The organism is Acidovorax sp. LjRoot66 (assembly GCF_964253305.1).
Classification (GTDB): Bacteria; Pseudomonadota; Gammaproteobacteria; order Burkholderiales; family Burkholderiaceae_C; genus Acidovorax.
In genome coordinates this window covers 2,117,124-2,566,098 of the sequence record NZ_CAXUQU020000001.1, presented here as the reverse complement: position 1 = coordinate 2,566,098, position 448,975 = coordinate 2,117,124, and the positions used below count along the sequence as shown (strand labels likewise).

At 66.9% G+C, this 448,975-nt stretch carries 401 protein-coding genes, 6 tRNA genes, 3 pseudogenes and 2 CRISPR repeat arrays (1 of these 412 running past the window's edge); of the genes and pseudogenes, 211 read left to right on the top strand and 199 right to left on the bottom strand.

The window, feature by feature from the left end; genetic code table 11:
- From rmuC to ACSQ3Y_RS11835, 6 genes are all read right to left on the bottom strand, one after another.
- Positions 1–972, bottom strand: partial view of a DNA recombination protein RmuC gene (gene rmuC / locus ACSQ3Y_RS11860; protein WP_436177401.1) — the 5' portion only. Its footprint begins 813 nt before the window's first position; the window shows 972 of its 1,785 coding nt (coding positions 1–972); its start codon is at positions 970–972; its stop codon lies beyond the left edge, outside the window.
- A gap of 76 nt (positions 973–1,048) precedes the next feature.
- Positions 1,049–2,035 carry a 2-hydroxyacid dehydrogenase gene (locus ACSQ3Y_RS11855; protein WP_436177400.1) on the bottom strand — a complete coding sequence of 329 codons (987 nt, stop codon included), beginning with the start codon at positions 2,033–2,035 and terminating at the stop codon, positions 1,049–1,051.
- An 18-nt stretch (positions 2,036–2,053) separates the two neighbouring features.
- Positions 2,054–3,463 (bottom strand): sodium:proton antiporter, encoded by a 1,410-nt coding sequence (locus ACSQ3Y_RS11850; protein ID WP_436177399.1) that lies wholly within the window; start codon positions 3,461–3,463, stop codon positions 2,054–2,056.
- 52 nt (positions 3,464–3,515) lie between these two features.
- Positions 3,516–4,736, bottom strand: a complete 1,221-nt coding sequence (gene pncB, locus ACSQ3Y_RS11845) for a nicotinate phosphoribosyltransferase (protein WP_057205858.1) — start codon at positions 4,734–4,736, stop codon at positions 3,516–3,518.
- A gap of 137 nt (positions 4,737–4,873) precedes the next feature.
- Positions 4,874–5,341 carry an acyl-CoA thioesterase gene (locus tag ACSQ3Y_RS11840; protein ID WP_179681203.1) on the bottom strand — a complete coding sequence of 156 codons (468 nt, stop codon included), beginning with the start codon at positions 5,339–5,341 and terminating at the stop codon, positions 4,874–4,876.
- Positions 5,342–5,343: 2 nt separating this feature from the next.
- Positions 5,344–6,312 (bottom strand): histone deacetylase family protein, encoded by a 969-nt coding sequence (locus ACSQ3Y_RS11835; RefSeq protein WP_436177398.1) that lies wholly within the window; start codon positions 6,310–6,312, stop codon positions 5,344–5,346.
- 200 nt (positions 6,313–6,512) lie between these two features.
- Here ACSQ3Y_RS11835 and ACSQ3Y_RS11830 point away from each other — a divergent pair, with 200 nt between their 5' ends.
- The 3 genes from ACSQ3Y_RS11830 (at position 6,513) to ACSQ3Y_RS11820 (ending at position 9,355) form a co-directional block, all read left to right on the top strand.
- Complete coding sequence (locus tag ACSQ3Y_RS11830; protein ID WP_057205851.1) at positions 6,513–7,061, top strand: phasin family protein; 549 nt, start codon at positions 6,513–6,515, stop codon at positions 7,059–7,061.
- 346 nt (positions 7,062–7,407) lie between these two features.
- A complete protein-coding gene (locus ACSQ3Y_RS11825) occupies positions 7,408–8,460 on the top strand; it encodes an extracellular solute-binding protein (protein WP_436177397.1) in 1,053 nt (350 codons plus the stop codon).
- A 136-nt stretch (positions 8,461–8,596) separates the two neighbouring features.
- Positions 8,597–9,355 (top strand): 3-hydroxyacyl-CoA dehydrogenase, encoded by a 759-nt coding sequence (locus tag ACSQ3Y_RS11820; RefSeq protein ID WP_436177396.1) that lies wholly within the window; start codon positions 8,597–8,599, stop codon positions 9,353–9,355.
- A gap of 76 nt (positions 9,356–9,431) precedes the next feature.
- On the opposite strand, the gene ACSQ3Y_RS11815 is transcribed toward ACSQ3Y_RS11820, so the two are convergent.
- Positions 9,432–10,025 (bottom strand): N-acetyltransferase family protein, encoded by a 594-nt coding sequence (locus ACSQ3Y_RS11815; RefSeq protein WP_436177395.1) that lies wholly within the window; start codon positions 10,023–10,025, stop codon positions 9,432–9,434.
- 74 nt (positions 10,026–10,099) lie between these two features.
- Between ACSQ3Y_RS11815 and ACSQ3Y_RS11810 the strand changes: the two genes are divergently transcribed.
- Positions 10,100–11,023 (top strand): LysR family transcriptional regulator, encoded by a 924-nt coding sequence (locus ACSQ3Y_RS11810; protein WP_436177394.1) that lies wholly within the window; start codon positions 10,100–10,102, stop codon positions 11,021–11,023.
- Positions 11,024–11,114: 91 nt separating this feature from the next.
- Here the strand turns inward: ACSQ3Y_RS11810 and ACSQ3Y_RS11805 are convergent, their stop codons facing one another.
- Entirely contained in the window at positions 11,115–11,558 is a 444-nt protein-coding gene (locus ACSQ3Y_RS11805) for an SHOCT domain-containing protein (protein WP_436177393.1), read from the bottom strand.
- A 241-nt stretch (positions 11,559–11,799) separates the two neighbouring features.
- Here ACSQ3Y_RS11805 and ACSQ3Y_RS11800 point away from each other — a divergent pair, with 241 nt between their 5' ends.
- From ACSQ3Y_RS11800 to cas2, 8 genes are all read left to right on the top strand, one after another.
- The gene (locus ACSQ3Y_RS11800; RefSeq protein ID WP_436177392.1) at positions 11,800–12,834 is read left to right on the top strand and encodes an IS630 family transposase; all 1,035 of its coding nucleotides are present in this window, start codon (positions 11,800–11,802) and stop codon (positions 12,832–12,834) included.
- 197 nt (positions 12,835–13,031) lie between these two features.
- Positions 13,032–17,422: a CRISPR direct-repeat array (repeat unit 32 nt; unit sequence GTTTCAATCCACGCGCCCACGCGGGGCGCGAC).
- Positions 17,423–17,532: 110 nt separating this feature from the next.
- A CRISPR array of direct repeats spans positions 17,533–21,599; the repeat unit is 32 nt; unit sequence GTTTCAATCCACGCGCCCACGCGGGGCGCGAC.
- A gap of 458 nt (positions 21,600–22,057) precedes the next feature.
- Positions 22,058–24,361 carry a CRISPR-associated endonuclease Cas3'' gene (locus ACSQ3Y_RS11795; RefSeq protein ID WP_436177391.1) on the top strand — a complete coding sequence of 768 codons (2,304 nt, stop codon included), beginning with the start codon at positions 22,058–22,060 and terminating at the stop codon, positions 24,359–24,361.
- Between the two features lie 305 nt (positions 24,362–24,666).
- A complete protein-coding gene (cas5c, locus tag ACSQ3Y_RS11790) occupies positions 24,667–25,341 on the top strand; it encodes a type I-C CRISPR-associated protein Cas5c (protein WP_436177390.1) in 675 nt (224 codons plus the stop codon).
- Positions 25,338–27,200, top strand: a complete 1,863-nt coding sequence (gene cas8c / locus ACSQ3Y_RS11785; protein ID WP_436177389.1) for a type I-C CRISPR-associated protein Cas8c/Csd1 — start codon at positions 25,338–25,340, stop codon at positions 27,198–27,200. Before cas5c ends, cas8c begins: the two co-directional genes overlap by 4 nt.
- A complete protein-coding gene (gene cas7c / locus ACSQ3Y_RS11780; RefSeq protein ID WP_436177388.1) occupies positions 27,197–28,090 on the top strand; it encodes a type I-C CRISPR-associated protein Cas7/Csd2 in 894 nt (297 codons plus the stop codon). Before cas8c ends, cas7c begins: the two co-directional genes overlap by 4 nt.
- 46 nt (positions 28,091–28,136) lie before the next feature.
- Positions 28,137–28,796 (top strand): CRISPR-associated protein Cas4, encoded by a 660-nt coding sequence (cas4, locus tag ACSQ3Y_RS11775; RefSeq protein ID WP_436177387.1) that lies wholly within the window; start codon positions 28,137–28,139, stop codon positions 28,794–28,796.
- Between the two features lie 49 nt (positions 28,797–28,845).
- The gene (gene cas1c / locus ACSQ3Y_RS11770) at positions 28,846–29,886 is read left to right on the top strand and encodes a type I-C CRISPR-associated endonuclease Cas1c (RefSeq protein ID WP_436177386.1); all 1,041 of its coding nucleotides are present in this window, start codon (positions 28,846–28,848) and stop codon (positions 29,884–29,886) included.
- A 22-nt stretch (positions 29,887–29,908) separates the two neighbouring features.
- Positions 29,909–30,202 (top strand): CRISPR-associated endonuclease Cas2, encoded by a 294-nt coding sequence (gene cas2, locus ACSQ3Y_RS11765; protein ID WP_436177385.1) that lies wholly within the window; start codon positions 29,909–29,911, stop codon positions 30,200–30,202.
- A 244-nt stretch (positions 30,203–30,446) separates the two neighbouring features.
- Here cas2 and ACSQ3Y_RS11760 read toward each other — a convergent pair whose 3' ends face one another.
- The gene (locus ACSQ3Y_RS11760) at positions 30,447–33,086 is read right to left on the bottom strand and encodes a diguanylate cyclase domain-containing protein (protein WP_436177384.1); all 2,640 of its coding nucleotides are present in this window, start codon (positions 33,084–33,086) and stop codon (positions 30,447–30,449) included.
- Positions 33,087–33,290: 204 nt separating this feature from the next.
- On the opposite strand from ACSQ3Y_RS11760, the gene azu reads away from it, so the two are divergent.
- The 3 genes from azu (at position 33,291) to ACSQ3Y_RS11745 (ending at position 35,533) form a co-directional block, all read left to right on the top strand.
- On the top strand, positions 33,291–33,749 hold the full coding sequence (gene azu, locus ACSQ3Y_RS11755; RefSeq protein WP_436177383.1) for an azurin: 459 nt from the start codon (positions 33,291–33,293) through the stop codon (positions 33,747–33,749).
- 104 nt (positions 33,750–33,853) lie between these two features.
- Positions 33,854–34,132 carry a hypothetical protein gene (locus ACSQ3Y_RS11750; RefSeq protein ID WP_179679308.1) on the top strand — a complete coding sequence of 93 codons (279 nt, stop codon included), beginning with the start codon at positions 33,854–33,856 and terminating at the stop codon, positions 34,130–34,132.
- Between the two features lie 3 nt (positions 34,133–34,135).
- Positions 34,136–35,533, top strand: a complete 1,398-nt coding sequence (locus ACSQ3Y_RS11745; RefSeq protein WP_436177382.1) for a 3-deoxy-D-arabino-heptulosonate 7-phosphate synthase — start codon at positions 34,136–34,138, stop codon at positions 35,531–35,533.
- Positions 35,534–35,650: 117 nt separating this feature from the next.
- Here ACSQ3Y_RS11745 and ACSQ3Y_RS11740 read toward each other — a convergent pair whose 3' ends face one another.
- Positions 35,651–36,547, bottom strand: a complete 897-nt coding sequence (locus tag ACSQ3Y_RS11740) for a LysR family transcriptional regulator (RefSeq protein ID WP_057206454.1) — start codon at positions 36,545–36,547, stop codon at positions 35,651–35,653.
- Positions 36,548–36,651: 104 nt separating this feature from the next.
- On the opposite strand from ACSQ3Y_RS11740, the gene ACSQ3Y_RS11735 reads away from it, so the two are divergent.
- The 3 genes from ACSQ3Y_RS11735 to ACSQ3Y_RS11725 are packed head-to-tail and all read left to right on the top strand — an operon-like array spanning position 36,652 to position 40,512.
- Complete coding sequence (locus tag ACSQ3Y_RS11735) at positions 36,652–38,361, top strand: acyl-CoA dehydrogenase family protein (protein ID WP_436177381.1); 1,710 nt, start codon at positions 36,652–36,654, stop codon at positions 38,359–38,361.
- Between the two features lie 37 nt (positions 38,362–38,398).
- Positions 38,399–39,373, top strand: a complete 975-nt coding sequence (locus tag ACSQ3Y_RS11730; protein WP_436177380.1) for a Bug family tripartite tricarboxylate transporter substrate binding protein — start codon at positions 38,399–38,401, stop codon at positions 39,371–39,373.
- An 8-nt stretch (positions 39,374–39,381) separates the two neighbouring features.
- Entirely contained in the window at positions 39,382–40,512 is a 1,131-nt protein-coding gene (locus tag ACSQ3Y_RS11725; protein WP_436177379.1) for a CaiB/BaiF CoA transferase family protein, read from the top strand.
- Positions 40,513–40,527: 15 nt separating this feature from the next.
- Here ACSQ3Y_RS11725 and ACSQ3Y_RS11720 read toward each other — a convergent pair whose 3' ends face one another.
- The 6 genes from ACSQ3Y_RS11720 to ACSQ3Y_RS11695 all read right to left on the bottom strand — a co-directional run bounded on the left by ACSQ3Y_RS11720 (position 40,528) and on the right by ACSQ3Y_RS11695 (position 47,521).
- Positions 40,528–41,565: an amino acid ABC transporter substrate-binding protein gene (locus tag ACSQ3Y_RS11720; RefSeq protein ID WP_057206462.1), complete on the bottom strand. Its 1,038-nt coding sequence runs from the start codon at positions 41,563–41,565 to the stop codon at positions 40,528–40,530.
- A gap of 199 nt (positions 41,566–41,764) precedes the next feature.
- The gene (locus tag ACSQ3Y_RS11715; protein ID WP_436177378.1) at positions 41,765–42,274 is read right to left on the bottom strand and encodes a GNAT family N-acetyltransferase; all 510 of its coding nucleotides are present in this window, start codon (positions 42,272–42,274) and stop codon (positions 41,765–41,767) included.
- A gap of 4 nt (positions 42,275–42,278) precedes the next feature.
- Positions 42,279–43,613, bottom strand: a complete 1,335-nt coding sequence (gene glmM / locus ACSQ3Y_RS11710) for a phosphoglucosamine mutase (protein WP_057206464.1) — start codon at positions 43,611–43,613, stop codon at positions 42,279–42,281.
- 80 nt (positions 43,614–43,693) lie between these two features.
- A complete protein-coding gene (gene folP, locus ACSQ3Y_RS11705) occupies positions 43,694–44,533 on the bottom strand; it encodes a dihydropteroate synthase (protein ID WP_057206466.1) in 840 nt (279 codons plus the stop codon).
- A gap of 192 nt (positions 44,534–44,725) precedes the next feature.
- Complete coding sequence (gene ftsH, locus ACSQ3Y_RS11700) at positions 44,726–46,654, bottom strand: ATP-dependent zinc metalloprotease FtsH (RefSeq protein ID WP_057206467.1); 1,929 nt, start codon at positions 46,652–46,654, stop codon at positions 44,726–44,728.
- 204 nt (positions 46,655–46,858) lie between these two features.
- Positions 46,859–47,521 (bottom strand): RlmE family RNA methyltransferase, encoded by a 663-nt coding sequence (locus ACSQ3Y_RS11695; protein ID WP_057206470.1) that lies wholly within the window; start codon positions 47,519–47,521, stop codon positions 46,859–46,861.
- 33 nt (positions 47,522–47,554) lie between these two features.
- On the opposite strand from ACSQ3Y_RS11695, the gene ACSQ3Y_RS11690 reads away from it, so the two are divergent.
- Complete coding sequence (locus ACSQ3Y_RS11690) at positions 47,555–48,037, top strand: YhbY family RNA-binding protein (protein WP_057206472.1); 483 nt, start codon at positions 47,555–47,557, stop codon at positions 48,035–48,037.
- Positions 48,038–48,042: 5 nt separating this feature from the next.
- A complete protein-coding gene (locus ACSQ3Y_RS11685; RefSeq protein WP_428001766.1) occupies positions 48,043–48,807 on the top strand; it encodes a glycosyltransferase in 765 nt (254 codons plus the stop codon).
- 6 nt (positions 48,808–48,813) lie between these two features.
- On the opposite strand, the gene ACSQ3Y_RS11680 is transcribed toward ACSQ3Y_RS11685, so the two are convergent.
- From ACSQ3Y_RS11680 to ACSQ3Y_RS11665, 4 genes are all read right to left on the bottom strand, one after another.
- The gene (locus tag ACSQ3Y_RS11680) at positions 48,814–49,272 is read right to left on the bottom strand and encodes a DUF4149 domain-containing protein (RefSeq protein WP_057206474.1); all 459 of its coding nucleotides are present in this window, start codon (positions 49,270–49,272) and stop codon (positions 48,814–48,816) included.
- A 24-nt stretch (positions 49,273–49,296) separates the two neighbouring features.
- Positions 49,297–49,773, bottom strand: coding sequence for a transcription elongation factor GreA (greA, locus tag ACSQ3Y_RS11675; protein WP_057206476.1), 477 nt, complete (start codon positions 49,771–49,773; stop codon positions 49,297–49,299).
- 133 nt (positions 49,774–49,906) lie between these two features.
- Complete coding sequence (locus tag ACSQ3Y_RS11670; RefSeq protein WP_428001767.1) at positions 49,907–50,635, bottom strand: alpha/beta fold hydrolase; 729 nt, start codon at positions 50,633–50,635, stop codon at positions 49,907–49,909.
- 273 nt (positions 50,636–50,908) lie between these two features.
- On the bottom strand, positions 50,909–51,151 hold the full coding sequence (locus tag ACSQ3Y_RS11665) for a TIGR04438 family Trp-rich protein (RefSeq protein ID WP_057206481.1): 243 nt from the start codon (positions 51,149–51,151) through the stop codon (positions 50,909–50,911).
- Positions 51,152–51,270: 119 nt separating this feature from the next.
- Between ACSQ3Y_RS11665 and ACSQ3Y_RS11660 the strand changes: the two genes are divergently transcribed.
- A complete protein-coding gene (locus tag ACSQ3Y_RS11660) occupies positions 51,271–51,576 on the top strand; it encodes a c-type cytochrome (RefSeq protein ID WP_057206482.1) in 306 nt (101 codons plus the stop codon).
- A gap of 115 nt (positions 51,577–51,691) precedes the next feature.
- Here the strand turns inward: ACSQ3Y_RS11660 and ACSQ3Y_RS11655 are convergent, their stop codons facing one another.
- A complete protein-coding gene (locus ACSQ3Y_RS11655; RefSeq protein ID WP_057206484.1) occupies positions 51,692–52,162 on the bottom strand; it encodes a signal transduction histidine kinase in 471 nt (156 codons plus the stop codon).
- Positions 52,163–52,539: 377 nt separating this feature from the next.
- Positions 52,540–54,543, bottom strand: coding sequence for an acetate--CoA ligase (gene acs, locus ACSQ3Y_RS11650; protein WP_057263969.1), 2,004 nt, complete (start codon positions 54,541–54,543; stop codon positions 52,540–52,542).
- Between the two features lie 153 nt (positions 54,544–54,696).
- Here acs and ACSQ3Y_RS11645 point away from each other — a divergent pair, with 153 nt between their 5' ends.
- The 7 genes from ACSQ3Y_RS11645 (at position 54,697) to ACSQ3Y_RS11615 (ending at position 62,762) form a co-directional block, all read left to right on the top strand.
- Entirely contained in the window at positions 54,697–55,305 is a 609-nt protein-coding gene (locus tag ACSQ3Y_RS11645; protein ID WP_057206488.1) for a TIGR00645 family protein, read from the top strand.
- 517 nt (positions 55,306–55,822) lie between these two features.
- Positions 55,823–57,085 (top strand): glycine betaine/L-proline ABC transporter ATP-binding protein ProV, encoded by a 1,263-nt coding sequence (proV, locus tag ACSQ3Y_RS11640; RefSeq protein WP_436177377.1) that lies wholly within the window; start codon positions 55,823–55,825, stop codon positions 57,083–57,085.
- Positions 57,082–58,278 (top strand): glycine betaine/L-proline ABC transporter permease ProW, encoded by a 1,197-nt coding sequence (gene proW, locus ACSQ3Y_RS11635; RefSeq protein ID WP_436177376.1) that lies wholly within the window; start codon positions 57,082–57,084, stop codon positions 58,276–58,278. The genes proV and proW overlap by 4 nt, the downstream gene beginning before the upstream one ends.
- A gap of 39 nt (positions 58,279–58,317) precedes the next feature.
- Positions 58,318–59,313, top strand: coding sequence for a glycine betaine/L-proline ABC transporter substrate-binding protein ProX (proX, locus tag ACSQ3Y_RS11630; protein WP_436180111.1), 996 nt, complete (start codon positions 58,318–58,320; stop codon positions 59,311–59,313).
- A 156-nt stretch (positions 59,314–59,469) separates the two neighbouring features.
- On the top strand, positions 59,470–60,600 hold the full coding sequence (locus ACSQ3Y_RS11625; RefSeq protein WP_436177375.1) for an RDD family protein: 1,131 nt from the start codon (positions 59,470–59,472) through the stop codon (positions 60,598–60,600).
- Positions 60,601–60,693: 93 nt separating this feature from the next.
- Entirely contained in the window at positions 60,694–61,824 is a 1,131-nt protein-coding gene (locus tag ACSQ3Y_RS11620) for a DNA topoisomerase IB (RefSeq protein ID WP_436177374.1), read from the top strand.
- Between the two features lie 140 nt (positions 61,825–61,964).
- Positions 61,965–62,762 carry a Crp/Fnr family transcriptional regulator gene (locus tag ACSQ3Y_RS11615; RefSeq protein ID WP_436177373.1) on the top strand — a complete coding sequence of 266 codons (798 nt, stop codon included), beginning with the start codon at positions 61,965–61,967 and terminating at the stop codon, positions 62,760–62,762.
- 54 nt (positions 62,763–62,816) lie between these two features.
- On the opposite strand, the gene fumC is transcribed toward ACSQ3Y_RS11615, so the two are convergent.
- A complete protein-coding gene (fumC, locus tag ACSQ3Y_RS11610) occupies positions 62,817–64,202 on the bottom strand; it encodes a class II fumarate hydratase (RefSeq protein WP_057206498.1) in 1,386 nt (461 codons plus the stop codon).
- Positions 64,203–64,826: 624 nt separating this feature from the next.
- Here fumC and ACSQ3Y_RS11605 point away from each other — a divergent pair.
- Positions 64,827–66,980 carry a putative bifunctional diguanylate cyclase/phosphodiesterase gene (locus ACSQ3Y_RS11605; protein WP_436177372.1) on the top strand — a complete coding sequence of 718 codons (2,154 nt, stop codon included), beginning with the start codon at positions 64,827–64,829 and terminating at the stop codon, positions 66,978–66,980.
- A 184-nt stretch (positions 66,981–67,164) separates the two neighbouring features.
- Positions 67,165–67,521, top strand: coding sequence for a hypothetical protein (locus ACSQ3Y_RS11600; protein WP_057206499.1), 357 nt, complete (start codon positions 67,165–67,167; stop codon positions 67,519–67,521).
- 18 nt (positions 67,522–67,539) lie between these two features.
- Here the strand turns inward: ACSQ3Y_RS11600 and ACSQ3Y_RS11595 are convergent, their stop codons facing one another.
- Both ACSQ3Y_RS11595 and ACSQ3Y_RS11590 read right to left on the bottom strand, forming a co-directional pair.
- Positions 67,540–68,364, bottom strand: a complete 825-nt coding sequence (locus tag ACSQ3Y_RS11595) for an inositol monophosphatase family protein (RefSeq protein WP_436177371.1) — start codon at positions 68,362–68,364, stop codon at positions 67,540–67,542.
- Positions 68,365–68,416: 52 nt separating this feature from the next.
- Complete coding sequence (locus ACSQ3Y_RS11590) at positions 68,417–69,058, bottom strand: tripartite tricarboxylate transporter substrate-binding protein (RefSeq protein WP_436177370.1); 642 nt, start codon at positions 69,056–69,058, stop codon at positions 68,417–68,419.
- 256 nt (positions 69,059–69,314) lie between these two features.
- Between ACSQ3Y_RS11590 and ACSQ3Y_RS11585 the strand changes: the two genes are divergently transcribed.
- Positions 69,315–69,443 (top strand): hypothetical protein, encoded by a 129-nt coding sequence (locus tag ACSQ3Y_RS11585; protein WP_436177369.1) that lies wholly within the window; start codon positions 69,315–69,317, stop codon positions 69,441–69,443.
- Positions 69,444–70,461: 1,018 nt separating this feature from the next.
- Here ACSQ3Y_RS11585 and ACSQ3Y_RS11580 read toward each other — a convergent pair.
- On the bottom strand, positions 70,462–70,809 hold the full coding sequence (locus ACSQ3Y_RS11580; RefSeq protein WP_436177368.1) for a KTSC domain-containing protein: 348 nt from the start codon (positions 70,807–70,809) through the stop codon (positions 70,462–70,464).
- 330 nt (positions 70,810–71,139) lie between these two features.
- Between ACSQ3Y_RS11580 and ACSQ3Y_RS11575 the strand changes: the two genes are divergently transcribed.
- The 3 genes from ACSQ3Y_RS11575 to ACSQ3Y_RS11565 all read left to right on the top strand — a co-directional run bounded on the left by ACSQ3Y_RS11575 (position 71,140) and on the right by ACSQ3Y_RS11565 (position 74,462).
- Positions 71,140–72,693 (top strand): fumarate hydratase, encoded by a 1,554-nt coding sequence (locus ACSQ3Y_RS11575; RefSeq protein ID WP_436177367.1) that lies wholly within the window; start codon positions 71,140–71,142, stop codon positions 72,691–72,693.
- A gap of 189 nt (positions 72,694–72,882) precedes the next feature.
- Positions 72,883–73,761, top strand: coding sequence for a glutamate racemase (gene murI / locus ACSQ3Y_RS11570; protein ID WP_057263983.1), 879 nt, complete (start codon positions 72,883–72,885; stop codon positions 73,759–73,761).
- 41 nt (positions 73,762–73,802) lie between these two features.
- Positions 73,803–74,462, top strand: coding sequence for a TonB family protein (locus tag ACSQ3Y_RS11565; RefSeq protein WP_436177366.1), 660 nt, complete (start codon positions 73,803–73,805; stop codon positions 74,460–74,462).
- 157 nt (positions 74,463–74,619) lie between these two features.
- On the opposite strand, the gene ACSQ3Y_RS11560 is transcribed toward ACSQ3Y_RS11565, so the two are convergent.
- Together ACSQ3Y_RS11560 and ACSQ3Y_RS11555 are read right to left on the bottom strand one after the other, a co-directional pair.
- Positions 74,620–75,156 (bottom strand): M48 metallopeptidase family protein, encoded by a 537-nt coding sequence (locus tag ACSQ3Y_RS11560; protein ID WP_436177365.1) that lies wholly within the window; start codon positions 75,154–75,156, stop codon positions 74,620–74,622.
- Positions 75,157–75,221: 65 nt separating this feature from the next.
- A complete protein-coding gene (locus ACSQ3Y_RS11555; protein ID WP_057200943.1) occupies positions 75,222–75,863 on the bottom strand; it encodes a DUF6806 family protein in 642 nt (213 codons plus the stop codon).
- Between the two features lie 367 nt (positions 75,864–76,230).
- Here ACSQ3Y_RS11555 and ACSQ3Y_RS11550 point away from each other — a divergent pair, with 367 nt between their 5' ends.
- Entirely contained in the window at positions 76,231–77,571 is a 1,341-nt protein-coding gene (locus tag ACSQ3Y_RS11550) for a methyl-accepting chemotaxis protein (RefSeq protein ID WP_436177364.1), read from the top strand.
- A gap of 212 nt (positions 77,572–77,783) precedes the next feature.
- Here the strand turns inward: ACSQ3Y_RS11550 and ACSQ3Y_RS11545 are convergent, their stop codons facing one another.
- Positions 77,784–79,298 (bottom strand): tripartite tricarboxylate transporter permease, encoded by a 1,515-nt coding sequence (locus tag ACSQ3Y_RS11545; protein WP_057200945.1) that lies wholly within the window; start codon positions 79,296–79,298, stop codon positions 77,784–77,786.
- Between the two features lie 7 nt (positions 79,299–79,305).
- Entirely contained in the window at positions 79,306–79,728 is a 423-nt protein-coding gene (locus ACSQ3Y_RS11540) for a tripartite tricarboxylate transporter TctB family protein (protein WP_428001780.1), read from the bottom strand.
- A gap of 149 nt (positions 79,729–79,877) precedes the next feature.
- Between ACSQ3Y_RS11540 and ACSQ3Y_RS11535 the strand changes: the two genes are divergently transcribed.
- Together ACSQ3Y_RS11535 and ACSQ3Y_RS11530 are read left to right on the top strand one after the other, a co-directional pair.
- Positions 79,878–80,579, top strand: coding sequence for a response regulator transcription factor (locus ACSQ3Y_RS11535; protein WP_436177363.1), 702 nt, complete (start codon positions 79,878–79,880; stop codon positions 80,577–80,579).
- Entirely contained in the window at positions 80,560–81,993 is a 1,434-nt protein-coding gene (locus ACSQ3Y_RS11530) for a sensor histidine kinase (RefSeq protein ID WP_436177362.1), read from the top strand. The genes ACSQ3Y_RS11535 and ACSQ3Y_RS11530 overlap by 20 nt, the downstream gene beginning before the upstream one ends.
- 93 nt (positions 81,994–82,086) lie before the next feature.
- On the opposite strand, the gene ACSQ3Y_RS11525 is transcribed toward ACSQ3Y_RS11530, so the two are convergent.
- From ACSQ3Y_RS11525 to ACSQ3Y_RS11515, 3 genes are all read right to left on the bottom strand, one after another.
- Positions 82,087–82,179 (bottom strand) — tRNA-Leu (locus ACSQ3Y_RS11525).
- A gap of 168 nt (positions 82,180–82,347) precedes the next feature.
- A tRNA-Gly gene (locus ACSQ3Y_RS11520) sits at positions 82,348–82,423 on the bottom strand.
- A 348-nt stretch (positions 82,424–82,771) separates the two neighbouring features.
- Entirely contained in the window at positions 82,772–83,683 is a 912-nt protein-coding gene (locus ACSQ3Y_RS11515) for a glutaminase (RefSeq protein WP_436177361.1), read from the bottom strand.
- A 264-nt stretch (positions 83,684–83,947) separates the two neighbouring features.
- On the opposite strand from ACSQ3Y_RS11515, the gene ACSQ3Y_RS11510 reads away from it, so the two are divergent.
- Positions 83,948–86,098 carry a putative bifunctional diguanylate cyclase/phosphodiesterase gene (locus ACSQ3Y_RS11510; protein ID WP_436180110.1) on the top strand — a complete coding sequence of 717 codons (2,151 nt, stop codon included), beginning with the start codon at positions 83,948–83,950 and terminating at the stop codon, positions 86,096–86,098.
- A gap of 147 nt (positions 86,099–86,245) precedes the next feature.
- Here the strand turns inward: ACSQ3Y_RS11510 and ACSQ3Y_RS11505 are convergent.
- Positions 86,246–86,319, bottom strand: a tRNA-Cys gene (locus tag ACSQ3Y_RS11505).
- Between the two features lie 50 nt (positions 86,320–86,369).
- A complete protein-coding gene (locus ACSQ3Y_RS11500; RefSeq protein WP_436177360.1) occupies positions 86,370–87,089 on the bottom strand; it encodes an aspartate/glutamate racemase family protein in 720 nt (239 codons plus the stop codon).
- Here ACSQ3Y_RS11500 and ACSQ3Y_RS11495 point away from each other — a divergent pair.
- The 3 genes from ACSQ3Y_RS11495 (at position 87,076) to ACSQ3Y_RS11485 (ending at position 89,844) form a co-directional block, all read left to right on the top strand.
- Positions 87,076–87,927 carry a helix-turn-helix domain-containing protein gene (locus ACSQ3Y_RS11495; RefSeq protein ID WP_436177359.1) on the top strand — a complete coding sequence of 284 codons (852 nt, stop codon included), beginning with the start codon at positions 87,076–87,078 and terminating at the stop codon, positions 87,925–87,927. The two genes, ACSQ3Y_RS11500 and ACSQ3Y_RS11495, sit on opposite strands and share 14 nt — an antisense overlap.
- Positions 87,928–88,077: 150 nt before the next feature.
- The gene (locus tag ACSQ3Y_RS11490) at positions 88,078–89,091 is read left to right on the top strand and encodes a Bug family tripartite tricarboxylate transporter substrate binding protein (protein ID WP_436177358.1); all 1,014 of its coding nucleotides are present in this window, start codon (positions 88,078–88,080) and stop codon (positions 89,089–89,091) included.
- 3 nt (positions 89,092–89,094) lie between these two features.
- On the top strand, positions 89,095–89,844 hold the full coding sequence (locus tag ACSQ3Y_RS11485) for an aldolase (RefSeq protein WP_057200953.1): 750 nt from the start codon (positions 89,095–89,097) through the stop codon (positions 89,842–89,844).
- On the opposite strand, the gene ACSQ3Y_RS11480 is transcribed toward ACSQ3Y_RS11485, so the two are convergent.
- Complete coding sequence (locus ACSQ3Y_RS11480) at positions 89,796–90,707, bottom strand: LysR family transcriptional regulator (RefSeq protein WP_436177357.1); 912 nt, start codon at positions 90,705–90,707, stop codon at positions 89,796–89,798. The two genes, ACSQ3Y_RS11485 and ACSQ3Y_RS11480, sit on opposite strands and share 49 nt — an antisense overlap.
- A 128-nt stretch (positions 90,708–90,835) precedes the next feature.
- Here ACSQ3Y_RS11480 and ACSQ3Y_RS11475 point away from each other — a divergent pair, with 128 nt between their 5' ends.
- The 3 genes from ACSQ3Y_RS11475 (at position 90,836) to ACSQ3Y_RS11465 (ending at position 92,546) form a co-directional block, all read left to right on the top strand.
- Positions 90,836–91,468, top strand: coding sequence for a hypothetical protein (locus ACSQ3Y_RS11475; RefSeq protein ID WP_436177356.1), 633 nt, complete (start codon positions 90,836–90,838; stop codon positions 91,466–91,468).
- Entirely contained in the window at positions 91,456–91,908 is a 453-nt protein-coding gene (locus ACSQ3Y_RS11470) for a hypothetical protein (RefSeq protein ID WP_157421811.1), read from the top strand. The genes ACSQ3Y_RS11475 and ACSQ3Y_RS11470 overlap by 13 nt, the downstream gene beginning before the upstream one ends.
- Before the next feature lie 89 nt (positions 91,909–91,997).
- On the top strand, positions 91,998–92,546 hold the full coding sequence (locus ACSQ3Y_RS11465; RefSeq protein WP_436177355.1) for a hypothetical protein: 549 nt from the start codon (positions 91,998–92,000) through the stop codon (positions 92,544–92,546).
- Positions 92,547–92,768: 222 nt separating this feature from the next.
- Here the strand turns inward: ACSQ3Y_RS11465 and ACSQ3Y_RS11460 are convergent.
- The 8 genes from ACSQ3Y_RS11460 to ACSQ3Y_RS11425 all read right to left on the bottom strand — a co-directional run bounded on the left by ACSQ3Y_RS11460 (position 92,769) and on the right by ACSQ3Y_RS11425 (position 103,999).
- A tRNA-Gly gene (locus tag ACSQ3Y_RS11460) sits at positions 92,769–92,844 on the bottom strand.
- 158 nt (positions 92,845–93,002) lie between these two features.
- Positions 93,003–95,429, bottom strand: a complete 2,427-nt coding sequence (gene lon, locus ACSQ3Y_RS11455; protein WP_436177354.1) for an endopeptidase La — start codon at positions 95,427–95,429, stop codon at positions 93,003–93,005.
- A gap of 147 nt (positions 95,430–95,576) precedes the next feature.
- A complete protein-coding gene (gene clpX, locus ACSQ3Y_RS11450; protein ID WP_057200959.1) occupies positions 95,577–96,842 on the bottom strand; it encodes an ATP-dependent Clp protease ATP-binding subunit ClpX in 1,266 nt (421 codons plus the stop codon).
- A 369-nt stretch (positions 96,843–97,211) separates the two neighbouring features.
- Positions 97,212–97,820, bottom strand: coding sequence for an ATP-dependent Clp endopeptidase proteolytic subunit ClpP (clpP, locus tag ACSQ3Y_RS11445; protein ID WP_057200960.1), 609 nt, complete (start codon positions 97,818–97,820; stop codon positions 97,212–97,214).
- A gap of 123 nt (positions 97,821–97,943) precedes the next feature.
- On the bottom strand, positions 97,944–99,257 hold the full coding sequence (gene tig / locus ACSQ3Y_RS11440; RefSeq protein WP_057200961.1) for a trigger factor: 1,314 nt from the start codon (positions 99,255–99,257) through the stop codon (positions 97,944–97,946).
- Between the two features lie 66 nt (positions 99,258–99,323).
- Positions 99,324–99,410, bottom strand: a tRNA-Leu gene (locus ACSQ3Y_RS11435).
- A 182-nt stretch (positions 99,411–99,592) separates the two neighbouring features.
- Positions 99,593–102,775 (bottom strand): efflux RND transporter permease subunit, encoded by a 3,183-nt coding sequence (locus ACSQ3Y_RS11430; protein WP_057264141.1) that lies wholly within the window; start codon positions 102,773–102,775, stop codon positions 99,593–99,595.
- Between the two features lie 9 nt (positions 102,776–102,784).
- Entirely contained in the window at positions 102,785–103,999 is a 1,215-nt protein-coding gene (locus ACSQ3Y_RS11425; RefSeq protein WP_436177353.1) for an efflux RND transporter periplasmic adaptor subunit, read from the bottom strand.
- A gap of 158 nt (positions 104,000–104,157) precedes the next feature.
- Here ACSQ3Y_RS11425 and hpnC point away from each other — a divergent pair, with 158 nt between their 5' ends.
- Positions 104,158–105,048 (top strand): squalene synthase HpnC, encoded by an 891-nt coding sequence (gene hpnC / locus ACSQ3Y_RS11420; RefSeq protein ID WP_057200964.1) that lies wholly within the window; start codon positions 104,158–104,160, stop codon positions 105,046–105,048.
- A 23-nt stretch (positions 105,049–105,071) separates the two neighbouring features.
- Here the strand turns inward: hpnC and ACSQ3Y_RS11415 are convergent, their stop codons facing one another.
- Positions 105,072–106,022, bottom strand: coding sequence for a LysR substrate-binding domain-containing protein (locus tag ACSQ3Y_RS11415; RefSeq protein WP_235514336.1), 951 nt, complete (start codon positions 106,020–106,022; stop codon positions 105,072–105,074).
- A 231-nt stretch (positions 106,023–106,253) separates the two neighbouring features.
- On the opposite strand from ACSQ3Y_RS11415, the gene ACSQ3Y_RS11410 reads away from it, so the two are divergent.
- From ACSQ3Y_RS11410 to ACSQ3Y_RS11395, 4 genes are all read left to right on the top strand, one after another.
- Entirely contained in the window at positions 106,254–107,447 is a 1,194-nt protein-coding gene (locus ACSQ3Y_RS11410) for an MFS transporter (protein ID WP_157412396.1), read from the top strand.
- Between the two features lie 35 nt (positions 107,448–107,482).
- Entirely contained in the window at positions 107,483–107,959 is a 477-nt protein-coding gene (locus ACSQ3Y_RS11405) for a hypothetical protein (protein ID WP_057264147.1), read from the top strand.
- A 380-nt stretch (positions 107,960–108,339) separates the two neighbouring features.
- Positions 108,340–109,740, top strand: a complete 1,401-nt coding sequence (locus ACSQ3Y_RS11400) for an L-serine ammonia-lyase (RefSeq protein WP_436177352.1) — start codon at positions 108,340–108,342, stop codon at positions 109,738–109,740.
- 73 nt (positions 109,741–109,813) lie between these two features.
- Entirely contained in the window at positions 109,814–110,392 is a 579-nt protein-coding gene (locus ACSQ3Y_RS11395; RefSeq protein WP_428001841.1) for a hypothetical protein, read from the top strand.
- Positions 110,393–110,509: 117 nt separating this feature from the next.
- Here the strand turns inward: ACSQ3Y_RS11395 and ACSQ3Y_RS11390 are convergent, their stop codons facing one another.
- Positions 110,510–111,487 carry a Bug family tripartite tricarboxylate transporter substrate binding protein gene (locus tag ACSQ3Y_RS11390; RefSeq protein ID WP_057200969.1) on the bottom strand — a complete coding sequence of 326 codons (978 nt, stop codon included), beginning with the start codon at positions 111,485–111,487 and terminating at the stop codon, positions 110,510–110,512.
- Between the two features lie 41 nt (positions 111,488–111,528).
- A complete protein-coding gene (locus ACSQ3Y_RS11385; RefSeq protein ID WP_057200970.1) occupies positions 111,529–112,890 on the bottom strand; it encodes an FAD-dependent oxidoreductase in 1,362 nt (453 codons plus the stop codon).
- A gap of 101 nt (positions 112,891–112,991) precedes the next feature.
- Between ACSQ3Y_RS11385 and ACSQ3Y_RS11380 the strand changes: the two genes are divergently transcribed.
- Positions 112,992–113,876, top strand: a complete 885-nt coding sequence (locus ACSQ3Y_RS11380) for a LysR family transcriptional regulator (protein WP_436177351.1) — start codon at positions 112,992–112,994, stop codon at positions 113,874–113,876.
- A 102-nt stretch (positions 113,877–113,978) separates the two neighbouring features.
- Positions 113,979–114,410 carry a hypothetical protein gene (locus tag ACSQ3Y_RS11375; RefSeq protein WP_057200972.1) on the top strand — a complete coding sequence of 144 codons (432 nt, stop codon included), beginning with the start codon at positions 113,979–113,981 and terminating at the stop codon, positions 114,408–114,410.
- Between the two features lie 29 nt (positions 114,411–114,439).
- On the opposite strand, the gene ACSQ3Y_RS11370 is transcribed toward ACSQ3Y_RS11375, so the two are convergent.
- Positions 114,440–118,051: an AAA domain-containing protein gene (locus ACSQ3Y_RS11370; protein WP_436177350.1), complete on the bottom strand. Its 3,612-nt coding sequence runs from the start codon at positions 118,049–118,051 to the stop codon at positions 114,440–114,442.
- 471 nt (positions 118,052–118,522) lie between these two features.
- Between ACSQ3Y_RS11370 and ACSQ3Y_RS11365 the strand changes: the two genes are divergently transcribed.
- From ACSQ3Y_RS11365 to ACSQ3Y_RS11325, 9 genes are all read left to right on the top strand, one after another.
- Positions 118,523–119,419, top strand: a complete 897-nt coding sequence (locus ACSQ3Y_RS11365) for an amino acid ABC transporter substrate-binding protein (RefSeq protein ID WP_436177349.1) — start codon at positions 118,523–118,525, stop codon at positions 119,417–119,419.
- 128 nt (positions 119,420–119,547) lie between these two features.
- Complete coding sequence (locus ACSQ3Y_RS11360; RefSeq protein WP_436177348.1) at positions 119,548–120,864, top strand: HD-GYP domain-containing protein; 1,317 nt, start codon at positions 119,548–119,550, stop codon at positions 120,862–120,864.
- Positions 120,865–120,991: 127 nt separating this feature from the next.
- The gene (gene hpnD, locus ACSQ3Y_RS11355) at positions 120,992–121,831 is read left to right on the top strand and encodes a presqualene diphosphate synthase HpnD (RefSeq protein ID WP_057200976.1); all 840 of its coding nucleotides are present in this window, start codon (positions 120,992–120,994) and stop codon (positions 121,829–121,831) included.
- A gap of 23 nt (positions 121,832–121,854) precedes the next feature.
- Positions 121,855–122,667, top strand: a complete 813-nt coding sequence (locus tag ACSQ3Y_RS11350; protein WP_057200977.1) for a hypothetical protein — start codon at positions 121,855–121,857, stop codon at positions 122,665–122,667.
- Positions 122,664–123,968 (top strand): hydroxysqualene dehydroxylase HpnE, encoded by a 1,305-nt coding sequence (gene hpnE, locus ACSQ3Y_RS11345; protein WP_436177347.1) that lies wholly within the window; start codon positions 122,664–122,666, stop codon positions 123,966–123,968. The genes ACSQ3Y_RS11350 and hpnE overlap by 4 nt, the downstream gene beginning before the upstream one ends.
- 155 nt (positions 123,969–124,123) lie before the next feature.
- Positions 124,124–125,137: a Bug family tripartite tricarboxylate transporter substrate binding protein gene (locus ACSQ3Y_RS11340; protein WP_436177346.1), complete on the top strand. Its 1,014-nt coding sequence runs from the start codon at positions 124,124–124,126 to the stop codon at positions 125,135–125,137.
- Positions 125,138–125,180: 43 nt separating this feature from the next.
- Positions 125,181–125,846, top strand: coding sequence for a response regulator (locus ACSQ3Y_RS11335; RefSeq protein ID WP_057200979.1), 666 nt, complete (start codon positions 125,181–125,183; stop codon positions 125,844–125,846).
- Positions 125,847–126,715: 869 nt separating this feature from the next.
- Positions 126,716–128,161: a sensor histidine kinase gene (locus ACSQ3Y_RS11330; protein ID WP_436177345.1), complete on the top strand. Its 1,446-nt coding sequence runs from the start codon at positions 126,716–126,718 to the stop codon at positions 128,159–128,161.
- On the top strand, positions 128,158–129,210 hold the full coding sequence (locus ACSQ3Y_RS11325; protein WP_436177344.1) for a Bug family tripartite tricarboxylate transporter substrate binding protein: 1,053 nt from the start codon (positions 128,158–128,160) through the stop codon (positions 129,208–129,210). The genes ACSQ3Y_RS11330 and ACSQ3Y_RS11325 overlap by 4 nt, the downstream gene beginning before the upstream one ends.
- Before the next feature lie 83 nt (positions 129,211–129,293).
- Here the strand turns inward: ACSQ3Y_RS11325 and ACSQ3Y_RS11320 are convergent, their stop codons facing one another.
- The 3 genes from ACSQ3Y_RS11320 to ACSQ3Y_RS11310 all read right to left on the bottom strand — a co-directional run bounded on the left by ACSQ3Y_RS11320 (position 129,294) and on the right by ACSQ3Y_RS11310 (position 132,180).
- Entirely contained in the window at positions 129,294–130,274 is a 981-nt protein-coding gene (locus tag ACSQ3Y_RS11320) for an FHA domain-containing protein (RefSeq protein WP_436177343.1), read from the bottom strand.
- Positions 130,271–131,587 carry a S1 family peptidase gene (locus ACSQ3Y_RS11315; protein WP_436177342.1) on the bottom strand — a complete coding sequence of 439 codons (1,317 nt, stop codon included), beginning with the start codon at positions 131,585–131,587 and terminating at the stop codon, positions 130,271–130,273. The genes ACSQ3Y_RS11320 and ACSQ3Y_RS11315 overlap by 4 nt, the downstream gene beginning before the upstream one ends.
- A gap of 275 nt (positions 131,588–131,862) precedes the next feature.
- Positions 131,863–132,180 (bottom strand): hypothetical protein, encoded by a 318-nt coding sequence (locus ACSQ3Y_RS11310; protein WP_436177341.1) that lies wholly within the window; start codon positions 132,178–132,180, stop codon positions 131,863–131,865.
- A 260-nt stretch (positions 132,181–132,440) separates the two neighbouring features.
- Between ACSQ3Y_RS11310 and ACSQ3Y_RS11305 the strand changes: the two genes are divergently transcribed.
- Both ACSQ3Y_RS11305 and ACSQ3Y_RS11300 read left to right on the top strand, forming a co-directional pair.
- The gene (locus ACSQ3Y_RS11305) at positions 132,441–132,974 is read left to right on the top strand and encodes a hypothetical protein (RefSeq protein WP_436177340.1); all 534 of its coding nucleotides are present in this window, start codon (positions 132,441–132,443) and stop codon (positions 132,972–132,974) included.
- A gap of 117 nt (positions 132,975–133,091) precedes the next feature.
- Positions 133,092–133,808 (top strand): DUF899 family protein, encoded by a 717-nt coding sequence (locus tag ACSQ3Y_RS11300; protein ID WP_436177339.1) that lies wholly within the window; start codon positions 133,092–133,094, stop codon positions 133,806–133,808.
- A gap of 22 nt (positions 133,809–133,830) precedes the next feature.
- On the opposite strand, the gene ACSQ3Y_RS11295 is transcribed toward ACSQ3Y_RS11300, so the two are convergent.
- From ACSQ3Y_RS11295 to ACSQ3Y_RS11235, 13 genes are all read right to left on the bottom strand, one after another.
- Positions 133,831–135,003, bottom strand: coding sequence for an ATP-binding protein (locus ACSQ3Y_RS11295; RefSeq protein ID WP_428001856.1), 1,173 nt, complete (start codon positions 135,001–135,003; stop codon positions 133,831–133,833).
- An 83-nt stretch (positions 135,004–135,086) separates the two neighbouring features.
- Complete coding sequence (locus ACSQ3Y_RS11290; protein WP_436177338.1) at positions 135,087–136,598, bottom strand: M14 family metallopeptidase; 1,512 nt, start codon at positions 136,596–136,598, stop codon at positions 135,087–135,089.
- 60 nt (positions 136,599–136,658) lie between these two features.
- Positions 136,659–136,871, bottom strand: a complete 213-nt coding sequence (locus tag ACSQ3Y_RS11285; RefSeq protein ID WP_057200989.1) for a DUF2788 domain-containing protein — start codon at positions 136,869–136,871, stop codon at positions 136,659–136,661.
- Positions 136,868–137,707 (bottom strand): DUF2189 domain-containing protein, encoded by an 840-nt coding sequence (locus ACSQ3Y_RS11280; protein ID WP_436177337.1) that lies wholly within the window; start codon positions 137,705–137,707, stop codon positions 136,868–136,870. The genes ACSQ3Y_RS11285 and ACSQ3Y_RS11280 overlap by 4 nt, the downstream gene beginning before the upstream one ends.
- Before the next feature lie 84 nt (positions 137,708–137,791).
- Positions 137,792–138,541 (bottom strand): HAD family hydrolase, encoded by a 750-nt coding sequence (locus tag ACSQ3Y_RS11275; RefSeq protein WP_057264185.1) that lies wholly within the window; start codon positions 138,539–138,541, stop codon positions 137,792–137,794.
- 110 nt (positions 138,542–138,651) lie between these two features.
- Positions 138,652–139,758 (bottom strand): LacI family DNA-binding transcriptional regulator, encoded by a 1,107-nt coding sequence (locus tag ACSQ3Y_RS11270; protein ID WP_436177336.1) that lies wholly within the window; start codon positions 139,756–139,758, stop codon positions 138,652–138,654.
- Complete coding sequence (locus ACSQ3Y_RS11265; RefSeq protein WP_057200992.1) at positions 139,755–140,741, bottom strand: 2-hydroxyacid dehydrogenase; 987 nt, start codon at positions 140,739–140,741, stop codon at positions 139,755–139,757. The genes ACSQ3Y_RS11270 and ACSQ3Y_RS11265 overlap by 4 nt, the downstream gene beginning before the upstream one ends.
- Positions 140,738–141,697 carry a sugar kinase gene (locus ACSQ3Y_RS11260; RefSeq protein ID WP_436177335.1) on the bottom strand — a complete coding sequence of 320 codons (960 nt, stop codon included), beginning with the start codon at positions 141,695–141,697 and terminating at the stop codon, positions 140,738–140,740. The genes ACSQ3Y_RS11265 and ACSQ3Y_RS11260 overlap by 4 nt, the downstream gene beginning before the upstream one ends.
- Entirely contained in the window at positions 141,694–142,437 is a 744-nt protein-coding gene (locus tag ACSQ3Y_RS11255) for a sugar phosphate isomerase/epimerase family protein (protein WP_436177334.1), read from the bottom strand. The genes ACSQ3Y_RS11260 and ACSQ3Y_RS11255 overlap by 4 nt, the downstream gene beginning before the upstream one ends.
- A 69-nt stretch (positions 142,438–142,506) precedes the next feature.
- Positions 142,507–143,286: an amino acid ABC transporter ATP-binding protein gene (locus tag ACSQ3Y_RS11250; protein ID WP_436177333.1), complete on the bottom strand. Its 780-nt coding sequence runs from the start codon at positions 143,284–143,286 to the stop codon at positions 142,507–142,509.
- Positions 143,287–143,428: 142 nt separating this feature from the next.
- Entirely contained in the window at positions 143,429–144,235 is an 807-nt protein-coding gene (locus ACSQ3Y_RS11245; protein WP_436177332.1) for a transporter substrate-binding domain-containing protein, read from the bottom strand.
- A 52-nt stretch (positions 144,236–144,287) separates the two neighbouring features.
- On the bottom strand, positions 144,288–144,941 hold the full coding sequence (locus ACSQ3Y_RS11240; protein ID WP_057200999.1) for an amino acid ABC transporter permease: 654 nt from the start codon (positions 144,939–144,941) through the stop codon (positions 144,288–144,290).
- A 9-nt stretch (positions 144,942–144,950) separates the two neighbouring features.
- The gene (locus ACSQ3Y_RS11235) at positions 144,951–145,622 is read right to left on the bottom strand and encodes an amino acid ABC transporter permease (RefSeq protein WP_057201000.1); all 672 of its coding nucleotides are present in this window, start codon (positions 145,620–145,622) and stop codon (positions 144,951–144,953) included.
- 126 nt (positions 145,623–145,748) lie between these two features.
- Between ACSQ3Y_RS11235 and hemH the strand changes: the two genes are divergently transcribed.
- The 3 genes from hemH (at position 145,749) to ACSQ3Y_RS11220 (ending at position 150,793) form a co-directional block, all read left to right on the top strand.
- Positions 145,749–146,858, top strand: coding sequence for a ferrochelatase (gene hemH / locus ACSQ3Y_RS11230; RefSeq protein ID WP_436177331.1), 1,110 nt, complete (start codon positions 145,749–145,751; stop codon positions 146,856–146,858).
- A gap of 74 nt (positions 146,859–146,932) precedes the next feature.
- Positions 146,933–149,431, top strand: a complete 2,499-nt coding sequence (locus ACSQ3Y_RS11225; RefSeq protein WP_436177330.1) for an AAA family ATPase — start codon at positions 146,933–146,935, stop codon at positions 149,429–149,431.
- Between the two features lie 207 nt (positions 149,432–149,638).
- Positions 149,639–150,793 carry an ABC transporter substrate-binding protein gene (locus ACSQ3Y_RS11220; protein WP_436177329.1) on the top strand — a complete coding sequence of 385 codons (1,155 nt, stop codon included), beginning with the start codon at positions 149,639–149,641 and terminating at the stop codon, positions 150,791–150,793.
- Between the two features lies 1 nt (position 150,794).
- Here ACSQ3Y_RS11220 and ACSQ3Y_RS11215 read toward each other — a convergent pair whose 3' ends face one another.
- Positions 150,795–151,454: a glutathione S-transferase family protein gene (locus ACSQ3Y_RS11215; protein WP_428001870.1), complete on the bottom strand. Its 660-nt coding sequence runs from the start codon at positions 151,452–151,454 to the stop codon at positions 150,795–150,797.
- A 164-nt stretch (positions 151,455–151,618) separates the two neighbouring features.
- Here ACSQ3Y_RS11215 and ACSQ3Y_RS11210 point away from each other — a divergent pair, with 164 nt between their 5' ends.
- Positions 151,619–151,864, top strand: a complete 246-nt coding sequence (locus ACSQ3Y_RS11210; protein WP_057201007.1) for a hypothetical protein — start codon at positions 151,619–151,621, stop codon at positions 151,862–151,864.
- A gap of 87 nt (positions 151,865–151,951) precedes the next feature.
- On the opposite strand, the gene ACSQ3Y_RS11205 is transcribed toward ACSQ3Y_RS11210, so the two are convergent.
- From ACSQ3Y_RS11205 to ACSQ3Y_RS11140, 14 genes are all read right to left on the bottom strand, one after another.
- Positions 151,952–152,305, bottom strand: a complete 354-nt coding sequence (locus ACSQ3Y_RS11205; RefSeq protein WP_428001871.1) for a hypothetical protein — start codon at positions 152,303–152,305, stop codon at positions 151,952–151,954.
- Between the two features lie 25 nt (positions 152,306–152,330).
- Positions 152,331–153,041, bottom strand: coding sequence for an SDR family NAD(P)-dependent oxidoreductase (locus ACSQ3Y_RS11200; protein WP_057264208.1), 711 nt, complete (start codon positions 153,039–153,041; stop codon positions 152,331–152,333).
- Positions 153,042–153,092: 51 nt separating this feature from the next.
- Positions 153,093–154,067 (bottom strand): alpha/beta fold hydrolase, encoded by a 975-nt coding sequence (locus ACSQ3Y_RS11195; protein ID WP_428001872.1) that lies wholly within the window; start codon positions 154,065–154,067, stop codon positions 153,093–153,095.
- Positions 154,068–154,242: 175 nt separating this feature from the next.
- Entirely contained in the window at positions 154,243–155,403 is a 1,161-nt protein-coding gene (locus tag ACSQ3Y_RS11190) for an ABC transporter substrate-binding protein (RefSeq protein ID WP_436177328.1), read from the bottom strand.
- A gap of 61 nt (positions 155,404–155,464) precedes the next feature.
- On the bottom strand, positions 155,465–157,618 hold the full coding sequence (locus ACSQ3Y_RS11185) for a D-(-)-3-hydroxybutyrate oligomer hydrolase (protein WP_436177327.1): 2,154 nt from the start codon (positions 157,616–157,618) through the stop codon (positions 155,465–155,467).
- 76 nt (positions 157,619–157,694) lie between these two features.
- On the bottom strand, positions 157,695–158,768 hold the full coding sequence (locus ACSQ3Y_RS11180) for a branched-chain amino acid ABC transporter permease (protein ID WP_057264214.1): 1,074 nt from the start codon (positions 158,766–158,768) through the stop codon (positions 157,695–157,697).
- Positions 158,769–158,784: 16 nt separating this feature from the next.
- Positions 158,785–159,816 (bottom strand): branched-chain amino acid ABC transporter permease, encoded by a 1,032-nt coding sequence (locus ACSQ3Y_RS11175; RefSeq protein WP_436177326.1) that lies wholly within the window; start codon positions 159,814–159,816, stop codon positions 158,785–158,787.
- Complete coding sequence (locus ACSQ3Y_RS11170; protein ID WP_436177325.1) at positions 159,813–160,544, bottom strand: ABC transporter ATP-binding protein; 732 nt, start codon at positions 160,542–160,544, stop codon at positions 159,813–159,815. Before ACSQ3Y_RS11170 ends, ACSQ3Y_RS11175 begins: the two co-directional genes overlap by 4 nt.
- The gene (locus tag ACSQ3Y_RS11165; RefSeq protein WP_436177324.1) at positions 160,541–161,314 is read right to left on the bottom strand and encodes an ABC transporter ATP-binding protein; all 774 of its coding nucleotides are present in this window, start codon (positions 161,312–161,314) and stop codon (positions 160,541–160,543) included. The genes ACSQ3Y_RS11170 and ACSQ3Y_RS11165 overlap by 4 nt, the downstream gene beginning before the upstream one ends.
- Positions 161,315–161,406: 92 nt before the next feature.
- Positions 161,407–162,891: an extracellular catalytic domain type 2 short-chain-length polyhydroxyalkanoate depolymerase gene (locus ACSQ3Y_RS11160; RefSeq protein WP_436177323.1), complete on the bottom strand. Its 1,485-nt coding sequence runs from the start codon at positions 162,889–162,891 to the stop codon at positions 161,407–161,409.
- A gap of 159 nt (positions 162,892–163,050) precedes the next feature.
- Entirely contained in the window at positions 163,051–164,247 is a 1,197-nt protein-coding gene (locus ACSQ3Y_RS11155) for a substrate-binding domain-containing protein (protein ID WP_057201079.1), read from the bottom strand.
- 153 nt (positions 164,248–164,400) lie between these two features.
- The gene (locus ACSQ3Y_RS11150; protein ID WP_436177322.1) at positions 164,401–165,909 is read right to left on the bottom strand and encodes a sigma-54 interaction domain-containing protein; all 1,509 of its coding nucleotides are present in this window, start codon (positions 165,907–165,909) and stop codon (positions 164,401–164,403) included.
- Between the two features lie 35 nt (positions 165,910–165,944).
- A complete protein-coding gene (locus tag ACSQ3Y_RS11145; protein WP_436177321.1) occupies positions 165,945–166,553 on the bottom strand; it encodes a DUF2325 domain-containing protein in 609 nt (202 codons plus the stop codon).
- Positions 166,554–166,813: 260 nt separating this feature from the next.
- Positions 166,814–167,467: a TetR/AcrR family transcriptional regulator gene (locus ACSQ3Y_RS11140; RefSeq protein WP_436177320.1), complete on the bottom strand. Its 654-nt coding sequence runs from the start codon at positions 167,465–167,467 to the stop codon at positions 166,814–166,816.
- 79 nt (positions 167,468–167,546) lie between these two features.
- Between ACSQ3Y_RS11140 and ACSQ3Y_RS11135 the strand changes: the two genes are divergently transcribed.
- Positions 167,547–168,287 carry a DAPG hydrolase family protein gene (locus tag ACSQ3Y_RS11135; protein ID WP_436177319.1) on the top strand — a complete coding sequence of 247 codons (741 nt, stop codon included), beginning with the start codon at positions 167,547–167,549 and terminating at the stop codon, positions 168,285–168,287.
- 147 nt (positions 168,288–168,434) lie between these two features.
- On the opposite strand, the gene ACSQ3Y_RS11130 is transcribed toward ACSQ3Y_RS11135, so the two are convergent.
- The gene (locus tag ACSQ3Y_RS11130; RefSeq protein WP_436177318.1) at positions 168,435–169,214 is read right to left on the bottom strand and encodes a class I SAM-dependent methyltransferase; all 780 of its coding nucleotides are present in this window, start codon (positions 169,212–169,214) and stop codon (positions 168,435–168,437) included.
- 100 nt (positions 169,215–169,314) lie between these two features.
- Between ACSQ3Y_RS11130 and ACSQ3Y_RS11125 the strand changes: the two genes are divergently transcribed.
- On the top strand, positions 169,315–170,202 hold the full coding sequence (locus ACSQ3Y_RS11125; protein ID WP_057201031.1) for a LysR family transcriptional regulator: 888 nt from the start codon (positions 169,315–169,317) through the stop codon (positions 170,200–170,202).
- 88 nt (positions 170,203–170,290) lie between these two features.
- Here ACSQ3Y_RS11125 and ACSQ3Y_RS11120 read toward each other — a convergent pair whose 3' ends face one another.
- The 3 genes from ACSQ3Y_RS11120 to ACSQ3Y_RS11110 all read right to left on the bottom strand — a co-directional run bounded on the left by ACSQ3Y_RS11120 (position 170,291) and on the right by ACSQ3Y_RS11110 (position 173,401).
- Positions 170,291–171,808: a tripartite tricarboxylate transporter permease gene (locus ACSQ3Y_RS11120; RefSeq protein WP_436177317.1), complete on the bottom strand. Its 1,518-nt coding sequence runs from the start codon at positions 171,806–171,808 to the stop codon at positions 170,291–170,293.
- Positions 171,809–171,820: 12 nt separating this feature from the next.
- On the bottom strand, positions 171,821–172,336 hold the full coding sequence (locus ACSQ3Y_RS11115; protein ID WP_436177316.1) for a tripartite tricarboxylate transporter TctB family protein: 516 nt from the start codon (positions 172,334–172,336) through the stop codon (positions 171,821–171,823).
- A 105-nt stretch (positions 172,337–172,441) separates the two neighbouring features.
- The gene (locus tag ACSQ3Y_RS11110) at positions 172,442–173,401 is read right to left on the bottom strand and encodes a Bug family tripartite tricarboxylate transporter substrate binding protein (protein WP_436177315.1); all 960 of its coding nucleotides are present in this window, start codon (positions 173,399–173,401) and stop codon (positions 172,442–172,444) included.
- Positions 173,402–173,578: 177 nt separating this feature from the next.
- Here ACSQ3Y_RS11110 and ACSQ3Y_RS11105 point away from each other — a divergent pair, with 177 nt between their 5' ends.
- From ACSQ3Y_RS11105 to ACSQ3Y_RS11095, 3 genes are read left to right on the top strand one after another with little or no spacing between them, the layout of a single operon-like run.
- A complete protein-coding gene (locus ACSQ3Y_RS11105) occupies positions 173,579–174,277 on the top strand; it encodes a response regulator transcription factor (RefSeq protein ID WP_179679136.1) in 699 nt (232 codons plus the stop codon).
- 1 nt (position 174,278) lies between these two features.
- A complete protein-coding gene (locus ACSQ3Y_RS11100; protein ID WP_436177314.1) occupies positions 174,279–175,751 on the top strand; it encodes a sensor histidine kinase in 1,473 nt (490 codons plus the stop codon).
- A complete protein-coding gene (locus ACSQ3Y_RS11095) occupies positions 175,748–176,173 on the top strand; it encodes an RNA-binding S4 domain-containing protein (protein WP_436177313.1) in 426 nt (141 codons plus the stop codon). Before ACSQ3Y_RS11100 ends, ACSQ3Y_RS11095 begins: the two co-directional genes overlap by 4 nt.
- Positions 176,174–176,218: 45 nt before the next feature.
- On the opposite strand, the gene ACSQ3Y_RS11090 is transcribed toward ACSQ3Y_RS11095, so the two are convergent.
- Positions 176,219–176,977 (bottom strand): hypothetical protein, encoded by a 759-nt coding sequence (locus ACSQ3Y_RS11090; RefSeq protein WP_436177312.1) that lies wholly within the window; start codon positions 176,975–176,977, stop codon positions 176,219–176,221.
- A gap of 180 nt (positions 176,978–177,157) precedes the next feature.
- On the opposite strand from ACSQ3Y_RS11090, the gene ACSQ3Y_RS11085 reads away from it, so the two are divergent.
- The gene (locus ACSQ3Y_RS11085) at positions 177,158–177,982 is read left to right on the top strand and encodes a hypothetical protein (RefSeq protein ID WP_436177311.1); all 825 of its coding nucleotides are present in this window, start codon (positions 177,158–177,160) and stop codon (positions 177,980–177,982) included.
- Between the two features lie 8 nt (positions 177,983–177,990).
- On the opposite strand, the gene ACSQ3Y_RS11080 is transcribed toward ACSQ3Y_RS11085, so the two are convergent.
- Positions 177,991–179,379: a heavy metal sensor histidine kinase gene (locus ACSQ3Y_RS11080; protein ID WP_436177310.1), complete on the bottom strand. Its 1,389-nt coding sequence runs from the start codon at positions 179,377–179,379 to the stop codon at positions 177,991–177,993.
- Positions 179,376–180,065 carry a heavy metal response regulator transcription factor gene (locus tag ACSQ3Y_RS11075; protein WP_436177309.1) on the bottom strand — a complete coding sequence of 230 codons (690 nt, stop codon included), beginning with the start codon at positions 180,063–180,065 and terminating at the stop codon, positions 179,376–179,378. The genes ACSQ3Y_RS11080 and ACSQ3Y_RS11075 overlap by 4 nt, the downstream gene beginning before the upstream one ends.
- Before the next feature lie 127 nt (positions 180,066–180,192).
- On the opposite strand from ACSQ3Y_RS11075, the gene ACSQ3Y_RS11070 reads away from it, so the two are divergent.
- Positions 180,193–180,531, top strand: coding sequence for a DUF4148 domain-containing protein (locus ACSQ3Y_RS11070; RefSeq protein WP_436177308.1), 339 nt, complete (start codon positions 180,193–180,195; stop codon positions 180,529–180,531).
- Positions 180,532–180,559: 28 nt separating this feature from the next.
- Here the strand turns inward: ACSQ3Y_RS11070 and ACSQ3Y_RS11065 are convergent, their stop codons facing one another.
- The 3 genes from ACSQ3Y_RS11065 to ACSQ3Y_RS11055 all read right to left on the bottom strand — a co-directional run bounded on the left by ACSQ3Y_RS11065 (position 180,560) and on the right by ACSQ3Y_RS11055 (position 183,631).
- Positions 180,560–181,180: a hypothetical protein gene (locus tag ACSQ3Y_RS11065; protein ID WP_436177307.1), complete on the bottom strand. Its 621-nt coding sequence runs from the start codon at positions 181,178–181,180 to the stop codon at positions 180,560–180,562.
- A 194-nt stretch (positions 181,181–181,374) separates the two neighbouring features.
- On the bottom strand, positions 181,375–182,970 hold the full coding sequence (locus ACSQ3Y_RS11060) for a methyl-accepting chemotaxis protein (protein WP_436177306.1): 1,596 nt from the start codon (positions 182,968–182,970) through the stop codon (positions 181,375–181,377).
- Between the two features lie 292 nt (positions 182,971–183,262).
- The gene (locus ACSQ3Y_RS11055) at positions 183,263–183,631 is read right to left on the bottom strand and encodes a hypothetical protein (RefSeq protein ID WP_436177305.1); all 369 of its coding nucleotides are present in this window, start codon (positions 183,629–183,631) and stop codon (positions 183,263–183,265) included.
- 215 nt (positions 183,632–183,846) lie between these two features.
- Here ACSQ3Y_RS11055 and ACSQ3Y_RS11050 point away from each other — a divergent pair, with 215 nt between their 5' ends.
- From ACSQ3Y_RS11050 to ACSQ3Y_RS11035, 4 genes are all read left to right on the top strand, one after another.
- Entirely contained in the window at positions 183,847–184,107 is a 261-nt protein-coding gene (locus ACSQ3Y_RS11050; protein ID WP_436177304.1) for a hypothetical protein, read from the top strand.
- Positions 184,108–184,177: 70 nt separating this feature from the next.
- Complete coding sequence (locus tag ACSQ3Y_RS11045; protein ID WP_436177303.1) at positions 184,178–184,723, top strand: hypothetical protein; 546 nt, start codon at positions 184,178–184,180, stop codon at positions 184,721–184,723.
- 329 nt (positions 184,724–185,052) lie between these two features.
- Positions 185,053–185,343 carry a DNA-binding protein gene (locus ACSQ3Y_RS11040; protein ID WP_428001897.1) on the top strand — a complete coding sequence of 97 codons (291 nt, stop codon included), beginning with the start codon at positions 185,053–185,055 and terminating at the stop codon, positions 185,341–185,343.
- On the top strand, positions 185,340–185,666 hold the full coding sequence (locus tag ACSQ3Y_RS11035; RefSeq protein WP_428001898.1) for a BrnA antitoxin family protein: 327 nt from the start codon (positions 185,340–185,342) through the stop codon (positions 185,664–185,666). The genes ACSQ3Y_RS11040 and ACSQ3Y_RS11035 overlap by 4 nt, the downstream gene beginning before the upstream one ends.
- Here ACSQ3Y_RS11035 and ACSQ3Y_RS11030 read toward each other — a convergent pair.
- A pseudogene (locus ACSQ3Y_RS11030) lies at positions 185,626–185,865 on the bottom strand (hypothetical protein); the annotation flags it as partial. The gene ACSQ3Y_RS11035 and the pseudogene ACSQ3Y_RS11030 sit on opposite strands and share 41 nt — an antisense overlap.
- Before the next feature lie 247 nt (positions 185,866–186,112).
- Here ACSQ3Y_RS11030 and ACSQ3Y_RS11025 point away from each other — a divergent pair.
- On the top strand, positions 186,113–186,631 hold the full coding sequence (locus tag ACSQ3Y_RS11025; RefSeq protein ID WP_436177302.1) for a hypothetical protein: 519 nt from the start codon (positions 186,113–186,115) through the stop codon (positions 186,629–186,631).
- Positions 186,632–186,656: 25 nt separating this feature from the next.
- Here ACSQ3Y_RS11025 and ACSQ3Y_RS11020 read toward each other — a convergent pair whose 3' ends face one another.
- The 8 genes from ACSQ3Y_RS11020 to cysS all read right to left on the bottom strand — a co-directional run bounded on the left by ACSQ3Y_RS11020 (position 186,657) and on the right by cysS (position 195,102).
- Positions 186,657–186,917 carry a hypothetical protein gene (locus ACSQ3Y_RS11020; protein ID WP_428001900.1) on the bottom strand — a complete coding sequence of 87 codons (261 nt, stop codon included), beginning with the start codon at positions 186,915–186,917 and terminating at the stop codon, positions 186,657–186,659.
- 295 nt (positions 186,918–187,212) lie between these two features.
- A tRNA-Ser gene (locus ACSQ3Y_RS11015) sits at positions 187,213–187,305 on the bottom strand.
- Between the two features lie 61 nt (positions 187,306–187,366).
- Positions 187,367–188,635: an aspartate kinase gene (locus ACSQ3Y_RS11010; protein ID WP_057264263.1), complete on the bottom strand. Its 1,269-nt coding sequence runs from the start codon at positions 188,633–188,635 to the stop codon at positions 187,367–187,369.
- A gap of 145 nt (positions 188,636–188,780) precedes the next feature.
- Positions 188,781–189,749 (bottom strand): tRNA lysidine(34) synthetase TilS, encoded by a 969-nt coding sequence (tilS, locus tag ACSQ3Y_RS11005; RefSeq protein WP_436177301.1) that lies wholly within the window; start codon positions 189,747–189,749, stop codon positions 188,781–188,783.
- 114 nt (positions 189,750–189,863) lie between these two features.
- Positions 189,864–191,717: a methyl-accepting chemotaxis protein gene (locus ACSQ3Y_RS11000; protein WP_436177300.1), complete on the bottom strand. Its 1,854-nt coding sequence runs from the start codon at positions 191,715–191,717 to the stop codon at positions 189,864–189,866.
- Positions 191,718–191,875: 158 nt separating this feature from the next.
- Positions 191,876–192,850 (bottom strand): acetyl-CoA carboxylase carboxyltransferase subunit alpha, encoded by a 975-nt coding sequence (locus ACSQ3Y_RS10995; RefSeq protein WP_057199533.1) that lies wholly within the window; start codon positions 192,848–192,850, stop codon positions 191,876–191,878.
- 116 nt (positions 192,851–192,966) lie between these two features.
- Positions 192,967–193,617: a DNA-3-methyladenine glycosylase family protein gene (locus ACSQ3Y_RS10990; RefSeq protein ID WP_436180109.1), complete on the bottom strand. Its 651-nt coding sequence runs from the start codon at positions 193,615–193,617 to the stop codon at positions 192,967–192,969.
- 105 nt (positions 193,618–193,722) lie between these two features.
- Positions 193,723–195,102 (bottom strand): cysteine--tRNA ligase, encoded by a 1,380-nt coding sequence (cysS, locus tag ACSQ3Y_RS10985; RefSeq protein ID WP_436177299.1) that lies wholly within the window; start codon positions 195,100–195,102, stop codon positions 193,723–193,725.
- Between the two features lie 218 nt (positions 195,103–195,320).
- Between cysS and ACSQ3Y_RS10980 the strand changes: the two genes are divergently transcribed.
- The 6 genes from ACSQ3Y_RS10980 (at position 195,321) to ACSQ3Y_RS10955 (ending at position 200,573) form a co-directional block, all read left to right on the top strand.
- Positions 195,321–196,418, top strand: a complete 1,098-nt coding sequence (locus ACSQ3Y_RS10980) for a L,D-transpeptidase Cds6 family protein (RefSeq protein ID WP_436177298.1) — start codon at positions 195,321–195,323, stop codon at positions 196,416–196,418.
- An 81-nt stretch (positions 196,419–196,499) separates the two neighbouring features.
- A complete protein-coding gene (locus ACSQ3Y_RS10975) occupies positions 196,500–197,780 on the top strand; it encodes a L,D-transpeptidase family protein (RefSeq protein ID WP_436177297.1) in 1,281 nt (426 codons plus the stop codon).
- Positions 197,777–198,349, top strand: coding sequence for a peptidylprolyl isomerase (locus ACSQ3Y_RS10970; RefSeq protein WP_436177296.1), 573 nt, complete (start codon positions 197,777–197,779; stop codon positions 198,347–198,349). Before ACSQ3Y_RS10975 ends, ACSQ3Y_RS10970 begins: the two co-directional genes overlap by 4 nt.
- 33 nt (positions 198,350–198,382) lie before the next feature.
- On the top strand, positions 198,383–198,889 hold the full coding sequence (locus ACSQ3Y_RS10965) for a peptidylprolyl isomerase (RefSeq protein WP_057199527.1): 507 nt from the start codon (positions 198,383–198,385) through the stop codon (positions 198,887–198,889).
- Between the two features lie 21 nt (positions 198,890–198,910).
- Positions 198,911–199,690 (top strand): UDP-2,3-diacylglucosamine diphosphatase, encoded by a 780-nt coding sequence (locus ACSQ3Y_RS10960; RefSeq protein WP_436177295.1) that lies wholly within the window; start codon positions 198,911–198,913, stop codon positions 199,688–199,690.
- A 49-nt stretch (positions 199,691–199,739) separates the two neighbouring features.
- Positions 199,740–200,573: a zinc-dependent peptidase gene (locus tag ACSQ3Y_RS10955; RefSeq protein WP_436177294.1), complete on the top strand. Its 834-nt coding sequence runs from the start codon at positions 199,740–199,742 to the stop codon at positions 200,571–200,573.
- Positions 200,574–200,579: 6 nt separating this feature from the next.
- Here ACSQ3Y_RS10955 and ACSQ3Y_RS10950 read toward each other — a convergent pair whose 3' ends face one another.
- The 3 genes from ACSQ3Y_RS10950 to ACSQ3Y_RS10940 all read right to left on the bottom strand — a co-directional run bounded on the left by ACSQ3Y_RS10950 (position 200,580) and on the right by ACSQ3Y_RS10940 (position 202,476).
- A complete protein-coding gene (locus ACSQ3Y_RS10950; RefSeq protein WP_436177293.1) occupies positions 200,580–200,903 on the bottom strand; it encodes a hypothetical protein in 324 nt (107 codons plus the stop codon).
- Between the two features lie 140 nt (positions 200,904–201,043).
- Entirely contained in the window at positions 201,044–202,264 is a 1,221-nt protein-coding gene (locus ACSQ3Y_RS10945) for an alpha/beta hydrolase (protein WP_436177292.1), read from the bottom strand.
- Complete coding sequence (locus tag ACSQ3Y_RS10940) at positions 202,264–202,476, bottom strand: hypothetical protein (RefSeq protein ID WP_057264277.1); 213 nt, start codon at positions 202,474–202,476, stop codon at positions 202,264–202,266. Before ACSQ3Y_RS10940 ends, ACSQ3Y_RS10945 begins: the two co-directional genes overlap by 1 nt.
- Positions 202,477–202,531: 55 nt before the next feature.
- Here ACSQ3Y_RS10940 and ACSQ3Y_RS10935 point away from each other — a divergent pair, with 55 nt between their 5' ends.
- The 4 genes from ACSQ3Y_RS10935 to ACSQ3Y_RS10920 all read left to right on the top strand — a co-directional run bounded on the left by ACSQ3Y_RS10935 (position 202,532) and on the right by ACSQ3Y_RS10920 (position 206,443).
- Complete coding sequence (locus tag ACSQ3Y_RS10935; protein WP_428001911.1) at positions 202,532–203,200, top strand: helix-turn-helix transcriptional regulator; 669 nt, start codon at positions 202,532–202,534, stop codon at positions 203,198–203,200.
- Positions 203,197–204,198, top strand: coding sequence for an ornithine cyclodeaminase family protein (locus ACSQ3Y_RS10930; RefSeq protein WP_428001912.1), 1,002 nt, complete (start codon positions 203,197–203,199; stop codon positions 204,196–204,198). The genes ACSQ3Y_RS10935 and ACSQ3Y_RS10930 overlap by 4 nt, the downstream gene beginning before the upstream one ends.
- A gap of 61 nt (positions 204,199–204,259) precedes the next feature.
- Positions 204,260–205,243 carry a threo-3-hydroxy-L-aspartate ammonia-lyase gene (locus ACSQ3Y_RS10925; RefSeq protein ID WP_436177291.1) on the top strand — a complete coding sequence of 328 codons (984 nt, stop codon included), beginning with the start codon at positions 204,260–204,262 and terminating at the stop codon, positions 205,241–205,243.
- A gap of 27 nt (positions 205,244–205,270) precedes the next feature.
- Complete coding sequence (locus ACSQ3Y_RS10920; protein WP_436177290.1) at positions 205,271–206,443, top strand: DSD1 family PLP-dependent enzyme; 1,173 nt, start codon at positions 205,271–205,273, stop codon at positions 206,441–206,443.
- Positions 206,444–207,330: 887 nt separating this feature from the next.
- On the opposite strand, the gene ACSQ3Y_RS10915 is transcribed toward ACSQ3Y_RS10920, so the two are convergent.
- The 3 genes from ACSQ3Y_RS10915 to mdeB all read right to left on the bottom strand — a co-directional run bounded on the left by ACSQ3Y_RS10915 (position 207,331) and on the right by mdeB (position 210,882).
- Positions 207,331–207,564: a hypothetical protein gene (locus ACSQ3Y_RS10915; RefSeq protein WP_057269468.1), complete on the bottom strand. Its 234-nt coding sequence runs from the start codon at positions 207,562–207,564 to the stop codon at positions 207,331–207,333.
- 108 nt (positions 207,565–207,672) lie between these two features.
- Positions 207,673–207,978, bottom strand: coding sequence for a GNAT family N-acetyltransferase (locus ACSQ3Y_RS10910; RefSeq protein ID WP_436177289.1), 306 nt, complete (start codon positions 207,976–207,978; stop codon positions 207,673–207,675).
- Between the two features lie 243 nt (positions 207,979–208,221).
- Complete coding sequence (mdeB, locus tag ACSQ3Y_RS10905; RefSeq protein WP_436177288.1) at positions 208,222–210,882, bottom strand: alpha-ketoglutarate dehydrogenase; 2,661 nt, start codon at positions 210,880–210,882, stop codon at positions 208,222–208,224.
- Between the two features lie 101 nt (positions 210,883–210,983).
- On the opposite strand from mdeB, the gene ACSQ3Y_RS10900 reads away from it, so the two are divergent.
- Positions 210,984–211,457 (top strand): Lrp/AsnC family transcriptional regulator, encoded by a 474-nt coding sequence (locus ACSQ3Y_RS10900; protein ID WP_057269465.1) that lies wholly within the window; start codon positions 210,984–210,986, stop codon positions 211,455–211,457.
- 15 nt (positions 211,458–211,472) lie between these two features.
- Here the strand turns inward: ACSQ3Y_RS10900 and ACSQ3Y_RS10895 are convergent, their stop codons facing one another.
- Positions 211,473–212,486, bottom strand: a complete 1,014-nt coding sequence (locus ACSQ3Y_RS10895) for an AraC family transcriptional regulator (RefSeq protein WP_436177287.1) — start codon at positions 212,484–212,486, stop codon at positions 211,473–211,475.
- A gap of 74 nt (positions 212,487–212,560) precedes the next feature.
- Here ACSQ3Y_RS10895 and ACSQ3Y_RS10890 point away from each other — a divergent pair, with 74 nt between their 5' ends.
- On the top strand, positions 212,561–213,811 hold the full coding sequence (locus ACSQ3Y_RS10890) for an MFS transporter (RefSeq protein WP_436177286.1): 1,251 nt from the start codon (positions 212,561–212,563) through the stop codon (positions 213,809–213,811).
- 17 nt (positions 213,812–213,828) lie between these two features.
- Positions 213,829–214,854 (top strand): NADP-dependent oxidoreductase, encoded by a 1,026-nt coding sequence (locus ACSQ3Y_RS10885; RefSeq protein WP_436177285.1) that lies wholly within the window; start codon positions 213,829–213,831, stop codon positions 214,852–214,854.
- A gap of 12 nt (positions 214,855–214,866) precedes the next feature.
- Here ACSQ3Y_RS10885 and ACSQ3Y_RS10880 read toward each other — a convergent pair whose 3' ends face one another.
- The 7 genes from ACSQ3Y_RS10880 to ACSQ3Y_RS10850 all read right to left on the bottom strand — a co-directional run bounded on the left by ACSQ3Y_RS10880 (position 214,867) and on the right by ACSQ3Y_RS10850 (position 220,166).
- A complete protein-coding gene (locus ACSQ3Y_RS10880) occupies positions 214,867–215,859 on the bottom strand; it encodes a DUF3014 domain-containing protein (protein ID WP_436177284.1) in 993 nt (330 codons plus the stop codon).
- Positions 215,860–216,022: 163 nt separating this feature from the next.
- Positions 216,023–216,679 carry an alpha/beta hydrolase gene (locus ACSQ3Y_RS10875; RefSeq protein WP_436177283.1) on the bottom strand — a complete coding sequence of 219 codons (657 nt, stop codon included), beginning with the start codon at positions 216,677–216,679 and terminating at the stop codon, positions 216,023–216,025.
- A 47-nt stretch (positions 216,680–216,726) separates the two neighbouring features.
- The gene (locus ACSQ3Y_RS10870) at positions 216,727–217,560 is read right to left on the bottom strand and encodes a DODA-type extradiol aromatic ring-opening family dioxygenase (protein WP_436177282.1); all 834 of its coding nucleotides are present in this window, start codon (positions 217,558–217,560) and stop codon (positions 216,727–216,729) included.
- 142 nt (positions 217,561–217,702) lie between these two features.
- Positions 217,703–218,167 (bottom strand): alternative ribosome rescue aminoacyl-tRNA hydrolase ArfB, encoded by a 465-nt coding sequence (gene arfB, locus ACSQ3Y_RS10865; RefSeq protein WP_416208604.1) that lies wholly within the window; start codon positions 218,165–218,167, stop codon positions 217,703–217,705.
- A gap of 55 nt (positions 218,168–218,222) precedes the next feature.
- A complete protein-coding gene (locus ACSQ3Y_RS10860; RefSeq protein WP_436177281.1) occupies positions 218,223–219,146 on the bottom strand; it encodes an alpha/beta fold hydrolase in 924 nt (307 codons plus the stop codon).
- Complete coding sequence (aroQ, locus tag ACSQ3Y_RS10855; protein ID WP_057269460.1) at positions 219,146–219,604, bottom strand: type II 3-dehydroquinate dehydratase; 459 nt, start codon at positions 219,602–219,604, stop codon at positions 219,146–219,148. The genes ACSQ3Y_RS10860 and aroQ overlap by 1 nt, the downstream gene beginning before the upstream one ends.
- Before the next feature lie 199 nt (positions 219,605–219,803).
- Complete coding sequence (locus tag ACSQ3Y_RS10850) at positions 219,804–220,166, bottom strand: hypothetical protein (protein ID WP_057199504.1); 363 nt, start codon at positions 220,164–220,166, stop codon at positions 219,804–219,806.
- A 333-nt stretch (positions 220,167–220,499) separates the two neighbouring features.
- On the opposite strand from ACSQ3Y_RS10850, the gene ACSQ3Y_RS10845 reads away from it, so the two are divergent.
- The 4 genes from ACSQ3Y_RS10845 (at position 220,500) to ACSQ3Y_RS10830 (ending at position 224,069) form a co-directional block, all read left to right on the top strand.
- Positions 220,500–222,323, top strand: coding sequence for a glutamine--tRNA ligase/YqeY domain fusion protein (locus tag ACSQ3Y_RS10845; RefSeq protein WP_436177280.1), 1,824 nt, complete (start codon positions 220,500–220,502; stop codon positions 222,321–222,323).
- Positions 222,324–222,409: 86 nt separating this feature from the next.
- Positions 222,410–223,126 carry a zeta toxin family protein gene (locus tag ACSQ3Y_RS10840; RefSeq protein WP_436177279.1) on the top strand — a complete coding sequence of 239 codons (717 nt, stop codon included), beginning with the start codon at positions 222,410–222,412 and terminating at the stop codon, positions 223,124–223,126.
- A gap of 115 nt (positions 223,127–223,241) precedes the next feature.
- On the top strand, positions 223,242–223,664 hold the full coding sequence (locus tag ACSQ3Y_RS10835; RefSeq protein ID WP_436177278.1) for a nuclear transport factor 2 family protein: 423 nt from the start codon (positions 223,242–223,244) through the stop codon (positions 223,662–223,664).
- A gap of 84 nt (positions 223,665–223,748) precedes the next feature.
- Entirely contained in the window at positions 223,749–224,069 is a 321-nt protein-coding gene (locus ACSQ3Y_RS10830; RefSeq protein ID WP_436177277.1) for a DUF2322 family protein, read from the top strand.
- Between the two features lie 152 nt (positions 224,070–224,221).
- Here ACSQ3Y_RS10830 and ACSQ3Y_RS10825 read toward each other — a convergent pair whose 3' ends face one another.
- Positions 224,222–225,004, bottom strand: a complete 783-nt coding sequence (locus ACSQ3Y_RS10825; protein WP_436177276.1) for a transporter substrate-binding domain-containing protein — start codon at positions 225,002–225,004, stop codon at positions 224,222–224,224.
- Positions 225,005–225,330: 326 nt separating this feature from the next.
- Between ACSQ3Y_RS10825 and ACSQ3Y_RS10820 the strand changes: the two genes are divergently transcribed.
- Complete coding sequence (locus tag ACSQ3Y_RS10820) at positions 225,331–225,582, top strand: hypothetical protein (protein ID WP_057199495.1); 252 nt, start codon at positions 225,331–225,333, stop codon at positions 225,580–225,582.
- A gap of 64 nt (positions 225,583–225,646) precedes the next feature.
- Here the strand turns inward: ACSQ3Y_RS10820 and ACSQ3Y_RS10815 are convergent, their stop codons facing one another.
- Entirely contained in the window at positions 225,647–226,675 is a 1,029-nt protein-coding gene (locus tag ACSQ3Y_RS10815; protein ID WP_436177275.1) for a hypothetical protein, read from the bottom strand.
- A 197-nt stretch (positions 226,676–226,872) separates the two neighbouring features.
- Positions 226,873–228,156 (bottom strand): phospholipase D-like domain-containing protein, encoded by a 1,284-nt coding sequence (locus tag ACSQ3Y_RS10810; RefSeq protein ID WP_436177274.1) that lies wholly within the window; start codon positions 228,154–228,156, stop codon positions 226,873–226,875.
- A 176-nt stretch (positions 228,157–228,332) separates the two neighbouring features.
- Here ACSQ3Y_RS10810 and ACSQ3Y_RS10805 point away from each other — a divergent pair, with 176 nt between their 5' ends.
- Together ACSQ3Y_RS10805 and ACSQ3Y_RS10800 are read left to right on the top strand one after the other, a co-directional pair.
- Positions 228,333–229,199, top strand: coding sequence for a peptidoglycan DD-metalloendopeptidase family protein (locus ACSQ3Y_RS10805; protein ID WP_436180108.1), 867 nt, complete (start codon positions 228,333–228,335; stop codon positions 229,197–229,199).
- Between the two features lie 11 nt (positions 229,200–229,210).
- Positions 229,211–229,408, top strand: coding sequence for a hypothetical protein (locus ACSQ3Y_RS10800; RefSeq protein WP_436177273.1), 198 nt, complete (start codon positions 229,211–229,213; stop codon positions 229,406–229,408).
- A gap of 1,033 nt (positions 229,409–230,441) precedes the next feature.
- Here ACSQ3Y_RS10800 and gltS read toward each other — a convergent pair.
- Entirely contained in the window at positions 230,442–231,638 is a 1,197-nt protein-coding gene (gltS, locus tag ACSQ3Y_RS10795; protein WP_057206719.1) for a sodium/glutamate symporter, read from the bottom strand.
- Between the two features lie 207 nt (positions 231,639–231,845).
- On the opposite strand from gltS, the gene ACSQ3Y_RS10790 reads away from it, so the two are divergent.
- The 4 genes from ACSQ3Y_RS10790 to ACSQ3Y_RS10775 all read left to right on the top strand — a co-directional run bounded on the left by ACSQ3Y_RS10790 (position 231,846) and on the right by ACSQ3Y_RS10775 (position 235,209).
- Complete coding sequence (locus tag ACSQ3Y_RS10790; protein ID WP_436177272.1) at positions 231,846–232,415, top strand: pseudouridine synthase; 570 nt, start codon at positions 231,846–231,848, stop codon at positions 232,413–232,415.
- A gap of 89 nt (positions 232,416–232,504) precedes the next feature.
- Positions 232,505–233,251 (top strand): GntR family transcriptional regulator, encoded by a 747-nt coding sequence (locus ACSQ3Y_RS10785; protein WP_057206715.1) that lies wholly within the window; start codon positions 232,505–232,507, stop codon positions 233,249–233,251.
- A 45-nt stretch (positions 233,252–233,296) separates the two neighbouring features.
- Positions 233,297–234,313 carry a tripartite tricarboxylate transporter substrate binding protein gene (locus ACSQ3Y_RS10780; protein ID WP_436177271.1) on the top strand — a complete coding sequence of 339 codons (1,017 nt, stop codon included), beginning with the start codon at positions 233,297–233,299 and terminating at the stop codon, positions 234,311–234,313.
- 77 nt (positions 234,314–234,390) lie between these two features.
- Positions 234,391–235,209 (top strand): amidohydrolase family protein, encoded by an 819-nt coding sequence (locus ACSQ3Y_RS10775; RefSeq protein ID WP_436177270.1) that lies wholly within the window; start codon positions 234,391–234,393, stop codon positions 235,207–235,209.
- A gap of 19 nt (positions 235,210–235,228) precedes the next feature.
- On the opposite strand, the gene ACSQ3Y_RS10770 is transcribed toward ACSQ3Y_RS10775, so the two are convergent.
- Positions 235,229–235,744 carry a DUF2242 domain-containing protein gene (locus ACSQ3Y_RS10770; RefSeq protein WP_436177269.1) on the bottom strand — a complete coding sequence of 172 codons (516 nt, stop codon included), beginning with the start codon at positions 235,742–235,744 and terminating at the stop codon, positions 235,229–235,231.
- 562 nt (positions 235,745–236,306) lie between these two features.
- On the opposite strand from ACSQ3Y_RS10770, the gene ACSQ3Y_RS10765 reads away from it, so the two are divergent.
- Entirely contained in the window at positions 236,307–237,377 is a 1,071-nt protein-coding gene (locus ACSQ3Y_RS10765; RefSeq protein WP_057206707.1) for a tetratricopeptide repeat protein, read from the top strand.
- 311 nt (positions 237,378–237,688) lie between these two features.
- Positions 237,689–238,990 carry a UDP-N-acetylglucosamine 1-carboxyvinyltransferase gene (locus ACSQ3Y_RS10760; protein ID WP_436177268.1) on the top strand — a complete coding sequence of 434 codons (1,302 nt, stop codon included), beginning with the start codon at positions 237,689–237,691 and terminating at the stop codon, positions 238,988–238,990.
- 27 nt (positions 238,991–239,017) lie between these two features.
- Here ACSQ3Y_RS10760 and ACSQ3Y_RS10755 read toward each other — a convergent pair whose 3' ends face one another.
- Positions 239,018–239,677: a hypothetical protein gene (locus tag ACSQ3Y_RS10755; protein ID WP_436177267.1), complete on the bottom strand. Its 660-nt coding sequence runs from the start codon at positions 239,675–239,677 to the stop codon at positions 239,018–239,020.
- Between the two features lie 122 nt (positions 239,678–239,799).
- Here ACSQ3Y_RS10755 and ACSQ3Y_RS10750 point away from each other — a divergent pair, with 122 nt between their 5' ends.
- The 4 genes from ACSQ3Y_RS10750 to ACSQ3Y_RS10735 all read left to right on the top strand — a co-directional run bounded on the left by ACSQ3Y_RS10750 (position 239,800) and on the right by ACSQ3Y_RS10735 (position 244,707).
- Entirely contained in the window at positions 239,800–240,282 is a 483-nt protein-coding gene (locus tag ACSQ3Y_RS10750) for a thermonuclease family protein (protein ID WP_057206702.1), read from the top strand.
- A gap of 217 nt (positions 240,283–240,499) precedes the next feature.
- Complete coding sequence (locus ACSQ3Y_RS10745) at positions 240,500–241,759, top strand: MFS transporter (protein WP_436177266.1); 1,260 nt, start codon at positions 240,500–240,502, stop codon at positions 241,757–241,759.
- A 153-nt stretch (positions 241,760–241,912) separates the two neighbouring features.
- Positions 241,913–243,487, top strand: coding sequence for a DUF1800 domain-containing protein (locus ACSQ3Y_RS10740; protein WP_436177265.1), 1,575 nt, complete (start codon positions 241,913–241,915; stop codon positions 243,485–243,487).
- An 11-nt stretch (positions 243,488–243,498) separates the two neighbouring features.
- On the top strand, positions 243,499–244,707 hold the full coding sequence (locus ACSQ3Y_RS10735; RefSeq protein ID WP_436177264.1) for a DUF1501 domain-containing protein: 1,209 nt from the start codon (positions 243,499–243,501) through the stop codon (positions 244,705–244,707).
- A 12-nt stretch (positions 244,708–244,719) separates the two neighbouring features.
- Here the strand turns inward: ACSQ3Y_RS10735 and ACSQ3Y_RS10730 are convergent, their stop codons facing one another.
- Positions 244,720–245,637 carry a DHH family phosphoesterase gene (locus ACSQ3Y_RS10730; RefSeq protein WP_436177263.1) on the bottom strand — a complete coding sequence of 306 codons (918 nt, stop codon included), beginning with the start codon at positions 245,635–245,637 and terminating at the stop codon, positions 244,720–244,722.
- A gap of 118 nt (positions 245,638–245,755) precedes the next feature.
- Between ACSQ3Y_RS10730 and ACSQ3Y_RS10725 the strand changes: the two genes are divergently transcribed.
- Entirely contained in the window at positions 245,756–246,223 is a 468-nt protein-coding gene (locus ACSQ3Y_RS10725) for a TerB family tellurite resistance protein (RefSeq protein WP_436177262.1), read from the top strand.
- Positions 246,224–246,227: 4 nt separating this feature from the next.
- Here ACSQ3Y_RS10725 and ACSQ3Y_RS10720 read toward each other — a convergent pair whose 3' ends face one another.
- The 3 genes from ACSQ3Y_RS10720 to ACSQ3Y_RS10710 all read right to left on the bottom strand — a co-directional run bounded on the left by ACSQ3Y_RS10720 (position 246,228) and on the right by ACSQ3Y_RS10710 (position 248,134).
- Positions 246,228–246,563 (bottom strand): ankyrin repeat domain-containing protein, encoded by a 336-nt coding sequence (locus tag ACSQ3Y_RS10720; protein WP_436177261.1) that lies wholly within the window; start codon positions 246,561–246,563, stop codon positions 246,228–246,230.
- Between the two features lie 28 nt (positions 246,564–246,591).
- A complete protein-coding gene (locus ACSQ3Y_RS10715) occupies positions 246,592–247,251 on the bottom strand; it encodes a tetratricopeptide repeat protein (protein ID WP_436177260.1) in 660 nt (219 codons plus the stop codon).
- 154 nt (positions 247,252–247,405) lie between these two features.
- Positions 247,406–248,134 (bottom strand): alpha/beta fold hydrolase, encoded by a 729-nt coding sequence (locus ACSQ3Y_RS10710; protein WP_436177259.1) that lies wholly within the window; start codon positions 248,132–248,134, stop codon positions 247,406–247,408.
- Between the two features lie 147 nt (positions 248,135–248,281).
- Here ACSQ3Y_RS10710 and ACSQ3Y_RS10705 point away from each other — a divergent pair, with 147 nt between their 5' ends.
- From ACSQ3Y_RS10705 to ACSQ3Y_RS10670, 8 genes are all read left to right on the top strand, one after another.
- On the top strand, positions 248,282–249,031 hold the full coding sequence (locus ACSQ3Y_RS10705; RefSeq protein WP_436177258.1) for a pseudouridine synthase: 750 nt from the start codon (positions 248,282–248,284) through the stop codon (positions 249,029–249,031).
- Positions 249,032–249,101: 70 nt separating this feature from the next.
- Positions 249,102–250,058: an NAD(P)H-dependent flavin oxidoreductase gene (locus ACSQ3Y_RS10700; RefSeq protein WP_436177257.1), complete on the top strand. Its 957-nt coding sequence runs from the start codon at positions 249,102–249,104 to the stop codon at positions 250,056–250,058.
- 61 nt (positions 250,059–250,119) lie between these two features.
- The gene (locus ACSQ3Y_RS10695) at positions 250,120–250,743 is read left to right on the top strand and encodes a DUF7482 domain-containing protein (RefSeq protein WP_436177256.1); all 624 of its coding nucleotides are present in this window, start codon (positions 250,120–250,122) and stop codon (positions 250,741–250,743) included.
- A gap of 1,028 nt (positions 250,744–251,771) precedes the next feature.
- Complete coding sequence (locus ACSQ3Y_RS10690; RefSeq protein WP_436177255.1) at positions 251,772–252,317, top strand: MgtC/SapB family protein; 546 nt, start codon at positions 251,772–251,774, stop codon at positions 252,315–252,317.
- 189 nt (positions 252,318–252,506) lie between these two features.
- Complete coding sequence (locus ACSQ3Y_RS10685; RefSeq protein WP_082604439.1) at positions 252,507–253,436, top strand: DMT family transporter; 930 nt, start codon at positions 252,507–252,509, stop codon at positions 253,434–253,436.
- A gap of 105 nt (positions 253,437–253,541) precedes the next feature.
- Complete coding sequence (locus ACSQ3Y_RS10680) at positions 253,542–253,775, top strand: hypothetical protein (RefSeq protein ID WP_057206684.1); 234 nt, start codon at positions 253,542–253,544, stop codon at positions 253,773–253,775.
- 232 nt (positions 253,776–254,007) lie between these two features.
- The gene (locus ACSQ3Y_RS10675) at positions 254,008–254,808 is read left to right on the top strand and encodes a DODA-type extradiol aromatic ring-opening family dioxygenase (RefSeq protein WP_436177254.1); all 801 of its coding nucleotides are present in this window, start codon (positions 254,008–254,010) and stop codon (positions 254,806–254,808) included.
- 60 nt (positions 254,809–254,868) lie between these two features.
- Positions 254,869–255,411: a DUF924 family protein gene (locus ACSQ3Y_RS10670; RefSeq protein WP_436177253.1), complete on the top strand. Its 543-nt coding sequence runs from the start codon at positions 254,869–254,871 to the stop codon at positions 255,409–255,411.
- Here ACSQ3Y_RS10670 and ACSQ3Y_RS10665 read toward each other — a convergent pair.
- The 3 genes from ACSQ3Y_RS10665 to ACSQ3Y_RS10655 all read right to left on the bottom strand — a co-directional run bounded on the left by ACSQ3Y_RS10665 (position 255,408) and on the right by ACSQ3Y_RS10655 (position 258,604).
- Positions 255,408–256,181: a fumarylacetoacetate hydrolase family protein gene (locus ACSQ3Y_RS10665; RefSeq protein WP_436177252.1), complete on the bottom strand. Its 774-nt coding sequence runs from the start codon at positions 256,179–256,181 to the stop codon at positions 255,408–255,410. The genes ACSQ3Y_RS10670 and ACSQ3Y_RS10665 overlap by 4 nt on opposite strands.
- A 6-nt stretch (positions 256,182–256,187) precedes the next feature.
- On the bottom strand, positions 256,188–257,165 hold the full coding sequence (locus ACSQ3Y_RS10660; RefSeq protein WP_428003711.1) for a Bug family tripartite tricarboxylate transporter substrate binding protein: 978 nt from the start codon (positions 257,163–257,165) through the stop codon (positions 256,188–256,190).
- Positions 257,166–257,362: 197 nt separating this feature from the next.
- Positions 257,363–258,604, bottom strand: a complete 1,242-nt coding sequence (locus tag ACSQ3Y_RS10655; protein ID WP_436177251.1) for a pyridoxal-phosphate-dependent aminotransferase family protein — start codon at positions 258,602–258,604, stop codon at positions 257,363–257,365.
- Positions 258,605–258,726: 122 nt separating this feature from the next.
- On the opposite strand from ACSQ3Y_RS10655, the gene ACSQ3Y_RS10650 reads away from it, so the two are divergent.
- The 4 genes from ACSQ3Y_RS10650 to ACSQ3Y_RS10635 all read left to right on the top strand — a co-directional run bounded on the left by ACSQ3Y_RS10650 (position 258,727) and on the right by ACSQ3Y_RS10635 (position 263,833).
- Positions 258,727–259,425 (top strand): GntR family transcriptional regulator, encoded by a 699-nt coding sequence (locus ACSQ3Y_RS10650; protein WP_436177250.1) that lies wholly within the window; start codon positions 258,727–258,729, stop codon positions 259,423–259,425.
- Between the two features lie 13 nt (positions 259,426–259,438).
- The gene (locus ACSQ3Y_RS10645; protein WP_436177249.1) at positions 259,439–262,483 is read left to right on the top strand and encodes an FAD-binding and (Fe-S)-binding domain-containing protein; all 3,045 of its coding nucleotides are present in this window, start codon (positions 259,439–259,441) and stop codon (positions 262,481–262,483) included.
- 57 nt (positions 262,484–262,540) lie between these two features.
- Positions 262,541–262,879 carry a hypothetical protein gene (locus ACSQ3Y_RS10640; RefSeq protein ID WP_436177248.1) on the top strand — a complete coding sequence of 113 codons (339 nt, stop codon included), beginning with the start codon at positions 262,541–262,543 and terminating at the stop codon, positions 262,877–262,879.
- A gap of 405 nt (positions 262,880–263,284) precedes the next feature.
- Positions 263,285–263,833, top strand: a complete 549-nt coding sequence (locus ACSQ3Y_RS10635; protein WP_436177247.1) for a hypothetical protein — start codon at positions 263,285–263,287, stop codon at positions 263,831–263,833.
- A gap of 47 nt (positions 263,834–263,880) precedes the next feature.
- Here ACSQ3Y_RS10635 and ACSQ3Y_RS10630 read toward each other — a convergent pair whose 3' ends face one another.
- Positions 263,881–264,291, bottom strand: a complete 411-nt coding sequence (locus ACSQ3Y_RS10630) for a hypothetical protein (protein WP_436177246.1) — start codon at positions 264,289–264,291, stop codon at positions 263,881–263,883.
- 109 nt (positions 264,292–264,400) lie between these two features.
- Between ACSQ3Y_RS10630 and ACSQ3Y_RS10625 the strand changes: the two genes are divergently transcribed.
- Entirely contained in the window at positions 264,401–265,285 is an 885-nt protein-coding gene (locus ACSQ3Y_RS10625; protein WP_436177245.1) for a LysR substrate-binding domain-containing protein, read from the top strand.
- Between the two features lie 34 nt (positions 265,286–265,319).
- Here the strand turns inward: ACSQ3Y_RS10625 and ACSQ3Y_RS10620 are convergent, their stop codons facing one another.
- Positions 265,320–265,724: a hypothetical protein gene (locus ACSQ3Y_RS10620; RefSeq protein WP_057206662.1), complete on the bottom strand. Its 405-nt coding sequence runs from the start codon at positions 265,722–265,724 to the stop codon at positions 265,320–265,322.
- Positions 265,725–265,819: 95 nt separating this feature from the next.
- The gene (locus ACSQ3Y_RS10615; protein WP_157412707.1) at positions 265,820–265,987 is read right to left on the bottom strand and encodes a hypothetical protein; all 168 of its coding nucleotides are present in this window, start codon (positions 265,985–265,987) and stop codon (positions 265,820–265,822) included.
- A gap of 232 nt (positions 265,988–266,219) precedes the next feature.
- On the opposite strand from ACSQ3Y_RS10615, the gene ACSQ3Y_RS10610 reads away from it, so the two are divergent.
- Positions 266,220–266,561 (top strand): HPF/RaiA family ribosome-associated protein, encoded by a 342-nt coding sequence (locus tag ACSQ3Y_RS10610; protein WP_436177244.1) that lies wholly within the window; start codon positions 266,220–266,222, stop codon positions 266,559–266,561.
- A gap of 31 nt (positions 266,562–266,592) precedes the next feature.
- On the opposite strand, the gene ACSQ3Y_RS10605 is transcribed toward ACSQ3Y_RS10610, so the two are convergent.
- Positions 266,593–267,531 carry a succinylglutamate desuccinylase gene (locus ACSQ3Y_RS10605; protein ID WP_436177243.1) on the bottom strand — a complete coding sequence of 313 codons (939 nt, stop codon included), beginning with the start codon at positions 267,529–267,531 and terminating at the stop codon, positions 266,593–266,595.
- Positions 267,532–267,637: 106 nt separating this feature from the next.
- Between ACSQ3Y_RS10605 and ACSQ3Y_RS10600 the strand changes: the two genes are divergently transcribed.
- The gene (locus tag ACSQ3Y_RS10600) at positions 267,638–270,742 is read left to right on the top strand and encodes a WD40 repeat domain-containing protein (protein ID WP_436177242.1); all 3,105 of its coding nucleotides are present in this window, start codon (positions 267,638–267,640) and stop codon (positions 270,740–270,742) included.
- A gap of 122 nt (positions 270,743–270,864) precedes the next feature.
- Here the strand turns inward: ACSQ3Y_RS10600 and soxR are convergent, their stop codons facing one another.
- Positions 270,865–271,332, bottom strand: a complete 468-nt coding sequence (gene soxR, locus ACSQ3Y_RS10595) for a redox-sensitive transcriptional activator SoxR (RefSeq protein WP_436177241.1) — start codon at positions 271,330–271,332, stop codon at positions 270,865–270,867.
- 89 nt (positions 271,333–271,421) lie between these two features.
- Between soxR and ACSQ3Y_RS10590 the strand changes: the two genes are divergently transcribed.
- Together ACSQ3Y_RS10590 and ACSQ3Y_RS10585 are read left to right on the top strand one after the other, a co-directional pair.
- Positions 271,422–271,874, top strand: coding sequence for a RidA family protein (locus tag ACSQ3Y_RS10590; protein ID WP_436177240.1), 453 nt, complete (start codon positions 271,422–271,424; stop codon positions 271,872–271,874).
- Positions 271,875–271,991: 117 nt separating this feature from the next.
- The gene (locus ACSQ3Y_RS10585; protein WP_164470725.1) at positions 271,992–272,135 is read left to right on the top strand and encodes a hypothetical protein; all 144 of its coding nucleotides are present in this window, start codon (positions 271,992–271,994) and stop codon (positions 272,133–272,135) included.
- Between the two features lie 76 nt (positions 272,136–272,211).
- Here ACSQ3Y_RS10585 and ACSQ3Y_RS10580 read toward each other — a convergent pair whose 3' ends face one another.
- Entirely contained in the window at positions 272,212–274,503 is a 2,292-nt protein-coding gene (locus ACSQ3Y_RS10580) for a putative bifunctional diguanylate cyclase/phosphodiesterase (protein ID WP_436177239.1), read from the bottom strand.
- Positions 274,504–274,616: 113 nt separating this feature from the next.
- On the bottom strand, positions 274,617–275,600 hold the full coding sequence (gene ylqF, locus ACSQ3Y_RS10575) for a ribosome biogenesis GTPase YlqF (RefSeq protein WP_057268065.1): 984 nt from the start codon (positions 275,598–275,600) through the stop codon (positions 274,617–274,619).
- A gap of 115 nt (positions 275,601–275,715) precedes the next feature.
- On the opposite strand from ylqF, the gene ACSQ3Y_RS10570 reads away from it, so the two are divergent.
- From ACSQ3Y_RS10570 to ACSQ3Y_RS10545, 6 genes are all read left to right on the top strand, one after another.
- A complete protein-coding gene (locus ACSQ3Y_RS10570) occupies positions 275,716–275,958 on the top strand; it encodes a hypothetical protein (protein ID WP_436177238.1) in 243 nt (80 codons plus the stop codon).
- 65 nt (positions 275,959–276,023) lie between these two features.
- Complete coding sequence (locus tag ACSQ3Y_RS10565) at positions 276,024–276,191, top strand: oxidoreductase-like domain-containing protein (RefSeq protein ID WP_436180107.1); 168 nt, start codon at positions 276,024–276,026, stop codon at positions 276,189–276,191.
- A gap of 1,008 nt (positions 276,192–277,199) precedes the next feature.
- Complete coding sequence (locus ACSQ3Y_RS10560) at positions 277,200–278,663, top strand: DUF3375 domain-containing protein (RefSeq protein ID WP_436177237.1); 1,464 nt, start codon at positions 277,200–277,202, stop codon at positions 278,661–278,663.
- A gap of 2 nt (positions 278,664–278,665) precedes the next feature.
- Entirely contained in the window at positions 278,666–279,316 is a 651-nt protein-coding gene (locus tag ACSQ3Y_RS10555) for a DUF4194 domain-containing protein (protein ID WP_436177236.1), read from the top strand.
- Positions 279,309–282,683: an ATP-binding protein gene (locus ACSQ3Y_RS10550; protein ID WP_436177235.1), complete on the top strand. Its 3,375-nt coding sequence runs from the start codon at positions 279,309–279,311 to the stop codon at positions 282,681–282,683. Before ACSQ3Y_RS10555 ends, ACSQ3Y_RS10550 begins: the two co-directional genes overlap by 8 nt.
- The gene (locus tag ACSQ3Y_RS10545; RefSeq protein ID WP_436177234.1) at positions 282,680–283,873 is read left to right on the top strand and encodes a Wadjet anti-phage system protein JetD domain-containing protein; all 1,194 of its coding nucleotides are present in this window, start codon (positions 282,680–282,682) and stop codon (positions 283,871–283,873) included. Before ACSQ3Y_RS10550 ends, ACSQ3Y_RS10545 begins: the two co-directional genes overlap by 4 nt.
- 23 nt (positions 283,874–283,896) lie before the next feature.
- On the opposite strand, the gene gshA is transcribed toward ACSQ3Y_RS10545, so the two are convergent.
- Both gshA and ACSQ3Y_RS10535 read right to left on the bottom strand, forming a co-directional pair.
- Positions 283,897–285,426, bottom strand: a complete 1,530-nt coding sequence (gene gshA, locus ACSQ3Y_RS10540; RefSeq protein ID WP_436177233.1) for a glutamate--cysteine ligase — start codon at positions 285,424–285,426, stop codon at positions 283,897–283,899.
- A 68-nt stretch (positions 285,427–285,494) separates the two neighbouring features.
- Positions 285,495–286,403: an SDR family NAD(P)-dependent oxidoreductase gene (locus tag ACSQ3Y_RS10535; protein ID WP_436177232.1), complete on the bottom strand. Its 909-nt coding sequence runs from the start codon at positions 286,401–286,403 to the stop codon at positions 285,495–285,497.
- A gap of 204 nt (positions 286,404–286,607) precedes the next feature.
- On the opposite strand from ACSQ3Y_RS10535, the gene ACSQ3Y_RS10530 reads away from it, so the two are divergent.
- The 12 genes from ACSQ3Y_RS10530 to ACSQ3Y_RS10475 all read left to right on the top strand — a co-directional run bounded on the left by ACSQ3Y_RS10530 (position 286,608) and on the right by ACSQ3Y_RS10475 (position 295,964).
- Positions 286,608–286,889, top strand: coding sequence for a DUF427 domain-containing protein (locus tag ACSQ3Y_RS10530; RefSeq protein WP_057206646.1), 282 nt, complete (start codon positions 286,608–286,610; stop codon positions 286,887–286,889).
- Between the two features lie 595 nt (positions 286,890–287,484).
- Entirely contained in the window at positions 287,485–288,120 is a 636-nt protein-coding gene (locus tag ACSQ3Y_RS10525; RefSeq protein ID WP_057206643.1) for a DUF938 domain-containing protein, read from the top strand.
- A 24-nt stretch (positions 288,121–288,144) separates the two neighbouring features.
- Positions 288,145–288,438, top strand: a complete 294-nt coding sequence (locus tag ACSQ3Y_RS10520) for a 2Fe-2S iron-sulfur cluster-binding protein (protein WP_057206641.1) — start codon at positions 288,145–288,147, stop codon at positions 288,436–288,438.
- A 211-nt stretch (positions 288,439–288,649) separates the two neighbouring features.
- Positions 288,650–289,771 carry a bifunctional 3,4-dihydroxy-2-butanone-4-phosphate synthase/GTP cyclohydrolase II gene (gene ribBA / locus ACSQ3Y_RS10515; RefSeq protein ID WP_057206640.1) on the top strand — a complete coding sequence of 374 codons (1,122 nt, stop codon included), beginning with the start codon at positions 288,650–288,652 and terminating at the stop codon, positions 289,769–289,771.
- Between the two features lie 18 nt (positions 289,772–289,789).
- The gene (ribH, locus tag ACSQ3Y_RS10510) at positions 289,790–290,254 is read left to right on the top strand and encodes a 6,7-dimethyl-8-ribityllumazine synthase (protein ID WP_305746196.1); all 465 of its coding nucleotides are present in this window, start codon (positions 289,790–289,792) and stop codon (positions 290,252–290,254) included.
- Complete coding sequence (nusB, locus tag ACSQ3Y_RS10505; RefSeq protein WP_436177231.1) at positions 290,251–290,877, top strand: transcription antitermination factor NusB; 627 nt, start codon at positions 290,251–290,253, stop codon at positions 290,875–290,877. Before ribH ends, nusB begins: the two co-directional genes overlap by 4 nt.
- Before the next feature lie 114 nt (positions 290,878–290,991).
- Entirely contained in the window at positions 290,992–292,176 is a 1,185-nt protein-coding gene (locus tag ACSQ3Y_RS10500) for a pyridoxal phosphate-dependent aminotransferase (RefSeq protein WP_436177230.1), read from the top strand.
- Positions 292,177–293,061: 885 nt separating this feature from the next.
- Entirely contained in the window at positions 293,062–293,490 is a 429-nt protein-coding gene (gene ybgC / locus ACSQ3Y_RS10495) for a tol-pal system-associated acyl-CoA thioesterase (RefSeq protein WP_436177229.1), read from the top strand.
- Positions 293,487–294,191: a protein TolQ gene (tolQ, locus tag ACSQ3Y_RS10490; protein WP_057206632.1), complete on the top strand. Its 705-nt coding sequence runs from the start codon at positions 293,487–293,489 to the stop codon at positions 294,189–294,191. The genes ybgC and tolQ overlap by 4 nt, the downstream gene beginning before the upstream one ends.
- Positions 294,192–294,195: 4 nt before the next feature.
- Positions 294,196–294,618, top strand: a complete 423-nt coding sequence (locus ACSQ3Y_RS10485; protein WP_057206631.1) for a biopolymer transporter ExbD — start codon at positions 294,196–294,198, stop codon at positions 294,616–294,618.
- A 65-nt stretch (positions 294,619–294,683) separates the two neighbouring features.
- Complete coding sequence (gene tolA, locus ACSQ3Y_RS10480; protein WP_436177228.1) at positions 294,684–295,673, top strand: cell envelope integrity protein TolA; 990 nt, start codon at positions 294,684–294,686, stop codon at positions 295,671–295,673.
- A 99-nt stretch (positions 295,674–295,772) separates the two neighbouring features.
- Positions 295,773–295,964 carry a type II toxin-antitoxin system VapB family antitoxin gene (locus ACSQ3Y_RS10475; protein WP_436177227.1) on the top strand — a complete coding sequence of 64 codons (192 nt, stop codon included), beginning with the start codon at positions 295,773–295,775 and terminating at the stop codon, positions 295,962–295,964.
- A gap of 111 nt (positions 295,965–296,075) precedes the next feature.
- Here the strand turns inward: ACSQ3Y_RS10475 and ACSQ3Y_RS10470 are convergent, their stop codons facing one another.
- A complete protein-coding gene (locus ACSQ3Y_RS10470; protein ID WP_436177226.1) occupies positions 296,076–297,416 on the bottom strand; it encodes an MFS transporter in 1,341 nt (446 codons plus the stop codon).
- Between the two features lie 267 nt (positions 297,417–297,683).
- Here ACSQ3Y_RS10470 and cyoA point away from each other — a divergent pair, with 267 nt between their 5' ends.
- The 7 genes from cyoA (at position 297,684) to ACSQ3Y_RS10435 (ending at position 304,879) form a co-directional block, all read left to right on the top strand.
- On the top strand, positions 297,684–298,748 hold the full coding sequence (cyoA, locus tag ACSQ3Y_RS10465; RefSeq protein ID WP_436177225.1) for a ubiquinol oxidase subunit II: 1,065 nt from the start codon (positions 297,684–297,686) through the stop codon (positions 298,746–298,748).
- 24 nt (positions 298,749–298,772) lie between these two features.
- The gene (gene cyoB, locus ACSQ3Y_RS10460) at positions 298,773–300,782 is read left to right on the top strand and encodes a cytochrome o ubiquinol oxidase subunit I (RefSeq protein WP_428001986.1); all 2,010 of its coding nucleotides are present in this window, start codon (positions 298,773–298,775) and stop codon (positions 300,780–300,782) included.
- A complete protein-coding gene (gene cyoC, locus ACSQ3Y_RS10455) occupies positions 300,775–301,434 on the top strand; it encodes a cytochrome o ubiquinol oxidase subunit III (RefSeq protein WP_436177224.1) in 660 nt (219 codons plus the stop codon). The genes cyoB and cyoC overlap by 8 nt, the downstream gene beginning before the upstream one ends.
- Positions 301,435–301,878, top strand: coding sequence for a cytochrome o ubiquinol oxidase subunit IV (cyoD, locus tag ACSQ3Y_RS10450; protein ID WP_436177223.1), 444 nt, complete (start codon positions 301,435–301,437; stop codon positions 301,876–301,878). It abuts the gene before it with no gap.
- Between the two features lie 127 nt (positions 301,879–302,005).
- Complete coding sequence (locus tag ACSQ3Y_RS10445) at positions 302,006–302,800, top strand: SURF1 family protein (RefSeq protein ID WP_436177222.1); 795 nt, start codon at positions 302,006–302,008, stop codon at positions 302,798–302,800.
- 9 nt (positions 302,801–302,809) lie between these two features.
- On the top strand, positions 302,810–304,156 hold the full coding sequence (locus ACSQ3Y_RS10440) for an ATP-binding protein (RefSeq protein ID WP_436177221.1): 1,347 nt from the start codon (positions 302,810–302,812) through the stop codon (positions 304,154–304,156).
- A 123-nt stretch (positions 304,157–304,279) separates the two neighbouring features.
- Positions 304,280–304,879: a response regulator transcription factor gene (locus tag ACSQ3Y_RS10435; protein WP_436177220.1), complete on the top strand. Its 600-nt coding sequence runs from the start codon at positions 304,280–304,282 to the stop codon at positions 304,877–304,879.
- Between the two features lie 18 nt (positions 304,880–304,897).
- On the opposite strand, the gene ACSQ3Y_RS10430 is transcribed toward ACSQ3Y_RS10435, so the two are convergent.
- Positions 304,898–305,485, bottom strand: a complete 588-nt coding sequence (locus ACSQ3Y_RS10430; RefSeq protein WP_436177219.1) for a TetR/AcrR family transcriptional regulator — start codon at positions 305,483–305,485, stop codon at positions 304,898–304,900.
- 154 nt (positions 305,486–305,639) lie between these two features.
- On the opposite strand from ACSQ3Y_RS10430, the gene ACSQ3Y_RS10425 reads away from it, so the two are divergent.
- The 3 genes and pseudogenes from ACSQ3Y_RS10425 to ACSQ3Y_RS10415 all read left to right on the top strand — a co-directional run.
- A complete protein-coding gene (locus ACSQ3Y_RS10425; protein ID WP_436177218.1) occupies positions 305,640–306,395 on the top strand; it encodes an SDR family NAD(P)-dependent oxidoreductase in 756 nt (251 codons plus the stop codon).
- Between the two features lie 17 nt (positions 306,396–306,412).
- Positions 306,413–307,069 (top strand): NADPH-dependent F420 reductase, encoded by a 657-nt coding sequence (locus ACSQ3Y_RS10420; protein ID WP_436177217.1) that lies wholly within the window; start codon positions 306,413–306,415, stop codon positions 307,067–307,069.
- Positions 307,051–307,314: pseudogene (locus tag ACSQ3Y_RS10415) on the top strand (helix-turn-helix domain-containing protein); the annotation flags it as partial. The gene ACSQ3Y_RS10420 and the pseudogene ACSQ3Y_RS10415, both read left to right, overlap by 19 nt.
- Positions 307,315–307,654: 340 nt before the next feature.
- Here the strand turns inward: ACSQ3Y_RS10415 and ACSQ3Y_RS10410 are convergent.
- Together ACSQ3Y_RS10410 and ACSQ3Y_RS10405 are read right to left on the bottom strand one after the other, a co-directional pair.
- Entirely contained in the window at positions 307,655–308,071 is a 417-nt protein-coding gene (locus tag ACSQ3Y_RS10410) for a hypothetical protein (RefSeq protein ID WP_436177216.1), read from the bottom strand.
- Between the two features lie 266 nt (positions 308,072–308,337).
- Positions 308,338–309,366 (bottom strand): purine-nucleoside phosphorylase, encoded by a 1,029-nt coding sequence (locus ACSQ3Y_RS10405; RefSeq protein WP_436177215.1) that lies wholly within the window; start codon positions 309,364–309,366, stop codon positions 308,338–308,340.
- A 286-nt stretch (positions 309,367–309,652) separates the two neighbouring features.
- Here ACSQ3Y_RS10405 and ACSQ3Y_RS10400 point away from each other — a divergent pair, with 286 nt between their 5' ends.
- The 4 genes from ACSQ3Y_RS10400 to ACSQ3Y_RS10385 all read left to right on the top strand — a co-directional run bounded on the left by ACSQ3Y_RS10400 (position 309,653) and on the right by ACSQ3Y_RS10385 (position 314,430).
- Positions 309,653–310,201 carry a hypothetical protein gene (locus tag ACSQ3Y_RS10400; RefSeq protein WP_162261449.1) on the top strand — a complete coding sequence of 183 codons (549 nt, stop codon included), beginning with the start codon at positions 309,653–309,655 and terminating at the stop codon, positions 310,199–310,201.
- A gap of 103 nt (positions 310,202–310,304) precedes the next feature.
- Positions 310,305–310,988, top strand: a complete 684-nt coding sequence (locus ACSQ3Y_RS10395) for a TetR family transcriptional regulator (RefSeq protein WP_057206607.1) — start codon at positions 310,305–310,307, stop codon at positions 310,986–310,988.
- A 203-nt stretch (positions 310,989–311,191) separates the two neighbouring features.
- Positions 311,192–313,066 (top strand): hypothetical protein, encoded by a 1,875-nt coding sequence (locus ACSQ3Y_RS10390; RefSeq protein ID WP_436177214.1) that lies wholly within the window; start codon positions 311,192–311,194, stop codon positions 313,064–313,066.
- Complete coding sequence (locus tag ACSQ3Y_RS10385; protein ID WP_436177213.1) at positions 313,066–314,430, top strand: alpha/beta hydrolase family protein; 1,365 nt, start codon at positions 313,066–313,068, stop codon at positions 314,428–314,430. The genes ACSQ3Y_RS10390 and ACSQ3Y_RS10385 overlap by 1 nt, the downstream gene beginning before the upstream one ends.
- Positions 314,431–314,441: 11 nt before the next feature.
- Here the strand turns inward: ACSQ3Y_RS10385 and ACSQ3Y_RS10380 are convergent, their stop codons facing one another.
- The gene (locus tag ACSQ3Y_RS10380; RefSeq protein ID WP_436177212.1) at positions 314,442–315,395 is read right to left on the bottom strand and encodes a LysR family transcriptional regulator; all 954 of its coding nucleotides are present in this window, start codon (positions 315,393–315,395) and stop codon (positions 314,442–314,444) included.
- Positions 315,396–315,572: 177 nt separating this feature from the next.
- Between ACSQ3Y_RS10380 and ACSQ3Y_RS10375 the strand changes: the two genes are divergently transcribed.
- The 5 genes from ACSQ3Y_RS10375 to ACSQ3Y_RS10355 all read left to right on the top strand — a co-directional run bounded on the left by ACSQ3Y_RS10375 (position 315,573) and on the right by ACSQ3Y_RS10355 (position 320,045).
- The gene (locus ACSQ3Y_RS10375; RefSeq protein WP_436177211.1) at positions 315,573–316,394 is read left to right on the top strand and encodes an MBL fold metallo-hydrolase; all 822 of its coding nucleotides are present in this window, start codon (positions 315,573–315,575) and stop codon (positions 316,392–316,394) included.
- A 4-nt stretch (positions 316,395–316,398) separates the two neighbouring features.
- The gene (locus ACSQ3Y_RS10370; protein ID WP_436177210.1) at positions 316,399–316,800 is read left to right on the top strand and encodes a nuclear transport factor 2 family protein; all 402 of its coding nucleotides are present in this window, start codon (positions 316,399–316,401) and stop codon (positions 316,798–316,800) included.
- 92 nt (positions 316,801–316,892) lie between these two features.
- Positions 316,893–317,384 carry a nuclear transport factor 2 family protein gene (locus ACSQ3Y_RS10365; protein ID WP_436177209.1) on the top strand — a complete coding sequence of 164 codons (492 nt, stop codon included), beginning with the start codon at positions 316,893–316,895 and terminating at the stop codon, positions 317,382–317,384.
- A 221-nt stretch (positions 317,385–317,605) separates the two neighbouring features.
- A complete protein-coding gene (locus ACSQ3Y_RS10360; protein WP_436177208.1) occupies positions 317,606–319,693 on the top strand; it encodes a UvrD-helicase domain-containing protein in 2,088 nt (695 codons plus the stop codon).
- Between the two features lie 19 nt (positions 319,694–319,712).
- The gene (locus tag ACSQ3Y_RS10355) at positions 319,713–320,045 is read left to right on the top strand and encodes a hypothetical protein (RefSeq protein WP_436177207.1); all 333 of its coding nucleotides are present in this window, start codon (positions 319,713–319,715) and stop codon (positions 320,043–320,045) included.
- A 14-nt stretch (positions 320,046–320,059) separates the two neighbouring features.
- Here the strand turns inward: ACSQ3Y_RS10355 and ACSQ3Y_RS10350 are convergent, their stop codons facing one another.
- On the bottom strand, positions 320,060–320,887 hold the full coding sequence (locus ACSQ3Y_RS10350; RefSeq protein ID WP_436180106.1) for a sulfite exporter TauE/SafE family protein: 828 nt from the start codon (positions 320,885–320,887) through the stop codon (positions 320,060–320,062).
- A gap of 201 nt (positions 320,888–321,088) precedes the next feature.
- On the opposite strand from ACSQ3Y_RS10350, the gene ACSQ3Y_RS10345 reads away from it, so the two are divergent.
- Together ACSQ3Y_RS10345 and ACSQ3Y_RS10340 are read left to right on the top strand one after the other, a co-directional pair.
- On the top strand, positions 321,089–321,982 hold the full coding sequence (locus ACSQ3Y_RS10345; protein WP_436177206.1) for a LysR substrate-binding domain-containing protein: 894 nt from the start codon (positions 321,089–321,091) through the stop codon (positions 321,980–321,982).
- A gap of 69 nt (positions 321,983–322,051) precedes the next feature.
- On the top strand, positions 322,052–323,233 hold the full coding sequence (locus ACSQ3Y_RS10340; protein WP_436177205.1) for a hypothetical protein: 1,182 nt from the start codon (positions 322,052–322,054) through the stop codon (positions 323,231–323,233).
- 10 nt (positions 323,234–323,243) lie between these two features.
- Here ACSQ3Y_RS10340 and ACSQ3Y_RS10335 read toward each other — a convergent pair whose 3' ends face one another.
- Positions 323,244–325,802: an ankyrin repeat domain-containing protein gene (locus tag ACSQ3Y_RS10335; protein WP_436177204.1), complete on the bottom strand. Its 2,559-nt coding sequence runs from the start codon at positions 325,800–325,802 to the stop codon at positions 323,244–323,246.
- Positions 325,803–326,118: 316 nt separating this feature from the next.
- Between ACSQ3Y_RS10335 and ACSQ3Y_RS10330 the strand changes: the two genes are divergently transcribed.
- Entirely contained in the window at positions 326,119–326,412 is a 294-nt protein-coding gene (locus tag ACSQ3Y_RS10330; RefSeq protein ID WP_145699468.1) for a DUF4148 domain-containing protein, read from the top strand.
- Positions 326,413–326,472: 60 nt separating this feature from the next.
- On the top strand, positions 326,473–326,766 hold the full coding sequence (locus tag ACSQ3Y_RS10325) for a DUF4148 domain-containing protein (protein ID WP_428000083.1): 294 nt from the start codon (positions 326,473–326,475) through the stop codon (positions 326,764–326,766).
- A gap of 165 nt (positions 326,767–326,931) precedes the next feature.
- On the opposite strand, the gene acnB is transcribed toward ACSQ3Y_RS10325, so the two are convergent.
- The 5 genes from acnB to ACSQ3Y_RS10300 all read right to left on the bottom strand — a co-directional run bounded on the left by acnB (position 326,932) and on the right by ACSQ3Y_RS10300 (position 333,121).
- Positions 326,932–329,517 carry a bifunctional aconitate hydratase 2/2-methylisocitrate dehydratase gene (gene acnB / locus ACSQ3Y_RS10320; RefSeq protein WP_436177203.1) on the bottom strand — a complete coding sequence of 862 codons (2,586 nt, stop codon included), beginning with the start codon at positions 329,515–329,517 and terminating at the stop codon, positions 326,932–326,934.
- Positions 329,518–329,610: 93 nt separating this feature from the next.
- Positions 329,611–330,279, bottom strand: coding sequence for a hypothetical protein (locus ACSQ3Y_RS10315; RefSeq protein ID WP_436177202.1), 669 nt, complete (start codon positions 330,277–330,279; stop codon positions 329,611–329,613).
- A 23-nt stretch (positions 330,280–330,302) separates the two neighbouring features.
- A complete protein-coding gene (locus ACSQ3Y_RS10310) occupies positions 330,303–331,325 on the bottom strand; it encodes an HpcH/HpaI aldolase/citrate lyase family protein (RefSeq protein WP_436177201.1) in 1,023 nt (340 codons plus the stop codon).
- Entirely contained in the window at positions 331,322–332,110 is a 789-nt protein-coding gene (gene tam / locus ACSQ3Y_RS10305; protein WP_436177200.1) for a trans-aconitate 2-methyltransferase, read from the bottom strand. The genes ACSQ3Y_RS10310 and tam overlap by 4 nt, the downstream gene beginning before the upstream one ends.
- Before the next feature lie 24 nt (positions 332,111–332,134).
- On the bottom strand, positions 332,135–333,121 hold the full coding sequence (locus tag ACSQ3Y_RS10300; protein ID WP_007848463.1) for a malate dehydrogenase: 987 nt from the start codon (positions 333,119–333,121) through the stop codon (positions 332,135–332,137).
- Positions 333,122–333,370: 249 nt separating this feature from the next.
- Between ACSQ3Y_RS10300 and ACSQ3Y_RS10295 the strand changes: the two genes are divergently transcribed.
- The 9 genes from ACSQ3Y_RS10295 to ACSQ3Y_RS10255 all read left to right on the top strand — a co-directional run bounded on the left by ACSQ3Y_RS10295 (position 333,371) and on the right by ACSQ3Y_RS10255 (position 343,848).
- Positions 333,371–334,159 carry a GntR family transcriptional regulator gene (locus ACSQ3Y_RS10295; protein ID WP_057199746.1) on the top strand — a complete coding sequence of 263 codons (789 nt, stop codon included), beginning with the start codon at positions 333,371–333,373 and terminating at the stop codon, positions 334,157–334,159.
- A gap of 133 nt (positions 334,160–334,292) precedes the next feature.
- Positions 334,293–334,727: a succinate dehydrogenase, cytochrome b556 subunit gene (gene sdhC, locus ACSQ3Y_RS10290; RefSeq protein WP_057199745.1), complete on the top strand. Its 435-nt coding sequence runs from the start codon at positions 334,293–334,295 to the stop codon at positions 334,725–334,727.
- 81 nt (positions 334,728–334,808) lie between these two features.
- A complete protein-coding gene (gene sdhD, locus ACSQ3Y_RS10285; RefSeq protein WP_057265881.1) occupies positions 334,809–335,174 on the top strand; it encodes a succinate dehydrogenase, hydrophobic membrane anchor protein in 366 nt (121 codons plus the stop codon).
- A 33-nt stretch (positions 335,175–335,207) separates the two neighbouring features.
- Positions 335,208–337,013: a succinate dehydrogenase flavoprotein subunit gene (gene sdhA / locus ACSQ3Y_RS10280; protein ID WP_436177199.1), complete on the top strand. Its 1,806-nt coding sequence runs from the start codon at positions 335,208–335,210 to the stop codon at positions 337,011–337,013.
- A 28-nt stretch (positions 337,014–337,041) separates the two neighbouring features.
- Positions 337,042–337,743: a succinate dehydrogenase iron-sulfur subunit gene (locus ACSQ3Y_RS10275; protein WP_057199742.1), complete on the top strand. Its 702-nt coding sequence runs from the start codon at positions 337,042–337,044 to the stop codon at positions 337,741–337,743.
- A gap of 25 nt (positions 337,744–337,768) precedes the next feature.
- Entirely contained in the window at positions 337,769–338,092 is a 324-nt protein-coding gene (locus ACSQ3Y_RS10270) for a succinate dehydrogenase assembly factor 2 (protein WP_057199741.1), read from the top strand.
- Between the two features lie 62 nt (positions 338,093–338,154).
- Positions 338,155–339,465, top strand: coding sequence for a citrate synthase (locus ACSQ3Y_RS10265; protein WP_409960238.1), 1,311 nt, complete (start codon positions 338,155–338,157; stop codon positions 339,463–339,465).
- A gap of 251 nt (positions 339,466–339,716) precedes the next feature.
- Positions 339,717–341,123, top strand: a complete 1,407-nt coding sequence (locus ACSQ3Y_RS10260) for a DUF4041 domain-containing protein (protein WP_436177198.1) — start codon at positions 339,717–339,719, stop codon at positions 341,121–341,123.
- Positions 341,124–341,148: 25 nt separating this feature from the next.
- Positions 341,149–343,848, top strand: coding sequence for an ATP-dependent DNA helicase (locus ACSQ3Y_RS10255; protein WP_436177197.1), 2,700 nt, complete (start codon positions 341,149–341,151; stop codon positions 343,846–343,848).
- A gap of 59 nt (positions 343,849–343,907) precedes the next feature.
- Here the strand turns inward: ACSQ3Y_RS10255 and ACSQ3Y_RS10250 are convergent, their stop codons facing one another.
- Positions 343,908–344,960 (bottom strand): GlxA family transcriptional regulator, encoded by a 1,053-nt coding sequence (locus tag ACSQ3Y_RS10250; RefSeq protein ID WP_436177196.1) that lies wholly within the window; start codon positions 344,958–344,960, stop codon positions 343,908–343,910.
- A gap of 218 nt (positions 344,961–345,178) precedes the next feature.
- Between ACSQ3Y_RS10250 and ACSQ3Y_RS10245 the strand changes: the two genes are divergently transcribed.
- The 3 genes from ACSQ3Y_RS10245 to ACSQ3Y_RS10235 all read left to right on the top strand — a co-directional run bounded on the left by ACSQ3Y_RS10245 (position 345,179) and on the right by ACSQ3Y_RS10235 (position 349,235).
- The gene (locus ACSQ3Y_RS10245) at positions 345,179–346,294 is read left to right on the top strand and encodes an S-(hydroxymethyl)glutathione dehydrogenase/class III alcohol dehydrogenase (protein ID WP_436180105.1); all 1,116 of its coding nucleotides are present in this window, start codon (positions 345,179–345,181) and stop codon (positions 346,292–346,294) included.
- A 147-nt stretch (positions 346,295–346,441) separates the two neighbouring features.
- Positions 346,442–347,320: an S-formylglutathione hydrolase gene (gene fghA, locus ACSQ3Y_RS10240; protein WP_436177195.1), complete on the top strand. Its 879-nt coding sequence runs from the start codon at positions 346,442–346,444 to the stop codon at positions 347,318–347,320.
- Between the two features lie 112 nt (positions 347,321–347,432).
- On the top strand, positions 347,433–349,235 hold the full coding sequence (locus ACSQ3Y_RS10235) for a phosphoethanolamine transferase (protein WP_436177194.1): 1,803 nt from the start codon (positions 347,433–347,435) through the stop codon (positions 349,233–349,235).
- Between the two features lie 51 nt (positions 349,236–349,286).
- Here ACSQ3Y_RS10235 and ACSQ3Y_RS10230 read toward each other — a convergent pair whose 3' ends face one another.
- The 3 genes from ACSQ3Y_RS10230 to ACSQ3Y_RS10220 form a co-directional block, all read right to left on the bottom strand.
- On the bottom strand, positions 349,287–349,655 hold the full coding sequence (locus tag ACSQ3Y_RS10230; RefSeq protein ID WP_436177193.1) for a cupin domain-containing protein: 369 nt from the start codon (positions 349,653–349,655) through the stop codon (positions 349,287–349,289).
- 914 nt (positions 349,656–350,569) lie between these two features.
- Positions 350,570–351,724 (bottom strand): PA0069 family radical SAM protein, encoded by a 1,155-nt coding sequence (locus tag ACSQ3Y_RS10225; RefSeq protein ID WP_436177192.1) that lies wholly within the window; start codon positions 351,722–351,724, stop codon positions 350,570–350,572.
- A gap of 53 nt (positions 351,725–351,777) precedes the next feature.
- A complete protein-coding gene (locus ACSQ3Y_RS10220) occupies positions 351,778–352,653 on the bottom strand; it encodes a LysR substrate-binding domain-containing protein (protein ID WP_436177191.1) in 876 nt (291 codons plus the stop codon).
- Positions 352,654–352,758: 105 nt separating this feature from the next.
- Between ACSQ3Y_RS10220 and ACSQ3Y_RS10215 the strand changes: the two genes are divergently transcribed.
- Positions 352,759–353,463 (top strand): HAD-IA family hydrolase, encoded by a 705-nt coding sequence (locus ACSQ3Y_RS10215; protein WP_436177190.1) that lies wholly within the window; start codon positions 352,759–352,761, stop codon positions 353,461–353,463.
- A gap of 7 nt (positions 353,464–353,470) precedes the next feature.
- Here the strand turns inward: ACSQ3Y_RS10215 and ACSQ3Y_RS10210 are convergent, their stop codons facing one another.
- Both ACSQ3Y_RS10210 and ACSQ3Y_RS10205 read right to left on the bottom strand, forming a co-directional pair.
- Entirely contained in the window at positions 353,471–354,358 is an 888-nt protein-coding gene (locus ACSQ3Y_RS10210) for a methylglyoxal synthase (RefSeq protein ID WP_436177189.1), read from the bottom strand.
- A gap of 44 nt (positions 354,359–354,402) precedes the next feature.
- Positions 354,403–355,302, bottom strand: coding sequence for a LysR family transcriptional regulator (locus ACSQ3Y_RS10205; RefSeq protein ID WP_436177188.1), 900 nt, complete (start codon positions 355,300–355,302; stop codon positions 354,403–354,405).
- Positions 355,303–355,391: 89 nt separating this feature from the next.
- Here ACSQ3Y_RS10205 and mdlC point away from each other — a divergent pair, with 89 nt between their 5' ends.
- The 4 genes from mdlC to ACSQ3Y_RS10185 all read left to right on the top strand — a co-directional run bounded on the left by mdlC (position 355,392) and on the right by ACSQ3Y_RS10185 (position 359,152).
- Positions 355,392–357,029, top strand: coding sequence for a benzoylformate decarboxylase (mdlC, locus tag ACSQ3Y_RS10200; RefSeq protein ID WP_436177187.1), 1,638 nt, complete (start codon positions 355,392–355,394; stop codon positions 357,027–357,029).
- 80 nt (positions 357,030–357,109) lie between these two features.
- The gene (locus tag ACSQ3Y_RS10195; RefSeq protein ID WP_436177186.1) at positions 357,110–358,120 is read left to right on the top strand and encodes a Bug family tripartite tricarboxylate transporter substrate binding protein; all 1,011 of its coding nucleotides are present in this window, start codon (positions 357,110–357,112) and stop codon (positions 358,118–358,120) included.
- A gap of 131 nt (positions 358,121–358,251) precedes the next feature.
- Entirely contained in the window at positions 358,252–358,665 is a 414-nt protein-coding gene (gene rnk / locus ACSQ3Y_RS10190) for a nucleoside diphosphate kinase regulator (RefSeq protein WP_057199729.1), read from the top strand.
- Positions 358,666–358,744: 79 nt separating this feature from the next.
- Positions 358,745–359,152, top strand: coding sequence for a hypothetical protein (locus ACSQ3Y_RS10185; protein WP_057199728.1), 408 nt, complete (start codon positions 358,745–358,747; stop codon positions 359,150–359,152).
- Positions 359,153–359,318: 166 nt separating this feature from the next.
- Here the strand turns inward: ACSQ3Y_RS10185 and ACSQ3Y_RS10180 are convergent, their stop codons facing one another.
- From ACSQ3Y_RS10180 to ACSQ3Y_RS10140, 9 genes are all read right to left on the bottom strand, one after another.
- Positions 359,319–360,437: an acyltransferase family protein gene (locus ACSQ3Y_RS10180; protein ID WP_436177185.1), complete on the bottom strand. Its 1,119-nt coding sequence runs from the start codon at positions 360,435–360,437 to the stop codon at positions 359,319–359,321.
- Positions 360,438–360,619: 182 nt separating this feature from the next.
- A complete protein-coding gene (locus ACSQ3Y_RS10175) occupies positions 360,620–361,750 on the bottom strand; it encodes an ABC transporter substrate-binding protein (protein ID WP_436177184.1) in 1,131 nt (376 codons plus the stop codon).
- A 172-nt stretch (positions 361,751–361,922) separates the two neighbouring features.
- Entirely contained in the window at positions 361,923–362,876 is a 954-nt protein-coding gene (locus ACSQ3Y_RS10170; RefSeq protein ID WP_436177183.1) for an NAD(P)H-dependent flavin oxidoreductase, read from the bottom strand.
- 103 nt (positions 362,877–362,979) lie between these two features.
- On the bottom strand, positions 362,980–364,770 hold the full coding sequence (locus tag ACSQ3Y_RS10165) for an acyl-CoA dehydrogenase (RefSeq protein WP_436177182.1): 1,791 nt from the start codon (positions 364,768–364,770) through the stop codon (positions 362,980–362,982).
- Positions 364,771–364,863: 93 nt separating this feature from the next.
- The gene (locus ACSQ3Y_RS10160; protein WP_436177181.1) at positions 364,864–365,796 is read right to left on the bottom strand and encodes an electron transfer flavoprotein subunit alpha/FixB family protein; all 933 of its coding nucleotides are present in this window, start codon (positions 365,794–365,796) and stop codon (positions 364,864–364,866) included.
- Between the two features lie 20 nt (positions 365,797–365,816).
- The gene (locus ACSQ3Y_RS10155; protein ID WP_436177180.1) at positions 365,817–366,566 is read right to left on the bottom strand and encodes an electron transfer flavoprotein subunit beta/FixA family protein; all 750 of its coding nucleotides are present in this window, start codon (positions 366,564–366,566) and stop codon (positions 365,817–365,819) included.
- Positions 366,567–366,704: 138 nt separating this feature from the next.
- Positions 366,705–368,030 (bottom strand): mechanosensitive ion channel family protein, encoded by a 1,326-nt coding sequence (locus ACSQ3Y_RS10150; RefSeq protein WP_436177179.1) that lies wholly within the window; start codon positions 368,028–368,030, stop codon positions 366,705–366,707.
- Positions 368,031–368,862: 832 nt separating this feature from the next.
- Entirely contained in the window at positions 368,863–369,645 is a 783-nt protein-coding gene (locus ACSQ3Y_RS10145; RefSeq protein ID WP_436177178.1) for an enoyl-CoA hydratase, read from the bottom strand.
- A gap of 19 nt (positions 369,646–369,664) precedes the next feature.
- Entirely contained in the window at positions 369,665–370,618 is a 954-nt protein-coding gene (locus ACSQ3Y_RS10140) for a histone deacetylase family protein (RefSeq protein WP_436180104.1), read from the bottom strand.
- Positions 370,619–370,666: 48 nt separating this feature from the next.
- Here ACSQ3Y_RS10140 and ACSQ3Y_RS10135 point away from each other — a divergent pair, with 48 nt between their 5' ends.
- The 4 genes from ACSQ3Y_RS10135 to mltB all read left to right on the top strand — a co-directional run bounded on the left by ACSQ3Y_RS10135 (position 370,667) and on the right by mltB (position 375,851).
- Positions 370,667–371,587 carry an AAA family ATPase gene (locus tag ACSQ3Y_RS10135; RefSeq protein ID WP_436180103.1) on the top strand — a complete coding sequence of 307 codons (921 nt, stop codon included), beginning with the start codon at positions 370,667–370,669 and terminating at the stop codon, positions 371,585–371,587.
- An 11-nt stretch (positions 371,588–371,598) separates the two neighbouring features.
- Entirely contained in the window at positions 371,599–372,648 is a 1,050-nt protein-coding gene (locus tag ACSQ3Y_RS10130; RefSeq protein WP_436177177.1) for a DUF58 domain-containing protein, read from the top strand.
- Between the two features lie 70 nt (positions 372,649–372,718).
- Positions 372,719–374,755 carry a transglutaminaseTgpA domain-containing protein gene (locus tag ACSQ3Y_RS10125; RefSeq protein ID WP_436177176.1) on the top strand — a complete coding sequence of 679 codons (2,037 nt, stop codon included), beginning with the start codon at positions 372,719–372,721 and terminating at the stop codon, positions 374,753–374,755.
- 10 nt (positions 374,756–374,765) lie between these two features.
- Positions 374,766–375,851, top strand: a complete 1,086-nt coding sequence (gene mltB / locus ACSQ3Y_RS10120) for a lytic murein transglycosylase B (protein WP_436177175.1) — start codon at positions 374,766–374,768, stop codon at positions 375,849–375,851.
- A 12-nt stretch (positions 375,852–375,863) separates the two neighbouring features.
- Here mltB and ACSQ3Y_RS10115 read toward each other — a convergent pair whose 3' ends face one another.
- From ACSQ3Y_RS10115 to ACSQ3Y_RS10075, 9 genes are all read right to left on the bottom strand, one after another.
- A complete protein-coding gene (locus ACSQ3Y_RS10115; protein WP_436177174.1) occupies positions 375,864–376,928 on the bottom strand; it encodes an LLM class flavin-dependent oxidoreductase in 1,065 nt (354 codons plus the stop codon).
- A gap of 2 nt (positions 376,929–376,930) precedes the next feature.
- Positions 376,931–377,863, bottom strand: a complete 933-nt coding sequence (locus tag ACSQ3Y_RS10110) for an ABC transporter substrate-binding protein (RefSeq protein WP_179684081.1) — start codon at positions 377,861–377,863, stop codon at positions 376,931–376,933.
- A gap of 8 nt (positions 377,864–377,871) precedes the next feature.
- Positions 377,872–378,801: an ABC transporter substrate-binding protein gene (locus tag ACSQ3Y_RS10105; protein WP_179684080.1), complete on the bottom strand. Its 930-nt coding sequence runs from the start codon at positions 378,799–378,801 to the stop codon at positions 377,872–377,874.
- 99 nt (positions 378,802–378,900) lie between these two features.
- The gene (locus tag ACSQ3Y_RS10100) at positions 378,901–380,754 is read right to left on the bottom strand and encodes an amino acid ABC transporter permease/ATP-binding protein (protein ID WP_436177173.1); all 1,854 of its coding nucleotides are present in this window, start codon (positions 380,752–380,754) and stop codon (positions 378,901–378,903) included.
- Positions 380,755–380,788: 34 nt separating this feature from the next.
- Positions 380,789–381,331, bottom strand: coding sequence for a GNAT family N-acetyltransferase (locus tag ACSQ3Y_RS10095; protein WP_436177172.1), 543 nt, complete (start codon positions 381,329–381,331; stop codon positions 380,789–380,791).
- A 34-nt stretch (positions 381,332–381,365) separates the two neighbouring features.
- Positions 381,366–382,577, bottom strand: a complete 1,212-nt coding sequence (locus tag ACSQ3Y_RS10090) for a M20 aminoacylase family protein (protein WP_436177171.1) — start codon at positions 382,575–382,577, stop codon at positions 381,366–381,368.
- Positions 382,577–383,938, bottom strand: coding sequence for an LLM class flavin-dependent oxidoreductase (locus ACSQ3Y_RS10085; RefSeq protein WP_436177170.1), 1,362 nt, complete (start codon positions 383,936–383,938; stop codon positions 382,577–382,579). The genes ACSQ3Y_RS10090 and ACSQ3Y_RS10085 overlap by 1 nt, the downstream gene beginning before the upstream one ends.
- Positions 383,939–383,964: 26 nt before the next feature.
- The gene (locus ACSQ3Y_RS10080) at positions 383,965–384,966 is read right to left on the bottom strand and encodes an LLM class flavin-dependent oxidoreductase (protein WP_436177169.1); all 1,002 of its coding nucleotides are present in this window, start codon (positions 384,964–384,966) and stop codon (positions 383,965–383,967) included.
- Positions 384,967–385,130: 164 nt separating this feature from the next.
- A complete protein-coding gene (locus tag ACSQ3Y_RS10075) occupies positions 385,131–386,477 on the bottom strand; it encodes a branched-chain amino acid ABC transporter substrate-binding protein (RefSeq protein ID WP_436177168.1) in 1,347 nt (448 codons plus the stop codon).
- 95 nt (positions 386,478–386,572) lie between these two features.
- Here ACSQ3Y_RS10075 and ACSQ3Y_RS10070 point away from each other — a divergent pair, with 95 nt between their 5' ends.
- Positions 386,573–386,962: an Hsp20/alpha crystallin family protein gene (locus ACSQ3Y_RS10070; protein ID WP_179684074.1), complete on the top strand. Its 390-nt coding sequence runs from the start codon at positions 386,573–386,575 to the stop codon at positions 386,960–386,962.
- Between the two features lie 154 nt (positions 386,963–387,116).
- Here ACSQ3Y_RS10070 and ACSQ3Y_RS10065 read toward each other — a convergent pair whose 3' ends face one another.
- The 9 genes from ACSQ3Y_RS10065 to ACSQ3Y_RS10025 all read right to left on the bottom strand — a co-directional run bounded on the left by ACSQ3Y_RS10065 (position 387,117) and on the right by ACSQ3Y_RS10025 (position 399,731).
- Entirely contained in the window at positions 387,117–388,853 is a 1,737-nt protein-coding gene (locus ACSQ3Y_RS10065; protein WP_436177167.1) for a protein kinase domain-containing protein, read from the bottom strand.
- 9 nt (positions 388,854–388,862) lie between these two features.
- Positions 388,863–389,675, bottom strand: a complete 813-nt coding sequence (locus ACSQ3Y_RS10060) for a formate/nitrite transporter family protein (RefSeq protein WP_436177166.1) — start codon at positions 389,673–389,675, stop codon at positions 388,863–388,865.
- Between the two features lie 363 nt (positions 389,676–390,038).
- Complete coding sequence (locus tag ACSQ3Y_RS10055; RefSeq protein WP_428002041.1) at positions 390,039–391,352, bottom strand: nitrate- and nitrite sensing domain-containing protein; 1,314 nt, start codon at positions 391,350–391,352, stop codon at positions 390,039–390,041.
- Between the two features lie 65 nt (positions 391,353–391,417).
- Positions 391,418–391,777 (bottom strand): nitrite reductase small subunit NirD, encoded by a 360-nt coding sequence (gene nirD / locus ACSQ3Y_RS10050; RefSeq protein ID WP_200961055.1) that lies wholly within the window; start codon positions 391,775–391,777, stop codon positions 391,418–391,420.
- 20 nt (positions 391,778–391,797) lie between these two features.
- Entirely contained in the window at positions 391,798–394,335 is a 2,538-nt protein-coding gene (gene nirB, locus ACSQ3Y_RS10045) for a nitrite reductase large subunit NirB (protein WP_436177165.1), read from the bottom strand.
- A 374-nt stretch (positions 394,336–394,709) separates the two neighbouring features.
- The gene (locus ACSQ3Y_RS10040) at positions 394,710–395,915 is read right to left on the bottom strand and encodes an ABC transporter permease (RefSeq protein ID WP_436177164.1); all 1,206 of its coding nucleotides are present in this window, start codon (positions 395,913–395,915) and stop codon (positions 394,710–394,712) included.
- Positions 395,915–396,712 (bottom strand): ABC transporter ATP-binding protein, encoded by a 798-nt coding sequence (locus ACSQ3Y_RS10035; RefSeq protein ID WP_436177163.1) that lies wholly within the window; start codon positions 396,710–396,712, stop codon positions 395,915–395,917. The genes ACSQ3Y_RS10040 and ACSQ3Y_RS10035 overlap by 1 nt, the downstream gene beginning before the upstream one ends.
- Positions 396,709–398,115, bottom strand: coding sequence for an efflux RND transporter periplasmic adaptor subunit (locus ACSQ3Y_RS10030; protein ID WP_436177162.1), 1,407 nt, complete (start codon positions 398,113–398,115; stop codon positions 396,709–396,711). The genes ACSQ3Y_RS10035 and ACSQ3Y_RS10030 overlap by 4 nt, the downstream gene beginning before the upstream one ends.
- Positions 398,116–398,282: 167 nt before the next feature.
- Positions 398,283–399,731, bottom strand: coding sequence for an efflux transporter outer membrane subunit (locus ACSQ3Y_RS10025; RefSeq protein ID WP_436177161.1), 1,449 nt, complete (start codon positions 399,729–399,731; stop codon positions 398,283–398,285).
- A gap of 281 nt (positions 399,732–400,012) precedes the next feature.
- On the opposite strand from ACSQ3Y_RS10025, the gene ACSQ3Y_RS10020 reads away from it, so the two are divergent.
- Genes ACSQ3Y_RS10020 through ACSQ3Y_RS10005 form a run of 4 tightly spaced genes read left to right on the top strand, consistent with a single transcriptional unit; the run spans position 400,013 to position 404,973 of the window.
- A complete protein-coding gene (locus ACSQ3Y_RS10020; protein WP_436177160.1) occupies positions 400,013–401,602 on the top strand; it encodes an acyl-CoA synthetase in 1,590 nt (529 codons plus the stop codon).
- Between the two features lie 27 nt (positions 401,603–401,629).
- A complete protein-coding gene (locus ACSQ3Y_RS10015) occupies positions 401,630–402,769 on the top strand; it encodes an FAS1-like dehydratase domain-containing protein (RefSeq protein ID WP_436177159.1) in 1,140 nt (379 codons plus the stop codon).
- Positions 402,770–402,775: 6 nt separating this feature from the next.
- On the top strand, positions 402,776–403,978 hold the full coding sequence (locus ACSQ3Y_RS10010) for a CaiB/BaiF CoA transferase family protein (RefSeq protein WP_436177158.1): 1,203 nt from the start codon (positions 402,776–402,778) through the stop codon (positions 403,976–403,978).
- Between the two features lie 32 nt (positions 403,979–404,010).
- On the top strand, positions 404,011–404,973 hold the full coding sequence (locus ACSQ3Y_RS10005) for a Bug family tripartite tricarboxylate transporter substrate binding protein (protein ID WP_057265952.1): 963 nt from the start codon (positions 404,011–404,013) through the stop codon (positions 404,971–404,973).
- A 45-nt stretch (positions 404,974–405,018) separates the two neighbouring features.
- Here ACSQ3Y_RS10005 and ACSQ3Y_RS10000 read toward each other — a convergent pair whose 3' ends face one another.
- The 4 genes from ACSQ3Y_RS10000 to ACSQ3Y_RS09985 all read right to left on the bottom strand — a co-directional run bounded on the left by ACSQ3Y_RS10000 (position 405,019) and on the right by ACSQ3Y_RS09985 (position 408,095).
- Complete coding sequence (locus ACSQ3Y_RS10000) at positions 405,019–405,411, bottom strand: hypothetical protein (RefSeq protein WP_436177157.1); 393 nt, start codon at positions 405,409–405,411, stop codon at positions 405,019–405,021.
- Between the two features lie 3 nt (positions 405,412–405,414).
- Entirely contained in the window at positions 405,415–406,233 is an 819-nt protein-coding gene (locus ACSQ3Y_RS09995) for an IclR family transcriptional regulator (RefSeq protein ID WP_436177156.1), read from the bottom strand.
- Between the two features lie 95 nt (positions 406,234–406,328).
- Positions 406,329–406,778 (bottom strand): PaaI family thioesterase, encoded by a 450-nt coding sequence (locus tag ACSQ3Y_RS09990; RefSeq protein WP_436177155.1) that lies wholly within the window; start codon positions 406,776–406,778, stop codon positions 406,329–406,331.
- A 336-nt stretch (positions 406,779–407,114) separates the two neighbouring features.
- On the bottom strand, positions 407,115–408,095 hold the full coding sequence (locus ACSQ3Y_RS09985) for a helix-turn-helix domain-containing protein (protein WP_436177154.1): 981 nt from the start codon (positions 408,093–408,095) through the stop codon (positions 407,115–407,117).
- A gap of 217 nt (positions 408,096–408,312) precedes the next feature.
- Here ACSQ3Y_RS09985 and ACSQ3Y_RS09980 point away from each other — a divergent pair, with 217 nt between their 5' ends.
- Genes ACSQ3Y_RS09980 through ACSQ3Y_RS09955 form a run of 6 tightly spaced genes read left to right on the top strand, consistent with a single transcriptional unit; the run spans position 408,313 to position 414,295 of the window.
- Positions 408,313–409,506 (top strand): amino acid ABC transporter substrate-binding protein, encoded by a 1,194-nt coding sequence (locus ACSQ3Y_RS09980; protein ID WP_436177153.1) that lies wholly within the window; start codon positions 408,313–408,315, stop codon positions 409,504–409,506.
- A gap of 4 nt (positions 409,507–409,510) precedes the next feature.
- The gene (locus tag ACSQ3Y_RS09975) at positions 409,511–410,389 is read left to right on the top strand and encodes a branched-chain amino acid ABC transporter permease (protein WP_436133803.1); all 879 of its coding nucleotides are present in this window, start codon (positions 409,511–409,513) and stop codon (positions 410,387–410,389) included.
- Positions 410,386–411,324, top strand: a complete 939-nt coding sequence (locus ACSQ3Y_RS09970) for a branched-chain amino acid ABC transporter permease (RefSeq protein ID WP_436177152.1) — start codon at positions 410,386–410,388, stop codon at positions 411,322–411,324. Before ACSQ3Y_RS09975 ends, ACSQ3Y_RS09970 begins: the two co-directional genes overlap by 4 nt.
- Positions 411,317–412,081 (top strand): ABC transporter ATP-binding protein, encoded by a 765-nt coding sequence (locus tag ACSQ3Y_RS09965; RefSeq protein WP_436177151.1) that lies wholly within the window; start codon positions 411,317–411,319, stop codon positions 412,079–412,081. Before ACSQ3Y_RS09970 ends, ACSQ3Y_RS09965 begins: the two co-directional genes overlap by 8 nt.
- Positions 412,078–412,788: an ABC transporter ATP-binding protein gene (locus ACSQ3Y_RS09960; RefSeq protein ID WP_436177150.1), complete on the top strand. Its 711-nt coding sequence runs from the start codon at positions 412,078–412,080 to the stop codon at positions 412,786–412,788. The genes ACSQ3Y_RS09965 and ACSQ3Y_RS09960 overlap by 4 nt, the downstream gene beginning before the upstream one ends.
- A gap of 55 nt (positions 412,789–412,843) precedes the next feature.
- Complete coding sequence (locus tag ACSQ3Y_RS09955; protein WP_436177149.1) at positions 412,844–414,295, top strand: aldehyde dehydrogenase; 1,452 nt, start codon at positions 412,844–412,846, stop codon at positions 414,293–414,295.
- Between the two features lie 917 nt (positions 414,296–415,212).
- On the opposite strand, the gene ACSQ3Y_RS09950 is transcribed toward ACSQ3Y_RS09955, so the two are convergent.
- The 6 genes from ACSQ3Y_RS09950 to tsaD all read right to left on the bottom strand — a co-directional run bounded on the left by ACSQ3Y_RS09950 (position 415,213) and on the right by tsaD (position 425,149).
- Positions 415,213–416,877, bottom strand: a complete 1,665-nt coding sequence (locus tag ACSQ3Y_RS09950) for a bluetail domain-containing putative surface protein (RefSeq protein WP_436177148.1) — start codon at positions 416,875–416,877, stop codon at positions 415,213–415,215.
- Between the two features lie 198 nt (positions 416,878–417,075).
- A complete protein-coding gene (locus ACSQ3Y_RS09945) occupies positions 417,076–418,731 on the bottom strand; it encodes a bluetail domain-containing putative surface protein (RefSeq protein WP_436177147.1) in 1,656 nt (551 codons plus the stop codon).
- 114 nt (positions 418,732–418,845) lie between these two features.
- Positions 418,846–420,429 (bottom strand): bluetail domain-containing putative surface protein, encoded by a 1,584-nt coding sequence (locus ACSQ3Y_RS09940; RefSeq protein WP_436177146.1) that lies wholly within the window; start codon positions 420,427–420,429, stop codon positions 418,846–418,848.
- A 112-nt stretch (positions 420,430–420,541) separates the two neighbouring features.
- Entirely contained in the window at positions 420,542–422,122 is a 1,581-nt protein-coding gene (locus ACSQ3Y_RS09935; protein ID WP_436177145.1) for a bluetail domain-containing putative surface protein, read from the bottom strand.
- 112 nt (positions 422,123–422,234) lie between these two features.
- Entirely contained in the window at positions 422,235–423,875 is a 1,641-nt protein-coding gene (locus ACSQ3Y_RS09930) for a bluetail domain-containing putative surface protein (protein ID WP_436177144.1), read from the bottom strand.
- Between the two features lie 224 nt (positions 423,876–424,099).
- The gene (gene tsaD / locus ACSQ3Y_RS09925; protein WP_436177143.1) at positions 424,100–425,149 is read right to left on the bottom strand and encodes a tRNA (adenosine(37)-N6)-threonylcarbamoyltransferase complex transferase subunit TsaD; all 1,050 of its coding nucleotides are present in this window, start codon (positions 425,147–425,149) and stop codon (positions 424,100–424,102) included.
- Positions 425,150–425,227: 78 nt separating this feature from the next.
- On the opposite strand from tsaD, the gene ACSQ3Y_RS09920 reads away from it, so the two are divergent.
- Positions 425,228–426,571, top strand: coding sequence for a phenylacetate--CoA ligase family protein (locus tag ACSQ3Y_RS09920; RefSeq protein ID WP_436177142.1), 1,344 nt, complete (start codon positions 425,228–425,230; stop codon positions 426,569–426,571).
- A gap of 5 nt (positions 426,572–426,576) precedes the next feature.
- Here ACSQ3Y_RS09920 and ACSQ3Y_RS09915 read toward each other — a convergent pair whose 3' ends face one another.
- The 3 genes from ACSQ3Y_RS09915 to ACSQ3Y_RS09905 form a co-directional block, all read right to left on the bottom strand.
- On the bottom strand, positions 426,577–427,710 hold the full coding sequence (locus ACSQ3Y_RS09915; RefSeq protein WP_436177141.1) for a hypothetical protein: 1,134 nt from the start codon (positions 427,708–427,710) through the stop codon (positions 426,577–426,579).
- A gap of 274 nt (positions 427,711–427,984) precedes the next feature.
- Positions 427,985–428,506, bottom strand: coding sequence for an adenylyl-sulfate kinase (gene cysC, locus ACSQ3Y_RS09910; RefSeq protein WP_235514206.1), 522 nt, complete (start codon positions 428,504–428,506; stop codon positions 427,985–427,987).
- A 107-nt stretch (positions 428,507–428,613) separates the two neighbouring features.
- Positions 428,614–429,774, bottom strand: coding sequence for a branched-chain amino acid ABC transporter substrate-binding protein (locus ACSQ3Y_RS09905; protein WP_057199680.1), 1,161 nt, complete (start codon positions 429,772–429,774; stop codon positions 428,614–428,616).
- 207 nt (positions 429,775–429,981) lie between these two features.
- Between ACSQ3Y_RS09905 and ACSQ3Y_RS09900 the strand changes: the two genes are divergently transcribed.
- From ACSQ3Y_RS09900 to ACSQ3Y_RS09885, 4 genes are all read left to right on the top strand, one after another.
- Positions 429,982–430,608, top strand: coding sequence for an ANTAR domain-containing response regulator (locus ACSQ3Y_RS09900; protein WP_057199679.1), 627 nt, complete (start codon positions 429,982–429,984; stop codon positions 430,606–430,608).
- Positions 430,609–431,013: 405 nt separating this feature from the next.
- The gene (locus ACSQ3Y_RS09895) at positions 431,014–432,258 is read left to right on the top strand and encodes a CmpA/NrtA family ABC transporter substrate-binding protein (protein WP_057199678.1); all 1,245 of its coding nucleotides are present in this window, start codon (positions 431,014–431,016) and stop codon (positions 432,256–432,258) included.
- A gap of 54 nt (positions 432,259–432,312) precedes the next feature.
- Positions 432,313–433,251: a nitrate ABC transporter permease gene (gene ntrB / locus ACSQ3Y_RS09890; protein ID WP_057199677.1), complete on the top strand. Its 939-nt coding sequence runs from the start codon at positions 432,313–432,315 to the stop codon at positions 433,249–433,251.
- Positions 433,248–434,069 carry an ABC transporter ATP-binding protein gene (locus tag ACSQ3Y_RS09885; RefSeq protein ID WP_057265987.1) on the top strand — a complete coding sequence of 274 codons (822 nt, stop codon included), beginning with the start codon at positions 433,248–433,250 and terminating at the stop codon, positions 434,067–434,069. The genes ntrB and ACSQ3Y_RS09885 overlap by 4 nt, the downstream gene beginning before the upstream one ends.
- 76 nt (positions 434,070–434,145) lie before the next feature.
- Here ACSQ3Y_RS09885 and ACSQ3Y_RS09880 read toward each other — a convergent pair whose 3' ends face one another.
- Positions 434,146–434,583 carry a CBS domain-containing protein gene (locus ACSQ3Y_RS09880; protein WP_436177140.1) on the bottom strand — a complete coding sequence of 146 codons (438 nt, stop codon included), beginning with the start codon at positions 434,581–434,583 and terminating at the stop codon, positions 434,146–434,148.
- 190 nt (positions 434,584–434,773) lie between these two features.
- Between ACSQ3Y_RS09880 and ACSQ3Y_RS09875 the strand changes: the two genes are divergently transcribed.
- From ACSQ3Y_RS09875 to ACSQ3Y_RS09865, 3 genes are all read left to right on the top strand, one after another.
- Positions 434,774–435,025 (top strand): hypothetical protein, encoded by a 252-nt coding sequence (locus tag ACSQ3Y_RS09875; protein ID WP_428002065.1) that lies wholly within the window; start codon positions 434,774–434,776, stop codon positions 435,023–435,025.
- On the top strand, positions 435,022–435,315 hold the full coding sequence (locus ACSQ3Y_RS09870) for a DUF4148 domain-containing protein (protein WP_427999860.1): 294 nt from the start codon (positions 435,022–435,024) through the stop codon (positions 435,313–435,315). Before ACSQ3Y_RS09875 ends, ACSQ3Y_RS09870 begins: the two co-directional genes overlap by 4 nt.
- A gap of 77 nt (positions 435,316–435,392) precedes the next feature.
- Positions 435,393–435,686, top strand: a complete 294-nt coding sequence (locus ACSQ3Y_RS09865; protein ID WP_305746265.1) for a DUF4148 domain-containing protein — start codon at positions 435,393–435,395, stop codon at positions 435,684–435,686.
- Between the two features lie 101 nt (positions 435,687–435,787).
- Here ACSQ3Y_RS09865 and ACSQ3Y_RS09860 read toward each other — a convergent pair whose 3' ends face one another.
- The 4 genes from ACSQ3Y_RS09860 to ACSQ3Y_RS09845 are packed head-to-tail and all read right to left on the bottom strand — an operon-like array spanning position 435,788 to position 439,222.
- Complete coding sequence (locus ACSQ3Y_RS09860; protein ID WP_057199674.1) at positions 435,788–436,801, bottom strand: TRAP transporter substrate-binding protein; 1,014 nt, start codon at positions 436,799–436,801, stop codon at positions 435,788–435,790.
- 56 nt (positions 436,802–436,857) lie between these two features.
- Positions 436,858–438,153, bottom strand: a complete 1,296-nt coding sequence (locus ACSQ3Y_RS09855) for a TRAP transporter large permease (RefSeq protein ID WP_057199754.1) — start codon at positions 438,151–438,153, stop codon at positions 436,858–436,860.
- A 5-nt stretch (positions 438,154–438,158) separates the two neighbouring features.
- Positions 438,159–438,689: a TRAP transporter small permease gene (locus ACSQ3Y_RS09850; protein WP_436177139.1), complete on the bottom strand. Its 531-nt coding sequence runs from the start codon at positions 438,687–438,689 to the stop codon at positions 438,159–438,161.
- Complete coding sequence (locus ACSQ3Y_RS09845; protein ID WP_369818130.1) at positions 438,686–439,222, bottom strand: gluconokinase; 537 nt, start codon at positions 439,220–439,222, stop codon at positions 438,686–438,688. Before ACSQ3Y_RS09845 ends, ACSQ3Y_RS09850 begins: the two co-directional genes overlap by 4 nt.
- A 167-nt stretch (positions 439,223–439,389) precedes the next feature.
- Here ACSQ3Y_RS09845 and ACSQ3Y_RS09840 point away from each other — a divergent pair, with 167 nt between their 5' ends.
- Positions 439,390–440,415: a LacI family DNA-binding transcriptional regulator gene (locus ACSQ3Y_RS09840; RefSeq protein ID WP_057199671.1), complete on the top strand. Its 1,026-nt coding sequence runs from the start codon at positions 439,390–439,392 to the stop codon at positions 440,413–440,415.
- A gap of 155 nt (positions 440,416–440,570) precedes the next feature.
- On the opposite strand, the gene ACSQ3Y_RS09835 is transcribed toward ACSQ3Y_RS09840, so the two are convergent.
- A complete protein-coding gene (locus ACSQ3Y_RS09835) occupies positions 440,571–442,217 on the bottom strand; it encodes a methyl-accepting chemotaxis protein (protein WP_057265995.1) in 1,647 nt (548 codons plus the stop codon).
- A 537-nt stretch (positions 442,218–442,754) separates the two neighbouring features.
- Here ACSQ3Y_RS09835 and ACSQ3Y_RS09830 point away from each other — a divergent pair.
- Positions 442,755–443,969 carry an MFS transporter gene (locus tag ACSQ3Y_RS09830; RefSeq protein ID WP_057199669.1) on the top strand — a complete coding sequence of 405 codons (1,215 nt, stop codon included), beginning with the start codon at positions 442,755–442,757 and terminating at the stop codon, positions 443,967–443,969.
- 165 nt (positions 443,970–444,134) lie between these two features.
- Here ACSQ3Y_RS09830 and ACSQ3Y_RS09825 read toward each other — a convergent pair whose 3' ends face one another.
- Positions 444,135–445,892 carry a protein kinase domain-containing protein gene (locus tag ACSQ3Y_RS09825; RefSeq protein ID WP_436180102.1) on the bottom strand — a complete coding sequence of 586 codons (1,758 nt, stop codon included), beginning with the start codon at positions 445,890–445,892 and terminating at the stop codon, positions 444,135–444,137.
- A 366-nt stretch (positions 445,893–446,258) separates the two neighbouring features.
- Between ACSQ3Y_RS09825 and ACSQ3Y_RS09820 the strand changes: the two are divergent.
- Both ACSQ3Y_RS09820 and ACSQ3Y_RS09815 read left to right on the top strand, forming a co-directional pair.
- Positions 446,259–447,470, top strand: a pseudogene (locus tag ACSQ3Y_RS09820) (NAD(P)/FAD-dependent oxidoreductase); the annotation flags it as partial.
- Between the two features lie 53 nt (positions 447,471–447,523).
- Positions 447,524–448,372: a type IV pili methyl-accepting chemotaxis transducer N-terminal domain-containing protein gene (locus ACSQ3Y_RS09815; RefSeq protein ID WP_436177138.1), complete on the top strand. Its 849-nt coding sequence runs from the start codon at positions 447,524–447,526 to the stop codon at positions 448,370–448,372.
- The last annotated feature ends 603 nt before the right edge of the window (positions 448,373–448,975 follow it).

Sequence of the window (448,975 nt, the reverse complement as noted above, 5' to 3'; positions counted from 1 at the left end):
GCCCAGGCCCTTGTGTACCTGCTCCAGGCGGTCGCTCACCAGCTTGAAGGATTCGCCCAGGCGCTGCTCCAGCGTGGCGTGCAGTTTTTCGTCCACCGTGCGGCGCATCTCTTCGAGCTTGGTGGAGTTGTCGGCCTGGATCGCAGCCAGGCGCTCGTTGAGCGCGTTGCGCAACTGCTCGGCATTGGTCTGGCTGCCCTGCAGCATGCCGGTGAGCTGCTGCGAGACGGCGTCCTGCAGCACCGAGAACTGGTGGCGGATCTGGTTGCCATTGGCTTCGAGCTGGTCCTTGAGCGCACCGGACATGGTGCCCAGTTGGCTCTGGATGTCGCCCTTGAGCGAGTCGAGCGTGGTGCGCGTGGCCAGGGTCAGCGCCTCGAAGCGCTCCTGGATGCGCTTTTCGAACAGCACCCCGCTCTCGGCCATGGTCTCGCGCGACTTGACGCTCTCGGCCGCCAGCCCGGCCGTGGTGGTGGTGAGCTCGGTGCGAAAACCGGTGAGCGTGTCCGACAGCTCCTTGCGCGCCACGGCCGAATCGGCCTGACCCTGCGCCAGGTTCGCCAGCAGGGCCTTGCTGCTTTCTTCCAGCCGGCCAGCCACGGACTGCTGCAGCCCGTCGAAGCGCTTGGCCAGTTGCCCCTCGAACACGCCGAACGCCGCCAGCAGCTCGGCGCGGCCATTGCGCGACTCGGTCACGGCCTGGGCCAGGCGCTCGTCCACGGCGTGGCGCACGGTTTCCAGCGTGGCCTGGGTGGTCTGGGTGAAGCCACGCATCTGCTGGGCCAGGGCCTCCATGGCCCCATCGTTGCGGGCCACGGCCAGTTGCGTGGCCTGGGCTGTCTGCTCCAGCGCCTGCAGGCGGGCGGCCAGTTCGGGCGGCAGATCGACGCGCGGGCGGCGCAGCAGCACGAGCACCAGCAGCAACAGGACAAGGGCCAGCGCGGCCAGCAGGATGAGGGTGTCGGTAGTCAAAAAAGAAGCCTGGCTAGGAGATTGCGCACCGATGCGGTGCGCGGTGGCAGGCGGCTATTGTGTATGCAAAAACGGATCAGCGTGCGCGTGGCACAGGGGTGTTGACAGGGGTCAGCGGCGCCCCGGCTTCGAAGAACGCGATCAGGTTGTCCGCCGCCAGATTGGCCATGGCACGGCGCGTGGGCACGGTGGCGCTGGCAATGTGCGGGGTGAGCACCACATTGGGCACGGTGAGCAGATCGGGGTGCACGCTGGGCTCGCCCTCGAAGACGTCGAGCCCCGCCGCCGCGATGCGCTGTTCGCGCAGGGCCACGGCCAGGGCCGCGTCGTCCACGATGCCGCCGCGCGCAATGTTGATCAGCGTAGCCGTGGGCTTCATCAGCGCCAGCTCGGCCGCGCCGATGGTGTGGTGCGATGCCGGCGTGTAGGGCACCACCAGCACCACATGGTCGGCCGTGCGCAGCAGCTCTTCCTTGCCCACGTAGCGGGCCCTGCATTCGGCCTCCAGCTCAGGCGACAGGCGCGAGCGGTTGTGGTAGACCACGTTCATGCCAAAGCCGTGCGCGCCCCGGCGCGCAATGCCCTGGCCGATGCGGCCCATGCCGATGATGCCGAGCGTGCTGCCATGGATATCCGAGCCCGAGAACATGTCGTAGCTCCACTTGGTCCACTGCCCGGCGCGCAGGTAGTGCTCGCTCTCGGTCATGCGGCGCGCGGTGGCCATCAAGAGCGCAAAGCCGAAGTCGGCCGTGGTCTCGGTCAGCACGTCGGGCGTGTTGGTGCCCTGCACGCCTGCGGCGGTCATGGCGTCCACGTCGAAGTTGTTGTAGCCCACGGCCATGTTGGCCACGATGCGCAGGCGCGGCGCAGCGGCCAGCAGCAGTGCATCGATGCGCTGGCTGCCAGTGGTGAAGGCGCCGTCCTTGTCGGCCAGGCGCTCGGCCAGCTCGGCCGGGGTCCAGATCACGTCCTCGGGGTTGTCCTGCACCTCGAAGTGCTGGCGCAGGCGCTCGACGATGTCCGGGAAGATCGCGCGGGCGACCAGGATGCGGGGCTTGCTCATGAAAGTTCGATCTCCAGATCAACGGAACCAGATGAAGGTCATCACGACGAACAGCGGCACCAGGATGCCGCCCGACCACAGCATGTAGCCGAAGAAGCTGGGCATCTTCACGCCGCGGTCTTCGGCAATTGCCTTGACCATCATGTTGGGTGCATTGCCGATGTAGGTGTTGGCGCCCATGAACACCGCGCCCGCCGAGATGGCGGCCAGCGTGGGCGCCAGCGTGGTCATGAGCACGGCCGGGTCGCCGCCGGCGGTGTTGAAGAACACCAGGTAGGTGGGCGCGTTGTCGAGGAAGGAGCTGAGCGCGCCGGTGGCCCAGAAGTACATGGCCGGGTCGGGCGAACCGTCGGGGCGCGTCACGGCCGAGACCACGGCGCCGAACGGACCGCTGGTGCCGGCCTTGAGCATGGCGATCACGGGGATGATGGTCAGGAAAATGCCCGCGAACAGCTTGGCCACCTCCTGCATCGGGCCCCAGCCGAACTGGTTGTCCGCATGTACCTGGGCGGGGGTGAGCTTGAACGATACCAGCGCCACGACGATCAGGCCGACATCGCGCATCAGCCCGGGCAGGCCGACCTCGGCGCCAGCTATGGTCCAGGACACCGACGACTTCCAGAAGCCGCTCGCCAGCACCAGCGCCACCACCACGCCGAGCAGCACGAAGTTGAGCTTGCCGTCGAATCCGATGGCCCGGCTGTCGGGCGTGGGGTCCACCGGCAACGTCTCTTCGCGCCGGTGGTAGTACCAGGAGTCCAGGGCGTAGAAGATGGCCAGCAGCGCGCCCACCAGGAACAAGGTCTCCGGGAAGATGTGGCTGACCGTCCAGAAGAAGTCCACGCCCTTGAGGAAGCCCAGGAACAGCGGCGGGTCCCCCAGCGGCGTGAGCGATCCGCCCGCGTTGGAAACGATGAAGATGAAGAACACCACCACATGCGCCACGTGCTTGCGGTTGTCGTTGGCGCGGATCAGCGGGCGGATCAGCAGCATCGATGCGCCCGTGGTGCCCATGAAGCTCGCCAGGACCGCGCCGATCGCCAGGATGGCGGTGTTCAGCCCCGGGCTGCCATGCAGGTTGCCACGGATGTAGATGCCGCCGGACACCGTGTACAGCGCCGTGAGCAGGATCACGAACGGGATGTACTCGGCCACCAGCGCATGCACCAGGCTGATGCCTGCGGCCGGGGCACCGAACATCACGGCAAACGGCGCCAGAAAGGCCAGGCCCCAGGCAGCCGCCACCTTGCCGAAGTGGTGGTGCCAGAAACTGGGCACCAGCAAAGGCATGAGGGCGATGGACAGCAGCAGGCCGGCAAACGGAACACCCCACAGCACGGACAAGGCGCTGCCATCGATGTCCGCCGCCGTGGCCATGCCCGGCAGCGCGGCAAGGCCCGCAAGGGCCAGCCAGCGTGAAATCTTCATACGCATAACTCCATCAACTCAAAAATCGGGGTGCGCCGCTGGCGCGAAGCGATCAGGCGCTTGCGGGAATATCGAACACCTGGCGCAGGTAGGCCAGGTACTTCTCGTCGTCGCACATGCCCTTGCCGGGGGTGTCCGACAGCTTGGCCACGGGCTGGCCGTTGCACTGCGTCATCTTGATCACCACCTGCAGCGGCTCGTGCTCGGGCGGGCTACCCAGGTCGTTGGTCAGGTTGGTGCCGATGCCGAAGGCCAACTGGCAGCGGCCACGGAACTGCTGGTACAGCTCGATGGTGCGCGGCACGGTGAGCGCGTCGCTGAAGATCAGCGTCTTGGTCAGCGGGTCCACACGGTTCTTGCGGTAGTGGTCCAAAAGGCGCTCGCCCCAGGCAAACGGGTCGCCGCTGTCGTGGCGTGCGCCATCGAACAGCTTGCAGAAATACAGGTCGAAGTCGCGCAGGAAGGCGCTCATGCCGTACACGTCGGACAGGGCGATGCCCAGGTCGCCCCGGTACTCCTTGGCCCACACCTCGAAGCCGAAGACCTGGCTGTCGCGCAGGCGCGGGCCCAGCGCCTGGCAGGCCTGCAGGTATTCGTGCGCCATGGTGCCCAGCGGCGTCACGCCCAGCTTCATCGCATACAGCACATTGCTGGTGCCGGCGAACTGGCCGGGCCCCACGGGCGCGCCGGGCCGGCGGTCGCCCGTGCCCAGGCGCGCGCACAGCACGCGCAGCACTTCCTCGTGCCAGGCGCGGCTGAAACGCCGGCGCGTGCCGTAATCGGCGATCTTGAGCTCCGACAGGCCATCGGCCTGCAACTGGGCGATCTTGGTGTCCAGCCGGCGGCGGCCCTCGGGGAAATTGGGCACCTTCTGCGTGTTGCGAAAGTAGACCTCGTTGACGATGGCCAACACCGGGATCTCGAACAGGATGGTGTGCAGCCAGGGCCCGCGGATGGTGATCTCGATCTCGCCGTTGTGCTGCGGCGTGATGGTGATGTACTTCTCATTCAGGCGGAACAGCCCGAGAAAGTCCACGAAGTCGCTCTTGATGAAGCGCATGGAGCGCAGGTAGGCCAGCTCGGCGTCCTGGAAATGCAGGCTGCACAGCGAGCGGATCTCGTCGCGGATTTCGTTGGCGTACGGCGCCAGCTGCACGCCGGGGTTGCGGCACTTGAAGCGGTACTCGACCTGCGCCCCGGGGAATTGGTGCAGCACCACCTGCATCATCGTGAACTTGTACAGGTCGGTGTCGAGCAGGCTGGTGATGATCATTGTCGAAGCGGGCCGCGGCAGATGGCCCAAGGAGCGCCGCCAGTCAGGGGCAGCAAAGCCGCAAAGTGTAGGCCATCGGGCGCCTTGCTGCAGAGCATGTCCGCCCGGGGTTTGCGCCTATGGACGGACGGCCTGGATCAGCCAGCCACCTGCAGTGCCTGCAACACCTGGCGCAGCGCTTGGGGCACCGGCACCGGGCGGCGCGTTGCGCGGTCCACATACACGTGGATGAAGTGCCCGGCCGCAGCGCAGAGCGGCTCGCCTTCGGCGAACAGCCCCACCTCGTAGCGCACGCTGGAGCCCCCCAGCCGCGCCACGCGGATGCCGGCCTCCACCGTCTGCGGGAAGGCCAGCGGCGCGAAGTAGTTGCACTGCGTCTCGATCACCAGGCCGATGGTGGTGCCGGCGTGGATGTCGAGCACGCCCTGCTCGATCAGGTGCGCGTTCACGGCCGTGTCGAACCAGCTGTAGTACACGACGTTGTTCACGTGGCCGTAGACATCGTTGTCGGCCCAGCGGGTGCTGATGGAGCGGAAGGCGCGGTAGGCGCTGCGCGGCTGCGGTGCGGGCCGCGCGGTGGCTGCGGAAGAAGCGGTATCGGTCATGGTCAAACAGAGGGTTGCAAGAAATTCTGCCAGCGCTGCTGGTACTGGTGGGCCACGCGCCAGGTGGCGAGCTGGGCCTTGATGGTGTCGGCAATGTCCGTGCCGTAACCGCCGCCCATGGCAAAGGCCACGGGCACGCGCCGCTGCCAGGCCCAGTCGAACACGCGCCGGTCACGCGCCTCCAGCCCGTCGTGGCTGATGTGCAGGCGCCCCAGGCGGTCGCCCACATGCGGGTCGGCCCCGGCCAGGTAGAGCACCAGGCCGGGAGCGAAGCGCTGGTCCAGCGTGTCGAGCGCCTGCTCCAGGGCCTGCAGGTAGTCGTCGTCGCCACAGCCGTCGGGCAGCTCCACGTCCAGGTCGCCCGCTTCCTTGCGGAACGGGAAGTTGCGCGCGCCGTGCAGCGAGAGGGTGAACACCGAGTCGTCGCCCTGGAAGATGCGCGCCGTGCCGTTGCCCTGGTGCACATCGAGGTCGATCACGGCCACCCGCAGCGGCAGCGGGTTGGCGCCCATGGCCGAGGCGGCGCGCGCATGCTCGTCCTGCATCAGCCGCGCGGCCACGGCCATGTCGTTGAACACGCAAAAGCCGCTGCCCTTGTCGGCATAAGCGTGGTGCGTGCCGCCAGCCAGATTGCCCGCGATGCCGCCCCCCTCGCAAGCCGCCATGGCCACGCGGCAGGCCGCGATGGTGGCGCCCACCGAGCGGCGCGCGCGCTCGGCCATGGCCGGGCTCCAGGGAAAGCCGATCTCGCGCTGCGCGGGCGCCGGCAAGGTGCCGGTGGCAATGGCGTCGATATAGCCCGGCGCGTGGGCCAGGGCCAGCTCGCTGTCGGACGCGGGCGGCGCCACCTGCAGCGCCACGCCGGGCAGGTGTGCGGCCACGGCGTCGCGCAACAGGCGGTACTTGGCCATGGGAAAACGGTGCCCCTCGGGCAGCGGCAGCACGAACTGGTCTGCGTAATAGGCATGCATGACGCCATTGTGGCAACGGCGGCGGTGTTGGGGTGTCACCTCTAAATTGCTGCAGCGCAACAAAAAGCACTTGCAATCATCCACCAAGTCCCTAAAATTCAACCCATGCTGCACTGCAACATGACTCACCAGGTCAACGACAGCGCAGATTGTCTGTAAACCACCTCGGCCCCCCGGGCCTTACTTTTAGGAGATATGACATGTCGCTGACCGCTGAACAAATTCTGGCATCCCACAAGGCCAACATCGAAACCCTGTTTGGTCTGACCACCAAGGCTTTCGAAGGCGTCGAAAAGCTGGTCGAACTGAACGTGACCGCTTCGCGCGCTGCCCTGTCGGAAGCCTCCACCCACACCCAGGCTTTCCTGGGCGTGAAAGACGCACAAGAACTGCTGGCCCTGCAAGCCGGCCTGTTCCAGCCCCTGGCTGAAAAGACCGCTGCCTACAGCCGTCACCTGTACGACATCTCGTCGGGCACCGCAGCCGAATTCGGCAAGGCTATCGAATCGCAAGCTGCTGACGCTCAAAAGAGCTTCACCAACCTGGTCGACAGCGCTGCCAAGAACGCCCCCGCCGGTTCCGAAACCGCCGTGGCCGTGATGAAGAGCGCCGTCTCTGCTGCCAACAACGCGTTTGAATCGGTTCAAAAGGCCGTCAAGCAAGCGTCGGACGTGGCCGAAGCCAACTTCAACGCCGTGGCCAGCACCGCTGCCAACGCCGCCAAGACCGCTGCTCCCCGCAAGCGCTAAGCCATCTACTGCGTCTGGAGTGCAGACTCTAGGCGCAACGCAGGGATTACCCTGATAATTCAACCCATGGCCCGGAACACAGTTCGGGGCCCCCAGTTGTCTCCTTGGATCCTCTCGAAACCCCCGTTTCCTGGATCCAATTCAAAGCCCGGTAACCCCGGGCTTTTTTTTGTCTGGGTCGCTCCTCATTTGATAGCATTCAGGCGGCCTGCGATTTCGCTCGCCATGGATGGGTCCACGCCCGTGGGGCACGGCATCAAATCCATCCCTCCCCCTTGGTTTTATTAAGAATAATTCGCGTTTGTTTTATCATCGCAGCGTTGCTACACCTCGAAAGATGCATTCCATGTCGAAGACCGTGAAAGCCCTGCTGACCGCCTGCGCACTGGCCGCAGCCGCTGGCGCCGTATCTGCCCAGGAGCAGGTGGTGAACCTGTACTCGGCACGCCACTACTCCACGGACGAAGCGCTGTACACCGGCTTCACCAAGGCCACGGGCATCAAGATCAACCGCGTGGACGCGGACGACGCCGGCATCCTCGCGCGCCTGAAGGCCGAGGGCACCGCCTCCCCCGCCGACGTGATCCTGCTGGTGGATGCTGCCCGCCTGTACAAGGGCGAGGTCGACGGCCTATTCCAGCCCATCCAGTCCAAGGTGCTGAGCGACGCCATCCCCGCCAACCTGCGCAGCACGCCTGCGGCCGACGGCGGCATTGCCTGGTTCGGCCTGTCCACCCGCGCCCGCGTGATCGTCTACAACAAGGTCAAGGTGCAAAAGGAAGACGTGGACACCTATGAAGAACTGGGCGACCCCAAGAACAAGGGCAAGCTGTGCATCCGCTCGGGCTCGCACCCCTACAACCTGAGCCTGTTCGGCGCCGTGACCGAGCACATGGGCGAGCAAAAGGCCGAGGCCTGGCTCAAGGGCATGGTGGGCAACCTGGCCCGCGCCCCCAAGGGTGGCGACACCGACCAGATCAAGGCCGTGGCATCGGGTGAATGCGATATCGCCGTCACCAACAGCTACTACCTGGCGCGCATGATGCGCTCGGGCAAGCCCGAAGACGTGGCCGTGGTCAACAAGGTGGGCGTGGTGCTCCCCAACCAGCAATCGTGGGGCACGCACCTGAACATCGCCGGCGGCGCCGTGGCCAAGAACGCCAAGAACCGCGACAACGCCATCAAGTTCCTCGAGTACCTGGCCAGCGCCGAAGCGCAGAACTACTTTGCCAACGGCAACAACGAGTGGCCTGCCGCCAAGGGCCTGCACATCGACAACCCGGCGCTCAAGGCCATGACCGGCAACGCGCCGTTCAAGAGCGAGACCATCCCGATCAGCGCCGTGGGCGCCAACGTGACCAAGGTGCAGCAGATGCTGGACCGCGTGGGCTTCCAGTAAGCCCGCCACCCTGCCCCGGCCCCGGCCGGCGGCACCCCGATCAAGCCCGGCAGCGCCCGGGCTTTTTTGCGCCCGTGTGGAGCTGGGCCATAATTGACGTTTACGTTAACGTCACTTACTTTTCAGGAGACAGCACATGGACATCAAGGGCAAGGTATTCATCGTGACCGGCGGCGCATCGGGCCTGGGCGAAGGCACGGCGCGCATGCTGGCCGCCCAGGGCGGCAACGTCGTCATTGCCGACATGCAGGCCGACAAGGGCGAAGCCGTGGCCAAGGACATCGGCGGCGCCTTCGTGAAGTGCGACGTGAGCAACGAGGCCGACGGCCAGGCCGTGGTGGCCAAGGCCGTGTCGCTGGGCAAGCTGGCCGGCCTGGTGAACTGCGCCGGCATCGCCCCCGCGGAAAAGACCGTGGGCAAGAACGGCGCGCACGCGCTGGCCGTGTTCAGCAAAACCATCACCGTGAACCTGATCGGCAGCTTCAACATGATCCGCCTGGCCGCCGAAGCCATGAGCAAAAACGAGCCCGAAGCCACCGGCGAGCGCGGCGTGCTGATCTCCACTGCCAGCGTCGCCGCGTACGACGGCCAGATCGGCCAGGCCGCCTACGCCGCATCCAAGGGTGGCGTGGTCGGCATGACGCTGCCGATCGCCCGCGACCTGGCGCGCAACGGCATCCGCAACATGACCATCGCCCCCGGCATCTTCGGCACCCCCATGCTGTTCGGCATGCCCCAGGAAGTGCAGGACGCACTGGCCGCCGGCGTGCCCTTCCCCAGCCGCCTGGGCACCCCGCAGGACTATGCCAAGCTGGTCAAGCACATCCTCGAAAACGACATGCTCAACGGCGAAGTGATCCGCCTGGACGGCGCGATCCGCCTGGCGCCGAAGTAAGCTCTTTGAAGGAACCGACAACGCCCTGGCCTGCGCCAGGGCGTTGTCGTTTACGGAGCCTGCCCAGGCGCCAGCGTCACGCACCGGCCGCAGCCACGCTTGCGGGCAGTGCGCCGTCACCCACACCCAGGGGCCGCTGCATCAGCACCGTATCGAGCCACTGCCCGTGCTTGAAGCCCACCGACCGCAGGGCCCCGATGCGCGTGAAGCCCATGCGCGCATGCAGCGCGATGGAACCCGCATTGCCATCGCCCTGCCCTATGGTTGCCATCATTTGGCGCCAGGGCCCTGCCTCGCAGCGCGCGATGATCGCGGCCAGCAGCGCCGCACCAAGGCCCTGCCCCGCCATGCCCTGCGCCACATAGACCGAGTCCTCCACCGTGTGGCGGTAGGCCGAGCGCGGGCGGTACAGCGTGGCATAGGCATAGCCGGCCACCGCGCCATCTACCTCGGCCACCAGGTAGGGCAGGCCCGCCGCGCGCACAGCGGCAAGGCGGCTGCGCAGCTCGTCCACACCGGGCGGCACCTCCTCGAACGAGGCCAGGCCATGGAGCACATGGTGGGCATAGATCGCCTGGATGGCGGGCAGATCGGCATTAACGGCATCGCGCACATGCGGCGCCGTGACAGAGGAGGAAAGGGGCGAATTAAGCGCAGAAGAAGAATGCATGGCGCCAGTGTGGCGCGCCACAGCCCATAAAAGAAGCTTTTACAGCTTATGCAAAGTATGAGAAATTCTTTGGCATGGAACGCATCAACCTCGACCAGCTGCACGGCTTTGCCACCGCCATCGAACTGGGCAGCTTTTCCGCCGCCGCCCAGCGGCTGGACCTGACCCAACCCGCCGTGAGCCTGCAGGTGCGCCAGCTCGAAAAGCGCCTGGGCACACCCCTGGTGGAGCGCGTGGGCCGCGTGCTGCGCCCCACGGCCGCCGGCGCGGAGCTGCTGGTACACGTGGCCCGCATCGATGCCGCCGTGGCCGACGCTCTGGCCGCCGTGGCCCACCACGCCAGCGGCACCACAGGCCGCGTGCGCCTGGGCACGGGCGCCACGGCCTGCATCTTCTTGCTGCCGCCGGTGCTGGGCGCGCTGCGCCAGCGCTTTGCGGGCCTGGAGATCACCGTGCGCACCGGCAACACCGCCGACATCGTGCAGGCCGTGGAAGACAACACGCTGGACATGGGCCTGGTCACCCAGCCCGCCAGCGGCCGCATGCTCGATGTGACGCCCGTGCTGCAGGACGCATTCGTTGCCATCGCGCCCAAAGGCACCGCCCTGCCCAAGAAGGTGACCGCCGCCGACCTGGCCCGCCACCCCGTGCTGCTGTTCGAGCCCGGCGGCCAGACCCGCCGCATTGCCGACGCCTGGTTCGCCCAGGCAGGCGTGGCCCTGCAGCCCGCCATGTCGCTGGGCAGCGTGGAGGCCATCAAGGAACTGGTGGCCGCCGGCCTGGGCTGCGCCGTGCTGCCCGGCATGGCCGTGCAGGGCAGCCATGGCAGCGCTGTGGAAGTGCGCCCGCTGTCACCGCCCCTGGCCCGCACCCTGGCCGTGGTGGTGCGCAAGGACAAGCGGCTGCACCGAGGGTTGCGGGAGACGGTGGCGGCGCTGAAGGCGCTGGGCCATACGGGCAGCCAGCAACGCGAGGCGCTCAAGGCTGCCAGGCGTTGACAGCAAATCGCTCATCCCAGACCAGGGCACGCGGCAGGGCCGTGGCACACATCCCGTCGGCCCGCGCTTGCGCAAGGCAGCCCCGCAGACTCTACGACAGGATCTTTTTCTTGGCGGCCTGGAATTCTTCTTCCGTCAAGATGCCCTGGGCCCGCAGGGATGCGAGCTTGACCAGTTCGTCCCCTATGCTCACAGGGCCTGCGGAGGCATGCCCGACGGGAGCGACAGCCTGTTCGATGAATTCCTTGATTTCCGTCACCCGCGCATTGTTGTTGTCGCTGTTGGAAAAAATGAACGAGTTTTCATCCTTGGCCGCCGAAAACACACCGCCCATGTTTTCTGTGCCACCAAGGATCGTGAACTGCAGAAAGCCATTGGCAATCCATCCGGCCTCTCGATGCTGCACAGCTTTGATGGAGGAAAAAGGGATTGTCTTGGTACCTTGAAGACCTTTGTTCAAAAAGCCAAGGACTCCCTTGGGCGTGATCGTCAGCCTGTCCTCAAAGACCTCCAGCGTGTCTTGCACGCCTTTCATGGAATACCGCAGTCCCATCAACCCCTCCAATCATTTCTCTGGCACAAAAGATAAACAGGCTTGACCTGGCAGGCCTGCCCGGCCCGTTCCGTTCCGTTCCGCACAGCATGGCTGTCCGTTCACCAGCCCGCCAACGAACAGACTTTACCGAAGACGGGCGCATGCCGCGCTGGCACCCAACCTACTATTTATTCGGCGGAATTCAACTTGAAATACTCTGGAGTGCCATCATGTTGGAGTGATGCAAGCAACTGACATGAGAAAGCTGTCGCGCCCAGCGCGCCACGAGAGGCGAGTGCAGGTAATTCGACTACGCACAGCGGGCCGGACCTACGACGAGATTGCGACGCTCACGGGGCTGAGCCGCACAGGTGTGTTCAACATCTGCAAGCGCCATGAATTGAGCGGCGCCAAGGCCTTGCACGATGCGCCCAGCGGGCGCCAAAGCGGCGATGGTCGGCTGCTGACTGCGGCGCAGGAGACGCTGGTGTGCAAGCTCATCACCGACAAGACGCCAGACCAGTTGAAGATGCCCTACGCGCTGTGGACGCGCGCAGCGGTCTCGCAGCTGATTGAGGAGCGATTTGGCATCAAGCTGCCGGTACGCACGATGGGGCTATATCTGGCGCGCTGGGGCTTCACACCGCAAAAGCCGATGAAGAAGGCCTACGAGCAATCGCCCGCCGCAGTCAGGAAGTGGCACGAAGAGGACTACCCCGTCATTGCGGCAAGGGCCAAGGCCGAAGGCGCAGAGATCCATTGGGGAGATGAGAGCGGCCTGCGCAGCGACGATGTGCGCGGCCGCAGCTTCGCCCCCAAAGGCCAGACGCCGGTGATCCGGGTCAACAACAAGCGCCACGGCCTGTCGGTGATCTCCACCGTCACCAACAAGGGACAGATGCGCTGGCGGATCTTTGAAGGCGCGATCAACGCCAAGATCCTGATCGACTTCCTGCGCAGGTTGATCAAGGGCGCCACCAAGAAGGTGTTTCTGATCCTGGACAACCTGCGGGTGCACCACGCCAAGCCTGTGAAGGCGTGGCTGGCCGAGCATGCCGATGCGATCGAGGTGTTTTATCTGCCAAGCTACAGCCCGGAACTGAACCCCGATGAGATGGCCAACGCCGACATCAAGCAGGCGGTGACGAAACTGGCGCCAGCGCGCACGAAGCTGCAGTTGGTCAAGGCCACTGCTCGCCATCTACGCAGTGTGCAGCGTCAGCCCGAGCGCATTCGCAAATACTTCCAGCATGAGCCGGTTCGCTATGCGGCTTGATTCAACTTAATTAATGCCGGATCAATATTATAGGTAGTTTCAATCCACGCGCCCACGCGCCCACGCGCCCACGCGCCCACGCGCCCACGCGCCCACGCGCCCACGCGCCCACGCGCCCACGCGCCCACGCGCCCACGCGCCCACGCGCCCACGCGGGGCGCGACGCAGCGGATATTCTGGCCCACCTTCATGGCCTCGTTTCAATCCGCACGCCCACGCGGGGCGCGACCCGGTGCAGGCGGCACCCCTTGCGCTGTTCGTTGTTTTTCAATCCACGCGCCCACGCGGGGCGCGACGACGGCGTGCGCTGGGTGCAGGTGATGCACTGCGCGTTTCAATCCACGCGCCCACGCGGGGCGCGACCATGACGTGGGAGCACTACCAACAGACCTCGGTGCTGTTTCAATCCACGCGCCCACGCGGGGCGCGACTGGGCTTGCCGCTGGCGTACTTCTCCGCGGGGATGTTTCAATCCACGCGCCCACGCGGGGCGCGACCCCTGGAGGTGCTGGACGCCGATATCCCGCGCCAGTGTTTCAATCCACGCGCCCACGCGGGGCGCGACCGCAGGCATCCACCACTACCCATGATCTCTATAGAGTTTCAATCCACGCGCCCACGCGGGGCGCGACCGGTCCATGCAGCCTGCTCCAGCACCACCGCATTGTTTCAATCCACGCGCCCACGCGGGGCGCGACACATTGTCGAGATCACCTCCAACTGGGCGCGCCTGTTTCAATCCACGCGCCCACGCGGGGCGCGACCCGCAGGGCACTGGGCATCGGCGACGACGTCGATCTGTTTCAATCCACGCGCCCACGCGGGGCGCGACCGGTCACGTCGTAGAGGTAGGAGCCCGTTTCCGGGTCGTTTCAATCCACGCGCCCACGCGGGGCGCGACCCATCATTGACCGTGAACACGCGGCCCGACGCAAGTTTCAATCCACGCGCCCACGCGGGGCGCGACCGAGATGCAGGGTAGATGCGCGTCACGCGCCCGGATGTTTCAATCCACGCGCCCACGCGGGGCGCGACCCGAAGTTGGGTTTGATTTCGAACTTGTCGGCGTCGTTTCAATCCACGCGCCCACGCGGGGCGCGACCGTACTCGACGGTGTTCCCCGCATTGGTGAACTTGTTTCAATCCACGCGCCCACGCGGGGCGCGACTTCCAGCGGGTTGTGCGTCGCGAAGCTCGGGCCGTCGTTTCAATCCACGCGCCCACGCGGGGCGCGACCCCAGCAGCAGCAATGCACTCATCGAGCTCGTGAAGTTTCAATCCACGCGCCCACGCGGGGCGCGACGCAAGTACGTGACCGACGACGGCCTGGGCAACCTGTTTCAATCCACGCGCCCACGCGGGGCGCGACGGTCTTGGTTTTCATGGCTGGGCTCCAAAGGTCAGTTTCAATCCACGCGCCCACGCGGGGCGCGACCCGCAGCGACGCCAGCCACCTTGCTCTTGAGCTTGTCGTTTCAATCCACGCGCCCACGCGGGGCGCGACCTGAGGCCGGCACGTCGTCCGTCCACCCTGAAACTGTTTCAATCCACGCGCCCACGCGGGGCGCGACCTGAGGCCGGCACGTCGTCCGTCCACCCTGAAACTGTTTCAATCCACGCGCCCACGCGGGGCGCGACCGCGTGCTACAGCAACGACTATGGTGTGTTCATCGTTTCAATCCACGCGCCCACGCGGGGCGCGACGTAGGTGTCGGTGTTGTCGGTCTGCACGCCCACGTTTCAATCCACGCGCCCACGCGGGGCGCGACACCCGCAGCAGGGTCAATTCGTTGATCGTCATGTGTTTCAATCCACGCGCCCACGCGGGGCGCGACCCCGATACCGTGGTTGACCGCCGCATCCAAGGCCTGGTTTCAATCCACGCGCCCACGCGGGGCGCGACCCCGGCCGGCGGCGGCCCATCCCCATCCTGCTCATTGTTTCAATCCACGCGCCCACGCGGGGCGCGACGAGCACCTTCACTTAACCCCCTTAGCAACATCGGTGTTTCAATCCACGCGCCCACGCGGGGCGCGACCGGATACGGTCGTCCCAAGGCAGGCCGTTTTTATCGTTTCAATCCACGCGCCCACGCGGGGCGCGACGCTCAGGCGCAAACATTGCACTGTGCTTGTTCAGGTTTCAATCCACGCGCCCACGCGGGGCGCGACCCAGCGACCCGTCGATGGGGTTGGGCAGCGTGCGTGTTTCAATCCACGCGCCCACGCGGGGCGCGACTTGACGTGCTGGATGGGCATGGTTGCTCCAATGGGTTTCAATCCACGCGCCCACGCGGGGCGCGACCGGCCTCGGCCGTGGAGTCCAGGGCGGCAGCAGTCTGGTTTCAATCCACGCGCCCACGCGGGGCGCGACCGCCAGGCCCAGCAGCACGTCCTTGTGCGCGCGCCAGTTTCAATCCACGCGCCCACGCGGGGCGCGACCCTTCCGGCGCATCACCAGGCTGATCAACGGCGGGCTGTTTCAATCCACGCGCCCACGCGGGGCGCGACCGGCGAGCGCGAAGGACAGCAGGACTTGCATCAGTTTCAATCCACGCGCCCACGCGGGGCGCGACTCGCTGACCGCAACCTCACCCTTGATGTTGTTGTCGTTTCAATCCACGCGCCCACGCGGGGCGCGACGACCATCTACGGCGACAACGTGAGCGACGGCCTGTTTCAATCCACGCGCCCACGCGGGGCGCGACCGCTCGCCGATGATTTCGAAGGCGGTGGTGCTGGTGTTTCAATCCACGCGCCCACGCGGGGCGCGACCGCTGTCCACGCCTGGCCTGCTGGCCCGCTTGGACGTTTCAATCCACGCGCCCACGCGGGGCGCGACCGAGCCCGGCGAGGCCTGGGCCGTGAATGCCGAGACGTTTCAATCCACGCGCCCACGCGGGGCGCGACCCCGCCCTGGATCAGGTACACCGCCATGGTCGCTTAGTTTCAATCCACGCGCCCACGCGGGGCGCGACGTGAGCTTGAAGCCGCCAGCGTCGAGGGTGTTCGTGTTTCAATCCACGCGCCCACGCGGGGCGAGACCCCGCGCCGGACTCACGCCGCAGCACCGCATTGATGTTTCAATCCACGCGCCCACGCGGGGCGCGACTGCGCTCAGCGGTGGGCGTGACGGCCACGGGGGCGTTTCAATCCACGCGCCCACGCGGGGCGCGACGGGTCTTTCCAGATCGTGGCCTTGGCGTGGAAGATGTTTCAATCCACGCGCCCACGCGGGGCGCGACTGCCCAGCGGCAACTGAACCGGGGCCCCAATGCCTGTTTCAATCCACGCGCCCACGCGGGGCGCGACCCGCCGCTTGCGCACAGTGGCCGACTGGAGCCCGTGTTTCAATCCACGCGCCCACGCGGGGCGCGACCAGCCCAGGGCATCCGATGCCTCGTTCAGGGTGTTGTTTCAATCCACGCGCCCACGCGGGGCGCAACCACGCCCGTGGTGCAAGAGCTGAGCAACGTGGTGGACGTTTCAATCCACGCGCCCACGCGGGGCGCGACCCAGATGCACACGTGTGCACAGCCAAAGAACACAAGGTTTCAATCCACGCGCCCACGCGGGGCGCGACCCAGCACCTGGCGGCTGGCGATCTGCGCCTGGGCCCGTTTCAATCCACGCGCCCACGCGGGGCGCGACGTGCAAGCGTTCGTTGGCTTCGGCGCGCTCGCGGCGTTTCAATCCACGCGCCCACGCGGGGCGCGACCAAGCCCAGCGCGTCGCTTGCCTCATTGAGCGTGTTGTTTCAATCCACGCGCCCACGCGGGGCGCGACCCCAGTGGGTTGTGCGTGGCGAAGCTCGGGCCGTCGTTTCAATCCACGCGCCCACGCGGGGCGCGACCGCTGTAGCGCGTCTCCCAGCGGCCGAAGGCGTAGTTTCAATCCACGCGCCCACGCGGGGCGCGACCACCAGCAGCCTGGCAGACGGCACCATCAACGACAACGTTTCAATCCACGCGCCCACGCGGGGCGCGACCGCTCATCGAAGCTCGGATCGATGCGCGTTGCATCGTTTCAATCCACGCGCCCACGCGGGGCGCGACCGCAGGCGAATGATGCCGTCACCGAAGACCAGGCCGTTTCAATCCACGCGCCCACGCGGGGCGCGACCGCAGGCGAATGATGCCGTCACCGAAGACCAGGCCGTTTCAATCCACGCGCCCACGCGGGGCGCGACTTACCAGGGCAGCGAGCGCGACCGCACGGATTGGGTTTCAATCCACGCGCCCACGCGGGGCGCGACCCTCGCTGGAGAACCTGCTTGCTGAGGTCCGTGGTGTTTCAATCCACGCGCCCACGCGGGGCGCGACCTCGCTGGAGAACCTGCTTGCTGAGGTCCGTGGTGTTTCAATCCACGCGCCCACGCGGGGCGCGACAGTCTGCGCACCTCGCCAGCCGCCGTGACGGCCGCGTTTCAATCCACGCGCCCACGCGGGGCGCGACCGCTACATCGCGGAAAGGTTGCAGCGCTGGGATTCGTTTCAATCCACGCGCCCACGCGGGGCGCGACCTGCGGTCGCGCAGGATCTCCTTGTCTGCGTTCTTGTTTCAATCCACGCGCCCACGCGGGGCGCGACCCCCCTGCTCGCCCACCAACCAAATCGTTTTGCTCATGTTTCAATCCACGCGCCCACGCGCCCACGCGGGGCGCGACGTGCCGCATGGCACACGAAGAGGTGGCCAGCCTCGTTTCAATCCACGCGCCCACGCGGGGCGCGACGCCCGTGGCGAGTCGGGGAAGTATTCCGAGTACCTGTTTCAATCCACGCGCCCACGCGGGGCGCGACCCGCTCCAGCTTGTTCAAGGCCTCGGCCAGCACGATGTTTCAATCCACGCGCCCACGCGGGGCGCGACCCCGGGGCGGGTTTTGCGTGCGCCGCGCTGAGCGCGTTTCAATCCACGCGCCCACGCGGGGCGCGACCATGCAGGCGCAGCTACCCGCCACAAAGGCGCGCTCGTTTCAATCCACGCGCCCACGCGGGGCGCGACCTCCGCGCCGAGAACCCTTGCCCCGCCACCGGCCTGTTTCAATCCACGCGCCCACGCGGGGCGCGACTTGCCAGCGACCAGGCGCAGGCCCTCATGCTCATGTTTCAATCCACGCGCCCACGCGGGGCGCGACCAGGCACCGAGACAAGTGCATCAATGGACGATGTAAGTTTCAATCCACGCGCCCACGCGGGGCGCGACCCGGCCGGCGGCGGCCCATCCCCGTCCTGCTCATTGTTTCAATCCACGCGCCCACGCGGGGCGCGACCGCTCATCGAAGCTCGGATCGATGCGCGTGGCGTCGTTTCAATCCACGCGCCCACGCGGGGCGCGACCACCAGCCGCTGCGCAAGATCATCGGCAAACAGATGTTTCAATCCACGCGCCCACGCGGGGCGCGACTGGTACTTCGAGAAAGCCTCGGTCTTGTGCTGGCTGTTTCAATCCACGCGCCCACGCGGGGCGCGACGACGATGGCGAACAGGCGGGAGGTGGTACGCATGGGTTTCAATCCACGCGCCCACGCGGGGCGCGACCCCGCCTTGCGCTGGGCAATCCGCGGGGTGATGTTGTTTCAATCCACGCGCCCACGCGGGGCGCGACCCGTTGGCTCAGTTCCTCAAGAGGGTTGTGCGTCGCGTTTCAATCCACGCGCCCACGCGGGGCGCGACTGGAAAGAACAGCAGGAGCCCGGGGACGGGCAGGTTTTAATCCACGCGCCCACGCGGGGCGCGACGGCCACCTCTTCCACCGACTGGCCGGTGATGCGGCCGTTTCAATCCACGCGCCCACGCGGGGCGCGACCCTGCGCGCCGGTGAGCCCATAAAGCGCCACGCTGTTGTTTCAATCCACGCGCCCACGCGGGGCGCGACCTTCAGCAGCTGCGACCATCTGGTCGATGAACACCCCGTTTCAATCCACGCGCCCACGCGGGGCGCGACTCGACATCGTGGCCCCCATCGGCCCCGGCTTCCTGTTTCAATCCACGCGCCCACGCGGGGCGCGACCGCCTGCCCCGCCTGCAAGCTGACCACGATGTCGGAGTTTCAATCCACGCGCCCACGCGGGGCGCGACCCGCGCATCTTCTCGCCGCCCTTCTTTGATCCGTCGTTTCAATCCACGCGCCCACGCGGGGCGCGACCATAGGCGCGCTTATCTGAGCGCCGCCGCTCGGCCGTTTCAATCCACGCGCCCACGCGGGGCGCGACCGGACCCACGGGCAGCACTGGCCAGCCGAGCGCGCAGTTTCAATCCACGCGCCCACGCGGGGCGCGACGGCGTCGAGAGTCAGCGTGTAGTCGGTGCCGTTGTTTCAATCCACGCGCCCACGCGGGGCGCGACGCTCATCGAGACGGCTGGCACACTGCTGGACCTGTTTCAATCCACGCGCCCACGCGGGGCGCGACCCCTACCGACCGAGGACCCCATGACCACCACCCGCGTTTCAATCCACGCGCCCACGCGGGGCGCGACCGGGATCGTGCTGTCGCCGTCTTGCACCTTCCACGAGTTTCAATCCACGCGCCCACGCGGGGCGCGACCGATCTTGCCCTCGGTGACCTTGTCCGCCACCGTGCCGTTTCAATCCACGCGCCCACGCGGGGCGCGACACCAGGAAGGCGTCGCCCTCGTCTGTGACTTCGTCGTTTCAATCCACGCGCCCACGCGGGGCGCGACCGGATGTCCCGGATAGGGTGACGGTCCCCGTGCCGTGTTTCAATCCACGCGCCCACGCGGGGCGCGACGCCACATCTTCCACAGACTGCCCCGTGGCGCGGCCGTTTCAATCCACGCGCCCACGCGGGGCGCGACCGTCCATAGGGTGCGTGCGTCCAGTACCGTCTTTGTTTCAATCCACGCGCCCACGCGGGGCGCGACCATCAAGGGTGCGAACGTCCTTCAATACGCCGCTGCTGTTTCAATCCACGCGCCCACGCGGGGCGCGACCGCGTCAGCGTGTTCTGGCCTTCGAGCATGTTGCCGTTTCAATCCACGCGCCCACGCGGGGCGCGACCCCTGGCTTACTCGCGTACTCAACACGGTGGTGGCGTTTCAATCCACGCGCCCACGCGGGGCGCGACCTGTTTGCGCTGCACGTTGGCGTCGGGCCTGGCCCCGTTTCAATCCACGCGCCCACGCGGGGCGCGACCGTTCCTCGCCGAACTGCAGCAGCTGCGGGCCAGTGTTTCAATCCACGCGCCCACGCGGGGCGCGACCTGGACCAGCGCATGGATCATGCAGACCGTGAAGGTGTTTCAATCCACGCGCCCACGCGGGGCGCGACCTGGACCAGCGCATGGATCATGCAGACCGTGAAGGTGTTTCAATCCACGCGCCCACGCGGGGCGCGACCGATTCTCCAGGGCCTCAGCAGCCTGTACGCTGCTGTTTCAATCCACGCGCCCACGCGGGGCGCGACCATGTCGCCCGTGGCGGGGGTGGCCAGGTTGTCATCGTTTCAATCCACGCGCCCACGCGGGGCGCGACCGCCTCCACGGCGATGATGGCCGTGATGGGCATGGGGTTTCAATCCACGCGCCCACGCGGGGCGCGACGAGTGGCCACGCAGGCGGGCGTTTCCTTGGGAAAGTTTCAATCCACGCGCCCACGCGGGGCGCGACCGGATCGAAGCCCAGGCCGCTGAAGGTGTCGAAGGTTTCAATCCACGCGCCCACGCGGGGCGCGACCGATGGCGCGCACCTGATGATGGCCGCGCTGAAGTTGTTTCAATCCACGCGCCCACGCGGGGCGCGACCGGTAATAGGCAACAAAGGCTATGTGCCCGTTGTGGTTTCAATCCACGCGCCCACGCGGGGCGCGACCATCAACTGACCGCCAAAGCCAGTGCAGCCGCAAAGTTTCAATCCACGCGCCCACGCGGGGCGCGACGCTTTCTTTTTGGAGATCCCATGCGTATTGATGATGTTTCAATCCACGCGCCCACGCGGGGCGCGACGTCCCACCAGACCTTAACGATGCCGTTCTTTGACAGTTTCAATCCACGCGCCCACGCGGGGCGCGACCCGTGTTTCGCGGCGGCGCAGAGCCGAGCATTCCAGTTTCAATCCACGCGCCCACGCGGGGCGCGACCGGCGTGGGCGACATGGAGACGGTCACGAACGTGCTGTTTCAATCCACGCGCCCACGCGGGGCGCGACCTGGAGTAACGCGCCTTGGTGGTCAGGCTGCTCAGTTTCAATCCACGCGCCCACGCGGGGCGCGACCTATCTAGGGCTGAAAACGTCGATTGCTTCGTGGCTGTTTCAATCCACGCGCCCACGCGGGGCGCGACCGGATGCTGTTTGAGAATTTGGTATGCACCTCAATGTTTCAATCCACGCGCCCACGCGGGGCGCGACCTGAAGAGACGGGGCCGAAGCCCCATCGGATTACAGTTTCAATCCACGCGCCCACGCGGGGCGCGACCGGCCAGAGGGCGTTGCGCAAGTCGTCAGTGAGGGGTTTCAATCCACGCGCCCACGCGGGGCGCGACCTGATGGCCATCGGTGAGGCGGTGTTGAAGCTCATGTTTCAATCCACGCGCCCACGCGGGGCGCGACCCAGAAACCCTACTGGGGGTGTCCGGGTCAGGCGCGTTTCAATCCACGCGCCCACGCGGGGCGCGACCGGCAGCAGCCAGGCTTGTCCATGCCACGCAGGTAGTTTCAATCCACGCGCCCACGCGGGGCGCGACCGCGATGCCGACGCCGCCGGTAGCGCGCTGGTATTCGTTTCAATCCACGCGCCCACGCGGGGCGCGACCGGCGTGGTTATAACCTGCGGTCACACAACGCAAAAAAGCTGGAGCTTTGCGAAGCTTGGCAGCACACAGCGCACAGACCCCCTGCGAGAACGATGCCGCGTAAAAAACCGAGCAATATCAACCAGTTAGCGCACCGCGAACCGCTATGGAAAACAGCAGGGCGCTTATGGTTCGCGCATTGCGCGAAGGCGCTGCGATCCTTGCCCTCAGGGCCAAGCATCGGCAACGACAGTGGATCGCTTCGCTTGCCGCAAGCCCCCCAAGCTGCTGCTTGCCGACCAAAGTAGGAAAAGCAGGTTTTCCAAGCGCGTAAACCCGGATTGCAGAGGACGAATTCGCCCCTGTAACAACGATGGCCAAGCAACCCGCGCGCACGGCAAAACTTTTGGTGACAACTTCAATCCGTACACCAACAATGGTCAGTAAATATCCACCGAGCACACCACGGCCCTACGCGATGGACCTGACAACCTTTGGAACACCTTCGCCTTCGTCACAAGGCAAGACGGCCTTCTACGCCCATTCCACCCCAGACACCAATGAACACAATTGGCAGTCATTGCCGGAGCACTTGCTCAATGTCGGGCACGGGGCTGGCGAATTCGCCGCAGCGTTTGGCGCCCGGGAAATGGCCGAGGTAAAAGGGTATCTGCACGACCTGGGCAAGTACACCATGCCCTTTCAAGCACGATTGCGCGGCAATCCTTTGCGCGTAGACCATTCGACCTGGGGCGCACGCATCGCGGTGCAGCGCTTCGGGCCGATGGGCCATTTGCTGGCCTATGGCATCGCGGGCCACCATGCAGGTCTGGCCAATGGAACAGGTGAGGGAGAGCGCACGCCGCTGGACGAACGGCTGAAAGCGCAGTTGCCTGAGCTCGACAGCACGTGGGAGGGCGACATCCCCCTGCCCTCGAAAGTTGCCCCCCCGCAAGGTTACAGGCCCTATTTCGAGAAAGGTCAGCAGGGCAACAAGCGCAACTCGTTTCAACTGGCGTTTTTGAGCCGCATGCTCTTCTCATGCCTGGTGGATGCCGATTTTCTGGACACGGAACGCTTCTACAAGCGCATCGAGAACCAGCCAGACCACCGCACAGAGGGCGCAGCACTGCCCAGCCTTGCGATGCTGCGAGAGCACCTTGATGCATACCTGCGCGGCATGCCTGCCGGCGGCGATGTGAACCCGCTGCGAGCAAGCATCCTGCGCCATGTGCGGGCGCAGGCCGAGGAGGCACCGGGTCTGTTCTCGCTGACCGTGCCCACAGGCGGCGGAAAGACGTTGGCGTCACTGGCCTTTGCGTTGGACCACGCCATTCGCCACGGACTGCGGCGCGTGATCTTTGTGATCCCCTTCACCAGCATCGTGGAGCAGAACGCGGCCGTGTTTCGCAAAGCACTGGGTCCATTGGGTGAAGTTGCAGTGCTGGAGCACCACAGCAGTTTCGTCGAACAACTACCGCCTCGCGACGACCCCGAAAAGTACCAGTCGGCCAAAAAGCTGCAGTTGGCCATGGAGAATTGGGATGCCCCCATCGTCGTGACCACGGCCGTGCAGTTCTTTGAGGGCCTGTTTGCCGCGCGCCCCTCACAGTGCCGCAAGCTGCACAACATCGCCGCCAGCGTGGTCATCCTGGATGAAGCGCAGACCATGCCGCTCAGGCTGTTGCGGCCCTGCGTGGCAAGCATCGACGAACTGGCGCGCAACTACCGCACGAGCGTAGTGCTCTGCACCGCTACACAACCGGCGCTGGAAGCGCCTGCGTTTGAAGGCGGGCTGACCGGCGTGCGTGAACTCGCGCCAGAACCCGCCAAGCTGTTTCAAAAGCTTGAACGGGTGCGGGTGCGGCATGTGGGAGCCTGGAGCGACGACGAACTGGCAGAGCAGATGCGTTCGCGCGACCAGGTGCTGTGCATTGTCAACAACCGGCGCCATGCGCGTGCCGTGTACCAGGCCATGGCCGACTTGCCAGGGGCACGGCATCTCACCACACTGATGTGTGCAAAACACCGCCGCGAAGTGCTTGATGAAGTACGCCAGATGCTCAAGGAAAAGAAGCCCTGCCGGCTGGTGAGCACGAGCTTGATCGAGGCGGGGGTCGATGTGGACTTTCCCACGGTTCTGCGCGCTGAGGCCGGATTGGACTCCATCGCCCAGGCCGCCGGCCGGTGCAATCGCGAAGGCAAGCGCGGCGTCGATGCCAGCGAGGTGCTCATCTTCGCCAACGAAAGCGAAGACTGGGCGCCGCCGCCTGAACTCACGGCGTATGCCCAGACCGCGCGCGAGGTGCTGCGCCAGTTTGAGGGCGACCCTTTGTCACCCCCGGCGATACGCCGCTACTTCGAACTGCTGTATTGGCAGAAAGGCGGCGACAAGCTCGACGAACCCAATCTGATGGGCCTGCTCTCAAGCGCAATGCCCGACAGCCTGCCCCTGGAAACGCTGGCCACCAAGTTCCGCATGATCGACAGCGTGCAGATGCCCGTGATCATTGCGTTCGACGACACGGCGCGTGAGGCCTTGCGCGCGTTGGAACATGCACCGGGCTGCGGGGGGCTTGCGCGGCAACTGCAGCCGTACCTGGTGCAGTTGCCTCGGCAGGGTTTTGATGCGCTCTACAAAGCCGGAGCCATAGCGCCTGTCACCCCGCAGAAGTGGGGAGAACAGTTCATGGTGCTGATGCACCAGGATCTTTATGACCCACGGTTTGGGCTGAGTTGGGACAACCCATCGTTCATCCGCGTGGAATCGCTATCTTGGTAAAAATCTTCTGGACTGCCCTAGGAATGTGTTGATGATTGGCATTGCAATCAAGACACGGAGACCACGCCATGCAGTCACCTAGAGAGACACGCTCGGATTTACGCATCAAGTTCGAACTGCATTTTCGTGGGCGTCGAACACCTCTGCTGCCATGGTTGGTCATCTGCATGGTGATCGTTGGGATTGCGGGACGACTGATGCAGATGTGGATTGAAACCTAGGGCAGTCGACAGCGCGACTTGCTGGCCATTGCCCCCAGGTCGACCCTGGGGGCATCTTCTAAAAAGAATAGATGAGGAGGGACCATGGCGTTTGGGACAAGGGTTTTGATCTGGGGCGACCGCGCCTGCTTCACCAGACCAGAAATGAAAGTTGAACGGGTGAGTTACGACGTCATCACCCCCTCCGCCGCACGCGGCATTCTGGAGGCCATCCACTGGAAACCGGCGATCCGCTGGTCCGTGGACCGTATCCATGTGCTCAAGCCAATCCGTTTCGAGTCGATCCGACGCAACGAGGTGGGCGGCAAGATATCGCCCGCCAGCGTGACCAAGGCGATGAAGGCAGGGTCAACAGCAGGCTTGGCGAACTATGTGGATGAAGACCGGCAGCAGCGCGCGGCCACCATCCTGCGCGAGGTGGCCTATGTGATCGAGGCCCATTTCGACCTCACGGCCAAGGCCGGGCCAGATGATTCAGTGGGCAAGCACCTGGACATCTTCAACCGCCGCGCGCGCAAGGGGCAGTGCTTTCAGATGCCGTGCATGGGCGTGCGCGAATTTCCGGCGGACTTTCGGTTACTGGAAGAGGCTGATCCTATTCCCGAGAAGCACGACAGCTTGCAGCCTGAGCGCGACCTGGGTTGGATGTTGCACGACATCGACTTCGAGCAGAACATGACGCCACGTTTCTTCCGGGCGCAGATGGTGAACGGGGTGATCGAGGTGCCACCATGGCATAGCGAAAGGGTCAAGGCATGATCCTGCAGGCACTCAACACCTACTACCAGCGCCTACTGGCACGCGGCGAAGAAGGGCTTTCACCCTTCGGTTACAGCCCTGAAAAGATCAGCTATGCCATCCTGCTGGCATCTGATGGCAGCGTGATGGACGTGCACGACGTTCGTGATACGTCGGGCAAAAAGCCCCTGCCCCGCGCCATGAACGTGCCACAGCCCGAGAAGCGCACGGTGGGCATCAAGTCCAATTTTCTGTGGGACAAGACCAGCTACGTGCTGGGTGCCAGCGCCACCAGCAAGCGCGCTGAGAAAGAGCACGATGCTTTCAAGCGACTGCACCAGGAGAGCTTGGCGGGCACGGATGATGCGGGGCTCAAAGCGCTGCTGGCATTTCTGGCTGCATGGACGCCTGAGCGCTTTGCATCGGCCCCTTTCAAAGAAGAGATGCTGGATGCGAACATGGTCTTTCGCCTTGACGGAGAAACCACCTACCTGCATGAGCGCCCTGCGGCACAGACGGTGCGCGCACGCCTGCTGGCTGGCGAAGGAGACGAGGAAGAAGGCGGTGCGGCCACAAGCGCTACCAATTGCCTCGTCACCGGAGAGCACATGCCCGTCGCACGCCTTCATCCCGCGATCAAGGGGGTCAACGGCGCGCAGAGTTCGGGTGCCTCCATCGTGTCGTTCAACCTGGAGTCCTTTGGCTCTTACGGTAAAAGCCAGGGCGAGAACGCGCCGGTGTCCGAACAGGCGGCATTTGCCTACACCACCGTGCTCAACCACCTGCTGCGCCGCAGCGAGCACAACCGGCAGCGCATCCAGATTGGGGATGCCAGCGTGGTGTTCTGGGCAGAGGCGGCGGACGCACAGGAAGCTGAACAGGCGGAATGGACTTTCGCCAGCATGCTGAACCCGAGCGTCGATGACCCACAAGAAGAAGAGCGGGTGCGCACTGCACTGGACAAGGTGGCGAAGGGCCGCCCACTGAGCGAGATCGACCCGAAGCTCCAGGATGGCACGCGCATGTTCGTGCTGGGGCTGGCGCCCAACGCATCGCGCATCTCCATCCGCTTCTGGCAGCAAGGCACGCTGGGGGAGCTGGCGCAACGCCTGGCCGAACACGAGCAGGACATGCGCATCGAGCCCCGGCCATGGAAGACCGCACCTGCGGCGCGCCGGCTGGCGCTGGCCACCGTGCCCAACCGGGAAGGCGCCATGCCCAAGATGGACGACGCCTTCAACAACCTGGTGGGCGAGTTCATGCGGGCCATCCTGAGCGGCAGGCCCTACCCGCGTAGCCTGCTGGCCAACACCATCATGCGCATCCGCACAGACGGCAACCTGTCAGGCCTGCGCGCGGCGCTGTGCAAGGGCATTCTGGCGCGGGAGCAGCGCCTGGGCATCCACAAGATCCAAAACGAGGAGGTACCCGTGAGTCTTGACAAGCAATCCACGAGCCCCGGCTACCGGCTGGGCAGGCTGTTCGCCGTGCTGGAGGCTGCCCAGCGCAGCGCGCTGGGCGGGCAGGTCAACGCGACCATCCGTGACCGGTACTACGGCGCGGCGTCAGCCACTCCTGCCTCGGTGTTTCCGGTGCTGCTGCGCAATACCCAGAACCACCTGGGCAAGCTGCGCAGGGAAAAGCCAGGCATCGCGGTGAACCTGGAAAAAGACATCCGCGAGATTGTCGATGGCCTCAGCGACCAGTTTCCACGCAGCCTGCGCATCGAAGACCAGGGCCGTTTTGCCATCGGCTACTACCACCAGTCACAAAGCCGCTTCACCAAGGGTGACGCCGTCGGCGCGCCTGGCAACGACAACAACAGCGATACCGACAACGATTCCAACGCAGACAACAACACCGAGGGAGCCAACGCATGACCGCCATTGCCCACCGCTATGAATTCGTCTTTCTCTTCGACATCACCAACGGCAACCCGAATGGCGACCCCGATGCAGGCAATCTGCCCCGGCTGGACCCCGAGACCAACCGTGGCCTGGTAACGGATGTGTGCCTCAAACGCAAGATCCGCAATTTCGTCAGTCTGGACAAGGAGGACGCTCCAGGCTATGCCATCTACATGCAAGAAAAAGCCATTCTCAACCAACAGCACGAAAAGGCCTGGGAAGCCGTAGGCCTCAAGCAAGAGAGCAAGGATGCCTACAAAAAGCTGCCCAAGGAAGAAGGCAAGTCACGCGAGATCACCGAATGGATGTGCAGCAACTTCTTCGATGTACGCACCTTCGGTGCCGTAATGACCACAGGTGTGAATGCGGGGCAGGTGCGTGGCCCCATCCAGCTGGCATTTGCCACGTCCATCGACCCCGTGGTGCCGCTGGAAATCTCCATCACCCGAATGGCCGTGACCACCGAGAAGGAGGCCGAAGCCCAGAGCGGAGACAACCGCACCATGGGCCGCAAGCACATCATCCCCTACGGCCTGTACCGCGCACATGGCTTCATCTCGGCCAAGCTGGCTGAACGCACGGGCTTCTCCAATGAAGACCTGGACCTGTTCTGGCGCGCGCTCATCAACATGTTCGAGCACGATAGGTCTGCCGCGCGCGGCGAGATGGCTGCGCGCAAGCTGATCGTTTTCGAGCATGAAAGCGCCATGGGCAACGCGCCAGCGCATGTGCTCTTCGATGCCGTGCAGGTGCTCCCGGCCAAGGCTGAAGCAGACAGCGCACCACGCCACTTTTCAGACTACCGCGTGGAGATCAATCGCGATGCCATCCCTTCAGGCGTTTCGATGCGCGAGTTGATCTGACGCAACGACGGCAAGCAACGTTGTCACGGCACCCAAGGACCGGGCGATGCAAGACGAAACAGACCTGTTCATCCCCCTGTCCGCCCTGCAGCATTACCTGTACTGCCCGCGCCAGTGCGCGCTGATCCATGTGGAGCAGCTGTGGGAAGAGAGCCGGCATACCGCTGAAGGTCGCGTTCTGCATGAGCGGGCGGACAAGCCCCGGGGTGAACGCCGGCGCGGCGTGCGCACCGTGACGGCCATGCCCCTGGCCCATGCGGGCCTGGGCATCACGGGTATTGCCGACGTGGTGGAATTTCATGAGGCGTCAGAAGGCGAGCAGGCCTTTCCCGTCGAGTACAAGCGGGGTCGGCCCAAGGCACACCGCGCGGACGAGGTTCAGCTGTGCGCACAGGCACTGTGCCTGGAAGACATGCTGGAGCAAGCCATCCCAGCCGGCGCACTCTTCTATGGCGAGACGCGGCGCCGCACGGATGTGGTGTTCAATCAAGCGCTGCGCCAGCTCACCCGCGAGACCATTGCAGCCACCCGCGCCATGCTGGTCAGCGGCAGCACGCCCAGCGCACAGTACAGCCCCAAGCTATGCGATGCGTGCTCACTACTGGATCTGTGCCAGCCCAAACTGCTGGGCCGCAGCACCAGCGTGAATGCATGGCTGGCCAGGCAGCTCCAAGACGCCCAGCCGCCGGGTACGGCAGCGCTGTAGAACCACCGGCAACGACCAGGCAAACCGACCGAAGCCAGGTGACCACGCAATGCGCCGGCAACTGAACACCCTGTACGTCACTACCGAAGGCGCCTGGCTGCACAAGGACGGCGCCAACATCGTCATGGAGGTCGACAAGGAAGTCCGGGCCCGGCTGCCCGTGCACATGCTGGAAAGCCTAGTGTGCTTTGGCCGCGTGCTGGTGTCGCCGCCACTGCTGGGCTACTGTGCGGAGCAAGGCATCACCACCTGCTTTCTCACGCCCAACGGAAAATTCCTGGCGCGCGTGGAAGGGCCTGTTTCCGGCAACGTGCTGCTGCGCCGGCAGCAATACCGTTGCAGCGATGACCCAGTGCGTTGCGCAGCCATTGTGCGCAATCTGCTGCAGGGCAAGCTGCACAACCAACGCGCGGTGCTGGGTCGGGCGCTGCGCGACCACAGCGGCAAACTGGCCACGGCCGATGAAGCGGCTTTGACCCATGCACACCAGCGGCTCGAACGCATCGCTGCCAAACTGGTGGACGAAACCTCGGTGGACATGCTGCGTGGCTACGAGGGCGAGGCGGCGCAGTCGTATTTCGGGGTGTTCGACCACCTCATCCGCGTGCCCAGCCAGGCCCTTCGTTTCACAGGCCGCAGCCGCAGGCCCCCGCTCGACGCGGTGAATGCCCTGCTTTCCTTTCTGTACACCCTGGTCACGCACGACTGCCGCTCGGCCCTGGAGAGCGTGGGGCTGGACCCTGCGGTGGGCTTCTTGCACCGGGACCGACCGGGCCGCCCCAGCTTGGCACTGGACCTGCTGGAGGAGTTTCGCCCACTGCTGGCAGATCGACTGGCACTTTCGCTGATCAACCTGCGCCAGATCGGCGAGCGTGATTTTCAGGCCATGGACAACGGCGCCGTGCTGCTGCGCGAGGAGTCGCGCAAGACCGTGCTGACGGCCTACCAGGAACGCAAGCGTGAAGAGTTGCGCCATGTCTTTCTGGAGGAGAAAGCGCCCATTGGCCTGTTTCCCTTCATCCAGGCCCAGTTGCTGTCGCGCCACCTGCGCGGCGACCTGGACGCCTACCCACCTTTCCTTTGGAAATGAACCCCAACGTGAGGGCACAACCATGATGGTGCTGGTCAGCTACGATGTAGGAGCACAAGACACCAAAGCCGGCGCCCGCCGCCTGCGGCATATCGCCAAGGCCTGCCTGGACTGCGGCCAGCGAGTACAGTTCTCCGTCTTCGAAATCGAGGTGGACGCAGCTCAGTGGGTGGCACTCAAAGCACGGCTAACGCAGATCATCGACCCGGCCACCGACAGCCTGCGCTTTTACTACCTGGGCAAACAGTGGCAAAGCAAGGTGGAGCACGTGGGAGCAAAACCAGTGCTGGACCTCAATGCCCCGTTGATTCTGTAGCGAGGCGGCCGCGGGTTAGAACCACGCCGTCGCGCCGCCTATGGGCGCGTGGATTGAGACCACTTCCATGCCAAGTGGCGGGACCCGGGCTACGGTGGCGCCTCACGTGGGCGTGTGGGCGCGTGGATTGAAACTGCGTGATCATTGTGTAGCTGATCCACACCTCGGTTGCGCCCCGCATGGATTGAAATTGCCATCCCCCGGCCAAGCTGGGGGTCTCCGCGCTCCGCAGGACAAGACATGCTCAGATGGTGCTCTTGGCCGCCTGCGGTCCCTGCGCCAGCTGCACGCGGTGCTTGCCTGAACGCTTGGCCTGCAGCATGGCGGCGTCGGCCTCTGCCAGCAGCTCCTGTGCGTCCAGCCGGCCCCGTGACAGCGCGACACCGATGCTCATGCCCACCTGCACGGGTGCCTGTGAGCCCGGCAGTTGCACGGGCTGGCATGCGGCCTGCATCAGTCGATCGAGCACGGCGCGCCATTCGTCCCCGGCCACGGGCGTGAGCACCAGCACGAACTCATCGCCGCCGATGCGCGCCGCCGTGTCCGATGCACGGATGCTGCCCCGCACACGCCCGGCCAGCTCGACCAGGAGCTGGTCGCCTGCCTCGTGCCCCAATTGGTCGTTCACGGCCTTGAAGCCGTCCAGGTCGGCAAAGCAGACCGCGACCCCATGGCCGGCCCGCTGTGCCGCAGCCAGGGCCTGGCGCAAGCGGTCCAGCAGCAGCAGGCGGTTGGGCAACTGCGTGAGCGCGTCGTGGAAGGCCACGTGGGTGATCTGCTCATGCGCCCGCTTGGCCGCAGAGATGTCCACCGCCATCCAGAAGGTCTCGCGGTCCGACAGGCGCACGCCACTCAGGTCCACCCAGATGGCGTCGCCGCTCTTGTGCTGCAGGCGCACATCGGTGCGAAAGTTCTGGCCCCGGTCCAGCCGCAGCGCCGCGGCATTCTCCACGTTGCGGTGGTCCTGGCCATGGGCATACAGGTCCTGCACCTGGGCACCGTCGAGCTCGCCGGGCGCATGGCCCAGCATGCGTTCCATCGCGGCGTTCTTCCAGGTGATGGTGCGGTCACGCAGCTTGACCATGCCCACAAGGTCGCTGTTGAGCATGGCCGACTGGTCGTGCAGCAGGGTCTGCACCTGCTGCAGCGCCTGGTGCTGCGCCGTCACGTCGATCGCCACGGTGCGGCTCATCAGGAAATTGCCCTGGGCATCGCGCACGGCCGTGGCGTTGATGCGCACGAAGCGGCGCGCAGCGCCCGGTGGCGCCAGCTCGACCTCGATCTCCGGGGCCTGCTCCTGCAAGGTCAGCACGATGAAGTGGTCATGGAATCGCAGGCGGCTCGCCCCCTGCAGCAGATCGCTGAAGCGGGTGTGGGACTCCACGGGCGTGCCGCCCAGCCACTGCTGCAGGGTGGCGTTGATGTGCACGACACAGCCCTCGGCATCGAGCGAGAAATACCCGCAGGGTGCGTGGTCGTACAGGTCGCGGATGCGCGCGCCGGATTCTTCCAGGCTTTGCAGCAGGCGCTGCCTGTCGGTGATGTCGCGGGCGGAGCCGAAGATCAGCAACTGCCCGTCGATGTCCACCGCATGCCAGTGCAGGTCGACGTCGATGACCTGGCCGTCCGCCCGCCGGTGCTGCACCTCCACGCGCTGGCGGTCACCGTCACGCACCTTGGACAGCCAGGCGCGGATGGCCGCCTCGTTCTGGTTGGCGTCCCAGCTGGAAACATGCCTGCCCTGCAGCCCCTCCCGGGAGGATCGGTGCATCTGCGCGAACGAATCGCTCATCTCGACCAGGTGCCCCTGGCGGTCGAGGATGTGGATGCCGTCACCGGCCACGCGCAGCAGGATCTGCGTGCGCCGGCTCTGCGCCTCCAGGGCGCGCAGGGTGCCCAGCTCGCGCAGCCCCAGGCGGTAGACCACGAAGGCGGCGGCGCAGCTCAGCAGCCACATGAGGCCGGCCAGCAGACAGAGCATGCGCGCCTCCTGGGCCAGGGGCTGGAAGAAATGCTGGTTGTTGAGCCCCGCAAAGACGATGAATGGCCAGCCCTGCACCTCCCGGTAGGCAACCGTCCGCTCGACCCCATCGGCCGCAGAGGTCGCCGTGTAGACACCCGAGGCCGGGTTGGTCGCCAGGGTCGCGCGCAGCTCATCGGAGACCTGGGTCGACCCAACCTCGACACGCACCTCGTTCCCAGGCGACATCCAGGCCACGAAACGCAGATCCCGTGTCCTGAGCGTGATGGCGTCGCGCTCACCCAGCTCGTAGCGGTGGAACAGCTGCGCAAAGTGGTCCACCCGGATGGTTGCGTACAGGACCCCTGCGAACTGGCCGTTCGCGGCCAGGGGGCGCGCGATGACGATCACCCAGTTGCCCGAGATCTGCGAAACCACGGGCCTGGAGACAATGGGATCACCCGAAGTGGCCTGCCGGGCCTGCTGGAAAAAGGCGCGGTGCGAGATGTCGGCCACCGGCGCCCCGGCCTCCAGGTTGCCCCACCGCACCGACCCCTTCTCATCCGCCAGGCGAAAGCCCTCGGCGCCCTCGAGCAGGCTGCGCCGCTCATCGAGCAGCCGCTGAATGCCTTCGTCCGCCGCACCGGAACCAAACCCGCTGCGCAAAAGGTCGTCCAGCGTCATCCTCAGCACCGCATCGATGAGCCCCAGTTCGGACCCCACGTTGGCCCCGGTGACGGCCACCAGGCTTTCCGCCGTGGTGCGGGCCCGTTCTTCGTGGTTCTGCCGCGACGAAGACAGCACCCACATGACCAGGCCGCACAGCAGTGCCGCGAACAAGGCATTGGACCCCATCAGCAACGTGCCCAGCCTGCGGCCAGGGCGCTCGGCGCGCAAGGACAGCGGTGCGGATTTCTCGGCCATGGGCAATGCTAGCCGAAGCCTTGGCGCAGGGCCACCGGGCCCGCCCCTGGCCCGGATGGATGCGTGGTGCCGTTGCACCAGTGTCCTCTGATGCAGGTCAACAGCGCTGTCGGCCATCGGTGGTCCACTCACAGGCAGCCTGCCCCCCTGCCCTCCAAGGGCTCCTGGGAACGCAGTTTCTTTTTACCGACGGAGAAATGACAAATGACGATCAAGATGAAAAATGCCACAGCCATGCTGCTGACCACCCTGCTCGCCGGCCCCGCGCTGGCAGCGACCTGCGACGTGGAGATCGAAGCCAACGACGCCATGCAGTTCAACAAGTCCAGCATCGCCGTTCCCGCCAGCTGCAAGCAGTTCACCGTGAAGCTCAAGCACGTGGGCAAGCTGCCCAAGACGGCCATGGGCCACAACTGGGTGCTGAGCAAGGCCGCCGATGCTCAGGGCGTGGCTGCCGATGGCATGGCTGCCGGCGTGGACAAGGCCTATGTCAAGGCGGGGGATGCCCGCGTGATCGCGCACACCAAGGTCATTGGCGGCGGCGAAGCCGATGCGGTGGCCTTTGACGTGGCCAAACTCAAGGCGGGAGAGGCCTATGCCTGGTTCTGCTCCTTCCCCGGGCATTCGAGCCTGATGAAGGGCACGCTGGCGCTGGCCAAGTGACGGTGGCACATTGGGGCGGATGCCGCAGGCCGGGCATCCGGTGCGGCTTTCTGGCACGATCGGCGGGATACCCCGCACGCAACCCAGAGAAGGCCCGGATCCGCATGAGCATCGTCGTTTATTGGCAAGAAGCGCCCGGAGTGGCCGCCATGCAGGCGTTTGGCGCCCACGAGCTGGCGCCCGCCCTGCAGTTCTGCGAGGCCCGGCGCAAGGCTGGCAAACGCCATGTGAGCCTCTCGACGGAGCTGGCCGAGAGCGTGGGCCGGCCTGGCGTGAACACGGTAGAGGCCCGGCTGCTGCCCGACGGCACGCCGTACGACTGGACCAAGACCCACCGGGGTGCCGGCCCGGACACGCCGGTGGGCGGCAACGGCGGCGCCTGATTCGTGCCCCTGCTGCCCCACCCTCCCTTGCTCGAACAGGTGTTGCGCACGGTCATGCGCCGCTACCGCCTGCCGGCCACACCGGCAGCCTGCGCGCAACGGCTGGAGACCAGCCCCGCCACCGCGCTGGCCATGGCCATCGACCAGGCGGGCAGCGCTGCGCAGCATGCACATCCGCCAGACGCCGCCACCCAGCACCTGTTCACCGGCTCGCTGGCGCGCCTGATCGGGGATGCCATGCGCGCGGACAGCGGCGATGCCGCCTACCAGGCCATGGTGCTTGCGCACCACGCGCCCCCGGTGCGCGAGGCCATGGCACTGCAAGCCCATGCCGAGAAGGACGAGCGCGAGCTGCGCAGCATCGTCAACGCAGTCGCGCATCCCGCCAAATTCCCGCAGTGCACCGCAGGCCCCCAACGCGAGGCGCTGGCGCAGCTGCATGCAGCCCAGGCCTCGGCGCAGTGGGATGCGCTTGCAGCCACCGCCCGGCGGCTGCTCGCCATGCCGCAGCTGGCTGGCGAGGCACGATTGCAGCGCGACCTGGCACGGCTGCTGAGCGGTGCAGCGCTCGCCCGCATGCAGCACGCCACGCTGCTCGCCGCCAACCCGCTGGTGCAGCAATACCAGGCCCTGCGCGACCAGCATGGCCCCCGCTCGGGCAGCCCCGCCGCCGTCGCGCAAGGCCAGGCCGCGCAGCAGCGCGGCGCAGCAGTGGAGGCGTTGGCCGCGCAGGCGCTCGAAACGCTGGCGCAGCGGCTCAATGCAGCCGAAGGTGCGGCCGGGGGAAGGACAGGCGCATGGCGCGTGGTGACGTCGATGCGGGTGCCGTCCACGCTACCGGGCAGCGCAGAGCGCGCCAAGAGCGAATGGGATGCCGTGCTGCTGCGGCAGGCGGCGGCGCCCGCCGCTGCGACAGAGCCTGCCTGGGATGTGCGCCTGCTGGTCGAAGCCAAGGCCTCCATCGACGCGGCCACCACGGATTTTCCGCGCCTGCTGCGCGGCCTGGGCCTGCTCGCCCAGGCGGACCGGGAGGCTGTATACACCTTCAGCACGCACCAGGGCCCGGTGCTGCTGCGCGGCGCTGCGCTGGGTGCCCTGGGCACGGGCGACGCCGAGCTGCTCGGCACCGTGCTGTACTGCTGTGATGCACTGGCCGAGGGCGCGCCGCACCTGCTGAGCGCCGCCAGCCGTATGCAACTGCTGTCCGCACCCGAGAGCCTGGCCTTTGCCAGTGCATGCGCCCAAGGCCGGCTGGCGGATGCGCGGGATCTCGAACCGGTCTGGCAGCGGCTGCTGGAGTCCCCCCAGTGGGAGTCCGTGCTCCACCAGTACCCGGCGATGCGCCGTGTGCGGGAGTTGGTGGTGCATGTGGCGGACCTGTCCGCCGCCGTCGACCCCTGATACGGATTTGCCTTCAACCGTCTAACGTCGTTGGCTCGCCTTGCCGTGCTATAGCACTGTCTGCGGCTTCCCGCCTAGCTATACGATTGAATGCAAATCCGTAGGACGCAAACTGCATCAGGGCGCCTGGCGCGTGCCCACGAAGCGCTCCAGCTCATCGAGCAATTGCACCACCAGCACGTTGCGCGTTGCCGCATGCCAGACCCCGTAGGCTTCGGACTGCTTGCCCGAGTCTTCGAGCGGGCGGAACACGGCGCCCGGCAACGCGCAATGCCGCATGGCATCGGGCACCAGCGCCACCCCCATGCCCTGCGAGACCAGCGAGACCACGGCCAGCCAGTGCCGTACCTCCAGTCGCACTTCGGGGTAGAAGCCTGCATCGGCGCAGATCGACAGGATGCGCGCGTGGTAGTCGGGTGAGGCATTGCGGGAGAACAGCACGAAGGACTGGCCCTGCAGGCTGGCCACCGCCAGCCGGCGCTTTCTGGCCAGGGGATGGCCCGCAGGCAGGCATGCCACGAAGGGCTCGGACACCAGCAACCGGCAGTCGAGTTCGGCGGGTACGCGGTGTGTGTGGGCAAAGCCGATGTCCAGCCGGTCATGCAGCAACTCGGCCATCTGCTCGGCCGAATTGAGCTCGGTCAGCGTGACCCGCACGGCAGGGTGGGCGGCCTGGAAGCGCACCAGCGCCTGCGGCAGGCCACGGTAAAGCATGGAGCCGACAAAGCCGATGCGCAGCCGGCCCGCAGACCCCTGTGCCACCTGGCGCGCCTCGGTGGCAGCCTCCTGGGCCGCCTGCAAAAGGCTCAGCGCCGAGGCCTGCAGCGCCTGGCCCGCCGACGTGAGGCGCACCGCCTTGCTGCTGCGCTCGAACAGCTGCGCGCCCACCGACTCCTCCAACTGGCGTATGGCCACGCTCAGCGGCGGCTGGGAGATGGCAAGGCGCCGGGCGGCCCGGCCGAAGTGCAGTTCCTCTGCCAGGACAACGAAGTACCGCAGGTGGCGCAGTTCCATGGCGAACCCTTCAACGATATTCAAATCGGAATGAACAAGACCTAATCAATATTAGACAAGAATTATTCACCGGCCAAGAATCGCGGCAAAGGAGACAACACGCCATGCCCACCGACTCTTCGCCATCCGACGAGGCCTGCAGCCATCCCGTGCCCGACCGCCATGGCGCCAGCCTCTACGACAGCGACACCGAGCTGCACCGGCTGCTCTCGCTCTACCTGCCGGCCGACCTGCTGGCGCACATGCGCCCGCACTTCGAACGGCTGGGGGCCCTGGCGGGCGGCGTGCTGGACGAGCTGGCCGGCACCGCCGACAGGAACCCACCCACCCTCTCGCTGCGCACCCGCACGGGCATCGACGCGCAGAGGGTGCACAAGCACCCGGCCTATGTGCAGATGGAGCGGCTGGCGTTCAGCGAGTTCGGCCTGGCCGCAATGTCGCACCGCCAGGAAACGCTGGGCTGGAAGGGCAGCATGCCGCCCCTGGTCAAGTACGTGATGACCTACCTCTTCGTGCAGGCCGAGTTCGGCCTGTGCTGCCCGGTGTCGATGACCGATTCGCTGGCGCGCACCCTGAAGAAGTTCGGCAGCCCCGAACTGGTGGCGCGCTTCATGCCGCGCCTGCAGAACCTGGACTTCGACAGCGTGGCCCAGGGTGCCATGTTCATGACCGAGCAGGCGGCTGGTTCGGACATCGCAGCCACGCAGACGCGCGCCTGGCTCGGCGACCAGGGCCAATGGCGCCTCACCGGCGACAAGTGGTTCTGCTCCAACCCCGATGCCGACTTTGCGATGGTGCTGGCGCGCTGCGATGGCGGCACCCCGGGGTTGAAGGGCGTCTCGCTGTTCCTGCTGCCCCGGCTGCTCGATGGCGGGGCGCCCAACCACTACCGCATCCTGCGGCTCAAGGACAAGCTGGGCACGCGATCCATGGCCAGCGGCGAGATCCGGCTCGAAGGGGCCGTGGCCTACCTGGTGGGCGAGCAGGGCCGGGGCTTCGTGCAGATGGCCGACATGGTGAACAACTCGCGCCTGTCCAACGGCGTGCGCGCAGCGGGGCTGATGCGCCGCGCCGTGGCAGAGGCCGAGCACATCGCCCGCGAACGCCGGGCCTTTGGCAAGCGCCTGCAGGACATGCCCCTGATGCAGCGCCAGTTGCAAAAGCTGGTGCTGCCCGCCGAACAGGCCCGCAGCATGGTGTTCCAGACCGCCCAGGCGCTGGCCCGCTCCGACGCGGGCGAGGCGGCGGCCTACCCGCTGCTGCGCATCCTGACGCCGCTCATCAAGTTCCGCGCCTGCCGCGACGCACGCAAGGTGACCGGCGACGCCATGGAAGTGCGCGGCGGCTGCGGCTACATCGAGGAGTGGAGCGACCCCCGCCTGGTGCGTGACGCGCACCTGGGCTCGATATGGGAGGGCACCAGCAACATCGTGGCCCTGGACGTGGTCCGCGCGGTGAATCGCGAAGGCTCGCTGCCCGTGCTGCAGGCCCATTGCGAGGCGCTGCTGGACGACACGGCCATCGCGCCGGGCTTTGCCGCCGCACTGCGCAGTGCGCTAGCGCGCGCCGCATCGCTGGCCCTGCTGGCCGCTGCAGAGGGCGGCGACCCGCTCGCACGCCAGGCCGCGTCGGCGCTTTACCACGTCACCAGCGCCATCGCGATGGCCTGGGAGGGCGCGCGCGGTGGGTCCGCGCAGCGCATCGAGTGGGCGCAGCTGGTGCTGCTGCACCGCGTGCTGCCGCGCGACCCACTGGCCCCGGCACGCATACCGCTGGAATGGACCGGCGGTGCCACGAACGCCGTGCCGGCCTGAGCCCTTTCCCCCCACACAACAACCCGGAGACAAACCGATGCGACTTCTCACCACCCTCGTGCTCGCCACTGCGGCCGCACTGCCGTTGATGCCACATGCGCATGCAGACACCTTTCCGGACCGCCCGGTCACGCTGGTGATCCCCTTCCCGCCCGGTGGCCCCACCGATGCCATGGCGCGCACGCTGGCGGCCGAGATGAAGGACCGGCTGGGCCAGCCCATGGTGGTGGAGAACCGTGCCGGAGCCGGTGGCAACATCGGTGCCGAGTACGTGGCGCGCTCGGCGCCCGATGGCCAGACCCTGCTGTTTGGCACCTCGGGCCCGCTGGCCATCAACGCCAGCCTGTACCGCAAGATCGGCTACGACCCGGTGAAGAGTTTCGCGCCGGTGATCCAGGTCGGCCATCTGCCGAACATCCTGGTGGTGAACCCCTCGGTGCCCGCCAAGACCGTGAAGGAGCTGATCACCTACGCCAAGGCCTCTCCCGGCAAGCTGAGCTATGCCTCGTCGGGCAACGGGGCCTCGTCGCACCTGGCGGGGGTGCTGTTCAACGCCTCGGCCGGCGTGGACCTGCAGCACATCCCCTACAAGGGCACGGGGCCGGCCTTGACCGACCTGCTCGGCGGGCAGGTGACCATGAGCTTCACCGATGTGCTGACCGCACTGCCCTACGTCAAGAGCGGCAAGCTGCGCGCCCTGGGCGTCACCACGGCAGAACGTTCGCAGGCATTGCCCGAGGTGCCGACCGTCGCCGAGCAAGGGGTGCCGGGCTATGACGTGAGCGTGTTCTTCGGCATCGTGGCGCCGGCGGGTACGCCGCCCGAGCGCATCGCCAAGCTCAACAAGGCCTTCATCGACGTGCTGAATACCGCCAAGGTCAAGCAGCTGCTGGCCTCCCAGGGGCTGGAGCCCGCCCCCTCGCCCAAGTCCGAGCAACTGGGCAAGTTCATCGAAGCGCAGGTGGGCAAGTGGGCCGGCGTCGTCAAGCAGTCCGGCGCGCAACTCGACTGAGGCCCGCCATGAACACCTCCGATTCACGCCCCCAGGGCGCGCTGGCCGGCATCCGCGTGCTGGACATCTCGCGCATCCTCGGCGGACCCTATTGCGGCCAGATCCTGGGCGACCATGGCGCCGACGTGCTCAAGGTGGAACCCCCACAGGGCGACGACACCCGCACCTGGGGCCCGCCCTTCAAGGACGGAGTGGCCTCGTACTACCACGGGCTCAATCGCAACAAGCGCAGCATGCACCTGGACCTGGGCAGCACGCAGGGCCGCGAGGCTCTGCTGGCGCTGGTGGCCGAGGCCGATGTGTTGATCGAGAACTTCAAAGCCGGCACGATGGAGCGCTGGGGCATGGGCTACGAGGAGCTGTCACGGCGCTTCCCGCGCCTGGTGTGGTGCCGCGTCACGGGTTTCGGGTCCGATGGCCCGCTCGGGGCCCTGCCCGGCTACGACGCTGCGGTGCAGGCCATGGCAGGCATCATGAGCATCAATGGCGAGGCCGAAGGAGGCCCGCTGCGCGTGGGCCTGCCCGTGGTGGACATGGTGACCGGCCTGAACGCCGTGATCGGCGTGCTGCTGGCCCTGCAGGAGCGCCAGCGCAGCGGCCGGGGGCAGTTCGTCGAGGCGGCGCTGTACGACAGCGGCCTCTCGCTGCTGCACCCGCACGCGGCCAACTGGTTCCTGGACGGCAATTCGCCCCGGCGCACGGGCAACGCGCACCCGAACATCTACCCCTACGACACGCTGGCCACCGGCACGCAGCCGCTGTTCATCGCCGTGGGCAACGACCGCCAGTTCGCCAGCCTGTGCCGCTGCATTGGCGTGCCGCAGCTGGCGAGCGACGCCCGCTATGCCAGGGCCGGCGACCGCTCGGTGAACCGCGTGGCCCTGAAGGCCGCGTTGGAGGATGCGATGCAGGATTTCGACGGTGCCGCCCTGGTGGACACCCTGATGGCCGCCGGTGTGCCCGCCGCGCCGGTGCTGTCCGTCGATGCCGCGCTGTCGCATCCGCACACGGCGCACCGGGAGATGGTGGTGGATCTGCCTGGCGGCTACCGCGGCATCGGGGCGCCGGTGAAGCTCAGCCGCACACCGGCCACCTACCGCCATGCCCCGCTGACGCCAGGCACGGGCTTCGAGGGCTGATCGCCATCGGGATCCTCAGCGGATCGGGAAGGCGTACATCAGCCCGTTCTTGTTCCACTGGTTGTTCAGGCCGCGCTGCAGGCCCAGGGCCGACTTGGGGCCTACGTTGCGCTCGAAGATCTCACCGTAGTTGCCCGTGGTCTTGACGGCGCGGGCCAGCCAGTCGCGGTCCAGCCCCAGCAGCTTGCCAGTGTCTTCGGTGGTGCCCAGCAGGCGCTGCACCACGGGGTCGGTGCTGCCGGTCTTCAGGCGGTCGACCGAGGACTGGGTCACGCCATATTCCTCGGCCTCGATCAGGCCGTAGACCACCCACTTGACGATGGCAAACCACTCATCGTCGCCACGGCGCACCATGGGGCCCAGGGGCTCCTTGGAAATCAGCTCGGGCAGCACCACGTGCTCCGACGGGTCCTTGGCCTCCTTGTTGCGCACCGATGCGAGGCCGGAGGCGTCGGTGGTGTAGCCCACGCAGCGGCCCGCGAAGTAGGCGGCGGTGGCGGCCTCGACCTTTTCGAACACGGCAGGCTTGATGGCCAGGTTGTTGGCCTTCGAGTAATCGACGAGGTTCTTCTCGGTGGTGGTGCCCGATTGCACGCACACCGTCTGGCCCTTGAGCTGCTTCAAGCCCTTGATGCCGCTTTTCTTGAGCACCATCACGCCCTGGCCGTCGTAGTAGGTGACGGCCGTCTGGTGCAGGCCCATGGACGCATCGCGCGTCAATGAAAAAGTGGTGTTGCGCGAGAGCACGTCGATCTCGCCCGACTGCAGCGCCGTGAAGCGCTGCTGGGTGCTGAGCGGCACGAACTTGACCTTCTCGCCATCGCCCAGCACCGCCGCCGCCACTGCGCGGCAGATGTCCACATCGAGGCCCGACCACTTGCCCCCCGCATCGGCTACCGAAAAGCCGGCCAGCGCCGTGTTGACGCCGCAGACCACCAGGCCCCGGGCCTTGATGCCGTCCAGCGTCTTGCCGGCATGCGCGGACAAGGGTGCGGCACATGTGGCAACGAGGAACAGGCTGGCGACTGCGGTGCGCAGGGGGGAATGGGTCATGAAAGGCTTGCTCCTTGAAAATACGGCCGTGATGCACCCTGCGCACCGCCCGCCGTCACCTTGTGGGTGCGAGATTCTGGACGATACGTGCCGTGCAACCGCATCGGGGTTTACGAGGATCGAGGCGACAGGCTACACGGATTGCACCGCAGCATCTACAAGCAAACAGCTGCTTACAAAAGCCGGGGCCGCAGCCATATCAGAGCAGCTTCTTCTGCAGAAACTGCGCCTGCCCCATCGCTGGGTCCAGCGCATACGGCGCGAAGCCTTCGCGCAGGTACAGCGCCATGGCGCTGGTGTTGCCCGAGAGCACTTCGAGCGTGAGCTTGCAGGCACCGCGCTCGCGCGCGATGGACTCCACCAGCGCCAGCATGCGCTGCGCGATGCGCTGGCCGCGCCAGCCCGGTGCCACCACCACATCGTGCACGTTGACCAGGGGCTGGCAGGCAAAGGTGGAAAAGCCCTCGAAGCAGTTGACCAGACCCACGGGCACGGGCGGCGCGCCCTCTTGCTGTGCCCAGGCCAACACGCTGAAGGCCTGTGGGCGCTGCCGCAGTGCGGCGGGCAGGCCGTGCAGCACATGCGCGGCCAGCGGCTGGCCACCACCGGCTGCGTCGCGGGCGTAGCCGTCGAGCAACTGCACCAGCGCCTGGGCGTCGCTGGGATCGGCGTAGTCCACGCGGCGAACTTCAATCTGTGCGGGAGTCATGGTCTCAACCTGCACGGGCTGCATCGGCCAGGCGCTGGGCGCAGTGGCTCGCCTGCTGGGCCTCGCGCGCCTCGACCATCACGCGCAGCAGGGGCTCGGTGCCGCTGGCGCGTATCAGCACGCGGCCCGTGGTGCCCAGCTCCTGCTTCACGGCCTCGGTCTCTCGGGCCAGCAGCTGGTTCGACTTCCAGTCCTGACCGGGAGCCAGGCGCACGTTGAGCAGCACCTGGGGGTACAGGGTCACGTCGCTGAGCAGCTCGGGCAGCTTCCTGCCGCTGCGCACGCAGGCCTGCAGCACCTGCAGGGCGCTGACCAGGCCATCGCCCGTGGTGTGGCGGTCCAGCGCCAGCAGGTGGCCTGAGCCCTCGCCGCCCAGCGTCCAGCCGTGGCGCGCCAGCTCTTCGAGCACGTAGCGGTCGCCCACCTTGGCGCGCACGAATTGCACGCCGCGCTGCTGCAGCGCCACCTCCACGGCCATGTTGGTCATGAGGGTGCCGACCACGCCGGGCACCTCTTCGCCGCGGCCCAGGCGGTCGGCGGCCATGAGGTAGAGCAGCTCGTCGCCGTTGTACAGGCGGCCCGTGGCATCCACCATCTGCAGGCGGTCGGCATCGCCGTCGAGCGCGATGCCGTAGTCGGCGCGGTTGGCGCGCACCGAGCGCACCAGCGCCTCGGGGTGCGTGGCCCCCACCTCGTGGTTGATGTTCAGGCCGTCGGGCGCGCAGCCGATGGACAGCACCTCGGCGCCCAACTCGTGGAACACCTTGGGCGCCACCTGGTAGGCCGCGCCATGGGCGCCATCCACCACGATCTTCAGGCCCTTCAGGGTCAGGTCCTGCGGGAAGGTGCTCTTGCAGAACTCGATGTAGCGGCCCGCCGCGTCGTCAAGACGGCGCGCCTTGCCCAGGCTGGCCGAGTCGGCCCACACAGGGGCTTCAGACAGGGCCGCTTCCACCGCCAGCTCCCAGGCGTCGGGCAGTTTGGTGCCCTGGGCGCTGAAGAACTTGATGCCGTTGTCGGGAAACGCGTTGTGGCTGGCGCTGATCACCACGCCCAGGCTGGCACGCTGCGCGCGCGTGAGGTAGGCCACGCCCGGTGTGGGTAGCGGGCCGAGCAGCACCACGTCCACCCCGGCCGAGTTGAAGCCCGACTCCAGCGCGCTTTCGAGCATGTAGCCCGAGATGCGCGTGTCCTTGCCGATGAGCACGGTGGGGCGCTCTTCGGTGCGGCGCAGCACGCGCCCCACGGCATGGGCCAGGCGCAACACGAAGTCGGGGGTGATGGGGGCCTGGCCCACGGTACCGCGAATGCCGTCGGTGCCGAAATACTGGCGTGTCATGTGTGAAATCTCCTCGGGTTCTGTCGCTTTTTGGTTTTGCTTCGCACTTGCTCGTACCGGCCTCGTACCTGCCACAGCCCTCACGGCTGTCGCTGCTGCTCCATGGCCTGCCACACGGCCAGGGCGGTCACCGTCTCGGCCACGTCGTGCACGCGCACGATGCGCGCACCGTTCACCACCGCCAGCAGCGCCGCCGCCACGCTGGGCAGCATGCGTTCGCCGGCCACGGCCAGCCCGGTCACCGCCCCCAGGGACGACTTGCGCGACCAGCCGGCCAACACTGCGTAGCCGGTGGCCGCCAGCTCCTGCTGGCGCGCCAGCAGCGCAAAGTTCTGCTCCACCGTCTTGCCAAAGCCAATGCCGGGGTCGAGCGCAATGCGCCCGGGGGCCACGCCCAGGGCCTGCAGACCGTCGGCCGCCTGCGCCAGGAACGACAGCACCTGGGCCACCACGTCGCCCGCCATGGGCGCCACCTGCATGGTCTGCGGATCGCGGTGCATGTGCATCAGGCAAACCCCGCACAGCGGGTGGCTGGCCACCACGGCCGCCGCGCCAGGTTGGCGCAGCGCCCACACATCGTTGACGATGTCGGCCCCCAGGTCGAGCACGGCCTGCATCACCTCGGGCTTGTAGGTGTCGACAGACACCGGTACGCCCAGCGACACTGCGCCCTGCACCACCGGCACCACGCGGGCCAGCTCTTCGGCCAGCGCCACGGCGGGGCTGCCGGGGCGCGTGGATTCACCGCCGATGTCGAGGATGCGCGCACCATCGCGCACCAGTTGCTCGCAATGGCGCAGCGCAGCGGCCGTGCTGGCGTGCTGCCCGCCGTCCGAGAACGAATCGGGCGTGACATTGACGATGCCCATGACCTGCGGCCGGGCGAGATCAATGGCGAAGCGGGAGGTCTGCCAGAGCATGGAATGGGAGGTGGTCCACCGGGGATTGAACGGCGCCGCCAGGGACGCACAGGCAGGGGGACGGAAGGGAAGTGGATGCGGGAGAGAGACGAAGAAAGGGTTGCTGCCGGGCCCGGCCACGAAAAACGGGGCACTGGGCCCCGTTGCTGCGGTCGAACCGCTGGTTCGCCTGTCGTGCCTGGACGCTCTCTATCAGGCGGCCGATGGAGCTGCTGGCGCAGCCTCGGTGGCCACGGCAGGCGTGCCGCCACCAGGGGTGTCCCCACCCGACGAAGGCGTGCGGGGCGTCCAGTCCTTGGGAGGGCGTGGAGGCTTGCCGGCCATGATGTCGTCGAGCTGTTCCGTGTCGATGGTTTCCCATTCGAGCAGGGCTTTGGCCATGGCGTGCATCTTGTCGCTGTTCTCTTCGATCAGGCGGCGGGCCAGGTCGTACTGCTCGTCGATGATGCGGCGCACCTCGCCATCGACCTTTTCCATGGTCTGCTCGCTCATGTTGGTGGTCTTGGTGACCGAGCGGCCCAGGAACACTTCGCCTTCGTTCTCGGCATAAACCATCGGGCCCAAGGCTGCGGTCATGCCGTAGCGGGTCACCATGTCACGCGCGATGTGCGTGGCACGCTCAAAGTCGTTGCTGGCGCCGGTGGTCATCTGGTTCATGAACACTTCTTCGGCAATGCGGCCACCGAACAGCATGCTGATCTGGTTGAGCATGTATTCACGGTCGTAGCTGTAGCGGTCCTGCGCGGGCAGGCTCATCGTCACGCCCAGGGCACGGCCACGGGGGATGATGGTGACCTTGTGCACCGGGTCGCACTTGGGCAGCAGCTTGCCGATCAGGGCGTGGCCGGACTCGTGGTAGGCCGTGTTGCGGCGCTCTTCCTCGGGCATGACCATGCTCTTGCGCTCGGGGCCCATGAGGATCTTGTCCTTGGCCTTCTCGAAGTCCTGCATCTCCACGGTGCGGGCGTTGCGGCGCGCAGCCATCAGGGCGGCTTCATTGCACAGGTTGGCCAGGTCGGCACCGCTCATGCCAGGCGTGCCACGGGCAATGATGTTCGGGGCCACGTCCTGGCCGATCGGGATCTTGCGCATGTGCACGTTCAGGATCTGTTCGCGGCCGCGGATGTCGGGCAGCGTCACGTACACCTGGCGGTCGAAACGGCCGGGGCGCAGCAGGGCGGCGTCCAGGATGTCGGGGCGGTTGGTGGCAGCCACCACGATCACGCCCAGGTTGGTTTCGAAGCCGTCCATCTCGACCAGCATCTGGTTCAGGGTCTGCTCGCGCTCGTCGTTGCCACCACCGAGGCCGGCACCGCGCTGGCGGCCCACGGCGTCGATTTCATCGATGAAGATGATGCAAGGGGCGTTCTTCTTGGCGTTGTCGAACATGTCGCGCACACGGGCCGCGCCCACGCCGACGAACATTTCCACGAAGTCGGAGCCCGAGATGCTGAAGAACGGCACCTTGGCTTCGCCCGCGATGGACTTGGCCAGCAGGGTCTTGCCGGTGCCGGGCGGGCCGACCAGCAGCAGGCCGCGCGGAATGCGCCCGCCGAGCTTCTGGAATTTTTGCGGGTCTTTCAGGAAGTCCACGACTTCCTTGACTTCTTCCTTGGCCTCATCACAACCGGCCACGTCCGCGAACGTGACCTGGTTGTTGTTCTCGTCGAGCATGCGCGCCTTGCTCTTGCCGAAGCTGAAGGCGCCGCCCTTGCCGCCGCCCTGCATCTGGCGCATGAAGTAGACCCATACGCCGATGAGCAGCAGCATGGGGCCCCAGCTGACCAGCAAGGTCATGAGCAGGGAGCCTTCTTCACGGGGCTTGACGTCGAACTTGACGTTGTGGCTGATCAGGTCGCCCACGAGGCCACGGTCCAGCACCGATGCGTTCGTGCGGATCTTGCGGTCGTCGTTGGTCGTGGCAACGATCTCGCCGCCGCTCAACCCTTCGGGGATGGTGGCGCTCTTGATACGGTTGTTACGAACTTCTTCGAGGAATTCGGAGTACCCGATATGTCCTGCGCTGGCGCCGCCACGGGTGTCAAACTGCTTGAACACCGTGAACAGCACCATGGCAATGACCAGCCATACGGCAATTTTTGAAAACCACTGATTGTTCAAGCGGGGCTCCAGTTGCAAGGGAGAAAGGGCGACGGTCACAAAGCCGTCACGGCCTATATGTGGCCCATTTTAGGTCTTTCAAGCGCAGACACCATGGCTATTCCCCCTAGCGGCCATGGGCACCGCTCGGGATTTGCGGGGGTTTGTCACATATCGGCGGGGGTTTTGCCTCTCAGGCAGCCCCCTTTGGGAGATTTCGGCGCATCACGCCGATTTCTTGAGCCCCATGCCGACCAGGAAGGTTTCTGACGATTTATCGCGCGATGCCTTGGGCTTTACGGGTTTCACCACCTTGAAGGTCTGCTTGAACAGCGTGACCAGGTCGCTGTAGCCGCTGCCGTGAAACAGCTTGACCACCAACGCCCCATCGGGCTTGAGGTGGGTGGTGGCGAATTCCACCGCCAGCTCGACCAGATGGGAAATGCGGGCGGCATCGGCCGATTCAATCCCCGAGAGGTTGGGCGCCATGTCCGAGACCACCACGTCCACCACCCGGCCGTCCAGTGCCGCCTCCAGTTGCGCCAGCACCGCCTCTTCGCGAAAATCCCCGTTCAGGAAGGTCACGCCCTCGACGGGCTCCATGGGCAGGATGTCCAGGGCGATGATGGTGCCGTTGAGTTGCCCCGTGGCCGCGCCACCCGGCGACAGGCGTCGGCGCACGTACTGGCTCCAGGCACCTGGCGTGGAGCCCAGGTCCACCACCGTATTGCCGGGCTTGATGAGGTGCAGCTGCTCATCGATCTCCTTGAGCTTGTAGGCTGCGCGGGCCCGAAAACCCTCTTTCTGGGCCAACTTGACGTAGGTGTCGTTGACGTGGTCATTGAGCCACGCCTTGTTGACCTTCTTGCTTTGGGTTTTAACTTTCATTGTGTTTTTCTTTCAGCCTCGATAATACGGCCCATGCCCCAAATTCAATTGACTCCCGCTGAGCGCCGGGAATACCGCGCCGATGCCCATCACCTCAACCCCGTGGTGCTCGTGGGCGGCGATGGCCTCACCCCCGCCGTGCAAAAGGAAATCGACGCCGCCCTGAACGCCCACGGGCTGATCAAGGTGCGCGTTTTCAACGACGACCGCGCCGCCCGCGAGCTGATGTACCAGCAGCTCACGGCCGACCTGAGCGCCGCGCCCATCCAGCACATCGGCAAGCTCCTCGTGCTGTGGCGCCCCCAGCCCGCCAAGGACAAGGAACGCACCATCGACGAAGACCGCATGCCCGGCCCGCGTGACGTGAAGGTGCTCAAGTACAGCAAGCGCGCCGGCCAGCGCCCCGAGGTCAAGCAGCTGCGCGTGCTGGGCAACCAGCGCCTGACGCCCGGCGGCCAGATCAAGCGGGCCAAGAAGCCCAAGCTCAAGTCCGTCAAGAAACGCCAGGCTGACTGATCCGCATGCAGGCCACGCCCGCTGGCGGCGCTGCGCCCCCCGGGGGCCAGCGCCACGTCATCTGCATGAAATGGGGCACGAAATACGGCCCCGAATACGTCAATCGCCTCTATGCCATGGTGCGCAGGCACCTGGCTGGCGATTTCAACTTCGTCTGCCTCACCGACAGCAATGCCGGTATCCGCAGCGAAGTGCAGTGCCTGCCCATCCCGCCGCTCGACCTGCCTGCCGGCATTCCCGAGCGCGGCTGGACCAAGCTCGTCACCTTCAGCGCCGACCTGCACGGCCTCAAGGGCACCGCGATGTTCCTCGACGTGGACGTGGTCGTCACCGGCCCGCTCGATGATTTCTTCACCCAGCCGGGCGAATTCCTCATCATCCACGATTACAAGCGTCCCTGGCGCGTCACGGGCAATTCGTCGGTGTACCGCTTCGAGCTGGGCGCCCACCCGGACGTGCTCGACTATTTTCGCGGCCATTTCGCGCAGATCCGCGAGCAGTTCCGCAACGAGCAGGCCTACCTGTCGGACTTTCTGCACCGGCAGGGCAAGCTCGCCTACTGGCCTGCGGCCTGGTGCCCGAGCTTCAAATACCACGGCATCCCCGCCTGGCCCAGCAACTACTGGAAGGCGCCTTTCGTGCCGCAGGATGCGCGCATCGTGATCTTTCACGGCGAGTGCAACCCGCCCGATGCGCTGGCTGGCCGGCGCAACCGGCGTTTTCGCTACATCCGCCCCGCCACCTGGGTGGCCGAGCACTGGCACGAATAAGCGGGTTCAAAGACCGGGCTGCGCCGGCCCGGCCCCGTCTTCGGCGGGAGCGACCGCAACCTGCACGGTACGCCACAGCACCACCAGCGCGCACACCCACTGCAGCACGTACATGCCGGTGCCTACGGAGTGCCACAGGCGCAGGTCCTGCCGCGCGACGATGCGCGGCGACACGCCAAACTGCACCAGCAGGGCGAGCAGCAGGCCACCGAGCACGAAGCCCAGAACGGCCTTGGCCCAGGGCTCCTGAAACTCCTCGTGCCGGCGCCGGGAGATGAGCAGCAGCAGCATGCAGCAGGCCACCGTGACCCAGGTCTGCGCCGCGAACAGCTTCGCCGCCATCTGCCCGGCCATCGCGGCCGAGGGCAAGTGGGCGAACAGCAGGGGCACCACCAGGAAACCCACGGTGGTCAGGCTGCCCCACCACAGGGCAGCGGCCAGTGCAGGAAGGCGCGCAGCGATCATGAAGCCAAAGAGGGCCTGCTGGCCTCAGACGTAGCTGACGGCCACCACCTCGTAGCGGCGAACACCGCCCGGTGCCTGCACTTCGGCGGTGTCGCCCTCTTCCTTGCCGATCAGCGCGCGCGCGATGGGGCTGGAGACGTTGATCAGGCCCTGCTTGAGGTCGGCCTCGTCCTCACCCACGATCTGGTAGGTCACCGTGTCGCCGGACTCTTCGTCTTCAAGCTCCACCGTGGCGCCGAACACCACCTTGCCACCCGCATCCACGGCGGTCGGGTCGATGATCTGCGCAGCGGACAGCTTGCCCTCCACCTCCTGGATGCGGCCTTCGATGAAGCCCTGGCGGTCCTTGGCGGCTTCGTATTCGGCGTTTTCGCTCAGGTCACCCTGCGCGCGCGCGTCGGAAATGGCCGTGATCACCCAGGGGCGGTCCACGGTCTTCAAGCGGTGCAACTCTTCGCGCAGCTTCTCCGCGCCGCGCTTGGTGATGGGAATGGTGGTCATGTCCGTCGTCGTTCGGGTTGTCAAAAAAACGACACCGCCGGGCGCAGGCCGGGCGGTGTCTTGGACATGATTATGCCGCGTGTTGGGCGTGGGTCCAAGCACCCATCCACACTCGCAACAAGAGGTCCGCTTTTCAGTCCCGCCCGGCCCGCTCGATGCTGGCGGCAGCCAGCGCCGGGTCGGAAAAGCAGAGCTCGTGGCTGCCCTGGCACTCCACCAGGCGGAACAGGCCCAGCCGCTCCGACAGGCGTGGGTGCCAAGGCAGGCTGTGGGGCAAGGCCGCGTCCTGCTGGGCATTCAGGTAGCTCTTGCCGATCTCCAGCGCCGCCAGCGGCACGGGCAGGCGCGCCGGTTCGGTGAAGGTGCGGTAGGGGTGAGGGTTGAGCAGCGCATAGCTGCTGCGCGCCAAGGCCTCGTCGGCGTCGTTGATGAAAGCCTCGCGCCAGATCGGGTACGGCAGCATCACCGCATTGCCGTTGGCCGCCGCGACCTGGTCGAACAGTGCGCGGTAGTGGGGCGGCACCAGGTCGTTGAGGCACTCGCCGTCCAGCGGCACAAAGGCGTTCCAGTACACCAGCCGGCGGATGCGCCCGGGCAGCCTCGCCGCCATGTGGCTGATGACCATGCCGCCATAGCTGTGGCCCACCAGGCGCACGTCCATGAGGTCCTGGCCTTCGATGAAGGCCGCGAGCGAGTCCGCCGCATCGGCCAGGCCCGTGGCCGCCCGGTCGTCGCCCGGCCGGTTGCCGGCCAGGGTGGGGCAATGCACCGTGTGGCCGCGTGCGCGCAGGTGGCCGGCCGTGGCCTCCATCTCGGCGCCGGTGTGCCAGGCGCCATGGACCAGGACATAGAGTTCCGCCATCGTTGTCTCCTTCGGGGTAGTTGTGCCAGGCGGGGCGACATGCCCTGCCCTGGCGATACCTTACGAAGAAGACCGGGGCCTGGCTGGCCTGGTTGCGCCAGGGCGCTGTGCCGAAAGTGCCAGGCGCCCAGGCGGATGGGCACCCGGGCGGACAAGGCATAAAAAAAGCCCGTACCACTGCGGTACGGGCTTTTTTTATGGGGCCAGGGATGATAGCTCAGGCGGCCAGCGTGCCGCCTCTGCCAAGGGCATCGTGCGCCCGGCCAAGCGCACTCAGCGCGGCTTGCGCGGCGCGATGCCCATGGCTTCCTTGTTCTTGTTGATGCGGTCCTGCTTGCGCGTCGCCATCTTTTCCATGGCCTTGCGCTTGGTGTAGCCGGTAGCATCGGCCCAGGCCCACCAGACGATGGTGGCGCCGTAGAAGCCCAGGATCCACCACCAATCCATGTTCGCGACGGGGCCGATTTCAAAGTATTTCAGTGCCGTCAGGATAACGGCGATGGCGAGCAGGTACATGGCAATCTCCAATCAATACGGGTGCGCAGGGGATTGGCGGCCGACGGGCCCCAGGTCAACCCAAGTCACTACAATTCCGTTAAAAGAACTGTAACCCAACCCACAGGAAAATCCCCACCATGAAGCGCACTCTGATCACATTGGCCCTCACGCTGTCGGTGGCAGGCCCCGCCATGGCCGATCTGGCGCTGGCCACGGCCAAGAGCTGCATGGCCTGCCATGCCATGGACAAGAAGGTGGTGGGCCCCTCCTACAAGGAAGTGGCGGCCAAGTACGCGGGCCAGAAGGACGCCGTGGACAAGCTGGCCGCCAAAATCATGAAGGGCGGCGGCGGCGTGTGGGGCCCCGTGCCCATGCCTGCCAACGCACAGGTGAACGAAGCCGACGCCAAGAAGCTGGCCGCCTGGGTGCTGACGGTAAAGTAAGCCGCCGGGCGCCAGGGCACCGCGCCCTCCCCTGCCAACAAACGACAACAGCCGTGCCACTGTGCCAGTGGGGCGGCTGTTGTGCTTTGGGGGCCAGGATGCTGGCCAGACCGTGTTACACGAGGTTCATGTCGGCCCCGCGCACGCGCATTTGCTGCTCCAGTTGCCCTACATAGGCGGCGGTGGTGTTGTCGGATTCCTGGGCCCGGGCGGCCAGGCGGGTTTCGAGGTGGTCCAGCCGGGCCAGCAGGGCGGTGTGCGTTTGCTGCTGCTGGGTTTCCAGAAAGGCGCGCAGCTCGGTGAAGCGCGAGGCCTCGGCCTTGTCGGCCAGCTCGCGCTGGGCCTGCAGTTCCTTGGTGTGGCGGCGCGTCTCCAGCAGCACCGAGCCCTGAAGCGAGAGCACATAGGCCACGCCGACGATGGCCAGCAAGGCCGTGAGGCCCAGCATGAGCAGGCCCAGCGGCGCCTCCAGTGTGGTCACGCCCAGGGACACGGGCACGGGTGCAGACAGCGCTGCCCAGTTGAGGGCCGCCAGCACGGCAATGGCCAGCATGGTCAGCAGCAGCACGATGGATCGTAATTGCATGGGGAAAGCTCCGTTCGTTCGTTGCACGCACCGCTCACCGGCCCTCATGGCCAGCGGCGTGTTGAACGGGTTGTAACCCATGCGGGGCTGCAAACACAGACCTTGCAGCGGTTTGCCGAAGCTGTCCTACAGGGGCGGCTGCCTGGCCTCTGCGCGGCGGCGGGTGGCCGGGATAGAAAAGTTGCGAAGCGTCCCGAAACGAAAAAGAGAGGGAGGGAGGAAAAGCGCTCCGGAAGGGGCAGTCGGGACCCCGAGGGGACCGAAAGGCTTCGCAACGTTAAAAAGGTGCTTCGATCAGGCGCCGTGAATGATCGACGAGGACTCTGTGGCCACGTCACATCGCTGCGCGATGGCCCCGTTGCACGGCGCCATCTGGATCAATTGGTCTGCGACAACTGATCCAGGATTGCCGGATTCTCCAGCGTGGAAGTATCTTGGGTGATGGCTTCCCCCTTGGCGATGCTGCGCAGCAGCCGGCGCATGATCTTGCCGCTGCGCGTCTTGGGCAGGTTATCGCCGAAGCGGATGTCCTTGGGCTTGGCGATGGGGCCGATTTCCTTGGCGACCCAGGCGCGCAGCTCGTTGGCGATCTGCTTGGCCTCTTCGCCGGTGGGGCGCGAGCGCTTGAGCACGACGAAGGCGCAGATGGCCTCGCCGGTCACGTCGTCGGGGCGGCCCACCACGGCGGCTTCGGCCACCAGATCGGTCTTGGAGACCAGGGCCGATTCGATCTCCATCGTGCCCATGCGGTGGCCCGAGACGTTGAGCACGTCGTCGATGCGGCCGGTGATGCGGAAGTACGCCCGGTCGCTGCTGCGCACGGCACCGTCGCCGGCCAGGTAGTAGCCCTTGAGCTCTTCGGGGAAGTAGGCCTTCTTGAAGCGCTCGGGGTCGTTCCAGATGGTGCGGATCATGCTGGGCCAGGGGCGCTTGATGACCAGGATGCCGCCCGTGCCGTTGGCGATGTCGTTGCCCACTTCATCGACGATGGCGGCAGTGATGCCGGGCAGCGGCAGCGTGCAGCTGCCGGGCACCAGCGGCGTGGCGCCGGGCAGCGGGGTGATGACGTGCCCACCGGTCTCGGTCTGCCAGAAGGTGTCCACGATGGGGCAGCGCTCGCCGCCCACGTTCTTGTGGTACCACATCCAGGCTTCGGGGTTGATGGGCTCGCCCACGCTGCCCAGGATGCGCAGGCTCGACAGGTCCGAGCGCGCAGGGTGCACGGCGGCATCGCCCTCGGCGGCCTTGATGAGCGAACGGATCGCGGTGGGGGCCGTGTAGAAAATCGTGCACTTGTGCTTCTCGATCATCTGCCAGAAGCGGCCGGCATTGGGGAAGGTGGGGATGCCTTCGAAGATGATCTGCGTGGCGCCCGCGGCCAGCGGCCCATAGGCCACGTAAGTGTGGCCGGTGATCCAGCCGATGTCGGCCGTGCACCAGAAGATGTCGTCAGGCCGCAGGTCGAAGGTCCAGTCCATCGTGAGCTTGGCCCACAACAGGTAGCCGCCGGTGGAGTGCTGCACGCCCTTGGGCTTGCCGGTGGAGCCGCTGGTGTACAGGATGAACAGCGGGTGCTCTGCGCCCACGGCCACGGGCGGGCAGTCGGTGCTCTGGCCTTCGAGGGCTTCGGTGAAGGTCTTGTCGCGCCCGGCCACCATGTTGCATGCGGTGGGCGTGCGCTGGTAGACGAAGACGTTGCGGATGGTGTCGCAGCCGCCGGCGGCCAGGGCCTCGTCGATGATGGCCTTGAGCGGCAGCTCCTTGCCGCCGCGCATCTGGTAGTTGGCGGTGATCACGGCCACGGCACCGGCGTCGATGATGCGCTCCTGCACCGCCTTGGCGCTGAAGCCGCCGAACACCACGCTGTGCGTGGCGCCGATGCGCGCGCAGGCCTGCATGGCGATCACGCCCTCCACCGTCATGGGCATGTAGATCAGCACGCGGTCGCCCTTGCTGACGCCATGGGCCTTGAGCGCATTGGCGAACTGGCCCACGCGGGCCAGCAATTCCTTGTAGGTCACGCGGGTCACGGTGCCATCGTCGGCCTCGAAGATGATCGCGTCCTTGTTCTCGGTGGGCGTGCCGATGTGGCGATCCAGGCAGTTGGCGCTGGCGTTGAGCTCGCCGTCATCGAACCATTTGAAGAAGGGGGCGTTGGATTCGTCCAGCGTGCGGGTGAAGGGCTTGGTCCACTGCACGTTCTCGCGCGCCAGGCGCGCCCAGAAGCCTTCGAAGTCCTTGTCGGCCTCGGCGCACAGCGCGTCGTAGCCGGCCATGCCGGACACGCGGGCGGCCTTCACGGTGGCATCTGATGGGGGGAACACGCGGTTTTCAACCAGCACGGACTCGATTGCCGATGTAGAGGTGGATGCTGCACTCATCTTGTTGTCTCCTGGGTCTGATGGAATTGGTTTGGCCGGTACTGTCCTGCGCGGCACTTACAAGCCACTGACTGGCACGAAGCTTACAGGTCCTGTCACAGGCCACTGCGGGAGACCCCCTAAAATCGCGCGTCTCCCCAACACCCCCACTTTATGTCCGCCCCCAAGCCGCCCCTGACTACCGCCCCCATGCGCCCCCTGCCCTCGCTGATCTTTGCCAGCCGCTGGCTGCAGCTGCCCCTGTACCTGGGCCTGATCCTGGCGCAGGCGGTGTATGTGTTCCATTTCTGGGTGGAGCTGGTGCACCTGATCGAGGCCGCCTTCGGCAACACGGCGGCACTCAAATCGCTGGTGTCCAGCATCGGCTACAAGAGCGATGTGGACGTGACGGCGCTCAACGAGACCATCATCATGCTGGTGGTGCTGGCGCTGATTGACGTGGTGATGATCTCCAACCTGCTGATCATGGTGATCGTGGGCGGGTACGAGACCTTCGTCTCGCGCCTGCACCTGGAGGACCACCCCGACCAGCCCGAATGGCTCAGCCACGTGAACGCCTCGGTGCTCAAGGTCAAGCTGGCCACCGCCATCATCGGCATCAGCTCCATCCACCTGCTCAAGACCTTCATCAACGCCGCCAACTACGACATCAAGGTGCTGATGTGGCAGACCATCATCCACGTGGTGTTCCTGCTGAGCGCTCTGGCCATTGCGGCGACGGACCGCCTGATGGCGCACAGCGCACCACCTGCCAAGCACTGACCACTCCTTCCCCAAAGCCCCGCCCGGGCCTGCCAGCCAGGTCTGGCGGGGCTTTTTCATGGGCGGCGCGCGCGCAGCGCCCGCGTATACCACCGTCGGAAAAACCCGCAGTTCCGACATAAATGCACTGAATACTTATAATTCACCGGTGTTTTACAACCTGCAACGCAGGTAATCGTCCTTTTCACAGGGCGAATCCCCGAGTCGGGGCGGCTGAAACCTGTTGACGGACAGCCCCCGACGCCAAGGCCGGATCTCCGGCCCTGATGCATCGTTCAGCGTTCGGCCCCCTGCGGTGCCGCGCCGACTCTGAGGCCCTTGCGCACCACCTCGCGTGCCATTCGGGCCGATCCGGGCACCTGCCGTGCCCACCCCTTGCCTTTGTGCCCTGCGCCTGCGCGCCGGGTTGGCTGCCGCATCAGGGTTCCGCTTTTCCGGCCCTCCATCGAGCCTGGGCCACCTGTAGGTGGCCGGGCGTGTTGATCCACCCGCCATCCACCGAGGAAGGACCCACCCCATGGCCAAACAAATCACCATCGAGCATGTGTTCAAGGTTTTCGGCGACACACCGCAGACCGCGCTGGACCTGGCACGCCAGGGCCTGGACAAGAAGGACATCCTGGCGCAGACCGGCAATTCCATCGCCGTCTTCGACGCCAGCTTCACCATTGCGGCCGGCGAGATCTTCGTCGTCATGGGCCTGTCGGGCTCGGGCAAATCGACGCTGGTGCGCATGCTCAACCGCCTGATCGAACCCACGGCCGGCCGCATCCTGGTGGAGGGCGAGGACATCCATGCCCTGAGCGAGCGCCAGCTGCGGGCCCTGCGCCGCAAGGACATCAGCATGGTCTTCCAGTCCTTCGCCCTGATGCCGCACCTGACGGTGCTGGACAACGCCGCCTTCGGGCTCGAACTCGCTGGCGTGGGCCGCACGGAGCGCCAGCAGCAGGCCGCACTGGCGCTGGAGCAGGTGGGCCTGGCCGGCTGGGGCGCCAGCTACCCCGACGAGCTCTCGGGCGGCATGCAGCAGCGTGTGGGCCTGGCGCGGGCGCTGGCCAGCGACCCGTCCATCCTGCTGATGGACGAGGCCTTCTCTGCCCTGGACCCGATCATCCGCTCGGAGATGCAGGGCGAGCTGCTGCGCCTGCAGCAGGTGCGCCGGCGCACCATCGTCTTCATCTCGCACGACCTGGACGAGGCCATGCGCATCGGTGACCGCATCGCCATCATGAAAGACGGCGAAGTCGTGCAGGTGGGCACGCCCGACGAGATCCTGCGCAACCCGGCCAACGGCTATGTGCGCAGCTTCGTGCGCGGGGTGGACGCGGCCGCCGTGTTCAAGGCCGGCGACATTGCCCGCAAGCGCCTCACGGTGGTGCACGAGCACAGCGACCGGGGTGCCCGTGCGGCGCTGCAGCTGATCGAGGGGCATGACGACGACTTCGCCTACGTGCTCAGCCCCACCCGGCGCTACCTGGGCACCGTGTCGGCCGACTCCTTGCGCGCGGCCCTGCAAGGCCACACCGGGCCGCTCGGGCTACAGCATGCCTACATCGGTGGGGTGGAGCCCATCGCCGCCCAGGCGCCGGTGGCCGACCTGTTCGGCCAAGTGGCCCAGGCCCCCTGCGCGCTGCCCGTGGTGGACGCGGACGGGCGCTTTCGCGGCGCCATCAGCAAGACCACGCTGCTGCGCTTTCTGGACCGGGACACACCTCCCATTGCACCCACGCCAGCCACCCCATCCACCCCATCCACCGACACTGCAGGGAGCCGCGCATGAACCAGACGACCACGAACACGCACCAGGCACAGGCACAGGAAGGCCCCTGGACGAGCGATGCGGCCAACGCACCCGCCCTGGCGGGCGCGAACACGCCCCCGGCGCCCTTCGTCGATCCCTGGGAAGCGTCGATGCAGGCCGGCAACAGCGGCGCACCGGCCGCCGATTGGCTCAACCCGCCCACGCCGGTTGCAGACCTGGCAGGCGGGGTCGACCCCACCGCGGCCAGCAGCCTGAGCCCCGGCGATTGGTTCGCCGGCTCTCTTCCTGTGGAGGCCTGGATCAACCAGGGCCTTGGCTGGGCGGTAGAGCACTTTCGCCCCTTCTTTCAGAGCGTGCGCGCGCCCATCGACGGCACGCTCAGCGGGGTGGAAGGCCTGCTCACCAGCCTGCCCGCCCCGGCCATGGTCGTTCTGGCGGGTCTGCTGGCCTGGCAGTTCGCGGGCCGCGCCCTGGCCATCGGCACCGTGGTGTCGCTGGCGCTGGTGGCGCTGCTGGGCATCTGGTCCGAGGCCATGGTCACGCTGTCGCTTGTGCTCACTTCGCTGGCCTTCTGCGTGCTGATCGGCCTGCCCCTGGGCATCGTGCTGGCCAGCAGCGACCGCGCCCAGCGCCTCCTGCGCCCGCTGCTCGATGCCATGCAGACCACCCCAGCCTTCGTCTACCTGGTGCCGGTGGTAATGCTGTTCGGCATTGGCAACGTGCCGGGCGTGGTGGTCACCATCGTCTTCGCGCTGCCGCCGCTGGTGCGCCTGACCAACCTGGGCCTGCGCCAGGTGCGGCCCGACCTGATCGAGGCCTCGCGCGCCTACGGCGCGTCGCCGCTACAGATGCTGGTGAAGGTGCAGCTGCCGCTGGCCATGCCGTCCATCATGGCCGGCATCAACCAGGCGCTGATGCTGTCGCTGTCCATGGTGGTCATCGCCTCGATGATCGCCGTGGGCGGCCTGGGGCAGATGGTGCTGCGCGGTATCGGCCGGCTGGACATGGGCCTGGCCACCGTGGGCGGCCTGGGCATCGTGCTGCTGGCCATCACCCTGGACCGCATCACCCAATCCCTGGGCCGGCCACGCCGCGGCGTGCGCCACTGGTGGCACACCGGCCCTGCGGGCCTAGTGCTGCGCATTACATCGCGCCTGGTACAGCCACGCCGGGCCCCGCAAGGCTCGGGTGCCCTGCCCGCCCTGCGCTGATCCCCCACCCGACTACGAGGAAACGAACCCATGGCATCCATGAACCACCGCATCGCCACCGTGCTTGCCGCCTTTGCCCTGGCGGGTGGCGTGCATGCACAGACCGAGCTGCCCGGCAAGGGCATCGCCGTGCAGCCGCTGCAAAGCTCCATCGCCGAAGAGAGCTTCCAGACCCTGCTGGTGGGCCGTGCGCTCGAAAAGCTGGGCTACACCGTGCAGCCCATCAAGGAGGTCGAGTACCCCACGGCCCACGTGGCCATCGCCCAGGGCGACGCCACCTACATGGCCAACCACTGGGACCCGCTGCACGCGGACTTCTACAAAAACGCGGGTGGCGACGCCAAACTCTCGCGCACCGGCAGCTATTCGCAGAACGCCGTGCAGGGCTACCTGATCGACCGCAAGACGGCCGAGCAGTACGGCATCACCCACATCGACCAGCTCAAGGACCCCCAGCTCGCCAAGCTCTTCGACACCAACGGCGATGGCAAGGCCGACCTCACCGGCTGCACGCCCGGCTGGGGCTGCGAAGGCGTGATCGAGCACCAGCTCACGGCCTACGGCCTCGCCGGCACGGTGACCCACGTGCAGGGCAGCTACTCGGCACTGATCGCCGACACCATTGCCCGCTTCAGGCAGGGCCAGCCCATCCTGTACTACACCTGGACGCCCTACTGGGTCAGCGGTGTGCTGCGCCCCGGCCAGGAAGTGGTGTGGCTGCAGGTGCCGCATTCGGCACTGCCGGGCGGGCAGGCCGGGGTGGACACAGAGCTGCCCAATGGCAAGAACTACGGTTTCATCCCCAACCACCAGCGCATCGTGGCCAACCGGCAGTTCACCGACCAGAACCCGGCGGCAGCCAAGCTGTTCGAGGTGATGCAACTGCCCGTGGGCGACATCAACGCCCAGAACCTGGCCATGCGCGACGGGCAGAACAGGCCAGAGGACCTGGCCCGCCATGCGGACGGCTGGATCCGCGCGCACCAGGCCACCTTCGACGACTGGATCGCACAGGCGCTGGCGGCATCCCGATAAATCGGCCAGTTGTGCGGAATGTCTCACTCTTTCGGGTGAGTGTGTGTGGTGCAGGCCACAAGCGGCTGCAGAGGGCTGCAGGCAGCGGGGCGCGCGCCGCATAATCCGGCCGCCTCCACCTTCGCCGGCCATCGACTTGTGGCCTGCCGCACCACCATGCAATGCCCGCGCTGCAACTGGCAGAACCACGCCTCTTACACCCAATGCTTCAGCTGCCAGGCGCCGCTGCCGGTGGCTGGCGCGCAGGCAGGTGCAGCCCCAGCCCCATTCCCTGACGCCAAAGCCCCAGCCCCCGCGCCGGCCCCCAAGCCTGCGCAAACGCAGGCACACCAGGCCGAATTGCTCGAGGTGTTTCCCGGCACCCTGACGCGCCTGGGCGCCACACTGATCGACGGGTTCCTCATGCTGGTCCTGCCCATCGCGATGGTGCTGGCCTGGGTGTTCGCCCGCCCCGCCTTCGACGGGGCGCCCAACGCCGCCTACCCGGCCGCACTGGCGCTGGCCGTGCTGGGCCTGTTCTCGCCCGCGCTGATGGACGCCATGGGCGCGGGCTCGCCGGGCAAGCGCCTGCTGGGCATGCGCGTTGCCACTCGCACGGGTGAGCGCCCTGGCGTAGCGCGGTCGATGCTGCGGCATTTCCTCAAGTACACGCTGACCCTGGGGCTCACGCTGGCCGTGCCCTTTTTGCTGCACCGTGTGCTCACTGCCCTATTCGGCGAGCGCGGCCTGCACGGCTCGATGACGGGCACCTTCGTGGTCTCCAACCGCGCCAGCGACACCGCCATCCAGAAGGCCGTGGCGCTGGAACGCGGGCCGGGCTGGTTCCTCAAGACGATGGTGGTGCTGGGAGCGCTGTCGGCTTTCAGCTTCGCGATCATGGTCGCCGTGGCGCTGTGGAACCAGGGCGACGAGCCCGCCAACCCGCACCGCGACCAGGTACGCCAGTTGGACAAGGCCGCTCGCCCCGTGCTGCAGTTGGTGGAGAACCACTACCGCAACACCGGCAACTTCCCTGCCAACGCGGCGGCCATCGGCCTGTCCCAGGCCGGGCAGTTGCCGGCCGGCTTCAAGGCGCTGGCCATCGAGCCCGCCAATGGCGTGGTGCGCCTGACCATTGCCGACGGCGCGGGCGAACCGCTGGATGGCAGGCACCTGGTCTACATGCCCACGATGAAGAAGCGCAAGGGCCAGAGCGACCTGGGCAAGTGGCAGTGCGGCAGCGACGACATCGCGCGCGAGAACCTGTCCTTCGGCTGCCGACACGCCGTGGCGGGCGCGGCGAAATAGCGCGGGCGGCCCAGACGGGCTGCGGCGCCGTCCCACGCCGGTGTCGAGCGGGCTCCTACGGCCGTCCCTGGCGGGCCGCGGTGTGATCGGGGCATGCCTTCGCCCGTCTCCTCCCCCCGCAAGACCACTCCATCCCGCCCCCGCCTGCAGGGCGGCCTGCGCTATGTCAGCACCGAGATGCCGGGCCTGACGCGCGTGAAGCGCGGCAAGGCCTTTCGCTACCGCAGCCCCGACGGGCAGTGGGTGGTGGACCCCGATGAGGTGGCCCGCATCAACCAATTGGCCATACCGCCGGCCTACACCAGCGTGTGGATCTGCCCGCTGCCCAATGGCCACCTGCAGGCCACGGGGCTGGATGCACGCGGCCGGCTGCAATACCGCTACCACCCCGACTGGCGGCTGCAGCGCGACGAGCACAAGTTCGACCGCATGCAGGCCTTTGGCCGCGCGCTGCCGCGCATCCGTGCGCGCGTGGCGCGAGACCTGAAGGAAGGCATGCGCGGCAAGTCTCTCTCGCGCACCCTGGTGCTGGCGACACTGGTGCGCCTGCTGGACACCACCTACGTGCGCGTGGGCAATGAGGAGTACGCCAGCAGCAACAACTCCTTCGGCCTGACCACGCTGCGCACACGCCATGCCAGGCTCCACGGCAGCAAGCTCACACTGAGCTTCAGAGGCAAGAGCGGCGTGCCGCAGCAGGCCGCCCTGGACGACCCGCGCGTGGCCCGCGTGGTGCGCCGCTGCCAGCAACTGCCGGGGCAGGAGCTGTTCCAGTACGAAGGCGACGACGGCCAGCCCCGCGCGGTGGGCTCGGGCGACGTGAACGACTACCTGGCCGAGATCACCGGTGCCGACCAGGCCGGCGCCGAAGCCATGCGCTTTACCGCCAAGGACTTCCGCACCTGGCACGGCACGGTGCAGGCGCTGGAACTCACGCGTCTGGCCTGCGCGGGCCCGGCGGGGCCACAGGCCTACAGCGCCAAGGACATCCTGGCCGAGGTGGCGCGCCAGCTGGGCAACACGCCCGCCGTGTGCAAGAAGTCGTACGTGCACCCGGCGGTGCTGGAGCTGGGCTCGCGCCTGGCATCGGACGCGGGGCCGGGCATGCAGTCGGTGTGGGAGCGCATCGGCGGCGCGGCATCGCCCCGGGGCCTGAGCGCGGCGGAGCGGCGGCTGCTGGCCTTTCTGCACAGGCCGCGCGGCAAGGCTGCGGCAAAAGCCTGAGTCCGTGTCGCCAAGGTGCCGCGCCGGGCCTCGGTTGGGGTGGTGGGTGGCTAAAATTGCTGCGGCGCGGCATAAACAGCGGTCCCTCCTGCCGCCATCGGCACATCCATCGACATCGCCCCCACGAGCAGCCCATCACCATGCTGGAATCCCTGAGCAACGGCGCGGACCGCAACGCGCAGCAGCGCCCCTTCCTGAGTCTGGAAGAGCGCGACGCCATCAACCGCGGCCGCTGGTTCGCGGCGCTCACGCCCTCGCTGCGGCACGACATCCTGCGCCTGGGCCGCGTCACGCGCTACACCCACGGTAAGATGATCGTCGAGCAGGGCAAGCCGGCAACCGACTGGTTCACCTGCGCCAGCGGCGCCATCCGCTTTCGGCGCACCACGCCCTCGGGCAAGCAGGTCACGCTGGCCTATGTGGAGCCTGGTATCTGGGTCGGCGAGGCCGAGGTGCTACACCAGGGCGCCAACACCTACGACGCCCACGCCCACGGCCCCACCACGGTGCTCAGCGTGGCCGAGGCCGTGTTCCGCCAGCTGCTGCGCGAACACCCCTCGTTCGGCGAGGCGCTGCTCACCCTGCAGGCGCGGCGCATGCGCTACCTGTACTGGATGATGGAAGACATGGCCACCCTGCCCCTGCGCGCGCGCCTGGCCAAGCAGCTCCTGCACATGCTGCGCCGCTTCGGCGAGCGCGCCGCCGTTCCCGGCACGCGCGGCGCCATCGGCCTGTCGCTGGTGCAGGACGAGCTGGCGCAGCTCTTGGGCGGCTCGCGCCAGCGCATCAATATGGAGCTCAAGTGGATGGAGCGCGAGGGCATCATCGGCATCCACCAGCGCGACATCGTGGTGCACAACCTCGCGCAGCTCGAAGCGCTGGCGCAGCAGGAGTCGCTGGCGTCGGGCGAGCCAGTGGGATCACAACGCGGCGCGTGAGCGTCCAGCGCAGCGGGCGCCAGGATCGAGCGCCCCCTGCTGCCCCTGCTGCGCTCAGCGGCCGACCATGTTGCCCGGCACCACCCACTGGTCGAACTGCTCGCCCGTCACATGGCCCGAGGCCACAGCGGCTTCGCGCAGGCTGGTGCCTTCCTTGTGCGCCTTCTTGGCAATGAAAGCGGCCTTGTCGTAGCCGATGTGGGTGTTGAGCGCCGTCACCAGCATCAGCGAGCGGTCCACCAGCTCGGTGATGCGCTCGCGGTTGGGCTCGATGCCCACGGCGCACTGGTCGTTGAAGCTGACCATGCCGTCGGCCAAGAGGCGCACGCTCTGCAGAAAGTTGTGCGCCACCATCGGGCGGAACACGTTGAGCTCGAAGTTGCCCGAGGCGCCGCCGAAGTTGATGGCCACGTCGTTGCCGAACACCTGTGCGGCCAGCATGGTCACGGCCTCGCTCTGCGTGGGGTTGACCTTGCCGGGCATGATGGACGAGCCGGGCTCGTTCTCGGGGATGCTGAGCTCGCCGATGCCGCTGCGCGGGCCGCTGGCCAGCCAGCGCACGTCGTTGGCGATCTTCATCATGCTGGCGGCCAGGGTCTTGAGGGCACCATGGGCATGCACCAGGCCATCCACCGAAGCCAGGGCCTCGAACTTGTTGGGCGCGGTGACGAAGGGCAGGCCCGTGAGGCGCGCGAGTTCGGCGGCCGACTGCTCGGCGTAGCCCTTGGGGGCGTTCAGGCCCGTGCCCACCGCCGTGCCGCCCAGGGCCAGCTCGTACAGGTGGGGCAGCGCGGCGCGCACGTGGCGCTCGCCATGGTCGAGCTGGGCCACGTAGCCCGAGAACTCCTGGCCCAGCGTGAGCGGGGTGGCGTCCTGCAGGTGGGTGCGGCCGATCTTGACGATGCCGTCGAAATCCCTGGCCTTCTTGTCCAGCGTGGCGCGCAGCTTGGCGATGGCGGGCAAGAGCTTGTGGGTAAGGGCTTCCACAGCGGCCACATGCATGGCGGTGGGGAACACGTCGTTGCTCGATTGGCTGCGGTTCACGTCGTCGTTGGGGTGTACCAGGCGGCCTTCGCCGCGCTCGCCGCCCAGAATCTCGCTGGCGCGGTTGGCCAGCACCTCGTTGACGTTCATGTTGGTCTGCGTGCCCGAGCCCGTCTGCCACACCACCAGAGGGAACTCGCCCGCGTGCTTGCCTGCGATGACTTCATCGGCGGCGGCGACGATGGCGTCGGTCTTCTTGGCGTCCTGCAGGCCCAGGGCCTGGTTCACCACGGCCGAGGCGCGCTTGACCTGGGCCAGCGCCTTGATGATCTCGCGCGGCTGCTGCTCGCCGGAGATGTCGAAGTTCTGCAGCGAGCGCTGCGTCTGCGCGCCCCACAGCTTGTCGGCCGGCACCTCAATGGGGCCAAAGGTGTCGCGTTCGGTACGGGAGGTCATGGAAAACGGTACTCCAGGGTAAACAACGGTCAGCACGGCCCCGCTGCGGCAGCGGCGGGCCGAAAAAAGGGCTGCCAGGGGGAGCCCGGCGCGCTCGGGAGCATAAGGCAAAATCGAACAATTCTCATTTACCAACCCAGAGACGTGACCCAGAGTCAGGGAAATCGGACCGCCGGATGGCACGCGCACCCTCATTGGATTGTGCCGCCACTCCCACCCCGTGGCACATGGCCTGAAAGCCCGCGCTGCCGTGAAAGCCTAGAGCCCACACCTCAACAATTTTCGCTACAAATTGGTACACTTTGCCCAGAAAGAACCTGTTCACGGTCTTTTTCGGTACCGTTCTGGGCGCACCAAGCCCCCATGGACCCCAGGCAGCGGCGCTGCAGATGCCACCAACCGGCAGCTGGAGCAGCACCGCCGCCCCTCCCCTTCTTGCGCTGGGCATGCATGCCCTGGTTGGCCCCTGGGGCCTGCAATCGGGCGTGGCTGCGGCCTGCGCGCGCCGCTGAGAAAGACCGTGAACAGGCTCCGCTCCCCCCGCACAGGCACGCCCTCTTGACGGCGCGCCGGTGCTGGCGCAACCTGCCTATCCACAACCGCCTTTTTCTCCTGCTCCATTCCATGAACACGTTCATGCCTTTCAGCTACAACCTGTTCGTGGTGGCAGCCTCCTTTGCCATTGCCATGCTGGCCTCCTACGTCACGCTGGACCTGGCGCGGCGGGTGCGCACGGCGCAGCGCCGCGTGGGCCTGGCCTGGTGGGCCGCAGGCTCCATCGTCATGGGCACCGGCATCTGGTCCATGCACTTCCTGGGCATGCAGGCGTTCAAGCTGCCCATCGAGATCGGTTTCTCCGGCGGCGCCACCCTGCTGTCCTGGCTGGCGGCCGTGGCGGCGTCGGGCGTGGCGCTGGAGCTGGCCAGCCGCGAGCACTTCGGCAACACCCAGCTCGCACTGGGTGCCCTGGTGATGGGCGCCGGCATCAGCGGCATGCACTACATCGGCATGGCGGCCATGGACATGAACCCCGGCATCGTCTGGGACTACCGGGTCGTCGTCCTGTCGGTGCTGATCGCGGTGCTGGCCTCGGCCTCGGCGCTGCTCATCTTCAAGCTGCTGCGCCGCGTGCGGCCCAGCCAGCGCGTGCGCTACCAGTTGGCCGCCTCGTTCGTGATGGCAGTGGCCATCTGCGGCATGCACTACACCGGCATGGCAGCGGCCCGCTTTGCGGTGGGCGCCGTGTGCCTGAGCGCGGGCGAGCTCGGTGGCCCGGGCATGACGGCGATGGTGCTCATCGCCACCGGCATGCTGCTGGTGAGCACGCTGTTCACCTCCATCTTGGACGCGCGGCTGCAGAGCACGGCGCAGCAGCTCACCCAATCGCTGCAGGAGAGCAACACCCGCCTGCAGGCCGCCAACGACGAACTGCAAAAGCGCGCCTTTGCCGACGCCCTCACCGGCCTGCCCAATCGCTTGCTGTTCGAGGACCGGCTCATCCACGCCCTGCTGCGCCTGGACCGCACGAATCACCACCGCGTGGAAGACCGGCTGGCCGTGCTGTTCGTGGACCTCGACGGCTTCAAGCCCATCAACGACTCCTTCGGCCATGCGGCCGGCGACGTGATTCTGCGCAGCGCAGCGGACCGGCTGCGCCAGGAGGCGCGCGAGAGCGACACGGTGGCCCGCGTGGGCGGAGACGAGTTCCTGATCCTGCTGGAAGATGTGACCGACGTGGCCGCCTGCGTCAGCATGGCCAACCGCGTGCTGGAGTCGCTGTCGCGGCCCTTTGAGGTGTCGGGCAAGAAGGTGCAGATCGCCTGCTCCATCGGCATCGTCGTGCACCCCGACCATGGCGACCGCACCAAGCTGGTGGCCAACGCCGATGCGGCCATGTACGCCGCCAAGCGCGCAGGCGGTGGCTGCTACGCGCTGTTCGAGCCCCACATGGGCTCGGACGCATCGGAACAACTGGAGCTGCTGAACGACCTGCGCCAGGCGCTGGACCGGGGCGAGCTGGCCCTGCACTACCAACCCAAGATCGACGGCACGCGCGGCCAGATCAGCGGCGTGGAAGCCCTGCTGCGCTGGAGCCACCCCAAGCACGGCATGGTGCCCCCCATGGTGTTCATCACCCTGGCCGAGCGCTTTGGCCTGATCGGGCGCCTGGGCGCCTGGGTCATCAACGAGGCCTGCCGCCAGACGGCCGAATGGGCCCGCAGCGGCATGCGCATGCGCGTGGCCATCAACCTGTCGGTGCACCAGTTGCGCGAAAGCGGCCTGGCCGAGCGTATCGAGCATGCGCTGCAGTTCCACGGCCTGGATGCCTCGCAGCTGCTGTGCGAGATCACCGAGTCGGTGGCCATGGAGGACATCAAGGCCACGCAGCGCACCTTCGACGGGCTGGCACGCATTGGCGTGTTTTTGTCCATCGATGATTTCGGCACCGGCTACTCCAGCCTCAACTACCTGCGCCAACTGCCCGCGCAGCAGCTCAAGATCGACCGCAGCTTCGTCAACGACCTGGAAGACAGCGAGGACGCCCGCGCCGTGGTCAGCGCCGTGGTGAGCCTGGCGCACGCGCTGGGCCTGCGCGTGGTGGCCGAGGGCGTGGAAACCATCGGCCAGCGCGACATCCTGCTGGCCATGGACTGTGACGAACTGCAAGGCTTCTTCTTTGCACGCCCCATGCCGGCGGATTCGCTCCTGGCCTGGTCGCAGGGCGAAAAGCCGGACGGTGCCGTGGACTTCACGCCGTCCGTGATCGGAAGTTTGTAAGAGCGCGGCAGCTGACAAAAAGCCCAGCAGCGCAGCGGCCCTCGTGACCATCGGTAGCAATCGTCGGCATGTTCTTACACCGCGCAGCGCAGGGCGCGCGCACCATGGCACCACAGTGGCCGCACCGCCATTGCCGTGCCGACTCCCGTTGACCGGTGCGCACCCAGCCAGATCGGAGACTTCCATGGCCAACAGCAGCCTGCTCGGCATCGACGCCGACAACCTCCCGCCCACCCACAGCGCCACCGGCAATGACAGCATGGGCCCCAGCGATGCATCTGACTCGGGCAGCGACAGCGCTGGCGTCTACAGCGCCGACCCGGAGATGGACACCGACCGCTACGGCACCGGCGAGCGCGCCAGCGTGGAGCCCGGCCTGCACCGCGAAGCGCGCGACATCCTGCCCGACCACATGGAATCCCTCGCATCCGCAGACGACACGGACGGCGACCTGCCCGCAGAGCCCCTGGTGGATGTCGATGCCGACATGTACCCCGAAGAAGACAGCGAAGAGCCCGGTACCGAGGACGAGCCCGCCTGATCCCGCCCCGCCAGCAGGCTATGCCAGCAAGGCCGCGCGCAGGGCGTCGAAGCTGCGCTGGTCAGGCGCGCAAACCAGCCCGCCGCTCGTGTGTGACGCCAGGTAACCACTGCCATCGAAGTGGCCCGCATACCCGCCCGCCTCGCGGTGCAGCAGCCAGCCGGCGGCATGGTCCCAGGGCATGAGCCTGTTGTAGAACACGGCATGCACATGGCCAGCAGCGGCGAGCCGGTACTCGTGCGCCGCGCAGCGCAACCAGGTGCTCATGCCCAGGCGCGACAGCCGGGAGTTGACCTCTGTGCGCAGCGGCTCCGGCAGGAAGTTGGTGCCCACCACGCATTCCATCTCGCCCACCGGCACGGGCGGCGCCACCTGCAGCGCCGTGCGCTCACCGCCTGCCGACTCCATCCACGCGCCACCGCCCTTGATGGCAAAGGCCGTATCCGCGCGAACGGGGTCGTGGATGGCCGCGGCGACCACCTTGCCCGCCACGGTCACGGCCGCCATCACGCCGAACAGCGGCAGGCCCGAGGCGAAGTTCTTGGTACCGTCCAGCGGATCGATGATGAAGGCCAGATCGGCCGTGGCGATGGTGGCGAGCAGCGAAGGATCGCGCCCGGCAGATTCCTCGCCGATGAAGGACGCGCCTGCGTGCCGTGCCCTCAGCGCGGACAGGATGGCGGCCTCGGCGGCTTCATCGGCGTCCGTCACGATATCGAAGGCCGAGGTCTTCTGCCGGCGGTCCACCGCAGACAGGCGCGTGAAGCGGGGCATGATTTCTGCGCGCGCGGCCTCAGCCAGCACGCTGCCCAGAAACGCGAGTTCGGTGGCGGGGAAGGTCATGGCCGGTAGTGTCACCGGGAACCGGTCGGCGCCACCAAGCGGCCCGCGTCCCTCAATCGCCCTTGAATCCTGATTTGCGGATGACCGGCAGCCAGCGCGCAGCCGCCCGCTCCGTGGAAGCGACCACTTGCGCCGGCTCAGACCCTGGCACCGTGTCGTAGCCCGCATGGAGCAGCTTGGTCCGAACCTCTTCGAGGGCCAGAACCTTGCGCAGCGCCTGGTTCCACTGGGCGATGGCGGCAGGCGGTGTGTCCGCACGCGCATAGACCACATAGCCCGAGGTGGCCACCAGGTCTGGAAAGCCCGACTCCGCAAACGTGGGCACGTCGGGCAGGCTGACAGCGCGGCGGCTGCCCGACACTGCCAGCACGCGGATCTTGCCGGCCCGGTGGAACTCCATGAAGGTGGTGGTGGCGTCCATGCCCGCAGGGATCTGCCCCGCAAGCAGGTCGTTGAGCATCGGCGTGCCGCCCTTGTAGGGCACGATCTGCCCCTTGGTGGCGGATTGCGCGATGAAGTCCATGGCCAGGAAGTGCAGCAGCGACCCGATCAGCGAGATGCCGATGTCTCCTTGCGATGCCTGCGAACGCGCTGCCTGCAGGTACTGGGCAAGCGTCTTGTGGGGCGAGTTGGCCGCCACGGCAATGCCGAACTGCAGCGCCGCCACGTCGGTGATGGGGCGGAAGTCCTTCATCGGGTCATAGCGCGCAGATAGGGGTCCGGGGTTCTCTTTCAAATTGTGGATAACTTTGCTGACCAATAAAATTGGGGCCAGGAGTCATCCATGGCCACCAACAACCAGCTCAAGCCCACTCATCCACCCTCTCCCCTGCAGCCCTACGTGGACGCAGGGGCACCGCCCGAGATCATGCTGGAAGGCCACAAGGTCCAGCAGCGCCCAGCCCTGCTTCGCAGGTGTAGCAGCCCTGGTTGCGGCATTCGGCACCACGATGGGTGTCGCGGCCTTTATTTACGACCAGTACACGAAGCGCACCGCCAGCCCGGTGGTCCCAGCGCAGCAAGTGGTCCAGGCAGAAGCGATGCAGAAAAGCCTGCCCGCACCGCAAAAATCCCCCTGACAACCGCGACAAGAATGGCGACAACATCCGCTACGACCGGTTGTTCTTCCGCAACCCCAAGCTCTCGGCCTGAGCAAGATGCACCAGTCCCTCAATGACCCGTCCGCTCTAGTCAAGACCACTCGTTCCACGCGAGGACCGCTCTCTCAAAATCTGTGACAACTTGTTCGGGCCAAGCGCCGAGACGCCCTATTCTCCCGTGCCTCATACAATTTTGGTCAAGGAGTCCAGCCATGACCACCAAAGCCACTCGCAAGCCAACCCGCCAGCACAAGCCATCACCCCTCCAGCCTTACGTGGACAGTGGTGCGCCGCCCCGCTGGATGTTCGCTGGACACCTGCTGGAGACCCTTCCAAGGATCCTCGCGGGCATCGCAGTCCTAATGGCGTTGGCTGTGGGAGCCCCCTATGTACCTTCGGCCTATACCGCGTTGAAGATGGCCGTGACACAGCCCCGCCCCCCTACTGCGGCGACCACTTCCGGGACGACTTCCTCGGCTACCACACTCGCTTCGACTCCATAGACCTATTCCACGGCACAGGCGGCAACCAGGTGCGGTTCGAGTGGAAGATGTTCCCCAACAGATGTGAACTACGCCGAAGCAATGCAGAAACGCGGCCGACATGTACAAGATCAAGTGCGACGAGCGATACATGTTCGTGTTCTTCTGCGGTATCAAAAAGATTTGTCTTCGGCACGATAAGTAGGTAAGACGGTAAGAGCCTAGCTCGAAAGCCCCAAGTTGATTGAGCAGCTTGGGGCTTTCAGGGGGAAAACGAATGAGCCCCGGTGTCACTTTGGCACTCCGCGCCCACTATGAGCGGAAGCAGGCGGAGTGCGCAGCGGAATTGGCAAAACGCGATCTTGAGGCGGCCACCTGGGGTTTAAAGGATGCAGAGGAAGACTTGGCCCGCATCCGTGATCAAGAAGCTTTCCTGTCACGAGCACTCAACGACTATGAACAGGCGGAACTGCTGCTTGCCTACATAGCGAAGGGGAGCCATGCTCCCCTTCGCACTAGCCCTTGTACTTTTTCGGTACTGGGTGGGTTCGGCAACCGAACGGACCGTCCGATCCGCTGCCACGAATGCGAGTCTCAAAGAACTGACGCTTTGAGCTGGCACTCAGCAGGTTCTGTACCGTCGTGGCGTCAATCGAGCAGTACTGGTAATAGGTGGACTTCAACTGGATCAGCATGTAGCGCTCTGCCTTGTCGTAGCAAATGCGCTTCACGTCGCTGCCCTCTTTCACATCCGAACAGGCAAACGCATCCAGGGAGACCGCACCGTTGTATTTGACTTGCACCGTTTCCGCAGACGCCGTTTGGCCCAGCAACAGAAGCGCTGAAAGAAGAATGATTTTCAAAATCTGCCCTCCGAGTTGTTGTCTTAGCTGGGCATCCTACCCACCTTTGCATCTGACGCCTCGCGGTTTTTGTCGCACCTACGCTTGCTTTTTCAAGGCAGTGCAGCTTTCTCTGTTGCTGCCGTTGGCGTGACATGCAGGTAGCTCATGGCGGATCGCAGCGACGCATGCGTGTCCTGGCAGATCCGTGCAGGGCCGAAGCACAGAGTCCCCATTCCCGACGCCAGCACGCTGTAAGCACCCCAGTGGGATAATTGCGCCCGGCGCCGTCCCAGGCGGCAGCCACAGCGTGCACAGACACGCCCCCGTTCCGCCCACGACAGAAACACGATGACCACCACGATCAAGTACGACGATCTCGTCGAGTCCGTTGCTGCTGCGCTGCAGTACATCTCCTACTACCACCCCAGCGACTACATCGCCCACCTGGCGCGCGCCTACGAACGCGAACAGAGCGCTGCGGCCAAGGACGCCATCGCCCAGATCCTGACCAACAGCAAGATGAGCGCCACCGGCCAGCGCCCCATCTGCCAGGATACCGGCATCGTCAACGTGTTTTTGAAGGTGGGCATGGACGTGCGCTGGGAAGGCTTCCCCGGCGGTCTGGAAGACGCCATCAACGAAGGCGTGCGCCGTGGCTACAACCACCCCGACAACACCCTGCGCGCCAGCGTGGTGGCCGACCCCGAGTTCGACCGCAAGAACACCAAGGACAACACGCCTGCAGTGATCTTCGCGCAGATCGTGCCCGGCGCCAGTCTGGACATCACCGTCGCGGCCAAGGGTGGCGGCAGCGAGAACAAGAGCAAGATGATCATGCTCAACCCCGGCGACAGCGTCATCGACTGGGTGCTCAAGACCGTGCCCACCATGGGCGCCGGCTGGTGCCCACCGGGCATGCTCGGCATCGGCATCGGCGGCACGGCCGAGAAGGCGGTGCTGCTGGCCAAGGAAAGCCTGATGGACGACCTCGATATGTACGAGCTGCAGGCCAAGTCCTCGCGCGGCGACAAGCTCGACAAGGTCGAGGAAATGCGCCTGGAGCTGTACCACAGGGTCAACGCCCTCGGTATTGGTGCACAGGGCCTGGGCGGCCTGACCACGGTGCTGGACGTGAAGATCAAGATGTACCCCACGCACGCGGCCAGCAAGCCTGTGGCCATGATCCCCAACTGCGCGGCCACGCGCCATGCGCACTTCGTGATGGATGGCTCGGGCCCGGTGTACATGACCCCGCCCTCGCTGGACCTGTGGCCCAACGTGAACTGGGCACCCGACTACAACAAGAGCAAGAAGGTCAACCTGGACACCCTGACCAAGGAAGAAGTGGCCAGTTGGAAGCCCGGCGACACCCTGCTGCTCAACGGCAAGATGCTCACCGGCCGCGACGCAGCGCACAAGCGCATCAAGGACATGCTGGCCAAGGGCGAGAAGCTGCCTGTGGACTTCACCAACCGCGTGATCTACTACGTGGGCCCGGTGGACCCGGTGCGCGACGAGGCCGTGGGCCCCGCCGGCCCGACCACCGCCACGCGCATGGACGGTTTTACCGAGATGATGCTGGCCGAGACCGGCCTGATCGCCATGATCGGCAAGTCCGAGCGCGGGCCGGTGGCCATCGAGGCGATCAAGAAGCACCAGAGTGCTTACCTGATGGCCGTGGGGGGCGCCGCCTACCTGGTGAGCAAGGCCATCAAGACCGCCAAGGTGCTGGGCTTTGCGGACCTGGGAATGGAAGCGATCTACGAATTCGACGTGGTGGACATGCCGGTGACAGTGGCGGTGGATGCGGGGGGGACGAGTGCCCACATCACCGGGCCGGCGGAGTGGCAAAAGCGGATTGCGACCGGTGAGTTCCGCGGTATCGAGGTAGCGGCGGCCTGACCGGCTGACGGCGCCGGCTGAAGAGCCCGGCCAAGACCACGATCCCCCGCAGTGCATCAGGCATGGCCGGGGGATTTTTCTTGGCACGCAACAGGTTTTCCTACCAGCGCCCGTGCGCCGCAGGCGCGGTGGAGTTACATTGCTCGGCACGCTTTTCTTTTCCACCGCCCGCCCCGTCCCATCCCGCCAATGACCTCCCCGAATTCCCAGCCCATCGGCGTCTTTGACAGCGGCGTGGGCGGCCTCAGCGTGCTGCGGGCGCTGCGCGCCGAGTTGCCGCACGAGCGCTTCGTCTACCTGGCCGACAGCGCGCATGCCCCCTATGGCGAGCGCGGCGATGCCTATGTGGGTGCGCGCACGCATGCCATCACGCGCCACCTGCTGGAGCAGCATGGCATCAAGGCGCTGGTGGTGGCCTGCAACACGGCCACGGCAGCGGCCATCCACGAGGTGCGCAGCCGCTACCCGGCGCTGCCGCTGGTGGGGCTGGAGCCGGCCATCAAGCCCGCCCTGGCCGTGACGCAGACCGGGCGGGTGGGCGTGATCGGCACGCGCGGCACCCTGACCAGCGCCAAGTTCGGCAAGCTGCTGGCCAGCCTGCAGGGCCAGGCCGAGTTCGTGGTGCAGCCCTGCGATGGCCTGGCCCACGCCATCGAACGCAGCGTGGACCGCCCCGTGCCCGCAAGCCCCCAGGGCACCGAGACCTGGGAACTGTGCGAACGCTATATCGACGCCATGGGCGCCTTCGGCACCGGCGCCGGTGCCATCGACACGCTGGTGCTGGGCTGCACGCACTACATCTTTGCCGAGCGCGACCTGCGCACGCTGGTGGGCCCTGCGGTGCGCTTCATCGAGACTGGCGAGCCCGTGGCGCGCCAGACGCGGCGCCTGCTCGAAAGCGCCGGCCTGCTGGCAGCCGCCAGCACGGGGGCGCCGCAGGCGCAGCTCTTCACCACCGGCGGCCTGCCCCAGTTGCAGGCGGCGGCACAGCGCTGGCTGGACCTGCCCGCCGACCGCTGCCAGACGGTGGCGATTGCATCTCACACCACCGAACACAGCGCAGCCTAGGCGCGCTGGCTTTTTTGGCGCTTCTTGACGACCGACCCGGCATGACCACCTCCATGCGAGCCCTACGGCTCATCACCCTCGTGCCGCTGCTGGCAGTGGCCTGCGCCGTGGCGCAGACGGCCCCTCCTTCCGCACCCTCGCCACAGGACCTGGCACAGGAACAGATCGCGGAGCTTGAAAAAGCCCAGCGCGCGATGATCCAGGACCTCAAGCGCCAGTTGGCGGAGATGCCGGAGACCGTGCGCAAGCAGCGGCTGCGCGCCCGCATCGCGGAGATCGAAGGCCGCGCCAACCTTCCCCGGGATTTGTACATATCACCGAGCGCTAAGATGAGCGCGCCCATGAAGACCTACTACGAGCGCATGAAGATGCGCATCGAAGATTGCGGCACGCGCTATTTCCCGACCCAGGACGGGCGCAAGATGTACGGCCAGGGCGTGGTGGGCGTCACCCTGGGCAACGACGGCTCGGTGATACAGGCAGACGTGCTGCAGTCATCGCAGGACAAGGCGCTGGACGAGCACATGCTCAAGCTGGTGCATGCCTCGGCCCCGTTCGGCACACCACCGGCCAGGCCCATGGCCAATGGTTCGCCGGTCTACCGCCGCCTGGTGGTGATCACCGGCTTCGATTTCAACCGCGACAGCGAGAAACCCGCGCCCGAGCCCGTGCCGGCCCAGGAGCGCTGCAAGTGGGGATGAACTGATACGGATTTGCCTTTAACCGTATAGCGTCGTTGGTTCGCCTTGCCGTGCTACAGCACTGTCTGCGGCTCCCGCCTAGCTATACGATCAAATGCAAATCCGTATGAGCCCCGCCAGCGCTCGGCAACCCACCCCCTCGGTTTCGCCCACATCGTTACGCAGGCGCCCCACCCCACAGCCGCTCGCCCGAGTGCTCGACATGCGTGAGGTACAGGCGCAGATCGAACTCGTACTGGTGGTACTGCGGCTCCATGTGCTGGCACAGCTGGTAGAAGGCCTTGCCGTGGTCCTTCTCGCGCAGGTGCGCGAGTTCGTGCACGACGATCATGCGCAAGAATTCATCGGGCCCTTGCTTGAACATCGCGGCGATGCGGATTTCATGTTTGGTGGCGAGGCGATTGCCCTGCACCCGTGACACGGTGGTGTGCAGGCCCAGGGCATGCCGCACCACGTGGATCTTGTTGTCGAAGATGACCTTGTTGACGGTGCCCGCATTGCGCAGGTGGCGGCTTTTCAGCTCCTGCGCGTAGTCGTACAGCGCCTTGTCGCTGCGCACGGCATGGGCCTCGGGGTACTTCTTGAGCAGTGCCACGCCCAGGCGACCCTGCGCGAGCAGGTCGCGGGCCTGCTGCTGCAAGGGGGCGGGGTAGGACTGCAGGTAGGGCAGCAGCGCCGGGGCGGTCGTCGTCATGCGTCACGGCTCCCCACTTCCCTGAAGGGCCGTTGGGAGACTGCGGATGCTGGGGAACCGAAGGATCAGTGCAGGTGGCGCGGACGGCGCCCGCCGCCACCATGGCCGCTGCCGCCCGAGCCGCCGCCACCGGGGCCGCGCGGGGGCTTGCCGATCTCCAGCGAGTTCACCAGGGCATCGAAGCGCTGGCTGAACAGCTTGTCGATCTCGGCCACCACACCACCCAGCTCGGCGCCGTCGAAATGGCGTTCCATCATGTTCACCACGTCCTGCACCAGCAGGTCGCGCTGCACCTGCATGATGGCGGCCGGCGTGGGGCCCACGAAGAGCATCAGGAAGTCGTCGCGCGACTCGGCGCCCTCTTCGCCGTCTTCGTCTTCATCGAAGTCGGCGTCGTAGAAGGTGACCTCGATGGCAGCGCCCAGTTCGGACAGCTCGTTGAGACTCATGCACATCTCATCCAGCGACTGGCGGAAGTCCTCATCGCCGCGCACGGTCCAGCACATCTGCAGCAAATGCTCCTGCGCGTCGAACTTGATGCCCGGCTCTTCTTCATAGGCACTGGCGGCGCCATCGGCCAGCGAACGCGCTCCAGCGTACTTCCACAAGGGCTTCAAGGCTTCCTGGATCTGGTCGAAGCTGGCATCGGCGCGCAGTTGGACCTGGCCGTGGACGTGGATTTCGAAGGGTGCGTTGTAACTTGACATGACTGGATCGTAATAGTGCCCGTAACCGGGGTCGGCAAGCCTCATGCCTGCTGGCTTGCCCTGGAATGGGGGAAAGATGGAGCCTTGTCGGCGCTGGTGCAGCCTTTCAGCCCCACGATAGCGCTATTTTCTCATGGCGCCAAGGCCATTTGGATGGCGTGGCGCAGAAGCCATTGCACATAGCCCGGCGCAGGGGGCACACGGCACAAGCTGCACGCCATCAATGGGGCAGGCCCATCCGATCGTAGTGTTGGCGCAAAAGCGCGACTACCGGCAAAAGCGTGCAGCCAGACGGCGCAATTGACTACAGAGAAGATGCAACCGCGCAAATACTCTATCGCCTCCAGAAGTGCAACCAGGTGTTTCCATGAGAAAGTCCATTCCCTCGGGGTTCTTGCGAACCGTCTTTGGCAGCCGCATGATGCGGCGCCAGCTCCGCGCCTTGTACGGGAATCAAGCTGTCATCGAATTCACTCCCGAGGGCGTGATCCTGGCCGCAAACGACAATTTCCTGCACGCGATGGGCTATGCATTGAAAGACATTGCCGGCCAGCCCCACCGGATTTTTGTGGATCCCCAGGAAGCGCAATCCGCCGAGTATTCGGACTTCTGGAAGAAGCTCAAGCGGGGCGAGGCTTTCATTGGCCGCTACCGGCGCCTGCGCGGTGATGGCCGCGACATTTGGCTGCAAGCCAACTACAGCCCCGTGGTACGCGAGGACGGTACGGTCCTCAAGGTCGTGAAGTACGCGATGGACATCACCGCACAGGCACTGGGAGATGCCGAAGCACAAAGCCAGTTGATGGCAATCAACCGTGCACAGGCCGTCATCGAGTTCGGACTGGACGGGACCATCATGCGAGCCAACCGCAACTTTCTCGACGCCATGGGGTATCGGGACGAGCGCGAGATCGTAGGGCAGCACCATCGCATATTCGTGCCCCCAGAACAGCGCAATACGTCCGACTACCTGGCCTTCTGGCACCGCCTTGGTTCTGGCAATGTCCATTCAGGCCAATTCCAGCGGGTGGGCAAGAACGGGCAATCGGTATGGATCGAAGCGAGCTACAACCCGGTCATGGACAGCACGGGCCGGCCATTCAAGGTCGTCAAGTACGCGACCGACATCACGGCGCGCTTCGAAGCCACCCATACCCTGCAGATCGCGTTCGAGCAGCTCAATGCACTGGTGTCCGAGAGCGCCAGCAAGGCCAACGAAGCGCACCAGCAAACCCAGAAAATGCTGCAGGTGGCCCACGCTGGAACCAGCGCCACCGCCGACGCAGTAGAGACGATGGGTGCCATACGCAGTGACTCGCAGCGCATTGCAGAGATCGTCGGCTTGATAGATGGCATTGCATTCCAGACCAACCTGCTGGCACTCAATGCGGCGGTGGAAGCCGCACGTGCCGGAGATCAGGGAAGAGGCTTCGCGGTGGTGGCCAACGAGGTCCGCGGCCTGGCCCAGAGAAGCGCTGGCGCTGCCCAGGAGATCAAGACCTTGATTGCGGCATCGTCCCAGCGGGTGCGCGATGGCGACGCCCATGTGCAGGCCACAGGCAGCATCATGGATGTCATTCAGGCATCGGCCACGCACGCTTCGAATGCCATGGGCGACATCGTGCAAGCAGCCCACGCCCAAAGCAAACGGATGGGTGCCGTGCACAAAGCGATGGGATTGCTGGAAACAGCTGTTTCTCGCCACTAATGCGGCTTTGCCTTCAAACGTATAAAGTCATTCGGTCGCCTTGCCGTGCGAAAGCACTGTCTGCGGCTCCCCGCCTGGCTATCCGATTGAATGCAAATCCGCATGAAAACTCGGAGCGCGAAGTGACCGAACGCCATCATCCACAAGACGCGAAAAGCAAGGGCTGGCCACATGGCGGCCAGCCCTTGCCTTCACCAAGCGCGGGTTGAAGCTCAGGTGACCGCTGGCTCTATAGCCAACGGCTTGGCATTGGCGCCGCGCTGACGGAAGAAAGCCACCGTCTGCCACAGGATGAAAGCAGCGATGAGGCCCAGCAGCGTGCCGCTGATCGGGCGGCTCACGAACACATCGAAGCTGCCGCGCGACAGCAGCATGGATCGGCGGAAGTTCTCCTCCAGCATGGGGCCCAGGATGAAGCCCAGCATCAGCGGTGAAGGGTCCATCGCCAGCCGCATGAAGAGGTAGCCCAGCGCGCCGAAGGCCACGGTGATGAACACGTCATCCAGGTTGTTGTTGATGCTGTAGGTGCCGATGCAGCAAAAGAACAGGATGGCCGGGAACAGCACGTTGTATGGGATCTTGAACACCGACAGCCAGTAGCGCACCAGCGGCACGTTCAGGATCAGCAAAAAGCAGTTGCCGACCCACATGCTGGCCACCAGGCCCCAGAAGAGCTCGGGGTGGCCGGCGATCATGTTCGGGCCGGGCTGGATGCCCTTGATGATGAAGGCGGCCATCATCAGTGCCATCACGGCGTTCTCGGGGATGCCGATGCTCATCAGCGGGATGAAGCTGGTGCGCGCGGCGGCCTCGTCGGCAGCGGCCTGGCCGGCCACGCCCTCGATGCAGCCGGTACCGATCTCGTGGCGGTACTTGCTGACCTTCTTGTCCAGCGCATAGGCCGCAAACTGCGCGATCACCGGCCCGCCACCGGGCAGAATGCCCAGGATGGAGCCCACCACGCTGCCGCGCAGGGCGCTGGGGATGATGCGCTTGAACTCGGGCCAGGTGGGCATCAGCTTGATCTTGCCGTTGAAGGGCGAGCGCTCTTCGCGCGCATCCAGGTTCTTGGTGATCTCGGCAATGCCGAAGCAGCCGAGCGCAATGCTCACGATGCCCACGCCGTCTGCCAGGAAGGGCATGTCGAAGGTGAAGCGCGCCAGGCCGCTGTTGACGTCGGTGCCGATCGAGCCCAGCAGCACGCCCACCATGCACATGGCCAGGCCATTGAGCAGGCTGCCGGTGGTGACGAAGCTCACGCACACGAAGCCGACCAGCATCAGCGCACAGTAGTCCGCCGGGCCGAACAGGAAGGCCACTTCGCCCAGGCTGGGGGCCAGAAACGCCAGCACCACGATGGCCACCGTGCCGCCGATGAAGCTGGAGACCCCCGCCGTGAACAGCGCCAGGCCCGTCTTGCCTTTCAATGTCATCTGGTACCCGTCGATGCACGCCACGATGGAGCTGGCGTGCGGGATCTTCATGGTGATGGCGCTCACGCTGTCGCCGTACTGCGCTCCGTAGTAGATGCCGGCCAGCATGATCAGCGCGCCGGTCGTGTCGATGGAATAGGTCAGCGGCAGCAGCAGGCTGATGGTGGCCAGCGGGCCCAGGCCTGGCAACAGGCCCACCAGGGTGCCCACGGTGCAGCCCAGGGCGCAGAACATCAGGTTCTGCAGTGTCAGTGCGTGGCTGAAGCCGAACGCGAGGTTGTGTAGAACGTCCATGGCGACCTCAGTACAGCGGCAGGTTGACGCCCAGAAGCTTCTGGAACATGAAGGCGATGCCGACCAGCACCGCGGCGATCTTGAGGTTGCGCACCACCGAATACGACGTGCCGGCAAACCCCGAGCAGAACACCAGGAAGACGATGCCCGCGATCATGTTCACGAAGTGCGACAGGGCCGCAAAGCCGCACAGGCTGGTGAGGATGATGGCGATGTTGCGCACCTGGAAATCCATCGGCACCGGCGCCACCAGGCGCGCGCGCACCACGGTGATGACCCCGATGGCGAACAGCATGCAGCTGACGATGAACGGGAACAGCCCCGGGCCGGCACGGCTGAGCTGGCCCAGCGAGTAACCCATCGACGGCAGGCCGAAGCCCAGCGCCAGGGCCATGAGGGCAAAGCCCCGGACCATATTGCGGTTGACCATGAAATTTGTCTCCATGAAGATTTTTGGGATACCCCAGATGGCCTGTCGATGCCGCACAGGGCTGGGGTATGCTGGTGAGGACTATCTCCATCGAACCTGATCGCAGGCTGATACCGGCCATGCGTAATTCCACGTAGCCCCCTCCTCCCATGCGCCTCCTCCTGGTGGAAGACGACCCCGTGCTGAGCCGCACCATGGCCCGGGGCCTCGAGAACGCGGGCCACCGCGTCGAGCTGGCCCACACCGTGGAAGACGCCCAGCACTGGTGGGCCGTGCAGGCCTTCGATGCCGTGCTGCTGGACCTGAACCTGCCCCATGCGGCGCACGCCCGCAGTGGCCTGGGCAGCGGGCTCACCGCCCTGCGCAGCGCCCGCGCGCGCGGTGACCGCACCCCCGTGCTGGTGCTCAGCGCACGCGACAGCACCGAGGAACGCATCGCCGGGCTGGACGCCGGGGCCGACGACTACCTGGGCAAGCCCTACGAACTGAAAGAGGTCGAGGCCCGCCTGCGCGCCCTGCTGCGCCGCGCCAGCGGCACGGCAGACTGGGTCACCGTGGGCCGGCTGGCGCTGGACCGGCAGGCGCGCCGCGTCAGCGTGGCAGGGCAGCCACTGGAGCTGCCCGCGCGCGAGTTCGATCTGCTGTGGGAGCTGATGACGCCCCCTGGCCGCGTGCTGAGCAAGGGCGACCTTTCCGCGCGCCTGTCGGATGCCGGAGAGGCGGTGGGCGACAACGCGCTGGAGGCATCCTTCTCGCGCCTGCGCCGCAGGATCGCGGGCAGCGGCGCCGCCATTCGCACCTTGCGCGGGCTGGGCTACGTGCTGGAGGACGATGCCACTGGCCCCGCATAGCCACCGCCCGCCCGCGCTGCGCCAGCGCATCGGGCGCCGCGTGCTGCTGTCGCTGCTGCTGATCTGGGGGCTGGGCAGCGCCGTGGTGCTGGGCGTGGGCAACCACTTCGTGGCGCAGGCCTTTGACCGCGCCCTGCTGGACGACGCCCATGCGCTGGCGGCGCTGGTGCACGGCGGCGGCCACAACGACCGCAGCGGCCAGGGCGCCGGCACGCTGCGGATCGACCTGACGCCCCGCGAGGTGGACCTGCTGCGCTTCGACCAGAGCGAGACGGTGTGGTTTGCGGTGTACGGGCCCGACAGCAGCTTCATCGCTGGCGACCATGGGCTGGCAGCAGGCACGGTGGCCCCGGGCAGCACCCATGCGTTTTCGCAGCTCGCGCGCGAGGGGCAGGAGCTGCGCCGCGTGACCTTGCTTACCCAGGGAACACCCTCCTTCACGGTGGTCATGGCGCAAACCACGGCCGAGCGCACGCACCTGCTGCGCAGGCTGCTGGTCTATTCAGGCCTGGCCCAGCTGTGGCTGCTGGTGGTGCTGGGCTCCTGGCTGCTGCGCGGCATCGAACGCGACCTGCGGCCACTGACCGCCCTGCAGGATGCCGTCGACCAGCGCGACGCGGCCGACCTGCAGCCCCTGCCGCAGGCGCTGACGCAGCAGGCGGGCAGCAGCGATGTGCAACGCCTGGGCGTGGCCCTGGATGGCCTGCTGGCGCGGGTGCAGCACAGCCTGCATGCCCAGCGCGAGTTCGCCGGCAACGTGGCGCACGAGCTGCGCACGCCGCTCGCAGGCATCCGCGCGCAGGCCTCCCACGCGCTGGCGCAGGACGACCCCGCCGTCTGGCGCAGCGAGCTCCAAGGCATCACCGAGGCCGAGCAGCGGGCCAGCCGCACGGTGGACCAGTTGCTGGCGCTGGCACGCGCGGCCGAAGGCGGCATTGCCCTGGCACTGCAGACGATGGAGCTCAACGTCTTGGTCCGCGATGTCGTGCTGCGCCTCCTGCCGCGCGCAGACTTTATGGGCGTGGACCTGGGCGCAGAAGGCCTGGACCAGACCGTGCAGGTGCGCGCAGATGCCGCACTCATTGAGGGCATCCTGAACAACCTGCTGGACAACGCGCTGCGCTACGGGCACGGCAGCCCGCCGCGCATCACCGTGGCACTGCAGGTGCGCGGCGGGCATGCGGTGCTGAGCGTGGCCGACAACGGCCCTGGTGTGGACGCCGCGCTGGCCCAGCGCCTGCTGCAGCGCTGGGCGCAGGGCGATCAAGGCGTGCGCCTGGGCCAGGGTGCGGGGCTGGGCCTGTCCATCGTGGCGCGCTATGCGCAGCTGATGGGCGGAGGGCTGGAATTGGCGCCTGCGCAGGACGGCCCGGGTCTGGTCGCCAGCGTATGGCTGCCGACCGCCGGGGAGTGAACCGGCTAAGGACAACGGGCAGTGGCGCCTGCGGAAATGATTCGAGCATTGCGGAAAAGACAGCTATGCTATTGATAGCTTCAAACCGTTATCTGGTGCCCCGAGCCGGGGTCGAACCGGCACGCCCCTTTTCAGGAAAGCGGCGGATTTTAAGTCCGCAGTGTCTACCAATTTCACCATCGGGGCGCCGGCTGACCACGGCGGCCGTGCAAGGCACGGACCTGTGTCGCAGCGTAGCGTGGGCCGTGCGGGTGTGCAATGCCCTGTCGCATCCGGTCACACAATGGCGCCATCGGAAGCGACCATTGCACAACGCCAAGAAAAAAGGGAAGCCTAAGCTTCCCTTTTTAAATCTGGAGCGGGAAAAGAGTCTCGAACTCTCGACCTCAACCTTGGCAAGGTTGCGCTCTACCAACTGAGCTATTCCCGCATTTCACTGTGCTGCTGTCGTTACCGTCAGTCTGCATCAGCAAGACTCAAATTATAGCGCCATTTTTTGGGCTTGCAAACTTCGGCGCCAAAAAATTTGCGTCTGCCTTGCGCGGCACGGGGCGAGCGCCTGCAGATCGACCTTGAGTCGCCCATGCGCCACCCGGAAAAAAGCCCGTATGGAGGCGGGCTTGAACTCGTGATGGTCACGAGGGGAGGAAGCCGCTGGTGCTGCGGCGGTTCCATGCTACTACGGAACCGGCGTGCAGTGTGCAGGATCGGCGGCCTTGGTCGCTCAGGACATCCTCACTGGCCTGACGCGCAGCGCGGCCGTGCCGAGGGTCCGCAATCAGAACACCGACAGCCCGGTCCTTGCGGTGAACAGTTCCAGCGCGTGCATGCCCAGCAGCGAGTTCCCGGTTGCATCGAGCGCGGGCGACCACACGCACAGACTCAGGCGGTCAGGAACCACCGCCACGATGCCACCGCCCACGCCGCTCTTGCAGGGCAGGCCGATGCGGAACGCGAACTCTCCGGCCGCGTCGTAGGTGCCACAGGTCAGCATCAGCGAATTGATGCGGCGCGTCTGCCGCTCGGTCAGCAGTTGCTCGCCACTGAACGGGTGGCGGCCATCGCGGCACAGGTAGCCGGTGGCGCGCGCCAGCTGCAGGCAGCTCATGCCCACCGCGCAGTGGTGAAAGTAGGCATCCAGCACGGCTGCGACATCGTTGTCGATCTTGCCGAAGCTCTTCATGAAGTTGCCCAGCGCCATGTTGCGAAAGCCGGTGGCAGCCTCTGAGGCGGCCACCTCCTCGTCAAAGTACACCGGCTCGTTGCACAGACTGGACAGCAGCTCCAGCAGGGCGGCCTTGGCATCGCCCTGGCTGACCAGGCGATCGGTGACGGCAATCGCGCCGGCATTGATGAAGGGGTTGCGCGGCGTCCCCTGCTCGGCCTCGAGCTGCACCAGAGAATTGAACGGGTTGCCCGAAGGTTCGCGGCCGATGCGGTCCCACAGGGCATCGCCCAAGGCCCCCATCCCCAGGGTCAGGGCAAAGAGCTTGGAGATGCTCTGGATCGAGAAACGTGTACCGCTGTCGCCGGCCTGCGCCTCCTGGCCATCGCAGGTGCGCAGCGCGATGCCGAACTGGGCCGCCGGCACCCGCGCCAACGCCGGGATGTAGTTGGCCACGTGGCCTTGTGCGCCCAGCAGAGGGCGCACTGTCTCGACGATTTCTTCAAGGATGGGCTGGAATTGCATGGCGTGATTGTCGATCAGCCATCCATCGGCCGCAGCAGCCCGACGGGCCTTTCACCTACAGCGCAGCGCGAAAGCCCCTGGGAAGATAGCTCGCTTGCATTTCCTAACCTCTTTTTCGCGCGACAGATGTACGCTTTCTGCGGATCGGGTCGTGTCCGCATCCAGGGCTCCAAACTGCAGGGGGCGCCATGGACGCCTGGCCTGCTCACTGTCAGGCCATTTCTGCACCTTTGATCGGGATCGGAAGCTTTCGTGACAGCGTTCATGCCTTCGAGCTACAACCTCTTCCTGGTGGCGGTGTCGCTGGCCATGGCCATGTTCGCCTCCTACGTGAGCTTCGACATGGCCCGCAGGGTGCGCACCTCGCAACGCGACATCGGCCTGGCCTGGTGGGCTGCGGGTTCGCTGGTCATGGGAACCGGCATCTGGTCCATGCATTTCGTGGGCATGCAGGCGCTGGAGCTGCCCATTCCCATCGGCTACTCGCAGGGGCTGACCTTCGCGTCCTGGCTGGCGGCGATGGCGGCATCCGGCATAGCCCTGGAACTGGCCAGCCGAAAGCGGCTCGACAACCTGCGCATCCTGCTCGGCGCCATGGCGATGGGCGGCGGCATCACCGCCATGCACTACCTGGGCATGGCCGCCATGCGCATGTCGCCCGGCATCACCTGGGACATGCCGCTGGTGGCGCTGTCGGTGCTGGTGTCCTTCCTCGCGTCCACGCTGGCACTGCTCATCTTCAAGTTGCTGCGCCGGGTGGAGCGGCCCCGGCGCATGGGCTACCAGTTGGCGGCGGCGTTCGTGTTCGCCATGGCGATCTGCGGCACGCACTACCTGGGCATGGCGGCCGCCAGCTTCGCGGCGGGCTCGGTCTGCCTGACGGCCGGTGAGCTCGGCGGGCCCGGCCTGCAGACGGCCGTGGCCATGATTGCGGGCGCACTGCTGGTGGTCACCTTGCTCACTTCCATCCTGGATTCCCGGCTGCAGCGCGCCGCGCGCGGCGCATCGCATTCCATGCACGAGAGCAACGCACGCCTGCAGGCCGCCAACGAAGAACTCCAGCAACGCGCCTTTGCCGACCCGTTGACGGGGCTGCCCAACCGCCTGCTGTTCGAGGACCGCCTGGTCCAGGCCACCCGCCGGCTGGAGCGCAGCAACCACGACGGGGTGGTAGAACGCATGGCCGTGCTGTTCGTGGACCTGGACGGGTTCAAGCCTATCAACGACTCGTTCGGGCATGCGGTGGGCGATGTCGTGATCCGCAAGGCGGCATCGCGCCTGCGCGACGAGGCCCGCGACTGCGACACCGTGGCCCGCGTGGGGGGCGACGAGTTCCTGATCCTGCTCAATGACGTGGCCGACGAACAAGCCTGCATCTCCGTGGCCCAGAGGGTGCTGGCGTCGCTGTCGCAGCCCTTCGAGGCATCGGGGCGGCGCATCGAGATCTCCTGCTCCATCGGCATCGTGGTGCACCCGGGCCACAGCGAGAGCAACAAGATCGTAGCCAATGCCGACGCAGCGATGTACGCCGCCAAGCGCGCAGGCGGCAGCTGCTACGCATTGTTCGAGCCCCACATGGTGTCCGACGTGTCGGAGCAGCTGGCACTGCAGGGCGATCTGCGCCATGCGCTGGAGCGGGGACAACTGTCCCTGCACTACCAGCCCAAGATCGACGGGCGGCGTGGCCAGATCAGCGGTGTCGAGGCCCTGCTGCGCTGGAACCACCCGCGCCACGGCATGGTCAGCCCGCTCGTGTTCATTCCTCTGGCGGAGCGGATAGGCCTCATCGGCCGTCTCGGCCAATGGGTCATCGACGAGGCCTGCCGCCAGACCGCCGAGTGGGCCCGCGACGGCCTGCGCATGCGCGTGGCGGTGAACCTGTCCGTGCACCAACTGCGCGACAAGGGCCTGGTCGAGCGCATCGGGCAGATCCTGCAAGACCATGGCCTGGACGCTTCGCAGTTGCTGTGCGAGATCACCGAGACGGTGGCGATGGAGGACATCAAGGCCGTGCAGCACACCTTCGAGGGGCTCGGCGATATCGGCGTGTACCTGTCCATCGACGACTTCGGCACCGGCTACTCCAGCCTGCGCTACCTGAGCCAGTTGCCCGCCCGGCAGCTCAAGATCGACCGCAGTTTCGTGGGAGACCTTGAACACAGCAACAACGCACGCGCCGTGGTGGCCGCCGTGGTGGGCCTGGCCCACGCCCTGGGCCTGCGCGTGGTGGCCGAGGGGGTGGAGACCGAGAGACAGCGCGACATCCTCCTGGCCATGGACTGCGACGAACTACAGGGCTTTCTGTTCGCGCGCCCCATGCCACCCGCCGCCCTGCTGGCATGGGCCCATGGGGCCAAGCCTGAGGGTGGTGCCGACTTCACGCCCTCGCTGGTGGGTGCGCTCGCGCCCCTGTGAACGCGGGCACGGGCCTGCCATGCGACCCCCCCCAACAAAGCGACCCCGTCCATCGAGCCCGGTGGGAGGATTGCCGTGAAGCGGCCATAACAAAAAAGCCCGCTATCGATGCGATAGCGGGCTTTTCAATACTGGCTTCAAAAATTCTGGAGGCGCGAACCAGAGTCGAACTGGTCTAACCGGATTTGCAATCCGGGGCATAACCGATTTGCTATCGCGCCGCTAGCCTCAGATTCTAACCGAATTTGCAGGCACCGTTGCCAACCGCCGGCTACTGCAGCGCAAAATCTACCGCCGCCTGGGCGTGCAGTGCAGTGGTGTCCAGCAGTGGCAGCGGGCTGTGGCCTTGCTGCACCAGCAGCGATATCTCGGTGCAACCCAGCACGATGGCGTCGCAGCCCTGGGCCTGCAGTTGCGCAATGGCTTGCTGGTAGAAGAGGCGCGATGCATCGCGCACGATGCCCTGGCACAGCTCTTCGTAGATCACGCGGTGCACTTCGGCGCGGGTGGGCCCGTCAGGCGTGGCGATTTCAAGGCCGTAGTCCTGCACCAGCTTGTCCTTGAGAAATGCCTGCTCCATGGTGAACGCCGTGGCCAGCAGGCCCAGCTTGCGCAAGCCCTGTGACTGCGCCGCCTCGCCCACAGGTGCCGCGATGTGCAGAAACGGCAGCGGCGTGGCGGCGGCAATGGTGCCGGCCAGCTTGTGCATGGTGTTCGTGCACAGCACGATGGCGTCGGCGCCCGCAGCGTGCAGCCTGCGCGCGCTATCGGCCAGCAAGGCGCCGACTTCGTCCCAGCGGCCTTCGTGCTGGGCCTGGGCGATGGGGCCGAAGTCCACGCTGTGGATGAGCAACTGCGCTGAGCGCAGCGGCCCCAGGCGCTTGCGCACCTCCTGGTTCATCAGGCGGTAGTACTCGGCTGTCGATTCCCAGCTCATGCCGCCGATCAGGCCTATGGTCTTCACATGGATCTCCTGGTTGAAAGCTGCCATCATCCCCAGCGTGCATTCCATCGTCTATCACGGAATTTCAGCCGCCCTGGGTCCTTCCGCCTTCACGGTGGAACTGCTCGCGCGCTCGCCCTACAGTGCGCGGGACGATGCGCAGCGGGCCTCCTTCGGCATTGCGCTGGAGCGCCAGCGCGGCGTGCACGCCATAGGCACCGACCGGCGCGAGGACTTCGACACCTGGGTGGGCACCATGTCGTTCACGCCGCCGGGCCTGGACGTGTTCTCTGAGTCCGCCACGGGCGGCGAGTACCTGGCGGTCCGCTGGGATGCATCCCGTGCGGATGCTGGGCAGCCCGCAACCCGCCCGCAGCGCACCGCACCCCCTGCCCTGCTGCAGCAGGCCCTGGCACTGCGCGGGCTGCTGGTGCAGCAGGCACCGCCCGGGCAGATGGATGCGCTGGTACAGGCTTTTCTGGCCGGGCTCGATGCCGTCCATGCGGCCCCGGCCAGGCCCCAGGCCCTGGCAGCGCTGCGACCGCTGTATGCGCGCGTGCTGGAGCGCATCGACGACGAGATCGGCCAACCCGATGAGGACCTCTCGCTCGCGGCGTTGAGCGCCCAGGTGCAGCACACGCCGCTGGCCTTTCTGCGCCACCTCAAGCAGCTGACCGGCATGACGCCGCACGCCTACGTGAACGAGCGCCGCCTGCAGCGCGTGCGCCACGCGCTCGAAGACCCGCGCAACGCGCTGGCAGATGCAGCAGCGTTGGCGGGCTATGCCAGCCAGTCGCACATGGGCACGGCGGTGCAGCGCGCGTTTCGCCTCACGCCTGTGGGCTATCAGGCGCGGGCCCACGCGGGCAGCTGCGCACCGGGCTGATCGGCGGCATGCGCACAGCGCACGCAACGGTGCGGGCCATAACTGCCCGTTAATCCGGAGTTGCCCTGCAGGCCATGCCGCCATGGCGAAGCCGTGCCTAGACTTTGCCCACCGCAATGGCGGCACCCTCCCCCACCTGAAGGCACATCGATGAACCACCGCTTCCGTCTCCTTCGCACCCTGGCGCTTGCAAGCCTGATGGGCGCTGCACTGCCCGTGTTTGCACAAGCCGACCCCAGGTCAACGCCCGCGTCCGCAGACCGCTATCCCACCCGCCCGATCCGCCTCTTCATTGGCCAGGCCCCCGGAGGCGCGGTGGACACCATCGCACGCCTGGCGGCCGAGAGGTTGGCCACCCGCCTGGGCCAGCCGGTGGTGGTGGACAACCGGCCCGGTGCAGGCGGCATGCTGGCCGCCGAGGCCATCGCGCGCGCCGCGCCCGATGGCTACAGCATCGGCCTGCTGGACGTGGGGCCGCTGGCGGTCAACCCGGTGCTCCAACCCAAGGTGTCCTACGACGTCACCAAGGACTTCCGGTACATCGGCACGGTCGCGAAGATCCCGCTGGTGATGGTCGCCAAGCCCGATCTGGCATCTTCACGGCCTGCCGACCTGGTCGCCCATGCCAAAGCCAATCCGGCGAAGCTGACGTACGGGTCCGCAGGGGTCGGCAGCCCGCCGCACCTGGCCTTCGAAACCTTCAAGGCCCGCTCGGGTGTCTTCATCACCCACATCCCCTACCGGGGCGGCGCACCGGCGCTGGCCGACGTGGTGGCCGGCCATGTGGACCTGACGTTCATCGATACCAACCTGGCAAGCCAGTACCAAAAGAGCGGCAAGGTGAAAGCGATTGCCGTGGCCATGCTGGAGCGCAGCCCGCTGATGCCGGAGGTCCCGACCTTCAACGAATCCGGGCTGAAAGGCTTCGAGTTTGCCCCCTGGGTCGGCGTTGTGGGCCCGGCCGCCATGCCCGCTGAAGCGGCCACGCGCCTGGCCGCCGCGCTGGACGCCGTGGTCGCAAGCCCTGAATTCATCTCCCGCTTGCAGTCGCTGGGGTTTGCTCCGTTTGCCAACAGCCCCGCCAGCTTCAGCGCACTGGTGCGCTCGGAGCTGCAGTCGTACCGCACGCTCATCAAGGAGCGCGGCATCACCCTGGAGAACTGACCCATGGAAAAGACACTCCACCTCGATCCGGTCGCAGGCAGCGGCGCGCGGGGCACCAGCCCCCGGCAGGTCTTTCTCGATGCCTGCCATATCCTCGCGCACCAGGGCCATGCCGCCGGTCTGGCCGGCCAGGTGACCGTGCGCGACGGCGATTCCTCACGCTTGCTCACGCTGGCACTGGGCACGGGCCTGGAAGAGGCCGACGACGCGTCGATGCTGCTGGTCGACGAGCACCTCACCACCCTGCAGGGCACCGGCAAGGCCAACCCCGGAGTGCGCTTTCACAGCTGGATCTACCGCCACCACCCCGGGGTCCGCGCCATCATCCATACGCATCCGCAGGCGCTGTCGGCGCTGTCCATGCTGGGCATCGGCATGCCCGTTGCCCATATGGATGCGGCCATGTTCCATGACGACTGCGGGTTTCTGGCGCACTGGCCCGGCGTGCCCACCGGGGACGACGAGGGCGCGCTGATCTCCGGCGCCCTGGCGGGCAAGCGCTCGGCGTTTCTGGTCAACCATGGCATGGTCTGCACGGGGGCGACGCTGCAGGAGGCCGTCTACCTCAACGTGTTTGCCGAGCGCAATGCGCGCATGTGCCTGGACGCCCTGGCGATAGGCCCACTGCAGCCTGTGGAGCCTGCGGCCGCGAAGGAAGCCCATGACTTCCTCCTGCAGCCGGCCATCGTCAACGGCACCTTCGCCTACTGGGCGCGGCAGGCGGCGCGGGCCGCAAAGTCCTCGATCACCTGAAGCGTGGCGGCCAGCGCCTTGGGCGGCGTGGCCGCCAGCCGATGGATCGCAACCACCTGCCTGCCCAGGTCGGCATCGGCAATGCGCAACCGGGCCAGGCCGCGCGGAACCACGGCCAGGTCGGGCAGCGCGCTGGGCAGCAGCACCAGGCCCACGCCAGCAGCCGCCAGGTCCAGCGATACGCTGACCGAGCTGCATTCGGCCGCAATCACCAAGGGCCCCGGCAGTTCACGCTCGATGACGCGCCGCAAGGCATAGGGGCGGGGTGGCACGATCAGCGGGCGCCGGGCCAGTTCGGCGACGGTCAGCGAGGAAAGCCCCGAATCCCCACCAGCCTCACCGCCGCGCAAGCCATATGCGCTGACCTCCTCGTGGTACAGGCGCAGCACCTGCACCGCGTCGGTGTTCACCGCGAGGTCGTACACCAGGCCAATGTCCGCATGGCCACGCACGACCTGGTCCACGACATCGGGTGAGCTGGCGTTGTCCACCCGCACGACCAGCCCGGGGTGCATCCGCTTGAGCTCGGCCACCACCGGGGGCAGCAGATAGGCCGCCAGGGTGTTGACGCAGGCGATGCGCACGTAGCGCGCGGCATCCGCCGCAGAGCGTGCCGTGTCCAGGGCCACATCGAGCATCGCGAAATGCTCGGCCGCGCTGCCAGCCAGGCGCTGGCCCACCGGCGTCAGCGCCATGCCACGCCCGTGGCGCGTGAACAGAACGCACTCCAGAAACGCTTCCAGCGCACTGATCTGCTTGCTCACCGCGGGCTGGCTGAGCCCGAGCCTGTCCGCTGCCTTCTGCAGCGACCCGCCCTGCGCCACCAGCAGGAAGGTTCTGAGCAGCCGATCTTTGTCATGCATGGGCTATTCTATGCACCGCCCTGCTCTGCGCACGCTCCTCGGGGCACGCGCGCTGGCGCGCAACCCCAGCCGCCGAGCGATGCCCACTGCCGCAACCACAGCCACCACCCCATGAGGACAGCACCGCCATGTGGCAGCCATCCACCAACAAGCCACGACCACCATCCCGCACGGGCATTGCCGCACGCATCGCCCACCGGTTGCTCGCGCCATGCGTGCTGGCGCTCAGCCTGGGCACCAGCATGAGCAGCCATGGCGCAGGCCCCGCCGCAGCACCCGAGCGCCCGCCCGCAGGCACCGACGTGGACGAAACCCGCACCGTGGCCCAGCGCACGCGCGCGCCTGCAGACTGCCTGTCGGTGGTGCTGGAGGGCGTCACGGTGCTGCTGGACCGCAGTGAGCTCAGCCGCCAGGCCCACGCCAAACCCACGCAGTGGAAGACCGAGGCCGAGCGCATGGCCCTGATCGAAGGGCGGCGCGCGGCGGCGCTGCTGCAGGCCGCCGCCCCCGCCCAGGGCGGCAGCCCGGCTTGCCACCCGGTCACGCAGACGCTGGACGGTGACGACCAGTTCGTGGTGCTTGCCCACCTGGAGCGCGGCGCGGCGGCCGTACTGCCCGCAGGCGCCACGCAGCCCGTGCCTTCCGTGACCATCCGCTACCTGGGCCAGCGCTGCGGCCCGCTGTGCGGGCGCGGGAGCATCATGGTGTCCATCCCCGGGCAGCCGCAGCCTTTCATGGTCACGCACTGGTGGGCTTCCTGAAGGCCTCCTTAAAAAAGCAGCTTGTGCTGGCCGTGGCGCTTGCCGCCGCGACCGGCGCGCCCATGCTCTGGTGGCTGCTGCACCAGCAGCACCGGCCCGCAACGGCCATTGCCGCCGCACAGGCCTTTGTGCGCGACGTGGAGCGGCGCGACTATACGGCTGCATTCGGGCGCACGCTGGCGGGCCCCGCCACCGGCACGACGCCCGCCGAGCTGCAGGCCAACGCGCAACGCCAGCTGTGCCCGCCGGCCCGTGTGGAATACACCACCCCGTTCCAATCGCATGGCAACCGGTTGCGCCGCTGGGCCGCAGGCCGCACGCTCGACGAGCCGCTGGTGCGCGTGGAATTCGCGGGCAGCCCGTGCCTGTTCGGCATCACGCTGCGGCGCACCGCAAAGGGCCCATGGCGGGTGGTGGGTTTTGCCAGCCATGCAGGGTAAGAGCGCAGCTATGCTCGCCCACCAGCGGCCAGCCTGCGCTCATGGGCCCGGGGCACCGTCCATGAACGCCATACCGAGGAACCGTCTCCATGCTCCGTTTTCTGAAGATACTCGCCTGGTGCACTGCATTGCTTGCCGGCAGTGCCATGTCCCAACCCGCCGACCACTGCAGTGGCAAGGCAGCGCAGGCCAACGCATCCTGGCAACTGGTCCCGCGCCAGGGCATCAACTGCGGCACGTTGCGGGTCAACCTGGGCCAGAATCGCGAAGCGCTGAGCAAGGCGATGGGCGCAGCGGGCTTTGTGCCTCCCAAGCCCGGCCGCTACCCGGATGAGGACGACTTCCTCACCGCCGACAAATCCACCGTCATCCGCGTGCGCTACGACGGCAGCAAGGTGCAGGACATCGAATTCCTCGCCGGCTCATTGAAGTACCAAGGGGTGGACCTGCACCGCAACACCAGCTTCACCAAGCTCAAACGCCAGTTCAAGGCGATGAAGCTCAGTTTTCGACACACGAAATGGCTGGGAGACGGCCAGGACTGCCCCAAGCTCGCGATCAACATTGCCAGGCATGAAGACGTGGGCGGCGATGGCGATGGAATCGAGTGGGTGATTCTGAGCAGCACATTCAAGTAGCGTACTCCGCCATCCTGGCCAGCGAGCTTTTTCAAAGGTTGCCTGCCATGACCGCATGCGGGCGCTGGCAAGAGCGCCAACAGCGGGTGACTGACAGTGGACACTGCGCCCACCCGGCGGCTGCAGGCGGGGAGATAGAGAAGCACAGATGGGAGCGAAAAACAAAAAAGGATCCCGAAGGATCCTTTTTGTTTGCCTGCTGCATGAGCAGCCTGCGATGTGTGGAGCGGGAAAAGAGTCTCGAACTCTCGACCTCAACCTTGGCAAGGTTGCGCTCTACCAACTGAGCTATTCCCGCATTTTACCGAAGCCTTACATTGTACATCGTTTAGTACGTTGTGTGCTGCGATGGAGTGAATTGTAGCGCATTTTTTGGGGGTCTCTGAAAGTCCCCTCAAAAAATTTGCGATGCCTTCACTCCATCGACTTTTTACCCAGCGGCTTCGCTACCAGGTATCAGTGCTTGAGACCATCTGCCGCAGGCGCAGCAGCCTTGTCGGTCGAAGGCGCAGGCGCCGCGGCCACCTCTTCGTCCGTCAGGGGCACGGGCATGGTTTCAAGCGCTATCTCCAGCACCTTGTCGATCCAGCGCACGGGCACGATCTCCAGGCCGCTCTTGACGTTGTCCGGGATCTCGGCCAAGTCCTTCACGTTCTCTTCGGGGATCAGCACCGTCTTGATACCGCCGCGCAGGGCCGCCAGCAGCTTTTCCTTGAGGCCGCCGATGGCGGTGACTTCGCCGCGCAAGGTGATCTCGCCGGTCATGGCCACGTCGGCGCGCACGGGGATGCCCGTGAGCGCGGAGACGAAGGCCGTGGTCATGGCGGCACCCGCGCTCGGGCCGTCCTTGGGGGTGGCGCCGTCGGGCACGTGGATGTGGATGTCGCGCTTCTCGAAGGCTTCATCCTTGATGCCCAGGATGCGCGAGCGGCTGCGCACCACGGTGCGGGCCGCCTCCACGGATTCCTTCATCACGTCGCCCAGCGAGCCGGTGCGCGTGATCACGCCCTTACCGGGCATGGCAGCGGCTTCTATGGTGAGCAGGTCGCCGCCCACCTCGGTCCACGCCAGGCCGACCACCTGGCCCACCTGGTTCTGCGCCTCGGCACGGCCGTAGGTGTACTTGCGCACACCCAGGAAGTCGGGCAGGTTGTCGGCGGTGACGACGACTTGCGGCTCGTACTTCTTGAGCTGCAGACCCTTGACCACCTTGCGGCAGATCTTGGACAGCTCGCGCTCCAGCGAGCGCACGCCAGCTTCGCGGGTGTAGTAGCGCACCATGTCGCGCACGGCGGGCTCGGTGATCTCGAGCTCCTCGTCCTTCACGCCATTGTTCTTGAGCTGCTTGGGCAGCAGGTACTTCATGGCGATGCTGGTCTTCTCGTCCTCGGTGTAACCCGACAAGCGGATCACTTCCATGCGGTCGAGCAGGGCCGGCGGGATGTTCATCGAGTTCGACGTGGCGACGAACATCACGTCGGAGAGGTCGAAGTCCACCTCGACGTAGTGGTCGCCGAAGGTGTGGTTCTGCTCGGGGTCCAGCACCTCCAGCAGCGCACTCGACGGGTCGCCGCGGAAGTCGGTACCGAGCTTGTCGATCTCGTCGAGCAGGAACAGCGGATTGCGCGTGCCCACCTTCGAGAGGCTCTGCAGCACCTTGCCCGGCAAAGCGCCGATGTAGGTGCGGCGGTGCCCGCGGATCTCGGCCTCGTCGCGCATGCCGCCCAGGGCCATGCGAACATACTTGCGCCCGGTGGCCTTGGCGATCGACTGGCCCAGCGAGGTCTTGCCCACGCCAGGAGGGCCCACCAGGCACAGGATGGGCGCCTTCACCTTGTCCACGCGCTGCTGCACTGCAAGGTACTCAAGGATGCGGTCCTTGACCTTGTCCAGGCCGAAGTGGTCTTCGTTGAGCACGCCCTCGGCATTCACCAGGTCGTGCTTGATCTTGGTCTTCTTGGCCCATGGCAGTGCCGTAAGCACGTCGATGTAGTTGCGCACCACGGTGGCCTCGGCCGACATGGGCGACATGAGCTTGAGCTTCTTGAACTCGGCATCGGCCTTCTTGCGCGCCTCGGCAGGCATCTTGGCGAGCTTGATCTTCTTTTCGATCTCCTCGATGTCCGCGCCCTCTTCGCCTTCGCCCAGTTCCTTCTGGATGGCCTTGACCTGCTCGTTGAGGTAGAAGTCGCGCTGGTTCTTCTCCATCTGGCGCTTTACGCGGCCACGGATCTTCTTGTCGACGTTGAGGATGTCGACCTCGCGGTCGAGCTGCTCGAACAGGTTTTCCAGGCGCGCCTTCACGTCCGACAGGTCGAGCACGATCTGCTTGTTCTCGAGCTTGAGCGGCAGGTGTGCGGCAATCGTGTCGGCCAGGCGACCCGGATCGTCGATGCTGGAGATGCTGGTCAGGATCTCGGGCGGGATCTTCTTGTTGAGCTTGACGTACTGGTCAAACTGCTGCATCACCGCGCGGCGCAGGGCCTCGATTTCGCTGGGCTTGGTGGCCTCGGCAGACTGCTCCACGGGCGTCACGGTGGCGTTGAAGTGCGTCTCGGCGTCTTCGATGGACGACACCAGTGCGCGCTGCTGGCCTTCGACCAGCACCTTCACGGTGCCGTCAGGCAGCTTGAGCATCTGCAGGATGGTGGAGACGCAGCCGACGTCGAACATGTCGGCCACCGAGGGCTCGTCCTTGGCGGCGGCCTTCTGGGCCACCAGCATGATGCGGCGGTCGGCCTCCATGGCCAGCTCCAGCGCCTTGATGCTCTTGGGGCGGCCCACGAAGAGCGGTATCACCATGTGGGGGAACACCACCACGTCGCGCAGGGGCAACAGCGGCAGGTCGATGGGGGTGGCTGGCAGGGGGGTATGTCCGGACATGGAAATCCTCAGTTAACTCTGTGGAATATGGTCCACATGTGGGGATTTTCAACCCCCGTGCCCAGCCGTGCTGGCACAAGGGTTGAATGGCGGCGTAGCCAGGCGCGGTGCATGCAAGAGGGGCTTGCATGGCACCGCGGGGACATGTCAGGCCTTCTTCGCTGCTTCTCGGTACACGAGGAGCGGCGGCTTGCTTTCGTCGATGGTGGATTCGTCCACCACGACCTTCTCGACATTGCTCTGGTTGGGCAGGTCGAACATGGTGCCGATCAGGGACTGCTCCAGGATCGAACGCAGGCCCCGGGCACCGGTCTTGCGCGCCAGCGCCTTGCGGGCGATGGCCTTGAGCGCGGCAGGACGGATCTCCAGGTCCACGCCTTCCATGGCCAGGAGCTTGCTGTACTGCTTGACCAGCGCGTTCTTGGGCGCGGTCAGGATCTCGACCAGCGCGTCTTCGCTGAGCTCGGCCAGGGCCGTCACCACGGGCATGCGGCCCACGAGTTCGGGGATGAGGCCGAACTTGATCAAATCCTCGGGCTCGATCTCGGTGAACACCTCGGTCAGCGAGCGCTGCTTCTTGCTCTTGACCGATGCGCCGAAACCGATGCCCGATGCCTCGGTGCGGTTCTCGATGACCTTCTCCAGGCCCGCGAACGCACCGCCGCAGATGAACAAAATGTTGGTCGTGTCGATCTGCAAAAAGTCCTGGTTCGGGTGCTTGCGCCCGCCCTGGGGCGGCACGCTGGCCATGGTGCCTTCGATCAGCTTGAGCAGCGCCTGCTGCACGCCCTCGCCCGACACATCGCGGGTGATGGAGGGGTTGTCCGACTTGCGCGAGATCTTGTCGATCTCGTCGATGTAAACGATACCGCGCTGGGCCCGCTCGACCTCGTAGTTGCAGCTTTGCAGCAGCTTCTGGACGATGTTCTCCACGTCCTCGCCCACGTAGCCGGCTTCCGTCAGCGTGGTGGCATCGGCCATCACGAAGGGCACGTCCAGCATGCGCGCCAGCGTCTGGGCCAGCAGCGTCTTGCCCGAACCCGTAGGCCCGATCAAGAGGATGTTGCTCTTGGACAGCTCGATGTCGTCCTTGTGCGCCTTGTCCTTGTGGCGCAGGCGCTTGTAGTGGTTGTACACCGCGACAGCCAGCGTGCGCTTGGCCACGTCCTGGCCGATGACGTAGTTGTCCAGGTTGGACTTGATCTCCAGGGGCGTGGGCAGGTCGCTCTTGGCGTCCTTGGCCAGGTCGCCGGAGGGCAGCTCGTCACGGATGATTTCGTTGCACAGGTCAATGCACTCGTCGCAGATAAAGACGGACGGTCCGGCGATCAGCTTCTTCACTTCGTGCTGGCTTTTGCCGCAGAAAGAGCAGTAGAGGGTTTTCTCGCTGGAGGAGCCTTTTTTCTCGGCCATGGGGGCAATGCCTTGTTTCGGAAAGTTGTCGGGAGATGATAACCAAATAAAAAGCGGCGTTCTTTCCCGGGAAAACTGCCCTGCCTGCCCGGGGGCAATGCCCCTGTGGCTGCAGGAAGCCCCGAACTCAACCCCAGCGTTACGCCAGGCCAAATGCTCGGAACAGGTTCCCGGAAAAACGAACGCCGCTGACCGCTAGAACCTGTTTACGATCTCTCATACGGATTTGCATTCAATCGTATAACTAGGCGGGAGGCCGCAGACAGTGCTGTAGCACGGCAAGGCGGACCAACGACGTTAGACGGTTGAAGGCAAATCCGTACCAGGGGTCCCCTGCGAGACCGTAAACAGGTTCTTGCTCCGCCCGTATCAGGGGCGCTTGGCGATCACCTGGTCCACCAGGCCGTAGTCCTTGGCCTCGTCGGCCGTGAGGAAGTAATCGCGCTCGGTGTCGTGCTTGACCTTTTCCAGCGGCTGGCCCGTGCGCTCGGCCAGGATGCGGTTCATCTGGTCCTTGGTGCGCAGGATGTCGCGCGCATGGATCTCGATGTCGGTGGCCTGGCCGCGTGCGCCGCCCAGCACCTGGTGGATCATGACCTTGGAGTTGGGCAGCGAAAAACGCTTGCCCTTGGCGCCGGCCGCCAGCAGGAAGGCGCCCATGCTGGCCGCAAAGCCCACGCACATGGTCGACACATCAGGCTTGATGAACTGCATGGTGTCGTAGATGGCCATGCCGGCCGTCACGCTGCCACCCGGCGAGTTGATGTAGAACGAAATGTCCTTGTCGGGGTTCTCGCTCTCCAAAAAGAGCAGCTGCGCCACCACCAGGTTGGCGGTCTGGTCGTTGACCTCGCCCACCAGGAAGATGATGCGCTCCTTGAGCAGGCGCGAATAGATGTCGTAGGAGCGCTCGCCGCGTCCCGACTGCTCGATGACCATGGGGACCATGCCCAAGGCTTGTGTATCCAGTGAACTCATGTTTTCTCCAGTGCAAGCAGGTACTGTACCCAGAAATGAATTGGGGCTTGTGCATGAAAGCACAAGCCCCTGCGGCAAGCTATCGCCGGGCCATCCACAAAGGATGGCCGGCGAACACCGGCTTTAGCCTTGCTGGCCCATGAGTTCGTCGAACGACACAGCCTTGTCAACGACCTTGGCCTTGCCCAGCACGAAGTCGGTCACGTTGTTCTCGATGACCACGGCTTCCACTTCGGCCAGGCGTTGGCGGTCGCCGAAGTACCAGCGCACCACGTCTTCAGGCTTCTCGTAGCTGGCAGCCAGCTCGTCGATGTGGGCCTTGAGCTGCTCGGGCTTGGCCTGCAGTTCGTTGGCACGCACCAGCTCGGCCACCACCAGGCCCAGGCGCACGCGGCGCTCGGCCTGGGGACGGAACACGTCTTCAGGGATCTCGGCCTTGTCGGCGTCCTTCAGGCCGCGTTGCTTGAGGTCAGCGCGGGCGCCTTCCAGCAGGCGGCCGATTTCGGCCTGCACGCTCGAATTGGGCAGGTCGAGTTCGGCCTTGGCCACCAGGGCGTCCATCACGGCTTGCTTGTTGCGGGCCAGCAGGCGGAACTTGACTTCGCGCTCCAGGTTCTTCTTGATGTCGGCGCGCAGGCCGTCCACCGAGCCGTCGGCGATGCCCAGCGACTTGGCCAGGGCGTCGTTCACTTCGGGCAGGTTGGCGGCTTCGATCTTCTTGACCGTGACCAGGAAGTCAGCCGTCTTGCCGGCCACGTCCTTGCCGTGGTAGTCGGCAGGGAAAGCCAGCGGGAAGGTCTTGCTTTCGCCGGTCTTCATGCCGCGCACGGCTTCTTCGAATTCCTTGAGCATCTGGCCTTCGCCGACCAGGAACTGGAAGTCCTCGGCCTTGCCGCCTTCGAACGGCTCGCCGTCGATCTTGCCTTCGAAGTCCACGGACACGCGGTCACCGTCTTCGGCAGGGGCGCCCTGGGCGCGCTGGGCGAAGGTGCGACGCTGCTTGCGCAGGATGTCGATGGTCTTGTCGATGGCCGAATCGGTCACATCGGCCGACAGCTTCTCGACTTCGGCGTCCGACAGGTCACCGATCTTGACTTCGGGGAACACTTCGAAGATGGCGTCGAAGGTCACCTGGCCTTCGGGGGCACCGTCTTTTTCGGTGATGCGGGGCTGGCCGGCCACGCGCAGCTTGGCTTCGTTGGCGGCCACGGCAAAGGCTTCACCGACCTTGTCGTTGAGCACTTCGTACTGCACGGAATAGCCGTAACGCTGGGCGACCACGTTCATGGGCACCTTGCCGGGACGGAAGCCGTCCATCTTCACGGTGCGCGCAAGGCGCTTCAGACGCGTGTCGACTTCGGTCTGGATCACGGTCAGGGGCACGCTCAGCGTGATCTTGCGCTCGAGCTTCTCAAGGGTTTCAACAGTAACGGACATGGCTATTCCTCTTATGGATGTGATCGTGCTGTCTGCAGCGCAGTGTTCCGCAAAGTCTCACATGGATGGTGCGCGGGGCGGGACTCGAACCCGCACAGTATTGCTACCGTCAGGACCTAAACCTGGTGCGTCTACCAATTTCGCCACCCGCGCGGTTCTACAACTAACAAACAAACAGGCGGCAAGCTATGCCCGCCGCCTGTGTGAAATCGGTCAACCTTAGATTTTAACCTGAGAAGCGGCGCACACCGATTTCCGCATGCACATTGCGTGCAAGGGTTCACCCTGCCCCGAGGCCACCCCTGCCAGCGGCAGGGGTGGCCATCGGCGGGCACTCAGGCCAGGGCGGCGCGCTCGTCCTCGGGCCGCTTCACGCGGAACCAGGCCGCGTACATCGCCGGCAGGGCCAGCAAAGTCAGCACCGTGGCCACGATCAGCCCGCCCATGATGGCCACGGCCATCGGGCCCCAGAACACGCTGCGCGACAGCGGGATCATGGCCAGAACCGCAGCAGCGGCCGTGAGCACGATGGGGCGCAGCCGGCGCACGGCGGATTCGACGATGGCGTCCCACGCGGGGATGCCCTTGGCGCGGTCCTGCTCGATCTGGTCGATCAGGATCACCGAGTTGCGCTGGATCATGCCCATCAGCGCGATCACTCCAAGCAGCGCCACAAAGCCGAAGGGGCGGTTGAGCAGGATCAGCGCGCCTGCCACGCCGGCCAGTCCCAGCGGCCCGGTCAGGAACACCAGCATCGCGCGGCTGAAGCTGTGCAACTGCAGCATCAGCAGCGTGAAGGTGACGAACAGCATGATCGGGATGCCCGCCGCAATGGAGGCCGATCCCTTGGAGCTTTCCTCCACGGCACCTGCCACCTCGATGCGGTAGCCGCCCTGCCCGGCCTCGCGCCACTTGGCCTCGATGGCGCGCAGGCCCGGCAGCAGCTGCGCGGTGACGGTGGCGCCCTGCACGCCTTCGGTCACGTCGCCCTGCACCGTGATGGCGTAGTCGCGGTTCTCACGCCACATCACGCCCGGCTCCCAGGTGAACACGGGCTTGGCGATCTGCGTGAGCGGGATCGACTTGCCCGAGGCCGTGGGCAGGTAGGCGTTGGCGATGTCGGTGATGGCGTTGCGCTCATCGAGCGGCTGGCGCAGCATGATGTCGATGAGCTTGTCGCCCTCGCGGAACTGGCCCACCTGCGTGCCCGAGAGGATGGTCTTGCTGGCCTGGGCGATGGACTGGCTGGTCACGCCCAGGGCGCGCGCCTTGGCCTGGTCCACTTCCAGGCGCAGCACCTTCACGGACTCGTTCCAGTTGTCGTTCACGCCACGCATCTGGGGGTTCTCGCGCAGGGCGGCCTTGACCTCGTCGGCGCGCTCGCGCAGCACCAGCGGGTCCAGCCCGACCACGCGGAACTGCACCGGGTACGGCACGGGTGGCCCATTGGGCAGCAGCTTCACGCGGCCACGCACTTCAGGGAACTCCTGCGCCAGCAGGCCGGGCAGCTTGATGCGCAGGCTCTCGCGCACTTTCAGGTCCTGCGGCACCACGATGAACTGCGACACGTTGCTCTGCGGGAACACCTGGTCCAGCGGCAGGTAGAAGCGCGGCACGCCCGAGCCCACCCAGGTGCTCACGGTGTTCACGCCCGGCTCGGCCAGCAGGCGCGCTTCCACGCGCTTGGTGACCTCTTCGTTGCCCGCGAAGGACGTGCCTTCGGGGAACCACACGTCGACGATGATCTCGGGGCGGCTCGAATCGGGGAAGAACTGCTGCTGCACCTGGCCCATGCCGAAGATGCCCAGGGCAAACGTACCCACGGTGAGAGCGATGGTGATCCAGCGGTGGCGCACGCACCAGGTCACCAGGCGGCGAAAGAAGTTGTAGAACGGGCTGTCGAACACCTCGTGCCCGCCCGCCTCCACGCCGTGGTGCTCTTGCGCGTGGGCCACATGGGCCGGCACCTTGAGCAGCAGGGTGCCCAGGTAGGGCACGAAGTAGACCGACACGATCCAGCTCAGGACCAGCGCGAGCACCGTCACCGCGAAGATCGCGAAGGTGTACTCGCCCGTGGTCGACTTGGCGATGCCGATGGGCAGAAAGCCCACCGCCGTGATCAGCGTGCCCGTGAGCATGGGCATGGCCGTGAGCTCGTAGGCGAAGGTGGCGGCGCGCACCTTGTCGTAGCCCTCTTCGAGCTTGAGCACCATCATCTCCACGGCGATGATGGCGTCGTCCACCAGCAGGCCCAGGGCGATGATGAGCGAACCCAGCGAGATCTTGTGCAGCCCGATGTTCCAGTACCACATGCCCAGGAATGTCACGGCAAGCACCATGGGAATGGTGATGCCCACCACCAGGCCGGGGCGCGGGTCGATGTACCAGCGCTTCCACAGTGGCTGCTTGCCGGGGCGGCGGTGGAAACCCAGGGCGACGAAGCTCACGGCCAGCACGATGACCACGGCCTCGATCAGCACCTTCACGAATTCGTTGACCGAGGTGGCCACGGCCTTGGGCTGGTCCTGCACGTTCACCAGCTTCACGCCGGCGGGCAGCGCGGCGCCGATGCGGTCGGTGGCCACATGCAGCGCCTTGCCCAGGGCGATGATGTCGCCGCCCTTGGTCATGGAGACACCCAGGGCGATCACTTCCTTGCCCTGGTGGCGCACCTTCACGGCGGTGGGCTCCACGTAGCCACGCTTGATCTCGGCGATGTCGCCCAGGCGCAGCTGGGCGCCAGAGGGGCCGCGGATCGGCATGGCCGCGAGGTCTTCCACCGCATTGAACTGGCCGGCCACGCGCACCTGCACCTGGTCCAGCGGGGTCTGCACGGCGCCCGCGCCTTCCACGGCGTTCTGCTGGCCCAGTTGGGCCAGCACCTGGTTCATGTCCAGGCCCAGCTGCGACAGGCGCTTTTGCGAGATTTCGATGAAGAGCTTCTCGTCCTGCACGCCGAAGAGTTCGACCTTGGCCACGTCGGGCACGCGCAGCAGCTGCTGGCGTGCATCGTCGGCAAAGTTCTTGAGTTCGGCGTAGCTGAAGCCTTCGGATTCGAGCGCGTAGATCACGCCATACACGTCACCGAAGTCGTCGTTGAAGAACGGCCCCTGGATGCCCGTGGGCAGCGTGTAGCGCATGTCCCCGATCTTCTTGCGCACGGTGTACCAGACGTTGGCCACCTCACTGCCCTTGGACGAGTCCTTGATCTGGAAGATGATCTGCGACTCGCCGGGCTTGGAATAGCTGCGGATCTTGTCGGCGTAGGGCACCTCCTGCAGGGTGCGCTCGAGCTTGTCGGTGACCTGCTCGGCCACCTGCTGCGCCGTGGCGCCGGGCCAGTAGGTGCGCACCACCATGGCGCGGAAGGTGAAGGGCGGGTCTTCGTCCTGCCCCAGCTGGAAGTAGGCGGCAAAGCCCAGCAGCATCAGCACCACCATCAGGTAGCGCGTGAGCGCCGGGTGGTCGAGCGCCCATTTGGAGAGGTTGAACCCCTCTTTTGGTTGGATCTGGCTCATGGCGGGCCCTTACTTGGAAGCAGGGGCCGCAGCCACGGGCGTCGCCGCTGGCGCGGGGGGCGCTGCAGGCAGCGCCACATTGCCGGCAGCCGTCTGCGCCTTGGCCGCAGGGGCACCGCTCGACTTGGGCTGGTAGATCATGACCTTCTGCCCAGGCGAGAGCACGTGCACGCCCGTGGCCACCACCTGCATGCCGGGGGTCAGGCCTGCGGCCACCACGGCATCGTTGCCGTCGGCCGTGGCGATCTGCACCACCTGTGATTTGACGGTGCTGGTGGCCTGGTCGTACACCCACACGGCCGTGGCCTGGCCCTCCTGGCGCAGCGCGCTGGTGGGCAGCTTGATGGCCACCACGCCGGCATGGCCCAGCGCCTTGGGCTGGGCGTATACCGTGGCGCCCAGGGCCGGGGCGTCCTTGCCCTCGATGGCCACCTTGACCTGGAAGGTGCGCGTGGCCGCATCGGCACTGGCCGCCACCTCGCGCACCTTGCCCGCCAGCTCGGCACCGCCCGACCAGCCGCGCACGGCCACGTCGGAGCCCACGGCGATCTGGGCGACCTTGTCTTCGGGCACGGCAAACACCACGTCGCGCGGGCCGTCTTGCGCGATGCGCACCACCGGCGTGCCGGCAGAGACGACCTGGCCCGGCTCGGCCTCAATGCCCGTGACCACGCCCGACACGTCGGCCACCAGGCGCGTGTAGGTGGCCTGGTTGCCCTGCGACGACAGTTGCGCACGCGCCTGGTCCAGCGTGGCCTGCGCGGCCTTCAAGGTCGCGTCGCGGCGCTCCAGCTCGGCGCCGCTGATGAAGTTCTGGTCCTTCAGGGTCTGGTAACGCTTGTAGTCGGCCGCCGCCAGGTCGCGCTGCGTGGTGGCCGAGGCCAGTTGCGCACGCGCCGAATCGGCCGCCAGCTGGTAGTCGCGCGGGTCGAGCTGGGCGAGCACGTCGCCGGCCTTCACGCGCTGGCCGAGTTCGGCCTGGCGCTGCACGATCTTGCCCGCCACGCGAAAGCCCAGGCGCGATTCCACGCGGGCACGCACCTCACCGGCGTATTCCACCTGCGACTGCAATGCTCCCACGCCGACCGTCATCAGCTTGACGGAGCGCACCGGCTCCTCGGGCGGGGCGGGCCGCGAGCAGGCGGCCAGCACCAGGGCCGAGGCCGCCAGCAACAAAAACCTGGAGGGCCGGTGAATGGGCCGCGAAGCGGAGGGTGTGCGCATGGAAAATCCGGTGAATGAAAAGGGCAACACGAAGGTCGGCCAGCGCCACCCCCACGACCGCCAGGGCGTTCAGGGTTAACACTGACAAAACAAGTTACTGACTGACTGGTTAGTAATCTATGAGAACGTCTCCGCCTTGTCAAGCGACAATCCATGCCGTGAACCCCACCCCAAGCACCTCGCCCGCTGCCGCCCCATCCACCGCCCCCGCAGTGGCCCCGCCGGTCACGCATTACGAAAATTTCCCCGTCGCATCGCTGCTGTGCCCGCCGCACCTGCGCCCCGTCATCGCCGCCATCTACGCTTTCGCACGCACGGCCGACGACATCGCCGACGAGGGCGATGCCCCACCCGCCGAGCGCCTGGCCGATCTGGCCGCGTTCAACGCAGACCTCTCGGCCATCGCCGAGGGCCATGCCCCCTCGCCCCGCTGGGCCGATGTGTTCGTGCCGCTGCAGGCCGTGCTGGTCAGCCACCACCTGCCCGTGCCGCTGCTCGCCGACCTGCTCAGCGCCTTTGCCCAGGACGTGGAAAAAACCCGCGATGCCGACGGCTACGCCGACCGCACCGAGCTGGTCGATTACTGCCGCCGCTCGGCCAACCCCGTGGGCCGGCTGCTGCTGCACCTGTACGGCGTGGACGGGGAAGAGGCCCTGTCGCAGAGCGACGACATCTGCACCGCGCTGCAATTGGCCAATTTCTGGCAGGACCTGAGCGTGGACATCCCGCGCGGACGCCACTACCTGCCGCGCGAGGACTGCGCTGCCCACGGCGCCTGCCAGGCCGAGCTGCTGGAGCTGCGCAGCACGCCAGAGAACGCCCGCCTGATCCTGGACTGCGCCGCCTGGGCCCGCGCCAGCATGCTGCGCGGCGCGCCGCTGGTGCACCGCCTGCCCGGCCGCGCAGGCTGGGAGCTGCGTCTGGTGGTACAAGGCGGCCTGCGCATCCTGGACAAGGTGCAGGCCCTCAGGGGCGCCAGCCTGCACACGCGCCCCAAGCTCAATCCCTGGGACTGGTGCGTGATGCTGGGGCGGGCGCTGGTGATGTAAGCGGTCAATGCCCGGCGGGCGGCTCAGGCCACCGCCAGCCAGTCGCAGAACGCCACCGACGCCGCATCCTGCGCGGCGCGTGGCGAGAGCATCCAGTAATACTTCTTGTCGCCCGAGAGCAGCTGCGGGAAAGGCATGGCCAGCAACCCGCTGGCCAGCGCCTCGCCCAGGAAACGCGGGTTGCCCAGCGCCACGCCCAGGCCCTGGATGGCGGCCTGCACGCTCAGGTGGGCATGGTCGAACACCAAGTCGCCGGCGGGCTGGATGTCCTGCGTGCCCGCCTCCTGCAGCCACTGCTGCCACACCAGCGGGGTCGAGCGGCTGTGCAGCAGCGTGTGCCGCGCCAGATCGCGTGGCGCCTGGATGGCCTTGGCGCCCGCCAGCAGCGCGGGGCTGCACACGGGGGTGAGCACATCGGGAAGAAACGCACCCGCACGGATGCCGCGCCAGGGTGTGCGCTGCTGCAGCAGCGCCAGTTCGCCATCGGCAAAGCAGCGGATCGAGACGTCATAGTCCGCCGGCTCGAAGTCCAGATGCCCCACCGTCGTGACGAGCTGCACATCCAGCCCCGGCATCTGCGCGCAGAACGCCGCCAGGCGCGGGATCAGCCACTGCGTGGCGAAGGTGGAGGTGGCATTCACCGCCAGCGTGTTGCGTCGCGTGGGCCGCTTGATGCCGGCGGTGGACCGGGCCATCAGGTCCAGCGCGCTGGTCAGCCCCGGCAGGTAGGCAGCGCCCGGCGGCGTGAGCGCCAGGCCCCGCCCCTCGCGCTGCACCAGGGCCACGCCCAGCCATTCCTCCAGCGCCTTGATTTGGTGGCTGACGGCGCTTTGCGTCACCGACAGTTCGTGCGCGGCCTGCGTCACGCTGAGCAGCCGGCCTGCCGCCTCGAAGGCGCGCAGCATGTTCAGCGGCGGCAGGCGGCGGGGCGAGCCCGGGACGGCGTGACCATTTTTGGCATGAGCTGGTTTCATGAGTTTGCGAATTATTGTCGATAGTCTTCCGTAGCGCCACTGCGTAGCATCGGCCCCATGCAAGGACACAACTGGTTAGATTTGCTCATCATGTGCCGGGCCTGCGACATGCCTGCGCAACGGCCCGCCCGGCCACCACCGGTGCAAAGCCCTCCCGCCAGCCCAGGGCATGGTCGCAGCGTCATCGCCCCGCCATCCAACGGCGCCACACTGGCTATCCCCCTGCCCACCATGACGGCTTCCAGCGCAAGCACAACCGCACCGATCTCTGCCACGGCCCCGGCACGCCCTTTGGCCGCCAGCCGGGCAGCGGCGCACGCCACGCGCGTGGCCTTCTTCATCAGCGGCTTTGCCATGGCGGCCTGGGCGCCGCTGGTGCCCTTCACCAAGGCACAGCTGTCCCTCCACGAGGCCACACTCGGCCTGCTGTTGCTGTGCATGGGCGCAGGCTCCATCGTCTCCATGCCGCTGGCCGGTGCGCTCAGCGCGCGCTGGGGCTGCCGGCGGGTGCTGGTGGCGTCCGCGCTGCTGGTCTGCGCCAGCCTGCCGCTGCTGGCCCTGGCGCCCACGGCGCCCTGGCTGGGCGTGGCGCTGTTCCTGTTCGGCGCGGGCATCGGCGGGCTGGGCTGCGCGGGCAACATCCAGGCCATCCTCGTCGAGCGGGCCAGTGGCCGGCCCATGATGTCGGGCTTTCACGGGCTGTTCAGCCTGGGCGGTGTGGCAGGGGCCGGCGGCATGATCGTGCTGCTGGGTGTGCTGGGTACCTCGCTGGGTCAGGCCACCGCCGCCGTGGCGGCCGTGGTGCTGGCACTGCTGGCGCTGGCGGCACCACATTTCCTGGCCGGCGGCGGCGCGCAGAGCGGCCCGGCCTTCGCCCGCCCCACGGGCGTGGTCTTGTTCATCGGCACGCTGTGCTTCATCCTCTTCCTGGCCGAGGGCGCCATGCTGGACTGGAGCGCCGTGTTCCTCACCCAGGTGCAGGGCATGCCCGCCGAGCGCGCGGGCCTGGGCTATGCCGCCTTCGCCACGGCCATGACGGTGGGCCGCCTCACCGGGGACCGCTGGGTCCGCCGCATAGGCCCGCAGCGCACGGTGCTCACAGGCGCCCTGCTGGCCGCTGCCGGCCTGGGGCTGGCCACGCTGGCGCCCACCTGGCCTCTGGCCCTGCCCGGTTTTGCGCTGGTGGGCCTGGGCTGCTCGAACATCGTGCCGGTGCTGTTTTCACTCGCTGGCAGGCAGCACGCCATGCCGGAGAGCCTGGCGGTTCCCGCGATTGCCACCATGGGTTATGCCGGCGTGCTCATGGGCCCGGCGCTGATCGGCTTCGTGGCGCACGGCACCAGCCTGGTGGCCGCCTTGCTGCTGCTGGCGGGTCTGCTGGGGGCCGTGGCCGCCAGCGCCCGCCGTCTGGGCACGCTGGACTGACGGAACGAACACAACGCGACCCGAATCACAACACCATGGCCATCGATTGCAGCACCGCCCCGCCCGCCGCCAGCCTGACCGCGACAGCACCGCGCGTGGTGGCCCGGTTGCGTGTGGGCGTGCGCCACGCGCCCACCTCGCTGTGCGTGCGCATCACCTGCCTGAACACCGCTGCAACACCCTCGCCCGCACAGGATCTGGAGCACAGCCTGGCCCAGGTGCTGGCCGCCGCCGACCGCCTGCTGCGCGAGGCCGGCAGCCACAGGCACCGCACCCTCTCGTGCGAGCTGTTCGTGCGCGAACCCGCCCGCATAGCGGACGCCAGGCGCATGGTGTGCAGCTGGATGGCCGGCGGCCTGGCCCGCCAGCAGGTGTCACCACCGGCGGTGCACGCCCATTCGCTGGCACGGCCACAGCCCCCTGCGGCCGGCGCGGCAGGCCAGGCGGCTGCGGCACCCCTGGTTGAAATTGCACTGGTGCTGGCGCACAGGGCAGACAGCAGCGCTGTGTAAGAAACATTCATGGGCGGCAAGCCAGGCCAGCGACGCCTTGTCAAGACGCACCGTGATGGCCTGAGACTGTTGTGGAGGATCAACAAGTTGCTATCCAAGGCATAGCAATCGACGGCAGCCACAGGCCTTGCCCCCGTGCCCGGTCTAACCGCTCAGGGATAACGCGTGTGCTGCCACGGTGCCGTGCGGTTAGCCTCGCCCCCACTCCAGCGCCAAGAGTGCTGGCTGTGCGAAGACGCATGTTGTCTTGTTCATGATCGACCGGCCAGCGATGGCGCCACCCGCGCCATCGCTGTCTTCTCTGTGTATGGGCCGGCGGCATGCGGCCGTCGCTGTTGTTCACGGAACCCACCGGTATCCCATTGAAGGCACAGCACCCCATGTCCGTCAGCGTTTTCGACCTCTTCAAGATCGGCATCGGCCCCTCCAGCTCGCACACCGTGGGGCCCATGATCGCGGCGCGGCAGTTTGCCTGCCACCTGCAGGCCACGGTGGGCCTGGCGGCGGTGCACAGCGTGGTGGTGGAGCTGTTCGGCTCGCTCTCGGCCACGGGCGTAGGCCACGGCACCGACACCGCCGTGCTGCTGGGCCTGGCCGGGCACGAGCCCGACCGCATCGACCCCGACCAGATAGCACCCACCATTGCCCAGATCCGCGCCAGCCGCAGCCTGGCCCTGCTGGGCGAGCACGCCGTGCCCTTCGTCGAAAAGGAGCACCTGCTGTTTCGCCGCCGCAGCCTGCCCTTGCACCCCAATGGCATGGCCTTCCACGCGCTGGATGCCAACGGCGTGAAGATCGCCGAGCGCGAGTACTACTCGGTGGGCGGCGGCTTCGTGACGGATGCGGCGGGCGAGCGCGTGCTGAACTCGGCAGCGGCATCGGGGCCCGGCGCCGCCGGGCACGGCAACGGCCTGCCCTACCCCTTCAGCACCGGGGCCGACTTGCTGGCCCAGTGCCAGGCCACCGGCATGGCGGTGGGTCAGATCATGGTAGCCAACGAACTGCACTGGCGCAGCGCCGCCGAGTTGCGCCGCCAGTTGCTGGCCATCTGGCACACCATGGCCCGTGCCGTGCAGCGCGGCTGTGCGGCCACCGGCACCCTGCCCGGCCCCATGCACGTGCGCCGCCGCGCGGCCGAGCTGCACAAGAGCCTGAACACCCAGTCCGAAGCCGCCCGGCGCGACCCCTTGTCGATGATGGACTGGGTGAACCTCTACGCCATGGCCGTCAACGAGGAAAACGCCGCCGGTGGCCGCGTGGTGACCGCGCCCACCAACGGCGCGGCCGGCGTGATCCCGGCCGTGCTGCAGTACTACGTGAACTTTCTGCCCGGCGCGGATGAGGACGGCATCGCCACCTTCCTCCTCACCGCCGGTGCCATCGGCATCATCTACAAGAAGAACGCGTCGCTGTCGGGCGCCGAGGTGGGCTGCCAGGGCGAGGTGGGCGTGGCCTGCTCCATGGCCGCCGGCGCCCTGGCCGCCGTGATGGGCGGCAGCCCCGAGCAGGTGGAAAACGCCGCCGAGATCGGCATGGAGCACAACCTCGGAATGACCTGCGACCCCGTGGGCGGGCTGGTGCAGATACCCTGCATCGAGCGCAACGCCATGGGCGCCATCAAGGCCATCAACGCCGCGCGCATGGCCTTGCGCGGCGACGGCCAGCACGTGGTCTCGCTCGACAAGGTGATCAAGACCATGATGCAGACCGGCGCGGACATGAAGGTCAAGTACAAGGAGACCTCGCGCGGCGGGCTGGCGGTGAACGTCGTCGAGTGCTGAAGCCCGGTAGCCGCCCCCTACTCCGGTAGGGTTCTCAGGGATCGGACGGGCCCACAGAATCGGGCTTTTTGCCATGACCTCACTGTTCCCTGCCACTTCACCCACCGCCTTTGCAACCTGCCTCTCGCTGATCGCCATCACCGCCGCACTGGCCGGCTGCGGAGGCGGGAGCGATGACGCCCCGCAGCTGGACGTGGCCCTGCTCGCGGGCGACTGGCAGCACCAGGGTTGCCATGTGGTCAGCAGCAACCTGAGCCAGCGCAGCGTTATGCGCATGGTGCGCCAGGAGACCACGCTGTTCACCCAAACCTATGGTGCATTGACCTACACCAACGGCGACTGCACGGGCAGCGGCACGGTGGGGGACTTCTCGCCGGACACTGCCAACCAGCTTGCGGCACGCCGCACGGCGTCCACCGGCTCCCTGGCCATCTTCTGGGGGTACTGGACCCGTGATCCGGCCGACAGCCCTCCCTACGGCCGGTGGGTGCTCACGGGCGATTTCATGTGCCCTGCGTTCTACGGCACCTTGACCATTTTCCCCTCGCCGCCGCCCCCGGAGCCGCACACCTACTACGACCTGGAAATCGCCACACGCCAGACCGACGAGATGCTGCAGCGCAGGGCCTGCTTCACGCGCATGCCCGCGTGAAGGCGTCTTTCGTGCGCCACCAATGCACCGGGTCCAGATGAGCCCATACCCGTGCAGTGGGGAGGGCAAGGGAGCCCAACCCTTCCCGCCGAGCCCCCGGGCAGATGTGGCGGGCCCCTACTCCAGCCGGATCCCCCGGGCCGTGATGATGCCGCCCATGATCGCGGCCTCGTCCTTCACGCGGCTGACCAGGCCGTCCGGTGCCGTGCCCACGGCCTGCCAGCCCTGGTTGAGCAGCTTCTCGCGGGTTTCAGCGCTGCGCATGATGCGGGGGACCTCGGTATTCAGCCGGTCCTGCGCCGCCCTGGAGAGCCTGGACGGGCCCACCAGGGCGGTCCACACTTCCAGGTGGAAGTCGCGCACGCCCGCATCGGCCAGCGAAGGCACTTCGGGCGCCACGGTGCTGCGCCCACCCGCAAGACCGATGGCCCGGAGCTTGCCGGCCCGCACCTGCGGCATGGCGATGCCCGGGGGCACCAGCGCCATCTGGATCTCGCCCCCCAGCAAGCCGGTGATCACCTCGGGGTTGCCCTTGAACGGTACGTGCATGGGTGCCAGACCCTTGGACCTGGTCTTGAGCACCTCCATGCCCAAGTGCCCCACCGAGCCGTTGCCGACCGATCCGTAGTTCCACCGGTCCCCATTGCGTGCCGCTGCGGCGAAGAAGGCAGCCCCATCGGGCTCCTTCGCGGGCGCCACCAGCACCAGGGGTGCCGTGGCCAGCAGGGAGAGATAGCTGAAATCCTTCGCGGGGTCATAGGGGAGTTTCGGGTACAGCATCCTGGCCGAGGTCAGATTGCCATTGATGACGATGCCCAGCGTGTGGTCGTCCGTGGCCTTGGCCACCTGGTCCGCAGCGATGTTGCCCGACGCCCCGGCCTTGTTTTCGACGATGACGGCCTGCCCCAGCACCCTGGACAGCGGCTCGGCCAGGCTGCGCGCCACGATGTCCGGGCTCGACCCGCCCGGGAATCCGACGAGGATGCGCACCGTCTTTGTGGGCCAGGCAGAAGTCGCCTGGGCCTGCGCCAGAGGAGGTACAAGAGCGTTGCATGCAGCGGCCAGTGCCGCCATGTTCAGGCTGCGTCTTTTCATGGATTGTCTCCAGGGGGTTCTTGTTGGAATAGGGAGGGATGTCAGGCCGCGTCGCGGCCCAGGTAGGCGCCGTCGGCTTCCAGCCGCTGCTGCAGGGTCTTGACCGGCAGGTCGCGCGGACGGACGCCACCCCGGACTGCCAGCGCGGCGGCAGTACCCGCCGCCTGGCCCATCACGAAGCAAGCCCCCGATACGCGCGCAGCTGATTGGCCCATGTGGGTCATCGATGCACACCGGCCCGCGACCAGCAGGTTGTCGACCTGCAGCGGCAGCAGCATGCGGTAGGGCAGATGGTTGAAGCCGCGGCTGTTCGGGATGTCCTGCCACTTGAAGGCAATGTTGCCGGCGACGTGCTCCTCGATCATCCAGCCGTTGACGCCGATGCTGTCGTCAAAGCTCGCGCACTGCAGCACGTCTTCCTCGGTCAACTGGTACTCGCCCAGCACGCGGCGGGTTTCGCGCACGCCGACCTGCGGTGCGATCTCCAGCAGGTAGGCGTTCTGAAAGCCCGGCGCGCACTCGCGCAGGAACTGGAAGAAGTCGACGATCTGGCGCCGTCCCTGCACCTCCGCATCGCTGAGCTGCGCGGCATTCGTGCCGTCCACCGGGCTGCCATCGGCATTGGCCAGTTGGGTCACGTTGGCACGCCACTCCGCAGGGTTCTTCTGCGGGCGGATGATGGGCGTCTTGCGCGGGAACCTGCGCCCGCGCTTTTCGGCCTCGTCCATCAGTTGGCCGAAGTGGTTGTAGGCATCGCCCGCCTGCGCCGCATCCACGCCGTTGACCCGGAACATGGTCGAGGGGTACATCATGCCGTGCCCGTCGGTGCCTTTCTCGAAGGGCGCGTCGGCAAACGCCGCCAGGTCCCCATCGCCCGTGCAGTCGATGAAAACCCGGGCCAGCACGGCGTAGCGCCCGGACTTGGTTTCGATCAGTGCCGCACGGATCTCCTGCGGCCCGTTCATCAGCACCCCGACCAGGGTGGCGTGGAACAGCAGCTGCGCGCCGCTGGCGAGCACCAGATCGTCCGCAGCCACCTTGAACGCGGCGTTGTCATAGGCCTGGGCCGCGATCTTGTTGCCAAAGAGCACATGCGGCTCGTTGAGGCCTCCGAGGGCGCCGATGCGTGCCAGCAGGTCATCGGCAACGCCATGCACCACCCGCTCGATGGTGCCGTGCACATTGGCATGCAGGCCGCAGAAGTTCGTCACGCCTGCGGCCGTGCCCATGCCCCCCAGGAAGCCGTAGCTTTCGACCAGCAACGTGGACTGGCCGGTCCGCGCCGCAGCGGTGGCCGCTGCAATGCCCGCAGGCCCCCCTCCGAGCACAACGACATCGTATGCACCCCAGACGGGCGTGTTGCGGCTGGGTTCGGTCAGGGTGGCGGGCTGGGCGTCTTGCATGGGTCTGTCTTTCGTGGATTGCAGGGTTGCCCGAATGCTAGGTTGCAGGCACTATTGCGCCAATACCATGGCGTCAATACCTCCAAACGCAAATCCAAATAATGGACCTGAAACTGCTGACCGTTTTTGACGAGGTCTACAAGACACGCAGCGTGTCGCGTGCGGGGGAGAACCTGGGCATTGCGCAGTCCTCCATCAGCATCGCGCTGGCGCGGCTGCGGCGGCATTTTGGCGACCCGCTGTTCGTGCGCACGTCGGAGGGCATGCTGCCGACGCCCCACGCCACCTCGCTGGTGGAGCCGGTTCGCCAGGCACTGGAGCTGCTGCGCGGGATCACCCGGCAGCGGGCCGTCTTCGATCCGTCCAGGGCGCAGCGCACCTTTCGCATCTGCATGACCGACATCACCCACCTGGCACTGCTCCCGTCACTCATCAACCGCCTGGGAGACATCGCCCCCGGGATCAACGTGCAGATCACGCACATCTCGGGGCAGACGCCCAAGATGCTCGAGTCCGGCGAGGCCGACCTGGCGGTGGGTTTCATGCCACAACTGGAAGCCGGCTTCTACCAGCAGAAGCTTTTCGACCAGGACTTTGCCTGCGTGGTGCGCAGCCAGCACCCACGCATCCGCTCGCGCCTGTCGCCGGCGATGTTCAAGCGCGAGAGGCACGTGGTGGTCACCGGGGCGGGCACGGGCCAGAGCCTGGTGGAGGAAGAGCTCGAACGGCTCGGCATAGAACGCAACGTGGCCTTGCAACTGCCCAACTACCTGGGCATCGGCGCGTTGGTCGCCAACACGGACCTGGTGGTGACCGTGCCCCAGCGCCTGGCGGAAACCCTGGTGCGCATCGCCAACGTCAAGGCCCTGGCACCGCCGTTCGCGCTGCCGGTCTTTGCCATCAAGCAGCACTGGCACGACCGCTACCAGCAGGACCCGGCCAACCGGTGGCTGCGGTCCGTAATTTCCGATCTGTTTCTGGAGTAGCGGTGGGAAGCCGTGGTACCGGGAGACGATGGCACCCACCCAGTCCGGCCCCAGGCACACGTGCCAGGACAGGCCGGATAATCAACCAACCAAGGAAGCCCCATGTCCAACAGCCAGTTCGCTTTCATCCAACGCCAGTCCGTTCCCGACCGCGCCACGCTGCAGGCCTCGCTGGACCGGCTCGGGTTCGACCTGCAACTGCACCCGGACTTCACGCGCTTCGATGACTCGGGCTTTCTACCCTTCACGCTCAATGGCACAGAAGGCCCGGGGTTCGAGATCCACTACAGCGAGGCGCAGGATGTGGTGGGGGACGACGAGGACTTCGCCGCCATTGCCGGTGGCCGCGACTACTGCATCACCATGACCTGGGGTGGCCGCATGAAGGACCTGGCCTGCGTGATGATGGTCAGCTGCGCACTGGCCCAGGACTTCGGCGCGGCGGTGTCGTACGAGGGGGAGGAACCCTCGCCACTGGAGGAGATGCTGCACACCGTGCAGGTGGCGCTCAAAGAGGCGGCGAAAGAGAAATAAGCGAACAAGCAGGCAGGCTGCCGCCCTCACTACGCGAACGGCCTCTTGGGCACCTGCCGGGCCAGCTCCGCAAAATGGCCCACGCTGCCCCAGGCGGTGCGCGAGCCCACCACATACAGCCGCGATTTCGCGCGCGAGGCCATGACGTTGAGGATATTGGGCACACCGCCAGCCCACTGCCGGGCGCCCTTTTCGCCCGCCATGGGGGCGCCCAGCACCGCGATCACGGCCTCGGCTTCCTTGCCCTGGAAGGTGTGGATGGTGCCCACGCGCTCGTCGAGCCATTTGCGCGCATCGACCCCGAAGAGTTCGAACAGCTGGGGCTCGGCGCGCAGCAGCAGGCGCATTTCCTGCGCCACCACGCGGAAGGGGCAGATCACGTAGATGTCGGGGTGCTGCACGCCGGCGCGGGCCAGCTTGCGCAGCATGCGCATGACCACCTGGCCTTCTTCGGCGCTCCACTTGGGGGCGCTGGCGGTGGAGCTGGTGTCGGGGTCGAACCACGCGGAGGGGCCCAGCACGTCAGCGACATCGCCCACGCTGTCAGGCCCCATGGCCGGCACCATGCGGTTGTCGTAGGCAATCGCGTTGGACACGCCGAACATGGGCTCCTGGAAGCGGCGGCGCACCAGCAGCGGCAGGCCCACCACGCGGGTGCCGTCGGGCGTGCTGAAGCGCGCCTGGATGGCGCTGGCGCTGTCGGCAAGGGTCTGCACGGATGCCTGGGGGGCGCACCACAGGCTGCGGTCCACGCGCTGCTGCAGGGCGATCTGGTTCACCAGGTTCTCGGGGATGGTGACCACGGGCGGTATCTGCAGCGTATCGCCCACGATGACGGCGCGCCGGGCGCGCATGAGCGCACCCACCGCCGCCTGGGGCGTGGCCTGCCCGGCTTCATCCACCAACAGCCAGCCGAACGATGCGGGAGCCAGGTCGCCCAGCATGCGGTGCACGGACGCGAAGGTGGTGGCCACCACGGGCACCACCAGGAACAGGCTGGACCACAGGTCGGGCAGCAACTGGCGCCGCGCCGCGTCCTGGAAGGTGCCGGACTGCAGGGCGGCCATCAGCACGCCCAGGTTGTGCTCCATCTTGTGGGCGGCCACGGTGACGAAGGCCTTGTGCACCTCCAGCGCGGCGATGAACAGTTTCTCGCGCTCCTTGTGGATCTGGTCGTTGAGCCAGGGCATGGCCAGGTTCCAGGCCTCATGGCCGCGGTCGAAGAAGGATTCGTCGACGAAACGGTCACCGATGCGGGCGTACGCCTCCTTGAGCATGGCACCCAGATTCTCTTCCTCGCGCTGCGCGGTTTCGAGCTGGGCGTTGACCATGCCCAGCTCTTCGGCAAACCCCTTTTGCCGCTGCGCTGCCGTTTCCAGCGTGGCCTGCACCTGGGCTTCGGCGCGCACGGCCTCGCGGTGGACGCCTTCGCGCGCAGACGCTTCGGACATCCAGCGCCGAAACGCCTCCGAGACGAACACCCGCGCCGAGACACCGGGGCGGGCCGCCTGCAGGGCCTGCAGCTCGCGCTCGGCCGCCACGACGGCGGCGCGGGCCTTGCTGGAGCCTTCGATGGCCAGGGCGTAAGCGGCTGCCGCCGTGCTCAGCGACTGGGCGGTGGCCTTGTGCCTGACGTGCAGCTGGCTGATGTCATCGTGCAGTCGGGTCAGCCGGGGGGCCAGTGTCCGCGCTTCTTCCAGCCGGGCAAGAATGGCCTCGACCGAATGCTTGAGTTCGATGAACGACTTGCGCGCCCGCTTCCACTGCTGCTGTGCTGCATCGCCGCTGAGCGGCCGCTCGGCCGCGACGATGCGGGGCGCCACCATGCGGGGCGCCTGGCCCTCTGCGGCGGGCTCCGGCCGCGACACGTCCAGCCCGCGCGCCGCCTTGAGGTAGGTGGCAAAGCCGAAGTCCTCGTGCAGCCAGAACCGCTGGCGGAAATCCCGGCGGTTGCGGCTGTTGCCGAGCGCGGCGGCCATCAGTCCCCACGGCTGGTCGGCGGGGTCGGCTGGGAAGTTCTTTTCCTCGCCATACAGCAAGGCCCTGGCGGTGGAGGAAAAGTACCGGGGGCCGGGCTCGATGCTGCGGCCGGCGGGCAGCTCACGGCTGACGTTTTCCACCGCCTTGTTGTTGCTCGATGCGACGAGCACCTCGAAGCCCTTGATCCGCGGGTCCAGCCCATGCAGGTGGAGAAACTCCCCATCGCCCACCTGGAACCGCTGGCCGGTCGGGATGAAGGCCTTGTTCGGATCGTCGAACTCCACCAGGCGGGCCGCACGGCTCTCCACGCAATGGGCCACCAGGTCGCGCAGCAGGGTCATCTTGCCGGTGCCCGGGGGGCCGTTCACCGCCAGGATGCCCTGCCTGTCACCGGCAAATTCGCTGCGCGCAGCGTTCACGGCGGCCTGCTGCAGCGTCACCACCGGGTGGCTGCCCCGGCTGGGCCAGCGCGCTGGCGGAAAGCGCGCGGGGGCAATCAGCGCGGCAATGCCTGTGGTGTCCTTGAGCAAATCGACTGCCGGCGCGGGCTTCAGCACGGACAGGTAGCGCAGCAGGGTTTCGGGCGCGGTCCCGGCATCCACCATGGCGCGCGCCGTGGCCAGATCGTCGAGGTAGAACGAGTTGATGGGCGGCAAATCCGGCGCGCCCTCCAGCTTGGGGTGGCGGTACAGCCGCGCCACGAAGCTCGGTGGCAGCACATGGTCGGCGCGCAGGCCCAGGGTGCTGCACAGCCAGGCATGGATGTCGTGGATCGCCCTCAGGTCCAGCGGCAGGGGCCGCCCCCCGCCATCCACCCGCACGAGGCGCTGGTGCAGTTGCTCGCGCAGCAGCCGTTCGGCATCGGGCCAGCGTGCGAGCGTGCCGGCCTTGCCGCGCAGCACCGCAGGCACGCCCCACGCAAAGCTGGAGATGGAAACGGTGTCGGGGCCAGCGGGCAGGCCGTCCTGGTCCACGATGGCCATGGCGATCGGCGCCCGGTGCCTTTGAAAGGTGCGCGTCTCCTCGTCCTTGCCGAACGAGGCCAGCAGGTCGGTCATGCACATTTCCATGCTGACCTCGCCCAGCACCACCAGGTAGAACAGCCTGAACGGCGGCTTGTAGGACTGCTCGCCCCGCTGCCACGGCAAGGGTTCGCCATCGACCTTGGCGATGGCCGCACGGTCGCCGCCGACGAGCGTTGCCGGGTCGGTGTAGGCCAGTGGGGCCAGCACCTCCAGCGACAGCCAGGACGACAGGATGGCGTGGGCCGAGTCTTGCACGGCGTGCGCTGGGGCGGCGGGCGCCAACTCCAGTACAGCCAGGGCGGCCCCGGCCTCGGCATCGCCGGACCGCGCCGCGCCAGGGGTGGCTGCGGCCGCCGGGGTATCGGCGGCCCCCCCCGCCGGCCGGACCGATGCGCCAGGCAAGGAAAGGGAGAACGGTGCCCGGTCCACAGCGCCTGCCTGTCCGTCAGTCAGCGGGGCGCTGCCAGGCAGCGCAGCAGGGGCCGGCTGGCGAAAGGCAGCGCCTGCGCGGCGATGGGGCTTTTTGGCGGGAATGGCATTGGCAACCTCTTTCGTACCCTGTGTGGCTTCGTGCGGCGCTGGCAGATCGGCGAGGCCCTCCCCGGCGTCGGGGTGGTTGGCGTGGGGGGAGGACATGGCTATCAAAAAATGCGCGCAGCCAAGCATGTTACATGCGGTAGCCCGGCGCTCCCAGTGCTTTGCCGATGCAGTGGCTGGTTCAGGTGCCAGGCCGCCACAAAAACCCGGCGCGCAGAGGCATCCCGGCTAGAACCGACAAGCCCAGGGTGGCCCCCCTGAGCAGCAGGGGTTGCACCCGGCAAGACCGGTGGTCCGCAGCCAGGCGTTCTGCCGATGAACTACCCCGGAACGACCAATGCGTCGTGTCCGCTCACTGGTATCACAGCAATCAAGCGCAGCCAGCCCGCCATGTGGCGCAATGCCGACGCCTGGGCAGCGAGAAAGTGGCAAACCTGCCTGAGCCCCATCACAATCCGCGCACTGCTGGGCTAGCCCATGCAATGCCCACAAGGCATGTTTTGGGGTGCGCGTCTTCGGGCGCCTTTTTTCATCGGGCATCCACCCGACTCCTTTTCTTCTCTTCCTTCCATGAAATCTGTTTCGATGCTGCGCCACGGGGCGCTGATGGCGGCCCTGTTGCTGACCAATGCAACCGCCTGGGCCGAAGACACGCTGGCGCGCATTGCCAGCGCGGGCGAGCTGCGCCTGGGTCACCGCGAAAAGTCGCTGCCCTTCTCGTACAAGGACGCCGCGAGCGGCAAGGTGCAGGGCTACACCGTGGACATCTGCCTGCAGATCTATGAGGAGATCAAGAAGGAGTTGAAGCGCCCGGACCTGAAGCTCAAGTACCTGCTGGTGGACGGCAAGAACCGCATCAGCGACGTTAAGGACAACGTGGTGGACCTGGAGTGCGGCGGCACGGCCAATACGGCGGCGCGGCAAAAGGAGATCGCCTTCAGCCACCACATCTTCGTGGCGTCCTCGGCCTTCCTGGTGCGCAAGAATTCGGGCATCAAGACGCTGGACGACCTGCAGAACAAGAAGATCGCCGTGCAGGGCAAGACCACCAACGAGAACCTGCTCAAGGCCAACGAGCGTACCTTCAACCGCAAGTTCAACTATGTGTCGGTGGACAGCACGCTCGACGCCGTGAACGCGCTGGCCAAGGGCGAGGCCGACGCGGCCTTTGCCGACGACGCGGGCATCTGGATCCCGCTGACGCGCCTGGGCAAGTCCATGGACGACTACCTGTTTCTGGAAAAGCGCCTCTCGGTGGAGCCCTACAGCATTGGCCTGCGGCGTGAGGACCCCAAGTTCAAGGAGCTGGTGGACCGCGTCACGCGCCGCATGATCCAGGGCGGCGACATGCTGACGCTGTACAAGCGCTGGTTCAGCTCGGACCAGGGTACGCTGCCGATGAGCATCTTCATGAAGGAAGCACTGCGCAGACCCAGCGATATTGGCGTCGAACAGATCGCTTTCTGATTCAATCAAAATGACGGGGGGATTGATCCGCGTCAAGCCCACGCTCACTTCCTGACATCTGGCCAAATTCAGGCGGGCGATGGACCCTGGTCGTTTTATAGTCGTTAGTAATAATTTGTAGCTATTACATGACGACGACAGATCCCCTTTTGACCACCGATGTGGACACGGGCGACAGCCCCCACTACCTGCGCGCGCTGACCGAGATGGCCGACGAGCGCACGGTGGTGGCGGGTGCGGCCATCTACACCAACAACGGGATCAAGCTGGTGGAAAAGGGCGCGCGCATCGACAGCCGCCTGTACGACCGCCTGGTGCAGCACAAGCTGCGCGAGCCCATCGACAAGCACCTGACCATCGACAACCCCGTGACGGTGGAGGCCCTGATTGCCACCGGCCAGGAGCTGGCGGCGCAGGATGTCCTGGTCAATCTGCTGGCCGAGGCCATCGGCTCCGCCGTGCGCCTGCTGGCACCGCTGCGCACCCTGCAGTTGCCCGGGCCCGTTGCCTGCAAGCTCACGGTGATGCGCGACAAGCGGCCCGAGCTGTACCAGCACGGTTTGCGCATGATGATGGTGGCGGTGTTCCTGGGCCTCAAAACCGGCATGCCCGAGCGCGATTGCGCCACGCTCGCGGCTGCCGCCCTGCTGCACGACCTGGGCGTGCTGCACATGGACCCGGCCTGGAACGACCCCGATTTCAAGGCGGTGGGCGTGCAGCGCAAGCACCTGGTGGCGCACCCGATCACCGGCATGCTCATGGTGCGCGACACCAACGCCTACCCCAAGGCGGCCGAGACGGCCGTGCTGGAGCACCACGAGCGCATGGACGGCAGCGGCTACCCGCGCGGCCTGGCGGGGGCCGACATCTCGCCCATGGGCCGCATCCTGCTGCTGGCCGAGGTGGTGGCCGGCTTCTACGAAAAATACGAGGACATGCCGGCGCAGCGCCTCTCGCTGGTGCTGCGGCTCAACCACCGCAAGTTCCCGGCCGCCCTAGTGGTGCACATATTGCCGCTGCTGCAGGAGGAGGTGGCCCGCGAGTCGGCCCTGATGCCACTGGGCGACGATGCGCCCCGCCAGGCCGAGCTGCTCGCAGATGCCTTCATCAAATGGGACGAGCTCAAGACCGCCCTGCCCCCGCCCGTGCTGAAGGCCATGGCCCCCAGCAGCGCGTTCGCGTTTGCCGACGCACGGCTGATGGCACTGCAGAAGGCCTTGGTGGAGGCAGGCTCGCACCCCCAGCACCAGGCGGACCTGATGGTCCAGTTGCAGGGCGACGCGATAGGCCTGGCCGAGGTCGCCCTGGTGGGCCGCGAAGCGCTGTTCCAGCTGCAGAGCGTGCTCAATGCCTGCCACCGCCGCTGGCCCGAACTGGACAAGCGCGCCACGCCCGGCGATGCGGCCGTGGCCAACTGGTGTGATTGGGCGGTGGAGCGGCTGTAACCCCTGGCGGCCAACGCATCTCCGTCAAAAAACATAGTTGCCCGTCCTTTGTGACAGGCGGGCTACCGCCACTACAACAACCCCCTCTGTGCCGGCACCCCGCCACGGCATGGGACAATCGGCCCCCATGACACCGCAGCAGTACGTACAACAAAAAGCCGTCGCTTCAGGAAGCAGCTTCTACTACGCCTTCCTGTTCCTGCCGGCGCCCCGGCGCGCGGCCATCACGGCGTTCTATGCGTTCTGCCGTGAAGTGGACGACGTGGTGGACGAAGTGAGCGACCCTGGCGTGGCCCGCACCAAGCTGGCCTGGTGGCAGGCCGAGGTGGCCAAGGCCTACGCCGGCCAGCCCACCCACCCCGTGATGCAGGCACTGATGCCGCTGGTGGCGGACTACGGCATCGAGCAGCGCCACCTGCAGGCCGTGATCGATGGCTGCCAGATGGACCTGGAGCAGACCCGCTACCTGGACTTTGCCGGCCTCACCCAGTACTGCCACCTGGTGGCGGGCATCGTGGGCGAGGTCACGGCACGCATCTTCGGCCAGACGGACGAGCGCACCACCCAGTACGCCCACACCCTGGGCCGCGCCTTCCAGCTGACCAACATCATCCGCGACGTGGGCGAGGACGCGATGATGGGGCGCATCTACCTGCCCGTGTCGGAGCTGCAGCAGTTCGACGTGAAGGCGCACGAGATCTTGAAGCGCCAGTATTCCGACCGCTTCACGGCGCTGATGAAGTTCCAGGCCGAGCGCGCGCACCGCACCTACGACGAAGCCCTCGCCCTGCTGCCCGACGCCGACCGCCGCGCACAGAAGCCAGGGCTGATGATGGCCAGCATCTACCGCACGCTGCTGCGCGAGATCGAGCGCGACAACTTCCAGGTGCTGCACCAGCGCATCCGCCTCACACCACTGCGCAAGTTCTGGCTGGCGTGGAAGGTGCAGGCGCTGGGGCGCATGTAGTCCATCGCCACGGGAAACCCGCCATGAACCGGTCTGCGCCTCCCTCGTTCAGCACGCGCCTGGTCGCTGCCGCCTTGCTGGCACTCGCCATGGGCGCCACCGCCCTGCCCCAGCCCGCACACGCCTTCTGGGGCCTGCTGGGCAAGGCCGCCAGCGGTGCCGGCAAGGCGGCTGGCGGTACGGCAGGCAAGGCCGCCGGGGCAGCAGGTGCAGCCGGGGCCGCTGGCGAGGCTGCCGGTACGGCCGGCAAGGCGGCGGCTGCCGGTGCAGGCGCCGCCACGCTGGCCGACGATGCCGCACGGGCGGGAGGCAAGGCAGCAGGCAATGCCGACGCTGCAGGTGGCGCTGCCCATGGGTTCAGCGCCGTCAATGCGGCGCTGCCGCCCGAAGTGGCCATGTACCTGGCCAAGCCCGCCGCCAGCCTGACGGGGACCGACACGGCGGCCATGATGAACCTGTACCAGCGCATGGTGGCGCAGGCGGGCAAGACCGGCGATTTCAGCGTGATCGAGCGCATGCCCCAGGTGCATGGCGCCAGGACACTGCCGCAGTCTGCCAACCCCGTGCCGGTCAAGGCCGGTGCCACGGCGCAACAGCCATCGCCGGTGGCTGCCGCGCCCTCGCCATCGGCGGCCGCCGAGATGAGCCTGGCCGGGCTGCGCCTGCTCGCGCATGCCGGATCGGCCGGCCACCGCGCGGCCCAGAACGAGCTGCGTGATCGCTGCGCAGACCCGGCCGTGCTGCGCACCGCACCGGCCGATGTGCAGGCGCAGTGCAAGGCAGCGCTGGCGACCAGGCCTGCCGCCGCAGCCAAGCCCCGGCCTTCCGCTTCATGAAGATCGCCGTCGTCGGCGCGGGCTGGGCCGGCATGGCCGCGGCCATCGCACACGCGCAGGCCGGCCACGCCGTCACCGTGCTCGAGGCCGCACGCACCGTGGGTGGCCGCGCCCGCGCGGTACCGGCCACCCTGCCCGACGGCACGCCCGCCACGCTGGACAACGGCCAGCACATCCTCATCGGTGCCTACACCGAAAGCCTGCGCCTGATGCGCCTGGTGGGCGTGGATGCGGGTGCTGCCCTGCTGCGCCTGCCGCTCACGCTGCAGTTCCCCGACGGCACGGGCCTGGCCCTGCCCGACCTGGCCCCACCCCTGGACGCCTTGCTGGGCATCGCGCGTGCGCGCGGCTGGCGATGGCGCGACAGGCTGGCACTGCTGCGCGCGGCCAGCGGCTGGCAACTGGGTGGCTTTCGCTGCGCGCCACACACCTCGGTGGCGCAGCTGTGCGCCGGCCTGCCCCAGCGGCTGATCGCCGAGTTCATCGAACCGCTGTGCGTTTCGGCCCTCAACACCCCCGCCCACGAAGCCAGCGGCCAGGTGTTTCTGCGCGTGCTGCAGGACAGCCTGTTCAGCGGCCGCGGCGGATCGAACCTGCTGCTGCCGCGCGTGAACCTGGGCGCACTGTTCCCCGAAGCCGCAGCACACTGGCTGGCAGCGCAGCACGGCGGTGCGGTGCATGCCGGGCAGCGCGTGCAGGGCATCGCGCAGCAGGCCGATGGCCGCTGGGAAGTGCACGGCACGGACTTCGCCGGCCCCTACGACCACATCACGCTGGCCTGCCCGCCCTGGGAGGCCAGCCGCCTCATCGCCGGCGCCACGGGCCTGCCAGCGGCGCGCGATGCAGCGCGCCAGCAGTGGTGCGCTGCGGCCGATGCGCTGCGCTTCGAAGCCATCACCACCGTTTATGCGCATGGCGCAGGGGCGCGCCTGGCGCAGCCCATGCTGGCGCTGCGCAACACGGCAGAACACCCCGCGCAGTTCGTGTTCGACCGCGGGCAGCTTGACGGCCTGCACGGTGTGCTGGCCTTCGTGGTGAGCGCCAGCACCGGCGAGCGCGCGGTGGTCACCGGGCAGGTGCTGCGCCAGGCCGCCGAGCAGTTGGGATTGCCATCGCTGCAGCCCCTGCAGACCGTGGTGGAAAAGCGCGCCACCTTTGCCTGCACGCCCGGCCTGGCACGCCCCGGCATGCAGGTGGCGCCGGGCCTGGTGGCCTGCGGCGACTATGTGGACGGACCCTACCCCGCCACGCTGGAAGGTGCGGTGCTGTGCGGCACGGCAGCGGCTGCACTGGCCCGCTGAACACCGGCTGCGGGTAAACCCCGAGACTGCAACTGCCTCAAAAGCACAGCATGGGCGCCGACTGACAGCATTCCGAAAGCCGGCCCGCGCCACCATCGGCGCAGGCCATTTTTTTTCTTTCGGGCCCCCTTGCTTTCTGACGGAGACAAACCACCATGCATTCCCCCTACGACCCGATTCTGTCCCTCCACGCCACGCGCCGCCAGCTCCTGGCTGCCACAGGCGCGCTGGGCCTGTCCGGCCTGCTGCCGGGCCTGGCCCAGGCGCAGGCCGCCTGGCCCTCCAAGTCCATCCGCTTCGTGGTGCCCTTCGCGCCCGGTGGCAGCTCCGAAATCGTGGCCCGCTCCACGGCGGCCGAGCTCTCCAAGACCCTGGGCCAGAGCGTGTTCGTGGACAACAAGCCCGGTGCGGCGGGCAACATCGCCATGTCCGAAGTGGCACGTGCGGAAGACCAGCACACCCTGATCCTGGGCCACATCGGCACGCTGGCGGTGAACCCCTTCATCTTCGACAAGCTGCCCTACGACCCGAACAAGGACTTCAAGCCCGTGAGCCTGCTGGCCAAGGTGCCCAGCCTGTACGTGGTGCACCCCGACGTGCCTGCCAAGAACCTGCGCGAGTTCATCGCCTACGTCAAATCCAAGCCCGGCAAGCTGAGCTATGGCTCGGCCGGCAATGGCAGCGCCGGCCACCTGGCGTTCGAATACCTCAAGATGACGGCCGACGTGTTCATGCTGCACGTGCCCTACCGGGGCACCGGCCCGATGCTGACCGACCTGCTCTCGGGCCGTGTGGATGCCTCGGCTGTGGGTGCCGCGGCCATCCTGCCCTTCATCAAGTCGGGCAAGGTGCGCTGCATCGCCACTGGCTCGGCCAAGCGCCTGCCGCAACTGCCCGACGTGGGCACGGTGGCCGAGCAGGGCTTCCCCGGCTTCGAGATGACGCAGTGGTACGGCATGCTGGCCCCGGCCAACCTGGCGCCCGCCAACCTCGAGAAGCTGGCCGCCGAAACCGCCAAGGCCGTCAAGTCGCAGGGCTCGCTGGATCGCCTGAACGCCGACGCGGCCGAAGCCATTGGCGATACGCCAGCGCAGTTCGCGCAGTTCATTGCGGCCGAGCAGGCGCGGTGGAAGAAGGTGCTGCTGCGCGCCAAGGTGAAGCCAGACTGAGAACCCCGCCGCACTGCCGGCGCACGGGTAGCATCCCACCACCATGCGCATCCTTCTGGCCGAAGACGAACACACCCTGGGCACCTGGCTGAGCCGGGCGCTGGAGCACGCGGGCATCCAGGTGGAATGGGTGACCGACGGCCGCCTGGCCGACCGCGCGCTGCAGCAGCGCGACCACGATGCCCTGGTGCTGGACCTGGGCCTGCCCGGCCTGGACGGCCACGCCGTGCTGCAGCGCCTGCGCGCGCGCGACCAGCGCCTGCCCGCGCTGATCCTGACCGCCCGCGACTCACTCGACGAGCGCGTGCGCTCGCTCAACGCCGGGGCCGACGACTTCCTGGCCAAGCCCTTCGAGCTGGCCGAGCTGGAGGCCCGCCTGCACGCCCTGGTGCGCCGCGCGCGCGGCACCGAGCACCCGCGCCTGGCCTGCGGGCCGCTGGTGTTCGATGGTGCGCGCAAGCAGTTCGTGCTGCATGGCGAGCCGCTGGCCTTGTCACCGCGCGAGCAGGCAGTGCTCAGGGTGCTGGTGCAGCGCAGCGGGGAGCCGTTTTCCAAGCAGCAGATTCTGGAGCGGGTGTTTTCGGATGATGAGGATGTGCATCCCGAAGCCGTCGAGGTGTTTGTGCACCGGCTTCGCAAGAGGCTGGATGGGAGTGGGGTGAGGATTACTACGCTGCGTGGGTTGGGGTATGCGTTGGAGCAGGAGTGATGCCTGTGTTCTTCATTTTTCACCGCTGGAAATTGCCCTGATGACCGGTGGTTGCTTCGGTTGTTTTGGTTCAGGGCGGAGGCCGGGTCTCGGCCCGGCGGCCGAGGTACTTGTTCTTTGCTTCGCCAAAGAAAAGTACCCAAAAGAAAGGCGACCCCGCTGCCCGTGTCCCCCTCGCCGAGGGCGAGGTGGCAGCCTGCGATGCTCGGGCCTGGGGTGCACCGCGGAACTCGCTGCGTTCCCCCTGCGGGTGAACTCCGCTCAAACAACCGCGGTGAGTCAGACAACGATGCGCGTGTCCTTCGGCACGCGCTCACCCCAGGCCCTGCGCTTCTCGGCACGGTCAGAAGGGGGTGGGAGCGGGCTCCATACGGGCCATTGCTTCGCTCGGCCAGGTGTGCCGTCGCTGCGCTCGGCCTGGGCAGGGTCTTCATGCCCAACCGTCGGCAGCGCACAGCGCGAACCGACACCAGGCGCGGCTGCGAAGCAGCAGCCTTCTTTGACCCCGCTCCCCACCCCTTCTGGCTGCGCCGAGAAGCGCAGGGCCTGGGGTGGGTGCGTGTGCCGCAGGACACACGCACTTCGTCCTCTAGCTTGCCGCAGCTGTTTGAACGGAGTTCGCCCGAAGGGAGAACGCAGTGAGTTCTGCGGCACCACCCCAGGCCCGAGCATCGCAGGTTGCCCCCGTTCGCCCGACAGGGCGTACGGGGGACGCAGACTGGGGGTCGCCTTCTCTTTGGTGACTTTCTCTTGGCGACTCAAGAGAAAGTTACTGCGCCGCCGGGCGCACATCCCGGCTCCCGCCCTAAAAAGAAGCACAGAGCGACCACTCGCAGAGCCATCCTTCCATCCGTCAGCAGACAACTGAGATGGCTCAAACAACACCGTCCAGCACAGCCCCCAGCAGTCCCTGGGCCAGGCTGCGCCGCACCAGCCTCTGGCGCCTCCTGGCCCTCCTCCTACTCCCCGTCCTGACCCTCGTCACCTGCGTGGAACTGTGGATGACAAGGCACGACGCCCTCGAAGCCGCCAACGCCGCCTACGACCGCTCCCTGCTAGGCGCGCTCAAATCAATAGACGCCAACATCTCCACCGCCTCCGGCGGCCTGTCCGCCGAACTCCCCTACACCATGCTCGAATTCTTCGAGCTCACCGCCAGCGGCCACGTGTACTTCCGCGTCGCCTCGTCCGACGGCCTGGTGGAACTGGGCAACGCCGACCTGCCCCTGCCCCCCGGCACGCTGGAGCCCGGCGTGCCACGCTTCTACGACGCCACCTACTTCGGCGAATCCGTGCGCCTGGCGGCCTACCGGCGCATGGTGGATGCCACGGATGGCGCCATCCCAGCCACGGCAGACGGCCCGGGCAGCGTGCTCGTGCAGGTGGCCGAGAGCACGCAGTCGCGCCAGGAATTCACGCGCCGCTTCGTGCAGCGCGCGGCCCTGCGCGATGGCCTGGTACTGGCCCTCATGCTGCTGGGCGCCGCAGCCACGCTGGCGGTTGCGCTGCGCCCGCTGTCGCGCCTGGCGCGTGGCGTGCAGGAGCGCAGCCCCGACGACATGACCCCGATTGCCGACACCGACCTGCCCGCCGACATCCGCCCCCTGGTGGCGGCGGTGAACGAACAGATGGCGCGCACCCAGGCGCTGGTGGCGCAGCAGCGGCAGTTCCTGGACGATGCCTCGCACCAGTTGCGCACGCACCTGACCACGCTGCAGATGCAGATCGACTATGCGCGCCGCGAGCCCGACCCCACGCAGGTGCAAGACGCGCTGGCCGCCATCGGCGGCGAGATCGCGCGCGCCACGCGCAGCACGCAGCAACTGCTGGCCCTGGGCCGCAGCGACACGGCGGCAGTCGAGTTGGCGCCCTTCGACCTGGCCGCACTGCTGCGCACCGTGGCCCTGGAGCTGCTGCCCCAGGCACGCGCCAAGCAAATCGACTTCGGCATCCACACGCCCACCCCGGAGTTCATGGCCGTGGCCGACAGCGGGCTGCTGCGCGAGGCCCTCACCAACCTGGCCGCCAACGCCATTGCCTACACACCCGCGCACGGCACCATCACCCTGTCGGCCGCCGGCGACGCCCTGGGCTGGAGCGTGAACGTGGAGGACAACGGCCCCGGCATGGCGCCCGAAGAACGCGCCGCGCTGGGCCAGCGCTACCGGCGCGGCTCGCAGGCAGCGGCCGGGGGCTCCGGCCTGGGCCTGGCGATTGCGCGCTCCATCGCCGAGCGGCACCGCGGCGCGCTGCGGCTGGAGGCGCGGGCAGGTGGCCCGGGCCTGCTGGCCATACTCTGGTGGCCCAAGCCATGAACACGACGACAGCACAGAGCCCCATCGATCACGCGGCACCCGTCCCACGCCGCCATGCGCTGCGCGCAATCGCAGTGGTACTGGGCGGTGGCATCACAGGGACTGCCCACTCCGCACCACCGGCCGATGCCAGCACCGAGCCCGGTGAATGCGTGGCCCCCTCCAAACCCGGGGGTGGCTTCGGACTCACCTGCGGGCTGGCAGCCGATGCCCTGCAGGCCGTGCGCCCGGGCCGCACGCCGTTGCCCACCCGCTTCCTGCCAGGCGGCATCGGTGCCGTGGCCTTCGACCAGGTGGCCACGGGGCGTCTGGGCGGGCCGGGCACGCTGGTGGCCTTCTCCAGCGGCTCGCTGCTCAACATCGCACAGGGACGCTTCGGCCCGCACCCGGTGGGCACTGTGCGCTTCATCGCCACGCTGGGCACCGACTACGGCGTGATCGCCGTGCACCGCGATGCGCGCTGGCAGAACCTGGCGCAGGTGACGGCGGCGCTGCAGCGCGACTCGGCACGCGTGGTCTTCGGTGCCGGGGGCACCATCGGCAGCCAGGACTGGATCAAGGCCGCGCAGCTGGTGCGCGCGGCGGGGCAGGACCACAAGAAGATGCGTTTCGTCGCCTTCGAGGGCGGTGGCGAGGCGCTCAAGGCCTTGAAAGGCGGGCACCTGGACATCTTCACCGGCGACGCGGCCGAAGCCATGCAGGCCGCTGCCCAGGGCCTGCCGCTGCGCTTTCTGGCCGTGCTGGCACCCGAGCGACTGCAAGGCACCCTGGCCGGCCTGCCCACCGCACGCGAGCAGGGCGTGGACCTGGTCTGGCCCACCGTGCGCGGCCTGTACATGGCCGCCACCGCCCCCGAGGCCGCCGTGCGCGCCTGGACCAGCGCCTTCGAGACCGCCATGGCTGCACCCGGCTACGCCGCACTGTGCAGCCGCTTCGGCCTGTACCCCTTTGCCCTCACCGGCGCGGCGCTCGACAGCTTCGTGCAGCGCAGCCTGCAGGACTACCGGCGCATGGCCCAGGACCTGGGGCTGCGCACCTGGCCCCGTTGATCCGTTGTTCCGTTGGTCGCACCACCCATACTGCCTGCGACGCAGTCCAGCCAGAACCGCTTCGCTGAATTTTTGACCCGCTCTTATTCGTCCTGCGCCTGACCGTCATCACGCAGCCGGCGATCCAGCTTGCCACGCAGCGACTCGGTGTCTTTCAGGAACTGGTCTACGGGCACGGCCGGCGCCACGCGCAGGCCTGGCGGGAACAGGCTGCTCATGTACAGCCGGTTCGACAGGCGCATGTTGTTCAGCCACTGCGCACCCAGCCACGACGGCAATCCCAATGCCACCAGCGCAGCCAGCGTCCAGGCCAACCCCACGCGGCGGCGCGGCAGCACCGTTGACAGGTGGGCATACAACGCCCCCGCCAGCAGCAGCGCCACGAGCACATTGGCAAACCGCGAAAAGGATTCCAACGAGAAAGTGAACGCCACAAAGTTCGCCACCAGGTGCACCGCATCCACCGCCAAGGCGGCAGTGCAGGCGATGCGCACATGGCGCCAGAACCGAAGCTGGCCGCCGAACACTTTGCTGGCCACCGCCCATGCGCCCGACCAGACGCCCAGGCTGGCCAGCAGGCCAAGCACCATGCCAGGAACAGACTTCAGATACTGCGACGCGTCTCGGGCCTCCAGCCACGCGGACCCCAATGCCGCAGCCAGCACAAGCACCATGAGCGCTGCCGTGGTGGCCACCGTGCTCCACGGAAACTGTGGCAGTGCCTGTTCGTCGGCGATGGGGGCATCGGCCAGGCGCAGCGTGACGTGGGTGTGGCCCAGGTCGATGGGCGTGCCGCCAGGCCAGTCGAAGCGCTCGCCCTGGGCGTAGTGCTTGCGCTGCAGGCGTGCGCCATTGCGGGTGTGCAGGACCTCCACCTGTACCGCGCGCGGGGCATCTTCCAGGCGGTCGATGCGCAGGTGCGCAGGCGCGACGAACGGATCATCGAGCACCAGGTCACAGTCCAGGCCCCGGCCCACCGTCACGGGCCAGCGGGTGATGGGCGCGCGTGCCAGCAGTGCGCCGTGGCGGTCAAAGGCTTCGATGAGGCCGAGGGTGGGCATCATGGTGCGGCCTCCCAGCGAAACGCCTTGAGGTAGTGGCTGGCCAGCTTCATGCCGTTGTCAAAAGCGATGCCTTGCACATCCAGGCGGCCCAAGATGCCTTGCGTGGTCTGGTTGACCGAGGCGGTCAGCACGGTCATGTTGTACAGGCCGTGCAGCTTGCGGTAGGCCGACATGCAGACCACCGCCCGCAGCGGCAGGCTGCCGGAGTCCACAAAACGTTCGCTGCATTCAACGGCGGTCTGGTGGCGGTTGCCACGCGTTTGAAACCGCTCGTTGGCAAAGCTTTGCGAGAACACCCGGGCAAACCGCGCCGCGCTCAGGGTGGGGGCGTTATAGGCCTCATAGGCAAGGCGCACGGTGCCGGTGCTGTAGTCGCCGGCCACCACATCGCTGTCGGCCTGGCACTGCGTACGTTCCAGGTTCAAACCCGGAAAGTTCGGGTCGCGCCCCGATCCCCAGCACCGCGCCAGCGCGTCATCGGGCACCGGCACCCGATAGTTGCCGTGGCGTTGCTCACGAAATGGCGCTTTCAGAAACCGCTCGGTCAGCACCTGCTGGTGCCCTGTCAGTTGCCTTGTCATCTCCGCGTACGCGGGCTGCATGATGGGCTCTGCGCTGGCCGCGCGCTGCACCAGCGCCTGGGCAAACTCGGCGGGGATCAAGAAGCTGACCTGCTCGCCATCGAGCCGCTTGGCCACGTTGACGCCCAGCACCCGCCCCGAATCGTCCACCGAGGGGCCGCCGCTCATGCCGGGGTTGAGCGTGCCGCCAAAGAAAATCCGCGGATAGAAGCTGCGCCGCACCAGCCCGTTGTAGGTGCCCTCTGTGACTGCAAAGCCGATATCCAGCGGGTTGCCCAGCGAGTAGATGCGCTCGCCCTGTGCCAGGGCCTCTGCGGCGGGCCGAAAGCTCAGCACCGGCGCCGCTGCGGTGCGGGCCTTGGCGCGCAGCACCGCCAGGTCGCGCTGCACGTCGAACGCCAGCAGCTCGACCTCGCCCTCCTGCCCCTCCATCGTGACGTACACGCCGCGGTAACGCTCGGGCTCCAGCGCCAGCTGGCTGGCCACATGGAAGTTGGTGACGATCAGGCCGTCCGCAGAGACAAAGAACCCTGAGCCGATCGACGCCTGGGTGTCGGCATTGCGCAGCAGCGTACGGATCTGCACCAGTTTGTCGCGCGACAGCTCATAGATGCGCCGGGCATCCCGAGACAGGGGTGCAGCGGGCACAGCTGCGGCACCGGCAGCCGCCGCTGCCCCCGATGCACCCACGCTGCTGTCCACCGGCTCGACGCCCGCTGCAGCGGGCGGCATCGCTTTGGATGCCGGCGGCGCAGGCAATGCCGCGCCTGTGGCGCGAAGGGCAGGCGCGCCGGCGGTCGCAGCCACGGCCGTGGGGGCAGTCGCGGGGTGGGGTGCATTTTGGGCGTGGGCCACAACAGCACAGGCCAGCACAAGAAGGGGTGCTGCGGCACGCCGCAGCGAGCAGGTCAAAAGGAAAGGCATCGCGGCATTCTATTGACGCTCTGCACCGCACCCACGCTGTACGGGCAGTTCAGGGTTGCGGCCCATCCAGGCGGACATCGCCCTTACAAGGTGCGCCCCAGTGCCCCCAGCAACGTGGCGCTCACCTCTGCGGCATCGGGCGTGTCGAACTGCATGTTGTGCTGGTCCGTCATCGGGCCGTGGCCCGGCTCCATGCGTCCGTCAGCGTCGTAGCCCATGGCCTTGAACTTCCAGGTCCCACCCACCTTTTTGAGCGAGCCCACATGTGCGCCAGTGGCCGTGTGCACGGCCACCACGGCGGCGTTGAGGGGCAACAACTGCAAGGGGCCCGCCACGGGGCCGGGCGGCACGTGGAAGAAGGTGGGTTTGAAGGCAGGCGGCTGGGGTGGATTCAGGGGCATGGGGGTGTTTGTAACTCAAGGACCTGGGGCTGCACCTGGCCGCGATGATCGATGGCCTGTTGGTTGACAAAGCGCGCCGCTGCAATCACCCATTTGTGTGAACTACTGCGCACTTACCAAATAGTAAAAGTCTGCAACCGCGCGCCAAAGCGCCGATGCGTGTGGATACTGGCGTCTCCACAAAAACCGGCTCAACGACGAAGGGAGGCCAGGGCCCACAACAGGCCCCGGCTGGATCGCTCGTGATGTGCCCGACCACCATGACATCCTGGATCGCCACTCTGTGCCTGGCTGCGGCTTCGGCACTCACCGCCACGGCCGCCAGCGCAGCCACGTTCACCATTCCCGATGCGGGCGTGTCGTTCAACGCGCCCGAAGGCTTCACCCAGCTCAGCGCGGAAGAGATCGGCAGCAAATACCCGTCCAACCGCGCGCCCAACTTCGTGGTGGGCAACGCCCGGCGCACGACCACCATCGCCTTCGACCTCAAGCCCCAGGGCCTGCCCAAGGACAAGCTACCCCAGGCCAAGGCCTCGTTCGAAACCCTGTTCGACCGCATCATTCCGGGCATCGAGTGGAAGGAAAAGAAACTCCTGGACATGCAGGGCCAGCAGTGGATCTACTTCGAGATGACCTCGCGCGCCATCGACACCGACATCTACAACATCATGATGGTCACCCCCCACCGGGGCAAGATGCTGGTCTTCAACTTCAACTCCACCAAGAGCGAGTTTCCGGCGGTAGAGAAAGAGCTCAGAAAGAGCCTGCAGACAATTTCGGTGGGTGGTGAATAGCCCACCCACCAATCCCGAAAGCTCGCCAGGCAGGCGGGCGTTTCTCCTACCTCCGGTCACCAGGCATGCGGGCATAGTCGAACCTCCACAGGCCCACCACAGCCCAGGAGAGCGACCATGACGACGACCAATGCCGAAATCGCCCTGAAGCCAGCAGCGCAACTGGCTGAAAAAGCCAAGACCCCTTTCCCCGGCGCATCCCCCGAATACGAGGCCGCGCGCCAGGCCCTGCTGGCCGAGGAGATCGAGTTCCGCCGCCACATGACGCGCCTGGTTGCGCAACGCCAGGCACTGCCTCCGGGCCCGGTGATCACCAAGGACTACCGCTTCGAGGACGAGCAGGGCTTCGATGCCAGCCTCATCGACCTGTTCGGCGACAAGGACACCCTGGTCACCTACTTCTGGATGTACGGCCCCCAGCGCCAGCGCCCCTGCCCCATGTGCACCAACTGGCTTGGCGCGGTGGAAGGCAATGCCGCCGACATCAAGCAGCGCGTGGCCCTCAAGATCCTGGGCCGCTCGCCCGTGGAACGCCAGTACGCCTTTGCCCAGGAGCGCGGCTGGCGCGACCTGAACTTCGTGCAAACCGTGGGGGACGACTATGCCAAGGACCTGGGCATCCTGATGGACGATGGCAGCGAGTACCCGGCACTGGTTGTATTTCAACGCGACGGGGACCAGGTGCGCCTGTTCTGGGCCAGCGAGATGACAAAGGAGATGGCCGACCCGGGCCAGGACCCGCGCGATGCGCCGGACATTGCGGCACTGTGGTCGGTGCTGGACTTGACGCCTGGGGGGCGGCCCAAGGACTGGTATCCGAAGCTGAAGTATTGAGCAGGGTGTTCTGCCCGGGAGCTCAGTTTTTCACGATACCGGCAGGCGACGCAGTCAGCGCCCTGCGCTCGCGCCACGCCTGCTGCACGAAAGGGTCCGTCACCGCATAGGTGCCATGCCCCTTGCGCACGATGAGGTTGGCGTCGCGCAGTTCTTCCGACACGCGCTGCACCTGGTCAGCCGTGACCTCACGGCCCACGGTGGCCGCATAGTCGGCGAGGGCGTCGGCAGTGAACAGGCCGGTCGCATCCCCCTCCACGCGCGCCACGCGGTCGAAGATCGCGCCGGCGAGCACACCCAGGTCTTCGAGCTTGCGCAGCTCCACATCGGCGGCCGCGCCCTTGAGGGTGGAGGCGATCACGGGCAGCAGACGGTCGGCCTCGGCCGGGTCTTCGCGCTGCAACTGGCGCAGGGCGCGGATCAGTTCTTCGGGCCGGCGGCCCAGCAGGTTGAAGGCCGCGGTGGCCACGGGCAGGCTGGGCAACACGGGGGCGCCCTCCTCAGCAATGCCCTGCAGCACATAGGCCACGTAGTCGCCGTCGAGCGTGGGGTATTCGACCGAGGTGGCACCTGCAAAGGCGTGCTTGCCCTGCAGCGTCATGCCCACCACCTGGGCGCGGTGCGAGCCGGTGCCGATGAAGAGGAAATGCCCTGGGGTGTCGGGCCGCGGGTTGATGGCATCGCGCGCGGCCTTGATGGCCAGCAGCATCTGCGCGCCATCGTCGCCGGCCAGGGCCTGCTGCACCTCGTCCACGATCAGGACCAGGTCGGTGCGCGCCAGCTCGATCACCTCGGTGAGCGCCTGCGCAAGCGTGACCCCGCCCTTGGCGCCCACCTCATTGAGCTGAAAGCCGAACTTGAAGCCCGCCGCCCCCATGTCCACGCCCTTGAGCCGCGCCAGGCGGCCCAGCACGCCCGAGCCCGGCGCCTGCAGGTCGGCCAGCGCACGCCGGATGGCCGCGTGCACCAGGGTGGCCGGGTCGGCCTTGGTGTCGGCCCACAGGTCGACATAGATCACGATGGCGCCTTTGGCCTCCAGCGCAGGGATCAGGTCCTGGCGCAGGAAGGTGGTCTTGCCGGTGCGCCGCAGGCCCGACAGGAACAGGCCCGAGCGCAGCCCCTGGTCGAGCAGGCCGGGCTCAAGCAACTGTTTGGCCATCTGTTCGGCCAGTGCGGGGCGGTGGAAAAGGTCCATTTAGCGGATTTTAGTCAAAACCGATAATTAGTACAAATCGCTAAAATCAACAAAATCAGCCGATTGCTTCTCCGCAGTGCGCCTCAGACCGCCGTGAGCACCCGCCACACGGTCAATTCTTCGCCCGCCACCGGCTCGGCCACGATGCCATTGGCTACCACGCCATCGTCGCTCTCGGCCTCGCAGGCCACCACCGCGATGGCGCCGTAGCGCTGGCCGGTGGGCACCACGCACCAGCCTTCGGGCAGGGCACGTTGCGTGCGCTGGTGGCTGGCCTGCCAGTGGGTGCTGGCCTGGGCTTCGAGGATGGCGGGGCCGGGTTCGGCCACTGGGTGCTGCATCACGGGCACTTCCACTTCCAGCACGGTGCCGGCCGCCACGGGCGTGGTCCGCAGGCCATGGCCCTGCAGCCAGTCGGCTACGGCCTGGGGCATGGCGTAGGCCCAGGGGCGCTGCACGGTGGCCGTGGGCACGAAGTGGGCGTAGTGCGGCACCTGCACGCTGATGGGGGCGCCCGTCAGTGTGTAGGGCTCGCGCGTGAGCACTTCCACGGTGGTATCCGGCACGGCTTCGAGCGCGTAACGGATGGCGATCTGCTCGGGTGGCTCCGCGCAGGCAGCGAGCAGGTCGACGATCTCCTGGCCGTGGGCGGCGGCATAGACCAGGGCCTCGCGCAGCACTGCATAGGTCACCTCCACGCGCTCCTGGTAGCTGATGTACGAGTACGCCTCCAGCAGCACATCGAGCCGGTTGGTCAGGCCGCGGTAGTTGCAGCCAAAGCGCGGGTGGTGGGTGTAGGTGATCCAGCCCTGGCCCTGGCCGCCCTCGTCGCGCACGAAGTTGCCGTACCAGAAGGTGTCCAGGCCCTCAGTGCGCTTCACTGCGGCCTGCACGGCGGGCATCATGCGATCGCGCATGTAGGCCACGGGTTCGGCGCGGCCCGTGTGTTCGGTGTGCGGGATGTCGTAGGTCAGCGCAAAGCGGTGGATGGAGCCATTGGTGGCATGGCAGTCCAGCGTGAGGTGCGGGTTCCAGGGCTGGCACACGCGCTGCTGCAAGAGGCGCATCTCGGGCGCCTGCTGGCGCATGTAGTCGCGGTTGAGGTTCACGCCTGCGGCGTTGGTGCGCGTGCCCACCAGGGCCGGGCCGTCCTGCCCGCGCAGGTGGGCGATGTCCAGCGGCCGGTGGTCGGCGCTCATGCGGTCGTTGCCATCGGGGTTGAACAGCGGCACCACCACCAGGACGCAGCGCGCGAGAAGTTCGTCGCCATGGTCGCCGCGCAGCAGGTTGCGCACCAGCATGAGCACGCCCTCCTTGCCCTCCACCTCGCCGGCATGGATGCCGCAGATGATCAGCACCACGGGCAGGCCGCTGGCCTGCGCGGCCTCGGGCGTGTGGTGGCCCTGGGCCGACAGCACCAGCAGCGGCAGTTGCCGCCCTTCGGGCGAGGCACCGAAATCGCTGACGTGCAGGCGCGGATCGCCCAGCGCCGCCAGGCCCTGCACATAGGCCATCACGTCGGCGTGGGTGGATGTCTCGGTATAGGCGCTGGTTTCGGCGCGGGTGAGCAGTGGGGTGGTCGTGGATGAAGACATGGCCCGGATGTTAGAGCCAGTTGTGCCAAGCGCACCATCACCACTTTGTCGCAAACGGTCTCACCGCTCCAGCCACCACTGGATCAAGACCTTGGCGATGAAACCGATGAAGCCCACGCCCAGCCCCAGGAACAGCACGAAGGTGCCGAAGCGCCCCGCCTTGGACTCCCATGCCAGCTGACCGATGATGAACAGCATGTAGGCGATGAAGGCGCCTATGCCATAGGTGAGGAAGAAGCCCGAGATCTGCGCCTCGGTGAAGCCGAAGATCATGGCCGCTCCATCGTGTCGGCAGCATCGCGCTCCGGGAGGCCCGAGGCATCGACCAGGTCGCGGTAGGCATGCCAGCTCGCATGGCCCAGCATGGGCATCACCGCGATCAGCCCGAGCAACAGCGATGCCAGGCCCAGCAGGGTGAAGCCCAGGATCAGCGCCGCCCACAGGGCCATGGGCAAGGGGTTGGCCAGCACCGCCTGCCAACTGGTCAGCACGGCCTGGCGCAGCGTGGCACGGCGGTCGAGCAGCAGCGGCATGGCCGCCACGCTGGAGGCGAAGATGGGCGCCGCCAGCAGACTGCCCAGCGCCAGCCACAGCGCGAACAGGCGGCTGTCGGGCGCGAGCACCACGTGGTGCATGAAATCGAGCGGCGTGAGTATGGGCACGGGTGCCAGCAGCGTGATCAGCGCCGCCGAGGTGATGACCCAGCCGGTGGCCGCCAGCGCCAGCAGCAGGCCGAACTGCACCAGGCACCAGTAGCCGTGGCCACCCCATCTGGCGGGGTGGCTGCGCTGCCAGTCGCGCCAGGTGCGGCGCACCAGGGCCAGATTGGCGGGCTCGCCACGCTCCAGCGCCCGGCTCAGCGCATACAGGCTGGTGGCCAGCACCGGCGCCACCACCAGAAAGCCCGACAGCGCACCGGCCAGCAGCCAGAAGCGGTGGTGCGCAACCGCCAGCAGCACGCCACCGAACAGCGCCACCGCCAGGCCGTGCGCAAAGCTGAGCCAGCCGGTGCGTACCATGTCGCGCCAGGCCAGTGCCAGCCAGGCCAGCGGCTGCATCAGGCCGATGGAGCGCACGGGCGGCAGGAACGGACGGGGCTTTGGGCGCATGGTGGCCCGAGTCTCGCGCGCAGCCGCAAGCCGCGTCTTGATCTGCGACAAGAAAATGCCGCACCGAGCGACGGCAGGCGCGCTTCAGCGCTGGGGTGGCTCCGCCGGAACTACGGGGATTGCAGCCAACAGCTCGCGGATGGCCGTGAGATTACCCACCGTGGCATGCGGCGGCTCGCCATGCTTGTCATGGGCCCAGGGGTTATTCGGCGTGTTGAGCCAGATGGCCTGCATGCCGACAGCAAGAGCCCCCTGCACGTCCAGCGCGGCATCGTCGCCCACGTGCAGCACCTCGTGCGGCTGCACCTGCGCGGCACTGGCGGCGGCGTGAAAGATGCGCGCATCGGGCTTGGCGATGCCGAAGGCGGTGGCGCTGATGCTGGCCTTGAAATAGTGGCCGATGCCGATGCGGTGCACGTCGGCATTGCCGTTGGACAAAGCCACCACCGGGTAGCGCGCGGCCAGAAAGGCCAGCGTGTCGTGCGCGTCGGCGAACAGCTCCACGCGCTGGCGCTCGGCAAAGAACAGGTCGAACGCGGGCTCGGCCAGGGTGGGCTCATCGCCCGCCTGGGTGAGCGCCAGGCGGATGGACTCGCGGCGCAGCGCGCTCAGGTCGTGCAGCAGGTCGGGCCGCAGCGTCACCATCTGGTTGCGGATGGCGCGCAGCGCCTGGGTGTCGGAAAACAGCGCGGCCGTGGCGGGTGCGTGGTCGGCGAGCCACTGCAGCAGCACGGCTTCTGCGCGCTCGATGGTGGGCCAGATGGGCCACAGCGTGTCGTCCAGATCGATGCTGATGGCGCGGATGCGGGAAATATCCAAGGAGAGAGCAGGCATGGCAAACCACCCAAAAGATTCACGGCCCGGAAGCCCGGGCTGCGGCCAATCGGCCGCCGCGAAGGATAACGCAGCATCCGGCAGGCGGCGCCGCGCAGCACGCCAAACCCTTACCGATCGCCAGCCCCGCGCACTGCGGCCATGGACGACCCCCGCACCACCAGCTTGCCGGGCAGAAGGCGCTCCCGCGCAGGCGCCTGCAGGCCCTGCATGCGTTCGATGAGGCATTGCGCCGCACACCTGCCGATGGCATGGGTGGGCTGCGCCACCGTGGTCAACCCCGGCCCGATCAAGGGTGCCCATTCGGGGTCGTCGAAGCCGGCAAAGCCGATATCGCGGCCAAAGGCCCAGCCCAGCCGCACCATGGCGGCCGCCACCCGCAACGTGACCACGGAATTGCCCGCCACGACAGCGCCGCGCGCCCTGCCCCCGGCTCTTTGCCGAAGCGCCCGCAGGGCGGCATCCAGCACCTCGTCCGAGGCATCGACCAGTTCCAGCACCGCGCCCTGCACGCCGCCCCCGCGCTCGCGGATGCACTGCGAAAACGCGGCCGCCCGCTCCAGGCGCGAACTCACGCCCGCCAGGGGCTGGGTGACGTACAGCAGCTCGCTCCAGCCCCCATCGATCAGGTGCGTGCAGGCGGCGCGCATGGCGCCGGGGTTGTCCAGCGATACGAAGTCGGCCTCCAGGCCCGCATGCCTGCGGTCCACCAGCACCGCCGGCCGGCCGTGCAAAGAGCTCAGCTCGGCATGGCCCTCATCCTGCCCCTGGGTGTTGAGGATGAAGCCATCCACCTGGTAGCTCGCCAGGGCGTCGATGGCCCTGCGCTCGCGCTGGCGGTCATTGCCCAGGTTGAACAGCATCACCAGGTAGCCGGCCTCCTGGCACGCCTCTTCGGCCCCGCGCAGCACCGCCACGGAGAAGGGATTCGTGATGTCGGCCACCACCAGGCCAATCAGGCGCGAGCGCCCGTGGCTCAGGGCCTGGGCCATGGGGCTGGGCACATAGCCGAGCTGGGCGATGGCGGCCTCGACGCGGGCTGCGATATCGGGGCTGAGCAGGCGCTCGCGGTGGTTGAAGAAACGCGAGACGGTGGCCTTGGACACGCCGGCCGCGGCCGCCACGTCGGCAATGGTGGGCCGGTCACGGCCAGCCGTATCGACAGGGGCGGCGGCAGGCGCCTTGGCGGTGGGTGCGCGCGGCTTGCTGCTGCTCATGCGCCGATTGTCCCGTACACCGCAGTGGGCTTTTCGCCGGCCAGCGCCTGCAGCAGGTTCGTCGTCGCCAACCGGGCCATCGCATGGCGCGTGCCATGCGTGGCCGACCCGATGTGCGGCAGCGGCGTCACGCGCGGGTGGGTGCGCAGCGGCGAGGCCAGCGGCAAGGGTTCGGTGGCAAACACATCGAGCCCCGCTGCACGCAGCGTGCCGTGGTCCAGCGCCGCCAGCAGGTCGTCCTCGACCACCGTGGCGCCGCGCCCCCCGTTGATGAAGATGGCGCCGGGCTTCATCGCCGCGAAGGCCTTGGCATCAACCAGCCCGCGCGTGCTGTCCGACAGCGGCAGCAGGGCCACCACGATGTCCGCACGCGCCAGCAGGTTGGCCAGGGGCACATGCTCGGCCCGGCCCAGCAGCGTGGGTGCCTGCCCCGCCAGGTCCACAGCGCGGCGCGCGTGGTACAGCACCGGCATGCCAAACCCCAGTGCGGCCCGGCGCGCCACGGCCTGGCCGATGCGGCCAAAGCCCAGCAGGCCCAGCGTCTTGCCATGCACGTCGTCGCCGAACAGGTCTTCGCCGATGTTGCGGTCCCAGCGGCCCTCGCGCACCATCTGCGACAGCTCCACCACCCGGCGGCAGGTGGCCATGAGCAGCGCAAACACCGCATCGGCCACGGTCTCGTCGAGCACGCCCGGCGTGTGGCACAGCACGATGCCGCGCGATTGCAGGGCCTGCAGCGGGTAGTTGTCCACCCCTACCGAGATGCTGGAGATGGCCTGCAGCTGCGGCGCACGCGCCAGCAGCTCGGCGCTGATGGGAAAGCTGGCGCCGATGAGGCCATGGGCCTCGGCCAGCGCGGCATCGAACGCGGCGCGCTGCTCCGGCTGGCGCGGGTCGGCCACGGTCACCTCATGCACCGCCTGCAGGCGGGCCAGTTGGTCCGGCGGCAGGTCACGAAACACCAGCACCTGTTTGCGGCTCATAGGCCGGCCTGCTCCAGCTGCGCCCGCGTGGGCAGCCCCTCGGTATCGCCCAGCACCTGTACGGCCCGGGCGCCAATCCAGGCACCGCGGCGCACCGCATCGGGCACGCTGCGGCCTTGCAGCAGCGCGCTGATGACGCCCACGGCAAAGCCGTCGCCCGCACCCACGGTGTCCACCACCTCGGCCACGGGGAAGCCGGCGACATGCCCTGTGCCCGCCACATCACTGTCGAAATAGGCGCCCTGCTCGCCAAGCTTGACGACCACCAGTTTGGCTCCGCGTGCTCGGTAAAAGCCCGCCACGCCCTCGGGCGTGGTCTCGCCCGTGAGAAACACCCCCTCCTCCATGCCCGGCAGCACCCAGTCGGCAAAGCGCGAGAGCTCGTTGATCTGGTGCCGCATCACCTCGGGCGATGACCACAGCGTCGGGCGCAGGTTGGGGTCGAACGAGATGGTGCGGCCCGCGGCGCGCATCACCTGCAGCGTGCGCTGTGCCGCCTGCAGGCTGGTCTCCGAGATCGCCGCGAACACGCCCGTGGCATGCAGGTGGCGCGCACTGCGCAGCCAGGGTTCGTCCACATCGGCCGGGCCCATCTGGCTGGCGGCCGAGCCTTTGCGGTGGTATTCGACCTTCGGGTCGCGGCCATCGGTCACGCGCTCCTTGAACTGGAAACCCGTGCGCTGCGTGGCGTCGGAGGTCACGTGCGAGCAGTCGATGCCCTCGGCCTGCATGGTGGCCAGCAGCGAGCGGCCCATGGAGTCGGTGCCCAGGCGGCTGGCCCAGCCCACCTTCAGGCCCAGGCGCGCCAGGCCGATGGCCACATTCGTCTCGGCACCCGCCGTGCGCTTGTGGAAGCCCGTGGCATGCTCCAGCGGCCCCGGCTCGTTGGCCACCAGCAGCAGCATGGCCTCGCCGAACAAGGCCACGTCGAAGGTGGTGTCTGTTGCTGCGCTCATGCCTGCCTCCGTACATCGCGGATCACGGCCAGTTGCGCGCGCGTCACCGCCACCAGGTCGTCGCCGACCAGCGGGTACTCGATAGCGTGCGGCACGTCCGCAGGCAGCGCCCGCAGGATGGCACGCCAGGGCGCGATGGAATCGGCCAGGGGCACCGCCACCCATTTGCCGGGCAGGCGCTGCACGCCCTTGCAGTGTACGTAGCGCACGCGGTGGGCCAGGGCCTGTGCGGCCTGCAGCGGGCACTCGCCCTGCCAGTGCCAGTTGCCCATGTCGAAGGTCATGCCCAGGTCCAGCCCTGCGCGCTCCTGCGCCACGAAGAAGGCCTCCATGGCCGCCAGCGTGCCGGCCGTGGCGGTTTGGTCGTTCTCGATCACGAGTTCGGCCGGCGCCTGTGCGAGCAGGTCCTTGAGGCGCACCAGCGAGCCGTGCGAGCCCGTGCCAAAGCCGCCGATGGCCATCTTCAGGCGCGGCGCGCCCAGGGTGCGCGCGGCCGCCATGCCACGGGCCAGCGCGGCTTCGTCCAGCGCACCGTCCATCGCCCACAGCCCTTCGGGGCTGGAGTACACCGCTGCCTTGCCCGCCAGCGCTGGCAGCTCGGCCGCGGCGTCGCGCAGCATTTCGCCGCGCACCTCCACGCCGTCGGCGCCGGCCTCGCGGGCCAGTTCAGTACACCACAGCTGCCCGTGGCGCCCCACTTCGGCAGCGCCGAAGGAAGAAAGGGAAATAAGTACCTTCATTGGCTGCATTTCATTTTTCATGCCCGCGCGCCCAGGGCGCTGCGGCGCAGTGCGTTCACCCACCACAGCTCAATGCGCGTGATGGGAAGAGAGTATCTGGCCCAGGAACTGGCGGGTCTTCTCGTGCCGGGGCTGGCCAAAGAACTCGGCCGGCGGCGCCTGCTCAAGAATCTTGCCATCGGCCATGAAGATCACCCGGTCGGCCACGCTGCGGGCAAAGCCCATCTCGTGGGTCACGCACAGCATGGTCATGCCGTCCTCGGCCAGACCGATCATGGTGTCGAGCACTTCCTTGACCATTTCGGGGTCCAGGGCAGACGTGGGCTCGTCGAACAGCATCACCTTGGGGGCCATGCACAGCGCGCGCGCAATCGCCACACGCTGCTGCTGCCCGCCCGACAACTGGCTCGGGTGCTTGTGCGCCTGCTCGGGGATGCGCACGCGCGTGAGGTACTTCATCGCCACCTCCTCGGCCTCGGCCCGGCCCATGCCGCGCGACCGCATCGGTGCCAGGGTGCAGTTTTCCAAGATGGTCAGGTGCGGGAACAGGTTGAACTGCTGGAACACCATGCCCACCTCGGCACGCACGGCATCCACGTTCTTGCCGCCGGCCGTCAGATCGATGCCGTCCACCTCGATGCGGCCCTTCTGCACGGCCTCCAGCCGGTTGATGCAGCGGATCAGGGTGGACTTTCCCGAACCCGACGGGCCGCAGATCACGATGCGCTCGCCGGCGCGCACCGACAGGTCGATGTCGGTGAGCACCTGAAAGCTGTCGAACCATTTGTTGACCCCCTCCATGCGGATGATCGGCTGCGTGCCGGGGGTGCTCGTGACTGCGTCCGTCATGGGAATGGGTCTCCGGCGTACTGGTATTTGGAGCGGATAACAAAATTGAGCGAAGCGGTTCTGGCTAGGCGCTGCGTCGCAGGCAGTACGGGTAGTACGACAAGACGCGGCAACGACGCCAGAAGAGTTTTGTTGGCCGCTCTTACTGCAGCTTGGGCAGGTCGGTTTCGAGCCACTTGCGGTAGAGCTTGTTGAGCTCGCCATTGGCCGTGTTGCGCGCCACGAACTCGTCCATGGCCTTGTGCAGCTCGTCCTGGCCAGGCCGCATGGCAATGCCCATGGCCTGCTGCAGCAGGTTGAACTTGTTCTCGAAGGTGTTGGCGGGCACGCGCTTGGCGATCTGCGCCGCCACGGTGACCGAGCAGCCGATGGCGTCCACCTGGCCCGAGATCAGCGCCTGCATGGCCGATGCGTCGTCGTCGAAGCGGCGGATCTCGGTGCCCTCGGGTGCAGCCTTGGTGACCGCCACGTCCTGCGTGCTGGCGCGGGCCACGCCCACGCGCACGCCCTTGAGGTCGGCCGCGCTCTTGATGGTGCTGCCCGTCTTGCCGTACAGCACGATGGTTGCGGCCGCATAGGGCTGCGAGAACTGCACCTGCTTGGCGCGCTCGGGCGTGATGGCCAGCGAGGCCACCAGCACATCGACCTTGTTGGTCAGCAAGAAGGGAATGCGGTTGGGGCCGGTGACAGGGACGATGTTGACCTTGACGCCCAGGTCCTTGGCCAGCAGCTTGGCGACGTCGGCATCGTAGCCATCGGGTTGGTTCTGCGCGTTGGTCGTGCCATAGGGCGGAAAGTCCACCAGCATGCCGATGGTGATCTCGCCCTTCTTCTTGATGTCGGCCGTGCTCTGCGCGGACGCCAGCGGGGCGAAGGCGGTGAGCGCGGCGCCCAGGCCCAGGGCGGCCAGGGCAGCAGTGGTGGTGCGGCGATAGTGCGAAAAGGTCATCTCATGTCTCCTGTGTGGTTGGTATGGAATGCACGCTCGGGAAAAGAAGGATTCATCGCGCCAGCACCCGGGCGCGCTTGCGCTCCATGCGCGCGGCCAGCAGCGACAGCGGCCAGCAGATAACGAAGTACAGCGCCGCCACAGTGGTGAACACGTGCAGGGGCTGGAAGGTCGCGTTGTTGATGATCTGGCCCGCCCGCGTGATCTCGGTGAAACCGATGATGGCGGCCAGCGAGGTGCCCTTGATGATCTGCACCACATAGCCCACGGTCGGCGGCAGCGCGATCTTGAAGGCCTGGGGCAGCACCACGAAGCGCATGCGCGAGAGGTAGTTCAGGTTCAGCGCCTGCGCTGCCTCCCACTGCCCGCGCGGAATGGCCTCGATGCAGCCGCGCCAGATCTCGCCCAGGAAGGCCGCGCTGTTGAGCACCAGCGCAATGCCGGCGGCCAGCCAGGGGTTGATGTCCAGCCCCAGCACCGGGGCGCCGAAGAAGATCAAAAACAGCTGCAGCAGCAGCGGCGTGCCCTGGAACACCTGGATGAACAGGGTGGCGGCCCAGCGCGCGGCAGTGTTCTCGGACGTGCGCGCCAGCGCCACCACCAGGCCCAGCAGCGAGCCGCCCACGAAGGCCATGGCCGACAGCGCCAGCGTCCACTGGGCGGCCTGCACGATGAACCAGAACTCGGAAACTCCAAAGGTGCGCATGGCCGGTCCTCAGCGACGGTCGGGGTAGTTGAGCGTGCGCTGATAGATCAGCTTGAACAGCCCGGAGAACGACACGGCCAGCAGCAGATAGATGGCTGCCACGACGATGTAGATCTCGAAACTGCGAAAGGTCTGCGACTGCAGGTTGGCCGCCACCGAGGTCAGGTCGTCGGCCGAGATCACCGAGACCACGGCCGAACTGAGCATCAGCAGGATGAACTGGCTGGTGAGCGCCGGGTAGATGGCCTTGAGCGCCGGCTTGAGCACGACGAAGCGAAAGATCTCCCAGGGCTTGAGGTTCAGCGCCCGGCCAGCCTCGATCTGCCCCTTGGGGATGGACTCGATGCCCGCCCGCACGATCTCTGCCGCGTAGGCCCCCAGGTTCACCACCATCGCGGTCAATGCCGCCGTATAGGGCGACCAGCGCAGGCCGATGGACGGCAGGGCAAAGAAAAAGAAGAACAGCTGCACGATGAAGGGCGTGTTGCGGATCAGCTCGATATAGGCATTCACCACAAATCGCACCCAGGCAGGCCCGGATGTCTTGCCCCAGGCACAGGCGATGGCCACCACCAGCCCCAGCACCGTCGCGGTGAGCGACAGCTGCACAGTGATCCAGGTGCCCTTGAGCAGCAGGGGCCAGGCGGCAAAAACGGATTCGAACTGGAATTGGTAGTTCACGGCAAAAGCCTGTCAGGTGGCATGGCAGGAGTTTATGAAACCGGTTTCATTTGCGCATGAGGGGTTTCCCGGAGCCCCCTTCTCCCTCCAGGAGATGGCTGGTGAATGCCTGGGCCACAATGCCGCATGCGTTTTCAACCCGAACCCCCTTTCACCCACGGCCAGCCCGAACGCACCGCCATCCTGCTGTGCAACCTGGGCACGCCCGACGAGGCCACGGCGCCGGCCGTGCGCCGCTACCTGGCGCAGTTCCTGGCGGACCACCGCGTGGTGGAGATCCCCAAGCTGGCATGGCTGCCCATCCTGCACGGCATCATCCTGCGCACCCGCCCCGCAAAGTCGGCCGCCAAGTACGCCAGTGTGTGGACGCCCGAGGGCTCGCCCCTGGCGGTGTGGACAGCGAAGCAGGCCACGCTGCTGCGCGGCTGGCTGGGCGAGGCCGGCCACCAGGTGCTGGTGCGCCATGCCATGCGCTACGGCAACCCGTCCATCGCCAGCCAGCTCAATGCCCTCAAGGCCGAGGGCGCCACGCGCATCCTCATCCTGCCGCTGTACCCGCAGTATTCGGGCACCACCACGGCCAGCGTGTTCGACGCGGTGTACGCCTGGGCCGCGCGCACACGCCATGTGCCCGAGCTGCGCTTCGTGAACCGCTACCACGACCATCCCGGCTACATCGACGCGCTGGCCCGCAGCATCGAGGCGCACTGGAAGGTGAACGGCCAGCCCGACAAGCTGGTGATGAGCTTCCACGGCGTGCCCGAGCGCACCCTTACGCTGGGCGACCCCTACCACTGCGAGAGCCTGAAGACCGGCCGCATGCTGGCCGAGCGCCTGGGCCTGCGCCGCGAACGCTATGTGCTCACCTTCCAGTCGCGCTTTGGCAAGGCCAAGTGGCTGGAGCCCTACACCCAGCCCACCATCGAGGCCCTGGGCAAGGCCGGTACGCGCCGGGTGGACGTGGTCTGCCCCGGCTTCACCAGCGACTGCCTGGAGACCCTGGAAGAGATCAACATGGAGGTGCGCGAGGCCTTTTTGCATGCGGGTGGACAGGAGTTCCACTACATCCCCTGCCTGAACGACAGCAGCCACTGGATCACCGCCCTGAGCCGCGTGGCGCAGCAGCACCTGGCGGGCTGGCCCACGCAGGTGGAGGATGCCGCCACACAGGCCGATGCGCGCGAGCGCGCACTGGCGGGCGGCGCGCCCCAAGGCCCCACCCCAGCAGGTCGCTGACCGGTACGGTCCCCGCCCGCCCAATCTTCCCCACCTCCCCATTTCCCCCGCACCGCTCCCCTGAATTGCTTTCCATGCCCGCATCCGCCCGCGCCCTTTCTGCACACCAACTGCGGCTGACCGTCGACCCCACCACGCTCGGCTTTGCCAGCACGGCCGAGCTCACGGGCTTGCCCCTGCCCTGGATCGGCCAGGAGCGCGCCGAGGCCGCCGCCCGTTTTGGCCTGGCCATGCAGCAGCCCGACTACCACCTCTTCGTGCTGGGCGACGTGGGCAGCGGCCGTGCATCGCTGCTGCACCAGGCCATGCTGGCCGAGGCCGCGCGGCGCCCCGTGCCGCCCGACCTGTGCTACCTGCACGACTTCGATGCACCGGAGCGCCCGCGCGCACTGCGCCTGCCTGCGGGCCAGGGCCGCCTGCTGCGCCAGGCCCTGGCCGACATGGGCACGCGGCTGGAGGCCGAAGTGCCCCAGCACCTGGCAGGCCCCGCCTTCCTGGCCGATGCGGCGCGCATCGAGCAGCGCTGGCAGGTGCAGGAGCGCGAGGCGCTGGCCGCGCTCGACGCGTTTGCGCTCGCGCGCCAGTTGCGCCTGGTGCGCGACAACGGGCAGATGCTGGTCACCCCCCTGGGCCCGAGGGGCCAGCCCCTGTCCGACGCGGAGGCGCGCGTGCAGCCGCCCGAGCGCCGCGCCGCCATCGAACGCGACGAGGACGCGCTGCGCAGCGAGATCGAGCGCTTTGCCCAGGCCATGCGCCCGCTGGAGCGCGAACGCGACGCAGCCCTGGACGCCCTGCGCCGCACAGTGATCACGCCGCTGGTGCAGCAGGCGCTGCAGGCCGCACGCGGCATCGCCGGCCAGCAGGCGCCGCACGCCGGGCGCCTTGCGCAATGGCTGGACCAGGTGGAGCGCGCCTTGCTCGGCAGCATCGACCTGCTGGAGCCCTACTACGGCGACAACGAGGCCGACGCCGAAGCCGACCGCCGCGACGACCTGGACGCGCTGCTCGCAAAGTGCCGCGTGAACCTGGCGGTGGACAACGGCGGGCGCAGCGGCGCCCCCGTGATCGTCGAGGACAACCCGCAGATGCGCAGCCTGATGGGCAGCATCGACCACGGAGCCAATGCCGACGACGCCGACCCCGGGCAGGCCGACGTATCGGCCATCCACGCCGGCAGCCTGCTGCGCGCGCATGGCGGCTTCATCCTGCTGCACCTGCACGATCTGGCCGCCGAAGAGGGCCTGTGGCCACGCGTGCGCCGCTTTTTGCGCAGCCGCCGGCTGCAGATCACTGGCGAGGCGAGTGCCGACGGCCCAGGCCCCGGCGGTGGCGCAGGCTTGCAGCCCGAGCCGGTGGATGTGGACGTGAAAATCGTCCTCATCGGCTCGGTGGACGAGTTCTACGCCCTGCAGGACAGCGACCCCGAAGCCGCACGGCGCTTTCGCGTGAAGGTGGACTTTGCCGACCGCTTCATCGCCACTGCGGCGTCGCACCGCGCCACCGCCATCTTCGTGGCGCACTGCTGCGTGCAGCGCGGCCTGCCGCACTTCGTCCCCGAGGCCGTGGCCCTGCTGATCGAGCAGAGCCACCGCGAGGCCGACGACCAGGGCCGGCAGAGCGCCCGCTTCGCCCAGGCCGAGGCGCTGGTGATCGAGAGCGCTGCCCAGTGCCGCATGCGCAGCCCTGCCGATGCCACGGCCCTGGTGCAGGCCGCCGACGTACAGGCAGCTCTCGCCGCCCAGCGCCTGCGCCACAACCAGACCGAGGAAGAACTGCACCAGACCCTGGTCGAGGGCGAGTGCCTCATCACCCTGCACGGTGCGGCCGTGGGCCAGGTCAACGCCCTGTCGCAGATCGACCTGGGCGACTACCGTTTCGGCTTTCCCGTGCGTATCACGGCGCGCAGCTTCGCCGGGCAGGAGGGGCTACTCAACATCGACCGCGAGGTCCACATGTCCGGCCCCATCCACGACAAGGGCGTGCTCATCCTGCACGGCTACCTCACGGCCCTGTTCAGCCATGTGGCGCCGCTCGCGCTCAATGCCTCCATCGTGTTCGAGCAGGAGTACAGCGGCGTGGAGGGTGACTCCGCCTCCTGCGCCGAGCTGTACGCGCTGCTGTCCAGCCTGTCGGGCCTGCCGCTGCGCCAGGGCATTGCGGTGACGGGTGCGCTGAACCAGCACGGCGAGGTGCTGCCCGTGGGCGGCATCAATGAAAAGATCGAAGGCTGGTTCCAGGCCTGCGCCGCGGCAGGGCTCGACGGCACCCAGGGCGTGCTCATCCCCGCGCGCAACCAGCGCCACCTGATGCTGTCGCGCCCCATCCTCGACGCAGTGGAGCGCGGCCTGTTCCACGTCCATACGGTGCAGCATGTGAGCGAGGGCATTGCCCTGCTGACGGGTGAGGCATCGGGCATGGCGCCAGGTGCCGTGCTGGCGGCCGATGCCGCCGGTGATGTGACCCAGACCGTGCTCAGCCGCGCTGAGCAGACTCTGCGCGCCTACCGGCGTGCGTGCCAGAGTGCGGGGCATACGCGGGTGGGGCGCGCGGGGCGCAGACCACGGCGCGACTGAAGCCAGACCCTGCCAGGTAAACCCGTGTCCACCGTGTGACAAAGGGCCAATCGGAGTCACCAACGTGACGCTCCAGCCGCCTCCTGCAGTGTTTTCCCCGACCCATTGTGGTGCATGCGCGCTCGATACTGGCTGCGCCGCCGGTCCATTGCGCGCACCCTGCGTGCAGCGATGGAAGGGCGCAGCACTACAACAGGAGACACGCCGATGCACCCCTTCTCCACGCCCCTCGCGCCTGCCCTCACGCGCCGCCGGGTGCTGTCGTCAGCAGCGGCCACCGCTGTCGCCCTGCCCGGCTGGGCACTGGCACAGCAGACCGAGCCCTGGCGCATAGGCCAGACGGCCGCGCTCACGGGCCCGCTGGCCTTCCCGTTCGTGGAGATGAACAAGGGCATCGCAGCGGCCTTCCAGGAGGTCAACGAGCGCGGCGGCATCGACGGGCGGCGCCTGCAGTTCACCAGCACCGACGATGGCGGCGACCCGGCCAAGGCCGGAGCCAACGCGAAGAAGCTGTTGGAGGAGGACAAGGTCTTCGCCCTGCTGTCCTGCGGCGGCACCACCAGCGTTATGGGCGCGCTGCCCGTGGCCATGGCGGCCAAGGTGCCGGTGATCGCGCCGGCAACGGGGTCGGACGCGCTGCGGCCGTTCAACCCCCTGGTGTTCCATGCGCGCGCAAGCTATTCGCAGGAGCTCCACAAGATCGTGCAGCAACTGGGTTCCACGGGCTTCACCAAGTGTGCTGTGGCCTACATCGACAACCCCTTTGGCAAGGCCACGCTGGCGGCCTTCGATGCGGCGGCCAAGGCGCACAACAACAAGGACTGGAAGGCCTTTCTGTTGCCCGAGACCGAGGAAGGCGTGGCACGCACGGTGGACGAGATCACGGCCTGGCAGCCCACGGCCTTGATCTCGCTGGCCGTGGGCGCAGTGGGCATACCGTTCTACAAGGCTCTGCGCCTGCGCGTGAAGGCGCCTGCGTTCTCGATCTCGTTCCTGGGTTCGCGCCCGCTGCTGGCGGCGCTGGGCGAGTCCGCGCGCGGCATCACCGTGGCGCAGGTGGCACCCAACCCCGACAACGTGGCCAAGCCCATCGTCAAGGCCTACCGCGATGCGCTCAAGGCCAGCGCCGCCAGTGCCGAGCCGGGCTATTCGTCTCTGGAGGGCTACCTGAGCGCGCGCCTGATGATCGAGGCCCTGCGCCGCGCGGGCCGCACTGCATCGCGCGAGAAGCTCATCGAGGCGCTGCACACCATGCGCCCCTACGACATGGCCGGATTCGAGCTGCGCTATGGGCCCCAGGACCACAACGGCACGGACTTCGTGGAGCTGTCGTATTTCAATGGGGAGCGGTTTCGGCGCTGAGTCACCCGGCTTTCGCGCTTGCCGTGAACACGGCCAACTGGTCCGCAAACGCGCGCTGGTAGGCCGGCCGCGCCTCGCCACGTGCTATATAGGCCAGCAGACTGGGCTGCTCCTGGAGCAGTGGCGATGCATCGCCCAGGCGGCGCAGCACGGTCACCATCAGCAGGTCGCCGGCACTGAAGGTGCCACCGTCCAGCCAGTCGGCCTCGCCCAGGCGCTGCGCCAACTCGGCCAGGCGCACGCGCACCCGGTCTTCGAGCATGGACTGGCGCTGGGCGTACCAGGGTTTGTCATGCTCAAGGATCTTCGCGGCTCCCCATTCGACGATGGGCGGCTCGACCGTGTTGAGCGCGGCGAACATCCACATGATGGCGCGCGAGCGTGCATGGGCCTCGTCCGGCAACAGGCCTGCACGGCTCTGCGCAATGTGCAGCACGATGCCACCGGTCTCGAACAGCGCCAGGCCGTCTTGCTCATAGGTGGGTATCTGCCCGAACGGATGGAGCGCCCGGTGCGCGGGCGCCTTCATCGCTGCAAAGGACACGAGGCGCACACCGTAGGGTTGCCCCACTTCCTCCAGCGCCCAGCGCACGCGCATGTCGCGCGCCAGACCCCGGCCGCGGTCGGGCGAACGTTCGAAGGCGGTGATGGTGGGTTGCATCGGAGCGCTCCTGCAGAGGGACTGGGACCATTGTTCCACCCACGCGCTGGCCCAGCCGTGTTGTCCACGTAGGACATCCGCTCGTGTTGCGCCGGGAACCGCTGGATTGGGTGTTGGCGTGGGTAGGATGGGGCATCGTTCAATCAGTTACACCCCATCACACCATGCCTGCGATCGGTCTCCCCTGGCCACCCAATCTCCAAATCGACGGATCGACCTACCTGGTCCGACCGCTGGCGCTGGCTGCGCCCTCGAATGTGCCGGAGCGGGTTTTCATCTTCGAGGAGGACGGCTCACCCGTGCTCACCGTGCGCCGTGCCTGGGCGAGCTACCCCGAAGCACTCTACACCGCAGAGCAGAAGCTCCGGGAGCATTTGGCGCCAACGCCGATCAATGTGTTTGGCGGCTGAGGAGCGCGCCGTTCGCGAAGGCAGCAGGGAGACCTTGATCCACGGACCCCACGGCAGTGCAGCCTTTTAGGCGCTGCAATGCCAAGCTTATTCCTCTACCGACTCGCGCATGATCCCACGGGCCACACAGCACTGGTGCAGTTCGCTGGTGGCCAGCATGCCCTGCTGCAGCGGGTAGGTGACGCGGGCCACTAGCCACTCGTCATCCGGCTCAGACAGTATTTCCCCCGACCGTCCGGCGCCCAGCGCCGTCCAGAACTGCAGTACCCCGATGGCATCCGTGTTGGCATGGGCGAATCTTCCGTGGGCCACCTTGCGAGCGCGGGTGAATTTGAAGGTTTCGGATTGGGTACGCATCGGCTTTGCAGAACAGAGAAACAGCGAGGACAAAAAGCCTTCGCATGGTGTACTGCCTGTACCGAACTCTGTGTAGGCGAACACCGCAAATATCCCTTGCGGGGTGGCCTTACCAGGGCAATGGCTGCCCGCTGTATGCGTAGAAACCACCCGTGCATTCGGGCGTGAGCCCATCGATCACACGCAGCATGTCGGCCGCCGCGTCCGCCGCCGGCCGGCCGATCTCGGCGCCGCGAAACGGGGCCGACAGGTCCGAGTCCACGGTGCCCGGGTGCAGTGCCACCAGCACGGCCTGTGGGTTGCCGCGCTGCACTTCGATGGCCGCGGTCTTGAGGAACATGTTCAGCGCCGCTTTCGAGGCCCGGTAGCTGTACCAGCCGCCCAGGCGGTTGTCGCCAATGCTGCCCACCTTGGCCGACAACACCGCCAGCACGCTGCGGTCCTTGGCCAGCAGCGGCGCAAAGTGCGCCATGACCAGCGCCGGGCCCATGGCGTTGGTGCGCAGGCAGGCCTGCATCTGCGCATAGTTGAGCTGACCCAGGCGCTTTTCGGGCATGCCTTCGGGGCCGTGCAGCATGCCGGTGGCGACGATGACGAGGTGAAACGGGCCCCGCGGCGCCAGCGCTGCCGCCGCCTCGGACACAGTGGCTTCGTGCTCGAAATCGATGGGTGGCACCGTGCTTCTTCCCAGCCCGACCACCAGCGCACAGCGCGGGTCGGCCTGCAGGTGCTGCACGAAGGCACTGCCGATACCGCCCGAGGCACCCAGGACAAGGGCGCGAAAGCCTTGCGGGAACGAACGCAGGTGGTCTGTCAGCATGTCAAAGGGAGGCCCATACCCCCATCATGCACCAGGGCCAAGCCATCGTTCTCAGGGCCATTGCAGCCGGGTGGGTGCCCGATACTGCGAGCGCGGCAGCGCGCTGGCCGCAGGCCCACCCGCCGTGCGCACCAGCGCAGCCTCTGCAGCCCCGGGCTCCTGCACACCATGCACGAAGAACCGTTCCACCAGCGCATAGTGCTCGGGCACATTCAGGGCCGGGGCATGGCCGCAACCGGGCACCTCGATCACGCGGGCCTGGCCACGGGCGCCCGGGCCGCGCGTGAGCATTTCGATGGTGGTCTCGCGCAGCACCAGGTCCGAGTCTTCGCCGCGCAGACACAGCACGGGGATGTCCAGCGCGTCGTAGTGGTCCCAGATCAGGTAGTCGTTGGCGTGGTGGGTGAACTGCTGCACCATGGCCGGGTCGTAGTGTGGGGTCACGCGGCCGTCGGGCAGGCGGCGGGTGCTGGTCTCGGTCAGGCGGCGCCACTGCGCATCGCTGAGCCAGCCATAGGGCTGGTAGACCTGGCGGAAGAAGGCCTCGAGCTCGGCCACCGTATCGAACGCGGGCGGCTGGCCCGCATAGGCCTTGATGCGCCCGAGCGCATCGTCGGCCAGGCGCGGCGCGTTGTCGTTGAGCAGCAGGCTGCGGATGCGGCCCTTGAGCCCCGGCTCGAACAGACCCGAGGCGCACACCGTACCGATGGCCCCGCCCATGGAAGTGCCCACCCAGTGCGCCTGCTCGATGCCCAGTGCGTCGAACAGCCCGGCCGCGATGCGCGCGTAGGAGCACAGTTGGTAGTCCTGGGCCGGCTCACGTGCCCACTGGCTCAGGCCGCGGCCGATGGTGTCGGGGCAGATCACGCGGTAGCGGGGCGCCAGGTGGGCGGCCAGATCGTCCATGTCGCGGCCGGTGCGGGCCAGGCCGTGCCAGGCCACCACCACCGGGGCATCGGGCGCGCCCCATTCGGTGTAGTGGATTTCATAGCCGGCGCAGGTGGCATAGCGCGATAACGGAGTCATGGTGGACAACCTTGTGAGTCAGTGGATGGATTGTGGGTTGCCGGAGGGCGAGCTGCGGTGTTCAAGCGGCTCACAAAGCTCAGCGAAGCGGTCCTGGCTAGGCGTTGCGTCGCAGACAGTACTGAAAGTACGGCAAGACGCAACAACGACGCCAGGAGAGTTTTGTGAGTCGCGCTCATTTCATGAGGCGCCCGTTGGCGCCGATGACGGTGACCTCGACATACCGCGAGCCGAGGCGGTTGGTGGGCGAATAACCCAGGCTGATGCCGCCCAGGTCGTAGTTCTGCAGCGATTCGAGGGCCTTGACCACCTTGGCCCGCGTGGGCGCGGGGCCGGCGCGGCGCAGCGCCTCGACTAGCACCTTGGCACCCAGGAACTGCTCGAAGCTGGTGTAGTTGACCTCGGCCTCGGGCGCGTACTTCTTGAGCAAGGTCTGGTATTCGCGCACCACGGGCAACTGCGGACGAAAGGGATACGGCACCACCTGGCTGATGCCCAGGCCGTGCGCGTTCTTCAGGCCGGCGAGCTTCACGAGTTCGGTCGGGTCCACCACCGAGATGTTGTACAGCTGCGCGCCACCGCCCTGCTCGCGGTAGCGCTGGATGAAGGCGGCCGCGGGCTTGTTCATGGCGATCATGATCACGGCATGCACGTCGGCCGCCTTGATGGCCTTCACGGCATCGTCCACCTTGTCGGTGTTGCGCTCATAGCCGGCCGAAACGACGAGCTTCAGGTTGCGCCGCGCCAGCGCCGCCTCCACCCCCGCCAGGCCTGCCTTGCCGAAGCCATCGTCCTGGTACATCACTGCCACGCGGTTCATGCCCAGCGTGGTGAGCTGCTGCACCATGTGCTCGGCCTCGTCGCCATAGCCCGCACGCACGTGGAAGATCCAGGGGTTGAACGGGCTGCGCAGCGACTCGCCGCCCGTATAGGGCGCCACCAGCGCGGCACCGCCCTGCTCCAGCACACCGTCGGTCAACAGCTGCGTGACGTTGGCCGTGCCGGCAAAGCCGTAGAGCGCCACCACTTCGGGCCGGGCCAGCATCTCGCGCGTCAGGCGCACGGTGTCGGGCACCTTGTAGCCGTCGTCCACCACCCACTGGCGGATGGTGACGCCATGCACGCCGCCCTGGGCGTTGATGGCGTCGAAGTAGATCTTGCCGCCCAGCACCATCTGCGTGCCCGTGCTGGCCAGCACGCCCGACAGCGGCGCCACCTGGCCCACCACCAGCTCGGCGGCGCGCACGGGCACTGCCATCAGCGCCAGCAGCCCCGTCAGTCCGAGTATCCCCAGGGCCGCGCGCATGCAGCGGCCCCATGTGTTCCATGTGTTCATGTCCGTCCTTTGTGCCACCGGGTGCGGCAACGCGCCCGGCAGCTTTGTTGTTGTAGGGTCGTTATTCGGGGATCGCGATGGCTCCGGCCGCGGTCACGGCGATGGCGTTGCCCGCAGTGGGCACATCGGCCAGCGGCGGCAAGTTGGCGGCAGTGATGGCCGGGGCGCTGCCCGGTATGCCGCCACGCGGCACGGTGCGCACCACCTGGCTGGCCGGCAGCGCCTTGCCAGTGGCCAGATGGTCGTACACGGCGTCGAGCGCGCGGTTCAGGTAGACATGCAGCGGCACATAGCGCGTGTCGTAGCCGGGCAGCACCGTGGGCAGGCCGATGAAACTGTCGAAGTGCTGGGCGTTGGCCACCTCCATGTAGCTGAGCTTGCTGGCCGCCCCTTCCACGCGCTTGTTGAGCGCGGTGTAGGGGCGCGAGGTGTGGCTCACGGGCAGCAGCGCATCGGCGCGGCCATGCACGATGATGGCCGGCTTGCCGCGCAGGTTGCCATTGCGGCGCGTTTCATCGACACCGGCCTGCAGCTTGCGCGCCGCGGCATCGCTGCCGGTGACCAGGTTGCGCAGGCACACGGCACCCTCGGTGTTCCAGTCGAAAGCGCCGCTGTCGGCCACCGACAGGAAGTCGCGCGCCGGGCCCTGCTTGGCGCGGTTGTTGATGAGCTGCACGCCGCCCGCCGGGGGCACGCCGTTGCCGGTGGCGAACATGCCGGCCAGCGCAGCCGGTGGCGCCAGCGGGGTGACCGCACCGGCCGCCGTGGCCCCCGCGTAGCTGAAGCCGCACAGGTGGTCCTGCACGCTGGCGCGCGAGAGCGAGTTGGCAAAGGTCACGGCCACGGCGGGCGCCACCTCGAAGGCTGCGAGCGAGGCATGCAGGTCATTCGACTCGGGCTCCCAGCCGTAGGCGCGCAGCTTCTGCAGCGATTCCTCGGCCTGGGCCGCCGTGGCGTCGGCCGTGAGCAGGCCGCGTGCGCGCAGGGCCGCGCAGCGACCCGGTGCGATGGGCAGGGCCGCACCGGCAAAGCCTGCGGCGAAGGCCGCCGCATACGGGCTGGTGCTGACCGAGGGCGCGAGCGAGGCGCAGGCCTGGTACAGGTTGGCCTGGGTGGTGTAGTCGATCAGCGGGCGGCCCGTGACGGCGATGGCGGTGCCGCCGCGCTGCACCGTGACACCCGGGTTGGCAGGCAGCTCCACCGCAGGCTCGGACACGGCCACGCCGCTGATCAGGCCCTGGGTATCGAGCTCGGCCGCCGCAATCGCTGCCCCGCCGCCATTGGAAATGCTCGACGCGATGACGATGGTGTTGCCCGGTGTGAGCGACTTGATGCGCTGGCCCGACACGGTGAGCGCGCCGTAGCGCTCATTGAGCAGGTAATAGCCGAACTCCACGGCCTGCAGCGTGGTCGTGCCCCAGTCCTTCTCGGCGTTCTGGCCCGAGTGCGCGTGCTTGAAGGCGAAGCGGTTGGGCGTGGCGGTGTTGAAGGCGGCCAGTTGCGAGGGCGTGAGGTTGGCGTTGAAGGCCGCGTTCTTGCCGGCCGCTGCGGCCGTGGTGCGCGTGCCGTCGATCAGCGGCACGGTGTCGTTCTGCAGGTCGTGCGGGGCGGCGCCCGTGCCCTTGTCGGAGTAGGCCACGGCGCAGCCGCGCTTGAGGCCCCACTCCCCGGTGGAGATGCCGCCGTACACACCGCGCGAGCCCGATGCGGTGGCCGTGATCATGCACGGCCGTGCAGGGTTGAAGCTGTCGGGCACCTGCACCATCAGGGTCACGTTCTGGCGCCCGCTGCCATCGTCGGCATAGGCGATGTACTCGGTACCGGGCACCTTGCCCTCGCCGGTGGTCACGCGACCCTGGGCATCGACGTTGGGACCATACAGCGTGCCGTAGCCGCCGGCGGCCGTCATGTCCAGCATGGCGCGGTAGTTGTTGTAGATGGCGGCGCGGCGCAATTCGGCGCCGGTGGGCTTGAGCGCATCGGCATAGGCGGGTGGCGTGGCCGAAGCCAGGCCACTCGCACCCAGGCCGGCGGTCAGCAGGTCGTTGCTGCTGCCGTCGTAGCGGGTCTCGGTGATGCTGCCAAGGTAGGCGGGCCGCGTGTTCACCCCGCCCGTGCTGTCACTGCCCCCACCGCCGCCGCAGGCTGCGAGCACTGCGGCGGACACGGCCACCATCGTGGTTCTTTGCGTCGTCTTTTTCTTCAGGCAATTCATTGCGCTTGTCTCCGAGTTGTGTTTTTCTGAACTTCTGGAACGCAGCTTCACCCCGGCCAGGTTGCGAGCCTGGCCCTTACGCCGCCTTGCGCGCTGCTGCCGCGCGCAGGCGTCCCACCACACCGGTGGGGAAGTAATACACCGACAAGACGAAAAGCACACCCAGCCACAACAGCCAGCGGTCGGGCGAGAGCAGCGCCGACAGCCAGGGCAGGCCCGAGGCGGCCTCGCTTGCGAGGCGCAGCAGGTCCTGCAGATAGCTTTGCGCAATGAGGAAGAGCACGGCGCCGATGGCCGAGCCGTAGATGGTGCCCATGCCGCCGATGACGACGATGAGCAGGCAGTCCATCATGATTTCGAAGCTGAGCGAGGTGTCCGGCCCGTTGTAGCGCAGCCAGAGCGCGAGCATGGCGCCCGCGCAGCAGGCGAACAGGGCCGACAGCACGCTGGACGTGGTGCGATACACCACCACGCGGTAGCCAATGGCCTCGGCGCGGAACTCGTTCTCGCGGATCGCCTGCAGCACGCGGCCGAACGGCGAGTTGACGATGCGCAGCAACGCCAGCACCAGCACCACGGCAATCACAAACAGCAGGTAGTAGCACAGCAGCCGCCCGTCGAGCGTGACGCCCAGGAAGGGCTCGTCGAAGGGCTCGAAGCTCGGCGACAGGATTTCGGGCACCTTGAAGGTCAGTCCATCCTCACCGCCCGTGATGTCCGACAGCTGCGAGGCCAGCGTCTGGAACGCAGCCGCCACGGCCAGCGTGATCATGGCGAAGAAGATGGCGCGCACACGCAGCGAGAACAGCCCCACCGCGAGCGACAGCAGCAGCGAGAGCACCAAGGCCCCACCCAGGCCCACGGCCAGCGCCGACCAGGTGGGCCCCATGCGCGTGGTGGCCACCGCAATGCCATAGGCCCCGATGCCGAAGAACATGGTGTGCGCAAAGCTCACGATGCCGGTGTAGCCCAGCAGCAGGTCGAAGCTGGCGACCAGCACCACGAAGATCAGCACCTTGGCCGCGACAGAGAGCGCCTTGACGCCAGGGAACAGGAAGGGCGCGAACGCCAGCCCGAGGAAGATGGCGACGAGGATCACCGCCAGCACCTTGCTGCGCGGGTAGTCGCCGGAGAGAAGTCGGTTCAGCATGTCTTGGGGCTCCTCTTCAGCGGTTCGCGACCGGATAGACGCCCTGTGGACGCCACAGCAGGATGGCCACCATCAACGCGATGTTGGAGAACAGCGCCACCTTGGGCACCAAAAAGCCGGTGTAGTTGGCCATGAGCCCCACCAGCAGCGCGCCGATGAGCGCACCGCCCGTGGACCCGAGGCCGCCGATGATGATCACGATGAAGATCAGCACGTTGACCTGGGCGCCCATCTGCGGCACCACGTTCTGCTGGTACAGGCCCCACATCACCCCGCCCAGGCCGGCCAGGGCCGAGCCCACGACGAACACGCCGATGAACAGGCGCCGGATGCGGTAACCCAGCGACTCGACCATCTCGCGGTCCTGTACGCCGGCACGGATGAGCAGGCCGACCTTGGTGCGCGACAGCGTCCAGGCCAGCACGGCAAAGACCAAGAGGCCCACGGCCACCGCCACCAGGCGGTATTTTTCGATGGCCGCATCGCCGATGAGCAGCGCGCCGCGCATGCCCTGGGGCAGCGGCAGCGGGATCTGCTGCGGGCCCCAGATGACCTTGATCAGCTCTTCGCCGATGATCATGCCGCCCATGGTGATGAGGATCTGCTTCAAATGCTGGCCATACACGGGCCGCACGATGAAACGCTCGAATGCCAGGCCCACGGCCCCCGCCACAGCCATGGCCACCAGCATGGCGGGCAGCACCGCCACCATGTTGCGCCACAGCTGGTCGGAGCCGGTCCAGTCGCCCATGGCACCCAGCACGCTGGTGGCCACGAAGGCACCGAGCGCGATGAACACGCCGTGGCCGAAGTTGAGCACGTCCATCAGGCCGAACACCAGCGTCAGGCCCGAAGCGATGATGAAGATGATCATGCCCATGGCCAGCCCCGCCACGGTGAGCGTTAGCCAGGTGCTGGGCGAGCCGATGAAGGGCAGCACCAGCAGCGCGAGCGCGGGCACCAGGGCCAGTGGCTTCCAGTCGAAGTCGCGCAGCATGGCCTTGCCGGCCGCGCCGGAAGTGGGTGTCGTTGTCGTCGCGGTGCTCATAGTGCCAACCCCAGCAGCGATCGCTGCAATGCCTCGTCTGCGGCCAGTGCGGCCATGCTGCCCGCATGCACCACCTGGCCGTTGTCCATCACGGCCACGGTGTCACCCAGCCGCTTGGCGAAATTGATGTTCTGCTCGACCAGCAGGATGGTCACGCCGCTCTTCTTGAGCTGGTCGAAGGCCTCGATCATGTTGTTGATGATCGCGGGCGCCAGGCCCTTGCTGGGCTCGTCCACGATGAGCAGGTCGCGCGGCTCCACGATGGCGCGGCTCACGGCCACCATCTGCTTTTGCCCGCCCGAGAGCTTGCCCGCAGGGTGGTTCCAGAACTTCTCGACCGCAGGGAAGAGCTTGAAGATCCATTCGAGCCGGGCGCTGTCCATCTGCGCGGCGTTCTTGGCACTGCGCGCGGCCAGCAGCATGTTCTCCTTGACCGTGAGGTCGGCGAAGATGCCCATGTTCTCGGGCACGTAGGCGATGTTCATGCCCGCGATCTGCGGGGTGTTGAGCGCCGTGATGTCGCGGCCTGCAAAGTGCACGCTGCCCTGCGATGCATGCCACAGTCCCATGATGGTGCGCAGCGTGGTGGTCTTGCCGGCGCCGTTGCGGCCCAGCAGCATGGTGAGTTGGCCCTTGGGCACGGCGAGATGAACGCCGTGCAGGATGTGGTAAGCCCCGATGTGGGTGTGCACGCCCTTGAGTTCGAGCAGATTGTTGGTGGTCGTCATGCAGTGGCCTCCTTGGTGACGCCCAGGTAGGCTTCCTGCACCACGGGCGAGGCGATCACCTCGGCCGGTGCGCCGTCGGCCACCAGGGTGCCGTTGGTCAGCACGATGATGCGGTCGGCCAGCTCGCGCACCACGTCCATCTTGTGCTCCACCAGCAGGATGATCTTGGTCTTGTCCTTCTTGAGCTCGCGGATCAGGTTCAGGATCACGGGGGCCTCGTCATGGCTCATGCCGGCCGTGGGTTCATCGAACATATAGACCTGCGGCTCCAGCGCCATGAGCAGCGCCACTTCGAGCTTGCGCTGGTCGCCGTGCGGCAGGCTGGCCACGGGCGTGTCCTGCCGGTCCAGCATGGCCACGGCCTGCAGGATGGCGCGGGCGCGGTCCGTCAGCTCGCGGTGGTCGCTCCAGATGCTCCACAGGTTCAGCCCCCGGCGGTGCTTGCCCTCCTGCGTGGCCTGCACGGCCAGGCGCACGTTCTCCAGCACGCTGAGGTTGGGGAACAGGTTGGTGAGCTGGAAGGCGCGGCCCAGGCCCGCATGCGTGCGCGCCGAGACCGACTGGCCCGTGAGGTCCTGCCCGCCCAGGGTCACGCTGCCCGCGCTGGCGCGCAGCTGCCCCGAGATGAGATTGAAGTACGTGGTCTTGCCCGCGCCGTTCGGGCCCACGATGGCGGTCAGCGTGCCGGGCTCAAAGGAGCAGGTCACGGCGTTGACCGCCACGTGGCCGCCGAAGCGGATGGTCAAGTCCTTGGTGGCCAAGGTGCTCATGGGAGGTGCTTCACTTTCACGGTCGTCGTCTTTCAGGGGTGCCGGGCGCCCTGCCCTTTGTGGTGCCAGGGCGCGCGGCGTTCAGCGCATTGTCAAGGGCAGGTGCCGATGACGTAGTAGTTGGGGCTGGTCTGTTTCAAGGTCTTGGTCACGAACACGTTCCACAGCCCCATCGCCTGGTTGGATCCCAGCGCAAAGGTGTAGCCGCCGGCCACGTAGGCGCGGCCCGCCATGGTGTGGGCGTAGTTGCTGGCCGTCGTGCAGGTGGCGCCGCCACCAGACGCAGCCAGCGTGGTGCCGCTGGCTGCGGCCGATGCGGCGCCTTCGGCGCCATTGCCATCGGCGGCGCGCACCGTCCAGCTGTAGGTGGTGGATGCGGCCAGGCCGGTGTCGGTGTAGCTGGTGGCGTTCACCGGCAGGGCGTTGACCTTGTTGGCATTGCGGTACACGTTGTAGCTGGCAGCGCCCGAAACGGCGCCCCAACCCACCACGATGGAGCTGGCCGTGGCGCCCGAGGTGTTCACGCCCGTGGGGGCGGGCAGCGCGGGGTTCGTGGGCGGGTTGGTCGTGCCGCCGCCGCTTGAGACCTGGTCCACCATGGCCTTGATGGCCACCATCTGCGGGCCGGACTTCTTGGCGTAGTTGGCGTTGTCGTAGCCCCACCAGTCAAAGCAGCTGTTGGTGGCCGCCAGGCTGGTCTGCGGGTAGAGCATCACGATGTTGTTGCTGTCGGCCCAGCGGTTGTAGCCGGTGTTGCGCACGTACTGCTGCTGCACGTCGCTCACGTTCTGCTTGCAGCCGTGCAGCACCACATGCAGCCGGCAGGTGGCCGTGCCGCCGGCCTGACAGGCCTGCGGGATGTAGGCCCAGCCGGTGGTGGCCATGCCGTGGTTGGTGATGAACTGGTTCTGGTTGAACTCGACATAGTTGCCTGCGGGCAGCGTGGCGTTGTTGCGCGCGTTGAGCGTGCCGTACAGGTGCTGCAGCATGGCGCCGGCCAGGTCGAAGTTGCAGTCGCTGATGTAGGGCGCGCCCTTGGTGGAGCAGCCGTTGCCATAGTCATCGGTGACCATGGCGTGCTCGGCCGCGATGTCCTTCTTGTAGACCACGTTGGCCGCCGGCACGAAGCTGTTGTAGTAGGTGCGCAGCGCGTCCATGGATCCCGTCTTGACCACGCTGTCGAGCGTGCCCGAGAACAGGTAGACCTTGGACGCCTGCAGGTTGGCCACCGGATCGATCAGGCCCTGGCTGGCCCAGGTGTTGGTGGTGTTCACCAGCGTGCTGGTGGGGATGCTGGCGGGGGTGACCATGCAGCGGCCGGTGGCGTTGACGATGGAGCCCTCGGCACAGTAGAACGGCCCGCCCGCGACCACGCCCGCGCCCTTGGCGAAGGTGGCCGAGTAGGCCACGTGCAGCTGCACGGCCATGAAGCCGCCAGCCGACAGGCCCGACACGGTGGTCTGCGTCTTGTCGATCTTGAGCGCGGGCAGGTTGACCGCCGCGAATGCACTGCCCATGCCCATTGCCGCGATGGCAGCGGCGGTTGCGGCCGACCTGAGAATGAAGTTGAAAGCCATTTGTCTTGTCTCCAAATAATTTTGAGAAAAACCGAGCCAGCCCCCGTGTAATCCGGGGGTTCATGCATCAATTCACTGGAAAAAAAGGGGCGGCCGCCCCCGCGGGATGGATCCCCGCTGGGCTGAACGGACGTCAGCCAGCGGGGCCACGCAAACCGTTTATCGCTTGTTGCGAATCGGCACTTGCATCTCTTCAGGCTTGATCTCGCGCACCAGCTCGGGCACGCCCCAGGCAAAAGCCGGGTCCACCTTGATCTTGAAGTGGTACATGCTCTGCATGGCCTGGTGGTCTTCCTTGCGGAAGGTCATCTTGCCCTTGGGGGTCTCGAAGCTCATGCCCTCCATGGTCTTGATGAGCTTGTTGGTGTTGGTGTCGCCGTTCGTCGCCTTGAGGGCCGTGACCAGGGCCATGGCCGAGCTGAAGCCGCCGGCGGTGAAGAAGTCCGGCGGGGTCTTGAACTCCTTGTAGTGCGCGGCCACCAGGGCCTCGTTCACCGGGTTCTTGGGGATGCCGAAGTAGTAGTAGGTGGCGCCTTCCATGCCCGGGAAGTTCTTGTACGCAGCCATGGCCGGCAGAATGTTGCCGCCCGTGGCGATCTCGATGCCATAGCGCTTCAAGTCCATGTCGGCGATCTTGAACGGGTTGCCGGCGCCGGCCCAGATGATGAAGATGACCTTGCGGCCGGGCACGTCCTTGAGCTTGTCGATCAGGCGCTGGGCACCGGCGGTGAAGTCGGTGGTGGTCGTGGGCAGGTACTCCTCGTGGGCCAGCTTGGCGTTCTTGAGCGCGTCCTTGAAGGCCTTCACGCCATCGCGGCCAAAGGCATAGTCCTGTGCCAGCGTGGCCACGGTCACGCCGGCCTTGTCGATGGCCACGGCGTTGGAGATGGCGTCCTGGCTGCTGTTGCGGCCGGTGCGAAAGATGTACTTGTTCCACTTGTCGCCGGTGATGGCGTCGGCCACGGCGGGCTCCACCAGCAGGATCTTCTTGTACTCCTCGGCCACGGGCAGCAGGGCCAGAGCGACGCCCGAGGACGTGGGGCCCACGGCGATGTCGGCCTTGTCGTCCGAGTAGGCCGAGGCCAGCAGGCTCTTGCCCAGGTCGGGCTTGCCCTGATCGTCCTTCTCGATCACGACGAGCTTCTTGCCGTTGACGGTCATGCTGCCGCCGGTGGCGTAGTTCAGGCCCATCAGCAGGCCGGTCTGGGTCTGCTTGCCATAGGCTTCGAGCGGGCCGGTCTTGCTGTAGATGTGGGCGATGCGGATCTCGCCGGACTGGGCGAACGCGGGTGCGGAAAGCGTGGCGGCTGCGGTAACGGCGGCGGTGGCGAGTGCGACCAGGGTGCGACGGTGCATGGCGATGTCTCCTTTGTAGTGATGCCTGAACATTGCACAGTTCATGCCAGCGCACAAGCTGTTGATTTGCAAGAAACTTTTGCTGACACCTGGACAGCAATGTCTGAATTTTATACAGTTGATTTGTCTGAATTTCAGGCATTTGCCTGAAATTCATTCAGGGTTTTCCAGACGTCCATAGAGTGTGGCGCGCGAGATTCCAAGCTGCCGCGCCGTGGCCAGCTTGTTGCCGCCATGGGCTTTCATGGCGGCGTGGATGGCGCGCTGCTCCAGCTCGGCCACCTGCTCGGCCAGGGGGCGCAGATAGCGCGATGCGTCCTCGGCCTCGGCCACCACCACGGTGGTGTCCTGCACCGGCGCGGCAGGCTCGACACCCGCCTCGCGCAGGATGCGCTCGAGCTGCGCGGCGTCGATGGACTGGCCTTCGCTGCGCATTACGGCCTGCTCGATCACGTTGCGCAGCTCGCGGATATTGCCGCGCCAGGGCTGGCCCGCCAACAGGGCCATGGCAGCGGGCAGCAGCTCGGGCGGCGGCGTGCCGTTGCGCAGCGCCAGGTCGTCGCCCAGCGACTCGACCAGCGCCGGGATGTCGCTGCGCCGCGCACGCAGCGGCGGCACGCGCACGGGCAGCACGTGCAGGCGGTAGAACAGGTCTTCTCGAAAGCGCCCTTCGCGCACCTGGGCCGCCAGGTCACGCGAGGTGGCCGCCAGGATGCGCACGTTGAACGGCACCAGCTTGTTGGAGCCCAGGGGCTCGATCTCGCCCTCCTGCAGCGCACGCAGCAGCTTGGCCTGCAGGCTCTGCGGCATGTCACCGATCTCGTCGAGGAACAGCGTGCCACCATCGGCCAGCTTGAACTTGCCATCGCGCCCCTTGGCCGATGCGCCGGTGTAGGCACCGGGCGCCACGCCAAAGAACTCGGCCTCCAGCAGCGTATCGGGCACGGCGGCGATGTTCACGCTCACGAAGGGGCCGCTGGCGCGGCTCGACGCGGCGTGGATGGCATGGGCCAGCAGTTCCTTGCCGGTGCCCGTCTCGCCCAGCAGCAGCACCGGGCTGCTCGACTGCGCGGCACGCCGCGCCTGGCGCTTGACCTCGGCCGCGGCCGGGCTCGACCCGATGAAGCTGGCAAAGGTGTATTTGGAGCGCCGCTCGCCGTCGCCCGCCACCGCCAGGCTGCGCCGGCGCTGGCTGGCCAGTTCGCGCCGCGCGTCATCCAGATCGCGCTGCAGCAGCGCGAACTTGCTGATCAGCGGCTGCAGCGTGGTCTCGGGGTGGTCGAAGAGCACGATGCCGATGGCACCGATGACGCTGCCCGCATCGTCGCGCAGCGGGATGCGGCTGACCACGAAGGTGCCGGCCTTGTTGGTGAGCAGGTCGATCAGCACCGGGTTGCCGGTCTCCAGCACGCGGCGCATGCCGGTGTTGGGGATCACCTCCTCCACCATGCGGCCCACGAACTGGTCCACCGACGAGAAACCCAGATCGGGCAAAAAGCGCTGGTAGCCTTCGTTGACCCAGACGATGCGCCCGCTCAGGTCCACCAGGAACATGCCCTGGCTGACGCTGGAGAACAGGTGGAACATGGACCGCGCCGCGAGTTCGAGAATGCCCTGGGCATCCAGCGGCAGTGCAGGGGCGTCGTCGATGAGGGGGGGCATGTGCGGATGGTAGCAAGCCCGCCACCCGCCCCGGGTCAATCCGCCGTGGCCGGTGCCTGCAGGCCGCTCACCGCGCGCAGGCCGCGCGCCATGCGCAGCACCACCACCGGCTTTGCCGCTTCTGCCGCGCCGGCACCGAGCGGCGGGTCCACCAGGATGCAGGGCTTGCCGGTGCGCCGGCAGTGGTCCTGCACGCGCCAGTACTCGTCGTGGCTGATGCAGCCCGTCTGGCAGATCACGAGGTCGGCCGCCGCCAGGCTCGAATCGAGCGCCGGCGATGCCGGGGCCAGGGCCTCGGGGGCGGCCTGCGCCTGTTGCTCCACCTGTGCCGCCGCCACGGCCTGCAGGCGCCAGCGCAGGCACTCGCGCGAGAGGCTGGTGATGCGCTCGGCCAGCGCCGCGATGTGGCGCGTCATGTCGCGCCGGCGCGTCAAGCCCGGCTGCGCGGCCTGCAGCTGCAGCAGTTCGTCCTGCGCCATGGCCAGCCGCGTGTCGCGCACCACCACGGCCGCGCGCAGGCGCACCACCTCGGCCCGCAGCTGCTCAAGCTCGCCCGCCTGCTGGGCCAGCGCATCGCTGCATCGCGTCTGCGCCTCGCCCAGCTGGCGGCACAGCACCAGGAACTCTTCGGACAGGGTATGCATGCACCATCCTCGATAATAAGAATGATTCGCATTTTATGATATGATTTGCCCGTCTGAGCAAGCTACCTGGTGGGGGGCACCCAAGGAAGCGAGTCCTTTGTGCCTGGCTTGCGAAGTTTGCTGGGCGGGCAAGGTCGGGGCGTACCCAGGACCATCCAAGTACGCCAGGGCCTGCCCGCCACCCCTGCAAACCATGGACCACAGCGGTCACGCCGCCGTGCACAGGATCTCACCCGCTGGCCCGCCCTGCCCGCGTCGCCTCAGCCGCGCAGCGGCGACACCCCTGCGAAGAACACCTGCGCGATCGAGGCGATCTCCTCCTCGTCATCGAGCGCCATATCCGGGGCCAGGACCAGCCGCGACACCAGAAACCCGATGTTGAGCGCCAGAAAGCGCCGGGCGAGTGCTTCAGCCGCGACGTCACTGCGCAGGCGCCCGTGCTGCTGCAACCGGTCAAACAGGGCCACCAGCGGCCCCCACACCGCCGGCTTCCACTGCGCGACAAAGCGCCCGCGCAGGCCTTCGTCCCGCACCAGTTCGACCAGAAGCAGGCGCGTGAGCTCGGGCGCGGTCTGAAGCGCGGTGAGCCGGGCGCGCAGCAGCGCCCGGTGCCAGGCCACCAGATCACCGCCATAGGCGGCGATGGCCTCGGCCAGCCCTGCCAGCGATGCCGGGGCCAGATGGGGCAGCACCGCTTCGGAGATCACCGCCTGGGCCAGCCCCTCCTTGGAACCGAAGTGCTTGAACAGGGTGCGCTCGGTGGTCTGCGCCTGCGCAGCCACCTGGCGCGTGGTCGTGCCACCGATGCCCTGGGTGCTGAACAGCTGCGCCGCGGCCCAAAGGATTTCTGCGTGCAGCGCGTCGGAACGGGGGCGACCGCGGGGAGCCGGGTCCGATGGGGGCGAGGAAGTCATGCACCAAGTATAGCAATCGCTTTACTTCTTCCACCAGAATTAGTAAAGTAATTGCTATACCTATTTTTGGAGTGCTGTCATGCCGCTTGCCCTGCCCCGCTACCAGGCCCTGCCCTTGCCCGACCGGCTTGCATTGCATCCCCCATCGGCCGATGCGCCGGCTTATCCCGCCCACTTCAGGGGCGTGCCTGCGCCCGTGCACCTGCCCTGGGGCCTCAAGCCCATGGGCAGCGCTGTGAGCGGCATCGACACCCTGGCCGATGGCCGCACACGCTGCTGGATACGCCACGACGTGGTGCGCGGGGTGACGCCGCGCATGCTGGCATGGTGGTTCGCCCACCTGGAGGGCGACGTGGAGGTGGGCGGCGTGCGCATCAACCGCTACCGGGTGTGGCATCCCTACGACCACGTCCACGCCAGCTATGCGCGCCGCCTGCCCGACGGCAGCGTGGGGCCGGGCGCGGCCATCCACCTGCGCGAGATGCTGGGCGCCAACCCGGCCTACGTGGTGGACGTGGTGACCGACATCGAGAAGCTCGACGAAGAGGGCTTCATCCACAACCCCGTGGTGCATGGCATCCGAGGCCTGGCGCGCATGGAATACCGCTTCAAGGCCGTGGCGGAGGGCACGCAGTACGAGAACTGCCTGCTCTTCGGCGGGCGCGACACGGTGGCACGCCGCCTGCATCCGCTGCTCTCGCGCCTGGCATTCCCCGATGGCAAGGGTGCCGCCTGGCTGCGCCACAACATCGAAGAAGTCGGCATGTTCGAGAACTTCCTGCCAGGCCTGTACCGGCAGGAGACGGGGCTGGACGGATGAACCCGGGACGGGCCGACGGATCGCCCGATGGAGATGGTGTGCGTGGTGCGCTGCTCAAGGCAGCACCCGCCGGTCAGGAGCGCCAGGGCAACGGCAAAGGGGCAGCAGATCAAAACCGCACAAGGGCTTGCATCGGATTCAGGGGGTTCAGGGATTGCTGCGGTTGATGAAGTTGTCGGGGCCACGGCCACCCAGCTTGGGCAGCAGCCTGCTGGGGGAGTGGGGAAACTCCGGCGGCTTGCGGGCCACCATGAAGAGCCGGATGTCCTTGCCCCGGGTACCGTGCCGCTCCATGGACACGATGTCCAGGCCCTGGCGGGCCATGGCCGCATGCAGCCCCTCCCCCTCGAAGCTCAGCACGTGGGGCGCCTTGCCGATGGCACGCATCAGCGGTAGCGCGAGCCAGGGAATGAGCGGGTTCATCTCGGCGATGCAGGGCGTCTTGGAGATCAGCAGGCCGCCGGGCCGCAGCGCCTGCATCGCCAGTTGTAGCGTGTGGTCGAGATCGCTCACCAGGTGCAGCACGCTGAAGGCCAGCACCACGTCGTAGTTGCCCTGCCCGAGCCCTGGCGCATCTGCGTCGGCCACCGCGAAGCTCAGCTGCGGCACCGGCTGGGCCGCCAATTTGCCCTGGGCGATGGCGATCATGCCGGTCGAGACGTCGGTCGCCAGCAGGCGCCGGGTGAAGGGCGCCAGGCGCAGCGCGGTGGAGCCTGTTCCACAGCCGATCTCCAACACATCCTGCTCGGCCGACAGCAGGGCCTGCACGCGCTGCAGCGTGGTCTCATAGCCTGGCATGTCGGCAATCGGATCGGCCGCGTACTTGGGGGCGATGCGGTCCCAGAAACGGGCCTTGCGGGCAGTCGACGCGTTCGCTTGCGGGGGTGGCGGTGCGCCGGCAGGCTCAGCGGTGGTGGTGATGGGCATAAAGTGCGGCAACGGTCTTGCAATGGACAGCACTGGATGCTATCCATGCACTTCACCCTGGGGAATTGCCGCAAATTGCAGTGAACATATACATTTATGCATGGATAAATTGGACTGGAACCAGCTAAGGGCGTTTCTGGAGACAGCCGAAACCGGCTCGCTGTCGGCCGCCGCCCGCAAGCTCGGCCTGACCCAGCCTACCCTGAGCCGCCAGGTTGCCGCCATCGAGCAACGCATGGGCGTGACCCTGTTCGAGCGCGTGGGCAAGGCCATGGCGCTGACCCCCACGGGGCTGGACCTGCTGGAGCACGCCCGTGCCATGGGCGCGGCGGCCCAGGCCCTGGGCGTGGCGGCCAGCGGGCGCTCGCAGGCGGTGGGCGGCGTTGTGTCGGTGTCGGCCAGCGATGCCGTGGCCTCGTACCTGCTGCCTCCGCTGGTGCGGCGCCTGCGCGAACAGGAGCCAGGCATCAGCATCGAGGTGATTGCGTCCAATGCGTTCAGCGATCTGCTGCGCCGCGAGGCCGACATCGCCATCCGCCATGCCAAGCCCGAGCAGCCGGAGCTGATCGCCCGCCTGATCCGCGATGCATCGGCCTGCTTCTATGCGTCCGAAGACTGGGTCAGGACCCACGGCCACCCGCGCAGCGCTGAAGAGGCAGCCGCTCTGCCCTTCGTGGGCTCGGACCGCTCAGGCCAGTACCTGGGCTACCTGCGCCAGCACGGCTTGCCCCTGACCGAGGCCAACTTCAGCTGCTACGCCGACCACACGGTGGCCCACTGGGCACTGGTGCGCCAGGGCATGGGCATCGGTGCCATGATGGACGAGATCGCCCAGGCCACGCCGGGCATCGTGCGCGTGCTCAATGACGTGCCGCCCGTGATCTTCCCGATCTGGCTGGTCACCCACCGCGAGCTGCGCACGGCACGGCGCATCCGGGTGGTTTTCGAGGCGCTGGCGCAGGGGCTGCAAGAGGGATGCACGCCCTGAGCCGTTGCGCGCCCTCGCACGCCGATGAAAAAAGGGCGGCACCGCAGAAACTGCCGTGCCGCCCCAACTACCCAAAACAGGTTAGCCCTCAGCCCGCAGCTGTGCCCCCCTCGGCCGCCGCCTTGCGCGCTGCCCAGCGGCGCGCCACGCGCGGCAGGATCAGCACGGCCAGCACGATGACCATAAGGGTCAGCGAGCCTGGGCGCTCCAGGAAGATGGTCCATTTGCCTTCGCCGATGGCGACCGCATTGCGCATCTGCGCTTCGGCCAGAGGGCCCAGGATCATGCCCACAACCACAGGGGCGGCGGGGAAGTCGAAGCGGCGCATGACCACGCCCAGGAGGCCGATGGCGTACAGCAGCACCAGGTCGAACGCGCTCTGGCGCATGCCATATACGCCCAGCGTGGCAAACACCAGGATGCCCGCGTACAGGTACGACTTGGGGATCTTGAGCAGCTTGACCCACAGGCCCACCAGCGGCAGGTTCAGGATCAGCAGCATGACGTTGCCGATGTACATCGACGCGATCAGCGCCCAGACCAGTGCGCCGTTGCTGCTGAACAGCTGCGGGCCGGGCTGGATGCCGTAGTTCTGGAACGCACCGAGCAAAATGGCGGTGGTGTTGGAGGTCGGGATACCGAGCGTGAGCAGCGGGATCAGCGTGGCGGTGATGGCCGCATTGTTGGCCGCCTCTGGGCCGGCCACGCCTTCGATGGCGCCGGTGGTGCCGAACTCTTCCTTGTGCTTGCTGAGCTTCTTTTCGGCCGCATAGCTCAGAAAGGTAGGGATCTCGCTGCCGCCGGCCGGCACGGTGCCGAAGGGGAAGCCGATGGCCGTGGCGCGCAGCCATGCGGGCCAGGAGCGGCGCCACTCCAGCTTGGTCATGTGGGTGCTGGTGAGCTTGTTCTGCGTCTCTACGGTCTTGCCCTCGTACATCACGTTGTACAGGGCCTCACCCACGGCAAACAGGCCCACCGCGATCAGCACCACCTCGATGCCGTCCATCAGCTCGGGCACACCTGCGGTGTAGCGCGCCTGTGCGGTCAACTGGTCGATGCCGATCAGGCCCAGGGCCAGGCCGACGAACAGCGAGACCATGCCGCGCAGCGTGCTCTTGCCCAGCACGGCGCTGACGGTGGTGAAGGCCAGCACCATGAGCATGAAATACTCGGGTGGGCCCAGGCGCACGGCGTATTCGGCCACGATGGGCGCAAAGAAGGTCACCAGCACGGTGGCGATGGTGCCTGCCACGAAGGAGCCGATGGCCGCTGTGGCCAGCGCCGCACCGGCGCGGCCGTTCTTGGCCATCTTGTTGCCCTCCATGGCCGTGACCATGGACCCCGCCTCACCGGGGGTATTGAGCAGAATGGAGGTGGTGGAGCCACCGTACATGGCGCCGTAGTAGATGCCCGCAAAGAAGATCATCGATGCGGTGGCTTCGACCTTGACGGTGATGGGCAGCAGCATGGCCACGGCCACGGCAGGGCCGATGCCGGGCAGCACGCCCACGGCCGTGCCGATGACACAGCCGATGAAGGCCCACATCAGGTTGATGGGGGTGGCGGCAGTGGCAAAGCCCTGCAGCAGAAGGTTCCAGGTTTCCATATGGCGCAGGCTTTACAGCCACCCCGTGTTCGTGAGGCCGGGCAGGTTGATCGCCAGCAGTTGGGTAAACATCCAGTACACCGGCGCGGCCAGCGCCACTCCGATGAGCAGGTCTTTGAACCAGGCCTTGGGGCTCAGGTCGAGCCGGCCTTCGGAGCTTTTGAAGCCGCGCACTGCGAGCACGAAGCACAGCGCACAGCTCAGGATGAAGCCCAGCGTGGTGATGAGCATGGCGTTGAGCAGCAGACCGACCGAGACCCAGACGAAGCCCTTCCAGTGGGCGCTGCCGTCGCCCGAGGCTTCTTCCAGATCACGAAAGCCGCCCGTGCGGGCATGGATGATGGACAGCACCCCGCAGACGATGAGCACGATGGCCACCACCCAGGGAAAGAAATTCGGGCCCACGCCGCCATAGCCCGCCTCGGAGCTGATGGAGGTGGCACCCCAGGCCAGCAGGCCGCCCAGCAGCAGCGTGCCGGCGCCCACCACGGTTTGCAGGGACGTGGAGCGAGAGGAATGTTGTGTCATGTTTTTGTCCCGCAAGGAAGAGCGGCGCGCAGAGGACTGTTGCCAGCACCGTATTGCGCGCCGCCCGGAGGGTACGACGATGGGCTTTCGCTGGCAGCGCCAGCGTCAGATCATGCCGGACTTGACCATCGTGGCGCGCAGGCTGGCGAACTCGGCGTCAACGAAGTTGGAGAACTCGTCACCGGCCAGCCATGCAGGCGTCCAGCCGTTCTTCTCCATCGCATCCTGCCAGGACTTGTGCTTGTAGGTCTTGGACAGCGCCTCGACCAGGTCCTTGCGCTGCTCGGCGGTGATGCCGGCCGCGCCGTACACGCCGCGCCAGTTGCCGATCTCGACGTTGATACCCTGCTCCTTGAGCGTGGGCACGTTCACGCCCTTCAGGCGCGTGGCCGAGGTCACGCCCACGGCGCGCATCTTGCCGGCGGTGATGTACTCGGCAAACTCGCTGTAGCCGCTGCCGCCCACGGTGACGTTGCCGCCCAGGATGGCGGCGGTGGCCTCACCGCCCCCACGGAAGGCCACATAGTTGATCTTGGCAGGGTCCACACCCACTTCGCGGGCGATCATGGCGGCCGCGATGTGCTCGGTGGATCCGCGCGAACCGCCGCCCCACTTCACGCTGCCAGGGTCCTTCTTGAGCTGGTCGACCACGTCCTTCATGGTCTTGAAGGGCGAGTTGGCGGGCAGCACGAACACGTTGTACTCGCTGCTCAGGCGCACCAGGGGGGTGACCTTGTCCAGGCCCACCGGCGGCTTGCCGGTGATGATGCCACCCAGCATCACGGCACCCATGGTCATCAGCGCATTCGGATCGCCCTTGCTGGCGTTGGCGAACTGCGCCAGGCCAATGGCGCCTGCGGCGCCGCCCTTGTTGTCATAGGTCACCGAGCTGGCCACGCCTGCGTCCTGCATGGCCTTGCCCAGGGCACGGCCTGTGGTGTCCCAGCCACCGCCGGGGTTGGCGGGGATCATCATCTTGATGGCTGCAGCGGCCTGGGCGGTCAGCGGCAAGGCGCCGGCTGCCGCCATGGCGGCCAGGGACTTGAGGAAGGTATCGCGACGCATTGGTGTCTCCTAGTGTGATGAGCGAACCTGTCGATGATGCGCGCCCTGCCTGTCAAACGGCTGTCCACAAAGTAAGGGAAAACCCCCTGTGTCGCTTCGCGCCTTCCCCCTGAAGGAGGACGCACCCCGGTGCGGCGGGGCGGCCACAGGAGCACCCAAACCCCCTTGTAGAGTGATATGGTCCCGCGCATGAAATTGCTTCTTGTCGAAGACGACCCCACCATGCAGGCCACGCTGCACCGCGCCCTGAGCCGCCGCGGCATGGAGGTGACGCCCGTGGGCGATGGCCGCGCCGCACTGGCGCAGTGGGCCGCGCAGCCGCCCGATGCGGTGGTGCTGGACCTGACGCTGCCCGGGCTCGACGGCCTGCAGGTGCTGCAGCAGGCGCGCACGCGCGGGCTGCGCACGCCGGTGATCATCCTCACGGCGCGCGGCACGGTGGGCGACCGCATCATGGGCCTGAACTCGGGCGCCGACGACTACCTGCCCAAACCTTTCGATCTCGACGAGCTCGAAGCCCGCCTGCGCGCACTGGTGCGCCGCAGCGCCGACCCGGTGGCCAGCAATGCCCTGCCCCCCAGCGTGCAGCAGATCGGCGCCATCCGCTACGACACCAACAGCGGCGCCATCTACCTGGGCGGCGAGGTGATGGAGTTCACCCCGCGCGAGCTGGCGCTGATGCACGCGCTGCTGGCCCAGCCCGGCCACGCGGTGACCAAGGAGCGGCTCTACGAGCTGGTCTTCCCGGGCCAGCTCGACGTGCAGTACGAGGCCATCGAAGTGGTGGTCTACCGGCTGCGCAAGAAGCTCACCGGCACGGGCCTGACGCTGATGACCCTGCGCGGCCTGGGCTACCTGCTGCGCACGGATGCATGAAATGACGAAGCCCCCGGGCGAGCCCCACACGCCACCGACGCCGCGGCCCCACTCGCTGCGCCGCCGGCTGCTGCTGGGCATTCTGCTGCCGGTGGTGGTGTTCATCACCTACAACACCATCAGCGGCTACCAGCAGACCCTGGCCTCGCTGACCACCGCCTACGACCGCACGCTGCTGGCGTCGGCCAAAAGCATCAGCGAGCAGCTGGACGTGACCGGCTACGACGAGGCCGCGCACCTGCGCGCCATCGTGCCCTACTCCGCGCTGGAGGCCTTCGAGGCGGACAACAAGAGCCGCATGTACTACCGTGTCTCCAACCTGCAGGGCGGCCTGATCTCGGGCTTTGACGAACTGCCGCTGTGGAAGGGAACCATCCCCGCGCGCCCACCCTATGCGGCGCTGGTGGACTTCTACGACGACACCTTCCGCGGCATGCCGGTGCGCGTGGCCGTGCTGCTGCAGCCGGTGGCCAGCTCCAGCGGGCGCGCCATGGCCGTGATCCAGGTGGCAGAGACGCTGGAAGTGCGCGAGACACTGGCGCTGCAGAACCTGCGCAACACCCTGCTGCGCCAGGCCCTGCTGATCGCCGTGATCGGCATCACGGTGGTGCTGGTGGTGCAGCGCGCCACCCAGCCCGTGCGCCAGCTCAGCCGGGAGCTGCAGGCCCGCCAGGAGGGCGACCTGAGCCCCATCACCGCGCCCGCTGCGCCGCGCGAGCTGCAGCCCCTGATCGAGGGCACCAACGAGTTTCTGCAGCGCCTGCGCCACCTGCTGCGCCACCAGAAGCGCTTTGTGCGCGATGCCTCGCACCAGCTGCGCACGCCGCTGGCGGTGCTCAAGACCCAGGTGCAGTCGGCCCTGCGCGGCGACATGCCGGCCGAGCAGGCGCTGCACGAGATCCGCGACACCGTGGACCGGGCCACCCAGTTGGCCAACCAGATGCTGGCACTGGCCAAGGTGGAGCAGTTGCGCCAGCAGAGCGCGCCACCCGTGACGCGCTTCGACGAGATCCTGCGCGGCGTGGCGCTCGACATCTCGCCCCTGATCGCCCAGCGCGACCTGGACTTCGGCATCCACACCGACACCGCGCCCATAGAGGCGCACGAGTGGATGCTGCGCGAGCTGACCCGCAACCTGCTGCACAACGCCGTGCGCCACGCCCCGCCGGGCAGCGAGCTGTCGGTGGAGCTGCGCACCGATGGGCGCCACGCGGCCCTGACGGTGAGCGACCATGGCCCCGGCATCGACGACGAGCTGGCGCTGCGCCTGTTCCAGCCGTTCTCCGCCGGCGACGTGCGCACCGGCAGCGGCCTGGGCCTGGCCATCTGCCAGGAGATCGTGCTTGCGCTCTCAGGCACCATCTCCTTGACCAACCGCACCCAGGCCGGCCGCGTGCTGGGCCTGGACGCCGTGGTGCGGCTACCCCTGGCCCACGGCATGGGCATGCCGGACGCGGCACAATCAACCCCATGACCCCCACCGTGACGATGCGCCTGGACAAGTGGCTCTGGTGCGCCCGCTTTTACAAGACCCGCGGCCTGGCCACCGAAGAGATCGGCAAGGGCCGCGTCACCGTCAACGGCCAGGCCGCCAAGCCGGCACGCGATGTGCGCCCCGGCGATACCGTGGCCCTGCGCCAGGGCCCCGTGGCCCGCACCGTGACCGTGCGCGCACTGAGCGGCGCGCGCGGCCCCGCCCCCGTGGCCCAGCTGCTGTACGAGGAAACCGCAGAGAGCATCGCCGCACGCGAGGCCGCGGCCGAGCAGCGCCGCCTGGCCCCCGAGCCCGCTGCCACGCTACAGGAAGGCCGGCCCACCAAGCGTGACCGGCGCAACATCGAGCGCGTGAGCGCGCCGGACTGGGGCAGCCGCTGGAGCGCGTCGATCGACGAGTGAGCCACGAAGGGCGGACACCTGCCCGCCCCGAACGAAGGCCCCCGCCTACAGATACTTGCTGCGGACCATTTCGATGGTCTGCGAACACAGGGAGGGGTCGCCATCGGACAGTGAAGGCAGCTCCACGCAGGTGGACAGCGGCATGCGGAAGGGGTCGCTCCGGTTCTGGTCCACCGCGACCATGCTGCCGTCTTCCGTGCGCACGTGGTAGCGCGTGCGAAACGATGGCGTGGGCGGCCGGTCCATCGCCGAGCCCGCCACAGCCCCCAGTACGCCCGCGAGCACCTGCATGCCGGCCGAGTAGTTGTTGCCCGGTCGAAACGCCCGGTCGATATACGCGGCCTGGCCCAAGGCACCGCCCAGCACCGCCCCGCCCGTGGTGCCGGGCATGGACACATCCACTGTCTGGGCGTCCGCAATCCAGCCGTACCGGCCCGCGTGCAGGAGTTCCACCCTCCACTTCGACGAAATGGCCAGGCGCTCATCGTCCGCCAGGCCTGCCCAGATGGCGGGCTTGATGCGGGCGATCCGCCGCATGGATTCCGGTACGGGCCCACGGTAGACGGGATCGAAGGGCTCGGCCGACACGGGAAGGGTGGGCGCATAGCTGAGCGCCCGCTCCGCCTGCCGCACGGATTGGTTGAGCGCCAGGATCTCGTTGCCCAGCAGGTCCGCGTCGGCGGCGGTGGGGTCGGCCGTCAGGCGGGCCCGCAGCAGGGCACGGCGGGCGCTGGCATCTTCCAGTTGCCTTTCCAACACCTCCCATTGGATCTTGGGCGGCGCAGCCCAGGCCGCCGGGAACATCCCCAGAAGCGCCACGCACCCGCACAAGCCCACCCGCCCGAATCGCCGCATTCCTGCCTCGCTTTGCCCACGCCAACCGCAGCGCGGTACTGCACATCATACAAATCCTGCGCACTGCGGACGCTCAGTGTCGTGGCCCCTAGAATTGATCGTCCAGACAGCCCCGCCACCTTGCCGCCCATGCACCACAACCTCACTTGGCGCAGCGCCGTACCACTTGCCCTGGCAGTTGCAACGACCCTGGTGACCGCACAGCCGTCGGACCTGCTGCTGGAGGCCTGCAACCGCCTGCCCGATGCGAAGAAGCGGTTGGCGTGCTTCAAGGAAGCCACCAGGAGGCCTGCGGACGCACTGCCTACGGCCACGCCCACACCTTCGCCCGCCTCCACACCTGCAGCGGCACTCAACCCGGCGCCCGCATCCACCACAGCCCAGCTGCCGCCTCTGCCCCTGGCCGAAGCAGTGCGCCTGTGCACGCGGCTGATCACCGTGGCCCGGGGCCGCGAGGCCGAGGCAACGGAAAGCGCCGAAGCCTCGTCGGCCAGCGAAATGTCCGTGACCTGGCCCGCGCTGCCCGGCAAGAAGCCGGTGTACTGCAACCTGGGTCGTGCAGATCACCGTATCACGTCCATCACCAGCAACGGCAAGGTGGCCAGTGGCGCCCTGCTCGACAGCATGCACGCGCGCGCCACGCAGCGCGAGGAAATCCAGGCCGGCAACTACGCCCGGCTCCTCGCAGGTGCCACGAAGGCCCTCACCTCCCGGATGCAAGACCCCGACACTGCCCAGTTCCGCAACCTGTTCGTGAGCGATGGCCCCCTGCACATGCTGTGCGGCGAGATCGATGCACGCAACGCGTTCGGCGCGTACGAGGGGTTCCGGCGCTTCTACGCATCGGGCGACCCGGAGTTCCACGCCATCGAAAGCCGCAAGACGACCCGAGTATTCGAGGCCACCTGGACATCGGTGTGCGCGCGCAAGATGGCGGATATTGCCGCGTTCTGAGCCGGCAACTACCCGGCAGCCAGTACCAACCCGATGCGCGTGACGCTCCCTGCCGAGGTCGCCACGGTGCGCCCGCCGTGCATGCGCGCGATGGCATCCGTGATGGCCAGGCCCAGACCATGGTTCGTTTGGCCATGGCTGCGCGCAGTGTCACCCCGGAAGAAACGATCGAACAGCCGCTCCAACACCTGGGGATCCACATCGGGGCCGGTGTTTTCCACCACCAATTGCACACCACCGCCAGGCAGGGGCGTGATGCACACCCGCACCGCGCTGCCAGCAGCCGCGTAGCGCGTGGCATTGCCGATCAGGTTGGACAGGGCGCGGTACAGCAGCGGCACGTCGAAGTCGCCTGCGGCATCGCCCACGACCTGCAGGGTGAGCCCTGCATCCTGCAGCGCAGCCTCGTGGTAGTCGGCCACCTGCGTGGCCACGGCGGCCAGGCTGGCCACCGGTGCGCGGCGCGCACGAGCGCCCCGATCGGCTTGCGAGAGGAACAGCATGTCGCTCACGATGCCGGTGAGGCGGTGCAGCTCTTCGAGGTTGGACGACAGCACCTCGGCCACTTCGGCCACTTCACCCCCGCCTTGCGAGCCATGGTCCCTGCCCTGCCTGCGCAGGGCCAGCTCGTTGCTGGCCAGCAGGGTGGCCAGCGGCGTGCACAGCTCATGCGCCACGTCGGCGTTGAAGCCCTCCATCTGCGCATAGGCCTTTTCCAGCCGGCCCAGGAGCGCGTTGAACTGCTCGACCAGCGGCTGCAGTTCGGCCGGTTGCCCTGTGCCGTCGAGCCGCTGGTGCAGCGTGGAGGCAGACAGCTGGCGCGTCTGCGTAGCCATCTGCCGCACGGGCGCCAGGCCCAGGTGCACCAGCGTGAAGCCACCCAGCGAGACGACCACGGTGCCGGCCAGGGCCGCCAGCACCAGTGTGACCGCCAGGCGGCCGAGCAGTAGATCGTCGGGCTGCACATCCATGCGCAGCTGCACCTGGAGCGTGGCTGCGGGCTGCGATGGCGCAGCGGCCGCACGGGCCACTTTGAAGCGCAGCTCGCGCCAGGTCGCAAGGGGCCTGGCATCGGGCGCCGGTGGGTACACCTGCTGCCCATCGGGCCCGGTGACCTGCAGGCGGAAGTTCTCATGCCCGGCGAGGAAGTCATCGAGCGCATGCCGGCCCTGGGACATGGAGGCGGCATGCCCCTCTTCGCTGCCCAGCAGGTGCCGCAGGATGCCCTCTTTCTGCCGCAGTGCATCGTCCTGCCGCGCCCCGAAACCTGCGGCCGTGACCAGGTAGACCACCAGGCAGACAGCGCCCAGCCCGGCAAAGCTCTGCACCGCCAGCCACCACGAGAGCCGGCTGCGCAGCGAGCGCGGCGACACCGGCGCCGGTGCGACGTCCCTCATGGCGCGCGCTCCTCCAGCACATAGCCCATGCCGCGGATGGTGTGCAACAGGGGCGCAGGGAAGGGTACGTCCATCTTGCTGCGCAGCCTGCGCACCGCCACCTCGACCACGTTGGTCTCGCTGTCGAAATTCATGTCCCAGACCTGCGAGGCGATCTCGGTGCGCGACAGCACCTCGCCCTGGCGGCGCAGAAACAGCGTGAGCAAGAGGAACTCCTGCGCCGTCAGGGCCAGTGCCAGGCCAGCGCGCGTGGCCTTGCGGCGCAGCAGGTCGAGCTCCAGGTCGGCCAGCCGCAGCAGCGCCGCAGGCTGCCCCGCCGGCACGCCGGCCTGGCCACGCCGCACAATGGCATCGATGCGGGCCACGAGCTCCGAGAACGCAAAGGGCTTGACCAGGTAGTCGTCCGCCCCGGTCTGCAGGCCACGCACGCGGTCGTCCACCCCGAAACGCGCGGTGAGCATGAGCACAGGCGTCTGGCGCGTCTTGCGCAGTGCGGCCAGCAGGCTCAGGCCGTCGATGCCAGGCAGCATCACGTCGAGCACAAGAACAGCGTAGTCGCCCTGCAGCGCCAGGTGCAGGCCATCGACGCCATCGTGCGCCACGTCGACCACATGGCCCGCCTCGGTGAGCCCCTTGCGCAGGTACTGCGCGAGCTTGACCTCGTCCTCGATGAGCAGGATTTTCATGCCCGGATTGTCGAAGAACCGGGTCTGCACGCGGATTACAAATTCGTCATCTGCGCGTGGGGGTTTGGACGGTGGTGGCTTTCTACAGTGAGGTCCATTCACCCAACCAACCGAAAGGATACAGACCATGACCACCGCACGCAAAGCCCTCCTCCTGTCGCTGGCCGCCCTGACCATCGCGGCCCCCGTTCAAGCCTCGGCGGTGTACCACCTGGCCGGCGGAGAGATCGGCTACACCCGGCACCCCGACCACCAGCAGGCCAGCAACCGCCAGCGCAGCGAAGTGCTCGGCGAGATCAAGGCCGCCCGCAAGGACGGCACCCTGGCCCTGCTTTCGCGCGGCATGGCACTGCCAACGCCAAAGACGGCCCCTGCCAAGACCCGGGAGCAGGTGCAGGATGAATACCTCGGCATGACCGACGCCGAGAAGCGGCGCCTGCAGGAGATGCATGGCGCGGGCGGTTGAGCCACCGCAGCGCGCGGTTGATGAGACGTCACGTCCCCGCAATGATGTGCGCCACGTGCGTGAAGATCTGGATACTGTAGGCTTGGCTGGGGTGCACGATGTCGCCGGTGACGCCGTCCCAGTCGCTGATGGTCACGCCGTTACGGACGTCCACATAGGGGTAGTCCTGGTAGGCACAAGTCTGGCGCAGCAGCTCGGCCACGGCGGCGATGCCGGACACCCTGGCCAGGTAGCCCGAATCCCATAAGCTCGTGCCCAGGGGCTCGTAGGCATATGAAGAGGCCACATTCACGTCGATCACGCCCACGAAGCCGAAGGCCTTGCCGGCCAGCTTGCAGATAGACGCCACGCGCTTCACGTTGGCGGGCAGGACTTCGGGGTCCGCACTGTCGTTGCCGCCCAGGTTGATCAGCACGGCGCCCGCATCGGTTACCGCCAGCAGGTCCGCCAGGGCGATGCCGCCTGGCAGCCCGGCCAACGCACGCTCGGCAGGGTCATCCGAGAGCAGCAGCGCGAAGCTGGCGCCCGGCATGGAATGGTCGTAGCAGAAGTCATACACCGCCTGGGCAGTGTTCAGGGTTTGGCGCGGCGGGATGGCCAGGCGACCCGCGCCCTGTGCGCCGTAGAGGACCGAGTCTCCGATGAGCATGGCTTTGATCATTCAGGTTCCTGCAAAAACGCCGCGATGGGACAAAGGAGGCGTACAGGCCCCGATTGAACTGCAAGGCGCGCAAAGAAGTTGTGAGAACCTGTTTTTCAGGTGCCGGACTCCGGTGCCGGCCCGGCCGCAAAAGCCGGCGAAGCCGGTCTGTGCAGCCCACCGGAGGCGCTCGCCTGCCGGGCTCAATGCAGCAGCAATTGCGGATGCCCGCTGCCGTCGATCTTGAAGACCGAGACCGACTTCACCAGGTCGTCGGCCTGCGTGCGCAGGCTGGATGCGGCCGCCGCCATCTCTTCCACCAGGGCCGCATTCTGCTGGGTGGCCTGGTCCATCAGCGTCACGGCCTCGCCCACCTGCGATACGCCCGAGCTTTGTTCCGAGCTGGCGGCACTGATCTCGCCCATGAGACGGGTCACGCTGCCGATGCTGGCCACCACCTCGCCCATGGTGGCGCCGGCCTTGTCCACCAGGGCCGTGCCATGCTCCACGCGGCCCACGCTCTCGGTGATGAGCTGCTTGATCTCCTTGGCCGCCTGGGCACTGCGCTGGGCCAGGGTGCGCACCTCGCCGGCCACCACCGCAAAGCCACGGCCCTGATCACCCGCACGCGCAGCCTCCACGGCGGCATTCAAGGCCAGGATGTTGGTCTGGAAGGCGATGCCATCGATCACGCTGATGATGTCGTTGATCTTGCGGCTCGAGTCGTTGATACCCTTCATGGTCTCGACCACCTGCGCCACCACCTCCCCGCCCTGCTGGGCGATGGTGGAGGCGGAATGGGCCAGCCGGTTGGCGTTGACCGCATTGTCCGCGTTCTGCTTGACGGTGGAGCCGAGCTGCTCCATCGAGGCGGCCGTCTGCTGCAGGGCGCTGGCCTGCTGCTCCGTGCGGGTGGACAGGTTCTGGTTGCCCTGGGCGATTTCCGAACTGGCGGTGGACACGCTCATCGACCCCTCGCGCACACCGGCCACCAGGCCCGAGAGGCTCTGGCGCATGGCCTCCATGGCGGACACGAGCGCAGCGATCTCGTCGTTGCCACGGGTCACCATCGGGCGTGCCAGATTGCCGTTGGCAAACTCCTCGGTCGCAGCACTTGCCTCACCCAGCGGCCCAACGATGGAGCGCGTGGTCAGGTAGCCAATCACCACGGCAAAAATGACCACGGCGACACTCAGCACAATGAGCTGCATGCGCAGGGATTCGAACTGGCGCATCGATTGGTCGATGGCCCGCTGACTGACCTTGTCGCTTTCTGCCAGAAAGGCGTCGATGTTGCCGACCAGCCGGGTCAGCAGCGGCCGGCATTCGGCGTTGATCTTCTGGATGGCTGCATCCTTCTCGCCCGCGCTCGCCAGGCGCGTGATCTCCAGGGCAATGGGGCCGTAGGCCGCCTCCGTCTCCTTGACCTGGGCCAGCAGCTTTTGCAGCGGCACGGCCGCATCGGGCGGCGCGGCTTTCAGGGCCTCTTCCACGTTTTTGAGCCCCTTGCCCACGGCTTCATGGGCCGTGCCGATCAGCTTGAGTTCGGCGTCCGCATCGGGCTTGGAACTGGCGATCACCAGGTTGCGCGCCGACACGGCCCTGGCATTGGCGGCATCGAGAACACTGTTGCCCAGACCCTTGATAACGTCCAGGTGGTTGACCTGAACCTCCAGATTCTGCTGGGTGAGGGACTGCCCCCGTACACCCATGATCGCCACCAGGATGAGGGCGCATGCGAGAACGGCGTAGCCGATGGCAAGGCGCGTCTTGATGCTCAGGCTTTGCAGGAAATTCATCGCGAAGTTCTCCCTGTGTTGGGTGCGCATGCGCGGAAAACACCGGCCGAGGCCGGTCTACAGCGTGATTGCCCTGACCCCCTCCTCCTTGCCAGCCCTCGCTGGCGCTCTGCGCCGCTCTTCTTGTATGGATATTTGGCCCCGCGCAGACTTGGGGGAGATCCTCAATACCAATACATTGCGCCTCCTGCCTCCAACTGGCAAGCGTTTTCTTGCCACCCCCGGTGCATGGCGAAAGGAACGCCTGCGGCGCGCAAACCGCGCCATACAGGGCGTGCGGCGAGCGAGGGCCCTAAACCCTGCGCGACGCGCCGGAGGCTGCAATCCGGGGGTAGGCCACCGCCAGCGCGCCCACGAGCATCGCTGTTCCATTCGCGTAGACCCACATCTCCCCCTCGAACAGGAGCGCCGTGAACACCGTGATCCCGAAGACGATGGCCACGATGGTGAACAACGCCATCGCCACCTGCCGGCGGTGCGAAGGCGCCATGGCCACGCCGGTCAGCACGAACACCGCCCCCAGCATGGCGCCGGAGCCGAGTTCGATGAGCAGCGTGCCCAGCACGCCATGGCCCATCTGCCAGGCGCTGATGAACTTGGTCAGGCGCTGCGCCAGGAAGGCGACCGCGAATGCGGCCGGCAGCAACAGGAGCCAGCGCATGAACTTGCTTTTCAACATTCCCTCTTTTTCCCCCTGCGTGCGCCATCTGGTCGCGGCCGGCCCCATCGATGGGCTAAAGAGCCGGTCCAAAGCCACGGCGAAATGTACCAACTTGCTTCGGGCGTGCGGGCACTCTGCCCTCCCTCCCCCAAATCGGTGATGGCCCAAAGCCCGCCCACACCGCACAATGAATCGCCATCCACAAGGGGGAAACCATGCGTTGGATCGTGGTTGCCATCTGTTGTTGTCTTGTTCCGCCCATTGCCTTTGCAGCAATGGACACGCCACGGGGCACCGTGGGCCTTGCCGGCGCGCTGAACCTGGCCTACCTGCTTGCATTGAGCAGCGGTGTGGGCTGGCTGGTCCAGCAGGTCGCGCAGACATCGGGGCGCTTCAGCCCCAAAACCGAAGCCGTCCTCAGCGCAGCAAGCGCCCTGATCGTGGGGCCGCTGCTCTGGTTTGCGCTGTTTCGGTAGGGCGCTCCATTCCTTGCATCCGCGCCTGGCGGATCGGTAGCGGGGTCGATACCCATCAAACCACCTCGCCATGTCGGGACAACCCTGGTCTGCAGAACGCCTTGTTCGGGCCCTGTCACGCACACCTGGCATCCGCCCAACAAAAAACTCCAAGCGATCAAAAATCACTTGGGATTCGAACCCACGCTGGCGGTATTTAGGCGTATCGCAGCGTAGTCCGCCCTATGGAGCCCCACGCCTGGGCACGCTGGAAAACACCGTTTCGGGTCCGGGTTTAGGTTCAGCTCTTGAACTGCCCGTGCTGCGCCATCAGCTTGATGATGTGCAGGGACAGCAGCACGGCGGGCTATCGCTTCAGCGGCTTTCCGTCGCAGCCGCGACAAAGATCGCCCCGGCATCGAACGCCTCTTTAAACCTCTGGGCAGATGGCACCTCGCCGCGCGTTGATCCGCAGGAGCACTTCCGCTCAGTCGAGCCAAGTAAAGGGGTGACGGTGCGGCACGCGAAGCAACTGAAAAACTCATTGCCGGTTGCGGGCGAAACTGGTGTGCTCATGCTGACCTCACCTCCTGGGAACGATCTGAATTGTGCCAAGGCCGGAATCGGCAGGTACTGAAGCCGGCGCGAGCCGAATCCAGTGGCTCCATACCCCGTCCATGCCCCGCTGTAGATGACGCACAGCACCAGGATGCCCCATTGCTGGGCCGTCCACGCGGCATAGAACCACCCGGGCGGTCCCAGCATGCCGAAGATGCAGGCCCAGCGGCGCAGGCGGTCGGTGCGAGTCTGCGAGAGCCAGGCCGCGAGAGCGCCAAAAGTGCGATGGTGATTTGGTCCCAGGTCATGGCCAGGGTTGAGAGCCAGTGTCAAACGAACAGCTATTTATTTTCCGTGCACACGGAAAATTACTTGCACCTCAATTTAATTGTGGCTACAATTAAATCCATGCTCACAGTCGTCGAAACCCCCATCTTCCAGAAACAAGTAGCCGGCGTGTGGACCGAAGAAGAGCGCCTGGACTTCTTCGCCTTCCTGGCCGCCAACCCCGAAGCCGGCGATGTGATCCCCGGCACCGGCGGTGCCCGCAAGGTGCGTTGGACGGTGGCAGGCAAGGGCAAGCGCGGCGGCGTGCGGGTTGTCTACTTCAATGTGACCGAACAGCAAATTGTTCTGGTGGTGGCTGTGTATGCGAAGGCCGACAAGACCAACATTCTTCCCAAGGAGATCAAGCGATGACGATCAAATCCATGAAAGACCTGCAGGCCCTGGACATGGAGAAGGTGGCCCAGGCTATCGAGGCCGATGCAGGCCACGATATCCCCGATCTGCGCGAAGCGCTGGCACAGGCGAAGGCCGGCACCTTCGCTGCGGTCCACACGCCCGAGCAGCTGACAGCGCGCAAGCGTGGTCGCCCTGCCGGCACCACGAAAGCCGATGCCAAGGTGCACACCACCTTGCGCATCGATTCGGACGTGCTGGCGGCCTTCAAGGCAACCGGGGCGGGCTGGCAGACGCGCATCAACGATGCGTTGCGCGCTGCTGCCCCCCAGGCTCGATAGAACTACTGTCAAACAAAGTGACGGGCGCCGTGCACGCCACCAGCGCCGCGCGCAATTGCACCTCGTAGCCCTCGCGCCGGTCGATCTCAGCGAGGGCTGCACGCAGCAGCAGCCACGGGTGAGCCCCAAGCAGCAGCATCTCGGTCGGCATGGCTGGCCGGTCGGGCACGGGCTCGCGGCACGCCACCGGCACGGGCACCAGCGCTTAGATGTTGCACCTCGTAGCCGTCGCAAAATGCCCCTCATGCTCCGCCAAGGAATTGAGGGCAAAGCGAGCCAGTCGGCTTGCGGTAGAAATCGCCTGGCAAATCGGCCCGGTACATCCTGATACGTTTCCGATACCATGACCATCAAATGACGGAGGGATCATGAGACTCGCGCTTCTTTGTGCAGCCGCTATCGCACTCACGGGCTGTGCCACCACCCCATACAAATCGCCGACAGTAGTGACGCTCACCGTAACTTCAATGCCCGCCGGCGCCATCATCAGATCTGATCACGGGGAGGGCGACGCGGTCATGTCGACGTTTGTCGCCGAGTGGGAGAAGTCAGATCTTGACCGCCACATGGACAACGGATGCTGGCGAATAAAAAGTTTTACTGCAACTTGGCCGAGCGGAGCCACGGCGAGCACAGAACGCACCGTGCGACTCTGCGGGGGTCAAAAGCAGTATGGCTTGGTCATCAACCGTCCCAGGACCGCGCCGGGTGGCCAACAGGACTACGAGTTTTCGCTGAAGGCCGCAGCGGAGCAACGGCAAGTCCAGCAGGCGGAGCAGGCTGCCCGGCAGGCGCAAGCGGATGCGCGCGCGAACGCAGTAATAGAAGGCTTGGCAGCCGGCTTTGCGGCAGGGATGGATGCTCGAGCGGCACGACAGCAACAAGCACAGCCCGTGCAAATTGCCCCGATGCGCTGCATTTCCCGTCGGAAGATCAGCGGAGCCGTAGAGACCGAGTGCAATTGACCACGGCACGCCCCCTCTTCGCAACCTATGGCGCGGCAATGCACGCGATCAGCTCCGCTCGCAGCTGCACCTCATAGCCCTCGCGCCGGTCGATCTCGGCCAGCGCCGCGCGCATCAGCATCCAGGGCGAAGCCCCAGGCAGCAGCAGCTCGGTTGGCATGGCAGGCCGGTCGGGCACGGGCTCGCGGCACTCCACGGGCACCGGCACCAGCGTTCGGCCCGCGGGCGCGGGGCTCCCGCAACCCACCAGCGCCAGCACGCCCAGCAGCAGTACGGCCGCCCTCATGGTCGCGCCCTCCCCTGCAGCCACTCGTCGCCCATGGCCTGCATGCTGGCGCACAGGTCGGCGGACTTGCTCGGCTGCAGGCCCAGGGTGTGGTCGGCGCGCTGCTGGAAGCTGCGCGCGGTGGTGGCGGCAGCGGCGCGGCGGCTTGTGTGCGCTTGGCTGCAAGCTTTCGCAGTGCCTCGGTTCCATCGCTGCAGGCCAGTACATCACCGCGCGCCATGTCGCGCTGCTAGATCGCACCCAGCCAGAAAACAGAAAACCCCCAAGCAGATCAACTACTTAGGGGTTTCGGTTTTGGCGGAAACGGAGGGATTCGAACCCTCGATGAGGCTCTACACCCCATACTCCCTTAGCAGGGGAGCACCTTCGGCCACTCGGTCACGTTTCCAATCCAGCTATTATGCCCCATTTTTGGGGCACTTCAGCCGAGATGGGGGCTGATGGATCAATCAGGCGACGGGCTGGTCCAGCTCGAAGGCCTTGTGCAGCGCGCGCACGGCCAGCTCGACGTACTTTTCGTCGATCACGACCGAGGTCTTGATTTCCGAGGTGGAGATCATCTGGATGTTGATGCCCTCTTCGCTCAGCACGCGGAACATCTTGCTGGCCACGCCGACGTGGCTGCGCATGCCGATGCCGACGATGCTTACCTTGCAGATCTTGGCGTCGCCCACGACTTCCTGCGCGCCCAGCTCGGGCACGACCTTTTCCTTGAGCAGCTCGACGGTGCGCGCATAGTCGCCGCGGTTCACGGTGAAGCTGAAGTCGGTCTTGCCGTCCTTGCTCAGGTTCTGGATGATCACGTCGACTTCGATGTTGGCATCGGCCACGGCGCCCAGGATCTGGTAGGCGATGCCTGGCTTGTCGGGCACGCCCAGCACGGAGATCTTGGCCTCGTCGCGGTTGAATGCGATGCCGGATACCACGGCTTGTTCCATTTTTTCGTCTTCCTCAAAAGTGATCAGCGTGCCGGACTTGGCTTCTTCGTTGATGTCGATGTCCCAGGGCGTGAAGCTCGACAGCACGCGCATGGGCACCTTGTACTTGCCTGCAAACTCCACCGAGCGGATCTGCAGGACCTTGCTGCCCAGGCTGGCCATCTCCAGCATCTCTTCGAAGCTGACGGTGTGCAGGCGGCGCGCTTCGGGCACGACGCGGGGGTCGGTGGTGTACACGCCGTCCACGTCGGTGTAGATCAGGCACTCGGCGGCCTTCATCGCGGCGGCCACGGCCACGGCGGAGGTGTCCGAGCCCCCACGGCCAAGCGTGGTGATGTTGCCGTCGTCGTCGATACCCTGGAAACCCGTGACGATGACCACCTTGCCATTGGCCAGGTCAGCGCGCACGCGCTGGTCGTCGATGGACTCGATGCGCGCCTTGGTGTAGCTGCTGTCGGTGCGAATGGGCACCTGCCAGCCGGCATAGCTCACCGAGCCCATGCCTTCGGCCTGCAGCGCAATCGCCAGCAGCGCGGAGGAGGCCTGCTCGCCGGTGGAGGCCAGCATGTCCAGCTCGCGGTTGTACGCCTCGGTGGCGCGTGCGGGCGCCAGCTCCTTGGCCAGGGCGAGCAAGCGATTGGTTTCGCCACTCATGGCGCTGGGCACGACCACCAGTTGGTGGCCTGCGCGGGCCCACTTGGCCACGCGCTTGGCGACGTTGCGGATGCGCTCGGGGGAGCCCATCGACGTGCCGCCGTATTTGTGAACGATCAATGCCATTGGATTTCTGGGGTGACGAAACACTTGCCACGGCGCCGGTTGGACACTGTTTTGGCGCGCCGCTGTTTTTCGTGCAGATGGGAAAGCAGGGACCGGCCCGTGGTTTCCTGCCGAAACCACGCTGGTTTCATCAGGACGACACGGATCAGTCCCCAGGGACCAAAACCTGGGGATTGTACCAATCGAGCCCGGTGCCCGAGCGCACGACGAAGCCAGAGCCCACCTTGAGGTGGATGCGGTGGCCCCGCGTGGTGCAGGCGGCCACCTGGCCGAGCAGCTCGGCCAGCTGCGCGGCACTGGGCGTGGTGCGGTGCGCGCTGCGCAGCCAGTGGCGCAGCACATTGGCCTGGCGGGCACGGCCCAGGGCCTGCAGCGCGGCCAGTTGCGGCGGCACCCCCACCAGGGCCAGATCGGCCTGCGCGACCTCGTCCAGCAGCACACTGGCCTGCGCAGCATTGTCGGCAGACCGCGCAAACGTGTCGCGAAACGCAGGGAATGCGGCTTCGAGCACGGGCAGGATCTGCGCACGGATGCGGTTGCGCGTGTAGTGCGGGTCGGCGTTGGTGGGGTCTTGCACCCACGCCTGCCCCTGTGCCTGCAGCCAGTCGCGCACGGCCTGACCCGGCACGCGCAGCAGCGGGCGGTGCCAGGGCAGGCCCGCGCGCTCCCACCGGGCGGGCATGGACGCCAGACCCGCCACTCCTGCCCCGCGCGAAAGGGCCAGCAGCAGTGTCTCCACCTGGTCGTCGGCATGCTGGGCCAGGGCGACCGCTGCGGTGTCCGCCATCGCCGGGGCTTGCAGCGCTGCATCCAGCGCCGCATAGCGGCCCTGGCGCGCTGCGTCCTCGGGGCTCTGGCCCGGCTGTGGCCGGGCGTCGATGTACTGCACGGCCAGGGGCACGGCAAGGCGCGCGCACAGGCCCAGGCAATGCTGCTCGAAGCCATCGGCGGCGGCCTGCAGGCCGTGGTGCACGTGGATGGCCCGCACCTGCCCCGGCCAGCGCCGCGCGCAGGCCAGCAGCAGGGCCGTGGAATCCGCCCCGCCGCTCAGGCCCACGGCCAGCGGCAGCGCGGGAGCGAAGGCCGCCATGGCGGCGTCGAAGGTCTGGGTCATGGGATGGTCATGCCGCGCCCTCACCCGCGCGGCCTGCAAAGGGGCAGGCGCAATGGAGCAAAGGGACGGGGCGGCAACGCATGGCTGCCGATTATCGGTGCGCGCGCTGGCGCCTCAATCCTGCGGCGCGCCAAGCCTGGGCGCCGCATGCGCGCCCACATCGGCCGAAAGGCGGAAGGTGCCCACCACCTCCGACAGGCGCACCGACTGGTCCTTGAGGCTTTGCGCCGCCGCCGCGCTCTGCTCCACCAAGGCGGCGTTCTGCTGCGTCATCTGGTCCAGGTGCGAGACGGCCTGGCCCACCTCGTTGATGCTGGTGCTCTGCTCGTTGGTGGAGGCGGTGATCTCGGCCATGATGTCGGTCACGCGCTGCACCGAGTTGACGATGTCGGTCATGGTGGCGCCGGCATCGTGCACCAGCCGCGAGCCGGTGGCCACCTGCTCCACCGAGGCGCTGATGAGCTGCTTGATCTCCTTGGCCGCCTCGGCGCTGCGCTGCGCCAGGCTGCGCACCTCGCTGGCCACCACGGCAAAGCCCCGGCCCTGCTCGCCCGCGCGGGCAGCCTCCACGGCGGCATTCAGGGCCAGGATATTGGTCTGGAAGGCAATGCCGTCGATGGTGCCGATGATGTCGCTGATCTTGCGCGACGCCGCGTTGATCTCGTCCATGGTGCTCACCACGTTGCCCACCACCGAGCCGCCATGCCGGGCCACGCTGGAGGCCTGGGCCACAAGCTGGTTGGCCTGGCGCGCAGCCTCGGCGTTGTGGCGCACGGTTTCGGTCAGTTGCTGCATCGATGCCGAGGTTTCTTCCAGGCTCGACGCGGTGAGTTCGGTGCGCCCGCTCAGGTCGTGGTTGCCGGTGGCGATCTCTTCAGCCGCCACGCGCACCGAGTTGCTGGCGTCGCGTATCTGCGCCAGCACGCCCGAGAGCTTGCCCGCAAAGCTGTTGAAGCTGGCCGCGATCTGCGCCAGCTCGTCCTCGCCCTGCGCATCGATGCGGCGCGACAGGTCGCCATCGCCCGCGCCGATCTCGTGCATGGCATCGCGCACCAGGGTCAGCTGGCGCAAGCGCCGCGACAGGATGCCCGCCAGCACCACCAGGGCCACCAGCAGCACCACGATGCCCGTGCCGATGGAGGTGCCCAGCATGGTGCGGATCGGCGCCATGGCCTCGCTCTCATCCTGCGCCACCACCAGCATCCAGGGCGTGCCAGCCACAGGCGCCACACTCAACAGCCGGCTGCGCCCGCCAATCTCCGAACGCAGCACGCCCTTGTCCTTGGCGACCTGCAGCAATTTCTCGGCACTCAGATCCTTGGACAGGTCCGTCACTGGCTTGAGCGTGAGCGCCACGTCGGGGTGGGCGATGATCTTGCCGTCCGACGCAGCCAGGAAGCCGAAGCTTTGCGGCGTGGGCCGGATCGAGGCGACATTGGCCACCACCGACTCCATGTAAACATCGCCTGCGGCCACGCCTTTCAGCGCCGCGCCGCTGCCCACGGGAGCGGCGAAGGTCACCACCAGCTTCTGGTCCGACGCGGAGATATACGGTGGCGTGACCACTGGCGCGCCAGCCTTGGCGGCCTGTTGGTACCAGGGCCGCGCTGTGGGGTCGTAGTCGGGGGGCAGGCTGCGCGCTTCGGAGAACACGTATTTTTTGTCCGCATAGCCGAAGTACGCGGTGCTGAACTGGCCCGCATCGCGCAGCATGGCCAGGGATTTGGCGGGCTCGGCCTCGGTGAAGGACTGCACCGACGCGACAATGATGCCGCTTTTGGCGCGCGCCCACTCGGCAACGGTTTCGGCGTGGCTCTGCGCGGTGGCCAGGCTCTCCTCGGCCAGCGAGGCCTGCGCCTGGGATCGCGCCGTGAGGTAGTTGGCCACCGTCAGGGCCAGCAGCCCCGCCACGAGGCAGGCAATGGAGACCAGGAGGATCTGGCCCTTGAGAGTCTTCAGGAACGACATGGTGCCCCTTCGATCCACCCACCACCCAGCAGGCGATTCACCATGCTACATCCGGTTACCGTTGGGGCGCCAGAGGGTTGGCGCCCGTGCCTTCCCGACGGCACAAAAAACAACAACGGCCCGTAAGGGGCCGTTGGAGGGGGTTGGCGGCTGAGGGCTCAGCGCTCTGACTTGGTATCGCTGAAGCGGCCGTAGCTCTGCAGGCGCTCGTAGCGGCGGTCCAGCAGGTCCTTGGTCTTGAGGTCCGCCACCTGGCGGAAGGCGTCGCCCAGGGCGCGCTTCAAAAAGGCGGCCATCTGCTTGTGGTCGCGGTGGCCGCCGCCCACGGGCTCGCTCACGATCTTGTCCACTAGGCCCAGGGCCTTCAGGCGGTGGGCGGTGATGCCCAGGGCATCGGCCGCTTCCTGGGCCTTTTCGCTCGTCTTCCAGAGGATGGAGGCGCAGCCCTCGGGGCTGATCACGGAGTAGATGGCGTACTGCAGCATCACCACCTGGTCGGCCACGCTGATGGCCAGCGCGCCGCCGGAGCCGCCTTCGCCGATGATGGTGGTGATGATAGGCACTTCGAGCTGCGCCATCTCGAAGATGTTGCGGCCGATGGCTTCGGACTGGCCGCGCTCCTCGGCGTCGATGCCGGGGTAGGCGCCGGGCGTGTCGACGAAGGTGAACACCGGCAGCTTGAACTTCTCGGCCGTCTTCATCAGACGCAGGGCCTTGCGGTAGCCCTCGGGCTTGCTCATGCCGAAGTTGCGCATGGCGCGCTCCTTGGTGTCGCGCCCCTTCTGGTGGCCCAGCACCATGCAGGCGTGGCCGTTGAAGCGTGCCAGGCCGCCCACGATGGACAGGTCGTCCGCATAGTGGCGGTCACCGTGCAGCTCGACGAAGTCGGTGAAGATGTCGCGCACGTAGTCGAGCGTGTAGGGGCGCTCGGGGTGGCGGGCGATCTTGGTGATCTGCCAGGGCGACAGCTCGGCGTAGATGTCCTTGGTGAGCTGCTGGCTCTTCTTGCTCAGCTGGTCGATCTCTTCCGAGATATCGACGGCGCTCTCGGTCTGCACGTAGCGCAGTTCTTCGATTTTGGTTTCGAGTTCGGCAATCGGCTGCTCGAAATCCAGAAAGGTCTTTTTCGCCAACGTTGTTCTCCTTGGGTCGCGCCGGGGGCGCGTGCCATGAATGAGGCACGCACTGTAACCGACGCGTTACGAGTTGGGTTTGACGCCTGTAAAGAAATGGGCCCTGGAGCGGGCCGTCAGTACGACACGACGGGCTGCGGATCCATGGATCGCCAAATATACCAAGTCGCCACGCTGGCCCATGGCTTCCAGGCCTCGGCAACTTCGCGGGCTTCGCTGCGGCTCACCGTTTCGCCCGAGAAGTAGTTGTGGCTGATGCCGCCGATCAACCCCACGTCGTCCAGGGGCAAGACATTGGGGCGCATCAGGTAGAAGATGAGGAACATCTCGGCCGTCCAGCGGCCGATGCCGCGGATGGCCACCAACTCGGCGATGATGGCTTCGTCGTCCATCGAGGCCCAGTCCTTCACGTGCAGCTTGCCGCCGTCGAAGTGCAGGGCCAGGTCGACCAGGTAGTCAACCTTGCGGGCCGACAGGCCGGCGGCGCGCATGTCGTCCACCTTGAGCTTGAGCACGCTGGCCGGCTTCATGCTGCGCGGCAGCTGGGCAAAGCGCTCCCACACGGTCTGCGCGGCCTTCACCGAGATCTGCTGGCCGACGATGGAGCGCGCCAGCGTGGTGAAGGCATCGCCCTGGGTCTGCAGCGCGGCGTCGCCGAACTGCGGGATCAGGCGCTTCATCACCCGGTCCTTCTTCATCAGGTGCTTGCAGGCCTCGGCCCAGTAGGCGGGCGTGGAAACGGCCACGGCCGGCGCGGCCGCAGCCATCGCGGCAGGTACCAACAGATCCTCTTTAGCCATTTTTCTTGCCGCTGCCATGGGGGTTGTTCTTGTTCTCTTCGTTCATGCGTTGTTCTATCGGGGGCATGCGGGTCACTGGGCGGCTTCCCAGGTGGTGCCAGCGGCGGAATCCTTGAGCACGATGCCCTGGGCCTGCAGCGCCTGGCGGATACGGTCGGCCTCGGCGAAATTCTTGGCAGCCTTGGCGGCAGCGCGGGCGGCGATCTGCTCGCCGATGGCGGCTTCGTCCAGCCCGGCACCGGCCTTCAAAAAGGCCTCTGGTTCGCCCTGCAGAATGCCCAGGCAAGCGCCCAGGGCCTTGAGCAGCCCGGCCAGCTCGGCCGAGCGGGTCCTGTTCACCTCGCCCGCCAGGTCGAACAGCACCGCCATGGCCTCGGGCGTGCCGAAGTCCTCGTCCATGGCCGCCTTGAAGCGCGCAGCGTAGGGGGTGGTCCAGTCGATGGCGGCCAAAGGGGCCGGCGCCACCAGGCTGAGGGCGGTGTACAGGCGTTTGAGGGCCTGGCGCGCGTCGTCCAGGTGGGCGTCGCTGTAGTTCAGGGCGCTGCGGTAATGGGCGCGCACGATGAAGAAGCGCACCGTCTCGGGGTCGTACTGGGCCAGCACCTCGCGGATGGTGAAGAAGTTGCCGAGCGACTTGCTCATCTTCTCGTTGTCCACGCGCACAAAACCGTTGTGCACCCAGAACTTCGCCAGGGGCTTGCCGTTGGCACCCTCGCTCTGGGCGATCTCGTTCTCGTGGTGCGGGAACTGCAGGTCCATGCCGCCGCCGTGGATGTCGAAGGTCTCGCCCAGCGTGGCGCCGCACATGGCCGAGCACTCGATGTGCCAGCCGGGGCGGCCCGAGCCGAATTCGCTGTCCCACTTGGCCTCGGGCGGCTCTTCGGGCTTGGAAGCCTTCCACAATACGAAATCGAGCGGATCTTCCTTGCCATCGAGCACGGCCACGCGCTCGCCGGCGCGCAGTTCGTCGATGGACTTGCCCGAGAGCTTGCCGTAGCCGTCGAACTTGCGCACCGAGTAATTCACATCACCGTTGCTGGCGCGGTAGGCAAGACCCTTGCCTTCCAGGGCGCCGATGAGCGAGAGCATCTGCGGCACGTATTCGGTGGCACGCGGCTCGATGGAGGGAGGCTCGATGCCCAGGGCCGCGATATCGGTGTGCATGGCGGCGATCATCTCGTCCGTGAGGGCACGGATGGTGATGCCGCGCTCCAGCGCCCGCCGGATGATCTTGTCGTCGATGTCGGTGATATTGCGCACGTAGGTCACGCGCAGGTCGCTGGCCTTGAGCCAGCGCTGCACCACGTCGAACGCCATCATCATGCGGGCGTGGCCGATGTGGCACAGGTCATAGATGGTCATGCCGCACACATACATGCGCACATGGCCAGATTCGAGCGGGGAAAAGTTCTCCAACTCACGCGAAAGCGTGTTGTAGATGCGCAAACTCATGGGATGTCAGTCAGGGGGAAACCGAAAGGGGGGTGTGGGTGAAGCCCGTTCACCCGGCAGCAGCGGGAACAGGCCCCTCGGGGGGCGCGTTCGTCAGCGAACGCCCATCGAAATCACCAGCGGCAACAGCGCACCGTCATGACCACCCCCTCAGCTACAATCCGCCGCAGTATAAGCCCCGCCAGGGTTCGACGCTGTCCATCACCTTCCATACCCTCATGAAGCAACCAGTCCGCCGCACCCTCCCCCGAATTTTGCGCCTGCTGGCCCTGACGGCATTGGTGGGCACCACCCTGGCACATGCGGCCGACGACTACGCCGACATCACGCAGTTGCTCAAGGCGGGCAAGGCGGGCGAAGCCCTGACCAAGGCCGACCAGCGCCTGGCCACCAGCCCGCGCGACCCGCAACTGCGCTTTCTGCGCGGCGTGGCCCAGTCCGACTCGGGCAAGCCCACCGAGGCCATCGCCACCTTCACCAAGCTGACCGAAGAGTACCCCGAGCTGCCCGAGCCCTACAACAACCTGGCCGTGCTCTACGCCAACCAGAACCAGCTGGACAAGGCCCGCACCGCGCTGGAGATGGCCATCCGCACCAACCCCAGCTACGCCACCGCGCACGAGAACCTGGGCGACATCTACGCCAAGCTGGCCAGCCAGGCCTACAACAAGGCGCTGCAGCTCGACGCGACCAACGCCAACTCGGTCAAGCCCAAGCTGGCGCTGATCCGCGAGCTGTTCTCGGCCGACCCGTCGGGCAAGACCCGCCCTGCCGCTGCAGCACCGGCACCCTCACCTTCACCCGCACCTGCCGTGGTCGCCACACAGCGCCCTGCCCCGGCTCCAGCCGCTGCGCCCGCCGCACCGGCGCCTGCACCCGCAGCCCCGGCTCCAACCCCCGCTCCCGCCCCGGCCGCCGCAGCGCCGGCACCCGCAGCCGTGGCGCCCGCCCCTGCCGCCGCAGCTGCTGCGCCCGCATCCACCCAGGAAGTCACCGCCGCTGTGCAGGCCTGGGCCGCCGCCTGGGCCGCCAAGGACATGAAGGCCTACCTGGGCGCCTACGACAAGGACTTCGACCCGCCAGGCCGCCAGACCCGCGCCGCCTGGGAGAAAGAGCGCGAATCGCGCATCGTGGGCAAATCCAAAATCGCCGTGCAGGTCTCCGACATCACCGTGAGCGTGAGCGGCAACAAGGCCACGGCGCGCTTTCGCCAGGCCTACAGCGCCGACGCGCTCAACGTGACCAGCCGCAAGACGCTGGACCTGGTGCAGAACGGCGGCCGCTGGGCCATCGTGCGGGAAGCCACCGGCGGCTGATGGTGGTGCACGACATGGCGACGGCGCCCATCCTGTGGGCTGGCGAACAGTTTCGAACCAGCCGCTGACCAACCTACGGACATGATGGTGGATTCGCCCCGCTGGGGCCGCCACACGGCGGCCGTTGTGCTGTTGCTGGCTGCCGCCGCGCAGGCAGCGCCCGCCTTCGCCCAGAATCCGCAAAACCGCATGCGCGGCGCCGGTGCCGCCAAGCAGGCGAAAGCCCCCGAGAACCTGCGCGACGGCCAGGCCGAGACGCGGTTGATGGAGGTCTACCAGCTCACCGGCCAGGGCCGTGGCCGCGAGGCACTGGCCCGCGCCGAAAGCCTGGCACGCGACTACCCCAATTTTCAGCTCGCGCAACTGGCGCTGGGTGACCTGCTCAACGCCCGCGTGCGCCCCGTGCGCAAGCTCGGCGACGTGCCCGAGGCCGATGCCGCGCGTGCCCCCGAAGCCGGCGGCATGCTCGACGAGCTGCGCACCGAGTCGCTGCAGCGCGTGCAGGCGCACAAGAACCGCCCAGGCCCCGACCGCATACCCGCCCAGTTCCTGGAGCTGTCCAGCCGCTCGCGCCACGCGATCGCCATCGACGCATCGCGCTCGCGCCTGTACCTGTTCGAGAACACGCCCAAGGGTTTGCAGCTGGTGGCCGACTACTACGCCTCCGTGGGCAAGCTGGGCATCGAAAAGCTGGTCGAGGGCGACCAGCGCACGCCTCTGGGTGTGTACTTCATCACCAGCCGCCTGGACCCGGTCACGCTCAAGGACTTCTACGGTGCCGGCGCCCTGCCCATCAACTACCCCAACCCGCTGGACCAGAGCAGGGGCAAGACCGGCAGCGGCATCTGGCTGCACGGCACACCGCCCGACCAGTTCGCGCGCGCCCCCCTGGCCACCGATGGCTGCGTGGTGCTGGCCAACCCCGACCTGGAGCGCATCCTGCGCCAGGTGGAGCCCCGCTCCACCCCCGTGGTGATTGCCCGCCAGCTGCAGTGGGTGGCCGCGCACAGCGTGCAGGCCGAGCGCAATGCCTTCGAGGCCGTGCTCAACGCCTGGCGCACCGCCAAGTCGCAGGGCGACATGGCGCGGCTGACGGGCTTTTACGCCCCCGATTTCCAGAGCTACCGGCAAAAGCCCCTGTCGGAGTGGACCACGGTGCTGCAGGCCGAGTCGCGCGCCTTGAAGGGCCGTGAAATACAGCTCAAGGACAAGTCTTACCTGCGCTGGACAGACGCCACCGACACCATGGTGGTAACGTTCGGCGAAGTCGCCGAAGGCGCACGCACCGGCCCCGTCAAGCGCCAGTACTGGAAGCGCAAGGGCCAGCAATGGCAAATATTCTTTGAAGGAGTGATTGGATGATTTCCAAGAGAAACGCGGCTCTGTCGCTGGCCGGCATCGCACTGTCGGCCCTGGTCGGCCTGGCGACCCCCGCCCACGCGCAGGATGCGCCCAAGGTCAAGCTCACCACCTCCATGGGCGACATCGTGCTGCAACTCGACCCCGCCAAGGCCCCCAAGACGGTGGAGAACTTTCTGGCCTACGTGAACGCCAAGCACTACGACGGCACCATCTTCCACCGCGTGATCAACAACTTCATGATCCAGGGCGGCGGCTTCACGCCCGACATGCAGCAAAAGTCCACCCGGCCGCCGATCGCTCTGGAGGCCAAGAATGGCCTCAAGAACGACACCTACACCGTGGCCATGGCACGCACCTCCAACCCGGAGTCGGCCACCGCGCAGTTCTTCATCAACGTGAAGAACAACGACAGCCTGAACGCCCCCAGCCCTGACGGCCATGGCTACGCCGTGTTCGGCAAGGTGATCAGCGGCGCCGACGTGGTCGACAAGATCAAGGCCGTGCCCACCGGGCGCGGCGACGTGCCCACCACCCCCATCGTCATCACGTCCGCCTCGGTCGTGAAGTAATCCCCCTTTACCCCTTCAGAAGGAAGCATTGCCATGAGCAACCCCCAAGTCGAACTGCACATCACCGGCTACGGTGTCATCACCCTCGAACTCGACGCCGAAAAGGCCCCCAAGTCGGCCGAGAACTTCCTGGCCTACGTGAACAAGGGCCACTACAACAACACCATCTTCCACCGTGTGATCCCCGGCTTCATGGTGCAAGGCGGCGGTTTCGAACCCGGCATGGCGCAAAAGCCCAGCGATGCCCCGATCCAGAACGAAGCCAACAACGGCCTGAAGAACGCCAACTACACCGTGGCCATGGCCCGCACGAGCGACCCGCACTCTGCCACCGCCCAGTTCTTCATCAACGTGGCCGACAACGGCTTTCTGAACCACACCGCCCCCTCGGCCCAGGGCTGGGGCTACGCCGTGTTCGGCAAGGTGGTCGGTGGCGCCGACGTGGTGGACAAGATCAAGGCCGTGAAGACGGGCCGCAAGGGCTTTCATGATGACGTGCCAAAAGACGACGTGATCATCGAAAAGGCCGTAGCTCTGTAATTGAGCGACAGCCGTCACCCCGTGACCACGACCGTGCCCCGGTTCGAGGAGCTGATTGCTCCCTCGGGCTGGCGCACGGTCGAATTCATTTCGGACCTGCACCTGCAGGCCAGCGAGCCCGCCACGGTGGCCGCGTTCCAGCACTACCTGCAGACCACCCCGGCCGATGCCCTGTTCATCCTGGGCGACCTTTTCGAGGTGTGGGTGGGCGACGATGCCATCGACGAGCCCGGCAGCTTCGAGGCCGAGGGCTGCGCCGCACTGTCCGCCGCGTCAAAGCGCCTGCCGCTTTACTTCATGCACGGCAACCGCGACTTCCTGGCCGGCCCGGCCTTTCTGCAGCGCACGGGCATGGCCGGCCTGGCCGACCCCACGGTGCTGGTCTTCGGCGAGCAGCGCATTGTGCTGAGCCACGGCGACCTGCTGTGCCTGGACGACGTGGACTACCAGCGCTTTCGCGTGCAGGCGCGCAGCAGTGCCTGGCAGCAGGCCTTTCTGGCCCAGCCCCTGGCCACGCGCCGCGCCCAGGCGCGCGGCATCCGCCAGGAAAGCGAGGCCAAGAAGCAATCGGGCACCATCTATGCCGATCTGGATGGCCCTGCCACCCTCGCCTGGCTGCAGGCGGCCGGCGCCAGCACACTGGTCCACGGCCACACCCACCGCCCTGCGCAGCACACGCTTGCGCCAGGGCTCACCCGCGTAGTGCTCAGCGACTGGGACGCCGCCGCATTGCCCCCCCGGCTGGAAACACTGCGTTTGTCGAATACGGTCTTGGAACGTATCCCTCTCGGCCCCAGGTAAGAGGGGTCTTGATTCCAAGTGCATGCTTTTGTTGGCATGCTCTGACACCATGCCTCCCATCCTGAACCGGCTCTGGCGCCGCGTGCGCACCACCGTGGCCCCCGTGCCCGACATCTCGGCCACGCTGTGGCTCGAAACACTGCAGCGCTACCCCTTCCTGGCAGCGCTGTCGCTGCACGACCAGTCCAAGCTGCGCGCGCTGAGCGCCCTCTTTTTGCACCACAAGCGCTTTCACGGCGCGCACGGCATGGAGGTGACCGACGCCATGGCCATCGACATCGCAGCACAGGCCTGCCTGCCCCTGCTGCACTGGGGCGACCCGGCCAAGGCCCTCGCGTGGTACGACGATTTCGTCGGCATCGTGCTGCACCCCGGCGAGGCCGTGGCCAAACGGCAGACCGTGGACGAGGCCGGCGTGGTGCACGAACACGAGCAGGTGCTGCTGGGCGAGGCCATGGACCGCGGCCCCATCATGCTCAGCTGGGAGCACGCCTCCAACGGCCGCGAGAACACCGAGCGCGGCACCAACGTGGTGGTGCATGAGTTCGTGCACAAGCTCGACATGCGCGGCAGCGGCGAGCCCAACGGCTGCCCGCCCCTGCCCGCAGGCTTCATGGGCGCCCGCACCGGCCGCGGTGCGTACGAGGCCTGGTGGAATGCCTGGGAGCCCGCGTACGCGGACTTTCGCGAGGCGGTGATCAAGGCCGAGCGCTTCGGCGCCGAGATGCCCTGGCTCGATGCCTACGGCGCCACCTCGCCCTCCGAATTCTTCGCCGTGGCCTGCGAGGCCTACTTCGTGAACCGCGCGCGCTTCGCGGCGGAGTTCCCCGGCCTGGTGCCTGTGCTGGATGCGTTTTTCAAAAGGCCCGTGGTGGCGCACTGACTCGCATCACGCCTGCCACACCCCGAACCCGGCCGAGCGCAGGTCGATGCCGACTTCGATCTCGCGGTCCACCGCGTCCTGGTAGCTCATGGGGTTGAACCCCTCGTACAGATCGGGCAGCAGGCGCAGCCCGTACTGCTGCACGAAGCGGTTGGCCTGGATGCCGGCCTTGTGCTTGTCGAAGCGCAGATCCGGGTCCAGCCCGGTCATGCCCACGTACACGCAGGGCTTGCCCTCGATGTAGTTCGGGTTGCACCTGCGGAACTTGCGTTCGCTGAGCACCGCCATGGAGAGTTCCACGACGTAGACGTTGTGATGGGGTTTGGGCATGGGTTGGGGGCGCCCGGGATCAAGCAACCTGGGCAGGGTACCCACTGTAAAACCAAATCGGCGCATTTGCAGCGACTGGGCCTGTGCGCCAACAGCGGCCCAGCCGTTGGCCGCGGCAAGCCTCTTGATGCTCCGCGAGCTCACTCGGCGGCCAGCACTTCGCGCATGACTTCGGCCTGCCAGTCAAAGTAGGGATTGAAGGTCAGCCGTGCATGCACCTTGGCGCTCTCGCGGTAGCCCCAGTCCGAGTACCACACCGGCTCGCCCGCCATGCAGCGGGCCTGGTCGGCGGCGTCCTGCCCGTTCCAGCACATCCGCTGGGTGCCTTCGGTGCCGTAGAGCGGGTTGGCCGGCGAGAACAGCACACCCATGTGCGAGAACTGGCTGATGCGCTGCTCGGGCAGCCTGTCGGTGCGCACCAGCACACGCGTGTGCTGCCCGGTGCCTTCGCGCTGTGGCGTGGCGCCGCCACGCGCCGCTGGCAGCTCGCCGTACCAGATGAGGCGGCTGGCGGGGTGGGTGAAGCGGGTCTCGAAGGTGCCGAGCACATGCTCCACATCCACCACCGAATCGTGCTGCGCCAGCACCAGCAGGGCCGGCCTGGCATAGGGCTGGCGCGCAATCTTCTCGCGCACGGCGGCGGCGCTGCGGTAGTACTGCGCAAAGCCGTTGGTGGGCACGTTGAGGTAGCGCAGGGGGGTCTGCTGGGGGTGCGCGGAGTCGGGCTGGCGCAGCCAGGTGCGCACGCGCGCCACCCAGGGCACGATCCAGTCCAGCGGCACGCCCGACTTGAGGGCCGGCGAAAAAAGCACCAGGCCGGCGACCTCGGGGTGGTCCAGCGCGTACTCCAGCGCCAGGTTGGCGCCGGTGGAAAAGCCGCCCAGGTAGACCTCGGGAACCTCCTGCGCCAGCAGGGCCGCCTGCTGCGCCACCAGCCGGCGCCAGTCGTCCAGGTCCACGCCGATCAGATCGGCCGGCCGCGTGCCGTGGCCGGGCAACAGCGCCGTGCGCACCAGAAAGCCCTGGCCCGCCAGCGCCTGCCCGATGTCGGCAAACGACCAGGGCGAATCGCCCAGGCCGTGGAACAACACCACGCCCTTGCGCGCGGGCTGCGCCGGCCGCCATTCCATGGGCGCGTTGCGCGCCAGCTCGCTGTCGCGCTCATCGCTCTGGAAGGCGCGGTGCTGCGCCATCCAGTCCTGTGTTTCGGCACGGTACTGGGCAAAGCTGCCCTGGCCCAGCGGCACCATGGGCCCGCGCGGTACAGCGCAGCCCGCGCACAGCATGGCGGCCACCAGCAACAGGCCCACGCGGCAGGGCCATCGCAGAGCGGCATGGCTTTTGTGAACGGGCTGCACCATCAGAGCCGGCACCGGTAGCCCGGGCGCGGGCCGGTGGTGCTGTAGCAGTCCCCCAGCGGGCCGTAGTGGATGCCGCTGCCCAGATGGGTGCTGCGCAGGCCCAGCTCGAGGTTGACGCCGGCATCGCCCTGGTGGGCCCGGAACTGGGGCAGTGCTTCGGAGGTTTTCACGCCGTCATGGTAGTCCACCAGGCCGAGCGGCAGGCATCCCATGCCCGTTGGTCGTATGATTTTTGACAATTTATCCATTTTTGGATAAATTATCCAAATGGCAAAACGCACTCCCTCCTCTGCCCCGCACCGCACCCCCGAACAAAAGGCCCTGCTCTCCCAGATCGAGCAGGTGGCCCAGGGCCTCGCGGCCACCTTCGCACCGTTTTGCGAGGTGGTGGTGCACGACCTGCTGGACCCGGGCCAGTCCATCCTGGCGATCCACAACAACCTCTCGGGCCGGGCCGTGGGCGAGCCGACGACCGAGCTGGGGCTGGCGCGCATCGCCGACCCCGACTACCCGCAGGTCATCGCCAACTACGCCAACCAGTTTTCCGATGGGCGCCAGGCCAAGAGCACCTCGGTGGGCATCAAGGATTCGTCGGGCGAGTACATCGCCGCGCTGTGCCTGAACGTGGACCTCACGCTGTTTCGCAGCCTGCAGAGCGTGGTGGGGCAGTTCACCGCCATCGACGGGGACACGGGGCTCACCGAGTCGCTGGACCCGGCCGGGGCCGATGCCATCCGCCTGCGCATCGACCAGTTCGCGGCGCGCCTGTCCACCGCGCCGCGTGCGCTCAAGGCGGCGGAGCGGCGCGCGCTGCTGCGCGAGCTCAGGGAGTCGGGCAGCCTGGAGGTGCGCCGCGCGATGGAGGTGGTGGCGCAGCACCTGGGCGTATCGCGTGCCACGGTGTACGGCGACGCACGTGGTGAGCTGACGGCATGAACAGCGCCACCACCGCACCGGCCCCCCGTGCGCGGGCGCAACTGCTGCTGCTCGACACGCACCAGGTCGGCGCCCTGCTGCAGCCGCAGGACGTGCTGCGCGCCGTGCACGAGGCCTTCACCCTGCACAGCCAGCGCGCGGGCCGGGTGTTCCCCGTGGTGCGCGAGGCATTGCCCACGGGCGGGGTGTTCGGTATCAAGTCGGGCGACGTGCCCGCCCAAGGGCTGCTGGGCTTCAAGGCCGCAGGCTTCTGGCCCGCCAACCGCGCGCAGGGTGGCGAGCCGCACCAGGCCACCGTCATGCTGATCGACCCTGCAACAGGCCGGCCGCTGTGCGTGCTGGATGGCAATGCGATCACCACCGAGCGCACAGGCGCAGCCGGCGCGCTGGGCCTGCAGCACCTGGCGCGGGCCGACAGCACGCGCCTGTGCCTCTTCGGCACCGGCGTGCAGGCGCGCGTGCAGCTGCGCTTTGCGTTGCAGGTGCTGCCCGCGCTGCGGCAGGTGCGCTATGTGGCACAGGGTGGGCGGCGCAACGAGGGCTTCGAGGCGGCTTTTGCCGACCGCTGCGATATCGCCCTGGCCACCGATGCGAATGAAGCCGTGGCCGCGAGCGATGTGGTCGTCACCGCCACGCCGGGCGGTGGCGCGCTGTTCGACGCAGCGGCCGTGCAGCCAGGCACCCACATCAACGCCGTGGGCACCGACACCCAAGGCAAGCGCGAGCTGCCCGAGGGCCTGCTGGAGCGCGCCCGCGTGTTCGTGGACGACGCCACGCAGGCCCGCCAGATTGGCGAGGCGCAATGGGCACCGCCCGGCCTGCCCTGCGGCGAACTGGGCGATGTGCTCACCGGCCAGGTGCAGGTGGCGCGCGGCGCGCAGGACATCACCGTGTTCGACATGACGGGCCTGGCCCTGCAGGACCTGACCGTCGCTCGCATGCTGCATACCCAGGCGCTCGCGCAGGGCCTGGGCACTGCGATTGCCTGGCCGTGGTGACACCGGCCCTCTCCGCTTCACTCCGTTCCCATCCCGCTTTCAACCACCACCCATCGTTGCCATGACCACTAACACCCCCACCGCCAACCGCCTTCCCACCTACGACGACGTCGTGGCCGCTGCCGACCGCATCGCGGGCGTTGCGCACCGCACGCCGGTGCTCACCTCGCGCATCCTCGACCAAGAGCTGGGCGCCCAGGTGTTCTTCAAGTGCGAAAACCTGCAGCGCATGGGCGCGTTCAAGTTCCGCGGTGCGTACAACGCGCTGGCCCGGTTCGACGCCACGCAGCGCAAGGCCGGGGTGATCGCGTTCTCGTCGGGCAACCACGCGCAGGGCATCGCCCTGGCCGCGCGCGAGCTGGGCATGCCGGCCACCATCGTCATGCCGCAGGACGCCCCCGCCGCCAAGATTGCGGCCACGCAGGGCTACGGCGCCAACGTGGTGTTCTACGACCGCTACACGCAAGACCGCGAGCAGATCACCCGCGACCTGGCCGAGCGCAACGGCCTGACCATGATCCCGCCGTACGACCATGCCGACGTGCTGGCCGGCCAGGGCACGGCTGCCAAGGAATTGTTCGAGGAGGTGGGCGAGCTTGACGCCTTCTTCGTCTGCCTGGGCGGCGGCGGCCTGCTCTCGGGCTCAGCCCTGTCCACCCGCGCGCTGTCCCCCCGGTGCAAGCTCTACGGCGTGGAGCCCGAGGCGGGCAACGACGGGCAGCAGTCCTTCCGAACCGGCTCCATCGTGCACATCGACACGCCCCAGACCATTGCCGATGGCGCGCAGACGCAGCACCTGGGGCAGATCACCTTCCCCATCATCCACCGCGACGTGGACGACATCCTCACCGTGAGCGATGCGCAGCTGGTGGACGCCATGCGCTTTTTCGCCACGCGCATGAAGCTGGTGGTGGAGCCCACGGGCTGCCTGGGCTTTGCGGCGGCGCGTGCACGCGCCGCCGAGCTCAAGGGCAAGAAGGTGGGCGTGCTGATCAGCGGCGGCAACGTCGACATGGAGCGTTTCTGCAGCCTGCTCGCCGGCTGATCCCGCGAGCGAAAAGGAGCCCCCGCCATGCAAGAAGCAACAGCCAACCACCCCAGGACTCCCCTGGCGCAGATCGACACCCCCGCCGCGCTGATCGAGCTGCCACGCATGCAACGCAATATCGCGCGCATGCAGCAGCGCATGAACGCGCTGGGCGTGCGCTTTCGCCCGCACGCCAAAACGGCCAAGTGCCCGGCCGTGACCGACGCGCAGATCGCCGCCGGCGCCCAGGGAATCACGGTCTCCACCCTCAAGGAGGCAGCGCAGTTCTTCGCCCACGGCATCACCGACATCCTCTACGCCGTGGGCACCGTGCCGCACAAACTGCCCCAGGTGCTGGCGCTGCGCCGCCAGGGCTGCGACCTGAAGATCATCACCGACAACATCGCGGCCGCCCAGGCCATCGTGGACTTCGGCCGCGAGCACGGCGAGGTGTTCGAAGTGCTGATCGAAGTGGACACCGACGGCCACCGCTCGGGCATCCGCCCCGACGAGGCCGCACTGCTCGACGTGGGCCGCGCCCTGCACGCGGGCGGCATGCGCCTGGCCGGCGTCATGACGCACGCCGGCGGCAGCTACGACCTGAACACCCCCGAGGCCCTCACGGCCCTGGCCGAGCAGGAGCGCGCTGGCTGCGTGCACGCCGCCGAGCGCCTGCGCGCGGCGGGACTGCCCTGCGCCGTGGTGAGCGTGGGCTCCACGCCCACGGCCCTGTCGGCCAAGGACCTTGCGGGCGTGACCGAGGTGCGCGCCGGGGTGTACGTGTTCTTCGACCTGGTGATGCACAACGTGGGCGTGTGCAGCACCGACGACATCGCCCTGAGCGTGCTGACCACCGTGATCGGCCACCAGGTGGACAAGGGCTGGGCCATCGTCGACGCCGGCTGGATGGCCATGAGCCGCGACCGAGGGACGCAAAAGCAGTCGCGCGACTATGGCTATGGGCAGGTGTGCGATGTGGATGGGACGGTGCTCGATGGGTATGTGCTGAGCGGCGCGAACCAGGAGCACGGGATCCTGTCGCTGGCCGGTGGATCCGGGTCGCCGGACATGGGCGATATTGCGCGGCGGTTTCCGGTGGGGAGGCAGTTGCGGATATTGCCGAACCATGCGTGTGCCACGGGGGCGCAGTATGGGGAGTATCGGGCGGTGGAGGGTGGGGTTGTGGTGGGGGAGTGGGGTCGTTTTGGGGGGTGGTGATGTCGGTCTTTGATGAGACGTTGCTTCTGTTGTTGTGTTGAGGGCGGAGGCCGGGGTGTGCGCCCGGCGGCGCACCCACCTTCTTTTGCGTCGCCAAAAGAAGGTGGGCCAAGAAAAGGCGACCCCCAGTCTGCGTCCCCCGTTCGCCCTGTCGGGCGAACGGGGGCAACCTGCGATGCTCGGGCCTGGGGTGGTGCCGATGAACTCGCTGCGTTCTTCGAACTCCGCTCAAACAGCTGCGGCAAGTCAGATCACGAAGCGTGTGTGTCCTTCGGCACACACGCCCACCCCAGCCCCTGCGCTTCTCGGCGCAGCCAGCAGGGGTGGGGAGCGGGGTCAAAGACGGCTGCTGCTGCGCAGTTGCGCCTGGGGTCGGTTCGCGCTGCGCGCTGCCGACGCGTGGGCACGATCACTCTGCTCAGGCCGACGCGTAGCGAGGCAGTTGGGGCCGAGCGAAGCAATGGCCCGAGTGGAGCCCGCTCCCAGCCCCTTCTGACCGTGCCGAGAAGCGCAGGGCCTGGGGTGAGCGCGTGCCGAAGGACACGCGCATCGTCATCTGGCTCGCCGAAGCTGTTTGACCGGAGCTGCCTCGCAGAGGCAGCGCAGGGAGTTCTTCGGCGTCACCCCAGGACCGAGCATCGCAGGCTGCCCCCTCGCCCACCGGGCGAGGGGGACACGGGCAGCGGGGTCGCCTTTTCTTGGCCTACGTTCTTTTGGCGAAGCAAAAGAAGGTAGGTGCGCCGCCGGGCGCACACCCGGCCTCCGCCCACAATCCAGGCACACAGTAGCTACAGGCGACCAGCCGACGCCTGCATTGGGGGTTTCAGGCAGGGCTGTGGCGCGTTAGCACCGCAACGACACCGAAGCACCCACACAAGGAACAGCGCTCAGGTCGACAGCGCCTGCTCCACCGCCACCTTGGCTTCTTCCAGGCTGCTGAAAAACCGCGTGGGCTGCGGCAGAGCCTTGGGCAGATGGGCCGGCGCCGGCCACAAGCGCTCATCCGTCCAGCCCGCTGTCCACCCGCCAATGTCCTTGCGCTTGACGGAGCAGACGGCTTGCCCGCTGACCGTCGCTATCCAGGTGGTAGGTTGGTTGTGGTCCCAGGTGACGTGTGCCATGGCGCCCTCCAGCGGTTGCTGCAACACATTGTAAGAAGGCTTCTACCCCGCCGGCACTGGGGGTTCCCCGACTGCGCCCCACCGGCCGTGTGCCGATGGCTTGGGCAACTACAGCAGCTTCCCCAGCATCACCACCTGACCCTTGCGATAGCCCAAGCCCTCATAAAACCCAAATGCCGTCGCGCTCTCCAGCGTCTGCAAATTCAAACTCACAACGCCCTCGCCTCGCAGCACATCCTCGAACGCACGCATCAGCACCGAACCAGCCCCTTGCCGCTGCAGATGCCCCGCCACGCACATCTCCTTGATGTGAAACGTCCACCCATTCACCCACCGCTCCTTCCAGCCCAGCACCATCGCAACCGGCACCTCCTCGACCAGCAACGCCATTGCGCGCGCAGCCGGGAAGGCCATGAATGCCGCGAGCCGCTCCACCACAGCGGCATGCTCCCATCCATCGTTTCAGGGCGGTGCGTTGAACACGCCCCGGTACAGGTCCGCACAGCAGGCGATGTTCTCGGCAGTCAGGGCGACAGTGGCAAAGGGCTGGGGCATGGGCAAAAAACGGCAAAACAAAGCACAAGGGCGGCAAGCGTAGCGCACCACGCTTGCCGCCCTCAATGCGGTCACCCAAGGCAAGGCTTGCGCCCTGCATGCTCACCGGGCTGACGTGGCCCCCAACGCAAACCTGGCTGCCCGTACCACGGCGGCCGCATCCACCCCGAAGAACTCCCGCAGCGCCGCCCGCGTATCGCTGCGCCCGAAGCCATCGGTCCCCAGGGTCAGGTACTTGCGCCCCTCGGGCACGAAGGCGCGCACGGTCTCGGGCACGGCGCGCACATAGTCGGTTGCAGCAATCACCGGACCGCTTGTGGCGGCCAGCTGTGCTGCAAGCCAGGGGGTACCCGGCTTATCTTCTCCCGCGATGGCGCGCTGCTCGCACGCCACGCCATCGCGTGCCAATTCGCTCCAGCTGGTCACGCTGACCACAGTGGCTGCAATGCCTTCGGCGGCCAGTTGCTGCGCGGCCTTCACCACCTCGGTGAGGATGGCGCCGGAGCCCATCAGCGTCACGTGGCGGGCATTGGCCGCCGAGCCGCTTTCGGCACCGAAGCGCTGGAACACATAGCAGCCGCGCAGCACCCCCTCGGCCGCACCGGCGGGCAGGTCGGGCTGGGCGTAGTTTTCGTTCATCAGCGTGACGTAGTAGAAGACGTCGCGCTGCTCGGTCACCATCTCGCGCATGCCCGCGTCGACGATCACGGCCATCTCGCCCGCGTAGGCCGGATCGTAGGCCTTGCAGTTGGGAATGGTGGCCGCCACCAGGTGGCTGCTGCCGTCCTGGTGCTGCAGGCCCTCGCCGCCCAGCGTGGTGCGGCCCGAGGTGGCGCCCAGCAAAAAGCCCCGCGCGCGCTGGTCTGCGGCGGCCCAGATGGCGTCGCCCACGCGCTGAAACCCAAACATCGAGTAGTAGATGTAGAACGGCAGCATGGCCAGGCCGTGCACGCTGTAGCTGGTGGCCGCAGCCGTCCAGCTGGCGATGGCGCCGGCCTCGCTGATGCCCTCTTCGAGGATCTGGCCGTCGAGCGCCTCGCGGTAGCTCAGCACCGAGCCAATGTCCTCGGGCGCATAGCGCTGGCCTACGCTGCTGTAGATGCCGACCTGCTTGAACAGGTTGGCCATGCCGAAGGTGCGCGCCTCGTCGGCCACGATGGGCACGATGCGCGGGCCCAGCGTGGCGTCCTTGAGCAAACTGCCGAGCATGCGCACGAAGGCCATGGTGGTGCTCATCTCCTTGCCATCGGCCTGCAGCGCGAACTGCGCGTAGCTTTCGATGGCGGGCACGGGCAACGCCTCGCATGCCGTCTCGCGGCGCGGCAGATAGCCGCCCAGGTTCTGGCGGTGGCTGCGCAGGTAGCGCATCTCGGGGCTGTCCTCCGCAGGCTTGAAGAAGGCCAGGCTGGTGGCCTGCTCATCGGTAAGCGGCAGGTTGAAGCGGTTGCGAAACTCGATGAGGTCGGTCTCGTCCAGCTTCTTCTGGCTGTGCGTGGTCATCTTGCCCTGGCCGGCCGTGCCCATGCCGTAGCCCTTCTTGGTGTGCGCCAGGATCACCGTGGGCTGGCCCTGGTGGCGCGCGGCGGCGGCATACGCGGCGTGGATCTTCACCAGGTCGTGCCCGCCGCGCTTGAGGCGGTCGATCTGCTCGTCCGTCATGCCCTGGGCCAGGGCCGCCAGCTCGGGGTTCTGGCCGAAGAAGTTGTCGCGGTTGAAGCGCCCGTCCTTGGCCGCAAAGGTCTGCATCTGGCCGTCCACCGTGCCTTCGAGCGTGCGCACCAGCGCGCCCGTGAGGTCGCGGGCAAACAGGCCATCCCAGTCGCTGCCCCAGACGAGCTTGACCACGTTCCAGCCCGCGCCGGCGAACAGCCGCTCCAGCTCGTCGATGATGCGGCCGTTGCCGCGCACCGGGCCGTCCAGGCGCTGCAGGTTGCAGTTGACCACCCACACCAGGTTGTCGAGCCCCTCTCGCGCAGCCAGGGTCAGCGCGCTCATGCTCTCGGGCTCGTCCATCTCGCCATCGCCGAACACGCCCCACACCTTGCGCTGGCTGCAGTCGAGCAGGTTGCGGTGCGTGAGGTAGCGCATGAAGCGCGCGTGGTAGATGCTGCTGATGGGACCGATGCCCATCGACCCCGTGGGGAACTGCCAGAAGTCCGGCATCAGCCAGGGGTGCGGGTAGCTCGACAGGCCCTGCGCGCCGGCGGCAGGGGCCGTGAGCTCCTGGCGGTAATGCATCAGGTCCTGCTCGGACAGGCGCCCTTCCATGTAGGCGCGCGCATACACGCCCGGCGCGCTGTGCGGCTGGAAGAACACCAGGTCACCCCGGTGCTGCCCCTCGCCCACGCCTTCACGGGCACGGAAGAAATGGTTGAAGCCGCTCTCGAACAGGTCGGCCGCGCTGGCGTAGCTGGCGATGTGCCCACCCAGTTCGCCATAGGCCTGGTTGGCGCGCACCACCATGGCCAGCGCGTTCCAGCGCACGATGGAGGCCACGCGCTCCTCGATGGCCAGGTCGCCGGGGAAGACAGGCTGGTCCTGCACGGCCACGGTGTTCACATACGGCGTGTTCAGGTCGGGCTGCCAGCCCACGCGCCGGGCCCGCGCCAGGCGCACCATTTCCTGCAGTATGAAGCGCGCGCGCTCCGGTCCCTCGGTCGCTACCAGGGCCAGGAAGGCATCGCGCCACTCGGCGGTCTCCTGCGGGTCGGTATCGGTGGCCAAGGGCTGCATCAGGTGGTGGTGGGCGGTGGGGGCGTTCATGCAGCAACTGTAGTCACTACGGCGCCACATGGGATGCCGTTTTGGCCCGTGGATGGCTCCATCACAGCACTTCGTGCGGCAGAACGCCTAAACTCCGGCACATGAAGCTGGATACCCTGGATTTGCGCATTCTGGCCGAGCTGCAGGCCGACGGCTCCCTGTCCAACGTGGAGCTGGCGCGGCGCGTGCACCTGTCGCCCTCGCCCTGCCTGGCGCGCGTGAAGGCGCTGGAGGCCGCGGGCGTCATCAGCCGCTACGTGGCGCTGGCCAGCGCGGCGGCGCTGGGCTTGGGGCTCAATGTGTTCATCAGCATCAGCCTGAAGACGCAGAGCAAGGAAGCGCTGGGCGACTTCGAGCAGCGCATCGCCGAGCACGACGAGGTGATGGAGTGCTACCTCATGAGCGGCGACAGCGACTACCTGATCCGCGTGGCCGTGCCCGACATCGGGGCGCTGGAGCGCTTCATCCTGGAGCGGCTGGCCCCCATACCCGGCGTGGAAAAGATCCGCTCGAGCTTTGCACTAAAGCAGGTGCGCTACAAGACGGCGCTGCCGCTGCCATTGCCCAAGGCATAGCCCCCGCAGTCTCCATCATTGCGCCCGCGCCGTGCTCGGCGGGTGCCCGATGATGCGCTTGTACGCCCGGCTGAACGAGGCCTCGGACTCATAGCCCAGCCGGTTGGCCGCCACGGCCACGCGCATGCCGTCGCGCGCGATCCAGCGGCGTGCCTGCGACATCTTGACCTTGGCCACGTAGCGCGCCGGGCTCTCGCCCATGGTGCGCGTGAACGATTCCGAAAAGCTCGAGCGCGAGGCGCCCATCAGGTCGGCCAGCAGCGGCACGCTCCAGTCGCGTTCGGGCTCGGCGTGGATGGCGGCGATCACCTTGCCGATGCGCGGGCAGCGCACGGCGGCGATCCAGCCCGTGGGGTTGTTGCAGCTGCACTCCACCCAGGCACGGATGATGCTGGCCGCCAGCGCATCGGCCAGGCGCGCAAGAATCGCGCAGGCGCCCATGCGGTCCTGCGCCACCTCGCGCTCCATGGCGTCGAGCAGCACCGGCACGGTGGTGTCGCGCCGCGCCAGGTCGCCGGCCATCATCACCTCGGGCATCATGGCCATCAGCGGGTGCAGCGGGTCGAGGTTGAAGCGCAGCGCGCCGCAGAACATCACGTCCGGGGCCTGCGGCGGGGGCGGCGCCACGGGGGCGCCCAGGTGCGCGTTGTTGGCATCGCGCCCGTCCACCAGGTAGATGTTCTCGGACACGGCCTTGCGCGCCAGCGAATCGATGTCCACCGGCGGCACGTCGGGCGAACTGGCCAGCACGTGGAAGCTGCCGTGCGGCAGCAGCACCGCATCACCCGGGTTCAGGCGCTGCCAGTCGGTCGTGGGCGTGCGCAGCCAGGCGCCGCCATGGCCCACGAAGTGAAAGCGCGCCGAGCGCTGCGCCGGGAAGGCAATGGCCCACGGCGGGTGCAGCACGCAGCGGCCATACTCCACGCCGTCCAGGCGCAGGCCGAGCAGGATCTGCGTCAGCAGGTCCGGCGGCTCGGCAAATGGCTCTTGAGCCACTTGGTCAAAGGGTCTGGATAAAAAGTCAAGCATTTCGGCTTTTATGGCATGGAAACGCCGCCATCTTATCCCTACCATGGCTTTCCATCCACCCTAAGGCCTTTCCCGTGTCCTCCTCTCCCTCCTGCTCCGCCTGCCTTGATGCGCCCACCGGTGCCGTCGCTGCCGAGGCCACGCCCGCCCCCCTTTCCACCCCCGAGCCCACCGAGGCCCACTGGGCCGCCGTGGCCTCCATGGCCCTGGGTGTCTTCGGCCTGGTCACGGCCGAGTTTTTGCCCGCCAGCCTGCTCACCGCCATGGCCAGCGACCTGCGCGTGAGCGATGGCGCCGCCGGCCAGGCCGTCACCGTGACGGCGCTGGTAGCCGCCGTAGCCGCCCCTTCGCTGCCGCTGCTCACGCGCCGCATCGACCGGCGGCTGGTGATGATCGCCTTCACGCTGCTGCTGGTGCTGTCCAACCTGATGTCGGCCCTGGCCGGCAGCATGGCCACGCTGCTGGCGGCGCGGGTGCTGCTGGGCGTGGCGCTGGGGGGCTTCTGGTCCATGTCGGCGGCGCTGGCCATGCGGCTGGTGCCGGCATCGCTGTTCGCACGGGCCATGTCGTTCATCCTCACCGGGGTGTCGGTGGCCACCGTCTGCGCGGCGCCCATCGGCGCCTGGATGGGCGATATGTGGGGCTGGCGCAGCGCCTTCATCGCGGCCGGCGGCATCAGCCTGATCACCCTGGCCGTGCAACTGGTGGCGCTGCCCGCCCTGCCCCCGCGCGACAACCCCAACCTCAAGGTGCTGGGTGAGCTGCTGCGCCGCCCACCGGTGCGCGTGGCGCTGCTGGCGGTGCTGCTGGTGATCTCGGGCCACTTCGCAGGCTTCACCTACATCCGCCCGCTGATGGAGCAGGTCACGCACCTGTCGGTGGCCACCATCACCGCCGTGCTGCTGGGCTACGGCGTGGGCGGCTTCTTCGGCAACTTCGTGGGCGGGTGGATCGCCGGGCGCAGCGAGCGCCAGGCCATCGTCGCCGGCGGCGCCGTCATCGCCGTGCTGGCCGCCACCTTGCTGGTGGCCGGCCAGTCGGCCGCCATCACGGCAATCGCCGTCACGCTGTGGGGCTTTGCCTTCGGCGCCTTCCCCGTGGGCTTTCAGACCTGGATCGTGCGTGCCGCGCCCGACCAGGCCGAGGGCGCGGGCGGGCTGCTGGTGGCGGCCTTCCAGATCGCCATCGCCAGCGGCGCCATCTTCGGCGGCCTGATGGTGGACCATGTGGGTGCCCTGGGCGGGCCCGCGTTTGCTCTGGCTGCGCTGACGCTGGGTACCTTGCTCACCCTGCGCCACGGCCCCCGGCCTGCGGTAGCCGCCTGATCCAGGGAGCAAGCACCATGGCAACCGAGACCAACCGCCGCATCACGCTCGCCGCACGCCCGCAAGGGCTGCCTGAGCCAAAGCATTTCGGGCTAGAGACGCAACCCGTGCCCGAACCCGCCGACGGCCAAGTGCTGCTGAAGACGCTGTACCTGTCCATCGATCCGTACATGCGCAACCTGATGGATCCCATCGGCCCCGGCTACGCGCCGCCCGTGGAGATCGGCGCGCCCATGGTCGGCGGCACCGTGAGCCGCGTCGTCACCTCGCGCAACGCCCAATTCCACGAGGGCGACCTGGTGCTGGCCAATGCCGGCTGGCAGGACTACGCCCTGTCCGATGGCAGCGACCTGCTGGCGCTGGGCGGTGCGGCGCAGCCCTCGCAGTCGCTCGGCGGCCTGGGCATGCCGGGCTTCACGGCCTACGTGGGCCTGCTCGACATCGGCAAGCCCCAGCCCGGCGAGACGGTGGTGGTGGCCGCAGCCACCGGCGCCGTGGGCGCCATCGTGGGCCAGATCGCCAGGCTCAAGGGCGCTCGCGTGGTGGGCATTGCCAGCGGTGCCGACAAGTGCCGCCATGCGGTGCAGGAGCTGGGCTTCGACGCCTGCCTGGACCGGCGCGAACCCGGCCTGGCCGAGCGGCTTGCTGCGGCCTGCCCGCAGGGCATCGACGTGTACTTCGAGAACGTGGGGGGCGAGGTGTTCGATGCAGTCTTGCCGCTGCTCAACTTGCATGCGCGTGTGCCGGTGTGCGGCTTCATCGCCCACTACAACGACAGCACGCCCAATCCCGGGCCTGATCGGTTACCCCAGCTCACGGCCACGCTGCTGCAAAAGCGCGTGCGCATGCAGGGCTTCATCATCCTGGACCACTACGGCGAACGTTTCGACAGCTTCCGCCGCGAGATGGCGGCCTGGATCACGCAAGGACAGGTGCGCCTGCGCGAGGACATCGTGGACGGGCTGGAGAACGCGCCCGAGGCGCTGCGCCGCGTTCTGCAGGGGCAGAACTTTGGGAAAACCATCGTGCGCGTAGCGCAGTAGGTCAGCGGGCGCTTACTGCGCCTTCTTCACCGCTGCTGTGGCCTTGGCCTGCCCCTTGCCCGCAGCCTTGGGTCCCACCCCCGTGGCCACGCGCTTGCGGAACTCGGCCAGACGGGCCTTGAGGCGCTTTTCGTTGTCCGGGCCCATGCGCACCAGCATCTTCTGCCCGCTCGACAGCCCCTGCAGCTGCGGGTCCACAAACTCGTAGCGCACCCAGGGCCGGGTGGAGGTCACTTCGCCCTTCACCTCGGTCAGTTCCACCAGCAGCGGGCCGGTGGGCTCGGGTGTCTTGAGCAGGTGGTCGAGCACGGCCACCAGGCGGTCGTTGAAGTATTTGCCCGGGTAGCCCAGCTCTTCGTAGGCTTGCTGGAACAGCGGGTACAGCCGCGCGTACAAGGCCACGGCCTGGTCGACGGGGATCGCCTCGGCAAAGGCCACGAAGGCGCTGTAGCGCCCGGCATTGCCGCCCGCAATGGCCAGTTGGCCGTGGGTGCCGGGCACGCCCTCCACGCTGAAACGGCGCGGCGCCAGCTGCACCGGCCACATGCGCGAGGGTGCCTGGGCCCGCGGCAGGTTGTCCACCGTGGCCACCGCGCGGCGCACAAAGCCGTCAAGCTGCAAGAACGAACCCACCGAGGGCTGCCCCAGCAGTTCGGTCAGCGCCTGGGCCACTGCAGCATCGGACTCGGCCAGTTCAGGCAACTGCGCGGCATCGGCCGGGGCCAGCGGGTCGATGAGGTTCTGCGGGCCCGTGGGCTCCGATGCAGCAGCCACGGGTGCCGATGCAGCCGCCTCGGGCGGCGCAGTGCTGGCGGGTGGCTCGGCCGGTGTCCCGGAGTTGGCCTGCCAGCGCCACCATGCGTAGCCGGCGCCCAGCACGGCCACGACCGACAAGGCCGCGATCCATCCGGTGGACGACCTGCTGGCGCTGCGCGCCGGCACCGGGTGGTGGTCACTGCGCAGTTCGGAGAAATCGCGGTCGGGGTCGAGCACTGGATCGGGCATGCAGGGGTCCTTGCGTCATGGGCCGGGGTGCGGCCAACGCAGCGGCCCGGATGATCATGGCCTGACCATTGGAAACCCTTTAGGTTCCGGCAAGACGTAACGCCCTGTTTTCGTCATGGGCACGCTGCATGCAAGCAACAGCGTGCCCAGACGCGGGAGATTCCTACAAGGTCTGCAACCAGTCCACCGTAGCCGCCAGCTCGGCCGGGCGGATCTCGTGCATGCCCGGGAACTCGCGGTAGCTCAGCGCCACCGGCAACTGCGCGAAATGCTCGCGGATGGCATGCGCCTGCGCCAGCGGGATCACGTTGTCCTGCGTGCCATGGCTCACCCACAGCTGCTTGCCCTGCAGCGCAGCGGCCGGCGCGGCGGCTGGCAGCACCTGGGGCAACAGCCGGCTGTGCCACACCATGGCGGCCTGCAGCAGCGCGGGCTGGGTGAGCAGCAGCGACAGCGACATGATGCCGCCCTGGCTGAACCCGCCCACCACCACGCGGCTGGCCGGCACACCCAGTTGCGATGCAGCGGCCTCCACCGCCTGCGCCACCAGCGCGCGGCTTTGCAGCTCCTGCGGCTCGTTGATGGTGCGGTCGCCATTGGGCGCCACCGAAAACTCGAACCAGGCGTTGGCCCCCGGCCCCATGCGGAACGGCGCGCGCAGGCTCAGCACATGGAAGCGCCCGGGCACATGCGGCGCCAGGCCGAACAGGTCCTGCTCATTGCTGCCCACGCCGTGCATCAGCACCAGCAGCCAGGGCTCGGTGGTGCCGGCGGCGGCGGGGCGGTGCAGGTAGGTCAGCGGCAGTTGAGGTGTAGTCATGAATCTTTATGGTGAAAGGGTGCCAGCAGAAGAGGTTTGTTCGCCGCTCAGTGTGCAGCAGGTTGCAAGGCAAATGCGTCCATCGACAACATGCTGTACATCACCTCGCGGCTCAGGTACTGCGCCTGCAGGTCATCGCCGGCCGCACCCAGCGCGAAAAAAATGGGCAGGAAGTGGTCTTCCGTCGGGTGAGCGCGCGCCGCATGCGGCGCCTGGCTGCGGTAGTCGAGCAGCGCCTGCATGTCACCGCGGGCCAGCGCATCCTCGATCCAGCGGCTGAACTCCAGCACATAGGGCGCGGGCTCGCGCACGCCGCCAAAGAACTCGGACAGGTTGTGCGTCATGCTGCCCGAACCCACCACCAGCACGCCCTGGCTGCGCAGCCCGCGCAGCGCCGCACCCAGCGCAAACACCTCGGCAGGGCCTGCGCCCGCCGGCAGGGCCACCTGCACCACCGGCAGGTCGGCGTCGGGGAACAAATGCATCAGCGGCACCCAGGCGCCATGGTCGAAGGGCCGCGCGGCATCGCCCTGCGCGGCCACGCCGGCCGCCTGCAGCAAGCCCAGCACCTCCTGCGCCAGCGCGGGCGAGCCCGGGGCCGGGTACTGCAGTTGGTACAGCGCCTGCGGAAAACCGCCAAAGTCATGCCAGGTGGCCGGCTGCGGCCCCGTCATCACCTGCGGGCTGCGCGCCATCCAGTGCGGCGACATGATCACCACACCGCGCAGCCCGGGAAACTGCGCCCGCAGCCCTTGGCCCCACTGCGTGAGCGCAGGGCCGGTAGTGCCGGCGTCGATGGCGAACAGCGGCGCGCCGTGCGATACGAACAGGGCGGGGACGGTGGCGGGCGAAGACAAGGGGGCTTGGGTGGTGGCGGACATGGTGGGGCTACTCTCTCTAGGGTCTGAGAGGTACTTTAGGACTTACGCAGGTCGAGACCAAGCCCCTGGGGACAAACGGATTGTTGCGTTTTTGAGGTCAATCGAGCCCTTGAAGCACACACATCAAGACACGCAGACCCACTCAGTCCTTCACCCGCCCCCGCAACGCCTTCGTCTCACTCCGCTGGCTCTTGCCCTCCAGCCGCCGCTGCTTGGACCCATACGTCGGCTTGGTCGCCCGCCGCACGCGCGGGGGCGCGGCCACGGTGTTGACCAGGGCGTTCAGCCGCTCGATGGCATCGCTGCGGTTCTGCTCCTGGCTGCGGTACTGCTGGGCCTTGATGACGACCACGCCGTCTTGCGTGATGCGCGAATCGCGCAGGGCCAGCAGGCGCTCCTTCACGCCTTCGGACAACGAAGACGCCGCGATGTCGAAGCGCAGGTGCACGGCGCTCGACACCTTGTTGACGTTCTGCCCGCCCGCGCCCTGGGCGCGCATGGCGGTGATCTCGACCTCGCGCTCGTCGACCTGCAACACGGCGACCTGGCCGTTGACGCGCGGGGCCTCCTGCGGCGGGCGCGGTGGGCGTGGTGCTGCCTCGGGCAAGGCGGTTGCTGCTGCAGGCGCAGGTGGCTTGGGGTCGAGCGGGGTGTCTGCCATGTCAGCCCCTTCTGCCCGCCGCGCCATCGGCCAGCGCTGCCAGCAGGGCCTGCAAGAAAACCTCGGGCCGCTCGAACTGCACCCAGTGCCCGGCATCGGCCACCAGGGCCATGCCACGAAAATCCGGCACGGCGGCGGCATACGCAGCCTCCAGCTCGGCCATGAAGCCCTGGTACAGCGCATCGGCTTCGCCGTAGATCACGTGCACCGGGCAGGTCACCTGCGGCAGCGAGCGGGCCAGGATGTCGGTGCGCGCCAGGCGGCGGCGCGTCATGCGGTCGCGCACCACATTGCCCACGTGCACTTCGAGCGCCAGGCCTTCGACCAGGGCTGCATCGCGCAGCATCAGCACAGCCAGGTTGTAGCGGTGCATGTCGAGTTGCTCGGCGGGCGGCAGGTGGCGCCAGCCCTTCAGGCGCACAGGCCGTTCGGCCACCACGCCCATGGCGGGGGCACCCACCACCACCAGTTGGCGCGCCAGTTCGGGGTGGGCCGCCAGCGTGAGCCCGGCGGTGAGCCCGCCGAACGAAAAGCCCACCAGGTCCACCGGTTGCGGGCCGAACAGCGCGCGCAGGCCGTCGGCCATGGGTTCGACCAGGGCGTCGGCATCGCCGCCCGTGGGCGGGGTGGCCGAATCGCCAAACCCCGGCAGGTCGGGTATCCAGATCTGGCGGCCGGCGGCCACCAGGGGTTCGATGTTGCGCACCCAATGCGTCCAACTGCCGCTGCCGCCGTGCAGCAGCACCAGCGGAGGCACGTCGCCACGGGCCTCGCCCCAGCGGTGCCACACCATGTCACCACTGCCGCAGGGGGTGGTGTGGCGCTGGGCCAGGGCGCGCAGGCGGTCGATCTCGGGGGAAGGCAGGCGGGCGACCTCGCGCGCAGGGGCTGCGGGGTGTTGGTCCTCGTCGTCCCCAGCGGTCATCACATGCCCGCCAGGCCGTCGATGGCCAGCGCGTAGCCGCGCACGCCAAAGCCGCACATCACGGCCTTGGCCGCTGCGGCAATGTAGGAGTGGTGGCGGAAGGCTTCGCGTGCATGCACATTGCTGATGTGCAGCTCGATCAGCGTGATGGCCGTGCCCTTGGTGGCATCGTGCAGGGCCACGCTGGTGTGCGTGTAGGCGCCGGCATTGAGCACCACACCGACCAACTCGCCAGCAGCATGCAGGCGGCCGGCCTCATGGATCCAGTCCACCAGCGCGCCTTCATGGTTGCTCTGGTGAAAACGCAGCGCAAAACCGTGGCGCTCGCAGGCCTCAACGCACATCTGCTCCACATCGGCCAGGGTGTGCGCGCCATACACGGCGGGTTCGCGCGTGCCCAGCAGGTTCAGGTTGGGGCCATTGAGGACAAAGACGGTTTTCTTCTGGGCAGACGACATGGTGCAGCAGCTCTCCGGGCGTTGGGATGGGCTTGCCGACCATATGCCAGGCAAGCCGTGGTGGAAGCGCCAAAAACTCTTCCTGCCAACGCGGGATTATGCGGTGCCCGCCACCGCCGCCCCAAGCACCCAGGCGTACCACACAGGGTGGCAGCGCCGGGTCCGGGCGAAGCCCTTTCAGGGCCTCGTCAAGCCGGGATCAGCGGTCCCAGCGACCACGACCGCCGTGGCCGTGGTGGTGATGGCCGTAGCCACCGCCGCGGTAGTAGTAGGCCGGGGGTGGGGGCGGCGCATAGTACACAGGCGCTGGGGGCGCATAGTAAACGGGGGGCGCAGCCTGGTACACCGGGCGCGGTGCGTAGTACACGGGCGCTGGGGCCGAGTACACGGGTGCGGAATACACCGGGTAGCCGTTGCCCACGCCCACCACCACACCTGGCGAACTCAGGCCTATCGACCAGTTGACATCGCTGCGGGCCTGGGCGGAGCCGGCGGCTGCAAAGAGCGCCAGGGCCACACCAGCGGCGGCGGCCATGGACTGGATAGAACGGGTTTTCGTCATGTAAATCTCCTGGTAGTGGAGGCGGCACCCTTGGTTGGGATTCGCCTCACTGGTACTCAACGCACCAGATGTCCGAAAGGATGGCACGAAACACCATCTTTATTGTTTCTTTACGTACACGTGAGTGCGCACTCCTGCGCAATAGTTCACACCAAAACGTTTCAGCGTAGGGGCCGGCAGGCTGTTGCAGGCGCCCACAGACCATTTTTGGGGGACCCGTGGAGTTACAAATCGGGCACAGAGGGCGCAGGCTGCAGCGTGCAGCCAGCCCCCTGGCGCCCCTGGCCGCGCTGCACCGCAGCAAGCGGCCCGGCCTGCCCATAAAATGGCCCCATGACCACGTCCACCCCAGCCAACACCCCTGCCGCAGCCCCCGAAGCGGCCCCTGAGACCGCCAAGACGAGCAACTTCCTGCGCCAGATCATCGAGAGCGACCTCGACAAGGGCACCTATGCCAGCCGCCAATGGGGTGGCACGCCGGGCGATGCTGCACACCACGCCAAGGGCCAGCCCGACCCGGCCAAGATCCGCACGCGCTTCCCGCCCGAACCCAATGGCTACCTGCACATTGGCCACGCCAAGAGCATTTGTATCAATTTTGGCCTGGCGCGCGACTACGGCGGCGTGTGCCACCTGCGCTTTGACGACACCAACCCCGAAAAAGAAGACACCGAGTACGTCAACAGCATCATCGATGCCGTCAAATGGCTGGGCTTTGACTGGAACGGCAGCCCCAACGCCGCGCCCTACCAGGCCAGCGACTATTTCGACTTCATGTACCGCGCGGCCGAATACTTGGTCGAGGCCGGCCACGCCTACGTGGACGAGCAGACCGTGGAGCAGATGCGCGCCAACCGCGGCGACTTCGGCAAACCGGGCGTCGACAGCCCCTTCCGCGCCCGCACGCCGGCCGAAAACCTGAAGCGCTTTCGCGAAATGCGCGATGGCGAGCACGAAGACGGGTCCATGGTGCTGCGCGCCAAGATCGACATGGCCAGCCCCAACATCAACATGCGCGACCCGGCGATCTACCGCATCCGCCGCGCAACGCACCACAACACCGGCGATACCTGGTGCATCTACCCGATGTACACCTATGCCCACCCCATAGAGGATGCGCTGGAGCAGATCACCCACAGCCTGTGCACGCTGGAATTCGAAGACCAGCGCCCGTTTTACGACTGGCTGCTGGAGCGCCTCACCGAAGGCGGCCTGCTGGGCAACCCGCCGCCGCGCCAGTACGAGTTCTCGCGCCTGAACCTCACCTACGTGATCACCAGCAAGCGCAAGCTCGCCCAGCTGGTGTACGACCATAAGGTGAGCGGCTGGGACGACCCGCGCATGCCCACCATCGTTGGCCTGCGCCGGCGCGGCTACACGCCCGAATCGCTGCAGGTGTTTGCCGATCGCATCGGCGTGACCAAGAGCGACAGCTGGATCGACTACAGCACCCTGGAAGGCTGCCTGCGCGAAGACCTGGAGCTCAAGGCCTTCCGCGGCATGGCCGTGCTCAACCCCGTCAAGCTGGTGCTCACCAACTGGGACGAGGTCATGGGCGCAGGCCACCTGGAGCCCTGCACCCTGCCCTCGCTGCCCCACCCGCCCGAAGGCGTGGAAAGCCCCGAGCGCCACTTCACCATCGGCAAAGAGGTGTGGATCGAGCGCGAAGATTTTGAAGAAGTGCCCCCCAAGGGCTACAAGCGCCTGTTCCCCGGCAACAAGGTGCGCCTCAAGGGCGGCTACGTCATCGAGTGCACCGGCTGCACCAAGGATGCCGACGGCAAGATCACCGAAGTGCTGGCTACCGTGGTGCCAGACACCAAGAGCGGTACCCCCGGCGCCGACAGCGTCAAGGTCAAGGCCGCCATCACCTGGGTGGGCGTAGCCGACGGCGTGAATGCCGAAGTGCGCATGTACGACCGCCTGTTCCTCGAAGCCCAGCCCGACGCGGGCGGCAAGGACTTCATCGAAGGCCTGAACCCGAGCAGCCTGAAGACGGTGACGGCCATCGTGGAGCCTTCGCTGGCCAACGCGATGCCGGACGACAAGTTCCAGTTTGAACGCCACGGGTACTTTGTGGCCGACCGGCTGGACCATGAGCCGGGCAAGCCGGTGTTCAACCTGGCGGTGGGGTTGAAGGATTCGTGGGGCAAATAAACCCCACACACAGCACAAAGGCGCCCAGGGCGCCTTTGTGCTTTTGAGGCACCACGGTCTTGACGCCACAGAGGCACAATCCATCGGTGACCGACCACTCCAGCACCGAAGCAGGGCCTCGGGCCATCATCATTGCCGGGCCCAATGGCGCGGGCAAAACGACGTTCGCGCGCGAGTTCCTGCCGGTGGAGGCTCGATGCCCTGCATTTGTCAATGCGGACCTGATCGCGGCGGGCCTGTCGCCCTTTGCACCGGAGGCAGCCGCCCTCAAGGCGGGGCGCATCATGCTGGCGGAAATCGACGACCATGTGACCCACCGGCGCAGCTTTGCGCTGGAAACCACCCTCTCGGGCCGCATCTATGCCACCAAGATCCGACATTGGCGCAATCTGGGCTACCGGGTGATCCTCATTTTCCTTCAACTGCCCAGTGCGGACATGGCCATCGAGCGGGTGCGCTTGCGGGTGTCGCAGGGCGGGCACAACATCCCTGATGAGGTCGTTAGGCGGCGGTTTGATGCGGGGCCGTTCCATCTGACCCACACCTACCAGCCCATCGTCGATGCCTGGTTTCTGTACGAAAACCAGCACCGGCAGCCATTGATGCTGGACCAAGCTCCCGCCCCAACCGATGACCTGGCCCAGGCTGTATTGGCGGCGCTTGCCGGGGCAGGCCTGCGTGCAGCAGAAGACGCACGCAAGGCAAACACCCATATGGTGATCACGGTGGAAGGCAAGGTGCAGCACATCAGCCCAGAGGAGTACGTCAGCCTGCGCCAAGCCCCGCAAAAGGCCCCCGCGTGATGGCGGAGTGCCCACTGTCAGCCCTTCCCTACCCCACGCTTCGCACTCAGCCGATGCCGGCCTGACCACGCCAGCGGCACCATGGCCCCTTGTTCATGAAACAACGGAGGTCCCTATGCCTACGACAACCGCACCTCGCCAGACGCTCATCGATCTGGAAACCCAATTCTGGCAAGCCATGGTCGACGAGAACATCGGCGCCGCCACCGACCTGCTGGCCGAGCCGGCCATGATGGTCAGCAGCCACGGTGCGCTCCAATTCGACCGCACCATGTACGGCAAGATGGCCAAGGAAGGCCCGATGGTGGTCGCCTCGTTCGAGTTCAGCGACATGCAGGTGGTGTTCCCGACCGAAGCGATAGGCATCCTGACCTACCGCGTGAAGCAGGGCGTGGCGCCGCGCGGCGATAAGGCAAAGAGCATCGAACAGGTGATGCACGACAGCTCCACCTGGATCCAGGCCGAAGGGCGCTGGCAGTGCGTGATGCACACCGAGACGCCGGTGGACGACTCCATGAAGGCACCAACCAAGCACTGAGGAAGGCGCGGGGGTTTTAAGATCGGCGGTCTTTTCCAACCAAGCGCAGGCGGGCCATGCTCGCCTCGATCTTTGTCTATCCTCATGAACTTCGCCGCACGCCTCCAGCAACTCCCCTCCGCCTCCCACCTCGCCGCCCTGCAATTGCTGGGCGCCGATGGCGAGGTGCTTGCCACCATCGAGAACAAGCCCGGCCAGACCGGTTCGCTGGTGGTGTATGCCGCGCTGGCTGCGCTGTATGGCGGCAGCATCACGCCGGCAGCGGCGCGGCTGGGGTTGGAGTGGTATGGCGAGCATGTGGCCGATGCCAAGGCCTTTCCGGGCAAACACCCCAACATCGACCGCCTGCTGGGCTGGGCCGAGGGCAGCGAGAGCTATCGCGCCCAGGTAATTGCCCTCGCCTGATGCCCATTGAGCCAGGCTCTGATACGGATTTGCCTTCAACAACCGTCTAACTTCGTTGGTCCGCCTTGCCGTGCTACAGCACTGTCTGCGGCTTCCCGCCTAGTTATACGATTGAATGCAAATCCGTATGAGGAGCCTGGCAGTTCAGCGGCTTACTTCAGCCACTTGTCCGAGGCACCTTTCAGGATGCCCCGGCTGTCGATCTGGCCCCAGACGAAATTCATCACACGCGTGTAGTCCGCATCGTCCTTGGGCAGCATGAAGCCCAGGTAGCTCTTGGGTGTGAGCGGTGCGTCGATGAAGGCCGCGTGCAGGCGCGGGTCGGCCTTGCTGTAGACCAGGGCCTCGTATGTCTCGGTGATCATCACGTCGCCCTTGCCTTCAGCGATGAGCGCAGGGATCTCGGCGTTCTTGTCGTGCGTGCTGACCTGGGCGGTCTTGAGGTTCTGCAGCACGAAGGTTTCGTTGGTGCCGCCGGGGTTCTTGATCACGCGCACATTGGGCTTGTTCAGGTCGTCCACGGTGGTGTACTTGGCCTTGTCGGCCGAGCGCACCAGCGCCACCTTGCCGAAGGGCGCGTAGCCGGGCAGCATTTCGATCAAACGGATGCGCGCCACGTTGCGCGTGATGCCGCCCACGGCGATGTCGAACTGGTCGGACTGCAGGTCTGCCATCAGCTTGGGCCAGGAGGTCTGCACGTACTCGATCTTCACGCCCAGCTCCTTGGCCATGGCTTCGATCACGTCGATGTCGTGGCCCGACAGGCCGGCGTCGGTCTTGATGGCGAAGGGGCGATAGTCACCGGGCGTACCGACGCGCAGCACCTTGGTTTCCATGATCTTGTCCAGGCGCGGGCCGGCCTGGGCGCCCTGGCTCAGGGCAAAGGTGGCGACCACGGCGGTCACGGCCACGGCAAGTAGTTTCTTGGCGATCATTTCAAGGCACTCCGAAGAGGAAGGTAGAAGAGGGTACGGCTGTGTGCGACCACCACCGTCTGCGCGGGCGGTTCGCAACAAAAGGATACAGCACGGTCCTGCTTGGCTACCGATGCAAGGCAACGCAAACCAAGGCACGTTCCATCGCGAAGCCTTATACAGATTTGCCTTCAACCGTCTACCGTCGTTGGTTCGCCTTGCCGTGCTACAGCACTGTCTGCGGCTTCCCGCCTAGTTATACGATCGAATGCAAATCCGTATTGTTCGGCGTCGCCCTGAAGGAAGTGGGTTACCCTGCCCGCATTCACCAACCGAGAACACACACCATGACCAAAAAACTCAAAGTCACCATCGAAGTCGAAATGTCCGTCCCCGAGGACTGGTCGCTGGTCGAAACCTCCGAAGGCACGCCCGTGCTGAGCCTGCCGGATGGCCGCTTCATGGACATCGCCATCGAGCCCCTGTTCGCCACCGACCCCGAAGAGCTGTGGAGCAGCCCCGAAGACGACGACGCGCTGCACGAGGTGCTCGACATGGTGGACAGCGAAGCCGTGACCTACGAATTCGTCACGCATTGATGCACCCCGTGGCGCCGCGCGCTGCCTCCGCTCGATGGAGGTCGCGCTGCGGCGGCATGGCAATTCAATACAGGCTGTAGTGGTAGTCGTAGCTGCGCAGCCAGAGCCGAGGGTTCCGGGGGCCATCGAAGTGCAGCTGCAGCAGGTTGGTGCGCGGGTTGGCGGTGTCCACCACCAGTTCGTCGTCGGCCTCGGGCGAGTCCAGGTCCGATAGCGCAAAGCGCTGGAACACATGGGTCAGCGCGGCCTCGGTGGTCTTGGGGCGGTAGTCGTCATCGAGCAGCAACTCGGGCTTGGCGATGTGATCCTGGTGCAGCCAGTACCACACGCCTTCATTGGGCGTGCTCGGCCGGGCACCGGGGTTGCCCTTGTCACCCCAGATGCTGGGCGGCTCGCCGGGCGTGGCGCCCACCGGGTCCCACGCCAATGCGCCCAGCCCATCCCCCACCTCGACGAACACGGCCAGGCTGCGGTCGTAGCGCGCGCGCACCGCAGGCGGGAGGATCTTGTCGAGACCATCGGCACCGGTGCGCTTGTAGCCCCAATCGCCCAGCAGCAGATCGGTGACCTTGCCCATCTGGGCGGCCGGCAGGAAGTTGGAGTCACCGATCTGGATCTGCCAGTCGCCCAGTACCTTCACCAATGGGGGCAGTGGCGCGCCCAGGCTCTTTTCCAGATCCGCGAAGGCGGCCTTGGCAGGCTTCTTTTTGGCACCGCCGTCACCGGGCTCGATGGAGATGCTGTCTTCCAGCTTCTTGGCCAGGCCACGGATGCGCTCGATCCAGGGCTTTCCCTGGTCGTACAGCGGGGCCGAAAAGGGCGCCATGTCGCGCACCTTCCAGCTCCTGTCGAACGGTGAGGCCTTGCCGCCGATGGTGACAGTGCCTTTGAGCCGCACGCGCTTGAGGCCCGCAGGCAGCGCGAACACCAACGCGGGCGGCTTCTTGAGCCCCGGCTGCGTGGCCTTGTGGTCGAGTTGAGCAACCACCTTGCCATCGACGATCACGTCGGCCACCAGGCTGTCGCCCACTTCGATCCAGGGGTGGATGCCGGCCCTGCCTGCAGTGGGGCCGTCCGCCGCAGAAGCGGCCATACCGGGAACACCCGCCATCAGAGCCCCGAGCCAGCCAGATAGTCCCGCCAGAATGCTTCGCCGCTGCGCCATGAAAATCCCTCTTCCCGTATTGTTTGACGGCGGGATTGTAGGAACGCGTAACGCCCTGCACGCCTACAGCCACCCCGAGAAAGTAACCAGCTGTGAATGAAATGTCATGACCTGGGCGAAGATGCCTACAGCTGCGACTCCAGCAACGCCGCCAACCGCTCGGCCAGCCGTTCCTTGAGCGGCCTCTCCAGCCACTCCTGGTATGTCACGCGCCGGGACTTTGCCAGGTCCTCCTCGAACACGCGCGTCTGCCGCTCGGCGAACGCCGTGTCGTAGACATTGAGGTTGGCCTCGTCGTTGAGGCGAAAGGAGCGGTTGTCGAAGTTGGTGGAACCGACCGACACCATGCGCTGGTCCACGATCATGACCTTGCAGTGGTACATGCTGGGCTGGTACTCGTAGATCTCGGCCCCGGCCTCCAGCAGCGGGCCCCAGGTGGCGCGCGACGCGGCCTTCACGGTCTCGGTGTCGGTGTGCGGACCGGGCGTGATGAGGCGCACGCGCACGCCGCGCTTCAAGGCATCGAGCATGAGCTGGCGCGTGAGGTCGTCGGGCACGAAGTAGGCGACCGACAGGTCCAGGCTGCGCTCGGCCGCGGTGACGGCCATGTGGTACATCAGCTGCATGCTCTCGCTGCCGCTCGACGGCGAGCTGGAGAACATCTGCGCGCGCTGGGTGCCTTGCGGTGCAATCGCCGGAAAGTACGCATCCCCATGCACCACCTTGCCGGTGACCTTGAGCCAGTTGTCCAGGAAGGTGGCCTGCATCTGCGCCACGGCGGGCCCGCGCACCTGGTAGTGCGAGTCGCGCCAGTGGTCCGGGTCCTGGCCATTGCCCGTCCACTCCGGCGCGATGCCCACGCCGCCGGTGAAACCCACCTGCCCGTCCACCACCAGCAGCTTGCGGTGGGTGCGGTTGTTCAGGCGCGCCAGGTTGTACCAGTGCGGCTTGTGGAACTTTTCGACCAGCACGCCGGCCTCCTTCATCTCGGCCAGGTAGCTCTCCTCCATCTTGGCGCTGCCCACCCAGTCGAGCAGCACATGCACCGCCACACCCGCGCGGGCGCGCTCAGCCAGCGCGTCGGCGAACTGCTTGCCGATGTCGCCAGACCAGTAGATGTACGTCTCGAACGTCACGCTCTTTTGCGCCGAGCGGATGGCTGCGAGCATGGGCGGAAAGATCTGGTCGCCGTTGATCAGCTCCTTGACCTCGTTGCCGGGGAGGATGCCCGGGCCCAGCAGGCTGCCCATGGCACGCTCGAACTGCGGGCTGGCGCTGGTGTACAGGCGCGGTATCTGGTGCTGCACCTTTTTCTCGCCGGCCGTGAAGTTCAGGGCAAAGAGCACGAGCGCGGCCGTGGCCACGAAGGTGAGCAAGACGATGCGCAGGGTGCGGCCTGTTTTTTTCATGGCGCGATTGTGGGTGGGGCCCTGGCGGGCCGATGTAGGCCGACATCGTTTCAAAGGCCCGGCACAATGGCGGCCTGCTTCGCCGTCTACCCGCCATCGATTTGCCCAAGGTTCGAACTTCCGTGCCCCATTCCCATTCCATCCGCAACGCCATCCTCCCTGCCGAGACCTCTTCCATGAACCGCCGCACCGCGTTGCTGGGCGCAGCCAGCGGCCTGCTGGCCCTGCATGCGCCCGCGCTGCACGCCAAGGCACCGCCCGCCCCCACGGTGTGGCCGCAGCCGCTGCAGGTGCCGGGCGGCGTGGCCCGCCTGTCGCTCGGCCCTGCGGCCAAGCGGCCGGTAACACTTGCGGGTGACGTGCCGGTGCTGGTGCTGGGCGATGCCATCGAATGGACGGCCATCGTCGGCATACCGCTGGCCGCCACACCGGGCCCTGCGCACATCACCGTGCAGCCGACCGGAGGCGGTGCGCCCCGGCAGGTGGCCTATACCGTGTCGCCCAAGAAGTACAAGGAGCAGCACCTCACCGTGTCGCCCCGCACGGTGGACCTGTCGCCCGAGGACCAGGCACGCTACGAGCGCGAGCGCGACCACCAGGCGCTGGTGATGGCCACCTTCACCGAGCAGCCCGCAGGCGTGGCCCTGGATTCGCTGCGCATGCGCGTGCCGGTGCCGGGGCGGCGTTCCAGCTCGTTCGGGCTGCGCCGGGTGTTCAACGGCCAGGCGCGCAATCCGCACAGCGGGATGGACATCGCCGCGCCCACGGGCACGCCGATCCTCTCGCCCCTGCCAGCGCGCGTGATCGACACGGGTGAGTATTTCTTCAACGGCGGCACGGTGTGGCTGGACCATGGCCAGGGCCTGCTCAGCATGGTCTGCCACCTGAGCGCCATCGACGTCAAAGTGGGCGACGTGCTGGCCGCCGGCCAGCGCCTGGGCGCCGTGGGCGCCACCGGCCGCGTGACCGGGCCGCACCTGCACTGGGGTGTGATGCTCAACCGCGCCATGGTGGACCCGGCCCTGTTCGTGCCGCAGGCGTGATGGCCAGCGCCATGGCACTTCGCACAGGCCGCGCACTGGCATCTGCCGTCTTGGCACTGTGCTGCACCGGCTGCGCCGTGGTGGCTGTGGCCGATGCGGCGGTGAGCGTGGCGGCCACCACGGTGAAGGTGGGGGCCAAGGTGGTTGGGGCTACGGTGGATGTGGGGGCTGCTGGTGTGAAGGCGGTAACGGGCGGCAGCAGTGATTGACGCGCCGCCTTGCGTGCATCCTGCAGGCAGCGTTTGATTGCAGTGGCCTATGGCTGTGTGCATGACCTGCAGGTCAGGGCCGGCGCCAAGCGGTTCTGCGGTTGTGGTTGGATGGGTGGTGCATGCCTTGATGAAGGGCGGAGGCCCGGGTGTGCGCCCGGCGGCGCAGTAACTTTCTCTTGCGTCGTCAAGAGAAAGTCACCAAAGAGAAGACGACCCCCAGTCTGCGTCCCCCGTTCGCCCTGTCGGGCGAGCGGGGGCAACCTCCGATGCTCGGATCTGGGGTGGTGCCGCAGAACTCGCTGCGTTCTTCGAACTCCGCTCAAACAGCTGCGGCAAGCCAGAGGACGAAGTGCGTGTGTCCTTCGGCACACGCACCCACCCCAGCTCCTGCGCTTCTCGGCGCAGCCAGCAGGGGTGGGGAGCGGGTACCGCACGGCTGCTGCTTTCGCAGCTGCGCCGGGTGTCGGTTACGCGCTGTGCGCTGCCGACGTGTTAGGCGCGATCGCCCTGGCGAGCCGAGCGCAGCGAAGGACCAAGGGGCCGAGCGAAGCAATGGCCCGTGTGGAGCCCGCTCCCACCCCCTTCTGACCGTGCCGAGAAGCGCAGGGCCTGGGGTGAGCGCGTGCCGAAGGACACGCGCATCGTTGTCTGGCTTGCCGCAGCTGTTTGAGCGGAGTTCGAAGAACGCAGCGAGTTCTGCGGCACACCCCAGGCCCGAGCATCGCAGGCTGCCCCCCTCGCCTCCGGCGAGGGGGACACGGGCAGCGGGGTCGCCTTTCTTTTGGGTACTTTTCTTTGGCGAAGCAAAGAACAAGTACCTCGGCCGCCGGGCCGAGACCCGGCTCCCGCCCGCAACATAGGCATGAGGTCTAACAGAAGCACCGCGCCGCCGGGCGCACACCCCGGCCTCCGCCCTTCATCAAGGCACACAGCCACCATCGACCACGAGCGACGACGGCAGAGACCCAGCCTCCGCCTTCAGCAAAAGAACAGCAGCAACCGCGCGCAGCGAAGCAGCTTCAGCGACACATCATTTCAAGAAATTCATGAACGCCGTAATGATCACCGCATTGAAGAAATCAATGAACAGCGAGCCCACCAGCGGGATCACGAAGAACGCCTTGACCGACGGCCCGTTGACCGCCGTGAACGCCTGCATATTCGCCATGGCATTGGGTGTGGCGCCCATGCCGAAGCCGCAATGCCCGGCGGCGATGACGGCGGCATCGTAGTCCCGCCCCATCACGCGGAAGGTGACCCAGTAGCCGTAGGCGAACATCAGCGCCGTCTGCGCCAGCAGAATCACCAGCAGCGGCCCCGCCACCTCGGCCAGCTCCCACAGCTTCATCGACATCAGCGCCATGGCCAGGAAGAAGGCCAGCGACACATTGCCAACCACCTCGAACTGCCGCAGCGGCAGCTCGCTGTTGCGCCAATCGATGATGTTGCGCACCAGCGCCGCCACCAGCATGGGCCCCAGGTACGAGGGCAGCGTGACGCCCAGGTCCTTGAGCCAGTTCACCAGCAGCGTGCCGATGCCGATGGACACGGCAATCAGGATGCTGGCGTACATCACCGTATCGCCACCACTGCCCGTGTTGGCCGTGACGGGCACCGGTATGGCCGGCGCGGTGGCAGCGCTGGCGCCATGCGCGTGCAGGCCGTTGCGCCGCATGAGCAACGTGCCCAGGGGGCCGCCAATCACGCAGCCCGCCACCAGGCCATAGGTCGCGGCAGCAATCGCGGCCGGCAGGGCACCGGCTGCGCCGGCCTGCTCCAGCAGGGGGCCAAACGCGGCCGAAGTGCCATGCCCGCCCGTGAGCGAGATGGAGCCCGCCGCCACGCCAATGAGCGGGTGCACGCCAAGCAGTGCTGCCAGGCCCGCGCCCAGGGTGTTCTGCAGCAGCACCAGCCCCACGGCCGCCGCCAGGAACAGGGCCACACCCACCCCGCCCTTCTTGAGCAACTCGAAGCTGGCAGAAAAGCCGATGGTGGTGAAGAACACCAGCAGCAAAAAGGCGCGCATGTTGTCATAGAACTCGAACGCAAAGCTGCCGCTCAGGTGGCCCGCCAGCGCGATGAGGGAGAACACCAGCCCGCCGATGATGGGGCCTGGTATGAAGTAGCGCGACAGCACGCCTACGTGCTTCTTGATGAAGTCGCCCAGGACCAGGAGCACGGCGGCAACGCCGATGGTCTGTGCAATGTCCAGCTGGATGGTGATCATGGTGGTGGTGTTGGCTGGGGCCAGGCAGCAAGGCCTGGCCGGAACGCAGCCACCGGGTCAATGGGGTGGCCATGGGGATGCAGCAGCACGCTGCGCGAGCCGGCGAGTGTATCGCCGCACAAATGCCCCCTCCAGAGCATGCGCAGGCTGCGCGCAGGGGGCGCATGGCTGCGGCTATGCTTGGCGGCCCACCCACCGCTGCACTCCATGCGCCACCGCGCCGCCCCCATGCCACCCCGCCTGATCCGCTTCAACAAACCCTATGGCGTGCTGAGCCAGTTCACGGCCGAGGGCAAGTGGCAGGGGCTCAAGGACTACATCGACCAGCCCGGCGTGTACGTGGCCGGCCGGCTCGACGCCGACAGCGAGGGCCTGCTGCTGCTGACCAGCGACGGGCCGCTGCAGGCCCGCATTGCCGACCCGAGCTTCAAGATGGAAAAGATCTACTGGGTGCAGGTCGAAGGCCTGCCCGGTGAAGATGCCCTCGCGCAACTGCGCAGCGGCGTGCAGCTCAATGACGGTCCGACACGGCCCGCGCGGGCCCGCCTGCTCGATCCACCGCCAGCGGTATGGGAGCGCACGCCGCCTATCCGCGAGCGCAAGGCCATCCCCACCGCCTGGATCGAGCTGGCCATCCGCGAAGGCCGCAACCGCCAGGTGCGGCGCATGACGGCGGCCGTGGGCTTCCCCACGCTGCGGCTGGTGCGCGCGGCTATTGGCCCCTACACGCTCGATGGGCTGGCACCGGGGGCGTGGGCCGAGCAGGCCATGCTGTAGACCACAGCGGCCCCGCAGCGCCGACGAGGCAGTCACCATCAAGGGTAAACCCGGGTTTTTCAAGTCCTATAGAGGACTATAGTTCTTGCATGGAGTCCTCTTCGCACCTGGCCCTGGTCGACAGCGCCCCCGGCATGCGCCGCTATGCCGCCCTGGCCAATGCCCTGCGCGTGCGCGTGGTGGCGGGCGAGTGGCCACCGGGCAGCGCCCTGCCGGCCGAGAGCCTGCTGGCCGCCGAGCACCAGGTGGCCCTGGGCACTATGCGCCGCGCGCTGGAGCTGCTGGTGGAGCAAGGGCTGATCGAGCGCATCCACGGCAAGGGCACCTTCGTGCGCCAGGGCATCGCGGGCGGGTCCATGCTGCGGTTTTTTCGCTTTGGCGGCGGTGGCGGCAGCGAAGTACCGCAGTCGCGCATCCTCGTGCGCAAGAGCGTGACCGCAACGACCGCCGTGGCGCGCGGCCTGGGCATTGGCCCGGGTGAGCCCGTGCTGCACCTGCTGCGGCTGCGTCTGCTGGCCAGCCAGCCCTGCCTGATCGAAGAGATGTGGCTGCCGCTGGACCTGTTCGCACCGCTGGCCGACGACGACCTGGCTGGGTGGGACGACTTGCTCTACCCCATGTTCGCGCGCCGCTGTGGCGTGCACGTGCACCGCGCGGTGGACCAGATCGGCTTTGGCGCAATGACCGGCGCCCAGGCCGCCCAGTTGCGCCTGCCGGCCGGCCACCCCTGCGTCGCCGTGGAGCGCAGCGCCTACGACCTGACAGGCCGCTGCGTCGAGTGGCGCACCACGCGCGGCGATGCCAACGCCTTCCACTACACCATCACGATCACCTGACCGCCCCCGGCCGCCTTCACCCCGGAACACTGGAGCACATCCGCCATGACCCATTCCAAGCACTCCACTTCAACCGCCACCCTCTCGCGCCGTGGCCTGCTGGTGCAGGCCGCAGGCGCCGCGCTGGCTGCGCCCTGGGTGGCCAGCAGCCATGCCGCCACCGTAGCGGGTGGCCGGCCGATCTCGCTGGTGGTGTCCTACCCCGCAGGCGGTGGCGCGGACCTGATCGCGCGCATCATCGCGCCGCGCCTGGCCGAAGCCCTGGGCCAGGGCGTGGTGGTGGAGAACAAGCCCGGCGCCAGCGGGCAACTGGCCGCCTCCCAGGTGGCGCGCGCCACGCCGGACGGCAGCGTGCTGCTGCTCGACGCCTCGTCGTTCGCGGTGAACCCCTCGCTGTTCCCCAAGCTGCCGTACGACAGCGCCAAGGCCTTCACGCCGCTGGCAGTGCTGGCCACCTTTCCCAATGTGCTGGTGTGCACGCCCGGCTTTTCGGCCAAATCGGTCAAGGACGTGATCCAGCTGGCCAAGGCCAAGCCGGGCGAGCTGACCTATGCGTCGTCGGGCAATGGCTCGGCGCAGCACCTGGCGGGCGCCATGTTCGAGGGGCGCGCGGGCGTGCAGCTGCTGCATGTGCCCTACCGCGGCGGCGGCCCGGCCATGACCGACGTGATGGGCGGGCAGGTGCCGCTGTTCTTTGCCAACGTGGCCTCGTCGCTGGGGCACATCCAGGCCGGCAAGCTGCGGCCGCTGGCCGTGACCAGCATGGTGCGCACCCGCTCGCTGCCCGATGTGCCCACCATGGCCGAGGCCGGCGTGCCCGGCTACGAGGTACTGGAGTGGAACCCGCTGCTGGCCCCTGCCGGCATGGCCGCTGACACCCGGGCCACGCTGGTGGCCGCCGTGCGCAAGGCCCTGGCCGACCCCGAGGTGCTGGGCCGCGTGCGCCAATTGGGCGGCGACGTGTTCGCCGATGCCTCGCAGCAGACGGCCGGCAAGTTCATCGCTGCGCAGCAGGAGCAGTGGGCCAGAGTGGTGCGCGAGCGCAAGATTTCAGTGGGATAAGCACCCCGCCTGAGCGGCCGGCTGGGGCGTGCACGTTTCGTGCATACGCCATCGGCACGCCGTAGCGTGTGACTGAAATGACTTTTTCCACCTCTCCCCCTTCCCCTCCCGCCCTGCCCCAGGGCTGGGACACCCACGTGCATGTGTTCGACAGCGCCGCGCCCGCGCAGGCCGGCCACTACCAGCCCGTGCACCGGCCGCTGGCCGACATCGAGGCGCTGGCCGCCGCACAGGGCATGGGCCACCTCGTACTGGTGCAGCCCAGCGTGTACGGCACCGACAACCGCGTGCTGCTCGATGCGCTGGCCCAATCGCCCGGCCGCCACCGCGGCGTGGTGGTGCTGGACGGCACCGTACCCGATGCGGAACTGGACCGCATGCACGCCCTGGGCGTGCGCGGAGTGCGCTTCAACCTCGTCTCGCCTGTGGGCAACGGGCCCGAGACCATGAAGACCCTGGCACCGCGCCTGGCCGAGCGTGGCTGGCACGTGCAGTGGTACGCCAACCCCGAAGACCTGGCCACCATCGTCCACCTGCACCAGGGCAAGCCCGTGGCCTGCGTGCTCGACCACCTGGCCGGCCTGCACGGCCTGCTGCCCTCTGATGACCGTGCCTGGCAGGCCCTGGCCAAGCTGGCGGGCCAGGGCGCCTGGGTCAAGCTCTCGGGCTGGTACCGGCTGCAGGCGAGTGCGCCGTATGGCCTACTGCACCCGGCCATCACCCGCGTGGCCGCGCACATGGGGGATCGCCTGGTCTGGGGCTCGGACTGGCCACACACCTCGTTCGCACCCGATGCGCTGCCGCGCTATGCCAGTGTGTGGGAGCCGGTGGTGAATGCGCTGGGCCATGAGGCCGCGCTGCGCATCCGCGATGCAGGGGCGCGCCTGTACGCCTAAGAGCCCGGCAGCGACCCGACTACTCGCTGGCCTGGGCGGCCTCGTCGATCACCAGATAGCGTTTGACCAGATCGAAGAAGCTTTCGTAGAAGGTGTCCGCCGTGATGGTCTCGCTGCCCACGCGCACCAGCGATTCGCTGCTCGACGAGAACGGCAGCGACACGGACCCGATGGCACCCACGCCCAGGCTGGCCGAGTTGTTGGTCTTGCGCAGCGCAAAGCTGTCCTGGATGGCCGTGACGAAGCCCAGGCTGATCTTGCCGCTGGGCGACTCGGGCACGCAGACCACGCGGATCACCATCTGCATGTGCGTCTCGGTACCGGGCTGGAAGTTCTTCTTGCCCTCCACCAGCTCGGCCGAGCTGGTGTTGATGAGGTAGCCCTGGCTGAGCAGCGCCCGGCGCGATGCCTCGCAGGTCTGCGCCGGCGTGGCATCGAACAGCCGCGAGTAGGTGGCCAGCGAGCCGAACTTCTCCTGCGGTGCCTGGGGCCCCGGTGTGCTACTGGGAAGGGCGCCGCAGCCCGCGAGCAGCATGGCAACGCCAGCCAGCAGTGCGCAAAGCGGTCGACAGGCGCGTGACGTGGCGCCGCAAGGCAACAGGGCAGAAGGGTTCGAGGGCATCGTCGGATTCAAAAGCGGCACTCCGAAAAGGCAGTCATTGGAGGGTGGCCGGGGCGCCGGCACTGCGGACAACGACAGACAAAGGCAACGGCGGGCAACTGTCGCTGTGAGGCGCCGTACCTGCGGTCGGTTCCCTGCATTCTAAAAATGAAATCCGTCTCCGGGATGGCATGCCCATCGGGGCACGACGGTCGAACTGCGCAGTTCTTGGCCGAAGCACCATCATGCCATGTTGCTCTCATTTCGATAGCCCGCAAGCCCATCTGCACGACATTGGTCTTGATTGTTACAAATAGCCGCGCAAGTCGCGGGCGCAGGCGCAATACCTTGCGCCGTTACACATCTGGACATACAAAAAACCATTTACTACAAATACACTAGCCGGCTATGGGCCAGCTGGCGCCCCTATGGGAGGGGGCCGCACCAAGATGCCCGAGGAGGGCCGCGCCTTCGCGCGCGGTGAAGGAAGAGCTACGTGAACCAAAAACCTGACCTTTCGTTTTCCCTGGAACCCATTGAAAAGGAATCCGCCGCCAAGACCGTCTTCACGGAGCGCACCTGCCCCCGTTGCAAGTACGCGCGGCAGGCCTCCGACATGGCACCCGATTGGCAGTGCCCGAGCTGCGAAGTGGCCTACGACAAGGTAGACCCGCCCAAGCCGCGCGAACCCGAGGCCGCCGCCCCTGCGCCAGCGCCCTATGTCGGCAAGGCCGCGCGGCAGCGCGCGGAGGCTGCAGCGGCTGCCGAGGCTGCGGCGGCCGCCAAGAAGAAGGAAAAAGCCAAGAAAAAGGCCCCGCGCGAGCTGCCCACGACCTGGATTGCCCTGGCGCTGGCCGTGGTGGTGGGCCTGGGCCTGGTGGGCTGGAAGTACCAAGCCGACAAGGTCCGTGCGCAGGAGCGCATTGCCAAGGCCGAAGCCGATGCCCGCGCCGCCGAAGTGGCGGCGCAGAAGGCGGCGCAGGACCACCAGGCGCGCCTGAAGGACCTGGAGAAGCAGGCCCGCCGCACCGATGGCCCCGAGGCCGTGCAAGAGCTGCAGGCACTGGCCGCCAAGGGTGACCTGCGGGCCATGCTGGTGCTGGGCATCACGCTGCGCGACGGCCGCGGCGTGCCCAAGGACCAGGCCCAGGCCATGCAGTGGCTCACCAAGGCCGCCAACGAAGGCTATTCGCTGGCCAGCGTCCAGCTGGGCTACATCTACGAGCGCGGCCTGGGCGAGACCCAGCAGGCCGAGCAGGCCGAAAACTGGTACCTGCGCGCCGCGCGCCAGGGCGACCCATCGGGCCTGTACAGCCTGGGCCTGCTCTACTCCACGGGCCTGGACAACGTGGGCCGCCGGCCCGTGGCCGCCCACATGCTGCTGGACCTGGCCCAGCGCGCGCACAAGGAGCAGCAGCAGGACGACTCGCTCACCCCGCCCAACCGCGGCGCCTTCTGGGCCGCCGGCACGCAGCGCCGCCTGGCGCCCACGATGAGCATCGTGGAGGTGGCCGAGGCCAAGCGCCTGGCCGACGCCTGGAAACCTGGCCAGCCCTTCGGCTTCTGAAGCGCCGAAGCCTTCGATGGCTTTGGAGTGGTGCTTCTAAGAGCGGCTAACAAAACTCAGCGAAGCGGTTCTGGCTAGGCGCTGCGTCGCAGGCAGTACGAGCAGTACGACAAGACGCAGCAACGACGCCAGAAGAGTTTTGTTAGCCGCTCTAAAGCCGACCCACTGAGCGGCAGATTACCGGCAGATACAGCCGCCGGGGCGCGGCGCGGGTACAGTGCAGGGCTTTCGTGGGCGTTGCGCCAGCCAGCGTAGCGCCTGCGGTGCCTGTTTCTGCCCGCCCGTCCCCTTTTTCTCCTTCTCAGTTCCCCATGTCCAACCTCATCGTGCACGGCGGTACGCCGCTGCGTGGCCGCATCACCCCGTCTGCCAACAAGAACGCCGTACTGCCGGTGCTCTGCGCCACCCTGCTCACCCGCGAGCCGCTGCGTCTGCACGGCGTGCCCGACATCACCGACGTGCGCAAGATCCTCGACATCTTTCGCATGCTGGGCAGCAGCGTGCACCTGGACGAGACCACGGGCACGCTGAGCCTGCACCACCAGGAAACCGTGTTCGACCCTGCGCAGCACCGACTGCCCGAGGAGATGCGCTCGTCCATCATGCTGATACCGCCGCTCCTGGCGCGCTTTGGCGTGGCGCGGCTCGAAGACAACGTCAAAGGCTGTACCCTGGGCGTGCGCGAGATCGACCCGCATGTGGAGGTGTTCCAGCGCTTTGGCGGCACGGTGGAGCGCGCCGAGGGCTCGCTGCTGGTGCGCAGCCAGGGGCCGCTCACGCCCACGGACCACTGGCTCGACTACGCCTCCGTCACCACCACCGAGAACTTCGTACTCTGCGCCGTGGAGGCCAACGGCACCTCGACGCTGACGAATGCAGCGTCGGAACCGCACGTGCAGGAGTTCTGCCGCTTCATGGTGATGCTGGGCGCGCGCATCGACGGCATCGGCACCTCGCGCATCACGGTGCAGGGCGGTGCGGCGCTGGGCGGTGGCGAGTTCCGCTTCGATGAAGACTTCCACGAGATCACCACCTTCCTGGCGCTGGGCGCCATCACCGGCGGCGATGTGATCGTGCGCAACAGTGCGCCGGGCAACTTCCCGCTGATCGACCGCACCTTCGCCAAGTTCGGCGTGGTCGTCACGCACGAGGACGGCTGGTCGCGCGCGCACTGCCCCGGCCCGCTCAAGGTGCAGACGCCCTTCACCAGCAACGTGCTGACCAAGGTCGAGGCCGCTCCCTGGCCCTACTTCCCGGTGGACCTGCTGCCCATCTTCATCGCCCTCGGGGTGCGTGCACAGGGCAATTGCATGTTCTGGAACAAGGTGTACGACGGCGCGCTGGGCTGGACGGGCGAACTCTCCAAGTTCGGCGCCCACGTGTTCTCATCGGACCCGCACCGGCTCATCACCTTTGGCGGCAATCCGCTGAGCCCGGCCCTGGTGGAAAGCCCCTACATCATCCGCGTGGCCATCGCCCTGTTCATGGTGGCGGCCAGCATCGAGGGGCGCTCGGAGATCCGCAACGCCGCGCCCATCCGCCGTGCCCACCCGCGCTTCGTCGAAAACCTGCGAAGCCTGGGCGTGAACGTGGAATGGACCAGCGAGGAGTGAGCGCCTGGGTGCCAGGACTCGCGCTCTTTATCGGCGCCGGAACCAGAGCACCACGCCCAGGAAGACCACGCCGGTCAGAATGGGCGACCACGACATCAGCAGCTCCAGCCAGGTCGATTTGCGGATGCCCGACCACACCTCGACCTGCACGCGGTCGATGCGCAGGTTGCGCGACGACTCGAAGTCCAGCGACGGTGCCGCCTTGCGGTCTTCCTTGAAGCTCACGCCCTTGGAGGCACCCACCATGGACACCGGCTGGCCCGCGCGGGCGCCCTTGTGCACCAGCTCGGGCAAAAACGAGATGGGCGAGGGGCCGTCGAACTGCAGGCCGGTCTGCCAGCGCGAGCCGGCGTCGCCATCGGCCAACGCCACGCCCGAGACCTTGACGACGATGGTGAAGGGGTTCTTGCTGGTGGGCAGCGACAGCTCGTCGCCGCGCCATCTTTCGGTGTCGGCGTAGATGCCCTTGCCCTTGTCACCCGGCTTCTGCGCCTGCTTTTCCTGGAAGCGCTGGAACTTCGCCAGTGTCTCGGGCGACAGGTCGTAGATCTTCTCCAGGGTCTTGCCATAGGCGCCGGCTTCGTCCTTGGCCTGCGCGAAAGGCAGGGCGACCGCCAGCAGCAGAAAAGCGACGGCAGCCCATCGCCACACGCTGCCCGAATGGGTGGCGCAAATCACGGTACGCATCTGAAACTCCCCCTCTTGTGCTCTTGTCGTTCGTTGTACACGCCGCCGGCATGCGCCGCGCAGCACGGAGTGTAGGAGACAATGCGCGTCCTTTTCACTGCCCGCCAGACGCCTCCTGCCCCATGCCCCTGCCTGCCGTTGCCCTGCTCTGCCTCGTGGTCGCCATCAGCGACGGCGACACCCTCACCGCACGCTGCGGCCCGCCCGGGGCCTACCAGCAGGTGAAGGTGCGGGTGGCAGCCATCGATGCGCCCGAGCGCAAGCAGGCCTTTGGCCAGAAAGCCCGGCAGAACCTGGCGCAGATGTGCTTCAAGCGCCAGGCGACACTGCAGCCCATCGAGGAGGACAGCTATGGCCGCACGGTGGCCAATGTGCGCTGCGGCGGCACCGACGTGGCCACCGCGCAGGTGACGGCAGGCCTGGCCTGGGTGTACACGCCGTATGCCGAGCGCCACCCGCACCTGGCACCGCTGCAGCGCCAGGCGCGCGCCCAGGGCGAAGGGCTGTGGGCACAGAAGCGCCCGCTGGCGCCGTGGGACTACCGGCACCGGCACCCCAGGCCCTATGGCAAAGGCCCGGGCAGTGGCCCGCATGGCATGGGCTGACCCCGCCACCGGCTGACAACCCGCACTGTTGCCGTGGCGGTCACCTCTGTGGCGGTGCACTTGCGCGCACCATCTCCAGGCGCTCCGGCAGCCTGCGCGCAAAGCCGGTAGCATCGGCAGGCACCCGGTATAAACCCTGAGGCCAGCGGCATGCCGTTTTTCTCCCGCCCTGCCTTGCAGACCACCTGCCCTTTCTCGCCGTCCAGCACCGCATCCCGTGTCCCAAACCTCCCAGCCCTCCCCCACACCGGCCGCCAGCGTCTACCGCCATTCGGGCTTTCTGGCCTTTCTCACCGCCCGCCTGATCGCGGTGTTCGCCACCCAGGTGCAGGCCGTGGTGGTGGCCTGGCAGGTGTATGACCTGACGCGCGAGCCGCTGGCCCTGGCCTACGTCGGCCTGGCGCAGTTTCTGCCCATGCTGTGCCTGCTGCTGCCGGCGGGCGATCTGATCGACCGTTTCGACCGCCGGCGCATCCTGGCCATCAGTTGGGCCGTGGGCGCCGTCTGCAGTGCGCTGCTGTGGTGGCTGTCGGGGCATGGCGCCACGGGGGTCACCGGCATCTACGCGGTGCTGGTGCTGTTCGGCTGCGCACGCGCCTTTTCGGGGCCGGCCATGCAGAGCCTGTTGCCGCAGATCGTGCCGCGCGAGCAACTGGCCCAGGCCATCGCCGCCAACAGCATGCTGATGCGCGCGGCCAGCATCGGCGGGCCGCTGCTGGGCGGCATGCTGTATGCCGTGGGCGGCGGCGAGCTGACCTATGCGCTGTGCTTCGTGTGCTTTGCGCTCGGGGCAGCGCTGCTGGCGCGTGTGGCGGTGGCCTACGCCACCCCCGCCGCAGCGGCGCAGGGCACCATGTGGCAACGCTTTGGCGCGGGCATCGTGTTCATCCGCTCGCGGCCCATCATCCTGGGCACCATTTCGCTGGACCTGTTCGCCGTGCTGCTGGGCGGCGTGGTGGCCTTGCTGCCCATCTACGCGCACGAAGTGCTGCACGTAGGCCCTGCCGGCCTGGGCGCGCTGCGCAGTGCCATGGCCGTGGGCGAGGTGGGCGCCGGGCTGTACCTGAGCATGCGGCCCTTCAACCGCAAGGTGGGGCAGACCATGTTCATCGCCGTGGCCATCTTCGGCGCGGCCAACCTGGTGTTCGCACTGTCCACGCTGTTCTGGCTGTCGTTCGCCGCGCTGCTGGTGGCGGGGGCCGCTGACATGGTGAGCGTGTACATCCGCGGCGCACTGGTGCAGTTCTCCACGCCCGACGAAATGCGCGGGCGCGTGAACGCGGTGAACATGCTGTTCATCGGCTCGTCCAATGAGCTGGGCGAGTTCCGCGCCGGCACCAGCGCCGCCTGGCTGGGCGTGGTACCGGCCGCCGTGCTGGGCGGCATCTGCACGCTGGGCGTGGTGGGTGCGTGGACGCTGGGCTTCAAGCAGCTGCGCAAGGTGGACAAGTTCGAGGAAGCGGCCAAGTCCCGCTGAGCCGGCGCGCACAGCGCGCCTACAACTGCTCACAACCTGCGGCGCATTTGTGTCGCCCGCGTAAAACCCGCCGCAGGCCCTTGCCTTGGCCCGGCTGCAGGCGCAGCATGGTGACCCAGCCCTGCTTCAACAGGGCCGATGGATGCCTGCACCATGCTCCTGCACGACCTTGCCCCGCCCTCCCCGATCAACCGCCGCCAATGGCTGGCACTGGCGGCCTTTGGCGCCTCTGCCAATGCGGTGCCGGCCTGGGCCGCATCCGCCGCTGCACCGGCGGACCTGCCCGGCGAGGTACTGCCCGCCCGCCTGATGGACCGCATCACCTGGGGCTGCACGGCCCAGGGCGCACGGGTGCTGGCTGGCATGGGTCGGGAGGCATGGCTGGCCGCCCAGTTGCGCGGCCCCGCCAACGCGCCTCTGCCGGCCCAAGCGCAGGCGCAGATCGATGCCATGGCCATCACCAAGACCCCGTTCGAAACCCTGGCCCTGCAGATGGAGGCGCGCCAGCGCGAGACCCGCGCCCTGCCCACCGAGGACGAGCGCAAGGCCGCCCTGGAGGCCTGGCAGAAGGACATGCGCAACCTGCAGCGCGAGGCCAGCCAGCGCTTTGTGCTGCGCGCGCTGTACTCACCCGCCCAGTTGCGCGAGAAGATGACCTGGTTCTGGATGAACCACTTCAGCGTGTTCGCCGGCAAGGCCGACCTGCGCGCAAGCGTGGGCGACTACGAGGAGCGCGCCGTGCGCCCGCATGCGCTGGGCCGCTTTCGCGACCTGCTGGGGGCCACCACGCGCCACCCGGCCATGCTGCGTTATCTGGACAACGCGCAAAACGCCGCCGGCCGCATCAACGAGAACTACGCCCGCGAGCTGATGGAGCTGCACACCCTGGGCGTGGGCGGCGGCTACAGCCAGCAGGACGTGCAGGAGCTGGCGCGCGTGCTCACGGGCGTGGGCATCAGCCTGCGCCCGCTGGAGGACGAGCCCCCACGCATGAAGCCGGCCTTGCGCAGCCACTACGTGCGCCAGGGCCTGTTCGAATTCAACCCCCAGCGCCACGACTGGGAGGCCAAGACCCTGCTGGGATCGCCCATCCGTGCCGAGGGCCTGGCCGAGCTCGACGAGGCCCTGGACCGCCTGGCTCGCCACAGCGCCACGGCCCGCTTCGTCACGCGCAAGATGGCCGTCTACCTGGTGGGCGATGCGCCCCCGCCCGAGCTGCTCGACACCCTGGCGCGCACCTTTGAGCGCACCGATGGCGACATCGCCGCCGTGCTGGCCGAGCTGTTCCAGTCGAGCGCCTTCCAGGCATCGCTGGGCCAGCGCTTTCGCGACCCGATGCAGTACCTGCTGGCCAGCGCGCGCCTGGTGCACGGCGAGCAGCAGGTGCTGGCGAGCACCGATCCCCTGCTCAACTGGCTGCAGCGCCTGGCCGAGCCGCTGTATGGCCGCGCCACGCCGGACGGCTACCCGCTGGATACCGCGACCTGGTCGGGCTCGGGCCAGATGAGCACGCGCTTCGAGGCGGCGCGTGTGCTGGGCGCCGGGGCCCTGGCACCACCCGATGCGCAGGGCAAGCGTCCGCCGCTACCGGCGCTCTCGCAAACGCCCTATCTGCAGCAGATCGACGCCACCCTGGCACCCGCCACGCGCGCCGCCCTGGTGCAGGCGACGTCGCCGCGCGAATGGAACCTTTTGTTCCTTTCCTCACCCGAATTCATGCACGGCTGAAAGGACTCCCCATGCTGCGAAGACACTGCCTGCAGGCCCTGGGCGCTAGCGCACTGGGCTTGGCCACCGCATCGGCCCAGGTCGCAGCAGCCCCGCGCGCGGGCGATGCGCGCCTGCTGCTGGTGTTCCTGCGCGGCGGCTACGACTGCGCGAGCCTGCTGGTGCCCACCAGCAGCAGCTTTTATTACGAAAGCCGGCCCAACATTGCCATTGCCCGCCCGGGGGCAGAAGGCGGTGCGCTGGAGCTGACCAGCGACTGGGGCCTGCACCCGGTGCTGGCGCCTTCGCTGCTGCCGCTGTACCAGCGGCGCGAACTGGCCTTCGTGCCCTTTGCCGGCACGGACGACCTCTCGCGCAGCCATTTCGACACGCAGGACAGCATCGAGCTGGGCCAGCCCCTCTCTGGGCGGCGCGACTACGGATCGGGCTTCTTGAACCGGCTGGCGGCCGAGCTGGGAGCCAAGCGGGACAAGGCGTCTCCGATGGCCTTCACCAGCACCCTGCCCCTGGTGCTGCGCGGCGCGGTGGACGTGCCCAACACGGCGCTGGCCGCTGCAGCAGGAAAAGCCGGCGTGGACGAACGCCAGGCCGGGCTCATCGACATGATGTACCGCAGCACGGCCCTGGCCGGCCCGGTGGCCGAGGGCTTCGCCACCCAGGCCGAGGTGGTGCGCAGCATGCAGGGCGAGATGGACGCGGCCAGCCGAAACGCGCTGAGCACCAAGGGCTTCGAGGGCACGGCCCGGCGTATGGCGCGGCTCATGCAGACGCGCTACCACCTGGGCTTTGTCGACGTGGGCGGGTGGGACACGCATGTGGGCCAGGGCAATGCCACAGGTGCGCTGGCCAACCGCTTCGAGGAGCTGGGCCGGGGCCTGGCCGGCTTTGCCGACGAGATGGGCACCACGGCCTGGAAGAACACCGTGGTCGTGGTGGTCAGCGAGTTCGGCCGCACCTTCCGCGAAAACGGCAACCGCGGCACGGACCACGGCCACGGCACCGTGTTCTGGGTACTGGGCGGCGGCGTGGCGGGCGGGCGCATCGCGGGCGAGCAGCAGGCGCTGAGCGCCACCACGCTGTTCCAGAACCGCGACCACCCGGTGCTCAACGACTACCGCGCCGTGCTCGGCGGCCTGTTCGGCCGCTTGTACGGGTTGAATGCCACGGCCCTGGCCCGGGTGTTCCCGGGCGCGCGCACCAGCGATCTGCGGCTCGTGTGAGCCGCGAGCGCATCACGCGTTGAGGACCCCGCTCATCAGCTCGGGCAGGCGCTCGATCTTCATCTTGAAGCCGCAGGCCTGCGCATGGCCGCCCCCGCCCATGCTTTCGGCCAGGGCGATGCAGTCGAAGTTGCGCTGCGAGCGCAGCCCCGCCTTCACACCCTTGGCACCGGCGCTCCACATCAGCGCAAAGGTGCCCGTCTTGGCCGAGAGGATGTCGCCCACCAGGCTGTGGAACATGCCGGGCGCATTCACCATCAGCCCCTCGATGCCGTTGAACACCAGGGGCTGCGCGCCCTCGGCGATGTCGGCGCAGAGCTTTCGGTACTTCTCGTCCATGGCCGAGCCGCGCGCCATGAAACGCTCCAATTGCTCGGGCGTGAAGCTGGCAATCTCCTGCCAGCGCTCGAAGGTCTGCGTCTCCATGTCCAGCGCCGACAGGAAGGCCGCACTCTCGGGGAACTCCCACTTCCAGATATCGCGGTCCTCCACATACTGCAGCAGCGCGGGAACGGGTTTGTGGGGGTGGAAGAACTCCCAGGCCAGGCGCGCGCCCGACTTGTCCATGTCGAAGTGCACCACACCGCAGCGGCAGGCAAAGCCGGTGAGCTTCTCGGCCGCGCTCTTGTGGTGGTCGAGCATCACCAGCCGTGCCGCGCGCTCGTCGATGGCCGAAAGGATCTCGGCCGAGAACGAAAAGTCCAGGATGTAGACCGAACGGCCATCGAGCGCGGGCAGGTCGTCCACCGACTGCACGTCGCCATGGTCCAGGCCCACGTATTCGGCCTTGTCGCCGTAGTACAGCCAGGCCGCGAGCGCGGCGCCAAAGCCGTCCGGGCAGTTGCGGCCGTGGTAGAGCACCAGGGGCGAGGGGTCGTTCAGATCGGGGGCAACCAGCAGTTGCAGGGGAAGAATCGATTTTTTCATCATTGCCGCCGATTGTCGCGCGCCTGCGTGACGGCGGGAACCAATACATTGCAGACGGGCTCGATAGGGTATGGTGTTTCGCATTCCATCCCCCTCTCTCTCCACCTTCTTTGGCCGGCCCATGTTCCAGACCCTCAAAGAACTGTTCGACAGTTTCACCGCCCCTTTTTCGCCTGAGGCCACCCCTTCAGAGCGTGCCCATTCCGTGCAGTTGGCGGCTGCCGTGCTGCTGGTGGAGGTGGTGCGCGCCGATGCCGCAATGGACGCCGCAGAACGCGATGCCATGGTCCGCGCCCTACGCGAGCGCTTCACCCTCACCGACGATGAAATCGACCGCCTGGTGGAACTGGCCGTGGACACGGCCAAGACCGCCTACGACTACCAGCGCTTCACCGGCAACCTCAACGACCACTTCACGCAGCCGCAGAAGATCGAACTCGTCGAGGCGATGTGGCAGGTGGCCTACGCCGATGCCCGCCTTGATGAAAACGAGTTGCACGCCATCAGCAAGGTGGCCGGGCTGCTGCACGTGACGCACGGCGAGTACATCGCCGCGAAGATGCGTGCCAAGGAAGCGGCTGGCGTCTGAGCCGTTATACCGGCAACCAGCGCCACCAGAACGGCTTGCGAACTTCGCGAGCGCCACGCGCTTGCAGCAGCTGCACGAACGCCTTGCGGCCATGGCGCCTGGCGGCCTGCAATGGCGTCATGTCGTCGAATTCCGAGCGCAGCTGCGGGTCTGCGCCATTGTCCAGCAGGTACTGCGCGATGGCACCGTGCCCGTGGATGAGTGCGGCCACCAACGGCGTGCACAGGATCTCGGGATGCTGGTAGTTGGGGTTGACCCCGGCACTGATGTGGTGGCGCACCAGCGCCAGATCGCCTGCCACGGCGGCGGCATACATGTCTTTCCAATCGCCTGCGGACATGACTGGTTTCTCCCTGGTTGCCTGAAAATCAGCGTGGCTTGCCGTACCTGGCTGCGTACTCGGCAGCCAGCTTGCGCGCAGCCACCTGCCCCTTGGCATCGAGGATGCTCAGCAGCTGCGCCCGGTTCTTGATGGCCTGGGGCTCGCCAGAGCTGGCCGGCATGTCGATCCAGGCAAAGGCCTGCACGTAGTCCTGCGGCACGCCATGGCCCTGCGCGAAGAGCAGGCCGTATTCGTTCTGCGCGGCCAGCGAGCCGGCCTCGGCCGCCTTGCGGTACCACAGCGCGGCCTTCTCGTGGCTCTGGGGCACACCGGCGCCCTTGCGGTAGGACTGGCCCAGGTTGAACTGCGCCTGCACGTCGCCCTTCTCGGCGGCCAGCGTGGCGTAGTGCTCTGCACGCTGCAGGTCCTGGGGCACGCCATCGCCCTTGGAGTACATCAGGCCCAGGTTGGCCATGGAGGGCGTGTAGCCTGCCTGCGCCGCCTCGGTGAACAGCGCGACCGCCTTCTTCAGGTCCTTGCCCACGCCCTGGCCGGTGTAGTAGAGGCTGGCCAGCATGTGCTTGCCGGCAGCATCACCCGCATTCGCCGCGGCGCTGAATTCCTTGAAGGCGGTGGCGTAGTCGCCCTTGCCGTAGGCGGCGATGCCGTCGTTCACAGCGGCTTGGGCAAGGGCGGGCAATGACATGGCGGCTCCCAGGGTCAAGGCGGCAGCAATGGCGCGCAACATCATCATCGGCGTGGGCTCCTTCGGCAAAGAGGGATCAAGAATTGGCCGCATTCTGGCATGCCCGGCCGAAAGTGTCCGCTCAGCACAGGCTCTGGCCAGGTCGCCCCAAAAATCACCCGCCTTGTGCCATCTGGTGGATGGTCTGCGCCAGCCGATCCGGGCACGAGAAGTAGGCCGAGTGGCTCGCATCGAGCGAGGCCACGCTGGCGCAGAGCGAGGCGGCCTGCATCTGCCGCTGCAGCGCAATCGTCACGGCCCGGTCCTGCGTGAGCTCGATGTAATGCCGACGCACCTGGCCATAGCGCTCAGGGGTGAGCTTCAGCCGCGTGAGCGCGGGCAGCGCGGGCTCGGGCGTCAGCAGCGCGCTCGCCAGGGCCACATCGGCATCGGAGCAATCGGCATATAGCGTCTCCCGGTAGGCCTCGGGTGCCAGGCTATCGGTGAGCGTGGCCCGGTGGATGCGCAGGTGCCTGCGCACCAGCGAATCGCGGTCCTGGCGGAAGAAGTCGGCCACGCGCTCGCCGCTCTGGAGCATGTAGGCCGCCAGGTAGGCCACGCCTGCCACCTTGCCGGGCCGCACCATCTCGGCCACGGTGGAGGCGACGATGCCGCCCCGGCTGTGTGCGACGATGAAGACCGGGCCATCGAGCGCATCGACCAGCCGGCACACATGCCGCGCCATGTCGGCGAGCGTGGTGCGCCCGCGCGCCAGTCGCCAGTGGCGGCCATGGGCCGGCAGGTCGGGCACGTGCACGCTGTGCCCTGCCGCCTGCAGGTGCGGCACGACCTTGTGCCAGCACCAGGCGCCGTGCCAGCTGCCGTGAAGGAGGACAATGTTCATGGTGTTCAAGGGCTTTTTGCAAGCCAGAGGTAGTGAAATCAGCCCGCACGATAGGGGTCCTCACCGTTCACTGCTCGCCATTTGCGGACCTGCGAATGCCCCGCACCCTGCCCCATAGCGCCATCTTTCTTGCCCCATCCCCTCACCATGACCCCGCTCCTCATCCTCTGGCGCGACGAGCACCTCGTCGCCGTCTACAAGCCTGCGGGCTGGCTGGTGCACCGCACGGGGCTCGACGCGGGCGAGACGCGCTTCGTGATGCAGACCCTGCGCGACCAGTTGGGCCAGCATGTGTACCCCGTACACCGGCTCGACAAGGGCACCTGCGGCGTGCTGGTGATGGCGCTGCACAGCGATGCAGCACGCGCCCTGTCGCAGGCTTTCGAGCACCATGCCACGCACAAGCGCTACCTGGCCATGGTGCGCGGCTTTGCCCCGGCGGCGGTGGAGGTGGACCACGCCCTCAAGCCCGACGACGCCCCGGCCGATGCCCCGGTGCAGGAGGCGCACACGCGCTTTCGCACCCTGGCGCAACTGACCCTGGCCGAGGCTAGCGACCCGCGCTTTGCCAGCACCCGCGCCTCGCTGGTCGAGGCCGTGCCCACCACCGGCCGGCGCCACCAGATCCGCCGGCACCTCAAGCACCTGGCCCACCCCATCATCGGCGACGCCACGCACGGCAAGGGCCCGCTGAACCGCTGGTGGGCCGAGCGCCTGGGCCTGCAGCGGCTGTGGCTGCATGCCTGGCAGCTGCAGGTGCCGCACCCGGTGACGGGCGAAGCGCTGGTGTTCGACAGCGGGCTCAGGCTGGAAGCAGGCGATGGCGTGCAGCAGGCCGACCCCAGCGCTGACTGGCAGCGCCTGCTGGCAGAGCGCCCCTGGTGCAGGGTCCCGTAACGCGGGCGACATGCAGCGGGCGGCTGGCCCCGAATAATGAGTTTTCCCAAGAACAACGGAGACCGAACGCATGACCACCCCGACCACCGGCAACAACCGCGTCCTCGCCCACACGGGCGCACGCTATCCCATCATCCAGGCCCCCATGGGCTGGATCGCGCGCACGCCGCTGGCCTCTGCCGTGTCGCGCGCCGGCGGGCTGGGCATCATCGAGACCTCGTCGGGCGAAACGGCTAACTGCCAGGCCGAGATCACCAAGATGCGTGCCCTCGGCCTGCCCTTCGGCGTGAACCTGCCCATCCGATTTTTGAAGGACGACGCCATGCTGCGCTTTGTCTGCGCGTCGGGCGTAAAGTTCGTCACCACCTCCGCCGGCAGCCCGGCCAAGTTCATCGCGCCGCTCAAGGACGCCGGCATCACCGTCTACCACGCCGTGCCCACGCTGGAGGCTGCGCTCAAGTGCGTGGATGCGGGCATCGACGGCCTGGTGGTCGAGGGCGGCGAAGGCGGTGGCTTCAAGAACCCCGAGGAGGTGTCGACCCTGGTGCTGCTGCAGGCCATCCGCGCACGGGTGGACGTGCCGCTGGTGGCGGCCGGCGGCATCTGCGACGGGCGCGGCATGGCCGCAGCCTTTGCCCTCGGTGCCGAGGCGGTGCAGATGGGCACGCGCTTCGTGAGCTGCGCCGAAAGCCCGGTGCATGCCAACTACAAGAACGCCATCGTGGGCGCCAGCACCACCGGCACCTGGATGCTCAACACCCGCGCCAGCCCCTGCATCCGCGCGCTCAAGTCCGAGCGCACCGCGGCCATCCACGCAGCCGGGCTGATGCCGGCCGACAGCTTCGAGGGCATACAGCGTGTGTACTTTGGCGGCGACATGGAGGCTGCGCCTGCGCTCGCGGGGCAGACGGCGGGGCTGATCGATTCCGTCAAGACGGCGCAGCAGATCATTGACGATACGGTGGCGGAGTTCTTTGCCATCACCACGCGGCTGGGTGCACTGGGCGCGGCGCGTTCCTTCGGTTGATGGGTAGTGGGTGGTTGGCCCACAATGGCCCGGCGAACCGCACTTCCAAAGGACCATTGCCATGCCCACCCTTTGCAGACACGCCACCAAACGCCCGTACCGCCTGCCCCCAGGGGCGGGCCTGTTGCTGCTGGCTGCAGCGCTGATCACAGGCTGCGCCACACCCGCCGCCAACAGCAACACCAGCCCCGGGCCGGCCAGCGCCGAGCGGGCGCACCTGCCGCTGCTGCGCGGCTGGTTCGACGGCAAGGAGGTGCTGTACGTGACCACCGACGCATCCGACGCCGAGGTGGCGCGCGAGCACCTGGCCAACCACGTGCCCCAGCTCGCTCATGCGCTGGCCGACGTGCCCGCCACCTCAGGCGGCAGCCGGCGCCCAGGCGCCACGTCGCGCGTGTACGGCAGCACCAACTTCCGCCAGCCCAGTGTGTTCGCCTCGGCCCCGGAGCCCGTGGGCCATGCCAACCGCAGCGCGGCTTACAGCCCGCTGTGGCAGCTGGTGAAGGTCACTTGGCGCGACCCTGCGCAGGCGCGCGTGCTGCGGTCGGAGGAGGAGGTGCTGGATGCTGCCGACAAGGGTTTTGTGGTGCTGGAGGTGACGCGGGTGGTGCTGAACTGTCCTATTGTTCATCGGGGGGAGTTGGGGGTGTTGCCGGGGGTGACGGTGGATGGGCTTACACCGTGAGCGGATTGCACTGCTGAGCATGACCCCAACGGTGCATTGCTGTCTTTTTTGGCGGCGTGCTTTGGTTGAAGGCGGAGGCCGGGTCTCGGCCCGGCGGCCGAGGTACTTGTTCTTTGCTTCGCCAAAGAAAAGTACCCAAAAGAAAGGCGACCCCGCTGCCCGTGTCCCCACCCGCCCGGTGGGCGAGTGGGGCAGCCTGCGATGCTCGGTCCTGGGGTGACGCCGAAGAACTCCCTGCGCTGCCTCTGCGAGGCAGCTCCGGTCAAACAGCTTCGGCGAGCCAGATGACGAGGCGCGTGTCCTTCGGCACGCGCTCACCCCAGGCCCTGCGCTTCTCGGCACGGTCAGAAGGGGGTGGGAGCGGGCTCCACTCGGGCCATTGCTTCGCTCGGCCCCAACTGCCTCGCTGCGCTTGGCCTGGGCAGAGCGATCGCGCTCCAACAGTCGGCAGCGCGCAGCGCGCGCGTCCCCGACCCAAGGCGCAGCTGCGTAGCAGCAGCCGTCTTTGTCCCCGCTCCGCACCCCTTCTGGCTGCGCCGAGAAGCGCAGGGCCTGGGGTGGGTGCGTGTGCCGAAGGACACACGCACTTCGTGATCTGGCTTGCCGCAGCTGTTTGAACGGAGTTTGGCCAACGGCCAAACGCAGTGAGTTCTGCGGCACCACCCCAGGACCGAGCATCGCAGGCTGCCCCCGTTCGCCCGACAGGGCGAACGGGGGACGCAGACTGGGGGTCGCCTTTTCTTGGCCCACCTTCTTTTGGCGACGCAAAAGAAGGTGGGTGCGCCGCCGGGCGCACACCCCGGCCTCCGCCCTCAACCAAGGCACGCAGCAACAATAAACGCATAGCTCCAGAGCACCACAGCGTCAGCCGCGTCCTACCCCCCAACTCGCATTCCACTGCTAGCGCCCCAAGCAACAAGCAAGCACATTGTCGCCAGTGCCCGCCGTGGGCACGGCACCCGGAGATGCCATGCGCGCGCCCATAACCACAACACACCACCACAACCCTCACCCACCAGGCCGCCGCCATGGCTGACGCATCCCAAGCCTGGTGGCAACAAATCGCCACCACCATCGCCTCCGAATTCTCCGACGTCCCCGACGCCGGCGAAGCCACCCGCATCGTCGTGCGGCTCATGGTGGCCGGCATCCTCGGCGGCCTGCTCGGTTGGGAGCGCGAGCACGCAGGCAAGGCCGCCGGCATACGCACCCACATGCTGGTGGCCATGGGCGCCGCGCTGTTCGTGCTGGTGGCTCAGCAGGTCGGCATCGGCCCGGCGGACAACAGCCGCGTGATCCAGGGCATCGTCGCGGGGGTTGGCTTTCTCGGTGCCGGCACCATCCTCAAGGGCGATGGCGATGGGGAGTCCCAGGTGCGGGGCCTGACCACCGCCGCCGGCATCTGGCTGACGGCGGCCATCGGCGTGGCCGCGGGCCTGGGGCGCGAGATGACGGCGGTGCTGAGCACCGTGCTGGCCCTGGCCGTGCTCTGGGCCATCCCGATGCTGCACGACGCGACGCAGGGCCGCTCGCAGCGCGGTGGCAAAGAAAAGGACAAAGCGAAGGTCGATTGACCAGCCGGCAGGGCAAGCGTCTCGCGGCATGGGAATGCGGGCAGCCCACTGGCAGCAGGCCTGGGCTACACTTTTTGCAAAGCCCCGCACTGCGTTGGGGACCGGTCCATTGCCTACGATTGATTGCCGCCATGACGCCCTACCCGACCCCGGCTGCCCTTGCAGCCAGTGCCCTGCCAGGAGCCTCCGGTGGCTGAGCCCAGCGCCCAGGCCGCCACATCCAGCCAGACCTCCGCCACCGCGCCCCTCTCGGCCAACCTGCGCGGCATCATCGCCATGTGCCTGGCGGTGGGCTGCTTTTCGGTGATGGACGCACTGCTCAAGACCCTGTCGGGCAGCTACCCGGCCATGCAGGTCGCGTCCATGCGCGGCCTGGCGGCATTGCCCCTGGTGACGCTGTACGTGCTGTGGCGCGGCGAGGTGCGCGGCCTGCTCAAGGTGCGCTGGCCGCTGCACCTGCTGCGCGGCGCGATCAACATCACCATGCTGGCGCTGTTCGCCTTTGCGCTGCGCGAGCTGGGCCTGGCCGAGGCCTACACGCTGTTCTTCATCGCCCCGCTGCTCATCACCGCTCTGTCCACCGTGGTGCTGGGCGAGAAGGTGCGCGGCGCGCACTGGGTGGCCATCGTGCTCGGCCTGGTGGGCGTGGTGGTGGCCCTGCGCCCGAGCCAGGAGGCCATGCTCTCCGTGGGCGCGCTGGCCGTGCTGGGCGCGGCCACGGGCTACGCCATCTCGGCCATCGCCGGGCGCCTGCTCACGCGCACCGATTCGAGTGCCAGCCTGGTGTTCTGGACCACGGCCATGCTGGCCCTGGGCGCCACGGCCCTGGCCCTGCCGCAGTGGAAGGCGTTGGACGCATCCCACTGGCCGCTGGTGGCCGCCATGGGGGTGTCGGGCTTTCTCGGCCAACTGGCGATCACCGAGGCCTTCCGCCACGGCCAGGCCTCGGTCGTCGCGCCATTCGAGTACACCGCCCTGGCCTGGGGCATGGGGCTGGACTGGGTGCTGTGGCAGGCCGTGCCGGGTGCCTACACCCTGATCGGTGGGGCCATCATCATCGGCAGCGGGCTGTACCTGGTGCGCACGGAGCGCAACCAGCAGGCGGTGCTGCCACCTTGAGCCCCTGGCCCGCACCGCCACGGCGCGTGGTCCCACAATGCGCGGGCGCGCGCAACGCTGTAATGGAAAAATGCCAACAGCGGCCCTGCCGCATGAGGATTTGCCATGACACAACCAGCACACACCCAGCACGCCACCATCCACGGCCATGTGACCTACACGCCTGGCGATGGCGCGCCCATCACCATCCCCGAAGGTCCGGTGGAGCTGATCACGTCACCCGACAGCACCACGCTGAGCTGGTCGGTGGAAGACGATATCGCGGGCTCGGCCGCGATACCGAAGGACCAGTACAACCAGTACGTCCGCGACGGTAAGATCCGCCTGACCAAGCATTGAGCTGATGCAGGCCCAGGCAAGCCCTGGACCTGCAGCGGCATCGGGAGGCCAGTGACGGCCATCCGTGATGCAGCTCAGGCCTGCAGGCCCGGCGGTACAAGGACCACCTCCCGATTGTCCTGCCTGCCGGACAGTGTTTCCCAGCCATGCTGCCTTGTGGACCCCCAGGTGGGCACCTATATTCGATCCATCGCGCCGAGATTCCCCACTTCTCCTCGGGCCAAGGAACCGCATGACCACCCCCACCTTCCCCACGTTCTTCGTCTCCCACGGCGGCGGCCCCTGGCCGTGGGTCGACGGCATGAAGCAGCTGTTCGCCAAGACGGCACGTGAGTTTGCAAATATGCCTGGCCTGTTGCCCGCCAGGCCCAAGGCCATACTCGTCATCACCGGCCACTGGGAGGCGCAGGAGTTCACCGTCTCCACCGCCGAGCACCCGCCCATGGAATACGACTACTCCGGCTTCCCTGAGCACACCTACCGCATCCAGTACAAAGCCCCGGGGTCGAAGCAAATCGCAGGACGCGTCGGCGAGCTGTTGACCACCGCCGGCATCGGCTGCAAGGAAGATGCCCACCGCGGCTTCGACCACGGCACCTTCGTCCCCCTGAGCCTGATGTACCCCGAGGCCGATGTGCCGGTGGTCATGCTGTCGATGAAGTCCAGCTACGACCCGGCGGAGCACATCCGCCTGGGCCAGGCCATCGCGCCGCTGCGGGACGAAAGCGTGCTCATCATGGGCAGCGGCCTCACGTACCACAACATGCGCGGCTTTGGCCGGCCGCAGTCCACGCCGGTGGCCGAGGCCTTCGAGGGTTTCCTGAACGACGCAATCACCGCCCTCAGCGCGCAGCAGCGCAATGACATGCTGGTGCATTGGCAAGAGGCCCCAGCCGCACGCCTGGCGCATCCGCAGGAGGACCACCTGATTCCGCTGATGGTGGTGGCAGGCGCCGCGGGTGCCGACGTGGGCCACCGGGTCTTTGTCGACCATGCCATGGAGGTGGCCATGGCCTCCTACCAGTTCGGCTGACAGGCCTTTTTCAACGCCCTTGCACCTATGATGGGTGCCCTCTCCGCAGATCCATTGCCCATGCACCGCCAAGAAGACGTCCTCCAGTTCTGGTTCCAGGAACTCACGCCCCAGCAGCAATTCCAGAAGGACGAGGTGCTCGACCAGACCATTGCCACCCGCTTTGGCGCCACGCTGCACGCCGCAAGGCAGTGCGAGCTGGCGCCCTGGCGCGCCACGCCCGAGGGGCGGCTGGCCGAGATCATCGTGCTCGACCAGTTCTCGCGCAACATCCACCGCGATACCGCTCAGGCGTTTGCGCAGGATGCGCAGGCGCTGACCCTGGCCCAGGAACTGGTGGCCAGCGGGCAACACCACGCACTGCCCGCCGCGCAGCGCGCTTTTGCCTACATGCCCTACATGCACAGCGAATCGCTGGTGATCCACCTGCACGCCATGGAGCTGTTCGACCAGCCAGGCCTGGAAAACAACCTGGCCTTCGAGATCAGGCACCGCGAGATCATCGAGCGCTTTGGCCGCTACCCTCACCGCAACCAGGTGCTGGGACGGGTCTCGACGGCGGAGGAAACGGCATTCCTCGCGCAGCCGGGATCGTCTTTCTAAAGCGTGAGGGAAGCGCGGCCCACGCCGTCGAATTCCACTTCTACCGCCTCACCCCTGGCAGCAGGCAGCAGCCCCACCCACGACCCGGTGGTCACCACCGTACCGGCCGCCACGGTCGCGCCGTTGCGCGTGGCGTGCTGCAGCCAGGTGGGCAGCAGCCACGCAGGGTCTGCCAGCGGGTGGGTGCCCGTGCGCAGCACCGGCTCGCGCTGGCCGATGCGCGCCACGCAGCGCTGCGCCGCCCAGTCGCGCGCGGCATAAGGCACCCACTCGCCCAGCACCAGCGCGCCGTGCGACTGCAGGTCGGCCAGGCGCAGAAGGGCCGGTGCGGCGCCACCCTCGGCCCAGCGCGAATCCACGATCTCGATCGACACGGCCATGGCGTCGACGAACATGCCTGCAGTATCGGGCGTGAGCGCTGCCGCCTGCGCGGGCGACACGGCCTGGCCCAGGCGCAGCGCGATCTCGGCCTCGATGCCGATGGTGTGGAACTGCATGTCCGCATACTCCGCCGGGCTGCTGCGCACGCCGGCTGGTGGCAGCGGTGCGTGCGTGAGTACCACCTGGCGGTTGGCCCCGCCTGACTTCCAGTGCCGCGCCGGCCCCGGCGGGAACCAGCCCATGGCATGCCCCACCGCTTCCTGCACGGCATAGGCCGCAGGCGCATCGGCAAGCGCCCCGCCCCAGGGCAAGGCGCTGATGGTGTGCCCAGCCTGCCATGCGGCCACCAGGGCCTGGGTCAATCCGGTCGTCGGGTCTTGCTCAGCCATCGTTGTTCAACTTTCTACCTTGACGTTGCCTTCCTTCACCACCTTGCCCCACTTGGCGATTTCGGTGGCGATGAAGTCCTTGAATTTGTCGCGCGTTCCACCTCCGTCTTCGGCGCCATAGGTGTCCATGCGCTCTTGCACGTCGGGCATGGCCAGCACGGTGTTCACGTCGCGGTTGATCTTGTCGGCGATGCCCGATGGTAGCTTGCCCGGCCCCGCCAGCCCGTACCAGGTGGTGGCCTCGAAGCCGTTGAAGCCCTGCTCCTGCATGGTCGGTACGCCGGGGTGGCCCTTGGCCCGCTTGGTGCGCGTCTGCGCCACGGCGGCCACCTTGCCGCTCTTGACGTGCGGGGTGGCGGCAGTCATCGTCTCGAAGCAGTACTGGATCTGGTTGCCCATGAGGTCGGCCAGCGCGGGCGCGCTGCCCTTGTAGGGCACATGCAGCGCATCCACGCCCGCCTGCAGCTTGAACATCTCCAGCGCCAGGTGCTGGGCCGATCCCGGGCCTGCCGAGCCGAAGCTCACCTTGCCGGGGTCGGCCTTGCACAGCGCCACGATCTCCTTGACGGTCAGGGCCTTCTGCCCCGGACCGGCGATCAGCAGGTTGGGCGTGACGCCCACCATCACGATGGGCACGAAGTCGCGCTGCACGTCGTAGCGCAGCTTGGGCTGCAGGCTGGGCGCCAGCGCATGGCTGTTGATGTGCGCCATCAGCAGCGTGCTGCCATCGCTGGGCTGCTGCGACACGTACTCGGCCGCCAGCACGCCCGAGACACCGGCTTTGTTCTCCACGATGACCGACTGCTTCCACATCGTGGACAACTTGGTCGCCACCACGCGCGCCAGCGCATCGGTGCCACCCCCGGGCGGAAAGCCCACGATGATGCGCACCGGGCCGCTCGGCCACTCCTGCGCGAACAGGCGCGGCGCGCCAAGCGTGGCCGCTGCCACGCCTGCGGTCTGGATCAGGGAACGTCTTTTCATCATCGCTTGTCTCCTTCGTGGCTCTGTGAGCCTGGTTTGAATGAACCCAGCAAGGCGCCGCATCAGGCACGCGCAACGCACCCGGCGGCAGAAAAACACGGTGTCTCCACGGCTCCAGGCCGCGCCGGGCACGGCGAAGGCCAGCGCACGCGCGCTGGCCTGGTGCCCCGATCAGGAAAAAGAGGAACGGGCGGCGTTCACGCCGCCTTCTTCAATGCCGCAGGCGCTGCATGGCTGGCGAAATAGTCCATGCTCGCCTGTACGCCGCTGCCCGCCAGGGCGATGCCCGAGAGCTTCATGCCCATCTCCACGCCGGCCACCATGGCCACCAGCGTGAGGTCGTTGCTGTCGCCCAGGTGGCCCATGCGGAACATGCGGCCTTTGAGCTTGCCCAGGCCCGTGCCCAGCGAGAGGTCGAAGCGCTGATGGATCAGGCGGCGCAGGGCATCGGCGTCCACGCCCTCGGGCGTGATGACGCCCGTGAGCACGGGCGAATACACGGCCGGGTCGGCACACTGGATGGGCAGGCCCCAGGCGTTGACTGCGGCGCGCACGCCCGCACCCCAGCGCTGGTGGCGCGCGAAGACGTTGTCGAGCCCCTCGGCCAGCAGCATGTCCAGCGCTTCGGACAGGCCGTACAGCAGGTTGGTGTTGGGCGTGTAGGGCCAGTAGCCGTCCTTGTTCATCTCCACGATCTCGTCCCAGGCCCAGAAGGCGCGCGGCAGCGTGGCGGTCCTCGATGCTTCGAGCGCACGCGGCGACAGGGCGTTGAAGCTGATGCCCGGGGGCAGCATCAGGCCCTTTTGCGATCCGCTGATGGTCACGTCCACGCCCCACTCGTCGTGGCGGAAGTCGGCGCTGGCCAGGCCCGAGATACTGTCCACCATCAACAGGGCCGGGTGACCCGCCGCGTCGATGGCCTTGCGCACCGAGGCGATGTCCGATGTGACGCCGGTGGAGGTTTCGTTGTGCACCACGCACACGGCCTTGATCTTGCGCTCGGTGTCCTTGCGCAGGCGGGCCTCGATCAGGTCGGCCTGCACGCCGCGGCGCCAGCCGCCGGCCAGGGGCAGGTGCTCGTCCTTGCCCTCCCAGGCGAGGAACTCGGTGGAGATACCCAAGCGCGTGGCCATCTTCTGCCACAGCGAGGCGAAGTGCCCGGTCTCGAACATCAGCACATGGTCGCCCGCACTCAGGGTGTTGCACAGGGCCGCCTCCCAGGCTCCGGTGCCCGATGCGGGGTAGATGGCCACCGGGTGGCGGGTCTGGAAGATCTTCTGGATGCCCGAGAGCACCTTGAGGCCCAGGCCCCCGAATTCGGGGCCCCGGTGGTCGATGGTGGGCAGGCTCATCGCCCGCAAAATGCGGTCTGGCACCGGGCTCGGGCCCGGGATCTGCAGGAAATGGCGGCCGGTGGGATGAAAGTCGAGTTGAAGCATGGAGCGTCCTTTCTGCCCTCAGTTTTGCATGCAAAAAACATGGACGCATGCGGGAATACCCTTTGTATCGGCCGTTGATACCACCATTTTTTGCATGCAAAATTCAATCAAGAAAGCAACCGATGGCTGAAATCATTGAAATCTCCCGCCTCGCACTGCACGACCAGGTCGCTGCGCGGCTGCGCACCATGCTGGTGGAAGGTCATATCGCGCCCGGCGCCAAGCTCAATGAACGCGAGCTGAGCGAGCAACTGCGCGTATCGCGCACCCCGCTGCGCGAGGCCATCAAGCTGCTGGGCGCCGAGGGCCTGGTGGACCTGCTGCCCAACCGGGGCGCCGTGGCCGTGAAGCTGACCGAGGCGGACGTGGTGAACACCTTCGAGGTGCTGGCCATGCTCGAAGGCATGTCGGGCGAGCTGGCCGCGCAGCGCATCGGCGACGAGGAGCTGGCCGAGCTGCGCGCCGTGCATTACGAAATGATGGCCTGTTTCGCGCGGCGCGACCTGTCGGGCTACTACCGCATCAACAACAACATCCACACCGCCATCAACGCGGCGGCGCGCAACCCGGTGCTCACGGCCACCTACCGCTCCATCAACGCGCGCGTGCAGTCGCTGCGCTTTCGCACCAACCAGAACGAAGCCAAGTGGAAGCTGGCCGTGGCCGAGCACGAACAGATGATCGAAGCCCTGGCCGCCCACGACGCCGATGCCATGCGCAAGGTGCTGGTGGCGCACGTGCTGCGCAAGCGCGACACGGTGCTGGAGCTGCTGCGCGCCGGCGAGATCTACCCCAAGCCCCAGCGAAAAGCCTCCACCTAGGAACCCACCCCCCATGCGCATCGAACCCGCCAGCACCCTGCAGCCAGCCGGTACCACCCTGCCCCCGAACGAGACCTGCGAGGCGCTGGCGCGGCGCCTGGCGGCAGACACCGAGGGCGAGGTGCTGTTCGATGCCGGATCGCGCGGGCGCTATGCGACCGATGCTTCCATCTACCAGATCATGCCGGCCGGCGTGCTGGTGCCGCGCACCGAGCGCGACATCGCGTTGGCCATCGACATCGCGCGCGACCTCAAGGTGCCCGTGCTGGCGCGCGGCGGCGGCACCAGTCAGTGCGGCCAGACCACGGGCGCGGCGCTGGTGATCGACAACACCAAGCACTTCCGCAAGGTGCTGGAACTGGACGTGCAGGCCCGCACGGCCACGGTGGAGCCCGGCATCGTGCTCGACCACCTCAACGCACAGCTCAAGCCCCACGGCCTGTGGTACCCGGTGGACGTCTCCACCAGCGCCCAGGCCACGCTGGGCGGCATGGCGGGCAACAACTCCTGCGGCTCGCGCTCCATCGCCTACGGCAACATGGTCCACAACGTGCTGGGCGCAAGCGCCTGGCTGAGCGACGGCGAACTGGTCGATTTCGGCCCCCTGGCCACGCTGGGCCCGCGCGCCACGGCCATCGCGCAGCATGTGCGGCAGCTCGCCGCGCAGCACCGCAGCGACATCGCCGAGCACTGGCCCAAGGTGCTGCGCCGCGTGGCGGGCTACAACCTCGACATCTTCGACAACCAGAGCGAGAAGCCCTACACCGCCGACGGCAGCGTGAACCTGGCGCACCTGCTCATCGGCGCCGAGGGCACGCTGGCCTACACGCGCAGCCTCACGCTCAAGCTCAGCGAGCTGCCGCGCGCCAAGGTGCTGGGCATCATCAACTTCCCCACCTTCCATGCAGCGATGGACTCGGCGCAGCACATCGTCAAGCTCGGCCCCACGGCGGTGGAGCTGGTGGACCGCACGATGATCGAGCTGGCCCTGGCCAACCCGGCTTTTCGCCCCACGGTGGAGACGGCGCTCATCGGCAAGCCCGCCGCCATTTTGCTGGTGGAATTTTCGGGCGCCGACAAGGCCGCCTTGCTGCCGCAACTGCGCCAGTTGGTGGAGCTGATGGGCGACCTGGGCCTGCCCGGCAGCGTGGTGGAAATGCCCGACGAGGCCCCGCAGAAGAACCTGTGGGAGGTGCGCAAGGCGGGCCTGAATATCATGATGAGCCTCAAGGGCGACGGCAAGCCCGTGAGCTTCATCGAGGACTGCGCCGTGCCGCTCGAACACCTGGCCGAATACACCGACGGCCTGACCGAAGTGTTCGCCCGGCACGGCAGCCGCGGCACCTGGTACGCCCACGCCTCGGTGGGCACGCTGCATGTGCGCCCCATCCTCGACATGCGAACCGATGGCGCCGCCAAGATGCGCGCCATTGCCGAAGAGGCCAGCGCCCTGGTGCGCAAGTACAAGGGCGCCTTCAGCGGCGAGCACGGCGACGGCTTGTGCCGGGGCGAATGGATCGAGTGGCAGTTCGGCCCCGCCATCAACAAGGCGTTTCGCGCCATCAAGAACCACCTGGACCCGATCGGCCTGTTCAACCCCGGCAAGATCATCGACCCGCCCAAGATGGACGACGGCGTGCTGTTCCGCTTTGCCCCGCCCACGGCGCCCAAACCCTACAAGCGCATCCCCCTCACCCCCGTGCTCGACTGGTCCGCCTGGAACGTGCAGGCCGACCCCGTGACCGAGGTGACCACCGCCCCCGGCACCGGCGGCGACGTGACCGGCGGCTTTGCCAAGGCCGTGGAGATGTGCAACAACAACGGCCACTGCCGCAAGTTCGACGCCGGCACCATGTGCCCCAGCTACCGCGTGACGCGCGACGAGCAGCACCTCACGCGCGGCCGCGCCAACACCCTGCGCCTGGCCGTGTCGGGCCAGCTCGGTCCCGACGCCTTCACCAGCGAAGCCATGCACGACACCATGGACCTGTGCGTGGGCTGCAAGGGCTGCAAGCGCGACTGCCCCACGGGCGTGGACATGGCCAAGATGAAGGTCGAGTTTCTGGACCACTACAAGCGCCGCCACGGCCATACCCTCAAGGACCGGCTGGTGGCCCACCTGCCCGGCTACGCACGCACCGCCAGCCACTTCGCCTGGCTGCTCAACCTGCGCAACACCGTGCCCGGCGCAGCCTGGCTGGGCGAGAAGCTGCTGGGCTTCTCGGCCAAACGGTCGCTACCGGAATGGCGCAGCGACACTTTCTGGCGCAGCCACGACAAGGCGCTGTTCAGCAGCAAGCAGGACACCATCGCCGCCGCCCAGGCAGGCCGCAAGGCAGCCGTGCTGTTTGTGGACACCTTCAACGGCACCTTCGAGAGCGAGAATGCCCTGGCCGCCGCACGCGTGCTGCACGCGGCCGGCTATGTGCTGCACACCGTGGAAAAGGCCGGCGGCCACCACTGCTGCGGCCGCACGTACCTGGCCACCGGCATGGTCGAAGAGGCCAAGGCAAAAGCCGGTGCACTGATCGACGCCCTCCTCCCCCTGGCCCAGGCCAGCATCGCCATCGTCGGCCTGGAGCCGTCGTGCCTGCTCACCCTGCGCGACGAGGCCCTGGTGATGGGCCTGGGCGAGAAGGCCGTGACGGTATCGAAGCAGGCCCTGCTGTTCGAAGAGTTCCTGGCCCGCGAGGCCAAGGCCGGGCGCTTCGCCCCAAGGCTCAAGCCCGCAGGCCAACCCATCCTGCTGCACGGCCACTGCCACCAGAAGGCCTTCGGCGCCGTGCCCCCCATCCTGGAGGTGCTGCGCCTGATCCCCGAGGCCAAGCCTGAGCTGATCGAAAGCTCCTGCTGCGGCATGGCCGGCAGCTTTGGGTATGAAGCATCGCACTACGAGGTATCCATGCAGATGGCCGAGGCGGCGCTGCTGCCCGCGGTGCGCAAGAACCCCGATGCCATCGTGGTGGCGGACGGGACGAGTTGCCGGCACCAGATTGCGGATGGGGCGCAGCGCGAGGCAGTGCATGTGGCGAAGTTGCTGGACAGCCTGCGAGCCTGAGACGGAAAGAGGCATGGACTAGACTTCGACGGCAAGCCCGGTACGGGCGCTCACACCATGTCTTTGATCGACTCCTTCCTGGCACCCGATATCGCGGCCGACCGCTATACGCGGTCGCCAGACGCCGTTGCATACCAGATCTCCGCAGAAGGCTCGATCGCCGCTGAAGTTTTTTCGCGTTCCGATGGCACCTTGGGTTTTCGGTTTATGGCCTGGGTCGCCTGGCGCGATGCGGGGGGCAACGCACGCAGCCATGCATGGGAAGCGATTCACCCGAACCATGGCCTTGTAACTGACCGCATCGAGGTGGCCCAAGAAGAAGCTACCCGGTACGCGGCGGCTCGGGGCGTGGCGCTACAGGGAAACTGGGATAGGCTTGGGGCCCGCGCAGATTGACCGTCTGCGCTGGACGAACTTGCTCCATTCCTTCAAGCACTCCATTCCATAGCCACATTCGAATCCATCAAGCGCTTGGGACTGATTTCGGCAGCGCTGCCAGCCTACCAATGCTCGGCAGCCGATCGTATGTTGGTCGAGTCCATGAGCAAGGCGGCAGAGTTGGAACATGCAGGAAACTGCGAGGTTGCCATCGAAACGTTGAAAAGGTTCCTGGGGCTCGACTCGTCCCCTTAGCACCAGGAGATGGCGATGGAGGACCTTGAAAGGCTTCAGGGATCGGCCAGCGTCTGACCGCTATCTAGGCGGAAAATGCCGGACGGTCCGGGAGACATGCGCTCGCTCCCACATTGCCTTGAGACTACCCTCTTCGCACATCAACGAACGCCATTCACCAAACCCCAGATGAACAAGCTGTCCCATTCCATATCCGATAGCTGGGTGCCTTACTCACACCCAGCTGTCTACCGCGTCACGCCGCAGGATGGGGCTGGGCGAGTTCTGGCGGGCATCCCTGGTGGCGATTCGCTGCCTTTCGTGCGCCTGGTCGGCAGTCTGGAGCCCCCTTATTTTTTGCTCTATGTGCTCCATACGCCCCGGGGCGAAAGAGAGGCAGGCCGCTACCAGAGCCCACCGTTGTCGCAAGCGCAGTTTCAGGAGTTCATGCAGCGGTTCGGCGCATACCTGTCATCGGACGCGCGCTTTGACATCTGGGTACATTCTGCACAGGATCAGGCCACCGTCGTCTGGGACCGGCACAACCAACTGTTTGCCTACGGCCCGCTCGCCAGGTATTGCGCGGAGCTTGACGCACTCGGATATACCGAAGGCGATGCAAGCATCCCTGTTCCGCACCAGCACCACTACCGGCAGGAGTTCGATGCAGACGCGAAAGAGATTCTGGAGAATCTGCCTTGGACATACTCTCCGCTGCAACCAGAGGACCAGCAATGACACGGCTGTGTATGGGCTGAAGCACGTCTGCAGCCTTCAGCGGCGCCTCATCGCACGCCAGCGGCGCCCAATGTAGCCGGACTCGCCTTGCGGCGCTGAAGCACCGCAATCAGCACATGCGCTCCCACGGCCAGCGCCATCAGCGCCAGTGCACCCAGCCCCCAGATGACCCAGGCCAGTACCGAGACAGCCCCGGACAGTGCCGGCACGGTTTCCAGCGCCGCCTGCACGACGCCCCCCACGGAGGCAATCACGCCGCCGAACTCCTGCGCCAACTGGGGCGGTATCCAGACCTTGATCCACTCGGGCAGCAGGACTGCATCCATGGCGGCAGTACCGCCGGCCAGGGCGCCGGCGCTGCCGACCGCCCAGACCGTCACCGCGTGCGCGCCCCAGCAGGCCAGTGACCACAGGGCCAGCAGCATGAACGACAGAAACCAGCTGATTGCGTAAAACATGGAACGTTGTCTTTCTGAAATATCAAGCGCCAAGTATGGGCATGGTGGAACGGAATAGACACCAGGCTCAGCCGAATCTAGTATTCGGTTTTTCCGAACCGGAGACCGCATGCTGAACTACCGCCATCTTTACTATTTCTGGATGGTTGCCAAGGAAGGCGGCTTTGCCCGCGCCGCCGACCGCCTGGAGATGGCGGTGCAGACCATCAGTGCGCAGGTGCGCGATCTGGAGAAGGCCCTGGGGCACCAGTTGCTCAAGCCAGCCGGCCGCGGGGTGGCGCTGACCGAGGCGGGCCAGGCGGCGTATGCGCGGGCCGAAGAGATATTCCAGTTGGGGCAGAGCATTCCCGATGAAGTGCGCGAAGCGGCCAGCGCCAAGGTCGCGCGGCTCTCGGTGGGGCTGTCCGACGGCATCTCCAAGCTGGCAGCACATGCGCTGCTGGAGCCGGTGCTGGCCACCCCGCACCTGCGCCTGGTGTGCCACGAGGGGGAGTTCGACGAGCTGCTGTCCGAGCTGGCGCTGCACGAACTGGACGTGGTGCTGGCCGGGCAGGCCGCGCCGCGCAATCCGAACCAACGCCTGTCCAGCGAACGGATCGCCCGCTCCGCGCTGCAGTGGTACGGGCCGGCCTCGCTGGTCCGAAAGAGCACGCGCGACCGGTTTCCACAGTCGCTGCAGGACCTGCCGGTGCTGTTGCCCACCTTCCATTCGCCGCTGCGCTCCACGCTGGACCACTGGTTCCAGGACATCGGGGTGCAGCCCCGGGTGGTGGGCGAGTTTGAAGACAGCGCCCTGCTGGCCGTGTTCGCGGCACGGGGGTTGGGGGTGTTTCCGGTCAGCCAGCTGGGTGCCCAGGACGTGGGGCTGGTGCGCGGGCTGCGCTTGCTGGGCGATTGCCCCGGCATCAGCGAGGAGGTGCATGCCATCTGGTCACGCCGCGGGCAGCACCACCCGCTGGTGCGCCAGATGGTGGACGCTGCACGCGCATCGTAGCTGCGCCGCGGTAGTGCGCAGCCGGTGCGCTGCCTCAGCTGTGCGCAGGCAATTTGCCGATGCGCCATTGCGTCAGCGCGGCCCGCATGATCCATGCCTCCTCAGCCGCAACGTGGCGGTCCGCCATGGCAGCGGCGTCGGCAAAGAACAGCACCTTGTGCTGCAGGCCAGGGTCGGTCACTTCGGCCATGAGCGCGTCCAGGGTGGCCTGGTCGATGCTGCCGGTGAGCAGGCGGCGCTCGTGCGCGGCCATCAGCAGGTCCTCGCACAGGGTGTGCAGCACCTGGGCGAAGTCGCCGGGCGCCAGGCCGAGTTCGCGCTCGATGTCCTGGCCGTAAAGGGCCTCCAGCTCCTGGCGGCTGACGTTGCCGTCGGAGATCAGCAACAGGGCGACGATACGGGCTGCTGCTTCGGGGCTGTTGTGGGGGTAGCTGCGCATGATTTTTTCCTTCTCGGGGGCTTTGTATTCAGGACGGTGTGGCCATGCCACAGGGGTGGGTTCTGGGTGCAGGTGCGGGACGCATGCCCAGGGGCTCAGTCGCGGTAGCGGTAGCGGCGGCGCGGGTGTTCGCGCTGGGAGGAATGGACCCGGATGGGAACCAGCGCCGGTGCACGCAGCAGTGCGCTGCGCCCTTGCGACCACGGCCAGACCCACTGCAGCACCTTGGCACGCAGCGAGCTCAGCAGGGAATGGACAGACATCAATGGCTTCATGAAGCACCTTGCAGTGGTTGGAACAAGCTTGAATGTGCGGCCACCAGGGTGCTTCAAGAAGCAGGTTTTTCATGACACCTGCATCGGCTTTACCGAACCTGAATCAGAAAGATGCTTACGCAGACCAGCCGGCTTCACAGACACTGCCTGCAGAAAAAACCTGCTGTTACCGCCACACTGCGCGGGCTAAGGTGCGTACTCCAACCCAAGGAGAACGCTGATGCAGATACTTTTCAAGTCCCGCCATCCCGATGCTGCGTTGATGCGCGAGGCCGTCGAGCGCCGGGTGCGCTTTGCGCTTCGGCGTTTGAAAGCACTGGTGCCGCGTGCCGATGTTCAACTGGCCGACGTGAACGGCCCCCGGGGCGGGGTGGACAAGCGCTGCCAGATCGAGCTGCGCACGGATGGCGCGGGGTCGGTGGTGGTGTCCTCGGTGGCCAAGGACTGGCGCACCGCACTTGATGGGGCTCTGGCGCGCGCGGCCCGGCACGTGCTGCGCACCGTGCGCCGCGCCACACCAGCGCGCAGACCCCGCAGGAAATTGCCTGCGCTTGAGGCGTAGCGGTCTGCCGCGCCTGCGCTGCGTCAGCCCCTCAGATCGGCCGCGTCAGGTACACCGCCTCGCGCCCCACGATGGGCTCGCGCGTGGGCATCATCACCGTGCAGTCGTCGCACAGCGCGCGGATCTCCACGGTGCCGTCGGTGGCGATGAGCTCGTCCTTGGCGAAGGTCTCGAAGCCTTCCAGTGGCCGGGTGAACGCGAAGTCCGGCGTGAGCACCATGCAGGTCTCCAGCAGCTCGAAGCGGCGCTGCGGGCCGGGCGCGGCGCGGTCGGCACGCGGGGCGGTCAGGCCGAAGTGGGCGATGAAATCCTGCGCCACCAGGGTGGCCAGGTCGGCCGCCGATTTCAAAAAGTGCTGGCCGCATTCGACCACCATCGCCACCCCGGCATCGCCCAGGGCCTGGCCGTGGCGGCCGTGCTGGATCAGCGGCGTGCCCGAGCCCAGGCCATTGGGCATGACCATGTGTACGGGCGGCAGGCCGATGGCCAGGGCCGCCGCCGAGTTGCGCTCGTACGCCGGGTAGACCCAGAAGGGCGGCACGTCCTGGCTGGTGGAGTGGATGTCGAGGATGTGGTCGGCCGCGGCCACCACCGGGCGCAATTCGCGCGCGCGGCGCAGTTCGGGGCTGTCGCCACTGCCGTCGAGCTCGGCGGCGGACCAGACGCGGTTGAGGTTGTGCACCAGTTGGCGGCTCTCGAACGGCCGCGACTCGTCGAACGACTCATACGCCGCCACGTTGGCGAAGCTGATGGTCAGCGTGCCGATGAGGGGGCGCACGCCGCTGTCGAGCAGGTGCGTGGCCGCGACCATGCCGCAGATCTCGTTGCCGTGGGTGAGCGCGTTGACCAGCACATGGGGGCCGGGCTTGCCCGATTCGAAGCGGTGCACATAGTCGATGCCGACATTGCCCTGGCGGTAGGCGGACAGATCGCGGGGCAGCACTTCAAACAAGGGCGGGTTCTGGCTCATGGTGGGAGGGTTCAATTAATAAGACAACACATCATTGTCAGCCCAAAGTGCCACGCGTGCACGCGGTGTACGATGCCCGCCGACTGTTCATTGCCCTGAAAGCACCATGCCCAGCCTGCCCAGCCTGAGTTTCGTCCCCCTGGCCGATGTAGCCCACCTGCTCCCGGCCGATGCCTGGATCGCCAAGCGCCTGCGCGACGACCCCGAGGAACTGGCCGAAGAAACCGCCGCCTGGATCGCGGGCGACGTGCAGTGGCCCGAGCTGCACCTGGACACGCCGCTCGTAGCCGATGGCGGCCTGCACCGGCTGGCCCTGGGCCAGGCCGAGCCGGTGACCCTGCCCCGCCGCGCGCCTTACCTGGTCCTCATCGAAGGCAGCCTGCGCATCGACGGCGCATTGACCGCCAGCGACACCGATGGCACCACGAACCTGGTGGTGCTGGGCAGCCTGCAGGTGCAGCATGCGGTGATCGGCGGGCAGCTGGTGTACGTGCAGGGCGCGCTCACGGTGGATGAACTGCTCTGGGGCCACTACAACCATGGCGACCTGCAGGTGAACGGCGGCCTTACCGCGCGCGTGGCGCTGTTCACCGACGAATACCACGTGCAGGTGGCCGGCGGCGAGCAGGTGGAGTTTCTGCTCGACGAGGCGTGCGGCGTGCCCAGCCTGGCGGAGTTTTCCGCCGAGGTGGCAGGCCTGGTGTTTGCGCCCGAGTTCTTCGACGGCATCGACGACGGTGCGGACGGCATCGGCGCCCTGCTGTCGCGCGACCGCGTGGTGGAGGCCGTGCGCGCCGGCGAGAGCCCCCTGCGTGCCAGCGCTGAAATCACCGCCGACATGCCGCTGGCCAGCGACCTTTTCGCCGATGAAGCCATCAGCGTGGCCAACATCCTGGCGGTGGTGAATTCGCCCATCGTCACGCACAAGGAGAAGAAGGCGCCCGGCTGGTTTGGCCAGACCGACTTTTCGCTGTGCCGCCGGCATGTGGATGCCGATGGCGACCAGCGCGACGACAACGTGTTCATCACCGTCTGGAAGACCTGGGACTTTTACCTCTCGGTGGAGCGCGAGCCCCAGCGCAAAGGCCTGCTGGCACGCCTGGCGGCTGCCGTGCTGCGCCGGCCCATCCCGTTCATCGAGGTGGCCACGCTGATCTACCGCGGCTACACCGAGGGCACGCCCGACGGCTGGAAGGTGCTGGACGATGAGGCGCCGGCCGAGGCACGCGAGGCCGCTACCCGGGCCTGGCGCGGCGTGCTCGACTATGTGCGCCTTGCGGTGGGCCAGTCGCGCGCCGGCTACCCGCTGTACCACCGGCTGCAGGCCGAGCTCACGCCCCGGCGCATCGAGCAGTTCACCAGCCTGCCCTATTTCACCGAGGAGTACAACGACTGGTGGGACAGCGACAAGAACGGCGAGTGGCATGGCGACGTGTGGGTGGGTGCGCGCCAGCCCTGCCTGCACGAGGGCGAGCCCTATGGCCGCGCGCTCAAGCTCAGCTGGGAGAACGGCGAACCCCGGCCCGGCGACGATTCGGACGATGCCTACGGCGCCTACCAGCTCGACATCGACGAGGCCCGCGCGGGCCCGCCGGTGGTGGAGTTCAAGTACACCCAGCGGCAAAGCGAGGCCCGCACCACACTGCCCCGCGGTGCGGTGGACCACATTGCCCGGCTGCTGCGCATCTACGCCCAGGTAGAGGCCCAAATACAGGGCGCGCACGAGCAGCAGCAGGCGCACCAGGCAGAACAGCGCCGTATCGAAACGGCCGTGCACCTGCTGGCCACGCCGCCCCTGGCCGACGACCTGCCGGATTCTGCCGTGTTCCCGGTCGAGCTGATGCTGCTGTCCGGGCAATGGCAGAGCGGCGGCGAAACCTATGTGGCCGCGATCCGCGCACACCAGTTCGCGATGACCGCCCGCGACCTGGAGGGCGATGACAGCGCGCAAGAAGAGGACGAAGACGAGCCCACCACCGACCTGCCGGAAGACCCGCGCAAGGCCAATGCGCCCACGGTGCTGCAACTCGCCCGCCTGGTGAACCGGCATGCCGACGAGGCGCTGGCCGCGCGCTTTCGCCAGCGCTTTGCCTTTGCCCCCGATGCCTATGTGCGCACGGCGGCCAAGGCGGGGCAGTTCATCGGCCCGGTCTTTCTGCTGGCCGATGGCCGCATCCTCGCGCGCATCGGGCCCAGCTACAGCGAATCGGCGCACTGGGTGCAGATCGATGGCGCAGTGCCCACCTCGCTGCCAGCGCTCAAGGGCCTGGGGCGCTCGGCCGATGGCAACTGCTTTGCGCAGAGCGACGGCACGCACATCACCACGCACAGGGGCTTCGGCGGCCCGCAGATCGAGCAGTTGCCGCTGCCACGCGGCAACGAGGGCATCCCCGAGTCCATGGGCCTGGTGGCAGGCTCGCTGGGCCAGCGCTGCGACGAGATCATTCCCTTCAACGACGGCCTGCGCGTGCTGCTGCGCAACCCCACCGGGGTGTACCTGGTCAGCGCGGCCCACGGCGTGCAGCGCCTGCACCCGCAGGAGTTCGACGAGGGCGATGGCGACGCGGACGATGGCGGCCCCTACACCTGGCCCAAGAACCACCAGGATGCGGCCGACGGCGAGCCCCAGGGCAGCCTGCTGGCCATGGACATGCTGCACATGGCCCTGTCGCCCGATGAGCGCTTCATCGCCGTGGGCGACCAGGACAGCGCCCACATCCTGCTCAGCGCGCAGGACGGCCGGCCGCTGCGCACGCTCAGCACCCAGTCCTCGTACCCGCACCACGCGCGCTTCTCGCACGACGGCACGCGGCTGTGGTTCAACTCCTGCCACCTGTACAACGGCATCACCATCGCCACGCCCGTGGATGCGGCGGACGACACCGAGGGCACGGTGGCCGACGCCCAATGGCGCGTGTACGCCTCGGCCACGCTGCCCGGCATGGTGGCCATGGGCGACGCCAGCGGCTACGTGCACGCCATGGACGATGAGGGCCGCACACTGTGGCGCCACCACGTGGGCAGCAGCATCAGCGCCATCGAGGCTTCGGGGGGCGGCAGCACGCTGCTGGTGGGCAGCTACGGCGGCTACCTGGCCGTGCTGCAGCGCACCGAGACGGGTCTGGACCCCTACTCCATCGGCACCTCGCCCTACACGGAGGTACGCCGCTGGATCTTCTGGGACAACGAGCCCACACCACTGCGCTGGTGAGCCCTCGCCCGACCGCTCATACGGATTTGCATTCGACCGTATAGCTAGGCGGGAAGCCGCAGACAGTGCTGTAGCACGGCAAGGCGAACCAACGACGTTAGACGGTTGAAGGCAAATCCGTATCAGAAATGCGGACCGGGCCCTTCCTGGGCCAGGGCATCCTGGGCATTGCGCAGCGGGCAGACCTTGAGCGACAGGCAGCCGCAGCCGATGCAGCCGTCGAGCTGGTCGCGCAGCGACGTGAGCGTGCGGATGCGCTCGTCGAGGTCCTCGCGCCAGCGCTCCGAAAGCCGGCGCCAGTCGGCCACCGTCGGCGTGCGGCCTGCGGGCAGGGCCAGCAGCGCCTCGCCAATCGCTGCCAGCGGCACGCCCATGCGCTGGGCCACCTTGATCACCGCCACCCGGCGCAGCACCGAGCGCGGGTAGCGCCGCTGGTTGCCCGCACTGCGCACGCTGGCAATGAGGCCCCGTGTTTCGTAGAAATGCAGGGCCGACACCGCCAGCCCGCTGCGGCGTGCCACCTCGCCCACCGAAAGATCGGCGGCCAGCTCTGCCATGGAATCGCCATGTGCGTCGTCGTGCTGCTTCATGACCCTGCTCCGAAAAGTGCCCGTTGACCTCAACCTAACTTTAGGTTGAATACTAACAGCCTCTTCCACGATTTTCAGGATCTCACCCCATGCCGCAGATCGCTTCGCGCCTGTCCCCCACCCACACCGCCACGCTCGCCCACATCAACCCCGAAGGCGTTTACGACCCGGCCCCCAATGGCTACACGCACGTGGTGGTGGCGCCTGCGGCGGGCCGCACCGTCTATGCCTCGGGCCAGGGCGGCGAGAACCTGGCGGGCGAGCTGTCGCCCGACTTTGCCGAGCAGCTTGCGCAGGCGCTGGCCAACATGCGCACGGTGCTCGAAGCGGCGGGCGCCAGCGTGCATGACGTGGTGCGGCTCACGCTGCTGGTGGTGGACCACACCGAGGCCCGGCTGGCCCTGTGGACCGAGGCCGCCCGCCGCGTGTGGGGCGATGCGCCCACACCCGGCTGCACGCTGATCCCTGTGCCGCGCCTTGCGCTGGACGGCATGCTGGTGGAAGTGGAGGCCACCGCCGTGGTCACCACCGCGCAGGCATGACAGCGCCACGCTGCCCGGCGCCTTGAAAAAGAGCCGCCTTCAGTCATGCCGAGCACCCCGGTTGTGGCGTACCATGCTGCGCAGCGGTCCCATCCGGAGACCCACACAGGAGGACCCATGGCCAAAGGTGAACAGCGCAGCAACAAGATGGCGAAAAAGCCCAAGAAGGACACGTCGATTCCCAAGGAATCCCACGGCTCTGACCGCCCCATGCCGCCCGTGACGGCCGTCGTGCCACGCGGCAAGGAAAAGAACAAGTAAGAAAGTCCGGCGCCCCCTTGCCGTACCGAAAGAAAGCCCCCGCTACCACAGGCAGCGGGGGCTTTCTTTTTTGAATTCAGACGAGGGGGCCCGGAGCCAGCCTGGCCAGCCAGTCTTCCTGCGGCTCGGGCCGGCCGAACAGATAACCCTGGTAGAAGATGCCAGGCGCACGCTGGCGCAAAAAGTCGGCCTGGGCCCGCGTCTCCACCCCTTCGGCCACCACGCGCAACCCGAAGTGGCTGGCCACCGACAGGATGCCCTCGACCAGCACCCCGTCGTCGGCGTTGGTGGGGGCCTCGTGCACGAAGCTGCGGTCGATCTTGATCTCGCGGATCGGCAGGCGCTTGAGGTAGGCCAGCGACGAGTAGCCCGTGCCAAAGTCGTCCAGCGAAAACTCCACCCCCAGCGCGCCCAGCTCGCGAATCTTGGCCACGGCATCGTCGAAATCGTCGATCACCAGGCCCTCGGTGACTTCCAGCGTGAGCAGGGACGGATCGGCCCCCGAGGCCGCCAGCAGCGAACGCAGCTGCGGTATGAAGCCGGCCTGGCGGAACTGGCGCGCACTGAGATTGACCGACAGGCGCAGGCCCCGCTCGCGCATGGCGGGCAAGGCCAGCAGCGCCAGCGAATGCGCGAGCACCCAGGTGCCAAGGTTCACGATCAGGTCCGACTCTTCAGCGATGGGGATGAAGGCGCCGGGGGCCAGCAGGCCATCGCGCGGGTGCTGCCAGCGCACCAGCACCTCGGCCCCCGTGAGCTGCCCCTGCGCATCCACCTGCGACTGCAGGAACAGCCGCAGCTCGTCGCCCGCAATCGCCTGGCGCAGCGTGCGCTCCACCTGAAAGCGCTGCTCCGCCGCCTCGCCCATGCCCTCCTCGAAGAAGGCCGAGCGTCCGCCCCCCGCCTGCTTGGCCCGGTGCAGCGCGGTGCCAGCGCGGCGCAGCGCCTCCTGGGGCGAGTCGGCCGGGCTCTGCGGGTACAGCGTGATGCCGATGCTCGCGCCGAGCTGCGCCTCGTCGGCATAGCCCTCCAGGCGCAACGGCTGCAGCAGCCGCGCCTGCACCTGCTCGGCAAAGGCCAGCGCGCGGCGGCTGGCCTGCGGCCCCTGGGTCGCCAGGTCGTGCAGCACGATGGCGAACTCGTCGCCGGCAACCCGTACCAGCAGGCCCTGCTCGGGCAGCAGTTCCGACAGGCGCAGCGCCACGGCGCACAACAGGCGGTCGCCCATCTCGCTGCCGCGCGCGTCGTTGAAGGTGGTGAAACGGTCCAGGTCCAGCAGCACCAGCGCGTGCAGGGCCCCCGGTGCGCCGGGCGCACGCCCCGTGCGCCACTGCAGGGTGGCCAGCCGGTCCACCAGCATCCGGCGGTTGGGCAGGCTGGTCAGCGCGTCGAAATGCGCCAGGCGGTGGATCTCCTCGGCCGCGCGCTTGCGCTCGGTGATGTCCTGCTTGAGCTCCACGTAGTGGCTGATGTGCCCGTCGGTCTGGCGGATGGGCGCCACCACCACGGCCTCGATGATCTCCGCGCCGTCCTTGCGCCGGTTGACCTGCTCGCCCGCCCAGTTCTCGCCGCGCGCCAGCGTGTCGCGCAGGCCCAGGCGCTGGGCTGCGGCCATGCCGTTGCTCGACACCAGGGCCGAGGGCTGGCCCAGCACCTCGTCGCGCGCATAGCCTGTGCGGGCCAGGAAGGCGGCGTTGACGTATTCGATGCGCCCGGTCAGGTCGGTGATGGCAATGCTCTCGGGGCTTTGCTCCACGGCGCGCAGCAGCTTTCGCAGCTCGGCCTCGCTGGCGGCCAGGCTCGACGCGGTCTGCTGCGCCTCCTGCACACGGCGCAGGTAGCTGCGCCGCGACAGCAGCGTGGCGGCGGCCGTCACGGCCAGCACGCCGGTGAGGTAGGCCAGGTAGGCCAGGCGGTTGCCGTAGCGCGCGTCCGGCAGCAGGCCGCGCAGGTCGGCCCAGAGGAAGAACAGCAGCAGCGCGCCCGTGCAGCCGGTGAGCCACAGCGTGGCGCGTGCGCCCAGGATCCAGCCCGCAAACACGATCAGCACCGGAAAATTGAGCAGATTGGGCCCGCGCAGGCCGCCATTGCTGGCCGCCACCAGCGACACGACGCCCCACACCCCCCAAACCAGCACCAGTGCCGCCTGGTGCCAGCGCCCCATGCGGCCCAGCACCACGGCAAGGGCGCCCATGCCGCCCGCACCCAGGTTGAGCAGCACATGCGTCCAGGAAAGGGGGCTGTCCCGCAGCAGCAGCGCGGCGATCAAGGTCCCGGTGATCGCGACCACCCACGAGCCGGCCCGCACCAACTGCTGCGTGGTGGCGTCGTCTCGCTCAGAGGGCAGCAGGTGGGCAACAGCGCGCATGGTGTAAGCGGTGGCAACCGGTGGTGACCATGGTAACGCGATACACCGCGCCTATCGAGTCCTCAATTGCCACCGGCCGGACAGCCAGTTCAGCCGCCCGTCACCCAAAGGGTTTATGAGCCGGCGTCGCCGCTGTCGTCGCCAGGTGCCGGCTCGCGCACGCCCGAGCCCTTGCCCTTGGACTTGGCGCGCGCGTCCTTCTTGGCCTGGCGCTTGGCGTCCTCGGCCAGGCCCACGGCGCGCCAGGCCTCGAACTCGTCAGGCGTCTCCAGCGTGATGCGCCCCAGGATGGCGGTGCGAAAGTCGGTCATCACGATCTCGGCCGTCTTTTGCAGGTTCACCCGGCCACCGCCCAGCATGGCGCCGCGCTTCCTGCCAATGGCTTCGAGCAGTTCCTCGTCGTGCATGGTGGCCATGGCGCCTTCAGGCAGGCCCAGCTTGTAGCGCGCCTCCAGCAGCGGCGCATAGTGCTGTTGCAGGCGGCGCAGCAGCTCCAGCGCCACCAGTTCCTCGTCGTAGGCATTGCGGCCCACGGCGCCGCTGGCGGCCAGGTTGTAGCCGCTTTCGGGCACGATGATGCGCGGCCACAGCATGCCGGGCGTGTCCCACAGGTAGAAGTCGTCGGCCAGCGTGATGCGCTGCTCGATCTTGGTGATGCCGGCCTCGTCGCCGGTCTTGGCCTGGCGCTTGTTGGTCAGGGTGTTGATCAGCGTGGACTTGCCCACGTTGGGCACGCCGCAGATCAGCACCCGCATGGGCTTGGCCATGCCGCCCCGGTTGGGCGCCAGGCGGTGGCAGCCGTCAATGAGCTTGCGCGCGGGCGCGGCTTCGGAGGCATCGAGCGCCACGGCGCCCGTGCTGAGCTGGGCGTTGTACCAGTCGAGCCACAGCGCCGTGCGCGCTGGGTCGGCCACGTCCTGCTTGTTGAGCACCTTGAGCGTGGGCTTGTGCCCCGTGAGCTCCACCAGCAGCGGGTTGGCGCTGGAGCCGGGCAGGCGCGCGTCCAGCACCTCGATCACCACGTCGATGTCCTTGACACGTTCGGTGATGGCTTTCTTGGTCAGGTGCATGTGACCGGGGAACCACTGGATGGCCATGCGGGGGGGTACTTTCTTGAGCGTGCGGAGCGGGAATCAGGGTGGGAAGGATAATCGCGGTTGGCCCCAGCGCTTTCCGCGCGGTTTTTCGGCGCCCGCTTTTGCCCTCATTTCCATGCCCACCAACGACAACACCCCACGCACCTCCACCCAGGCCAAAACCGACAAGGAGATGCTGTTCAAGGGCGTCACCTGCGCCCTCATCGGCCTGGTGATCCTGCTGGCGCCCTATGTGGCACGCTCGGGGGGCGTGCGCGACCTCATGGCCCAGGCCACGCTGGTGGGCTGGTTCGCACTGGTGCTGGGTGGCGGCTTCATCGTGAACTACCTGCTGCGCCGGGCCAAGCGCAAGCCGTGAGCGGCAGCACCACCGCCAGCAGCAGCGCCCCTGCCCGCGCGACCGATGCTGCGTCGGCCCAGGCGATGTTCACACAGTTGCAGCAGCAGGCTGTGGCGGCGGGCATCACATTGCGCGCGCCGCCGCCCGAGCCTACGAGCTGCTGTGGGCGGGGGTGCAATGGGTGTGTGTGGGAGGGGTTTCTGGATGCGGCCGATTACTGGCGCGAGGAGGCGCTGCTGCAATTGGGTTGATGCGCGCCTGGCGGCCTGGCTTGCTGTTTGGGCTCGTGGGCTGTGGTTGCTATGTGCTTGTTTCATGGGCCGGAGCCGGGATGTGCGCCCGGCGGCGCAGTAACTTTCTCTTGGCCGCCAAGAGAAAGTCACCAAAGAGAAGGCGGCCCCCAGTCTGCGTCCCCCGTTCGCCCTGTCGGGCGAACGGGGGCAGCCTGCGATGCTCGGACCTGGGGTGGTGCCGCAGAACTCGCTGCGTTCTTCGAACTCCGCTCAAACAGCTGCGGCAAGCCAGATCACGAAGTGCGTGTGTCCTGCGGCACACGCACCCACCCCAGGCCCTGCGCTTCTCGGCACGGTCAGAAGGGGGTGGGGAGCGGGGTCCACTCGGCTGCTGCTGCGCAGCTGCGCCTGGGGTCGGTGACGCGCGCAGTGCGCGCTGCCGACTGTTGGGCGCGATCTCCCTGCCCAGGCCAAGCGCAGCGAGGCAGTTGAGGCCGAGCGAAGCAATGGCCCGTATGGAGCCCGCCCCCACCCCCTTCTGACCGTGCCGAGAAGCGCAGGGCCTGGGGTGAGCGCGTGCCGAAGGACACGCGCATCGTTGTCTGGCTCGCCGAAGCTGTCTGACCGGAGCTGCCTCGCAGAGGCAGCGCAGGGAGTTCTTCGGCGCACCCCAGGACCGAGCATCGCAGGCTGCCCCACTCGCCCACAGGGCGAGTGGGGACACGGGCAGCGGGGTCGCCTTTCTTTTGGGTACTTTTCTTTGGCGAAGCAAAGAACAAGTACCTCGGCCGCCGGGCCGAGACCCGGCCTCCGCCCTCAATCACAGCACGCAGCAACCACGAAAGCCAAGCCGCAAAACAACGCCCAGACACACCGGACCACTCAAAAGAGGCAAGCACCCAACCCCCAGGCGAAGAAGGCAACAAAGAAGACACCCCGGCCGTACCCTAAGATGGCAGGCACGGCTGAAAAAAGTCGCCCGCCCCCTCCCACCCTGCCCCACCGCCTGGCCAATCTCCACCCTCCATGTCCCTGGACCATGCCAAGCTAGACCAGCTGCTGCAAAACCACCCGGCGTGGCGGCTGCTGCGGTCAGACCACGTGGCACTGGTGGCCAGCTTCCTGCACCGGGTCTTCATCACCCCCAATGTGCGCACCATCGCCCAGGCGGACCTGTGCGAAGCGCTCGAAGACGACCTCTACCTGCTGCGCGAACAGCTGGGGGAGCAGGCATTTCCCAGAACGGCGATGGAGTACCTGAACGACTGGGCCGGCGTGGACAAGGGCTGGCTGCGCAAGTTCTACCGCGCGGGCTCGGATGCCCCGGTGTTCGACATGACGCCGGCCAGCGAGAAAGCCATTGCCTGGCTGGGCACGCTGACCGAACGCAGCTTTGTGGGCACGGAATCGCGGCTGCTCACCCTGTTCGAGCTGCTGCGCCAGATCAGTACCGGCACGCAGACCGATGTGAACATGCGCCTGCAGGACCTGCAGCGCCAGCGCGACGAGATCGATGCGGAAATAGCCCGCGTGCTCTCCGGCAACCTGCCGGTGCTGGGCGACACGGCAGTCAAGGAGCGGTTTGCCCAGTTCACGCAGCTGTCACGCGAGCTGCTCGCGGACTTTCGCGAGGTGGAGCAGAACTTTCGCCTGCTGGACCGCACGGTGCGCGAGCGCATCACCCTCTGGCGGGGCTCGCGGGGCGCGTTGCTGGAGGACATTCTGGGCGAGCGCGACGCCATTGCCGACTCCGACCAGGGCCGCAGTTTCCGGGCCTTCTGGGATTTTCTGATGTCCAGCCAGCGCCAGCAGGAGCTGTCGGCGATGCTGGAGCAGGTCTTGCAGCTGGAGGCCGTGGCGGCCATGCAGCCCGACATGCGGGTGCGCCGTGTGCACCACGACTGGATGGAAGCCGGTGAGCACACCCAGCGCACCGTGGCCCTGCTTTCGCAGCAGCTGCGGCGCTTTCTGGACGACCAGTCCTGGCTGGAAAATCGCCGCATCATGGACCTGATGCGCAACATCGAAGGGCATGCGTTGCGGTTGCGCGATGCACCGCCGCAAGGCCCGGCGATGCACCTGGACACCCCGGGCATCGACATCGCCCTGCCTTTTGAACGGCCCTTGCATGCCCCCGGCGTCAAGACACTGATCGCCAGCATCGCCCTGCAGGCCGGAGAGGCCGACATGGACGACGCCGCGCTGTATTCGCAGATCGTCATCGACAAGGCGAAGCTCGCCCAGCAGATCCGCCGCGCCCTGCAGCGGCAGGGACAGATCACCTTGGGCGACCTGTGCCAGGCCCACCCGCTGCAGCACGGCCTGGCCGAACTGATCGCCTACCTGCAGCTGGCCAGCAGCAGCTTCGCCTCTGCCGTGGATGAGACCAGCACCGAAACCATCACCTGGAGCGCCGCGCCTGGCCCTGCCTCTGGCGACCCGCCCAGACTCAAGCGCGCACGCCTGCCGCGGGTCATTTTTGTAAGATAAGCATGCAAGAAGACGCAGAAGATGCCCCGCCCGCACTGCCGACGCACGACCTCTCCACCCTGGTGATCCCGCTGCTCAAGGGGGTCATTTACCAGGAGGGCGACGCCAACTACTGGCATGCCCTGCTGGGGCTGCAGGCGCGGGTGCGCGACTACGTGGGTGTTCTGGGGTTGGCGCTGCACATCGACGAGGCCGAGGGCTTTGCCTACCTGCGGGCGCGCCCGGAGCCGGAAGAACCCACTGCCCCCGTGCCCCGCCTGGTGGCGCGCCGGCCGCTGACCTTCCAGGTCAGCCTCATGCTGGCGCTGCTGCGCAAGAAGCTGCTCGAGTTCGACGCCGTGGGAGGGGACACCCGGCTGGTTCTGTCCCGCGACGAGCTGGTGGAGATGGTGCGCGTGTTCCTGCCCCAGCACAGCAACGAAGCGCGCCTGATCGACCAGATCGACACGCACCTGAACAAGGTCGTCGAACTGGGCTTCCTGCGCCGCCACAAAAGCCCCGTCGGCGGCCAGAGCGCCATGTACGAGGTGCGGCGCATCCTCAAGGCCTTCGTGGATGCGCAGTGGCTGGGTGAATTCGACGAGCGCCTGGCCGCCTACCAGGCGCAGCTGGCCAGTGCCCCCATGCAAGCGCCAGAGGCCTCCGATGAATGACCTGCACGCGCAGCACAGCGCAGAGCAAGCCGGCGACGTGCCTCCAGGCGTTCGGCTGCAGCGGTTCGAGGTCTTCAACTGGGGCACCTTCGACGGCCACGTCTGGAGCCTGCACCCCGGCGGCAAGAACGCCTTGCTCACCGGAGACATCGGCTCCGGCAAATCGACGCTGGTGGACGCCATCACCACGCTGCTGGTCCCGGCGCAGCGCATCGCCTACAACAAGGCCGCTGGCGCACAGGGCAAAGAGCGGTCCCTGCGGTCCTACGTGCTGGGCCACTACAAGTCCGAGCGCAACGAGGCCAGCGGCAGCGCCAAGCCGGTCGCGCTGCGCGACACCGGCACGTATTCCGTCATCCTCGGGGTGTTCCACAACGCCGCCTATGGGCACACGGTGACACTGGCGCAGGTGTTCTGGATGAAGGAGCCGCACGGCCAGCCGGCGCGCTTTTACGTGTGCGCCGAGAGCGCGCTGTCCATCACCAGCGATTTTTCCGACTTTGGCAGCGACATCGGCGCCCTGCGCAAGAAGCTGCGCGCCAAGGGCGCCACGCTGCACGAGAGCTTTCCGCCCTACAGCGCCTGGTTTCGCCGGCGCTTTGGCATCGACAACGAGCAGGCGCTGGAGCTTTTTCACCAGACCGTCTCGATGAAGTCCGTGGGCAATCTGACGGGGTTCGTGCGCAGCCACATGCTGGAGCCATTCGACATGGCACCGCCCATTGCGGCACTGATCGGCCACTTCGATGACCTGAGCCGCGCCCATGCCGCCGTGCTCAAAGCGCACAAGCAGGTGGAACTGCTCACTCCCCTGGTGGAGGATTGCGGGCGCCACGATGCGCAGACCGCACACAGCGAGGGCCTGCGGGAATGCCGCGATGCACTCAAGCCCTGGTTTGCCCAGCACAAGCTGGTGCTGCTGGAAGAACGCATTGCCAACCTCGATGACGAGTGGGAGAGCCATGACGGGCGGGTTCAGCGCCTGCAAGGCCAGCGCTCGGCCAAGCAGGCCCTGGAGGGCGAGTTGCGCCGCAGCATGGCGGACAACGGCGGCGACCGGCTGGAGCAACTGGCCCAGGAGATCGCCGACAAAGAGGACCAGGCGCAACGGCGCAAGGCCAAGGCCGACAGCTACAACGAACTGGCACGCGCCGCCGGCCTGCTGAGCATGGGCAGCGCCGCCGACTTTCTGGCACAGCGGCAAAGCCTGGCCGGCATGCAGCAACTGGCCCAGGACCGGGAAGCGGCCCTGCAGAACAGCCAGATCGAGGATGAAGTCGCCATGGCCGAAGGGCGACGCACCCACGGGCAACTGCTCGGCGAGATTGCCAGCCTGAAGGCCCGGCGCAACAACATTCCGGCCCACCACATCGCGTTGCGCCACCAGCTGTGCGAGGCCCTGGGCCTGCCAGCGCGGGCGCTTCCGTTCGCAGGCGAACTGCTGCAGGTGCACGAAGCCGAGCGCGACTGGGAAGGCGCGGCAGAGCGGCTGCTCGGCGGCTTCGGCCTGTCGCTGCTGGTCTCGGACAGCCATTACGCTGCCGTGTCCGAATGGGTCGATGCCACCCACCTCAAGGGACGGCTGGTGTACTACCGCATCCGCGCCGGGCAACGCAGCGACATGCCCGCGCTGCACCGCGATTCCCTGGTCCACAAGCTGCAGATCCACCCCGACACACCGTTCTACGACTGGCTGGAGCGCGAGCTGGCACACCGGTTCGACGTGGCCTGCTGCACCACGCCCGAACAGTTCCGCCGGGAAGCGCACGCCCTGACACGCACAGGGCAGATCAAGTCCCGGGGCGAACGCCATGAGAAGGACGACCGCCACCGCCTGGATGACCGCAGCCGCTACGTGCTGGGCTGGGAGAACACGGGCAAGGTCAGCGCGCTGCAGGCCCAGGCCCGGCAGCTCGAAACCCAGTTGGCCGACGTCGGCCAGCGCATTGCGCAGCGGCAGCTGGAGCAGCAGGCACTGAAGCTGCAGATGCGCAACCTCACGCAGCTGGATGTGTATGCCGATTTTCGCGATCTGGACTGGCAGCCACTGGTGGCCGACATCGCCAGGCTGCAGCACGAGCAGCAGGCCCTGCGCGCGGCCTCCGACCTGCTGCGGCACCTGGGAGAGCAGCGCGATGCGGTGCTCCAAGAGCTGAAGAAGATCGAGGCCGACATGGACCACCAGCGCGATGCCCGCGCCAGGACCGAGCAGCGGCGCTCCGACGCCCAGGCACTGCGCAGCCAGACCCAGGCCTTGCTGGCGGAGCACCCGCTGTCCGGCGAGGCGCACCTGCCGGCGCAGCTGGAGGCGCTGCGCGCGCAGGCACAGCTCGACCAGCGCCTGACGCTGGAGTCCTGCGACGCACGTGAGCGCGACATGCGCGACTGGCTGCAAAAGAAGATCGATGCCGAGGACCTGCAGCTCAAGCGCCTGCGCGAACGCATCATCCGCGACATGTCGGCCTACAAGAACACCTACCCCCTCGAAACGCAGGAGGTGGACGCCAGCATCGAGGCCAGCCACGAGTACCGGACGATGCTGGACAACCTGCGTGCCGATGACCTGCCGCGCTTCGAGGCCACGTTCAAGAACCTGCTCAACGAGAACACCATCCATGAGGTGGCCATGTTCCTGTCGATGCTGGAGAGGGAGCGGGGAACAATTCTGGACCGCATCGGCCGCATCAACACATCGCTCACGCAGATCGACTACAACCCCGGCCGCACCATCCGCCTGGAGGCGCAGACGGCGCCGGACGTGGACATACGCGACTTCCGCAACGACCTGCGCGCCTGCACCGAAGGCGGCATCACGGGCTCGGACGATGCGCAGTATTCGGAGGCCAAGTTTCTGCAGGTGCAGCGCATCATCGAACGCCTGCGAGGGCGGGAGGGTACGGGCGAGGCAGACCGGCGCTGGGCCGCCAAGGTCACCGACGTGCGCAACTGGTTCGTCTTTGCCGCCAGCGAGCGCTGGCGCGAGGACGACAGCGAGCACGAGCACTACTCCGACTCTGGCGGCAAGTCCGGCGGGCAAAAGGAAAAGCTGGCCTACACCATCCTGGCGGCCAGCCTGGCCTACCAGTTCGGGCTGCAATGGGGCGCTGCGCGCTCGCCCCGGTTCCACTTCGTCATGATCGACGAGGCCTTTGGGCGGGGCTCGGACGAGTCCGCCCAGTATGGCCTGCAGCTGTTCGCGCAGCTGCAACTGCAGCTGCTGGTGATCACACCGCTGCAGAAAATCCACACCATCGAGCCCTTCGTCTCCAGCGTGGGCTTCGTGCACAACGCGGATGGCCGGTCCTCGCAACTGCGCAACCTGTCCATCGAGGAATATCGGGCCTCCCGCCCGGAGGCGGGTGAATGAACTGGAGCCGCCCCGACGATCTGCTGGCGCAGCTTCAAAGGCTCTGGGACCGCGGCGACCTGCTGGCCAGCGCCGTGCCCGCCGCACCGGACGCCTTGCAGCCCACCCCGCTTTTCCCGCGCCGCCTGGCGCTGCGCGGCCCCAGTTCGGGCGACATCACCGACCAGTTCGCCAGCGTGCGCGCCTGGGTGGCGCAAATCAGGGCGCTACCCCATTGCCGCGTGGAGATGCGCAGCTTTCGCCACCGCCTTTTCGGCACCAACGAAGTTCCAGACCAGATCTGGGTGGACAGCCTGGACGACGCCATGGCCTGGCTGGGAAAACGCCGCGAGCTGGCGCATTTCAACGCCCTGGTGGAGTCCACCCGGCAGCAGCAGCCCTTGTTGCTCCCATGGCTGGCGCAGCGCCCCCTGCAGGCGCTGGCGCTGACGCACGACTGGCAGCGCCTGCTGGACGTGGTGCATTGGCTGCAGCAGCACCCCCGCCCCGGCATCTACGCACGGCAGATCGATGTGGCGGGCGTGCACAGCAAGTTTGTCGAAGCCCACCGCGCGGTGCTGGCCGACCTGCTGGACCTGGCGCTGCCCGAGGACGCCATCGACCGGGGTGCATCGGGGGCAGGCCTGTTTGAGGAGCGCTACGGCCTGCTGCGAAAACCCTTGCGCATTCGCCTGCGCCTGCTGGACCCCGCCCTGCTTGCAGGGCCTTGGGGCCAGGACGTGACCCTGGACGCAGAGCCCTTCGCCCAGCTGCCCCTGGCGGGCGCGCGTGTGTTCATGACCGAGAACGAAACCAACTTTCTGGCCTTGCCTGCGCACCCGCGCAGCCTGGTGATTTTTGGCGCCGGGTATGGGTTTGACGTGCTGCGGCAGGCGCAATGGCTGGCCCACTGCCCCCTGCACTACTGGGGCGACATCGATACCCACGGCTTCGCCATACTCGACCAGTTGCGCCACCAATGGCCCCATGCCCAGTCATTTCTGATGGACAAGGGCACCTTGCAGGCGCATGCGCCGCTGTGGGGCCAAGAAAACCAGCCCACCCGGCGCAACCTGCCACGCCTGACAGAGGCCGAAGCAGCCCTGTACGACGACTTGCGCGACAACCGGCTGCAAGCCAACCTGCGGCTGGAGCAGGAGCACGTGGGATTTGGATGGGTGCAGGCGGCGCTGCAGCGGCTGCAGGACTGATCCGCAGCCGCCGCTGGATCAGCTCAGCCCAGGCCTTCGACCGCCATGTACTGTTCGAGCCAGGGCTCGAACGGCAGCGTATCCGCCGCCTCGATGGCCTTTTGCGCGGCGATGGACTCGTCGGCCAACGCCAGGTAGCGCGCCTGCTGCGCATCGCTCCAGGGCAGGGCCAGCAGCGTGTTCTGCGCCTTGGCCGATTGCTGGAAGGCGAAGCGCTCGAAATTGCTCTCGTGGTCCTGCACGATGCTGGCCAGCACGCGGGCCGAGGGCGTGCGGTCCGGCGCCTCCATCAGCGCCCGGGCGTCGCGCAGGGCATCGCTGTAGTCCGTGGTGCCGTGCGTGGCATCGAGCGCGGCGGCCAGCGGCTCGCACTCGGCCAGCACCTCGGCGCCCCAGGTGGTCAGCGGCACGGCCTGGCCGGCGCGGTGCAGCAGCAGGCCGGGCTCGCGGCCGCGCTCGGCCGTGAGGTGCTGGTTCTGCTGGAGCTCGGCAATCTCTTCGGGCGTGTCGGGCGGGCTGTCGGACAGCAGGCAGTGCAGCAAAAACACGTCCAGCAGGCGCATGGTCGACGCCGTGATGCCCACGGACACGAAGGGGTCCAGGTCCATCAGGCGCACTTCGACGTATTCCACGCCGCGCTCGCGCAGGGCATGCAGCGGGCGCTCGCCCGTGTGCACGGTGCGCTTGGGGCGGATGGTGCCGTAGAACTCGTTCTCGATCTGCAGCAGGCTGGTGCCCAGTTGGTTGTAGTCGCCGCCCGGGTTGCGCACGCCCACCGTCTCGTAGGCGGGGTAGGGCTTGGTCAGCGCCTCGTGCAGCGAGTTGGCGTAGCCTGCCAGGCCGTTGTAGCTCACGGCCAGCGTGGCCTGGGCGTCGCTCTGGTAGCCCAGGCGCCCCATGCGCAGCGAGGTGGCGTGCGGCAGGTACATGGCCTGGCCCTTGTCGCCCAGCGGCAGCAGCCGGTGGTCGCGCCCCTGCACGAAGCACGGGCACAGCGCGGGCGATGCACCAAACAGGTACAGCAGCACGAAGGCATGCCGGCGGAAATTGCGGATCAGCGCGAAGTAGTCATCGCTGCCCACGCCGGGCAACGACCAGTTGTAGTGGATGCCCGAAATGGCCTGCATGCGCCGGCCGTAGCGGTGGCCCAGGCCCATGCGGTAGACGCTCTTGGCCCGGCCCACGTTGGAGCTGCCGTAGCGGCCGATGGGAATCGTCTCGTCGGTGGGCAGGCCGCAGGGCATGCTCGACGCCCACAGCAGCTCGCCGCCCTGCGCCTGCAGCGCGCGGTGCACGAACTGGTGCACCTCGGCCAGCTCGTTAAGGCACTCGTCCACGCCCTTGCGCGCACCGGTGATCAGCTCCAGCTGCGATTCGCTGTAGTCGGTGGTGATCAAGGGGTGCGTGAGTGCCGAACCCAGCGCCGCCGGGTGCGGCGTGAGGGCCAGCCCCCCGCTGGGCAGCACGCGCAGTCCCTCTTTTTCGATGCCGCGGCGTATCCCTGCCAGGGCATCGGCGGGGTAGGCGGTCAGTCGTTCCTGCAAAGTTCTCATATCTTTATTACCGATCTCGTGTCGGCCCGGAACTTAGCACGGCGCACGATTGCGCGTGTGGACCTGGCTTAAACCCTGGCCGCCAGGGCCTTGCTCACCTCGTTGGTTCCCTGCGCTGCGCCGCTTTGTGGTACTTGCTCGCCAGCGCGCTCGGTCACTTCCGACAGGCGTGCGGCCAGTTGCTCAGGGGTGTCCGCGCCAATGCCTAGGTGAATACCCTGAGTCAGCGTGATGTGCGCAGCCTCGAAGGTGCCTGCGCCCGCGCACAGGATGGTGCGCGTGGGCGCGCTTTCATGGGCCAGCACCAGCATGGCGGGCACCACGGCCTCGGGTTTCAGGACGTCGAGCACCTCCTGCGGCATCAGGCCCTCGGTCATGCGCGTGGCGGCCGTGGGCGCCAGGGCGTTGACGTGGATGTGGCACTTGGCGCCCTCGATGGCCAGGGTCTGCATCAGCCCGACCTGCGCCAGCTTGGCGGCGCCGTAGTTGGACTGGCCGAAGTTGCCGTACAGGCCGGTGGAGGAGGTCGTCATCACGATGCGCCCGTACTGCTGGGCCACCATGTGCGGCCACACCGCCTTGCAGCAGTGGGCTGCGCCCATGAGGTGCACGTCCACCACCAGGCGAAAGTCGTCCATCTCCATCTTGCTGAACGACTTGTCGCGCAGGATGCCGGCGTTGTTCACCAAAATGTCGACCCGGCCCCAGGCGTCGATGGCCTGCTGCACCATGGCCTGCACAGCCGCATAGTCGGTGACCGAGGCACCGTTGGCAATCGCCTCGCCGCCGGCGGCGATGATCTCGTCGACCACGGCCTGCGCCGCGCCCACCGAGCCGCCCTTGCCATCCAGCGCCCCGCCCAGGTCATTGACCAGCACCTTGGCGCCGCGCGCCGCCAGTGCCAGCGCATGCTGGCGGCCCAGGCCGCCACCGGCGCCCGTGACGATGGCCACACGGCCCTTGAAATCGATACCCATGGTCAATGTTCTCCTGTGGTGGTTTTGAAAAGGCGGTTGGAACCGCAGCGACTTTAAGCCACATCGCGAACCCACGCGGTACCGCGCGCGACTGGCAGTGCACGGCACTCCCGGTGCAGGCAAAATCGCAGCTGGCGCCCCCGCAAACCGCACGGACGCCGGGCACTTGCGCCCCCCCTCTTTCCCTTATCGAAGGATTTCCCCATGAAAGCAACCTGGAACGGCGTGGTCATTGCCGAAAGCGACGACACCGTGGTGGTCGAAGGCAACCACTACTTCCCCGACGCATCGCTCAAGCGCGAGTACGTCACCTTCAGCAACCACAAGACCACCTGCGCGTGGAAGGGCCAGGCCAGCTACCTCTCGCTGCTGGTCAACGGCGAAATGAACACCGACGCCGCCTGGTTCTACGCCGATCCCAAGCCCGAGGCCGACGAGATCCGCGGCCGTGTCGCCTTCTGGAAGGGCGTGAAGATCGAGGCCTGACGCACGCGGCAGTTATCCCTGCCCGCACTGGACAATCATGTGGATAAGTTTTGGCAAGCCCTGTATGGCCATGCCAAGTGATTGATTCACAAGGGATATCACTGCACCGCCCGTTTTTTGGGCAGCCTGGCCTGGCGCCTGCCCAGGGTTATCCCTGATGGCACTGGACAATCGTGTGGATAACTAAGGACAAGCCGTGTATGGCCGATGCAAGTGCTTGATCTACAACGAAAACCCACCCGCCGCCCATTTTTTGGGCAGCGACCGGCAGGCCAAAACCTGCGGTTATCCCTGCCTGCGCTGGACAATCATGTGGATAAGTTTGGGCAAGCCGTGTATGGGCGATCCAAGCCATTGATTCACAACGAAAATGAATGCAGTGCTCATTTTTTAGGCAGAAGGTGCCCGGTTATCCCTGCCCGCACTGGACAATCATGGGGATAACTTTGGACAAGCCCTGTATGGCCGCGCCAAGTGCTTGATTTGCAAGGAATATCACTGCATTGATGAAAATTTGGGCACTCTGGCAAAGACCCTGCCAAGCCCACTTTGCTTTCAATTTGATAGCATCGCGCCCCGTACTTTGTCCACATCCATGACCTCTCCCGCCCTCCCCTGCAGTCCCGCTTCCGAACGCAACCAAGCGCCTATCCTGGCCTTGCTGCGCGGCCTGGTTCCCGACACCGGCACGGCGCTGGAGATCGCCAGCGGCACGGGCCAGCACGTGGCCTTCTTCGGCTCCGCCCTGCCCGGCTGGACCTGGCAGCCCACGGACCTGAAGGACGAGCTGTTCTTCGCCATCGCCGGCTGGGCCCTGCAGGCCGGCGCCACCAACGTGCGCCCCGCCGTGCGCCTGGACGTGCGCTCTGCCACCTGGCCCGATGGTGCGGCCCCCTTTGCCCAGCCCTTCGACCTGATTTATTGCGCCAATATGCTGCACATCGCCCCCTGGGCCTGCTGTGCGGGCCTCATGCAGGGTGCAGCGCGGCATCTGACGCCGGGCGGCCGGCTGGTCACCTACGGGCCCTACATCGAAGACGGCGTGCCCACCTCACCGGGCAACCAGGGCTTCGACGCCACCCTGCGTGCACAGAACCCCGACTGGGGCATCCGCAACCGCGCCGATGTGGAGCGCGAAGCCGCCGCCGCCGGCCTGCAACTGGCCGAGCGCCACGCCCTGCCCGCCAACAACCTCTTGCTGGTGTGGCAACGCACGCCCGCCAGCGCCTGACCTGCACGCACACCTGCATACGCCATGACGAACCCCGCCAGCCCCTTCTTCACCGCCCGCATCGAGCCCGATGGTGCCCAGTGCGATGCCTGGCCCGAGCAGCCCCTGCTCGTCTCCATCGAGCAGGGCGGCATCGATTGGCCCAGCTCCTGCCGCAACGGCACCTGCCGTACCTGCATCGGGCAGTTGGTGGAGGGGCGTGTGCGCTACGACATCGAATGGCCCGGCCTGTCGCCCGAGGAAAAGGCAGAAGGTTGCGTGCTGCCTTGCGTGGCCTACCCTGAGTCAGACGTGGTGATCCAGGGCAGCATGATCTGACCCGGCGCAAGACTTCCTGCATGCGCTCTGCTGCCGGGTGCATTAAAATCCATGCCTTGTGGGGCAATATGCCCCTTCGACGTGCGGCAGCGCCGCATCGCATGTTCTTTGGGCGGTTTCTTGGAGGTGTATGCCGTATGGCGACCTCCGGCCACGGGAACCTGCGCTGCGCACACTCGCCAGACGTCCCCACAGAAAGCCCAAGCCTTCCATGAACTCTCCCCTCACCCCCGTGCCGATCTCGCCCGTCGAGGACATCGTGGCCGAGATGCGCGCCGGCCGCATCGTCATCCTGGTGGATGAAGAAGACCGTGAAAACGAAGGCGACCTGGTGCTGGCCGCCGACCACGTGACGCCCGAGGCGATCAACTTCATGGCCCGCTTCGGCCGCGGCCTGATCTGCCTGACGCTGAGCCGCGAGCGCTGCGAGCGCCTGCGCCTGCCGCCCATGGTCACGCGCAATGGCACCAAGCACGCCACGGCGTTCACCGTCTCCATCGAAGCCGCCGAGGGCGTGACCACCGGCATCTCTGCCGCCGATCGCTCGCGCACCGTGCAGGCCGCCGTGGCGCCCAATGCACGCGCAGAAGACCTGGTGCAGCCCGGCCACATCTTCCCGCTGCAGGCGGTGGACGGCGGCGTGCTCATGCGCGCCGGCCACACCGAAGCCGGCTGCGACCTGGCCGTGATGGCCGGCTGCAGCCCTGCCTCGGTGATCTGCGAGATCATGAAGGACGACGGCACCATGGCCCGCCTGCCCGATCTGCAGCTCTTCGCGGCCGAGCACGGCCTGAAGATCGGCACCATCGCCGACCTGATCGAATACCGCAGCCGCAACGAGACGCTGGTTGAGAAGGTCGGCACGCGCACGCTGCAGACCGCCGCCGGCGAGTTCACCGTGCACGCCTTTCGCGACCAACCCAGCCAGGCCGTGCACCTGGCGCTGGTCAAGGGCCAGTGGGGCGCCGACGACGTGGTGCCCGTGCGCGTGCACGAGCCGCTGTCGGTGTTCGATGCGCTCGAAGTGAACCGCTCCATGCACTCCTGGGGCCTCGATTCGAGCCTGCAGTACCTGGCAGCCCAGGGCAAGGGCGTGGCCGTGCTGCTCAATTGCGGCGAGACGGCCGAGCAACTGCTCGAACAGTTCGAAGGCACGGCGCGCGCCGCCCAGGCGCCCGAGCGCGGCCGCATGGACCTGCGCACCTACGGTGTGGGCGCGCAGATCCTGCGCGAGTGCGGCGTGCACAAGATGCAACTCATGGGCCAGCCCCGCCGCATGCCCAGCATGGCCGGCTACGGCCTCGAAATCACCGGCTTCATCCCCAAAGAGTAAAAGAACAGGATCACCACTATGTTTGGCGCAGAAAAAGGAACAGCGGACAAGCTGGACGGCAAGAAGCTGCACATCGGCATCGTGCAGGCCCGCTTCAACGAGGGCATCACCAATGCCCTGGCAGCGGCATGCCGTGCTGAACTGCTGGCCCTGGGCGTGCAGGAAAAGCACATCACCCACGTGCTGGTGCCCGGCGCCCTCGAAGTGCCCGTGGCCCTGCAGGCCCTGTGCGAAGCCGACGAGTACGACGCGCTGATCGCCCTGGGCTGCATCATCCGCGGCGAGACCTACCACTTCGAACTGGTGGCCAATGAATCGGGCGCGGGCGTCACGCGCCTGTCGCTCGACTACCAGATCCCGATTGCCAACGCCATCATCACCACCGAAAACCTCGAGCAGGCGATTGCGCGCCAGACCGAGAAAGGCACGGACGCCGCCCGCGTCGCCGTGGAGATGGCCAACCTGCTGGAAGACCTGTCATGAGCGATAACAACCACAACAGCGACGACGCCACCACCGCCGGCAACAGCCACCCCTCGACCCGCCCGCCCAAGCAGGCGCGCACCGGCCTCAAGAGCACCGGCGTGCGCAAGGCCGCCTCCAAGTCCAACCGCAGCCGTGCACGCGAGTTCGCGCTGCAGGCGCTGTACCAGCACCTGGTGGGCGGCAATGCGCCCGAGGCCATCGACGCCTTCACGCGCGACCTGGCAGGCTTTCACAAGGCCGACTCGGTGCACTACGACGCGCTGCTGCACGGCTCCATCAAGCTGGCCGCCGAGATGGACGAACTGATCACCCCGTTGCTGGACCGCAAGATGGCCGAGATCTCGCCCATCGAGCATGCCGTGATGTGGATCGGCGTGTACGAGTTCCAGCACTGCCTGGATGTGCCATGGCGCGTGGTGCTCAACGAGTGCATCGAGCTGGCCAAGGAGTTTGGCGGCACTGACGGCCACAAGTACGTGAACGCCGTGCTCAACGGCCTGGCCCCGCGCCTGCGCGCGGCAGAAGTCGCGGCCGACAAGGCCTCGGGCGCCACCACGGCGCCTGCCGCAGCATCGGCACCTGAAGCCGCCGCAGCAGCCGACGACAGCGCAGAGGGCTGACAGCCCCCTGCCTGCTCCGGGCCGCCGCCATGGTGCGCAGCCCGCGGCCCCTCCCCCCCTTCTCCCCCGCGCCAGCCACCCCCTGCCCCGCCGGCAGGACCAGGACCCATGCCCATGAAGTTCTCCTCCCGCGCTGAGCGCATCGAACCGTTTTACGTGATGGAAGTGGCCAAGGCTGCGCAGGCCATGGCACGCGAAGTGGCCGGCACGCGCGAGCCGATGATCTTTTTGAACATCGGCGAGCCCGACTTCACCGCCCCGCCCCTGGTGCAGGAAGCCGCCGCCCGCGCCGTGCGCGACGGCGCTACCCAGTACACCAACGCACTGGGCCTGGAGCCCCTGCGCGAGCGCATCAGCGCCTGGTATGCGCAGCGCTTCGGCGTGAACGTGCCGGCCCGGCGCATCGTGGTCACGGCCGGCGCATCGGCCGCGCTGCAACTGGCGTGTCTGGCGCTCATCGAGTCGGGCGACGAGATCCTCATGCCCGACCCGAGCTACCCCTGCAACCGCCACTTCGTGAGCGCCGCAGACGGCAAGGCCGTGCTCGTGCCCACCACCGCGGCCGAGCGCTACCAGCTCAGCGCCGAGAAGGTGCGCGCCGCCTGGACCGACAAGACCCGCGGCGTGCTGCTGGCCTCGCCATCGAACCCCACGGGCACGTCCATCGCGCCCGATGAGCTGCGCCGCATCCACGAGGTGGTGCGCGGGCACGACGGCATCACGCTGATCGACGAGATCTATCTGGGCCTGTCGTACGAAGAAGAATTCGGCCACACGGCGCTGGCCATCGACGACCAGATCGTGAGCATCAACAGCTTCAGCAAGTACTTCAACATGACCGGCTGGCGCCTGGGCTGGATGGTGGTGCCCGAGGCCATGGTGCCCGTGGTCGAGCGCCTGGCGCAGAATTTGTTCATCTGCGCCAGCACTGTGTCGCAGCATGCGGCGCTGGCGTGCTTCGAGGCCGAGAGCATTGCCGAATACGAGCGGCGGCGGGCGGAGTTCAAGGCGCGGCGCGATTTCTTCATTCCCGCCTTGCAGTCCATGGGGCTGTCGGTTCCTGTCATGCCCGATGGCGCGTTCTATGCCTGGGCGGATTGTTCCGAGGCTGCGGGGCGTCTTGGGGTGAGTGGCAGTTGGGATTTTGCGTTTGAGGTGATGAAGCGGGCGCATGTGGCTGTGACGCCTGGGCGGGACTTCGGGACCGCGGAGACTGAGCGGTTTGTGCGATTCTCTACTGCGAATTCGATGGCGCAGTTGGAGGAGTCTGTTGCTCGGTTGCGTCGTTTGCTCGGGTGACTTTAACGGTGGTTGCTTCTGCTTGTTTGCTGAAGGCGGAGGCCGGGTCTCGGCCCGGCTTGCTGTGGGGATTGGTTCTCCATAACAGCTCCATGCCTGAAGTGAGGGCGGAGGCCGGGATGTGCGCCCGGCGGCGCACCTACCTTCTTTTGCGTCGCCAAAAGAAGGTAGGCCAAGAAAAGGCGACCCCGCTGCCCGTGTCCCCCTCGTACTGCGTACGAGGGGGCAGCCTGCGATGCTCGGGCCTGGGGTGTGCCGCAGAACTCGCTGCGTTCTTCGAACTCCGCTCAAACAGCTGCGGCAAGCCAGACAACGATGCGCGTGTCCTTCGGCACGCGCTCACCCCAGGCCCTGCGCTTCTCGGCACGGTCAGAAGGGGGTGGGAGCGGGCTCCATACGGGCCATTGCTTCGCTCGGCCCGGTGTGCCGTCGCTGCGCTTGGCCTGGGCAGGGCGGCTACGCCGCCCGTCGGCAGCGCGCAGCGCGTAACCGACACCCGGCGTAGCTGCGAAGCAGCAGCCGGGTGGACCCCGCTCCCCACCCCTTCTGGCTGCGCCGAGAAGCGCAGGAGCTGGGGTGGGTGCGTGTGCCGCAGGACACACGCACTTCGTGATCTGACTTGCCGCAGCTGTTTGAGCGGAGTTCGAAGAACGCAGCGAGTTCTGCGGCACCACCCCAGGTCCGAGCATCGCAGGTTGCCCCCGTTCGCCCGACAGGGCGAATGGGGGACGCAGACTGGGGGTCGCCTTTTCTTTGCCTACTTTCTTTTGGCGACGCAAAAGAAAGTAGGTGCGCCGCCGGGCGCACATCCCGGCTCCCGCCCTCCGCCGAGGCACGGAGCAACCATGCACACCAGCACCAGCAAACCAGAAAAGAGGCAAGCCCATGGCCTTTGAATTCCCAATCCGAATTTACTGGGAAGACACCGACGCGGGCGGAATAGTCTTCTACGCCAACTACCTCAAGTTCTTCGAACGCGCCCGCACCGAATGGCTCCGCTCCCTCGGCATCGGCCAACAAGCGCTCAGGGAACAAACCGGCGGCATGTTTGTCGTAACCCACAGCCAGGTACGTTACTTGCGCCCCGCCAGGCTCGACGATGAACTCATTGTTACCGCCCAGCTGCAAGAGGCCGGCCGCGCATCGTTGACAATACTGCAGCAAGCGCTCCTGAAACCAGAGCACGACATGATTGAAAATCCGCCCGCACTGCTCAGCGAAGGCACCATCCGCATCGGCTGGGTGGACGCCGCCACCCTGCGGCCCGCGAGAATACCGAGCACCCTTCTGGAACAACTCTCAACAACACCATGAATTCCCAAAACATGTCCATCCTCAGCCTGGTGCTGCAGGCCAGCTGGGTGGTGCAACTCGTCATGCTGCTGCTGCTGGTCGTCTCCGTCGCCAGTTGGGCCGCCATCTTCCGCAAGCTGTTCGCGCTCAAGCGCATCAAGTCGCTCAACGACGATTTCGAGCGCGACTTCTGGTCCGGCACCAGCCTGAACGACCTGTTCGCCAGCGCCGCCCAGAACGCCAAGAACGCCGGCCCCATGGAACGCATCTTCGCCAGCGGCATGCGCGAGTACCAGAAACTGCGCGAGCGCCGCATCACCGATGCCGGCACCCTGATGGACGGCGCACGCCGCGCCATGCGCGCCAGCTTCCAGCGCGAGATGGACGTGGTCGAATCGAGCCTGTCGTTCCTCGCCACCGTGGGCTCGGTGTCGCCCTACGTGGGCCTGTTCGGCACGGTGTGGGGCATCATGCACGCCTTCACCGGCTTTGCCGGCATGGAGCAGGTGACCCTGGCCACCGTGGCCCCCGGCATCGCCGAGGCGCTGGTGGCCACCGCCATCGGCCTGTTCGCCGCCATCCCGGCCGTCATCGCCTACAACCGCTTCGCCCGCGACATCGACCGCGTGGCCACACACCAGGAGACCTTCATCGAAGAGTTTTCCAACATCCTGCAGCGCAACCTTGGCGCGCAGCAACCCGTCTCGGCATCGGGGCACTGACACCATGCCCGCCATGGCATCCCGCGGCCGAGGCCGCCGCACCATCAACGAGATCAACATGGTCCCGTTCATCGACGTGATGCTGGTGCTGCTCATCATCTTCATGGTGACGGCCCCTATGCTCACCCCCGGCATGGTCGACGTGCCCAGCGTGGGCAAAGGCAAGAACCTGCCCAAGGTGGTGGCGCAGGTCATCGTCAACAAGGACGGCTCGCTGCAGCTCAAGACCCCCGAGGCCACCCGCAGCATGAGCCAGCGCGAGATCGGCGAAGCCGCGCTGCGCTGGCAGAAAGACCAGACCAAGGAGACGGCTGTCATCATTACGGCCGACAAGGGCGTTGTATACGACAACGTGGTCAAGGCCATGTCCGAACTGCAGAAAGCCGGTGTGCAGCGCGTAGGTCTCTCCGTCAAACAGGGCGGCTGAAGCCGAAGTGCCCCGCCTTCCCTGATTGACTGAACCGAAGACGACGTACACGCTCTACTCCCTCCATGCACGCCCAAGACGACCGCGACCAGTTTGCGCCCCCCGCACCCCCTGCCCGCCTGCGAGCCATCTCGCTGGCGGTGCTGGTGCACCTGGCGCTGATCGGCGCACTCACCTGGGGCGTCAACTGGAAGGCCAGCTCCGACCAGCCCGCCGTGCAGGCCGAACTGTGGGCCGCCGTGCCCCAACAGGCCGCGCCGCCCGAGGTGACGCCGCCGACACCCCCGACCCCGCCAACGCCCCCCGTGCCACAGCCGCCCGAGCCCCGGCCCGCGCCGGTGCCCCCTCCTCCCCCACCACCGCCGCCGCGCGCCGTGGAGCCGGACACGCGCGAGGCCGACATCGCCATCGAGCGCGAAAAGAAGCGCCTGGAGCAGGAGAAGAAAGCCCGCGCCGAAAAGCTCGAACGTGACAAGCGCGAGCGTGAGCGCAAGGAAGACGAGCGCGAAGAGCGCCTCGAAAAGGAAAAGAAGGAGAAGCTCGCCGAGCAGAAAAAGGCCGAACAGGAACGGCAAAAGAAGCTGCTCGCCGATGAAAAGCGCAAGGCCGAAGACGCCAAGGACGCGAAGGAAGCCAAGGACGCCGCCGCCAAGAAACAACAGCGCGCCGAAGCCGAGGCCAAGCAGCTCGCCGCCCAGCGCGAGGCCAACCTGCGCCGCATGCAGGGGCTGGCGGGCTCCGAAGGCAACGAAAAATCCACGGGCACCGCGCAGCGCGATGCTGGCCCCTCGGGCGGCTACGGCGGCCGCGTGGCTGCCAAGGTCAAGCCCAACATCGTCTACCCCGACGCGATCTCGGGCAACCCGCGCGCCGAGGTCGAAGTGCGCCTGGCGCCCGACGGCACCATCGTCGGCAAGCGCCTGGTGCAGTCCAGCGGCAACAAGGCCTGGGACGACGCCGTGCTGCGCGCCCTGGACAAGACCGAAACCCTGCCGCGCGACGTGGACGGGCGCGTGCCGCCCTCGCTGACCATCGGGTTCAGACCGCAGGACTGACAGCAGACCTTGTTTCCAAGGCCCATCCAACGGAATAGCGCCGGGGCGCAGCAGTGTTTTGATGCACCATCACGGCCACTGTTCATGGAGTAAGCAGCCATGCGAATCACGGTGACAATCGATGACGCCCTGTACGAAGATGCGTTGCAATTCGCGCCACCAGGGATAACGCAGGCCGAACTGATTCGCGAAGCCTTGAAGACCTTTGTGCGCATTGAATCGGCCAAAAGACTGGCCGCGCTCGGTGGCTCCACACCCGATTTGCAAGAGCCGCCCAGGCGCAAGCCCTGACGCCCAACAAAAAACCCGGTGACCACCAAGGCAGCCACCGGGTTCTTGCATCGCTTCTCAGCGGGGCCGCCCTCCCGTGGGCCCGCCCCTCGCTCTCTCTTGTATTGGGATTTACCGGTCGCGCCGCTCCATGCGGCGGTTCAGGTTCAGGGCGCCCAAGGTACAGGCCACGCCCGACAGCAGGTACACCGTCACGGCCAGCAGGCCGAACTGGGCCGACAGGCCCAGGGCCACCAGGGGCGCAAACGCGGCGCCGATGATCCAGGCCAGGTCGGCCGACAGGGCCGCGCCCGTGTAGCGGTACTTGGGCGAGAAGTTGGCCGTCACCGTGCCCGATGCCTGGCCGTACGACAGGCCCAGCAGCACAAAGCCCAGCAGCAGAAACATGGTGCTGCCCACTTCGCCGCTGTTCAGCAGCACCGGCGCCATGAAGCTGAACACCCCGATCAGCACCGCCATGCCGCCCAGCAGCTTGCGCCGGCCCAGGTGGTCCGACAGCCAGCCCGAAACCATGATGGCCCCGGCCGCCAGGAAGGCACCGACGATCTGCACGCCCAGGATCTGGGTGACCGGCTGGTCCGTGTACAGCGTGATCCACGACAGCGGGAACACGGTGACCAGATGGAACAGCGCAAAGCTGGCCAGCGCCGCAAAGGCACCCAGCAGCACGTTGCCGCCCTCGTCGCGCATCACCTCGTGCACGGGCACGGGCTGCAGCTCACGGTCCTGCAGCAGCTCGGTGTACGACTGGCCCACCACCAGGCGCAGGCGGGCAAACAGGGCCACCACGTTCACGGCAAAGGCCACGAAGAACGGGTAGCGCCAGCCCCAGGCCAGAAACTCCTGCACCGTGAGGTTGGCATACAGATAGGCGAACAGGCCGGCCGCGAGCACAAAGCCCACGGGCGCGCCCAGCTGGCCGATCATGGCGTACCAGCCGCGGCGGTGCTTGGGCACCGACATCGCCAGCAGCGACGGCAGGCCGTCCCACGAGCCGCCCAGCGCCAGGCCCTGGCCGATGCGCAAAATCAGCAGCGCCACGATGGCCGTGGTGCCCAGGTCCTTGTAGCCCGGCAAAAAGGCCATGCCCACCGTGCACACTCCCAAGAGGAAGAGCGCAATGGTCAGCTTGGTGCCCCGGCCCCAGCGCCGCTGGATGGCCATGGAGATGGCCGTACCGATGGGCCGCACGACGAAGGCCACGGCCAGCAGCGCAAAGGAGGCCAGCGTGCCATCCAGGCGCGACATGAAGGGGAACAGGAACGTCGGGAACACCAGCACGCAGGCGATCCCGAAAACGAAGAAGTCGAAATACTCGGACGAGCGTCCGATGATCACGCCCACCGCGATTTCGCTGGGGGTGACGTCTTCATGGGTGTCCGCGCGGGAAAGAGAGTCTTGGCCTTCTTCAAAGCCATTCGCTGGGTAGATAGCAGAGGCGGGACTGCTCATGAACGGGATTCCTTGTTGTGTAACTGATACACCCACGTTTTACACCCAAGGCCCCCTGGCGGCAAGTGAGCTTTCACTGACGCTCTTGCAGGACAAATGCCATAGTGTGCTCACGACGGGGTCAAGGCATGGCGCCGGTGGCACCGGAATGGGGCAAAAACTTGACCTTGGACAAAATGTCCAATGGACAAATTTGGCTGCTCTATTACATTGAGCGGCAAATTGTCATTCGCGTTTACCCCTAAACGCCTTTGTTGGGCCCATCACATGTTCAAACTTCCCCAACTTCGCGGGCCGGCATGGCTTGCGTTGGCGGCCACAGCCACCAGCCTCGCCGGCTGCAGCAAGGCCGTCGTCCTCAACCCCGCAGGCGACGTCGCGTCGCAGCAAGGCCACATGGTCGTGCAGGCCACCTTGCTGATGCTGATCATCATCGTCCCGGTGATCGCCCTCACGCTGTGGTTCGCCTGGAAGTACCGCCAGTCCAACACCGCCAACACCGAAGAAGACTACGACCCCGACTGGCACCACTCCACCACGCTGGAGCTGGTGATCTGGACCGTGCCGCTGTTGATCATCATCGCCCTGGGCGCGCTGACCTGGATCGGCACCCACAAGCTCGACCCCTACCGCCCGCTGGACCGCATCTCGGCCACCAAGCCGCTCGAAGCGCAGGCCACCCCCCTGGTGGTGCAGGTGGTCGCCATGGACTGGAAATGGCTGTTCTTCTACCCCGAGCAGGGCATTGCCACCGTCAATGAGCTGGCCGCCCCGGTGGACCGCCCCATTTTGTTCAAGCTCACCGCCACCTCCACGATGAACTCGTTCTACGTGGCAGACCTCGCCGGCATGATCTACGCCATGCCCGGCATGCAGACCGAGCTGAACGCCGTGATCAACAAGCCCGGCGTGTACCCCGGCATCGCCTCGCACTACAGCGGCGCGGGCTTCTCGGGCATGACCTTCAAGTTCCACGGCCTGAGCCAGGGCGACTTCGAGCAGTGGGTGGCCAAGGCCAAGACCGAAGGCAAGGCACTGGACAAGACCACCTACCTGAACCTCGTCAAGCCCAGCGAGCGCGACCCCGTGCAGCGCTTTGCCAGCGTGGAAGACGGCCTGTACGACAAGGTGCTCAACCGCTGCGTCGAAGAAGGCAAGATGTGCATGCACCACATGATGACCATCGACGAGCGCGGTGGCGAGGCCTACATGAAGGCCATGGGCCTGAACCTGCCCCAGGACGTGTGCACCATCGACAACGCCGGCCAGATCGTGGCCGCCCTCGAAGCGCGCCACGCCACGGTCCACGACCGCACCCTTTCCCGCCAATGATCCGCGCCTAAGAGACTGACGAACATGTCCACCTCACCCGTTACCGCACCACCGCATTGGGCCCTGGGCCGAATCACCTGGGACTCCATTCCCATGGCGCACGAGCCCATCGTGCTGATCACCTTCATCGGCGTCGTGCTCGGTGGCCTGGCCGTGCTGGCCGGCATCACCAAGTTCCGCCTGTGGGGCACCCTGTGGCGCGACTGGATCTGCAGCATCGACCACAAGAAGATCGGCATCATGTACATGATCCTGGGCGTGGTCATGCTGCTGCGCGGCTTTGCCGACGCGCTGATGATGCGCCTGCAGCAGGCCATGGCCTTTGGCGACAACATGGGCTACCTGCCGCCGCACCACTACGACCAGATCTTCACCGCCCACGGCGTGATCATGATCTTCTTCGTGGCCATGCCGCTGGTCACGGGCCTCATGAACTACCTCGTGCCGCTGCAGATCGGCGCGCGCGACGTGTCCTTCCCGTTCCTCAACAACTTCAGCTTCTGGATGACCACCGCCGGTGCCATCCTGGTGATGGTGTCGCTGTTCCTGGGCGAGTTCTCCACCGCCGGCTGGCTGGCGCTGTCGAACCTGGGGGCGCAGAACCCGGGGGTGGGGCTTGACTACTACATCTGGGCGCTGCAGATCGCCGGGGTGGGCACCACGCTCTCGGGCATCAACCTGATCGTCACCATCATCAAGATGCGCGCACCCGGCATGAACCTCATGCGCATGCCCATCTTCACGTGGACGGCCCTGTGCACCAATGCACTCATCGTCGCATCCTTCCCCGTGCTCACCGCAGCGCTGGTGCTGATGTCGCTGGACCGCTATGCCGGCACCAACTTCTTCACCAACGACCTGGGCGGCAACGCCATGCTGTACGTGAACCTGATCTGGATCTGGGGCCACCCCGAGGTCTACATCCTGATCCTGCCCTGCTTCGGCATCTTCTCCGAAGTGGTGGCCACGTTCTGCAAGAAGCGCCTGTTCGGCTACACCTCCATGGTCTACGCCACGGTCGTTATCACCATCCTGTCGTACCTGGTGTGGCTGCACCACTTCTTCACCATGGGCTCCGGCGCCAGCGTGAACACCTTCTTCGGCATCACCACGATGATCATCTCGATCCCCACGGGCGCGAAGATCTTCAACTGGCTGTTCACCATGTACAAGGGCCGTATCCGCTTCGAGCTGCCCATGATGTGGACCCTGGCCTTCATGGTCACCTTCGCCATCGGCGGCATGACCGGCGTGCTGCTGGCCGTGCCCCCGGCCGACTTCGTGCTGCACAACAGCCTGTTTTTGATCGCCCACTTCCACAACGTGATCATCGGTGGCGTGCTGTTCGGCCTGTTCGCCGGCATCAACTACTGGTACCCCAAGGCCTTCGGCTACAAGCTTGACCGCTTCTGGGGCCTGTGCTCCTTCTGGCTGTGGGTGGTGGGCTTCTACGTGGCCTTCATGCCGCTGTACATCCTGGGCCTGATGGGCGTCACCCGCCGTGCGAACCACTTCGAAGACCAGTCGCTGCAGATCTGGTTCGTCATCGCCGCCATCGGCGCCGGCCTGATCGCCCTGGGCATCGCCTGCCTGCTGATCCAGATCGTGGTGAGCTACCTCAAGCGCGAACAGCTGCGCGACCACACCGGCGACCCATGGGACGCCCGCACGCTGGAGTGGGCCACCTCGTCGCCCCCGCCGGACTACAACTTCGCCTTCACCCCCAAGGTGTACGAGATCGATGCCTGGTGGGACATGAAGAAGCACGCCTATGCGCGCCCCCTCACCGGTTTTGCGCCCATCCACATGCCGGCCAACACGGGTGCGGGCGTGATCATCTCGGCGCTGTCGCTGGTGCTGGGCTTCGCCCTCATCTGGCACATGTGGCTGCTGGCCGGCCTGTCGTTTGCGGGCGTGGTGCTGGTGGCCATCGTCCACACGTTCAACTACAAGCGTGACTTCTACATCCCCGCCGCGCAAGTGACGGAGACCGAGAACCTGCGTACCCAACAACTGCGTGCCAGCCATGTCTGATATCACCTACAACCAAGCCGCCGCCGCCATCACGGCAGGCGGCCCCACCGCCGCCACGCTGGCCCGCCGCGAATACCACCTGGCGCACGAGCCGCACCCCGAGAACGGTACCGCCCTGGGCTTCTGGCTCTACCTGATGAGCGACTGCCTCATCTTCGCTGCGCTGTTCGCCACCTACGGCGTGCTGGGCCGCAGCTACGCCGCCGGCCCCACCGGCGCGCAGCTGTTCGACCTGACGCTGGTGGCCATCAACACCGCCTTCCTGCTGGCGTCGTCGATCACCTTCGGCTTCGCGATGATCAAGAAGCAGCAGAACAACGTGAATGGCACGCTGCTGTGGCTGGCCATCACCGGCGTGTTCGGCCTGTGCTTCCTGGGGCTGGAGCTGTATGAGTTTCACCACCTGATCCACCAGGGCGCGGGCCCGCAGCGAAGCGCCTTTTTGTCGGCCTTCTTCACGCTGGTCGGCACCCACGGCCTGCACGTCACCTTCGGCCTGGTCTGGCTGGTGGTGCTGATGCTGCAGATCAAGAAGCACGGCCTGATCCACGAGAACAAGCGCCGCCTGATGTGCCTGTCGATGTTCTGGCACTTTCTGGACGTCGTCTGGATCGGCGTCTTCACCTTCGTGTACCTGATGGGAGTGCTGTAAATGAGCGCCGCGCAACACACCGCCAACGATGGCCACGGCCATGACGATCACCACGACGACCACCATGGCGACGTGGGCCCGCACAGCACCTTCTCGGGCTACATGGTCGGCTTCGTGCTGTCCATCATCCTCACCGCCATCCCGTTCTGGCTGGTCATGGCCAAGGTCATCGCCGACCGCAACACCGCCATCCTCGTGCTCGGCGGCTTCGCGGTGGTGCAGATCCTGGTACACATGGTCTGCTTCCTGCACATGAACGGCAAGGTCGAGGGCGGCTGGACGCTGCTGTCCACCATCTTCACCGTGGTCTTCGTGGCCATTGCCATCAGCGGCACGCTCTGGGTCATGTTCCACATGAACGCCAACATGATGCCCAACCACCCCACGCCAACACCGCCCACCCAGAGCGAAGCCGGCGCAGCGGCAAGCCACCACACGCCCTGATGGGTGCAGCGCCCCGACGCCCCACGACGATGCGGGGCGGGGCGCACACCAACCCTTGCGAAGCGGCCGCCCACAGCGGCCGCAGCCGTTTTGGGGCCGTGCAATCGACCAAGCAAAGGAATTCCCGATGTCCGCAACCAACGCCCCCCCATCCCCTCGGCGCTGGCGCCGCGCCGTGCTGCTGGTGCTGGGCATCGCCCTCTTCCTGGGCTTTGTGGCGCTGGGCACCTGGCAGGTGCAACGGCGGGTGTGGAAGCTCGACCTCATCGAGCGCGTGGACCAGCGCGTGCACGCCGCCCCCGTGGCCCTGCCCCCGGCCAGCGACTGGCCCGGCATCACGGCCGACACGCATGAATACCTGCCCGTGGCCGTCAACGGCCACTGGCTGCCAGGCAAGACCGTGCTCACCCAGGCCGTCACGGCCCTGGGCTCGGGCTTCTGGGTCATCAGCGCGCTGCAGCAGGCCGACGGCACCCAGGTGCTGGTGAACCGCGGCTTCATCCCGCAGGACCAGCGCGCAGAGTGGGCCGGCAAGGCAGTCGATGCCGCCCCCGCCACCGTGCAGGGCCTCATCCGCATGACCGAGCCCAAGGGCGGCTTCTTGCGCAGCAACGACCCGGCCGAGCAGCGCTGGTTCTCGCGCGATGTGGCGGCCATCGCCCAGGCACTGCAACTGCCCCGCCCCGCCCCCTTCTTCATCGACGCCGGCCTGCCCCAGCGCGGCGTGGCCAACCCGAGCGCCGAGGCGGTGGAAGTGGCCGGCACCGCCGCCACCACGGCGGGCACCACCTGGCCGCGCGCGGGGCTCACCACCATCCGCTTTGCCAACAGCCATGCGGTGTATGCCCTCACCTGGTACGGCCTGGCGCTGATGGTGCTGGGCGCGGGCTGGTTCGTGGTGCGCTACGAGCGGCGCCGGTAGACTCCCACCATGCCCCTTCTACGCATCGCCAAGAGCGCCGAGTTCTTGCGCAACCCGCGCGCTGCCGATGCCGCCGCCGGCATCAAGAACCTGCAGCAGCTCATCCAGCTGCGCTGGATGGCCGTCATTGGCCAGGTCTTCACCATCGAGGTGGCGCACCACAGCCTGCGCCTGACCATCCCCCTGCACCAGATGCTGATGGTGGTGGGCTGCCTGGCCGTGTTCAACGTGGTCAGCCTGCTGCGCCTGCGCACGGGCGTGCAGGTGCGCAATGTGGAGCTGTTTTTGGCCCTGCTGGTGGACGTGGCCGTGCTCACCACCCAGCTGTATTTGAGCGGCGGCACCAGCAACCCCTTTGTCTTTTTGTACCTGCTGCAGATCGCGCTGGGCGCCATACTGCTGCGCGGGGCCTACATCTGGAGCATGGTGGTCATCACCACCGTGTGCTTTTGCGTGCTGGCCACCCACCACCTGCCGCTGGAGCTGCCGCAAGACCTGCACCAGGGCCTGTCGAGCCTGTACGTCATTGGCCTGCTGGTGTGCTTTGTGCTCAACGCGATTTTGGTGGTGGTGTTTATCACCCGCATCAGCCTGAACCTGCGCGAGCGCGACGCCCGCCTGGCCGCCGCGCGCCGCCGCCGGGTGGAAGAAGAGCACATCGTGCGCATGGGCCTGCTCGCATCGGGCGCCGCGCACGAACTGGGCACCCCGCTGTCCACCCTGGCCGTGATTCTGGGCGACTGGCAGCACGACCAGGAGCTGATGGGCGACGAAGTGCTGCGCGAGGACATCGAAGAAATGCGCACGCAGGTGCAGCGCTGCAAGAGCATTGTCAGCGGCATTTTGCTGTCGGCCGGTGAGGCGCGCGGTGAAGAGTCGGCCCAGACCACCGTGAGAACGTTTGTCGACGCCCTGGCCGACGAATGGCGCACCACGCGGTCGATACCCGCGTTTTCGTACCGCAACGACTTTGGCGACGACACGCCCATGGTGTCGGACACCACGTTGAAGCAGATGGTTTTCAATGTGCTGGACAATGCACGCGACGCCTCGCCCCAGTGGGTGGAACTGCTCATCACCCGCGACGACAAGGCCGAGGTGCCCGCCCTGTGCATCACCGTCAACGATGCAGGCCCCGGCTTTGCGCCCGGCATGCTGGACCACCTGGGCGAGCCGTATCAGTCAACCAAGCAGCGCCCCGGCAGCGGCCTGGGCCTGTACCTGGTGGTGAACGTGGCGCGCACCCTGGGCGGCAGCGTCACGGCCCGCAACCGCGCCCCCGAGGGCGGGGCCGAAGTGAGCATCCGCCTGCCCCTGGCAGCCGTGGCCATGCCGCGCGGCCACCGGCCGGTGTGATGGCCACGGATTTGCGTGCGCTGGATGGATTGGCTGGATTGGCTGGACAACCAGACCAACAAGCAGCTTTTGTAGCCAGTCAAAGTTGAATTCGTACTAGTACAAAACCCGAGCCCGACCGCCATGGACGAAATCACCACCGCCAGCAGCAGCAGCAGCCCCGCAGCAGACCCATCCTCCAAGGATGCAAAGGAAAAGCCCCAACTGCTCATCGTCGAAGACGACGAGGCCTTTGCCCGCACCCTGGCCCGCTCGTTCGAACGCCGCGGCTACCGCGTGCTGCAGGCCGCCAGCCTGCCCGAGGTGGAAGCATTGCTCACCCAGCACACCCCCGGCTACGCCGTAGTGGACTTGAAGCTCAAGGGCGACGCATCCGGTTTAGCCTGCGTGCAAAGGCTGCACGCCGCCAGCGAAGCCATGCTCATCGTCGTGCTCACGGGTTTCGCCAGCATCGCCACCGCGGTGGAGGCCGTGAAGCTGGGCGCCTGCCACTACCTGGCCAAGCCATCGAACACCGACGACATCGAGGCCGCGTTTGGCTTGAAGGCTGGGGACACCGGGGTGGATGTGACCAACCGATCCAGCTCGCTCAAGACGCTGGAGTGGGAGCGGATTCACGAGGTGCTGGCGGAGACGGGGTTCAATATTTCGGAGACTGCGCGGCGGTTGGGGATGCACCGCCGCACCTTAGCCCGCAAGCTCGAAAAGCAGCAGGTGAGCTGAAGGCGCTCCCCGCCTTGATCAGGCGGCCTTGGGCCAGGTCGACAGCGCCTGGTCCACCACCCCATTCAGCACCTCGCGGCTGAACCCCGCCTTGGCCTGCACCCCCATGCCGTGCAGCACCGTGCACAGGTAGGTGGCCAGCGCCGCGCAGTTGGCCGAGGGCGGCAGGTCGCCCTCCTGCTGGGCGCGCTCGAAGCGCTCGCGCAGCAACGCCTCACCGTTGGCCCGCGCATCGATCAGCGCGCGCCTCACGGGCTCGGCATCGTCCGAGCCGGCCAGCACGCCGTTGATGCCCAGGCAACCCGTGTGGTCTGGGTAACGCGTGTTGAGCTCCACGGCATTGCGCAGGATGTACTCCGCCACCCCGCGCGAGGTCGGCTGCGTGAGCCCCACGGGGATGAAATCCATGTAGTGCTCGTAGTACCGCTCCAGCGCCCGCAGGAACAGCGCCTCCTTGTTGCCGAAGGCCGAGTACAGCGCGGGCCGCTCCACGCCTGTGGCCTGAACCAGGTCGGTGTACGAGGCACCCTCGTACCCCTTGCGCCAGAACACGCACAGCGCAGCATCCAGCGCCACGTTCACGTCGAACTCTCGCTGCCGCCCCATCAGACCACTGCCTCGGCTTTTTTCATAACGGTCGATATTAAACCGCTTGACCCTTCCTGTCGAATTTCATAACATTCGTTATCATAACGACTGTTATGTTTCGACCTGAGCCATCGTGGCGAGGGCGATCAACTCACCCACACAGGAGTTTTTCATGCAGAAATCATTGGCAGGCAAGGTGGCACTCGTCACGGGCGGCTCGCGCGGGCTGGGCGCGGCCACCGCGCTGGCGCTGGCAGACAAGGGGGCCGACGTGGCCATCAGCTATGTGGCATCGGCCGACAAGGCGCAGGCCATCGTCGAACAGCTCAAGGCCAAGGGCGTGCGCGCCCTGGCCGTGCAGAGCGACCAGGCCGACCCAACGGCCGCCAAGCCGCTGCTCGACGCCGTGCTGGCCCACTTCGGTCAGCTCGACATCCTGGTCAACAACGCCGCCATTGCCGTGCAAGGCAAGGCGGTGGGCGACCCTGGCCTCGATACCGAAGGCCTGGACCTGCAGTGGCGCATCAACGTGCTCGGCGCCGTGGCCACCACGCGCGCCGCCGCGCCCCGGCTGGTAAACGGCGGGCGCATCGTCTTCATCGGCTCTGGCCTGGGCAGCCGCGTGGCCTTTGCGGGCGTGGCGGACTATGCCGGCACCAAGGCCGCCATCGTCGGGTACGCCAAGGGCGTGGGCCGCGACCTGGGCCCGCGCAATATCACCGTGAACGTGGTGCAGCCCGGCATCATGCCCACCGACATGGCCGCTGGCGCAGCCGGCAACCTGCCCGACAGCATCATGGACCTGCACGCCATACGCCGCATCGCCACCGTGGAAGAAGTGGCCGCTGCCGTGTGCTTTCTGGCCGGACCAGAGGCTGGCTACGTCACGGGCGGCGTGCTCGACGTGAGCGGCGGCTTCCAGATCTGACGCAGGGGCACGCACGCATGGCCACGGTCATCGGCATCATCGGCGCAGGCGAAGTCGGCAGCCACATCGCGCGCGCCGCCATCGCCAATGGCTACGAGGTAGTGATCGCCAACTCCCGCAACCCCGAGACCCTAGCGGAGCTAGTTGCCACACTCGGCCCCCAGGCCCGCGCCGCCACCGCGGCCGGCGCTGCGGCGGCTGGGGACTTCGTGGTCATCGCCGTGCCCCTCAAGCTGGTCAACAACATGCCCGTGCAGGAGCTGGCGGGCAAGATCGTGATCGACACCAACAACTACATGGCCTGGCGCGACGGCCTGTACGTGGCGGTCGAATCGGGCGAGGCCACGGAGCACGAGCTGCGGCAACGGCAGTTGCCCACCTCCAAGGTGGTCAAGGCCTTCACCCACATCCAGGCGCCGCGCATCCTCACCGCCGGGCAACCAACCGGCACGCCCGGCCGGCTGGCACTGGCGGCATCGAGCGACTACCCCGAGGCTGTGGAGCTGGTGGCGCGGCTGTACGACCAGTGTGGTTTTGACACTGTGGACCACAGCCCGCTGAGCGAGTCGTGGCGCAGTCGGCCTGGGCAGCCGGCTTGGAAGGCGTTTTGGAGGCAGACGCGGGAGGAGTTGGCGGGGAATTTAGCGAGGGGGCGGCGGGTCCGCTCGAAGTGAAGCTGCTCGACGTCTGTCACTACCTGGCCAAGCCGTCGAACACCGACGACATCGAGGCCGGCTTTGGCCGCTCCAGCTCGCTCAAGACGCTGGAGTGGGAGCGCATTTACGAGTTGCTGGCGGAGACCGGGTTCAACATCTCGGAGACGGCGCGGAGGCTGGGGATGCGCCGGAGGAAGTTGGCAAGGAAGTTGAAGAAGCAGCAGGTGAATGAGGGGATTTACCTCGAAATGACCGCTCAATAACCTAGTCAATTAGAACGACAAGCAACCCGCACCGCACGGTGATAAAGCTAGCGACCACCGCTGTCAAGTTTGCGTCCAACTAAAAAAGCTGCAATTGACCCAACTGCAGAAGCCGCCAGCGTAACTATTGGAGCCATAGGCAAAATCGTTGCCACTGCTAAACCGGTTGTCGCAGCCCCTCCTAGGAGAGTGGCAATGTTTGTAAAGTGCGAAGCATTTCGTGACGTCAAGAGAGGCGCCTGGGTAGTCTTTTTAACCGAAGAGAGAGAGGGCTCTGATCCCCGGTCAAGAGAGGGTTTCACATGATGATGCCTACCCTTAGATCGTTGCTTCTTTGGCTTCATGGTTGTACTCCTACTCCAAGCTGTTGAACGCTGCAACTAGCGACAACAATAAATATGACCAGCACAAGCGAAACCAGTGTGAGCGACTTTGGTGGAGCCCAAGAAGTGGAATGTCCGCGCTCAGTCATGGCTGCAATCAGCAGCAATACGCAAATGACTGCTGAGCCGTAGCACCAATAAGGGAGCGTCCCACTATTTGCTATGCCGATGCCCTTCGTACCGGCTTGAAACGCTAGCACCGCACCGCCGTACAGCCAGCCCATGGGGTCAAACGCTTGCTTCCACTGGTAAACATACCCGTCTTTGCTGGACATGGCAACGTACCGCAGGCCACCCCATATGACAAAAAGAACTGCAGCACCAAACAATGGCACTAGAGCCTCTAAAGCCAGCCAGCGATAAAACGGATCCACGTTTTCTCCCAATCTTAATTTTGTAAAAGTAGTGTATCCGGTTGCAAGCTAAGTCCCCCTTAGGCCGCGCCGCTGTCAAGGCCCCTCCTTTGGACCATACAGCGCTAGCCGCCACCCCAGCTAGCTAGGCGATTGCACGGAGTGGCGCCGATGCCTTGCCCGAGTCCACTACACAACCGCACGCGGGGATTCTTGCGGCGATTTACAAGGACAAAGGTCAGCCCAAATTGGACTGTCTCCGTAGACTGGCTCGAATGAGACACACCCTACCGCGCCGGCACCCCACCCCGCCACTGCCCCCAATTCCGCACAATGTGGTCCACCACCCGCGTGCCCACCAGGGCCACGTTCTCCACCGTCTCTGCAAAGCCCCCGGCCGTTTCGCCCGGCGCCGGGTCCAGATGCTGCAGCGTGGTTTCCTTGGGGTTGCCCTGGTCAAAATTGACCGCCCCGCGCAGGCTCATTAGGCGGTCGGTGCCGTGGGTGCGCTTGACCACCAGGGCAATGGCGGCGGCCTCCATTTCGGTGATCACATAGTCATCCGCCCCGTAGAGCTTGGCGATGTACTGCGCCTGCTTGGACATGCCGGGGCCGTGGAAGAACGTGTCGCCGGTCATGTGGGTGCCGGTGATGACGCTGGGGCCGCGGCGGGCGGCCTCGTCGGGGTAGCGCTGGCGGTAGACGCGGGCGCCTTCTGAGTCCTTGAGCGGCGCGTCGACACTGAGGTTCATGGCCCAGTCGACCAGCAGGGGGTTCAGCTGAAAGCGGCGGTATTCCTCATAGCCCTTGCGCGGCATGAAGGTGGGCTCGCCGGCCTTGTTTTCCTCAGGCGCCCAGCGGTGGCCCAGGTCGTAGTCGACCAGCCAGGTGCCCCAGCTCACGTCGCCAATGGTGCCCCGCTGCGGCGGCGTGCCGGCCACGCCGGAGATCACGTAGTACGCCTGCGCAAAGTCGAACTTCGGGTTGAGCAGAATGGCCTGCATGGACGACGACGAATTGACCTTGCCCATGCCCAGCACGGCGCCGCACACGCCGTCGGCATTGCAGTACACGGGGCCCAGGGCGCCGGGTACGGTGATGGGAGTGGCCTCTTTCCAATACCGCTCGTACCAGTGCTGGAACTCACCCGCGCGGTCGCCGGTGTTTTTGCCGATCTCGAACATGGCGGCGACGAAGACCTTGACGCGGATGGGTGCGGTGCTGGTGGCCGAGGGCGATGTCGCGCAGCCGGAAATGGACAGCGCAGCAAGGGCCAGCAGGAGCCAGCGCGCGGGGTGGAAAGAGGGGAAGAGCATCGAAGGCACCTTAGCTAGGAAAAAGACATGCTGCGCGTTGGCACAAGCCATGGGACACGCAAGAACTCTGCCATTTTGGGCCTGAATTCGGTGATGGCTCAGCAAGGCAGGAGCGCGCGATCATGGAGGCAATCACTTTACCGTCTTGGTCCGCAATCTTCCAAGAGCGGCGGCGCCCTGGAACGACGGCAAGCGAACAGCTACCCCATCTCGATCCAAGAAAGCCAGCATGCGGCTAGACTCCAAGTGCTGCCGGGAACCCGACGGCAACCACGGTTCTCCCGACATGCACCCCTACAGCGATCAATTTTTGCAGAAGCCCAAATCGGCTGAAGAATTCATCCGCTGCATCATCTGGAAGGGATGGGACCAGTGGGCTGCATTTGATGCCGGCTCCAAGCTGCTCCTTTCGGCCAAGCCGCAGTTGGTGCGTGAATCGATCAGCGCTCTGCAAGAGCGCTCTGACCTCACCCGGTATACCCACGCCCTGACCCGCATCGTCGACCTGTCGGACGACGATGAAGCCCTGCGCGCATCATGGAAGCACAACCTGACCCAGCTTCGTGCGTTGCTTTTCACATCGGCCATTGGAACCAGCCGCCAGCGTGCCAAGCTGCTGGAAATCGCGCAGAACAAGCAAGTGGTCAACGCAATGCGGTACGCACTGGGGCAAGAGCGGGAACCAGAGCTAAGGCGCATCGAGCCCACCTGGATTGCGGTCCTTTATGCGGAGGGCTTTTCGCTGTCCAAACATGAAGCAGACCGATTCAATGCGCACCTCCCCCCAGAGCTTCAAGCGCTACTGTTGGGTTACTACCAAGAGGAAGTGGCGTAAGGAGCCTGTTGCAGAAGGAGCATCGACTGCATTCGCCGCCAAAGCGGCACGGTGAGGGCAAGCCCTAATGCACATGAATTAATTCAAGTGCATTATTCACCCCATGACGCCTGCCCTTGCATTGCCTGCCGATGATCCTTCGCCGCCAGCCCCCTCCCCCACCGACCCGCAGGCCACCCGCACCCGCCTGATCGAAGAAGCCATGCACCTCATGGCGCGCGAGGGGATGAACGCCGTGTCGCTGCGGCGCATCGTGATCGCGGCGGGGGCGCAGAACCCTTCGGCACTGCACTACCACTTTGGCGGGCGCGATGAGCTGATCGAAGCGATCACCCACTTTCTGCAGCAATGGCTGGAGCCGCGGGCCTGTGCGCGGCTGCAGGCACTGGCGGACCAGCCGGGCTACACCGTGCGCGATGTGGTGGAGGCGGCCTTTGGCCCCGTGATCGCCATGCTGGGCGAGCCCGCGCTGGGGCGCGATGCGGTCAACTTCATCGGCCGGCTGGGGTGGGACTATGGCGAGAAGGGGCAGGAAATATCGGCCGCCCTGCACCGCCGCACGCTGGAGCTGACCCTGGCGCGGCTGCAGGCGCTGATGCCCGCTGTGGGGCGCGAGACGATCCAGTTTCGGCTGCTGCTGACCATGAACGCCGTGTACTACGGCATCTCGTACCGCAGCTACATGCGGCGCTCGCCGTTTGGCGCCATGGAGCTGTCGATGCCCGGCAATGAAGCGCGCGAGCAAGAAGAGTTTTTGACTTATCTGGTGGCTGGGTTGAGCGGCTAATAAAGCCTCCCTGGCGTCGTTGTTCTGTCTTGCCGTACTGAACGTACTGTCTGCGACAGAAGCGCCTAGCCAGAGAGGCTTTCTTAACCGCTTAACTCCCTGCTGATGTTGACACGCGTGTGCGTTGCTTGGGCAACGCACCTGCAGCGCCAGCTTGCGCCCATTTTTTACCCACCACTTCCCCCACCATCAAGGAGACAAGCATGCAAAAGAACAAAAGAGATATCTGCAACAACCACACCGGCGCGCCCCTGCGCCGCACGCTGCTGGGCCTGAGCCTGGCCGCTGCGCTGACGGCCTGCGGCGGTGGTGGGCAGGCACTGGTGGATGGCGGCGCCACCTCCGGCGAGTTCACCATCAGCACGCACGAGCTGGCCAGCCGCGCCAAGGCGGCGCGCACGCCGGGCACGGCAGGCGTCACGGTGGCACCAGGCAGCAAGCTGGCCACGCAGTTCGGCGCGGCGGGGCCGGATCTGAACCGGGTGCGCTACACGCGCTATGGGTTGGCGGCCAACGCGGCCAAGCCGGTGGATGCGGTGCTGGTGGCCATGCCGGGCACGCTGGCGGCGTCGCACAGCTACCTCATCCTGGCCGAGAACCTGGTGCGCCGCATGTGGGCCGACCACCAGGCGGTGGTGGAGGTGTGGGGGGTTGACCGCCGCTCTGTGGCGCTGCAGGACATGGAGGGCCTGCAGATCGCAGAGCGCGAGCGCGATGCGGCCCTGGGCCTGAATTTTCTGTACGGCGGCGAGCTGGGCCTGCCCCTGCCGGCCAAGCTGGCGCGGCGCGCGGTGTTTCATGAAAGCCGTGAGATCCCGTTTTTGGCGGACTGGACGCCGCAGGTGCATTCGCTGGACCTGGACGCGGTGGTGACTGCAGCGCACACGGTGGCGCGCAATGGCAACGTGTTTCTGGGCGGGCATTCGGCGGGCACGGGCTTTGTGGCGCGCTATGCGGCCACGGACTTCAACCTCACGGGCACGGGGCCGGCGCAGCCGGGTTACGCAAAACTCAAGGGGCTGGTGCTGTTTGAGGGCCCCGGCGGTGCGCTGGCAACGAGCGCGCCCACGGCGGCGCAGCTCGATGCGGTGGTGCGCGCGGCCGATGGCGGGCTGTATGCGGCGGTGGCCTCGGGGGCGGAGCCGGGCTTTGTGTCGCGCCCGGGCCTCACGCCGCGCGTGAGCGCATCGACCGAGATCGCAGGCATGCAGATGGCCTTCGAGGGCACCATCAACGGCACGCAGGCGCTGCTGCAGGCGGACCAGGGGGGCGTGGCGGGCAACAACGTGTACAGCCGCGTGGCGGACTTCACCAAGCGCGATTTCCCGGTCACGGCGGGCGCGGCGATTGGCACCTTCATGGACGATGACAACCTGCAGCGCACGGTGTTCTATTCGGTGTCGATGGGCGCCCTGGGCCCGGCGCGGGCCGACGGCCTGCGCACCTGGCTGGACAACACCGACACGCTGCCTGCAACGGCGTACCGTGACTTTGGGCCGCAGCCAGCCACGCTGGTGGCCAACCCGCCCGCCTGGGGCAAGGAGGTGGAGCCCACCAACCTCAAGCGCATGGCGCGCGCGCTGTTTGTGGGCAACACCACCTACAGCGATTGGTACTACCCCAGCTCGGGCCTGCTGCTCGCCAATGCCGAGGGCAGCGGCGGCGCCAACCTGGGGCTGGATACCAGCGCCCTGTCGCTGCCCGCCAGCCAGGGCGGGCGCGGCCGGGCCGACATCGTGAACCAGACGCAGGCGAAGAAGATCGACATCCCCGTCATCGCGTTTGGCGGCACCAATGGCCTCACGCCCGTGGCCGGCATCTGGCGTGGCTTTGCCGAGGCGATTGCGCCCTGCGCCGCAGCCAGCTGCAAGGCCGGCATGGCGCGCACGCCCGCCGGCCAGCCCACACTGGTGGCCAACCGCCAGTACGGCGGGGTGGAAGGCGGCTTTGAGGTACACATGAGCGAGGGCTATTCGCACGTGGACATCGTGACGGCCGACGACGATGCGACGAACAATGTGATCCGGCCGCTGGCGGCGTTCATGAAGCGCAACGCGAGCGCCTGGGGTGCCAAGTGATGCGCAGCAGTGGCCTTGCCGCAGCAGCACTGCTGGCCCTGGGCGGCCTGGGCGCTGCTGCCCATGCGGCAGAGCCCGCGCCGCTGGACTGCCTGGGCCCGGTGCAGCACGAATCGCCCGCTCCCGGCTCGGCCGAGTGGAAGCAGCGCGATGCCGACAATATGGCCTGCGCACGCCAGCGCATCGACGACTTTGCGCAGCAACCCGCCTCGCTGTTCACCCCGGGCAAGACGCCTGCGCTCGACGCCTATCGCAACCCGGCCAGCCATGCCGACAAGCGCTTTCGGTACACCGAGGCGAGCACACCATCCGCATCGGGCAAACCGATTGCGGTGGAGATCTACCGGCCCTGCTCCGCAGGCACCTGCAGGGGCATGCCGGCAGGCCTCAAGGCCTTCGAGCCGCCCTACCCTGCGGTGGTGATCGTGCATGGCGGCTACAGCTCCAAACGGCTGCACCGTTCGGCCGCACAGGTGCTGGCCGAGGCGGGCTACATGACGATCGCGCTGGAAACCACTGCCCCCATGGGCACGCACGGCCCCGACGCGCAGAGCGTGGTGGACTGGGTTTTGGCCACGCCATCCGCCCCGCTGGCCGGCGGTGCCTTCCCGCACGGGAAGGAGCTGGACGCGCGCATGGTGGGTATTGCGGGCCACTCGCAAGGCGGCAGCACGGCCAGCCTGATCGGGCAAACCGACAAGCGCATCGGCGCCATCGTGTCGTGGGACAACCTCACGGCACTCAAGACCGGCTGGGTCGACAAGATCGGCATGGACCCACCGGCGGACGTCGCCATTCGCACACCGGCGCTGGGTATTGGGGCGGACTACTACTTCAAGGTGATCCCCACCACCGAAGCGCCCGAGCCCGCCAAGACGAATACCCAGGGCGGCCGGGGCCGTGGGGCCGAGCCCCACCCCAAGGACCTGGGCTACCAGGAGCTCAAGGGCGCCGGGGTGGACACCATGCTGGTGGCGCTGCGCGCGGGCACGCACCTGGACTTCTCGCTGTTTGGCGGGCCGGCCAGCCGGTATGGTGAATCGGTCATCAACTACTACACGCTGGCCTGGTTCGACCGCTACCTGAAAGGCGCGCACGACCCGGCGCTGGCGGCCGATGCGTTCCGGCGGCTCACGGCGCAGACCTTCGACGACTCTGCCGACCGGCACAACATCAGCCAGGGGCTGTACGACAAGGCTGCGGCGGGGGATTCGGTCATGAAGGGCAACCGCCCCTACCTGGTGGGCGGCACGCCGGTGCGCGACCGGTTGTCGTTCTACTTCACGTCGCGCTGTGCGATCACCAAGCCAGGCAGCACGGTGCGGGTGGGGTCGGAGGATATGCGGGCGGTGGGGTGCCGGTGAGCATCGCGCTGCTAAGGAGCTGAGCTGGCGCCTTGCCGCACCGCCTCCCTGCCCGCCAGCAGGTCCACAAACGCGCGCACCTTGGCCGGGCGAAACCGCGCGGCCGGAAACACCGCGTGGATGCCGCCCGAGGGCAGCTCCCACTGCGGCAGCACCTGGATGAGGCGGCCGGTGGCAAGGTGGTCTGCAATCGCATAGTCAGGCAGCACGGAGAGCCCGGCGCCCTGGCACACGGCTTCGCGCACGGCCAGGGTGGCATCGAGAAAGATGGATGCCTGCATGGTCACCGCCTGGCGTTCGGCCCCGTCGCGCGCGAAATCCCACCGCAGGTTGTCGCGCAAGGCGGTGTTGGCCACGAAGGGCAGCCCCACCAACTCGCCCGGCTGCGTGAGCGTTGCCACCTGCCGCGTCATGGCAGGGGGCGCCACCAGCAGTTGCCTGAACGCGCCGATCTTGCGGGCCTGCAGGCCCGTCTCGGCGAGCCAGCCGACGCGTATGGCCAGCTCGATATTGCCGGTCATGAGGTTCAGCGTCTGGTCGCTCATGATGGCGTCGACCTTGCAGGCGGGATAGCGCTGCATGAAGGCGACGATGGCCGGCACGACGACGCCCACGCCATAGTCGAACGGGACCGTGAGCCGCAGCGTGCCCGATGGCTCTGCCGATGATTCGGCCAGTTCGCCAAAGGCGTCTTCGGCCTCGTGCAGGATGGATGCACAGCGCAGGTAGAAGGCCTGCCCGGCCTCGGTGGGCTGCACCTTGCGCGTGGTGCGCACCAGCAGCGAGGTGCGAAACTCGCTCTCCAGCCGGGCCACCTGCTGGCTGACCACGGCCTTGGTGATGCCCAGCCGCTCGGCTGCAGCGGTGAAAGAGCCCGTCTCCACCACCGCCACGAAGTAGGCCAGGCGCCTGAGGTTGCCCAGCCCGCCCAGGCTGTTGTCGGCCTGATTGTATGTTTTTAGCATACATTGTGTTTAGCATGTATGTATTTCAGAGTCAATCGATAGTGCCTACCATGGGCCCAGCGCTTCTCCACCGGGCCGGCAACTGCCCGCAAAAAGAGCTGCGCCAAGCTGCAATCAGTGATCCACAATGCAACCGCCGCAGGCGTCGCGATGGTTGATTTTCAGGAGTGAAACGCCATGGCTGATACGACCCGATTGACGTGGAAACATTTCCCCGCTGGCGAGCACGGATTCTTCCGCGCGCCGGTGCTCATCTCTGGCACGAGCGATGCCGTGCTGATCGACGGCGGCTTCACGCTGCCCGATGGCAAGGCGCTGGCCGAGGCCATCAAGGCCAGCGGCAAGAAGCTCAGGACTATCTACATCAGCCAGAGCGACCCGGACTATTACTTCAGCCTGGGGCCCATCAAGGCGGCCTTCCCGGATGCCAGGGTGATCGCTGCGTCGGCCACCATTGCCGCCATTGAAGCCAATGTGGAAAAGAAGCTGGCCACCTGGGGCCCGCAGCTCAAGGACAACGGCCCGCAGGCGCTGGCAGACATCGTGATGCCTGAAGCCTTTGACGGCCCAAGCCTCAGCCTGGAAGGCAACGCCATCGACATCGCCAATGCCGACGGCCTGGCCAATCGCCGCTATGTCTGGGTGCCATCGCTCAACGCCGTCTTCGGCGGGGTGCTGGTGTTCTCTGGCGTGCACGTGTGGACGGCAGACACGCAGGGCGCCGATGCGCGCGCCGCGTGGATCAGCAACCTTGACGCAATGGCCGCGCGCCAGCCGGCGGTGGTGGTGCCAGGGCACATTGCGACCACTGCGGTTGCCGATGCATCGGCACTTGCCTACACCCGCGACTACCTGCTGGCCTTTGAGCAGGAGCTGGCCAAGGCGGCCGACAGTGCCGCCCTGATCGCCGCCATGACGCAGCGGTACCCGGACGCGGGCATGGGCGTGGCGCTGCAGATCGGTGCCAAGGTGGCCACCGGCGAAATGAAGTGGGGCTGAAGCCATGACGACACAACCTATCGACATCGTGCGCGCGCACTACGCCGCATCGGCCCAGGGCAATGTGCAGGAGATGATGGCCAACGTGTCGCCCCAGGTGCGGTGGACCGAGATGGCCGGTTTTCCGTGCGCGGGCACCTGGGTGGGGCCGCAGGCGGTGGCCGAGAACGTGTTTGCCGTGCTGGGCCGCGACTGGATCGGCTACCGGTTCGAGCTGCAAACCCTGATCGATGCGGGCGACCAGGTGATCGGGGTGGGCACCTACCACGGCACCTTTCGCGCCACCGGCAAGGCCATGCAGGCCCGCGTGGCCCATGTGTGGAAGGTGCAGGACGGGCAGATCGTGGCCTTCGAGCAATTCACCGACACGCTGCTGGTGCGCCGGGCAATGGGCAACGCGCCGTAAGAAACTTTGCCGGTCTGGCCAAGTCCACCATCTGCACACGCCTGCCACGGCAGGCCCATGCAGATATCACCATCGCAACCATTCATATCACCATGCACCCATCAAAACTGCTCGCCATTGCCGCGCTGGCCATCACCCTCGGGGCGCCCGCATTCGCCCAGACGCCTGTCAGCCCCGCCACGGACCAGGCGGCGCAGCTCGCCAGCAGCGACCCCAAGATCGCTGCCAACAAGCGCCTGGTGTACGACTTCTGGCGTGAGGTCTTTGAGTCGGGCCAGGTGAGCTCGGTAGAGAAATACGTGGCCGAGGGCTACATCCAGCACAACCCCAATGTGCCCAACGGCAGGGCTGCGCTGGTCGGCTTCATTGCAAGCCGGCACGCAAGCCCCAAGCCGGTGGAAGACCGGATCAAGGCGCCCCTGGTTTCGATCACGGCCGAGCGTGATCTGGTGACGCTCAGCTTTGTGCGCGAGTACCCCGATCCGAAGGACGCATCGAAGAAGTACACCACCACCTGGTTCGACATGTTCCGCATCGAGAACGGGAAGATCGTGGAGCACTGGGATTCGGCCCTGCGGCAATGATACGAATTGGCCTTCAATCGTCTAGCGTCGTTGGTTCGCCTTGCCGTGCCACAGCACTGTCTGCGGCTTCCCGCCTAGCCATACGATCGAATGCCAATCCGTATGCGGCGACAGCAGCGCGCGGAATGCGCAGGGGATGGCGATTCGCTGCGGGAAGCAAGGGTTGCTGCCGCCAACGGCCCTGCCCGGGTCAGTGACAATGGCACCCCTTTCTCCCGGACATGCCTGTGCACAATTCGCCCACCCCGCCAAAGCCACCTGCGCGCAGCTGGGCCCACGCCCGGATCACGGCCACCGCCGAGCAGCGGCGTGTGCTGGATTCGACGGCGCCGGCCATCATCATCAGCGCGCTGGCGGGCACGGGCAAGACGACCACGCTGGGCATGAAGGCCTGCAACCTGCTGGCCAGCCTGCAGGGCCAGCGCGAGGCGGCGCCACCGCGCATTCTGGTGCTGGCGTATTCGCGCGCAGGGGTCACCGCCATACGCGACCGCATGCTGCAGCTGCACGGCGCGGTGCCGCGCAGCATGGAGGTGCTGACCATGGAGCAGCTGTGCGAGCAGGTGCTCAAGGAACAGGGCGACCCGGTGGAGAAGCTGGACGACCCGGTGCGGCGGCGCTTTCTCATATTGCAGGCGCAAGAGGCCTTGCGGCTGGAGCTGGAACGCAGCGGTGGGGGTGAGGGCATCGATGATGCCCTGCTCGGCCAGAACGTGGACATCGATGCCTTTCTGGCTTTCGAGGCGCTGGCCAAGAAGCGGCTGCTGGCGCGGGAGGTGGAGGATTCGGGCCTGGACCTGCGCGCCTTTTGCGAAGACCGCGACCTGGACTATGGCCTGTGCCGCCTGTACGGGCAGTACGAGCGCATGCGCGTGGGCATGAACCACGAGCCGCGCTTTTATGCCGAGGGCGACTGCACCTTCGAGCTGTGCCGCCAACTGGGCGCGCTGGACTGGGACCAGCCGTTTGAATGGCTGCAGGAGCGCTACAGCGCCGTGCTGTTCGACGAGCTGCACGACCTGGACGAGGGCGCGCTGACGGTGCTGCGCAAGCTGGTGCAGGGCAACAATGGCTTCTTCGTGGGCGCGGGGGATTTCAACCAGCACATCCACGAGGGCTCGTTCTCGGTGTTCGGCGGCGGCATGGAGCGCGTGCGCGAATGCCTGCCGGCCGACACGCAGGTGCTCACCATCAACACCACGCGCCGCTTTGGCGCCGACATCTGCGCAGCGTTGAACCCGCTGTTCGGCGTGAAGTTTGCGCCGGTGGCCGGTAGCTCGGACGCGTTTGCCCACCTCACCTACGACAGCGACGAGCACTGCGCCGGGCAGCTGGTGGAGCTGCATGGGCAGATCGTCAACGGCTGGGGTGCGCTGCAGGAAAGCAAGGGCGACAAGGGCGCACAGCACAACAGTTCGCTGAACGTGGTGCTGCGCAGCCCGCAGGACAGCATATTGCTCGAATGGGTGTTTGGCCACGAAGGCGTTCACTACGGCTGCCAGGGCATGAGCCCCTTCTACCTGCGCCGCGAGGTGGCGCTGGCGCTGGCGTTGATGTGGGCGTTGCAGGGCGATGACGGCCACGAGCGCTACCTGACCCCGGGCATCGTGGGCGCCGCCGTGGAGGGCCTGCTGCACTATGGCCGGCGCACGGCGCGCAGCGGCGCGGCCGACGTGGACCTGCTGGCCCAGGGCCAGTTCGACAACGCGGGCTGGACCGACCTGCCCGGCGCCGACGAGGGCAGCAAGCTCGCCGCCACGCTGCACAGCGGCGCCGCGCGCATGCGCCGCTACATCGCGCACGGCACGCTGAACCCGAATGCGCCCGAGCTCAAGGATGCCTGCGCCGAAATCATGGCCCTGCCCGCTGCGGCGCGGGCCGCCGTGCTGGCCGATGCCGGCGCGTTCTGCCAGCACCCGCTGGTGCGGCGCATCTTTGCCGATGCGCCCATCAACGGCACGGAGCGCAGCGCCTGCCTGGCCAGCCTGCAAAGCCTGGCCCACCTGGCGCATGGCCTGCCGGTGGCGGAGCTGCTGGGTCGCCTCACCTTGCTGGTGACGACGAGCATCGCCATGCACCAAAGCCAGGAGCCCATCAGCCTGCGCCTCTTGAGCGTGGACGCCTGCAAGGGGCGCGAGTTCACCTTTGTGGCCGTGCCCTTCGTGGAGCGCGGGCGCTTCCCAGGCCCCGCATCGCACCAGGAGGCCTACCGCGAGCGCAACATGCTCTACGTGGCCACCACGCGGGCGCGGGCGGCGCTGTGGGTGCTGGAGAGTGCGGCCAAGCCGGTGTGGCCGGGGCCGGTTTAACAAGGCGAGATCAATACCCATGACCACGCCCGAGCTGCTGAAATCCTGGCAGATGACGGAGGGCTATCTCACGATGGCCCATTCGCAGATGTCGGCCCTCGCGGCAACGCAAGAGGTGCGGCAGGAGTTGAACCAAGTGTGCGAGTTCATCGAGCACAACGAGTTGGGAGTGGCCAGCGATTGGCTTCTCGACATCGCCAAAGAAAAGCACTGGGATTCCATCGCCATCCTGTCGCACCTGGCACTCGCCCAAGCCAGCATGGGCAGAACAGAAGAACAAATGCACCTCGACGCTCGTCTGAGCGAACTGCGCGGCGAGCCCTACGTGAGCAGGTTGCCCGAGGACCGATAGCTTTGCGGGCTGCGCTACGTGGCTCGCTCCATGCGCATCGCCCCTTCGCTCTCGCCGCCATGCGACGAGAAGCCGTGCCACGCTAGCGCATCGACGACCATGTAAGTCCCCAGGGCCAGCAACCCCACCATCAGGCAGCGCCTGAACCACACGGCCGACAGGCGCTGGCGGATGCAGGTGCCCAGGGCCATGCCCAGTAGCGCGGGCAGCAGCATCCAGGCCGAGAGCACGAGGGCGGATGCCGGGTAGCTGGCGTTGAGCGCCAGGCCGCCCGCCAGCGCGATGGTGGAGACGGTGAAGCAGATGCCCATGGCCTGCACCAGCGCGTCCCTTTGGAGGCCGAGTGCCTGGAGGTAAGGAACCGCAGGCACCACGAAAACGCCGGTGGCGGCAGTGACCCAGCCGGTGGCAAAGCCCACCAGGGGCGACAGCCAGCGCTCGGCCCGGGGCGGCACCGCCAGGCGCGCACCCACCAGGCCCCAGCAGCCATAGGCGATGAGCGCCACACCCAGCAATGCACGCGACCACGCACCGGCCGGCGCCCCCAGCACCCAGGCCCCGAGCCAGGTGCCTGCGCAGATGCCCAGCTGCATGCCGCCCAGGCGCCGCAGCAGCGGCCCCAGCGTGGCCCATGGGCGCAGTTGCCACAGGTTGGTGATCAGCGATGGCATGACGAGCAGTGCCGCTGCCTCGGCCGGCGCCATCAGCATCGCCAGCAGGGCCATCGACACGGTGGGCAGCCCCAGGCCGACGATGCCCTTGACGCCGCCGGCCACCAGAAAGACGGCCACCGCGCCCGCGAGCCAGGCCCAGGAGGTCACGCCGAACAGGCCGGCCATCATGGTTGCGGCCCCGCCCGCAGGCCCTGGCATGTAGGACAATTTTGAAATTGTGCTGGATTCATCGCGGACATTCCTCGGCGGCCCGCACGGTGCAGCAGGCCATGGCCGCCATTCTTGGCAAGGCGGGCGCGCCTGAAAATGCGGAATGCGGCGCACCCAGCCTCAGGCTGGGCCGAAGGCCGTTGTGGTACGTTGTGGCCCATGCGCTTTGACCTGACCGACCTGCGGCTGTTTCTGAACGTGCACGAGGCCGGCACCATCACCGGCGGTGCAGAGCGCAGCCACATGGCGCTGGCCTCGGCCAGCGAGCGCATACGCGGCATGGAAGACGCGCTGGGTGTGCCCCTGCTGCTGCGCGAGCAGCGCGGCGTGCAGCCCACGCCCGCGGGCCACACTCTGCTGCACCACGCACGGCTGGTGCTGCAGCAGATGGAGCAGCTGCGCGGCGACCTGGGCGAGTACGGCGCGGGCCTGGCGGGCCATGTGCGCGTGCTGTGCAACAGCTCGGCGCTCAGCGAATACCTGCCGCAGGCGATAGCGGGCTTTCTGGCGCGGCACCCGCGCATTTCGGTGGATGTGGACGAGCGCTCCAGCCAGGAGGTGGCCGACGCGGTGCGCGCGGGCCTGTGCGACATGGGCCTGGTGTCCGATGCGGTGGACCTGGAAGGCCTGGCCATGCGGGTGCTTCGGCCCGACCCGCTGGTGCTGGTGGTGCCGCAGGGGCATGAGCTGGCCGCACGCCGCAGCGTGGCGCTGGCCGAGGTGGCGCACCTGGACTTCATCGGCCTGGCCGAAGGCAGCGCGCTGCAGGCCCTGGTGGTGCGCCATGCCCAGCGCCAGGGCCAGCGGCTGCGCTACCGGGTGCGGCTGCGCCAGTTCGAGGCCGTGTGCCAGTTGGTGGGCCTGGGGGTGGGCGTGGGCATACTGCCCCGCGCGGCGGCGGCGCGCCACGCCCGTGCGCAGCATGTGAAGGCCGTGCGCCTGACCGATGCCTGGGCAGACCGGCAATTGGTGCTGTGCCTGCGCAAGCTGGAAGATTTGCCACAGCATGCGCAGCAGTTGGTGCACCATTTGCTGCCCGTTGCCCAACTCTGAGAAGATGGGTGCCATGCTGCTGCAAAGCCCCCGTCTTGAGACCGCCCCGCCCTCTTTCACACCCGCACCATGAGCTACGACCTTCGTGTTTGGGAACCCCCGGCCGGCCAGGCCATTCCGACGTCGTTCGAGGAGGCCCTGCGCAACTGGTTCGAGCTGGAGCTTCTGGAGCCCGGGCCCAACCCCAAGTTCACGGCCTTGGCCGCTCAGATGGTGGCCTACAAGGACTGCGGCGAGGCACCCTGGGACGGCGATCCGGTCAAAGATGCGAAAAACTGCCGCAAGGCCGTGTGGACGTTTTCACTGCCCGCCGAGAACCGCATGAAGCTGCTGGGCGCCGTGGTGAAGCGGGCCAACGCGCTGGGCCTGACGGTGTTGGACGACCAGGTGGGCCTGGCGCTGGTGGCGCCCCACCGCGTGCTGCCGCCGGAGCGCACCGACTTCTGGAAGCAAGCGATGCGGGTGCTGGAAGACGCGCCCCTGGACTCGGCCACGCCCGCCCCCACACCGGCCCCCGTGCCCGCCGCAGCGCCCGCGCGTGCGCCCCTGTCCATGGCGCTTGCATCGGCGCGCGACGAGATGCGCTCGGTGCTCTCGTCGATGCTGCCACAGCACGGCTTCATATCACCCCGGCAGGCGATCGAGGTGCCGTACTACCACGCCCAGGCGGAGGCGACGTATTTCCGGCCCACCCCGGCGGGTGGGCAGGGCGTCACGCTGCTGACGTCGAACACCAACCACCTGCCGTGCCTGACCATCGACGTGAATGTGTTCAGTGAAGAAATCGCCAACATCCTGAGGGCCGTCTTTCCCGAGCATGACGAGATGTATTTCCGGCGCCAGCTGAATTTTTATGTCGGGATCTTTCAGGACACCTATGCCTATTTCCCCATCAAGGGTTCGGCAGACCTGCAGCGCATGGTGAAAGAGGTGCAGGACCCGGTGGGGCCCATTCTGGAGATGACCCGCACGCCGCAGGGCATGCACGCCATCATGTCGGGCACCACCGTTTTCCCGCTTCCTGGCAATCCTCTGGGCCACAAGACGCTGGCAGAGCACGCGCAGAAGAACTTCGGCTACGCCGCGCTGGTCAGCGCCTGGCTGTATGGCGGCGACCAGTTCCAGGAGGTGGCCCAACAGAAGCGAGCGAATGAAGAGCGCACGGCGCCCCCCGCCATGAAGAAAGAAATGGTGCAGCGGGTCGACCGGCTGCTGGCGTACCTGCGTGCGCAGGTGAAGCGAAAAGCATAGGCGGCCGCGCTCAGCGCGCCCGCTCCAACAGCCACTGCTCCGCTTCAGCCTGTTTCTTGAAGCGCGCCCAGTCCAGCGCGGTCTTGCCATGGGGGTCCTTGCGCGCCAGGTCGATGCCCCGGGCCTCGAACCACTGCAGCGCCTCCACCCGGCCCCGGCCTGCGGCCAGCATGGTGGGGGTTTCGCCCCGGCTGGCCATTGCGGGTTCATCGAGCGGTTGGCCTTGCGCAGCCAGCCATTCCAGGCAGGCGATGCAGCCGCTTTGCGCGGCCATGTGCACGTGGCCCCAATCCCAGCGGTTGCGGGCCGACAGGCCGGCCCCGGCCAGCACCAGGCGCTGGGCCGCCGCCAGGTTACCGCCGTAGAAGGCGCGCAGCAGCGCGGTGTCGCCCAGTTCGCTGTCCTTTTGCGTCTGGCGCAGGTCAGGCTTGGCGCCGGCGCCAAGCAGCGCCTCGATGTGCTCCATCTGCCCCCGGTGCGCGGCCAGCATGAGCACGCTGGAGCCGTTGGGCGCCAGCAGGTTGGGGTTGGCGCCGGCCGCCAGCGCGGCGCGCAGGGCGGCGGCGTCTCCGGCGTTCTGGGCGTCGAGCAGACGGCCGTCTACGGCGGAGTACGACACGGCGGGCGCAGCCGCCTCAGCCGCTGGCGTGCGGCGCGCCATGCCAGCCACCTTGGGCCCCACAACCCACCAGACCACCAGGGCCAGCACCAGCAGCGCGCCCCAGGCCGGGCGGGAGTGCTGGGCCCGCGCGGGCCGCTGCATGCCGGCGGCAAAGCGCCCGCGCCGGTGCGCCCAGGCCTGGGCCAGCGATTGGCCCAGGGCCGTGGCCGCCGCCTCGCCACCCAGGCCGGGGGTGAGCCGTACCAGCGTGTCCCCTGCCCCACGCGCATACACGGCGTGGTAGCGGTGCTCGCTGGCACCGCTGCCCGTGGCGTACAGCAGCTTGTGCGCCAGGGTGCGGCTGGCATCGCCGGGCACGGTGTCGGCACGCGACCAGAGCCAGGAGTGGCGGCGCGCGGTGATGCCGCCGTCCTGCACGGTCAGGCCCCAACGGCGGGTGGCGGCGTGCAGCGCAAAGGCGGCCAGGCCGATCCAGGCGCCCGCCGCGAAGAACCCGTGGGGCAGCACCAGGCCCTGCGCGCTCAGGCGGCCGTTGATCGCCGCCTCCAGCGCCAGGCAGGCCAGCACCAGGCCGGCGGCCCAGCGCCAGCCGCTCTGGCTGAATTCGTAGGTCCATGCCTCTCGGGTCTCCTGCAGCGTGACTGCCGGGGGCAAAGGCAGGGGGCCTTCGTTCGCGACCTCGGCTTCGCTCAGGGGCGCAATGGGCACCACTTGCTTCCAGGCGGCGCGCCGGTCGAAGCGGTCGGGCAGTTCATCGCCGCCACCCTCGAAGCCGCGCGGCGCGGCCTGCACGGGCAGGTCGTAGGTCAGCTCCACCGAGCCGTCCGGGCCGTGCAGCAGCTCCAGCCGCCAGTCCACGCGCTCGCCGGAGCGCTGGCTGCCGTGCGGGGGCGCATCGGCCGGCAGATCGAAGCGCGCGGCCAGCCGCAGCCCGCCATCGGCCGTGCGCTGCATGCGCGCCGCTTCGGTGAATGACTCCACGCAGCGCTCGGGCGAGCCCGAGCCCGATTCGTCCACCCGGTACTGGGCCAGGCGCAGCTGCGGGCGGTTCTCGTTCTGGTGGGCAGCGGCGCGCTCGGGCAGCAGCAGCGTCAGCTCCACCGGGTGGCCGGCGCGCGGCCGGGCTGGCAGCGCCGTGAGCGCTGTGCCCGCATAGCGCCAGGCCTGGCGCGTCTGGTGCAATGCCAGGCCGATCAGCACCAGCCCCACCATGACGAAGATCGAGATGAAGGCCTTGGCGAACCAGGGCGCGCTGCCGCTGGTCCACAGCATGGCGGCCATGGGGAAGGCGATGCCGCACCAGAAGACGGTGAAGAACCAGGTGGCGCCCGCCGACTTGCTGGCCGCGCCTTTTTTCAGGGGCTCGGGCGCAGCGCCCAGCTCGGCCTCCGGCTTCCTGCCGCCCCCGCCCAGCAGGATGTGCACGAAGAACCAGGCTGCCACCAGCCCCACGCCCGTGAAGACCAGGGCAAAGGGCACGCGGAACATCTGCAGCGCCCAGCGGATGGAAGGGTCGATGAGGGCCTGCGAGGGCGCCTGCGGGTTGACCATGATGGTGATGGGCTGCCCACGGGACTGGGCGCTTTGCAGCAGCCCGTGCCAGTGCTGGTGCCAGTCGCCGATGTTGTCGGCACCGGCCTCGGGGTCGAGCCCCACGCGGGTGCCCTCGTACTGCCGGCCCGCGAATTCGTAGCGGTAGCGGGCGTGCACCCGGTAGGTGGTGCCGTCGCTGGACGTGTGGCGCTTGAGCTCGGTGCCCAGCACCTGGGCGGCCACCGGATGCCAGCTGCGCACCTCCAGCGCCGCCCGGAGCGTCTGCGCCAGGGGCTGGAGCCCCGCGAAGTAGCCGCCCAGGCCAAAGGCCGCTGCGAAGAGCCCGCTAAACAGCAGCATTCCCAGGCGCTTGGCCAGGGTGTCTATGTTTTCGGGGTTGTTCTCTCTTGCCATGGATGTCCCTCCATTTCTTTTTGTTGTTGTTATGCGATGAGGATGCGTCCCCATCATGACATTTGCATGACAAAAACAAGGCAATGGCATGTCTGCAACATGACCCTCCTGTTGCCGCACACCTCGTACCCGCAGCCTCGACTATTTCCAAAACTGGAACAGTCAGTTCGCGACTGGGTGGTTTTTCTTTGATCACCTGCGGCGTACAGTTCAACCCATCGATGAGCCGAACCCGCAAGGCGACTCACCGAACCCGGTTCGAAGTTGTTTTTGTCCCGGTTTTTATGAGCCGCTTCTTTTATTCAAGGATTTCATCATGAACACGACCGCACGCTTCCTCTCCATCGCCGCTGTTGCCGCTTTCGCTTCTTTCGGTGCCCAAGCCGACGAAGCCGATGCTTCGCAATTCGCCACCAAGTTCGAAACCAACCGCACCCGCGCCGAAGTGGCCGCTGAAGCCGCTACCGTGGCCCAGACCCGCAGCATCGAACCCGCTGGTTCGCGTGTGGTGACCTACAAGTCCACCGCTGACCGCGCTGCCGTGCGTGCCCAGGCTGCCGATGCCGTGCGCACCGGCCAGATCTCTTCCGGCGAAATCGGCGCTCTGTAAGCCGCTCCGGATTGAACTGACCTGACCTCCTATCCAACCCAACAAAGAATCGAGATCACCATGAACAAGACTGCACGTTTCCTCTCCCTGGCCGCTGTTGCCGCTTTCGTTTCCTTCGGTGCCCAGGCTGACGAAGCCGATGCTTCGCAGTTCGCCACCAAGTTCGAAACCCAACGCACCCGTGCCGAAGTGGCTGCTGAAGCTGCCACCGTGGCACAGACCCGCAGCACCGAACCCGCTGGTTCGCGTGTGGTGACCTACAAGTCGACGGCCGACCGTGCTGCCGTGCGTGCCGCTGCTGCCGAGGCTGTTCGCACCGGCCAGATCCCTTCGGGCGAAATCAGCGCCATGTAAAGAATGCGGGCCTTCCCATGGTGGTGGTATCTCACGGTCGTGGGTGCCGCCACCATGTGGAAGTGTTTCCCCACTCCCCAAGCAAAACGGGCTCCCATCTGGGAGCCCGTTTTTCTTTGGGGACCATGTCCAGCCCCGCAAGGGGCTGGGCGATCCGCTGATCGATCAGGCGGTGACGCCGTCTGCCACGTCCTTGAACTCGGCGATCTGGTCGAAGTTCAGGTACTTGTAGATCTTGTCGCCGTTCTGGTTGAGCACACCCATGTCGGCCAGGTACTCTTCCTTGGAAGGAATGCGGCCCAGCTTGGAGCAGATGGCCGAGAGTTCGGCCGAGCCCAGGTAGACGTTGGTGTTCTTGCCCAGGCGGTTGGGGAAGTTGCGGGTGCTGGTGGACATCACGGTGGCGCCCTCCTTCACCTGGGCCTGGTTGCCCATGCACAGCGAGCAGCCGGGCATTTCCATGCGGGCGCCGGCCGCGCCGAACACGCCATAGTGGCCTTCTTCGGTGAGCTGGTGCGCGTCCATCTTCGTGGGCGGTGCCATCCACAGCTTGACGGGGATGTCGCGCTTGCCTTCGAGCAGCTTGGAGGCTGCGCGGAAGTGGCCGATGTTGGTCATGCACGAGCCGATGAACACTTCGTCGATGGCGGCGCCGGCCACGTCCGACAGCGTCTTGGCGTCATCGGGGTCGTTGGGGCAGCAGACGATGGGTTCGGTGATCTCGGCCAGGTCGATCTCGATGATGGCGGCGTAGTCGGCGTTCTCATCGGGGGCCAGCAGCTGGGGGTTGGCCAGCCAGGCTTCCATGGCCTTGATGCGGCGGCCGATGGTGCGTGCGTCGGCGTAGCCCTGGGCGATCATGTTCTTGAGCAGCACGATGTTCGAGTTGATGTACTCGATCACAGGCTCCTTGTTCAGGCGCACGGTGCAGCCGGCGGCAGAGCGCTCGGCCGATGCGTCGGACAGCTCGAACGCCTGCTCGACCTTCATGTCCGGCAGGCCTTCGATTTCGAGGATGCGGCCCGAGAAGATGTTCTTCTTGCCCTGCTTGGCCACGGTGAGGTGGCCTTCCTTGATGGCGTACAGCGGAATCGCGTGCACCAGGTCGCGCAGCGTGACGCCAGGCTGCATCTTGCCCTTGAAGCGCACCAGCACCGATTCAGGCATATCCAGGGGCATCACGCCCGTGGCGGCAGCAAACGCCACCAGGCCGGAGCCGGCGGGGAAGCTGATGCCGATGGGGAAGCGCGTGTGCGAGTCGCCGCCGGTGCCCACGGTGTCGGGCAGCAGCATGCGGTTGAGCCAGCTGTGGATGATGCCGTCGCCGGGCTTGAGCGAGATGCCGCCGCGCGTGCTGATGAAATCAGGCAGCTCGTGGTGCATCTTCACGTCCACGGGCTTGGGGTAGGCAGCCGTGTGGCAGAAGGACTGCATCACCAGGTCGGAGCTGAAGCCCAGGCAGGCCAGGTCCTTCAGTTCGTCGCGCGTCATGGGGCCGGTGGTGTCCTGCGAGCCGACCGAGGTCATGCGCGGTTCGCAGTACGTGCCGGGCACCACGCCCAGGCCTTCGGGCAGGCCGCAGGCACGGCCGACCATCTTTTGCGCCAGCGTGAAGCCCTTGCCGGTGGCGGCAGGCACTTGCGGCAGGCGGAACAGGGTGGAAGGCGCCAGGCCCAGGGCCTCGCGGGCCTTGGCGGTGAGGCCACGGCCGATGATCAGCGGAATGCGGCCACCGGCGCGCACTTCGTCGAACAGCACGTCGCTCTTGACGGTGAACTCGGCGACGACCTGGCCGTCCTTCAGCGCCTTGCCGGCGTAGGGCAGCAGCTCAATCTCGTCGCCCATGTTCATCTGGCTCACATCGAGCTCGATGGGCAGTGCGCCCGCGTCTTCCATGGTGTTGTAGAAGATGGGAGCGATCTTGCTGCCCAGGCACACGCCGCCGAAGCGCTTGTTGGGCACGAACGGAATGTCTTCACCCGTGAACCATAGCACGCTGTTGGTGGCCGACTTGCGGCTCGAACCCGTGCCGACCACGTCGCCCACGTAGGCGACCAGGTTGCCCTTGGCGCGCAGGTCTTCCAGGAACTTGATGGGGCCGCGCTTGCCGTCTTCTTCGGGCGTGATGCCGTCGCGCTTGTTCTTGAGCATGGCCAGGGCATGCAGCGGGATGTCGGGGCGGCTCCAGGCGTCGGGCGCGGGCGACAGATCATCGGTGTTGGTTTCGCCAGTGACCTTGAGCACGGTGAGCTTGATGCTCTGCGGCACTTCGGGGCGGGTGGTGAACCACTCGGCGTCGGCCCAGCTTTGCAGCACGGACTTGGCGAAGGTGTTGCCCTTGTCGGCCTTTTCCTTGACGTCATGGAACTGGTCGAACATCAACAGCGTCTTCTTGAGCGCTTCGGCGGCGACGGAGGCCACGGCCGCGTCGTCCAGCAGGTCGATCAGGGGAGTGAGGTTGTAGCCACCCAGCATGGTGCCCAGCAGCTGCGTGGCCTTTTCGCGGCCGATCAGCGTGCACACCTCGGTACCGTGCGCCACGGCGGCCAGGTAGCTGGCCTTGACCTTGGCGGCGTCGTCCACACCGGCAGGCACGCGGTGCGTGATCAGGTCCACCAGCGTGGCTTCTTCGCCTTGGGGTGGGTTCTTGAGCAGCTCGACCAGTTCGCCGGTCTGCTTGGCCGTCAGGGGCAGCGGTGGGATGCCCAGCGCGGCGCGCTCGGCCACATGGTCACGGTAGGCTTTCAACATCATTTCTCTCCGGTTGCGTTCTAAAGTGGGGTGGTGGCGCCGGGGCTGCAAGGGCCATGCGGCGCGGGGGTGCCGTGTCTCGTCGGGTTCTGGTTATTTGGTGGTGGCGGTGGCCGTGGCAGCAGGCGCGGGGTCGAACACGCTCTGCGGCGGGGCCTTCTTGGCGGCCTCGGCCACCAGGGTCTGCTCGGCGCTCATGCACTCGTCGGCCAGGCGCTGGCCCAGCTTCTGGTTCATCAGCATGGACTTGTTGGCGATCTGCAGCCACACGGCGCCGCCTTTGGCGTCTTCGAGGCGCACGGCGCCGGTGCTGGTGACCACGGGGGTCATGTGGTACTTGAAGCCCTTGCCCTCGATGGTGAAGCGGCCGGGCGTGGCGGCGTCGGCCGTCACGTTGACGAAAGCGCCCAGCTCGCAGGCGATGCGGCCGGTGTGCACCTTCTGGGCAATGGCCTGCTCCTCAGGGCTCAGCGCGGCATCGGCGGCGATGAGGCCGGAGGCGACCTGGTTGGCCGCCGTGTTGAGCTGCTGGCGGCTGCTGGTGGGCTCGGCCTTGGCGGTCTTCTTGGGCGGAGCCTTGTCCTTGGCTTCGGCCGACTTGGCTGCAGGCTTTGCGGCCGGCTTGGCGGCAGCCTCTTTCTTGGGTGCGGCTTCCTTCTTGGCGGCGGGCGCGCTCTTCTTGGCGGGCTCGGCTGCGGCCTGCGCCAGGGCAAGGCCAGGGGCCACCAGCATCAGGGCGGAGGTGAGGATCAGTGATTTCATGGGGGAAGTCCTGGAAAAAAGGTTCAGGCGTCGTGGTGGGGAGCGGGGGAAGCAGCAAACCAGTGGGCCACTTCGGGCGGCAGTGCGCGCCCGGTCTGGTGGGCGCGTTCAAGCACCTGCCAGTAGTAGCGGTAGCTGGCGCGGTCGTGCAGGGTGCCATCGTGGCTGATGGGCGCCCAGTCGGCCTGCGCAGCAGCGGCAATGATGCGTGCGGACAGGTCGATCTCGTCCTGCCGGGGCGCAAACGCCTGCAAGATGGGGCGGATCTGGCCGGGGTGGATGCTCCACATGCGGGTGTAGCCCAGCTCCTGCGATGCGCGGGTGGCGGCGGCCTGCATGGCAGCGGTGTCATTGAATTCGGTGACCACGCAGTGCGACGGCACCTTGCCGTGGGCATGGCAGGCGGCGGCGATCTCGAGCTTGGCGCGCACCACCAGCGGGTGCTCGAACTGGCCGCGCGAGCCCATGGCCAACGAAGGGATGGCCCCGCCATGCGCCGAGACAAAATCCATGAGCCCGAAGCTGATGCTCTGCACACGCGGGTGCGCAGCGATCTCGAACGAGCGGTGCACGGCGGCGGGCGATTCGATCAGCACGTGCAGCGGCAGGTGGCCGGCCGATGCGGCGAGCAGCGCCTTTTCGGCGTGCAGCACGTCGTCCACCGACTCCACCTTGGGCACCATGATGTGCGACAGGCGGTGGCCGGCCTCACCCGCGATGGTGGCGATATCGTTGGCAAAGGCGGCGTGGTCCACAGTGTGCACGCGGGCCGCCACGCGCGCGCCGTTGGCGGCATTAAGCGCCAGCGATGCGACCAGGGCGGCGTGCTCGCGCTCCTGGCCCACGGGGGCGCCGTCTTCACAGTCCAGGGTGACGTCGAACACGCAGTGGCCGAACTCGGCGGTCATCTCGGCCTGCAGCTGCAGGCTCTTTTTCATGCGCGCCTCCACACCGCTGTAGTGGTCGCACACGGGCAGGCGGCTGGCACCGGCCTGGGCGCCCAGCAGCACGCTGGCGGGGTGGGCGGGAGAGGCAACAGTGCTCATGGTGCGGGGCGCTGCGCAACGATGAACATGCGCGGAAAGGCCAGCAGGCGGTTGCCATCGCTGCGCAGGGGGTAGGCGTCGCTGATGCGGCGCTCGTACTCGGCGAGGAAGCTGGCGCGCAGTTCGTCCGACAGCGGATCGAGGAAGGGCCGCAGCCCGGTGCTGCGCAGCCAGTCGACGATGGCGCCGGCCGTGGGCATGACGTGCTGGTAGACGGTGTGCCACACGTCCACCAGGGCAGCCTCCTTGGCCAGCATGTCGTAGTAGCCGGCAATTGTGGCCAGCTCGGTGCGCACGGCATCGGCGTCGCCGATGGGCTCGCGCCAGGGTGCTTCGCCGGCCACGGCGCGCATCAGGCGGTGCGAAGGCTCCTGCCGGTTGTCGGGCATCTGGATGGCCAGCACGCCGCCGGGGGCGAGCAGGCTGAACAACCGGGGAACCAGGGTTTCGTGCCCCGCCACCCACTGCAGGGCGGCGTTGGCGTAAATCAGGTCGGGTGCCACGTCGGGCACCCAGGTGGCGATGTCGCCTTGTTCAAAGGCCGTGCCGGGCAGGCGCTCGCGCGCGCTGGCCAGCATGGCTTTGGAGGTGTCGATGCCGGTGACCTGCGCCTTTGGAAAGCGCTGCACCAGCAGCTCGGTGGAGTTGCCTGGCCCACAGCCCAGGTCCACCACATGGGCGGCACTGGAGAGGTCGGCCAGGGGCACCCGCGCCAGCAGCTCCTGGGCCGGGCGCGTGCGCTCGTCCTCGAAGCGGCGGTAGAGCGCGGGGTTCCAGTCGAGCATGTACGACAGCCTGCCTATGGATGATTACAGCAGGTGCTTGACGCCGTCTTGCTCGCCTTGCAGCTCGGCCAGGGTCTTGTCGATGCGCTCTTGCGAGAAGGCGTCGATCTCCAGGCCTTCAACCAGCTTGTACTCGCCGTTTTCGCAGGTGACGGGGAAGCCGAACATGGTGTCCTTGGGGATGCCGTACTGGCCGTCCGACGGGATGCCCATGGTGACCCACTTGCCGTTGGTGCCCAGGGCCCAGTCGCGCATGTGGTCGATGGCGGCGTTGGCAGCCGAGGCAGCCGACGACAGGCCGCGTGCTTCGATGATGGCCGCGCCGCGCTTGCCCACGGTGGGCAGGAAGGTGTTGGCGTTCCATTCCTGGTCGTTGATCATCTTGGCGACGCTTTCGCCGTTGATGGTGGCAAAACGGTAGTCGGCGTACATCGTGGGCGAGTGGTTGCCCCAGACGGTCAGCTTTTCGATGTCGGCCACGGCCTTGCCGGTCTTGGCAGCGATCTGGCTGGCAGCGCGGTTGTGGTCCAGGCGCAGCATGGCGGTGAAGTTCTTGCGTGGCAGGTCAGGTGCCGACTTCATGGCGATGTAGGCGTTGGTGTTGGCAGGGTTGCCGACGACCAGCACCTTCACGTTGCGCGAGGCCACGGCGTTCAGGGCCTTGCCCTGTGCCGTGAAGATGGCGCCGTTGACGGCCAGCAGCTCGGCGCGTTCCATGCCCGGGCCACGTGGGCGCGAACCGACCAGCAGGGCGTAGTCGGCGTCCTTGAAGGCGGTCATCGGGTCGCTGTGGGCTTCCATGCCGACCAGCAGGGGGAACGCGCAATCGTCCAACTCCATCATCACGCCCTTGAGCGCCTTCTGGGGGCCTTCGACAGGGACTTCGAGCAGTTGCAGAATGACCGGCTGGTCCTTGCCCAGCATTTCGCCGGAGGCGATACGGAACAGCAGTGCGTAACCGATTTGACCAGCGGCGCCGGTGACGGCTACGCGAACGGGCTTCTTGCTCATGGTGAGAACTCCAGGGAAGTGAGGAAATCAGGGGGTGTGTGCAACGCAAGCACCAGCGCCTGTTACCAGCAGCCCGTGCCCCGCAAAACAGCCTTGGAGTGTACTGCCGATTCAATACCCCGGTCAATTTGTCTTATGTCTTATATAAGATATGATCAGGACCCTGAAAAAGCAACCTGGGGAAGGTGTGCGCCTGCCCGCTCGCAGCGCACCACACGCCCCCAGACACAGCCCCATTTTTCGACTGCCATGTCCTCGCTACCGCTCAACGCCGACACCCCTGCGCAGCCAACGACTGGCGCGGGCTCTGCCACGCCGGCGTTCAGCCCGCTGTACCAGCAGATCAAGGGGCTCATCCTGCAAAGCCTGCAACAAGGCGAGTGGAAGCCCGGCGAAGCCATCCCCAGCGAAATGGACCTGGCCGCGCGCTTTCGCGTGAGCCAGGGCACGGTGCGCAAGGCCATCGACGAGCTGGCGGCAGAAAACCTGGTGATGCGCCGGCAGGGCAAGGGCACCTTTGTGGCCACGCATGCCGAGCAGCATGTGCAGTACCGCTTTTTGAAGCTCATGCCCGACACCGGCGACGCCCGCGTGGAGGGCCGCGCCCAGCGCCAGGTGATCGACTGCAAGCGCGTGCGCGCCAGCGCCGACGTGGCGCGGGCCCTGGCCCTGCGCAGCGCCGACCCGGTGATGCAGGCGCGGCGCGTGCTGTCGTTTGCGGGGGTGCCCACCATCCTCGAAGACATCTGGCTGCCGGGCCAGGCTTTCAAAGGGCTGACGGCCGACCAGTTGGCCAGCTACGAAGGCCCTACTTACGCCATGTTCGAAATCGACTTCGGCGTGCGCATGGTGCGCGCCGAGGAGAAAATACGCGCCGTGCTGCCTGATGCCGAACAGGCTGCGGTGCTGATGGTGGCACCGGGCACGCCGCTGCTCAGCGTGGAGCGCATTGCGTACACCTACAACGACGTTCCCATGGAGTTACGGCGCGGCCTGTACCTCACGGACACCCACCACTACCGTAATGAACTGAGCTGACACTACCCTGGCAACCGAGCGGAAATGTCGGCATTAGGGGCGACTTGAAACCGTGTGTGTTGCGTTGCAATAGAATTTTGCGTTCTTTGCATGTCCAAATTACAAAGCAGTTACATCCACGAAAGCACAAAACATGACCGAACTCGCCAAAAAACGGCCTGAATTCCGCAACATCAATGCCTTCAAGGACCTGACCACCTACCGCATGACCCCTGCAGCGTGGGTGTCGATCCTGCACCGCGGCAGCGGGCTGATCATGTTCCTGTTGCTGCCTTTCATCATCTGGATGTTCGACACCTCGGTGTCGTCCGAAATCTCGTTCGCCAAGTTCACCGCGGCCTTCAGCATCGGCATCGGCTTCGTGCCCGGCTGGTTCATCAAGCTGGTGGCCCTCGCGCTGATCTGGTCGTACCTGCACCACTTCACCGCCGGCCTGCGCCACCTGTGGATGGACGTGAGCCACAGCGCCGTGAACAAGCAGTTCGGCAAGACCTCGTCCATCGTGGTCTTCGTGGTCAGCATCACGCTGGCCGTGGTGCTGGGCGCCAAGCTGTTCGGCCTGTACTGATCGATCGATAACCACCCCATAAAAAAAGCGGTGACCGCTGCCATTCCGCAGCAAACACCGCCGCACAAGAGGAAAGTACCCATGTCCGTCAATTACGGTTCCAAGCGCATCGTCGTCGGTGCCCACTACGGCCTGCGCGACTGGCTGAGCCAGCGCGTCACCGCCATCCTGATGGCGCTGTTCACCGTGGCCCTGCTGGCCCAGGTGATCTTCAACAAGGGCCCCATGGGCTACGACAAGTGGGCCGGCATCTTCTCGGCCCAGTGGATGAAGGTGCTGACCTTCACCGTGATCATTGCGTTGGCCTGGCACGTCTGGGTCGGGGTGCGCGAAGTCCTGATGGACTACGTCAAGCCCGTGGTTCTGCGCCTGGCACTGCAGGTTTTCACCATCGTCTGGCTCGTCGGCTGCGCCGGCTGGGGCATCCAGGTTCTGTGGCGTCTCTGATACCGATCCCCCGCGACTGAAGGCAAACAACAAATGAGCTACTCCAAAGCTAACATCACCAAGCGCAAGTTCGACGTCGTCATCGTCGGTGCCGGCGGCTCCGGCATGCGCGCCTCGCTGGAACTGTCCCGCGCCGGCCTGAACGTGGCCTGCCTGTCCAAGGTATTCCCCACCCGCTCGCACACGGTTGCAGCGCAGGGCGGCGTGTCCGCCTCGCTGGGCAACATGAGCGAAGACAACTGGCACTACCACTTCTACGACACCATCAAGGGCTCTGACTGGCTTGGCGACCAGGACGCCATCGAGTTCATGTGCCGCGAAGCACCCAACGTGGTGATCGAGCTCGAACACTTCGGCATGCCGTTCGACCGCAATCCCGACGGCACCATCTACCAGCGCCCCTTCGGCGGCCACACCGCCAACTACGGTGAAAAGCCCGTGCAGCGCGCCTGCGCAGCGGCCGACCGCACCGGCCACGCCATGCTGCACACGCTGTACCAGCAGAACGTGAAGTCCAAGACCAACTTCTTCGTGGAGTGGATGGCGCTGGACCTGATCCGCAACACCCAGGGCGACGTCGTCGGCGTGACTGCGCTGGAGCTGGAAACCGGCGACCTGTATGAGCTGCACGCCAAGGCCGTGCTGCTGGCCACTGGTGGCGCGGGCCGCATCTTCGCGGCATCGACCAACGCCTTCATCAACACCGGCGACGGCCTGGGCATGGCGGCACGTGCCGGCATCCCGCTGCAGGACATGGAGTTCTGGCAGTTCCACCCCACCGGCGTGGCCGGCGCGGGCGTGCTGCTGACCGAAGGCTGCCGCGGCGAAGGCGCCATTTTGCTCAACAGCAATGGCGAGCGCTTCATGGAGCGCTATGCGCCCACCCTGAAGGACCTGGCGCCGCGTGACTTCGTGTCGCGCTCGATGGACCAGGAAATCAAGGAAGGCCGTGGCTGTGGTCCGAACAAGGACTACATCCTGATGAAGCTGGACCACCTGGGCGCGGACACCATCCGCAAGCGCCTGCCATCGGTGGAAGAAATCGGCCACAACTTCGCCAACGTGGACATCACCAAGGAACCGATCCCTGTGGTGCCCACCATCCACTACCAGATGGGTGGCATCCCCACCAACATCAATGGCCAGGTCGTGGTGCACGACGGCCAGCAGAACAACGTGGTCAACGGCCTCTACGCCGTGGGCGAATGCTCGTGCGTGTCGGTGCACGGCGCCAACCGCCTGGGCACCAACTCGCTGCTCGACCTGCTGGTCTTCGGCAAGTCGGCCGGCAAGCACATCGTGAGCTACGTGAAGGGCTTTGGCGACAACCTGGCCGTGCCCGCTGACGGTGCAGAACGCACCCTGGCGCGCCTGAACCAGCTGCAGGACTCCACCGAAGGCATCTACGCGCAGGACGTCGCCAACGACATCCGCGCCAGCATGCAGCAGCACGCCGGCGTGTTCCGCACGCAGGTCAGCATGGACGAAGGCACGGTCAAGATCAACGCCATCCGCGAACGTGTGGGCGGCGTGACCCTGAAGGACAAGTCCAAGGTCTGGAACACCGCGCGCATGGAAGCGCTGGAAGTCGACAACCTGATCGAAGTGGCCCAGGCCACGATGACCTCGGCCGCGGCCCGCCGCGAATGCCGTGGCGCGCACACGGTGTACGACTACGAGCACCCTGCCGACCACGCCGAGTTCCCGCTGGGCCGCAACGACAAGGAGTGGATGAAGCACACCCTGTGGCACAGCGCGAACAACAGCCTGACCTACAAGCCTGTGAACCTCAAGCCCCTGACGGTGGACAGCGTGCCTCCCAAGGTCCGTACGTTCTGATGATCCAGCAGCCTCACGAAAGAACAACATGAAGCGCACCTTTCAAATCTACCGCTACGACCCGGACAAGGACGCCAAGCCCTACATGCAGACCATCGAGATCGAACTCGACGGCCACGAGCGCATGCTGCTGGACGCCCTGGTCAAGCTCAAGGAGCAGGACCCGTCGCTGTCGTTCCGCCGTTCGTGCCGCGAAGGCGTGTGCGGCTCGGACGCCATGAACATCAACGGCAAGAACGGCCTGGCCTGCCTGACGAACATGAACACCCTCAAGGGCACCATCGTTCTCAAGCCCCTGCCCGGCCTGCCAGTGATCCGCGACCTGATCGTGGACATGACGCAGTTCTTCAAGCAGTACAACTCGATCAAGCCCTACCTCATCACCGAGGACCTGGCCCCCGAGAAGGAACGCCTGCAGAGCCCCGAAGAGCGCGAAGAGCTCAACGGCCTGTACGAGTGCATTCTGTGCGCCAGCTGCTCCACGAGCTGCCCCAGCTTCTGGTGGAACCCCGACAAGTTCGTGGGCCCCGCCGGCCTGCTGCAGGCCTACCGCTTCATCGCCGACAGCCGCGACGAAGCCACGGCTGAGCGCCTGGACAACCTGGAAGACCCGTACCGCCTGTTCCGCTGCCACACCATCATGAACTGCGTGGACGTGTGCCCCAAGGGCCTGAACCCCACGATGGCCATCGGCAAGATCAAGGAACTGATGGTGCGCCGCACTGTCTGACCCTGTACAGAGCACCCTCGACACCATGTCCGAAGACACCTCGACCCCCGTCCTGCCGGAGCCCACTGACCTGCTGGACGACCGCGAGCGCGCCAAGCTGCACTGGCGCTCGCGCCGCGGCCTGCTGGAGAACGATCTCTACATCGAGAACTTCTTCGCGCTGCACGGGGCGAGCATCAACTGGCGCCAGGCCCAGGGCATGACCACGCTGATGGACCTGGCGGACAACGACCTTTTGGACCTGGTGCTCGCCCGCCGCGAGCCCGAAGGTCCCCTCGATACAGAAGAAGTGCGTGAAGTACTCGGCATGCTGCGGCTCAGTGGTGGCGCAGCGCGGCCCCGGGCCTGACCTGGAGACAGGGCCCCCTACCACCGGAATTCCGGCAAACCACCTACCCAAGGAAAGTAACAATGAAGCTAGCTGACAACAAAGCCACCCTGTCGTTCAGTAACGGCAGCCCCAGCGTGGACCTGCCGGTCTACCAGGGCAGCATTGGCCCGGATGTCATCGACATCCGCAAGCTGTACGCGCAAACGGGCATGTTCACCTATGACCCGGGCTTCCTGTCGACGGCAGCAACCCAGTCGGCCATCACCTACATCGATGGCGACAAGGGCGAACTGCTGTACCGCGGCTACCCCATTGAGCAGTTGGCCCAGAACTGCGACTTCCTGGAAACCTGCCACCTGCTGCTGTACGGTGACCTGCCCAACGAAGCGCAAAAGACCGACTTCACCAGCCGCGTGACCAACCACACCATGGTCAACGAGCAGATGCAGTTCTTCCTTCGTGGCTTTCGCCGTGACGCGCACCCCATGGCGGTGCTGACCGGCCTGGTGGGCGCCCTGTCGGCCTTCTACCATGACAGCACGGACATCAACAACCCGCAGCACCGCGAGATCGCTGCCATCCGCCTGATCGCCAAGATGCCCACCCTGGTGGCCATGGCGTACAAGTACGGCGTGGGCCAGCCCTACATGTACCCGCAGAACAACCTGAGCTACGCAGGCAACTTCCTGCGCATGATGTTTGGCACGCCCTGCGAAGAGTACAAGGTCAACCCCGTGCTGGAACGCGCGCTGGACCGCATCTTCATCCTGCACGCAGACCACGAGCAGAACGCATCGACCTCCACCGTGCGCCTGTGCGGCTCGTCGGGCACCAACCCGTTTGCAGCCATCGCCGCCGGCGTGGCCTGCCTCTGGGGCCCTGCCCACGGCGGCGCCAACGAAGCAGCGCTGAACATGCTGTACGACATCCAGGCCCAGGGCGGCGTGGAAAAGATCGGCGAGTTCATCAAGCAGGTCAAGGACAAGAACTCCGGCGTCAAGCTCATGGGCTTTGGCCACCGCGTGTACAAGAACTACGACCCCCGCGCCAAGCTCATGCAGGAAACCTGCAACGAAGTGCTGGCTGAACTGGGCCTGGAAAACGACCCCCTGTTCAAGCTGGCCAAGGAACTGGAAAAGATCGCCCTGGAAGACGACTACTTCGTGCAGCGCAAGCTCTACCCGAACGTGGACTTCTACTCCGGCATCGTGCAGCGCGCCATCGGCATCCCCGTGAACCTGTTCACCGGCATCTTCAGCCTGGCCCGTACCGTCGGCTGGATCGCCCAGCTGAACGAAATGATCGGCGACCCCGAGTACAAGATCGGCCGACCACGCCAGCTGTTCACGGGCTCCGTGCGCCGGGATGTGCCGCCGCTGGACAAGCGCTGAGCGTTTGGCGCTTGCGCTTGGAAGGCTTCGGTCTTCCGGCACAGATAGGAAAGCCCGCTTCGGCGGGCTTTTTTCATTGCTGGGTCCATATGAGCAATGCAGTCGCAAGTAGATCCAAGTTGGCGTGGCCAAGAACCGGCCACACTCCTCATCTGGCTGTTTAAAAGTTGCAAAAAGATACAAGATCGCGCACGCTGAAGATCATATGAAACCGCGCTAGCGCGGCTAAGAATCAGATCAGAGGGGGAGCAATGCCGAAAGAACAGGCGATTCCATTCTTTGGCGCGCGGCGGTACGCACGCGAGTTGTTGCGAGAGATAGAGTTGCTCGAGATTAGCCGTGATCGAGCTCTAGCAGACCTAGCACACGCAAATGCAGCGTTAGCGAGCGAGTCGAAGGAGCACAAGCAAAAGCAAGAAGTCGTTGACCGGCTTGGCTTGCTGTCTGTGGTCCAAGTGGAGCAGCACAAGAAAGAGATCGAACGCGAAATCAATTTGCTTCTCGCAAAAAAGGCGGCTGTCGAGGCAGACATGGCAGCCCAGATAGCTGCAGCGATGCAACGCCTGGAGGCCATAAAAGCCGATATCGTCGTCACCGAGGAAACGGCCCTGCTCCAAGAGGTCGGCGTCTACCGATATGCCCACCCGCTCTCCAACGCGGTGGCCTACCAAGCCGAGCTTGGCCGCGTCGAGTCCAAGATCAAAGAGATGCTGAAGAGCGACGGCGAAGCTGTGCTGGCAACGACCAACTGGGCAGTTGATGGCTCGGTGGCGCAGGGCAGGAAGATGGTGAAGGAAACCGCAAAGCTGATGCTGCGGGCCTTCAACGCCGAGGCGGACAACCTCGTTCGCACCATGAAGCCTCATAAGCTCGATGCGGCGAAAGACCGCTTGGCGAAGGTTTCGGAAACCATCGCCCGCCTGGGCAAGACGATGACGATCCGTATCTCTGATCCATTTTTCAGGCTACGAGTCCAAGAGCTGGAACTGACGGCCGACTTCCTTCACAAGCAGTATGAAGAGAAGCAAGCCGAGCGCGAAGAACGCGAGCGGCTCAAGGAAGAGCGTAAGGCCCAGCAAGAGATGGAGCGCGAACGCGTTCGTCTGGAAAAAGAGAGGCAGCACTACGCCAATGCTCTTGAGGCATTGATCCGGAAGGGTGACGAAGAGGCCGCAGAACGCATGCGAGCACAGATGGCGGATGTGCAGCGCGCGATTGAAGATGTCGACTACCGAGCGGCGAACATCCGGGCCGGGTATGTCTATGTCATCTCCAACATTGGCTCGTTCGGCGAGAAGATGGTGAAGATTGGCATGACTCGGCGTCTTGATCCGATGGACCGAATCCGAGAATTGAGCGATGCGTCGATGCCATTCAACTTCGATGTCCACGCCCTGTTCTTCTCCAAGGATGCGGTGACCATTGAAACGACGATGCATCAGCAGTTCGCTAGTGCACGGGTCAATGGTGTGAATATGCGGCGCGAATTCTTTCACATCTCTCCAGCGCAAGCCAAAGTCGGGTTATCAGCTCTTGCAGGGGACATTCTACAGTTCCAGGATACGCCTGACGCTATTGAATATAGAGAAACTTTATCTATAAATAGACACGGAAGCCTCAAAGAGCAAGCCACACGAGAGCATTCTTCGCATCCATAGTTAGACAAAAAGAGGAATAAAAGCAATGACGACAATTGGAAATCAGATCCATAGCGCCAATGAAGTTATTTGTCAAAACATAAAACTTCTATTCGATCAAAGGGGTCTTCTCTCTCAAAACATCCTCTCCCAAATTAGAAACTTGGTGGAGGGAGTAGTCGTCCGCCTTCATACAGGCTCCTCTGATCTCGATTTCCACTATGATGCCGTAGAATTAGGATTGGCCTTTGTCAAATCTCGAGCTAAGTCTAATTTCTTAGGAAAATTCCACAAACTAATCCAAAAAAGTGCGTCCCACTACACGCTAGATGGAGATGCTTCTGAGCGATTAATGCTCAAGTACTATGAATACTTACTCCGCACCCGCAGCTTGATTCAAGAAAGTTGCAGAATTCCAATTCTACAAAATCTCGAATCATTTCCGATAGATCTCGATCCGTCTTTAAGTGAATATCACGAAAAAATATCAGCAAAAATTGATTCCACCTATTCATCAAGACCTGATATAGTCATCCGAGACCGATACTACATACATAAAACACGCCCTTTTTTCACCCAAGGTAAAATTTACTACGAAATCACCTTCTATCGCGCAGTCAACAAAGTCAGCAAATTTGATCGGATTATTGCATTTACTCATATCGATATAACCGATAAATATGCAGCCATGCTGACAATTCAGCGAGAATCGATCGACGTACTCAACCAGTCGATGCCAATTAGCATCATCACGGAATGGGAAGTCTCAATCCGCCCTTGCGAGCTTGACAATTTCTCCCGTTTACTCGGCATCAAAACGTCAATTCGAACTAATTCCGCGGAATATCAGAGCCTGATGCGTTGGCTGACAAACGAATCAGAAAGTCTAGTAGATATTTGCGAAATGCCTGATGCAAGATATTCAGCACTAAGGGCAGCAATCTCTGGAGGCGCTGCCAAGATGCAAATTCTCCCTGTGCTTGATGAAGTACGAAGAATTGCAAAACAAGCCTCGCCAGGTAGCAATATTCTTCGATACTTGATTTTGCGAATGCGCAATCAAGTCCTCAAACAACAGTATTCCCGGGAAAATTGCAATCATTTATCCGGAATGAGATTTCAGTATGGCTGCATTCCGTTCGACACGATGCCTTTTTGCACATCCCTTATTGGACACAACCCACGATACTGGGATTTGGTTGAGAGTTTAAATATCAGCGAACGAAAGCATGAACTGCTTGCCCGGCATGTGAAGAACAATGTGGATCGGCATGGAGTACTTTATACACCCGCTTCTGATTTAGCTGAGCTTGGAAATATTGATGACTTGGTATCTTTGCACAATAGAAATCTCTATTACAAGCATACAGAACGTCGCCTTGTCCATGATAAGGGACATGTCTTCATTTGCGGACATGAGAACGAGACTGTATCTATCATCCAAAAGCTTCAGACAAGTGCATCTTCTCTCATCGACGGCTACACTCCAGCCGTGGAACGTTGGCTAACGGAAGCACCGCGTGGCATCGATGATCCCGCCAAGGAAGATGCACTAAAAAAATTATTCAGCCAGTCGCGTGTGGCCGTGATTTACGGGGCGGCCGGTACGGGAAAATCTACAATGGTTGATCATATAGCTCACTATTTTAAAGATAAACAAAAGCTTTTCCTTGCACACACGAACCCCGCCATAGATAATCTCAAAAGAAAAGTTACAGCACAAAACTCAGACTTTAAAACGATAAGCAGTCAGCTTAGCAAAAAAACGACTAAACAAGACTATGACCTTCTCGTTATCGACGAGTGCAGCACAGTGAGCAACTCAGATTTAATTAGAGTACTAGACACCACCTCCTACAAATTGCTCATTCTTGTAGGTGATGTTTATCAAATTGAATCCATTCAATTTGGCAATTGGTTTGAAATTATTCGCTCATTCATTCCAAAAAGTTCAGTATTTGAGTTAAAAACACCCTTCAGAACAAGAAACAAATCCTTACTGAACTTTTGGGGGAAAGTCCGCTCCATTGAGGATGACATTGCCGAAATCATGGCAAAAAATGGATACTCAACAGTACTTAACAAGTCGCTTTTTGAGCCCCAGGGCCAGGATGAAATAATCTTATGCCTAAATTATGATGGTCTCTACGGCATCAACAATATCAACAGATTTTTACAAAGCAGCAACCATGGTGCCGCAACCACTTGGCGTGTCTCGACCTACAAGGTCGGTGATCCAGTACTCTTCAACGAGACGGAGCGATTTCGCTCTGTAATTTACAACAACCTGAAAGGCTGGATCGTCGGAATCAAACATGATTCAGAGCACATTCAGTTTGACATCAAACTTGATCGACCCCTTAGCGAATTTGATGTTGAAGGTGATGAAATTGAATGGATAGGGGAATCAACAGTGCGCTTCATCGTCTACGGAAATGATGCCAGCGATGAGGATGACGACTCTCTGAACACGACCGTTCCATTTCAAGTCGCATATGCCGTTTCTATCCACAAGGCTCAAGGCCTTGAATACGAGTCGGTAAAAATAGTTATTACAGATGCTAACGAAGACGATATTACGCACAGTATATTCTACACCGCCGTAACAAGGGCACGTGAACGTTTGCGTATTTTCTGGACGCCCGAAACGCAGCAAAAGGTTTTGAAGGGTTTGAACCGCGACTCTCATACCAAGGACGTCGCGCTTTTAGTCAACCGTCGTGGTCTAACGCCAGCAAGTCAATAAGTACAGTACTTTAAAGCGCGCTTTTTTACGCAAGGAACGCTGAGAGCAAATCTCATATCTCACCGCCTCCCCGGCCCCCCAAACCTCTCCCGATAAGCCTGCGGCGTAATCCCCAGATGCCGCACAAACAGCTGCCGCAGCGCCTGCTCCGACCCCATACCCACCCGCGCGGCCACGGTCTTCAGCGGCAGTGCCGCTTGCGGCTGGGAGGTTGACTCCAGCAACCGCCGCGCCCCTTCCAACCGCGCTGCATCCACAAACGCCGAAGGCGTCCGCCCCGTCTCCTGCACAAACACCCGCCGAAAGTGCCGCTCGCTCATGGCCGCGCGGGCGGCCAGCGCGGCCAGGGGCATGGGTTCGGCCAGGTGGTCGAGCACCCAGGTCTGCACGGCCTGGATGTCGCGGTGGGCGGTGCCCTGGCTGGCCAGTTGCACGCTGAACTGGGACTGGCCGCCGGGGCGCTTGAGGTACATGACCAGGTCGCGCGCCACCTCCAGTGCGAGGGCGTGGCCAAAATCTTCTTCCACCAGGGCCAGGGCGAGGTCGATGCCGGCGGTGACGCCTGCCGATGTCCACAGCGGGCCGTCGCGCACGTAGATGGCGTCGGGGTCCACGTCGATGGCGGGGTAGCGCTGGCGCAGCAGGGCGGCCACGCTCCAGTGGGTGGCGGCGCGGCGGCCGTCGAGCAGGCCGGCGGCGGCGAGGAAGAAGCTGCCCGAGCACAGGGCGATCATGCGGTCCACGCGCGGGGCCACGCGGGCGGCCCAGGCGACCAGGTCGGGCGAGGCGGCCAGCACCTGCTCGATGTTGCGCGAGCCGACGAGCACCACGGTGCAGCCTGTGCCGCCCTCATGTCCTTGTCGTTGCTCCAGCTCCGCAAGGGTGTGGGTGGCCGTGAGGGCCATCAGGGTGTCGGACTGCACGGCCCCGGCCTGGGCCGCCACCACGCGCACGGCATAGCCATCGGGCCGGCCGTGCTGGCGCAGGTGGACGTTTGCGTAGTCGAACACGGACATGGGGCCCACGGCCTCCAGCGCCTTGAAGCCGGGGTAGACGACGAGGTCGATGCGGTGGGGCTGGCCGGCGGGGTGGTGGTGTTGTGGGTGGTCCATGGGGCGCGCAAATGCAGGGAAAGTGCGATGGACTATACGGGGGCCGATGTCCGCCAAGGCTGTGTACCGTTGAATTCGGCCATACCCCCAAGGTCTGCGGCCATGGGTTTTGGATAGCCCTGCAGATGGCCTACAGTCACGAAGTCAACGCACGCTAGGCGGTCGCAGAACCCCTGGCCCCCTCCCCTTTGCCAACCCATTCCCCCAACACCATGACCATCAAATCCAAAGCCGCCGTGGCCTTCAAGGCCGGAGAACCCCTGCAGATCGTCGAGATCGACGTGGCGCCGCCGAAAAAGGGCGAGGTGCTGATCCGCATCACCGACACGGGCGTGTGCCACACGGATGCCTTCACCCTGAGCGGTGACGACCCCGAGGGCCTGTTCCCCGTGGTGCTGGGCCATGAGGGAGCGGGCATTGTGGTGGAGGTGGGCGAAGGCGTGACCAGCGTGAAGCCGGGCGACCATGTGATTCCGCTGTACACCGCAGAGTGCGGCGAGTGCCTGTTCTGCAAGAGCGGCAAGACCAACCTGTGCGTGGCGGTGCGCGCCACGCAGGGCAAGGGCGTGATGCCCGATGGCACGACGCGTTTCAGCTACAACGGCCAGCCGATCTACCACTACATGGGCTGCTCGACCTTCAGCGAGTACACGGTGGTGGCCGAGGTGTCGCTGGCCAAGATCAACCCCCAGGCCAACCCCGAGCAGGTGTGCCTGCTGGGCTGCGGCGTGACCACGGGCCTGGGCGCGGTGAAGAACACAGCCAAGGTGCAGGAGGGTGACACGGTGGCAGTGTTTGGCCTGGGCGGCATTGGCCTGGCGGTGATCCAGGGCGCCAAGCTGGCCAAGGCAGGGCGCATCATCGCGATCGATACCAACCCCAGCAAGTTCGACCTGGCCCGCACCTTTGGCGCGACCGACTGCGTGAACCCCAAGGACCATGACAAGCCGATTCAGCAGGTGATCGTGGAGATGACGACCTGGGGCGTGGACCACAGCTTCGAGTGCATCGGCAACGTGAACGTGATGCGTGCGGCGCTGGAATGCGCGCACCGCGGCTGGGGCCAGTCGGTCATCATCGGCGTGGCGGGCGCGGGGCAGGAGATTTCGACCCGCCCCTTCCAGCTGGTCACGGGCCGCAAATGGATGGGCACGGCCTTTGGCGGCGTGAAGGGCCGCAGCGAGCTGCCCGGCATGGTGGAAGACGCCATGGCCGGCAAGATCCAGCTGGAGCCGTTTGTGACGCACACCATGGGGCTGAAGGACATCAACGAAGCGTTTGATCTGATGCACGAAGGCAAGTCCATCCGCTCGGTCGTCAAATACGCCGCCTGAACGAATTTGCCTTCAACCGGCTAACGTCGTTGGGGAGCCTTGCCGTGCAAACGCACTGTCTGCGGCTCCCCGCCTAGTTATCCGGCTGAATCCAAATCCGTCGGACACGGCATACGCCACGATCACGAAAGCCTTGCGAACTGAACCATGTCGAACACATCCACACCTTTCGAACTGCTCAGCGAGCACGCCTGCTTTGGCGGCGTGCAGCGCTTTTATCAGCATGCCTCCGCCGAGATCGGCCTGCCGATGAAGTTCTCAGTCTACCTGCCGCCGCAGGCACAACAAGGGCCCGTGCCGGCCCTGCTGTTCCTGGCGGGGCTGACCTGCACCGAAGAGACCTTCATGGTCAAGGCCGGGGCCCAGCGCCTGGCGTCCGAACTGGGGCTGGCGCTGATTGCGCCCGACACCAGCCCGCGTGGCGCCAATGTGCCGGGCGAGGCCGAGGGCTGGGACTTTGGCGTGGGAGCGGGCTTTTACCTCGACGCCACAGCGGAACCCTGGGCGCGCCACTGGCGCATGGAAAGCTACCTGGTGAAGGAGCTGCTGCCGCAGGTGCTGGCGCAGTTGCCTGTGGACGGTGAGCGGCTGGGCATCTTCGGCCACTCGATGGGCGGGCATGGTGCGCTGACGCTGGCGCTGCGCCACCCGGGGCGGTTCAAGAGCGTGTCGGCGTTTGCGCCGATCTGCGCGCCCACGCAGTGCCCCTGGGGCGAGAAGGCCTTCACCGGCTACCTGGGTGCGGACCGCACGGCCTGGGGCGAGCACGATGCCACGGTGCTGATGCAGAACCACCCTATTGCGCCCTACCCGGCGGGCATCCTGATCGACCAGGGGCTGGCCGACAAGTTCTTGCCCACGCAGTTGCACCCGGAGCTGTTCGAGGCGGCGTGCAAAGCCATTGGCCAGCCGCTGACGCTGCGCCGGCACGAGGGGTATGACCACGGGTACTACTTCATCCAGAGCTTCATGGCGGACCACCTGGCGCACCATGCGGGGCAGTTGGGCAGGCTGCCCGGCCAGTGACGGGCGCCGGCACGGACGCTGGCGGGATCAGGACCTGGGCGGGCCAGCGCTGCTCATCTGGCGCTAAGCCGGCATTAATGGCCACTTAAGCCTGGGGCGGGAGACTCCCGCCATGCACCAGACCCTGCCGCTGCTGCGGCCCCTTCCGCCCTCTTCTTCCACCCCGCATGCCACCAGCCCCGACCCCACGGCACCGCCGCGGGAGGAACTGCACCCGGCCTGGGTGGTGCTGCTGATCAGCCTGTGGCTGGCCACCGTGTGCAACGTGCCGCTGTGGCGCGAGGTGGCCACGCTGCCCGGCCACGGCAGCCTGCGCGGCTGGGGCTTTGCGCTGGCCTTTGGCGCCATCGTCACGGCCGGCAACGCCGGGCTGCTGGCCCTGCTGGCCTGGCGCTGGACGCTCAAGCCCGCTGCCGCACTGCTGCTGGTGATGGCGGCCTTTGGTGCCTATTTCATGCTGGCCTTTGGCATTGCCATCGATGCGAGCATGCTCACCAACGTGCTGCAGACCGATGTGCACGAGGCGGGCGACTTGCTCAGCCTGCGCATGCTGGTTACCGTGGCTGCGCTGGCTGCACCGCCGCTGCTGTGGTTGGTGCGCACGCCGGTGCGGCGCCTGTCGCCGATCAAGCAGGTGGCGCACAACGGCTTGCTGCTGGCGGGCTCCATCGTGGTCATCGTGGCCAGCCTGCTGATGGTGTTTCAGGATTTTTCGTCCACCATGCGCAACCACACCAAGCTGCGCTATTTGATCAATCCGCTCAACAGTGTGTACGCGTTGGGCAACGTGGCGGCCAAGCCGTTTCGCATCGACAACCGCACGCTGGTGCCTGTGGGCCGCGATGCCCACCTGGGCGCCAGCTACGCCGGTCAGGCCAAGCCGCCGCTGCTGGTGCTGGTGCTGGGCGAGACCGGGCGCAGCGGCAATTTCGGCATCAACGGCTATGCACGCGACACCACGCCCCTGTTGTCGGCGCGCAGCAAGGAGCTGGTGAGTGCGGGCAATGCCTGGTCGTGCGGCACCAGCACGGCGGCATCGGTGCCGTGCATGTTCTCGCACCTGGGCAAGAGCGGGTACGAGGGGCGATCCGCCAACTTCGAGAGCCTGATCGACGTGTTGCACCATGCCGGCCTGGCCGTGCTGTGGCTGGACAACCAGTCGGGCTGCAAGGGCGTGTGCGACCGCCTGGGCGACACCAACACCGCCAACCTGAAAGACCCCGAGCTGTGCACCCACAAGGGCGAGTGCCTGGACCGCATCATGCTGAAAGACCTGGACGCACGCATCGCCGCCCTGCCGGCCGAGCAGCGCCAGCGCGGCACGGTGGTGGTGATGCACCAGCTGGGCAGCCATGGGCCGGCGTACTACAAACGCTCTGCGCCCGATGCCAAGAAGTTCTTGCCCGAATGCGCCTCGACCTCGCTGCAGGAGTGTGACCGCCAGCAGGTGGTGAATGCTTATGACAACAGCGTGGTGGAGACGGACCGGTTTCTCGATGGCGTGTTGCAATGGCTGTCCACCCAGAACAGCTCCGCACAGACGGCGATGGTGTATGTAGCCGACCATGGCGAATCGCTGGGCGAGAACAACATCTACCTGCATGGCCTGCCCTATTCGATTGCGCCCGATGTGCAAAAGCACGTGCCGTGGGTCACCTGGCTGTCGCCCGCCATGCAGTCGCGCATCGGTGCCAGCACGGGTTGCCTGCAGAAGGACCTGGCCACGCGGCGCATCACGCACGACCATTATTTCCACTCGGTGCTGGGCCTGATGGACGTGCAGACCGGTGCCTACCAGCCCGAGCAGGACATGTTCACGCCCTGCCGCGATGCGGGGGCCGCGCAGGCGCGGGCCGATGGGCCTGGTGGCGCCACACCGCCCCTGGCGGTGGTGGCCCCCACACGCAAATCCTGACAGCCCTCACCCCGGGACAACACGCTGGCGCGCCCGTTTGCAGGTGCCTCGTCAGGCAGCAACTTGTGGCACTGCCATCAGCACATAGACCTTGCGCAGCGTTTCGTGCACCTGCCACTCGCCCGTGGTGTGGGCAGGGAAGAACACGGTGTCGCCCGCGCGGAAATCCTGCGGCGAGCCATCGGTGGGGGTGAAGGTGCAGGAGCCGGCCAGGATGTGCATGACTTCGGCATTGGGCAGGTGGCGTGCGAAGCGGCCGGGGGTGGATTCCCAGATGCCGGTGGCATTGCCGCCGGCGCCCACGAGGTCTACGTCTATGCCGCTGAACTGGGCGGGGGGTTGGGTCAGGGGGCGGGCGGCGGGGCCCTGGCTCTCCAGACCTTGGAGGGTGGCGGTCTGGGGGAGGATGGTGATGTTCATGGAGGGTGCAGGGTTCTGAAAAGGGAAGCTGCAAGCAAGAGCTGGACCGGGGTTGCTGTGGTCCAAGATATGGGTAAACCACGTGCCGATCGATTCAACGGCTTTGCTTTGGTAGTGACTGCATGCCTTTGCAGAGGGCGGGAGCCGGGGTGTGCGCCCGGCGGCGCACCTACCTTCTTTTGCTTCGTCAAAAGAAGGTAGGCCAAGAAAAGACGACCCCGCTGCCCGTGTCCCCCTCGCCGGTGGCGAGGGGGCAGCCTGCGATGCTCGGTCCTGGGGTGCACCGCGGAACTCGCTGCGTTCCCCCTGCGGGCGAACTCCGCTCGGACAACCGCGGTGAGTCAGTTCACGATGCGCGTGTCCTTCGGCACGCGCTCACCCCAGGCCCTGCGCTTCTCGGCACGGTCAGAAGGGGGTGGGCGCGGGCTCCACTCGGGCCATTGCTTCGCTCGGCCTGTGGTCCTTCGCTGCGCTCGGCTCGCCGGAGCGATCGCGCCCCAACCGTCGGCAGCGCGCAGCGCGAACCGACACCCGGCGCGGCTGCGCAGCAGCAGCCGTTCGGACCCCGCTCCCCACCCCTGCTGGCTGCGCCGAGAAGCGCAGGGGCTGGGGTGGGTGCGTGTGCCGAAGGACACACGCACTTCGTGCTCTAGCTTGCCGATGCTGTCTGAGCGGAGTTCGAAGAACGCAGCGAGTTCATCGGCACCACCCCAGGCCCGAGCATCGCAGGCTGCCCCCATTCGCCCGACAGGGCGAATGGGGGACGCAGACTGGGGGCCGCCTTCTCTTTGGTGACTTTCTCTTGGCGGCCAAGAGAAAGTTACTGCGCCGCCGGGCGCACACCCCGGCCTCCGCCCTTCATCAAGGCATGCAGCAACCACCAACAAAAACCCTTCACCAACAAAACAAAATGCTCAAAACAGACACCCCTGATTCTTCGCAAACCCGGCCCGGTACTGCGTCAAATCCAACTCCGTCCGCGCCCGGTTAAGCCCCAACTTGCGGCAAGTGGCCGCAAAGCGCTGTCGCAACATATCGGCCCACAAGCCCGTGCCCTTCATGCGCGTGGCGAAGTCACTGGCGTACACCTTGCCCGCAGCGCGCTGGGCCGGGTCCAGCGCATGCAGGTCCTGCACCCGCGCCATCACCCGCGCCGCGCGCTGCGGGTAGTGCAGCTCCAGCCACTCGCGGAACAGGGGGTCCAGCTCCCACGGCAGGCGCAGCACGGTGTAGAAGGCGCTGGTGGCCCCGGCCTCGTGTGCGGCCTGCAGCACCTGCTCCATGTCTTCGGTGATGAAGGGGATCTGCGGCGCCACGCTCACGCCCACGGGGATGCCCGCCTCGGCCAGTGTGCGGATGGTGCGCAGGCGGCGGTGGGGCGCGGCGGCGCGCGGCTCCATGCGGCGCGCCAGGGCGGCGTCGAGCGTGGTGATGGTGACGTACACGGCCGTCAGGCGCTGCGCGGCCAGCGGGGCGAGCAGGTCGAGGTCGCGCTCCACCCCGGCGGACTTGGTGATCAGCGAGAACGGGTGGCGCATGTCGCGCATCACCTCGATCAGGCCGCGCGTGAGTTTCAGCTCGCGCTCCACGGGCTGGTAGCAGTCGGTGGCCGAGCCGATGTTGATGAGGCGCGGCACATGGCTGGCCCGGCCCAGCTCATCGCGCAGCAACTCGGCGATGTTCTGCTTGGCGATGATCTGGGTTTCGAAGTCGAGCCCCGGCGACATATTGAGGTAGCTGTGCGTGGGCCGTGCGTAGCAGTAGACGCAGCCATGCTCGCAGCCCCGGTAGGGGTTGACCGAGAGCTCGAAGAAGATGTCGGGCGAGTCGTTGGCGCAGATGGCGCTCTTCGCCGTCTCCAGATGCACCTGGGTGGTGAGTGGCGCGGGTTGTTCGTCGCCCTCTTCCACATACGCCTCCCAGCCATCGTCCACCACCTCGCGCGTGTCGCGCACGAAGCGGTGCGCCAGCGCCGTGGCCGCGCCCCGGCCGCGGATGGCCGCCAGGGGAATGCGAATCTCTTCGGGTGGCGGGGGGACGTCGGAGGTGTCGACGGAATAGCGCGTCATAACTGTATAAATATACAGTTATTTGGCATGCATGGGGGAAGTTTCGTGCTGCGTCAGGTCGCCTGGCGCGCCGCCCTGCGCCGCGGCCCCAGTTGCGCCACCAGGTAGTCCGCCAGGTGCTGCAGGGGACGGCCCAGGGGCTGCCCGCCGGCCACCAGGGCCAGTTCGCTGGGTGGCAGGGCCTCGAAGCCTGCCGCGCGGCCCAGGACGCGGTGCTCCTTGAGCAGGGCGGTGCGGGGCAGCACGCTGATGCCCAGGCCTGCGGCCACGGCGGCCTGGATACCCGTGAGGCTCTGGCTGCCGAAAGCCTGGCGCCATGGGCGGCCGGCCTTGTCCAGCGTTCTCACGGCGCGCAGCCGGTAGATGCAGCCTGCGGGGAACAGCACCAGGGGCACGGGGCCTGCATCCAGCGCCCACCCGGCACCTGCGGCCCACACCAGGGATTCGGGCCAGGCGGCAATGCAGTCGCCACTGCCGGGCTCGCGCTTCATCAGCGCCAGATCGATCTCCCCGGCGCCCAGCCTGCGCTGCAGGTCGGTGCTCATGCCGCTCACAGTGTCCAGGCGCAGCGCGGGGTGTTCGGCGCTGAAGCCCGCCAGGATGGCGGCCATGCGGCGCGCGTCGAAATCCTCCGGCACGCCCAGGCGCAATGCGGGCTGGCTACCGGTGGTGGCCAGCGCGTCTTCCGCCTCCTGGGCCATGGCCAGCAGGCGCCGTGCGTACTGGGCCAGCAACTCGCCCTGCTGCGTGGGCAGGGCCTGCTTGCCGCTGCGGTCGCGCTGCAGCAGAGGGTGGCCAACCCGCTCTTCGAGCTTGAGGATCTGCTGGCTGACGGTGGACTGCGTGCGGTGCACGCGCTCGGCGCCGCGGGTGAAGCTGCCCTCTTCAACGACGCACACCAGGGTTTTCAGGAGTTCCAGGTCCAACATGGTTCATATCCGAGATTCAACTGGGTTCTATTTGAACATTTAATTTCTCAATATCACCAGCCTTGCGCATGCTACGCACCTCCTTGAAACGATGCGGACTGAACCATGCCTTTGAAAAACACCCCCCGCCCTTTGTGGCTGACCTTCGACTGCTACGGTACCCTCATCCAGTGGGATGAAGGCCTGCAAGAGGCCGTGCGCGAGCTGCTGGCGCGCAAGGGCGCAGCGGGCACCCCGCCGGAAGAACTCATCGCGGTCTACGACCGGCACGAGCACGCGCTGGAGCAGACGCCGCCGCAACGCAGTTTTCGCGAGGTGTCGGGTGAAGGGCTGCAGCGCACCCTGGCGGAGCTGGGGCTGCCCGAATCGCCTGGCGATGCCGGGCTGCTCGCCGGGCGCATCGGGGCCATGCCGCCGTTTCCCGAGGTGGTGGGCGTGCTGCGCACGCTCAAGGCGGCCGGGCACCGCCTGGCCATCGTGTCCAACACCGACGACGACATCATTGCCGGCAACGTGGCGCAACTCGGCGGGCTGATCGACCGGGTGATCACCGCCCAGCAGGCCAGCGCCTACAAGCCCGACCGCCGGCTGTTCGATCATGCCCATGCGCAACTGGGCGTGCAGCCGGCCGAGGTGGTGCACATCTGCGCGAGCCCGCACCTGGACCACGCGGCAGCGCGCGAGATCGGCTTTCGCTGCATCTGGGTGGACCGGGGCTCCGGGCGGCGCCTGCTGCCCGACTACCAGCCCGATGCCACCGTGGGCGATCTGCGCGGGGTGGTGGACCTTTTTGCGACGCTGGGCTGGTAGCGTTTATCTACGCCCAGGCCCTTGCCCAGGCGTCGGCCATGGCGGGCGTGTGGTAGCAGGCAGCCTCGAAGCTCTTGGTGCATACGGCACGCTCGAGCAGCTGGATGTCTGCCTCGTGCTGGCGCGCCACATGCACATCTTCGAAGAAGAGCACCTTGTCGCAGCGCTGGTCCAGCACCAGCTCGGCGATCTGCGCATCGCCGCCCAGCGGGCCGCTGCGCAGGGGCTGCACCCACGGCAGGTCGCGCGGCCAGCCGCGGGACCAGGCCATCTCGTTGAGCCTGCCGCCCGTGGTGCCGGTGGCAAAGCGCTCCTGCGTCTGCGAGAGCAGATCGAAATGGCGAAAGGCGAAGTCCACCATGGCGGACTTCAAGGCGTCGTGGGCGATCAGTGCAACGGATTGCTTGTCGATGGAGGGCACCATCACCGGCGGGCGCTCGCGCAGCGAGACACCGGCCTGCAGCGCGGCCTCCACCGCCACCCATTCGACGGCAGCGGCCACGGTGAGCAGCAAGGGCTTGCCATGCGAGATGCACTGGCGCTTGAGGGCCTGCGCCTCGGGGTACAGGGACGAAGGATCGAGCGGGTCCAGCAGGTAGATGGCGCCGGCCAGTTCCTGCTCGGCGTGCACGCCGCCCGCAATGCGCGAGACCACGCGCATGACCCCGCCCTCGCGCCCGTAGGGCAAGCGGATGAGGTGTGGAAAGTGATCTGCCAGGGCATGCTGTTCGATGGCGTCGGCGCAGCCGCCGACGGCGGCGATGCCGAGCTGGAGTTCGGCCAGGGCCGGCCGCGACGTTGCGGCCCATTGGGCCAGGCCGCCGTCGGCGGTCGAGCGGTGCAGGCGGTGTGCGGCCAGGCCGAAGGTTCGTGGGGGAAGTGTTGTCGTCACCATGTACTCCGAATTCGCATGCCAGTCTAACGCCCGCCTTGTGGGCACTACTCCTTGAACAGCCCCTCGATCACCGCGCGCAGCCACTGGTTGCCCGGGTCGGCCTCGAAGCGCTTGCTCCAGTGCAGCGCCACGGTGAAGTCGCGCAGCGGCAGCGCGGGCTCGATGACGGTGTAGCCGCCCGCTGCCGCAAAGCCGCGGGCGATGTTGCGCGGCATGACCACGGCGAGATCCGTGCCGCGCACGATGGAGGGCAGCACCATGAAGTGTTCGGTGGTCAGGCGCAGGCGGTCTTCGAGCTGCAGCAGGGCTAGGATGCGCAGCGTGTCCGAATGCGAGCGCACGGCGACGAATTCGAGCTGGCGCAGGTCGTCGAGCAGGGCCGCGCCGCTGCGCCGGCGTTTGGCGAAAGGGTGGCCTTCGCGCAGCAGCACGATGTAGCGGTCACCCAGCAACTGCACGCGCTGCGTGTCCTTCACGGCGGGCAAAAAGCCGAAGGCGAAGTCGATGCGGCCGCTGTCGAGCAGGGGCGCGATTTGCTCGCCCGGCACGGGCAGGGTTTCGAGCCGCACGCCGGGGGCCTGCTGGCGCAGGGCAAGCATGAGGTCGGGCAAAAAGCGGCCCTCGCCGATGTCGCTCATGTGGATGCGGAACACCTTGCGCGACTGCATGGGGTCGAACAGCGCGGATTCGTTGAGCGCTTCTTCGAGCGTGCCCAGGGCGCTGCGCACGGCGTCGGCCAGGCGGTCGGCCTTGGGGGTGGGCTGCACGCCGCCGCCGGCGCGCACGAAGAGCGGGTCCTTGATCAGCAGGCGCAGCCGGGTGAGCGCCTGGCTGGCTGCGGGCTGCGTCAGGTCCATGAGCTCGGCCGCGCGGCTCACGCTGCGCGTGCGGTAGACCGCATCGAACAGGCGCAGCAGGTTGAGGTCGATGTCCTTGATATGCATTGGGCTAATACTGCTTAGTCACTTCATTGTATTGATGGATGTGCGGCGGGGGCCGAAGATCAGACCTTTCCACCCGCATTGCCCCGCCCATGCTCCAGGCCCTTGACTCCCGCCCTGTCGGCACCGCCACTGCCACCACCACCGACCTGCGCCCTACCGTGCGCGAGGTGGTGCTCGACCTGCTACGCGGTTTCAGCATCAACACCATCTTCGGCAACCCGGGCTCGACCGAGCTGCCGCTGTTCCTCGACTTCCCCAAGGACTTTCGCTACATCCTGGGCCTGCAGGAGGCGGTGGTGGTGGGCATGGCCGACGGCTATGCCCAGGCCACGCACAACGCGGCCTTCGTGAACCTGCACTCGGCGGCGGGCGTGGGCCATGCCATGGGCAATATCTTCACGGCGCACAAGAACCGCACGCCGATGGTGATCACGGCCGGGCAGCAGGCGCGCTCCATATTGCCGTTCGACCCGTTCCTGTTCTCGGGCCAGGCCACGGAGCTGCCCAAGCCCTATGTGAAGTGGAGCATCGAGCCCGCGCGCGCGGAGGACGTGCCGCTGGCCATTGCCCGCGCCTACTACATCGCCATGCAGCAGCCGCGCGGTCCGGTGCTGGTCTCCATCCCTGCGGACGACTGGGACAAGCCCTGCGAGCCGCTGGCGGCGCGCACCGTGAGCATCGAGACCCGGCCCGAGCCGCGCGTGCTGGGCGCCATCGGCGACGCGCTCGATGCGGCGCAGCGCCCGGTCTTCGTGGTCGGTGCGGCGGTGGACCGCGATGGCGCATGGGACGATGTGGTGGCCCTGGCCGAGCGGCACAACGCGGCGGTGTGGATCGCCCCCATGTCGGGGCGCTGCGGCTTTCCGCAGGACCACCGGCTGTTCATGGGCGTGCTGCCCGCCATGCGCGAGAAGATCGTGGCGCTGCTGGGCGGGCACGACCTGGTGTTTGCGCTGGGCGCAGCGGCCTTCACCTACCATGTGGAGGGCCACGGCCCGCATGTGCCGCCCGGCGCGCAACTGGTGCAGCTGATCGAAGACCCCGGCACGGCGGCCTGGACGCCTGAGGGCACCTCGGCCGTGGGCGGCGTGCGCCTGGGCGTGCAAGACCTGCTGGCACGCCCTGCTCCGCCCACACTGTCCTCGCGCACCGCGCCACCGCTGCGTGCAGCGCGCCCGCGTGCCGAACCCTCGGCGCTGATGAGCGTGCAGTACGTGATGCAGACCCTGGCCGAGGTGCGCGACGCGCATTCCATCGTGGTGGAAGAGGCGCCGAGCTCGCGCGCCGCCATGCATGCCTACCTGCCCATCCTGCACAGCGAGACTTTCTACACCATGTGCAGCGGTGGGCTGGGCTATGCCATGCCGGCTGCCGTGGGCGTGGCACTGGCAAAGCCGGGCAGCAAGGTCATCGGCCTGCTGGGCGATGGCTCGGCGATGTACTCCATCCAGGCGCTGTGGAGCGCCGCGCAGCTGCGCCTGCCCATCACCTTCATCATCCTGAAGAACCGGCGCTATGCGGCGCTGCAGGAGTTTGCGCCGACCTTCGGCTTTGGGCCGGACGACAAGCTCGAGGGCACGGAGCTGCCGGACCTCGACTTTCTGGCGCTGGCACGCGGCCAGGGCTGCGATGCGGTGCAGGTGAGCGACGCAGCGCAGTTGCACCAGGTGCTGCGCGATGCGCTGGCGCACCCCCGGGCCATGCTGGTGGAGGTGGATGTGGCCTGAACAAGCCCCCTCTCGTTATCGCAGCAAGCCAACCCAACAGACCCGGATGACCGGGCGACCCAGTTTTCGGAGACATGACCATGAAGCACCAGAACGCATCCCAGCATCCCATTCTTCGCCGCCGCCTGGCGGGCGCCCTCGCCCTGGCGGCGCTTGCAGGCGCCGCCCTGCTGCCAGCGGGCGCACGGGCCCAGGCCTATCCCGCCAAGCCCATCAAGGTGGTGGTGAACTTCCCGGCGGGCGGCGCGGCCGACCAGATCGCGCGGGCGGTCACCGTGCCGCTGCAGGCGGCCCTGGGCCAGCCGGTGGTGGTGGAAAACCGGGGCGGCGCGGGCGGCAACATCGGTGGCGAGGCGGTGGCCAAGTCGCCGGCCGACGGCTACACGCTGCTCATGAGCTCGGGCGGCATGGTCTCGGTGAACCCCCACATCTACCCCAAGATGCCGTTCGACCCGGTGAAGGACCTGGTGCCTGTGGCCGCCGCAGCGCGCGTGCTGGTGTTCCTGGAGGTGCGGCCCACGCTGCCAGTGAACACCATCCAGGAGTTCCTGGCCTACCTCAAGGCCAACCCGGGCAAGGTGAGCTTCGGCACGCCGGGCAACGGCAGTTCGCCCCATCTGGCGGCCGAGATGCTCAAGAGCCAGGCCAACGTGTTCGCCGTGCATGTGCCGTACCGGGGCGCGGCGCCTGCCATGCAGGACCTGCTGGGCGGGCAGGTGGATTTCATGTTCGACCCGGGCATCGGCCTGCAGCATGTGAAGGCCAACAAGCTGCGCCTCCTGGCCGTGGGCAGCGCCAAGCGCTCGCCGCTGTTCCCCGATGTGCCCACGCTGGACGAGGTGGGGTTGAAGGGCTTTGACGCCGATACCCTGTTCGGCTTCTATGCGCCGGCCGGCACGCCCGCCGAGGTGGTGACGAAACTCAACCGCGAGATCAACAAGATCCTGGCCACGGCCCCCGTGCAGGAGCGCATTGCCGCGCTGGGCGGCGAGCCCGCGCCCATGGCGCCCAAGGAGTTCCACGACCGAGCCATGAGCGACAGCAAGCGCTTTGGTGCATTGATCAAGGCGCGCAATATCACCGGAGACTGATCTTCGGCGGTGGTGGGGCGGCCACGCACCGCCCCTGCCAAAGCCCGCACGGTGCAGTGCGAGATTGTCGGCAAACCGGGCCTGCCGGCCTATAGTCCCGCCCTTTGCAACCACACCCTGCGAGGTACCCCATGGCGCGCAAGCCCCAGATCATCCTGTCGTCCCTGGACGTCGACCGCATCGAAGCCCTGCTGGCCGCCATTCCGGCCAGCGTCTTCCCCGGCAAGGCCGATCTGCAGGCCGAGATCGACCGCGCCGACGTGGTGGCGCCCGAAGACATCCCGCCGCATGTGGTGACGATGAACTCCACGGTGCAGTTCGCCATCGAGGAGACGGGCAAGGAGTTCTGCCTGACGCTGGTCTACCCGCGCGACATGGACGGCAGTGCGGACCGCCTGTCGATCTTCGCGCCCGTGGGCAGCGCCCTGCTGGGCCTGGCGGTGGGCGATGCACTGGTGTGGCCGGGCCCCGGCGGCAAGCCGATGACGGTGCGCGTGAAGGCCATCCTGTACCAACCTGAAGCGGCGGGCGAGCTGCACCGCTGAGCGGCGGCGCCACAGGCGACGGCCGCAAATTGCAACAGTGCTTTGCGACCAAGGGGGCGAGCGGCGACAATCGGGGCCCATGACAGCGCCCCCGCACCCGCCCGACGAACCGAACGCCCCGGCAACGGCGCTGGCGGCTGCGCCCCCTGAGTTCGACCCAGACTCCACCACCGCCTTCCAGCAGCGCATGGAGCGGGCCCCCGAATGGTTCTGCTCCTTCCTGGCCGGCAACATCCGCGAGAAGAGCCGCTTGAAGCGCGAGATGGCCACCATGAAGGGATCGGTGGCCTGGCTGATGAAGCAGCGCCGCCAGGGCAACTGGACCGCCGAGGAGCGTGATCAACTGCGCGACGTGATGCGCTCGGCCTCGTCGGTCAGCCCCTACCTGTTCATCTGGGTGATCCCCGGCTCGATGCTGCTGCTGCCCTTCATGGCCTGGTTCCTGGACAAGCAGCGCAAGCGGCGTGAGGGACTGCCACCGGTTTGAGCCATGTATGCGGGCCTTCTCTGGCCCCTCCGGCTTCTTAAGACCGGCGAAGTGCGCACAACAGCGGCCCGGTCCGGGGCCGCCGCGCAAGGGCCGCCCCGCCGCACTGGCTGCGCGCCCCTTACCAAATAGCGCAGCGAGGAAAAAGAAGGGGCCGAGGGGGAATTCATGCCCAGTGGCTGCTGATCGCCACCAGCATGCCGGCCCCCACCAGCCCTGCCTGCCAGCGCAGTGCCATCGACCAGGTGGGCACATGGCGCTCCACCCGCTGGTAGAGTTCGCGCCCGGCCATCAGCGAGAGGGTGAAGGCCAGCACCATGCCCAGTGCGTTGACCACGGGAGACTCGGGGAACAGGTGGCCCACGACCGCGTTGACCAGCAGGCACACGGCAAAGTGCACGAGGAAGACCGAGTACGACATCTGGCCCAGCCGGACCAGCGGCGCCACACCCTGCCACTGTCGCAGTGGCGCCGAGCGCAAGGCCGCCACCAGCAGCAGTGAAACCACCAGCGCCAGGGCGATGCGCCCGCGGTGTTCCATGGCCAGGGCGGTGCCGCCCAGCAGCACCATGAGCGCCAGCCAGCCCGTGGCGCGCGGGGACTTCACGGCCCAGTAGGCCATCATGCCCAACCCGTACGCGCCGAAGAAGTACCAGCCCCACATGTCGAGCGAACTGTCGAGATTGAACACCCACAGCGACGCGGCCGTGAGCGCCACCAGCAGGCTTTTGCCGATCAGGGGCCCGTTGCGGCGTGCCCAGCCACCGGGCAGCGCCCGAACGGCAGCCCATACGAGCACGCTGAGCGCGAACAGCTGGAAGTCGATGGCCACGTACCAGACGCCGGCCGAAAGGGCGTTCTCACCCACGATGTCCTGCAGCAGCAGCGCATTGGCCAGCAATTGCGCGAGCGTGGGCTCGTCGGGCACGGAATGGTGGTCCATCCACGGGCGCACCAGCGCCGACACCAGCACGGCCAGCATCAGCGCCACCGCATAGGGCACTACCAGACGCACGAAGCGCTTGGTGACCACCGCCCCGGCACTGTCGAAGCGGGCCACGCCCTGGGGGGCCAGGCTGGCTGCCGCCAGGTAGCCGCCCAGCACCAGGAACACCTGCACCGCCATGCGCCCGTAGTCGTACAGCCAGGCCATCAGCCACGGCGCCAATGGCGCAGCAATGTCGGACATCGGGCCGTAGAAGGCCAGGTGGTGGCAGACGATGGCGGCGCACGCCAGCCCCTTGACCATGTCGATCAGGGGGGTGCGGGAGGTGGCGGAAGGCATGGGTGAATGAACAGAAAACGGCGGATGACACTCCCGCCATTGCGGGCAAAACCCGCCTATTGTCGCCTGTTACAGAAATTTGCGCTGTCACGCATGCCTGCGGTATGTCCGTTGCCGCGAATTCCATGTCATTCTGAATTTTCAGCATTCGCTGAAAATTCAGAAGCATCAAGCCGCTTGCATCAGTACCTCAAGCTGCCCTCGGCATCCACGATGGCCAGCTCCACATAGGTCGAGCCGTTGTGGTTCTTGGGCGAGTACTTCACGTTGAAGCGCCCGAACGAGATCTCACCGGCCTCCTCCATGGCCCGGGTGAAGGATTCGGTGCTCAGGTTGCGCCCGGCGCGGCGCAGGCCCTCGACCAGCAGGCGCGCGTGCACGAAGCCCTCGAACTGCGAAGCCGAGGGCTGCGCGCCCGGTGATTTGGCACGCAGCAGGGCCAGGTACTCGGCCACCACCGGCACAGTGGTGCTGCGCAGCGAGGGCATGATCTGCGCGAGGATGATGCCGCGCGCCTTCTCCTTGAGCTCGCGCTGGATCACGTCCATGCTGGCCACTGAAAAGCCGTAGTACGTGGGCCGCGCCGCAGTGGACTGCACGCCCTTGATGTAGTTGGTGAAGGTGGTGCCCGCCGTGGCCACGATCACGGCCTGCGGCTGGGCCTTTTCGGTGGCCTGGCCGGCAGCGGCAAAATCGGGCTGCTTCGGATCGACCTTGATCTCGGCCACGAAGGGGAGCTTTTCCTGCGCGGAGGCCTTCTTGAGTTCGGCCAGCAGCGTCTTGCCCAGGCCGTCGTCCTGGTAGAACACGGCCACCCGGTCCATGCCCTGCTGGCGCAGCTGCGAGACGATCTTCTGCGCCTCGCTGGCGTAGCCTGCGCGCACATGGAACACATGGGGGTTGAAGTTCTCGCGGAACACCGAGGCGCCGGTGACCGGGCCGAACAGCAGGGTGCGGTGTTCCTGGATCAGCGGCAGGATGGCGGCCGTCTGCGCGGTGCCGGTGCTGTTGTAGACCATGAAGACCTTGTCGGTCTCGAGCAGCTTGCGCGTGTTCTCCACGGCCTTTTGGGCATCGAAGGCATCGTCGAGCGTGGTGTAGCGGATCATGCGGCCGTGCACGCCGCCCTGGGCATTGACGGCATCGAACAAGAGCCGCGAGCCCTCGCCGTACTGCGCGGTCTGGGGGCCGAGCGGACCGGAAAGCACAGCCGAGGCACCGAGCCGGATCTCGTCCGACGTCACTCCCTCATTGCGGGCATGGCCCGGGCCGGCGGCGCACAGCGCTGCCAGCAGCAGAAAACTCCGAAACATGATGTCTCCCCACCGTGCCAACAATGACAGACCAAGCCGCGTGCAGCGCGACCTTTTGGTTATTGATCATCATTATCTGCACACCCCCGCGCCTGGTGCTAGGGGTTAGCCCTGCCAGTAGAGCACCGCGTACAGGTGCTCCTGCCCACACGGTGGCGGGGGACGCAGGTGCTCAGAGCGCCAGGCGCGCGCGGGCGGCCTGGTATTCGCTGCGCAGGCGCGCCACGAGCTCGGCGGTGCTGGTCACGGCGTCGATGGCGCCGATGCCCTGGCCACAGCCCCAGATGTCCTTCCAGGCTTTCTTGGCATCGCCGCCGAAGTTCATCTTGCTCGGGTCGGACTCGGGCAGGTTGTCCGGGTCCATGCCGGCGGCACGGATCGACGGCGCCAGGTAGTTGCCGTGCACGCCGGTGAAGAGGTTGCTGTAGACGATGTCGTCGGAGTTGCCGGCGACGATGGCCTGCTTGTACTCGTCGCTGGCGCGCGCCTCGTGCGTGGCGATGAAGGCCGAGCCGATATAGCCGAAGTCGGCCCCCATGGCCTGTGCGGCCAGCACCGCATCACCGCTGGCGATGGCGCCGCTGAGCGCGATGGGGCCGTCGAACCACTGGCGGATCTCCTGGATCAGTGCGAAGGGGCTCTTCACGCCCGCATGGCCCCCGGCACCGGCCGCCACGGCGATCAGGCCGTCGGCGCCCTTCTCGATGGCCTTGTGCGCGAACTTGTTGTTGATGATGTCGTGCAGCACGATGCCGCCCCAGGCATGCACGGCCTGGTTCACGTCCTCGCGCGCGCCCAGGCTGGTGATGATGATCGGCACCTTGTACTTGGCGCAGACCTGCATGTCGTGCTCCAGCCGGTCATTGCTCTTGTGCACGATCTGGTTGATGGCGAAGGGCGCGGCCGGCCTGTCGGGGTTGGCCTTGTTGTAGGCCGCCAGCGTCTCGGTGATCTCGGCCAGCCATTCGTCGAGCAGTTCGGCGGGGCGCGCGTTGAGCGACGGCATGGAACCCACCACGCCGGCCTTGCACTGCTCGATCACGAGCTTGGGGTTGCTGATGATGAACAGCGGCGAGCCGATGACGGGCAGGGACAGGTTCTGCAATGCGGGGGGCAGCTTGGACATGGCGGGTTCGTTCCAGGTTGAAGGATGGATGAATGGATCAGATTCTTGAGGGGCGCAGGCCCTCGCGCACAGCGCGCCGGCCCTGCTTGTCTCCCCCGTGCGCTCAGAAGGAATCGAGCGCCAGCTCCGTCACGCTGTCGGCGCCTTCGACGATGCTGTCGCGCAGGCCCGGCGCCTTGACCAGGATGTGCTCGGCATAGAACTGCGCCGTGGTGATTTTTGCCTGCATGAAGGCGGCATCCTGTCCCTTGTGCAACAGCGCCTGCGCCACCAGCAGGCTGCGCGCCAGTTGCCAGCCGGCCACCAGGTTGCCCGCCAGCATGAGGTAGGGCACGCTGCCGGCGAACACGGCGTTGGGCGAGGTCTTGGTGCCGCCGGCAACGAAGTCCACCACGTCAAGGAAGGCCTGGCGTGCGGCCGTGAGGCGGCGCGCCACGGCCTTGGCGGCAGGGCTGCCGTTGGCCAGCAGCTCGGCTTCGGTCTTCTCGATCTGGGCGGCAATGCCCTTGGCGGTCTGGCCACCGTCGCGAGCGGTCTTGCGGCCCACGAGGTCGTTGGCCTGGATGGCGGTGGTGCCTTCGTAGATGGTGAGGATCTTGGCGTCGCGGTAGTACTGGGCCGCGCCGGTTTCCTCGATGAAGCCCATGCCGCCGTGCACCTGCACCCCAAGGCTGGTGACTTCCAGGCTCATCTCGGTGCTGTAGCCCTTGACCAGGGGCACCATGAATTCGTAGAACGCGGCATTCTGCTTGCGCGCCTCGGCATCGGGGTGGTGGTGCGCAGCGTCGTAGGCGGCTGCGGCCACGGTGGCCATGGCGCGGCAGCCCTCGGTGTAGGCGCGCATGGTCATGAGCATGCGGCGCACGTCGGGGTGGTGGATGATGGGTGCGCTGGCGGCAATGGAGCCATCCACAGGGCGGCTCTGCACGCGGTCTTTCGCATAGCCCACGGCCTTCTGGTAGGCGCGCTCGGCAATGGCGATGCCCTGCACGCCCACGGCGTAGCGCGCGGCGTTCATCATGATGAACATGTATTCGAGGCCCCGGTTCTCCTGGCCCACGAGGTAGCCCACAGCGCCGCCATGGTCGCCGAACTGCAGCACGGCCGTGGGGCTGGCCTTGATGCCGAGCTTGTGCTCGATGCTCACGCAGTGCGCGTCGTTGCGCGCGCCCAGGCTGCCGTCGGCATTGACCATGAACTTGGGCACCACGAACAGGCTGATGCCCTTGACGCCCTCGGGCGCACCCTGCACGCGGGCCAGCACCAGGTGCACGATGTTGGCGGCCATGTCGTGCTCGCCGTAGGTGATGAAGATCTTGGTGCCGAAGACCTTGTAGCTGCCGTCGGGCTGGGACTCGGCACGCGTGCGCACCAGGGCCAGGTCGGAGCCGGCCTGGGGCTCGGTCAGGTTCATGGTGCCAGTCCACTCGCCGGTCACCAGCTTCTCGAGGTAGGTGGCCTTGAGTTCATCGCTGCCGGCCGTGAGCAGCGCCTCGATGGCGCCGTCGGTCAGCAGCGGGCACAGCGCAAAGCTCATGTTGGCGCTGTTGCACATCTCGATGCAGGCGGCACCGATGGTCTTGGGCAGGCCCTGGCCGCCGAAGTCGGCCGGGTGCTGCAGGCCCTGCCAGCCGCCTTCGCCGTACTGGCGGAAGGCGTCCTTGAAGCCGGGGGTGGTGGTGACCACACCGTCTTTCCAGCTCGACGGGTTCTTGTCACCCTCGAAGTTCAGCGGAGCCAACACGCCCTCGTTGAACTTGGCGCATTCTTCGAGCACGGCCTGGGCGGTGTCGAGGCCCGCGTCTTCGAAGCCGGGAATCTGTGCGATCTGTTCAATGTTGGCCAGGTGCTCGATGTCGAACAGCATGTCCTTGACGGGGGCGGTGTAACTCATGGATGTCTCCGGGAAAAATTCTCAAAAAAAAGGCACCGCGAACGATGCCTTTCAGTGCCTGGGCCACAGGGAACGCAGCCTCAGAACACGTGTTTACAAGGCCTTGACCAGTTCCGGCACCGCCGTGAACAAGTCCGCCTCCAGCCCATAGTCCGCCACACTGAAGATCGGCGCCTCCGCATCCTTGTTGATTGCCACGATCACCTTGGAGTCCTTCATCCCCGCCAGATGCTGGATGGCCCCCGAGATCCCCGCCGCGATGTACAGCTGCGGCGCCACGATCTTGCCGGTCTGGCCCACTTGCCAGTCATTCGGGGCATAACCGGCATCCACTGCCGCACGGCTGGCACCCAGGGCAGCGCCCAGCTTGTCGGCCAGCGGGGTCATCACTTCGTCGAACTTTTCCTTGCTGCCCAGGGCCCGGCCACCGGAGACGATGATCTTGGCGGCGGTGAGTTCGGGGCGGTCGCTCTTGGCTATCTCGCTGCCCACAAAGACGCTCTTGCCGGTGTCGGTAGTCGCTGCTGCGGTTTCCGTCGCTGCACTGCCACCGGTGGCGGCTGCCGGGTCGAACCCCGTGGTGCGCACGGTGATGACCTTGGTGGCGTCGCTGCTCTGCACGGTGGCAATCGCGTTGCCCGCGTAGATGGGGCGCTCGAAGGTGTCGGGGGAGATCACCTTGGTGATGTCGCTGATCTGGGCGACATCCAGCTTGGCGGCCACGCGGGGGGCCACGTTCTTGCCGCTGGCGGTGGCGGGGAACAGGATGTGGCTGTAGTTGGCAGCAATGGCCAGGACTTGCGCAGCCACGTTCTCGGCCAGGCCATGTTCCAGGCCGGGGGCATCGGCATGGATGACCTTGGCCACACCGGCGATTTGTGCGGCGGATTGGGCTGCAGCACCGGCATTGTGGCCGGCGATCAGCACGTGCACGTCGCCGCCGCAGGCAATGGCGGCGGTCACGGTGTTCAGGGTGGCGCCCTTGATGGCGGCGTTGTCGTGTTCGGCAATAACGAGTACGGTCATTTGCTTGTTCTCCTTATTGTTCAGATGACTTTGGCTTCGTTCTTGAGCTTGTCGACAAGGGCGGCCACGTCGGCCACCTTGACGCCGGCGCCGCGCTTGGCGGGTTCGGTGACCTTGAGGGTCTTCAGGCGCGGAGTCACATCCACTCCCAGGTCTTCGGGCTTGACGATATCGAGCTGCTTCTTCTTGGCCTTCATGATGTTGGGCAAGGTGACGTAGCGGGGCTCGTTCAGGCGCAGGTCGGTGGTGATGACTGCGGGCAGGGTGAGGGACAGGGTTTCCAGGCCGCCGTCGACTTCGCGGGTCACGCTGACCTTGTCGGCAGTCAGCTCCACCTTGCTGGCGAAGGTGGCCTGGGGCAGGTCGGCCAGGGCCGCCAGCATCTGGCCGGTCTGGTTGGCATCGTCGTCGATGGCCTGCTTGCCCAGGATCACGAGGCCTGGCTGCTCTTTGTCGACCAGGGCTTTGAGGATCTTGGCCACGGCCAGGGGTTGCAGTTCGACGTCGGTTTCCACCAGGATGGCGCGGTCGGCGCCGATGGCCATGGCGGTGCGCAGGGTTTCCTGGCATTGGGCCACGCCGCAGGAGACGGCGATGACTTCGGTCACCAGGCCTTTTTCTTTCAGGCGCACGGCCTCTTCGACGGCGATTTCGTCAAAGGGGTTCATGCTCATCTTCACGTTGGCGATGTCCACACCCGTTTGGTCCGACTTGACTCGGACTTTGACGTTGTAGTCGACCACGCGTTTGACAGGGACCAAGACCTTCATTGCTGCGGCTCCTAGAGTTGGTTGAATTGACGTTTACGTAAACTGGAACATTCTATGCCGCAGTGCATCCCAAAGGGTGCAGGCCGGCGCCCCATCGGCTGCAGGGGCATAAAAAAGAACGATCGTGCTTTTTAGTGATTATAGGGCACTCGGCGAGCCGCCCGATGTCTCGCCGGAGGCACTTGCTGTCGGCGCGGCGCCTGAAGGCAGGCCGGCAGGCATGGCACCGCTGTCCTTGAACTGCACTACGCGCTGCGGGTAAGGGATGTCGATGTTCGCGGCCCGCAGGCCATCGAGGATGGCGATGTTGATGGCCGAGCGCAGGTTGAGCGAGCCGGCCGAGGGATCGCTGATCCAGAAGTTGAGGCTGAATTCGAGCCCGTCGGGCGCGAAGTTGATGAGAAACGCCACGGGCACGGGCTCCTTGAGCACCCGGGGTTGCGCAGCGGCTGCTGCGCACAGGATGGCCTGGACCTGGCCCACGTCGCTGTCGTAGCCGACGACGATGTTGGTGGTGACGTTGAACTTGCGGTCGGCGTCGGACAGGTTCTCCACGCGCTGGGTGATCAGCGTCTCGTTGGGCACGATGGACTCGCGCCCGTTGCCCGCACGGATCAGGGTGTAGCGCGTCTTGATGTCGGTGATGCGGCCCTCGAAGCCATCGACGCGCACGTTGTCGCCGATGCGCAGCGAGCGCTCCAGCAGGATCACGAAGCCGCTCACGTAGTTGGAGGCGAGCTTCTGCAGGCCAAAGCCCAGGCCCACGCCGACCGCCCCGCCCAGCACCGACAACGCCGTGAGGTCCACCCCGACCGCCGACAGCGCGAACAGCATGCCCACGAGCAGCAGCACGGCGCGCACGGCGTTGCCGGCGACCTTGCGCATGGACAGATCGGTGACGGCCGTGGCGAGCACCCTCCGCTCGAAGGTGGCCGAGATCCACAGCGCCGCCACCAGCACCAGGCTGGCCGACAGCGCGCCCTCGATCAGCGTGGCGACACTGACGGTGGACTTGCCGAAGTTGAGCGTGATGCTGTCGAGCTCGCTGCGCACCACGGGCAGCAGCCCCACGATCCACAGCACGGCCGCGCCCCAGATGACCCAGGAGAACAACCCTTCGAGCAGCCGCACCAGTGCCGAGGTAGGGAACGCCACGCGCAGCACGCGGGCGATGAAGCGGATCAGCGCGAGCGAGACCAGCATGGGGACTGCGATGCGCAGCACGAAGACCGGGTGGTAGTGCTCGACCGCGAGGCGGCCTGCAAACGTCAGGACCAGGGCGATCAGGGGGAAGAGCAGGCCGTCGATGGTGTTGCGGCCGATCCAGACGGAGTCGGGGGGTTGGTTGCGGCCTATCAGTCTGGCGGTGAACAGGGCGATGGCGATGGCGGCGGCCAGGACGCCGAGTTCCAGCCAGACGCTGGAGTGATTGAAGTCGGTGAGGAGTTTGTCGAGGATTTCCATGCGATGAAGGTCCGTGTCACGCGTTGTTGATGGTGACTGTTTGCTTGATCGAAAGTCGGAGGCCGGGTCTCGGCCCGGCGGCCGAGGTACTTGTTCTTTGCTTCGCCAAAGAAAAGTACCCAAAAGAAAGGCGACCCCGCTGCCCGTGTCCCCACTCGCCCGGTGGGCGATTGGGGCAGCCTGCGATGCTCGGTCCTGGGGTGCACCGCGGAACTCGCTGCGTTCCCCCTGCGGGTGAACTCCGCTCAAACAACCGCGGTGAGTCAGACAACGATGCGCGTGTCCTTCGGCACGCGCTCACCCCAGGCCCTGCGCTTCTCGGCACGGTCAGAAGGGGGTGGGAACGGGCTCCACACGGGCCATTGCTTCGCTCGGCCCGTTTCGCCTTCGCTGCGCTCGGCCTGGGCAGAGCGATCACGCCCAACCCGTCGGCAGCGCGCACCGCGCGCGTCACCGACCCCAGGCGCAGCTGCGCAAGCAGCAGCCGTGTGGTACCCGCTCCCCACCCCTGCTGGCTGCGCCGAGAAGCGCAGGGGCTGGGGTGGGCGTGTGTGCCGAAGGACACACACGCTTCGTGATCTGACTTGCCGCAGCTGTTTGAGCGGAGTTCGAAGAACGCAGCGAGTTCTGCGGCGCCACCCCAGATCCGAGCATCGCAGGTTGCCCCCGTTCGCCCGACAGGGCGAACGGGGGACGCAGACTGGGGGTCGCCTTTTCTTGGCCCACCTTCTTTTGGCGACGCAAAAGAAGGTGGGTGCGCCGCCGGGCGCACATCCCGGCCTCCGCCCTCAGCAAAAGAGAAGAAGCAACCACCACCCATATCACTAAAAAATCATCTCCAAGACGGAGCCCGCTTCTCAACAAACGCCCGAGCCCCTTCTTGAGCCGCCCCATCCATCATGTTCACCGCCATCGCCTGCCCCGCCAGTTGATAAGCCGCATCCATCCCCAGCTCCCGCTGCTGATACACCAGCGCCTTGCCCATGGCCACAGCAACCCGCGGCTTCTGCAAGATGGACGCCACCAGCTTCTCCACCTCCGCATCCAACCCAGCAGCAGGCACCACCCGATTCACCAGCCCCTGCTCCAGAGCCGTAGAAGCATCAATGAAATCCCCCGTCAGCAGCATCTCCATCGCCCGCTTGGCAGGCACATTGCGCACCAGCGGCACACTGGGCGTAGCGCAGAACAGGCCGTAATTGATCCCGCTGGTCGCAAAGGCCGCACTGTCGGCAGCCACCGCCAGGTCGCACTGCGCCACCAGCTGGCACCCCGCTGCAGTGGCCATGCCCTGCACCCGCGCGATCACCGGCACAGGCAGCTTGTGGATGGCCAGCATCATGCGGCTGCACTGCGCAAACAGCTGCTGGTACCAGGCCAGGTCCGGGTGGGCCGCCATGTCCTTGAGGTTGTGGCCGGCGCAGAAGGCCTTGCCCTCGGCCGCCAGCACCACGACGCGCGCAGTGTCGTCGCGCGCCACGGCATCGAGCGCCTGCTGCAGGTCAGTCAGCATTTCCGAGCCCAGGGCATTGAAGCGCGCAGGGTCGTTCAGGGTCAGGGTCACCACGCCGCGAGCGTCCCGTTCCACGCGCAGAGGCTGTTGAGATTCCGTCATGTTCATTTCAGTCCAAAAATCACAGGTCCGCCAGCACACGCAGGTGGGCTTCCACGCTGCGGGCCAATGGCCCCATTACATAGCCGCCCTCCAGGCAGGAGACGATGCGTCCCTTGGAATAGCGCTGCGCGATGTCCTTAACGCGCTGGGTGATCCAGGCATAGTCCGATTCGGTCAGGCCCAGTTGCCCCATGTCGTCCTCCCGGTGCCCATCGAACCCCGCGCTCACGAAGACCATCTCGGGCTTGAAGGCCTCCAGCCGCGGGATCCACATCATCTCGATGATCTCGCGGATGTCCATGCCGCGGGTGTAGGCTGGCACCGGCACGTTGACCATGTTGGGGGCAGGATCGTGGTCGCCGCTGTAGGGGTAGAAGGGGTGCTGAAAAATGCTGACCATCAGCGCGCGCGGATCGTTGGCTAGGATGTCTTCGGTGCCGTTGCCGTGGTGCACGTCGAAATCGACCACCGCCACGCGCTGCAGGTTGTGGCGCTGCAATGCGTACTTGGCGGCCACGGCCACGTTGTTAAAGAAGCAGAAGCCCATGGCCTTGCTGCGCGTGGCATGGTGGCCCGGCGGGCGCACGGCGCAGAAGGCGTTCTCCATCTCGCCGGCCATCACCGCATCGGTGGCGGCCAGGGCGGCCCCGGCGGCGCGCAGCGAGGCGTTCCAGGTGTGGGCGTTGATGGAGGTGTCGGGGTCGAGCTGCGAGTAGCTCGGGCCGCCGGCCAGGATCTCCTCGTTGAGCCGGTCTGACAGGCCGCGCATGGCGGCCACGTGCAGACGGTCGTGGGCCAGCTCAATGTCGGCCAGGGACGCCTCGGGCGCCTCGCGCCGGTCCAGCGCATCGCCCACGCCAGTGATCAGCAGCCGGTCTTCGATGGCATCGAGCCGCTCGGGGCATTCGGGATGCCCGGGGCCCATTTCGTGCTTCCAGCAGTCGCGGTGGGTGAAATAGCCCGTCTTGCTCACAGTCAATCCCCGTGTCTCATACTTTTAGGATAACGTCGCGCTATGACTATGAATGCCCAGCACAAAATCAAATCGCTTCTGGACCAGCTTAACACGGTGATCGTGGGCAAACAGGCCCAGGTACAGGACTGCGTGGCCTGCCTGCTGGCCGGCGGCCACCTGCTGATCGAGGATGTTCCGGGCGTAGGCAAGACCACGCTGGCCCATGCTTTGTCGCGCACCTTCGGGCTGCAGTTCGCGCGCGTGCAGTTCACGGCCGACCTGATGCCCAGCGACCTCACCGGCGTCTCGGTGTACGAGCGCGGCAAGGAAGCCTTCGTGTTCCACCCCGGCCCGGTGTTCGCCCAGGTGCTGCTGGCCGACGAAATCAACCGCGCCAGCCCCAAGACGCAGAGTGCCCTGCTTGAAGCCATGGAAGAAAAGCAGGTGTCAGTGGAAGGCGAGACGCGCGCCCTGCCCCACCCCTTCTTCGTGATCGCCACGCAGAACCCGCACGACCAGCTCGGCACCTTTGCGCTGCCCGAGTCGCAGCTGGACCGCTTTCTGATGCGCATCTCCATCGGCTACCCCGACCGGGCGGCCGAGCGCGTGCTGTTGGCAGGCGCCGACCGCCGCGACATGGTGGACACCATGCTGCCCCAGCTGTCCGACGACGAGTTGGCCGAGCTGCAGCGCCAGGTACTGGCGGTGCACACCGCCGACCCGCTGCTCAACTACGTGCAGGACCTGATCGCGGCCACGCGCTCGGGCCGCTGGTTCCTGCAGGGGCTGTCGCCGCGCGCGGGCATTGCCCTGGTGCGCGCGGCCAAGGCACAGGCGCTGATCAGCGGGCGTGACTATGTGGCGCCCGACGACGTGCAAGCCGTGCTGCCCCAGACCATTGCCCACCGCTTGGTGCCCGTGGGCGATGCGGGCCGGGGTGCTGTGGAGCAGGTGCGGGCCATGGCCGAGTCCGTGCCTTTGCCTTGAGCGCTCGGGATATGGCCACGGCCCCTTCACCCACGGCACCGGCCACGCCGCCGGGGCGGCTGCGCGCCGCTCTCGCGGCGCTCAACCCGCTCACGCCCGTGCGCAAGCGTTTCGAGAACTGGTGGATGGTGCGACGGCCGCTGAGCGACACGCTCACGCTGACCCAGCGCAATGTCTACATCCTGCCCACGGGCGCAGGGTGGATGCTGGCGCTGACGCTGCTGATCCTGCTGGTGGCCTCCATCAACTACCAGCTCAACCTGGGCTACCTGCTGACCTTTCTGCTGGCGGGCAGCGCCGTGGTCGGCATGCACATCTGCCACGCCACGCTGCGCGGCATCACGCTGCACCTCAAGGCGCCCGAGCCGCACTTCATGGGAACCAGCGCGACCGTAGAAGTGCAGGTGTCCAGCGAACGCAAGACGCCGCGCTATGGCATCGGCCTGGCCGTGCATGGCAGCGGTGGCGAAGCGCACCACTGGGCCTGGACCGATGTGCCCGCACAGGGAAGCTCCACCGTGCATGTGGCCTTTGCACCCCCGCGCCGGGGCCTGCACCGCGTGCCCACGCTCACGGCCGAAACGCGGTTTCCGCTGGGCACGTTCCGCGTATGGACCTACTGGCGCCCGGCCGCCCAGGTGCTGGTGTACCCGGCGCCGGAGCTGCCCCCCCCGCCGCTGCCACCCGGCGAGCCGCGCGGTGCGGGCACGGGCAGCGCGCCCTCGCAGGGCATTGGCGAGTTCGATGGCGTGCGCGCCTACCGGCGTGGCGACCCGCTCAAGCTGGTGGTCTGGAAGAAGGCGGCCAAGACGCTGGGCACCGGCACCGACGACCTGGTGAGCCGCGATTCGCAGCAGGCCCAGCGCCACGAGCTGTGGCTCGACCCGGCCCTGGCCGCCCTGCCTGACCCCGAGGCCCGCATCTCGCGCTTGGCTGCCTGGGTGCTGCAGGCCGATCGCCTGGGGCTGGACTATGGCCTGCGCCTGCCCGGCGTGGAGATCGAACCCGACACCGGCACCGTGCATCGCCGCCGCTGCCTGGAGGCGCTGGCGCTGTGCTGAACTTCCGCCGGTGACAAGCCATCCAAACGCATTGCCCTTTGCCCCTTTTTCCTCGGACACCCGACGCTCCATGAGCCTGCGCCAGACCCTCGCCACCCTGCCACGCGACGCGCGGGACACCTTGTTCCTGCTGTTCGCCACGGCCTGGGTGATCGCGCCCCAGGTGGCCAACCTGCCCGCCTGGGCCAGTGCCATGGCCTTCGGCATGCTGCTGTGGCGCGGCTGGATGGCGTGGAAGGGCCGGCCGCTGCCCGGGCGCTGGCTGCTCACGGTGCTGGTCATCGTGGCCGTGGCGGGCACCCTGTTCACGCACCGCACCATCCTCGGGCGCGACGCCGGTGTCACGCTCATGGTGATGATGCTGGCCTTCAAGACGCTGGAGCTGCGCGCACGGCGCGATGCGATGGTGATCTTTTTCCTGGGCTTCTTCACGATGCTCAGCAATTTTTTCTTCTCACAATCGCTGCTCACCGCAGCGGCCATGTTGATCGCCCTGCTGGGCCTGCTCACGGCGCTGGTCAACGCCCACATGCCGGTGGGGCGCCCGCCCCTGCTGCAGACCTTCCGCACGGCCGGCACCATGGCCCTGCTGGGCGCGCCCATCATGGTGGCGCTGTTCATGCTGTTCCCGCGCATGTCGCCGCTGTGGGGCATGCCCAGCGACAACCTCACCGGGCGCAGCGGCCTGTCGGGCACCATGAAGATCGGGGACATGGCCGAGATTGCGCTCGATGAGCGGGTGGCGATCCGGCTGCGCTTCGAAGGTGCGCCCACCGATGTTCCGCAGCAGTCCATGCTGTATTTCCGCGGCCCCGTCATGTCCGCCTTCGACGGCAGGCAATGGGTGGCTGAGCCGTTCCGGGAAGACAGCGAGTGGGCCGCCCGTGTGGCGGTACGGGCCAATCTGCAGACCAGCGGCCCTGCCGTGCGCTACGAAGTGACGCTGGAACCCCAGCGCCAGCCCTGGCTGATGGTGCTGGAAGCCACACCCGAGGCACCCCAGGTGCCCAACATGCAGGCCTACATGACGCAGGACCTGCAGTGGATGACCACGCGCCCCATCACCGACGTGCTGCGCTACCAGGCGGTGAGCTACCCCGAATTCCGCCACGGCCCCCAGGAGTCCGTACGCCAGCTGCGCGTGTACACCGAGTTGCCGCCCGGCTTCAACCCGCGCACCCTGGCCCTGGCGGCTGAGATGCGCGCCGACCCCGCACTGGCCGGGGCCAGCACCCAGGTGCTGGTCAATGCCGTGCTCCAGCGCCTGCGCACGGGCGGCTACAACTACTCGCTGGAGCCCGGCGTCTTCGGCGAGCACACCGCCGACGAGTTCTGGTTCGACCGCAAGGAAGGCTTCTGCGAGCACATTTCTTCCGCCTTCGTGATCCTGATGCGCGCGATGGACATACCCGCGCGCATTGTCACCGGCTACCAAGGGGGCGAGCGCAACCCGGTGGATGGCTACTGGACCGTGCGCAATGCCGATGCCCATGCCTGGGCCGAGGTGTGGATGGAAAACCGTGGCTGGGTGCGCGTGGACCCCACGGGCGCAGTGTCGCCAGGCCGGGTGGGCCAGTTCCAGCGCCTCAGGGCGCCCGAGGGCGCATTTGCCAGCGCGATGGGAACCATCAGCCCCGGAATGGTGCAATCCTTGCGCGCCGTGTGGGAGGCCGTGAACAACAGCTGGAGCCAGTGGGTGCTCAACTACAGCCAGAGCAGCCAGTTCGACCTGCTCAAGGCCCTGGGCTTCGAATCCCCGAGCTGGCAGGACCTGACCACCGTGCTCGGCGCCCTCATCGTGATCGCCGCCAGCGGCGGCGGGCTGTGGACCCTGTGGGAGCGCAGCCAGCACGACCCCTGGCTGCGCCTGCTGGCGCGCGTGCGCCAGCGCCTGGCCAAGGCCGGCCTGGTGCTGCCCGACACCTTGCCGCCCCGCTCCATGGCCCAGCAGGTGACTGCCCACTTCGGTGACAGCGCCAGCGGCCTGGCCGCCTGGCTGCTGCGGCTGGAGCAGGTACGCTATGCCCCCGAGCCTGCCCAGCAGTTCGGCGCCCTGCGCCGCGAATTCAACACCCTGCCCTGGCCCCCGTCCGCACGGGGCCGATGACCCGAACGACATGCGCCTCCTGAAATCCGTTGCCATCGCCTGTGTGGCGGTGGCCTGTGCCCTGCCCGCCCTCGCCAGCCCCTCCAAGCCCACCAAGCAGGCTGCCGCCAAAAAAACCGCGGCGAATTCCACCGTGCAGGGCGGCGTGCCCTACGCCAACCGGCCCGATGCCATGGCCTTTGCCGACGACCTGGCCACCCGGCGTGGGCTGGACCGCGAATGGGTACGCCAGGCCATCGGCCAGGCACGCCTGCTGTCCCAGGTGCCGCGCCTCATGCTGCCCCCGCCCGTGGGCACGCCCAAGAACTGGCGCGTGTACCGCAGCCGCTTCATCGACCCGGTGCGCATCCGCGCGGGCGTGCGTTTCTGGCAGGAGCACCGCGAGGCGATGGAGCGGGCCGAGGCCGAATACGGCGTGCCGGTGGAGATCATCGTCGGCATCATCGGCGTGGAGACCATCTACGGCCAGCAGATGGGCAACTTCCGCGTGATGGATGCGCTGGCCACGCTCGCGTTCGACTTTCCCAACGCCCACCCGCGTGCCAAGGAGCGCCGCGAGTTCTTCCAGCGCGAACTCGAACAGTTCCTGAGCCTGACCAACCGCAGCAACATCGACCCCTTCGAGCCGCGCGGCAGTTATGCAGGAGCGATGGGCCTGGGGCAATTCATGCCGTCCAGCTGGGTGCGCTATGCGGTGGACTTCGATGGCGATGGCCGGGTCGACCTGTTCAGGAGCCCTGTGGACGCCATAGGCTCGGTGGCCAACTACTTCAAGGGCCACAACTGGACCACCGGCATGCCCACGCACTATGCGGTGCAGTTCGACACCGCGCGGCTGCAGCTTGACACCCTGCTGGCACCGGATATCCTGCCCACCTTCAGCGCCGCCAGCATGCAGGCCAAGGGCGTGGTGCTCGATGCCGCAGGGGCCCAGCACACGGGCCCCCTGGCGCTGGTGGAGCTGCAGAACGGCGGCGAAACACCGACCTATGTGGCGGGCACGGAGAACTTCTACGCCATCACGCGCTACAACTGGTCGAGCTACTACGCCATGGCCGTGATCGAGTTGGGCCGCGAGGTGGCCGCAGCACGGTGACCTGAAAGCGAATCACGCCGTGGCGTGCGCTGGCGCCCGTTCAACGCCCCATGCGTCCAGCCCCGGCCGCCAGCCCAGCTCCGGCGCGATGAGCCGGGCCGTGTCTTCCAGGATCTGCCGGTATTCCTCGGGCGCGAAGTCGTAGGGGAGCTCCAGCCGCAGCTCCTGCACCAGGGGCACGATGGGGTCCTCGCGCAGCCACTGCAGGATCTGGTCGCTGCTGCCCACCAGGTCGCGCGCGAACAGCGTGCGCCGCTCGCCCTGGGGGGCCAGGGTGCGTGCCTGCCGTGTGGCGGCCCAGGCCAGGTAGCGTGCGCGGGTGGAGGCGTCGGCCCCGTCGAGCGGCACGATCACCCTGCCCAGTGCCACGCGCGGCACGCTGGCCTGCGGCTGCTGTGCACGCCAGCGGGCATGGAACAGGTCGAGTTGCGCACGCTGCGCCTCGAAAAACTGGTCCGTCTGCTCGGCCCGGTTGATGTTGCCGATGAGCAGGTGGTAGCCCTGCTCGCCCGCCCAATGGGCGGAGCGCAGCGAGCCGCCGCCATACCACAGGCGCTGCGCCAAACCCGGTGCGTAGGGCTGCAGGCGCGGGCGCTGGCGGCCCGCGGGGGATTCGACAAAGGTCTCCTCATCGCCCAGCAACTCGCCCTGCAGGTTGCGGCGCAGGCGCTCCACCCGGGCGTGCGAGAAATCGATGCTGCCCGAATCGCCATCGAACAGGCGCTCGCCCAGCAGCGCGCCAAAGGGCGGTGCCCCGGCGCTCAGCCCCACGTGAAGGCGCCTGCGCGAAAGCACGTCCACCGTGGCCAGGTCCTCGGCCAGGCGAAACGGGTTCTCGTAGCCCATCTGCACCACGGCCGTTCCCAGGGCTATGCGCAGCGTGCGCTGGCTGGCTGCAGCGAGGAAGGTCGCGGCCGAGGACACCCCGCGCTCCAGGTGGCGCTGGCGCACCCAGGCGCTGTCGAAGCCCAGGGCCTCGCCGTAGGCGAACAACTGCAGCGTGTGCTCCAGCCCGTCGAAGGGGTCAGTGTCGGGGAAGTTGCCCGGCGAGAGGAAGGCGAGGTGGCGTATGGCCATGGTCAGAACTTCGGCAAGCCCGGAGGGTTGGTCTCCGAGCGCGGCAGCGCTTCTTCCGCCAGGCTCCAGCGCGCGAGCGTCTGCGTGTACTTGCCGCTCTGGATGATCGCGTTGCCTGCCAGCGTGAGCGCATCGGCCAGGCCGCTGCCCTTGCGCGTGGTGATGGCCACATCGGACTTGAGCGGCCAGCCGGCGTTCACCGTGCCCACGAGCTTGATCTTGCCGTCCTTGGCCGCATGGTAGGCCTGGGGCGCGTTGGGGTTGAAGTTGGCATCGGCCCGGCCCGAGACCACGCCCAGCAGGCGGGCTGCATCGTCGTCGAAGTAGACCAGCTCCACCGGCTTCAAGCCCGCCGCCAGGTTCTTCTTGTTCCATTCGAGCAGGATGCGCTCCTGGTTGGTGCCCGAGGCCGTGATGACCTTGAGGCCGGCCACGTCCTTGGGCTCCTTGATCGATGCGATCTTGCTGTCGGCGCGTACATAGAAGCCGTGCAGGCCCAGGCGGTAGGTGGAGAAGTCGAACTTCTCCTTGCGCTGCTCGGTCACGCCCACGTTGGAGATCACCGCGTCGTACTTGCCCGAAGAGAGGCCCAGCGGCCAATCGGCCCAGGCGATGGGCACCAGCTCCAGCTTGAGGCCCAGCGCATCGGCAATCAGCAGCGCGTAGTCGGGATCGAAGCCCACCACGGTCTTGGCATCGGTGGCATAGGTGGAGATGGGCGGGGCGAACGGTGCGATCGCCACGGTGAACACGCCTTCCTTCACGAACTTGAAGTCCTTGGGGATGGCGGCGATGGCTGCGGCGTTTCTGTCGCCGCGCAGGCGGGCCTTCTGCTCGGGGGTGAAGTCGAAGGTCTGGGCCAGGGCGCTGCCGCCGAATGCAGCCAATACCAGGGCGGCCAGCCAGCGCCGCAAGGATGGAGAGGTGATGGACATGGCGCGCCTCACTTCTTGGGCAGGCCTGGGGGGTTGGTGCGCGCCACCTGGATGGCCTCGGACTGCAGGTTCCAGCGCTCCAGCGACTTGGTGTAGTTGCCGTTCTGAATCTGCGCGTTGAGCGCAGCAGTCACCGCCTCGGCAATGCCCGAGCCCTTGCGCGAGGTCACGGCGATCTCGGCGTTCTGCGGCCAGCCACCCGAGAAGGCGCCCACCAGCTTGGTGCGGCCATCGCGCGCGTTGTGCGCAGCGATGCCGTTGGGCGCGAGGTAGGCGTCCGCCCGGCCCGAGAGGATGGCCAGGTACAGCACCACATCGTCGTCGTAGTACTGGATCTCCACGGGCTTGAGGCCTGCGGCCACGTTCTGCTGGTTCCAGCGCAGCAGGATCTGCTCCTGGTTGGTGCTGGCGCCGACGATGATCTTCAGGCCCGCCACGTCCTTGGGCTCCTTGATCGCGGTGATCTTGCTGTCGGCCTTCACGTAGATGCCCAGTTGGTCATTGCGGTAGGTGGAGAAGTCGAATTTTTCCTTGCGCTCCTCGGTCACCGTGACGTTGGAGATCACCACGTCGAACTTGCCCGACTGCAGGCCCAGCGGCCAGTCGGCCCAGGCCACCGATACCAGCTCCAGTTTGCGCCCCAGGCTGTCTGCCACCAGTTGCGCCACGTCTGGCGCATTGCCCACGGGGGTCTTGTTGTCGGTGGCGTAGGCACCAAACGGCAGGCGGCCCGTGGTAGTGCCCACGGTGAGCACGCCCTCCTTCGCAAACTTGAAATCCTTGGCCACGAGCCTGAGCGCCTCGTCGACCTTGGCCGAGCGCGGGCGCCCGGGCTGTTCAGGGCTCAGGTCCACGGCCTGAGCCGTGGCCTGCAGCGGGACCATGGCCGCGGCGGCCAGCGCCAGGGCAAGGAAGGTGGAGCGACGGGTGAAGTTCATCGGATGGTTCCTGGAAAAGGACAAGAGAAGACAAGAGGGACATGCGCGCAGGCTCGCGCCCGGCCGGCGCCGCATGCGAAGAGGAATGAAAGCAGAGAGCTACAGGACCTTGGCCAGAAACTCTGCGGTGCGTGGGTGTGCGGGGCGGTTGAACACCTGTTCGGGCGTGCCGGTCTCCAGCACCCGGCCCTGCTCCATGAAGACCACCGTGTCGGCCACCTCGCGGGCAAAGCCGATTTCGTGCGTGACGATGATCAGCGTGGTGCCCGAGCGCGCCAGCTCCTTGATCACGTCGAGCACCTCGCCCACAAGTTCCGGGTCCAGCGCCGAGGTCGGTTCGTCGAACAGCAGCACCTTGGGCCGCAAGGCCAGCGCACGCGCGATCGCCACGCGCTGCTGCTGGCCGCCCGAGAGCTGGCGCGGGTAGCTGTGCGCCTTGTCACTCAGGCCCACGCGGGCCAGCAGCTCTTGCGCCAGGGCCTCGGCTTCGGCACGCAGCACGCCGCGCACACTGATGGGGGCTTCGATGATGTTCTCCAGCACCGTGAGGTGGGGGAACAGGTTAAAGTTCTGGAACACCATGCCCACGTCCACACGGCGCTGCAGGATGTCTTTTTCGCCCAGTTCGTACAGCGTATCGGCGTCCTGGCGGTAGCCGATCAGCTCACCATCGATGGCGATGAAGCCGCCGTCCACCCGCTCCAGGTGGTTGATGGTGCGCAGCAGCGTGGACTTGCCCGAGCCCGACTGGCCCAGCACCACCGTCACGCTGCCGGGCGGCACCGTGAGCGTCACATCCTTGAGCACCTGCAGTGCGCCATAGTGCTTGGAGACGCCGTGGATGGTGACCTCGCCGCCACGCGTGAGGCCGCCGCTCCAGCGTGGCACGGTGCCGGCGGGTGCGGCCTGCGGTGCGGCAGCGGGCTCTGCAGACTGCGGCAAGGCCTTGGGAGCAAACCCCAGGCGCCGCGCGATGGCCGTGAACGGCGAAGGTGGCGGGTTGCGCAGCGCGCCCTTGGCGAAATGCCGCTCGATGTAGTGCTGCATGATGGACAGCACCGTGAGGATCACCAGGTACCAGACGGTGGCCACCATCAGCAGCGGGATCACCTCCAGATTGCGCCGGTAGATGATCTGGATGGTGTAGAACAGCTCGGGCAGCGCCAGGATGTAGACGTTGGACGTGCCCTTGGCCAGGCCGATGATGTCGTTGAAGCCGCTGGGCAGGATGGAGCGCATGGCCTGCGGCAGCACGATGCGAAAGGCCTGGCGCCGGCGCGGCAGGCCGAGCGCGGCGGCCGCCTCGAGCTGCCCCTGGTCCACCGAGAGGATGCCCCCGCGCACGATTTCCGAGGCGAAGGCCGCCTGGTTGAGCGTGAGCCCGATCAGTGCTGCCACGAAGGGGCTGATGAGCTGCGTTGTGGGGTACGAGAAGAAGGTCCAGCCGGTGAACGGCACGCCCAGGCTCACCGTCTCGTAGAGGTACCCGAGGTTGTTGATGATGAGCAGCAGCACGATCACCGGGATGGAGCGGAAAATCCAGACGAAGGTCCACGACAGCCCCGCAAGCAGCGGCGAGCGCGACACCCGGGCCAGCGCCAGCGCCGTGCCCAGCGTAAAGCCGAACAGCGCTCCCAGCGCCGTGAGCAGCAAGGTGCGGCCCAGGCCCACGAGCACCGGCTCGGCGAAGAACCACTCTGCGAACACCCCCCAGCCCCAGCGCGGGTTGGTGAGCACCGAGTACAGCACCAGCGCGATGACAACGGCGGCGAATGCCGTGCCCACGGCCCGCGCGCGGTAGCGTGCAGGCACCACCTTGTAGTGCGAGTAATCGCCCTTCGCGGGGGGCACGGCAGTTGGCACCGCTGCCGGGGGCGCGGGATGGTGCTGCACGGCAGGCGCCGGGCCCGAAGGCAGCGCGTGCGACGCATCGAGCGTGGTGGTGGTGGACATGTGGTTCTTGTGGGGTGAAGCGAAGAAGGACGGCTCAGGCCGCTCGGGCCAGAGGTTCGGAAAAAGCCGTGGCGAAGGCGGACGAGGCGGGCACAAGGGTTTTCTCGAACGGCAGCGAGCGGTAAGTGCCCTCGGGCGCCGCCGGGTCGAACAGCGCCGCATACCCCTGGCCCAGGTACAGCGCCACGGCCTCGGGCTGGCGAAAGCCCGTGGTCAGGTAGATGCGTGTGTAGCCCTGGCGCAGCGCCTGGGCCTCGAGCTCCTGGACCACCCGGCGTGCCAGGCCCTGGCGGCGCTGGGCCGAGTGCGTCCACACGCGCTTGACCTCGGCCGTGCCGGGGTCCGGGTGGCGCTTGAAGGCGCCACCGCCGATGGCCTGGCCATCGCGCAGCAGCAGCACGAAGTTGCCGCCCTCGGGCGGGGAGAACAGCTCGGCCGGGTACTTCTCCATCTCCCGCGGGCCGCCCTCGCGCTCGTAGAAGTCGCCATAGCGGCTCTCGTACTCGTAGCTCAGTTCCTCCACCAGCGGGCGCGCCAGCGGGTCCAGGGGGGTGGTGTAGACGAATCGTTCGCTCATGGTGTCGCGTCCATCAAGGCAACAGGAAAGGGGGTCATGCGGGCGCCAGGAAGCGCTCGGCCAGGCGCACCCAGTAGGTGGCCGACGGCGCCAGGATGGCGTCGTTGAAGTCGTAGTACGGGCTGTGCAGCGAGGCGCCGTCGCCATTGCCCACGAAGACATAGCTGCCGGGCCGCTGGAGCAGCATGAAGGCGAAGTCCTCGCTGGCGGTGCGCGGGCGAAAGCCGGCGTCCACGCGTGCAGCGCCGAAGGTGTCCACGGCCACGCTGCGCGCCAGCGCCGTCTCGGCGTCGTGGTTCAGCACCGCAGGGTAGCCCGGGCGGTACTGCACCTCGGCCGTGGCGCCGAAGCTCTCGGCCTGGGCCCGCACGATGGCCGGAATGCGCTCCTGCAGGATGGCGCGCACCTCGGGCTTGAAGGCCCGCGCCGTGAGCTTGAGCTCCACGCTTTCGGGAATCACGTTCGGAGCGGCGCCGCCGTGGATCGAGCCCACCGTGACCACGCCCATGTCCAGCGGGTCGACGTTGCGCGACACCACCGTCTGCAGTGCCGTGATGATGTGCGCTGCCGCCACCACCGGGTCCACCGTCTCGTGCGGCGCGGCGCCGTGGCCGCCCTTGCCGCGCACGGTGACGGTGATCTGGTCCACCGAGGCCATGGCCGGCCCGTTGACGCAGCCGAAGTGCCCCGCGCCCACGCAGGGCCAGTTGTGCAGGCCGAAGACCGCGTCGCAGGGAAAGCGCTCGAACAGCCCCTCGGCGATCATGCGGTTGGCACCACCGCCGTTCTCCTCGGCGGGCTGGAAGATCAGGTTCAGCGTGCCGTCGAAGCGGCCCGATTCGGCCAGGAAGCGCGCCGCTGCGAGCAGCACAGTGGTGTGGCCGTCGTGCCCGCAGGCATGCATCACGCCGGCGTTTTCGCTCGCATAGGGCAGGCCCGTGGCCTCGGTGATGGGCAACGCGTCCATGTCGGCGCGGATGCCCAGCGACTTGCCACTGCCATTGCCGCGCACCAGCCTGCCCACCACGCCCGTGCCGGCAATGCCGGTCGTGACCTCGTAGCCCCACGCCGCGAGCCGCTCGGCCACGATGGCGGCCGTGCGGTGCTCCTGGAAGGACAGCTCCGGGTGGCGGTGCAGGTCCTGGCGCAGGGCCTTGAACTCGCCGATGAAGGCAGCAATGCCCTCCTCGACCCGGGCCACATCCTGGGCGCTGTTGAGCGGGGCGGCAGGCAACGCGGCGCCCATCAGGCGACCTTCCTGCCGCTGGCGCCCTGCCCGTCCACCGCCGCATAGCGGCTGGCCTTGCGCGGCAGGCCCAGGTGGTCGCGCAGCGTGGTGCCGGGCAAGGTGCGCTCATAGCGGCCGCGTGCCTCCAGCACCGGGATCACATGCGTCACGAAGTCTTCGAGCCCCTGGGCCAGCACCGGAAAGCCGAGGATGAAGCCGTCGGCCGCGCCCTCGTCCACCCAGCGGATGATCTCGTCGGCCACGCGCTCGCCCGTGCCCACGAACTGCGAGCGCGGCGTGGCCGCCTCCAGCGCCACCTGGCGCAGCGTGAGGCCGCGTTCCCTGGCATCGGCCTTGATGCGGTCGGTGGTGGAGCGAAAGCTGTTGCGCCCGATCTCGCCCAGTTCGGGGAAGGGCGCGTCCAGCGGGTACTGGCTGAAATCGTGGTGGTCGAAATAGCGGCCCAGGTAGGCCAGCGCCTCTTCCACCGTGAGCAGTTCGCGGATGGCCTGGTACTTGGCCTCGGCCTCCTCCTGGGTGGCCCCCACCACCGGGCCGATGCCCGGGAAGATCTTCACGTCGTCGCCCCGGCGGCCCTGCGCCACGGCACTGGCCTTGACCTGGCGCAGGAAGCCGCGCGTGGCCTCGAGGTTGGGCGAATGCGTGAACACCGCGTCGGCGTACTTGCCCGCCAGGCCCACACCCGCATCGGACGAACCGGCCTGAAAGATCACCGGCTGGCCCTGGGCCGAGCGCCCGATGTTGAGCGGCCCCGCCACCTGGAAGAAGCGGCCCTTGTGGTCGAGCGTGTGCAGCTTGGCGGGGTCGAAGAACTGGCCGGTGGCGCGATTGCGCACCACGGCGTCTTCGTCCCAGCTGTCCCACAGACCCTGGGTGACCTCCAGGTACTCGTCGGCGATCTCGTAGCGCAGCGCGTGGTCGGGGTGCTTGCGGCTGTAGTTGCTGGCGGTGCCTTCGAGCGGTGTGGTCACCACGTTCCAGCCCGCACGCCCATTGCTGATGAGGTCGAGCGAGGCGAACTGGCGCGCCACCGTGAACGGGTCGCTGTACGAGGTGGAGATGGTGCCCGCCAGGCCGATCTTGGTCGTGGCTACGGCCAGCGCCGAGAGGATGGAGATCGGCTCGAAGCGGTTGAGAAAATGCGGGATCGACTTCTCGTTGATGAACAGGCCATCGGCCACGAAGGCGAAGGCGATGCCGTTGGCCTCTGCCTTGCGTGCGGTATCGATGTAGAACTGCAGGTTCACGCTCGCGTCGGCTGGGCCGACGGGGTGCTTCCACGAATTCATGTGGCCGCCTGCGCCGTGCAGCATCAGGCCGAAGCGGATGGGGGAGCGGACGGGGGTTGGGTTGCTCATGTGTTCTTTCCTTCTGGGGGCGGGGGTCAGGCTTCGGCGGTCTGCAGGGCACCGGCGAGCAGTTCCACCGACGCGAGGCGTTCGGCAAAGCCAGTGACTGGGGTGTCGACCACGAACTCCTCGATGCCGTAGCGCTTGGCCAGTGCATCAAGCGCATGGCGCACGAAGGCCTGCGAGCCGGCGATCACGTGCGGGCGGGTTTCTTCGAGGCGGTAGTCGCTCACGCCGGCCTGGCGCGCGAACTCGGCGGCGGCTTTTTCAGTGGGCAGGTTCACGCTCTGGCCGGTGGACAGGTGCAGCTTGAACACGCGCAGCGCGCCCACCAGGCGCTCGGCCTCCTCCTGCGTGTCTGCGACCAGGGCATACAGCGCCAGCAGCGGTGCACGGCCCGCGGCCTCGCGGTAGACCTGCAGCGAGCGCTCGATGTTCACCGGGTCGCCGTTGAAATGCCCGGCGTAGACGAACTGCCAGCCATGGCGCGCGGCCAGCGCGGCGCTGTCGGGGCTGCCGCCGAGCAGAAAGCGCTCGGGCAGGCTCGGCGGCTCGGGCAGGGCCACGGCGCCGGCCAGCGGGTGGTCGGCGGGAAGGGTGCTGGAGACGAAGGCATCGAGCTCAGCCAGTTGCGCGGAGAAGTCGGCCTTGCGCGCGGGGTCGCGGGCGGCCTGCAAGGCGCGGGTGGACAGCGGCAGGCCGCCCGGCGCCTTGCCCACGCCCAGGTCCACGCGGCCCGGCGCCAGCGCGGCCAAGAGCTTGAAGGCCTCGGCCACCTTGAAGGGGCTGTAGTGCTGCAGCATGACGCCGCCCGAACCCACGCGGATGCGCGTGGTGCGCGCCAGCAGGTGTGCAACCAGCACCTCGGGCGCCGAGCCCGCCAGGCCCGGGTTGCCATGGTGCTCGGCCACCCAGAAGCGGCGGTAGCCCAGTTGCTCGGCGCGCTGCGCCAGCGCTACGGTGCGCTGCAGCGCCTGGGCCGCTGTGGCGCCTTCAGGAACAGGGCTCTTGTCGAGCAGGGACAGGGCATAGGACACGGTGGAGGCGATTCGCGCATGGATGAACAATGCTGCAAATTCTGTGGCCCCGGGCCGGCGCGCGTTGCGCTAACTTGTCATATCGATATGCGGACAAAAGGCGCCCACGGCCCTTCGACCGCCTGGCGTGCGGGGCCGGCTGCGGGCCCGCGCACGCTGCCGTATCAAGGCCTCTGCATGGTGCAGGTATGGGGCTGCTGGGCCTTGGCGGGGGCGATCTGGCGCACCACGCGGAAACCGTAGCCCGAGCCTTCGACGTCGAACTTGACGCCCGGTGCGCCCTTCTTTTCCATCACGCCCACCACCAGCGCCTGCTGGAACTGGTGGTCCGCCGCGCGCATGCTGCCCCCCTGGCCCGAGAGCTGCACGCTGGCCTTTTCCATCTGCCGCGCCACGGCCACCGGATCGGTGCTGCCCGCGCGTTCGATGGACTGGGCGAGCGCCTCCACCATGAGCTGCATGCGCATGTGCACGTAGTCGTCCTGGGGCTTGGGAAAGCGCTCGCGGAAGGACTGGTAGAAGGCCTCGCTCGGCGCACCCGGCACGTTGGGCAGCCAGTCGGCCACGGCCACCACCTTGCCGATGCCCGCGTCGCCGATGGCTGCGGGCGCGCCCAGCGCGTTGCCGTAGAAGGTGTAGAAGCTGCCTTCGTAACCCACCTCGCGTGCGGCCTTGACCAGCAGGGTGAGGTCGTTGCCCCAGTTGCCGGTGACCACGGCTTGCGCGCCGCTGGTCTTGATCTTCACGGCGTAGGGCGCAAAGTCCTTCACGCGGCCCACGGGGTGCAGCTCTTCGCCGACCACGGCCACGTCAGGGCGCTGGGCATTGAGCTGCTTTTTCGCCTCGCGCAGCACGGCCTGGCCAAAGCTGTAGTCCTGACCGATCAGGTAGACGCTCTTCAAGGCCTTGTCATCGCGCATCACGTCCATCAGCGCCGCCATGCGCATATCGGCATGGGCGTCGAAGCGGAAGTGCCAGAAGCTGCACTTCTCGTTAGTGAGGATGGGGTCCACCGCCGAGTAATTGAGGAAGATCACGCGCTTGTTCGGCTCGCGCTCGTTGTGCTTGTTGATGGCCTCGATCAGCACCGCGGCCGTGGCCGACGAGTTGCCCTGCAGGATGACCTGCGCACCATCGTCGATGGCCGCGCGCAGGGCCGACAGGGCCTCTTCGTTCTGGCCCTTGCTGTCGTAGCGCTCCAGCGCCAGCGGGCGCGGGCCGCCGGCACTGGCCGGCAGCGCCACGCCGCCGCGCGCGTTGACGCGCTCCATGGCCCAGAAGATGTTGCGGTAGACCGCTTCACCCGTGTTGGCGAAGGCACCCGAGAGGCTTTCGATCAGCGCCATCTTCACGGGCTTGGCGGGTGCCGTGGCGGCAGCCGGTGCCGTGCCCTGTGCCCAGCTGGCGGAGGTTGGTGCCAGCGTGCAGGCCAGTGTGGCGGCGACGGCCAAAGCGGAATGACGTAATGCCGCAGCGCCTGATTTCAAGCCCGCGAACCGCAATTTATTCATGCTCTTTTTCCCCTTGAAAACCTTTGTGGCCGTACACAAGTTCTGTCCATGCGGCGACCACGTCGAGAGCCGCGCAGTGTATAGGAGTCCTTTTCATGATCTTCGCCCCCGTCGCCCGCCGTTCCGCCTTCAACAACGCCCCCCGCTCTGCCGACCTCGCGCTGCAGCGCTTTCTGCTCGGCAGCTTTGCCAATGCAGCCCCTGCCCGGTCTGCCGGCGTGACCGTCACCCAGGACGACAAGGCCACCACCTTGCAGCTCGATGTGCCCGGCCTGACGCGTGAGCAGCTGCAGATCGCCATCGAAGGCAATGTGGTGCGCCTGTCCAGCGTGGAAGGCGCCCCCCGCCAGGTGCAGCGCGCCTGGGAGCTGGCCACCGACATCGATGCCGCTGCCAGCAGCGCCAAGCTCGAAAACGGCGTGCTCACGCTCACCCTGGTGCGCGTGGAACCCGTCAGCAAGGCCACCACGCTGAGCATCCAGTAAACCGGCAGGCTCACCGAAGCGAGGGGCGGTGCGGCACGGGCTGCACCGCCCCTTTTCCTTTTGTGCGAGACCCTGCGGGGCAACGGCCTTTGCTTCCCAGGGATGTGCCCATCCGCACCACGCCCTAACGCGCCAGCAGCGCGAGGGCAGCGGCTTACTGCCCATAGGCGCGCAGACCCAGCAGCACCAGCACGGCAAGGCCCAACAGGCATGACACCGTCTGCCAGAACAGCACCGGATTGCGCTCCACCAGGGGTGGCGCGCGCAGGCGCTGGAACTGCGCGCCGGGCGATTGCAGGTCGTACAGGAACTCGGACACCGCCTCCTGGCGTTTGGATGCCTCGGGTTGCAGGGCTTTTTGCAGCACCCCATCGAGCCAGGCGGGCAACTCGGGCCGCAGATGGCGCACGGGCACATAGCGCAGCTGCTTGTGCTCTGCCGGTGAACGCAGGCGCACCACCTGCAGGCCATAGGGCAACTGGCCGGTGAGCATCTGGTAGGTCAGCACCGCCAGCGAGAACAGGTCCGACCGGGCATCGCCCTCGCCACCCACGAAATACTCGGGCGCGGTGTACTGCAGCGTGCCGGCAATGGCATCCGCGCGCGCAGCGCTCGTCCCCTCGGCGAGGCCCGCCACATGCACCGACCCAAAATCGATCAGCTTCACCGTGCCGTTGCGGTCGATCAGCAGGTTCTCGGGCCTGAGGTCCTGGTGCAGCATTTCGCGCGCATGGAAGGCCTGCAGCCCCTTGCCGATCTGGGCGACGAGGCTGCGCACGGCATCCAGGTCCGGCAGAGGGTGGTCGGTCATCCACTGGGCAAGGGTCTGCCCATCCACGAACTCCATGGCCACATAGACATGCTGGCGTGGTCGCTCGCTGCCGGCGGCGCGCAGCACGTGCGGGCTGTGGATGCGCCGCGCCACCCATTCCTCCAACACGAAGCGGTCCAGGTAGTCCTTCTGGGTGACCAGGTCGACCGAAGGGGTCTTGATCACCACCTGCTGGCCCGTGGCATCGTCCACGGCCAGGTGCACGTGGCTGCGCGAACTCGCATGCAGTTCGCGCACGATGGTGTAGCCCTCGAAGCCCATGCGCGGCGAGAGAGGCGGCGGCAGGGCCAGCCCCTCGCGCTGCGGCGGCAGGTGCGCCAGCGCCCGGTCCTCGGGCAGTGCGTCGATGCGCAGCAACTGCACCGTCAGGTCGTCGGTGGCACCGCGCGCCTGGGCGGCGGCGACCAGCGCGCGAGCCGCCGCATCGAAGTCACCTGCGCACTGCGCAATGGCCGCGTGCACAGCGGTCGCATCCAGGTGCGTGCAGGCACCGTCGGTCGCCAGCAGGTAGACATCGCCCACCTCGGCCGGCAGGCTGCGGTAGTCGATCTCCACGTTGGGGCCCATGCCCAGCGCCCGGCCCAGGAAGGATTCGACCGAGGACAGGTGCACGCGGTGGTCCTCGGTCAACTGCTCCAGCGCCTGCGCATGCACGCGGTAGATGCGCGCATCGCCCACGTGCAGCAGGTGCACCTCGCGCCCTTTCAAGATCAGGGCGCTGAAGGTGGTGACATAGCCCCGATCCTTGTCGAAGCGCGCATGGCTGCGCAGGGTCTGCGCATGCAGCCAGGCATTGGTGGCGCCCAGCACGCGCTGGGCCGATCGGCGCACCGACCAGGCCTCGGACGTGGCGTAATAGTCGTCGAGAAAGCCGCGCACCGCCGCCGCGCTGGCCTCCTGGCTCACGGCGCTGGAGCCTATGCCATCGGCCAGCGCCAGCGCGATGCCCTTGGTGCCGCGCTGCGGCCCCACGGGCAACATGGCACCGTGGAAGTCCTGGTTGACTCCCTTGTGCCCGGCCTCGGAATGCTGGCCAAGCGTGACGCGCAGGGCGTGCATGGGCAACGCTCAGGCAATCTTGCGCTTTGGGGCGGTCTTGTAGTGCGTGGAATACAGCATGGCGCCCACAAAGGTCAGGCCGCCCACCAGGTTGCCGATCACGGTGGGGATTTCATTCCAGACCAGGTAGTCCATGATCGTGAAGTTGCCACCGAGCAGCAGGCCCGAGGGGAACAGGAACATGTTGACGATGCTGTGCTCGAAACCCATGTAGAAGAACAGGGCGATGGGAATCCACATGCCGATGGCCTTGCCCGACACCGAGGTGGACATCATGGCCGCCACCACGCCGGTGGACACCATCCAGTTGCACATCACGCCACGGACGAACAGGGTCAGCATGCCGGCGGCGCCGTGCGCGGAGTAACCCACCGTGCGGCCCTCGCCGATGTGGCCGATTTTTATGCCGACTGCGTTGGGCGCCTCGCTGAATCCGAAGGTGAAGATGATGGCCATGAACACCGCCACCATGAACGCACCTGCGAAGTTGCCGCAGAACACCAGCGTCCAGTTGCGAAAGACGCCACGCCAGGTGGCGCCAGGACGCTTGTCGAGCACGGCCAGCGGGGCCAGCGTGAATACACCGGTCAGCAGGTCGTAACCCAGCAGGTACAGCAGGATGAAGCAGCCCGGAAAGAGCATTGCGCCCAGCAGCGCATTGCCGGTGTTCACCGTGACGGTGACCGCGAAGGCGGCGCCCAGTGCCAGCATGGCACCGGCCATGAAGGAGCGGATCAGCGTGTCGCGGGTGGACATGAGGAGCTTGGATTCACCGGAATCGACCATCTTGGTCACGAACTCGGCGGGGGCGAGGTAGGCCATTGCACTTCCTTTGGGACGGGGAGACTGGCAGGCTTCCCCAAGAGGTCCACCCGGGGAAGCGCGCAAGAAGAAGAAGAAGAAGAAGAGGAGGAGGAAAAAAGAAAACGGCGTCCGCTGCGCCCCCATGCAGATGGGGAACGCAATGGACGCCGTTATCCTCGGATGCGCGATTCCTGGGCCTGCGGGCAACCGCAGGCGGTGGATTGGCAGGCCGCCGTTAGCCCACCATCCAGTGCACTCCATGCAAGTTCCGTACCCTCGTTGGGGCAGCCGACGGTCTTTTGTGTCCCGCATTCCGTGCGTGCGCCAAGCCTTCGGCGCAGGAATGGCTTCAAGGCGGTGCACGCAAGGCACCACCACGGATCAGAGGGGCTTGTCGCCCTTGCGGTCGGGGTGGGCGAATGCCAGGTCCGGCAGGGACAGCGTGGCCTCGGCCACATCGAGCAGGCGGCGGTTCTGGTCCATCGACGTCTTTTGCAGCACGCGGAAGGCGACTTCCTCGTTCATGCCCAGGCGGGCCATGAGCACGCCCTTGGCGCGCTCGATCACCTTGCGCTCGTTGAGCGTGCGGCGCGCCGCTTCAAGCTCGGCCTCCATGCTGGCCATGCGCGCCGACTGGGCCTGCAGCAGCTCCAGCAGCGATGCCGATTCACCCGCATGCGCGCTGGCGGCCTGCTCGGGCACGGCCTCGGGTGCGATGGCGATGTCGAAGAAGCGGTCCACCGCGTGCGTGCGCTGCGGCGGGTTGTCGCGCAGGCCGCGCAGCAGGCCTCGGGAATCCTGCAGGTCCTGCTGGGCTTCGAGGATGCGGGCTGCGCAATCTTCGCGCAGGCGCTGCACCAGCTCGACCTGCAGCTGCCACAGCGCGTTGATGCGCTCGGTGGACACGTCGAACCAGGCGTCGCTCAGGTTGCTGTCCAGCGCCGCACCGGGGCGGGCCACGCACAGCGTGCGCCGCAGGCGCTCCAGCTGGGCCATGCCCGGGGCCAGTTGCTGCTGCTCCCAGCGCGTGCGCAAGGCCGGGTCGGCAAACTCGGAAAACACGCGCAGGCTGCGCTCCTGCGCATCGATCAGGTGCAGCACGCGCTGCTGGTGCGCGTCGCTGCCCTGGCCGGACGCGAAGAGCAGCGCGCCCATGGCCCGCTCCTGGCCTGCTTCTTCCTGCGCCTGCACCAGGTGCAGCAGGGCCACGAGCTGGCGCGAGACACTGGGCAAAGCGGCCGCATCGGCCACGTGGAAGACCAGTTCGATCAGCCCGGCGATCAGGTGGCTGAACGCGGCAATCGAGTCGTGCGCCGCCATCGCCTGCTTGTCGATCTGGCTGCGCAGCGCGGGCAGCGAATCGAGCCCCAGCAGCGCCCACGCCATCAGCGACAAGGCCTTGGCCGTGGCGCCCTGGGCGGGCTCGACATGCTGGGCAAACTCCGCGCGCAGCTTGGCTTCGAGCAACACCACCTCCTGCACGATGCGGCCACGCAGGTCGGCAAAGCGCTGTGCCTTGGAGGCCAGGTACACGCCCGATGCACCGCGCTCGCGCTGCAGGCCCTCGATCAGCTGGCCGACCACGTCCACCAGCGCGGCCCGGCTGGCCAGGTGGTGCACCGCATCGATCTCGAGCTGGCGCGAGCGCAGCACGAGGCTGGAAACGGACAGGGGCGCTGCGGCCAGGTCGGGCATGCGGTATCTCCAGGGTTCAGGATACGCAGATGCTAACCCCGCCAGCATGCCCGCACGGCCAATCCTCAGGCCACTGCGACGCTGATGCGGCCGCCTTCGCTGCGCACGCCATGCGCCTGCACCGAATGCTCTGGCGCCTCCAGGCATTCGCCGGTGCGCAGGTCGAAATGGTTCTTGTACAGCGGCGAGGCGACCACGACGCGCTCGCCCAGGTTGCCGATGAGCCCGCGCGAGAGCACGCTGGCACCCGACTTGGGGTCCACGTTGTCGATGGCGAAGAACTGGTCGCTGCCGGTGCGGAACACGGCCACATGGCGGTCGGCCACCAGGGCGCAGACGCCGGTGCTGGGCAGGATGTCGTCGACCGCGCAGATGTCGGTCCAGGCAAGGGAGTCGGTGCGGCTGTTCATGGGAAGTGCGCTCATGGTGTTCTCGTCCTTCTTCTTCAAGCGGCCTGGCGGATGGGGATGATCTTGGCGGGGCTGCGTTCGTCGGCGCGCGCCGGGCGGATCTGGCCGCGTTCCTCGACGAAGAGCACGTTCTCGTCGGCCTTGTCGCTGTTCACGAACGAGCGAAAGCGCTTGCGCGTCTCGGGGTCGGTCACGGCCGTCTTCCACTCGCACTGGTAGGTGTCCGCCACGTGCTGCATCTGGGCTTCGAGCTCAGCGCACAGGCCCAGGCTGTCCTTGATCAGCACGTCCGTGAGGTAGGCCAGGCCGCCTTCGAGGTTCTCGCGCCAGGTGCTGGTGCGCTGCAGCCGGTCGGCCGTGCGCACGTAGAACATCAGCACCCGGTCGATCATGCGCACCAGGTCTTCCTTGGACAGGTCGGACGCGAACAGCTCGGCGTGGCGCGGCTTCATGCCGCCGTTGCCGCAGATGTAGAGGTTCCAGCCCTTTTCGGTGGCGATGATGCCGATGTCCTTGCCCTGCGCCTCGGCGCATTCGCGCGTGCAGCCCGACACGCCGAACTTGATCTTGTGCGGCGAGCGCAGGCCCTTGTAGCGGTGCTCCAGCTCCACGGCCAGGCCCACGCTGTCGCCCACGCCATAGCGGCACCAGGTCGAACCCACGCAGCTCTTGACCGTGCGCAGCGATTTGCCGTAAGCATGGCCCGACTCGAAGCCGGCGGCGATCAGCTCTTCCCAGATGGTGGGCAGTTGCTCCACGCGCGCGCCGAACAGGTCCACGCGCTGGCCGCCCGTGACCTTGGTGTACAGGCCGTACTTCTTGGCCACCTGGCCCACGGCGATCAGGCCGTCGGGCGTGACCTCGCCGCCGGGCATGCGCGGCACCACCGAGTAGGTGCCGTCTTTCTGGATATTGCCCAGGTAGTAGTCGTTGCTGTCCTGCAGCCCGGCCAACTCCTTCTTGAGCACGAACTCGTTCCAGCACGAGGCGAACACGCTGGCCGCCACGGGCTTGCAGATATCGCAGCCCATGCCCTTGCCGTGCTTTGCCATCAGGTCCTCAAAGTTCTTGATGTTGCCCACGCGCACCAGGTGGTAGATCTCCTGGCGCGAGTACGCGAAGTGCTCGCAGATGTGGTTGTTCACGGCCATGCCGCGGCGCGCCATCTCGGCCTTCATGACCTGGGTGACCAGGGGCACGCAGCCGCCGCAGGTGGCGCCGGCCTTGGTGCAGGCCTTCATCTCGGCGATGGTGCAGGCGCCATTGCCCACGGCTTCGCAGATGCCGCCCTTGGTGACGTTGTTGCACGAGCAGATCTGCGCCGTGTCGGGCAGCGCGTCCACGCCCAGGCCGGGCTTGGCCTTGCCGTCGCTGGACGGGAAGATCAGGAACTCGGGGTCCTCCGGCAGCGCGATGCCGTTCAGGGCCATCTGCAGCAGCGTGCCGTACTCGGTGGCGTCGCCGATCAGCACGGCGCCCAGCAACTGCTTGCCGTCTTCGCTGATGACGATCTTCTTGTAGATCTGGCGGCGCTCGTCCACGTACTGGCAGGTGCGGCTGTGCGGCGTTTTCGCATGCGCGTCGCCGATGCTGGCCACGTCCACGCCCATGAGCTTGAGCTTGGTGCTCATGTCCGCGCCGACGAAGGCGGCGTCGGCATCGCCGGCGATGTGGCGGGCGGCCACACGCGCCATGTCGTAGCCGGGCGCCACCAGGCCGAAGGTCTGCTCGTTCCACGACGCGCATTCGCCGATGGCATACACGTCGTGGTCGCTGGTACGGCAGGCGCTGTCGATGGCCACGCCGCCGCGCGGGCCCACGGCCAGCAGGGACTGGCGCGCCAGGTCATCACGCGGGCGGATACCGGCGGAGAAGACGATCATGTCGGTCTCCAGCCAGGTGCCGTCGGCAAACACCATGCGGTGGCGCGCACGGGCGCCATCGGTGATCTCCTGGGTGTTGCGGCCGGTGTGTACCTGCACGCCCAGTTCCTCGATCTTGGCGCGCAGCACACGGCCACCGCCTTCGTCCACCTGCACGGCCATGAGCCGCGGGGCGAACTCGACCACGTGGGTTTCAAGACCCATGTCGCTCAAGGCCTTGGCGCATTCCAGGCCCAGCAAGCCACCGCCCACGACCACGCCGGTCTTCGACTTGGCGCCCGAGGCCTGCATGGCCTCCAAGTCTTCGATGGTGCGGTAGACGAAGCAGTGCTCGCGGTCGCGCCCCGGCACCTGGGGCACGAAGGGGTTGGAGCCGGTGGCCAGCACCAGCTTGTCGTAGGGCAGCACCTCGCCATCGGCCGTGGTCACGGTGCGGGTGCGGCGATCCACCGCTGCGGCGCGCGCGGCCAGGCGCAGCGTGAAACCGGTGCGCTCGAAGAAACCGGGCTCGACCAGGGAGAGCTCATCGGCCGAGGTGCCGCTGAAGAAGGCCGACAGATGCACGCGGTCGTAGGCGGGGCGCGGCTCCTCGCACAGCACGGTGACTTCGGCACCGGTGATGCCGGTTTCGGCCAGGCTTTCGAGGAACTTGTGGCCGACCATGCCGTGGCCAATGAGTACGATTTTCATGCTTGCTCATCCTGCAAGGACCCGGGGAACCAGTTCGAGGGGTGCAGGATGTGCCATGCCTTGCGGCACAACGCACCCTCCGCGGAACCACGGGCGTGGGTTGGAACTACCAAGCAGCCGGCTACGAAAGCCGCAGCTCGCTCGGGTGTTCCGCCATCATTAGCGGAGGGGTTGTTATCAGTGCGCGGGCAGCTTTACCGGCGGACAGCTCAGTTCAGCAATAAGCGTGCCGACTCTTTTTGCGGGTGCAACCCTGCGGCAGCGCTGGCGCGGCGCCGCCGGGTGCCTCGCTGCGGTGCAGCATGTCACCAACTTGGGGCGCAAATGGAGCGACTACCCGCCCTGCCCCGGTGCCACGGCACCGGGGAGGCACATCACTCGTGGCGCAGGGCGTCTATGGGGTCCATGCGCGCAGCACGTCGTGCGGGGAAGTAGCCAAACACCACGCCGATGCCGGCCGAGAACACGAAGGACAGCAGGTTTACGCCCGGGTTGAACAGGTAGGGCACGCCCATCAGCACCGACAACCCCAGCGAGGCCGCCGTGGCCAGCACGATGCCGATGAGCCCGCCCAGCGCCGCCAGCACCACGGCCTCGATCAGAAACTGCAGCAGCACCTCGCGCTCGAGCGCGCCGATGGCCAGGCGCAGCCCGATCTCGCGGGTGCGCTCGGTCACGCTGACCAGCATGATGTTCATGATGCCGATGCCGCCCACCAGCAGGCTCACGGCCGCCACCGCGCCGAGCAGCGTGGTCATGACCTTGGTGGTGCCCGAGAGTGCCTCGCCGAGCTGCTTGGTATCGAGCACGTTGAAGTTGTCCTCGTCGGTGTCGGAGAGCTTGCGCAGCTCGCGCAGCAGCTGGGTCAGGCTGGCCTTCACGCGCTCGGGTTCGCTGCCGTCCTTCATCGACACCAAGAGGGTGTTCACGCGGGTGTTGCCCGTCACACGGCGCTGCAGGGTGCGCAGTGGCACCAGCACGGTGTCGTCCTGGTCGTTGCCGAAGGCGCCCTGCCCCTTGGAGGCCAGCACGCCCACCACCTCGCACGAGAAGGCCTTCACGCGCAGCTGCTCGCCCACGGCGTCGCGCGTGCCGTAGAGCTCGCGTCGCACGGTCTCGCCGATCACGCAGACCGCAGCCCCGGCGCGCAGCTCATCGTCGGTGAATTCGCGGCCGATGCGCAGCGTCCAGTTGCCCGTCTGCAGCCAGGCATTGGTGCTGCCGATGATGCTGGTGGACCAGTTGCGCCCGCCCGCCACCACGGTGGCGGACGCACGCGACTCGGGCGCCACGGCCAGGATGCCGCCGATCTGCTGCGCAATGGCATCGGCATCGGTGTCCTTGAAAGCCGCCCCGCCCACGCCGCCGCCCGGCCCCATGCGCTGGCCGGGGCGCACCTGCAGCAGGTTGGTGCCCAGGCCCGAAATCTGGTTCTGGATGGACACCGTGGCGCCGTTGCCCAGCGTGACCATGGTGATCACCGCGCTCACGCCGATCACGATGCCCAGGATGGTCAGGAACGAGCGCATGAGGTTGCGCCGGATGGAGCGCAGCGCCAGAAGAATGGTGCTCAGAAACATCAGCGCACCTCCACCAGCGGCTGCGCCACGCCGGGCTCGGCGGCCTCCCCCTGCCCGGCCTGCTCACGCAGCAGGCCGCGCGGGTGCGGGTTGGGGACATCACTGTCCACCACGCCATCGACGAAGCGCACGATGCGCCGCGCATATTCGGCCATGTCGCCCTCGTGCGTGACCATGAGCACGGTGATTCCCAGGTCCACGTTCAGGCGCCACAGCAGCTCCATGATCTCGTGGCTGCGCTGGGTATCGAGGTTGCCGGTGGGCTCATCGGCCAGCAACACGGCCGGTTCGGTGACGATGGCGCGCGCAATCGCCACGCGCTGCTGCTGTCCGCCCGACAGCTCGGCCGGCGTGTGGTGCTCCCAGCCCTTGAGGCCCACGGCCGCCAGCGCCTTGGCCGCTGCCACATGGCGCGCCGCCGCAGGCTCGCCGCGGTACAGCAGGGGCAGCTCCACGTTCTCCTGCGCCGAAGTGCGCGCCAGCAGGTTGAAGCCCTGAAAGACGAAGCCGAAGAAGCGCCGGCGCAGGCGCGCGCGCTCGTCGCGCTGCAGCGCCTCCACATGCACGCCCTTGAACAGGTAGTCGCCCGTGGTGGGCCGGTCCAGGCACCCGAGGGTGTTCATGGCCGTGGACTTGCCCGAACCGCTCGGCCCCATGATGGCCACGAAGTCGCCCTGGGCGATGTCCAGGTCCACGCCCTTGAGCGCCTGGAAGGCGAGCGCGCCTTCGCCGTACACCTTGGTCACCGAGCGCAGTCGGATCAGCGGCACGCCGCTATCGTGCAGCGCGCCGGTCATCGCGCGGCCCCGTTGCTGCGCTGGTCGGTGATCACCGCCATGCCGGCGGCGATGCCCTCGCCCGTCACCTCGGTCATGCGGCCGTCGCTGATGCCCACGCGCACCTTCAAGGCCTGCGGCGTGCCGTCCTTGAGCACCCAGACCTGCTTCATCTTCGACGCGGCGTCCTCACCCGGCGCACCGCCGGCGCCAGGGCGGCGCCCGCCCTGGCCACCCGCACCACCCGGACGGGGCATGCGCGGCATGAGCTGTCCCATGATGCCCCCACCTTGCTGCGCCGCCGGGGGTTTGCCACCGGCAGCGCCCGGCGCACCGGCCGCGCCCGCAGCCTGCGCTGGCGTGAAGCGCAGCGCCGTGTTGGGCACCAGCAGCACGTCCTTGCGCTCGGTGGAGGTGATGGTGGAAGCAGCCGTCATGCCGGGGCGCAGGCTCATGTCGCGGTTGTCCACCTCCAGCCAGGTGACGTAGGTGACGACGTTGTCCGTCTTGGTGGAACCGAAGGAGACGCGCGTGACCGCAGCCGGGTAGCGCCGCGAGGGGAAGGCACTGACCGTGAAGCTGGCCTTCTGCCCGACCTGCAGCGAGCCCACGTCGGCCTCGTCCACGCTCACGTCCAGGCGCAGCCGCGTGAGGTCCTCGGCCACGGTGAACAGGGTCACGGCCTGCAGCGATGCGGCCACGGCGTTGCCCGGCTCCACCGTGCGGGTGAGCACCACGCCGTCGATGGGCGAACGGATGGAGGCCTTGGACAGGCTGGTCTCGTCGGTGGACAGGGCCGCACGCGCGTCGTCCACCGTGGCGCGGGCGCTGGCCTCGTCGGCGCGCGCACGGTCCAGCGTGGCGCGGCCGGTGTCGAGTTCAGCGGCCGAGGGCACCTTGCCGCCGGACAGGCGTGCCACCTCTTCGAGGCGGCCCAGCCCTGCCAGGGCCTCCTTGGTGGTGGCCGCAGCCTGTGCCTGCCGCGCCTGCGCGGAGGCCAGCGAGGCGCGTGAGCGCAGCACCTGCGCGTCGAGCTTGGCGGTGTCGAGCTCCACCAGCACCTGGCCCTTCTTGACCTTCTCGTTCACGTCCACCATCACCTGACGCACCGTGCCCGACAGCTCGCTGCCAATGGTCACCAGCCGCGTGGGCTGCAGCGTGCCGTTGGCCGACACGGAGAGCGTGAGGTCACCTGTCTTCACCTCTTCGGTCACGTAGACCGGCGCGGCACTGGCCTGCTTTTGCAGCTGCCAGGCGTAGATGCCGCCGCCGGCCAACGCCAGGGCGGCCACGCCCAGCCACAGCGAGGTGCGCCGGTACCAGCGGCGCGGCGGCTCGCCGCCCAGCAGGGCCTGCAGGTCGGCCGGGGCGCTGGCCCCGGGGGCGGCAGCACTGTGCTGCGATGGCTTGGTGTTGTCGGTCATGGCGATGGGCTCGGAAAAGACAAAAAGAGAGGGGCTGAACGGCCCGCGCACGGGCCGTGCGCGGGTTCAGTGGCCTTTGGCTGCCAGGTGTCCGTGCGCCGTGTGCGCGGGACCTCCAGGTGGCTGTGAAGAGAGAAGAAACTGCGTGCAGTGCGTGCGGCCGGCTGCTACTGCGGCTGCCAGCCGCCGCCGAGCGCCTTGTACAGGCGCACATGGTCGGCGGACAGGCTGGCCACCGTGGTGGCCACGCCCTCCTGGGTGGACAGCAGCGTGCGCTGGGTCTCCAGCACCGACTGGAAGTCGATCAACCCGCTGCTGTAGCGCTGGCGTGCGAGCAGTTCGGCATTGCCGGCGGCATCGGCGGCAGAGCGCAGGCGCACCAGGCGCTCGCGGTTGCCGCGCAGGGACACCAGCGCATCTTCCACATCCTTGAGTGCGGTGAGCACGGCCGCCTGGTAAGCGATGCGCGCCTGCTCCAGGCTGGCCTCCTGCGCCCGCACCTGGGCGCGCGCGGCACCGCCGTCGAGCAGCGGTACCGAAATGCTGCCCAGCAGCGACGCGGCCACGGCGCTGCCGCCGCTCAGGGCGCCGAGGGTCAGCGCACGCAAGCCCAGCGATCCGCCGATGCCAAAGTCCGGGTAGCGTGCCGCATCGGCCTGCGAGACGCGGGCCAGCGCGGCGGTGATGCGCTGCTCGGCCGCGCGCACGTCGGGCCGCTGGCGCAGGGTTTCTGCAGGGATGGCCATGGCCAGTTCATCGCCGGGCTGGGGCACGGCCACGCTGGCAGCCAGTTGCACATCGAGCGCGGCCGGCGCTTGGCCCGTCAGCACGGCCAGGCTGTGGCGCGACTGGGCCAGGCTGGCTTCGAGCGCGGGGATCTGCGCGGCCGTCTGCTCCGACGCAGCGCGCGCCTGCTCGGCCACCAGCGAGGTGGTCAACCCTGCCTGCAGGCGCCACTGCGTGATCTGCAAGGTCTCGCCCTGGCTGGCCAGGTTGCTGCGCGCGATCACCAGGCGCTGCTGCAGGCCGCGCAGCTCGATGTAGTTCACCGCCACCTCGGCCGCCAGCGACACCTGCACGTCGGCCAGGCTGGCCTCGGCAGCGCGGGCATCGGCTTCACTGGCGTTGACACCGGCGCGCACGCGGCCGAAGACGTCGGGCTCCCAGCTCGCATCGAAGCCCAGCTGGAAGTTGTTGCCCGCGCCGCTGTTGCCCGAGCGGCTGCGCTGCGCCGAGGCCGAGGCGCCCACCTGGGGCGACAGGCCCGCGGCCTGCACGTCCACCTGGGCGCGCGCCTGCCGCAGCGCGGCCTGGGCCGTGCGCACGCTGGTGTTGGCCGTGAGGGCCTGCTCGACCAGCGCGGTCAGCTGCGGGTCACCCAGGCGCTGCCACCACTGGGCCAGCGAGGTGGCGGTGCTGCCGGGCGCAGCGGTGGTGCCTGCGGCCCATGCCGTGGGCACGGGGGTGTCTGGCAGACCGGCGTCCTGCGGGGCCATGCCGGCGCAGCCGGACAGGGCTGCAGCCAGCGCCAGCAGGGCAAGCGGAATGCCCCGGGCCAGAAACCGCGACGGGGCCCGGCCGGCGGTTGCGGGGGAGAGGGAGGACAGAAGGTTCATGGATGCTCAGGGTGCGCTCTCGCTGTTGATGCCATTGTGCAAAACCGATCCGTCGCAATGACTGCCAACGTGTGAATCCCAGGTAAAGAATCGACACAAACCGGCCGCGCATGCCTGCTCGCCCTGACCTTCCACCCCCTGTCAACCATCCCGTAGAAGCGTGCTTTTTGCACACAGCGGCGCACCCACAGTTTTTGTACATAGACAATCAATGCACTCATTTGACAAAAACTGGTGAAATCAAGAAACTGAATCACCTCAATGAACGACCTCTGAAGCCCATGCAGCGACTCACCGACTACACGCTTTACGCGGATGCCCAGGCCCATTTCTCGCCCGACCGGCTGTGGGAGCTTTTCGATGGCAATCGCGAGCGCTTCAACATCGCCCACGAGTGCGTGGACCGGCATGCGGCCACCGGCCGCGATGCGCTGGTGGTGGTGCATGCGGGCGGGGAGGACGAGGTCATCACGTACGCGGAGCTCGCGGCGGACTCCTCGGCGTTCGCCCATTACCTGGAGTCGAGGGGCATACAGGCCGGGGACCGCGTGGCCATCATGCTGGAGCCCTCGCGCGCCTTCTACACGGCGATGTTCGGCGTGATCAAGCGCGGGGCCATCGCCGTGCCGCTGTTCACGCTGTTCGGCCCCGACGGCGTGCGCCTGCGCGTCAACGACTGCAAGCCGGCCCTGCTCGTCACCAATGAGCACAAGGAAGAAGTCGCACGCTCCATCGATGGCTTGCAGGTGCTGGTCTTCGATGCCGGCTTCGTCGAACGCCTGGCCGAATTCCCCACGGCGTACCAGGCCACCTCCCGGGCGGACGATCTGGCCGTGTTCCAGTACACCTCGGGCACGACGCGGGAGCTGCCCGAGGCCGTCAGGCACACGCACAAGGCGCTCGTGACGCTGATGGTCGCGGCCCTCTATGGCACCGGCCTTCGGCCCGGGGACCGCTTCTTCTGCCCCTCGTCACCGGCCTGGGGCCATGGCCTGTGGCATGGCACGCTCGCCCCGCTGGCGCTGGGCCTCACGGTGGGGGCCTACAGCGGGCGCTTTCACCCCGAGCGGCTGCTGCAGGCCCTGTCGCAGCACCGCTTCACCAACATGTCGGCCGCCGCCACGCACTACCGCATGCTCAAGAACTGCGGCAAGGCGGACGAGTACGCCTTCCATTTCGAGAAGCTGTCCTTCACGGGCGAACCCATCGACGACGACACGGCCGACTACGTACACCAGAAGTTCGGCTTGCAGGTCTGCAGCATGTACGGCACCACCGAGATCGGGGTCGTGCTGGCCAGCTACCCCGGCGCTGCGGACTTCCCGGTCAAGCGTGGCGCGCTGGGCAAGGCCGTTCCCGGTACCCGGGTCGAGGTGCATGACGCACAGGGCCAGGTCTGCCCGGTCGATGTGACCGGCCAGCTGATGGTGTTGCGCCGGGGCGAATGGGTGCCCACCAAGGACCTCGGCCGCATCGACAGCGACGGCTACTTCCACCACGGCGGGCGTGCGGACGACGTGATCATCTCGGCCGGCTGGACCATGAGCGCGGTGGAGATCGAGAACGTGATCCTGATGCACGGCGACGTGCTGGAGGCCGCCGCGATCGGTGTGCCCGACGCCGTGCGCGGCCAGGTGGTCAAGGCCTTCGTGGTCAGCGGGCGGCCGGCCAGCGAGGCCTTTGCCCAGGAAATCCAGGAACTCGTGAAGACCAAGCTGAGCCAGCACGAGTACCCGCGCCACGTCGAGTTCTCCCCCGAGCTACCCAAGACCCCCGCCGGCAAGGTGCACCGCAAGGTGCTGCGCGAGCGCGAGGCGGCAGCCATCGCCACGGCTGCGGCATCCACGGCATCCCTTTCCACAGCCCTTTGATTTTTTACCACCCCAAGGAGACAACCCATGAGCAGTTCCAACCCCCGCAGTTTTCCCAAGATCACGGAGAGCGGCCTTGACGACCTGCGCCAGCGCATCGGCGTGAAGATCGGCCAGATGGCCGAACCCTGGTGCTTCGAGGCCACGCGCGACAACATCCGCCACTATGCCCATGGCATCGGCGACGACAACCCGCTGTGGTGCGACCCCGAGTACGCGGCAAAGTCCCACTACGGCGGCATCGTGGCCCTGCCCAGCTTCCTGTTCTCCACCAGCCGCATCGTCTCGGGCTATGTCGGCGGGCTGCCTGGCGTGCATGCCATGTGGTCGGGTTCGGACTGGACCTGGCACAAGCCCCTGCACCGCAACGACGAGATCCGCACCGAGGCCTACCTCAAGGACCTGGTGGAGCACCAGACGCGCTTTGCCGGCCGCGCCGTGCAGCAGATCTACCACGTCGATTTCTTCAACCAGCAGGGCGACAAGGTGGCCGAGGCGGACAGCTGGTGCTTTCGCACCGAGCGCGACCATGCACGCGAGCAGGGCACCAAGTACAAGGAGGTGCGCGCACGCGAGCCGCGCCGCTACACCGACGAGGAGCTGGCCGAGGCCTTCAAGCTCTACCGCAACGAAGAGATCCGCGGTGCCACGCCCCGCTACTGGGAGGACGTGAAAGAAGGCGAAGACCTGCCGGTGCTCTTCAAGGGCCCGATGACCGTGACGGGCTTCATCGCCTATGCCCAGGGCTGGGGCGGCCTGTACATCCGGGCCAACAAGCTCGCCTGGAAGCTCATCGACTCGCACCCCGGCGTGGGCATCAAGAACCGCTTCGGCATCCCTGACGTGCCAGAGCGCGTCCATTGGGAAGAAGACTTCGCCCTGGAAGTGGGTGCACCGGGTGCCTATGACTACGGCCCGGAGCGTACCTCCTGGCTCACCCACCAGTTGACCAACTGGATGGGCGATACCGGCTTTCTGCAAAAGGCGAGCTGCAAGATCCGCCGCCACAACCCCGAGGGCGACCTGCTGTTCATCAAGGGCAAGGTCAAGCGCAAGTACACCGAGAACGGCCAGCACCTGATCGAGATCGAGCAGGAAGCGCACAACCAGGACGGCGAACTCTCGGTGGTCGGAAGCGGCGTGGTGGCGCTGCCATCGCGGGGATGACACCCGATGCACACGACCCCTACCGGCGCACTGCAGGGACTGAAGGTCGTCGACCTGACGCGTGTGCTCGCAGGGCCGCTGTGCACCCAGGTCCTCGCGGACCAGGGGGCGCAAGTGGTGAAGATCGAGCCGCCTGCGGGGGATGAAACCCGCAGGCTCGGTCCGCCCTTCGACAGTTCGGGGAGCGCGGCGTATTTCTCCGCACTCAACCGCGGCAAGCGCGCGATGAGCCTGGACCTGTCGATGCCGCAGGCGCAGGAAGTGCTGCACCGGCTGCTCGGCGATGCCGACGTGCTGGTGGAGAACTTCCTGCCGGGGACCATGGAGCGCTGGGGCCTGGGCTACGAACAGGCCCTGGCCGACCAGTACCCGCGCCTGGTCTACTGCAACATCACGGGCTTCGGGGCGGACGGCCCGCTGGGCGGGCTGCCCGGCTACGACGCGGTGCTGCAGGCCCTGTGCGGGCTGATGAGCGTCAACGGCGACGAATCCTGCGGGGCCACCCGCATCGGGATTCCCGTGGTGGACCACCTGACCGGCTACGTGGCGCTCTCGGGCATCCTGATGGCGCTGCATGCGCGTGGCACGCAAGGGCGCGGCCAGCGCGTGGAGGCGGCGCTGTACGACACCGCGCTGAGCCTGCTGCTGCCGCACGCTTCGAACTGGCTGGCGTCGCAGAAAGACCCCGAGCTGCTGGGCAGCGCGCACCCCAACATTGCGCCCTACGACAAGTTCAGGGCCAGCGACGGGGAGCTGTTCATCGGGATCATGACCGACGTCCAGTTCCAGCGGTTCTGCAGCCATGTCGGGTTGCAGGCGCTGATCGCGGACGAGCGTTTCACCTCCAACGCCCAGCGGCTGGTGCACCGGGACGCGCTCAAGCAAGCCATCGAGACGGCCATTGCGTCCATGGCCTGCGAGCCGCTGTGCGAGTCGCTGATGCGCGCGGGCGTGCCCGCCGGTGCGGTGAACTCGATCCCGAGGGCGCTGGCCCATGCGCACTGCGCGCACCGACAGATGCTGGTGCAGCGGGACGGCTACACCGGCCTGCGCTCGCCGATGCGGCTGATGGGCACGCCGGGCGTGGCCGGGGCGAGCCCGCCCCGGTTTGCGCAGGACGCAGTGCAGATCCTGGAAAGCCTGGGTTTCAGCCCACAGGAGCGAGAACAGCTGCAGGGCAGCGGCGCGGCCCCCGCAACACGGCGATAGCGTTTCGATCAAGAATACACAAGGAGACAACAATGCGACTGATTGCTGCAGTGATGGCGGCCGCCTGTGCCATGGCGAGCCCGGGCCCGGCGGGCGCACAGACCTACCCCGCCAAGCCGATCAAGATCATCGTGGCCTACCCCGCCGGGCAGGGCACGGACATCGCCACCAGGTACCTGGCCGAGCAGATGTCCAGGGACCTGGGGCAGGCCATCGTGATCGACAACCGGCCCGGCGCCGGGGGCAACCTGGGCACGGAGATCGCGGCCCAGGCCGCGCCCGACGGCTACACCCTGACCATGGGGACGAATGCAACCCATGCGCTCAACCAGTACCTGTATGCGCGGGTGCCGTTTGATGCGGAGCGGGACTTCGAGCCCATCGTCCTGGTGGGCACCTTTCCCATGGTCGTGGCCGTCAACAGCCAGTCGCCCTTCCACACCCCCAAGGAACTGGTGGACACCGCCGCCCGCAGCACGCGGTCTGCCGACATCGCCATGCCCAGCACCAGTGCCCGCCTGGTGGTGGAGCTGCTCAAGCAGCGCTCGGGGGCACCGGTGTTTGGCGTGCCCTACAAGGGCTCGGGCAATGCCATGACCGACGTGCTGGGCGGGCAGTTGCCGGTGATCGTGGACACCCCCACCAGCCTCAGGCCCCACCTGGCCTCGGGAAAGATCCGCGCCATTGCCGTCACGTCGAGCAAGCCCAGCAGCCTGGTGCCGGGCGTCAAGACCATGGACGAGCAGGGCTACGCCGGCTTCGAGGTGATCGCCTGGAACGCCTTGTACGCGCCCAGGAACACCCCTGCAACCGTGATCGCCACGCTCAACGCCGCCATGAACAAGGTGCTGCAGCGCCCCGAGGCACGGCACAAGCTGCTGGAGCTGGGCTTCGAGCCGGCGGGCGGCACCGCCGTCCAGCTCCGGGAGTTCGCCCTGTCCGAGCGCAAGAAGTGGCAGCCGGTTATCCAAGCGGCCGACATGAAGGTCGATTGAGCCCGACAGCCCGGCGCAGGCTCTCGTGCCAGGCGCCTGCAAAAGCTAGTCGGGCATGCTGCCCTCGGCGGGCAGCGGCACATACACCAGGCAGGTGCGCAGGACCTGCTCCTGCTCCGGGCCTTGAGCGCCGCGTGAGGTTCTCAGGGCCTGCACCTCCACCCTCGCGCGCTCGGCACCTGCGTCCAGCAGGCGGGCGCGAAAGGTGACGAAATCCCCCAGCACGGGCATCGCTTCGACCTCGATGGCATCGAGCTGCACCAGCGCCACGTTGCGCCTGAAATGGCCGCCCGGCAGCACCGCGCCCGCCTGGTCGAGTTGCCCCAGCACCCAGCCGATGGGGATCTGCCCACCGATCCCCAGGTCTGCAGGCATGGGAATGGTGCGAAGAACCGTCTGGAGACCTTCGCCGGGAATGGGGGAGCTATCGAACGCCATGCGCTAGCTCCGCGCCACCAGCAGGTTGCCGATGGCCTGGGCTTCGCGCAGCATCATCGCGGCCAGTTCGGTGGTTTCGGTGGCATTGAGCTGGCTGGACATACCGGCCGCCACCAGGGTGTGCGTGAGGCTTCCGCCGGGCGAGCAGATGGGCACGGCGACCACGGTGAGGCCACTCATGAAGTTGTCGCGGTCCAGGCTCCAGCCCTGCGCCCGGGCCAGTTCCACCTCCCGCTTCCAGGTGTCGAAGGCGGGCTTCTTGTCCCATTGCGTGGCATTGAACTTCTGGCGCAGCTGGGTCCAGTTCTCGCCGCTGTAGGCGGCGATCAGCCGGCCGGTGGCACTGGCCAGGTGGGAGAACTGGCTGCCCACGTCGGTGTGCAGGCGAAACGGCTGGTTCGAGCGCGACAGGGCCAGCACCACGACGGATTGCTTGGGTGTGATCTCCACGCCCATGGCGGTGACCCCCCGGGTGGAGGCGAGTCGGTCGAGCGCAGGCTGCACGAGCTGCGCGAAGCCGCTGCTCTCCAGCACGCTGCGGGCCAGGCTGATCATGCCGCTGCCCAGCAAGTAGCGCTTGGTGGCCGGGTCCACGCTGACCAGTTCCTCGCTGACCAGCACGCGCAGGATGTGCAGGCAGGTGCTGGGCACCAGGCCCAGCTCATCGGCGATGGCCTTGACACCCAGGCCCTGCTTGGCGTTTCCGAGGAAGCGAAGGATGGCTATGGACCGGCTGACGGCTGGCACGGGCCGCACGCGCACGGCGGGCTTTTGGGGGGTCGGCGGCGCCGGCTCGGGCGACGGTGTGCGCTTTGGGGGCATGACAAGGGACGAGGGCCAAATTTGCATGATAGTGCAGGGCTGCTGGGGCAAGCCCCTGGAACCCCGCGCCGGCCCCGGTGCCGGGAGGCCGGCCCTCATGCGAGGCGCTCCGCAGGCAGCATTTTCATGATCGCCTGCGCCCGCAGGACCATCTGGCCATCGACCGCCACACTGCCCTGCATGAAGAGCATCTGGTGGGTGCGGTGCGTGATCTGCGCCCGCGCCTGTGCAAACTGCCCCTGCCGCACGGCGGTCAGAAACTGCGAATCGAGCTGCAGCGTGACACACGGCACCCGGCCGCAGGCCTCCCACGCCACGGTGCTGATCGCATGGTCCACCAGGGTGAGCAGCGCGCCGCCATGCACCACCCCGGCAGGATTGAGGTGCGCCGGTGCCATCTGGAAGCCATAGGCCCATCCGTCCCCTTCTCGCCGGGTCCACAGCGGCCCTGCCGTGCCGGCGAAACCCGCCAGGGATCGCACCTTCCAACCACCCTCCTCCGGGGACGGGGGCGCTCCACCCGGTACTGCCTGCGCATCGGTCATGGCGATCACTCCATAGTTTGTACAAAACACTATTCAATTGTCTCCAGACAATTTTATGGCAAAGGTACAAACAATGGAAGGCATTGCGCCATGCGCCATGCGCCATGCGCCATGCGACCCGCACTGTGGACGGCGCCTTGCGAAAAAGGTTTTGACGAAAGAAGACGAAGTGCCGGGGATGGGAGGCGCTGCGCGCGGGGTCCCGGGCCAGCAATGCAGCGCGGTACGAGGGAGCAGCCCGGCAAGGTCGCCGGCAAGGCCTGGGAAGGCCCGGGAAGGCCAGGCGCACCAACGGAGCACGGCGTTGCGCCGCGCCCTCAGACCGAGTTCAACTGCTCAGTGCGTGTGCAGCGCGGGCGCTGACAGCGATGCCCGCCCGCGGTATTCGCTCGGGCTGTAGCCCGTGTGGGCCTTGAACACGCGGCTGAAGTGGCCGCTGTTGCGAAAGCCCCAGGAGATGGCGATGTCCGTCACCGAGCGGTGGGCGTGCGCCGGGTGGCGCAGCTCGCGCAGGCAGGCTTCGAGGCGGCGCTGCTGGATGGTGGCGGCCAGGGTGTCGCCATCGTCGGCCATGGCGTTGTACAGGTGGCGCCGGCTGCAGTTGAGCGCCTGCGCGATGCGGTCAATGGTGAGTTCGGGGTCCGCCAGGTGGCGGTCGATGTACTGGCCGATGCGGTCGCGCAGGGCCTCGCGCTGCGACACGGCGGTGTGCTGGCCGTTGCGCTCGAGCAGCGACAGCTGCACCAGGTGCGTGATCACATCGGCCACGCCATCGGCTGCCGCGTCGGACATACTGGGCAGTTCGGTGAAGGCAGCGCGCATGGTGTCCCAGGCCAGGCGCGAGACACCGCTGGTGCCCGAAAAGCGCTGCACCATGAGGTCGTCGAGCTTGAGCTTGCGCTCGGGCATCTGCTCCTTGGGGATCATCAGCACCATCTGGCGCACGGCCTCGGGGTTGCTCACCGCGTAGGCGCGGGTGGTGTCGTACACGCTCCACTCGCCGGGCGACAGCCACACCTGGCGGCCGTTCTGCTCGAAGCAGGCGCGCCCTTCGAGCTGCGCCACCACCTTGATGTAGGCCCGGTCGCTGCCGCGGATGAGGCTGGGGGTGCGCACCACGCGGTGGCGGCTCACGTCGAGCTGGCAAAGGTTGACATAGCCGGCCTGGCCCGAGGTGATGTGGCCGGCAAAGGCCTCGTCGCCGAAGGCATCCGACTCCAGCCCGCCAATGAGCCGCCACACCGCATCGCCCCACAGGTGCAGGCGGTCGCGCGGTGCCACGGTATCGGTGGATACCTCGGTCAGGGGGTAGGCCATGGTGTCTCCAGTGCAGCGGCTGGCGCCGCCGGTATGCCCGGATTATCCGGCGCAGGCCTATTCCCCGGCGCAGCACGGAAATCCGGGTAAACCCGCTGCGCTGTGCACGCTGGGACCAGCGTTTTGTGCACGCTCAGCGCAGCGACCCAAAGCCCTCCTGCCTACGATCGGTCAACGGCTTGCACCATGCGGGCCGCCCATCCCAGGAGACACAAAAATGGTTCATCAATCCAAACGCCAATGGATCAAGGGCGTGGCCGCCACGGTGGGCGCCATGTCGGTCGCCCCGCACCTGCTGGCCCAGTCCGGCCCCGTGCGCGTGGGCTACGCCATCGCCCGCACAGGCCCCTGGGCGGCAGGCGCACAGGTCAGCCAGGAGCCCAACTACCTGCTGTGGGCCGAGCAGGTGAACGCCGCAGGCGGCCTGAGCATCAAGGGCGCCAAGCGCCCCATCGAGCTCATCGGCTACGACGACCGCAGCGAGACCGAAACCTGCGTGCGCACCTTCGAAAAGCTCATGGGCAGCGACAAGGTGGACCTGATCCTGCCGCCCTGGGGCTCGGGCGCCAACTTCGCCATCGCGCCGCTGGCCAACCGCTTCGGCTACCCGCTGCTCGCGCCCACGGCGCTGTCGCGCAAGCTGATCGACATGAATCTGCCCTACTTCTTCTCGCTGCTGCAGCAGCCCGACAAGATGATGGGCGCGCTGGTGGACATGCTGGTGGCCAACGGCGTGAAATCGGTGGCCATCGTCTACATGGACGACCTGTTCGGCCTGGAAAACTTCGCGGCGCTGAACAGCGCGCTCAAGAAGACCAGCATCCAGGTGGTGGAGCGCAAGAGCTACCCCCTGGGCGTGAAGGACCTGGCACCCGTGCTGCGCGGCATCAAGGACCTGAACCCCGACGCCTTCATCGGCATCACCTACCCGCCCGACACCATCCTGGCCAGCCGCCAGGCGCGCGAGGTGGGGCTGAACCCCAAGTTCTTCTACGCCTCGGTGGGCACGGCCTTCCAGCTGTACAAGAACGTGATGCAGGCCAACACCGAGGGCGTGATCGGCATGGGCTCGTGGAGCGTGAAGACCAGCCCCGAGGCCAAGGCCTATTTCGACGCGCATGTGAAGAAGTTCAACAAGGAGCCCGACCGCTGGGCCAGCGGCCATGCCTGGTCAGGCCTGCAGATCCTGCAGCAGGCGGTGGAGAAGGTGGGGCTGGACCGCAAGGCGCTGCGCGAGCACATCGCCAAGAACGAGTTCAAGACCATTCTGGGCGGCATCCGCTTTGCGGGCAGCGAGAACGCGTCCATCCCCGGCACGGTGAGCCAGTGGCAGGGCAGCGACTTCGAGGTGGTCTGGCCCAAGGACCGCGCCACGGCGCAGCTGAACACGGCTAAACCCGTTTGGAAATAACAAAGTGTCTTTGACTTCCTGGGCCGAGCTGGTCGCCAGTGGCCTGATTACCGGCGGCATCTATGCGCTGGTGGCCATGGGCCTGAACCTGCAATACGGGCTGATGCGCATCATGAACATCTCGCATGGCGAGTTTCTGATGCTCGGCGCCTTCCTGACCTGGTGGGCGCACACCGCCTGGGGCTGGTCGCCGCTGGCGCTGATGCCGCTGGCCTTCATCGCGCTGTTCGTGCTGGGCGTGGCGGTGCATGCGCTGTGCTTCAAGCGCCTGGCGGCGCGTGCGCCGAACGTGGACGTGTTCGAGGCACGCAGCCTGATGGTGGGCTTCGGCCTGATGTTCCTGGTGCAGAACACCGCCCTGCTGATCTGGGGCGGCGACCTGCGCGGCTATGAATACCTGGCCGACCCGGTGCAGATCGCGGGCATGCGCTTCACCGAGAACAAGCTGGTGCTGTTCGGCGTGGCGCTGGCGCTGTCGGCCGCGCTGATCGCGCTGCTCAAGCTCACCTTGCTGGGCAAGGCCGTGCGGGCGCTCATGCAGTCGCCCACCGGGGCGCAACTGGTGGGCATCAACACCCGGCGTCTGCACCCGATGATGTTCGGCATTGGCCTGGGCCTCTCGGGCGTGGCGGGGGCCTTGCTGTCGATGACCTACGAGATCTCGCCATCGATGGGCGAGCCCTACACCGTCACGGCGCTGATCGTGATCACGCTGGGCGGTTTCGGCAGCCTGGCGGGCAGCCTGGCCGGCGGCCTGCTGCTCGGTGTGGTCGAAGCCCTGGGCATGCATTTCAGCAGCCCGTCCCTCAAGATGCTGCTGAGCTATGCGGTGTTCATCGGCGTGCTGATTTGGCGCCCCAACGGTCTATTCAGCAAAAAATGAAACTCCATTCCAACAAACCCTGGCTCGCGCTCGCAGCGGGCACGGCCGTGGTCGGTACCCTGCCCTGGCTGGTGTCCGAGTTCATGGCCTCGGTGCTGCTCAGCTGCCTGATGTACATCGCGCTGGCCACCAGCTGGTCGCTGTTCTGCGGTGCCACGCGCTACCTGTCGCTGGCCACGTCGGCCTTCTTCGGCATCGGGGCGTATGCCAGCGCCACGCTGCTGAATGTGCTGCCCTGGCCGCTGGTGGTACTGGCCGGTGCGCTCATCGCAGCGGTGGTGGCCATCGTGATGGGTGCGGCCGTGCTGCACCTCAGGGGCACCTATTTCGCGGTGCTCACCTTCGGCATGACGGAGCTGATTCGCCACGCGGTGACCTTCGTTGAAAAGCAGGTCTCCGGTACCGTAGGCCGCGTGCTCACCGTGGTGCCCAGCAACGAGACGGTGTACCTCACGGTGCTGCTGATCGCGGCGGCGGCCATCGCCACGTCGATTGCGGTAAAGCGCAGCCGCTTTGGCCTGGCGCTCTCGGGCATCGGTGCCGACGAGCAGCGCGCACAGACGCTGGGGGTGGACACGCGCCTGGCCAAGATCGCGGGCTTCGGCATCACTGCGGCCTTTGCGGGCGCCGTGGGTGCGGCCATGGCCGTGCGCTGGACCTACATCGAGCCGGCGGCCGTGTTCAGCCCCTTCATCGGCTTCCAGACCGTGCTTATCGCGCTGATCGGCGGTGCGGCCAGTATCGGCGGGCCGGTGCTGGCGGCCATCGTCTTCAGCCTGCTGGCCGAGACACTGCGCCTGCAACTGCCCTACGGCTACATGATGGTGCTGGGCCTGCTGCTCATCCTGTGCGTGATGTACCTGCCCAACGGACTGGCCACGCTGTGGCAGCGCAAGCGGGCGGCCACGCCTGCAGCGGAGGCCGGCCATGTCTGAGGCACTGTTGACCATCGACAGCGTCACCGTGCGCTTTGGCGGCCTGACCGCCGTGGACGGCGTGAGCGCCACGCTGCATGCGGGCGAGCTCATCGGCATCATCGGCCCCAACGGCGCGGGCAAGACCACCTTCTTCAACGCCATCTCGGGCGTGCAGCCACCGACCTCGGGCACGCTGCACTGCGGGGGCGACAACCTCACCGGAAAAGGGCCGCACCACTATGCGGCGCACGGCATTGCGCGCACCTTCCAGACGCCACGCGTGTTTGCCGACATGACGGTGCGCGACAACGTGCGCTTCGGCATGCAGTTCGCGGGCCGCCACCGCCAGGGGCCCGTGGGCCTGCGCAATGAGGACGAGATCCTGGCCATGCTGGGCCTGTCGGCCCTGGCCGATCGTCCCGCCGCCGACGTGACGCCTTCGCAGCAGCGCCTGCTGGAGATCGGCATGGCACTGGGCACGCGCCCGCGCCTGCTGCTGCTCGACGAGGTGGCCGCCGGCCTGACCGAGGCCGAGGTGGACGCCATGGCCCAGCGCATCCGCCGCCTGCGCGACGACTGGGGCCTGACGGTGGTGTGGATCGAGCATGCGGTGACCACGCTGCTCAAGTACGTGGAGCGTGTGCTGGTGCTGCACCAGGGCCGCAAGATCGCTGACGGCACCCCCGCCGAGGTGGTGCGCAACCCGGAGGTGATCGAAGCCTATCTGGGCGATGAAATGGCCACACCGGCAACGCCTGAAGGAGCCACGGCATGAGCGGCACACAGCTTTCAGTCCAGAGGCTGACCACAGGCTACGCAGGCTTTCAGGTGCTGCAGGATCTGTCGCTCCAGGCCCAGCCCGGCATCACGGTGATCGTCGGCCCCAACGGTGCCGGCAAGACCACGCTGCTCAAGGCGCTGGCCGGCCTGCTGCCGCGCCAGGGAATGGTGCTGCTCGACGGCCAACCGGTGCCCGCAATGAATGCCACGGCCTGCGTGCAGCGCGGCCTGGCCCTGGTGGCCGAGGGCCGCCAGCTGTTTCCGCAGATGACGGTGACCGAGAACCTGGAGCTCGGCGGCTGGCTGGTACCCTCGCGCATGCGCGCCGTGCGCCTGGCCCAGGCCTTCGAGGATTTTCCGCGCCTCAAGGAGCGTGCGCAGCAACTGGCCGGCACCATGAGCGGCGGCGAGCAGCAGATGGTGGCCGTGGCCCGCGCCATGATGAGCGGCCCGCGCCTGTTGATGCTGGACGAGCCCTCACTCGGCCTGGCACCGCGCATGGTGGACGAGCTGCTGGCCATCGTGCAGCGCATCGCGGCGCAGGGCGTCACCGTGCTCATGGTGGAGCAGAACGTGCGCAAGGCGCTGCAGGTGGCGCAGCGCGGCTATGTGCTGGAGCGCGGGCGCATCGTGGCATCCGGCGAGGCATCCACCTTGTTGCAATCGGACGCGGTGCGCCAAGCCTATCTCGGCGTGGCCTGAATCTTTTCCACTCTTTCTTATCCGACTTTCTTTTCTTGTCGTTCAGGAGATATCCATGACTGCCATTTCCATGCTGATCAACGGCGAGCGCGTGCAGGCCGCCGGCGGCGCCACCTTCGAGCGCCGCAACCCACTCGACGGCTCCGTGGCCACCACCGCGCCCGCCGCCACCGTGGCCGATGCCAAGGCCGCCGCCGACGCCGCCGCCAAGGCCTTCCCCGCCTGGTCGGCCCTGGGCCCCAATGCGCGCCGTGCGCTGCTGCTCAAGGCCGCGCATGCGCTCGAAGCCAAGGGCGATGCCTTTGCCGCCGCCATGGCCGCCGAGACCGGTGCCTCGGGCCTGTGGGCCGGCTTCAACGTGCACCTGGCCGCCGGCCTGCTGCAGGAGGCGGCGGCCCTGACCACGCAGATCGCGGGCGAGGTGATCCCGTCGGACGTGCCCGGCAGCCTGGCCATGGGCGTGCGCCAGGCCGCAGGCGTGGTGCTGGGCATTGCGCCGTGGAATGCACCCATCATCCTCGGCGTGCGCGCCATTGCCACACCGCTGGCCTGCGGCAACACCGTGATCTTGAAGGGCTCGGAGCTAAGCCCCGCCACGCACGGCCTGATCATCGAAGCGCTGCAGGAAGCCGGCCTGCCCCCGGGCGTGGTGAACTTCGTGACCAATGCACCGGCCGACGCGGGTGCGGTCGTCGAGGCCATCGTGGCCCACCCGGCCGTGCGCCGCGTGAACTTCACCGGCTCCACCAAGGTCGGGCGCATCGTCGCGCAGACCTGCGCCAAGTACCTCAAGCCCACGGTGCTGGAGCTCGGCGGCAAGGCGCCCCTGGTGGTGCTGGACGATGCGGACGTGGACGCTGCGGTGGACGCCGCCGTGTTCGGCTCGTTTGCCAACTCGGGCCAGATCTGCATGTCCACCGAGCGCATCGTGGTGGATGCCTCCATCGCCAACGACTTCGTGGCCCGCTTCGCAGCGCGCGCACAGGCCCTGCCGCTGGGCGACCCGCGCAAGGGCCCGGTGGTGCTGGGCTCGGTGGTGGACATGGCCACCGTGCAGCGCTGCAATGCCCTGATCGACGACGCCCTGGCCAAGGGCGCCAAGCTGGTGTGCGGCGGCAAGAGCGAGAACACGCTGATGGCCGCCACCATCCTCGACCACGTGACGCCCGAGATGGACATCTACCGCGAGGAGTCCTTCGGCCCGCTCAAGCCCATCGTGCGCGTGAACGGCGTGGAGGAAGCGATTGCCTGCGCCAACGACAACGAGTTCGGCCTCTCGGCCGCCGTCTTCGGCCGCGACATCGCCCGCGCCTGGAACGTGGCTGCGCGCATCGAATCGGGCATCTGCCATGTCAATGGACCTACGGTGCATGACGAGGGGCAGATGCCGTTTGGCGGGGTGAAGAATTCGGGGTGGGGGCGGTTTGGGGGGATGGCGGGGGTGCGGGAGTTCACGGAGCTGCGCTGGATTACGGTGCAGACTACTGCGCGGCATTATCCGTTCTGAGCCCTCTTTGCATGGTTGCTGCGGTGACTTTGTGGAGGGCGGAGGCGGGGTCTTGGCCCGTCCCGTGCTGGGGCTCGTTGCCTGTGGTTGTGGTTGCTGCGTGCCTGCGTGAAAGGCGGAGGCCGGGGTGTGCGCCCGGCGGCGCACCTACCTTCTTTTGCGTCGCCAAAAGAAGGTAGGCCAAGAAAAGGCGACCCCGCTGCCCGTGTCCCCCATCGCCCTATCGGGCGCTGGGGGCAGCCTGCGATGCTCGGTCCTGGGGTGACGCCGAAGAACTCCCTGCACTGCCTCTGCGAGGCAGCTCCGGTCAAACAGCTTCGGCGAGCCAGATGACGATGCGCGTGTCCTTCGGCACGCGCTCACCCCAGGCCCTGCGCTTCTCGGCACGGTCAGAAGGGGGTGGAAGCGGGCTCCCTACGGGCCATTGCTTTGCTCGGCCTGTGGTCCTTCGCTGCGCTCGGCTCGCCAGGGCGATTGAGCCCACGCGTCGGCAGCGCGCAGCGCGAACCGCCCCCCCGGCGCAGCTGCGAAGCAGCAGCCGTCTTTGTCCCCGCTCCCCACCCCTGCTGGCTGCGCCGAGAAGCGCAGGGCCTGGGGTGGGTGCGTGTGCCGAAGGACACACGCACTTCGTGATCTGGCTTGCCGCAGCTGTTTGAGCGGAGTTCGAAGAACGCAGTGAGTTCTGCGGCACCACCCCAGGACCGAGCATCGCAGGTTGCCCCAGTTCGCCCGACAGGGCGAACTGGGGACGCAGACTGGGGGTCGTCTTCTCTTTGGTGACTTTCTCTTGACGACGCAAGAGAAAGTTACTGCGCCGCCGGGCGCACACCCCGGCCTCCGCCCTCCAACAACGAACAGAAGCAACTACAACCCACAGGAACAGCACCCAGCGCTATGTGGTGAGCCCAGCAGACCAACTACGCCACAGCCCAGGACGCATCCCCCAGCGTGGACACACCGCTGAGCTTGACCAGGCTGTCGTTCGCACCCAGTGCAGACACGTTGTCATTCACCAGGATGTAGGTATCGGAACCATAACGGAATGCAATGGCCTTGTTAGCACCAGCGGTGGTGGCAGCCAACGAGGCGGCGTCCAGCAGGGATGATGAATCGGAAATGCCAACCAGTTGCAGGCTGGTCGGTGCAGCCTTGGCGGTCGCCGTTGCGGCCGTCAGCGCCAGTCTGTCGGTGCCGCTCACGAAGTCGGTCACCACGATGGCAGACCAGCCAAGCCCGACGGAGAAACTGGTGTCCAGATCCTTGGCGGCGGCACCCGCCAGGCCGGTGAGGTTCAGCGTATCGGCGCCGCCGCCCAGGGTGATCCTGTGGGCGTTGCCGGCACCCATGGTGATCGTGTCATTACCCTCGCCCGCCGCAACGATCACCTGGGCACCAGAAGCGTCGTTGATGACGAAGGTATCTGCCCCTCCGCCGCCGGTGATGGTCACCGGCCTGTGGGTGGCAAACGCCAGCGACAGCGCGCCGGTCAGCGCAGAGGCATCGATCACCGAGACCTGGGCGCCCACCACGGTAGTCTTCAAGGCCTGTTCGCCGGTGAGCACGATCTTTTCGGCCGCGTTGGCGGTGATCCTGGCGGTATTGGCGACTCCGGCCATCGAACTGAACCCCTGGCTCCTGACGTTCAGGTGCTCAACCGAGTCCACGACCACCTCATCATCGCCAGCAGCCCTGAATAGCACCAGATTCGCAGCGTCTGCGCCACCGCTGGTTCCCGCAAAAACCACCGTCAGTGCGCCACCACTGCCGGAATCGCGGATACCGACAGTGGTAGCAAGATCCACTCCACGAAACTCGGCCGGACCTGCCGCGGACTCTCGCCACAGCTCCGTGAGGCCAGTCGCACTGGACGCCATGAACGTCGAGTGAGCCCCGGCCTGAATGAACACCTTTTCGACACTCTGCAGTGTGGGTGCAACCGTCGCATTCGCGGCCAGCGTGGCCCTGAGCGTATCCACCCCTCCAGCGCCATCAATGGCGTCAGCGGTGGACAGCAGACCGGCAGTGGTAGCTAAAATGGTGTCCTGGTAGGCAGTTGTCTTGAACTTGGCCTGTGCAGCCGAAGGCGATACGGCGTCGTCACCGGCTGTCAGTAACAGAGTGACGCCAACGCCGGGGCCCCATCCATCAGTGATTGGTATTCCCGTGTTGTTCGGGTTGATGGAATAGGCATGGGATGCAGTGACTTCACTGTTCCACTGCACCGCCGCTGCTGCATATACGGACAGATCACCGGTGGCGTTTTCAAGCCCCGAAAGGATCTGCCCCAGTTGCAGGGCAACAATGCCCACATTGGCCTTGCCGACAGACACAAGATAGTCCCGTAAGGCGGTCTGCAAGCCCGCATTGGGCAGCACGCCCAGGTTCATCAACAGCTTGGTGGACAGCGCATCCTCGGTCAGCGCAGTAAAGCCGGCGCCGAACCGCTGGGCAAAGGCCGTGATGCCGATGGGCTCGACCGCCGCCACCTGGTTGACATAGACAGCGTTCACGGGAGACTGGTCGTTGAACACCCTGTTCAGCATGGTGACGTCGGCATACGTGCCGGAAACTTGGACAGGCATCCATTCCTCCCTTGATGTTTTAGTGAACTCTGTGAGCCTAAGGTGCGCCCCGCCAGCAAGGTGTGGCGGCGGTCACAAAGAAACTTTTTGAAACCAAAGCTGCCTCAGCTCACAGGGGTCAGGGCTGGAACTGCTAGAAAAGGCGGCAACCCAGACACAAAGGATCGCATTGCGCAGCCGAAGCCCTTTGGCACCCGATCAGGCCAAGGTCCATGAAGCATCGGCCAACGCGGCCACGCCTGTGAGCTTGACCAGGCTGTCATTGGCACCCAGCGCAGCGACGCCATCGTTCACCAGGATGTAAGTGTCGGCACCGTAGCGGAAAGCGATGACCTTGTTGGCACCTGCCGTGGCGGCTGCCAGGGCCGTTGCGTCCAGCAGCGAGGACGCCGCCGCAATGCTGGCCAATTGCGCAGAGGCAGGGGCTGCCTTGGCCGTCGAGTCAGAACCGAACAGACGGATCACATCGGCCCCGCTTTCGAAATCCGTCACGCGAATGAACGACCGGCCCAGCGCAGCGTCCGAACTGGTGTCCAGATCGCGGGCGGTGGCGCCCGCCAAACCCACGATCGTCAACGTGTCGCTTCCACGGCCCAGGGTGACCTCGTGGGCATTGGCGGCTCCGACGATGACGGTATCGTCACCCGCACCCGCGTCAATGGCCACTCTGCCACCGGAAGCCTCGTTGACGTTGATCCGGTCGCCCGCCGTGCCACCGATGATGCCCACCGGCGTGCTTCCTGTGGTGGTGAACGCCAGGTCCAGGGCCCCTGTCAGCCCGGTTGCATTGATGACCTCCACATGGGAGCCGGTCACGGTGGTGGTCAGCGCCTGGTCACCCCAAATCCGTATTTCCTCGGCAGCATCGGCCGTGATCCTGGCGGTGTTGTTGGTGGTGGTTGCCACATTGCCGGCAGAGCTACGGACCAACAGTAGCTCGATGCCCGGCGCGATCACCTCGTCGAGTCCCGTCGTATCGGCCAGCACGATGTTGGCTGAGTCCAGAAGGCCGGAGGCGCCCGCGAACTTCACGGTGAGCGGTCCGCCGGACAGGGAGTTCTGCACGCCCACGGTGGTCTTCAGGCTGACGTCTGCAAACGTGGCTGGGCGCGTAGCCCCATCCCCCCACAACATCCTGATGTCGTTTGCATTGGCAGAACTGAACTGGGCGGATTCGCCTGCGGTGATGATGACCGTTTCAATGCCATAGAGCTTGGGCGCCACGGCTTCACCCCCGCCCAGCGTGGCCATGAGCATGTCCCCGCGTCCGCCATCCCCCCCGCCGTTGAGAATGTCCGGAGAGCCCAGCAGCCCAGGTGCAGGAGCCAGAAAAACGTCGTCATACAAGGTGCCGCTCAGGACATCCACGCCGTTGGTCACTGTCAGCGTGGTCCCTGTACCCACATTGAAGTAGGGATTTCCTATAAGTCCCATTCCGTTTGCGGGGTTGCTGGAATAGGCATGCGAAGCAGCCAGTTCGCTGTTCCATCGCGCCGCTGCGGCCGCATAGATGGCTTGGTCGCCTGTGGCGCCTTCCAGCCCCGAAAGGATGCTCCCCAACTGCACGGCGACAATGCCCACGTTGGTCTTGCCCACCACGACCAGGTAGTCCCTCAACGCGGACTGCAGGCCAGCATTTGGCAGCAGTCCAAGATTGGTCAGCAACACGGTGGACATCAGATCTTCCGACCGACCGCTGTACCCGCTGCCCCACTGCAATGCAAATCCATCTAGCCCATTCTCTTGCGCAGCAGCAAGCATGTTGTTGTAGGCGTCGTAGTTTGGCGACCGGTCGCTGAGCCCACGGTTCAGCGCCAGGACACCCGCCTGGTTGTTGGAAAGTTGCAAGGCCATCTCAAGCTCCAGCCCCCTTGAGGGGCAATAAAATCACGAGGTCTACCGCAGGCGCGCTCAGAGGAAAGGTCCGCTACGCCGACGCCAACGCAGCAGCAATGGTTGATGGGTTGGTCAGGCGACACCCCAGGAAGAATCCGCCAATATGCTCAACCCGCTGAGCTTGATGAGGCTGTCATTGGCATTCAGTGCAGCCACGCCGTCGTTGACCAGGATGTAGGTGTCCGCACCGTAGCGAAAGGCAATGGCCTTGTTGGTGCCCGCCGTGGTGGCGGCCAGGGCCGTTGCGTCCAGCAGCGAGGCCGATGCTGCGATGCTGGCGAGGTCCGTGGCGCCGAGTATCGCCTTCGCCGTTACCTTGGCAGCATCCAGCTGGATCGAGTCGATGCCGCTGGCAAAGCCGGCTACTTCGATGGCCGAAGCAGCCAGCGTGGTCGATGTGCCGAGGTTGATGTACTTGGCCGCATCGCCTGCCAGGCCCGTGATTTTCAGTGTGTCAGCGCCGTCACCCAAGGTGATCTTGTGGGCGGCCTGCGCATTGACCGCCACGGCAACGCCGCTGGTGCCAGCGAGCGTCAGGCCCAGGGCCTTTGTCAGCGCCGTGGCATCGACCACGCCCACCCGAGCGCCAGCCACCGTGGTGGTCAGGGCCTGGTCGCCCCAGATGACAATTTTTTCAGCCTGGGCGGCGGTGATTCGGGCGCTGTTGACCGTGGTGCCCGCAATCGTACCGGCTGTGCTTCTCACGCTCAGGGTTTCGATGTTCGCCATGATGACTTCGTCCTTGCCCGTGGCATCGGCCAGCGCGAAGGTGGCCGCATCCACCGGGCCGTTGGCGTTCGCGAAGTTCACGGTCAAGGCGCCGCCCGCGACGGAGTTCTGGATCCCGACCGTGGTCCCAAGGGTCACGCCAGAGAACGTGGCAGAGGCACTTGCGCCATTGGTCCACAGCTCAGTCAAGCCCGTGGTGCCAGCCGCGCTGAATTCAGCGCCTGCCCCTGCGGTGATGTAGACCTTCTCGATGTTGCTCAGCGCGGGGCCCACCGTGCTGCCCGCCGCCAAGGTGGCCCGCAGGGAGTCGGTACCGGCTGCGCCATCGACGGAATCGCCCGTCGAGAGAAAGCCTGCAGTGCTTGCGAGCAGGGTGTCGTTGTTGGACGTTGTCTTGAATTTGGCCTCGGTAGCCGCAGGCGATATCGAATCGTCACCGGAGGTCAAGGAAAGGGTGACGCTCAACGTGGCGGGGTCCGGCTCACCCGTCCCCACAGCGGGACCGGTATTGGCAGGGTTGCTGGAGACTTTGTAGGAATCCACCAGTTCCTTGTTCCATGCCATTGCAGCGGCATTGAATGCTGCCTGATCACCCGTGGCGCGCTCCAGCCCCGACAGGATCTGCCCGAGCTGCATGGCGACGATGCCCACGCTGGCCTTGCCCACGGACACCAGGTAGTCCCGCAAGGCAGTCTGGAGGCCAGCATTCGGCATCACGCCCAGGTTGCCAAGCAGCTTGGTAGACAACTGGTCCTCGTTCAGGCTGGTGAAGCTGGCGCCAAATGACAGGGCAAACGCGTTGATACCCACCGAAGTAGCCATTGCTACTTGGTTGCTGTAGACCGCGTAGGCAGGCGATTGGTCATTGAAGACCCGGTTCAGGATCGTCGTGACGACATAGGGTTCATCAAGAAAATTTTGTGCCATCAAAAGCTTCCCAAAAGGCAAACAGGTGCGCAGCGCGGGGTGAAGCCCTGCGGTTCAGAATTCAGGCCAGCGCATGGCGGCACCGCGCGGCCAAGGTGGCTTGGGCGGGCCATCAGGCCGAGGTCCAGGAGCCATCGGCCAGCGCCGCAACGCCGGTCAACTTGATGAGGCTGTCGTTGGCGCCCAGTGCGGCCACGCTGTCGTTGACCAGGATGTAGGTGTCCGCACCGTAGCGAAAGGCAAGGGCCTTGTTGGCACCTGCGGTGGTGGCGGCCAGGGCCGTTGCTTCCAGCAGCGAGGCCGATGCAGCAATGCTGGCCAGTTCCGTGGCACCGGGTGCCGCCTTGGCCGTCGCCCTGGCGGCGTCCAGCCGGATCGCGTCGATGCCGCTGGCAAAGCCGGACACCTCGATGGCCGAAGCAGCCAGTGTGGCCGACGTGCCGAGGTTGATGTCCTTGGCCTCGGTACCTGCCAGGCCGGTGATTTTCAGCGTGTCAGCCCCTTTACCCAGGGTGATCCTGTGGGCGGCCTGGGCGTTGACTGCCACGGTAACGCCGCTGGTGCCGGCGAGCGTCAGGCCCAGCGTCTTGGTCAGCGCCGTTGCATCGATCACGGACACCCGGGCGCCGGTCACCGCAGTGGTCAGGGCCTGGTCGCCCCAGATCACCATTTTTTCCGCCTGGGCCGCGGTGATTCGAGCACTGTTGACCAAGGTGCCAGAGGACGTACCCGTGCTTCTCACGCTCAGGGTTTCGATGTTCGAGACGATGACTTCGCCATTGCCCGCCGCATGGGCCAGTGCGATGGTGGCCGCGTCCGCGGGGCCGGAGGCATTCGCGAAGTTCACGGTCAAGGCGCCACCGCCCGCGACGGAGTTCTGGATACCCACCGTGGTCCCCAGGTCCACGCCAGAGAACGTGGCGGAGGCATCTGGGCCATTGATCCACAGCTCGACCAAACCAGTGCTCCGAGCCGCGCTGAATTCAGCGCCCGCCCCCGCAGTGACATAGACCTTTTCGACACTGCGCAGCATGGGTGCCACCGTGGCACCGGCGGCCAGGGTCGCCCTCAAGGTATCGACCCCCGCAGCCCCGTCGATGGCATCGGCGCTCGACAGGAAGCCCGCAATGACTGCCAGGAAGGTGTCGTTGTTGGCTGTGCTCTTGAACTTGGCCTCGGGAGCCGTGAGCGAAATCGCATCGTCACCGGACGTCAGCGACAAGGTGACGCCGGTGACGGATTGATCGTCCCTCTCAGGTGGCCCGCTCGCATCATTGGCAGGGTCGGTGGAGAACGCGTATGAGAGCTCCAGTTCCTTGTTCCACGCCACGGCTGCTACATTGAACACGGCCTGGTCGCCGGTGGCCTGCTCCAGCCCCGACAGGATCTGGCCCAGCTGCAGGGCCACGATGCCCACATTGGCCTTGCCCACGGAAACCAGGTAGTCCCGCACGGCGACCTGCAGGCCCGCATTGGGCAGCACGCCCAGGTTGCCCAGCAGCCTGGTGGACAGCTGGTCTTCCGTCAGGCCGGCATAGGCGGCGCCAAATGACAGCGCAAATGCATTCAGTCCGATCGACGTGGCCATCACCACCTGGTTGTTGTACACCGCAGGCTGAGGCGATTGGTCATTGAACACGCGGTTCAGGATCGTCGCGGCGACGTAAGGCTCATCGAAAACGTGCTTTGTCATCAAAAGCTCCAGGAAAGGCAGGCATGTCCAGAGTGCAGAGCAAAGCCCTGCAGGCGTGAATTCAGGCGATCACGTGAAAACACCACGCGGCCGGGGTGGTTGGGGGCAACCATCAGGCCGAGGTCCACGAGGCATCGGCCAAGGCAGTCAAGCCAGTCAGCTTGACCAGGCTGTCGTTCTCACCCAGCGCGGCGGCGCCATCGTTCACGAGGATGTAGGTATCTGCTCCATACCGGAAGGCAATGGCCTTGTTGGCGCCCGCCGTGGTGGCGGCCAGGGTTGCAGCGGTCAGCAGCGAGGACGATGCAGTGATGCTGGCCAGCTGTGCGGCGCTGGGGGCGGCCTTGCCCGTGGGCGTTGCGCTGGTCAGCTGGATCATGTCGGTACCGCTCAGGAAGTCGGTCACCTCGATGGCAGAGCGGCCCAGCGCGGCGGCCGTGCCGACCTCCAGGTCACGGGCGGCAACGCCTGCCAGGCCCGCGATGTTCAGCACATCCGCCCCAGCGCCCAGCGCAATCCGGTGGGCATTGCCGGCACCGATGGTGACGGTATCTGCGCCATCGCCCGCCTCGATGACCACCCGGGCCCCCGATGCGTCGTTGATGATGAAAGTGTCTGCCCCCCTGCCTGCGGCGATGCCCACCGAGGTCAGGCCCGTGGTGGCGAAGGTCAGGCCCAGGGCCCCGGTCATGTAGGTGGCGTCGATCACCGCCACATGGGCGCCGTCCACGGCGATGTTCAGGGCCTGGCCGCCGGTCACCACGATCTGCTCGGCCGATGGGGCGGTCAGCCTGGCGCTGTTGGCCGCAGCGCCAGCCACGCTGCCCGCTGAACTGTTGACCTTGATGTTCTCCACACCGCCGGTGATGATGACCTCGTCGGCACCGGAGGCTCCGGCGAAGTCGATGCTGGCGGTGTCCGACGGACCGGAGGCATCCGCATAGCTGACCGTCAACGGCCCCCCGGCCTGGGAGTTCTGGACACCCACCGTGGTGCGCAGGTCCAGGCCGGACAAGCTGGCCGCCCCGGCAGCGGAATCCACCCACACCTCCTGCAAGCCCGTGGACCGGCTGGCGTCGAACTGGGCCGCAGCGCCCGCGGTGATCATCACTTTTTCGATGTACTGCAACGCAGGCGTCACCCGCTCCCCCGCCGCCAGTGCGGCTTTCAGCACGTCCTTGTCGATGCGAGCGCCGTCCTTGATCGAGTCTGCGCTGCCCAGTTGGCCGGGCAACAGGGCCAGGATGGTGTCGTGGTTGCCCGTGGTCTGGAACTGGCGTTGCGTGGCCTCCGGGGACAGGACATCGTTCCCCTCGGTCAGCGACAGGGTGACCCCGGTGCCGGGCATGTACGTCAGATCGGCCCCCCGGTTGGTCGCGGGGTTGCTGGAGTAGAGGTGGGAAGCCGCCAGTTCATTGTTCCAGCGCAACGCGGCAGGTGCGTAGACGGCCAGGTCGCCGGTGGCGTTTTCAAGGCCCGACAGAATCTGGCCGAGTTGCAAGGCCACAATGCCCACGTTGGCCTTGCCGACGGTGGCCAGGTAGTTCGTCAGTTCGGCCTGCAACGGGGCTTTGGGCAGCAGGCCCATGCGGGCCAGCAGCATGGTGGACAACTGGCCCTCGGTCAGGTCCTGGAACTGGGCGTGCGACGCGAATGCGCGGGCCACCGGGTTGGCGCCGGTTGCGTTGATCGTCTGGGCGAAATACTCGTACGTGCTTTGGCTGGGCGACGCGTCGTAGAAAACCCGGAACAACGCCGAAGCCTCTGCATACGATCCAGAAATTTGTGCCGGCATCGGACCCTCCCGCGCGGTGGTGATTGATGCGGCAAGCGTAAGCCGCAGCCGTTCACCAGGGTGTGCCCGCCGTCACAATGAAACTTTTCGACACCAAAGGCCGGGCCCGCTGCTGGGGCAGCACAGACCACGCGGAACGCACGAACAGAGCGCCGCCCACGGGGGCACGCCGGGGCCAGCGGTCAGGCCGCAGCCGTGATCAAATCCAGCGGCCAGCGCGGCTTCACATCGAAGGCGTACTCGGTGCTGGCCTGCTGCTGCCCCGACTCCAGCCGCATGGCAGCCGCCATGGCGATCATGGCGCCGTTGTCGGTGCACAGGTGCAGCTCGGGGTAGTGCACGCGCACCTTGTTTTTGGCGCAGGCCTCGTTGAGCTGGTTGCGCAAGTGGCGGTTGGCACCCACGCCGCCGGCCACGACCACGCGCTTCATGCCGGTCTGCTTGAGGGCGGCCAGGGTTTTCTTCACCAGCACGTCGACGATGGCGGCCTCGGTGCTCGCGGCCAGGTCGGCCTTGCGCGCTTCGAGTTCATCACCGAGCTTTTTCGCCTGCGTGAGCACGGCGGTCTTGAGCCCCGCGAAAGAGAAATCCAGGTCGCCGCTGTGCAGCAGCGGGCGTGGCAGCTTGAAGGCCGTGGCGTCGCCCTGCTCGGCCAGCTTCGACAGCGCGGGGCCGCCCGGGTAGCCCAGGCCCATGAGCTTGGCCGATTTGTCGAAGGCCTCGCCTGCCGCGTCGTCGATGGTTTCGCCCAGGATCTCGTAGCGGCCCACGCCGTCCACGCGCATGAGCTGCGTGTGGCCGCCGGACACCAGCAGCGCGACGAAGGGGAACTCGGGTGGATCGGCGCTCAAAAAGGGCGAGAGCAGGTGCCCCTCCAGGTGGTGCACGCCCAGCACGGGCTTGCCCAAAGCGGCGCCCAGGGCACATGCCACACCGGCACCCACCAGCAGCGCGCCGGCCAGGCCCGGGCCACGGGTGTAGGCCACCACGTCCACGTCGGCCAGGCTCTTGCCGGATTCGGCCAGCACCTGGCTGGCCAGCGGCAGCACGCGGCGGATGTGGTCGCGGCTGGCCAGCTCGGGCACCACGCCGCCATAGGCCTGGTGCATTTCGATCTGGCTGTGCAGCGCGTGGGAAAGCAGTGCGGGCACCTGGCCCTCCACGCGCGTTTCCACCAGGGCCACGCCGGTTTCATCGCAGGAAGACTCAATGCCCAGTATCAACAACGTCATGGCCCCGAGTGTAGAGGGCCTGCCCTGGAGGCAAGGCGCCACAATCGGACAACCCCACGCATTGCAAGCCTCACCCCCATGGCCGACGTCCTCCACTTCCATTCCCCCCAGGCAGCGCAGATGCTGCTCCTGGCCCAGCAGGTGCGGGCCTGGGAGCGCGTGGCACCTGCGGAGTACCAGGCCCTGCAGCAGCGCCAGTTGCACACGCTGATGCGCCATGCCCACCAGCACTCGCCCTTCTGGCGCGAGCGGCTGGAGGCAGCTGGGTGGCCCACCGAAACCTCACCCGGTGCAGTGCTGGCACGCCTGCCGCTGCTCACCCGCGCAGACCTGCAGACGCACTTTGCCCAGGCACGCGCACGTTGGCCCGGCCTGGAGGAGGCGGGCATCGCCACATCGACCACCTCGGGCTCCACCGGCGAGCCCGTGCGTGTGGAAAAGGCCAGCGCCATGTATTCGCCCCTGTATGCCGCCATCTCCTGGATGGAGGCCCAATGGCACCAGCGCGATGCAGCGCGCAAGATTGCCGTGCTGGGCACCGGCCTCACCGACGGCACGCGCGACAGCTGGGGCGACATGTACGCCGCACTGGGCCTGCGCGGCCCCTGCGTGGTGCGCAACATCACCCAGCATGGCATGGAGTCGCACCTGGACTGGCTGCTCGCGCACCGGCCCGACTACCTCAAGTGCAGCCCGATGGCTGCGGCAGAGCTGGCGCGGCTGGCGCTGGCGAGGGGCGTGCACTTGCCCATCCGGCAGGTGATCTCGCAATCCGAACGGGTCACGCCCGGCCAGCGGGCGCTGTGCCTGCAGGCTTTTGGCGCGAGGATCATCGACCGCTATTCGTGCGAGGAGACCGGCTGGATCGCGCTGCAGTGCCCGGTGCACGACCACCTGCACCTGCTGGGCGCAACGACCCTCATGGAGATCGTGGATGGAGAGGGCAAGCCCTGCCCCGTGGGCGTACCAGGCCGCGTACTCGTGACCAGCCTGCACAGCTTTGCCATGCCCATACTGCGCTACGAGCTGGGCGACATCGCCGAGTGGGGTGCGCCGTGCAGCTGCGGCATGGTGCTGCCCGTGATCGCGCGCATGGGGGGCCGCACCCGGCACCAGGTACAGACCGACAAGGGCTTGATGCCCATGCCCTTTCTGGGCGACGAGCTGGGCCACATCGAGCCCATACGCGCCTTCCGCATGCGCCAGTACACGGACGGCACGCTGCAGCTGCAGATCGAGGCGCCCCGTGCGCTCACGGCAGACGAGCAGGCCGCCGTGCGTGCGGTGTTCGCCGCCAATGGCCTGGCCGACCTGCCCTTGCACGTGGAGCACCTGGCCCGCATCGACTGGCCGCCGGGGCGCAAGCGCGAGGAGTTCGAGCGCGTGGACCGCGCCTTCGAACCACCCCCCTCAACCCGTTGAAAGGCTTATTGCGGCCAGATCTTGCCCTTGCTCACGAACGCGCCCGTGCTGGTCTTGTAGCCGAAATGGACCTCGGCATTGACCGCGCGCATTTCCGCCTCCGTGAAGTCCAGCGAGGGCGTGAACCGGAGCGTGGCGGTGTTCGCCACCTGGCTTGCGAAGGCAACGGCCTCCGCATCGGCCGGCACCTGGCTGGCCCAGGTGCCGTCGCCCTTGCGGAAGAACCACAGGTCGGACAGGAAGCTTTGGCCATTGGCGGGGATGCGTGCAGCCACCCAGGCGCTGATCTTGGGGTTGGCCGCCACATCTGCCGCCGTTTGCGCCAGGGTGATGCCCAGTTGCAGGGGCTGGCCGTCAGTGGACAGCACCGCCGTTGCAAGCGTTGCGACAGAGGCCGACGCAGTGGTCGTGGTTGCCGCAGTTGTCTGCTGGTCGGTGGTGCTGACGGTGCCGGTGGCGGGGCTGGGCGCATCGACCGGGTCGGGGTAGGTCGAGGTGGTCCAGACAATCGCCGCGTAACCAGCCGCGTACTTTGCCAAGTCCACGTCGATCGCGCCCTGGATGTCGTACAGCGGGGTGCCGCTCAGCTGGCGCACATACAGCCAGTTGCCCTGGCTGGTGCTGCCCTTGCTGGCATCGAGCTGCCCGCCCACGAAGCGCACCGTGCCACCGCCATCGTGCACCACCAGGTGGTCGGCGGCAGGCTCGTTGACCAGCCGCGAGAACGTGGAGTCGATCTGTTCGGTGCTCTTGACGGCTTGGTACTCCGCTGTACCCAGGGCCGCTTCACGGACTGGCGCCGAGCCGTAACGCAGGGCGAAGGCGGACTCGGTGGCCTGCGGCGCATAGCCCGAGAACATGAACGAGCGGCTGCCCGCAGGGATGTAGATCTTGAATTCCTTGTACTGCAGCTGGTAACCCGTGAACTCGGGCAAGGCCAGCGATCCGCCGCCCGGGAAGGCGCAGCCCCCGGTGGAGTAACCAATGGCGCAGCCCGTGACGCCTTCAGGCGCGTACTGCTGCTTGAAGCCGATCTTGGTATTGAAGGTGTAGTCGTAGCTGCCGGCGGCAGGGGGCAGCGCGATGCGCAGCGGCGACTGGTGAAGCGAAACGAAATTGGCAGCGTGAGCCAGAGACACCACCGCAGAAAGACACAAGACAACCAGAAACCGCATCGACACCACTCCAGGCAAAACCAGACAGCCAGCAAAAAGCGCCCAGCGGGCGCCCACCCATTCAGTTATAAACAATAACCTTCAACCACTACGCCCTGTAGGACATGCCGCACACCAAGACGCGGCCCTGTCCCGCCATACGGGCGTGGCGAGGCTCAGAGGGGCAATCGGCAGGGAAGTTCCTGTAAAGATTCGTGCAACACCTGCCGACCGCCTGGGCTGGGATACGCGGCCTGGGTCAGGCTCGCGCAGTGCGCGCCGCCAGCAATTGCTGCACCATGGCGGCCACCGCCGTGGTCTGGGTGTCGTATTGCGACTCGGGGGCGAGCGGCGCCTCATAGGCACCATCCAGGCCGGTCAGGCCGGTGATCAGCCCCGCCCTGGCGCGCGCATACAGGCCCTTGGGATCGCGCCGGGCGCACTCATCCACCGAAGTGCTCAGGTGAATTTCATGGAACTCACCGGGAGCAAACAGGGCGCGCACCCGCTGGCGGTCGGTCTCGAAGGGGGAAACAAAGGCGCACACCACGGTCATGCCGTTGTGGGCCATCAGCCGCGCCACCTCGCCTGCGCGCCGGATGTTCTCGGCCCGGTCGGCGGCAGACAGCCCCAGGTCGGAGCACAGGCCCTTGCGCAGCTCGTCGCCATCGAGCACGCAGGCCCGGCCGCCGGCCTGGTTGATGGCCTGGGCCAGCGCGGTGGCCAGGGTGGTCTTGCCTGCGGCGGGCAGGCCGGTGATCCAGTAGACGAGGGGGTTCAAACAGGGCTCCGGGCTGGGTAGGTCGGGAAATGATCCACCTCCTACTATGCCAGCCACGGCTCCGTCCAGCACCCAAAAAAGAGCAGGCGTCTCCCTGGCCTTCGTTCTTACCAGCGGTCCGAGCGCATGCGCAGTTCCCACCCGCCGCCGCGCAGCTCGTACACGCCCACGGCGCCGTAGCGCTGCTCGCCCTTGTCGTCCCAGGTCATGGTGCCGATCACCGGTGCGTAGCCGTTGATGCTGTGCATGGCCTTGGTGATGTCCTTGGGGGCGGCGGACTTGGCTTTCTGGATCGCGGCGGACAGCACGTAGGTGCTGTCGTAGCTGTAGTGGCCGCCATAGGCCGGTGCCTTCTTGAACTCGGCCACGTACTTTTCGAGGAAGGGTTTGCCGGTGGTGAACTCCTTGGCCTCCAGCACGGGCGAGGTGGCGTAGATGCCTTCCACGATGCCGGCGCCCTTGGCCATGTCGGTGGTCTTGATGGTGTCGCCGCCCAGGAGGCGCACCTTGGTGTGGTCGACCTTCTTGAGCGCCTCCAGCAGGGCAATGGCCTGGAAGTCATTCAGGGTGGAGACGATCACCTCGACCTTGGCCGCCTTGAGTTCGCCAGCAAGGGCGTCGAAGGCCGTGGTCTTGTCGTCGAAGGACTTGCGCACCACGACTTCCTTCTTCTCGGCCTTGAGCTGCTCGGCAGCGCCGTCGGCCAGGCCCTTGCCGTAGGGGGTGCCGTCGTCCAGCGCTGCATAGCGGCTGGCGCCCAGCTGCGTGGCGGCGAACGAGCCGATGGCGCGCGCCTGCAGGGTGTCGTTGGCCACCATGCGGAAGGTGGTGGGAAAGCCCAGCTGCGTGAACTTGGGGTTGGTGGAGATGGCGATCTGCGGGATGTCCTTGGCCGCGTAGATGGGCGCGGTCTCGATGCTCACGCCCGAATTCAGGTGGCCGATGACTGCCACCACACCGGCATCCACCAGTTGCTGGGCCACGGTCTTGCCGGTGGCGGCGTCGGCCTTGTCGTCCACGGACACCACCTCCAGCGTCACGCGCTTGCCGTCCACGGTGTAGCCGCCCTTGTTGAGCTCGGCAACGGCCAGGTTCACCCCGTTGAGCAAGTCCTGCCCCAGGGCGGCCAGGGGCCCGCTCAGGGGCTGGGCGACCCCGATCTTGATGGTGTCGGGCACTTTGCCGCAGCCCGCCAACAAGGCGGTGGTGGCCACGGCGGTGAGGGCCAGGCTGGCCGAAAATCGGCGCCGGTCGATGGGCTGGTTCATGCAGGAAACTCCATATCTGTATGTCAATGTGACCGGATGTATATGCGACGCCGCCAAGAGGCGCTATCGGGTATGCCCTCCCAATACACACTCTATTAGCAAGTTTCAGGCCCTGAAAGGGGCACAGCCGCGCAAGCAAGGGTAGACACCCTCCGCGCACCAGCCCGGCGCACCAATTTGTGGCGTAAATCTTGCTATGCTGAAGGCATGAATGAGGCCTTGCGCATAGTGGTGGTTGCCCCCGATCTGGCGGTCGCCGACCCCGACGACGAGCATGCCCTGCTGCAGGCAGAGCGCTCGCGGGCGCTGCGCATCGGCCTGTTGGAAAACAACTTCAACTTGGTGGCCACGCTGCCGGCCGACGTGTTTTTGAGCGAACGCCTGGCGCAATTGCAGCCGGACCTCATCATCGTGGACGCCGAGAGCGAGGCGCGCGATGCGCTGGAGCATGTGGTGATGGCCACGCGCGACGAGCGCCGCCCCATCGTCATGTTCACCAATGACGAGGACACCTCGCACGTGAAGGCGGCCGTGGCCGCCGGCGTCTCGGCCTACATCGTGGCGGGCCTGGCGCCCCAGCGCATCCGCCCCATTCTGGATGTGGCAATGGCACGCTTTCAGCACGAGCAGGCATTGCGCGCCGAACTGGCCGACGCCAAGACCGAGCTCAAGGACCGCAAGACCATCGACCGCGCCAAGGGCCTGCTGATGGAGCGCCAGGGCCTGAGCGAGCAGGCCGCCTATGAAAAGCTGCGCAAGACGGCCATGGACAAGGGCCTCAAGCTGGCCGACGTGGCCCAGCGCATGCTCGACGTGGCCGATCTGCTGGGCTGACCGCCTGCGGCGCATCCTGCGCCGACGCCCCGCCGCGCAGCACGCCACCTATTTTCGGAGCCGGAATGGTGCACCGCACAAGATGCGTGCAGCCTGCACCACTGCCACCGGCCTGCCATCTTGTGGTGCAAGCTTGCAAAGCCCCTCTACCGCATTCACCAGCATGCTATTGAATGAATAGCAGGTTGGTGCACAGGAAAGCTGGCACAGGGCTTGCATGAACTGATCAAGACCAACGACGGTCTTCGATGAGAGGCTCCTACCCAATGGCGGGCAGGTACCTCTCGCCACCGGACACAGGCGTCCCACCCGCGCTCGGCGCTGCGTGACTTTCTTTGTGAAGTTGCAGCAGCCCGAGCGCCGGGGGGACGCCTTTTTTGTTTTTCACGCCACCAGGGGAGCCCCATGACCGATCTGCTCAAAACCAGTCTCAACCGCCGCACCGTGCTGCAGGCAGCCACCGTGGGCGCCGTGGGCGTGAGCCCAGCCCTGCGCGCTCTTGTTCACGCACAGGGCTCCGATGCGCCCGAGAAGAAGGAAGTGAAGATCGGCTTCATCCCGCTGACCGACTGCGCCAGCGTGGTGATGGCCTCGGTGCTGGGCTTCGACAAGAAGTACGGCGTGACCATCATCCCCACCAAGGAAGCCAGCTGGGCCGGCGTGCGCGACAAGCTGGTCAACGGTGAACTCGACTTCGCTCACGTGCTGTATGGCCTGGTCTACGGCGTGCACCTGGGCACGGCCGGCCCCAAGAAGGACATGGCCGTGCTGATGAGCCTGAACAACAACGGGCAGGCCATCTCGCTGTCCAAGGCGATTGCGGACAAGGGCGCCGTGGACGGCCCCTCCCTGGCCAAGCTTATGGAAAAGGAAAAGCGCGAGTACACCTTTGCCGGCACCTTCCCCACGGGCACGCACGCGATGTGGATGCACTACTGGCTGGCCGCCGCAGGCATCAACCCGCTGTCGGGCGCCAAGCTGATCACCGTGCCGCCACCGCAGATGGTGGCCAACATGCGCGTGGGCAACATGGACGGCTTCTGCGTGGGCGAACCCTGGAACCACCGCGCCATCATGGATGGCATTGGCATCACGGCGAACACCACACAGGACATCTGGAAGGACCACCCCGAGAAGGTGCTCGGTACCACCGCCGAGTTCGTGAAGAAGAACCCCAACACCACGCGCGCCGTGATGATGGCGATTCTGGAAGCCAGCCAGTGGATCGACGCCAGCCTGTCCAACAAGATGAAGATGGCCGAGACCGTGGCCCAGAAGGCCTACATCAACACCAGCGTGGACGCGATCAACCAGCGCATCCTGGGCCGCTACCAGAACGGCATGGGCAAGACCTGGGACGATCCCAACCACATGAAGTTCTTCAACGATGGTGCGGTGAACTTCCCCTACCTGTCCGACGGCATGTGGTTCCTGACCCAGCACAAGCGCTGGGGCCTGCTCAAGAGCCACCCCGACTACCTGGCCGTGGCCAAACAGATCAACCAGGTGGATCTGTACAAATCGGTGGCCAGCGCCATGAAGATCAATGTGCCCAAGGACGCCATGCGGACCAGCAAGCTCATGGACGGTGTCGTCTGGGACGGCAAGGACCCCGCCAAGTACGCCGACGGCTTCAAGATCAAGGCCTGAGGCCGCAGAGCCACCCAAACCGCCCCCCATTGCCACCTGCACAGGAGATCCACCATGGTCAGTGCCGTCTTCCACTCCCCTCCCGCCGCTTTGCCGGCCGATACCCCCGCTGCGGCCCCTGCGCGCATTGCGGCCAGCCACAACGAGGCCCGCAAGGAAGCGGATGCCAGGCCCCTTCCTGCCCAGCGCGCGCCCCGCGACTGGGCGGCACTTTCACGCGCCTTCTGGATGGCCGTGCTGCCACCGCTGTGCGGCCTGGGCCTGCTGATCGGCGTGTGGGCCGTGGTATCTACCACCACCGGCAAGAGCATCCCCGGCCCGCTGGAAACCTGGGCGCAGGCCCTGGAGATCTTCAGCAACCCCTTCTACCGCAATGGCCCCAATGACCAGGGCGTGGGCTGGAACGTGCTGATGTCGCTGGAGCGCGTGGCCGTGGGCTTCGGCCTGGCGGCAATTGTCGGCATCCCCGCGGGCTTCGTGATCGGGCGCTTCAACTTCCTGTCGCGCATGTTCAACCCGCTGATCAGCCTGCTGCGCCCGGTGTCGCCGCTGGCGTGGCTGCCCATCGGCCTGCTGGTGTTCAAGGGCGCCAACCCGGCCGCCATCTGGACCATCTTCATCTGCTCCATCTGGCCCATGATCATCAACACCGCCGTGGGCGTGCAGCGCGTACCGCAGGACTACATGAACGTAGCCCGCGTGCTCAACCTCTCGGAGTGGAAGATCGCCACCAAGATCCTGTTCCCCGCCGTGCTGCCCTACATGCTGACCGGCGTGCGCCTGGCCGTGGGTACGGCCTGGCTGGTGATCGTGGCCGCCGAGATGCTGACCGGCGGCGTGGGCATCGGCTTCTGGGTGTGGGACGAGTGGAACAACCTGAACGTCAAGAACATCATCATCGCGATCTTCGTGATCGGCATCGTGGGGCTGGCGCTGGAGTTCGCGCTCATCAAGCTGGCCACCGCATTCACATTCGAAGAGGTGAAGGCATGACTACCGCTACCGCATCGCAATCGGCCAAGTTCATCCAGGTGCAAGGGGTCGAGCAGACCTTCAAGACCGCCAAGGGCCTGTTCCCCGCGCTCAAGGGGATCGACCTGACCATCGCCAAGGGCGAGTTCGTGGCGCTGATCGGCCACTCGGGCTGCGGCAAGTCCACGCTCCTGAACCTGATCGCCGGCCTGACCACGCCCACGGCCGGCGTCCTGCTGTGCGCCAACAAGGAGATCAAGGGCCCCGGCCCCGAGCGCGCCGTGGTGTTCCAGAACCATTCGCTGCTGCCCTGGCTGACCTGCTTCGACAACGTCTACCTGGCGGTGGAGCGCGTATTCAGCGGCCGCGAAAGCAAGGCCGAACTCAAGGCGCGCACCGATGCGGCGCTGGCCCTGGTGGGCCTCACGCACGCCGGCCAGAAGCGCCCCGGCGAGATCTCCGGCGGCATGAAGCAGCGCGTGGGCATCGCCCGCGCCTTGTCGATGGAACCCCAGGTGCTGCTGATGGACGAGCCCTTCGGCGCCCTGGATGCCCTGACCCGCGCCAAACTGCAGGACGAACTGCTGGAGATCGTGGCGCGCACGCAAAGCACCGTGGTGATGGTCACGCACGACGTGGACGAAGCCGTGCTGCTGTCCGACAAGATCGTGATGATGACCAATGGCCCGGCCGCCACCATCGGCGAGGTGCTGCAGGTCGACCTGGCCCGCCCGCGCAAGCGCGTGGAACTGGCCGAAGACCCGCAGTACGTGCACTACCGCAAGGCGGTGATCGATTTCCTCTACACGCGCCAGGGGCACGTCGAGAAAGCGGCTTGAAGACCTTGCACCGGCTCGCCGGTGCGGCACCTGCGCAAAGGCGTTGGACCTGTGTGGCCAACGCCTTTTTTCATGCTCAGTGCGCGCCGGAGATGTACTGCTCCAACTGCTCGATGATGAATTTCTGCTCCGAGATGATGTCCTTGACCAGGTCACCGATGGAGATCATGCCCACGAGCTTGCCGCCGTCCACCACGGGCAGGTGGCGCAGGCGTCCGGTGCTCATGATCTGCATGCACTGCTCGCTGGTCTGGTCGGGCCGCACGAAGCGCACGGCGCTGGTCATCACGTCGCGCGCCAGCGTGGCGGCAGAGGTGCGGCCCAGGAGCGCGATCTTTCGCGCGTAGTCGCGCTCGGTGAAGATGCCCACGATGGCGTCCCCTTCGATGACCACCAGGGCGCCGATGCCCTTGTCGGCCATGAGCTGCAGGGCAGAGAGCACGGAATCGGTGGGCCGGATGGTGTGCACGGTGGAGTCAGGCTTGGACTGGAGAATCTTGGCTACGACGGTCATGGAAACCTCCCTCTGAAAGACGTGGAACGGGGCACAGGCTCATTTCAGCCCATCTGCTCCACGAGCGCAAGCCGAAGCACTCCACGCCGATGTTTCTGCGCTGTTGCACTGCGCTGCGGTCGAAACAAACCGAAAAGAAACGAAACCGCGTCGAGACCCCCGGTACGGGTTAACCCGGCACGATACACCCATGTTCAACGCGCTGGCTCTCTCGGGAACAAGCAAGCTGAGCACCGCAGGAACTCTGTGGATTGTTTCTGATACCGGAACAGTTAGTTTGCGACTCAGTGGTTTTTCTCTGAACACCGCAGGCGTACAGTTCAACCCATCGATGAGCCGAACCCGCAAGGCGACTCACCGAACCCGGTTCAGCAGCTTCATTTGTTTCGCAGCCGTTCCGGTTTTTTTGAGACGCTTTTACCTTCAAGGACTTTCATCATGAACACGACCGCACGCTTCCTCTCCATCGCCGCTGTTGCCGCTTTCGCTTCCTTCGGTGCTTACGCCGACGAAGCCGATGCTTCGCAATTCGCCACCAAGTTCGACACCAGCCGCACCCGCGCCGAAGTGGTGGCAGAAGCGTCCGCAGTCGCCAAGACCCGCAGCATCGAGCCCGCTGGTTCGCGTGTGGTGACCTACAAGTCCACGGCCGACCGCGCTGCCGTGCGTGCCCAGGCCGCCGATGCCGTGCGCACCGGCCAGATCTCTTCCGGCGAAATCGGCGCACTGTAATTCGCATCCAGTTGGCGTATTGCCCCGTATTCCCCAGTACCTCGTCCCTATTTTTTGAATTTCACAGGAGTTTCACCATGAACACCACCGCACGTTTCCTCTCCATCGCCGCTGTTGCCGCTTTCGCTTCCTTCGGTGCCCAGGCTGACGAAGCCGATGCTTCGCAGTTCGCCACCAAGTTCGAGACCAGCCGCACCCGTGTCGAAGTGATGGCCGACGCCGCCACCGTGGCCAAGACCCGCAGCACCGAACCCGCTGGCTCGCGCGTGGTGTCTTACCAATCGACCGCCGACCGCGCTGCCGTGCAGGCCCAGGCTGCCGACGCCGTGCGCATGGGCAAGATCTCTTCGGGCGAACTCGGCTCGATGTAATCTGCCAGGCAGCGGGTCTGCCGACCGCACGGCAGCCTCCTGCAAAAAAGGCCGGGGCCCCGCAAGGGGCTCCGGCCTTTTGCCATCTGGGCGAATACGGCTTATTTGCGCGCCGCAGCCACCGCGCCCTGCACTTCCTTCCACAGGTCTTCACCCACGTTGGCCGCAATGCTGGCGTTCACGGCGCCGAGCTTTTCGCGCATGCGGCTGGCTTCGGCAGACGACAGTTCGTTGACCTGCATGCCCTTGCCCTTCAAGTCGGCCAGCGCCTTGTTGGCCTCGTCGCGGGTGTCCTGGCGCTCGAACTCGCGGCTCTTCTTGGCGGCATCGAGCAGCACCTTCTGCTCGGCCTTTGAGAGGCCATCCCAGTATTTCTTGCTGACCAGCACGATCCAGGGGCTGTAGACGTGGTTGGTGACCGTGAGGTACTTCTGCACCTCGTAGAACTTGCTCGACAGGATGGTGTTGTAGGGGTTCTCCTGGCCGTCCACGGTGTTGGTCTCCAGGGCCGTGAACAGCTCCGAGAACGGCAGCGGCACGGCATTGGCGCCCAGGGTCTTGAAGCTGTCGAGGAACACGTTGTTCTGCATCACGCGCAGCTTGATGCCGCTCATGTCCTCCAGCTTGGTGACCGGGCGCTTGCTGTTGGTCAGGTTGCGAAAGCCGTTCTCCCAGTACACCAGGCCCACCAGGCCTTTTTCCTGCAGCTTGTCCATGACCTTCTGGCCCACGGGGCCGTCGAGCACGACGTCGGCCTCCTTGGCGTTGTTGAACAGGAAGGGCGTGTCCCAGATCGCCATTTCCTTGGTGATGCCCACCAGCGTGGCGGTGGAGCCGACCATCATCTCCTGCGCGCCGCCGACCAGCGCCTGCTGCATCTGCACGTCCGAGCCCAGGGCGGCGGCGCCGATGGCGCGCACCTTCATCTTGCCGCCCGAGGCTTTTTCGACCTCTTGCGCGAACAGCTTGGTGGCGCGGCCCTGGTTGGACACTTCGTTCAGGCCGTAGCCGAAACGGATGATGCGCGGCTTGAAATCCTGGGCAGCTGCCTGGAACGAGGCGGCGACAGCGGCGACCGACAGGGCGGCCAGCAGGGTACGGCGGAAAGTCTTCATGGTTGTCTCCATTGGCAAGGGAAAGAAAGGCAGGGAAAAAGAGGGGCGCGGCGCCATCAGCGCATCCAGTGCACGGGGGCCGTCACCAGCTGAGGGAACACCACCAGCAGCGACAGGATCAGCACGTAGGTGAGCAGGAAGGGGTTGACGCCCTTGATGACGCTGTGCATCGAGATGCGGCCCACGCCGGCCACCACGTTGAGCACCGTGCCCACGGGCGGGGTGATCAGGCCGATGGCGCCGTTGAGCACGAACATCAAGCCGAAGTACACCGGGTCGATCCCCGCCTTGACGGCGATGGGAAGCATCACCGGAGCAAAGATCAGGATGGTGGGCGTGAGGTCCAGCGCCGTGCCGATGAGCACCAGCACGATCATCATCACGGCCATCAAGAGGCGCGGATTCTCCACCAGCGGGCCGAGCCAGCCGGTCAGCACCGTGGGCAGGTCGGCCAGGGTGATCATGTAGCTGGCCACCTGGGCGCCAGCGCACAGGAACATCACGATGGCCGTGGTCTTGGCGGCGCGCACCAGCACGCCGTAGATCTCGGGCACGCGCATCTCGCGGTGCACGAACAGGGCCACGGCCAGGGCATAGAAGGCAGCGACCACGGCGGCCTCGGTGGGTGTGAACACCCCCGACTTCATGCCACCGATGATGATCAGCGGCATGAGCATGGCCCAGAACGCCTTGACCGTGGCGCGCAGGCGCTCGCGCAGGGGCAGCGGCGCGCGGCTTGGCGGCAGGTCGATGCCGCGCAGCACCCAGCGCCAAGCGAAGATCAGGCCCGCCCCCATCATCAACCCCGGAACGATGCCCGAGACGAACAGTGCCGAGATCGAGGTGTTGGTCGTCACGCCGTAGATCACGAAGGGCATGGAGGGCGGAATGATGGGCGCGATGATGCCGCCCGAGGCGATCAGCCCGGCCGAGGTGTTCATCGGGTAGCCCTGCTGGCGCATCATGGGCAGCAAGATGGTGGCCAGCGCCGCCGTGTCGGCCAGGGCCGAGCCGCTCATGCTGGCCATGAGCACGGCCGCGCCGATGGCCACGTAGCCCAGGCCACCGCGAATATGGCCGACCCAGGCCTGCGCCATGTCGATGATGCGCCGGCTGATGCCGCCGGAGTTCATGAGCTCGCCGGCCAGGATGAAGAAGGGCACGGCCAGCAGCGGAAAGCTGTCCACCCCGGCCACCAGGTTCTGGGCCAGCAACTGCGTGTCGAAGAAATCGAGCACCCAGGCCATGCCGGCACCGGTGAGCACCAGGGCCAGGCCCATGTTCATGCCCGTGCCCATGAACACCAGCATGCCCAGCGAAAAAACAATGAATGCCTGTGCTTCGGGACCCATGGCCGTCACTCCACTTCCGCGCCGTGACCGAGGTCCAGTGGCACGCGTTGAATCAATTCGATGAATGCCATCACCGCGATGGCCGCCGAGCACAAAAGGGCGGGCAGCGGCAGCAGCGCCGCCGAATAGCCCAGCACCACCGAATGGCTGCCCAGGCCCACCACCACCTGCTGCCAGGCACCCCAGGCCAGCATCACGCAGGCGGCGATCACCAGCAGGCGGATGAGCGCGGTGAGCAGGCCGAAGGTCAGCGGCCGCCGCGCCAGCAGCCCGGCCAGGCTGGTGAAGGCCATGTGCTCACCTGCGGGATAGGCCGCAGCGGCGCCGATGAACACCATCCAGACAAACAGCAGGCGCGACAGCTCCTCGCTGGCGGCGATGCCGCTGCCAAAGCCATAGCGCAGCACCACGTTGACGAAGACGGCCACGGCCATCACGCCCAGGCAGCTGGCCATCAGCACCTGGGCCACCTTTTCAAAGCGGCTGGGGACCCTGTGGCCTGGCTCAGGAGGGTTGAGGGAGGTGTCGGCACTCATGGGGTGGCTTCCTGGTGGGCAAGCCAGGCGGACACCTGGGCTTGCAATGCGGAGATGGGCAGGAGCGCATCCAGGCGCAGCACGCCGGGCTCGCCCACGGGCGATTCGAGCGTGGCGAACTGGCTGTCCACCAGCGTGGTGGAAAAGAAGTGGGTGTTCACCCGGGCCGCCACGCGCTCGCCGGCAGGGACCCGGTCGATTTCGAGGAAGGCGAAGCGCACGCCGGGGCAGGCGGCGCGCAGGCGGTCGCGGTAGGCCTTCTTGAGGGCCGAGCAGGTGAGCACGGCGCCCTGCGGGTGATCCTGGAGCAACTGGCCCAGCGCGGCCAGCCAGCCCTCGCGGTCGGCGTCGGTCAGGGCGATGCCCTGGCGCATCTTCTCGCGGCTGGCGGCACTGTGGTGGTCATCCCCTTCGATCAGGGGCAGGCCCTGCTCCGTGGCAACAGCGGCGCCCAGGCTGGACTTGCCGCAACCGGCCACGCCCATGACCACCAGAAAGACCGGTGATGACACCGATGACGGCAAAGAACTCATATTGGTAGCGCTATCCAACAAACTTCAAAAAAACATCCCGGCGGGATGAGGTGAAAATCAGGTGCCACAGGGGAAAATGCCACACTACTGCGCATGCTGGCCTTGCTCTTGCCCCTGGACAGCGCTATCCTAAATCCATCAGGCCGCAATCACCCGAGGGAAAACCCTTGTCCAGACCCGAACCCAGGCGCCGCTCCAGTGGCCGCGTCACGCTCAGCCATGTGGCAGAGACCGCCGGCGTGAGCCCCATCACCGCCTCGCGCGCGCTGCGCGGCGAGCGCGGGGTGGCCGACGAACTGGTGCAGCGCGTGAAGGCCGCCGTGGAGCAGTTGGGCTATGTGCCCGACCCGGCTGCGCGCGCACTGGCCTCGCAGCGCAGCGTGCAGGTGCCGGTGCTGGTGCCGCTGCTGTCCAACGCGCTGTTCGTGGACGTGCTCGACGCCGTGCACCGCACCCTGTTTCCGCACGGCTACCAGGCCCTGATCGGCGTGACCCACTACGACCCCGATGAAGAAGAGCAGTTGCTGCGCACCTACCTCGCGCACCGCCCGGCGGGCCTGCTGGTCACAGGCTTTGATCGCACCGAGTCTGCACGGCAGATGATTGCCGCCAGCGGCGTGCCCTGCGTGCACCTGATGGAGATGACCTCGGCGCCCGGCGTGTACTGCGTGGGCTTTTCGCAGCAGGACGCGGGCCACCGCATCACGGCCCACCTGCTTGAGCGTGGCCGCCGCCGCGTGGCCTTCGTGGCGGCGCAACTGGACCCACGCACCATGCAGCGCGCCGAAGGCTACCGCCGCTGCCTGAAAGAAGCCGGCCTGCACGACCCGCGCCTGGAACTGCTCAGCGCCCAGCCCTCGTCCATCCGCCTGGGGGCCGAGCTGTTCGAGCAGGTGCTGCGCACCCGGCCCGACGTGGACGCCATCTTCTTTTGCAACGACGACCTGGCCCAAGGTGGCCTGCTGGCCGCGCAGCGCCTGGGCATTGCCGTGCCGGGCCAGGTGGCGGTGGCGGGGTTCAACGACCTGGCGGGCAGCGACCAGATGCTGCCCACGCTGACCACGGTGCGCACGCCACGCTCATCGATCGGCGAGGCCAGCGCGCACATGCTGCTGGCACTGATGCGCGGCGAGGCGCCCGAGCACAACTCGGTGAACCTGGGGTTCGAATTGACGGTGCGCGAAAGCACGTAGAGAAACACCCCCTGAGGCGCTGCGCGCCTTCACCCCTCTCTCGAACCGCTGCGCGGTTCGGGAGGGGGACGCCCCCAGCGCGGCGGGGCGGCCCTTGCGCGGGGGCACTGGCTTTTGGCCGTGCCAGTTTTGGAGGCGGGGACGAAACTGGCTGACTACGCGGAGATCAGTGCGCGCTGTGACGACGACTTCATGGCTTTGCGCAAGGCCACCGCGTCGTGGGCCTGTGCGGGCGCCAACGCATCAAGGCGGAACACCGCCACCGTCTCGGTCACGGATTGGGCCTGGCCCTGCAGCTCCATGGCCGAGGCGGCGTTCTCCTCCACCAGCGCGGCGTTCTGCTGCGTGATGGTGTCGAGTTGGGCCACGGCCGCGTTGACCTGGGAGATGCCGGTGAGCTGCTCGTTCGAGGCATTGTGGATCTCGCCGATCAGCGTGTTCACGCGGCGCACCAGCTCCAGCGATTCGCCCATGGTCTTTTGCGCGGTGTCGGTCTTGTGGTGGCCCTCTTGCACCTTGGTGGCCGAGTCGTCGATGAGCTGGCGGATCTCCTTGGCGGCCGACAGCGTGCGGTGCGAGAGGCTGCGCACCTCGGACGCCACGACAGCGAAGCCCCGCCCCTGGTCGCCCGCGCGCGCGGCCTCCACGGCGGCATTGAGCGCCAGGATGTTGGTCTGGAAGGCGATGCTGTCGATGAGCTGGGTGATCTCGCCGATGCGGCCGGAGGCGGTCTGGATCTGCTTCATGGTCTCGGCCACGCCGTCGACCGCTTCGTTGCTGCGCTCGGCCACCGAGGTCGCCTGCGTTGCCAGCACCGTGGCCTGGCGCGCCGATTCGGCCGTGTGCTTGACGGTGCCGGTGATCTCCTCCATCGACGCCGCCGTCTGCTGCAGGTTGCTGGCCTGCGTCTCGGTGCGGGACGACAGGTCCTGGTTGCCCTGCGCGATCTCGCGCGTGGAGACCTGCATGCGCTCGCTCTCCTGGCGCGCGTCGCGCACGATGGACAACAGGTTCACGTTGAGCTGCGACAGCGCCTTCTGCAGGCTGCCCACGGTGTCGTCGCGCGTGACCTCGATCTTCTGCGTGAGGTCACCCGCTGCCATGCGGTTGGCCCAGCCCAGCATCTGCGACAGCGGCGCCACAGTGGCCTGGTGCAGGTACCAGGCCATGGCGAGCGCCAGCGCCAACACGCCCACCCACGCCAGGCCCGAACCGAACGAGAAACTGTGCCCGCCTACCTCGGCAGCCCCCCAGGCCGCCAGCACCAGGACGAACAGGCACAGGCACATCTTGCCCATGGGGCCGAACTGAAGCCGTGCCGCCAGGGTGCCCCAGGCGGTGTTTTTGACCAGGCGCCCGTTGCGCAGCACATGCACCAGGCTGCCGCGCTCCTTCTCGGCACGCATGGTGGCGTAGAGCCGGTCGGCGGCCTGGATCTGATCGCGCGTGGCCTCGGTACGCACCGACATGTAGCCGGTAGGGTGCTCGCCCTGCATCAGCGGCGTGACGTTGGCCATAACCCAGTAGAAGCTACCGTCCTTGCGCCGGTTCTTCACCGCTGCCGACCACGGCTGGCCGTTGCCGATGGTCTCCCACATGTCGCGGAAGGCCTCCTCGGGCATCTCCGGGTGGCGGATCATGTTGTGGGGCTGGCCCAGGAGTTCTTCCTTCTCATAACCGCTGACCTCGATGAACATCGGATTGCAGTAGAGGATGCGGCCCTTGAGATCGGTCGTGGAGACCAGGGTTTCGCCTTTGGGAAAAACGTACTCTTGGGTACTGACCGGCAGATTCACGCGCATTGGATTCCCTCCACGGATGCCATCTCGTCCCCGCTGTCTGTGGCCATCCGACCCTGCAGCGGTAAAAACATCCTAGAAGCAATGCCCCCATCGCGCAAACAACATTTGCGCAAGGCAGGCATCCCCAGCCTGGTGCGGGGCATGGTGCACGCCGACACGCACCGCCTCCACTGCGCACCACGCCGGGTCACTGGTGCCAGGCAAACAATCAAAATCAATAGCAGTCGACTGACTGAGCACGGCACTTTGCCGGCAGTTTCGGCCCGTACCACCGAGCGCACCAACATTGGCACACGCCTTGCTTGGAATGCAGCACGGCCAAAGTTGGCCGTTTGTGTTGCCCGGTGCAAAGGCGCATCCGGCAGGCACAGGACGCAGGCGTCCCCATGGAGAGTCGTTGGCCACTGGCCAGCGTGCTCCGTGCGGACGCCTTTTTGTTTTTCTGTTTTCCTTTCCGTTGCAAGCCACGGCACAGAGCAGCGCTGCAGGCAGGTCCTACCGCCATGCAGGCAGACGCCCTTTCCACGCGAGACATCCATGCTTCAATTTCGGGACTTCTTCAAATCCGGCCACTCCCCCACGCTGTGGTCTGCGTTTCTCTACTTCGCCTTTTCGTGCGCGGTGTGGGTCATCAACGGTGCGATGGCACCCTTCATCACCGAGAGCCTGAAACTCACCCCCACGCAGATGGGGATCATGCTGTCCATCCCGATCTTCGCCGGCGCGCTGATGCGCTTTCCGCTGGGCATCCTGGCGCAGTACATCGGGCGCAAGAACGCCACGCTGGTGGAGATGGCCGGCATCTTCATCGCCATGGGCTACGGCTACCTGTTCGTCAACGACTACAACGACCTGCTGGCCATGGGCGTGCTGCTGGGCGTGGCGGGGGCCAGCTTCGGCGTGGCGCTGTCGCTGGGTTCGGGCTCGTTCCCGCCCCGCTACAAGGGCCTGGCCATGGGCATCGTGGGCGCGGGCAACGTGGGCACGGCCGTGTCCGCACTGCTGGCCCCCGTGCTGGCGCAGAAGTTCGGCTGGCAGTCGGTCTACGGCTTTGCCGCCGTGGGCGTGGCCATCCCCGCCCTCGTGATGGCCGTCTACGCCAAGGAGCCACCGGACCGGGCGCCCCACGCCTCGTTCCGCGAACACATCGCCTGCCTGTTCGAGAAGGACGGCTGGGCCTTCAGCCTGATCTACGCCGTGACGTTCGGTGGCTTCATCGGCCTCATCGCCTTCATGCCCACCTACTTCTACGACCAGTTCGGCGTGAGCAAGGTGCAGGCCGGCCAGTTGACCATGATGGCCGCCTTTCTGGGTGCGGCGCTGCGCGTGCTGGGCGGCTGGCTGTCGGACCTGTGGGGCGGCGTGAACACCCTGACGGGCGTGCTCGCCGTCACCACGGTGAGCCTGGTGCTGTGCGGGCTGGCCGAGAACTCTCTGCCGGTCACGATGCTGCTGTTCCTGGTGTGCTTTGCTGCACTGGGCGCGGGCAACGGCGCACTGTTCCAGTTGGTGCCGCTGCGCTGGCCCCTGTCCACGGCCGTGGCCGGCTCCATGATCGGCGAGATCGGTGCCCTGGGTGGCGGCCTGATCCCCAACGCCATGGGCCTGTCGCGCCAGTACAGCGGCACCTACCTGTGGGGCTTCGTCTCCATCGCCGTGTGCGCCGCCGCCATGCTGGTGCTGCTGCGCGTGATGCAGATCCGCTGGACCCGGACATGGGCGGAGAAGGGAGGACGTGCGCGCAGCGCATGACCGGCGCAAGCCGGTGAGCGCATAGCGCGCTCCTCACTTTCAGCGAAAGAGAGGGTGGCGCGCAGTGCCTGAGCTGGCGCAAGCCAGCCAACGCGCAGCGTTGCCCTCGCTGCAGCTAAAAGGGTGGATGGGCACGCACCGCCCAAAGTGCACCGCCGGCCTTCTCTACCTCGGCAAAAACAACACCCAGTACACCAACAGCAGGTTCACGAGCACGCTCACTACCAGCGCGATCTTCCAGATCGCCGTGGCGTCGCGCTGCATCAGCGGCGCCAGCGGTGCATGCGCGTGCAGGGGCCGCGAGGCGCCGCGCTCCAGCGCCAGCAGCAGCTCCTCGGCCGTCTCGAAGCGCTGTGCGCGCTGGCGCGCCACAGCCTTCAAGGCGATCTGGTCCAGCCAGATGGGCACCTCGGGGTTGTGGCGGCTCGGGGCCACGGGGTCGCGGTGGTAGCGCCCGATCTGGTAGGGCACCACGTCGCCATAGGGCAGGCGCCCGTGGCTGAGCAACTGGTACAGGGTCACGCCCAGCGCGAACAGGTCGCTGCCGGCGTCGGGCATCTGCCCCGTCTCGGCATCGGCACTGCGGTCATAGCCCGGCCATTGCTCGGGGTTCATGTAGCTCGGGGTACCCGCATGCAGAAGGCGCGTGGCCTCGGGCTCGCGGCCGCTCAGAGCCACGCCCAAGTCGAGCACGCGCAGCACGCCATCGTCCCCCAGGTGCAGGTTGTCGGGCTTGATGTCGCGGTGCACCACGCCCTGGCGGTGCAACAGGCCGAGCACGCGCACGGCCTGGGTGAGCACGCCCACGGTGCGCGCCACGCCAAAGGGCTGGCGCCGGCGCAGTTGCTGCCCCAGGGTCTCGCCCCGGTGCCAGTCGTACAACAGGTAAAAGAAGCTGCTGCTGGCGCCTGATGCGGCGGCGGGCCAGTCGTTCAGGCAGGCCAGGTTGGCTGCGGCGCTGCCCGACTGCATGCGCCGCGCCACCCAGGCCTCGTGCGCCAGTGTGGCGCGCTCTTCGCCATCGTGCGCGCGCTGGGGGTTCAGGGTCTTGAGCGCATACAGGCGCTGGCTGGCAGGGTCACGCACTTGGTAGATGCGGTGGATGCCGCTGTCGGCCACCAGCGCTGTGACCACCAGGCCGTCGACCGCATCGCCCACCTTGAGCAGGGGCAGCACCGGCAGCTCCTGCGCGCGCCGCGATTCGTCCTGCAGAGTGGCCTCGAGCACGCCGCGCACCTGCACGGCCATCGCGGTCACGTTGTCGCTGCTGCCCCTGCGCAGGGCTGTGCGCACCAGTTCCTCGCACAGCGTTTGCGGGGCCAGGCCCTGGCGCATCAGGCTGCGCAGCTCGCGCTCGGGCAGGCTGCCATGCACACCGTCGGACACCAGCAGGAACAGGTCGCCGCTCTGCAACTCCCCCTGGCTGTAGTCGACCACCACATGGTCGTCGAGCCCCAGGGCGCGCGTGAGCTGGTGGGCCAGGTCACGCTGCGCGATCACGTGGTCGGCCGTGAGCTGCTGCAGCCGCCCGCCGCGCAGCAGGTAGGCGCGCGTATCGCCCACGTGCGCCACGGTGAAGGACTGGCCGCGCAGCACAAGGGCCGTGAGCGTGGTCAGCCCCACGGCGGGCTGGCGCCGCCGGTTCATGGCGGCCAGCCAGGCGTTGTGGGCGCTGAGGATGCGGTCCAGGGCCACCGTGGTGTCCCAGGTCTCGGGGGTGGCAAAGTAGTCGGACAGCAGCGTGCGCACCGTGGTCTGGGCCGCCTCGCGCCCATTGCCCCCCGCGCTCACGCCATCGGCCAGGGCGGCAATGGCGCCACGGGGCAGGTCGCGCCCGCGGCCCTCGACCAGGGCCGCAAAGTCCTCGTTGCCGTCCTTGCGCCCGGCCTGCGAGACACAGCCGAAATCCAGTTCAAAGCTCATGCACCACAGGCAAGCATCTTTCATGCCCAAGCTGGTGCAAAGTGCGCCCGCCAAAGCACCCCAGCACGGCCATGCGCGATTTTCATCCCCATCATGGTGCAATGCAACATGGTGCGCGTGGCGCCACCCTGGGGTTGCGCTCACGGACCACCAGAAAAGACGGGACGCCCCGGATCGGGGCGGCGGGTTGGCACACGCATTGCTTGTTCGAAGGCACGGCCCGCAAGGGCCACGCGGGTCCACGGTGCAATGGCGCACCCGGGCTGGCAAGGACGAAGGCGTCCCCACATGCGGTTTCGAGACATCGAAGCAGCATCGTGTGGGCGCCTTTTTTGTTTTGTGTTTCCGATGGGCGTGGGGGCTGCGATGAAAAAATCCAGGCTGGTGATGGTGGGCAATGGCATGGCCGGTGTGCGCACCCTGGAAGAGCTGCTCAAGATCGCCCCGGACCTCTACGACATCACGGTGTTCGGTGCCGAGCCGCACCCCAACTACAACCGCATCCTGCTGTCGCCCGTGCTCGCGGGCGAGCAGACGATCGACGAAATCATCCTCAACGACTGGTCCTGGTACGAAGAGAACCAGATCACGCTGCACACCGGCTTCACCGTGACCGAGGTGGACCGCGTGCGCCGCGTGGTGCACGCCACCAATGCGGCGGGCGAGGCCATCAGCGCCGAGTACGACCGCCTGATCCTGGCCACCGGTTCCAACCCCTTCATCCTGCCCATCCCGGGCAAGGACCTCCCCGGCGTGCTCGCCTACCGCGACATCGCCGACACCGAGGCCATGATCGCTGCCGCCGCCACCTACCGGCATGCGGTGGTCATCGGCGGTGGCCTGCTGGGGCTGGAGGTGGCCAACGGTCTGGTCAAGCGGGGCATGCAGGTGAGCGTGGTGCATGTGGGCAACACGCTCATGGAGCGCCAGCTCGACGAGGTGGCGGGCGGCATGCTGCAGCAGTCGCTGCAGGAGCGCGGCATGCAGTTCCTGCTCAACGCCCAGACCGCGGAGCTGGTAGGCGGCCCCGAGGGCCGCGTGACCGCCGTGAAGTTCAAGGACGGCAGCGAAGTACCCGCCGACCTGGTGGTGATGGCCGTGGGCATACGCCCCAACACGGCGCTGGCCGAGAAGATGCGCCTGCATGTGAACCGGGGCATCGTGGTCAGCGACACGCTGCAGACCATCACCGACGCACGCATCTACGCCGTGGGCGAGTGCGCCGCCCACCGGGGCATCGCCTACGGCCTGGTGGCGCCGCTGTTCGAGCAGGGCAAGGTGCTGGCCAACCACCTGGCGGAGCTGGGCATCGACCGCTACCAGGGCTCGCTCACCTCCACCAAGCTCAAGGTGACGGGCATCGACCTGTTCAGCGCCGGCGACTTTCAGGGCGGCGAGGGCACCGAGGAGATCGTCATGAGCGACCCCGTGACCGGCTCGTACAAGAAGCTGGTGATCAAGGACGACAAGCTGGTGGGCGCCTGCCTGTATGGCGACACGGTGGACGGCAGCTGGTACTTCGACCTGCTGCGCGAAGGCCGCACGGTGGACGAGATCCGCGACCAGTTGATGTTCGGACCAGCGGGCACCGAATGACCCCCACCTCCGCCATGACCAGAAAGGACACGCCCATGACCACGACCTCACCCGCATTGCAGCGCAGAACCTTGCTGCTGAAGGCCGGCGCCGCCGCAGGCGCCGCCACCGTGGCCGGCACCCTGGCACTCGCCTCTCGGCCTGCGCATGCCCAGGTCGCCAACCTCAACGACGCCATCAACAAGGCCGGTCGCCAGCGCATGCTCAGCCAGCGCATGGGCAAGGCCTGGCTGGCCCTGGCCCACAAGGTGCAGGAGCCTGCGGCGCGCCAGGTGCTGGAGCAGTCCGTTGCACTGTTCGAGCGCCAGCTCGCCGAGCTCAAGTCCTACGCCCCCAACCCCACCATCCGCAACACCTACGGCCAGCTCGATGCGGCCTGGGTTTCTCACAAGGCCACGCTGCTGACCGGCACGCCCGCACTGGCCGGCGCCACCGCGATGCTGCAAGCCGATGCCAAGGTGCTGGCCCTGGCGCACCAGGGCACGGTGCAGTACGAGTCGGCCTCGGGCAAGCCGGTGGGCCACCTGGTCAACGTGGCCGGCCGCCAGCGCATGCTGAGCCAGCGCATGGCCAAGTTCTACCTGGCGGCGCAGTTGCCGGTGGATGCTGCCGTTGCGGCGGCGGAGATTGCCAAGGCGCGCACCGAGTTCATCGCGGCGACCGAGGTGCTGCGCAAGGCGCCTGAAGCCAATGATCGCATTCGGCAGGAGCTGCTGCTGGCGGATGGGCAGTGGGTGTTCTTTGATGCAGCGCTGCAGCGGATGCAGGCGGGTGGGGTTGCGGGGAGCACGGCGCGGCAGGTGTCGGAGGTGTTTGTGGCGAGTGAGAATTTGTTGTCGAGCATGGATCGGGTGACTGGTCTTTATGCTGCTTTGGCTGGGTGAGTTCGTGGCTTCTGGTTGCTACTGTTTTTGTGCTGAGGGCGGAGGCCGGGTCTCGGCCCGGCGGCCGAGGTACTTCTTCTTTGCTTCGCCAAAGAAAAGTACCCAAAAGAAAGGCGACCCCGCTGCCCGTGTCCCCACTCGCCCGTTGGGCGAGTGGGGCAGCCTGCGATGCTCGGGCCTGGGGTGCACCGCGGAACTCGCTGCATTCCCCCTGCGGGTGAACTCCGCTCAAACAACCGCGGTGAGTCAGACAACGATGCGCGTGTCCTTCGGCACGCGCTCACCCCAGGCCCTGCGCTTCTCGGCACGGTCAGAAGGGGGTGGGAGCGGGCTCCACGCGGGCCATCGCTTTGCTCGGCCCCGTGGTCCTTCGCTGCGCTCGGCTCGCCAGGGCGATGGCGCCAGTTTCGTCGGCAGCGCGCACCGCGCGCGTCCCCGATCCCAGGCGCAGCTGCGAAGCAGCAGCCGTGCGGTACCCGCTCCCCACCCCTGCTGGCTGCGCCGAGAAGCGCAGGAGCTGGGGTGGGTGCGTGTGCCGAAGGACACACGCACTTCGTCCTCTGGCTTGCCGCAGCTGTTTGAGCGGAGTTCGAAGAACGCAGC

Excerpts from the sequence above, each read along its gene's own strand:
- ACSQ3Y_RS11855 (WP_436177400.1), bottom strand. The coding sequence starts at position 2,035 with ATGAGCAAGCCCCGCATCCTGGTCGCCCGCGCGATCTTCCCGGACATC.
- ACSQ3Y_RS11850 (WP_436177399.1), bottom strand. The coding sequence starts at position 3,463 with ATGAAGATTTCACGCTGGCTGGCCCTTGCGGGCCTTGCCGCGCTGCCG.
- pncB (WP_057205858.1), bottom strand. The coding sequence starts at position 4,736 with ATGATCATCACCAGCCTGCTCGACACCGACCTGTACAAGTTCACGATG.
- ACSQ3Y_RS11840 (WP_179681203.1), bottom strand. The coding sequence starts at position 5,341 with ATGACCGATACCGCTTCTTCCGCAGCCACCGCGCGGCCCGCACCGCAG.
- ACSQ3Y_RS11835 (WP_436177398.1), bottom strand. The coding sequence starts at position 6,312 with ATGCATGCCTATTACGCAGACCAGTTCGTGCTGCCGCTGCCCGAGGGG.
- ACSQ3Y_RS11830 (WP_057205851.1), top strand. The coding sequence starts at position 6,513 with ATGTCGCTGACCGCTGAACAAATTCTGGCATCCCACAAGGCCAACATC.
- ACSQ3Y_RS11825 (WP_436177397.1), top strand. The coding sequence starts at position 7,408 with ATGTCGAAGACCGTGAAAGCCCTGCTGACCGCCTGCGCACTGGCCGCA.
- ACSQ3Y_RS11820 (WP_436177396.1), top strand. The coding sequence starts at position 8,597 with ATGGACATCAAGGGCAAGGTATTCATCGTGACCGGCGGCGCATCGGGC.
- ACSQ3Y_RS11815 (WP_436177395.1), bottom strand. The coding sequence starts at position 10,025 with ATGCATTCTTCTTCTGCGCTTAATTCGCCCCTTTCCTCCTCTGTCACG.
- ACSQ3Y_RS11810 (WP_436177394.1), top strand. The coding sequence starts at position 10,100 with ATGGAACGCATCAACCTCGACCAGCTGCACGGCTTTGCCACCGCCATC.
- ACSQ3Y_RS11805 (WP_436177393.1), bottom strand. The coding sequence starts at position 11,558 with ATGAAAGGCGTGCAAGACACGCTGGAGGTCTTTGAGGACAGGCTGACG.
- ACSQ3Y_RS11800 (WP_436177392.1), top strand. The coding sequence starts at position 11,800 with ATGCAAGCAACTGACATGAGAAAGCTGTCGCGCCCAGCGCGCCACGAG.
- ACSQ3Y_RS11795 (WP_436177391.1), top strand. The coding sequence starts at position 22,058 with ATGGACCTGACAACCTTTGGAACACCTTCGCCTTCGTCACAAGGCAAG.
- cas5c (WP_436177390.1), top strand. The coding sequence starts at position 24,667 with ATGGCGTTTGGGACAAGGGTTTTGATCTGGGGCGACCGCGCCTGCTTC.
- cas8c (WP_436177389.1), top strand. The coding sequence starts at position 25,338 with ATGATCCTGCAGGCACTCAACACCTACTACCAGCGCCTACTGGCACGC.
- cas7c (WP_436177388.1), top strand. The coding sequence starts at position 27,197 with ATGACCGCCATTGCCCACCGCTATGAATTCGTCTTTCTCTTCGACATC.
- cas4 (WP_436177387.1), top strand. The coding sequence starts at position 28,137 with ATGCAAGACGAAACAGACCTGTTCATCCCCCTGTCCGCCCTGCAGCAT.
- cas1c (WP_436177386.1), top strand. The coding sequence starts at position 28,846 with ATGCGCCGGCAACTGAACACCCTGTACGTCACTACCGAAGGCGCCTGG.
- cas2 (WP_436177385.1), top strand. The coding sequence starts at position 29,909 with ATGATGGTGCTGGTCAGCTACGATGTAGGAGCACAAGACACCAAAGCC.
- ACSQ3Y_RS11760 (WP_436177384.1), bottom strand. The coding sequence starts at position 33,086 with ATGGCCGAGAAATCCGCACCGCTGTCCTTGCGCGCCGAGCGCCCTGGC.
- azu (WP_436177383.1), top strand. The coding sequence starts at position 33,291 with ATGACGATCAAGATGAAAAATGCCACAGCCATGCTGCTGACCACCCTG.
- ACSQ3Y_RS11750 (WP_179679308.1), top strand. The coding sequence starts at position 33,854 with ATGAGCATCGTCGTTTATTGGCAAGAAGCGCCCGGAGTGGCCGCCATG.
- ACSQ3Y_RS11740 (WP_057206454.1), bottom strand. The coding sequence starts at position 36,547 with ATGGAACTGCGCCACCTGCGGTACTTCGTTGTCCTGGCAGAGGAACTG.
- ACSQ3Y_RS11735 (WP_436177381.1), top strand. The coding sequence starts at position 36,652 with ATGCCCACCGACTCTTCGCCATCCGACGAGGCCTGCAGCCATCCCGTG.
- ACSQ3Y_RS11730 (WP_436177380.1), top strand. The coding sequence starts at position 38,399 with ATGCGACTTCTCACCACCCTCGTGCTCGCCACTGCGGCCGCACTGCCG.
- ACSQ3Y_RS11725 (WP_436177379.1), top strand. The coding sequence starts at position 39,382 with ATGAACACCTCCGATTCACGCCCCCAGGGCGCGCTGGCCGGCATCCGC.
- ACSQ3Y_RS11720 (WP_057206462.1), bottom strand. The coding sequence starts at position 41,565 with ATGACCCATTCCCCCCTGCGCACCGCAGTCGCCAGCCTGTTCCTCGTT.
- ACSQ3Y_RS11715 (WP_436177378.1), bottom strand. The coding sequence starts at position 42,274 with ATGACTCCCGCACAGATTGAAGTTCGCCGCGTGGACTACGCCGATCCC.
- glmM (WP_057206464.1), bottom strand. The coding sequence starts at position 43,613 with ATGACACGCCAGTATTTCGGCACCGACGGCATTCGCGGTACCGTGGGC.
- folP (WP_057206466.1), bottom strand. The coding sequence starts at position 44,533 with ATGCTCTGGCAGACCTCCCGCTTCGCCATTGATCTCGCCCGGCCGCAG.
- ACSQ3Y_RS11695 (WP_057206470.1), bottom strand. The coding sequence starts at position 47,521 with ATGAAAGTTAAAACCCAAAGCAAGAAGGTCAACAAGGCGTGGCTCAAT.
- ACSQ3Y_RS11690 (WP_057206472.1), top strand. The coding sequence starts at position 47,555 with ATGCCCCAAATTCAATTGACTCCCGCTGAGCGCCGGGAATACCGCGCC.
- ACSQ3Y_RS11685 (WP_428001766.1), top strand. The coding sequence starts at position 48,043 with ATGCAGGCCACGCCCGCTGGCGGCGCTGCGCCCCCCGGGGGCCAGCGC.
- ACSQ3Y_RS11680 (WP_057206474.1), bottom strand. The coding sequence starts at position 49,272 with ATGATCGCTGCGCGCCTTCCTGCACTGGCCGCTGCCCTGTGGTGGGGC.
- greA (WP_057206476.1), bottom strand. The coding sequence starts at position 49,773 with ATGACCACCATTCCCATCACCAAGCGCGGCGCGGAGAAGCTGCGCGAA.
- ACSQ3Y_RS11670 (WP_428001767.1), bottom strand. The coding sequence starts at position 50,635 with ATGGCGGAACTCTATGTCCTGGTCCATGGCGCCTGGCACACCGGCGCC.
- ACSQ3Y_RS11665 (WP_057206481.1), bottom strand. The coding sequence starts at position 51,151 with ATGTACCTGCTCGCCATCGCCGTTATCCTGACGGCACTGAAATACTTT.
- ACSQ3Y_RS11660 (WP_057206482.1), top strand. The coding sequence starts at position 51,271 with ATGAAGCGCACTCTGATCACATTGGCCCTCACGCTGTCGGTGGCAGGC.
- ACSQ3Y_RS11655 (WP_057206484.1), bottom strand. The coding sequence starts at position 52,162 with ATGCAATTACGATCCATCGTGCTGCTGCTGACCATGCTGGCCATTGCC.
- acs (WP_057263969.1), bottom strand. The coding sequence starts at position 54,543 with ATGAGTGCAGCATCCACCTCTACATCGGCAATCGAGTCCGTGCTGGTT.
- ACSQ3Y_RS11645 (WP_057206488.1), top strand. The coding sequence starts at position 54,697 with ATGTCCGCCCCCAAGCCGCCCCTGACTACCGCCCCCATGCGCCCCCTG.
- proV (WP_436177377.1), top strand. The coding sequence starts at position 55,823 with ATGGCCAAACAAATCACCATCGAGCATGTGTTCAAGGTTTTCGGCGAC.
- proW (WP_436177376.1), top strand. The coding sequence starts at position 57,082 with ATGAACCAGACGACCACGAACACGCACCAGGCACAGGCACAGGAAGGC.
- proX (WP_436180111.1), top strand. The coding sequence starts at position 58,318 with ATGAACCACCGCATCGCCACCGTGCTTGCCGCCTTTGCCCTGGCGGGT.
- ACSQ3Y_RS11625 (WP_436177375.1), top strand. The coding sequence starts at position 59,470 with ATGCAATGCCCGCGCTGCAACTGGCAGAACCACGCCTCTTACACCCAA.
- ACSQ3Y_RS11620 (WP_436177374.1), top strand. The coding sequence starts at position 60,694 with ATGCCTTCGCCCGTCTCCTCCCCCCGCAAGACCACTCCATCCCGCCCC.
- ACSQ3Y_RS11615 (WP_436177373.1), top strand. The coding sequence starts at position 61,965 with ATGCTGGAATCCCTGAGCAACGGCGCGGACCGCAACGCGCAGCAGCGC.
- fumC (WP_057206498.1), bottom strand. The coding sequence starts at position 64,202 with ATGACCTCCCGTACCGAACGCGACACCTTTGGCCCCATTGAGGTGCCG.
- ACSQ3Y_RS11605 (WP_436177372.1), top strand. The coding sequence starts at position 64,827 with ATGAACACGTTCATGCCTTTCAGCTACAACCTGTTCGTGGTGGCAGCC.
- ACSQ3Y_RS11600 (WP_057206499.1), top strand. The coding sequence starts at position 67,165 with ATGGCCAACAGCAGCCTGCTCGGCATCGACGCCGACAACCTCCCGCCC.
- ACSQ3Y_RS11595 (WP_436177371.1), bottom strand. The coding sequence starts at position 68,364 with ATGACCTTCCCCGCCACCGAACTCGCGTTTCTGGGCAGCGTGCTGGCT.
- ACSQ3Y_RS11590 (WP_436177370.1), bottom strand. The coding sequence starts at position 69,058 with ATGAAGGACTTCCGCCCCATCACCGACGTGGCGGCGCTGCAGTTCGGC.
- ACSQ3Y_RS11585 (WP_436177369.1), top strand. The coding sequence starts at position 69,315 with ATGGGTGTCGCGGCCTTTATTTACGACCAGTACACGAAGCGCACCGCC.
- ACSQ3Y_RS11575 (WP_436177367.1), top strand. The coding sequence starts at position 71,140 with ATGACCACCACGATCAAGTACGACGATCTCGTCGAGTCCGTTGCTGCT.
- murI (WP_057263983.1), top strand. The coding sequence starts at position 72,883 with ATGACCTCCCCGAATTCCCAGCCCATCGGCGTCTTTGACAGCGGCGTG.
- ACSQ3Y_RS11565 (WP_436177366.1), top strand. The coding sequence starts at position 73,803 with ATGACCACCTCCATGCGAGCCCTACGGCTCATCACCCTCGTGCCGCTG.
- ACSQ3Y_RS11560 (WP_436177365.1), bottom strand. The coding sequence starts at position 75,156 with ATGACGACGACCGCCCCGGCGCTGCTGCCCTACCTGCAGTCCTACCCC.
- ACSQ3Y_RS11555 (WP_057200943.1), bottom strand. The coding sequence starts at position 75,863 with ATGTCAAGTTACAACGCACCCTTCGAAATCCACGTCCACGGCCAGGTC.
- ACSQ3Y_RS11550 (WP_436177364.1), top strand. The coding sequence starts at position 76,231 with ATGAGAAAGTCCATTCCCTCGGGGTTCTTGCGAACCGTCTTTGGCAGC.
- ACSQ3Y_RS11545 (WP_057200945.1), bottom strand. The coding sequence starts at position 79,298 with ATGGACGTTCTACACAACCTCGCGTTCGGCTTCAGCCACGCACTGACA.
- ACSQ3Y_RS11540 (WP_428001780.1), bottom strand. The coding sequence starts at position 79,728 with ATGGTCAACCGCAATATGGTCCGGGGCTTTGCCCTCATGGCCCTGGCG.
- ACSQ3Y_RS11535 (WP_436177363.1), top strand. The coding sequence starts at position 79,878 with ATGCGCCTCCTCCTGGTGGAAGACGACCCCGTGCTGAGCCGCACCATG.
- ACSQ3Y_RS11530 (WP_436177362.1), top strand. The coding sequence starts at position 80,560 with ATGCCACTGGCCCCGCATAGCCACCGCCCGCCCGCGCTGCGCCAGCGC.
- ACSQ3Y_RS11515 (WP_436177361.1), bottom strand. The coding sequence starts at position 83,683 with ATGCAATTCCAGCCCATCCTTGAAGAAATCGTCGAGACAGTGCGCCCT.
- ACSQ3Y_RS11510 (WP_436180110.1), top strand. The coding sequence starts at position 83,948 with ATGCCTTCGAGCTACAACCTCTTCCTGGTGGCGGTGTCGCTGGCCATG.
- ACSQ3Y_RS11500 (WP_436177360.1), bottom strand. The coding sequence starts at position 87,089 with ATGGCAGCTTTCAACCAGGAGATCCATGTGAAGACCATAGGCCTGATC.
- ACSQ3Y_RS11490 (WP_436177358.1), top strand. The coding sequence starts at position 88,078 with ATGAACCACCGCTTCCGTCTCCTTCGCACCCTGGCGCTTGCAAGCCTG.
- ACSQ3Y_RS11485 (WP_057200953.1), top strand. The coding sequence starts at position 89,095 with ATGGAAAAGACACTCCACCTCGATCCGGTCGCAGGCAGCGGCGCGCGG.
- ACSQ3Y_RS11480 (WP_436177357.1), bottom strand. The coding sequence starts at position 90,707 with ATGCATGACAAAGATCGGCTGCTCAGAACCTTCCTGCTGGTGGCGCAG.
- ACSQ3Y_RS11475 (WP_436177356.1), top strand. The coding sequence starts at position 90,836 with ATGTGGCAGCCATCCACCAACAAGCCACGACCACCATCCCGCACGGGC.
- ACSQ3Y_RS11465 (WP_436177355.1), top strand. The coding sequence starts at position 91,998 with ATGCTCCGTTTTCTGAAGATACTCGCCTGGTGCACTGCATTGCTTGCC.
- lon (WP_436177354.1), bottom strand. The coding sequence starts at position 95,429 with ATGTCCGGACATACCCCCCTGCCAGCCACCCCCATCGACCTGCCGCTG.
- clpX (WP_057200959.1), bottom strand. The coding sequence starts at position 96,842 with ATGGCCGAGAAAAAAGGCTCCTCCAGCGAGAAAACCCTCTACTGCTCT.
- clpP (WP_057200960.1), bottom strand. The coding sequence starts at position 97,820 with ATGAGTTCACTGGATACACAAGCCTTGGGCATGGTCCCCATGGTCATC.
- tig (WP_057200961.1), bottom strand. The coding sequence starts at position 99,257 with ATGTCCGTTACTGTTGAAACCCTTGAGAAGCTCGAGCGCAAGATCACG.
- ACSQ3Y_RS11430 (WP_057264141.1), bottom strand. The coding sequence starts at position 102,775 with ATGAGCCAGATCCAACCAAAAGAGGGGTTCAACCTCTCCAAATGGGCG.
- ACSQ3Y_RS11425 (WP_436177353.1), bottom strand. The coding sequence starts at position 103,999 with ATGCGCACACCCTCCGCTTCGCGGCCCATTCACCGGCCCTCCAGGTTT.
- ACSQ3Y_RS11415 (WP_235514336.1), bottom strand. The coding sequence starts at position 106,022 with ATGAAACCAGCTCATGCCAAAAATGGTCACGCCGTCCCGGGCTCGCCC.
- ACSQ3Y_RS11410 (WP_157412396.1), top strand. The coding sequence starts at position 106,254 with ATGACGGCTTCCAGCGCAAGCACAACCGCACCGATCTCTGCCACGGCC.
- ACSQ3Y_RS11405 (WP_057264147.1), top strand. The coding sequence starts at position 107,483 with ATGGCCATCGATTGCAGCACCGCCCCGCCCGCCGCCAGCCTGACCGCG.
- ACSQ3Y_RS11400 (WP_436177352.1), top strand. The coding sequence starts at position 108,340 with ATGTCCGTCAGCGTTTTCGACCTCTTCAAGATCGGCATCGGCCCCTCC.
- ACSQ3Y_RS11395 (WP_428001841.1), top strand. The coding sequence starts at position 109,814 with ATGACCTCACTGTTCCCTGCCACTTCACCCACCGCCTTTGCAACCTGC.
- ACSQ3Y_RS11390 (WP_057200969.1), bottom strand. The coding sequence starts at position 111,487 with ATGAAAAGACGCAGCCTGAACATGGCGGCACTGGCCGCTGCATGCAAC.
- ACSQ3Y_RS11385 (WP_057200970.1), bottom strand. The coding sequence starts at position 112,890 with ATGCAAGACGCCCAGCCCGCCACCCTGACCGAACCCAGCCGCAACACG.
- ACSQ3Y_RS11380 (WP_436177351.1), top strand. The coding sequence starts at position 112,992 with ATGGACCTGAAACTGCTGACCGTTTTTGACGAGGTCTACAAGACACGC.
- ACSQ3Y_RS11375 (WP_057200972.1), top strand. The coding sequence starts at position 113,979 with ATGTCCAACAGCCAGTTCGCTTTCATCCAACGCCAGTCCGTTCCCGAC.
- ACSQ3Y_RS11370 (WP_436177350.1), bottom strand. The coding sequence starts at position 118,051 with ATGTCCTCCCCCCACGCCAACCACCCCGACGCCGGGGAGGGCCTCGCC.
- ACSQ3Y_RS11365 (WP_436177349.1), top strand. The coding sequence starts at position 118,523 with ATGAAATCTGTTTCGATGCTGCGCCACGGGGCGCTGATGGCGGCCCTG.
- ACSQ3Y_RS11360 (WP_436177348.1), top strand. The coding sequence starts at position 119,548 with ATGACGACGACAGATCCCCTTTTGACCACCGATGTGGACACGGGCGAC.
- hpnD (WP_057200976.1), top strand. The coding sequence starts at position 120,992 with ATGACACCGCAGCAGTACGTACAACAAAAAGCCGTCGCTTCAGGAAGC.
- ACSQ3Y_RS11350 (WP_057200977.1), top strand. The coding sequence starts at position 121,855 with ATGAACCGGTCTGCGCCTCCCTCGTTCAGCACGCGCCTGGTCGCTGCC.
- hpnE (WP_436177347.1), top strand. The coding sequence starts at position 122,664 with ATGAAGATCGCCGTCGTCGGCGCGGGCTGGGCCGGCATGGCCGCGGCC.
- ACSQ3Y_RS11340 (WP_436177346.1), top strand. The coding sequence starts at position 124,124 with ATGCATTCCCCCTACGACCCGATTCTGTCCCTCCACGCCACGCGCCGC.
- ACSQ3Y_RS11335 (WP_057200979.1), top strand. The coding sequence starts at position 125,181 with ATGCGCATCCTTCTGGCCGAAGACGAACACACCCTGGGCACCTGGCTG.
- ACSQ3Y_RS11330 (WP_436177345.1), top strand. The coding sequence starts at position 126,716 with ATGGCTCAAACAACACCGTCCAGCACAGCCCCCAGCAGTCCCTGGGCC.
- ACSQ3Y_RS11325 (WP_436177344.1), top strand. The coding sequence starts at position 128,158 with ATGAACACGACGACAGCACAGAGCCCCATCGATCACGCGGCACCCGTC.
- ACSQ3Y_RS11320 (WP_436177343.1), bottom strand. The coding sequence starts at position 130,274 with ATGATGCCCACCCTCGGCCTCATCGAAGCCTTTGACCGCCACGGCGCA.
- ACSQ3Y_RS11315 (WP_436177342.1), bottom strand. The coding sequence starts at position 131,587 with ATGCCGCCCGCTGCAGCGGGCGTCGAGCCGGTGGACAGCAGCGTGGGT.
- ACSQ3Y_RS11310 (WP_436177341.1), bottom strand. The coding sequence starts at position 132,180 with ATGCCCCTGAATCCACCCCAGCCGCCTGCCTTCAAACCCACCTTCTTC.
- ACSQ3Y_RS11305 (WP_436177340.1), top strand. The coding sequence starts at position 132,441 with ATGACATCCTGGATCGCCACTCTGTGCCTGGCTGCGGCTTCGGCACTC.
- ACSQ3Y_RS11300 (WP_436177339.1), top strand. The coding sequence starts at position 133,092 with ATGACGACGACCAATGCCGAAATCGCCCTGAAGCCAGCAGCGCAACTG.
- ACSQ3Y_RS11295 (WP_428001856.1), bottom strand. The coding sequence starts at position 135,003 with ATGGACCTTTTCCACCGCCCCGCACTGGCCGAACAGATGGCCAAACAG.
- ACSQ3Y_RS11290 (WP_436177338.1), bottom strand. The coding sequence starts at position 136,598 with ATGTCTTCATCCACGACCACCCCACTGCTCACCCGCGCCGAAACCAGC.
- ACSQ3Y_RS11285 (WP_057200989.1), bottom strand. The coding sequence starts at position 136,871 with ATGATCTTCGGCTTCACCGAGGCGCAGATCTCGGGCTTCTTCCTCACC.
- ACSQ3Y_RS11280 (WP_436177337.1), bottom strand. The coding sequence starts at position 137,707 with ATGCGCCCAAAGCCCCGTCCGTTCCTGCCGCCCGTGCGCTCCATCGGC.
- ACSQ3Y_RS11275 (WP_057264185.1), bottom strand. The coding sequence starts at position 138,541 with ATGCCTGCTCTCTCCTTGGATATTTCCCGCATCCGCGCCATCAGCATC.
- ACSQ3Y_RS11270 (WP_436177336.1), bottom strand. The coding sequence starts at position 139,758 with ATGAGCAGCAGCAAGCCGCGCGCACCCACCGCCAAGGCGCCTGCCGCC.
- ACSQ3Y_RS11265 (WP_057200992.1), bottom strand. The coding sequence starts at position 140,741 with ATGAGCCGCAAACAGGTGCTGGTGTTTCGTGACCTGCCGCCGGACCAA.
- ACSQ3Y_RS11260 (WP_436177335.1), bottom strand. The coding sequence starts at position 141,697 with ATGAGCGCAGCAACAGACACCACCTTCGACGTGGCCTTGTTCGGCGAG.
- ACSQ3Y_RS11255 (WP_436177334.1), bottom strand. The coding sequence starts at position 142,437 with ATGAAGGTACTTATTTCCCTTTCTTCCTTCGGCGCTGCCGAAGTGGGG.
- ACSQ3Y_RS11250 (WP_436177333.1), bottom strand. The coding sequence starts at position 143,286 with ATGACGGACGCAGTCACGAGCACCCCCGGCACGCAGCCGATCATCCGC.
- ACSQ3Y_RS11245 (WP_436177332.1), bottom strand. The coding sequence starts at position 144,235 with ATGACCTTTTCGCACTATCGCCGCACCACCACTGCTGCCCTGGCCGCC.
- ACSQ3Y_RS11240 (WP_057200999.1), bottom strand. The coding sequence starts at position 144,941 with ATGCGCACCTTTGGAGTTTCCGAGTTCTGGTTCATCGTGCAGGCCGCC.
- hemH (WP_436177331.1), top strand. The coding sequence starts at position 145,749 with ATGCGTTTTCAACCCGAACCCCCTTTCACCCACGGCCAGCCCGAACGC.
- ACSQ3Y_RS11225 (WP_436177330.1), top strand. The coding sequence starts at position 146,933 with ATGCCCGCATCCGCCCGCGCCCTTTCTGCACACCAACTGCGGCTGACC.
- ACSQ3Y_RS11220 (WP_436177329.1), top strand. The coding sequence starts at position 149,639 with ATGCACCCCTTCTCCACGCCCCTCGCGCCTGCCCTCACGCGCCGCCGG.
- ACSQ3Y_RS11215 (WP_428001870.1), bottom strand. The coding sequence starts at position 151,454 with ATGCAACCCACCATCACCGCCTTCGAACGTTCGCCCGACCGCGGCCGG.
- ACSQ3Y_RS11210 (WP_057201007.1), top strand. The coding sequence starts at position 151,619 with ATGCCTGCGATCGGTCTCCCCTGGCCACCCAATCTCCAAATCGACGGA.
- ACSQ3Y_RS11200 (WP_057264208.1), bottom strand. The coding sequence starts at position 153,041 with ATGCTGACAGACCACCTGCGTTCGTTCCCGCAAGGCTTTCGCGCCCTT.
- ACSQ3Y_RS11195 (WP_428001872.1), bottom strand. The coding sequence starts at position 154,067 with ATGACTCCGTTATCGCGCTATGCCACCTGCGCCGGCTATGAAATCCAC.
- ACSQ3Y_RS11190 (WP_436177328.1), bottom strand. The coding sequence starts at position 155,403 with ATGAACACATGGAACACATGGGGCCGCTGCATGCGCGCGGCCCTGGGG.
- ACSQ3Y_RS11185 (WP_436177327.1), bottom strand. The coding sequence starts at position 157,618 with ATGAATTGCCTGAAGAAAAAGACGACGCAAAGAACCACGATGGTGGCC.
- ACSQ3Y_RS11180 (WP_057264214.1), bottom strand. The coding sequence starts at position 158,768 with ATGCTGAACCGACTTCTCTCCGGCGACTACCCGCGCAGCAAGGTGCTG.
- ACSQ3Y_RS11175 (WP_436177326.1), bottom strand. The coding sequence starts at position 159,816 with ATGAGCACCGCGACGACAACGACACCCACTTCCGGCGCGGCCGGCAAG.
- ACSQ3Y_RS11170 (WP_436177325.1), bottom strand. The coding sequence starts at position 160,544 with ATGACGACCACCAACAATCTGCTCGAACTCAAGGGCGTGCACACCCAC.
- ACSQ3Y_RS11165 (WP_436177324.1), bottom strand. The coding sequence starts at position 161,314 with ATGAGCACCTTGGCCACCAAGGACTTGACCATCCGCTTCGGCGGCCAC.
- ACSQ3Y_RS11160 (WP_436177323.1), bottom strand. The coding sequence starts at position 162,891 with ATGGCTTTCAACTTCATTCTCAGGTCGGCCGCAACCGCCGCTGCCATC.
- ACSQ3Y_RS11155 (WP_057201079.1), bottom strand. The coding sequence starts at position 164,247 with ATGCACCGTCGCACCCTGGTCGCACTCGCCACCGCCGCCGTTACCGCA.
- ACSQ3Y_RS11150 (WP_436177322.1), bottom strand. The coding sequence starts at position 165,909 with ATGCCCCCCCTCATCGACGACGCCCCTGCACTGCCGCTGGATGCCCAG.
- ACSQ3Y_RS11145 (WP_436177321.1), bottom strand. The coding sequence starts at position 166,553 with ATGCATACCCTGTCCGAAGAGTTCCTGGTGCTGTGCCGCCAGCTGGGC.
- ACSQ3Y_RS11140 (WP_436177320.1), bottom strand. The coding sequence starts at position 167,467 with ATGACTTCCTCGCCCCCATCGGACCCGGCTCCCCGCGGTCGCCCCCGT.
- ACSQ3Y_RS11135 (WP_436177319.1), top strand. The coding sequence starts at position 167,547 with ATGCCGCTTGCCCTGCCCCGCTACCAGGCCCTGCCCTTGCCCGACCGG.
- ACSQ3Y_RS11130 (WP_436177318.1), bottom strand. The coding sequence starts at position 169,214 with ATGCCCATCACCACCACCGCTGAGCCTGCCGGCGCACCGCCACCCCCG.
- ACSQ3Y_RS11125 (WP_057201031.1), top strand. The coding sequence starts at position 169,315 with ATGGATAAATTGGACTGGAACCAGCTAAGGGCGTTTCTGGAGACAGCC.
- ACSQ3Y_RS11120 (WP_436177317.1), bottom strand. The coding sequence starts at position 171,808 with ATGGAAACCTGGAACCTTCTGCTGCAGGGCTTTGCCACTGCCGCCACC.
- ACSQ3Y_RS11115 (WP_436177316.1), bottom strand. The coding sequence starts at position 172,336 with ATGACACAACATTCCTCTCGCTCCACGTCCCTGCAAACCGTGGTGGGC.
- ACSQ3Y_RS11110 (WP_436177315.1), bottom strand. The coding sequence starts at position 173,401 with ATGCGTCGCGATACCTTCCTCAAGTCCCTGGCCGCCATGGCGGCAGCC.
- ACSQ3Y_RS11105 (WP_179679136.1), top strand. The coding sequence starts at position 173,579 with ATGGTCCCGCGCATGAAATTGCTTCTTGTCGAAGACGACCCCACCATG.
- ACSQ3Y_RS11100 (WP_436177314.1), top strand. The coding sequence starts at position 174,279 with ATGACGAAGCCCCCGGGCGAGCCCCACACGCCACCGACGCCGCGGCCC.
- ACSQ3Y_RS11095 (WP_436177313.1), top strand. The coding sequence starts at position 175,748 with ATGACCCCCACCGTGACGATGCGCCTGGACAAGTGGCTCTGGTGCGCC.
- ACSQ3Y_RS11090 (WP_436177312.1), bottom strand. The coding sequence starts at position 176,977 with ATGTTCCCGGCGGCCTGGGCTGCGCCGCCCAAGATCCAATGGGAGGTG.
- ACSQ3Y_RS11085 (WP_436177311.1), top strand. The coding sequence starts at position 177,158 with ATGCACCACAACCTCACTTGGCGCAGCGCCGTACCACTTGCCCTGGCA.
- ACSQ3Y_RS11080 (WP_436177310.1), bottom strand. The coding sequence starts at position 179,379 with ATGAGGGACGTCGCACCGGCGCCGGTGTCGCCGCGCTCGCTGCGCAGC.
- ACSQ3Y_RS11075 (WP_436177309.1), bottom strand. The coding sequence starts at position 180,065 with ATGAAAATCCTGCTCATCGAGGACGAGGTCAAGCTCGCGCAGTACCTG.
- ACSQ3Y_RS11070 (WP_436177308.1), top strand. The coding sequence starts at position 180,193 with ATGACCACCGCACGCAAAGCCCTCCTCCTGTCGCTGGCCGCCCTGACC.
- ACSQ3Y_RS11065 (WP_436177307.1), bottom strand. The coding sequence starts at position 181,180 with ATGCTCATCGGAGACTCGGTCCTCTACGGCGCACAGGGCGCGGGTCGC.
- ACSQ3Y_RS11060 (WP_436177306.1), bottom strand. The coding sequence starts at position 182,970 with ATGAATTTCCTGCAAAGCCTGAGCATCAAGACGCGCCTTGCCATCGGC.
- ACSQ3Y_RS11055 (WP_436177305.1), bottom strand. The coding sequence starts at position 183,631 with ATGCGCTGGCTCCTGTTGCTGCCGGCCGCATTCGCGGTCGCCTTCCTG.
- ACSQ3Y_RS11050 (WP_436177304.1), top strand. The coding sequence starts at position 183,847 with ATGCGTTGGATCGTGGTTGCCATCTGTTGTTGTCTTGTTCCGCCCATT.
- ACSQ3Y_RS11045 (WP_436177303.1), top strand. The coding sequence starts at position 184,178 with ATGTCGGGACAACCCTGGTCTGCAGAACGCCTTGTTCGGGCCCTGTCA.
- ACSQ3Y_RS11040 (WP_428001897.1), top strand. The coding sequence starts at position 185,053 with ATGCTCACAGTCGTCGAAACCCCCATCTTCCAGAAACAAGTAGCCGGC.
- ACSQ3Y_RS11035 (WP_428001898.1), top strand. The coding sequence starts at position 185,340 with ATGACGATCAAATCCATGAAAGACCTGCAGGCCCTGGACATGGAGAAG.
- ACSQ3Y_RS11020 (WP_428001900.1), bottom strand. The coding sequence starts at position 186,917 with ATGAGGGCGGCCGTACTGCTGCTGGGCGTGCTGGCGCTGGTGGGTTGC.
- ACSQ3Y_RS11010 (WP_057264263.1), bottom strand. The coding sequence starts at position 188,635 with ATGGCATTGATCGTTCACAAATACGGCGGCACGTCGATGGGCTCCCCC.
- tilS (WP_436177301.1), bottom strand. The coding sequence starts at position 189,749 with ATGACCCAGACCTTCGACGCCGCCATGGCGGCCTTCGCTCCCGCGCTG.
- ACSQ3Y_RS11000 (WP_436177300.1), bottom strand. The coding sequence starts at position 191,717 with ATGTCGTTCCTGAAGACTCTCAAGGGCCAGATCCTCCTGGTCTCCATT.
- ACSQ3Y_RS10990 (WP_436180109.1), bottom strand. The coding sequence starts at position 193,617 with ATGGCTGCGGCCGCGCCGGCCGTGGCCGTTTCCACGCCCGCCTACTGG.
- cysS (WP_436177299.1), bottom strand. The coding sequence starts at position 195,102 with ATGAGTTTGCGCATCTACAACACGCTTTCGCGTGAGTTGGAGAACTTT.
- ACSQ3Y_RS10980 (WP_436177298.1), top strand. The coding sequence starts at position 195,321 with ATGAAGCAACCAGTCCGCCGCACCCTCCCCCGAATTTTGCGCCTGCTG.
- ACSQ3Y_RS10975 (WP_436177297.1), top strand. The coding sequence starts at position 196,500 with ATGATGGTGGATTCGCCCCGCTGGGGCCGCCACACGGCGGCCGTTGTG.
- ACSQ3Y_RS10970 (WP_436177296.1), top strand. The coding sequence starts at position 197,777 with ATGATTTCCAAGAGAAACGCGGCTCTGTCGCTGGCCGGCATCGCACTG.
- ACSQ3Y_RS10965 (WP_057199527.1), top strand. The coding sequence starts at position 198,383 with ATGAGCAACCCCCAAGTCGAACTGCACATCACCGGCTACGGTGTCATC.
- ACSQ3Y_RS10955 (WP_436177294.1), top strand. The coding sequence starts at position 199,740 with ATGCCTCCCATCCTGAACCGGCTCTGGCGCCGCGTGCGCACCACCGTG.
- ACSQ3Y_RS10950 (WP_436177293.1), bottom strand. The coding sequence starts at position 200,903 with ATGCCCAAACCCCATCACAACGTCTACGTCGTGGAACTCTCCATGGCG.
- ACSQ3Y_RS10945 (WP_436177292.1), bottom strand. The coding sequence starts at position 202,264 with ATGGTGCAGCCCGTTCACAAAAGCCATGCCGCTCTGCGATGGCCCTGC.
- ACSQ3Y_RS10940 (WP_057264277.1), bottom strand. The coding sequence starts at position 202,476 with ATGGGATGCCTGCCGCTCGGCCTGGTGGACTACCATGACGGCGTGAAA.
- ACSQ3Y_RS10935 (WP_428001911.1), top strand. The coding sequence starts at position 202,532 with ATGGCAAAACGCACTCCCTCCTCTGCCCCGCACCGCACCCCCGAACAA.
- ACSQ3Y_RS10930 (WP_428001912.1), top strand. The coding sequence starts at position 203,197 with ATGAACAGCGCCACCACCGCACCGGCCCCCCGTGCGCGGGCGCAACTG.
- ACSQ3Y_RS10925 (WP_436177291.1), top strand. The coding sequence starts at position 204,260 with ATGACCACTAACACCCCCACCGCCAACCGCCTTCCCACCTACGACGAC.
- ACSQ3Y_RS10920 (WP_436177290.1), top strand. The coding sequence starts at position 205,271 with ATGCAAGAAGCAACAGCCAACCACCCCAGGACTCCCCTGGCGCAGATC.
- ACSQ3Y_RS10915 (WP_057269468.1), bottom strand. The coding sequence starts at position 207,564 with ATGGCACACGTCACCTGGGACCACAACCAACCTACCACCTGGATAGCG.
- ACSQ3Y_RS10910 (WP_436177289.1), bottom strand. The coding sequence starts at position 207,978 with ATGGCCTTCCCGGCTGCGCGCGCAATGGCGTTGCTGGTCGAGGAGGTG.
- mdeB (WP_436177288.1), bottom strand. The coding sequence starts at position 210,882 with ATGAACGCCCCCACCGCCCACCACCACCTGATGCAGCCCTTGGCCACC.
- ACSQ3Y_RS10900 (WP_057269465.1), top strand. The coding sequence starts at position 210,984 with ATGAAGCTGGATACCCTGGATTTGCGCATTCTGGCCGAGCTGCAGGCC.
- ACSQ3Y_RS10895 (WP_436177287.1), bottom strand. The coding sequence starts at position 212,486 with ATGCTTGACTTTTTATCCAGACCCTTTGACCAAGTGGCTCAAGAGCCA.
- ACSQ3Y_RS10885 (WP_436177285.1), top strand. The coding sequence starts at position 213,829 with ATGGCAACCGAGACCAACCGCCGCATCACGCTCGCCGCACGCCCGCAA.
- ACSQ3Y_RS10880 (WP_436177284.1), bottom strand. The coding sequence starts at position 215,859 with ATGCCCGATCCAGTGCTCGACCCCGACCGCGATTTCTCCGAACTGCGC.
- ACSQ3Y_RS10875 (WP_436177283.1), bottom strand. The coding sequence starts at position 216,679 with ATGACTACACCTCAACTGCCGCTGACCTACCTGCACCGCCCCGCCGCC.
- ACSQ3Y_RS10870 (WP_436177282.1), bottom strand. The coding sequence starts at position 217,560 with ATGTCCGCCACCACCCAAGCCCCCTTGTCTTCGCCCGCCACCGTCCCC.
- ACSQ3Y_RS10860 (WP_436177281.1), bottom strand. The coding sequence starts at position 219,146 with ATGACCGCTGGGGACGACGAGGACCAACACCCCGCAGCCCCTGCGCGC.
- aroQ (WP_057269460.1), bottom strand. The coding sequence starts at position 219,604 with ATGTCGTCTGCCCAGAAGAAAACCGTCTTTGTCCTCAATGGCCCCAAC.
- ACSQ3Y_RS10850 (WP_057199504.1), bottom strand. The coding sequence starts at position 220,166 with ATGACGAAAACCCGTTCTATCCAGTCCATGGCCGCCGCCGCTGGTGTG.
- ACSQ3Y_RS10845 (WP_436177280.1), top strand. The coding sequence starts at position 220,500 with ATGACCACGTCCACCCCAGCCAACACCCCTGCCGCAGCCCCCGAAGCG.
- ACSQ3Y_RS10835 (WP_436177278.1), top strand. The coding sequence starts at position 223,242 with ATGCCTACGACAACCGCACCTCGCCAGACGCTCATCGATCTGGAAACC.
- ACSQ3Y_RS10830 (WP_436177277.1), top strand. The coding sequence starts at position 223,749 with ATGAACTTCGCCGCACGCCTCCAGCAACTCCCCTCCGCCTCCCACCTC.
- ACSQ3Y_RS10825 (WP_436177276.1), bottom strand. The coding sequence starts at position 225,004 with ATGATCGCCAAGAAACTACTTGCCGTGGCCGTGACCGCCGTGGTCGCC.
- ACSQ3Y_RS10820 (WP_057199495.1), top strand. The coding sequence starts at position 225,331 with ATGACCAAAAAACTCAAAGTCACCATCGAAGTCGAAATGTCCGTCCCC.
- ACSQ3Y_RS10815 (WP_436177275.1), bottom strand. The coding sequence starts at position 226,675 with ATGGCCGCTTCTGCGGCGGACGGCCCCACTGCAGGCAGGGCCGGCATC.
- ACSQ3Y_RS10810 (WP_436177274.1), bottom strand. The coding sequence starts at position 228,156 with ATGAAAAAAACAGGCCGCACCCTGCGCATCGTCTTGCTCACCTTCGTG.
- ACSQ3Y_RS10805 (WP_436180108.1), top strand. The coding sequence starts at position 228,333 with ATGAACCGCCGCACCGCGTTGCTGGGCGCAGCCAGCGGCCTGCTGGCC.
- ACSQ3Y_RS10800 (WP_436177273.1), top strand. The coding sequence starts at position 229,211 with ATGGCACTTCGCACAGGCCGCGCACTGGCATCTGCCGTCTTGGCACTG.
- gltS (WP_057206719.1), bottom strand. The coding sequence starts at position 231,638 with ATGATCACCATCCAGCTGGACATTGCACAGACCATCGGCGTTGCCGCC.
- ACSQ3Y_RS10790 (WP_436177272.1), top strand. The coding sequence starts at position 231,846 with ATGCGCCACCGCGCCGCCCCCATGCCACCCCGCCTGATCCGCTTCAAC.
- ACSQ3Y_RS10785 (WP_057206715.1), top strand. The coding sequence starts at position 232,505 with ATGGAGTCCTCTTCGCACCTGGCCCTGGTCGACAGCGCCCCCGGCATG.
- ACSQ3Y_RS10780 (WP_436177271.1), top strand. The coding sequence starts at position 233,297 with ATGACCCATTCCAAGCACTCCACTTCAACCGCCACCCTCTCGCGCCGT.
- ACSQ3Y_RS10775 (WP_436177270.1), top strand. The coding sequence starts at position 234,391 with ATGACTTTTTCCACCTCTCCCCCTTCCCCTCCCGCCCTGCCCCAGGGC.
- ACSQ3Y_RS10770 (WP_436177269.1), bottom strand. The coding sequence starts at position 235,744 with ATGCTGCTCGCGGGCTGCGGCGCCCTTCCCAGTAGCACACCGGGGCCC.
- ACSQ3Y_RS10760 (WP_436177268.1), top strand. The coding sequence starts at position 237,689 with ATGTCCAACCTCATCGTGCACGGCGGTACGCCGCTGCGTGGCCGCATC.
- ACSQ3Y_RS10755 (WP_436177267.1), bottom strand. The coding sequence starts at position 239,677 with ATGCGTACCGTGATTTGCGCCACCCATTCGGGCAGCGTGTGGCGATGG.
- ACSQ3Y_RS10750 (WP_057206702.1), top strand. The coding sequence starts at position 239,800 with ATGCCCCTGCCTGCCGTTGCCCTGCTCTGCCTCGTGGTCGCCATCAGC.
- ACSQ3Y_RS10740 (WP_436177265.1), top strand. The coding sequence starts at position 241,913 with ATGCTCCTGCACGACCTTGCCCCGCCCTCCCCGATCAACCGCCGCCAA.
- ACSQ3Y_RS10735 (WP_436177264.1), top strand. The coding sequence starts at position 243,499 with ATGCTGCGAAGACACTGCCTGCAGGCCCTGGGCGCTAGCGCACTGGGC.
- ACSQ3Y_RS10730 (WP_436177263.1), bottom strand. The coding sequence starts at position 245,637 with ATGATGAAAAAATCGATTCTTCCCCTGCAACTGCTGGTTGCCCCCGAT.
- ACSQ3Y_RS10725 (WP_436177262.1), top strand. The coding sequence starts at position 245,756 with ATGTTCCAGACCCTCAAAGAACTGTTCGACAGTTTCACCGCCCCTTTT.
- ACSQ3Y_RS10720 (WP_436177261.1), bottom strand. The coding sequence starts at position 246,563 with ATGTCCGCAGGCGATTGGAAAGACATGTATGCCGCCGCCGTGGCAGGC.
- ACSQ3Y_RS10715 (WP_436177260.1), bottom strand. The coding sequence starts at position 247,251 with ATGTCATTGCCCGCCCTTGCCCAAGCCGCTGTGAACGACGGCATCGCC.
- ACSQ3Y_RS10710 (WP_436177259.1), bottom strand. The coding sequence starts at position 248,134 with ATGAACATTGTCCTCCTTCACGGCAGCTGGCACGGCGCCTGGTGCTGG.
- ACSQ3Y_RS10705 (WP_436177258.1), top strand. The coding sequence starts at position 248,282 with ATGACCCCGCTCCTCATCCTCTGGCGCGACGAGCACCTCGTCGCCGTC.
- ACSQ3Y_RS10700 (WP_436177257.1), top strand. The coding sequence starts at position 249,102 with ATGACCACCCCGACCACCGGCAACAACCGCGTCCTCGCCCACACGGGC.
- ACSQ3Y_RS10695 (WP_436177256.1), top strand. The coding sequence starts at position 250,120 with ATGCCCACCCTTTGCAGACACGCCACCAAACGCCCGTACCGCCTGCCC.
- ACSQ3Y_RS10690 (WP_436177255.1), top strand. The coding sequence starts at position 251,772 with ATGGCTGACGCATCCCAAGCCTGGTGGCAACAAATCGCCACCACCATC.
- ACSQ3Y_RS10680 (WP_057206684.1), top strand. The coding sequence starts at position 253,542 with ATGACACAACCAGCACACACCCAGCACGCCACCATCCACGGCCATGTG.
- ACSQ3Y_RS10675 (WP_436177254.1), top strand. The coding sequence starts at position 254,008 with ATGACCACCCCCACCTTCCCCACGTTCTTCGTCTCCCACGGCGGCGGC.
- ACSQ3Y_RS10670 (WP_436177253.1), top strand. The coding sequence starts at position 254,869 with ATGCACCGCCAAGAAGACGTCCTCCAGTTCTGGTTCCAGGAACTCACG.
- ACSQ3Y_RS10665 (WP_436177252.1), bottom strand. The coding sequence starts at position 256,181 with ATGGCTGAGCAAGACCCGACGACCGGATTGACCCAGGCCCTGGTGGCC.
- ACSQ3Y_RS10660 (WP_428003711.1), bottom strand. The coding sequence starts at position 257,165 with ATGAAAAGACGTTCCCTGATCCAGACCGCAGGCGTGGCAGCGGCCACG.
- ACSQ3Y_RS10655 (WP_436177251.1), bottom strand. The coding sequence starts at position 258,604 with ATGCTTCAACTCGACTTTCATCCCACCGGCCGCCATTTCCTGCAGATC.
- ACSQ3Y_RS10650 (WP_436177250.1), top strand. The coding sequence starts at position 258,727 with ATGGCTGAAATCATTGAAATCTCCCGCCTCGCACTGCACGACCAGGTC.
- ACSQ3Y_RS10645 (WP_436177249.1), top strand. The coding sequence starts at position 259,439 with ATGCGCATCGAACCCGCCAGCACCCTGCAGCCAGCCGGTACCACCCTG.
- ACSQ3Y_RS10640 (WP_436177248.1), top strand. The coding sequence starts at position 262,541 with ATGTCTTTGATCGACTCCTTCCTGGCACCCGATATCGCGGCCGACCGC.
- ACSQ3Y_RS10635 (WP_436177247.1), top strand. The coding sequence starts at position 263,285 with ATGAACAAGCTGTCCCATTCCATATCCGATAGCTGGGTGCCTTACTCA.
- ACSQ3Y_RS10630 (WP_436177246.1), bottom strand. The coding sequence starts at position 264,291 with ATGTTTTACGCAATCAGCTGGTTTCTGTCGTTCATGCTGCTGGCCCTG.
- ACSQ3Y_RS10625 (WP_436177245.1), top strand. The coding sequence starts at position 264,401 with ATGCTGAACTACCGCCATCTTTACTATTTCTGGATGGTTGCCAAGGAA.
- ACSQ3Y_RS10620 (WP_057206662.1), bottom strand. The coding sequence starts at position 265,724 with ATGCGCAGCTACCCCCACAACAGCCCCGAAGCAGCAGCCCGTATCGTC.
- ACSQ3Y_RS10615 (WP_157412707.1), bottom strand. The coding sequence starts at position 265,987 with ATGTCTGTCCATTCCCTGCTGAGCTCGCTGCGTGCCAAGGTGCTGCAG.
- ACSQ3Y_RS10610 (WP_436177244.1), top strand. The coding sequence starts at position 266,220 with ATGCAGATACTTTTCAAGTCCCGCCATCCCGATGCTGCGTTGATGCGC.
- ACSQ3Y_RS10605 (WP_436177243.1), bottom strand. The coding sequence starts at position 267,531 with ATGAGCCAGAACCCGCCCTTGTTTGAAGTGCTGCCCCGCGATCTGTCC.
- ACSQ3Y_RS10600 (WP_436177242.1), top strand. The coding sequence starts at position 267,638 with ATGCCCAGCCTGCCCAGCCTGAGTTTCGTCCCCCTGGCCGATGTAGCC.
- soxR (WP_436177241.1), bottom strand. The coding sequence starts at position 271,332 with ATGAAGCAGCACGACGACGCACATGGCGATTCCATGGCAGAGCTGGCC.
- ACSQ3Y_RS10590 (WP_436177240.1), top strand. The coding sequence starts at position 271,422 with ATGCCGCAGATCGCTTCGCGCCTGTCCCCCACCCACACCGCCACGCTC.
- ACSQ3Y_RS10585 (WP_164470725.1), top strand. The coding sequence starts at position 271,992 with ATGGCCAAAGGTGAACAGCGCAGCAACAAGATGGCGAAAAAGCCCAAG.
- ACSQ3Y_RS10580 (WP_436177239.1), bottom strand. The coding sequence starts at position 274,503 with ATGCGCGCTGTTGCCCACCTGCTGCCCTCTGAGCGAGACGACGCCACC.
- ylqF (WP_057268065.1), bottom strand. The coding sequence starts at position 275,600 with ATGGCCATCCAGTGGTTCCCCGGTCACATGCACCTGACCAAGAAAGCC.
- ACSQ3Y_RS10570 (WP_436177238.1), top strand. The coding sequence starts at position 275,716 with ATGCCCACCAACGACAACACCCCACGCACCTCCACCCAGGCCAAAACC.
- ACSQ3Y_RS10565 (WP_436180107.1), top strand. The coding sequence starts at position 276,024 with ATGTTCACACAGTTGCAGCAGCAGGCTGTGGCGGCGGGCATCACATTG.
- ACSQ3Y_RS10560 (WP_436177237.1), top strand. The coding sequence starts at position 277,200 with ATGTCCCTGGACCATGCCAAGCTAGACCAGCTGCTGCAAAACCACCCG.
- ACSQ3Y_RS10555 (WP_436177236.1), top strand. The coding sequence starts at position 278,666 with ATGCAAGAAGACGCAGAAGATGCCCCGCCCGCACTGCCGACGCACGAC.
- ACSQ3Y_RS10550 (WP_436177235.1), top strand. The coding sequence starts at position 279,309 with ATGAATGACCTGCACGCGCAGCACAGCGCAGAGCAAGCCGGCGACGTG.
- ACSQ3Y_RS10545 (WP_436177234.1), top strand. The coding sequence starts at position 282,680 with ATGAACTGGAGCCGCCCCGACGATCTGCTGGCGCAGCTTCAAAGGCTC.
- gshA (WP_436177233.1), bottom strand. The coding sequence starts at position 285,426 with ATGAGAACTTTGCAGGAACGACTGACCGCCTACCCCGCCGATGCCCTG.
- ACSQ3Y_RS10535 (WP_436177232.1), bottom strand. The coding sequence starts at position 286,403 with ATGGGTATCGATTTCAAGGGCCGTGTGGCCATCGTCACGGGCGCCGGT.
- ACSQ3Y_RS10530 (WP_057206646.1), top strand. The coding sequence starts at position 286,608 with ATGAAAGCAACCTGGAACGGCGTGGTCATTGCCGAAAGCGACGACACC.
- ACSQ3Y_RS10525 (WP_057206643.1), top strand. The coding sequence starts at position 287,485 with ATGACCTCTCCCGCCCTCCCCTGCAGTCCCGCTTCCGAACGCAACCAA.
- ACSQ3Y_RS10520 (WP_057206641.1), top strand. The coding sequence starts at position 288,145 with ATGACGAACCCCGCCAGCCCCTTCTTCACCGCCCGCATCGAGCCCGAT.
- ribBA (WP_057206640.1), top strand. The coding sequence starts at position 288,650 with ATGAACTCTCCCCTCACCCCCGTGCCGATCTCGCCCGTCGAGGACATC.
- ribH (WP_305746196.1), top strand. The coding sequence starts at position 289,790 with ATGTTTGGCGCAGAAAAAGGAACAGCGGACAAGCTGGACGGCAAGAAG.
- nusB (WP_436177231.1), top strand. The coding sequence starts at position 290,251 with ATGAGCGATAACAACCACAACAGCGACGACGCCACCACCGCCGGCAAC.
- ACSQ3Y_RS10500 (WP_436177230.1), top strand. The coding sequence starts at position 290,992 with ATGAAGTTCTCCTCCCGCGCTGAGCGCATCGAACCGTTTTACGTGATG.
- ybgC (WP_436177229.1), top strand. The coding sequence starts at position 293,062 with ATGGCCTTTGAATTCCCAATCCGAATTTACTGGGAAGACACCGACGCG.
- tolQ (WP_057206632.1), top strand. The coding sequence starts at position 293,487 with ATGAATTCCCAAAACATGTCCATCCTCAGCCTGGTGCTGCAGGCCAGC.
- ACSQ3Y_RS10485 (WP_057206631.1), top strand. The coding sequence starts at position 294,196 with ATGCCCGCCATGGCATCCCGCGGCCGAGGCCGCCGCACCATCAACGAG.
- tolA (WP_436177228.1), top strand. The coding sequence starts at position 294,684 with ATGCACGCCCAAGACGACCGCGACCAGTTTGCGCCCCCCGCACCCCCT.
- ACSQ3Y_RS10475 (WP_436177227.1), top strand. The coding sequence starts at position 295,773 with ATGCGAATCACGGTGACAATCGATGACGCCCTGTACGAAGATGCGTTG.
- ACSQ3Y_RS10470 (WP_436177226.1), bottom strand. The coding sequence starts at position 297,416 with ATGAGCAGTCCCGCCTCTGCTATCTACCCAGCGAATGGCTTTGAAGAA.
- cyoA (WP_436177225.1), top strand. The coding sequence starts at position 297,684 with ATGTTCAAACTTCCCCAACTTCGCGGGCCGGCATGGCTTGCGTTGGCG.
- cyoB (WP_428001986.1), top strand. The coding sequence starts at position 298,773 with ATGTCCACCTCACCCGTTACCGCACCACCGCATTGGGCCCTGGGCCGA.
- cyoC (WP_436177224.1), top strand. The coding sequence starts at position 300,775 with ATGTCTGATATCACCTACAACCAAGCCGCCGCCGCCATCACGGCAGGC.
- cyoD (WP_436177223.1), top strand. The coding sequence starts at position 301,435 with ATGAGCGCCGCGCAACACACCGCCAACGATGGCCACGGCCATGACGAT.
- ACSQ3Y_RS10445 (WP_436177222.1), top strand. The coding sequence starts at position 302,006 with ATGTCCGCAACCAACGCCCCCCCATCCCCTCGGCGCTGGCGCCGCGCC.
- ACSQ3Y_RS10440 (WP_436177221.1), top strand. The coding sequence starts at position 302,810 with ATGCCCCTTCTACGCATCGCCAAGAGCGCCGAGTTCTTGCGCAACCCG.
- ACSQ3Y_RS10435 (WP_436177220.1), top strand. The coding sequence starts at position 304,280 with ATGGACGAAATCACCACCGCCAGCAGCAGCAGCAGCCCCGCAGCAGAC.
- ACSQ3Y_RS10430 (WP_436177219.1), bottom strand. The coding sequence starts at position 305,485 with ATGGGGCGGCAGCGAGAGTTCGACGTGAACGTGGCGCTGGATGCTGCG.
- ACSQ3Y_RS10425 (WP_436177218.1), top strand. The coding sequence starts at position 305,640 with ATGCAGAAATCATTGGCAGGCAAGGTGGCACTCGTCACGGGCGGCTCG.
- ACSQ3Y_RS10420 (WP_436177217.1), top strand. The coding sequence starts at position 306,413 with ATGGCCACGGTCATCGGCATCATCGGCGCAGGCGAAGTCGGCAGCCAC.
- ACSQ3Y_RS10405 (WP_436177215.1), bottom strand. The coding sequence starts at position 309,366 with ATGCTCTTCCCCTCTTTCCACCCCGCGCGCTGGCTCCTGCTGGCCCTT.
- ACSQ3Y_RS10400 (WP_162261449.1), top strand. The coding sequence starts at position 309,653 with ATGCACCCCTACAGCGATCAATTTTTGCAGAAGCCCAAATCGGCTGAA.
- ACSQ3Y_RS10395 (WP_057206607.1), top strand. The coding sequence starts at position 310,305 with ATGACGCCTGCCCTTGCATTGCCTGCCGATGATCCTTCGCCGCCAGCC.
- ACSQ3Y_RS10390 (WP_436177214.1), top strand. The coding sequence starts at position 311,192 with ATGCAAAAGAACAAAAGAGATATCTGCAACAACCACACCGGCGCGCCC.
- ACSQ3Y_RS10385 (WP_436177213.1), top strand. The coding sequence starts at position 313,066 with ATGCGCAGCAGTGGCCTTGCCGCAGCAGCACTGCTGGCCCTGGGCGGC.
- ACSQ3Y_RS10380 (WP_436177212.1), bottom strand. The coding sequence starts at position 315,395 with ATGCTAAAAACATACAATCAGGCCGACAACAGCCTGGGCGGGCTGGGC.
- ACSQ3Y_RS10375 (WP_436177211.1), top strand. The coding sequence starts at position 315,573 with ATGGCTGATACGACCCGATTGACGTGGAAACATTTCCCCGCTGGCGAG.
- ACSQ3Y_RS10370 (WP_436177210.1), top strand. The coding sequence starts at position 316,399 with ATGACGACACAACCTATCGACATCGTGCGCGCGCACTACGCCGCATCG.
- ACSQ3Y_RS10365 (WP_436177209.1), top strand. The coding sequence starts at position 316,893 with ATGCACCCATCAAAACTGCTCGCCATTGCCGCGCTGGCCATCACCCTC.
- ACSQ3Y_RS10360 (WP_436177208.1), top strand. The coding sequence starts at position 317,606 with ATGCCTGTGCACAATTCGCCCACCCCGCCAAAGCCACCTGCGCGCAGC.
- ACSQ3Y_RS10355 (WP_436177207.1), top strand. The coding sequence starts at position 319,713 with ATGACCACGCCCGAGCTGCTGAAATCCTGGCAGATGACGGAGGGCTAT.
- ACSQ3Y_RS10350 (WP_436180106.1), bottom strand. The coding sequence starts at position 320,887 with ATGATGGCCGGCCTGTTCGGCGTGACCTCCTGGGCCTGGCTCGCGGGC.
- ACSQ3Y_RS10345 (WP_436177206.1), top strand. The coding sequence starts at position 321,089 with ATGCGCTTTGACCTGACCGACCTGCGGCTGTTTCTGAACGTGCACGAG.
- ACSQ3Y_RS10340 (WP_436177205.1), top strand. The coding sequence starts at position 322,052 with ATGAGCTACGACCTTCGTGTTTGGGAACCCCCGGCCGGCCAGGCCATT.
- ACSQ3Y_RS10335 (WP_436177204.1), bottom strand. The coding sequence starts at position 325,802 with ATGGCAAGAGAGAACAACCCCGAAAACATAGACACCCTGGCCAAGCGC.
- ACSQ3Y_RS10330 (WP_145699468.1), top strand. The coding sequence starts at position 326,119 with ATGAACACGACCGCACGCTTCCTCTCCATCGCCGCTGTTGCCGCTTTC.
- ACSQ3Y_RS10325 (WP_428000083.1), top strand. The coding sequence starts at position 326,473 with ATGAACAAGACTGCACGTTTCCTCTCCCTGGCCGCTGTTGCCGCTTTC.
- acnB (WP_436177203.1), bottom strand. The coding sequence starts at position 329,517 with ATGTTGAAAGCCTACCGTGACCATGTGGCCGAGCGCGCCGCGCTGGGC.
- ACSQ3Y_RS10315 (WP_436177202.1), bottom strand. The coding sequence starts at position 330,279 with ATGAAATCACTGATCCTCACCTCCGCCCTGATGCTGGTGGCCCCTGGC.
- ACSQ3Y_RS10310 (WP_436177201.1), bottom strand. The coding sequence starts at position 331,325 with ATGAGCACTGTTGCCTCTCCCGCCCACCCCGCCAGCGTGCTGCTGGGC.
- tam (WP_436177200.1), bottom strand. The coding sequence starts at position 332,110 with ATGCTCGACTGGAACCCCGCGCTCTACCGCCGCTTCGAGGACGAGCGC.
- ACSQ3Y_RS10300 (WP_007848463.1), bottom strand. The coding sequence starts at position 333,121 with ATGAGCAAGAAGCCCGTTCGCGTAGCCGTCACCGGCGCCGCTGGTCAA.
- ACSQ3Y_RS10295 (WP_057199746.1), top strand. The coding sequence starts at position 333,371 with ATGTCCTCGCTACCGCTCAACGCCGACACCCCTGCGCAGCCAACGACT.
- sdhC (WP_057199745.1), top strand. The coding sequence starts at position 334,293 with ATGACCGAACTCGCCAAAAAACGGCCTGAATTCCGCAACATCAATGCC.
- sdhD (WP_057265881.1), top strand. The coding sequence starts at position 334,809 with ATGTCCGTCAATTACGGTTCCAAGCGCATCGTCGTCGGTGCCCACTAC.
- sdhA (WP_436177199.1), top strand. The coding sequence starts at position 335,208 with ATGAGCTACTCCAAAGCTAACATCACCAAGCGCAAGTTCGACGTCGTC.
- ACSQ3Y_RS10275 (WP_057199742.1), top strand. The coding sequence starts at position 337,042 with ATGAAGCGCACCTTTCAAATCTACCGCTACGACCCGGACAAGGACGCC.
- ACSQ3Y_RS10270 (WP_057199741.1), top strand. The coding sequence starts at position 337,769 with ATGTCCGAAGACACCTCGACCCCCGTCCTGCCGGAGCCCACTGACCTG.
- ACSQ3Y_RS10265 (WP_409960238.1), top strand. The coding sequence starts at position 338,155 with ATGAAGCTAGCTGACAACAAAGCCACCCTGTCGTTCAGTAACGGCAGC.
- ACSQ3Y_RS10260 (WP_436177198.1), top strand. The coding sequence starts at position 339,717 with ATGCCGAAAGAACAGGCGATTCCATTCTTTGGCGCGCGGCGGTACGCA.
- ACSQ3Y_RS10255 (WP_436177197.1), top strand. The coding sequence starts at position 341,149 with ATGACGACAATTGGAAATCAGATCCATAGCGCCAATGAAGTTATTTGT.
- ACSQ3Y_RS10250 (WP_436177196.1), bottom strand. The coding sequence starts at position 344,960 with ATGGACCACCCACAACACCACCACCCCGCCGGCCAGCCCCACCGCATC.
- fghA (WP_436177195.1), top strand. The coding sequence starts at position 346,442 with ATGTCGAACACATCCACACCTTTCGAACTGCTCAGCGAGCACGCCTGC.
- ACSQ3Y_RS10235 (WP_436177194.1), top strand. The coding sequence starts at position 347,433 with ATGCACCAGACCCTGCCGCTGCTGCGGCCCCTTCCGCCCTCTTCTTCC.
- ACSQ3Y_RS10230 (WP_436177193.1), bottom strand. The coding sequence starts at position 349,655 with ATGAACATCACCATCCTCCCCCAGACCGCCACCCTCCAAGGTCTGGAG.
- ACSQ3Y_RS10225 (WP_436177192.1), bottom strand. The coding sequence starts at position 351,724 with ATGACGCGCTATTCCGTCGACACCTCCGACGTCCCCCCGCCACCCGAA.
- ACSQ3Y_RS10220 (WP_436177191.1), bottom strand. The coding sequence starts at position 352,653 with ATGTTGGACCTGGAACTCCTGAAAACCCTGGTGTGCGTCGTTGAAGAG.
- ACSQ3Y_RS10215 (WP_436177190.1), top strand. The coding sequence starts at position 352,759 with ATGCCTTTGAAAAACACCCCCCGCCCTTTGTGGCTGACCTTCGACTGC.
- ACSQ3Y_RS10210 (WP_436177189.1), bottom strand. The coding sequence starts at position 354,358 with ATGGTGACGACAACACTTCCCCCACGAACCTTCGGCCTGGCCGCACAC.
- ACSQ3Y_RS10205 (WP_436177188.1), bottom strand. The coding sequence starts at position 355,302 with ATGCATATCAAGGACATCGACCTCAACCTGCTGCGCCTGTTCGATGCG.
- mdlC (WP_436177187.1), top strand. The coding sequence starts at position 355,392 with ATGCTCCAGGCCCTTGACTCCCGCCCTGTCGGCACCGCCACTGCCACC.
- ACSQ3Y_RS10195 (WP_436177186.1), top strand. The coding sequence starts at position 357,110 with ATGAAGCACCAGAACGCATCCCAGCATCCCATTCTTCGCCGCCGCCTG.
- rnk (WP_057199729.1), top strand. The coding sequence starts at position 358,252 with ATGGCGCGCAAGCCCCAGATCATCCTGTCGTCCCTGGACGTCGACCGC.
- ACSQ3Y_RS10185 (WP_057199728.1), top strand. The coding sequence starts at position 358,745 with ATGACAGCGCCCCCGCACCCGCCCGACGAACCGAACGCCCCGGCAACG.
- ACSQ3Y_RS10180 (WP_436177185.1), bottom strand. The coding sequence starts at position 360,437 with ATGCCTTCCGCCACCTCCCGCACCCCCCTGATCGACATGGTCAAGGGG.
- ACSQ3Y_RS10175 (WP_436177184.1), bottom strand. The coding sequence starts at position 361,750 with ATGTTTCGGAGTTTTCTGCTGCTGGCAGCGCTGTGCGCCGCCGGCCCG.
- ACSQ3Y_RS10170 (WP_436177183.1), bottom strand. The coding sequence starts at position 362,876 with ATGTCCAAGCTGCCCCCCGCATTGCAGAACCTGTCCCTGCCCGTCATC.
- ACSQ3Y_RS10165 (WP_436177182.1), bottom strand. The coding sequence starts at position 364,770 with ATGAGTTACACCGCCCCCGTCAAGGACATGCTGTTCGACATCGAGCAC.
- ACSQ3Y_RS10160 (WP_436177181.1), bottom strand. The coding sequence starts at position 365,796 with ATGACCGTACTCGTTATTGCCGAACACGACAACGCCGCCATCAAGGGC.
- ACSQ3Y_RS10155 (WP_436177180.1), bottom strand. The coding sequence starts at position 366,566 with ATGAAGGTCTTGGTCCCTGTCAAACGCGTGGTCGACTACAACGTCAAA.
- ACSQ3Y_RS10150 (WP_436177179.1), bottom strand. The coding sequence starts at position 368,030 with ATGGAAATCCTCGACAAACTCCTCACCGACTTCAATCACTCCAGCGTC.
- ACSQ3Y_RS10145 (WP_436177178.1), bottom strand. The coding sequence starts at position 369,645 with ATGACGGAATCTCAACAGCCTCTGCGCGTGGAACGGGACGCTCGCGGC.
- ACSQ3Y_RS10135 (WP_436180103.1), top strand. The coding sequence starts at position 370,667 with ATGAATGCCCAGCACAAAATCAAATCGCTTCTGGACCAGCTTAACACG.
- ACSQ3Y_RS10130 (WP_436177177.1), top strand. The coding sequence starts at position 371,599 with ATGGCCACGGCCCCTTCACCCACGGCACCGGCCACGCCGCCGGGGCGG.
- ACSQ3Y_RS10125 (WP_436177176.1), top strand. The coding sequence starts at position 372,719 with ATGAGCCTGCGCCAGACCCTCGCCACCCTGCCACGCGACGCGCGGGAC.
- mltB (WP_436177175.1), top strand. The coding sequence starts at position 374,766 with ATGCGCCTCCTGAAATCCGTTGCCATCGCCTGTGTGGCGGTGGCCTGT.
- ACSQ3Y_RS10115 (WP_436177174.1), bottom strand. The coding sequence starts at position 376,928 with ATGGCCATACGCCACCTCGCCTTCCTCTCGCCGGGCAACTTCCCCGAC.
- ACSQ3Y_RS10110 (WP_179684081.1), bottom strand. The coding sequence starts at position 377,863 with ATGTCCATCACCTCTCCATCCTTGCGGCGCTGGCTGGCCGCCCTGGTA.
- ACSQ3Y_RS10105 (WP_179684080.1), bottom strand. The coding sequence starts at position 378,801 with ATGAACTTCACCCGTCGCTCCACCTTCCTTGCCCTGGCGCTGGCCGCC.
- ACSQ3Y_RS10100 (WP_436177173.1), bottom strand. The coding sequence starts at position 380,754 with ATGTCCACCACCACCACGCTCGATGCGTCGCACGCGCTGCCTTCGGGC.
- ACSQ3Y_RS10095 (WP_436177172.1), bottom strand. The coding sequence starts at position 381,331 with ATGAGCGAACGATTCGTCTACACCACCCCCCTGGACCCGCTGGCGCGC.
- ACSQ3Y_RS10090 (WP_436177171.1), bottom strand. The coding sequence starts at position 382,577 with ATGGGCGCCGCGTTGCCTGCCGCCCCGCTCAACAGCGCCCAGGATGTG.
- ACSQ3Y_RS10085 (WP_436177170.1), bottom strand. The coding sequence starts at position 383,938 with ATGAGCAACCCAACCCCCGTCCGCTCCCCCATCCGCTTCGGCCTGATG.
- ACSQ3Y_RS10075 (WP_436177168.1), bottom strand. The coding sequence starts at position 386,477 with ATGAATAAATTGCGGTTCGCGGGCTTGAAATCAGGCGCTGCGGCATTA.
- ACSQ3Y_RS10070 (WP_179684074.1), top strand. The coding sequence starts at position 386,573 with ATGATCTTCGCCCCCGTCGCCCGCCGTTCCGCCTTCAACAACGCCCCC.
- ACSQ3Y_RS10065 (WP_436177167.1), bottom strand. The coding sequence starts at position 388,853 with ATGCACGCCCTGCGCGTCACGCTTGGCCAGCATTCCGAGGCCGGGCAC.
- ACSQ3Y_RS10060 (WP_436177166.1), bottom strand. The coding sequence starts at position 389,675 with ATGGCCTACCTCGCCCCCGCCGAGTTCGTGACCAAGATGGTCGATTCC.
- ACSQ3Y_RS10055 (WP_428002041.1), bottom strand. The coding sequence starts at position 391,352 with ATGCCCGACCTGGCCGCAGCGCCCCTGTCCGTTTCCAGCCTCGTGCTG.
- nirD (WP_200961055.1), bottom strand. The coding sequence starts at position 391,777 with ATGAGCGCACTTCCCATGAACAGCCGCACCGACTCCCTTGCCTGGACC.
- nirB (WP_436177165.1), bottom strand. The coding sequence starts at position 394,335 with ATGAAAATCGTACTCATTGGCCACGGCATGGTCGGCCACAAGTTCCTC.
- ACSQ3Y_RS10040 (WP_436177164.1), bottom strand. The coding sequence starts at position 395,915 with ATGTTTCTGAGCACCATTCTTCTGGCGCTGCGCTCCATCCGGCGCAAC.
- ACSQ3Y_RS10035 (WP_436177163.1), bottom strand. The coding sequence starts at position 396,712 with ATGACCGGCGCGCTGCACGATAGCGGCGTGCCGCTGATCCGACTGCGC.
- ACSQ3Y_RS10030 (WP_436177162.1), bottom strand. The coding sequence starts at position 398,115 with ATGACCGACAACACCAAGCCATCGCAGCACAGTGCTGCCGCCCCCGGG.
- ACSQ3Y_RS10025 (WP_436177161.1), bottom strand. The coding sequence starts at position 399,731 with ATGAACCTTCTGTCCTCCCTCTCCCCCGCAACCGCCGGCCGGGCCCCG.
- ACSQ3Y_RS10020 (WP_436177160.1), top strand. The coding sequence starts at position 400,013 with ATGCAGCGACTCACCGACTACACGCTTTACGCGGATGCCCAGGCCCAT.
- ACSQ3Y_RS10015 (WP_436177159.1), top strand. The coding sequence starts at position 401,630 with ATGAGCAGTTCCAACCCCCGCAGTTTTCCCAAGATCACGGAGAGCGGC.
- ACSQ3Y_RS10010 (WP_436177158.1), top strand. The coding sequence starts at position 402,776 with ATGCACACGACCCCTACCGGCGCACTGCAGGGACTGAAGGTCGTCGAC.
- ACSQ3Y_RS10005 (WP_057265952.1), top strand. The coding sequence starts at position 404,011 with ATGCGACTGATTGCTGCAGTGATGGCGGCCGCCTGTGCCATGGCGAGC.
- ACSQ3Y_RS10000 (WP_436177157.1), bottom strand. The coding sequence starts at position 405,411 with ATGGCGTTCGATAGCTCCCCCATTCCCGGCGAAGGTCTCCAGACGGTT.
- ACSQ3Y_RS09995 (WP_436177156.1), bottom strand. The coding sequence starts at position 406,233 with ATGCCCCCAAAGCGCACACCGTCGCCCGAGCCGGCGCCGCCGACCCCC.
- ACSQ3Y_RS09990 (WP_436177155.1), bottom strand. The coding sequence starts at position 406,778 with ATGACCGATGCGCAGGCAGTACCGGGTGGAGCGCCCCCGTCCCCGGAG.
- ACSQ3Y_RS09985 (WP_436177154.1), bottom strand. The coding sequence starts at position 408,095 with ATGGCCTACCCCCTGACCGAGGTATCCACCGATACCGTGGCACCGCGC.
- ACSQ3Y_RS09980 (WP_436177153.1), top strand. The coding sequence starts at position 408,313 with ATGGTTCATCAATCCAAACGCCAATGGATCAAGGGCGTGGCCGCCACG.
- ACSQ3Y_RS09970 (WP_436177152.1), top strand. The coding sequence starts at position 410,386 with ATGAAACTCCATTCCAACAAACCCTGGCTCGCGCTCGCAGCGGGCACG.
- ACSQ3Y_RS09965 (WP_436177151.1), top strand. The coding sequence starts at position 411,317 with ATGTCTGAGGCACTGTTGACCATCGACAGCGTCACCGTGCGCTTTGGC.
- ACSQ3Y_RS09960 (WP_436177150.1), top strand. The coding sequence starts at position 412,078 with ATGAGCGGCACACAGCTTTCAGTCCAGAGGCTGACCACAGGCTACGCA.
- ACSQ3Y_RS09955 (WP_436177149.1), top strand. The coding sequence starts at position 412,844 with ATGACTGCCATTTCCATGCTGATCAACGGCGAGCGCGTGCAGGCCGCC.
- ACSQ3Y_RS09950 (WP_436177148.1), bottom strand. The coding sequence starts at position 416,877 with ATGCCTGTCCAAGTTTCCGGCACGTATGCCGACGTCACCATGCTGAAC.
- ACSQ3Y_RS09945 (WP_436177147.1), bottom strand. The coding sequence starts at position 418,731 with ATGGCCTTGCAACTTTCCAACAACCAGGCGGGTGTCCTGGCGCTGAAC.
- ACSQ3Y_RS09940 (WP_436177146.1), bottom strand. The coding sequence starts at position 420,429 with ATGGCACAAAATTTTCTTGATGAACCCTATGTCGTCACGACGATCCTG.
- ACSQ3Y_RS09935 (WP_436177145.1), bottom strand. The coding sequence starts at position 422,122 with ATGACAAAGCACGTTTTCGATGAGCCTTACGTCGCCGCGACGATCCTG.
- tsaD (WP_436177143.1), bottom strand. The coding sequence starts at position 425,149 with ATGACGTTGTTGATACTGGGCATTGAGTCTTCCTGCGATGAAACCGGC.
- ACSQ3Y_RS09920 (WP_436177142.1), top strand. The coding sequence starts at position 425,228 with ATGGCCGACGTCCTCCACTTCCATTCCCCCCAGGCAGCGCAGATGCTG.
- ACSQ3Y_RS09905 (WP_057199680.1), bottom strand. The coding sequence starts at position 429,774 with ATGAACCAGCCCATCGACCGGCGCCGATTTTCGGCCAGCCTGGCCCTC.
- ACSQ3Y_RS09900 (WP_057199679.1), top strand. The coding sequence starts at position 429,982 with ATGAATGAGGCCTTGCGCATAGTGGTGGTTGCCCCCGATCTGGCGGTC.
- ACSQ3Y_RS09895 (WP_057199678.1), top strand. The coding sequence starts at position 431,014 with ATGACCGATCTGCTCAAAACCAGTCTCAACCGCCGCACCGTGCTGCAG.
- ntrB (WP_057199677.1), top strand. The coding sequence starts at position 432,313 with ATGGTCAGTGCCGTCTTCCACTCCCCTCCCGCCGCTTTGCCGGCCGAT.
- ACSQ3Y_RS09885 (WP_057265987.1), top strand. The coding sequence starts at position 433,248 with ATGACTACCGCTACCGCATCGCAATCGGCCAAGTTCATCCAGGTGCAA.
- ACSQ3Y_RS09880 (WP_436177140.1), bottom strand. The coding sequence starts at position 434,583 with ATGACCGTCGTAGCCAAGATTCTCCAGTCCAAGCCTGACTCCACCGTG.
- ACSQ3Y_RS09875 (WP_428002065.1), top strand. The coding sequence starts at position 434,774 with ATGTTCAACGCGCTGGCTCTCTCGGGAACAAGCAAGCTGAGCACCGCA.
- ACSQ3Y_RS09870 (WP_427999860.1), top strand. The coding sequence starts at position 435,022 with ATGAACACGACCGCACGCTTCCTCTCCATCGCCGCTGTTGCCGCTTTC.
- ACSQ3Y_RS09865 (WP_305746265.1), top strand. The coding sequence starts at position 435,393 with ATGAACACCACCGCACGTTTCCTCTCCATCGCCGCTGTTGCCGCTTTC.
- ACSQ3Y_RS09860 (WP_057199674.1), bottom strand. The coding sequence starts at position 436,801 with ATGAAGACTTTCCGCCGTACCCTGCTGGCCGCCCTGTCGGTCGCCGCT.
- ACSQ3Y_RS09855 (WP_057199754.1), bottom strand. The coding sequence starts at position 438,153 with ATGGGTCCCGAAGCACAGGCATTCATTGTTTTTTCGCTGGGCATGCTG.
- ACSQ3Y_RS09850 (WP_436177139.1), bottom strand. The coding sequence starts at position 438,689 with ATGAGTGCCGACACCTCCCTCAACCCTCCTGAGCCAGGCCACAGGGTC.
- ACSQ3Y_RS09845 (WP_369818130.1), bottom strand. The coding sequence starts at position 439,222 with ATGAGTTCTTTGCCGTCATCGGTGTCATCACCGGTCTTTCTGGTGGTC.
- ACSQ3Y_RS09835 (WP_057265995.1), bottom strand. The coding sequence starts at position 442,217 with ATGCGCGTGAATCTGCCGGTCAGTACCCAAGAGTACGTTTTTCCCAAA.
- ACSQ3Y_RS09830 (WP_057199669.1), top strand. The coding sequence starts at position 442,755 with ATGCTTCAATTTCGGGACTTCTTCAAATCCGGCCACTCCCCCACGCTG.
- ACSQ3Y_RS09825 (WP_436180102.1), bottom strand. The coding sequence starts at position 445,892 with ATGAGCTTTGAACTGGATTTCGGCTGTGTCTCGCAGGCCGGGCGCAAG.
- ACSQ3Y_RS09815 (WP_436177138.1), top strand. The coding sequence starts at position 447,524 with ATGACCACGACCTCACCCGCATTGCAGCGCAGAACCTTGCTGCTGAAG.